Annotated in this window: 430 protein-coding genes, 7 tRNA genes, 1 other RNA gene and 1 pseudogene (2 of these 439 only partly in view); 151 read left to right on the plus strand and 288 right to left on the minus strand. The window is 69.8% G+C overall.

Translation table 11 applies throughout. The features are described from left to right. Positions 1–758, plus strand: partial view of a beta-ketoacyl-[acyl-carrier-protein] synthase family protein gene (locus tag ACLBWJ_RS03235; RefSeq protein WP_114587862.1) — the 3' portion only. The gene continues 481 nt to the left of window position 1, outside the view; the window shows 758 of its 1,239 coding nt (coding positions 482–1,239); its start codon lies beyond the left edge, outside the window; the stop codon is at positions 756–758. Positions 759–916: 158 nt separating this feature from the next. Here the strand turns inward: ACLBWJ_RS03235 and ACLBWJ_RS03240 are convergent, their stop codons facing one another. Beyond that, positions 917–1,420: a DUF3145 domain-containing protein gene (locus ACLBWJ_RS03240; protein ID WP_274177673.1), complete on the minus strand. Its 504-nt coding sequence runs from the start codon at positions 1,418–1,420 to the stop codon at positions 917–919. A 206-nt stretch (positions 1,421–1,626) separates the two neighbouring features. Between ACLBWJ_RS03240 and ACLBWJ_RS03245 the strand changes: the two genes are divergently transcribed. Further along, positions 1,627–1,818, plus strand: coding sequence for a hypothetical protein (locus ACLBWJ_RS03245; protein WP_269266554.1), 192 nt, complete (start codon positions 1,627–1,629; stop codon positions 1,816–1,818). A 53-nt stretch (positions 1,819–1,871) separates the two neighbouring features. Here the strand turns inward: ACLBWJ_RS03245 and ACLBWJ_RS03250 are convergent. Together ACLBWJ_RS03250 and ACLBWJ_RS03255 are read right to left on the minus strand one after the other, a co-directional pair. Then, positions 1,872–1,945, minus strand: a tRNA-Ile gene (locus tag ACLBWJ_RS03250). A gap of 47 nt (positions 1,946–1,992) precedes the next feature. After that, positions 1,993–2,982, minus strand: a complete 990-nt coding sequence (locus tag ACLBWJ_RS03255; RefSeq protein WP_112614102.1) for a DMT family transporter — start codon at positions 2,980–2,982, stop codon at positions 1,993–1,995. Positions 2,983–3,025: 43 nt separating this feature from the next. Here ACLBWJ_RS03255 and def (ACLBWJ_RS03260) point away from each other — a divergent pair, with 43 nt between their 5' ends. Together def (ACLBWJ_RS03260) and glsA are read left to right on the plus strand one after the other, a co-directional pair. Further along, a complete protein-coding gene (def, locus tag ACLBWJ_RS03260) occupies positions 3,026–3,592 on the plus strand; it encodes a peptide deformylase (RefSeq protein ID WP_112614100.1) in 567 nt (188 codons plus the stop codon). A 4-nt stretch (positions 3,593–3,596) separates the two neighbouring features. Beyond that, positions 3,597–4,523 (plus strand): glutaminase A, encoded by a 927-nt coding sequence (gene glsA, locus ACLBWJ_RS03265; RefSeq protein ID WP_274177672.1) that lies wholly within the window; start codon positions 3,597–3,599, stop codon positions 4,521–4,523. 159 nt (positions 4,524–4,682) lie between these two features. Here the strand turns inward: glsA and ACLBWJ_RS03270 are convergent. The 5 genes from ACLBWJ_RS03270 to dusB all read right to left on the minus strand — a co-directional run bounded on the left by ACLBWJ_RS03270 (position 4,683) and on the right by dusB (position 10,092). Continuing rightward, positions 4,683–4,755: transfer RNA gene (locus ACLBWJ_RS03270), tRNA-Asn, on the minus strand. Between the two features lie 94 nt (positions 4,756–4,849). After that, on the minus strand, positions 4,850–5,617 hold the full coding sequence (locus ACLBWJ_RS03275; protein WP_112615079.1) for an ATP-binding cassette domain-containing protein: 768 nt from the start codon (positions 5,615–5,617) through the stop codon (positions 4,850–4,852). Between the two features lie 53 nt (positions 5,618–5,670). Next, on the minus strand, positions 5,671–7,566 hold the full coding sequence (gene dnaG, locus ACLBWJ_RS03280; protein WP_447659728.1) for a DNA primase: 1,896 nt from the start codon (positions 7,564–7,566) through the stop codon (positions 5,671–5,673). Then, positions 7,566–8,939 (minus strand): deoxyguanosinetriphosphate triphosphohydrolase, encoded by a 1,374-nt coding sequence (locus tag ACLBWJ_RS03285; RefSeq protein WP_404568077.1) that lies wholly within the window; start codon positions 8,937–8,939, stop codon positions 7,566–7,568. The genes dnaG and ACLBWJ_RS03285 overlap by 1 nt, the downstream gene beginning before the upstream one ends. Continuing rightward, complete coding sequence (dusB, locus tag ACLBWJ_RS03290) at positions 8,929–10,092, minus strand: tRNA dihydrouridine synthase DusB (RefSeq protein ID WP_274177670.1); 1,164 nt, start codon at positions 10,090–10,092, stop codon at positions 8,929–8,931. Before dusB ends, ACLBWJ_RS03285 begins: the two co-directional genes overlap by 11 nt. Before the next feature lie 57 nt (positions 10,093–10,149). Between dusB and ACLBWJ_RS03295 the strand changes: the two genes are divergently transcribed. After that, positions 10,150–10,650: a glutathione peroxidase gene (locus ACLBWJ_RS03295; RefSeq protein ID WP_323987531.1), complete on the plus strand. Its 501-nt coding sequence runs from the start codon at positions 10,150–10,152 to the stop codon at positions 10,648–10,650. 25 nt (positions 10,651–10,675) lie between these two features. Here the strand turns inward: ACLBWJ_RS03295 and ACLBWJ_RS03300 are convergent, their stop codons facing one another. Genes ACLBWJ_RS03300 through recO form a run of 3 tightly spaced genes read right to left on the minus strand, consistent with a single transcriptional unit; the run spans position 10,676 to position 12,974 of the window. After that, positions 10,676–11,353, minus strand: a complete 678-nt coding sequence (locus ACLBWJ_RS03300; protein WP_112614088.1) for a DsbA family oxidoreductase — start codon at positions 11,351–11,353, stop codon at positions 10,676–10,678. A gap of 46 nt (positions 11,354–11,399) precedes the next feature. Beyond that, positions 11,400–12,203, minus strand: coding sequence for an isoprenyl transferase (locus tag ACLBWJ_RS03305; protein ID WP_323987530.1), 804 nt, complete (start codon positions 12,201–12,203; stop codon positions 11,400–11,402). A gap of 42 nt (positions 12,204–12,245) precedes the next feature. Continuing rightward, positions 12,246–12,974, minus strand: a complete 729-nt coding sequence (recO, locus tag ACLBWJ_RS03310; RefSeq protein WP_323987529.1) for a DNA repair protein RecO — start codon at positions 12,972–12,974, stop codon at positions 12,246–12,248. A gap of 36 nt (positions 12,975–13,010) precedes the next feature. Here recO and ACLBWJ_RS03315 point away from each other — a divergent pair, with 36 nt between their 5' ends. Continuing rightward, the gene (locus tag ACLBWJ_RS03315) at positions 13,011–13,697 is read left to right on the plus strand and encodes a trimeric intracellular cation channel family protein (RefSeq protein ID WP_112614082.1); all 687 of its coding nucleotides are present in this window, start codon (positions 13,011–13,013) and stop codon (positions 13,695–13,697) included. Positions 13,698–13,772: 75 nt separating this feature from the next. Here ACLBWJ_RS03315 and ACLBWJ_RS03320 read toward each other — a convergent pair whose 3' ends face one another. The 3 genes from ACLBWJ_RS03320 to glgA form a co-directional block, all read right to left on the minus strand. Next, complete coding sequence (locus ACLBWJ_RS03320) at positions 13,773–14,024, minus strand: type B 50S ribosomal protein L31 (RefSeq protein ID WP_018186539.1); 252 nt, start codon at positions 14,022–14,024, stop codon at positions 13,773–13,775. An 84-nt stretch (positions 14,025–14,108) separates the two neighbouring features. Then, positions 14,109–14,894, minus strand: a complete 786-nt coding sequence (locus tag ACLBWJ_RS03325; protein WP_112614080.1) for an ABC transporter ATP-binding protein — start codon at positions 14,892–14,894, stop codon at positions 14,109–14,111. A gap of 9 nt (positions 14,895–14,903) precedes the next feature. Continuing rightward, positions 14,904–16,097 carry a glycogen synthase gene (gene glgA / locus ACLBWJ_RS03330; protein ID WP_274177668.1) on the minus strand — a complete coding sequence of 398 codons (1,194 nt, stop codon included), beginning with the start codon at positions 16,095–16,097 and terminating at the stop codon, positions 14,904–14,906. Positions 16,098–16,144: 47 nt separating this feature from the next. Here glgA and glgC point away from each other — a divergent pair, with 47 nt between their 5' ends. The 3 genes from glgC to ACLBWJ_RS03345 are packed head-to-tail and all read left to right on the plus strand — an operon-like array spanning position 16,145 to position 18,784. After that, positions 16,145–17,389, plus strand: a complete 1,245-nt coding sequence (gene glgC, locus ACLBWJ_RS03335) for a glucose-1-phosphate adenylyltransferase (protein WP_112614076.1) — start codon at positions 16,145–16,147, stop codon at positions 17,387–17,389. A 26-nt stretch (positions 17,390–17,415) separates the two neighbouring features. Then, entirely contained in the window at positions 17,416–18,051 is a 636-nt protein-coding gene (serB, locus tag ACLBWJ_RS03340) for a phosphoserine phosphatase SerB (RefSeq protein WP_274177667.1), read from the plus strand. 43 nt (positions 18,052–18,094) lie between these two features. Then, positions 18,095–18,784: an alpha/beta fold hydrolase gene (locus ACLBWJ_RS03345; RefSeq protein ID WP_274177666.1), complete on the plus strand. Its 690-nt coding sequence runs from the start codon at positions 18,095–18,097 to the stop codon at positions 18,782–18,784. Between the two features lie 14 nt (positions 18,785–18,798). Here the strand turns inward: ACLBWJ_RS03345 and ACLBWJ_RS03350 are convergent, their stop codons facing one another. Next, the gene (locus ACLBWJ_RS03350) at positions 18,799–19,509 is read right to left on the minus strand and encodes a beta-ketoacyl-ACP reductase (protein ID WP_064956815.1); all 711 of its coding nucleotides are present in this window, start codon (positions 19,507–19,509) and stop codon (positions 18,799–18,801) included. 103 nt (positions 19,510–19,612) lie between these two features. On the opposite strand from ACLBWJ_RS03350, the gene ACLBWJ_RS03355 reads away from it, so the two are divergent. From ACLBWJ_RS03355 to ACLBWJ_RS03370, 4 genes are read left to right on the plus strand one after another with little or no spacing between them, the layout of a single operon-like run. Further along, complete coding sequence (locus ACLBWJ_RS03355; RefSeq protein ID WP_447659729.1) at positions 19,613–20,062, plus strand: DUF4190 domain-containing protein; 450 nt, start codon at positions 19,613–19,615, stop codon at positions 20,060–20,062. 42 nt (positions 20,063–20,104) lie between these two features. Continuing rightward, positions 20,105–20,455: a DUF3099 domain-containing protein gene (locus ACLBWJ_RS03360; RefSeq protein ID WP_114587870.1), complete on the plus strand. Its 351-nt coding sequence runs from the start codon at positions 20,105–20,107 to the stop codon at positions 20,453–20,455. Further along, complete coding sequence (locus tag ACLBWJ_RS03365; protein WP_112614068.1) at positions 20,452–20,667, plus strand: hypothetical protein; 216 nt, start codon at positions 20,452–20,454, stop codon at positions 20,665–20,667. The genes ACLBWJ_RS03360 and ACLBWJ_RS03365 overlap by 4 nt, the downstream gene beginning before the upstream one ends. Beyond that, positions 20,664–21,590, plus strand: coding sequence for an SURF1 family cytochrome oxidase biogenesis protein (locus tag ACLBWJ_RS03370; RefSeq protein WP_323987528.1), 927 nt, complete (start codon positions 20,664–20,666; stop codon positions 21,588–21,590). The genes ACLBWJ_RS03365 and ACLBWJ_RS03370 overlap by 4 nt, the downstream gene beginning before the upstream one ends. A 53-nt stretch (positions 21,591–21,643) precedes the next feature. Here the strand turns inward: ACLBWJ_RS03370 and abc-f are convergent, their stop codons facing one another. Then, entirely contained in the window at positions 21,644–23,242 is a 1,599-nt protein-coding gene (gene abc-f / locus ACLBWJ_RS03375; RefSeq protein WP_112614064.1) for a ribosomal protection-like ABC-F family protein, read from the minus strand. A 184-nt stretch (positions 23,243–23,426) separates the two neighbouring features. On the opposite strand from abc-f, the gene ACLBWJ_RS03380 reads away from it, so the two are divergent. From ACLBWJ_RS03380 to ACLBWJ_RS03400, 5 genes are read left to right on the plus strand one after another with little or no spacing between them, the layout of a single operon-like run. After that, a complete protein-coding gene (locus ACLBWJ_RS03380) occupies positions 23,427–24,467 on the plus strand; it encodes an iron-siderophore ABC transporter substrate-binding protein (RefSeq protein WP_114587872.1) in 1,041 nt (346 codons plus the stop codon). A 25-nt stretch (positions 24,468–24,492) separates the two neighbouring features. Then, positions 24,493–25,545, plus strand: a complete 1,053-nt coding sequence (locus ACLBWJ_RS03385) for a FecCD family ABC transporter permease (protein ID WP_274177664.1) — start codon at positions 24,493–24,495, stop codon at positions 25,543–25,545. Further along, positions 25,542–26,588 (plus strand): FecCD family ABC transporter permease, encoded by a 1,047-nt coding sequence (locus ACLBWJ_RS03390; protein ID WP_269266565.1) that lies wholly within the window; start codon positions 25,542–25,544, stop codon positions 26,586–26,588. The genes ACLBWJ_RS03385 and ACLBWJ_RS03390 overlap by 4 nt, the downstream gene beginning before the upstream one ends. Further along, on the plus strand, positions 26,585–27,406 hold the full coding sequence (locus ACLBWJ_RS03395) for an ABC transporter ATP-binding protein (RefSeq protein ID WP_274177663.1): 822 nt from the start codon (positions 26,585–26,587) through the stop codon (positions 27,404–27,406). The genes ACLBWJ_RS03390 and ACLBWJ_RS03395 overlap by 4 nt, the downstream gene beginning before the upstream one ends. Next, entirely contained in the window at positions 27,403–28,308 is a 906-nt protein-coding gene (locus tag ACLBWJ_RS03400; protein ID WP_274177662.1) for a siderophore-interacting protein, read from the plus strand. The genes ACLBWJ_RS03395 and ACLBWJ_RS03400 overlap by 4 nt, the downstream gene beginning before the upstream one ends. Before the next feature lie 24 nt (positions 28,309–28,332). Here the strand turns inward: ACLBWJ_RS03400 and ACLBWJ_RS03405 are convergent, their stop codons facing one another. The 6 genes from ACLBWJ_RS03405 to sufB form a co-directional block, all read right to left on the minus strand. After that, on the minus strand, positions 28,333–29,511 hold the full coding sequence (locus tag ACLBWJ_RS03405) for a MalY/PatB family protein (protein ID WP_274177661.1): 1,179 nt from the start codon (positions 29,509–29,511) through the stop codon (positions 28,333–28,335). A gap of 109 nt (positions 29,512–29,620) precedes the next feature. After that, the gene (locus ACLBWJ_RS03410; RefSeq protein WP_023951434.1) at positions 29,621–29,950 is read right to left on the minus strand and encodes a metal-sulfur cluster assembly factor; all 330 of its coding nucleotides are present in this window, start codon (positions 29,948–29,950) and stop codon (positions 29,621–29,623) included. Positions 29,951–29,959: 9 nt separating this feature from the next. Further along, positions 29,960–30,730 (minus strand): Fe-S cluster assembly ATPase SufC, encoded by a 771-nt coding sequence (sufC, locus tag ACLBWJ_RS03415; RefSeq protein WP_112614050.1) that lies wholly within the window; start codon positions 30,728–30,730, stop codon positions 29,960–29,962. Positions 30,731–30,745: 15 nt separating this feature from the next. Continuing rightward, on the minus strand, positions 30,746–31,075 hold the full coding sequence (locus ACLBWJ_RS03420) for a non-heme iron oxygenase ferredoxin subunit (protein WP_112614048.1): 330 nt from the start codon (positions 31,073–31,075) through the stop codon (positions 30,746–30,748). Continuing rightward, entirely contained in the window at positions 31,072–32,256 is a 1,185-nt protein-coding gene (gene sufD, locus ACLBWJ_RS03425) for a Fe-S cluster assembly protein SufD (protein WP_274177660.1), read from the minus strand. Before sufD ends, ACLBWJ_RS03420 begins: the two co-directional genes overlap by 4 nt. 1 nt (position 32,257) lies before the next feature. After that, entirely contained in the window at positions 32,258–33,676 is a 1,419-nt protein-coding gene (sufB, locus tag ACLBWJ_RS03430; RefSeq protein ID WP_023951442.1) for a Fe-S cluster assembly protein SufB, read from the minus strand. Positions 33,677–33,921: 245 nt separating this feature from the next. Between sufB and ACLBWJ_RS03435 the strand changes: the two genes are divergently transcribed. Together ACLBWJ_RS03435 and ACLBWJ_RS03440 are read left to right on the plus strand one after the other, a co-directional pair. Next, positions 33,922–34,890, plus strand: coding sequence for a COX15/CtaA family protein (locus tag ACLBWJ_RS03435; protein WP_274177659.1), 969 nt, complete (start codon positions 33,922–33,924; stop codon positions 34,888–34,890). A gap of 79 nt (positions 34,891–34,969) precedes the next feature. After that, positions 34,970–35,446, plus strand: a complete 477-nt coding sequence (locus tag ACLBWJ_RS03440; RefSeq protein ID WP_447659730.1) for a dinucleotide-utilizing enzyme — start codon at positions 34,970–34,972, stop codon at positions 35,444–35,446. A gap of 199 nt (positions 35,447–35,645) precedes the next feature. On the opposite strand, the gene ACLBWJ_RS03445 is transcribed toward ACLBWJ_RS03440, so the two are convergent. Next, a complete protein-coding gene (locus ACLBWJ_RS03445; RefSeq protein WP_112615075.1) occupies positions 35,646–36,578 on the minus strand; it encodes a heme o synthase in 933 nt (310 codons plus the stop codon). A 222-nt stretch (positions 36,579–36,800) separates the two neighbouring features. On the opposite strand from ACLBWJ_RS03445, the gene tkt reads away from it, so the two are divergent. From tkt to pgl, 6 genes are read left to right on the plus strand one after another with little or no spacing between them, the layout of a single operon-like run. Continuing rightward, entirely contained in the window at positions 36,801–38,879 is a 2,079-nt protein-coding gene (tkt, locus tag ACLBWJ_RS03450) for a transketolase (RefSeq protein WP_112614040.1), read from the plus strand. Beyond that, positions 38,876–39,982, plus strand: coding sequence for a transaldolase (gene tal / locus ACLBWJ_RS03455; RefSeq protein ID WP_274177656.1), 1,107 nt, complete (start codon positions 38,876–38,878; stop codon positions 39,980–39,982). The genes tkt and tal overlap by 4 nt, the downstream gene beginning before the upstream one ends. Next, entirely contained in the window at positions 39,979–41,598 is a 1,620-nt protein-coding gene (locus ACLBWJ_RS03460; RefSeq protein WP_274178021.1) for a glucose-6-phosphate isomerase, read from the plus strand. The genes tal and ACLBWJ_RS03460 overlap by 4 nt, the downstream gene beginning before the upstream one ends. Before the next feature lie 13 nt (positions 41,599–41,611). After that, positions 41,612–43,159, plus strand: coding sequence for a glucose-6-phosphate dehydrogenase (gene zwf / locus ACLBWJ_RS03465; RefSeq protein WP_447659731.1), 1,548 nt, complete (start codon positions 41,612–41,614; stop codon positions 43,157–43,159). After that, positions 43,156–44,097 (plus strand): glucose-6-phosphate dehydrogenase assembly protein OpcA, encoded by a 942-nt coding sequence (locus ACLBWJ_RS03470; protein ID WP_112614032.1) that lies wholly within the window; start codon positions 43,156–43,158, stop codon positions 44,095–44,097. Before zwf ends, ACLBWJ_RS03470 begins: the two co-directional genes overlap by 4 nt. A 1-nt stretch (position 44,098) precedes the next feature. Then, the gene (gene pgl, locus ACLBWJ_RS03475; protein ID WP_274177655.1) at positions 44,099–44,872 is read left to right on the plus strand and encodes a 6-phosphogluconolactonase; all 774 of its coding nucleotides are present in this window, start codon (positions 44,099–44,101) and stop codon (positions 44,870–44,872) included. A 71-nt stretch (positions 44,873–44,943) separates the two neighbouring features. On the opposite strand, the gene ACLBWJ_RS03480 is transcribed toward pgl, so the two are convergent. The 11 genes from ACLBWJ_RS03480 to ACLBWJ_RS03530 all read right to left on the minus strand — a co-directional run bounded on the left by ACLBWJ_RS03480 (position 44,944) and on the right by ACLBWJ_RS03530 (position 56,793). Then, entirely contained in the window at positions 44,944–45,300 is a 357-nt protein-coding gene (locus ACLBWJ_RS03480; protein ID WP_112614028.1) for an RNA polymerase-binding protein RbpA, read from the minus strand. Further along, the gene (gene secG / locus ACLBWJ_RS03485) at positions 45,300–45,548 is read right to left on the minus strand and encodes a preprotein translocase subunit SecG (protein ID WP_036304945.1); all 249 of its coding nucleotides are present in this window, start codon (positions 45,546–45,548) and stop codon (positions 45,300–45,302) included. Before secG ends, ACLBWJ_RS03480 begins: the two co-directional genes overlap by 1 nt. Positions 45,549–45,662: 114 nt before the next feature. Beyond that, positions 45,663–46,451 (minus strand): triose-phosphate isomerase, encoded by a 789-nt coding sequence (gene tpiA, locus ACLBWJ_RS03490; RefSeq protein WP_114587882.1) that lies wholly within the window; start codon positions 46,449–46,451, stop codon positions 45,663–45,665. Beyond that, entirely contained in the window at positions 46,442–47,656 is a 1,215-nt protein-coding gene (locus ACLBWJ_RS03495; RefSeq protein WP_112614024.1) for a phosphoglycerate kinase, read from the minus strand. Before ACLBWJ_RS03495 ends, tpiA begins: the two co-directional genes overlap by 10 nt. 5 nt (positions 47,657–47,661) lie before the next feature. Continuing rightward, positions 47,662–48,666, minus strand: a complete 1,005-nt coding sequence (gap, locus tag ACLBWJ_RS03500; protein ID WP_094261864.1) for a type I glyceraldehyde-3-phosphate dehydrogenase — start codon at positions 48,664–48,666, stop codon at positions 47,662–47,664. Between the two features lie 137 nt (positions 48,667–48,803). Next, positions 48,804–49,424, minus strand: a complete 621-nt coding sequence (locus tag ACLBWJ_RS03505; protein WP_023951473.1) for a superoxide dismutase — start codon at positions 49,422–49,424, stop codon at positions 48,804–48,806. A 156-nt stretch (positions 49,425–49,580) separates the two neighbouring features. Then, entirely contained in the window at positions 49,581–50,558 is a 978-nt protein-coding gene (whiA, locus tag ACLBWJ_RS03510; RefSeq protein ID WP_023951475.1) for a DNA-binding protein WhiA, read from the minus strand. A gap of 41 nt (positions 50,559–50,599) precedes the next feature. Further along, positions 50,600–51,475, minus strand: a complete 876-nt coding sequence (gene rapZ / locus ACLBWJ_RS03515) for an RNase adapter RapZ (RefSeq protein ID WP_274178020.1) — start codon at positions 51,473–51,475, stop codon at positions 50,600–50,602. Between the two features lie 33 nt (positions 51,476–51,508). Further along, complete coding sequence (gene uvrC / locus ACLBWJ_RS03520) at positions 51,509–53,407, minus strand: excinuclease ABC subunit UvrC (RefSeq protein WP_447659732.1); 1,899 nt, start codon at positions 53,405–53,407, stop codon at positions 51,509–51,511. 1 nt (position 53,408) lies between these two features. Continuing rightward, positions 53,409–56,294: an excinuclease ABC subunit UvrA gene (gene uvrA / locus ACLBWJ_RS03525; RefSeq protein WP_354450845.1), complete on the minus strand. Its 2,886-nt coding sequence runs from the start codon at positions 56,292–56,294 to the stop codon at positions 53,409–53,411. Positions 56,295–56,346: 52 nt separating this feature from the next. Further along, positions 56,347–56,793, minus strand: coding sequence for a MarR family winged helix-turn-helix transcriptional regulator (locus tag ACLBWJ_RS03530; protein WP_205289228.1), 447 nt, complete (start codon positions 56,791–56,793; stop codon positions 56,347–56,349). A 60-nt stretch (positions 56,794–56,853) separates the two neighbouring features. Here ACLBWJ_RS03530 and ACLBWJ_RS03535 point away from each other — a divergent pair, with 60 nt between their 5' ends. After that, positions 56,854–57,090 carry a hypothetical protein gene (locus tag ACLBWJ_RS03535; protein WP_447659733.1) on the plus strand — a complete coding sequence of 79 codons (237 nt, stop codon included), beginning with the start codon at positions 56,854–56,856 and terminating at the stop codon, positions 57,088–57,090. Between the two features lie 29 nt (positions 57,091–57,119). On the opposite strand, the gene uvrB is transcribed toward ACLBWJ_RS03535, so the two are convergent. Together uvrB and coaE are read right to left on the minus strand one after the other, a co-directional pair. Next, complete coding sequence (gene uvrB, locus ACLBWJ_RS03540; protein WP_112614014.1) at positions 57,120–59,201, minus strand: excinuclease ABC subunit UvrB; 2,082 nt, start codon at positions 59,199–59,201, stop codon at positions 57,120–57,122. 63 nt (positions 59,202–59,264) lie between these two features. Next, positions 59,265–59,873: a dephospho-CoA kinase gene (coaE, locus tag ACLBWJ_RS03545; protein ID WP_354450849.1), complete on the minus strand. Its 609-nt coding sequence runs from the start codon at positions 59,871–59,873 to the stop codon at positions 59,265–59,267. 91 nt (positions 59,874–59,964) lie between these two features. Here coaE and ACLBWJ_RS03550 point away from each other — a divergent pair, with 91 nt between their 5' ends. After that, a complete protein-coding gene (locus ACLBWJ_RS03550; RefSeq protein WP_447659734.1) occupies positions 59,965–60,693 on the plus strand; it encodes a response regulator transcription factor in 729 nt (242 codons plus the stop codon). A gap of 17 nt (positions 60,694–60,710) precedes the next feature. On the opposite strand, the gene ACLBWJ_RS03555 is transcribed toward ACLBWJ_RS03550, so the two are convergent. The 4 genes from ACLBWJ_RS03555 to ACLBWJ_RS03570 form a co-directional block, all read right to left on the minus strand. Next, complete coding sequence (locus ACLBWJ_RS03555; RefSeq protein WP_404568089.1) at positions 60,711–61,874, minus strand: diguanylate cyclase domain-containing protein; 1,164 nt, start codon at positions 61,872–61,874, stop codon at positions 60,711–60,713. Further along, positions 61,871–63,547 carry a sensor histidine kinase gene (locus tag ACLBWJ_RS03560; protein WP_447659735.1) on the minus strand — a complete coding sequence of 559 codons (1,677 nt, stop codon included), beginning with the start codon at positions 63,545–63,547 and terminating at the stop codon, positions 61,871–61,873. The genes ACLBWJ_RS03555 and ACLBWJ_RS03560 overlap by 4 nt, the downstream gene beginning before the upstream one ends. A 124-nt stretch (positions 63,548–63,671) precedes the next feature. After that, entirely contained in the window at positions 63,672–65,129 is a 1,458-nt protein-coding gene (rpsA, locus tag ACLBWJ_RS03565; protein WP_023951490.1) for a 30S ribosomal protein S1, read from the minus strand. 233 nt (positions 65,130–65,362) lie between these two features. Then, positions 65,363–65,746 carry a YchJ family protein gene (locus ACLBWJ_RS03570; protein WP_447659736.1) on the minus strand — a complete coding sequence of 128 codons (384 nt, stop codon included), beginning with the start codon at positions 65,744–65,746 and terminating at the stop codon, positions 65,363–65,365. Positions 65,747–65,872: 126 nt separating this feature from the next. On the opposite strand from ACLBWJ_RS03570, the gene ACLBWJ_RS03575 reads away from it, so the two are divergent. The 3 genes from ACLBWJ_RS03575 (at position 65,873) to ACLBWJ_RS03585 (ending at position 68,083) form a co-directional block, all read left to right on the plus strand. Further along, entirely contained in the window at positions 65,873–66,412 is a 540-nt protein-coding gene (locus ACLBWJ_RS03575; RefSeq protein ID WP_404568092.1) for a hypothetical protein, read from the plus strand. Positions 66,413–66,558: 146 nt separating this feature from the next. Beyond that, positions 66,559–67,110 (plus strand): hypothetical protein, encoded by a 552-nt coding sequence (locus tag ACLBWJ_RS03580; RefSeq protein WP_447659737.1) that lies wholly within the window; start codon positions 66,559–66,561, stop codon positions 67,108–67,110. Between the two features lie 55 nt (positions 67,111–67,165). Continuing rightward, positions 67,166–68,083, plus strand: a complete 918-nt coding sequence (locus ACLBWJ_RS03585; protein ID WP_447659738.1) for a 5'-3' exonuclease — start codon at positions 67,166–67,168, stop codon at positions 68,081–68,083. A gap of 16 nt (positions 68,084–68,099) precedes the next feature. Here the strand turns inward: ACLBWJ_RS03585 and ACLBWJ_RS03590 are convergent, their stop codons facing one another. The 3 genes from ACLBWJ_RS03590 to trpD form a co-directional block, all read right to left on the minus strand. Further along, positions 68,100–69,098, minus strand: coding sequence for a PHP domain-containing protein (locus ACLBWJ_RS03590; protein ID WP_447660082.1), 999 nt, complete (start codon positions 69,096–69,098; stop codon positions 68,100–68,102). 48 nt (positions 69,099–69,146) lie between these two features. Then, positions 69,147–69,638, minus strand: coding sequence for an aromatic ring-opening dioxygenase LigA (locus tag ACLBWJ_RS03595; protein ID WP_269266583.1), 492 nt, complete (start codon positions 69,636–69,638; stop codon positions 69,147–69,149). Positions 69,639–69,731: 93 nt separating this feature from the next. After that, the gene (gene trpD / locus ACLBWJ_RS03600) at positions 69,732–70,781 is read right to left on the minus strand and encodes an anthranilate phosphoribosyltransferase (RefSeq protein ID WP_323987508.1); all 1,050 of its coding nucleotides are present in this window, start codon (positions 70,779–70,781) and stop codon (positions 69,732–69,734) included. 121 nt (positions 70,782–70,902) lie between these two features. Between trpD and ctaE the strand changes: the two genes are divergently transcribed. The 5 genes from ctaE to ACLBWJ_RS03625 all read left to right on the plus strand — a co-directional run bounded on the left by ctaE (position 70,903) and on the right by ACLBWJ_RS03625 (position 75,811). After that, complete coding sequence (ctaE, locus tag ACLBWJ_RS03605; protein WP_112613998.1) at positions 70,903–71,547, plus strand: aa3-type cytochrome oxidase subunit III; 645 nt, start codon at positions 70,903–70,905, stop codon at positions 71,545–71,547. 18 nt (positions 71,548–71,565) lie between these two features. After that, positions 71,566–72,366 carry a cytochrome bc1 complex diheme cytochrome c subunit gene (qcrC, locus tag ACLBWJ_RS03610; RefSeq protein WP_112613996.1) on the plus strand — a complete coding sequence of 267 codons (801 nt, stop codon included), beginning with the start codon at positions 71,566–71,568 and terminating at the stop codon, positions 72,364–72,366. Between the two features lie 36 nt (positions 72,367–72,402). Next, positions 72,403–73,479 carry a cytochrome bc1 complex Rieske iron-sulfur subunit gene (gene qcrA / locus ACLBWJ_RS03615; protein ID WP_112613994.1) on the plus strand — a complete coding sequence of 359 codons (1,077 nt, stop codon included), beginning with the start codon at positions 72,403–72,405 and terminating at the stop codon, positions 73,477–73,479. After that, complete coding sequence (qcrB, locus tag ACLBWJ_RS03620; RefSeq protein WP_112613992.1) at positions 73,476–75,323, plus strand: cytochrome bc1 complex cytochrome b subunit; 1,848 nt, start codon at positions 73,476–73,478, stop codon at positions 75,321–75,323. Before qcrA ends, qcrB begins: the two co-directional genes overlap by 4 nt. An 80-nt stretch (positions 75,324–75,403) precedes the next feature. Further along, positions 75,404–75,811 (plus strand): rhodanese-like domain-containing protein, encoded by a 408-nt coding sequence (locus ACLBWJ_RS03625; protein WP_269266586.1) that lies wholly within the window; start codon positions 75,404–75,406, stop codon positions 75,809–75,811. Positions 75,812–76,441: 630 nt separating this feature from the next. Here the strand turns inward: ACLBWJ_RS03625 and ACLBWJ_RS03630 are convergent. The 5 genes from ACLBWJ_RS03630 to ACLBWJ_RS03650 all read right to left on the minus strand — a co-directional run bounded on the left by ACLBWJ_RS03630 (position 76,442) and on the right by ACLBWJ_RS03650 (position 81,519). Further along, positions 76,442–76,879: a cytochrome c oxidase subunit 4 gene (locus ACLBWJ_RS03630; protein ID WP_112613990.1), complete on the minus strand. Its 438-nt coding sequence runs from the start codon at positions 76,877–76,879 to the stop codon at positions 76,442–76,444. 3 nt (positions 76,880–76,882) lie between these two features. Further along, on the minus strand, positions 76,883–78,649 hold the full coding sequence (gene ctaD / locus ACLBWJ_RS03635; protein WP_112613988.1) for an aa3-type cytochrome oxidase subunit I: 1,767 nt from the start codon (positions 78,647–78,649) through the stop codon (positions 76,883–76,885). Next, complete coding sequence (gene ctaC, locus ACLBWJ_RS03640; RefSeq protein WP_114587897.1) at positions 78,649–79,557, minus strand: aa3-type cytochrome oxidase subunit II; 909 nt, start codon at positions 79,555–79,557, stop codon at positions 78,649–78,651. The genes ctaD and ctaC overlap by 1 nt, the downstream gene beginning before the upstream one ends. A gap of 109 nt (positions 79,558–79,666) precedes the next feature. Beyond that, positions 79,667–80,026, minus strand: coding sequence for an iron-sulfur cluster insertion protein ErpA (gene erpA / locus ACLBWJ_RS03645; protein WP_404568097.1), 360 nt, complete (start codon positions 80,024–80,026; stop codon positions 79,667–79,669). Between the two features lie 98 nt (positions 80,027–80,124). After that, positions 80,125–81,519, minus strand: coding sequence for a M20/M25/M40 family metallo-hydrolase (locus tag ACLBWJ_RS03650; RefSeq protein WP_447659739.1), 1,395 nt, complete (start codon positions 81,517–81,519; stop codon positions 80,125–80,127). Positions 81,520–81,566: 47 nt separating this feature from the next. Here ACLBWJ_RS03650 and ACLBWJ_RS03655 point away from each other — a divergent pair, with 47 nt between their 5' ends. Further along, positions 81,567–82,136: a DUF3043 domain-containing protein gene (locus ACLBWJ_RS03655; RefSeq protein WP_112613982.1), complete on the plus strand. Its 570-nt coding sequence runs from the start codon at positions 81,567–81,569 to the stop codon at positions 82,134–82,136. Here the strand turns inward: ACLBWJ_RS03655 and ACLBWJ_RS03660 are convergent. From ACLBWJ_RS03660 to dnaE, 5 genes are read right to left on the minus strand one after another with little or no spacing between them, the layout of a single operon-like run. Then, entirely contained in the window at positions 82,111–83,154 is a 1,044-nt protein-coding gene (locus ACLBWJ_RS03660; RefSeq protein WP_404568098.1) for a quinone-dependent dihydroorotate dehydrogenase, read from the minus strand. The genes ACLBWJ_RS03655 and ACLBWJ_RS03660 overlap by 26 nt on opposite strands. Before the next feature lie 11 nt (positions 83,155–83,165). Beyond that, complete coding sequence (gene nrdR / locus ACLBWJ_RS03665; RefSeq protein WP_269266590.1) at positions 83,166–83,648, minus strand: transcriptional regulator NrdR; 483 nt, start codon at positions 83,646–83,648, stop codon at positions 83,166–83,168. Between the two features lie 12 nt (positions 83,649–83,660). Continuing rightward, complete coding sequence (hisD, locus tag ACLBWJ_RS03670; RefSeq protein WP_274177640.1) at positions 83,661–84,959, minus strand: histidinol dehydrogenase; 1,299 nt, start codon at positions 84,957–84,959, stop codon at positions 83,661–83,663. 31 nt (positions 84,960–84,990) lie between these two features. Then, positions 84,991–86,268 (minus strand): hypothetical protein, encoded by a 1,278-nt coding sequence (locus tag ACLBWJ_RS03675; protein WP_447659740.1) that lies wholly within the window; start codon positions 86,266–86,268, stop codon positions 84,991–84,993. A 49-nt stretch (positions 86,269–86,317) separates the two neighbouring features. Then, the gene (gene dnaE / locus ACLBWJ_RS03680; protein ID WP_269266593.1) at positions 86,318–89,836 is read right to left on the minus strand and encodes a DNA polymerase III subunit alpha; all 3,519 of its coding nucleotides are present in this window, start codon (positions 89,834–89,836) and stop codon (positions 86,318–86,320) included. 47 nt (positions 89,837–89,883) lie between these two features. On the opposite strand from dnaE, the gene ACLBWJ_RS03685 reads away from it, so the two are divergent. Both ACLBWJ_RS03685 and ACLBWJ_RS03690 read left to right on the plus strand, forming a co-directional pair. Beyond that, the gene (locus tag ACLBWJ_RS03685; protein WP_447659741.1) at positions 89,884–90,357 is read left to right on the plus strand and encodes an NUDIX hydrolase; all 474 of its coding nucleotides are present in this window, start codon (positions 89,884–89,886) and stop codon (positions 90,355–90,357) included. Then, the gene (locus ACLBWJ_RS03690; RefSeq protein ID WP_274177638.1) at positions 90,354–90,950 is read left to right on the plus strand and encodes a cyclodeaminase/cyclohydrolase family protein; all 597 of its coding nucleotides are present in this window, start codon (positions 90,354–90,356) and stop codon (positions 90,948–90,950) included. The genes ACLBWJ_RS03685 and ACLBWJ_RS03690 overlap by 4 nt, the downstream gene beginning before the upstream one ends. A gap of 33 nt (positions 90,951–90,983) precedes the next feature. Here the strand turns inward: ACLBWJ_RS03690 and ACLBWJ_RS03695 are convergent, their stop codons facing one another. The 19 genes from ACLBWJ_RS03695 to ACLBWJ_RS03785 all read right to left on the minus strand — a co-directional run bounded on the left by ACLBWJ_RS03695 (position 90,984) and on the right by ACLBWJ_RS03785 (position 109,397). Next, positions 90,984–91,904, minus strand: coding sequence for an RluA family pseudouridine synthase (locus ACLBWJ_RS03695; RefSeq protein ID WP_323987505.1), 921 nt, complete (start codon positions 91,902–91,904; stop codon positions 90,984–90,986). A gap of 1 nt (position 91,905) precedes the next feature. After that, positions 91,906–92,484: a signal peptidase II gene (gene lspA / locus ACLBWJ_RS03700; RefSeq protein WP_439117169.1), complete on the minus strand. Its 579-nt coding sequence runs from the start codon at positions 92,482–92,484 to the stop codon at positions 91,906–91,908. A gap of 3 nt (positions 92,485–92,487) precedes the next feature. Continuing rightward, the gene (locus tag ACLBWJ_RS03705; RefSeq protein WP_112613964.1) at positions 92,488–93,066 is read right to left on the minus strand and encodes a DivIVA domain-containing protein; all 579 of its coding nucleotides are present in this window, start codon (positions 93,064–93,066) and stop codon (positions 92,488–92,490) included. Between the two features lie 121 nt (positions 93,067–93,187). Continuing rightward, positions 93,188–93,490: a YggT family protein gene (locus ACLBWJ_RS03710; protein WP_112613962.1), complete on the minus strand. Its 303-nt coding sequence runs from the start codon at positions 93,488–93,490 to the stop codon at positions 93,188–93,190. Between the two features lie 6 nt (positions 93,491–93,496). Then, positions 93,497–93,958, minus strand: coding sequence for a cell division protein SepF (locus tag ACLBWJ_RS03715; RefSeq protein WP_112613960.1), 462 nt, complete (start codon positions 93,956–93,958; stop codon positions 93,497–93,499). Between the two features lie 31 nt (positions 93,959–93,989). After that, positions 93,990–94,676 (minus strand): YggS family pyridoxal phosphate-dependent enzyme, encoded by a 687-nt coding sequence (locus tag ACLBWJ_RS03720; RefSeq protein ID WP_274177637.1) that lies wholly within the window; start codon positions 94,674–94,676, stop codon positions 93,990–93,992. A 12-nt stretch (positions 94,677–94,688) separates the two neighbouring features. Beyond that, positions 94,689–95,840 (minus strand): cell division protein FtsZ, encoded by a 1,152-nt coding sequence (gene ftsZ / locus ACLBWJ_RS03725; RefSeq protein WP_323987504.1) that lies wholly within the window; start codon positions 95,838–95,840, stop codon positions 94,689–94,691. A gap of 194 nt (positions 95,841–96,034) precedes the next feature. After that, on the minus strand, positions 96,035–96,964 hold the full coding sequence (locus tag ACLBWJ_RS03730; RefSeq protein WP_323987503.1) for an FtsQ-type POTRA domain-containing protein: 930 nt from the start codon (positions 96,962–96,964) through the stop codon (positions 96,035–96,037). Positions 96,965–97,108: 144 nt separating this feature from the next. After that, positions 97,109–98,509, minus strand: coding sequence for a UDP-N-acetylmuramate--L-alanine ligase (murC, locus tag ACLBWJ_RS03735; protein ID WP_404568103.1), 1,401 nt, complete (start codon positions 98,507–98,509; stop codon positions 97,109–97,111). Positions 98,510–98,558: 49 nt separating this feature from the next. Further along, entirely contained in the window at positions 98,559–99,632 is a 1,074-nt protein-coding gene (locus ACLBWJ_RS03740; RefSeq protein ID WP_447659742.1) for a UDP-N-acetylglucosamine--N-acetylmuramyl-(pentapeptide) pyrophosphoryl-undecaprenol N-acetylglucosamine transferase, read from the minus strand. 10 nt (positions 99,633–99,642) lie between these two features. Next, on the minus strand, positions 99,643–100,926 hold the full coding sequence (ftsW, locus tag ACLBWJ_RS03745; protein ID WP_323987500.1) for a putative lipid II flippase FtsW: 1,284 nt from the start codon (positions 100,924–100,926) through the stop codon (positions 99,643–99,645). After that, on the minus strand, positions 100,877–102,424 hold the full coding sequence (gene murD, locus ACLBWJ_RS03750; RefSeq protein WP_447659743.1) for a UDP-N-acetylmuramoyl-L-alanine--D-glutamate ligase: 1,548 nt from the start codon (positions 102,422–102,424) through the stop codon (positions 100,877–100,879). Before murD ends, ftsW begins: the two co-directional genes overlap by 50 nt. Next, a complete protein-coding gene (gene mraY / locus ACLBWJ_RS03755; protein WP_354450890.1) occupies positions 102,421–103,530 on the minus strand; it encodes a phospho-N-acetylmuramoyl-pentapeptide-transferase in 1,110 nt (369 codons plus the stop codon). Before mraY ends, murD begins: the two co-directional genes overlap by 4 nt. Beyond that, positions 103,527–104,939, minus strand: coding sequence for a UDP-N-acetylmuramoyl-tripeptide--D-alanyl-D-alanine ligase (locus ACLBWJ_RS03760; protein ID WP_323987497.1), 1,413 nt, complete (start codon positions 104,937–104,939; stop codon positions 103,527–103,529). The genes mraY and ACLBWJ_RS03760 overlap by 4 nt, the downstream gene beginning before the upstream one ends. A gap of 28 nt (positions 104,940–104,967) precedes the next feature. Then, positions 104,968–106,761 (minus strand): peptidoglycan D,D-transpeptidase FtsI family protein, encoded by a 1,794-nt coding sequence (locus ACLBWJ_RS03765; protein ID WP_114587907.1) that lies wholly within the window; start codon positions 106,759–106,761, stop codon positions 104,968–104,970. Between the two features lie 5 nt (positions 106,762–106,766). Further along, on the minus strand, positions 106,767–107,387 hold the full coding sequence (locus ACLBWJ_RS03770) for a hypothetical protein (protein WP_112613940.1): 621 nt from the start codon (positions 107,385–107,387) through the stop codon (positions 106,767–106,769). After that, positions 107,384–108,343 (minus strand): 16S rRNA (cytosine(1402)-N(4))-methyltransferase RsmH, encoded by a 960-nt coding sequence (gene rsmH / locus ACLBWJ_RS03775; protein WP_274177631.1) that lies wholly within the window; start codon positions 108,341–108,343, stop codon positions 107,384–107,386. The genes ACLBWJ_RS03770 and rsmH overlap by 4 nt, the downstream gene beginning before the upstream one ends. A gap of 100 nt (positions 108,344–108,443) precedes the next feature. Beyond that, positions 108,444–108,875, minus strand: coding sequence for a division/cell wall cluster transcriptional repressor MraZ (mraZ, locus tag ACLBWJ_RS03780; RefSeq protein WP_023951570.1), 432 nt, complete (start codon positions 108,873–108,875; stop codon positions 108,444–108,446). A 150-nt stretch (positions 108,876–109,025) separates the two neighbouring features. Further along, complete coding sequence (locus tag ACLBWJ_RS03785) at positions 109,026–109,397, minus strand: DUF3040 domain-containing protein (RefSeq protein WP_112613936.1); 372 nt, start codon at positions 109,395–109,397, stop codon at positions 109,026–109,028. Positions 109,398–109,465: 68 nt separating this feature from the next. Here ACLBWJ_RS03785 and ACLBWJ_RS03790 point away from each other — a divergent pair, with 68 nt between their 5' ends. Next, on the plus strand, positions 109,466–110,539 hold the full coding sequence (locus ACLBWJ_RS03790) for a polyprenyl synthetase family protein (RefSeq protein WP_447659744.1): 1,074 nt from the start codon (positions 109,466–109,468) through the stop codon (positions 110,537–110,539). A 22-nt stretch (positions 110,540–110,561) separates the two neighbouring features. On the opposite strand, the gene ACLBWJ_RS03795 is transcribed toward ACLBWJ_RS03790, so the two are convergent. Beyond that, complete coding sequence (locus tag ACLBWJ_RS03795; protein ID WP_447659745.1) at positions 110,562–110,912, minus strand: Rv2175c family DNA-binding protein; 351 nt, start codon at positions 110,910–110,912, stop codon at positions 110,562–110,564. Positions 110,913–111,173: 261 nt separating this feature from the next. Here ACLBWJ_RS03795 and ACLBWJ_RS03800 point away from each other — a divergent pair, with 261 nt between their 5' ends. Together ACLBWJ_RS03800 and pknB are read left to right on the plus strand one after the other, a co-directional pair. Further along, entirely contained in the window at positions 111,174–112,277 is a 1,104-nt protein-coding gene (locus ACLBWJ_RS03800) for a LysM peptidoglycan-binding domain-containing protein (protein ID WP_447659746.1), read from the plus strand. Positions 112,278–112,364: 87 nt separating this feature from the next. Further along, the gene (gene pknB / locus ACLBWJ_RS03805; RefSeq protein ID WP_274177627.1) at positions 112,365–114,320 is read left to right on the plus strand and encodes a Stk1 family PASTA domain-containing Ser/Thr kinase; all 1,956 of its coding nucleotides are present in this window, start codon (positions 112,365–112,367) and stop codon (positions 114,318–114,320) included. Positions 114,321–114,603: 283 nt separating this feature from the next. Here the strand turns inward: pknB and ACLBWJ_RS03810 are convergent, their stop codons facing one another. From ACLBWJ_RS03810 to ACLBWJ_RS03820, 3 genes are read right to left on the minus strand one after another with little or no spacing between them, the layout of a single operon-like run. Then, complete coding sequence (locus ACLBWJ_RS03810) at positions 114,604–115,938, minus strand: class II 3-deoxy-7-phosphoheptulonate synthase (RefSeq protein ID WP_447659747.1); 1,335 nt, start codon at positions 115,936–115,938, stop codon at positions 114,604–114,606. 46 nt (positions 115,939–115,984) lie between these two features. Continuing rightward, positions 115,985–116,674, minus strand: coding sequence for a lysophospholipid acyltransferase family protein (locus ACLBWJ_RS03815; RefSeq protein WP_112613924.1), 690 nt, complete (start codon positions 116,672–116,674; stop codon positions 115,985–115,987). A 3-nt stretch (positions 116,675–116,677) separates the two neighbouring features. Next, positions 116,678–117,610, minus strand: coding sequence for an ROK family protein (locus ACLBWJ_RS03820; protein WP_274177626.1), 933 nt, complete (start codon positions 117,608–117,610; stop codon positions 116,678–116,680). 143 nt (positions 117,611–117,753) lie between these two features. Here ACLBWJ_RS03820 and ACLBWJ_RS03825 point away from each other — a divergent pair, with 143 nt between their 5' ends. Beyond that, the gene (locus ACLBWJ_RS03825) at positions 117,754–119,589 is read left to right on the plus strand and encodes an AMP-dependent synthetase/ligase (protein ID WP_274177625.1); all 1,836 of its coding nucleotides are present in this window, start codon (positions 117,754–117,756) and stop codon (positions 119,587–119,589) included. A 65-nt stretch (positions 119,590–119,654) separates the two neighbouring features. Here the strand turns inward: ACLBWJ_RS03825 and def (ACLBWJ_RS03830) are convergent, their stop codons facing one another. From def (ACLBWJ_RS03830) to ACLBWJ_RS03840, 3 genes are read right to left on the minus strand one after another with little or no spacing between them, the layout of a single operon-like run. Continuing rightward, positions 119,655–120,146: a peptide deformylase gene (def, locus tag ACLBWJ_RS03830; RefSeq protein ID WP_112613918.1), complete on the minus strand. Its 492-nt coding sequence runs from the start codon at positions 120,144–120,146 to the stop codon at positions 119,655–119,657. Between the two features lies 1 nt (position 120,147). Beyond that, positions 120,148–121,947: a nucleotide-binding protein gene (locus ACLBWJ_RS03835; RefSeq protein ID WP_447659748.1), complete on the minus strand. Its 1,800-nt coding sequence runs from the start codon at positions 121,945–121,947 to the stop codon at positions 120,148–120,150. 50 nt (positions 121,948–121,997) lie between these two features. Next, on the minus strand, positions 121,998–125,405 hold the full coding sequence (locus tag ACLBWJ_RS03840; RefSeq protein WP_274177623.1) for a pyruvate carboxylase: 3,408 nt from the start codon (positions 125,403–125,405) through the stop codon (positions 121,998–122,000). 90 nt (positions 125,406–125,495) lie between these two features. Here ACLBWJ_RS03840 and ACLBWJ_RS03845 point away from each other — a divergent pair, with 90 nt between their 5' ends. Next, the gene (locus ACLBWJ_RS03845; protein WP_112613912.1) at positions 125,496–126,317 is read left to right on the plus strand and encodes a ParA family protein; all 822 of its coding nucleotides are present in this window, start codon (positions 125,496–125,498) and stop codon (positions 126,315–126,317) included. A gap of 73 nt (positions 126,318–126,390) precedes the next feature. Here the strand turns inward: ACLBWJ_RS03845 and ACLBWJ_RS03850 are convergent, their stop codons facing one another. From ACLBWJ_RS03850 to ACLBWJ_RS03860, 3 genes are all read right to left on the minus strand, one after another. Further along, positions 126,391–126,936, minus strand: a complete 546-nt coding sequence (locus tag ACLBWJ_RS03850) for a MerR family transcriptional regulator (RefSeq protein WP_023951592.1) — start codon at positions 126,934–126,936, stop codon at positions 126,391–126,393. A 100-nt stretch (positions 126,937–127,036) separates the two neighbouring features. Then, positions 127,037–127,717: a transcriptional regulator FtsR gene (gene ftsR / locus ACLBWJ_RS03855; RefSeq protein ID WP_181574115.1), complete on the minus strand. Its 681-nt coding sequence runs from the start codon at positions 127,715–127,717 to the stop codon at positions 127,037–127,039. Beyond that, entirely contained in the window at positions 127,714–128,208 is a 495-nt protein-coding gene (locus ACLBWJ_RS03860) for an FHA domain-containing protein (RefSeq protein WP_112613910.1), read from the minus strand. Before ACLBWJ_RS03860 ends, ftsR begins: the two co-directional genes overlap by 4 nt. A 107-nt stretch (positions 128,209–128,315) precedes the next feature. On the opposite strand from ACLBWJ_RS03860, the gene ACLBWJ_RS03865 reads away from it, so the two are divergent. Together ACLBWJ_RS03865 and lpdA are read left to right on the plus strand one after the other, a co-directional pair. After that, positions 128,316–128,870, plus strand: coding sequence for a copper resistance CopC family protein (locus ACLBWJ_RS03865; protein WP_282502365.1), 555 nt, complete (start codon positions 128,316–128,318; stop codon positions 128,868–128,870). Positions 128,871–128,879: 9 nt separating this feature from the next. After that, the gene (gene lpdA / locus ACLBWJ_RS03870; RefSeq protein ID WP_114587916.1) at positions 128,880–130,280 is read left to right on the plus strand and encodes a dihydrolipoyl dehydrogenase; all 1,401 of its coding nucleotides are present in this window, start codon (positions 128,880–128,882) and stop codon (positions 130,278–130,280) included. Between the two features lie 82 nt (positions 130,281–130,362). On the opposite strand, the gene ACLBWJ_RS03875 is transcribed toward lpdA, so the two are convergent. Together ACLBWJ_RS03875 and ACLBWJ_RS03880 are read right to left on the minus strand one after the other, a co-directional pair. Then, a complete protein-coding gene (locus ACLBWJ_RS03875; protein WP_282502364.1) occupies positions 130,363–130,995 on the minus strand; it encodes a CYTH domain-containing protein in 633 nt (210 codons plus the stop codon). After that, the gene (locus tag ACLBWJ_RS03880) at positions 130,985–131,230 is read right to left on the minus strand and encodes a response regulator (RefSeq protein WP_282502363.1); all 246 of its coding nucleotides are present in this window, start codon (positions 131,228–131,230) and stop codon (positions 130,985–130,987) included. The genes ACLBWJ_RS03875 and ACLBWJ_RS03880 overlap by 11 nt, the downstream gene beginning before the upstream one ends. 96 nt (positions 131,231–131,326) lie before the next feature. Here ACLBWJ_RS03880 and ACLBWJ_RS03885 point away from each other — a divergent pair, with 96 nt between their 5' ends. Next, complete coding sequence (locus ACLBWJ_RS03885; protein ID WP_447659749.1) at positions 131,327–132,058, plus strand: glutamine amidotransferase; 732 nt, start codon at positions 131,327–131,329, stop codon at positions 132,056–132,058. 1 nt (position 132,059) lies between these two features. On the opposite strand, the gene ACLBWJ_RS03890 is transcribed toward ACLBWJ_RS03885, so the two are convergent. From ACLBWJ_RS03890 to adhE, 6 genes are all read right to left on the minus strand, one after another. Further along, positions 132,060–133,073: a YihY/virulence factor BrkB family protein gene (locus tag ACLBWJ_RS03890; protein ID WP_274177618.1), complete on the minus strand. Its 1,014-nt coding sequence runs from the start codon at positions 133,071–133,073 to the stop codon at positions 132,060–132,062. A 51-nt stretch (positions 133,074–133,124) separates the two neighbouring features. Then, a complete protein-coding gene (locus ACLBWJ_RS03895; protein ID WP_274177617.1) occupies positions 133,125–133,604 on the minus strand; it encodes a prepilin peptidase in 480 nt (159 codons plus the stop codon). Next, positions 133,601–133,891, minus strand: coding sequence for a DUF1905 domain-containing protein (locus ACLBWJ_RS03900; protein ID WP_337994948.1), 291 nt, complete (start codon positions 133,889–133,891; stop codon positions 133,601–133,603). Before ACLBWJ_RS03900 ends, ACLBWJ_RS03895 begins: the two co-directional genes overlap by 4 nt. Before the next feature lie 63 nt (positions 133,892–133,954). Beyond that, positions 133,955–134,863 carry a L,D-transpeptidase gene (locus ACLBWJ_RS03905; RefSeq protein ID WP_274177615.1) on the minus strand — a complete coding sequence of 303 codons (909 nt, stop codon included), beginning with the start codon at positions 134,861–134,863 and terminating at the stop codon, positions 133,955–133,957. 49 nt (positions 134,864–134,912) lie between these two features. Next, on the minus strand, positions 134,913–135,905 hold the full coding sequence (locus ACLBWJ_RS03910) for an aldo/keto reductase (protein ID WP_282502360.1): 993 nt from the start codon (positions 135,903–135,905) through the stop codon (positions 134,913–134,915). A 61-nt stretch (positions 135,906–135,966) separates the two neighbouring features. Next, the gene (gene adhE / locus ACLBWJ_RS03915) at positions 135,967–138,711 is read right to left on the minus strand and encodes a bifunctional acetaldehyde-CoA/alcohol dehydrogenase (protein ID WP_447659750.1); all 2,745 of its coding nucleotides are present in this window, start codon (positions 138,709–138,711) and stop codon (positions 135,967–135,969) included. Positions 138,712–138,903: 192 nt separating this feature from the next. Between adhE and nrdI the strand changes: the two genes are divergently transcribed. Next, positions 138,904–139,350: a class Ib ribonucleoside-diphosphate reductase assembly flavoprotein NrdI gene (gene nrdI / locus ACLBWJ_RS03920; RefSeq protein WP_282502358.1), complete on the plus strand. Its 447-nt coding sequence runs from the start codon at positions 138,904–138,906 to the stop codon at positions 139,348–139,350. Positions 139,351–139,660: 310 nt separating this feature from the next. Next, a complete protein-coding gene (locus tag ACLBWJ_RS03925; RefSeq protein ID WP_023951622.1) occupies positions 139,661–139,864 on the plus strand; it encodes a cold-shock protein in 204 nt (67 codons plus the stop codon). 53 nt (positions 139,865–139,917) lie between these two features. On the opposite strand, the gene ACLBWJ_RS03930 is transcribed toward ACLBWJ_RS03925, so the two are convergent. From ACLBWJ_RS03930 to ACLBWJ_RS03945, 4 genes are all read right to left on the minus strand, one after another. Continuing rightward, positions 139,918–141,219 carry a heparan-alpha-glucosaminide N-acetyltransferase domain-containing protein gene (locus tag ACLBWJ_RS03930; protein WP_447659751.1) on the minus strand — a complete coding sequence of 434 codons (1,302 nt, stop codon included), beginning with the start codon at positions 141,217–141,219 and terminating at the stop codon, positions 139,918–139,920. 123 nt (positions 141,220–141,342) lie between these two features. Further along, positions 141,343–142,818 carry a sensor histidine kinase gene (locus tag ACLBWJ_RS03935; protein WP_447659752.1) on the minus strand — a complete coding sequence of 492 codons (1,476 nt, stop codon included), beginning with the start codon at positions 142,816–142,818 and terminating at the stop codon, positions 141,343–141,345. Next, the gene (locus ACLBWJ_RS03940; protein WP_323987476.1) at positions 142,815–143,552 is read right to left on the minus strand and encodes a response regulator transcription factor; all 738 of its coding nucleotides are present in this window, start codon (positions 143,550–143,552) and stop codon (positions 142,815–142,817) included. The genes ACLBWJ_RS03935 and ACLBWJ_RS03940 overlap by 4 nt, the downstream gene beginning before the upstream one ends. A 55-nt stretch (positions 143,553–143,607) precedes the next feature. Next, a complete protein-coding gene (locus ACLBWJ_RS03945) occupies positions 143,608–144,018 on the minus strand; it encodes a ribonuclease inhibitor (RefSeq protein WP_354450927.1) in 411 nt (136 codons plus the stop codon). Between the two features lie 114 nt (positions 144,019–144,132). Between ACLBWJ_RS03945 and ACLBWJ_RS03950 the strand changes: the two are divergent. The 3 genes and pseudogenes from ACLBWJ_RS03950 to ACLBWJ_RS03960 all read left to right on the plus strand — a co-directional run. Beyond that, positions 144,133–145,125, plus strand: a pseudogene (locus tag ACLBWJ_RS03950) (cellulase N-terminal Ig-like domain-containing protein); the annotation flags it as partial. A gap of 131 nt (positions 145,126–145,256) precedes the next feature. Continuing rightward, the gene (locus ACLBWJ_RS03955; RefSeq protein ID WP_447659753.1) at positions 145,257–145,691 is read left to right on the plus strand and encodes an Ig-like domain-containing protein; all 435 of its coding nucleotides are present in this window, start codon (positions 145,257–145,259) and stop codon (positions 145,689–145,691) included. Between the two features lie 90 nt (positions 145,692–145,781). After that, positions 145,782–146,858, plus strand: a complete 1,077-nt coding sequence (locus tag ACLBWJ_RS03960; RefSeq protein ID WP_447659754.1) for a LacI family DNA-binding transcriptional regulator — start codon at positions 145,782–145,784, stop codon at positions 146,856–146,858. Positions 146,859–146,906: 48 nt separating this feature from the next. Here ACLBWJ_RS03960 and ACLBWJ_RS03965 read toward each other — a convergent pair whose 3' ends face one another. The 9 genes from ACLBWJ_RS03965 to ACLBWJ_RS04005 form a co-directional block, all read right to left on the minus strand. Further along, entirely contained in the window at positions 146,907–147,476 is a 570-nt protein-coding gene (locus ACLBWJ_RS03965) for a hypothetical protein (protein ID WP_274177606.1), read from the minus strand. 48 nt (positions 147,477–147,524) lie between these two features. Then, positions 147,525–149,177 (minus strand): glycoside hydrolase family 53 protein, encoded by a 1,653-nt coding sequence (locus ACLBWJ_RS03970; RefSeq protein ID WP_404568120.1) that lies wholly within the window; start codon positions 149,175–149,177, stop codon positions 147,525–147,527. Further along, positions 149,174–150,346 carry a glycoside hydrolase family 53 protein gene (locus ACLBWJ_RS03975; RefSeq protein ID WP_447659755.1) on the minus strand — a complete coding sequence of 391 codons (1,173 nt, stop codon included), beginning with the start codon at positions 150,344–150,346 and terminating at the stop codon, positions 149,174–149,176. Before ACLBWJ_RS03975 ends, ACLBWJ_RS03970 begins: the two co-directional genes overlap by 4 nt. Continuing rightward, complete coding sequence (locus tag ACLBWJ_RS03980) at positions 150,343–151,176, minus strand: sugar ABC transporter permease (protein WP_447659756.1); 834 nt, start codon at positions 151,174–151,176, stop codon at positions 150,343–150,345. Before ACLBWJ_RS03980 ends, ACLBWJ_RS03975 begins: the two co-directional genes overlap by 4 nt. Then, positions 151,169–152,515, minus strand: coding sequence for a carbohydrate ABC transporter permease (locus tag ACLBWJ_RS03985; protein WP_447659757.1), 1,347 nt, complete (start codon positions 152,513–152,515; stop codon positions 151,169–151,171). The genes ACLBWJ_RS03980 and ACLBWJ_RS03985 overlap by 8 nt, the downstream gene beginning before the upstream one ends. A gap of 26 nt (positions 152,516–152,541) precedes the next feature. Beyond that, the gene (locus ACLBWJ_RS03990; RefSeq protein WP_274177601.1) at positions 152,542–153,861 is read right to left on the minus strand and encodes an extracellular solute-binding protein; all 1,320 of its coding nucleotides are present in this window, start codon (positions 153,859–153,861) and stop codon (positions 152,542–152,544) included. 143 nt (positions 153,862–154,004) lie between these two features. Next, a complete protein-coding gene (locus ACLBWJ_RS03995) occupies positions 154,005–154,676 on the minus strand; it encodes a response regulator (RefSeq protein ID WP_282502352.1) in 672 nt (223 codons plus the stop codon). Then, entirely contained in the window at positions 154,673–155,905 is a 1,233-nt protein-coding gene (locus ACLBWJ_RS04000) for a sensor histidine kinase (protein WP_447659758.1), read from the minus strand. Before ACLBWJ_RS04000 ends, ACLBWJ_RS03995 begins: the two co-directional genes overlap by 4 nt. After that, positions 155,902–156,831 (minus strand): CPBP family intramembrane glutamic endopeptidase, encoded by a 930-nt coding sequence (locus ACLBWJ_RS04005; protein ID WP_447659759.1) that lies wholly within the window; start codon positions 156,829–156,831, stop codon positions 155,902–155,904. The genes ACLBWJ_RS04000 and ACLBWJ_RS04005 overlap by 4 nt, the downstream gene beginning before the upstream one ends. 166 nt (positions 156,832–156,997) lie before the next feature. Here ACLBWJ_RS04005 and ACLBWJ_RS04010 point away from each other — a divergent pair, with 166 nt between their 5' ends. Further along, positions 156,998–158,032, plus strand: a complete 1,035-nt coding sequence (locus ACLBWJ_RS04010; RefSeq protein ID WP_447659760.1) for a serine hydrolase domain-containing protein — start codon at positions 156,998–157,000, stop codon at positions 158,030–158,032. Between the two features lie 5 nt (positions 158,033–158,037). Here the strand turns inward: ACLBWJ_RS04010 and ACLBWJ_RS04015 are convergent, their stop codons facing one another. Next, positions 158,038–159,309: an MFS transporter gene (locus ACLBWJ_RS04015; protein ID WP_354450937.1), complete on the minus strand. Its 1,272-nt coding sequence runs from the start codon at positions 159,307–159,309 to the stop codon at positions 158,038–158,040. Between the two features lie 42 nt (positions 159,310–159,351). On the opposite strand from ACLBWJ_RS04015, the gene ACLBWJ_RS04020 reads away from it, so the two are divergent. Next, entirely contained in the window at positions 159,352–161,931 is a 2,580-nt protein-coding gene (locus tag ACLBWJ_RS04020; RefSeq protein WP_447659761.1) for an ABC transporter, read from the plus strand. Here ACLBWJ_RS04020 and ACLBWJ_RS04025 read toward each other — a convergent pair. Beyond that, complete coding sequence (locus ACLBWJ_RS04025; protein WP_447659762.1) at positions 161,921–162,427, minus strand: NUDIX hydrolase; 507 nt, start codon at positions 162,425–162,427, stop codon at positions 161,921–161,923. The two genes, ACLBWJ_RS04020 and ACLBWJ_RS04025, sit on opposite strands and share 11 nt — an antisense overlap. Before the next feature lie 676 nt (positions 162,428–163,103). Here ACLBWJ_RS04025 and ACLBWJ_RS04030 point away from each other — a divergent pair. Further along, on the plus strand, positions 163,104–164,000 hold the full coding sequence (locus ACLBWJ_RS04030) for a nitronate monooxygenase (RefSeq protein ID WP_447660083.1): 897 nt from the start codon (positions 163,104–163,106) through the stop codon (positions 163,998–164,000). Here ACLBWJ_RS04030 and ACLBWJ_RS04035 read toward each other — a convergent pair. After that, complete coding sequence (locus tag ACLBWJ_RS04035; protein WP_282502345.1) at positions 163,940–164,620, minus strand: response regulator; 681 nt, start codon at positions 164,618–164,620, stop codon at positions 163,940–163,942. The genes ACLBWJ_RS04030 and ACLBWJ_RS04035 overlap by 61 nt on opposite strands. A gap of 327 nt (positions 164,621–164,947) precedes the next feature. Here ACLBWJ_RS04035 and ACLBWJ_RS04040 point away from each other — a divergent pair, with 327 nt between their 5' ends. From ACLBWJ_RS04040 to ACLBWJ_RS04080, 9 genes are all read left to right on the plus strand, one after another. Beyond that, on the plus strand, positions 164,948–166,060 hold the full coding sequence (locus ACLBWJ_RS04040; RefSeq protein ID WP_447659763.1) for a sensor histidine kinase: 1,113 nt from the start codon (positions 164,948–164,950) through the stop codon (positions 166,058–166,060). Between the two features lie 289 nt (positions 166,061–166,349). After that, a complete protein-coding gene (locus ACLBWJ_RS04045; protein ID WP_274177591.1) occupies positions 166,350–166,670 on the plus strand; it encodes a hypothetical protein in 321 nt (106 codons plus the stop codon). 96 nt (positions 166,671–166,766) lie between these two features. Further along, positions 166,767–167,258 (plus strand): stage II sporulation protein M, encoded by a 492-nt coding sequence (locus ACLBWJ_RS04050; protein ID WP_354450947.1) that lies wholly within the window; start codon positions 166,767–166,769, stop codon positions 167,256–167,258. A 28-nt stretch (positions 167,259–167,286) separates the two neighbouring features. Next, positions 167,287–167,862, plus strand: coding sequence for a hypothetical protein (locus tag ACLBWJ_RS04055; RefSeq protein ID WP_354450949.1), 576 nt, complete (start codon positions 167,287–167,289; stop codon positions 167,860–167,862). After that, positions 167,859–168,263, plus strand: a complete 405-nt coding sequence (locus ACLBWJ_RS04060) for a hypothetical protein (RefSeq protein WP_354450951.1) — start codon at positions 167,859–167,861, stop codon at positions 168,261–168,263. Before ACLBWJ_RS04055 ends, ACLBWJ_RS04060 begins: the two co-directional genes overlap by 4 nt. A 197-nt stretch (positions 168,264–168,460) precedes the next feature. Next, positions 168,461–169,774, plus strand: a complete 1,314-nt coding sequence (locus tag ACLBWJ_RS04065) for a hypothetical protein (RefSeq protein ID WP_354450953.1) — start codon at positions 168,461–168,463, stop codon at positions 169,772–169,774. 5 nt (positions 169,775–169,779) lie between these two features. After that, positions 169,780–170,415, plus strand: coding sequence for an ABC transporter ATP-binding protein (locus tag ACLBWJ_RS04070; RefSeq protein WP_274177586.1), 636 nt, complete (start codon positions 169,780–169,782; stop codon positions 170,413–170,415). Then, positions 170,399–171,364, plus strand: a complete 966-nt coding sequence (locus tag ACLBWJ_RS04075) for an ATP-binding cassette domain-containing protein (protein WP_447659764.1) — start codon at positions 170,399–170,401, stop codon at positions 171,362–171,364. The genes ACLBWJ_RS04070 and ACLBWJ_RS04075 overlap by 17 nt, the downstream gene beginning before the upstream one ends. 3 nt (positions 171,365–171,367) lie before the next feature. After that, positions 171,368–172,186 carry a hypothetical protein gene (locus ACLBWJ_RS04080; RefSeq protein ID WP_274177584.1) on the plus strand — a complete coding sequence of 273 codons (819 nt, stop codon included), beginning with the start codon at positions 171,368–171,370 and terminating at the stop codon, positions 172,184–172,186. Between the two features lie 364 nt (positions 172,187–172,550). Here ACLBWJ_RS04080 and ACLBWJ_RS04085 read toward each other — a convergent pair. Beyond that, positions 172,551–172,624, minus strand: a tRNA-Pro gene (locus ACLBWJ_RS04085). 113 nt (positions 172,625–172,737) lie between these two features. Here ACLBWJ_RS04085 and ACLBWJ_RS04090 point away from each other — a divergent pair. Next, the gene (locus tag ACLBWJ_RS04090) at positions 172,738–173,355 is read left to right on the plus strand and encodes an N-acetyltransferase family protein (RefSeq protein ID WP_447659765.1); all 618 of its coding nucleotides are present in this window, start codon (positions 172,738–172,740) and stop codon (positions 173,353–173,355) included. A gap of 22 nt (positions 173,356–173,377) precedes the next feature. Next, positions 173,378–173,746: an RNA-binding S4 domain-containing protein gene (locus tag ACLBWJ_RS04095; protein ID WP_274177582.1), complete on the plus strand. Its 369-nt coding sequence runs from the start codon at positions 173,378–173,380 to the stop codon at positions 173,744–173,746. Between the two features lie 55 nt (positions 173,747–173,801). Here the strand turns inward: ACLBWJ_RS04095 and ACLBWJ_RS04100 are convergent, their stop codons facing one another. The 12 genes from ACLBWJ_RS04100 to argC all read right to left on the minus strand — a co-directional run bounded on the left by ACLBWJ_RS04100 (position 173,802) and on the right by argC (position 185,760). After that, complete coding sequence (locus ACLBWJ_RS04100; protein WP_274177581.1) at positions 173,802–174,596, minus strand: DUF4184 family protein; 795 nt, start codon at positions 174,594–174,596, stop codon at positions 173,802–173,804. Positions 174,597–174,605: 9 nt separating this feature from the next. Further along, complete coding sequence (tyrS, locus tag ACLBWJ_RS04105) at positions 174,606–175,910, minus strand: tyrosine--tRNA ligase (protein WP_447659766.1); 1,305 nt, start codon at positions 175,908–175,910, stop codon at positions 174,606–174,608. 158 nt (positions 175,911–176,068) lie between these two features. After that, a complete protein-coding gene (locus ACLBWJ_RS04110) occupies positions 176,069–176,419 on the minus strand; it encodes a VOC family protein (protein ID WP_274177579.1) in 351 nt (116 codons plus the stop codon). A gap of 73 nt (positions 176,420–176,492) precedes the next feature. Continuing rightward, the gene (locus ACLBWJ_RS04115; protein ID WP_447659767.1) at positions 176,493–177,188 is read right to left on the minus strand and encodes a hypothetical protein; all 696 of its coding nucleotides are present in this window, start codon (positions 177,186–177,188) and stop codon (positions 176,493–176,495) included. Then, the gene (locus ACLBWJ_RS04120) at positions 177,185–177,829 is read right to left on the minus strand and encodes a SatD family protein (RefSeq protein WP_447659768.1); all 645 of its coding nucleotides are present in this window, start codon (positions 177,827–177,829) and stop codon (positions 177,185–177,187) included. The genes ACLBWJ_RS04115 and ACLBWJ_RS04120 overlap by 4 nt, the downstream gene beginning before the upstream one ends. 78 nt (positions 177,830–177,907) lie before the next feature. Then, positions 177,908–179,338: an argininosuccinate lyase gene (gene argH, locus ACLBWJ_RS04125; RefSeq protein ID WP_447659769.1), complete on the minus strand. Its 1,431-nt coding sequence runs from the start codon at positions 179,336–179,338 to the stop codon at positions 177,908–177,910. A gap of 9 nt (positions 179,339–179,347) precedes the next feature. After that, positions 179,348–180,448, minus strand: coding sequence for a heparan-alpha-glucosaminide N-acetyltransferase domain-containing protein (locus ACLBWJ_RS04130; protein WP_447660084.1), 1,101 nt, complete (start codon positions 180,446–180,448; stop codon positions 179,348–179,350). A 33-nt stretch (positions 180,449–180,481) separates the two neighbouring features. Further along, entirely contained in the window at positions 180,482–181,405 is a 924-nt protein-coding gene (gene argF, locus ACLBWJ_RS04135; protein WP_064956902.1) for an ornithine carbamoyltransferase, read from the minus strand. Beyond that, positions 181,402–182,649, minus strand: coding sequence for an acetylornithine transaminase (locus tag ACLBWJ_RS04140; RefSeq protein WP_447659770.1), 1,248 nt, complete (start codon positions 182,647–182,649; stop codon positions 181,402–181,404). The genes argF and ACLBWJ_RS04140 overlap by 4 nt, the downstream gene beginning before the upstream one ends. Continuing rightward, positions 182,646–183,551 (minus strand): acetylglutamate kinase, encoded by a 906-nt coding sequence (gene argB / locus ACLBWJ_RS04145; protein ID WP_114587953.1) that lies wholly within the window; start codon positions 183,549–183,551, stop codon positions 182,646–182,648. The genes ACLBWJ_RS04140 and argB overlap by 4 nt, the downstream gene beginning before the upstream one ends. Next, positions 183,548–184,705, minus strand: coding sequence for a bifunctional glutamate N-acetyltransferase/amino-acid acetyltransferase ArgJ (gene argJ / locus ACLBWJ_RS04150; RefSeq protein WP_447659771.1), 1,158 nt, complete (start codon positions 184,703–184,705; stop codon positions 183,548–183,550). Before argJ ends, argB begins: the two co-directional genes overlap by 4 nt. Then, positions 184,702–185,760, minus strand: coding sequence for an N-acetyl-gamma-glutamyl-phosphate reductase (gene argC, locus ACLBWJ_RS04155; RefSeq protein WP_447659772.1), 1,059 nt, complete (start codon positions 185,758–185,760; stop codon positions 184,702–184,704). The genes argJ and argC overlap by 4 nt, the downstream gene beginning before the upstream one ends. A gap of 367 nt (positions 185,761–186,127) precedes the next feature. Here argC and ACLBWJ_RS04160 point away from each other — a divergent pair, with 367 nt between their 5' ends. Genes ACLBWJ_RS04160 through ACLBWJ_RS04175 form a run of 4 tightly spaced genes read left to right on the plus strand, consistent with a single transcriptional unit; the run spans position 186,128 to position 188,755 of the window. Beyond that, the gene (locus tag ACLBWJ_RS04160) at positions 186,128–186,784 is read left to right on the plus strand and encodes a hypothetical protein (RefSeq protein WP_274177572.1); all 657 of its coding nucleotides are present in this window, start codon (positions 186,128–186,130) and stop codon (positions 186,782–186,784) included. Then, positions 186,781–187,080: a transcriptional regulator gene (locus ACLBWJ_RS04165; RefSeq protein ID WP_447659773.1), complete on the plus strand. Its 300-nt coding sequence runs from the start codon at positions 186,781–186,783 to the stop codon at positions 187,078–187,080. Before ACLBWJ_RS04160 ends, ACLBWJ_RS04165 begins: the two co-directional genes overlap by 4 nt. Beyond that, a complete protein-coding gene (locus ACLBWJ_RS04170) occupies positions 187,077–188,003 on the plus strand; it encodes an ABC transporter ATP-binding protein (protein WP_447659774.1) in 927 nt (308 codons plus the stop codon). The genes ACLBWJ_RS04165 and ACLBWJ_RS04170 overlap by 4 nt, the downstream gene beginning before the upstream one ends. Next, positions 188,003–188,755: an ABC transporter permease gene (locus ACLBWJ_RS04175; RefSeq protein WP_447659775.1), complete on the plus strand. Its 753-nt coding sequence runs from the start codon at positions 188,003–188,005 to the stop codon at positions 188,753–188,755. Before ACLBWJ_RS04170 ends, ACLBWJ_RS04175 begins: the two co-directional genes overlap by 1 nt. 31 nt (positions 188,756–188,786) lie before the next feature. Here ACLBWJ_RS04175 and ACLBWJ_RS04180 read toward each other — a convergent pair whose 3' ends face one another. Further along, positions 188,787–190,367 (minus strand): hypothetical protein, encoded by a 1,581-nt coding sequence (locus tag ACLBWJ_RS04180; RefSeq protein ID WP_282502305.1) that lies wholly within the window; start codon positions 190,365–190,367, stop codon positions 188,787–188,789. Next, entirely contained in the window at positions 190,349–191,152 is an 804-nt protein-coding gene (locus ACLBWJ_RS04185) for an ABC transporter ATP-binding protein (RefSeq protein ID WP_240309665.1), read from the minus strand. The genes ACLBWJ_RS04180 and ACLBWJ_RS04185 overlap by 19 nt, the downstream gene beginning before the upstream one ends. A gap of 59 nt (positions 191,153–191,211) precedes the next feature. Between ACLBWJ_RS04185 and ACLBWJ_RS04190 the strand changes: the two genes are divergently transcribed. Then, positions 191,212–192,336, plus strand: coding sequence for an AAA family ATPase (locus ACLBWJ_RS04190; protein ID WP_378717976.1), 1,125 nt, complete (start codon positions 191,212–191,214; stop codon positions 192,334–192,336). Positions 192,337–192,444: 108 nt separating this feature from the next. Here ACLBWJ_RS04190 and pheT read toward each other — a convergent pair whose 3' ends face one another. The 10 genes from pheT to infC form a co-directional block, all read right to left on the minus strand. Then, entirely contained in the window at positions 192,445–194,952 is a 2,508-nt protein-coding gene (gene pheT / locus ACLBWJ_RS04195; RefSeq protein ID WP_282502303.1) for a phenylalanine--tRNA ligase subunit beta, read from the minus strand. Further along, positions 194,952–195,992 (minus strand): phenylalanine--tRNA ligase subunit alpha, encoded by a 1,041-nt coding sequence (gene pheS / locus ACLBWJ_RS04200; RefSeq protein WP_094261998.1) that lies wholly within the window; start codon positions 195,990–195,992, stop codon positions 194,952–194,954. Before pheS ends, pheT begins: the two co-directional genes overlap by 1 nt. A 70-nt stretch (positions 195,993–196,062) precedes the next feature. Then, positions 196,063–196,992: an amino acid ABC transporter permease gene (locus ACLBWJ_RS04205; RefSeq protein ID WP_114588012.1), complete on the minus strand. Its 930-nt coding sequence runs from the start codon at positions 196,990–196,992 to the stop codon at positions 196,063–196,065. Continuing rightward, a complete protein-coding gene (locus tag ACLBWJ_RS04210) occupies positions 196,989–197,636 on the minus strand; it encodes an amino acid ABC transporter permease (protein WP_112613805.1) in 648 nt (215 codons plus the stop codon). Before ACLBWJ_RS04210 ends, ACLBWJ_RS04205 begins: the two co-directional genes overlap by 4 nt. 70 nt (positions 197,637–197,706) lie before the next feature. After that, a complete protein-coding gene (locus ACLBWJ_RS04215) occupies positions 197,707–198,618 on the minus strand; it encodes a glutamate ABC transporter substrate-binding protein (protein ID WP_274177565.1) in 912 nt (303 codons plus the stop codon). 56 nt (positions 198,619–198,674) lie between these two features. Continuing rightward, the gene (locus tag ACLBWJ_RS04220) at positions 198,675–199,466 is read right to left on the minus strand and encodes an amino acid ABC transporter ATP-binding protein (RefSeq protein ID WP_112613801.1); all 792 of its coding nucleotides are present in this window, start codon (positions 199,464–199,466) and stop codon (positions 198,675–198,677) included. A gap of 113 nt (positions 199,467–199,579) precedes the next feature. Further along, positions 199,580–200,377, minus strand: coding sequence for a TrmH family RNA methyltransferase (locus ACLBWJ_RS04225; protein ID WP_114587965.1), 798 nt, complete (start codon positions 200,375–200,377; stop codon positions 199,580–199,582). Positions 200,378–200,455: 78 nt separating this feature from the next. Then, positions 200,456–200,836, minus strand: a complete 381-nt coding sequence (gene rplT / locus ACLBWJ_RS04230; protein WP_023951735.1) for a 50S ribosomal protein L20 — start codon at positions 200,834–200,836, stop codon at positions 200,456–200,458. A gap of 32 nt (positions 200,837–200,868) precedes the next feature. Further along, a complete protein-coding gene (gene rpmI, locus ACLBWJ_RS04235; RefSeq protein WP_005048908.1) occupies positions 200,869–201,063 on the minus strand; it encodes a 50S ribosomal protein L35 in 195 nt (64 codons plus the stop codon). Between the two features lie 44 nt (positions 201,064–201,107). Then, the gene (infC, locus tag ACLBWJ_RS04240) at positions 201,108–201,767 is read right to left on the minus strand and encodes a translation initiation factor IF-3 (RefSeq protein ID WP_240309666.1); all 660 of its coding nucleotides are present in this window, start codon (positions 201,765–201,767) and stop codon (positions 201,108–201,110) included. Between the two features lie 227 nt (positions 201,768–201,994). Here infC and ACLBWJ_RS04245 point away from each other — a divergent pair, with 227 nt between their 5' ends. Next, a complete protein-coding gene (locus tag ACLBWJ_RS04245) occupies positions 201,995–202,399 on the plus strand; it encodes a DUF1844 domain-containing protein (protein ID WP_023951737.1) in 405 nt (134 codons plus the stop codon). A gap of 42 nt (positions 202,400–202,441) precedes the next feature. On the opposite strand, the gene ACLBWJ_RS04250 is transcribed toward ACLBWJ_RS04245, so the two are convergent. The 6 genes from ACLBWJ_RS04250 to ACLBWJ_RS04275 all read right to left on the minus strand — a co-directional run bounded on the left by ACLBWJ_RS04250 (position 202,442) and on the right by ACLBWJ_RS04275 (position 206,790). Further along, positions 202,442–203,224 carry an SseB family protein gene (locus ACLBWJ_RS04250; protein WP_269266670.1) on the minus strand — a complete coding sequence of 261 codons (783 nt, stop codon included), beginning with the start codon at positions 203,222–203,224 and terminating at the stop codon, positions 202,442–202,444. Then, positions 203,208–203,954, minus strand: coding sequence for a bifunctional 1-(5-phosphoribosyl)-5-((5-phosphoribosylamino)methylideneamino)imidazole-4-carboxamide isomerase/phosphoribosylanthranilate isomerase PriA (gene priA, locus ACLBWJ_RS04255; protein ID WP_112613795.1), 747 nt, complete (start codon positions 203,952–203,954; stop codon positions 203,208–203,210). Before priA ends, ACLBWJ_RS04250 begins: the two co-directional genes overlap by 17 nt. Positions 203,955–204,012: 58 nt before the next feature. Continuing rightward, positions 204,013–204,675 carry an imidazole glycerol phosphate synthase subunit HisH gene (gene hisH, locus ACLBWJ_RS04260; protein WP_112613793.1) on the minus strand — a complete coding sequence of 221 codons (663 nt, stop codon included), beginning with the start codon at positions 204,673–204,675 and terminating at the stop codon, positions 204,013–204,015. Next, positions 204,672–205,277 carry an imidazoleglycerol-phosphate dehydratase HisB gene (gene hisB, locus ACLBWJ_RS04265; protein ID WP_114587968.1) on the minus strand — a complete coding sequence of 202 codons (606 nt, stop codon included), beginning with the start codon at positions 205,275–205,277 and terminating at the stop codon, positions 204,672–204,674. The genes hisH and hisB overlap by 4 nt, the downstream gene beginning before the upstream one ends. After that, positions 205,274–206,359: a histidinol-phosphate transaminase gene (locus ACLBWJ_RS04270; protein ID WP_447659776.1), complete on the minus strand. Its 1,086-nt coding sequence runs from the start codon at positions 206,357–206,359 to the stop codon at positions 205,274–205,276. Before ACLBWJ_RS04270 ends, hisB begins: the two co-directional genes overlap by 4 nt. 71 nt (positions 206,360–206,430) lie before the next feature. After that, positions 206,431–206,790, minus strand: coding sequence for a LysM peptidoglycan-binding domain-containing protein (locus tag ACLBWJ_RS04275; RefSeq protein ID WP_447659777.1), 360 nt, complete (start codon positions 206,788–206,790; stop codon positions 206,431–206,433). 256 nt (positions 206,791–207,046) lie between these two features. On the opposite strand from ACLBWJ_RS04275, the gene lexA reads away from it, so the two are divergent. Both lexA and ACLBWJ_RS04285 read left to right on the plus strand, forming a co-directional pair. Continuing rightward, positions 207,047–207,712, plus strand: a complete 666-nt coding sequence (gene lexA / locus ACLBWJ_RS04280; protein ID WP_112613785.1) for a transcriptional repressor LexA — start codon at positions 207,047–207,049, stop codon at positions 207,710–207,712. 101 nt (positions 207,713–207,813) lie between these two features. Continuing rightward, positions 207,814–209,742, plus strand: a complete 1,929-nt coding sequence (locus ACLBWJ_RS04285; protein WP_447659778.1) for a prolyl oligopeptidase family serine peptidase — start codon at positions 207,814–207,816, stop codon at positions 209,740–209,742. 119 nt (positions 209,743–209,861) lie between these two features. Here ACLBWJ_RS04285 and hflX read toward each other — a convergent pair whose 3' ends face one another. Further along, positions 209,862–211,190: a GTPase HflX gene (gene hflX / locus ACLBWJ_RS04290; RefSeq protein WP_378718968.1), complete on the minus strand. Its 1,329-nt coding sequence runs from the start codon at positions 211,188–211,190 to the stop codon at positions 209,862–209,864. 274 nt (positions 211,191–211,464) lie between these two features. Between hflX and ACLBWJ_RS04295 the strand changes: the two genes are divergently transcribed. Then, positions 211,465–212,106, plus strand: coding sequence for a class I SAM-dependent methyltransferase (locus ACLBWJ_RS04295; RefSeq protein WP_274177559.1), 642 nt, complete (start codon positions 211,465–211,467; stop codon positions 212,104–212,106). Between the two features lie 36 nt (positions 212,107–212,142). On the opposite strand, the gene dapF is transcribed toward ACLBWJ_RS04295, so the two are convergent. The 8 genes from dapF to ACLBWJ_RS04335 form a co-directional block, all read right to left on the minus strand. Further along, a complete protein-coding gene (dapF, locus tag ACLBWJ_RS04300) occupies positions 212,143–213,012 on the minus strand; it encodes a diaminopimelate epimerase (RefSeq protein WP_274177558.1) in 870 nt (289 codons plus the stop codon). A 9-nt stretch (positions 213,013–213,021) separates the two neighbouring features. Further along, the gene (locus tag ACLBWJ_RS04305; protein WP_447659779.1) at positions 213,022–213,480 is read right to left on the minus strand and encodes a GNAT family acetyltransferase; all 459 of its coding nucleotides are present in this window, start codon (positions 213,478–213,480) and stop codon (positions 213,022–213,024) included. Beyond that, positions 213,477–214,481 (minus strand): tRNA (adenosine(37)-N6)-dimethylallyltransferase MiaA, encoded by a 1,005-nt coding sequence (gene miaA, locus ACLBWJ_RS04310; protein ID WP_447659780.1) that lies wholly within the window; start codon positions 214,479–214,481, stop codon positions 213,477–213,479. Before miaA ends, ACLBWJ_RS04305 begins: the two co-directional genes overlap by 4 nt. Next, on the minus strand, positions 214,478–216,028 hold the full coding sequence (gene miaB, locus ACLBWJ_RS04315) for a tRNA (N6-isopentenyl adenosine(37)-C2)-methylthiotransferase MiaB (protein WP_447659781.1): 1,551 nt from the start codon (positions 216,026–216,028) through the stop codon (positions 214,478–214,480). Before miaB ends, miaA begins: the two co-directional genes overlap by 4 nt. A 74-nt stretch (positions 216,029–216,102) precedes the next feature. Further along, positions 216,103–217,851: a choice-of-anchor G family protein gene (locus ACLBWJ_RS04320; protein ID WP_447659782.1), complete on the minus strand. Its 1,749-nt coding sequence runs from the start codon at positions 217,849–217,851 to the stop codon at positions 216,103–216,105. After that, entirely contained in the window at positions 217,848–218,609 is a 762-nt protein-coding gene (locus ACLBWJ_RS04325; RefSeq protein WP_447659783.1) for a hypothetical protein, read from the minus strand. The genes ACLBWJ_RS04320 and ACLBWJ_RS04325 overlap by 4 nt, the downstream gene beginning before the upstream one ends. Before the next feature lie 16 nt (positions 218,610–218,625). Next, positions 218,626–219,177, minus strand: coding sequence for a signal peptidase I (locus tag ACLBWJ_RS04330; protein WP_282502290.1), 552 nt, complete (start codon positions 219,175–219,177; stop codon positions 218,626–218,628). A gap of 59 nt (positions 219,178–219,236) precedes the next feature. After that, entirely contained in the window at positions 219,237–219,926 is a 690-nt protein-coding gene (locus ACLBWJ_RS04335) for a SipW-dependent-type signal peptide-containing protein (RefSeq protein ID WP_282502289.1), read from the minus strand. Positions 219,927–220,216: 290 nt separating this feature from the next. Here ACLBWJ_RS04335 and ACLBWJ_RS04340 point away from each other — a divergent pair, with 290 nt between their 5' ends. Further along, the gene (locus ACLBWJ_RS04340; protein ID WP_282502288.1) at positions 220,217–222,796 is read left to right on the plus strand and encodes a LuxR C-terminal-related transcriptional regulator; all 2,580 of its coding nucleotides are present in this window, start codon (positions 220,217–220,219) and stop codon (positions 222,794–222,796) included. 13 nt (positions 222,797–222,809) lie between these two features. On the opposite strand, the gene ACLBWJ_RS04345 is transcribed toward ACLBWJ_RS04340, so the two are convergent. The 10 genes from ACLBWJ_RS04345 to ACLBWJ_RS04390 form a co-directional block, all read right to left on the minus strand. After that, the gene (locus ACLBWJ_RS04345) at positions 222,810–223,310 is read right to left on the minus strand and encodes a regulatory protein RecX (protein WP_240309667.1); all 501 of its coding nucleotides are present in this window, start codon (positions 223,308–223,310) and stop codon (positions 222,810–222,812) included. Positions 223,311–223,525: 215 nt separating this feature from the next. Then, positions 223,526–224,578 carry a recombinase RecA gene (recA, locus tag ACLBWJ_RS04350; protein ID WP_274177548.1) on the minus strand — a complete coding sequence of 351 codons (1,053 nt, stop codon included), beginning with the start codon at positions 224,576–224,578 and terminating at the stop codon, positions 223,526–223,528. A 279-nt stretch (positions 224,579–224,857) separates the two neighbouring features. Then, complete coding sequence (locus ACLBWJ_RS04355) at positions 224,858–225,082, minus strand: DUF3046 domain-containing protein (protein WP_112613755.1); 225 nt, start codon at positions 225,080–225,082, stop codon at positions 224,858–224,860. A 15-nt stretch (positions 225,083–225,097) separates the two neighbouring features. Further along, positions 225,098–225,418 (minus strand): helix-turn-helix domain-containing protein, encoded by a 321-nt coding sequence (locus tag ACLBWJ_RS04360; protein ID WP_112613753.1) that lies wholly within the window; start codon positions 225,416–225,418, stop codon positions 225,098–225,100. A gap of 157 nt (positions 225,419–225,575) precedes the next feature. Further along, complete coding sequence (locus tag ACLBWJ_RS04365) at positions 225,576–226,121, minus strand: CinA family protein (protein WP_114587978.1); 546 nt, start codon at positions 226,119–226,121, stop codon at positions 225,576–225,578. After that, the gene (gene pgsA, locus ACLBWJ_RS04370) at positions 226,118–226,690 is read right to left on the minus strand and encodes a CDP-diacylglycerol--glycerol-3-phosphate 3-phosphatidyltransferase (RefSeq protein ID WP_112613749.1); all 573 of its coding nucleotides are present in this window, start codon (positions 226,688–226,690) and stop codon (positions 226,118–226,120) included. Before pgsA ends, ACLBWJ_RS04365 begins: the two co-directional genes overlap by 4 nt. A gap of 17 nt (positions 226,691–226,707) precedes the next feature. Continuing rightward, the gene (locus ACLBWJ_RS04375) at positions 226,708–229,431 is read right to left on the minus strand and encodes an FtsK/SpoIIIE family DNA translocase (RefSeq protein WP_282502285.1); all 2,724 of its coding nucleotides are present in this window, start codon (positions 229,429–229,431) and stop codon (positions 226,708–226,710) included. Positions 229,432–229,479: 48 nt separating this feature from the next. After that, complete coding sequence (locus tag ACLBWJ_RS04380) at positions 229,480–231,156, minus strand: ribonuclease J (protein WP_269266686.1); 1,677 nt, start codon at positions 231,154–231,156, stop codon at positions 229,480–229,482. Between the two features lie 52 nt (positions 231,157–231,208). Next, positions 231,209–232,186 carry a 4-hydroxy-tetrahydrodipicolinate synthase gene (gene dapA, locus ACLBWJ_RS04385; RefSeq protein ID WP_112613743.1) on the minus strand — a complete coding sequence of 326 codons (978 nt, stop codon included), beginning with the start codon at positions 232,184–232,186 and terminating at the stop codon, positions 231,209–231,211. A 157-nt stretch (positions 232,187–232,343) separates the two neighbouring features. Beyond that, positions 232,344–233,186: a type IV toxin-antitoxin system AbiEi family antitoxin domain-containing protein gene (locus tag ACLBWJ_RS04390; protein ID WP_274177545.1), complete on the minus strand. Its 843-nt coding sequence runs from the start codon at positions 233,184–233,186 to the stop codon at positions 232,344–232,346. Between the two features lie 223 nt (positions 233,187–233,409). Between ACLBWJ_RS04390 and ACLBWJ_RS04395 the strand changes: the two genes are divergently transcribed. Further along, a complete protein-coding gene (locus ACLBWJ_RS04395; RefSeq protein ID WP_282502283.1) occupies positions 233,410–233,949 on the plus strand; it encodes an NUDIX domain-containing protein in 540 nt (179 codons plus the stop codon). Between the two features lie 30 nt (positions 233,950–233,979). On the opposite strand, the gene thyX is transcribed toward ACLBWJ_RS04395, so the two are convergent. After that, positions 233,980–234,732, minus strand: a complete 753-nt coding sequence (thyX, locus tag ACLBWJ_RS04400) for an FAD-dependent thymidylate synthase (protein WP_112613737.1) — start codon at positions 234,730–234,732, stop codon at positions 233,980–233,982. A gap of 74 nt (positions 234,733–234,806) precedes the next feature. Between thyX and ACLBWJ_RS04405 the strand changes: the two genes are divergently transcribed. The 3 genes from ACLBWJ_RS04405 to ACLBWJ_RS04415 all read left to right on the plus strand — a co-directional run bounded on the left by ACLBWJ_RS04405 (position 234,807) and on the right by ACLBWJ_RS04415 (position 236,695). Next, the gene (locus ACLBWJ_RS04405) at positions 234,807–235,241 is read left to right on the plus strand and encodes a TlpA family protein disulfide reductase (RefSeq protein ID WP_181574138.1); all 435 of its coding nucleotides are present in this window, start codon (positions 234,807–234,809) and stop codon (positions 235,239–235,241) included. A 121-nt stretch (positions 235,242–235,362) separates the two neighbouring features. Beyond that, positions 235,363–235,788 (plus strand): OsmC family peroxiredoxin, encoded by a 426-nt coding sequence (locus tag ACLBWJ_RS04410; protein WP_023951786.1) that lies wholly within the window; start codon positions 235,363–235,365, stop codon positions 235,786–235,788. Beyond that, positions 235,781–236,695 (plus strand): TIGR01777 family oxidoreductase, encoded by a 915-nt coding sequence (locus ACLBWJ_RS04415; RefSeq protein WP_114587983.1) that lies wholly within the window; start codon positions 235,781–235,783, stop codon positions 236,693–236,695. Before ACLBWJ_RS04410 ends, ACLBWJ_RS04415 begins: the two co-directional genes overlap by 8 nt. 1 nt (position 236,696) lies before the next feature. Here ACLBWJ_RS04415 and ACLBWJ_RS04420 read toward each other — a convergent pair whose 3' ends face one another. From ACLBWJ_RS04420 to ACLBWJ_RS04450, 7 genes are all read right to left on the minus strand, one after another. Then, positions 236,697–237,146 (minus strand): tetratricopeptide repeat protein, encoded by a 450-nt coding sequence (locus tag ACLBWJ_RS04420; RefSeq protein WP_282502280.1) that lies wholly within the window; start codon positions 237,144–237,146, stop codon positions 236,697–236,699. After that, positions 237,143–237,958 (minus strand): 4-hydroxy-tetrahydrodipicolinate reductase, encoded by an 816-nt coding sequence (gene dapB, locus ACLBWJ_RS04425; RefSeq protein ID WP_282502279.1) that lies wholly within the window; start codon positions 237,956–237,958, stop codon positions 237,143–237,145. The genes ACLBWJ_RS04420 and dapB overlap by 4 nt, the downstream gene beginning before the upstream one ends. A 10-nt stretch (positions 237,959–237,968) precedes the next feature. Next, complete coding sequence (locus ACLBWJ_RS04430; protein WP_112615043.1) at positions 237,969–238,790, minus strand: sulfite exporter TauE/SafE family protein; 822 nt, start codon at positions 238,788–238,790, stop codon at positions 237,969–237,971. Between the two features lie 64 nt (positions 238,791–238,854). Then, positions 238,855–239,442 carry a GrpB family protein gene (locus tag ACLBWJ_RS04435; protein WP_323987427.1) on the minus strand — a complete coding sequence of 196 codons (588 nt, stop codon included), beginning with the start codon at positions 239,440–239,442 and terminating at the stop codon, positions 238,855–238,857. Positions 239,443–239,446: 4 nt separating this feature from the next. Further along, positions 239,447–240,046 (minus strand): histidine phosphatase family protein, encoded by a 600-nt coding sequence (locus tag ACLBWJ_RS04440; protein WP_112613727.1) that lies wholly within the window; start codon positions 240,044–240,046, stop codon positions 239,447–239,449. 85 nt (positions 240,047–240,131) lie between these two features. Further along, entirely contained in the window at positions 240,132–241,154 is a 1,023-nt protein-coding gene (locus ACLBWJ_RS04445) for an aldo/keto reductase (RefSeq protein ID WP_112613725.1), read from the minus strand. 199 nt (positions 241,155–241,353) lie between these two features. After that, entirely contained in the window at positions 241,354–243,633 is a 2,280-nt protein-coding gene (locus ACLBWJ_RS04450; protein ID WP_274177540.1) for a polyribonucleotide nucleotidyltransferase, read from the minus strand. Between the two features lie 289 nt (positions 243,634–243,922). Between ACLBWJ_RS04450 and ACLBWJ_RS04455 the strand changes: the two genes are divergently transcribed. Next, entirely contained in the window at positions 243,923–244,105 is a 183-nt protein-coding gene (locus ACLBWJ_RS04455; RefSeq protein ID WP_036304634.1) for a DUF5302 domain-containing protein, read from the plus strand. Positions 244,106–244,233: 128 nt separating this feature from the next. After that, positions 244,234–245,640 (plus strand): DUF222 domain-containing protein, encoded by a 1,407-nt coding sequence (locus tag ACLBWJ_RS04460; protein WP_447659784.1) that lies wholly within the window; start codon positions 244,234–244,236, stop codon positions 245,638–245,640. Between the two features lie 141 nt (positions 245,641–245,781). Here the strand turns inward: ACLBWJ_RS04460 and ACLBWJ_RS04465 are convergent, their stop codons facing one another. Continuing rightward, positions 245,782–247,230 carry a cation:dicarboxylate symporter family transporter gene (locus ACLBWJ_RS04465; RefSeq protein WP_112613717.1) on the minus strand — a complete coding sequence of 483 codons (1,449 nt, stop codon included), beginning with the start codon at positions 247,228–247,230 and terminating at the stop codon, positions 245,782–245,784. Positions 247,231–247,347: 117 nt separating this feature from the next. On the opposite strand from ACLBWJ_RS04465, the gene ACLBWJ_RS04470 reads away from it, so the two are divergent. Both ACLBWJ_RS04470 and ACLBWJ_RS04475 read left to right on the plus strand, forming a co-directional pair. Further along, a complete protein-coding gene (locus ACLBWJ_RS04470; RefSeq protein ID WP_337994940.1) occupies positions 247,348–248,649 on the plus strand; it encodes a sensor histidine kinase in 1,302 nt (433 codons plus the stop codon). Beyond that, entirely contained in the window at positions 248,646–249,326 is a 681-nt protein-coding gene (locus ACLBWJ_RS04475) for a response regulator (protein WP_274177538.1), read from the plus strand. The genes ACLBWJ_RS04470 and ACLBWJ_RS04475 overlap by 4 nt, the downstream gene beginning before the upstream one ends. Before the next feature lie 50 nt (positions 249,327–249,376). Here the strand turns inward: ACLBWJ_RS04475 and ACLBWJ_RS04480 are convergent, their stop codons facing one another. Beyond that, positions 249,377–251,365: a glycosyltransferase gene (locus tag ACLBWJ_RS04480; protein WP_447659785.1), complete on the minus strand. Its 1,989-nt coding sequence runs from the start codon at positions 251,363–251,365 to the stop codon at positions 249,377–249,379. A gap of 150 nt (positions 251,366–251,515) precedes the next feature. Here ACLBWJ_RS04480 and ACLBWJ_RS04485 point away from each other — a divergent pair, with 150 nt between their 5' ends. Next, positions 251,516–252,199: a DedA family protein gene (locus ACLBWJ_RS04485; RefSeq protein ID WP_447659786.1), complete on the plus strand. Its 684-nt coding sequence runs from the start codon at positions 251,516–251,518 to the stop codon at positions 252,197–252,199. On the opposite strand, the gene ACLBWJ_RS04490 is transcribed toward ACLBWJ_RS04485, so the two are convergent. Beyond that, entirely contained in the window at positions 252,111–252,755 is a 645-nt protein-coding gene (locus ACLBWJ_RS04490; protein ID WP_447659787.1) for an FMN reductase, read from the minus strand. The genes ACLBWJ_RS04485 and ACLBWJ_RS04490 overlap by 89 nt on opposite strands. Then, positions 252,752–253,948 carry an LLM class flavin-dependent oxidoreductase gene (locus ACLBWJ_RS04495; protein ID WP_274178014.1) on the minus strand — a complete coding sequence of 399 codons (1,197 nt, stop codon included), beginning with the start codon at positions 253,946–253,948 and terminating at the stop codon, positions 252,752–252,754. Before ACLBWJ_RS04495 ends, ACLBWJ_RS04490 begins: the two co-directional genes overlap by 4 nt. Positions 253,949–254,095: 147 nt before the next feature. Between ACLBWJ_RS04495 and ACLBWJ_RS04500 the strand changes: the two genes are divergently transcribed. Both ACLBWJ_RS04500 and ACLBWJ_RS04505 read left to right on the plus strand, forming a co-directional pair. Beyond that, complete coding sequence (locus ACLBWJ_RS04500) at positions 254,096–255,259, plus strand: acyltransferase family protein (protein ID WP_282502272.1); 1,164 nt, start codon at positions 254,096–254,098, stop codon at positions 255,257–255,259. A gap of 9 nt (positions 255,260–255,268) precedes the next feature. Continuing rightward, positions 255,269–256,282: an isopenicillin N synthase family dioxygenase gene (locus tag ACLBWJ_RS04505; protein ID WP_447659788.1), complete on the plus strand. Its 1,014-nt coding sequence runs from the start codon at positions 255,269–255,271 to the stop codon at positions 256,280–256,282. A 185-nt stretch (positions 256,283–256,467) separates the two neighbouring features. On the opposite strand, the gene rpsO is transcribed toward ACLBWJ_RS04505, so the two are convergent. Further along, positions 256,468–256,737, minus strand: coding sequence for a 30S ribosomal protein S15 (rpsO, locus tag ACLBWJ_RS04510; RefSeq protein ID WP_023951820.1), 270 nt, complete (start codon positions 256,735–256,737; stop codon positions 256,468–256,470). 118 nt (positions 256,738–256,855) lie between these two features. On the opposite strand from rpsO, the gene ACLBWJ_RS04515 reads away from it, so the two are divergent. Continuing rightward, entirely contained in the window at positions 256,856–258,160 is a 1,305-nt protein-coding gene (locus tag ACLBWJ_RS04515) for an MFS transporter (protein ID WP_282502557.1), read from the plus strand. 75 nt (positions 258,161–258,235) lie between these two features. On the opposite strand, the gene ACLBWJ_RS04520 is transcribed toward ACLBWJ_RS04515, so the two are convergent. The 3 genes from ACLBWJ_RS04520 to ACLBWJ_RS04530 form a co-directional block, all read right to left on the minus strand. Then, on the minus strand, positions 258,236–258,790 hold the full coding sequence (locus ACLBWJ_RS04520) for a YceI family protein (protein ID WP_112613703.1): 555 nt from the start codon (positions 258,788–258,790) through the stop codon (positions 258,236–258,238). 163 nt (positions 258,791–258,953) lie between these two features. Further along, positions 258,954–259,322: an FKBP-type peptidyl-prolyl cis-trans isomerase gene (locus ACLBWJ_RS04525; protein WP_023951826.1), complete on the minus strand. Its 369-nt coding sequence runs from the start codon at positions 259,320–259,322 to the stop codon at positions 258,954–258,956. 184 nt (positions 259,323–259,506) lie between these two features. Continuing rightward, the gene (locus tag ACLBWJ_RS04530; protein ID WP_114588022.1) at positions 259,507–260,676 is read right to left on the minus strand and encodes a PrsW family intramembrane metalloprotease; all 1,170 of its coding nucleotides are present in this window, start codon (positions 260,674–260,676) and stop codon (positions 259,507–259,509) included. 86 nt (positions 260,677–260,762) lie between these two features. Here ACLBWJ_RS04530 and ACLBWJ_RS04535 point away from each other — a divergent pair, with 86 nt between their 5' ends. Next, positions 260,763–261,632 (plus strand): fumarylacetoacetate hydrolase family protein, encoded by an 870-nt coding sequence (locus ACLBWJ_RS04535; protein ID WP_112613699.1) that lies wholly within the window; start codon positions 260,763–260,765, stop codon positions 261,630–261,632. Here the strand turns inward: ACLBWJ_RS04535 and ACLBWJ_RS04540 are convergent. From ACLBWJ_RS04540 to ACLBWJ_RS04585, 10 genes are all read right to left on the minus strand, one after another. After that, entirely contained in the window at positions 261,622–262,773 is a 1,152-nt protein-coding gene (locus tag ACLBWJ_RS04540) for a LacI family DNA-binding transcriptional regulator (RefSeq protein ID WP_323987415.1), read from the minus strand. The two genes, ACLBWJ_RS04535 and ACLBWJ_RS04540, sit on opposite strands and share 11 nt — an antisense overlap. Before the next feature lie 37 nt (positions 262,774–262,810). Further along, positions 262,811–264,655, minus strand: coding sequence for a glycoside hydrolase family 3 protein (locus ACLBWJ_RS04545; RefSeq protein ID WP_447659789.1), 1,845 nt, complete (start codon positions 264,653–264,655; stop codon positions 262,811–262,813). 56 nt (positions 264,656–264,711) lie between these two features. After that, positions 264,712–265,596 (minus strand): carbohydrate ABC transporter permease, encoded by an 885-nt coding sequence (locus ACLBWJ_RS04550; protein WP_447659790.1) that lies wholly within the window; start codon positions 265,594–265,596, stop codon positions 264,712–264,714. 4 nt (positions 265,597–265,600) lie between these two features. After that, a complete protein-coding gene (locus tag ACLBWJ_RS04555; RefSeq protein ID WP_447659791.1) occupies positions 265,601–266,551 on the minus strand; it encodes a carbohydrate ABC transporter permease in 951 nt (316 codons plus the stop codon). Between the two features lie 5 nt (positions 266,552–266,556). Next, entirely contained in the window at positions 266,557–267,822 is a 1,266-nt protein-coding gene (locus ACLBWJ_RS04560; RefSeq protein ID WP_447659792.1) for a sugar ABC transporter substrate-binding protein, read from the minus strand. A gap of 173 nt (positions 267,823–267,995) precedes the next feature. Then, positions 267,996–268,409, minus strand: a complete 414-nt coding sequence (locus ACLBWJ_RS04565; protein WP_274177527.1) for a DUF4190 domain-containing protein — start codon at positions 268,407–268,409, stop codon at positions 267,996–267,998. A gap of 76 nt (positions 268,410–268,485) precedes the next feature. Beyond that, positions 268,486–269,946: an aspartate ammonia-lyase gene (locus tag ACLBWJ_RS04570; RefSeq protein ID WP_112615031.1), complete on the minus strand. Its 1,461-nt coding sequence runs from the start codon at positions 269,944–269,946 to the stop codon at positions 268,486–268,488. 54 nt (positions 269,947–270,000) lie between these two features. Beyond that, positions 270,001–270,948, minus strand: coding sequence for a phosphodiesterase (locus ACLBWJ_RS04575; RefSeq protein WP_323987408.1), 948 nt, complete (start codon positions 270,946–270,948; stop codon positions 270,001–270,003). Positions 270,949–270,971: 23 nt separating this feature from the next. Further along, a complete protein-coding gene (locus ACLBWJ_RS04580; RefSeq protein WP_112613687.1) occupies positions 270,972–271,307 on the minus strand; it encodes a peptidase in 336 nt (111 codons plus the stop codon). Next, entirely contained in the window at positions 271,304–272,548 is a 1,245-nt protein-coding gene (locus ACLBWJ_RS04585) for an inorganic phosphate transporter (protein ID WP_274177524.1), read from the minus strand. The genes ACLBWJ_RS04580 and ACLBWJ_RS04585 overlap by 4 nt, the downstream gene beginning before the upstream one ends. Before the next feature lie 199 nt (positions 272,549–272,747). On the opposite strand from ACLBWJ_RS04585, the gene ACLBWJ_RS04590 reads away from it, so the two are divergent. Beyond that, complete coding sequence (locus ACLBWJ_RS04590) at positions 272,748–274,907, plus strand: S9 family peptidase (RefSeq protein ID WP_447659793.1); 2,160 nt, start codon at positions 272,748–272,750, stop codon at positions 274,905–274,907. A 19-nt stretch (positions 274,908–274,926) separates the two neighbouring features. On the opposite strand, the gene recR is transcribed toward ACLBWJ_RS04590, so the two are convergent. Both recR and ACLBWJ_RS04600 read right to left on the minus strand, forming a co-directional pair. After that, complete coding sequence (gene recR / locus ACLBWJ_RS04595; RefSeq protein WP_112613685.1) at positions 274,927–275,520, minus strand: recombination mediator RecR; 594 nt, start codon at positions 275,518–275,520, stop codon at positions 274,927–274,929. Positions 275,521–275,523: 3 nt separating this feature from the next. Next, complete coding sequence (locus ACLBWJ_RS04600) at positions 275,524–277,791, minus strand: DNA polymerase III subunit gamma and tau (protein WP_447659794.1); 2,268 nt, start codon at positions 277,789–277,791, stop codon at positions 275,524–275,526. Between the two features lie 90 nt (positions 277,792–277,881). Between ACLBWJ_RS04600 and ACLBWJ_RS04605 the strand changes: the two genes are divergently transcribed. Beyond that, the gene (locus tag ACLBWJ_RS04605; protein WP_447659795.1) at positions 277,882–279,015 is read left to right on the plus strand and encodes an NAD(P)-binding domain-containing protein; all 1,134 of its coding nucleotides are present in this window, start codon (positions 277,882–277,884) and stop codon (positions 279,013–279,015) included. A gap of 36 nt (positions 279,016–279,051) precedes the next feature. Here ACLBWJ_RS04605 and ACLBWJ_RS04610 read toward each other — a convergent pair whose 3' ends face one another. The 5 genes from ACLBWJ_RS04610 to ffs all read right to left on the minus strand — a co-directional run bounded on the left by ACLBWJ_RS04610 (position 279,052) and on the right by ffs (position 285,984). Next, complete coding sequence (locus ACLBWJ_RS04610) at positions 279,052–281,631, minus strand: glycoside hydrolase family 65 protein (RefSeq protein WP_447659796.1); 2,580 nt, start codon at positions 281,629–281,631, stop codon at positions 279,052–279,054. Positions 281,632–281,696: 65 nt separating this feature from the next. Beyond that, positions 281,697–282,425: an HAD family hydrolase gene (locus tag ACLBWJ_RS04615; protein WP_114588030.1), complete on the minus strand. Its 729-nt coding sequence runs from the start codon at positions 282,423–282,425 to the stop codon at positions 281,697–281,699. A 25-nt stretch (positions 282,426–282,450) separates the two neighbouring features. Then, the gene (locus ACLBWJ_RS04620; protein ID WP_447659797.1) at positions 282,451–283,680 is read right to left on the minus strand and encodes an acetate/propionate family kinase; all 1,230 of its coding nucleotides are present in this window, start codon (positions 283,678–283,680) and stop codon (positions 282,451–282,453) included. After that, the gene (gene pta, locus ACLBWJ_RS04625; protein WP_269266720.1) at positions 283,677–285,794 is read right to left on the minus strand and encodes a phosphate acetyltransferase; all 2,118 of its coding nucleotides are present in this window, start codon (positions 285,792–285,794) and stop codon (positions 283,677–283,679) included. Before pta ends, ACLBWJ_RS04620 begins: the two co-directional genes overlap by 4 nt. A gap of 93 nt (positions 285,795–285,887) precedes the next feature. Further along, positions 285,888–285,984: signal recognition particle sRNA small type (gene ffs / locus ACLBWJ_RS04630), an RNA gene on the minus strand. 107 nt (positions 285,985–286,091) lie between these two features. On the opposite strand from ffs, the gene ACLBWJ_RS04635 reads away from it, so the two are divergent. Genes ACLBWJ_RS04635 through ACLBWJ_RS04645 form a run of 3 tightly spaced genes read left to right on the plus strand, consistent with a single transcriptional unit; the run spans position 286,092 to position 290,677 of the window. Continuing rightward, positions 286,092–287,084 (plus strand): AAA family ATPase, encoded by a 993-nt coding sequence (locus ACLBWJ_RS04635; RefSeq protein WP_354451045.1) that lies wholly within the window; start codon positions 286,092–286,094, stop codon positions 287,082–287,084. A gap of 7 nt (positions 287,085–287,091) precedes the next feature. Then, positions 287,092–288,372 (plus strand): DUF58 domain-containing protein, encoded by a 1,281-nt coding sequence (locus ACLBWJ_RS04640; RefSeq protein ID WP_447659798.1) that lies wholly within the window; start codon positions 287,092–287,094, stop codon positions 288,370–288,372. Beyond that, a complete protein-coding gene (locus ACLBWJ_RS04645) occupies positions 288,362–290,677 on the plus strand; it encodes a transglutaminase family protein (RefSeq protein WP_447659799.1) in 2,316 nt (771 codons plus the stop codon). Before ACLBWJ_RS04640 ends, ACLBWJ_RS04645 begins: the two co-directional genes overlap by 11 nt. A gap of 115 nt (positions 290,678–290,792) precedes the next feature. Here ACLBWJ_RS04645 and ACLBWJ_RS04650 read toward each other — a convergent pair whose 3' ends face one another. Beyond that, the gene (locus ACLBWJ_RS04650) at positions 290,793–292,190 is read right to left on the minus strand and encodes a dicarboxylate/amino acid:cation symporter (protein ID WP_447659800.1); all 1,398 of its coding nucleotides are present in this window, start codon (positions 292,188–292,190) and stop codon (positions 290,793–290,795) included. 200 nt (positions 292,191–292,390) lie between these two features. Between ACLBWJ_RS04650 and ACLBWJ_RS04655 the strand changes: the two genes are divergently transcribed. Beyond that, complete coding sequence (locus ACLBWJ_RS04655; RefSeq protein WP_447659801.1) at positions 292,391–292,999, plus strand: cyanamide hydratase; 609 nt, start codon at positions 292,391–292,393, stop codon at positions 292,997–292,999. A gap of 37 nt (positions 293,000–293,036) precedes the next feature. On the opposite strand, the gene ACLBWJ_RS04660 is transcribed toward ACLBWJ_RS04655, so the two are convergent. Further along, positions 293,037–293,128, minus strand: a tRNA-Ser gene (locus tag ACLBWJ_RS04660). A 73-nt stretch (positions 293,129–293,201) separates the two neighbouring features. On the opposite strand from ACLBWJ_RS04660, the gene ACLBWJ_RS04665 reads away from it, so the two are divergent. The 3 genes from ACLBWJ_RS04665 (at position 293,202) to ACLBWJ_RS04675 (ending at position 295,745) form a co-directional block, all read left to right on the plus strand. Continuing rightward, positions 293,202–294,242 carry a lactonase family protein gene (locus ACLBWJ_RS04665; RefSeq protein ID WP_404568186.1) on the plus strand — a complete coding sequence of 347 codons (1,041 nt, stop codon included), beginning with the start codon at positions 293,202–293,204 and terminating at the stop codon, positions 294,240–294,242. A gap of 29 nt (positions 294,243–294,271) precedes the next feature. Further along, on the plus strand, positions 294,272–295,048 hold the full coding sequence (locus ACLBWJ_RS04670) for a siderophore-interacting protein (protein WP_404568187.1): 777 nt from the start codon (positions 294,272–294,274) through the stop codon (positions 295,046–295,048). Positions 295,049–295,109: 61 nt separating this feature from the next. Beyond that, positions 295,110–295,745, plus strand: coding sequence for an NADPH-dependent F420 reductase (locus ACLBWJ_RS04675; RefSeq protein ID WP_404568188.1), 636 nt, complete (start codon positions 295,110–295,112; stop codon positions 295,743–295,745). Between the two features lie 40 nt (positions 295,746–295,785). Here ACLBWJ_RS04675 and ACLBWJ_RS04680 read toward each other — a convergent pair whose 3' ends face one another. Together ACLBWJ_RS04680 and ACLBWJ_RS04685 are read right to left on the minus strand one after the other, a co-directional pair. Further along, positions 295,786–296,283, minus strand: a complete 498-nt coding sequence (locus tag ACLBWJ_RS04680; protein WP_112615023.1) for a DUF427 domain-containing protein — start codon at positions 296,281–296,283, stop codon at positions 295,786–295,788. A 10-nt stretch (positions 296,284–296,293) separates the two neighbouring features. Continuing rightward, positions 296,294–296,698, minus strand: a complete 405-nt coding sequence (locus tag ACLBWJ_RS04685; protein ID WP_269266736.1) for a DUF3054 domain-containing protein — start codon at positions 296,696–296,698, stop codon at positions 296,294–296,296. Between the two features lie 55 nt (positions 296,699–296,753). Between ACLBWJ_RS04685 and ACLBWJ_RS04690 the strand changes: the two genes are divergently transcribed. The 3 genes from ACLBWJ_RS04690 to ACLBWJ_RS04700 all read left to right on the plus strand — a co-directional run bounded on the left by ACLBWJ_RS04690 (position 296,754) and on the right by ACLBWJ_RS04700 (position 301,056). Next, positions 296,754–297,371: a Type 1 glutamine amidotransferase-like domain-containing protein gene (locus tag ACLBWJ_RS04690; protein ID WP_404568189.1), complete on the plus strand. Its 618-nt coding sequence runs from the start codon at positions 296,754–296,756 to the stop codon at positions 297,369–297,371. 97 nt (positions 297,372–297,468) lie between these two features. Then, on the plus strand, positions 297,469–299,184 hold the full coding sequence (locus ACLBWJ_RS04695; RefSeq protein ID WP_323987395.1) for an AMP-binding protein: 1,716 nt from the start codon (positions 297,469–297,471) through the stop codon (positions 299,182–299,184). Between the two features lie 108 nt (positions 299,185–299,292). After that, on the plus strand, positions 299,293–301,056 hold the full coding sequence (locus tag ACLBWJ_RS04700) for a thiamine pyrophosphate-dependent enzyme (RefSeq protein ID WP_447659802.1): 1,764 nt from the start codon (positions 299,293–299,295) through the stop codon (positions 301,054–301,056). 130 nt (positions 301,057–301,186) lie between these two features. On the opposite strand, the gene ACLBWJ_RS04705 is transcribed toward ACLBWJ_RS04700, so the two are convergent. From ACLBWJ_RS04705 to ACLBWJ_RS04740, 8 genes are all read right to left on the minus strand, one after another. Then, complete coding sequence (locus tag ACLBWJ_RS04705) at positions 301,187–302,314, minus strand: baeRF11 domain-containing protein (protein ID WP_447659803.1); 1,128 nt, start codon at positions 302,312–302,314, stop codon at positions 301,187–301,189. A 90-nt stretch (positions 302,315–302,404) separates the two neighbouring features. Then, positions 302,405–302,959: an NYN domain-containing protein gene (locus tag ACLBWJ_RS04710; RefSeq protein ID WP_282502250.1), complete on the minus strand. Its 555-nt coding sequence runs from the start codon at positions 302,957–302,959 to the stop codon at positions 302,405–302,407. Positions 302,960–303,006: 47 nt separating this feature from the next. Beyond that, a complete protein-coding gene (locus tag ACLBWJ_RS04715; RefSeq protein WP_447659804.1) occupies positions 303,007–304,185 on the minus strand; it encodes a PQQ-dependent sugar dehydrogenase in 1,179 nt (392 codons plus the stop codon). A 9-nt stretch (positions 304,186–304,194) separates the two neighbouring features. Then, a complete protein-coding gene (locus ACLBWJ_RS04720) occupies positions 304,195–305,592 on the minus strand; it encodes a serine hydrolase (protein ID WP_447659805.1) in 1,398 nt (465 codons plus the stop codon). Between the two features lie 152 nt (positions 305,593–305,744). Then, positions 305,745–306,458: an NUDIX hydrolase gene (locus tag ACLBWJ_RS04725; RefSeq protein ID WP_447659806.1), complete on the minus strand. Its 714-nt coding sequence runs from the start codon at positions 306,456–306,458 to the stop codon at positions 305,745–305,747. 20 nt (positions 306,459–306,478) lie between these two features. Next, positions 306,479–308,221, minus strand: a complete 1,743-nt coding sequence (locus ACLBWJ_RS04730; RefSeq protein WP_447659807.1) for an ABC1 kinase family protein — start codon at positions 308,219–308,221, stop codon at positions 306,479–306,481. A 5-nt stretch (positions 308,222–308,226) separates the two neighbouring features. Continuing rightward, entirely contained in the window at positions 308,227–308,811 is a 585-nt protein-coding gene (locus tag ACLBWJ_RS04735; RefSeq protein ID WP_112613635.1) for a PadR family transcriptional regulator, read from the minus strand. Between the two features lie 89 nt (positions 308,812–308,900). Then, positions 308,901–309,269, minus strand: a complete 369-nt coding sequence (locus ACLBWJ_RS04740) for a winged helix-turn-helix transcriptional regulator (protein WP_447659808.1) — start codon at positions 309,267–309,269, stop codon at positions 308,901–308,903. 96 nt (positions 309,270–309,365) lie between these two features. Between ACLBWJ_RS04740 and ACLBWJ_RS04745 the strand changes: the two genes are divergently transcribed. Continuing rightward, positions 309,366–310,223, plus strand: a complete 858-nt coding sequence (locus tag ACLBWJ_RS04745) for an SDR family oxidoreductase (RefSeq protein WP_447659809.1) — start codon at positions 309,366–309,368, stop codon at positions 310,221–310,223. 58 nt (positions 310,224–310,281) lie between these two features. Here ACLBWJ_RS04745 and ACLBWJ_RS04750 read toward each other — a convergent pair whose 3' ends face one another. Next, positions 310,282–311,061: an isocitrate lyase/PEP mutase family protein gene (locus tag ACLBWJ_RS04750; protein WP_323987388.1), complete on the minus strand. Its 780-nt coding sequence runs from the start codon at positions 311,059–311,061 to the stop codon at positions 310,282–310,284. A 78-nt stretch (positions 311,062–311,139) separates the two neighbouring features. Beyond that, positions 311,140–311,262 (minus strand): type B 50S ribosomal protein L36, encoded by a 123-nt coding sequence (gene ykgO, locus ACLBWJ_RS04755; RefSeq protein WP_023951906.1) that lies wholly within the window; start codon positions 311,260–311,262, stop codon positions 311,140–311,142. 82 nt (positions 311,263–311,344) lie between these two features. On the opposite strand from ykgO, the gene ACLBWJ_RS04760 reads away from it, so the two are divergent. After that, positions 311,345–312,274, plus strand: a complete 930-nt coding sequence (locus tag ACLBWJ_RS04760; protein ID WP_282502240.1) for a GTP-binding protein — start codon at positions 311,345–311,347, stop codon at positions 312,272–312,274. Between the two features lie 15 nt (positions 312,275–312,289). Here the strand turns inward: ACLBWJ_RS04760 and ACLBWJ_RS04765 are convergent, their stop codons facing one another. After that, a complete protein-coding gene (locus tag ACLBWJ_RS04765; RefSeq protein WP_404568197.1) occupies positions 312,290–316,843 on the minus strand; it encodes a lamin tail domain-containing protein in 4,554 nt (1,517 codons plus the stop codon). Positions 316,844–317,018: 175 nt separating this feature from the next. Here ACLBWJ_RS04765 and chrA point away from each other — a divergent pair, with 175 nt between their 5' ends. Further along, on the plus strand, positions 317,019–318,221 hold the full coding sequence (gene chrA, locus ACLBWJ_RS04770) for a chromate efflux transporter (protein ID WP_404568198.1): 1,203 nt from the start codon (positions 317,019–317,021) through the stop codon (positions 318,219–318,221). Here the strand turns inward: chrA and ACLBWJ_RS04775 are convergent. From ACLBWJ_RS04775 to ACLBWJ_RS04785, 3 genes are all read right to left on the minus strand, one after another. Next, positions 318,211–319,488: an MFS transporter gene (locus ACLBWJ_RS04775; RefSeq protein WP_447659810.1), complete on the minus strand. Its 1,278-nt coding sequence runs from the start codon at positions 319,486–319,488 to the stop codon at positions 318,211–318,213. The genes chrA and ACLBWJ_RS04775 overlap by 11 nt on opposite strands. 100 nt (positions 319,489–319,588) lie before the next feature. Continuing rightward, a complete protein-coding gene (locus ACLBWJ_RS04780) occupies positions 319,589–320,878 on the minus strand; it encodes a M18 family aminopeptidase (protein ID WP_447659811.1) in 1,290 nt (429 codons plus the stop codon). 64 nt (positions 320,879–320,942) lie between these two features. Then, complete coding sequence (locus tag ACLBWJ_RS04785; RefSeq protein WP_447659812.1) at positions 320,943–321,638, minus strand: M15 family metallopeptidase; 696 nt, start codon at positions 321,636–321,638, stop codon at positions 320,943–320,945. 86 nt (positions 321,639–321,724) lie between these two features. Between ACLBWJ_RS04785 and ACLBWJ_RS04790 the strand changes: the two genes are divergently transcribed. Together ACLBWJ_RS04790 and ACLBWJ_RS04795 are read left to right on the plus strand one after the other, a co-directional pair. After that, positions 321,725–322,393, plus strand: coding sequence for a response regulator transcription factor (locus ACLBWJ_RS04790; protein ID WP_447659813.1), 669 nt, complete (start codon positions 321,725–321,727; stop codon positions 322,391–322,393). Continuing rightward, positions 322,390–323,493, plus strand: coding sequence for a sensor histidine kinase (locus tag ACLBWJ_RS04795; RefSeq protein WP_447659814.1), 1,104 nt, complete (start codon positions 322,390–322,392; stop codon positions 323,491–323,493). The genes ACLBWJ_RS04790 and ACLBWJ_RS04795 overlap by 4 nt, the downstream gene beginning before the upstream one ends. A 6-nt stretch (positions 323,494–323,499) precedes the next feature. Here the strand turns inward: ACLBWJ_RS04795 and ACLBWJ_RS04800 are convergent, their stop codons facing one another. After that, positions 323,500–323,808: a TraR/DksA family transcriptional regulator gene (locus tag ACLBWJ_RS04800; protein ID WP_114588055.1), complete on the minus strand. Its 309-nt coding sequence runs from the start codon at positions 323,806–323,808 to the stop codon at positions 323,500–323,502. Between the two features lie 208 nt (positions 323,809–324,016). Between ACLBWJ_RS04800 and ACLBWJ_RS04805 the strand changes: the two genes are divergently transcribed. Beyond that, positions 324,017–324,151: a hypothetical protein gene (locus tag ACLBWJ_RS04805; RefSeq protein ID WP_447659815.1), complete on the plus strand. Its 135-nt coding sequence runs from the start codon at positions 324,017–324,019 to the stop codon at positions 324,149–324,151. 120 nt (positions 324,152–324,271) lie between these two features. Next, a complete protein-coding gene (locus ACLBWJ_RS04810) occupies positions 324,272–325,771 on the plus strand; it encodes an MATE family efflux transporter (RefSeq protein ID WP_447659816.1) in 1,500 nt (499 codons plus the stop codon). Between the two features lie 18 nt (positions 325,772–325,789). Here ACLBWJ_RS04810 and ACLBWJ_RS04815 read toward each other — a convergent pair whose 3' ends face one another. After that, the gene (locus ACLBWJ_RS04815) at positions 325,790–327,553 is read right to left on the minus strand and encodes an NYN domain-containing protein (protein WP_447659817.1); all 1,764 of its coding nucleotides are present in this window, start codon (positions 327,551–327,553) and stop codon (positions 325,790–325,792) included. An 83-nt stretch (positions 327,554–327,636) separates the two neighbouring features. Between ACLBWJ_RS04815 and ACLBWJ_RS04820 the strand changes: the two genes are divergently transcribed. The 3 genes from ACLBWJ_RS04820 to ACLBWJ_RS04830 are packed head-to-tail and all read left to right on the plus strand — an operon-like array spanning position 327,637 to position 329,947. Then, entirely contained in the window at positions 327,637–328,449 is an 813-nt protein-coding gene (locus ACLBWJ_RS04820) for a glycosyltransferase (RefSeq protein WP_447659818.1), read from the plus strand. Next, a complete protein-coding gene (locus ACLBWJ_RS04825) occupies positions 328,446–329,306 on the plus strand; it encodes an endonuclease/exonuclease/phosphatase family protein (RefSeq protein ID WP_447659819.1) in 861 nt (286 codons plus the stop codon). The genes ACLBWJ_RS04820 and ACLBWJ_RS04825 overlap by 4 nt, the downstream gene beginning before the upstream one ends. Next, positions 329,303–329,947, plus strand: coding sequence for a hypothetical protein (locus tag ACLBWJ_RS04830; protein WP_447659820.1), 645 nt, complete (start codon positions 329,303–329,305; stop codon positions 329,945–329,947). The genes ACLBWJ_RS04825 and ACLBWJ_RS04830 overlap by 4 nt, the downstream gene beginning before the upstream one ends. Here ACLBWJ_RS04830 and ACLBWJ_RS04835 read toward each other — a convergent pair. The 3 genes from ACLBWJ_RS04835 to ACLBWJ_RS04845 form a co-directional block, all read right to left on the minus strand. Then, positions 329,931–331,169 carry an NAD(P)/FAD-dependent oxidoreductase gene (locus ACLBWJ_RS04835; protein ID WP_114588206.1) on the minus strand — a complete coding sequence of 413 codons (1,239 nt, stop codon included), beginning with the start codon at positions 331,167–331,169 and terminating at the stop codon, positions 329,931–329,933. The two genes, ACLBWJ_RS04830 and ACLBWJ_RS04835, sit on opposite strands and share 17 nt — an antisense overlap. 62 nt (positions 331,170–331,231) lie before the next feature. Beyond that, complete coding sequence (locus tag ACLBWJ_RS04840) at positions 331,232–331,597, minus strand: hypothetical protein (RefSeq protein ID WP_269267484.1); 366 nt, start codon at positions 331,595–331,597, stop codon at positions 331,232–331,234. 162 nt (positions 331,598–331,759) lie between these two features. Beyond that, positions 331,760–332,584, minus strand: coding sequence for an SDR family NAD(P)-dependent oxidoreductase (locus ACLBWJ_RS04845; protein WP_447659821.1), 825 nt, complete (start codon positions 332,582–332,584; stop codon positions 331,760–331,762). Positions 332,585–332,717: 133 nt separating this feature from the next. Between ACLBWJ_RS04845 and ACLBWJ_RS04850 the strand changes: the two genes are divergently transcribed. Then, positions 332,718–332,933 carry a hypervirulence associated TUDOR domain-containing protein gene (locus ACLBWJ_RS04850; RefSeq protein WP_112613597.1) on the plus strand — a complete coding sequence of 72 codons (216 nt, stop codon included), beginning with the start codon at positions 332,718–332,720 and terminating at the stop codon, positions 332,931–332,933. A gap of 79 nt (positions 332,934–333,012) precedes the next feature. Here the strand turns inward: ACLBWJ_RS04850 and ACLBWJ_RS04855 are convergent, their stop codons facing one another. From ACLBWJ_RS04855 to ACLBWJ_RS04915, 13 genes are all read right to left on the minus strand, one after another. Continuing rightward, entirely contained in the window at positions 333,013–333,468 is a 456-nt protein-coding gene (locus tag ACLBWJ_RS04855; RefSeq protein ID WP_023951935.1) for an SRPBCC family protein, read from the minus strand. Positions 333,469–333,578: 110 nt separating this feature from the next. Then, the gene (locus ACLBWJ_RS04860; RefSeq protein WP_447659822.1) at positions 333,579–334,664 is read right to left on the minus strand and encodes a DNA glycosylase AlkZ-like family protein; all 1,086 of its coding nucleotides are present in this window, start codon (positions 334,662–334,664) and stop codon (positions 333,579–333,581) included. A 35-nt stretch (positions 334,665–334,699) separates the two neighbouring features. Beyond that, positions 334,700–335,383, minus strand: a complete 684-nt coding sequence (locus tag ACLBWJ_RS04865) for an NAD-dependent deacylase (RefSeq protein WP_282502223.1) — start codon at positions 335,381–335,383, stop codon at positions 334,700–334,702. Between the two features lie 2 nt (positions 335,384–335,385). After that, entirely contained in the window at positions 335,386–336,117 is a 732-nt protein-coding gene (locus ACLBWJ_RS04870) for a sulfurtransferase (RefSeq protein WP_447659823.1), read from the minus strand. Between the two features lie 127 nt (positions 336,118–336,244). Next, positions 336,245–337,093 carry an aldo/keto reductase gene (locus ACLBWJ_RS04875; RefSeq protein ID WP_447659824.1) on the minus strand — a complete coding sequence of 283 codons (849 nt, stop codon included), beginning with the start codon at positions 337,091–337,093 and terminating at the stop codon, positions 336,245–336,247. Between the two features lie 74 nt (positions 337,094–337,167). After that, on the minus strand, positions 337,168–337,665 hold the full coding sequence (locus ACLBWJ_RS04880) for an N-acetyltransferase family protein (protein WP_447659825.1): 498 nt from the start codon (positions 337,663–337,665) through the stop codon (positions 337,168–337,170). Positions 337,666–337,811: 146 nt separating this feature from the next. Then, on the minus strand, positions 337,812–338,669 hold the full coding sequence (locus ACLBWJ_RS04885; protein WP_274177482.1) for a siderophore-interacting protein: 858 nt from the start codon (positions 338,667–338,669) through the stop codon (positions 337,812–337,814). Beyond that, positions 338,666–339,499, minus strand: coding sequence for an ABC transporter ATP-binding protein (locus ACLBWJ_RS04890; RefSeq protein WP_447659826.1), 834 nt, complete (start codon positions 339,497–339,499; stop codon positions 338,666–338,668). The genes ACLBWJ_RS04885 and ACLBWJ_RS04890 overlap by 4 nt, the downstream gene beginning before the upstream one ends. Continuing rightward, positions 339,492–340,532: a FecCD family ABC transporter permease gene (locus tag ACLBWJ_RS04895; RefSeq protein WP_447659827.1), complete on the minus strand. Its 1,041-nt coding sequence runs from the start codon at positions 340,530–340,532 to the stop codon at positions 339,492–339,494. Before ACLBWJ_RS04895 ends, ACLBWJ_RS04890 begins: the two co-directional genes overlap by 8 nt. After that, complete coding sequence (locus ACLBWJ_RS04900; protein WP_447659828.1) at positions 340,529–341,530, minus strand: FecCD family ABC transporter permease; 1,002 nt, start codon at positions 341,528–341,530, stop codon at positions 340,529–340,531. The genes ACLBWJ_RS04895 and ACLBWJ_RS04900 overlap by 4 nt, the downstream gene beginning before the upstream one ends. Beyond that, positions 341,527–342,459, minus strand: a complete 933-nt coding sequence (locus tag ACLBWJ_RS04905) for an ABC transporter substrate-binding protein (RefSeq protein ID WP_447659829.1) — start codon at positions 342,457–342,459, stop codon at positions 341,527–341,529. The genes ACLBWJ_RS04900 and ACLBWJ_RS04905 overlap by 4 nt, the downstream gene beginning before the upstream one ends. Positions 342,460–342,527: 68 nt before the next feature. Then, on the minus strand, positions 342,528–343,175 hold the full coding sequence (locus ACLBWJ_RS04910) for an NAD(P)H-binding protein (protein ID WP_274177477.1): 648 nt from the start codon (positions 343,173–343,175) through the stop codon (positions 342,528–342,530). Between the two features lie 64 nt (positions 343,176–343,239). Beyond that, positions 343,240–343,749 (minus strand): bifunctional nuclease family protein, encoded by a 510-nt coding sequence (locus tag ACLBWJ_RS04915; protein ID WP_023951957.1) that lies wholly within the window; start codon positions 343,747–343,749, stop codon positions 343,240–343,242. A 76-nt stretch (positions 343,750–343,825) separates the two neighbouring features. On the opposite strand from ACLBWJ_RS04915, the gene ACLBWJ_RS04920 reads away from it, so the two are divergent. The 6 genes from ACLBWJ_RS04920 (at position 343,826) to ACLBWJ_RS04945 (ending at position 348,276) form a co-directional block, all read left to right on the plus strand. Then, entirely contained in the window at positions 343,826–344,860 is a 1,035-nt protein-coding gene (locus ACLBWJ_RS04920) for an LLM class flavin-dependent oxidoreductase (protein WP_447659830.1), read from the plus strand. 18 nt (positions 344,861–344,878) lie between these two features. Next, entirely contained in the window at positions 344,879–345,190 is a 312-nt protein-coding gene (locus tag ACLBWJ_RS04925) for a hypothetical protein (RefSeq protein ID WP_447659831.1), read from the plus strand. A gap of 105 nt (positions 345,191–345,295) precedes the next feature. After that, complete coding sequence (locus ACLBWJ_RS04930; RefSeq protein ID WP_274177474.1) at positions 345,296–345,832, plus strand: GNAT family N-acetyltransferase; 537 nt, start codon at positions 345,296–345,298, stop codon at positions 345,830–345,832. A gap of 39 nt (positions 345,833–345,871) precedes the next feature. After that, positions 345,872–346,669: an alpha/beta fold hydrolase gene (locus tag ACLBWJ_RS04935; protein WP_447659832.1), complete on the plus strand. Its 798-nt coding sequence runs from the start codon at positions 345,872–345,874 to the stop codon at positions 346,667–346,669. Between the two features lie 221 nt (positions 346,670–346,890). Further along, the gene (locus ACLBWJ_RS04940; protein ID WP_094262115.1) at positions 346,891–347,172 is read left to right on the plus strand and encodes a GlsB/YeaQ/YmgE family stress response membrane protein; all 282 of its coding nucleotides are present in this window, start codon (positions 346,891–346,893) and stop codon (positions 347,170–347,172) included. 153 nt (positions 347,173–347,325) lie between these two features. Beyond that, positions 347,326–348,276: an aldo/keto reductase gene (locus ACLBWJ_RS04945; RefSeq protein WP_282502214.1), complete on the plus strand. Its 951-nt coding sequence runs from the start codon at positions 347,326–347,328 to the stop codon at positions 348,274–348,276. Between the two features lie 101 nt (positions 348,277–348,377). Here the strand turns inward: ACLBWJ_RS04945 and ACLBWJ_RS04950 are convergent, their stop codons facing one another. Next, positions 348,378–349,499 (minus strand): substrate-binding domain-containing protein, encoded by a 1,122-nt coding sequence (locus tag ACLBWJ_RS04950; protein WP_274177471.1) that lies wholly within the window; start codon positions 349,497–349,499, stop codon positions 348,378–348,380. Between the two features lie 115 nt (positions 349,500–349,614). Here ACLBWJ_RS04950 and ACLBWJ_RS04955 point away from each other — a divergent pair, with 115 nt between their 5' ends. Then, complete coding sequence (locus ACLBWJ_RS04955) at positions 349,615–355,032, plus strand: Ig-like domain-containing protein (RefSeq protein WP_447659833.1); 5,418 nt, start codon at positions 349,615–349,617, stop codon at positions 355,030–355,032. Between the two features lie 171 nt (positions 355,033–355,203). Then, complete coding sequence (locus tag ACLBWJ_RS04960; protein ID WP_112613567.1) at positions 355,204–355,830, plus strand: helix-turn-helix transcriptional regulator; 627 nt, start codon at positions 355,204–355,206, stop codon at positions 355,828–355,830. Positions 355,831–355,866: 36 nt separating this feature from the next. Here ACLBWJ_RS04960 and ACLBWJ_RS04965 read toward each other — a convergent pair whose 3' ends face one another. Beyond that, positions 355,867–356,433, minus strand: a complete 567-nt coding sequence (locus ACLBWJ_RS04965) for a TetR/AcrR family transcriptional regulator (protein WP_274177469.1) — start codon at positions 356,431–356,433, stop codon at positions 355,867–355,869. 23 nt (positions 356,434–356,456) lie between these two features. Between ACLBWJ_RS04965 and ACLBWJ_RS04970 the strand changes: the two genes are divergently transcribed. Further along, complete coding sequence (locus tag ACLBWJ_RS04970; RefSeq protein ID WP_274177468.1) at positions 356,457–357,635, plus strand: MFS transporter; 1,179 nt, start codon at positions 356,457–356,459, stop codon at positions 357,633–357,635. A gap of 14 nt (positions 357,636–357,649) precedes the next feature. On the opposite strand, the gene moaA is transcribed toward ACLBWJ_RS04970, so the two are convergent. After that, complete coding sequence (moaA, locus tag ACLBWJ_RS04975) at positions 357,650–358,660, minus strand: GTP 3',8-cyclase MoaA (protein WP_112613561.1); 1,011 nt, start codon at positions 358,658–358,660, stop codon at positions 357,650–357,652. Positions 358,661–358,857: 197 nt separating this feature from the next. Here moaA and ACLBWJ_RS04980 point away from each other — a divergent pair, with 197 nt between their 5' ends. The 4 genes from ACLBWJ_RS04980 (at position 358,858) to cydC (ending at position 364,779) form a co-directional block, all read left to right on the plus strand. Next, complete coding sequence (locus ACLBWJ_RS04980) at positions 358,858–360,285, plus strand: cytochrome ubiquinol oxidase subunit I (protein ID WP_447659834.1); 1,428 nt, start codon at positions 358,858–358,860, stop codon at positions 360,283–360,285. A 10-nt stretch (positions 360,286–360,295) separates the two neighbouring features. Continuing rightward, positions 360,296–361,327: a cytochrome d ubiquinol oxidase subunit II gene (gene cydB, locus ACLBWJ_RS04985; RefSeq protein ID WP_112613557.1), complete on the plus strand. Its 1,032-nt coding sequence runs from the start codon at positions 360,296–360,298 to the stop codon at positions 361,325–361,327. A gap of 87 nt (positions 361,328–361,414) precedes the next feature. Beyond that, positions 361,415–363,121, plus strand: a complete 1,707-nt coding sequence (gene cydD, locus ACLBWJ_RS04990) for a thiol reductant ABC exporter subunit CydD (RefSeq protein ID WP_447660085.1) — start codon at positions 361,415–361,417, stop codon at positions 363,119–363,121. Continuing rightward, complete coding sequence (gene cydC / locus ACLBWJ_RS04995) at positions 363,118–364,779, plus strand: thiol reductant ABC exporter subunit CydC (RefSeq protein ID WP_447659835.1); 1,662 nt, start codon at positions 363,118–363,120, stop codon at positions 364,777–364,779. The genes cydD and cydC overlap by 4 nt, the downstream gene beginning before the upstream one ends. A 119-nt stretch (positions 364,780–364,898) precedes the next feature. On the opposite strand, the gene ACLBWJ_RS05000 is transcribed toward cydC, so the two are convergent. Genes ACLBWJ_RS05000 through ACLBWJ_RS05020 form a run of 5 tightly spaced genes read right to left on the minus strand, consistent with a single transcriptional unit; the run spans position 364,899 to position 368,611 of the window. After that, entirely contained in the window at positions 364,899–365,504 is a 606-nt protein-coding gene (locus ACLBWJ_RS05000) for a GNAT family N-acetyltransferase (protein WP_282502208.1), read from the minus strand. 16 nt (positions 365,505–365,520) lie between these two features. Further along, positions 365,521–366,600 (minus strand): ABC transporter ATP-binding protein, encoded by a 1,080-nt coding sequence (locus ACLBWJ_RS05005; protein ID WP_447659836.1) that lies wholly within the window; start codon positions 366,598–366,600, stop codon positions 365,521–365,523. After that, on the minus strand, positions 366,597–367,376 hold the full coding sequence (locus ACLBWJ_RS05010; RefSeq protein ID WP_345840773.1) for an ABC transporter permease: 780 nt from the start codon (positions 367,374–367,376) through the stop codon (positions 366,597–366,599). The genes ACLBWJ_RS05005 and ACLBWJ_RS05010 overlap by 4 nt, the downstream gene beginning before the upstream one ends. Before the next feature lie 53 nt (positions 367,377–367,429). Further along, entirely contained in the window at positions 367,430–368,215 is a 786-nt protein-coding gene (modA, locus tag ACLBWJ_RS05015; RefSeq protein ID WP_447659837.1) for a molybdate ABC transporter substrate-binding protein, read from the minus strand. Positions 368,216–368,218: 3 nt separating this feature from the next. Beyond that, a complete protein-coding gene (locus tag ACLBWJ_RS05020) occupies positions 368,219–368,611 on the minus strand; it encodes a TOBE domain-containing protein (protein ID WP_112613545.1) in 393 nt (130 codons plus the stop codon). Positions 368,612–368,730: 119 nt separating this feature from the next. Here ACLBWJ_RS05020 and ACLBWJ_RS05025 point away from each other — a divergent pair, with 119 nt between their 5' ends. The 4 genes from ACLBWJ_RS05025 to ACLBWJ_RS05040 are packed head-to-tail and all read left to right on the plus strand — an operon-like array spanning position 368,731 to position 371,798. After that, positions 368,731–369,834 carry a ThiF family adenylyltransferase gene (locus tag ACLBWJ_RS05025; RefSeq protein WP_274177461.1) on the plus strand — a complete coding sequence of 368 codons (1,104 nt, stop codon included), beginning with the start codon at positions 368,731–368,733 and terminating at the stop codon, positions 369,832–369,834. Continuing rightward, positions 369,831–371,081: a molybdopterin molybdotransferase MoeA gene (locus ACLBWJ_RS05030; protein ID WP_447659838.1), complete on the plus strand. Its 1,251-nt coding sequence runs from the start codon at positions 369,831–369,833 to the stop codon at positions 371,079–371,081. Before ACLBWJ_RS05025 ends, ACLBWJ_RS05030 begins: the two co-directional genes overlap by 4 nt. Before the next feature lie 4 nt (positions 371,082–371,085). Beyond that, a complete protein-coding gene (gene moaC / locus ACLBWJ_RS05035; protein ID WP_354451121.1) occupies positions 371,086–371,565 on the plus strand; it encodes a cyclic pyranopterin monophosphate synthase MoaC in 480 nt (159 codons plus the stop codon). Continuing rightward, entirely contained in the window at positions 371,565–371,798 is a 234-nt protein-coding gene (locus tag ACLBWJ_RS05040; protein WP_282502202.1) for a MoaD/ThiS family protein, read from the plus strand. Before moaC ends, ACLBWJ_RS05040 begins: the two co-directional genes overlap by 1 nt. 21 nt (positions 371,799–371,819) lie before the next feature. On the opposite strand, the gene ACLBWJ_RS05045 is transcribed toward ACLBWJ_RS05040, so the two are convergent. From ACLBWJ_RS05045 to ACLBWJ_RS05055, 3 genes are read right to left on the minus strand one after another with little or no spacing between them, the layout of a single operon-like run. Next, positions 371,820–372,248: a molybdenum cofactor biosynthesis protein MoaE gene (locus ACLBWJ_RS05045; RefSeq protein WP_282502201.1), complete on the minus strand. Its 429-nt coding sequence runs from the start codon at positions 372,246–372,248 to the stop codon at positions 371,820–371,822. Next, entirely contained in the window at positions 372,248–372,724 is a 477-nt protein-coding gene (locus ACLBWJ_RS05050; RefSeq protein WP_447659839.1) for a MogA/MoaB family molybdenum cofactor biosynthesis protein, read from the minus strand. Before ACLBWJ_RS05050 ends, ACLBWJ_RS05045 begins: the two co-directional genes overlap by 1 nt. Further along, positions 372,721–374,334 (minus strand): SDR family oxidoreductase, encoded by a 1,614-nt coding sequence (locus ACLBWJ_RS05055; RefSeq protein ID WP_282502199.1) that lies wholly within the window; start codon positions 374,332–374,334, stop codon positions 372,721–372,723. Before ACLBWJ_RS05055 ends, ACLBWJ_RS05050 begins: the two co-directional genes overlap by 4 nt. Positions 374,335–374,575: 241 nt before the next feature. Here ACLBWJ_RS05055 and ACLBWJ_RS05060 point away from each other — a divergent pair, with 241 nt between their 5' ends. Beyond that, a complete protein-coding gene (locus tag ACLBWJ_RS05060; protein ID WP_323987346.1) occupies positions 374,576–376,051 on the plus strand; it encodes an MFS transporter in 1,476 nt (491 codons plus the stop codon). A 41-nt stretch (positions 376,052–376,092) separates the two neighbouring features. On the opposite strand, the gene ACLBWJ_RS05065 is transcribed toward ACLBWJ_RS05060, so the two are convergent. Genes ACLBWJ_RS05065 through ACLBWJ_RS05075 form a run of 3 tightly spaced genes read right to left on the minus strand, consistent with a single transcriptional unit; the run spans position 376,093 to position 379,955 of the window. Beyond that, entirely contained in the window at positions 376,093–377,997 is a 1,905-nt protein-coding gene (locus tag ACLBWJ_RS05065; RefSeq protein ID WP_447659840.1) for a helicase HerA-like domain-containing protein, read from the minus strand. A gap of 10 nt (positions 377,998–378,007) precedes the next feature. Then, the gene (locus ACLBWJ_RS05070; RefSeq protein ID WP_269267448.1) at positions 378,008–378,667 is read right to left on the minus strand and encodes a phosphatase PAP2 family protein; all 660 of its coding nucleotides are present in this window, start codon (positions 378,665–378,667) and stop codon (positions 378,008–378,010) included. A 58-nt stretch (positions 378,668–378,725) separates the two neighbouring features. Further along, positions 378,726–379,955: a multidrug effflux MFS transporter gene (locus ACLBWJ_RS05075; RefSeq protein ID WP_094262140.1), complete on the minus strand. Its 1,230-nt coding sequence runs from the start codon at positions 379,953–379,955 to the stop codon at positions 378,726–378,728. A gap of 252 nt (positions 379,956–380,207) precedes the next feature. Here ACLBWJ_RS05075 and ACLBWJ_RS05080 point away from each other — a divergent pair, with 252 nt between their 5' ends. Beyond that, on the plus strand, positions 380,208–380,912 hold the full coding sequence (locus ACLBWJ_RS05080; RefSeq protein ID WP_112613535.1) for a DUF3105 domain-containing protein: 705 nt from the start codon (positions 380,208–380,210) through the stop codon (positions 380,910–380,912). Beyond that, positions 380,909–381,604 (plus strand): DUF305 domain-containing protein, encoded by a 696-nt coding sequence (locus ACLBWJ_RS05085; RefSeq protein ID WP_337994937.1) that lies wholly within the window; start codon positions 380,909–380,911, stop codon positions 381,602–381,604. Before ACLBWJ_RS05080 ends, ACLBWJ_RS05085 begins: the two co-directional genes overlap by 4 nt. 36 nt (positions 381,605–381,640) lie before the next feature. Here the strand turns inward: ACLBWJ_RS05085 and ACLBWJ_RS05090 are convergent, their stop codons facing one another. The 3 genes from ACLBWJ_RS05090 to ACLBWJ_RS05100 all read right to left on the minus strand — a co-directional run bounded on the left by ACLBWJ_RS05090 (position 381,641) and on the right by ACLBWJ_RS05100 (position 385,382). Next, positions 381,641–382,612 (minus strand): carbohydrate ABC transporter permease, encoded by a 972-nt coding sequence (locus ACLBWJ_RS05090; protein ID WP_112613533.1) that lies wholly within the window; start codon positions 382,610–382,612, stop codon positions 381,641–381,643. Next, the gene (locus ACLBWJ_RS05095; RefSeq protein ID WP_112613531.1) at positions 382,612–383,949 is read right to left on the minus strand and encodes a carbohydrate ABC transporter permease; all 1,338 of its coding nucleotides are present in this window, start codon (positions 383,947–383,949) and stop codon (positions 382,612–382,614) included. The genes ACLBWJ_RS05090 and ACLBWJ_RS05095 overlap by 1 nt, the downstream gene beginning before the upstream one ends. A 110-nt stretch (positions 383,950–384,059) precedes the next feature. Beyond that, the gene (locus ACLBWJ_RS05100; protein WP_447659841.1) at positions 384,060–385,382 is read right to left on the minus strand and encodes an ABC transporter substrate-binding protein; all 1,323 of its coding nucleotides are present in this window, start codon (positions 385,380–385,382) and stop codon (positions 384,060–384,062) included. 269 nt (positions 385,383–385,651) lie between these two features. Here ACLBWJ_RS05100 and ACLBWJ_RS05105 point away from each other — a divergent pair, with 269 nt between their 5' ends. Beyond that, positions 385,652–386,701, plus strand: coding sequence for a LacI family DNA-binding transcriptional regulator (locus tag ACLBWJ_RS05105; RefSeq protein WP_274177452.1), 1,050 nt, complete (start codon positions 385,652–385,654; stop codon positions 386,699–386,701). A gap of 74 nt (positions 386,702–386,775) precedes the next feature. On the opposite strand, the gene rplL is transcribed toward ACLBWJ_RS05105, so the two are convergent. Beyond that, positions 386,776–387,159 carry a 50S ribosomal protein L7/L12 gene (gene rplL, locus ACLBWJ_RS05110; RefSeq protein ID WP_023952029.1) on the minus strand — a complete coding sequence of 128 codons (384 nt, stop codon included), beginning with the start codon at positions 387,157–387,159 and terminating at the stop codon, positions 386,776–386,778. Between the two features lie 48 nt (positions 387,160–387,207). Then, the gene (gene rplJ, locus ACLBWJ_RS05115; RefSeq protein ID WP_112613525.1) at positions 387,208–387,696 is read right to left on the minus strand and encodes a 50S ribosomal protein L10; all 489 of its coding nucleotides are present in this window, start codon (positions 387,694–387,696) and stop codon (positions 387,208–387,210) included. Between the two features lie 439 nt (positions 387,697–388,135). Here rplJ and ACLBWJ_RS05120 point away from each other — a divergent pair, with 439 nt between their 5' ends. Both ACLBWJ_RS05120 and ACLBWJ_RS05125 read left to right on the plus strand, forming a co-directional pair. Next, positions 388,136–389,110 (plus strand): hypothetical protein, encoded by a 975-nt coding sequence (locus ACLBWJ_RS05120; protein ID WP_447659842.1) that lies wholly within the window; start codon positions 388,136–388,138, stop codon positions 389,108–389,110. Between the two features lie 161 nt (positions 389,111–389,271). Next, complete coding sequence (locus ACLBWJ_RS05125; protein WP_112616890.1) at positions 389,272–389,931, plus strand: YqaJ viral recombinase family protein; 660 nt, start codon at positions 389,272–389,274, stop codon at positions 389,929–389,931. Positions 389,932–389,957: 26 nt separating this feature from the next. On the opposite strand, the gene ACLBWJ_RS05130 is transcribed toward ACLBWJ_RS05125, so the two are convergent. Continuing rightward, positions 389,958–390,470, minus strand: coding sequence for a 2'-5' RNA ligase family protein (locus ACLBWJ_RS05130; RefSeq protein WP_269267439.1), 513 nt, complete (start codon positions 390,468–390,470; stop codon positions 389,958–389,960). A 188-nt stretch (positions 390,471–390,658) separates the two neighbouring features. Here ACLBWJ_RS05130 and ACLBWJ_RS05135 point away from each other — a divergent pair, with 188 nt between their 5' ends. From ACLBWJ_RS05135 to ACLBWJ_RS05145, 3 genes are all read left to right on the plus strand, one after another. Beyond that, positions 390,659–392,365 (plus strand): MDR family MFS transporter, encoded by a 1,707-nt coding sequence (locus ACLBWJ_RS05135; protein ID WP_240309684.1) that lies wholly within the window; start codon positions 390,659–390,661, stop codon positions 392,363–392,365. Between the two features lie 10 nt (positions 392,366–392,375). Next, positions 392,376–392,894: a MarR family winged helix-turn-helix transcriptional regulator gene (locus ACLBWJ_RS05140; RefSeq protein ID WP_354451135.1), complete on the plus strand. Its 519-nt coding sequence runs from the start codon at positions 392,376–392,378 to the stop codon at positions 392,892–392,894. Positions 392,895–393,036: 142 nt separating this feature from the next. Beyond that, entirely contained in the window at positions 393,037–394,065 is a 1,029-nt protein-coding gene (locus ACLBWJ_RS05145) for an NADP-dependent oxidoreductase (protein ID WP_447659843.1), read from the plus strand. A gap of 111 nt (positions 394,066–394,176) precedes the next feature. On the opposite strand, the gene ACLBWJ_RS05150 is transcribed toward ACLBWJ_RS05145, so the two are convergent. Then, entirely contained in the window at positions 394,177–395,076 is a 900-nt protein-coding gene (locus ACLBWJ_RS05150) for a LysR family transcriptional regulator ArgP (RefSeq protein WP_447659844.1), read from the minus strand. Between the two features lie 71 nt (positions 395,077–395,147). Here ACLBWJ_RS05150 and ACLBWJ_RS05155 point away from each other — a divergent pair, with 71 nt between their 5' ends. Together ACLBWJ_RS05155 and ACLBWJ_RS05160 are read left to right on the plus strand one after the other, a co-directional pair. Continuing rightward, on the plus strand, positions 395,148–395,765 hold the full coding sequence (locus ACLBWJ_RS05155; RefSeq protein ID WP_282502190.1) for a LysE/ArgO family amino acid transporter: 618 nt from the start codon (positions 395,148–395,150) through the stop codon (positions 395,763–395,765). A gap of 14 nt (positions 395,766–395,779) precedes the next feature. Beyond that, positions 395,780–396,055, plus strand: a complete 276-nt coding sequence (locus ACLBWJ_RS05160; RefSeq protein WP_447659845.1) for an acylphosphatase — start codon at positions 395,780–395,782, stop codon at positions 396,053–396,055. Positions 396,056–396,092: 37 nt separating this feature from the next. Here ACLBWJ_RS05160 and ACLBWJ_RS05165 read toward each other — a convergent pair whose 3' ends face one another. The 6 genes from ACLBWJ_RS05165 to ACLBWJ_RS05190 all read right to left on the minus strand — a co-directional run bounded on the left by ACLBWJ_RS05165 (position 396,093) and on the right by ACLBWJ_RS05190 (position 400,084). Continuing rightward, a complete protein-coding gene (locus ACLBWJ_RS05165) occupies positions 396,093–397,136 on the minus strand; it encodes an NAD(P)H-dependent flavin oxidoreductase (protein ID WP_447659846.1) in 1,044 nt (347 codons plus the stop codon). Positions 397,137–397,222: 86 nt separating this feature from the next. Further along, positions 397,223–397,912, minus strand: a complete 690-nt coding sequence (gene rplA, locus ACLBWJ_RS05170; protein WP_112616874.1) for a 50S ribosomal protein L1 — start codon at positions 397,910–397,912, stop codon at positions 397,223–397,225. A gap of 13 nt (positions 397,913–397,925) precedes the next feature. After that, on the minus strand, positions 397,926–398,357 hold the full coding sequence (gene rplK / locus ACLBWJ_RS05175) for a 50S ribosomal protein L11 (RefSeq protein ID WP_023952050.1): 432 nt from the start codon (positions 398,355–398,357) through the stop codon (positions 397,926–397,928). 216 nt (positions 398,358–398,573) lie between these two features. Further along, positions 398,574–399,635, minus strand: coding sequence for a transcription termination/antitermination protein NusG (gene nusG / locus ACLBWJ_RS05180; RefSeq protein WP_181574192.1), 1,062 nt, complete (start codon positions 399,633–399,635; stop codon positions 398,574–398,576). A gap of 74 nt (positions 399,636–399,709) precedes the next feature. Beyond that, entirely contained in the window at positions 399,710–399,967 is a 258-nt protein-coding gene (gene secE, locus ACLBWJ_RS05185) for a preprotein translocase subunit SecE (protein ID WP_114588099.1), read from the minus strand. A 44-nt stretch (positions 399,968–400,011) separates the two neighbouring features. Further along, positions 400,012–400,084 (minus strand) — tRNA-Trp (locus ACLBWJ_RS05190). 245 nt (positions 400,085–400,329) lie between these two features. On the opposite strand from ACLBWJ_RS05190, the gene ACLBWJ_RS05195 reads away from it, so the two are divergent. From ACLBWJ_RS05195 to ACLBWJ_RS05205, 3 genes are all read left to right on the plus strand, one after another. Then, entirely contained in the window at positions 400,330–401,721 is a 1,392-nt protein-coding gene (locus ACLBWJ_RS05195; protein ID WP_447659847.1) for an HNH endonuclease, read from the plus strand. A gap of 148 nt (positions 401,722–401,869) precedes the next feature. Continuing rightward, positions 401,870–403,720 (plus strand): HSP90 family protein, encoded by a 1,851-nt coding sequence (locus ACLBWJ_RS05200; protein WP_447659848.1) that lies wholly within the window; start codon positions 401,870–401,872, stop codon positions 403,718–403,720. A 36-nt stretch (positions 403,721–403,756) separates the two neighbouring features. Beyond that, positions 403,757–406,543 carry a hypothetical protein gene (locus ACLBWJ_RS05205; RefSeq protein WP_447659849.1) on the plus strand — a complete coding sequence of 929 codons (2,787 nt, stop codon included), beginning with the start codon at positions 403,757–403,759 and terminating at the stop codon, positions 406,541–406,543. A gap of 95 nt (positions 406,544–406,638) precedes the next feature. On the opposite strand, the gene ACLBWJ_RS05210 is transcribed toward ACLBWJ_RS05205, so the two are convergent. Genes ACLBWJ_RS05210 through gabT form a run of 7 tightly spaced genes read right to left on the minus strand, consistent with a single transcriptional unit; the run spans position 406,639 to position 416,151 of the window. After that, positions 406,639–408,006: an NAD-dependent succinate-semialdehyde dehydrogenase gene (locus tag ACLBWJ_RS05210; RefSeq protein ID WP_447659850.1), complete on the minus strand. Its 1,368-nt coding sequence runs from the start codon at positions 408,004–408,006 to the stop codon at positions 406,639–406,641. A gap of 18 nt (positions 408,007–408,024) precedes the next feature. Next, on the minus strand, positions 408,025–409,491 hold the full coding sequence (locus ACLBWJ_RS05215; protein ID WP_274178527.1) for an NAD-dependent succinate-semialdehyde dehydrogenase: 1,467 nt from the start codon (positions 409,489–409,491) through the stop codon (positions 408,025–408,027). Continuing rightward, the gene (locus ACLBWJ_RS05220) at positions 409,488–411,047 is read right to left on the minus strand and encodes an APC family permease (protein ID WP_274178526.1); all 1,560 of its coding nucleotides are present in this window, start codon (positions 411,045–411,047) and stop codon (positions 409,488–409,490) included. Before ACLBWJ_RS05220 ends, ACLBWJ_RS05215 begins: the two co-directional genes overlap by 4 nt. Then, positions 411,044–411,946 carry a universal stress protein gene (locus ACLBWJ_RS05225; RefSeq protein WP_274178525.1) on the minus strand — a complete coding sequence of 301 codons (903 nt, stop codon included), beginning with the start codon at positions 411,944–411,946 and terminating at the stop codon, positions 411,044–411,046. The genes ACLBWJ_RS05220 and ACLBWJ_RS05225 overlap by 4 nt, the downstream gene beginning before the upstream one ends. Then, entirely contained in the window at positions 411,943–413,301 is a 1,359-nt protein-coding gene (locus tag ACLBWJ_RS05230; RefSeq protein WP_274178524.1) for a flavin monoamine oxidase family protein, read from the minus strand. The genes ACLBWJ_RS05225 and ACLBWJ_RS05230 overlap by 4 nt, the downstream gene beginning before the upstream one ends. Next, a complete protein-coding gene (locus tag ACLBWJ_RS05235; protein WP_274178523.1) occupies positions 413,294–414,790 on the minus strand; it encodes an amino acid permease in 1,497 nt (498 codons plus the stop codon). Before ACLBWJ_RS05235 ends, ACLBWJ_RS05230 begins: the two co-directional genes overlap by 8 nt. A gap of 2 nt (positions 414,791–414,792) precedes the next feature. Continuing rightward, positions 414,793–416,151, minus strand: coding sequence for a 4-aminobutyrate--2-oxoglutarate transaminase (gene gabT / locus ACLBWJ_RS05240; protein WP_274178522.1), 1,359 nt, complete (start codon positions 416,149–416,151; stop codon positions 414,793–414,795). Between the two features lie 90 nt (positions 416,152–416,241). On the opposite strand from gabT, the gene ACLBWJ_RS05245 reads away from it, so the two are divergent. Further along, positions 416,242–417,765 (plus strand): PucR family transcriptional regulator, encoded by a 1,524-nt coding sequence (locus ACLBWJ_RS05245; protein WP_274178521.1) that lies wholly within the window; start codon positions 416,242–416,244, stop codon positions 417,763–417,765. A gap of 8 nt (positions 417,766–417,773) precedes the next feature. Here ACLBWJ_RS05245 and ACLBWJ_RS05250 read toward each other — a convergent pair whose 3' ends face one another. From ACLBWJ_RS05250 to ACLBWJ_RS05275, 6 genes are read right to left on the minus strand one after another with little or no spacing between them, the layout of a single operon-like run. Further along, a complete protein-coding gene (locus ACLBWJ_RS05250; protein ID WP_114588107.1) occupies positions 417,774–418,622 on the minus strand; it encodes a MurR/RpiR family transcriptional regulator in 849 nt (282 codons plus the stop codon). Continuing rightward, a complete protein-coding gene (phnE, locus tag ACLBWJ_RS05255; protein ID WP_112616846.1) occupies positions 418,612–419,445 on the minus strand; it encodes a phosphonate ABC transporter, permease protein PhnE in 834 nt (277 codons plus the stop codon). Before phnE (ACLBWJ_RS05255) ends, ACLBWJ_RS05250 begins: the two co-directional genes overlap by 11 nt. After that, complete coding sequence (phnE, locus tag ACLBWJ_RS05260) at positions 419,442–420,242, minus strand: phosphonate ABC transporter, permease protein PhnE (protein ID WP_274178520.1); 801 nt, start codon at positions 420,240–420,242, stop codon at positions 419,442–419,444. Before phnE (ACLBWJ_RS05260) ends, phnE (ACLBWJ_RS05255) begins: the two co-directional genes overlap by 4 nt. Next, positions 420,239–421,057: a phosphonate ABC transporter ATP-binding protein gene (phnC, locus tag ACLBWJ_RS05265; RefSeq protein ID WP_112616842.1), complete on the minus strand. Its 819-nt coding sequence runs from the start codon at positions 421,055–421,057 to the stop codon at positions 420,239–420,241. Before phnC ends, phnE (ACLBWJ_RS05260) begins: the two co-directional genes overlap by 4 nt. Then, a complete protein-coding gene (gene phnD / locus ACLBWJ_RS05270; protein ID WP_447659851.1) occupies positions 421,054–422,028 on the minus strand; it encodes a phosphate/phosphite/phosphonate ABC transporter substrate-binding protein in 975 nt (324 codons plus the stop codon). The genes phnC and phnD overlap by 4 nt, the downstream gene beginning before the upstream one ends. A gap of 57 nt (positions 422,029–422,085) precedes the next feature. After that, on the minus strand, positions 422,086–422,751 hold the full coding sequence (locus ACLBWJ_RS05275) for an HAD family hydrolase (RefSeq protein WP_112616838.1): 666 nt from the start codon (positions 422,749–422,751) through the stop codon (positions 422,086–422,088). An 80-nt stretch (positions 422,752–422,831) separates the two neighbouring features. Between ACLBWJ_RS05275 and ACLBWJ_RS05280 the strand changes: the two genes are divergently transcribed. Continuing rightward, the gene (locus ACLBWJ_RS05280) at positions 422,832–423,488 is read left to right on the plus strand and encodes an amino acid deaminase (protein WP_274178519.1); all 657 of its coding nucleotides are present in this window, start codon (positions 422,832–422,834) and stop codon (positions 423,486–423,488) included. A gap of 19 nt (positions 423,489–423,507) precedes the next feature. Here the strand turns inward: ACLBWJ_RS05280 and ACLBWJ_RS05285 are convergent, their stop codons facing one another. Further along, entirely contained in the window at positions 423,508–424,938 is a 1,431-nt protein-coding gene (locus ACLBWJ_RS05285; RefSeq protein WP_274178551.1) for a helix-turn-helix domain-containing protein, read from the minus strand. 185 nt (positions 424,939–425,123) lie between these two features. On the opposite strand from ACLBWJ_RS05285, the gene aceA reads away from it, so the two are divergent. Both aceA and aceB read left to right on the plus strand, forming a co-directional pair. Next, positions 425,124–426,431 carry an isocitrate lyase gene (gene aceA, locus ACLBWJ_RS05290; protein WP_114588110.1) on the plus strand — a complete coding sequence of 436 codons (1,308 nt, stop codon included), beginning with the start codon at positions 425,124–425,126 and terminating at the stop codon, positions 426,429–426,431. Positions 426,432–426,463: 32 nt separating this feature from the next. Next, positions 426,464–428,119 carry a malate synthase A gene (gene aceB / locus ACLBWJ_RS05295; RefSeq protein WP_407667126.1) on the plus strand — a complete coding sequence of 552 codons (1,656 nt, stop codon included), beginning with the start codon at positions 426,464–426,466 and terminating at the stop codon, positions 428,117–428,119. Between the two features lie 229 nt (positions 428,120–428,348). Here aceB and ACLBWJ_RS05300 read toward each other — a convergent pair whose 3' ends face one another. The 5 genes from ACLBWJ_RS05300 to ACLBWJ_RS05320 all read right to left on the minus strand — a co-directional run bounded on the left by ACLBWJ_RS05300 (position 428,349) and on the right by ACLBWJ_RS05320 (position 432,574). After that, a complete protein-coding gene (locus ACLBWJ_RS05300) occupies positions 428,349–428,780 on the minus strand; it encodes a hypothetical protein (RefSeq protein WP_447659852.1) in 432 nt (143 codons plus the stop codon). A gap of 201 nt (positions 428,781–428,981) precedes the next feature. Beyond that, positions 428,982–429,617, minus strand: a complete 636-nt coding sequence (locus tag ACLBWJ_RS05305) for a response regulator (RefSeq protein WP_112616828.1) — start codon at positions 429,615–429,617, stop codon at positions 428,982–428,984. Next, a complete protein-coding gene (locus ACLBWJ_RS05310; protein ID WP_274178516.1) occupies positions 429,614–430,789 on the minus strand; it encodes a sensor histidine kinase in 1,176 nt (391 codons plus the stop codon). Before ACLBWJ_RS05310 ends, ACLBWJ_RS05305 begins: the two co-directional genes overlap by 4 nt. 16 nt (positions 430,790–430,805) lie before the next feature. Continuing rightward, the gene (locus ACLBWJ_RS05315) at positions 430,806–431,681 is read right to left on the minus strand and encodes an ABC transporter permease (protein WP_269267410.1); all 876 of its coding nucleotides are present in this window, start codon (positions 431,679–431,681) and stop codon (positions 430,806–430,808) included. Next, positions 431,678–432,574 carry an ABC transporter ATP-binding protein gene (locus ACLBWJ_RS05320; protein ID WP_447659853.1) on the minus strand — a complete coding sequence of 299 codons (897 nt, stop codon included), beginning with the start codon at positions 432,572–432,574 and terminating at the stop codon, positions 431,678–431,680. Before ACLBWJ_RS05320 ends, ACLBWJ_RS05315 begins: the two co-directional genes overlap by 4 nt. A gap of 94 nt (positions 432,575–432,668) precedes the next feature. On the opposite strand from ACLBWJ_RS05320, the gene ACLBWJ_RS05325 reads away from it, so the two are divergent. Further along, the gene (locus tag ACLBWJ_RS05325; RefSeq protein ID WP_447659854.1) at positions 432,669–433,868 is read left to right on the plus strand and encodes a pyridoxal phosphate-dependent aminotransferase; all 1,200 of its coding nucleotides are present in this window, start codon (positions 432,669–432,671) and stop codon (positions 433,866–433,868) included. Positions 433,869–433,960: 92 nt separating this feature from the next. Here ACLBWJ_RS05325 and ACLBWJ_RS05330 read toward each other — a convergent pair whose 3' ends face one another. Genes ACLBWJ_RS05330 through ACLBWJ_RS05360 form a run of 7 tightly spaced genes read right to left on the minus strand, consistent with a single transcriptional unit; the run spans position 433,961 to position 441,469 of the window. Next, positions 433,961–435,097, minus strand: coding sequence for a UDP-N-acetylmuramate dehydrogenase (locus ACLBWJ_RS05330; protein WP_269267406.1), 1,137 nt, complete (start codon positions 435,095–435,097; stop codon positions 433,961–433,963). Between the two features lie 2 nt (positions 435,098–435,099). Beyond that, the gene (locus tag ACLBWJ_RS05335; protein WP_112616814.1) at positions 435,100–435,507 is read right to left on the minus strand and encodes a MaoC/PaaZ C-terminal domain-containing protein; all 408 of its coding nucleotides are present in this window, start codon (positions 435,505–435,507) and stop codon (positions 435,100–435,102) included. Further along, on the minus strand, positions 435,504–435,953 hold the full coding sequence (locus tag ACLBWJ_RS05340; RefSeq protein WP_274178511.1) for an FAS1-like dehydratase domain-containing protein: 450 nt from the start codon (positions 435,951–435,953) through the stop codon (positions 435,504–435,506). Before ACLBWJ_RS05340 ends, ACLBWJ_RS05335 begins: the two co-directional genes overlap by 4 nt. A 9-nt stretch (positions 435,954–435,962) precedes the next feature. Continuing rightward, the gene (locus tag ACLBWJ_RS05345) at positions 435,963–436,799 is read right to left on the minus strand and encodes a sulfite exporter TauE/SafE family protein (RefSeq protein ID WP_274178549.1); all 837 of its coding nucleotides are present in this window, start codon (positions 436,797–436,799) and stop codon (positions 435,963–435,965) included. Next, on the minus strand, positions 436,799–437,644 hold the full coding sequence (locus ACLBWJ_RS05350) for a DUF2510 domain-containing protein (RefSeq protein ID WP_258524636.1): 846 nt from the start codon (positions 437,642–437,644) through the stop codon (positions 436,799–436,801). Before ACLBWJ_RS05350 ends, ACLBWJ_RS05345 begins: the two co-directional genes overlap by 1 nt. A gap of 43 nt (positions 437,645–437,687) precedes the next feature. After that, on the minus strand, positions 437,688–439,745 hold the full coding sequence (locus ACLBWJ_RS05355) for an ABC transporter ATP-binding protein (protein ID WP_274178510.1): 2,058 nt from the start codon (positions 439,743–439,745) through the stop codon (positions 437,688–437,690). Continuing rightward, complete coding sequence (locus ACLBWJ_RS05360) at positions 439,742–441,469, minus strand: ABC transporter ATP-binding protein (RefSeq protein ID WP_447659855.1); 1,728 nt, start codon at positions 441,467–441,469, stop codon at positions 439,742–439,744. The genes ACLBWJ_RS05355 and ACLBWJ_RS05360 overlap by 4 nt, the downstream gene beginning before the upstream one ends. Before the next feature lie 113 nt (positions 441,470–441,582). On the opposite strand from ACLBWJ_RS05360, the gene ACLBWJ_RS05365 reads away from it, so the two are divergent. Beyond that, complete coding sequence (locus tag ACLBWJ_RS05365; protein ID WP_112616804.1) at positions 441,583–442,278, plus strand: GTP pyrophosphokinase; 696 nt, start codon at positions 441,583–441,585, stop codon at positions 442,276–442,278. A 24-nt stretch (positions 442,279–442,302) separates the two neighbouring features. Here the strand turns inward: ACLBWJ_RS05365 and ACLBWJ_RS05370 are convergent, their stop codons facing one another. The 6 genes from ACLBWJ_RS05370 to ACLBWJ_RS05395 all read right to left on the minus strand — a co-directional run bounded on the left by ACLBWJ_RS05370 (position 442,303) and on the right by ACLBWJ_RS05395 (position 447,280). Beyond that, positions 442,303–442,725: an organic hydroperoxide resistance protein gene (locus ACLBWJ_RS05370; protein WP_282502171.1), complete on the minus strand. Its 423-nt coding sequence runs from the start codon at positions 442,723–442,725 to the stop codon at positions 442,303–442,305. Then, positions 442,722–443,216, minus strand: coding sequence for a MarR family winged helix-turn-helix transcriptional regulator (locus ACLBWJ_RS05375; RefSeq protein WP_240309688.1), 495 nt, complete (start codon positions 443,214–443,216; stop codon positions 442,722–442,724). The genes ACLBWJ_RS05370 and ACLBWJ_RS05375 overlap by 4 nt, the downstream gene beginning before the upstream one ends. Before the next feature lie 93 nt (positions 443,217–443,309). After that, a complete protein-coding gene (locus ACLBWJ_RS05380; RefSeq protein ID WP_112616993.1) occupies positions 443,310–444,206 on the minus strand; it encodes an SDR family oxidoreductase in 897 nt (298 codons plus the stop codon). Positions 444,207–444,259: 53 nt separating this feature from the next. Beyond that, the gene (locus ACLBWJ_RS05385) at positions 444,260–445,144 is read right to left on the minus strand and encodes an SMP-30/gluconolactonase/LRE family protein (RefSeq protein WP_354451179.1); all 885 of its coding nucleotides are present in this window, start codon (positions 445,142–445,144) and stop codon (positions 444,260–444,262) included. Continuing rightward, positions 445,134–446,924, minus strand: coding sequence for a glycoside hydrolase family 15 protein (locus ACLBWJ_RS05390; protein ID WP_447659856.1), 1,791 nt, complete (start codon positions 446,922–446,924; stop codon positions 445,134–445,136). The genes ACLBWJ_RS05385 and ACLBWJ_RS05390 overlap by 11 nt, the downstream gene beginning before the upstream one ends. Further along, positions 446,921–447,280, minus strand: a complete 360-nt coding sequence (locus ACLBWJ_RS05395; RefSeq protein ID WP_112616796.1) for a sugar ABC transporter ATPase — start codon at positions 447,278–447,280, stop codon at positions 446,921–446,923. Before ACLBWJ_RS05395 ends, ACLBWJ_RS05390 begins: the two co-directional genes overlap by 4 nt. Positions 447,281–447,422: 142 nt before the next feature. Here ACLBWJ_RS05395 and ACLBWJ_RS05400 point away from each other — a divergent pair, with 142 nt between their 5' ends. Further along, entirely contained in the window at positions 447,423–448,343 is a 921-nt protein-coding gene (locus ACLBWJ_RS05400) for a DUF368 domain-containing protein (protein ID WP_282502168.1), read from the plus strand. A gap of 62 nt (positions 448,344–448,405) precedes the next feature. Beyond that, complete coding sequence (locus tag ACLBWJ_RS05405) at positions 448,406–449,725, plus strand: cytochrome P450 (protein ID WP_404568234.1); 1,320 nt, start codon at positions 448,406–448,408, stop codon at positions 449,723–449,725. Positions 449,726–450,250: 525 nt separating this feature from the next. Here the strand turns inward: ACLBWJ_RS05405 and ACLBWJ_RS05410 are convergent. From ACLBWJ_RS05410 to ACLBWJ_RS05425, 4 genes are all read right to left on the minus strand, one after another. Beyond that, positions 450,251–450,324: transfer RNA gene (locus tag ACLBWJ_RS05410), tRNA-Met, on the minus strand. A gap of 23 nt (positions 450,325–450,347) precedes the next feature. Beyond that, positions 450,348–450,419, minus strand: a tRNA-Thr gene (locus ACLBWJ_RS05415). Positions 450,420–450,482: 63 nt separating this feature from the next. Then, the gene (locus tag ACLBWJ_RS05420) at positions 450,483–451,838 is read right to left on the minus strand and encodes a M23 family metallopeptidase (RefSeq protein ID WP_282502167.1); all 1,356 of its coding nucleotides are present in this window, start codon (positions 451,836–451,838) and stop codon (positions 450,483–450,485) included. 136 nt (positions 451,839–451,974) lie between these two features. Continuing rightward, positions 451,975–452,556 carry the 3' portion of an inositol monophosphatase family protein gene (locus ACLBWJ_RS05425; protein WP_282502166.1) on the minus strand. 216 nt of this gene lie beyond the right edge of the window, so the window shows 582 of its 798 coding nt (coding positions 217–798); the start codon falls outside the window, past its right edge — the gene reads right to left on this strand; the stop codon is at positions 451,975–451,977.

Here is a 452,556-nt window from a genome sequence, read left to right on the forward strand (position 1 = left end):
GCGCCTGCGCCTCGAGCACGGAGTCGATCGTCAACGCGATCGAGCACCTGCAGGACGGCCTGGCCGACATCGTCATCGCCGGTGGCACCGAGTCGGCGATCCACCCCATCACGATGGCGTCCTTCGCGTCGATGCAGGCACTGTCACGCCGCAATGACGACCCGGCGACGGCCTCGCGCCCGACGAGCATCGATCGCGACGGCTTCGTCATGGGTGAGGGCGCCGGTGTGCTGATCCTCGAGACCGAAGAACACGCCAAGGCTCGCGGCGCGAAGATCTACGCCTACGCGGTGGGCGGCGGCGTCACCGCCGACTCGTACCACATCACGGCCAACGACCCCGAGGGCGCCGGCGCCTCGCGCGCGGTCCGCGCTGCTCTCGAGCAGGCCGATGCCTCCCCCGATGATGTCGCGCACATCAATGCGCACGCGACCTCGACCCCCGTCGGCGACCCCAACGAGTACCAGGCGCTGCGCAGCGTCTTCGGCGACCGCATCGACGAGATCCCGGTCTCGGCCACGAAGGCGTCCACGGGTCACCTGCTGGGTGGTACCGGTGCCCTCGAGGCGATCTTCACGATCCTGGCTCTACGCGAACGGATCGCGCCGCCGACGATCAACATCACCGAGCAGGACCCCGCCGTCCCGTTCCGGGTCTCGGGCGAGACCCAGAGCCTCGGCGACGGTGATCTGCTGGCGATCAGCAACTCGTTCGGCTTCGGCGGACATAACGCCGTCGTCGCGTTCCGTTCGGCCTGACCGGTCTCGGAACACGAAACAGACCCCCGCGGACGGCGTTCCGCGGGGGTCTGTTCTTCTTTCGGGTCAGTCGTCCCGTACGTGCTCCCGTTCCCCGGGATCATTCCACCGGGGCTCGGTACGAACGCACGGGCCGACTGCGTCTGTGCGACTCGGAATCAGCCCACCTTGTGCAGCCACACCACGGCAGCATCGTCGCCGGCGTGACGGAAGGGCTCGAGCTCTTCGTCCCAGGCTGCGCCCAACGCGACGTCGAGCTCGCGCTGCAGCTCGCGCACATCGCCCGCCGCGATCTCCATGGCGTAGCGGATGCGGTCCTCACCGATCACGACGTTGCCCGTTGCATCGGTCTGGGCGTAATGGATGCCGAGGCTCGGGGTGTGCATCCACCGGCCCCCGTCGCTGCGCGGCGTCGGATCCTCCGACACCTCGAATCGCAGGTGCTCCCAGCCCCGTATCGCCGTTGCGAGTGCTGCTCCGGTTCCGGCGGGGCCCTCCCAGTAGAACTCCGCGCGACGGCTGCCGTCGAGCACCGGCTGGTCCTCCCAGTCGAAGCTGACCGCGCGTCCGAGCGCGCGCCCCGCCGCCCACTCGAGGTGCGGGCACAACGCGCGTGGCGCGGAGTGGATGAAGATCACTCCACGCGCCTGTGGTATCGCCATGACTTCTCCGTTTCATCAGGTACGTCTTCCCCTACGACCTGAGCCCGGATGTCGGCGATGTGTTCGGTTATGGCGTCGATTATCGCGCACGAACCTGAAGAATCACAACCGTGTCACGATTTCTCCCGGCATCCGATGTCAAGCGCCTTCCTCGCGACCCACCCGAGCGGCAGGCTGGATCTCACACCCCGAGGAAAGGATGCCGCATGTCCGACAGCACTCCCCACCACCGCGACGCCGATGACGCACACGCCGACAGCGCCGCGCCGACGGATGCCGCCAGCGATGAGGTGAAGGCCGACGCGGCTCGCGCGGGCTCCGACCTCGGCGACACCGATCTCAAGGCGGGCGACGACAACACCGACTTCCCGCAGGATCCCGCGATCACGCACCCCTGACGCTTCACGCCCCTGTGCGTGCGAATGGCCGCCCGCGGGCGGCCATTCGTGCGTAGGGCGGGTGGGACTTGAACCCACGATCGTCGGGTTATGAGCCCGCTGCCTTGACCAGCTTGGCCACCGCCCCGTGCCGTATCGAGCCTAGCGCGAGCCGCCTCGAACCGACGCGACCGCTCAATCGTCGAGGCGCTTGCCCTTGCTCCCGCGCGGAATCGGCAGCTGCTGACTGTCGAGCACGACCTGCGGATGGTTCCGCGCCAGCGACGTCACGCCATAGACCGCGATGGCTCCGGCGACGACGAAGCCGACGAATGCCGGCAACGGCGCCGTTGCGGCCTCACGCAAGATGGCGATGCCGATGATGACGGCGACGATCGGGTCGATGACGGTGAGCCCGGCGATGACGAGATCGGGAGGCCCGACGGAGTAAGCGGTCTGAACGAAGTACGCACCGACCGCGGTCGCGGTGATCAGGCCGACGAGGCACAGGAGCGTCAACCACTCGAAGTCGCCGTTCTGGATGCGCGAGATCACGACCTTCGCGAGCGTCGCGACGAAACCGTAGATGATTCCCGAGGCCGCGATGTAGAAGAGCGGCTTCGCGCCCTTGCGCACCAGCATCCACACGGCCCCCGAGATCAGCAGCACGCCCGCGAGCAGAGCGAGGATGGTGATGAGCTGCGCCTGATCGATCGGCTCCTCCGTCGCGACGAGCGCGGCCACCGTGACGAAGGCGAGGATGCCTCCGACGCACAGGATGATCGAGCGAACCGACCGCTTCGTCGGCTTGACGCCGGTGATGCGTGCATTCAGGAGGGTCGTGATCACGAGAGAGATCGCACCGAGCGGCTGAACGAGGATGAGCGGCGCGAAAGTCAGCGCTGCGAGCTGACACACGATCGCGAGCCCGAGCATGATCGTCCCCGCCACCCACGACGGACGCTTGAGCAGACTCAGCAGCTGCGAGCCGTTGAGCCCGGCGCTTCCCGACGAGTTGGTGAGACGCTCGACCTTCTGCACACCCCGGTGCTGGTAGAGCGCTCCGAAGGACATGAACACGGCGCCGAGCAGCGCGAGCGGGATTCCGATGAGGATTCTGGGTTCGCGGAAGACTCCGATCAGCTGGTCGGTGACGTCATCGAGGGACGCGACAAACGGAATCACCTTTCGACCATAACGGCGAAGCGGGCTCGATTAGGCTCGCAACGTGCCCGTTCTTCCGATTCGCATCATGGGCGATCCCGTGCTGCACGCCCCCGCCGAGCCCGTCACCGAGATCACGGACGAGATCCGCCAGCTCGTCGCCGACATGTACGAGACCATGGATGCCGCCCCCGGGGTCGGCCTGGCTGCTCCGCAGGTCGGCGTCGGCCTGCGGATCTACGTCTACACGTACCAGGACGACGACGGCGAGCCCTGGCGCGGCGAGATCATCAATCCCGAGCTCTGGATGCGACCCCTCGAGCCCGGATCACCCGATCCCGACGACGAGTCGGAGGGGTGCCTCTCCTTCCCCGGTGAGCGGTTCCCGCTGCGGCGCTCCGAGGAGGTGCTCGTGACCGGCACCGACCTCGCCGGCTCCCCCGTCGAGATCCGCGTCGATGGCTGGCGCGCGCGCATCATGCAGCACGAGTTCGATCACCTCGACGGCATCCTCTACGTGGACCGCCTCGACGACTCGGACTGGAAGACGACGCAGAAGATCGCGAAGAAGCGCGGCTGGGGCCGTCCGGGCAACGCCTGGATGCCGGGCGTCGACGATCTCGACGCCTGACGCCATGAGCGACGCCAGCGGTCCGCGTGCATACGATCTCGACGCTCTGCGTGGACGGTTGCTGCCGGCGCGCGACGGTGAACGCTCGACGAGCATTCCGGAGCTCGCCGACGCCGACCGCGACCTGTGCGCGATCGCACTGGCTCTGCCCGACGGCTCGGTCCGATCGTCGGTGGATGGGGAGGTCCCGTTCAGCATCCAGTCAGCCGTCAAGCCGTTCCTGTTCGCCCTCGCTCTGGCCGACACCGACGGCGCAGCTCTAGACCGGGTCGGCATCGAGCCGACGGGCGAGGCGTTCGACGCCATCAAGCTCGAGAGCGGCACGGGAAGACCCCCGAACCCGATGGTGAACGCCGGCGCCATCCTGACCTGCGCACTGGTCGATGGAGACGATCCCGACGAGCGGGCGAGCCGCATCGTGGCCGGGCTGTCGGGATTCGCCGGTCGCCGACTGGAGGTGGACGACGATGTCGCCCACAGCGAGCACCTCCTCGGCGACCGCAATCATGCACTCGCGCATCTGATGCGCGATGAGGGAACGCTCGCCGTCACGGCCGATGACGCTGTCGCGGTCTACGCCCGTGCGTGCGCCGTGCTGGTGGACGCGCAGACCCTGGCCGTCATGGGCGCGACGCTCGCTCTCGGCGGGGTGAATCCCGTGACCGGCGAACGGGCGGTGTCTGCGCGGATCGCGAGAGACGTCGTCGCCGTCATGGCCACGTGCGGCGTCTACGACGGATCGGGTCGCTGGATGCGAGCCGTCGGCGTCCCCGCGAAGTCCAGTGTCTCCGGCGCGATCGTGTTGTCGGCTCCGGGCAAGCTCGGCGCTGCCATCGTGAGCCCGCCTCTCGACGAGCACGGGACGAGCGTGCGCGGTCGCATCGGCGCGGAGGCGCTGAGCGACGACCTCGGACTGCACGTCTTCGGCTGAGCGTTCGCGCGATCGCACGTCTCCGGTTGGCACTTCGCGCCGCTTCGAGGCCGAGGAACGGGCATCGAGTGCCAGGCGAACCTCAGACACATGAGTAAAGGCCCGGGGTGGAAGCCCGGGCCTTCGGTGAGAGCCGCGGTAGATAACGCGGGTCTCTCGCTCCCCGGCTTGGACTCGAACCAAGAACCTATCGGTTAACAGCCGATTGCTCTGCCAATTGAGCTACCGAGGATCAGCCGCCCCGCTCGCGCCGGGCAACCCGTCTATATTAGCAAAGCTCCGGGGGTGCTCACGACATCGGCCGACCGCCGGGCGGGTCGCGGCCGTCAGGACGCTCGCGATCGCCCGTCCGGCGTCCAGACCACATCCGATGCGGTCTGCCCGTATCCCACGGGCCGGCCACCGTGCAGGACGAGAGCCGCGGCATCCAGCTCGTCGGCGGTCTCGACGTCGTTCGTCGCGATGACGATCGCCATCCCCGTGTCGTCGCGACGCGAGAGCAAGGCCTCTCGAGCCGCGATACGCACCTCGATGTCGAGGTTCGCGTACGGGTCATCGCCGATGAAGACCTTCGGGTCGAGCACGAGAGCGCGCGCGAGCGCGACGCGCTGGCGCATGCCCGCGCTGAGCTCGTAGGGATACTGCGAGGCCGCCCCCAGCGGAAGGTGCAACTCGTCGAGGAGCGAGGCGACCCGAAGCGACAGAGCGCGCTGACTCACCCGCCGGTCACGCGAGGTGATGGGCTCGGCGATGACTTCGGCCACGGTCAATCGAGCCGGGAGCGAAGCGCCCGCCGCCTGTGGCATGTGCCCGGCGTAATAGGTGAGCATGCGGCGCGAACGGCCACCCTTCCGCACCGAGAGGCCGGCCACCTCCGCAGCACCGCCGACGACCCCGACATCGGCCGGGGCATTGCCGGCCAGGACGGAGAGCAGCGTCGACTTGCCGGATCCGGTCGCGCCCATCACGGCGAGGGCTTCTCCCGCCCGGACCGTGACGCTGACGCCCTCGACGACGCGATCGGAATCGCCCGTCCGCGCTATCGACAGATCGTCGCAGCGCACCGCGATCTCCGCGTCGGGTCGTCGGGACATGCGCATCATCCTGCCGTTTTCATCGCTCGACCGCTACTCGTCGCCGACGGCGGCTACTCCGACTCCATGAGCTGCCGCAGCCGAAGGTCGAGATCGCGGATGGCGACGCCGATGGAACGGAACTCGGGCGAGCCCGGTTCCAGGCGCTGCTGCGCGCTTCGCAGCTCGGCCTTCTCGCGTTCGAGCGCCCGCTGGCGGAGTTTGCGCAGCGACTCCATCGCCGTCGTCTGCGCGATGCGTTCGGTTCCCGCGGGGAAGTCCGCCGTGAGCAGTTCGATCGCGAGCGTGCGATAGGGCTCCCGAGTCGCGTCCACCGCAGCCGAGGTCCATCCGGGCCGGGTGAGATCGGTCTGCATCGAGACGGCCTGACGGACGGCTTCGAGAGCCGGATGCGGCATGGGCAGACCCAGCGCAATGTCGACGGCCTGCTTGTCGAGCAGGTGCCCGTACTGCAGCACGCCCATGAGCGCGCGCTTCTCGAGCTCGAGGGCGGCCGGCAGTGAGGCGAGGGTGACACGGACCGACACGGGCGGCGGTTCGGAGGCCGCGCCGGGCGCGCCGGAGGGTTGCGCTCGGCCTGCGCCCGGTGCCTCGCCGCGAGTGCGCTCCCCTGCGCTCCCGGACGCCGACGCGCGGCGCGCGGCCCGCTCGACCTCGGGCTGCACCTCCGAAAGGTCGAGCCCGAGCTTTCCGGCGAGGACACGCGTGTAGCCCGGTCGAAGCGCGGCATCGCGGATGTCGGCGACGATCGGTGCCGCTGCTCGCAGAGCGCCGATGCGTCCTTCGACGGTGGAGAGGTCGAACGTCGACAGACGCTGATCCATGACGAACTCGAACATCGGCGCCTTCGCCTCGATGAGCGAGCGCACGGCCGCGTCACCGCGGTTCAGACGGAGATCGCACGGGTCCAGCCCCTCGGGGGCGACCGCGACGTACGTCTGCGCCGCGAAGCGCTTCTCGTCGCCAAAAGCGCGCAGCGCGGCCTTCTGGCCGGCGGCATCCGGGTCGAACGTGAAGACGACCTCACCCGAGCTGCCCTCGCTGTCGCCCATGACGCGACGCAGCACCGTGATGTGATCGGTACCGAAGGCCGTGCCGCACGACGCGATGGCTCCGGTGACCCCGGCGAGATGGCACGCCATCACATCGGTGTAGCCCTCGACGACGACGACGCGGTGCTCCCGCGAGATCGACTTCTTCGCGAGGTCGAGGCCGTAGAGGACCTGCGCCTTCTTATAGATCGGCGTCTCTGGCGTGTTGAGGTACTTCGGACCCTGATCGTCGTCGTACAGGCGGCGAGCGCCGAAACCGATCGTCTGACCGGCGACGTCGCGGATGGGCCAGACGACCCGTCCCCGGAACCGGTCGTAGACGCCGCGCTGCCCCTTCGAGACCAGTCCCCCGGTGAGCAGCTCCTCGTCGGTGAATCCCTGCGACCGCAGTGCGTCGCGAAGCCCCGACCAGCCTTGGGGCGCGTATCCGACCCCGAAATGCGCGGCTGCACCGGCGTCGAAGCCTCGTTCGCCGAGGAACTGACGTGCGGCCTGCGCGTCCGGGGCGGACAGCTGCGACCGATAGAACTCGGCCGCGGCGGTGTGGGCGGCGTACAGCCGGGAACGACCGCTCGTCTCGGGAGCCGCAGCGCCGTCCTCGTAGTGCAGTGAGTAACCGATGCGCGCCGCGAGGCGCTCCACGGCCTCGGTGAACGAGAGGTGATCCATCGCCCGCAGGAACGAGTAGACGTCGCCCGACTCACCGCATCCGAAGCAGTGGTAGTACCCCACCTGCGGCCGGACGTGGAAACTGGGGCTGCGTTCGTCATGGAACGGGCAGAGCCCCTTCAGCGAGCCGACGCCGGCGGACTTCAGGGCGACACGCTCGCCGACGATGTCGCCGATGTTCGTGCGCGCCTTGACCTCTTCGATGTCGGTCTGCCGGATCCGTGCCATCAGAGCCCTTCGATGGGCTCGGGCAGCGCGAAGTGGCTCGGCGCCGTCGCGCGCGGATCAGACGACCACAGGCCCAGCTCGCGAAGGTCGACCGGGCCCACCAGGCGGCCGTGCCACTCGATCGCGAAGCGGTCGGTGAGGGTCGCCACCTGGTCGACGATGACGCGGCGGCGGGCGGCATCCGTCACCGCCGCGGCGAAGTCCTCGGCGTGCAGCGCGTCGAGGTGCTCCGGACGCTCCCACAGGGCGTCGGCGAGGCGGCGCAGGACGCGGCGCTGCTCCTTGTAGAGCCCCTTGCGTCCCTCGATCGAGACGACGAAGGCGCCGATGACTCCCTTGAGCACCGCCATCTCGACCTCGATGACGCGCGGAACGATGACCCGACCGCGGAAGCGGGTCAGGACGGGGATGTCGTAGTGCTCGCGGGTCGCCGCCGTGGCGGCGCGCGCGAACCGGCCGATGAGATCGGAAGTGAGGTTCTTGAGACGTGCCATCGCCGCGCGCGAGCCGTCGTACGACTCGAGCCACTCGGGAAGCAGTGTCAGACGGTACAGCGCATCGCCGAGCTCGTCCTTCGTGAAGCCGTAGCCCACCCAGCTCTGGATCGCGGTGAGCAGCGCCTCGCGTTCGCGCGGATCCCCGAGCCGCGCCGGATCGAGGTAGCCGTTCAGGACCGCGTCCTCGAAGTCGTGCACCGAGTACGCGATGTCGTCGGAGAGATCCATGACCTCGGCCTCGATGCAACGCAGGCGACCCGGGGCGCCCTCACGCATCCACTGGAACACCGCCTCGTCCTCGGGGTAGACGCCGAACTTCTGCCGTCCGCCCGGGTCGGGGATGGCGTGCTCGACCGTCCACGGGTACTTGCACGTCGCATCGAGGCTCGCCCGCGTGAGGTTCAGGCCCGCGGTCTGACCGAACGCATCGACGACCTTCGGCTCGAGACGCGAGAGGATGCGCAGCGACTGCGCGTTGCCCTCGAAGCCGCCGATGTCCTCGGCCCAGTCGTTGAGGGCCCGCTCACCGTTGTGGCCGAACGGCGGGTGTCCGAGGTCGTGGCAGAGACAGGCGGTATCGACGACGTCGGGCGAGAGCTCCAAAGCGATGGCCAGCTCGCGCCCGACCTGGGCGACCTCGAGCGAGTGCGTCAGGCGGTTGCGCGCGAAGTCGGCCGGGCTCGCCGGACTCAGCACCTGCGTCTTGGCGGCGAGACGGCGCAGGGCGCCGGAATGCAGCACACGGGCGCGATCGCGGGCGAAGCTGTCGCGGCGCGAGCGGTGCTCCTCGCGGTGGAAGCGGGCGGCGTCGTGGTCGTTGTAGCCGGAGGGGCGTCCCGCCGAGACGCCGACACCGCTCGTGACCTCAGCCCCCACTGTTCTCGACCTCCGCTGCGGCGATGGCCGACGACTCGGCCGCGTCGACGTCGCGGGAATCCAACCAACGATCCGGCAGCGCCGGACGCTTGGGGGTTCCCGCGCGACCACGCTGCCCCTCCGCAGCCGAGCCGGGGTAGGGCGCCGCCCAGTCCAGCGTCGCGAGGATGTCGTCGATCTCGGCGAGGCTCGACGCGGTCGCCAGCCGCGCCCGCGTGTCACCGCCGACCGGGTAGCCCTTGAAGTACCACGCGACGTGCTTGCGGATGTCGCGGCATCCCCGGCCCTCATCCTCGAAGAACTCCACGAGAAGCTCGGCGTGCCGGCGGAAGGCGGTCGCGACGAACCCGAGCGTGGCATCGACCTCGGGCCCAGCTGAGCCGGGTTCGCCCAGCGCTCGCGCGAGGTCTCCGAAGAGCCACGGTCGCCCGAGGCATCCGCGACCGACGACGACGCCGTCGCAGCCGGTCTCCGCCATCATGCGCACGGCGTCGTCGGCGGACCAGATGTCACCGTTGCCGAGAACCGGAACGCTCGTGACGGCTTCTTTCAGCGCGGCGATGGCCGACCAGTCGGCGTGCCCCGAGTAGAACTCCGCCGCGGTGCGTGCGTGGAGCGCGACCGCCGAGACCCCGGCGTCCTCCGCGATGCGACCGGCGTCGAGGTAGGTCAGGTGGTCCGAGTCGATGCCTTTGCGCATCTTGACCGTCAGCGGGACGTCGCCGGCCGCGCGCGCGGCGCGCGTGACGATGTCGCGGAACAGGTCGAGCTTCCACGGCAGGGCGGCTCCCCCGCCCTTGCGCGTCACCTTGGGCACGGGGCATCCGAAGTTCAGGTCGATGTGGTCGGCGCGGTCCTCCTCGACAAGGAGCCGCACCGCGGCCTCGGTCGTGGCGGGGTCGACGCCGTAGAGCTGGATGGAGCGCGGCTTCTCCGACTCGTGATGGGTGATCAGGCGCATGGTGGTGGCGTTGCGCTCGACGAGTGCGCGGGTCGTGATCATCTCGCTGACGTAGAGACCAGCGCCGTACTCGCGGCACAGCCGACGGAAGGCGGTGTTCGTGATCCCGGCCATCGGCGCCAGGACGACGGGTGCATCCAGGGCGATCGGGCCGATCCGCAGGCGCGGGGAAGCGGAAACGACGGTACTCACCAGATCATTCTCCCAGAAGGACGGATGCCGGAAGGCGGCCGGGCGTAGCCTGGGGACGTGACCGAAGCGACCACCGACATCCGTTCGATTCCCTTCTCCGCAGCCGACGGCACCGCCACCACGCTGGACGAGCTCGGCGACGGTGTGCTGCTCGTCGTCAACGTCGCCTCGAAGTGCGGCCTGACGCCCCAGTACGAGCAGCTCGAGCAGCTTCAGCGCACCTACGGCGAGCGCGGGCTCCAGGTCATCGGATTCCCCTGCAACCAGTTCATGGGTCAGGAGCCGGGCTCGATGGAGGAGATCCTCGATTACTGCGCGATGACCTGGGGAGTGAGCTTCCCCATCATGGACAAGATCCGGGTCAACGGCTCGCACGCCGCTCCCCTGTACAAGGCGCTGAAGAAGATCCGCAACGAGGAAGGTGCGCGAGGCCCGGTGATGTGGAACTTCGAGAAGTTCGTCATCACGCCGAGCGGTGAGGTGCACCGCTTCCGCCCCCAGACGAAGCCCGACGCGCCGGAGATCGTCGCGGTCATCGAGGCGAACCTCCCGCGCTGACCCTGCGCGCGTGTGCGGACCGCGCTCAGCCCGCGGTTTCGACGCCGTTCCGCTCGGCCCACACCTGACGGGCGATCTGCGCGAACGCCTCGGCAGGCTGCGCTCCGGAGACGCCGTACTTGCCGTCGATGACGAAGAACGGGACGCCGTTGATGCCGTACGAACGCGCCTGATCCTGATCGGCGCGAACGGCCGGCAGGTGCTCGCCCGACTCGAGCGCGGCGCGGATCACGTCGCGGTCGAGTCCGACCTCGGCGGCGAGCTCGACGAGATCGTCGATCCGTCCGACGTGGCGGCCCTCGGTGAAGTACGCCGCCATCAGGCGCTCGGCCATCTCGTGCTGACGGCCCTCCGCCTTCGCGGCGTGCAGCAGCTCGTGCGCCTTGACCGTGTTGGTGTGCTTAAGGATGTCGAAGTGGTAGTCGAGGCCCGCGTCCTTCGCGACGCCGGTGACGTTGTCGAGCATCTGCTGCACCTGCTCGCGCGGCATCCCCTTGTGCGTCGAGAGGAAGTCCAGCTCGTCGCCCTCGAAATCGACCGGAGTGTCGGGCGAGAGCTCGAACGAGTGGAAGGTCACCTCGACGCGCGGAGCGTCCTCGTCATCCGCCGTGGCCGCGAGGCCCGACTCGAGGTTGCGCTTGCCGATGTAGCACCACGGGCAGGCGATGTCGCTCCACACGTCGATCTTGATTGCGTCCGTCACACCGGGTGCAACGTCCTGGCGTGCGTGGGCTATTCCCGCTCGCGCATCACGCGGTGGGAGCGTCGACAGCGCCGCCGAACCGGCGGTCGCGCGAGAGATACAGCTGGATCGCACCCCACAGGTCGGAACGAGAGAAGTCGGGCCAGAGCGTGTCGAGGAACACCATCTCGGCGTAGGCCGCCTCCCACAGGAGGAAGTTCGAGGTCCGCTGCTCTCCGCTCGAACGGATGAACAGGTCGACGTCGGGCATGTCGGGCACATAGAGGTGCCGGCGCAGGGCCTTCTCCGTGATGGCGGAGGGCTTCATCCGCCCCGCGGCGATCTGCTCCCCCATCGCCCGCATCGCATCGATGATCTCGTGCCGGCCGCCGTAGTTGACGCACATCGTGAGCGTGAGGACGTCGTTGTCGCGGGTGAGCTGCTCGGCGTACTGCAACTCGGAGATGACCGAGCCCCACAGGCGCGGCTTGCGCCCAGACCACCGCACACGCACGCCCCACTCATTGAGCTGATCACGACGACGGTGGAGGACGTCACGGTTGTAGCCCATGAGGAAGCGCACCTCATCAGGCGACCGCGACCAGTTCTCGGTCGAGAACGCGTAGACGCTCAGGTGCTTGACGCCGGCCTGGACGGCGCCGGCGACGACGTCGAGCAGCACCTCTTCGCCCGCGCGGTGCCCCTCGATGCGGGTGAGTCCGCGGCGGTTGGCCCATCGTCCGTTGCCGTCCATGACGATCGCGACGTGGTTCGGGACGCCGCCTCGCGGGAACGCCGGCGGGTACACCCCGGTCCAGTCGAGGGGGCGATAGGGAACCGCGTCGCGGTGCGTGTACGGCTTGGGACTCATCGGTTCGAGCCTAGGCGTTCGAGCTGCCCGCCATCACCGTGGTCAGCGCGCCGCGCCGATGTGTCCGAGTGACCGGATGCCACGCTCGAGATGCCACTGGGCATACGCGGCGATCAGCCCCGATGCCGCGTTGGCGGTGCCGGGGCTGCCCGCGTCAACGATTTCCCATTCGCCGGCGATGAGGGCGCGGAGCCGGGCGCCGGTCTCCGGTGCGATGCGGGCCGATCCCGCCGGAGCGCAGGCATCGCAGACCGAGCCCCCGAGGGGCGCGACGAACCCGTCGTGCGGCCCGGTACGACCGCAGCGGGCACAGGCGTCGAGCGAGGGCGCCCACCCCGAGAGCGCCATGGCGCGAAGGAGGTAGGAGTCGAGCACAGCGCGACTGTCGTGCTCGCCACGCGCGAGCGCGCGGAGGCCGCCCACGAGCAGCAGGTACTGCTGCGGCGTCGTCTCGGCCTCGTTCAGACGGTCGGCGGCCTCGACCATCGCCGACGCCGAGGTGTACCGGTCGTAGTCGGTCGCGATGTCGGCCCCGTACGACCCGAGCGACTCGGCCTGCTGCACGATGTCGAGCGACCGTCCCTTGTACATCTGCACGTCGGCCACCATGAACGGCTCGAGGCGCGCCCCGAAGCGCGACGACGTGCGACGTACTCCCTTGGCGACGCCACGGAGCTTGCCGTGCCGACGGCTGAGCATCGTGACGATGCGATCCGCTTCACCCAGCTTGTGGGTGCGGAGGATCACGACCTCGTCGCGGTAGGTGGGCACCCTCCAATTATCGCGCCGACCGACGACAATGGTTCCGTGACGCAGTCTCAGTTCGTGATCCCGCTCTGGGCGGATCTGACCGCTGTCGGCCTCGGCGGGGTGCAGGGCGCTCTGTTCGCCTCGGGGTTCGTGGGCAAGCAGCGGCTCGACCCTCTCGGCGTGGTCATCATCGGGATCCTGATCGGGATGGGCGGCGGCCTCATCCGCGATCTGCTCCTCGGCGTCCAGCCGGTCACGCTGCAGAGCAACTGGTACCTCATCACCGCTACCTCGGCAGCCCTCGTGGGAATGCTCCTGTCGAACGTCTTCCGACGGCTGAACGCCGTCATCATCGGCCTCGACGCCGTCGTCATCGGCTTGTTCGGCGCATTCGGAACCAGCAAGGCCCTCGTGCTGGGACTTCCGATCGTCCCGGCGATCTTCATCGGCTCGTGCGCGGCGGTCGGCGGCAGCATGTTGCGCGACGTCATCCTCGGGCTTCCCGTCGCCATCATGCACGTCGGCTCCCTCTACGCCGTCGCCGCAGCGGTGGGGTGTGCGGTGCTCGCCGGCGCATCGGCGCTCGGAGCCCCGATCGTGGCGGCGGCCATCGTCGGCATCGCTGTGACCACCGTCATCCGTCTGCTCGCCGTCGTGTTCGACATCTCCCTGCCCGAGCAACGCGCCCTGCACCGCCGCAAGGTCGCCGCCGAGACGGCGTCGATCCCGATCGTCAAGCCGTGATCGCGTGAGCGGGCACAGCACACCGCCGAGAACGACGAAGGCCCCGCCGAAGCGGGGCCTTGATCGAAGAACGACTTACTTGGAGCCGAAGTTCTTGAAGCGCTGGTTGAACTTCTCGACGCGACCGGCCGAGTCCATGATGCGCTGCTTGCCCGTGTAGAACGGGTGCGAGGCGGACGAGATCTCGACGTCGATGACGGGGTAGGTCTCACCGTCCAGCTCGATCGTCTTGTCGCTCGAGACCGTCGAACGGGTCAGGAAGGTCTCGCCGGAGCCCAGGTCGCGGAACACGACGGCGCGGTACTCGGGGTGGATGTCAGTCTTCATGGGATTCCTTACGTGGTGCCCTGGATTTTGCCAGGGCGAGGGAAGTCTGCGATGCGTCTGCACCAAAGAGCGATCTTACCAGGTTCAGGATGCCGCCCGAGCCGCGTAGCGACCGCCCTCCTCGGTGAGCGTGATGGAGAGCCCGAACGTCTCGGTGAGGTTCTCCGCGGTGAGCGTCTCGGCCAGCGGACCGGCAGCGACCACTCCACCCTCGCGAAGGAGGAGCACGTGCGTGAACCCGACCGGGATCTCCTCGACGTGGTGAGTCACCATGATCATCGCGGGCGTGGTCGGGGCCTGGGCATAACCGCCCAGGAGAGCGAGCAGCTCCTCGCGAGCGCCGAGGTCGAGGCTCGCCGTCGGCTCGTCCAGAAGCAGGAGCTCGGGGTCGGTCATGACGGCGCGGGCGATCTGGACGCGCTTCTGCTCACCGTCCGAGAGGGTGCCGAAGGTGCGCTCGGCCAGACCGTCGAGCTTCCATTCTGCGAGCACCCGCATGGCGCGCCGCTCATCGATGTCCTCGTAGTCCTCGCGCCAGCGCCCGGTCACCGCGTAGGCGGCGGTGAGGACCACGTCGAGTACGGTCTCCTCAGCCGGGATGCGGCGGGCCATCGCCGACGAGGCGAACCCGATGCGCGGGCGGAGCTCGAACACGTCGGTGCGCCCCAGGCGCTCGCCCAGGATCTCGACGGTCCCCGAGGTGGGGTGGAGCAGGCTCGCCGCCAGCTGGAGCACTGTCGTCTTGCCCGCGCCGTTGGGGCCGAGCACCACCCAGCGCTGATCATCGGAAACCGACCAGTCGACCCGGTCGATGATGTTCCGGGCGTTTCGGCGGACGACGACGTCGGAGAACTCCAGGACCTGCGGCATGGGTTCAGCCTAGCGGCCGAGCCCCGCCACTCTCGCGTACAACGCGGCGGTCTCGTCCGCGATCGCGGCCCAGCTGAACGAGTCTGCGGCACGCTCGCGGCCCGCGGCGCCGTAGCTTCGCGCCGTCTCGGGATCCGAGACGACCTCGGTCAAGGTGGCCGCCAGATCGGCGACGAACCTGTCGGGATCGAGCGGCGTCCCGGTGCCGTCGTCCGACTGCTCGATGGGAACGAGGCGCCCGGTCACGCCGTCGACGACGACCTCCGGGATGCCGCCGGTCGCAGTACCGACGACGGCGGCGCCGCACGCCATCGCCTCGAGGTTGACGATGCCGAGCGGCTCGTAGACCGACGGGCAGACGAACGTCGTCGCGGCGGTGAGGATCGCACAGAGCTCGTCGCGCTGAAGGAACTCCTCGATCCAGACGACACCCGAGCGCTCGGCCTGCAGCTCGCGCACGAGCCCCTGCACCTCGGCCATGATCTCGGCCGTGTCGGGCGCGCCCGCGCAGAGGACGACCTGGACGTCGGCGGGCAGGAGACGAGCCGCGCGCAGGAAGTAGGGCAGCCCCTTCTGCCGCGTGATGCGGCCGACGAAGACCACCGAGGGGCGTGCGGGATCGATGCCGTGGCGCTCGAGGACCGCGGGATCGTCGACGGGACGCCACGACTCGACGTCGATGCCGTTGTAGATCACCGAGACCTTCTCGGGATCGAGATCCGGATAGCTGCGCAGGATGTCGCGGCGCATGCCGTCGCTCACGGCGATGATCGCGGCCGCGTTCTCGTAGGCCGTCTTCTCGATGTAGCTCGACACGGCGTAGCCGCCGCCGAGCTGCTCGGCCTTCCAGGGACGCAGCGGCTCGAGCGAGTGCGCTGTGACGACGTGCGGGATGCCGTGCAGGAGCGAGGCGAGGTGACCCGCGAAGTTGGCGTACCAGGTGTGGCTGTGCACGACGTCCGCGCCGGCGACATCCCCCACGATCTCGAGGTCGGTGCCGAGCGTCTGCAGCGCGCCGTTCGCGCCGAGGAGTCCGACCGGGGTGGCATAGGACGTGGTGTCGGGCTCCTCCCGGTCGGCCCCGAAGGCGCGCACCTGCACCTCCATCGACGCGCGCAGGGCGCGGACGAGCTCGGTGACGTGCACCCCCGCTCCCCCATAGATCGCGGGAGGATACTCCTTCGAGACGATGTCTACACGCATGTCTCGAACGCTAGTACAGGAGCGTTCGGCGGGCCTAGTGTGGTGCCATGCCAGCAGCGCCCAAGGTCTTCGGAATCGTTCTCGCCGGCGGCGAAGGAAAGCGCCTGATGCCGTTGACGGCAGACCGCGCCAAGCCCGCCGTCCCGTTCGGCGGCCAGTACCGCCTGATCGATTTCGCGATCTCCAACCTGATCAACTCGGGCCTGCGCCAGGTCGTCGTGCTGACCCAGTACAAGTCGCACAGCCTCGACCGCCACGTGTCGCAGACGTGGCGCATGTCGGCCCTGCTGGACTCCTATGTGGCTTCCGTTCCCGCACAGCAGCGTCTGGGAAAGCGGTGGTTCTCCGGCTCGGCCGACGCGATCCTCCAGTCCCTGAACCTCATCAACGATGAGAAGCCCGACATCGTCGTCGTGATCGGCGCCGACCACGTGTACCGCATGGACTTCCGTCAGATGCTCGACGCGCACATCGCCTCCGGCGCCCGCGCGACAGTCGCCGGCATCCGCCAGCCCATCGGGCTCGCCAACCAGTTCGGGGTCATCGACGTCGACCCCGCTGACGAGACCCGCATCCGGGAGTTTCTCGAGAAGCCGCAGAGCCCCGCCGGGCTGCCCGACTCGCCGCACGAGGTGCTGGCCTCGATGGGCAACTACATCTTCGACACCGACGCCCTCATCGAGGCGGTCGAGGCCGACGGCGAGCTGCCGACGTCGAACCACGACATGGGCGGCGACATCATCCCCTACTTCGTGAACCGAGGCGAGGCGGCCGTCTACGACTTCAAGCGGAACGACGTGCCCGGCTCGACCCCGCGGGATCGCAACTACTGGCGCGACGTCGGCACCATCGAGTCGTTCTTCGACGCCCACATGGACCTCATCTCGACGCTGCCGATCTTCAACCTGTACAACACCGACTGGCAGATCCACTCCCAAGCCGTCAACTCGCCGCCGGCGAAGTTCGTCCGCGACAGCGTGGGACGCATGGGCAATGCGATCGACTCGATCGTCTCGCTCGGCTCCGTGCTGTCGGGGACCCATCTCGAGCGCAGCGTCGTCGGCCCGTGGACACTCTCCGGGGGCGGCGCGACCATAACCGACTCGGTGCTGTTCGACTACGTCAGCGTCGGCGCGGGGGCGCGTGTGCACCGGGCGATCCTCGACAAGAACGTCGTGCTCGAAGACGGTGCCACGGTGGGCGTCGACCGTGAGCGCGATCTCGCCCGCGGTTTCACGGTGACCGACACCGGCATCACCGTCGTCGGCAAGAACGCGCGCGTCGAGCGCTGACGCGCGTTCCCGCTAGCGTGGTGGTCATGCCCCACGCGCGTTTCCTCGTCGTCTTCGATGCCGACTCGACCCTCCTGCGCAACGAGGTCATCGAGCTCATCGCCGACGAAGCAGGACGCGGCGCGGAGGTCGCCGCCGCGACGGAGGCGGCGATGCGCGGGGAGGTCGACTTCGCGTCGAGCCTGCGCTCACGCGTCGCACAGCTCGCGGGAGTGCCGCTCACGGCCTTCGAGCGGGTGCGGTCGCGCGTCGAGCCGACGCCGGGCGCGGCTGAGCTCATCGCCGCCATCCACGAGCGCGGCGGCGCTGCCGCTGTCGTCTCCGGGGGCTTCCACGAGGTGCTCGATCACATCGCTCCCGGGCTGGCGGTCGACCTGTGGCGCGCCAATCGGCTCGGCACCGACGGCGCGACGCTGGACGGCACGGTCGCGGGCACCATCGTCGACGCGGAGGCCAAAGCGGCGTCCCTGCGCGAATGGGCGGATGGTCACGAGGTCCCTCTCACCCGGACGATCGCCATCGGCGACGGGGCGAACGACCTGCGGATGATGGCGGCTGCCGGCCTCGGCGTCGCGTTCAACGCCAAGCCCGCGGTGCGCCGCCAGGCGGACGTCGTGGTCGGCCCGGTCGACCTGCGAGAGGTCATCCCGCTCCTCCCCTGAGACGAGGCTGTCGCGTGTCCGGGCCGAGCGCTACGGTCGGGTCATGCACGTGATCGTCATCCCGGGCCTCTGGCTCGACGCCTCGTCCTGGGACGATGTCGTCCCCGCCCTCCACGATGCCGGACACCACCCGCACGCCCTCACGATGCCCGGTGTCGGTGACACCGCCGGAGCGCCCTCGACGACGCTCCGCGACTGGGTCGACGCGGTGGTCGCCCGTATCGACGACCTCCCCGGCCAGCTCGCTCTCGTGGGGCACAGCGGTGGCGGGAACGTCGCGTGGGCGGCCGCTGACCGGCGCCCCGATCGCATCGCGCGGGTCGTCCTCGTCGACACTCTTCCGCCCGCGCCCGGCGCCGAGATCTCGGCGTTCCCGGTCGTCGACGGCGTCGTGCCGTTCCCCGGTTGGGAGTTCTTCGACGAACCGGATGTCGCCGACCTCGACGACGGCACGCGTGCCCGGTGGGCGGCTCGCACGCACCCGGTTCCGGCCGCGGTGCCGACCGACGCCGTCGAGCTGCGCGACGCCCGCCGACACGGCATCCCGGTGACTGTCCTGTCGGGCTCGGCCGACGAACCGGGAGTCCGCGAGATGCTGACGGCGTGGCCGCCGTTCCTCGAGGAGTTCGACGCTCTCGACGACGTCACGGTCGTCGAGCTCGGTTCAGGTCACTGGCCGCAGTTCTCGCAGCCCGACCGCCTCGGGCGCGAGATCGTCGCCGCGCTCATGTGACGCTCGACGGCGCGTCAGTGTCCCATTCCGAGGCCGCCGTCGACCGGGATGACAGCGCCGGAGATGTACGCCGCGTCATCCGAGGCGAGCCAGGCCACAGCCCCGGCCACCTCGGCAGACGAGCCGTAACGACCCGCCGGAATGCTGCGCTTGTACTCGGCCTGTGTTTCCTCGGGAAGAGCCGCCGTCATGTCGGTCTCGATGAACCCCGGCGCGACGACGTTCGCGGTGATGCCGCGCGCGCCGAGCTCTCGGGTGAGCGAACGGGCGAAGCCGACGAGCGCGGCCTTCGACGAGGAGTAGTTGATCTGCCCCGCCGAACCGAACAGCCCGACGACGCTCGAGATGAGGATGACGCGGCCCCACTTCGCCCGCAGCATGCCCTTCGAGGCGCGCTTGACGACACGGAAGGCGCCACCGAGGTTCGTCGCGACGACGGAGTCGAAGTCGTCCTCCGTCATACGCAGCAGAAGCGTGTCCTTCGTGATCCCGGCGTTCGCGACCACAACCTCCACGGGACCGAGTTCACTCTCCACCTGGGTGAACGCTGCGTCGATGGATGCCGCATCCGTCACGTCGGCACGAACCGTCAGCGCACCCTCGGGGCCTTCGCCCGACCGTGCCGTCACAGCGACGCGGTGACCGTCGGCGATGAAACGCTCCGCGATCGCGCGGCCGATGCCGCGGTTTCCTCCGGTGACGAGAACGACTCGGGACGTGGACATGCGACTCTCCTGTGTCTGCGGCGGGAACCCCGCAAGCCTAGCGGGAGCGTGCGCGAGGCTGACGACCGATAAGCTGGCGGCCCGACGTCGACGAGGAGCAGATGTGAGCGACCAGCCCCAGCCGCAGCAGCCGTACCCCGCGCCCGGACAGCCCGCCTCCGGCGCGCCGGTCCCGCCCCCGGCGCCGCCGTACGCCACCCCGCCCCAGCAGCAGGCGTACCAGCCGGCGGGGTATCCGCCCCCGGCGTACGGCCACGGCGGTTACCAGCCGCAGAAGACGAACACGCTCGCGATCGTGTCGATGATCGCCTCGATCGTGGGCTTCATCTGGCTGCTCCCGGTCATCGGGTCGGTCGCCGGTGTGATCATGGGCCACATCTCGCTGTCGCAGATCAAGCGGACCAACGAGAACGGGCGAGGAATGGCGTTGGCCGGCCTCATCGTCGGCTATGCGGGCCTCGCTCTCGCGATCGTCGGCATCATCATCGTCGCGTCGTTCATCGGCTGGGCCATCGGGCAGGACAGCTACACCAGTTACTCGTCGAGCTTCTGAGCCCGGCCGCACCACTCACCGCGGGCGTATCCTTGATGCACCGTGAAGCATCAGACCGCCACACCGTCGGCGACCTCGCTCCCGCGAGCCCCGCACGACGACTCGAACCGTCGCATGACGAAGTACTTCATCATGATGGCGGTGCGCGTGGTGTGCTTCGTCCTCATGGTCGTCATCGCCCCCTACGGCTGGCACACGGCCGCCCTCGCGGTCGGTGCGATCTTCCTCCCCTACTTCGCGGTGGTCATCGCGAACGTCGGCGACGACGTGCGCGAACCCGCGGCCGTCTCACCCCTCGCGGCGCTGCCCGAGCGCCCGGAGGAGTCGCCGAGCAAGCCGCAGGAACCCGCGAAGCCGACCGTGATCGAGATCCGGGAGTCGCGGCCGGAGTGAACGACATCGAGTGCTCCCGCGCCGGATGCCGCGCGTCGGCACGGTGGCGGGTCATCTGGCGCAATCCCCGCATCCATACCGCCGACCGGCGGAAGATCTGGGTGGCCTGCGACGACCACGTCGCATACCTGAGAGAGTTCGTCGCCGCACGCGACTTCCCCGTGAGCGTGGAGCGTCTCGTCGTCGACAACAGCGAAGCAGGTGGGTCGTGAGAGGCAAGACCGCTGTGCGCTGGACGGGCTATGTCGCCGTCGCCGTGGCTTTCGCGATCGCCTGCGCCTACCTGTCGAACTGGCAGTTCACGCGCAACGAAGAGCGCAGCGCTCAGCTCGAGCTCGTCGAGCGGAACTACGACGCCGACCCCGCGCCGCTGTCCGACATCCTGCCGTCAGGCGCGGAGCTCGACCCGGCGGACGAGTGGCACCCCGTGGAGCTGATCGGCCAGTACCGCGCCGACGATCAGGTGCTCGTTCGCAACCGCCCGCACGGGGGCACATCGGCCTTCGAGGTCCTCGTGCCGTTCGAGACGACGGACGGTCGCATCTTCGTCGTCGATCGCGGCTGGGTTCCACCGGCGTCCGACAGCCCCGTGCCGGCCGCGATAGCCGCACCGCCCTCGGGCACGGTGACGGTGGTGGCCCGGCTGAAGCCCGCCGAAGCCGCCCCCACCTCGGGGCGCTCGGCGCCCGACGGCCAGGTCCCGACGATCAACGTCGACCTCGTCGCCGGAGAAGCGGGCCTCGCCGGCGATGTCGTGACGTCGGCGTACGGGCTCCTCGTCTCCGAGGACCCCGCCCCCGCCGACAGCCTCGGAGCCATGCCGAGCCCGTCCGAGGATCCGGGACCGCACCTGTCGTATGCGATCCAGTGGATCCTGTTCGCGATCATGGGCTTCGTCTTCATCTGGTACATGATCCGCACCGAGCGCCGTCACCGGCGTGAAGACGAAGAGGATGCCGCAGCCGCCGCCGCGCTCACCGCCCCGGTCTCCGAGGAATCACCGGCGCCTGCCGTCACGGCATCCGGTCCGCACGAGTCGTCGGTCGTCCCGCCCAGCCTGCGTCGCCGTCGCGACACCAAGCGCGACCGCGACATGGAGGACGAGGACGCGATCCTCGACTCGTCGCGCAGCTGATCGCGCGGCCCGGTCGGCTCAGGCCCGGCCAGGCCAGGTCAGGTCAGGTCAGGTCAGGCCAGGGTGATGAGCTCGAGGTAGTCGCGTCCCCAGATGTCCTCGACGCCGTCGGGCAGGATCAGCACTCGCTCGGGGTTGAGGGCCTCCACCGCGCCCTCGTCATGCGACACCAGCACGACAGCGCCCTCGTAGTGCGCGAGCGCACCGAGGATCTCGTCGCGTGAGGCGGGGTCGAGGTTGTTCGTCGGCTCGTCGAGCAACAGCATGTTCGCCGACGAGACGACGAGGGTCGCGAGCGAGAGCCGTGTCTTCTCTCCGCCGGAGAGCACACCCGCGGGCTTGAGCACGTCGTCTCCGGTGAACAGGAACGACCCGAGCACCTTGCGCGCCTCGGTCTCGGTGATGTCCGGCGCCGCGGACATCATGTTCTGCAGCACGGACCGCGCCACATCGAGGTTCTCGTGCTCCTGCGCGTAGTAGCCGATACGAAGCCCATGCCCCGGCTCCAGCACTCCGGTATCGGGCTGATCGACGCCCGCGAGGATGCGCAGCAGCGTCGTCTTGCCGGCACCGTTGAGCCCCAGCACGACCACCTTCGAGCCGCGGTCGATCGCGAGATCGACGTCGGTGAAGATCTCGAGCGACCCGTAGGACTTGGACAGCCCTGACGCCATCAGCGGCGTCTTGCCGCACGGGGCGGGCTTGGGGAAGCGCAGCTTCGCGACGCGGTCCTCCTGGCGCACCTCGTCGAGACCGGAGAGCAGCTTCTCAGCGCGTGCCACCATCTGGTGCGCCGCGGCGGCCTTGCTCGCCTTCGCACCGAACCGGGCCGCCTGCTGCTGCAGTGCGGTGGCCTTCTTCTCGGCGTTCGCACGCTCCTTCTTGCGGCGCTCCTCGTCGGCGACCCGCTGGCGCAGGTAGTTCTTCCAGTTCATGTTGTAGACGTCGATGACCTGGCGCATGGCGTCGAGGTAGAAGACGCGGTTGACGGTCTCGCCGACCAGCTCCACATCGTGGCTGATGACGATCAGTCCGCCCTTGTATCCCTTGAGGAACTCGCGCAGCCAGACCACGCTGTCTGCGTCGAGGTGGTTCGTGGGCTCGTCGAGGATCATCGTCTGCGCGTCCGAGAACAGGATGCGGGCGAGTTCGATGCGTCGCCGCTGCCCACCGGACAGGGTCTTCAGCGGCTGGTCGAGGATCCGATCCGGCAGCGACAGGTTGTGGGCGATGGATGCCGCTTCGGCCTCGGCTGCATAGCCGCCGAGCGCCTCGAAACGCTCCATGAGGTTGCCGTAACGGCGCATGGCTTTTCCCGCCACGGCTTCGTCTTCGGAACCCATCTCGAGCGACGCGCTCTGCATCTCCACCGCGATCGTGCCGAGGCCGCGCGCGTCGAGGATGCGCGTGCGTGCGAGCATCTCCGGGTCACCCGATCGGGGGTCCTGCGGGAGGTAGCCGAGCTCGCCCGAACGTTCGACCTTGCCGTCACTCGGCAAGAGGTCACCGGCGAGCACCTTGGTGAGAGTGGTCTTGCCCGCGCCGTTGCGCCCGACGAGTCCGATCTTGTCGCCGTCGGAGACGCGGAAGGACACGTCCGCCATCAGCGTGCGCGCGCCCACGCGGATTTCGAGGTCGTGCACGGCGAGCACAGCGAACGTCCAATCGTCAGGAACAGGGAGGTCGGCCGAACGGCCAGCCTCTCATCCTACTCGGTGTCAGCGCTCCGCTCCGCGGGTCCCCTGACCTTCAGGGCGACTGCAGCGGATTGGCGGGATCGGCATGGCGGACGTAAAGTAAGCCTGCCCTTACTCACCTCTCCTCTTGGAGGCCCCTGTGCCCCGCATCCGCACAGCCGCCGCAGCCCTGATCGCAGCCACGCTGCTCCTCGCCGGCTGCGGTTCGACCGCCGCTCCCGACTCGGCACCCGCCGCCTCCGGTGACGCATCGTCCGACGCCTTCCCCGTCACGATCGACCACGCGTTCGGTCAGACCACGATCGAGAGCAAGCCGACGCGCGTTGCGACCGTCTCATGGGGAAACCAGGAGGCCGCGCTCGCCCTGGGCGTCGTCCCGGTCGGCATGCCCGCCGTCACCTGGGGCGACGATGACGGCGACGGGATCCTCCCCTGGGTGGAGGACAAGCTCGACGAGCTCGGCGGCGAGACTCCCGTGCTCTTCGACGAGGCCGAGGGCATCGACTTCGAAGCCGTCGCGGACACGCAGCCCGACGTCATCCTCGCGGCCTACTCGGGTCTGACGCAGGACGACTACGACACCCTGACCAAGATCGCGCCGGTCGTCGCGTACCCCGACATCGCGTGGGGCACCAGCTGGCAGGAGCTCACCGTCATGAACGGTACGGCGCTCGGCCTCAAGGACGAGGCGGAGGCGCTCGTCGACGAGCTCACGGCGCACCTGGACGAGCTGACGGGCGCCTACCCCGACATCGCCGGCAAGACGACGCTCTTCAGCTCCTTCGACGCGACCGACCTCAGCCAGATCGGCTTCTACTCGACCGCCGACCCGCGGCCCCTCTTCCTCGAAGACCTGGGGCTCACGCCGGCCGCGACCGTTACTGAGCAGTCCCAGGGCACCGACCAGTTCTGGATCACCAACAGCACGGAGGAGATCGAGCGGTTCTCCGACCTCCAGGTGCTCGTGACCTACGGCGACGATTCCACGCTGGCCGCCATGCAGGCCGATCCGCTGCTGTCGCGGATCCCCGCCGTCGCCTCGGGAGCCGTGGTCGTGCTGCCCGCGGCGAACGACCCGCTCGCCGCGGCGGCCAACCCCAGCCCCCTCTCGATCACCGACCCACTGACGTCGACGTACGTCGACATGATCGGCGCGGCGGCCGCGAAGGCGACCTCGTGACCGCAGTCGATCCTCGTCGGATGCCGTGAGCGTCACGACCGTGACGACGGCCCCCGCCGCCGTGAGCGCGCCCCCGCGGCGCCGCTCCCGGCGGCGGCGGGTCGTCTGGCTCATCGTTCTCGCTCTGCTCGTCCTCGCGGCCGGCATCGTCTCGGTGACCTTCGGAACGCGAGCGGTCAGTTTCGACGACATCGTCGCCGGGCTCAGCGGAAGCATCGAGAGCACCTCCGCGGCCGCGGTCGCCAAGCGCGTTCCGCGCACCGTGCTCGCTCTCGTCGTCGGAGCCGCCCTCGCCGTATCGGGCGCCGTGATGCAGGGAGTCACGCGCAACCCCCTCGCCGACCCGCAGATTCTCGGCATCAACGGCGGTGCGTCGCTCGCGGTCGTCATCGGGCTCGCGTTCTTCGGCGTCACCGGCGCGTTCGGCTACATCTGGCTCGCGATGCTCGGCGCGGCGATCGCGGCGGTCTTCGTCTACACGATCGGCTCGCTGGGCCGGGGCGGCGCGAGCCCCCTCAAGCTCGCCCTCGCCGGAGCCGCCACAGCAGTCGCCTTCAGCTCCCTGATCAGCGCCATCCTCCTCCCCCGCATCGACGTCATGAGTGTCTTCCGGTTCTGGCAGATCGGCGGCGTCGGCGGTGCCACCGTCGAGAAGATCCTGCTCGTGCTCCCCTTCCTCGCCGTCGGCATGGTGATCTGTCTCGCGGCCAGTGCCGCGCTCAACTCCCTCGCGCTCGGCGACGAGCTCGCCGCGGGCCTGGGCGAGCGTGTGCGCACCGTACGTCTGATCGCCGCGCTCGGCGCCGTCATCCTGTGCGGCGCGGCGACCGCCGTCGCCGGCCCCATCGGCTTCGTCGGGCTGATCGTGCCCCACATCTGCCGCCTGCTCGTCGGTCCGGACCATCGGTGGCTCCTGCCCGTCTCAGCTCTCGTCGGCGGGGGCCTTCTGATCGTCGCCGACGTCGTCGGCCGTGTGATCGCCCGGCCTCAGGAAGTCGAGGTCGGGATCGTGACCGCGCTCATCGGCGCTCCTTTCTTCATCGCGATCGTCCGCCGACAGAAGATGCGCGCGCTGTGACCGCCGCCGCTCCCCGCACGACAGTCGACATCGTCGTCTCCGGCCGCGCCCGCCGCGCCTGGCGCCGACGCATCGTCCTCGGCTCCCTGCTGACGGCCGTCGTGGTCATGTACGCGGTCTCGCTCATGGTCGGTCAGACCTTCTACACTCCCGCCGAGGTGTGGGGCGTCATCACCGGCCAGACCGTCCCCGGCGCTTCGTTCACCGTCGGCGAGCTGCGACTGCCCCGAGCCACCGTCGCTCTCCTCACCGGCCTGTGCTTCGGCATGGGCGGCGCGGTGTTCCAGACGATGCTGCGCAATCCGCTCGCCAGCCCCGACATCATCGGCGTCAACGCGGGTGCGAGCGCGGCCGCCGTGGTCGGCATCGTCTTCCTCTCGCTCAGCGAGACCGGCATCTCCCTGCTCGCCACCGTCGCCGCCCTCGTGACGGCGCTGATGATCTACCTGCTCGCTTTCAAGGACGGCGGGGCCGGGGCTCGCTTCATCCTCATCGGAATCGGCGTCGCGGCGATCTTCAACAGCGTCGTGTCCTACGTGCTCTCGCGCGCGGCGGAGTGGGACCTGCAGGCGGCGATGCGGTGGATCACGGGCAACCTCAACGGCGCCTCCTGGGACCAGGCCATCCCCCTGGCCCTCACGATGATCGTGGTCGTCCCGGCCCTGCTCTGGCTGACCCGCGATCTCGAACTCATGCGACTCGGCGACGACACCGCGGCAGCACTCGGCGTTCCCGTCGAACGCCGTCGCGTCCTGCTGATCATCGCCGCGGTTGCGCTCCTCGCCTTCGCGACCGCCGCCGCCGGCCCGATCTCGTTCGTCGCATTCCTCTCCGGCCCGATCGCCGCACGGATGCTCGGGCCCGTCGGCTCCCCCGTCTTGGCCGCCGGACTCTTCGGGTCGCTGCTCGTCCTCGTCGCCGATCTCACGGCGCAGTACCTGCTCGGAATCCGTCTGCCCGTCGGAGTCGTCACCGGGGTGCTGGGCGCCCCCTATCTCATCTTCCTGCTCATCCGCAGCAGCCGCTCAGGAGGCTCACTATGACCGCGGACCGCTCACTCGAAGCACGCGGCGTGCGCCTCGGCTACGGCGACCGCATCATCGTCGACGAGCTCGACCTCGTCGTACCCGGGGGCCGCGTCACCGCGATCGTCGGCGCCAACGCGTGCGGCAAGTCGACGCTGCTGAAGTCGATGGCACGCCTGCTCACCCCCCGCACCGGCAGTGTGCTGCTCGACGGCAAAGACATCCACCGGCTGCCCACGAAACAGGTGGCCCGCGATCTGGGTCTGCTGCCGCAGTCGCCGATCGCGCCGGAAGGCATCTCGGTCTCCGACCTCGTGAGCCGCGGACGAACCCCGCACCACGGGCCCCTGGCGCGGTGGACGCGCACGGACGACGAGGCAGTGGCCCGGGCCCTCGACGCCACCGACACCGCCGCCATCGCCGATCGCTCCGTCGACGAGCTGTCGGGCGGCCAGCGTCAGCGCGTCTGGATAGCGATGGCCCTGGCGCAGCAGACCGATGTGCTCCTGCTCGACGAGCCCACGACGTTCCTCGATGTGAGCCACCAGATCGACGTCCTGGACCTTCTCACCGACCTCAACCGCAGCCGCGGGACGACGATCGTGATGGTCCTGCACGACCTGAACCTCGCGGCGCGGTACGCCGACCACCTCGTCGCCATGGCCGGTGGACGCCTCTACGGTGCCGGAGATCCCACCGAGGTCTTGACGGCCGAGACCGTGCGCGCGGTCTTCGGGCTCGACAGTCGCGTCATCCCCGACCCGCTCACGGGGCGGCCGCTCGTGCTGCCGATCGGCCGTCACCACGTGCCTGCAGAGCTGATTGGAAAACCATGACTCGTCCCGCACTCGACTTCTTCCGCGTATCCGTCGCGGCGATCACCGACCTGACCCCCAGCTTCCGCCGGTTCACCTTCCGCGGCGAAGACCTGGCCGAGTACGGTGATCCGGGCTTCGACCAGCGGGTGAAGATCCTCTTCCCCACAGACACCGCGTCGATCGACACGATGCCCACGGGCCCCGACTGGTACGAGGGGTGGCGCGCCCTCTCCCCCGACGCCCGCCCCGTGATGCGGACGTACACGACGCGCGCCGTCCGCCCCACCGTGCAAGAAGTCGACATCGACATGGTCGCCCACGACGTCCTCGGGCCGGCGTCGGCATGGATCGCGAACGCACGCGTCGGCGACGAAGTGCTCATCCTGGCGCCGACGACCACGCACGTCGGAGTGAGCTACGGGATCGATTTCGTTCCGCCGGCGGATACCGACGCGATCCTGCTCGCCGGCGACGAGACAGCAGCGCCTGCGATCGCGACGATCCTGGAGCAGTTGCCGCTCGACGCTCGCGGCACCGTGGTGCTCGAGGTCCCCACGGTGGCTGATATCGACTACCTCCCCCACCACCCCGGGTTCGAGCGTCGCATCGCCGCGCGCAGTGATGACGGCGAACGTCACGCGCATCTGATCCCGGCGGTGGAAGACACCGCTGCGCGCCTCGCCCCCGCGGGCATCGGCGCCGAAGTGGAGGAGATCGACATCGACGCCGACATCCTGTGGGAGGTGCCGCGTACGGCGAAGGGCGGCGCCGCCCTGAAACGCGCGCCGCTGTACGCCTGGCTCGCGGGAGAGGCATCCGCGATCAAGACGCTGCGACGCCACCTGGTCGGCACCGTCGGGGTCGACCGCCGAGCCGTCGCCTTCATGGGCTACTGGCGTCTCGGGCGCTCCGAGAACTGACGACGCGCGTGCGGCGCCACCGATTCAGCCGCGGGTGAGCACCGTCTGACGCGCGAACGCACCGACACGGCTGACGGCGTCTCGCAGTACGTCGGGCCCACAGCCGAAGTTCAGGCGCACGTGCCCGATGCCCTCCGTACCGAAGAACGGGCCGTGGTGGAGGGCGACACGGGAACCTTCTCGGATCGGGTCGGCTGGATCATCGCCCCAGCCGTACGCCGACACGTCGATCCACGCGAGGAATCCCGCGTCGGGGATGCGAAAGCGCGCCAGCGGAAGGTGCTCGGTCAGCAGCTCGCCCAACAGCCGCCGGTTGACATCGAGGCGCGCGAGCAGGCCGTCGAGCCAGGCATCGGATTCCGGCGAGAAGGCGGCGATCGCTGCGAGCGCGCCGAAGAGACCCGTGCGCCACTCCACCTCCCAGGGCAGTCCCCGAACGACGTCAGCGTTCGTCTCGGATGCCGTCACGAGCACGGCGCATTTCAGCCCAGCGAGGTTGTAGGCCTTCGACGCGCTCGTGACCGCGAAGCCGACGGCGGCGGCTTCCGGCGATGCTGTGAGGAACGGGGTGAAGACGACGTCGGCTGCCGCGAGGGGACCGTGGATCTCGTCGCTGATCACGACGGCGCCGTACCGGTGCGCGAGGGTCGCGAGCGCACGGAGCGATTCCAGCGAGTGCACGGTTCCCGTGGGGTTGTGCGGATTGCAGAGCAGAACGGCCCGCGCGCCCCCGGCGAGGGCTCGCTCGATGCCGTCGAGGTCGAGCTCCCAGGCCGTGCCGGTGTCGACGAGGGGCACCTCTTCGACGATGGCGCCCGCCTCGGCCACCGTGTCGAAGAACGGCGGATACACCGGAGGGTTGACGACGACGCGATCGCCCGGCGAGACCGTGGCGCGCAAGAGCTCGACGACGCCCATCATGACGTCCCCGGTCCAGCGGACCCGGCTCGGGTCGACCGTCCATCCCCATCGCCGCTGGGCGAACCCGACGAACGCCTCCGCGATACCGGGCTGCGGAGGCGTATAACCGGTGTCGCCGATCTCCACCGCGTCGCGCAGAGCCTGCGTGATGGGCTCCGCGAGCGCGAAATCGGTCTCCGCGACGAACATCGGGATGACGTCGTGCGGGTACGATCGCCATTTCGTGCTCGACCGTCGCCGCAGCGTCTCGAGCGGGAGGGCGTCGAGGGGCTGGATGCTCATTCCGCGAGCCTAGTCGCGGGTCCGGGCGCGCCGCCGGCAGGTGTCGCCGCATGACGAAAGCCCCCGTCTCCGCCGTCCGGCGGCCACGGGGGCTTGTCTGCGGAAGTCGTCAAATCGCGAAACCGAGGGCGCGCATCATGTCGCGGCCATCGTCCGTGATGCGCTCGGGGCCCCACGGCGGCATCCACACCCAGTTGATGCGGAAACGGTCCACGACGTTGTCGAGAGCCTGAGCCGTCTGCTCCTCCAGCACGTCCGTCAGCGGGCAGCCCGCCGAGGTCAGCGTCATGTGGATGATGAGAGCGTCGTTCTCGTCGTCCCACGCGAGGTCGTAGATGAGGCCCAGGTCGACGACATTGATCCCCAGCTCGGGATCCATGACGTCCTTGAGAGCCTCGGTGACCTCGTCGTACTTCTCGGGCGCGAGTGTTGCGGTCATGTAACGATCTTACGCGTCGACGGGGGTGTCGGCGTCGAGGAAGCGGTCGTAGCCCTCTTCCTCGAGTCGGTCGGCGAGCTCGGGGCCGCCCTCCTCGACGATACGTCCCTTGACCATGACGTGGACGAACTGCGGCTGGATGTAGCGCAGGATGCGGGTGTAGTGCGTGATCAGCAGCACGCCCAGGTCGGTGTCGGCCTTCGCACGGTTCACACCTTCCGAGACGATCTTGAGCGCGTCGACGTCGAGGCCGGAGTCGGTCTCATCGAGCACCGCGATCTTCGGCTTGAGCAGCTCGAGCTGGAGGATCTCGTGGCGCTTCTTCTCGCCGCCCGAGAACCCTTCGTTGACGTTGCGCTGCGCGAACTTCGGGTCCATGCGCAGGTTGGCCATCGCCTGCTTGACATCCTTGGTCCACGAGCGGATCGCCGGAGCCTCGCCCGCGACGGCCGTCTTGGCCGTGCGGAGGAAGTTGGTGACCGTGATGCCGGGCACCTCGACCGGGTACTGCATCGCGAGGAAGAGGCCCGCGCGGGCGCGCTCGTCGACGGACATCTCGAGGACGTCCTCGCCGTCGAGCGAGATCGAGCCGCCGGTCACGGTGTACTTGGGGTGTCCGGCGATCGCGTAGGCGAGCGTCGACTTTCCGGAGCCGTTGGGCCCCATGATCGCGTGGGTCTCGCCCGTGCGCACCGTGAGGGTGACACCGTTGAGGATCGGGGTGGCCCCCGCCTCGGTCTCGACCGTCACGTGCAGGTCGCGGATCTCGAGAACAGACATGTCGGGTTCCTTACTTCACTTCACATCGCGGGTCACGGCGGGGTCGATGAGGATGTCATCCCCGTCGATCGTGACCTCGTAAACGGGGACCGGCTCGTAGGCCGGAAGATTCAGGGGCTGGCCGGTGCGCAGCGAGAATGCCGAGCCGTGCGCCCAGCACTCCAGCGTGTCGCCCTCCACGAAGCCCTCGGCGAGCGAGATGTCGCCGTGGGTGCAGGTGTCGCCGATCGCGTGCACCTCGCCGTTGGCGTCGAGGACGACGGCCATGGGGACCTTGTCGATGACGACGCGCACCGCCGTGTCCTGCTCCAGCTCGCTGAGCTTCAGGACCTTCTGCGCGGTCACGCGCCGGCTCCGGCTGCGAGCTCGGCCTCGATGGCCCGCAGCAGCTCGTCCGCAAGCTCGTCCACGCCCATCTTCTGGACGATCTCGGCGAGGAATCCGAGCACGACCAGGCGGCGCGCCTCGGCCTCGGGGATGCCGCGCGCCTGCAGGTAGAACAGCTGCTGGTCATCGAACCGGCCGGTCGCGCTCGCGTGACCCGCGCCCTGGATGTCGCCGGTCTCGATCTCGAGGTTCGGGATCGAGTCGGCACGCGCGCCATCGGTGAGGACGAGGTTGCGGTTCGCCTCGTAGGAGTCGGTGCCCACGGCGTCGGGGCCGATCAGCACGTCGCCGATCCAGACGCTGTGAGCACTCTCGCCCTGCAGCGCACCCTTGTACAGGACGTCGCCGACGGTCTGGGGGCCCTTGTGGTGGAGGTACACCTGGCTCTCGAGGTGCTGGCCGGAGTCGGCGAACGACAGACCGTACATCCGCCCCTCGGCCCCGGAACCGGCGAGTTCGAGCGACGGGTTCACGCGGACCACCGCGCCACCGAGGCTCACCACGACGTGGGTGAGCGAGGCGTCCCGGTCGACGCGGGCCTGGTGCGCCGCGGCGTGGACAGCGTCGTCGTCCCAGCGCTGCAGCGACACGACCGTGAGGGCCGAGCCGTCGCGAGCGATGATCTCGACGTTCTGCGCGTGGGCGGCGGTCCCCTCGTGGCGGAGGATGACGGTGCCCCGCGCGTTCGGCATGGCTTCGATCACGACGTGCGCGTGGGCCAGGCCGCCGTTGCCGCGGAGGCTGACCACGACCGGCTCATTCAGCTCGACGCCTGCGGGGATCCGCAGCAGCGGCGCCTCGGCCTCTTGCGACCACGCGATGGCACTCGGCAGGTCCTCGGGACGGAAGACCTCGCCGCGGGGCGCGTCGCCGACGCGGAGCCGGGCCTGCTCGACCTCGGCGGGCGCGCTCACCTCGACCGAGACGACGCCGGTCGGGCCGGCCTCGTCGACCAGCAGCGGGGCCAACCGGTCGACGGGGGTGTGCTTCCAGTTGACCTCGCGGCCCGTCGGGGCGCCGAAATCGGCGGGGTCGTACGACGACGGCCGCTCGGACCGCGTCTGAACCGGAACGAATGCCGCTGCAGGGTCGATGTGGCCCTTCTCGCCGGTGGCGGGGGCCTGGGTGACGCTCGTCATATCAGCCGACGCTGCCTTCCATGCCCATCTCGATGAGCTTGTTGAGTTCGAGGGCGTATTCCATCGGGAGCTCGCGCGCGATCGGCTCGATGAAGCCGCGCACGATCATGGCCATCGCCTCGTCCTCGGGCATACCGCGGCTCATGAGGTAGAACAGCTGCTCCTCGGACACCTTCGAGACGGTGGCCTCATGCCCGAGCTGGACGTCGTCGACGCGGATGTCGATGGCGGGGTACGTGTCGGACCGCGAGATGGTGTCGACGAGCAGGGCGTCGCAGCGCACGGTGTTGGCCGAGTGATGCGCGTTCGCGTCGACCCGGACCTCTCCGCGGTAGCCGGCTCGGCCGCCGCCGCGCGCGATCGACTTCGAGACGATCGACGACTGGGTGTAGGGCGCCATGTGGATCATCTTGGCGCCGGCGTCCTGATGCTGACCGGGACCGGCGAAGGCGACCGACAGGGTCTCGCCCTTCGCGTGCTCGCCCATGAGGTAGATCGACGGGTACTTCATCGTCACCTTGGAGCCGATGTTGCCGTCGACCCACTCCATCGTCGCGCCTTCGTGGGCGACGGCGCGCTTGGTGACGAGGTTGTACACGTTGTTCGACCAGTTCTGGATCGTCGTGTAGCGAACGCGGGCGTTCTTCTTCACGATGATCTCCACGACCGCCGAATGCAGCGAGTCGCTCTTGTAGATCGGCGCGGTGCATCCCTCGATGTAGTGGACGTAGCTGTCCTCATCGGCGATGATCAGCGTCCGCTCGAACTGCCCCATGTTCTCGGTGTTGATCCGGAAGTAGGCCTGCAGCGGGATCTCGACGTGGACGCCCTTGGGGACGTAGACGAACGAGCCGCCCGACCACACGGCGGTGTTCAGGGCAGCGAACTTGTTGTCGCCTGCGGGGATGACGGTGCCGAAGTACTCCTCGAAGAACTCCGGGTGCTCCCGCAGGGCCGTGTCGGTGTCCATGAAGATGACGCCCTGCGCCTCGAGGTCCTCGCGGATCTGGTGGTAAACGACCTCGGACTCGTACTGGGCGGCGACGCCGGCGACGAGACGCTGCCGCTCGGCCTCGGGGATGCCGAGCTTCTCGTACGTCTCGCGGATCTCCTCGGGGAGGTCCTCCCACGACTGCGCCTGCTTCTCGGTCGAGCGCACGAAGTACTTGATGTTGTCGAAGTCGATGTCGCTGAGGTCGGCGCCCCACGTGGGCATCGGCTTGCGGCCGAACAGCTGATAGCCCTTCAGACGCGTCTTCAGCATCCACTCCGGCTCGTTCTTGAGGGCCGAGATCCCGCGGACCACGTCCTCGTTGATGCCGCGTTGCGCGACAGCGCCCGCGGCATCCGTGTCGTGCCAGCCGAACTCGTACACCCCCAGGCCTTCGAGTTCCGGTCGGTCGATCAGCACATCCGACATGACTTTCCTCCTCTTCGCACCGCAACGGTGTCATCCGTCCCGGCATTCCCGACTCCGACGGGAGTCACGTGGACGGGGATGCCGATTCGCGGGCCTGATGGACGCGGATGCCGCGCCTAGACTATGAGGGACGACGTGCACACGCGCCGCCATCCCGAACACACCCGATTCTACAGGCAACGCCCCCATCCGCGGGCCTGCCCGGAACGTACGAGGCGCGAATCGAGCGCCCCCGGAGGAGTCCGATGTCACTGGTCCGAACCCGCCCCGGACTCGTCGCGACGATCATGCCCGCCGCCATCACGCGATGGACGCGCGTCATGGGATGGCTTCTCGTCATCACGAACATCGGCATCGTCGGCACCGGCGGCCTCGTGCGGCTCACCGGATCGGGCATGGGGTGCGAGACGTGGCCGTACTGCACGGAGGGCTCGCTCACGCCGACGCCCGAGATGGGCATCCACGGTCTCATCGAGTTCGGCAACCGCACCCTGACCGGCGTGCTCGTCATCGTCGCGCTCCTGGCCTTCCTCTCCGTCATCCGCCTTCGCGCGACGCGGCGCGAGCTGCCCGTCCTGAGCTTCCTGGTCGGCCTCGGGATCATCGTTCAGGCCGTCGTAGGCGGCATCACGGTCTGGCTTCACCTCCACCCGAGCATCGTGGGGCTCCACTACCTCATCTCGGCGGCGCTTGTCGCGCTGGCGACGGCGTTCCTCGTGCGCGTCTATGCGACGCCCGGCCCACGCGCGCGGATCGTGCCGCGGGCGTACGCCATCACCACGCACGTGACGACGCTCGCGGTGACCGTGACGGTCGTCGTCGGCATCCTCCTCACCGGAGCGGGACCCCACGCCGGTGACGACGCGGCCGCCCGCAACGGACTCGACCCGATCTTCTGGCAGCACGTGCACAGCTGGCCCGCCTACATCACGCTCGTGCTGACGCTCGTCCTGGTCGCCGGCGCCGTGCGCCTGCCCCGCACGACCGGACTGCAGCGGTGGACGGGCCTTCTGCTCGGCATCGAGCTGCTGCAGATCGCAGTCGGCCTCTGGCAGGCGCGCACGGGCCTGCCGATCGCGCTGGTGAACATCCACATGGTGCTGGCAGTGGCCCTCGTGGCGGCGATGGTCGCCGTCGTGATGTCGCTGAAGGCTCCGCTGTCGAGCGTGGCGCCCGCGACCGAACGAGAGATCGCGCACACAGACGCCTCATAGGCTTCGGAAGGGGCACGCAGAGGTCGACCCCTCAGAGTGTTCGAGGCCGCCGACAGCGGCCGCGACACGAAGGAGCACCATGATCGTTCACCCCCGCCTCGTCCGCAGCATCCCGTTCTGGTTCCTCATCGCCGGATCGGTTGCCGCGATCGGCGGTGGCACCTACGTCCTGGTCGAGAAGCTCAGCAACATGGAAGCGACCATTCTCGACAACACCGCCACGGGAGTCGACGTCTACGTCGGCCAGATCTGGGGCGTGTTCGGCGGCATCCTCCTCGGCGCCGGCATCGTCGGTCTGGCTCTGGCCCTCGCCACCGCGGCGCTGAGCTCGGTCTTCCCGCGGGAGCCGCGCCGCACCGCCGGAGAGCAGGATCGGCATGCAGCTGTGCCCGCCTCGGAGCATGTCATCTCGGAGCCCGTGGTCTCGGAGCGCGCGGCCTCGGAGCCGGCGGTCTCGACCGAGACGACCGCGGTCCCCGCCGCAGACACCACGGCGCCCGACCCGGCGACGACCTCGACCCTGGAGTCGCCGTCCAACGACCCGCAGCAGCGCTGACCCGCGCCGCCACACCCTCAGAACGGCCGTCCTCCGCGGCACTCGGGCTCCCCGGGTGAGGAGGGCGGCCGTTCTGCACGCGCCAGCACTGTCGGCTCGACTCCGAGCACGTTCACCTGTCAGCTCCCGCCCCTACCCACGCGCCGATGGGGCACCACCTGCCAAACGAGCCCGGCTACCCAGCCCCGCGGGCGCGGCCTCAGAAGGGCAGCAGCGGGTCGACCGCGATGGCCACGAAGACCAGCGTCAGGTAGGTGATCGAAGCGTGGAACACGCGCATGGGGCGAGCCTGCTCGCCGCGGACGGCGCGGTTGTACAGACGGTGCGACTCGTAGAGGAACCACCCGCCGAAGACGATCGCCGAGACGGTGTACACGAGCCCCATCGGCGCCACCGGGATGAGCAGCAGCGAGCACGCGACGGTCGCCCACGCGTAGAGGATGACCTGAAGGCCGACCTGCGACCCGTTGCGGGTTGCGCCCAGCATGGGCACGTCGACCTCGTCGTAGTCGTTCTTGTACTTCATCGACAGCGGCCAGTAGTGCGGCGGCGTCCAGAGGAAGACGAGAACGAACAGGATGAGCGCCGCCCACGAGAGCGAGCCGGTCACGGCCGACCATCCGATCACGACCGGGAAACAACCCGCGATGCCGCCCCAGACGATGTTCTGCTCCGTGCGGCGCTTCAGGATCATCGTGTAGATCACGACGTAGAAGAAGATGGCGAAGACGCTGAGGGATGCCGCGACCCAGTTCGTCGTCACGGCGAGCCACACCGTGGATGCCACCGCGAGCGTCCACGCGAAGATCAACGCGCCGCGGGCCGAGACCTCGCCCGTCACGATGGGTCGGTTCTCGGTGCGCTTCATGTGCGCGTCGATGTCGCGGTCGAGGTACATGTTGAACGCGGCGGCGGACCCGGCGCTCATCGCGCCTCCGACGACCGTCGCGAGCACGAGCCAGAGATTCGGAAGACCGCCGGCCGCGAGGATCATGACCGGCACCGTCGTCACCAGCAGCAGCTCGAGCACGCGGGGCTTCGTGAGCGCGACATACGCGCGGACGGTCGCACCGAACGACGTGCCACGAGAGGTGTCGACGGAGGCCGAACCGGCAGTCGTCGTGATGTCCATCGCTCCCCGCATCTCACCGCTGTGAACCTGTCCAGTCTAGGGCATCCGCCGAGGAGGGCCTCCGCGGGGCCGCCCTACCACGACTGTCACATGACGACGTGCGCGCCCCGGCCGTCTGGCGTCCTCGCTATGCTGAGGTCATACGCGCGCCGGCGCCGAACCCCTCCCTTCCTGACTGCGGAGCGGCATGCGCAGGCGCTGCCTCTCGAGAAAGGCGACCGAGTGTCGGAACTTCGTTGGGACGAGATCGATCGGCGCGCGGTGGACACCGCCCGCGTCCTGGCCGCGGATGCGGTGGAGAAGGTGGGCAACGGCCACCCGGGTACGGCCATGAGCCTCGCCCCCGCCGCCTACCTCCTGTATCAGCGCGTGCTGCGGCACGACCCCACGGACACCGACTGGCTCGGGCGCGACCGCTTCATCCTGTCGGCGGGTCACTCCTCCCTCACGCAGTACGTGCAGCTCTACCTCGGCGGCTTCGGTCTCGAGCTCGATGATCTGAAGGCGTTGCGCACCTGGGGCTCACTGACCCCGGGACACCCCGAGTACGGCCACACCAAGGGCGTCGAGATCACGACCGGCCCGCTCGGCCAGGGCCTCGCCACCTCCGTCGGCTTCGCCTACGCGGCTCGCTACGAGCGCGGTCTGTTCGACCCCGAGGCGCCGGCCGGCACCTCGCCGTTCGACCACTTCATCTACGTGATCGCGAGCGACGGCGACATCCAGGAGGGCATCACGGCCGAGGCCGGATCGCTCGCCGGACACCAGCAGCTCGGCAACCTGATCGCGATCTACGACGCGAACCAGATCTCGATCGAGGACGACACGAACGTCGCCTTCACCGAGGATGTCGCAGCGCGCTACGAGGCCTACGGCTGGCACGTGCAGACGGTCGACTGGAAGAGCACGGGCGAATACGTCGAAGACGTCGCCGCCCTCTACTCCGCGATCGAGGCGGCGAAGGGCGAGACCGACAAGCCCTCCCTCATCGTCCTCAAGACGATCATCGGCTGGCCGGCTCCCGGCAAGCAGAACACCGGCAAGATCCACGGCTCCGCGCTCGGCGCCGACGAGCTCGCCGCCACGAAGAAGGTGCTCGGGTTCGACCCCGAGAAGAGCTTCGAGGTCGCCGACGACGTCATCAGCCACACCCGTTCCCTCGCCGAGCGCGCCGCAGCCGAGCGCGCCGAATGGCAGAAGTCGTTCGACGCCTGGGCCGAGGCCAACCCCGAGCGCAAGGCGCTGCTCGATCGCCTCGAGTCCGGCGAGCTGCCGGCCGACGTCTCGGTCCCGGCGTTCGAGGCGGGCAAGGCCGTGTCGACCCGCGCCGCGAGCGGTCAGGTCATCAACGCGCTCGCCGACCAGCTCCCCGAGCTCTGGGGCGGATCCGCCGACCTCGCCGAGTCGAACCTGACGACGATCAAGTCGGGCAAGAGCTTCATCCCCACCGAGTGGTCCACGCACGAGTGGTCGGGCGACCCGTACGGCCGCGTCCTGCACTTCGGCATCCGCGAGCACGCGATGGGCGCGATCGTCAACGGCATCGTCCTGCACGGCAAGACGCGCGCCTTCGGCGGCACCTTCCTCATCTTCAGCGACTACATGCGCCCCGCGGTGCGCCTGGCCGCCCTGATGAACATCCCGTCGATCTACGTGTGGACGCACGACTCCATCGCCCTCGGCGAGGACGGCCCGACGCACCAGCCGATCGAGCAGATCTCGTCGCTGCGACTCATCCCCAACTTCACGGTCGTCCGTCCGGCCGACGCCAACGAGACGGCGGCCGCGTGGCACGAGCTGCTGCGCCGCCAGGCCGGCCCCGCGGGCATCGCCCTGACGCGACAGAACATCCCGGTGTTCCCGCGCGGTGAGGACGGCTTCGCAACCACGGACGGCGTGGCGAAGGGCGCGTACGTGCTCATCGATGCCGAGGGCGGCCAGCCGGACGTCATCATCATCGCCACCGGTTCCGAGGTGCAGCTGGCTGTCGAAGCCCGCGAGGCTCTCGCCGCGGACGGCATCCAGGCCCGCGTCGTCTCGGCCCCCGCGCTCGAATGGTTCGCCGAGCAGGACGAGGCGTACCGCGAGTCGGTGCTGCCCGCAGCCGTCCGTGCGCGCGTCTCCGTCGAGGCCGGTGCCACCCCGCTGTGGCGCTCCATCGTCGGCGACACCGGACGCTCGGTCGGCATCGACCACTTCGGCGCTTCGGCCGACTACCAGACCCTGTTCGAGAAGTTCGGAATCACCACCGAGGCCGTCGTCGCGGCCGCCCGCGCAACCGTTGAGGAGAACAACGCATGAGCACGCCCACCCAGGACCTCTCCGACGCCGGCGTCAGCATCTGGCTCGACGACCTGTCGCGTCAGCGCATCACGACCGGCAACCTGCAGGAGCTCATCGACACCCGCAACGTCGTCGGCGTGACGACGAACCCCTCGATCTTCCAGGCCGCCATCAGCGCGGGCGTCGGATACGAGGAGGCCATCGAGGCGCAGGCCAAGGCCGGAGCCTCCACCGACGACACGATCTTCGAGCTGACGACGACGGACGTGCGCAACGCGTCCGACATCTTCCGCCCGATCTTCGACCAGACGGGCGGCGTCGACGGTCGCGTGTCGATCGAGGTCTCCCCCGACCTCGCGCACGACACCGACGCCACCATCGCCGAGGCCAAGAAGCTCGCTGCCGCGGTCGACCGCCCGAACGTCCTGATCAAGATCCCCGCGACCAAGGCCGGCCTGCCCGCGATCACCGAGGTCATCGCAGCCGGCATCAGCGTCAACGTCACGCTGATCTTCTCGCTCGAGCGCTACAGCGAGGTCATCGACGCCTACCTCGCCGGCCTGGAACGCGCCCGCGAGGCGGGCATCGACCTCGGTGGCATCCACTCGGTCGCGTCGTTCTTCGTCTCGCGTGTGGACACCGAGGTCGACAAGCGCCTCACGGCGATCGGATCGGATGCCGCGAACGAGCTGAAGTCGCTCGCCGGTGTCGCCAACGCGCGCCTGGCTTACGAGCTCTTCGAGAAGAAGTTCGCCGAGCAGCGCGCCCAGGACCTCGTCGCCGCCGGCGCGAACCTGCAGCGTCCGCTGTGGGCCTCGACCGGTGTCAAGGACCCCGCGCTGCCGGACACCCTCTACGTCACCGAGCTCGTCGCCCCCGGCACCGTCAACACGATGCCCGAGAAGACCCTCGAGGCGACCTTCGACCACGGTGTGATCTCCGGCGACACCGTCACCGGAGCCTACGAGGCCGCGCACAAAGTCTTCGCCGACCTCGCCGAGGTGGGAATCGACCTCGAAGACGTCACCCAGTTGCTGGAGGACGAGGGCGTCGACAAGTTCATCGCGTCGTGGCACGACCTGCAGGGCACGGTGACGGCGGCTCTGGAGAGCGCCCGTTGAGCTTCGAGATCCACGTCTCGGGGCACGTCTCCGACGTCGTCGAGAAGACCGTGCCCCGACTCGTGACCGATCTAGTGGCGAGCGGCATCACCGCCGGTGACGCCGACCTGTGGGGTCCTGATGCCGCCGCCGAGGCGTCCCACCGACTCGGCTGGGTGCAGGCCGTCACCGTGTCGCGTCCGCTCGTCGCCGAGATCGAGGCGCTGCGCTCCGAGCTCCTCGGCCGGGGTATCACGCGCGTCGTGCTGGCCGGGATGGGTGGCTCGTCGCTCGCTCCCGAGGTCATCGCCCGCACGCACGGTGTGCCGCTGACGATCCTCGACTCCACCGCCCCCGGGCAGGTCCTGGCGGCCATCGACGGCGACCCGGAGACAGGCGGTCTCGCCGAGACCGTCCTCGTCGTCTCCTCGAAGTCGGGTTCGACGGTCGAGACCGATTCGGCGCGTCGCGCCTTCGCTGCGGCGTGGAGCGATCTCGGTATCGATCCGGCCGATCGCATCGTCGTCGTCACCGACCCGGGCTCTCCGCTCGAGCACGAGGCGCGCGAAGCGGGACACCGGGTGTTCACCGCCGACCCGACGGTCGGAGGGCGCTATTCGGCGCTCACGGCCTTCGGCCTCGTGCCGGCGGGATTGGCGGGGGCCGACATCGGGCAGCTGCTCGACGAAGCCGACGCGACCCTGCTCGAAGTGGCCGTGGACGACCCGCGCAACCCCGCTCTCGTGCTCGCCGCGGCGATCTCGGGCGGCGAACCGCGCCGCGACAAGCTGGCCCTCATCAGCGACGGGACCCACATCGTGGGACTCCCCGATTGGATCGAGCAGCTGGTCGCCGAATCGACCGGGAAGGCCGGCACCGGCATCCTGCCCGTCGTCGCCACCCCGCTCTCCCCCGAGCTCGACCTCCTTCCCGATGACCTGCAGGTCGTGCGACTCGTCGGCGACGCGGTCCACTTCCAGATCCTCGAGCAGCACCCCGGCGAGGTGCTCGTCAGCGGTTCCCTGGGCGCTCAGTTCCTGGTGTGGGAGTACGCCACAGCGATTGCCGGTCGCCTGCTCGGGATCAACCCCTTCGACCAGCCCGACGTCGAGGCGGCGAAGACCGCCGCGCGTGGCCTGCTCGATGCGCAGCCCGCGTCGACCGCGCCGCTGTTCGTCGAGGACGGCGTCGAAGTGCGGGTGTCCGATCCCGCCCTCGCGGCGGATCGCACGCTCGCGGGGGTCCTCGCGAATCTGTGGCGGGTCGTCCCGGCCGACGGATACGTCGCAGTCCAGGCCTATGTCGATCGCACCGCCGTGCCGCAGCTGGCCGGCGTGCGCGAACTGATCGCCGCCGACTCCGGCCGCCCCACCACGTTCGGGTGGGGACCGCGGTTCCTGCACTCGACCGGTCAGTACCACAAGGGCGGCCCCGCGAACGGCGTGTTCGTCCAGATCACCGAGCGCACGGACGTCGACCTCGAGATTCCGGGTCGTCCCTTCACGTTCGGCCGTCTGATCGAAGCGCAGGCCTCCGGCGACGCCGCGGTCCTCGCCGAGCGCGGCCGCCCCGTCGTGACGCTCACCCTGACGGACCCCGCGACCGAGGTCCTCACCCTTTTCGAAGCCGCCCAGTAGGAAGACCCCTCCCATGACCGTGGAGATCTCGCGCGCCCACAACCCTCTGCGCGATCCCGACGACCGCCGCTTGAACCGCATCGCAGGGCCCAGCGCTCTCGTGATCTTCGGCGTCACCGGCGACCTGTCGCGCAAGAAGCTCATGCCCGCCGTCTACGACCTCGCCAACCGCGGGTTGCTGCCCCCCGGGTTCGCCCTGGTCGGCTTCGCCCGACGCGACTGGGAGGACCAGGACTTCGCGGACGTCGTGCACTCGGCGGTGAAACAGTACGCGCGCACGCCGTTCCGCGAGGAGACCTGGAAGCAGCTCCTCCAGGGCATCCGCTTCGTCTCCGGCGAGTTCGGCGACGCCGATGCTTTCCGTCGACTCCGCGAGACGGTCGAGAAGCTCGATGTCGATCGCGGGACGATGGGGAACCACGCGTTCTACCTGTCGATCCCGCCGAAGGACTTCCCGATCGTCGCGAAGCAGCTCAAGGACTCCGGCCTGGTCGACGAGCACGCGGATGCCGACACCTGGCGCCGCGTGGTCATCGAGAAGCCGTTCGGCAGCGATCTGAAGACGGCCCGCGAACTCAACGAGGCGCTCGAGGTGGCCTTCCCGGCCGACTCGATCTTCCGGATCGACCACTACCTCGGGAAGGAGACGGTGCAGAACATCCTCGCACTGCGCTTCGCGAACGAGCTGTTCGAGCCGATCTGGAATGCGAACTACGTCGACCACGTGCAGATCACGATGGCCGAAGACATCGGCGTCGGCGGGCGTGCGGGATACTACGACGGCATCGGCGCAGCGCGCGACGTCATCCAGAACCACCTTCTCCAGCTCCTCGCCCTCACCGCGATGGAAGAGCCCATCTCGATGGAGGCGGGCCACCTGCGGGCCGAGAAGGAGAAGGTGCTCGCCGCTGTCCAGCTGCCGGCCGATCTCTCGACCGCGACCGCCCGCGGACAGTACGCCGGCGGGTGGCAGGGCGGCGAAGAGGTCACCGGCTTCCTCGACGAGGACGGGATGAATCCCGAGTCGACGACCGAGACCTACGCCGCCATAAAGGTCGACATCGCCACGCGCCGCTGGGCAGGTGTGCCGTTCTACCTCCGGACGGGCAAGCGTCTGGGCCGCCGCGTGACCGAGATCGCGGTCGTGTTCAAGCGGGCCCCGCAGCATCTGTTCCTGCGCAATCAGACGACGGAGCTCGGCCAGAACGCCCTGGTGATTCGCGTCCAACCCGACGAGGGCGTCACGATCCGATTCGGCTCCAAGGTGCCGGGGGCCGCCACCGAGGTCCGCGACGTCACGATGGACTTCGGCTACGGCCACGCCTTCACCGAATCCAGCCCCGAGGCATACGAGCGGCTCATCCTCGATGTCCTCCTGGGCGATCCGCCGCTCTTCCCGCGGCACGAGGAGGTCGAGCTCTCGTGGCGCATCCTCGACCCCGTCGAGGAGTTCTGGGCGAAGCAGGGCGGTCCGCTCGAGCAGTACGCGCCCGGCTCCTGGGGCCCCACTTCCGCAGATGAACTGCTGGCCCGCGACGGCCGCGTCTGGAGGCGTCCATGATCGTCGATCTGCCCGACACGACCGTGTCGAAGATCGCCCGCGAACTCGTCAACGTGCGCGAGGAGGGCGGTGCCGTCGCCCTCGGACGCGTCCTGACACTCGTCATCGCGACGTCGCACGGGCTCGAAGAAGACGCGATCGAGGCGGCCAACGACGCCTCGCGCGAGCACCCGATGCGCGTGATCGTGCTGATCACCGATGCGAAGGGCGAATCGAAGCTCGACGCGCAGATCCGGGTAGGTGGCGACGCCGGTGCAAGCGAGGTCGTGGTCCTGCGCGCCAGCGGTGGCGCAGCGAGCAACGACGAGGCTCTCATCACCGGCCTCCTGCTGCCCGATGCGCCTGTTGTGGCCTGGTGGCCCGACCACCCGCCCGCAGACCCGTCGCAGTCCCCCATCGGCCGTATCGCGCAGCGGCGGATCACCGACGCCGCCACGCTGCCCTACGACAGTGGACGGCTCGCCGCGCTGGGCGACGGCTACGCGCCCGGAGACACCGATCTCGCGTGGACACGCCTGACGCACTGGCGCGAGCAGCTCGCGGCCGTCCTCGACCAGCCTCCCTACGAGCCGGTGACCGAGGTCGAGGTCGTCGGCAGCGGCAGCTCGCCGTCGACAGGACTGCTCGCCGCCTGGCTGTGCTTGATGCTCGATGTACCGGTGAACTGGCAGTACGCTCCCCGCGACGAGTGGGAGCACGGCATCCGCAGTGTCCGCCTCAAGCGGCCGAGCGGTGACGTCCTGCTCGAGCGCACGACGACCGTCGACGCGACGCTGACCCAGCCGGGCCAGCCCTCGCACGATCTCGTCCTCCCCCGTCGGACGCTCCGCGAATGCCTCGCGGAAGAGCTCCGCCGCCTCGGGCCCGACGTCCTGTACGGCCGGGTCATCACGGACGGCTGGGCGCGGCTCCACCGCTCGCCTGCCGGAGACGCCTGAGATGCCGACCGCTGAGAAGCGCGTCGTCATCAGCCCCGACGTCGACACCCTCACCGGCTCGATCGCGGCACGTTTCCTCGATCGCGTGGCGAAGTGGGGAACGGACGGAAGAACCGTCAACGTCGGTCTCGCGGGCGGCGGTATCATGACGGATGTGCTCGAGCGGCTCGGGTCCCACCCCGAGCGCGACACTGTCGACTGGTCGCGCGTGCACTTCTGGTGGGTCGACGAGCGCTTCGTCGCCCGCGACAGCGAGGATCGGAACGAGGCGGTCGCACGTCGCGCCTTCCTCGACGCGATCGAGCTGCCGACATCGAACGTGCATCCCATCGCTGCGTCAGACGAGGCGCCGGATGCCGAAGCCGCCGCCTGCGCGTACGCCGCCGAGCTCGCTACGGCGGGCATCGACGGCGCGGCCTGGCCCGTCTTCGACATCTGCTTCCTGGGCGTCGGCCCCGACGGCCACATCGCCTCGCTGTTCCCGGACCGCGGCGAGATCCGCATCACCGACAGCGCGGTCTCAGCCGTCCACGACTCCCCGAAGCCCCCGGCCGAGCGCGTGACGCTCACTCGGCCGGTGATCAACGCGTCGAAGCGGGTATGGATGGTGCTCGCCGGTCCGGACAAGTCAGCCGCGCTCGGGCTCGCGCTTGCGGGTGCCAGCTACCACAGCGTGCCGGCAGCCGGTGCGAAGGGCACCCGTCGCACCATTCTGTTCACGGATGAAGCGACCGCCGCGCAGGTTCCGCCGGAGCTCATCGACGACGAGTACTGACTCGCGCGCACATACGAAGAGAGCGGATGCCGTGGCATCCGCTCTCTTCGTATGTTGCGACGTGTGCCGCGTCAGTTCAGTCCGCGGCGTTCGCGAAGCTGCTGCAGCGCTTCGTCGAGAAGCTGCTCGGCCTCTTCGTCGGAACGGCGCTCCTTCACGTAGGCGAGGTGCGTCTTGTACGGCTCGGTCTTGGCGACGGCAGGCGGATTAGCCTTGTCGCGACCGGCCGGCAGCCCCGAGTGGGGCGAGTCGATGGTCTCGGGGATCTCTTCGTCCGCGATGCCGGCGGCGAAGTAGCGCACCGTCTCGTTGCCGAGAGCGTCCCAGTACGAGATCGCCACGCGATCAGCGTGGTGTCCGTGGTCCTGCTCACCCATGGGGCCCGCACCGACGCGGGTGCCGCGAATGGCGTTTCCTCCGGTAGCCATCAGAGCACCGTGAACTTCGTGATGAGGCCGAGGGCGACGATGGAGAGGAACCACGCCAGCGCGAGCACGATCGTGAAGCGGTTGAGGTTGCGCTCCGCGAGGCCCGACGAGCCCATGGCGGAACTCATCCCGCCGCCGAACATGTCGGACAGGCCGCCGCCGCGCCCCTTGTGGAGCAGGATCAGCAACGTCAGGAGCAGGCTGGTGATGCCCAGAAGCACCTGCAGCACGAACTCGAGGATCTGCACGGTGGTCGTCACCTTTCCGGCGATCGTTCCGATCGCACGAGGGTCAAGTATATCCAGCAGCCGCACGGATACGCGTACGGCCCGGCGACCGGTGGGTCGCCGGGCCGCACGACGTCACACGCCGACGTGCTTCTGGTAGCGGATGATCGCGGCGAACTCGTCTGCGACGAGGCTCGCGCCTCCGACGAGAGCGCCGTCGACATCGGGCTCGCGCATGAAACCGGCGATGTTGGCCGACTTCACCGATCCCCCGTAGAGGATGCGGGTGCGCGCAGCCGCATCGGCGCCGAGCACGGAGCCGACGACCTCACGGAGCTTCGCGCACACGTCCTGCGCCTGCTGCGGGGTCGCAGCCTGGCCCGACCCGATGGCCCACACCGGCTCGTAAGCCACGACGATGTCGGCATCCGCCGCCACGCCTGCGAGGGCCGCCTCGAGCTGCGCCACCGGAACAGCCGACGCGCCGTGCTTTTCCAGGTCCTCCGCCGTCTCACCGACGCAGATGACCGGCGACAGACCGTGACGGAGGGCCGCCTGGACCTTGGCCGCGACGACCTCATCGGTCTCGGCGTGGTACTCACGACGCTCCGAGTGCCCGATGATCACGTACCGGCAGTCGAGCTGCTTGAGGAACGCTCCCGAGATCTCGCCGGTGTATGCGCCGGAGTCCTTCGTGGAAAGATCCTGGGCACCGAGAGCGAAAGCGATCTTGTCGGCGTCGAGCAGCGTCTGCACTGTACGCAGATCGGTGAAGGGCGGGAAGACCGCCACCTCGACGGAGTCATCCTCGTGCTTGGCGTCCTTCAGCGTCCAGTGCAGCTTCTGCACGAACGCCACCGCCTGCAGGTGGTCGAGGTTCATCTTCCAGTTGCCCGCGATGAGGGGCATACGGTTCATGCCCATCCGAGCACCTCCAGACCGGGCAGCTTCTTGCCCTCCAGGAATTCCAGCGACGCACCGCCGCCGGTCGAGATGTGACCGAACGACGAGTCGGCGAACCCGAGCTGCCGCACCGCGGCCGCCGAATCTCCGCCGCCGACGACGGACAGCCCGTCGACCTCGGTGAGCGCCTGAGCCACGGCTCGCGTGCCTGCCGCGAACGCGGGCATCTCGAACACGCCCATCGGGCCGTTCCAGAACACGGTGCGCGAGCTGCGGATCGCGTCGGCGAACAGCTCTGCGCTCTTCGGGCCGATGTCGAGGCCCATGCCGTCGGCACCGAACGGGGTATCCTCCAGAGCATCGGCCGCCGCGACCACGTGGTCGGCGTCCGCCGCGAAGCCGGAAGCCATGACCGCGTCGACCGGGAGCACGAGTTCGACGCCGCGCTCCTTCGCCGTGGCGATGTAGCCCTTCACGGTCTCGAGCTGGTCGCTCTCGAGCAGGCTCTTGCCGACCTTGTGTCCGAGCGCGGCGAGGAAGGTGAACAGCATCCCCCCGCCGACGAGGATCTTGTCGGCGCGCGGAAGCAGGTGCTCGATGACACCCAGCTTGTCGCTCACCTTCGACCCGCCGAGCACCACGGCGTACGGACGCTCGGGGTTCTCGGTGAGGCGGTCGAGGACGTCGACCTCCTTCTCGATGAGGAAGCCGGCCGCCGACGGCAGGATCTCCGCGAGGTCGTAGACCGAGGCCTGCTTGCGGTGCACGACACCGAAGCCGTCGGACACGAGCACATCGCCGAGCGCGGCGAGCTGCTCGGCGAACGCGCGACGCTCGGTCTCGTCCTTCGCCGTCTCGCCCGCGTTGAAGCGCAGGTTCTCGATCACTGCGACGTCACCGTCGCCGAGCGACGAGACGACCTGCTGCGCCGACTCGCCCACCGTGTCGCCGGCGAAGGCGACGGGCTTGCCGAGCAGCTCCGACAGACGCTGTGCGACGGGTTCGAGCGAGTACTTGGGGTCGGGGGAACCGTCGGGACGTCCCAGGTGCGAGCACGCGATGACGCGAGCTCCCTGGCCGATGAGGTGGTCGATGGTGGGCAGTGCCGCACGCACACGGCCATCGTCCGTGATGACTCCGTCCTTCAGGGGGACGTTGAAGTCAACACGGACGATGACGCGCTTTCCTGCGAGCGGGCCCAGCGAATCGAGGGTTCGCAGAGCCATGGTCGTCAGAGCTTGCTGGCGACGAGCTCGGTGAGGTCGACGAGGCGGTTGGAGTAACCCCACTCGTTGTCGTACCAGCCGACGACCTTGACCTGGTTGCCGATGACGCGGGTCAGGCCGGCGTCGAAGATGCAGGAGTGGTCGTCGGTGACGATGTCGCTCGAGACGATCTCGTCCTCGGTGTACTTCAGGATGCCCTTGAGCGGACCCTCGGCAGCAGCCTTGTACGCAGCCTTGATCTCCTCGACCGTGACCTCGCGCTCGAGCTCGACCGTGAGGTCGGTCGCCGAACCGGTGGGAACGGGCACGCGAAGAGCGAAGCCGTCGAGCTTGCCCTTCAGCTCGGGGAGGACGAGGCCGATGGCCTTGGCCGCGCCCGTCGAGGTGGGGACGATGTTGAGGGCGGCGGCGCGGGCACGGCGGAGGTCGCTGTGCGGGCCGTCCTGCAGGTTCTGGTCGGCCGTGTAGGCGTGGACCGTCGTCATGAGGCCCTTGACGATGCCGAACTCGTCGTTCAGGACCTTCGCCAGCGGCGCGAGACAGTTCGTGGTGCACGACGCGTTCGAGATGACGTTGTGGTTCTCGGGGTCGTACAGGTCCTCGTTCGCGCCGATGACGAACGTGCCGTCCTCGCCCTTCGCGGGAGCCGAGATGAGAACCTTCTTAGCGCCGCCCGCGATGTGCTTCTTGGCGTCCTCGGCGTTGGTGAAACGACCGGTCGACTCGATGACGATGTCGACGCCCAGCTCGCCCCAGGGGAGGTTGGCGGGGTCGCGCTCTTCGAAGACCTTGATGGTCTTGCCGCCGACCGTGATCGAGTCCTCCGAGTACGTGACCTCGGCGTCCAGGCGACCCAGGATCGAGTCGTACTTGAGCAGGTGGGCGAGAGTCTTGTTGTCGGTGAGGTCGTTCACCGCCACGATCTCGAGGTCCGCGCCCTGAGCGAGGGCGGCGCGGAGGTAGTTGCGTCCGATGCGGCCGAAGCCGTTGATGCCGATCTTGACAGACACGATGTCTCCCGTTTCTTGTCGCGCCGGAAAAGCCCGTGCTGGCTGACCGAAACGCGATCTGATGAAAAAGAAGAGGATGCCGGGTTCGGCTCCCGTTGCCGGGAGGAGCCCGGCATCCTCACCTGTTTATGACCCTACTACGCGAGCAGGCCGGCCGTCTTCTCCCGAGCCGTCACAAAGCGCTCGGCGACGTTCTGCCAGTTCGCGATGTTCCACGCCGCCTTGACGTAGTCCGCCTTGACGTTGAGGTAGTCGAGGTAGAAGGCGTGCTCCCACATGTCGAGCTGGAAGATGGGGATGGTTCCCTGGGCGGTGTTCGACTGCTGGTCGAACAGCTGCTGGATGATCAGCTGTGCACCGATCGGGTCCCAGCTGAGCACGGCCCAGCCGGAGCCCTGGATGCCGGTGGCGGCAGCCGTGAAGTGCGCCTGGAACTTGTCGAATCCGCCGAAGAACTCGTCGATCGCCGCGCGGAGCTCGCCCTCGGGCTCGCCGCCGCCCTCGGGCGAGAGGTTCGTCCAGAAGATGGAGTGGTTGACGTGCCCGCCGAGGTTGAACGCGAGGTCCTTCTCGAGCTTGTTGACGTTCGCGAGGTTGCCGGTCTCACGGGCCTCCGCGAGCTGCTCGAGAGCGGTGTTGGCGCCGTTCACGTACGTCTGGTGGTGCTTGGAGTGATGAAGCTCCATGATCTTGCCGCTGATGTGCGGCTCGAGTGCCGCGTAATCGTATGGGAGCTCGGGAAGGGTGTACTTCGTCATTCTCTATCTCCTGTCAGCACCGCGCAGCGCGCGGCTCGTGCTGTCGAAGGCGCGCGACCGCACGCCTCGTGGACGTTTCTCATCCTATTGAGGGGCAACGCGTCGCACACCCCGTTGCTTCCCGCTCGGAACGCGGTGTAACGCGGGCGGGGTCGCTCAGTCGGAGAGTCCCGCGGGGACCGCCGACTCGGTGTCGGGCAGTCCTTCAGCGGCGGCCTTCTTGTCGGCCATCGCGAGAAGGCGGCGGATGCGGCCTGCGACAGCGTCCTTCGTCAGCGGCGGGTCGGCGTGATGACCGAGCTCATCGAGGCTCGCGTCGCGGTGTGCCAGACGGAGATCGCCGGCCTGCTTGAGGTGGTCGGGCACCTCGTCCCCCAGGATCTCGAGGGCTCGCTCGACGCGCGCGCAGGCCGCGACGGCCGCCTGGGCCGAACGACGCAGGTTCGCGTCGTCGAAGTTCACGAGGCGGTTCACGCCCGCGCGCACCTCGCGGCGCTGCCGCATCTGGTCCCACGTGTCGGCCGTGCGGGTGGCGCCCATCTCGGCGAGGGTCTGCCGAATCGCCTCGCCGTCGCGGACGACCACACGCGGGATGCCGCGGACCTCGCGCGCCTTGGCCGCGATGCCCAGACGGTGAGCCGCGCCGACGAGGGCCATGGCGGCCTCGGGAGAGGGGCAGGAGATCTCGAGAGCGGCCGAACGTCCCGGGTCGGACAGTGAACCGGCAGCGAGGAAAGCACCGCGCCACAGGGCGGCCAGGTCGGGACGCGATCCGGTCGTGAGCCTGTTGGGAAGGCCGCGCACCGGGCGGCGCCGCTGGTCGAGAAGGCCGGTCTGACGTGCGAGGGTCTCGCCTCCCTCGCGAACGCGGACGGCGAACGTCGCGCCGTCGCGGCCGCCGGACGCCTGGATGCGGGCGAGCTCGGGCCGCACGCCGTAGATCTCGACGAGTTCGCGCGCCACGCGGCGGGCGAGGATCTCCGAGTCGACCTCGGCCTCGACGGCCACTCGGCCCGCGATCGAGTGCAGACCGCCCGCGAAGCGCAGGATCGCGGTCACCTCGGCCACACGGGCGGCGGGTCGAGGGTCGCGCATCGCAGCCAACTCGGTCTTGACGTCAGCGGTCAGCGGCACGGCGCTCCTTCGGGAGGGGGTTCGGGGGACGAAGGGATAGCCTACTCGCGACCGAGGTCGCGGTGCTTGAGTCGCACCGCCACGCCGGGCAGCCCCGACAGCCGCTGCGCGAGTTCTCGAGCCGTGACGACGGAGCGGTGCTTGCCTCCCGTGCATCCGACGGCGACCACGGAATGGCGCTTGTTCTCGTCCTGGTAACCGCGCAGCACGGGGGCCAGCGCCGCAGCGTAGGCGTCGATGAACTCGCGTGCGTTGTCGTGCGAAAGGACCTCTTCGCGGACGGCGTCGTCTTCGCCGGTGAGCGCCTTGAGGTCGGGGTTCCAGAACGGGTTCGGCAGGAATCGCATGTCGGCCACGAGGTCGGCGTCCGGCGGCAGGCCGTACTTGAAGCCGAAGCTCATGACGGTGACGGTGTGGCGAGCCGCACCGTCGTCGGCGAACAGGTCACCGATGTAAGTCGCCAGCTGATGGATGTTGTCGCGGGAGGTGTCGACGATCACGTCGGCACTCTCGCGAATCGGGGCGAGGCGTTCGCGCTCGCGGCGGATGCCGTCGACGAGTGTGCCGTCGCCCTGGAGAGGGTGCGGGCGACGCACCGACTCGAACCGGCGCACGAGCACTTCGTCGGCGGCATCCAGGAACAGGATCCGGAGGGCCCGCCCGTGCCGAAGCGCACGCGTGATCTCGGGCAGTGCGGCGAAGAGCTCACCGCCGCGGACGTCGACGACCGCCGCGACTCGCGGCAACGCATTCCCCGCCAGCTCGCTGAGCTCGAGCAGCGGACGCAGCATCTGGGGCGGCAGATTGTCGACGACATACCACCCGAGGTCTTCCAGGGCGTTCGCGGCCGTGGTGCGGCCGGCACCGGACATGCCCGTGACGATGAGAATCTCGCCCGCGGGTACCTCGTCGGTCACCGTCACCACCCCTGTCTGTCGCCGACGTCCAGCCTATCCGTCCGCGAGATGGCGATGGATCGCCTCGGCCAGTCGAGGGCCGATGCCCGGCAGCTCCTGGATCTCCTCCGGCGTCGCCTGCTTGAGCTTGGAGACCGAGCCGAAGTGCCGGAGCAGAGCCTTGATCCGGGCCGCTCCGAGGCCCGGTATCTCGGAGAGGACCGAGGTGATGTCGCGCTTTCGCCGCTTGCGCTGGTGGACGATCGCGAATCGATGGGCTTCGTCTCGCAGCCGCTGGAGGAGATACAGCGACTCGGACGTGCGCGGGAGGATGACGGGGTACTCCTCCCCCGGCAGCCAGATCTCCTCGAGCCGTTTGGCGATGCCGCAGAGAGCGATCTCGCTGTGTCCGGTGTCGGCGAGGGCTCGCGCTGCCGCTTCGACCTGAGGCTTGCCGCCGTCGACGACGAGCAGCTGCGGACGATAGGCGAAACGCGGGCGCTTGCGTGCCGTCACGACCTCGCCGTCGGCGGTTGCGTCGGGAACCGGCTCATCGTCCTCGTCGGGTCGGTCGAGGTAGGCGAGGCGGCGCGTCAGCACCTGGTACATCGAGTCGGTGTCGTCCGTCGTCTCGTTGACGCCGAAGATCCGGTACTGGTCCTTGCGGGGAAGCCCATCCTCGAAGACCACGAGAGACGCGACGACGTTGGTGCCCGACAGGTGCGAGACGTCGTAGCACTCGATCCGCAGCGGAGCCTCCTCGAGGCCGAGGGCCTCCTGCAGGTCGGTCAACGCCTGGCTGCGCGCGACGTAGTCGCTCGTGCGACGGGTCTTGTGAAGCATGAGCGCCTGCTGCGCGTTGATGTTGGCGGTCTTCATCAGATCCGCCTTGCGTCCGCGCTGCGCGACCTGCACGGTGACGCGCTTGCCGCGGCGGGTCTGCAGCCATTGCTCCAGCTCGCCGGCATCGCCGGGCAGCGTCGGAACGAACACATGCCGAGGGATGTCACCGGGCGCGGCATCCCCGTACGTCCGCTGGAGCACCTGATCGACCAGATCGGCCCCGGAGATGTCGATCTCCTTCTCGATCGTCGTCGCCCGCACACCGCGAATGCGACCGCCGCGCACGACGAAGTGCTGGACGGCAGCGGCGAGCTCGTCCTCGGCGATGCCGAAGAGGTCGGCATCCATATCGTCCTCGAGCACGAGGGCGCTCTTGTTGAGGACGGCGTCGATCGCCTGCAGCTTGTCGCGGTAGACAGCCGCCGACTCGTAGTCCATCGCCGCGGCCGACTCGCGCATGCGCGTCGTCAGCTCTCGGGCGAACCGCTGATCACCGCCTGACATGAAGGCGACGAAGTCATCGACCATCGCGCGGTGCTCTTCGATCGTGACCTTCATCGAGCACGGCCCGCCGCAGCGGCCGATCTGACCGGGGAAGCATGGACGCCCCGAGGCCATCGCCTTCTTGTACGACGAGTCGCTGCACGTGCGGATCGGGAAGACCTTGATCATCAGATCGATGGTCTCGTGCACCGCCCAGACCTTGGGATACGGCCCGAAGTACTTCGCACCGGGAATCCGCCGGTTGCGCGTCACGATCACCCGCGGCGCCTCATCGGCGAGAGTGATGGCCATGAACGGGTAGGACTTGTCGTCGCGGTAGCGGACGTTGAAGGGCGGATCGAACTCCTTGATCCACATGTACTCCAGCTGCAGCGAGTCGACGTCGGTCGCCACGACGGTCCATTCGACCGAGGCCGCGGTGGTGACCATGCGGCGAGTGCGCTCGTGGAGGGTGTGGAGCGGAGCGAAGTAGTTCGACAGCCGGGCCCGGAGGTTCTTCGCCTTGCCGACGTACAGGACCCGCCCTTCCGCGTCGCGGAAGCGGTAGACCCCGGGGTCTGTGGGGATCTCGCCGGCTTTCGGCCGGTACGGAAGGACGTTCGCCACGTCAGCCCGCCTTGCGCGCCGCCGGGGCCCCCAGGATCTCGGCGAGGAACTGACCGGTGTGGCTCTCGGCGACGCCCGCGACCTGCTCGGGCGTACCCGTGGCCACGATCGTGCCGCCGCCGGCACCGCCCTCGGGACCGAGGTCGATGATCCAGTCGGAGGCCTTGATCACGTCGAGGTTGTGCTCGATCGTGATCACGGTGTTGCCCTTGTCGACGAGACCGTTGAGCACCTCGAGCAGCTTGCGGACGTCTTCGAAGTGCAGGCCCGTCGTGGGCTCGTCGAGCACGTAGATGCTGCGGCCGTTCGAGCGGCGCTGCAGCTCCGTGGCGAGCTTGACGCGCTGCGCCTCGCCGCCCGAAAGCGTCGTGGCGGACTGACCGAGCCGGACGTACCCGAGCCCGACGTCGACGAGCGTCTTCAGGTAGCGGTGGATCGCCTGGATCGGCTCGAAGAACTCCGCGGCCTCCGAGATGGGCATCTCGAGGACCTCGGCGATGTTCTTGCCCTTGTAGTGCACAGCGAGCGTGTCGCGGTTGTACCGCTTGCCGTGGCACACCTCGCAGTCGACGTACACGTCGGGCAGGAAGTTCATCTCGATCTTCAGTGTGCCGTCGCCGGAGCACGCCTCGCAGCGACCACCCTTGACGTTGAACGAGAACCGACCCGGCAGGTATCCGCGGACCTTCGCCTCGGGCGTCTCGCTGAACAGGGTGCGGATGCGGTCGAAGACGCCGGTGTAGGTGGCGGGGTTCGATCGCGGGGTGCGGCCGATCGGCGCCTGGTCGACGTGAACCACCTTGTCGAGGTTGTCGAGGCCGGTGACGCGCGTGTGCTTGCCCGCGACGCGGCGTGCACCGTTCAGGCGGGTCGCCAGCACTTCGTACAGGATGCCGTTGACGAGCGTGGACTTGCCCGAGCCGCTGACTCCGGTCACCGAGGTGAGCACACCGAGCGGGAACTCGGCGGTCACGTTCTTGAGGTTGTTGGCCCGGGCGCCGACGACCGTCAGCATCCGCTTCTTGTCGATCTTGCGACGCTTCGTCGGCGTCTCGAGCGACCGGCGTCCCGACAGGTAATCGCCGGTCATGGAGTTCTCGTCGGCCAGCAGAGCGTCGTACGGGCCGGAGTGGACGACGTTTCCGCCTTCGACGCCGGCGCGCGGGCCGATGTCGACCACCCAGTCGGCGGCGGCGATCGTCTCTTCGTCGTGCTCGACGACGATGAGCGTGTTGCCGAGGCTCTTCAGCTTCACCAGCGTGTCGATCAGCCGGCGGTTGTCGCGCTGGTGCAGTCCGATCGACGGCTCGTCGAGGACGTAGAGGACCCCGGTGAGGCCCGAACCGATCTGTGTCGCGAGCCGGATGCGCTGTGCCTCGCCACCCGAGAGCGATCCGGCGGCGCGCCCCAGGCTGAGGTAGTTCAGTCCGACCTCGATGAGGAAGTCGAGTCGGGCGCGGATCTCGCGTAGCACCGCTGCCGCGATCTTGGCCTCGCGCTCAGTGAGCTGGAGCTGGTTGAAGTAGGTCTGCGCCTCGGCGAGGCTCAGCCGCGCGACATCGGCAATGGAATGCTCGTGGACGAGGACCGCGAGCACCTCCGGCTTGAGCCGGTCGCCGTCGCACGCGGGGCACGGGACCTCGCGCAGGTACTCCGCCCAGCGCTGACGCTGCGTGTCCGTCTCGGCCTGGAGATACTGACGTTCGATGTACGGGATGACGCCTTCGAAGCCCGATGCGTAGCGCATCTCGCGCCCGTAACGGTTCTTCCACTTGACCGTCACCTTGTAGTTCTCGCCGCGCAGCACCGCGTCCTGCACCTCCGCCGGCAGCTTGCGCCACGGGGTCTTGAGCGAGAACTTCAAGTCGGATGCGAGCCCTTCGAGCAGCCGCTCGTAGTACTGGAAGAGTCCCTTGCCCTGCGTTGTCCAGGGCAGGAGGACGCCCTCGGCGATAGAGAGCTCCTCGTCGCCCAGCATGAGCTCGGCGTCGACAGACATCCGCGTGCCGAGACCCGAGCACGTCGGGCACGCGCCGAAGGGCGCGTTGAACGAGAAGGTTCGCGGCTCGATCTCGGTGAGCTGCAACGCGTGGCCGTTCGGGCAGGCGAGCTTCTCGCTGAAGCTCTGCCACGCCGCGTCGCCCTCTTCGTCGACGAAGTTGATCTTGATGACGCCGCCGGCGAGTGCCAGGGCGGTCTCGACCGAGTCGGTCACGCGCCCGAGCAGATCGGGGCCGGCGACGAGGCGGTCGACGACCACCGCGATGTCGTGCTTGTAGCTCTTCTTGAGCGTCGGCGGCTCGGCCAGCGAGATCACGTCGCCGTCGACGACCGCCCGGGCGTAGCCCTTCGCGCTCAGCTCCTTGAAGAGGTCGACGAACTCGCCCTTCTTCTGCGTCACGACCGGCGCGACCACCTGATAGCGCGTGCGGTCGGGCAGCTCCATGAGCTGGTCGGCGATCTGCTGGACGGTCTGACGCTGGATCCGCTCGCCGCACTCGGGACAGTGCGGCACGCCGATCCGCGCCCACAAGAGGCGCATGTAGTCGTGGATCTCGGTGATCGTGCCGACCGTCGACCGCGGGTTGCGGTTCGTCGATTTCTGATCGATCGAGACGGCGGGGCTCAGGCCCTCGATGAAGTCGACGTCGGGACGATCCACCTGACCGAGGAACTGTCGCGCGTACGCGCTCAGCGACTCGACGTAGCGGCGCTGCCCCTCGGCGAAGATCGTGTCGAAGGCGAGACTCGACTTTCCCGAGCCGGAGAGGCCGGTGAAGACGACGAGACTGTCGCGCGGGATGTCGAGATCCACGTCCTTGAGGTTGTGGACGCGGGCTCCGCGGACGCTGAGTTTCGATGAGGAAGCGACGGGGACGATGGGCACCGCACAAGTCTAGGTCGGGCCTCCGACACCGGCTCCGCGGTTCGCCCTGGGCTCACTCTTGCGCTACAGGCGGCTGCTCCCGAGGGACCCGCCGCCCGGCGAACGGCTCGAGTCCGTCGCGCAGAGCGGTCACCTCGTCGACCGTCATTCCGACCGCCGCCATGACCTGTTCGGGGACACGCACCGCGTCCGCGCGCAGCGCTCGGCCCGCAGCGGTCAGTCCGATCTCGAGCACGCGTTCGTCGCCTCGCCGCCGCGCGCGCGTGACCAGCCCCTGGGCCTCGAGACGTTTGACGAGCGGAGACAGCGTCGCCGGCTCCATCGCAAGGTCGGCCGCCAGCTCCCCCAGCGCCTGCGGTGACGATTCCCAGAGGGCGAGCATGACGAGGTACTGCGGGTGGGTCAGGCCGAGCGGCTCGAGAATCGGCCGGTAGATGGCCACGACGTTCCGGGCCGCGGTGACCAGCGCGAAGCAGAGCTGGTTGTCGAGCTTCAACATGTCGTCGGCGGAGTCCACCCTCGCATCCTATACGCCCTAATCGTTAGTACACTGATGATCATGACCGAGCACGACCGCCGCCCACCCCTTCGCACGCGCGTCCGCGAGGCGGGCGGCTGGTACGCCTATCTGAACTCGCGGCTCATCCGTGCCGCCGGGCCGGCGTCCGTCGGCCCGTACGAAAGCGAGCCCGAGCCCGAGCGCACCGGCCGCGCGTGTCCGTTGTGCGGCCACCCGATGACCGAGCACGACGTGGACCGGACCGGGCCGAAGCCCCTGCTCCACTGCCCCCGTTGACCCGGCGCCGCCGCTGACACCTCTCGCGGTCAGGCGTGCCCGGCTCGCTCCATCGCACGCAGCTCCTTCTTGAGGTCCTGCACCTCGTCACGGAGGCGCCCTGCCAGCTCGAACTTGAGTTCCGCTGCCGCGGCGAGCATCTGCTGCGAGAGGTCTTCGATCGTCGCCTCGAGCTGCTGAGCCCCTTCTGCGGCGATCCCCTCACGGCGCAGCTGCGGGGTCGGGCTCTTGCCCTTGCCCGACTTGTTGCGAGCCGTCGCCTTGCCGTTCAGCAGGTCGCGGGTATCGGATGCCTCTCGCGCGAGGGCATCCGTGATGTCGGCGATCTTCTTCCGCAGCGGCTGCGGATCGATGCCGTGCTCGAGGTTGTAGGCGATCTGCTTCTCACGGCGACGCTCGGTCTCCTCGATGGCTGCGGCCATCGAGTCGGTGATCTTGTCGGCGTACATGTGCACCTGGCCCGAGACGTTTCGCGCCGCGCGCCCGATCGTCTGGATGAGTGAGGTTCCCGAACGCAGAAACCCCTCCTTGTCGGCGTCGAGGATCGCGACCAACGACACCTCGGGCAGGTCGAGTCCCTCGCGGAGCAGGTTGATGCCGACGAGCACGTCGTACGCGCCCTGGCGCAACTCGGTGAGGAGCTCCACACGTCGGAGCGTGTCGACGTCGGAGTGCAGGTAGCGCACCCGCACACCGTGCTCGCCGAGGAAGTCGGTGAGCTCTTCGGCCATCTTCTTGGTGAGTGTCGTCACCAGGACGCGCTCGTCGCGCTCCACGCGTAGCCGGATCTCTTCGAGCAGATCGTCGATCTGACCCTTCGAGGGCTTGATGATGATCTCGGGGTCGACGAGACCGGTAGGCCGGATGATCTGTTCGACCACGCCGTCGGCGATGCCCATCTCGTAGCGCCCCGGTGTCGCGGAGAGGTACACGGTCTGCCCGACGCGCTCCTTGAACTCGTCGAAGCGGAGCGGCCGGTTGTCCATGGCGCTCGGCAGACGGAACCCGTGGTCGACGAGGGTGCGCTTGCGGGAGGCATCCCCCTCGTACATCGCTCCGATCTGGGGAACGGTCACGTGCGACTCATCGATCACGAGGAGGAAGTCGTCGGGGAAGAAGTCGAGCAGCGTGTGGGGCGGGTCACCCGGGGAACGACCATCGAGGTGCCGCGAGTAGTTCTCGATGCCCGAACAGAAGCCGAGCTGCTGCAGCATCTCGAGGTCGAACGTCGTCCGCATCCGCAGACGCTGCGCCTCCAGCAGCTTTCCCTGGCTCTCGAACTCCTTCAGACGCTCACCGAGCTCGTGCTCGATCGTTCCGATGGCGCGCTGGACCGTCTCGGTGCCCGCCACGTAATGCGACGCCGGGAACACCGGGACGCTGTCCAGCTTCTGGACGACGTCACCCGTCAGCGGGTGGAGCATGTACAGCGCCTCGATCTCGTCGCCGAAGAGCTCGATGCGGATGGCGTACTCCTCGTACACCGGGATGATCTCGATCGTGTCGCCGCGCACCCGGAAGTTGCCGCGCGAGAAGTCCACGTCGTTGCGGTTGTACTGCATTGCGATGAACTTGCGGATGAGGGCGTCACGGTCGTATCGCTCGCCCACCTGAAGCGCGACCATGGCGCGGAGATACTCCTCCGGCGCACCGAGGCCGTAGATGCACGAGACCGTGCTCACCACGACCACGTCGCGACGACTCAGGAGCGAGTTCGTGGTCGAGTGGCGCAACCGCTCGACCTCGGCGTTGATCGACGAGTCCTTCTCGATGAAGGTGTCGGTCTGCGGGACGTACGCCTCGGGCTGGTAGTAGTCGTAGTAGCTGACGAAGTACTCGACCGCGTTGTTCGGCATGAGGTCGCGGAACTCGTTCGCCAGCTGCGCGGCGAGCGTCTTGTTGTGCGCCATCACGAGCGTCGGACGCTGCACCTGCTCGATGAGCCACGCCGTCGTCGCCGACTTGCCCGTACCCGTGGCACCCAGCAGCACCACGTCGGTCTCGCCCGCGTTGATCCGGCCTGCGAGCTCGGCGATCGCCTGGGGCTGGTCACCGCTCGGGACGTATTCGCTGATGACCTCGAAGGGCCTCACGGAGCGCGTGGTCTGCATGATTCCAGCGTAGGCGGGGCCACCGACATCGGGCCCGACCTTCGCTCAGAGCGTGCGCGCGTGCTACGAGGCCGGCGCCGCGGTGAGCTCGGCCCAGAGGGCGTCGACCTGCGCCAGCGTCGCCTCGAGGTCACCCGCGGTGTCGATGACGACGTCGGCGATTGCGAGCCGCTGGTCATCGTCGACCTGCGCCGAGATCCGCCGATCGGCCTCCTCCGCCGTCATCCCGCGAAGGCGCTGCAGACGCTCACGGCGGACGGATGCGGGCGCGTGCGCGACGACGACGGAATCCCAGGGGTCGTCGACGCGAGCCTCGATGAGCAGAGGCACGTCGTACACCACGACGGTCCCGTCCCCTCGGCCGAGTGCTTCGTCGAAGCGTCGCTGCGACTCCGCACGAACCGGCGGGTGAACGATCTCGTTCAGCCTGGTTCGCGCTTCCGGGTCGGCGAACACGATGGCCGCCAGCGCGGCGCGGTCGAGTTCGCCGTCAGCCGCGATCACGCCGAACCCGAACTCGGCGCTGATGGCCTCGAGCACGCGAGACCCGGGGCGCTGGACGTCCCGCACGATCGCGTCCGCGTCGACGACAACGGCCCCGTGCTCGGCCAGCCGACGCGCGATCGTGGATTTGCCGGACGCGATCCCGCCTGTCAATGCGATCAGAGGCATACACCCGAGGATGCCACGGGCGCTAGGCCGAGCGCGAGGCCGCCCGGTCGATACGATGGATTCCACACAACCCGCGGAAGGTGGGATCACCGTGGAACGCACCGCCGTCATCGTCGAAGACCAGGCCGACATCCGCAGCCTGCTCTCGGCGATCCTCGAATCGAGCGGATTCTCGGTGCACGCGACCGAGAACGGCCTCGACGCGGTCGAGCTGATCCGATCGGTATCCCCCGACGTCACGACCCTCGACGTCAACATTCCCGGCATCGACGGGTTCGAGGTCGCGCGTCGCGTCCGCGAGTTCAGCGACACCTACATCATCTTCATCTCCGCCTTCGTGGAACCGGGCGACGCCGAGCGCGGCAGGGCAGCCGGCGGTGACGAGTACCTCGGCAAGCCGTTCCGGCCGCGCGATCTCAAAGCTCGCCTGGCCGCTATTCCGTCACAGCGGCGACGCGAGGAGGCGCCCGTCGTGGATGCCGCACCGGCCGCGACCCCGACTCCGGCCGCCCAGAACCTCTCCTATGGCGACGTATCGGTGACCGACAATGTGTTCCGCCTCGCGGGCGTTCCGATCGAACTCGCGCAGACGGAATCGTCCGTGCTCCGCGCCCTGCTCCTCGCGCAGGGACGCACCCGGACGAAGCACGACCTCGCACTCGCTCTCCGGTCCCGGTCACGCGCAGACGCTCCCGATCCCGACGAGGTGCGGGCGATCGAGCGCAGCGTCGAGGCGCTGCGCGGGACGTTCGCAGCCGCCGCGACGTCGACCCTGATCGCCTCGGACCAGGGCACGGGGTACCGGCTCGACCAGCGCTGACAGCGGCGCGGACAGCGTCAGGACGGTTCGGCGAGCAGCACGGCCGAAGCCACCCCCGACGAGGCACGGGTCGCCGCGGCCGCGGCCGCCTCGATCAGGGCATCCGCGTCGTAGCCGACGGCATCGCTCAGCGCGACGCCGATGCCGATGGCCGGAAGCACGCCGCCCTCGACCGAGCCGAGCGCCTCGAACAGGGAGCGGTAGAGCGCCAGCGCCTGCCGTCGCGCGTCCGCCGCGGATCCGACGACCGTGATGACTCCGATCCGCTCGGCCCCGACCTCGCCCAGAACAGCGAGCGTCGGCGCGTTCGCCGCCATGGTCTTGCGCCACGTCCGTACGACCTCATCGCCCACATCGAGACCGAACGCGGTGGCGATGTACTCGAGTCCGTCGAGCTCGATGACCCAGACCGCCACCAACTCCCTCCGCGCGCTGGCCCGCTGGACGCTCACGCTGACCGCCCGGCGGAAGCCCGCTATCGTGGCGATCTCACCCGAACCGGCATCGCGCCCCTCCGGCGAATCGGACCCGCGCACGCCGACCCGACCAGCGCGGAGGACCGACGCGCTGACGACGGCGGTGATGGAGAGGACCACCGTCAGGATGCTCGTGGGTATCGAACCCGCCCACAGATCGAAGACCTCGCCGTACCCCAGCGTCACGACGATGACGACGCGCACGAGGTAGAACAGCGCCTGCACGCCGAAGACGATGCCCAGCGGGAGCGCGGTACGGGAGGCGCCGAGGGCACCGCGGAAGCACTCCACCGACGCCGCCGTGGCCAGCACGCTCAGCGCTCCGAACATCACCACGGCCCCGGACCAGTCGTCGCCGCCCAGGGCGAACTCGACGGCGGCAGCGACCGCGGCAGCGGTGCCGCCGAGCGCGACGACGACACCGGCTCCGCGCACCGGCCGCCGGTTGTAGGCGCGGCATCCGAGCCACATGAGACCCGTACCGACGACGGCAGCGGTGTTGCCGCACACGACGGCCCAGGCGGTTTCAGGGGCACTGGCCCAGACGACGTAGAACATCGTGGTCAGCACGGCGGAGAGGAATCCGACTGCCCAGAATCGGCCGCTCTGCTCGGGCCGACGCAGCAGAGTATCGAAGATGAACAGCACGGCGCACACCAGCACCACGACGGCGGTCACGAGCGAAACGGAGAACTGATCGATCATGATGTCGCCGTCCCGGGCCGCCGCACCGGAAGCGTCACCGAGAAAGTCGAACCGACGCCCAGAACGCTGGTGACCGTGATGTCCCCGCCGTGCCTGCGCACGATATCGCGGCTGATCGCCAGACCGAGCCCGTTGCCGGTGACGGACGAATCGCGGACGGCTGCCCCCCGGTAGTAGCGCTGGAACACCGAGCCGAGGTCCTCCTCGTTCAGCCCGACCCCGGAGTCCTGCACGGCGATCAGCGCCCACTGGTCGCCGACCGAGGTGGCGACCGAGACACGACCGCCCGGTCGGTTGTACTTGACCGCGTTCGAGAGGAGGTTGTCGAGAACTTGCCGGATGCGAACGGGGTCCGCATAGGCCCGGGCTGGTTCGACGCGGGACACGTCGATCACGATGCCGCGCTCCCCCGCGCTCACGAGGATCGACTCCACGGCAGCGTGGACGATCTCGACGAGATCGATGTCCGCCGGTGAGACGGTGAGCTGCGCCGCTGATTTGTGCTGACTCGACGCCGCCAGCACGTCTCCCACGAGGCGGAGCAGCTGGTCGGCGTTCCGATCTGCGACGCGCAGGTTCTCGAGCGCCGCCTCGGGAACACCCGGCGTGTCGATGGCCAGTTCGAGGTAACCCAGGATGGACGTCAAAGGGGTCCGCAGCTCGTGCGAGACCGACGACACGAGGGCGTCGCGCTCACGCAACGCGTCGGTTTCGGCCGTGATGTCGCGCGTCACGACGACCGCGCCGGAGTCCCTGCCGTCCGGCTCGATGATGCGCCGCGCCGACACGCTCAGAACACGGCGGTCCTCGCCCTGGCCGACCTGGATTCGCGCGTCGGTGAAGGCTTCGCCGTGCCGGACGCGCGCCAGTGGATGCTCGTCAGCAGCCAGCAGTGTCGAGCCGTCGGCCGAGAACACGTCAGGCTGTCCGCTGGTGCGCGACCCGCGCTGCAGGCGCGCGTGGGCGTCATTGATGATCGAGGCCGAGCCGTCCGACTCGATCCGAGCGACGCCGAAGTCGACGCGGTCGAGAGCCTCGGTGAGCACCTGCTCATGTCGGCGCGCTCGCTCGAGAGATTGCGTCAGCACCGTCGCTTGACGGTCGAGGAGCAGCCGCTGTGCGCTGGCGCGCCGGCTGCTGAGGAACGTCGACGTGCTCACGGCGATGAGCAGGAGAGGCAGAAGCAGGAAACCGAAGGATGACGGCGACGACCGGATCACCGCATCCGTCACGCCGTATGCGGCGAGAGCGAGGAGGATGCCCCCGAGCCAGCCGGCGGCGCCGAAACCCGCCGCGAGCCAGATGACCGGGAAGACCCAGAGCAACCCGAATCCACCGGTCGGCTCGGCGACGCGCATGACGCCGATCGCGACGATGTCGCCCAGCGGGATCAGAGCGAGCCACAGGGGCGGGAGATGCCCCCACGGGACGATGATCGATGCGCCGGTCAGCACGAAGACAGCGGTGACGGCGAGGAAGAACAGGGCCGTGTCACCGCGGAATCCCACCATGAGGCCCGCAATTGCAACGACGAGCACGACGGACGTCGTCACGATCTGATTGAGCATCGCCGACCGCGCGCGGTCACCGTCTCCGAGGACGGCATTCACCCACCGCGGGGGCGCGGGGAGAACGTAGGTCGCGCGCGTTCGTTGCGGCGTCTCGTTCTCCATGCACTGAAACTATCGCGTCACGGACGCCCGCGCGCACGGCACGGCGGAATCTCGTTCCGTCGCCCGGAAACGGCGGAAGGGCCGGAGCACGAGGCTCCGACCCTTCCGTCGTATCAGTGTGGGCTCAGCGACCCGAGAGCTTCTCGCGCAGAGCGGCGAGAGCCTCGTCGTCGGCCAGCGTGCCGCCGCCGGTGCTCGCGGACTGGACGTCCGACGAGAACGACGAGCCGTTGTCGGCGGGAGCAGCCGCCTCGGCCTCGAGGGCCTTGACGACAGCAGCCTTGTGCGCCTCCCAGCGACCCTGAGCTGCCGCGTACTCGGCCTCCCAAGCCAGACGCTGCTCGTCGAAGCCTTCCTTCCACTGGTTGGTCTCCGGGTCGAAGCCCTCGGGGTACTTGTACTCCCCGTTCTCGTCGTACTCGGTGACCATGCCGTAGAGGGCGGGGTCGAACTCGGTGCCGTAGGGGTCGACCGACTCGTTCGCCTGCTTCAGCGAGAGCGAGATGCGGCGACGCTCGAGGTCGATGTCGATGATCTTGACGAAGACCTCTTCGCCGACCGACACGACCTGCTCGGCGAGCTCGACGTGCTTGCCCGACAGTTCGGAGATGTGCACGAGGCCCTCGATGCCGTCGGCGACGCGAACGAACGCACCGAACGGAACGAGCTTGGTGACCTTGCCCGGCGCGACCTGTCCGATCGCGTGGGTGCGGGCGAAGACCTGCCACGGGTCCTCCTGCGTCGCCTTGAGCGACAGCGAGACGCGCTCGCGGTCGAGGTCGACCTCGAGGATCTCGACGGTGACCTCCTGGCCGACCTCGACGACCTCGGAAGCGTGCTCGATGTGCTTCCACGAGAGCTCGGAGACGTGCACGAGGCCATCCACGCCGCCCAGGTCGACGAACGCACCGAAGTTGACGATCGACGAGACGACGCCCTTGCGGACCTGACCCTTGTGGAGGTTGTTGAGGAACGTGGTGCGCGACTCGGACTGCGTCTGCTCGAGCAGGGCGCGGCGCGAGAGCACGACGTTGTTGCGGTTCTTGTCGAGCTCGAGGATCTTGGCCTCGATCTCCTGGCCGAGGTACGGCGTGAGGTCGCGGACGCGACGCAGCTCGATGAGCGATGCCGGCAGGAAGCCGCGCAGGCCGATGTCGACGATCAGACCACCCTTGACGACCTCGATCACGGAGCCGGTGACGACACCGTCGTTCTCCTTGATCTTCTCGACGTCACCCCAGGCGCGCTCGTACTGCGCGCGCTTCTTGGAGAGGATGAGGCGACCTTCCTTGTCCTCCTTCTGGAGAACGAGGGCTTCGACCTCGTCGCCGACCTTGACGACCTCGTTGGGGTCGACGTCGTGCTTGATGGAAAGCTCGCGCGAGGGGATGACACCCTCGGTCTTGTAGCCGACGTCGAGGAGGACCTCGTCGCGGTCGATCTTCACCACGGTGCCTTCGATGAGGTCACCGTCGTTGAAGAACTTCAGAGTCTTCTCGACCGCGGCCAGGAAGTCCTCAGCAGATCCGATGTCGTTGATAGCGACCTGCTTGGTGGCCGGGGCGGTCGTTGCGTTAGTCATGTAGTGGGTTGTCCTTGTTGGGTCAGGGTGTCGGGCCGCGAATCCGGGGCTCGTCGTCTCGGGGACGACGGCCGCGATCGAGGCGGATGGTTGTGGATGATGCGTCAGATGCGCATGGCGACGAAGCCACACGAGTGACGATCCAGGGTATCAGAGCGAACCCGCTCGATTCCAGTCCTCCAGCGCTTCCTGCTCGCCGCGGCGGCGCCGGGTGCCCGGCCCGTCCCGATCGGTCACGCGGAGGGGTCGACGACACCACCGACGTAGAGCCATCGGCCGCGTACTCGAGTGAATCGGCTGACCTCGTGGAGCTCTCCGGAATCGGAACCGGAGCGCCACCGGGCCCGGAACTCGACGATGCCCGTGGCGTCGTCCGCGCCGCCGGCGGCCCGAACGACCGTGAGCCCCGTCCACTCCTCCGGGCCGTCCGCCTCGAGATCGTCGGGACGCGTCGCAGGGTGCCAGGTTCGCGCGAGATGGGTACGGTCTCGCACGGCGAACGCGGTGTAGCGCGAACGCATGAGCTGCTCCGCAGTTCCCGCCGCCTGCCCGTCGAGGATGGGACCGCAGCAGGCGCCGAACGCGCCGCCGCCGCACGGGCAGGGCGCCGCGTCCATCGGACGCCGCCTGAGCGCCGCCTCACCGAACGACATGTGCACCACCACTCCGCATCCCTCCAGGCTACGAGACAGCCCTGTGGAAAGTTCCCGCGGGCGGAGGATCGGGCTCGCTACGGTCGGGGCATGTTCGTCCGACGCCGCCATGCTGTCGCCGCCGTCCTCGCCGTCGCACTGCTGACAACCGGATGCGGCTCCCCCGCGTCCTCGCCCACCCCCGAGCCAACGGCGACAGCGCCCTCCCCCACCGACAGCGACACCGCGGCTTTCGCCGCCGCCGAAGCGACCTACCGCGCCTACGTCGACGCCCTCAATGCCGTGGACCTCTCCGACCCGACGACGTTCGAACCCGTACTGGCGCTTACGACTGATGAGGCTGAAGTCTCTGTAGCGAGGTCGTTTGAGGAGATGCGCTCGAAGAGTTGGCAAGTAGAGGGGAGGAGCACGATTGTGTCGTTGAGCCCAGACGAAATGAATGCTGCCCGCACTCGTGCGACCCTGGCCGTTTGCCTCGACGTGTCTCGGGTAAGCGTCGTGGACAAGAACGGCGCATCGATGGTCGGCGATCGTCCTGACATCCAAAGCTTGCAGATCAGCGCAACCCGCTCCGACGACGGGTGGCTGCTGAGCAAGTTCGAGAGCAACGCGGTTCCGCGCGCATGTTGACCGCAACCGTGGTGGCAGCCCTCACGATCGGCTTACCACAGAGTGTGAACGATCCCTGTTCAGACGGCCTCGGATGGGTGTCTGCCTGCACAGTCGACCCCGCGGGCGAATCGGTTGTCATCCGAGGCGAAGGCCGCGCACCTTCGTTGCAGGCTCCCTCTTCCCAAGGACGCGAAACCGACACCCAGCCAGCCCCACAGAGAGACTGCGGGGCGCTGAACCGGTGCGACGACTTCACCGTCTCGCTTCTGCCGCAGGCGACGATCGCCGATGTCGCGTCCTTCGCTCCGCAACCGGGTGCGCTCAGCAGCCAGCCGGCCGGCTACGGTGTCGCCGGGCTCCCGCTCGACTTCCTGATCGCGGCGTCGCAGCACACGGCCACGGGAACGCTGTTCGACCTGACGGTCACCGTGCGCTTCACGCCGGACGAGATCGTCATCGCTCCCGGCGACGGCAGCACCCGCACCGTCGCAGCCACCGCCCGGACACCGGCGAGCCACACCTACCGCTCGCGAGGCAGCTATGTCGCGACCGCCACCGTCCGCTACCACGCGGAGGTCGATTTCGGCCGCGGCTGGCGACCGGTGCCGGGCGCCCTCGAGATCCCGACCGCCGGGTACACCGTCGAGGTGCTCGAGGCACGGGGAACGCTCGTCGATCGGGTCTGCACCGAGCCGCCGTCGGGGCCCGGATGCTGAGCAGTCTGGGTCAGTACGATGCTGCAGGGTCCGCCTCCCGTGCCAGGATGATGCGATGAGCGACCGACTCATGCTGCTCGACAGCGCATCCCTGTACTTCCGCGCGTTCTACGGCGTCCCCGACACCGTCAAGGACTCCGAGGGCCGGCCGGTCAATGCGGCCCGCGGCTTCCTCGACATGATCGCGAAGCTCGTCACGACGTACGAGCCGACTCACCTGATCGCCTGCTGGGATGACGACTGGCGACCGCAGTGGCGTGTCGACCTGATCCCGACATACAAGACGCACCGCGTCGCCGAGACGGTCGAGACCGGTCCCGACGTCGAGGTCGTGCCCGACCCGCTCGAGGCGCAGATCCCGACCATCCGCGAGAGCCTCGACGTCCTCGGCATCCCGATCGTCGGGGCACCCGACCACGAGGCCGACGACGTGATCGGCACGCTCGCGACGCGCGCGACGATGCCCGTCGACGTCGTCACCGGCGACCGCGACCTCATCCAGCTCGTGGACGACACGCGGCAGATCCGCGTCGTCTACACCGGCCGGGGCATGAGCAACCTCGATGTGCTCACGGGCGAGGCGGTCGTGTCGAAGTACGCCGTGCGCCCCGACCAGTACGCCGACTTCGCCACGATGCGCGGTGACGCTTCCGACGGACTCCCCGGCGTGGCCGGCGTGGGCGAGAAGACCGCGGCAACCCTCCTCGCCGCTCACGCCGACCTCGACGGCATCCTGGCGGCGGCCGAGAGGGGCGAGGGCATGAGCGCCGGGGTTCGCGCGAAGCTCGCCGCGGCAGCGGATTACCTCGCGGTAGCTCCGCGGGTCGTCCGGGTGGTGCGCGACCTGGACCTCGGCGCTGTCGAGGGACGCATCCGCGGCACCGATGCCGACACCGTCGCAGAGGTTGCCGATCGCCGTGGGCTGGGCGGTTCGCTCGCACGCGCGGCATCCGCACTCCGCGACCGCACCTGACTCCACCGCCGCGCTCTCAGGAGCGGGTGCGACCAGTCCACTCCCGCAGCCGGTCGAGAGGCCATGTCGTGACGATGCGATCGGCGGGAACCCCCAGCCGCTCCGCGCGCTCGGCCCCGTAGTCGATCAGCGACAGCTGCCCTGGGGCGTGAGCGTCGGAGTCGATCGAGAACAGGCACCCCGCCGCGATCGCCTGTTCGATGAGGTCGTCTGGCGGGTCCTGCCGCTCCGGCCGCGAGTTGATCTCCACCGCCACCCCGTGTTCCGCGCACGCCGCGAAGACGGGCTCCGGATCGAACTCGGACGGCGGCCTCGTCCCCCGGGAACCTTCGACCAGTCGGCCGGTCACGTGCCCGAGCACGTCGACGCGGGGATCGGATGCGGCGGCCACCAGGCGTCGCGTCATCGCCCCACGGGCCATCCGCAGCTTCGAATGCGCCGACGCGACGACGATGTCGAGGCGCTGCAGCAGCTCGTCCTCCTGATCGAGCGCCCCGTCGTCGAGGATGTCCACCTCGATGCCGCTGAGCAACGTGAACCCCTCACCGCTCATCCCGGCGACGACGTCGAGCTGATCGCGCAAGCGCTCGGGAGACAGCCCGCGGGCCACCCGGAGTCGCGGCGAGTGGTCGGTCAACGCGAGGTACTCATGCCCGAGGTTCCGGGCCGCGGCGGCCATCTCGGCGATCGGGGTCGTCCCGTCCGACCAGTCGGAGTGGCAGTGCAGGTCGCCGCGGAGTCGACGTCGGAGCTCGCCGGCGACGACCACACCGCGCCGCTCCCGCAGATCCGCGAGGTATGCGGGCACCCCGCCGGCGCGGGCTTCCACGATCACGGTCAGCGTGCGATCGCCGATCCCCGGACGTCGGCGCAGCGCGGAGACGTCGTCGAGAACGTCGTCCGGCAGGTCTCGAATCGCGTCGGCAGCGGCGCGGAACGCCTTCGACTTGTACTTCGACGACCGTTCGCGCTCGAGCAGTTCGGCGATCTCGGTCAGGGCGTCGACAGGTTCCATATGCATGCGGGAGGCCCGCGCCGCGGCGCGGGCCTCGCTCCTCCCTGTTCAGCCGGAGGTGACCGCCGACCGGCGGACGACCACCGGGGCCGAGGCCAGGCGGTGAATCGCGAAGCCGAAGATGATCGACAGGATACCGACGCCCATGGCGAAGGCGGCGACGCCGAACGACACGACGGAAGTGAACAGCGACGCGCGCAGGAACGACGCGTTCATCATGGTGGCCCGGACGGGATCGTCCTTGTCCAGCTCCGCATACGTCTTGCCGCCGGACGCGTCGAGTGCGTGGTGCTGGATGATGTCCGCCTGCACGTATGCGGTGAACGGCCCAGCCACGGTCTGGCCCTGGAAGGCGGCCGCGTCTTCGGGGACGGTGATGTTCTCCGCGCGGAGCTGACCCGACACGATCGACCAGACGACGAGCCCGCCGATGATCAGCACGACTCCGCCCAGCATCCCGAGCACGCCCAGGATCTTCACGAGGCCGGCTCGGCGGACGGGCGCTTCGACCGTATCGGCGGTGGGGGTGGTGTGTGACATCGGGTCCTCCTCGGGTGCGTTGCGCCTCACGCTATGCATCCGGGCTCTCGGCGCCGTGCGCGCGATGCCGTGAAAAACCGATGTGGTCTGACCTCAACCGGCCGACGCGGAGATCCAGCGCTCCAGAGTGCCGGCAGCGGCGCCGGAGTCGAGGGCCTGCGACGCATCGTCGGCCGCCTCCGCGAGGCGCTCGAGGATCGGGCGCTGCACCTGGGCAGCATCCCGCCACAGGCGGTACGCCACGATTCCCGCCGCCGCGTTCAGCACCACGATGTCACGCACCGGCCCGGTCTCTCCGGACAGAACCCGGTGGACGACCGCGGCGTTGTGCTGCGGGTCCCCGCCCAGCAGATCCTCGATGCGCGCGAGCGGCATCCCGAGATCACGCGGATCCAGATCGTGCTCGTGGATGTCGCCGCGGCTGACCTCCCAGATGCGGCTGTGGCCGGTCGTCGTCAGTTCATCGAGCCCGTCGTCACCGCGGAAGACCAGGGCGGTCGCACCGCGAGTGCGGAACACGCCCGTGATGAGCGGCACCCGGTCGAGGTGCGCGACGCCCACCGCGTTCGCCTCAGCGCGCGCCGGGTTGCAGAGCGGCCCGAGGAAGTTGAAGACAGTGGGGATGCCGAGCTCAGCTCGGGCCGCGCCGGCATGCCGGAATCCGGGGTGGAAGGCCGAGGCGAACGCGAAGGTGATCCCCGCTTCCTGCAGCACCCGTGCCACATCATCGGGGTCGAGCGAGAGGTCGATGCCCAGCGCGGCGAGGACGTCCGACGAGCCCGACTTGGAGCTCGCCGCCTTGTTGCCGTGCTTGACGACGGGAACGCCGGTGGCAGCCGCGACGATGGACGCCATGGTCGACACGTTCACCGTGCCGAATCGGTCGCCCCCGGTCCCCACGATGTCGAGCGCGTCGGTCGGAACAGCGAGAGGGAGCGCCGCCTCGAGGATCGCGTCGCGGAAACCGACGATCTCGTCGACGGTCTCCCCCTTAGCGCGAAGAGCCACGAGGAACCCGGCCAGCTGCGCGGCGGATGCGCGACCGGCCATGACCTCGCGCATCGCCCAGGTCGCCGCCGACACGCTGAGATCGCGCTTCTCGAGAAGGTCGGTCAGGATGTCGCGCCATGCGTACTGAGCCATGACACACGATCCTATCGGCCGGTTGTCGGGCGACTTTCGGCTGATTCTTAGGTCGCCCTAACCGCGGCGCGATCCGACCAGACCTTCAGCGATGCAGAAACCACCCTCCAGATCGGCCATAATGGATGCCGTGACGACCACTCCAGCGACGTATTCCCAGGCCCTGCGCTCGGTCAAGCGGCCGGACCCGGTCGCTGTGGGCACCATCGTGTGGCTCGGCAGCGAGGTGATGTTCTTCGCGGGGCTCTTCGCGATCTACTTCACCCTGCGCAACACCTCTCCTGAGTTGTGGGCCGACCGCACCGAACTGCTGAACATCCCGTTCGCCGCGGTCAACACGCTCATCCTCGTGTTGTCGTCGGTGACGGCGCAGATCGGTGTCCACAACGCCGAGCACTTCCGCCCCTACCGGTCGGGCTCCTTCTGGAACCTCCGCAAGTGGGGAATGGTGGAGTGGTTCTTCCTGACCTTCATCATGGGAGCGATCTTCGTCTCCGGCCAGGTCTGGGAGTACGCGACGCTCGTCGCCGAGGGCATGCCCATCCAGGCCGACTCGTACGCTTCCGCGTTCTACATCACCACCGGCTTCCACGCCCTCCACGTCACCGGTGGTCTCGTGGCGTTCCTCCTCGTCATCGGGCGCGCCTTCGCCGTCAAGAACTTCGGCCGGAAAGAGATGACGTCCGCCATCGTCGTGTCGTACTACTGGCACTTCGTCGACGTGGTGTGGCTCGTCCTGTTCGCCGTCATCTACTTCCTGAAGTAAACCGGAGCTGATTCACCCATGGCATCCAAGAACCCGCGCCGCAACGGCGGTCGTCGCAGCAAGTGGGCTGCCGCCGCGCTGATCGGCATCGGACTGCTCGTCACCGGCGGAGGCTACGCCGGCGCCACCGCCGCGATGGCGGCGGGCGACACGACGCAGACGGCATCCACGCTCACGGTCGAGGACGGCAAGAAGCTGTTCCAGGCCAACTGCGCCACCTGTCACGGTCTCGACCTGCAGGGCACGAACGACGGCCCCTCGCTCTACGGCGTGGGCGAGCTGTCTGTCGAGTTCCAGGTGGCCACAGGACGCATGCCGCTGCAGATGCAGGGGCCGCAGGCTCCGCAGAAGCCCGTTCAGTTCACGCAGGAGCAGATCGAGGCCATGGCGGCCTGGGTCCAGTCCGAGGCCCCCGGCCCGACCTACCCGGCTTCCGAAACGCTCGACGGTGAAGGCGACGTCTCACACGGTGCCGAGCTCTTCCGCATCAACTGCGCGATGTGCCACAACGTCGCCGGCGCCGGTGGTGCACTCACCGAAGGCAAGTACGCACCGCCGCTGACGACCACGTCGCCGCTGCACATGTACGCAGCCATGGTCACGGGCCCGCAGAACATGCCCGTCTTCAACGACATGACCCTCACCACCGAAGAGAAGCGCGACATCATCAGCTACCTGATGATGCGCCCGACCGAGAACTCGCCCGGCGGCTTCTCGCTCGGTTCGCTCGGCCCCGTCTCGGAGGGTCTGTTCATCTGGATCTTCGGCATCGGCTCGCTCGTCGCCATCTCGGTGTGGATCACCGCGAAGTCGAACTGAGAACCGTGACGATCGAAGCAACGCACAAGGAGCAAAATGGCTGACGAGAAGGCGCCCGAGCAGGTTCCTGCTTCCCCGGTGCCCTCATCGGGGCTCGCCGTAGCGGTGTCCGACCCGGTGCACAACCCCGGGCTCGCACCCCACCGCAAGCGCATGACCGACAAGGACCCCGCCGCCATGACGCGCGCGGTCCGCACGGTGTACACCCTGTTCTACCTGTCCGCAGCGGCAAGCATCTGGGCCATCGCGGCGTACCTGATCTTCCCGATCGAGAGCGGGATGATCAGCGACATCCGTCGCAACAACCTGTTCATCGGTCTGGGCATCGCGACCGCCCTCCTCGCCATCGGCATCGGCGCGATCCACTGGTCGAAGGCCGTGATGAACGACACCGAGTTCATCGAGGAGCGCCACTCGACGCGTGGCAGCGAGAAGACCCGCGCCGCGGCGGTTCAGGTCTTCGCGGACGCGAACAACGAGTCGGGCTTCGGCCGCCGCACGATGGTGCGCAACTCGCTTTTTGTGGCGCTCGCGGCATCCGTCCTCCCGGGGATCACGCTGTTCCGCGGTCTCGCGCCGCACAGCTCGCCCGAGCACCCGCACGCGGGCGACCCGGTTCACCTGCTCAAGCACACGATGTGGGAAGAGGGCATGCGCCTGGCGCACGACCCGACCGGCAAGCCGATCCGCGCCGCCGACCTGACGCTCGGCTCCGCCGTGCACGTCATCCCCGAGTCCCTCGCGACGCTCGCGCACCACGACGGCTACCTCGAGGAGAAGGCCAAGGCCATCGTCCTCCTCATGCGTCTGCTCCCCGAGCAGCTGAACGAGGCGGATGACCGCAAGGACTGGTCGTACGACGGCATCGTCGCGTACTCCAAGGTGTGCACGCACGTCGGATGCCCGGTCGCCCTCTACGAGCAGCAGACCCACCACCTGCTGTGCCCGTGCCACCAGTCGCAGTTCGACGTGACCAACGCGGCGGCCGTCATCTTCGGCCCCGCAGCACGTCCGCTGCCGCAGCTCCCGATCACCGTCGACGACGAGGGCTACCTGATCGCACGCAGCGACTTCACCGAACCCGTCGGCCCGAGCTTCTGGGAGCGTCATTGAGCACCTCCACCCACCCCACGGAGAACGTCACGACCGCACCCGCGGTCCACGCTGACGGCCCGACCCGTCCCTCGGACAAGCCGCTCGGCGGCAAGTTCGTCGGCGGCGTCGCGAACTACCTCGACGAGCGCACGAGCATCTCGGGCCTCGTCAAGGAGCTGGGCCGGAAGATCTTCCCCGACCACTGGTCGTTCATGCTCGGCGAGATCGCGCTGTGGTCGTTCGTCGTCGTCCTGCTCTCGGGAACGTTCCTGACGTTCTTCTTCGAGGCGTCGATGGCGGAGACGCACTATTACGGCGCTTATGCACCGATGCGCGGCCTCGAGATGTCGGCGGCCATGGCCTCGACCCTCGAGATCTCGTTCGACATCCGCGGCGGCCTCCTCGTGCGTCAGCTGCACCACTGGGCGGCGCTCGTGTTCGTCGCCGGTATCGGCGTGCACATGCTGCGTGTCTTCTTCACCGGTGCGTTCCGCAAGCCGCGTGAGCTCAACTGGGTCATCGGGTTCATCCTCTTCATCCTCGCGATGGCAGAGGGCTTCACCGGATACTCGCTGCCCGATGACGTTCTGTCGGGCAACGGTCTGCGCATCATCGACGGCATGATCAAGGGCATCCCGCTGATCGGAACCTGGACGTCGTTCCTCCTGTTCGGCGGCGAGTTCCCGGGCACCGAGATCGTGGGGCGCCTGTACGCGCTGCACATCCTGCTGCTGCCGGCCATCCTGGTCGCGCTGCTCGCGCTGCACCTGATGCTGATGATCGTGAACAAGCACACGCAGTTCGCCGGCCCCGCGCGGACGAACAACAACGTCGTGGGCTACCCGATGATGCCGGTCTACATGTCGAAGATGGGCGGCTTCTTCTTCATCACCTTCGGCGTGCTGGTGCTCATCGCGGCCCTGTTCACGATCAACCCGATCTGGAACTACGGCCCGTACGACCCCTCCCCCGTGTCGGCCGGTACGCAGCCCGACTGGTACATCGGCTTCGCCGACGGCGCGCTGCGCCTCGTCCCGCCGCACTGGGAGTTCGTGCTGTTCGACCGAACCTGGTCGTTCAACATCCTGGTCCCGCTCGTCGGACTCGGTCTCTTCATCGTCATCGTCATGCTCTACCCCTTCATCGAGGCGTGGGTCACCGGTGACAAGCGTGAGCACCACATCGCCGAGCGCCCGCGCAACGCGGCGACCCGCACCGCGATCGGTGCAGCCGGTGTGACCTTCTACGCCGTCCTGTGGGCAGCTGCATCGTCGGACATCATCGCGACGCACTTCCACCTGACGATGGAAGGCGTGATCCACACGCTGCAGGCGCTGCTGATCCTCGGGCCAGTGATCGCGTACTTCGTCACGAAGCGCATCTGCATCGCGCTGCAGAAGAAGGACCGCGAGATCGCTCTGCACGGCTACGAGTCGGGTCGCATCGTGCGTCTGCCCGGCGGCGAGTACATCGAGGTGCACCAGCCCGTCGACGAGTACGAGCTCGTCAAGCTGGTCGACTACACCACGAACGCTCCCCTGGTGGTCCGCCCGAACGACAAGGGTCAGATCCCGTGGCACGAGAACCTTCGTGCCGGACTCTCGCGCTGGTTCTTCGAAGACCGTCTCGCGCCCCTGACTCAGGCAGAGATCGAGGCTGCGCGGGCACACGCCCACCACGACCTCGAGCACATCAGCGAAGAAGAGGACGCCGAGATCCAGGGCGCCCACGAGCGCGCCGGTGTCCCGAACGCTCCGCATCAGCCCATCGATGATGGCAAGGGCGTCGAGACCGCGAACCGTCCGTCGAACATCATCGTCCCCGATGAGGATGCCGACGGCGAGGCGCCGAAGAAGAGCTGACCCGGACCTGTCCGGATTACGGCGGGGTGTGACCGATCGGTCGCACCCCGCCGTTCGTCTGTCTGCGTAGCGTGTCCACCATGACTGATGCACTCGCCTACTTCACCGCCAAGCTCGAGCATGAGACGGATGCCTCCGACGTCTACGAAGCGCAGCGCGCGGACGAGCCCTTCACGCTCGTCGATGTCCGCAGCGCCGAGGCATGGGCGCAGGGGCACGCTGTCGGAGCCGTGCATCTCCCCCACCGCGAGATCGCAGTGCGCGCCGCGGACGAGATCGACCGTTCACTCGACGTCGTCGTCTACTGCTGGAGCCCCGGCTGCAACGGCGGCACCCGCGCCGCGATCGAGTTCGCCAAGCTCGGATACCGGGTGCGTGAAATGATCGGTGGCTTCGAGTACTGGGCTCGCGAGGGCTACCCGGTGGCGAACGCGCACGGTCCCCTCCCCCGGCTCTCCGACCCCCTGGTGGCCCTCGTACGCTCCTGAGCGTTCCACGGCCTCATGTGACGCTCGTGAGGCGTTCACGGCCCCCATCGGCCGCCTGACGTCGTGGAGGCTGTCCCGGCTCGGCCCAGGCCGACCGCGCCCACGCCGGGTCGTCTGCAGCCGCATCTCTGCCGGCATGTGTGCCGCGATGCAATGGTTCAGGCGCAACGCCCCGTGCCCGCCGTGCCCGAGGCGGGGTGTCGATGCTGTTCCATTGCATCGCGGCACGCCCCGGCATCCGGGCACGTCCCGGCATCCGGGCACGCCCCCGCATCCGGACAGCCGGCACGGTGACGTGGCCGCCGTCGCAGAGCTCCCTAGCCGGACACCAGGTCGTGTCGCATCGAGAGGTCATCCCCCGAATAGCTCCGCCCGCTGACCGTCGGCCGGGCCTGGATGCAAGAGAGCAGCGGCGACGCGCCGAGCCCCAGCATTCGGGCGCGGCGTGGTGTCGCGAGGACATTGCACCCCGGTACAGCGATCAGCGCGTGGCGTCCACACATCGCCGGCGAGGCGGGCCAAGGGGGCGAGGCGGGAGGCGGGTGGGGCGACCGTCCTAGCCACACTCAATGCCGGAAATAGCGACGGCCACCGCACCGGAGTGCGATGGCCGTCGTGCAGCGCGTGGGATCAGCGCGCGAAGTAACCGCGGTAGTACTCGTAGACCCATCCGACTATCGCCACGATGAAGATCGCGAACCCGATCGGCAGGAGGAACTGGCCGACCGCGAGTCCGATGATGAACACCGAGGCAGCGAAAGCCAGCACGAGCGGCCACCAGGACCACGGGCTGAACTCGCCGACCTCGGGGTCGCCGTCGTCGATGTCAGCGGTGAGCGAGTCCTCCGGGAGCTCGCCGCCCTGCGCCTTGTGCACGCGCGAGACGTAGAACGCGATCATCGCGCCCATGAAGCCGGTGAACAGGAGGGCGGTCGAGCCGACCCACTCGATGCGGTGCCACCAGACACCCTGGTCGGTGTGAGCAACGAGGTTCCACACGGTGTAGGTGATGAACACCGCGAAGAAGAACCAGGTGAGCACCCACCACAGGTTGATGTTGGTCTTCACGGCTTACTTCACCTCTCCATCGGCGACATCCACAACCGGTGCATCGGGGGCGTCCTTCGCGGGGCCCACGCCGACCGGGATGGCGGCCTCGGGGTGGTTCAGGTCGAACGCCGGCCGCTCGCTGCGGATACGCGGAATCGACGTGAAGTTGTGTCGCGGCGGCGGGCAGCTCGTCGCCCACTCGAGCGACGCTCCGTAGCCCCACGGGTCGTTGACCGTGACCTTGGGGGCGGTGCGCGAGGTGATCCAGACGTTCAGGAAGAACGGGATCATCGAAGCGCCGAGGATGATCGCGCCGATGGTCGAGACCTGGTTCTGCCACGTCCAGCCGTCAGCCGCCGAGTAATCCGCGTAGCGACGCACCATTCCGTCGACACCCAGCCAGTGCTGGATGAGGAACGTCATGTGGAAGCCGATGAACAGCATCCAGAAGTGCACCATGCCGAGACGCTCGTTGAGCATGCGCCCGGTCCACTTCGGCCACCAGAAGTAGAAGCCCGCGAACATCGCGAACACGACGGTGCCGAACACGACGTAGTGGAAGTGAGCCACGACGAAGTACGAGTCGGAGAGGTGGAAGTCGAGCGGCGGCGACGCGAGGATGACACCGGTCAGACCACCGAAGACGAACGAAACGAGGAAGCCGAGGGTGAAGACCATGGGCGTCTCGAACGTGACGGAGCCCCGCCACATCGTTCCGATCCAGTTGAAGATCTTCACACCGGTCGGAACCGCGATGAGCATCGTCATCAGCGCGAAGAACGGCAGGAGCACAGCACCCGTGACGTACATGTGGTGCGCCCACACCGCCACCGACAGGGCAGCGATCGCGATGGTGGCGTAGATCAGCGTCTTGTATCCGAAGATCGGCTTGCGGCTGAACACCGGGAGGATCTCGGAGACGATGCCGAAGAACGGCAGCGCGATGATGTAGACCTCGGGGTGGCCGAAGAACCAGAACAGGTGCTGCCACAGCAGGACTCCGCCATTGGCGGTGTCGTAGATGTGCGAGCCGAGGACACGGTCGGATGCCGCCGCGAAGATCGCAGCCGCCAGAACCGGGAACGCCATCAGGATCAGGATGCTCGTGACGAGGGTGTTCCACGAGAAGATCGACATGCGCCACATGGTGAGGCCGGGCGCGCGCATCGTGATGATCGTGGTGATGAAGTTCACCGCGCCGAGGATCGTGCCGAAACCGCTCATGCCCAGACCGAGCATCCAGAGGTTTCCTCCGGCTCCCGGCGAGAACGTTGCGTTCGCGAGCGGCTGGTACGCGAACCAACCGAACGACGCGGCGCCCTGCGGGGTCAGGAAGCCCGAGATCGCGATGATCGAGCCGAAGAGGAACAGCCAGAAGGCGAAAGCGTTCAGACGCGGGAAGGCGACGTCGGGCGCGCCGAGCTGCAGCGGCAGGATCGCGTTCGCGAAGCCCGCGAACAGCGGCGTCGCGAACATCAGCAGCATGATCGTGCCGTGCATCGTGAAGAGCTGGTTGTACTGCTCCTTGGTCGGCACAATTTGCATGCCCGGCTCGAAGAGCTCCGCACGGATGATGAGTGCCATCACGCCGCCGAGAAGGAAGAACATCACCGAGGCGATGAGGTACATGTACCCGATCGTCTTGTGGTCGGTGGAGGTGATCCACTTGACGATGATGTTGCCCTTCTGCTCGACGCGCGATGCGCTGAGCAGGGCCGCCTGGCGCGGCGGCAGGGTCGTGGGGCGGCCTGCGGGCTGTTCGCCCTGAAGCGGAAGTGTCGTAGCCATCAGTGGCTTCCCTCACCGGAGTCGTCGGTGACCGCGCCCGTTCCCGGAGCGTTCTGGAGGCGGTCATATGCCGTGTTGATGTCGCCGGTCTGGCCGCTCTCGCGCAGGGACTCGAGGTACTCCTCGTACTCCTGCTCGGACACGACCTTGACGTTGAACAACATCATCGAGTGGTACTCGCCGCACAGCTCGGCGCACTTGCCGGCGTACGTTCCCTCGCGGGTGGGGACGAAGGACCACGAGTTGGTGTCGCGGTGCGGGTACATGTCCTTCTTGTAGAGGAAGTCGATGACCCAGAACGAGTGGATGACGTCGCGCGACTGGAGGTTGATCTTGACCTCCTTGTTGACCGGCAGAACGAGCGTCGGCAGCTCTGCCTGGTCGATGTCGCCGTTGGCGTCGGGCTGCGCCTGGACGCCCATCGTCCATACCGCATCGGAGTTGTCGGACTCGTCGCCGTTGTACTGGAAGTCCCACGCCCACTGCTTGCCGATCGCCGTGATCGAGACCTCGGGATCGTCGTACTGCGTCTCGAGGATCGACTGGTCGCGCGCCGTGAAGGCGAAGAACCCGATCACGAGGATGAGCGGCACGATCGTGTAGAAGATCTCGATCGGCATGTTGTAGCGCAGCTGGACCGGCAGACCCGTCTGACCGCGACGGCGGCGGTACGCGATCGCGGCGAAGGCCATGAGGCCCCACGTCAGCACGCCGACGGCCAGGAGCACGATCCAGGAGTTCACCCAGAGGCCCGACACCATCTCGGTGCGGTTCGTCGCCTGCGTACCGTCGTCGGTGAAGCCCGGGAGGTAGCCGTTCAGCTCCGTCGGTGTACAAGCTGCGAGGGAGACTGCCGTGACGATCCCGAGTGGGATCACGGCCCAGCGGAGGCGGCGTTTGAAGCGCACAGTGCACCTTTCCGGGACGAATGGTTCGACCTTCAGTCTAGGGCAAGCTTTCACCCTATTCAGGCCATCCATTCAGGATGTCGGAGACGGGGGATGTCGCGGGCGAGGCTCAGTGGAAGCTGTCGCCGCACGCGCACGAGCCCGCCGCGTTGGGGTTGTCGATCGTGAAGCCCTGCTCCGAGATCGTGTCCTTGAAGTCGATCGTCGCGCCGTCGAGGTAGGGCACGGACATGTCGTCGACGATGACCTCGACGCCGTCGAACTCGACGGCCTTGTCGCCGTCGAGGAACCGCTCGTCGAAGTAGAGCTGGTAGATCAGTCCGCTGCAGCCGCCGGGCTGGACGGCGACCCGAAGACGCAGGTCGTCGCGGTTCTCCTGCGAGAGGAGGCTCTTCACCTTGAGCGCCGCCTCATCGGTCAGCGAGACGCCGTGGGCACGGACGGTGTCGGACGTGGCGATGTCGGTCATGATTCTCCCGAGGTCTCGGGCCGCGAGACACGCGGCCGGTGCCACGATTCTACGCGTGAGCACCGGCCGCGGGTCGGTCCGAGACGACGTCGTGACCGTCAGCGCGAACTGGCGTCCAACCGCTCGAGCAGCAGCGCCTCGGACACGAGGGCGTGCCGGAAGGTGTCGAGGTGGAGCGACTCGTTCGGGCTGTGGGCGCGGGCGTGCGGGTCTTCGACACCGGTGACGAGGATCTGGGCCGCCGGGAACTCCCGCGCGAGGTCCGCGATGAACGGGATGGACCCGCCCACACCGATGTCCACGGGATCGACCCCGTAGCCCTCAGCGAGGGCCGCGCGAGCGTGCGCGACGGCGTCTCCGCTGGTGTCGACGAGGAACGGATTCCCGGTCTCGATGTCGCGGAAGCTCAGTTGGGCACCGAACGGTGCATGGGCGCGCAGGTGGGCCTCGATCGCTTGGTACGCCTCTTCGGCGGACTGCCCCGGAGCCACGCGGGTGGAGATCACCACGGAAACCTCGGGACTCAGCGTGTTCGATGCGTTGCGCACGCTGGGAGCGTCGATGCCCGTCACGGTGATGGAGGGCTTGTTCCAGATGCGCGAGAGGATCGTTCCCGATCCGATCGGCGAGACACCCGGCGGGAGACCGGCCTCGGAACGGAGCGTCTCCTCTGAGTACTCCGGCGTCTCCGCGTCACGCTCGGACAGTCCCTCCACGGCGACGCCGCCGTCGTCGTCCCAGAGCGTGGCGAGCAGCTTCACCGTCGCCAGCATCGCGTCCGGGACCGCTCCCCCGAACATCCCCGAGTGCGACGCGTGCTCGAGTGTGCGCACCGTCATCGTGAAGCGCGCGTTGCCCCGGAGCGAAACGGTGAGCGCAGGCGTGGTCGCATCCCAGTTGCCGGAGTCGGCCACGACGATCACGTCAGCACGCAGGGCGTCGGCGTTGTCGGACAGGAATGCCGCGAAGGACGCCGACCCGGCTTCCTCCTCACCCTCGATGAAGAGGTTGACGCCGAGGTCGAAGTCTTCGCCGGCCGCCTCGACGAGAGCACGCAGGGCGCCGATGTGTGCCATGACCCCGGCCTTGTCGTCGGCTGCGCCGCGACCGTACAGGCGACCATCACGGACGGTGGGCTCGAAGGGAGCGGAGTCCCACAGGGCCTCATCGCCGACCGGCTGCACATCGTGGTGCGCGTACAGGAGGATCGTCGGTCGGCCATTGCGCGCAGCGCGAGTCGCCAACACCGCCGGCATCCCCTCCTCACCCGTCTCCGGAATGGTCGCCGTCGCCACCTCGACGCGATCGAAGATGCCGAGCCCGCGCGCCAGATCGGCGACGGCCGCGGCGCTGCGCTCCACCTCGGCCCGGTCGAATCCGGGGAACGCGACCGAGGGAATCCGCACGAGCGCGCCGAGATCGGCGAGGGTGGCGGGGACGGCGGAGAAGGCGGCGTCGCGCACAGCGACGGACCGAGGAGATTCGGAGGTCATGCGGGTAATCTTAAGAGGCACGTTCGTCGCAGAACCCGAGGATCCCCGTGGCCAAAACTCCCGCTGCCCCTGCTCCGGACGACGCCGCTCAGGCGTCGACGGGCTCCGGCAAGAACCGTCCCACCCCCAGCCGCGCCGCCCAGGAGGCGGCCCGCAAGCGCCCTCTGGTGCCGGACACCAAAGAAGCGAAGGCGCGCGCTCGCGCAGAGCTCGCCGAGCGCCGCGACAAAGCGCGTATCGGTATGGCCAACGGCGACGAGCGCTATCTGCCGATGCGCGACAAGGGACCGCAGCGTCGTTTCGTCCGCGACTACATCGACGCCGGATGGCACCTCGGCGAACTCGTCATGGGCGCGATGGTGCTCGTCATCATCGTGACGTTCCTCGGCTCGAACGCGGTGACCTTCTACGCGTTCATCGCCCTGTGGTCGTTCATCCTGCTCGTGATCGGCGACATGGTCATCACCAGCATCCGCGTGAAGAAGGCCGTTCGAGCGAAGTTCGGCGCAGAACGCATGGAGAAGGGCCTCGGCTGGTACGGCGCGATGCGCTCGATCCAGATGCGCTTCATGCGTCTGCCGAAGCCTCAGGTCAAGCGCGGCCAGCGCCCCGTCTGAGATCGACCAGACCACGGTTGATCTGCCGTGCCCACAGGGGGCCGCGGTAGATGAACGCGGTGTACCCCTGAACCAGATCGGCGCCCGCGGCCAGCCGCTCCTGCACGTCCACCGCGGTCTCCACTCCCCCGGCTGCGATGACGCAGAAATCATCGGGGACGGCCGACCGCACCACGCGCAGCACCTCGAGCGCGCGACGGCGAAGCGGCGCGCCCGAGAGTCCGCCGGCGCCGATCTGCTCGATAGTCGCCTCGTCCGTCAGCAGGCCGTCGCGAGAGATCGTGGTGTTCGTGGCGATGAGGCCGGCCAGGCCGGCGTCGACGGCCATCCGCGCGATGGCGGTGACCTCGTCATCCGCGAGGTCGGGCGCGATCTTCACCAGGAGGGGCGTCGCGCCGGCCGCATCCCGCACGGCCTCGAGCAGCGGGCGGAGCGTCTCGACCGCCTGCAGTCCGCGGAGCCCGGGTGTGTTGGGCGACGAGACGTTGACGACCAGATAGTCGGCCTCGGGGGCGACCAGACGCGTGCTCGTGACGTAGTCGGCGGTGGCCTGCTCGACGTCGACGACGCGGCTCTTGCCGATGTTCGCTCCGACGATGGCATGGTTCCGGCCGCGACGCAGACGCCGGAGGCGGGATGCCGCGGCCGCCGCGCCGCGGTTGTTGAAGCCCATGCGGTTGACGAGCGCACGATCCGGAATCAACCGGAACAGCCGAGGCCGGGGATTGCCTTCCTGCGGCACAGCCGTCACGGTACCGATCTCGACGTGCCCGAAGCCGAGGGCGCCGAGCCCGCGCACCATGACCGCGTTCTTGTCGAACCCTGCCGCCACACCGAACGGCGAGTCGAAGACGAGTCCCAGCGCCTCGGTCCGAAGCGACGCGTCCGGACGGGTCAGCGCACGGGCGATGGTCGAGAAGGGCGGGACGCCGAGCAGACGGATGACCGGGACCACCAGGTGGTGCGCCGTCTCCGGCTCCATGCGCGAGAAGACGGTGCGGAAGATGAACGGATACATCGCCGTCCAGCCTAGAGCGCGCCCGACCCCTCCGATGTCCGTGCCGCGATGTGATCGGCACGCAGCTGTTCGATCGCTGCTTCGAAATCTTCGAGCGTGTCGAACGCCTGATACACACTCGCGAATCGCAGATAGGCGATCTCGTCGAGATTGCGCAGCGGTCCGAGGATCGCGAGGCCGATCTCGTTCGTATCGATCTGCGACGAACCGGTCTGGCGCACGGCCTCTTCGACCGCCTGCGCCAGTACGGCGAGGTCGGCCTCGGTGACCGGTCTGCCCTGACACGCCTTGCGGACGCCCGACATCACCTTCTCGCGGCTGAACGGCTCGATGACTCCCGAGCGCTTGATGACGTTGAGGCTCGCCGTCTCGATCGTCGAGAAACGGCCGCCGCACTTCGGGCACTGGCGCCTGCGACGGATGCTGAGGCCGTCATCGCTCGTGCGGGAGTCGATGACGCGGGAATCGGGATTGCGGCAGAAAGGGCAATGCATGACGAGCCCAGATTACGCGTCGAACCGCGCCGAGACCGCTTCGCCGTGCGCGGGAAGCTGTTCCGAGTCGGATAGAGCCAGGATGCCGTCGTGCACCGCGCGCAGCGCCTCACGGTCATAGGTGATCACCTGCTGCGATCGCAGGAAGGTCGCGGCACCGAGACCGGCGGCGTAGCGCGCCTGTCCCCCGGTCGGGAGCACGTGGTTGCTGCCGGCGAGATAGTCGCCGAGGCTCACCGGGGTGTGCGAACCGACGAAGACGGCCCCCGCGTTCACGTACTCGTCAGGACGCGGATCGCGCAGGTGCAGTTCGAGGTGCTCGGGCGCGTAGGCGTTCGAGAACGCGGCCGCAGCCGGGATGTCGTCGACGAGGACGATCGCGGACTGGGGGCCGTCCAGGGCGATCGCGACGCGGTCCGCGTGACGTGTACCGGCCGCACGGACTGAGACCCGCTCCGCCACCGCGGCGGCGAGATCGGCGGAGTCCGTGACGAGGACTGCGGCTGCCTGCTCGTCGTGCTCGGCCTGGCTGACAAGGTCAGCAGCCACGAGATCGGCGTCGGCGTCAGCGTCGGCGACGATCAGGATCTCGGTGGCGCCGGCCTCGGAGTCGGTGCCGACGACGCCCGCGACGACGCGCTTCGCGAGGGCGACGAAGTTGTTGCCCGGCCCGGAGATGACATCGACGGGATCGAGCTCGAGAGAGTCGACGCCGTACGCGAACGCGCCGATCGCGCCGGCTCCGCCCATCGCGTAGACCTCCGAGATACCGAGGAGACGTGCCGCCGCGAGGATCACCGGGTGAATACGCCCGCCGTGGTCGCGCTGCGGAGGCGAAGCCAGCGCCACCGTCTCGACACCGGCGACCTGCGCCGGCACGACGTTCATCACGACACTGGAGGGATACACCGCTTTACCGCCGGGGACGTAGACCCCGACGCGCCGGACGGGTCGCCAGCGCTGCTCGACGCGGGCACCCGGGCCGAGCTCGGTGACCCGGTCGGGCGGGACCTGAGCGGCCGACGCCAACCGCACGCGGCGGATGGATTCCTCGATCGCAGTTCTCACGGCCGGGGAGATACCCTCCAGTGCCTCATCGAGGTGTTCAGCGGGAACTCGTACCGCGTGATCTTCGACCCCGTCGAAGCGAGCCGCCTGCTCACGGAGCGAAACCTCTCCGCGAGCGGCGACATCATGCACGATCTCAGCTGCCGTAGCCAGAGCAAGCCCGCGGGCGGCTTCGGCCCGGGGAACGGCGGCGAGCAACTCGGCGGGCGTCAGACGACGGCCGCGAAGATCGATAGTGCGCATCGTTCCAGGCTAGCGCGCGCCCGCGGCGGACTCAGCCGCGCGTGACATCGCTGGTCTCGTGGAGATATCCGACGCGGCCGTCCTCGTGGCGGACCACGAAGACCTCGCCGCGATCCTCGATGACGAGGGCCCATGCCGTCGGCCCGATCCGGAAGAGCGGCACACCCATCTCGTCGAGGACATCGCGCTCATCCGGGGCGAGCGCCCAGAACGCCTGGGGCGCGGCAACGGGCTCGATGACCGTCGTCGCGCCGGTGTCGAACGGCTCCGCAGCGTCGGCCGGTGCCGACTCGGGCGCGCCAGAGGATGCCGGAGCCTCCGCGGGGACGGCGTAGCCGGCCGGAGCGGCGTAGCCGGTGTAGGCGGGGGTGCCGGCGCCTGCTGCGTGCGGAGCGCTGTGCGCCGATGCGGTGTGCGACGGGCCGGTGTGCGGGGCCGGGCGGGCGGATGCCGGCCGGGCGACGACCGGACGCGTCGCCCGCGCCACCCGGTGCGCCGGCGATTCGGGCCGGTGCGCGAAATCGTCGCCGAGAACGGGAAGGTGGGGCGCGACGACGGTGAGCACGACCCCCGCCAGAGCCAGGATCACCTCGACCCACACGACCCAGCTCGCGAGGAACACGCCGGACTGGGCGAGGCCCGCGAACGAGCTCCAGATGATCCCGAGCCACACGGTGGCGGAGACCGAGAAGGCGACCGACGCGAACTGATCGATGCCGAGGGAGCCGACACGGCGGATGCCCTGCGGCGAGAAGCGGCGCAGCAGCACCAGGAAGACCGCGACCGTGGGCACGCCGATCGTCAGGATCCAGTCGATCCCCGCGCCCCACACCGACACCCCGGCACCGAAGCGGCCGTACACGGGGAAGAACGAGCAGATGAACGCGACAGCCCAGACGCCGGCGAGTGCGACCTCGCGGATCGAGAGCGGACCCACGCCGTACTGCGGCGGCACCTCCCCCGACGAGCCCACGGCGGACTGCGCGCCGCGCTCGTCCGAGCCGGGAAGGACCGAGGTCTGCCCGGACACGGCGGACGCGGCAGAGGTGTCTTCGGATGACGCCGGCATCTCCGCCGCGTCGTCGACCGGGGCGTGCTCGGCGGGCTCCTCGATCACGACGGGCTCGACCGCGGACTCGTCGATCACGACCGCTGCATCCGCTGCGGGCGCGAACGCGTCCGAGGCCGCGTCGGTCTGCGCACCGTCGAAGTCGTCGGTGGCTGTGGTCTCGTGTGCCGGCTCGGCAACGCCGGGCGCTGCGTCCTCGGGACGGCCGTCGTCGGAGTGGATGTTCTTCTCGTCGGTCACGATGTTCCCTTCGTCGCGGCGGTTGCGCTGCGGTGGAATCCTACCCGGCTCAACCCAGACACTGAGGTCCCAGAAGTCCCTTGAGCTCACCGTAGAGATCGGGCGTGACGCGTACCGGATGCGGCACCTCGAACACCTTCGCCGTACCCGCCCTGTGGAGCTTCAGCGACACCTCGGTCTCACCGCTGTGACGACGCAGGACGGCCGCCAGCTCGCCGATCGTCGACTCCGTCGCACGCTGCTCCGGAAGCAGCAGCACGAGCGGCCCGGCGGCATCGAATGAACCGAGGTCGGGAGAGAACGCGGATTGGCCGTGCAGGTTCAGCCCGTCGTCGCGTCGCGACACCCGCCCTCGGACGACGAGGATCGAGTCGGCCACGAGCATGCTCTGGAACTCCGTATACGTCTTCCCCATGAACATCACGGTCACTTCACCATCGAAGTCCTCGACGGTGATCATGCCGTAGGGGTTGCCGCTCTGCTTGGCGACGCGGTGCTGCACGCTCGTGACGAGCCCGGCGACGGTGACCTGATCGCCGTCCTGGACGTCATCCGACGCCAGCAGGTCGTGGATCGAGGTGGAGGCGTGCTTGGCCAGCGGGATCTCCAGCCCGGCGAGCGGATGGTCGGACACGTAGAGTCCGAGCATCTCGCGCTCGAAGGCCAGCTTGTCCTTCTTCGTCCATTCGGGCCGCTCGGGCACCTTGGCCGGCATGACTTCCTCGGCCTCGTCGTACAGGCTGTCGAAATCGAATCCGATCGCACCGGTCGCGGCCTTGCGCTTCGCGTCGACCGCGGCTTCGACCGCGTCCTCGTGGATCTCCATCAGGGCGCGGCGGGTCGAGCCCAGTGAGTCGAACGCGCCAGCCTTGATGAGGGACTCGACGGTCCGCTTGTTCGCGACGTGGAGCGGGACCTTGGTGAGGAAGTCGTGGAAGCTGACGTAGTTGTCATCGGCCCGCGACGCGATGATGCCGTCGACGACGTTGGCACCGACGTTCCGCACCGCGCCCAGACCGAATCGGATGTCCTCGCCGACGGCGGCGAAGTATCGGATCGACTCGCCGACGTCGGGCGGCAGCACCCTGATGCCCATGCGGCGGCACTCGTTGAGGTACACCGCCATCTTGTCCTTCGAATCGCCGACGCTCGTGAGGAGTGCGGCCATGTACTCGGCGGGGTAGTGCGCCTTGAGGTAGGCCGTCCAGTACGAGACCAGGCCGTACGCAGCGGAGTGCGCCTTGTTGAACGCGTAGTCGGAGAACGGGAGCAGGATGTCCCAGAGCGCTTTGATAGCGCCCTCGCCGAAGCCGCGTTCCTTCATACCGCCCGAGAAGCCCTCGTACTGCTTGTCGAGTTCGGACTTCTTCTTCTTGCCCATCGCGCGGCGGAGGATGTCGGCCTGGCCGAGCGAGAAGCCGGCGACCTTCTGCGCGATCGCCATGACCTGCTCCTGATAGATGATCAGGCCGTAGGTCGTGTCGAGGATGTCGCGCAGCGGCTCTTCGAGCTCGGGGTGGATCGGCGTGATCGGCTGCAGGCCGTTCTTGCGCAGTGCGTAGTTCGTGTGCGAGTTCGCGCCCATGGGGCCCGGCCGGTACAGCGCGATGACAGCCGAGATGTCCTCGAAGTTGTCGGGCTTCATCAGGCGGAGCAGCGATCGCATCGGTCCGCCGTCGAGCTGGAACACCCCGAGCGTGTCGCCGCGGGTGAGCAGGTCGTAGGCCGGGCGGTCGTCGAGCGCGAGATGCTCGAGGTCGAGCTCCTCACCCCGGTTCATGCGGATGTTATCGAGCGCATCCGAGATGATCGTGAGGTTGCGCAGCCCCAGGAAGTCCATCTTGATGAGACCGAGCGTCTCGCACGAGGGGTAGTCGAACTGCGTGACGATCTGACCGTCCTGCTCGCGACGCATGATGGGGATGATGTCGAGCAGCGGCTCCGACGACATGATGACGCCGGCCGCGTGCACGCCCCACTGCCGCTTCAGGCCCTCGAGCCCGAGGGCGCGATCGAACACGGTCTTCGCCTCGGGATCGGTGTCGATCAAGGCGCGGAACTCGCTGGCTTCCTTGAACCGCGGGTGCTCCTTGTTGTACATGCCGTCCAGCGGCATGTCCTTGCCCATCACCGCCGGCGGCATCGCCTTGGTGAGCTTCTCGCCCATGCTGAAGGGGAACCCCAGCACGCGGCCGGCATCCTTCAGTGCCTGCTTCGACTTGATCGTGCCGTAGGTGACGATCTGCGCGACGCGCTCGGAGCCGTACTTCTCGGTCACGTACTCGATGACCTCGCCGCGGCGACGGTCGTCGAAGTCGACGTCGAAGTCGGGCATGCTGACACGATCGGGGTTGAGGAACCGCTCGAAGATGAGACCGTGCTCGAGAGGATCGAGGTCGGTGATGCGCATCGCGTAGGCCACCATCGATCCGGCGCCCGAGCCACGCCCGGGACCGACCCGGATGCCGTTGTCCTTCGCCCAGTTGATGAAGTCGGCGACGACGAGGAAGTAGCCCGGGAAGCCCATCTGGAGGATGATGCCCGTCTCGTACTCGGCCTGCTTGCGCACCTTGTCGGGGATGCCGCCGGGGTATCGGTAGTGGAGCCCCGCCTCGACCTCTTTCACGAGCCAGCTGTCTTCGGTCTCGCCGTCGGGTACGGGGAACCGCGGCATGTAGTTGGCCGAGGTGTTGAACTCGACCTCGCAGCGCTCGGCGATCAGCAGGGTGTTGTCGCACGCCTCGGGGTGGTCGCGGAACAGCTGCCGCATCTCCTGGGCCGTCTTGATGTAGTAGCCGTCGCCGTCGAACTTGAAGCGGTTCGGATCGTCGAGCGTCGAGCCTGACTGCACGCAGAGGAGCGCCGCGTGCGCATCGGCCTCGTGCTGATGCGTGTAGTGCGAGTCGTTGGTCGCGACGAGCGGGATGTCGAGGTCTTTCGCCAGCCGCAGCAGGTCGGTCATCACCCGGCGCTCGATCGACAGGCCGTGATCCATGATCTCGGCGAAGTAGTTCTCCTTGCCGAAGATGTCCTGGAATTCGGCGGCCGCGGCGCGAGCGGCGTCGTACTGACCGAGGCGGAGCCGCGTCTGCACCTCCCCCGAGGGGCAGCCCGTCGTCGCGATGAGCCCCTTGCCGTAGGTCTGCAGCAGCTCGCGGTCCATGCGCGGTTTGAAGTAGTAGCCCTCCATGCTCGACAGGGAGCTCAGCCGGAAGAGGTTGTGCATGCCCTCGGTGCTCTGGCTCCACATCGTCATGTGGGTGTAGGCGCCGGAACCGGAGACGTCGTCGCTCTTCTGCTCGGGCGATCCCCACGCCACGCGCGACTTGTCGCTGCGGTGCGTTCCCGGCGTCACGTAGGCCTCGAGACCGATGATCGGCTTGACGCCGGCCGCCTTCGCGGCACGGTAGAACTCGAAGGCGGCGAACGTGTTGCCGTGGTCGGTCACCGCGATCGCGGGCATGCCGTAGTCGGCCGCCGCCTGAGTCATGGCCGCGATCTTGGCTGCACCGTCGAGCATCGAGTACTCGCTGTGCACGTGCAGATGAACAAAGGAGTCGGATGCCACCAGACGAGTCTACGTTCGGGCTCGGACACCGGTCCTAGGCTGGGCCCATGGCCACTCCCGACTTCGTCCTCGATCTGCGCAAGAAGATCGGCACCGCTCCGCTGCCCCTCGTGGGGGTCACCGCCGTGGTGTTCCGCGATGAGAAGGTGCTCCTGGGCAAGCGCGCCGACAACGGGAGCTGGCAGCCGGTCTCCGGCATCGTCGACCCGGGTGAGGAGCCTGCAGACGCCGCGGTCCGCGAGTGTCTCGAAGAGGCGGGCGTCGTCGTCCGTGCGGAGCGCCTCGCCCTCGTGCACCAGATCCCCGGCATCGTCTACGCCAACGGCGATCAGGTCGACTACCTCGACCTGGTGTTCCGGTGCTCCTGGGTCTCGGGCGACCCGCACCCTGCGGACGGCGAGCTGACCGACGTCGGGTTCTACGACCTCGGACAGATGATCGACGTCGCGCCCGAGCACGTCCGCAAGATCGCCCTCGCCGTCGCCGAGGATGACCCGGCGACGTTCCGGGGCGGCCGGTGAGCTCGCGCGTCGCCCTGGGCGACCTGCTCGACGCCCTCGCGCGGGACAACGGCGACCCCGGCGGCGGAGCGGCCAGCGGAGTCGTGACGGCCGTCGCGGCGGCACTCGCTCAGATGGTGAGCCGCTACAGCTCCGCGGAGCCGGCCGCGGACGGGATCGACGACCGTCTCGCACGGCACCGCGACGCGGCCATCTCCGCGGCTGACGACGACGGCCGGGCGTCGGGCGCGCTCGGTGCGGCGCTGAGGCCGGACGACGACCCGGGCGAGCGCGACCGTCGCATCGTCGATGCGGCGACCCGCGCCATCGAGACGTCGGCTGCCCTCGGCGAGATCGCGCTCGGCGTGTGGGACGAGGTGCGCTTGCTCGCCGACGTCGGCAACCGCCACCTCATGTCGGACGTCGCCGTCGCCGCTGACACAGTCGCCGCGGGCCTGGGCGGCGCGGCGGCGAACCTCCGCGGCGGGCTCGCTCTGCTCCGCGCCCACGGCGATGCCAGTGCCCTCGAGTCTGCGCACGACGGCCTGTCTGATCGACTCATCGCAGGGCGTCGCGAGGCGCGTGCTCTCGCCGATCGGCTCGGCGAGCCGTGATCGCGACGCGAGGGGCCAACGCGGGCCGACCCGTCAGTCGCCGCTGAGGATCTCGAGGGCGCGCGCGAGGTCGGGGGCGTAGGGCGACGTGAACGCCGACCACTCCCCCGTCACGGGGTGTTCGAATGCGAGGCGATGAGCGTGCAGCCATTGACGCGTCAACCCGAGCCGGGCGGACAGTGTCGGGTCGGCACCGTAGAGCGGGTCGCCGACGCACGGATGCCGGTGGGCGGCCATGTGCACGCGGATCTGATGGGTACGACCGGTCTCCAGGTGGATCTCGAGCAGGGAGGCGCCGACGAACGCCTCCAGCGTCTCGTAGTGGGTGACCGAGTCCTTCCCGGTCGGCGTGACGGCGAACTTCCAGGAGTGCGACGGGTGGCGGCCGATCGGGGCGTCGATCGTCCCCGAGAGCGGGTCGGGGTGACCCTGCACCACCGCGTGATAGATCTTCTCGACCTCACGCTCCTTGAACGCGCGCTTGAGGGCGACGTAGGCTCGCTCGCTCTTCGCGACGACCATGAGACCGCTCGTCCCGACATCCAGGCGGTGCACCACGCCCTGGCGCTCGGCCGCCCCGGTCGTCGCGATGCGATAGCCGGCAGCGGCCAGAGCGCCGAGCACGGTCGGGCCGTCCCAGCCGAGCGAGGGATGGGCGGCGACACCCGCCGGCTTGTCGACGACCACGATGTCGTCATCGTCGTGCACGATGCCGAGGTCGGGAACCGCGACTGGGACGATCTGAGCCTCTGCTCGCTCCTCCCAGAACACGTCGAGCCACGCTCCGGCGGCGAGCTTGTCGGACTTCCCGAGCGTGCGACCGTCGAGCGTCACACCACCCGCAGCCGCCACCTCCGCGGCGAAAGTCCGTGAGAACCCGAGCAGCTTGGCCAGCGCGGCGTCGACACGGACGCCGTCGAGCCCGTCGGGAACCGGGAGCGCGCGTTGCGGCATGTCAGCGTTCCGTATCCGCAGTGGCAGCGGCCCCGGCGGCCTCGTCCACGTTGCGGCGCTCGCGTGAGCCGTCGAAACGGACGCCGATCACGACCAGCACGGCGACGGAGATCATCATCGTGACGATGAACATGTCGGCGACGTTGTAGATCGCCGACGGGAACCACAGCCACATCCACGGGGTGTGGATGAAGTCGACGACGTGCCCGACGAGGAAGCCGGGTTCCCGGAGCAGGCGATCGGTGAGGTTCCCGAGGACGCCCCCGAGGAGCAATCCGAGGACGATGGCCCACGACCTCGTGCGCACGCTGCGGACCGTGAGCACGACCACGACGACCGCCACAGCCGCAAGTGCGAGCGTGAAGAGCCAGGTGACCCCCGTGCCGAGCGAGAACGCTGCGCCGGGGTTCTTCGTCAGATACAGCTGGAAGAACTCGCCGAGGACCGGAACCTCACGCTGGTACGGCAGGTTCTCGAGCGCGAGATACTTTGTGAACTGGTCGGCGGCCAGTACCACTGCCGCGAGAATCGCGACGAGGGCACCGGCCGCCGGACCGTTCAGACGCTTGCGCGACGCCAAGGATTACGCGCCGGCCGAGACGCCGGTCGTGTCGAGGTCGCGGAGCTTGCTTTCGATGAAGCCGCGGAGCTGGCCGCGGTAGTCCTTCTCGAACTGCTGCAGCTCGGAGATACGACCTTCGAGCGACACGCGCTCGGCCTCGAGACGCGCCACCTCGTCGCGGCCGCGGGCCTCCGCCTCGGAGATGATCGACGCAGCCTGAGCCTGCGCGTCGGCGATGAGCTTGTCGCGCTGCGCCTTGCCCTCGGCCACGTGCTCATCGTGCAGGCGCTGGGCCAGCTCGATGATGCCGGCGGATGCGGCGGCGGGAGCCATGTCGGCGGCCGGGGCGGGCTGCTCGACGGCGGGAACCGGCGCGGGCACGTCCTCGACGACGGCGTCGTCGGCGGGAGCTGCAGCGGGCGTCTCACCCGACTCGTAGGCAGCGAGCTTCGCCTTGAGCTCGTCGTTCTCGGCGATCGTCTTGCGCCATTCCACGACGATCTCGTCGAGGAAGTCGTCGACCTCATCGGGGTCGAATCCTTCCTTGAAACGCACGTGCTGGAACTGCTTGGTGACGACGTCTTCAGGGGTCAAAGCCATGGTGTTGTCCTCTTTCAGGGCTCACGACGCGGGCCGGTCAGCCGGCACCCGCCGCAGCGGGCCGTACCCACCCAGCATAGTCCGACGCCTTCGCGGTCGCGACGATCCCGCCGCGACCGCCTCAGGAGAAGGCGATCACGCGGGTGATCGACAGCAGGATGAAGCACGCCAGCATGGTGAGCGGGAATGCCAGATCGATTGCGATGACGCCGAGTCGGATCGGAGGGATGACCCGGCGCAGTGTCTTGATCGGGGGGTCCGTGATCGTATAGACGACCTCGGCGAGCACGAGGGTGAAGCCCCGCGGGCGCCACTCCCGGTTGAACAGGGGAATGTACTCCAGGATCAGTCGGACGAACAGAACGAGGATGTACAGCAGCAGAGCGAAGTAGACGAGCGCGGCGATCAGCCGAACGACATCCACGTCAGGTCACTGCGCGAACGGCGCCGCCTCAGGCTCAGCCTGAGCCACAGCGCCGTCGCCGGAGACGGCGATGTTCTCGGGTGAGAGCAGGAACACCTTGCTCGTCACGCGCTCGATGCGGCCGTACAGACCGAGGGAGAGTCCGCTCGCGAAATCGATGAGGCGCCGCGCGTCGGCGTCGCTCATCTGCGAGAGGTTGATGATGACCGGCACACCCTCGCGGAAGTTCTCGGCGATGACCTGCGCATCGCGATACTGCTTGGGGTGAACGGTCAGAATCTCGCTGACGGTTCCCGTGGTGGGCTGACGCACGACCGCCGGACGGTGCAGCGGAGTCACCGGCGCGGCCGGCTTCTCGACGGGCTTGTCACGGCGGGCCTGCTGCTGCTCGGCCTGCGGCTCTTCGTACATTTCTTCCTCATCTGCGAGGCCCAGGTAAACCATGGTCTTCTTCAGCGGGTTCGACATCGCATCCTCCGTTTGCTCGTCTGTTCCGAGGCTATCCGCGGTCCGGGCGCGGTCCCGTGATTGCCGATCCGATCCGCAGGTGTGTCGCACCGGCGGAGATCGCTTCGACGAAATCGCCGGTCATCCCGGCGGAGATCCAGGTCGCGTCGGACGCGACGGAGCGCAGGGCGACGGACGCCTGCGCGAGACGGGCGAAGGCCGCGGCCGGCTCCTCGCCGAGGGGAGCCACAGCCATCACACCGCGCATCCGGAGACTCGTGCAGTGCTCCGCCACGTGGGCGGCGAGGGCCTCGACACCGCTCGGCGCGACGCCACCGCGGCCCGGGTCGTCGGTCAGATTGACCTGCACCAGCACATCGAGCGGCGCCCCCTCGGGAGCCGCCACATGGAGCGCGTCGGCAATACGCGCGCGATCCACCGAGTGGACGACATCCGCTGCGGCTCGCACGGCACGGGCCTTGTTCGTCTGCGCCTGCCCGATGAAATGCCAGTGCATGCCCTCGAGGTCGGCGAGCTCATCGTGCTTGGCGGTGAGCTCCTGCTGTCGGTTCTCCCCCACGTCGCGCACGCCGAGGGCGTGCAGCTCAGTGATGAGCCCCGGAGGGTGGAACTTGGTCACCACGATCCGCGTCACCTCATCCGCGGCGCGACCCGACGCCCGCATCGCAGCTGCGATGCGGGCGTCGACGTCGGCGAGCCGTGCGGCAAGGTCCGGCATGGATCGTTCGGTCTACTTCAGGAAGTCGGGGATGTCGAGGTCATCGTCACCGAAGACCGAGTCGTACGACTCGCTCTTCGCCGAGACCGGCACCGTCTCCTTGGCCTCACGACGCTCGACCGGCTCGGATGCCGCGGCCTGCTCAGCCGGGATCTCGGGGACCACCGGCGGCGCCGACAGCCGGGCGGCGGCGATCGGCTCGATGCGAGCCTGGGGCTCGCCGCCGTCGAAGCCCGCGGCGATGACGGTCACGCGAACCTCGTCGCCGAGGGTGTCGTCGATGACCGTACCGAAGATGATGTTGGCCTCGGGGTGCGCCGCCTCCTTGACGAGCTGCGCCGCGTCGTTGATCTCGAAGATGCCGAGGTTCGATCCACCCTGGATCGACAGCAGGACGCCGTGGGCGCCTTCGATCGAGGCTTCGAGCAGTGGCGACTCGACAGCCAGCTCGGCCGCCTTGATGGCGCGGTCGGCGCCACGAGCGGAGCCGATGCCCATGAGAGCCGAACCGGCGCCCTGCATGACCGACTTCACGTCGGCGAAGTCGAGGTTGATGAGGCCGGGCGTCGTGATGAGGTCGGTGATGCCCTGGACACCGGCGAGGAGCACCTGGTCGGCGGTCGCGAAAGCCTCGACCATCGAGATGCCACGATCGCTGATCTCGAGCAGGCGGTCGTTCGGGACGACGATGAGGGTGTCGACCTCTTCCTTCAGCTTCGACACACCGGCCTCGGCCTGGCTCTGGCGACGACGGCCCTCGAACGAGAAGGGCTTGGTGACGACACCGATCGTGAGCGCCCCGATCGACTTGGCGATCCGCGCCACGACAGGAGCACCGCCGGTACCGGTTCCGCCGCCCTCACCGGCGGTGACGAAGACCATGTCGGCACCTGCGAGCGCCTCCTCGATCTCCTCGGCGTGATCCTCTGCGGCGCGGCGACCCACCTCGGGGTCGGCGCCGGCACCGAGGCCTCGCGTCAGTTCGCGGCCGACGTCGAGCTTGACGTCCGCGTCGCTCATGAGGAGCGCCTGCGCGTCGGTGTTCACCGCGATGAACTCGACACCCCGCAGCCCCAGCTCGATCATCCGGTTGACGGCATTGACGCCGCCACCGCCCACACCGACGACCTTGATCACCGCGAGGTAGTTCTGGTTCTGGCTCATGCCGGCCTCCATCTCGTCCCGAACCCTGTTCGTAAACCTTCAACCTCACGTAGAGGTTTAAAGAATTGCCGGGTATGCAATTCCTGAGTTGAAGCTACGCACTCAGGGACTCACCCGCCGGACGTGCGCGGCGTGTCGCGACATCCCGTGTTGCGCGTTTCTCGGAGCAGCGGAAAAGGGGCAGGATCGACGCCTCAGCGGACGACTGCCGCCTGCGGCGACGACACGTCGTAGCCGGAGGCATCCGGCCGAGCAGCCATGAGCGCTTCGAGCGCCTGGACCTTCTTGGCCGAGTCGCTCGCCCCACCCCAGACCACCGAGCGGCCGTCGGTGAGCGTGAGCGTCACGTCGTTCGGCGTCGTCGCGGACAGCACCGTGACCTGGGTCCGCAGGGACTCCGGCAGCGAGCGGAAGACCTGCCCCGCGGCGGCGAAGGTGCTCGACGACAGGCCTCCCTCGACCTCGAGGAGCGGCTGGCCGGACGGCGGTTCCGGGGTGGTCGACAGCGCGACGCCCGCGGCATCGACCAGCGTGTAACCGGCCTCGCCCTGCACGGCGCCGACCGGTGTCCGCTCGACGATGCGAACCACGAGCTCGTGCGGAGGACGCGCTTCGAGGCTGTACGACTCGACCAGCGGGAAGGAGACGAGTGCTGCCTTCACAGCGCTCTCGTCGACGAGGGGCATCGGCGTCCCGATCTGACCCTCGAGCGCTGTCTCGACTGCGCCGGCGTCGAGTTGCGAGGTTCCCACGATCGTGACGCGTTCGACCGCGAACAAGGGGCTGTAGGCGGCGCCGATAGACCCGAGCACGAGAGCCGCCAGAACGCCGGCGGAGATCAGCCAGATACGTCTGCGCCGACGCTGACGTGCCGTGAAGCGCCGCACCTCGCGACGCAGCGCCCGCCGCCTCGCACGCGCCGCGCCCCACAGATCGCGCGCCGTGAGCGGCCGGTCGGGCTCGTCGACATCCGAGACATCGGATGCGGGCGGCGCCGCCGACTCTCCGCGGGCGGGCGGATCGAACGGGATGATCGGCGCTATCCCGTAATCGCGGCCGCGCTGGTGCCACAGCTCCTCGACGGGCTGGGTCTCGGTGGCGTCCGGCGAGACGCTTTCCGCCACGCCCGCACCCCGCTCATCGGCGTCGCGCCGCGGTGGGTCCACCCGCCGCGGAGCCGACGTGGGACGGTCGGCCGGCGCACTGGCGCCGTCCTGCCCGCCGCGCGGCCGCGGGGACGGTGGCAGCGGACTCGGGCGACGCACCGGCTACCCCTCCGCCCGGGCGAGCGACTCGAGCACCTGCGGGATGATCAGGTTGACGTTGCCGCAACCGAGGGTGACGATGAAGTCGCCCTCGCGCGCGACGCCCGCCGCGTAGTCGGCGGCCTCCTGCCAATCGGCGACGAAGTGCACGTGCCCGGGGTCGGTGAACGCGCCGCTGACCAACTCGCCCGTCACTCCCGGCACCGGATCTTCGCGCGCTCCGTACACATCCAGGACGACCGTGTGGTCGGCATGGGTCTCGAGCACGTCGGCGAACTCGCGGAACATCTCCTGCGTGCGCGAGTACGTGTGCGGCTGATGCAGGGCGATGATCCGCCCGCCGCCCACGACGGTCCGCGCGGCGGAGAGCGCCGCGGCCACCTCGGTCGGGTGGTGCGCGTAGTCGTCGTAGACGCTGACGCCCCGGGTGACGCCGTGGAGCTCGAACCGTCGGGCCGTGCCGCCGAATCCTTCCACCGCTCGGAGGGCGCGCTCGAGCTCGTATCCGAGGGCGACGAGCACGGCGACGGCGCCCGCCGCGTTGATCGCGTTGTGGGCGCCCGGCACCGAGAGCCGGCCGTGGGCCGTCTCTCCCCCGGCGGTGAGCGAGAACGACACCGGCCCGTCCGTCACGATGTCGGAGACGCGGACGTCGGCGTCGGCGGCCTCACCGAAGGTGACGACGCGTCGGTGGCTGAGGGCGGCCGCGACGCGTGCTGCACCCGGGTCGTCGGCGGAGATGACGACGGCCTCGCGCGCGCCATCCGCGAAGCGGACGAAGCCGTCGTAGAACGACTCTCGGGTCTGCCAGTGATCGAGGTGATCCGGATCGACGTTCGTGATGAGGGCGATGGAGGTGTCGTAGAGAAGGAAGGTGCCGTCGGACTCGTCGGCTTCGATGACGAATACATCGTCGTCTCCGGTCGCGCTCGAGACACCCAGGTCGGCGATGACACCGCCGTTCACGAAGGTCGGCCGCGTCCCGAGACCACGGAGCGCCGTGACGATCATGCCCGTGGAGGTCGTCTTGCCGTGCGCACCCGCCACCGACACGAGTCGGCGGCCGCCGACGAGCCAGTGCAGGGCCTGCGAGCGGTGGATGACGTGCAGGCCGCGCTCCTTGGCGAGGAGGAACTCGGGGTTCTCGGGCCAGATCGCCCCGGTGTGGACGACCGTGTCGGCGTCATCGGGAAGATGCGCCGCGTCGTGTCCGATGTGGACGTCGGCGCCGCGGGCGGCCAGCGCGCGCATCGCAGGGCTGTCGGCCCGGTCGGATCCCGAGACGCGGATGCCGCGGTCGAGGAACATCCCGGCGAGGCCGGACATGCCCGATCCACCGATGCCGATGAAGTGCGCGGCGGTGATGTCGGCGGGGATCGGGAGGCTCAAGTCGGGTCTGATCATGACCCGTCAAGTCTAGGTCGCCCGGCTGACAGCACCGCCCGCCACGCCCTCAGCGTCGCTGCGCGGCATCCAGGAGGGCCACCACGTTCGCCGCCCCCTCGCGTGTGCCGACGGCGCCGGCTGCGCGCCGCATCCGCTCCAGTTCGTCGCCATCGCTCAGCAGGGGCACGACCTCGGAGCGAACGCGCTCGGGCGTGAAGTCGGCGTCGTCGATGATGCGCGCGGCTCCGGCGCGGACGGCTCCCGCGGCGTTCAGCGCCTGCTCGCCGTTTCCCACCGCGTAGGGCACGTAGACGGCGGGGATGCCGAGCGCGCTGACCTCGCTCACCGTCGCCGCCCCTGAGCGCGAGACCACGACGTCGGCGAGGGCGAACGCCAGGTCCATTCGATCGAGATAGGGCACGACCCGGTAGTCCGGCGACGCGGCCTCGGAGACCTCGTTGCGCTCGCCCGACGCGTGCAGCACCTGCCAGCCGGCATCGACGATGTCTCGCCACGAGCCCGCGAGCGCCTCGTTCAGCCGACGAGCGCCCAGCGAGCCTCCGAAGACCAGCACGACGGGGCGCGCGGGGTCGAGACCGAAGGCCGCCGCAGCCTCGGCACGACGCGCCGCCCGGTCGAGGTCGACGATCTCGCGGCGAAGCGGCATTCCGACCACCTGCGCACCGCGCAGCGGGGTGCCGTCGAACACGATGCCCGTCGCGGCCGCGCGTCGGGCGCCGAGCACGTTCGCGAGCCCGGGACGGGCGTTCGCCTCGTGGACGACGTAGGGCACGCCCTCGCGGCGCGCCGCGACGTAGGCCGGAGCGGCGGCGTAGCCACCGAAACCGGCGACGACGTCGACTCCTCGCTCGCGGATGTAGGCGCGCACCTGCGCGACCGCACGCAGCCAACGGGCCGGGAAGCGGATCGCGGCACCGTTCGGACGCCGGGGGAAGGGCACCTTGTCGACGATCAGCAGTTCGTAGCCCCGTTCGGGGACCAGCCGGGACTCGAGCCCCTCGCGGGTTCCGAGTACCAGAACCGTGTCGTCGGGTCGTCGGTCGCGCAGGGCATCGGCCACGGCGAGAAGCGGATTGACATGGCCCGCCGTGCCGCCGCCTGCCAGAAGGTAGGTCGTCACTGCACCGAGCCTACCGGCGGGCCGAGCGTGCCTCGGCGCCCGCGGGACGCACCGGTCGCGCCCCCGAGGCGACCTCGAGCGCCGGAGCGCGAACGGGCAGCGTCCGCGCGAACGAGAGCAGAACCCCGGTCGCCAGCAGACCCGACACGAGAGAGGTCCCGCCCTGCGACATGAAGGGCAGCGGCACGCCCAGGACCGGGAAGATGCGCAGGACGACGCCGATGTTCACGAGCGCCTGACCCACGATCCAGATCGTGATGCCGCCCGAGACGATCCGCACGAACGGATCGTGGGTCTTGCGCACGATGTGGAAAGCCCCGACGGCGTAGAGCGCGAAGAGAGCGAGGACGACGGCGCAGCCGATGAGGCCGAGCTCCTCCCCCACGATCGCGAAGATGTAGTCGTTCGCGGCGGCGGGCAGCCACTGGTACTTCTCGCGCGAGTTGCCGAGCCCCAGACCGAAGATGCCGCCGCTCGCGAGCGCCCAGATCCCGTGGAGGGGCTGGTAGCACGAACCCGCATCGGCGAAGTAGCAGTCGGTCGAGTCGACGTTGAGGAAGCTCATGATGCGCGCCATGCGGTTCGGGCTCGTGACCGCGAACACCGCAGCAGCAGCCACGACCAGGATCAACGGGATCACGAAGAGCCGAAGCTTGACGCCGGAGAAGAAGAGGCAGCCGAGGAGGATCGCCATGAGGATCATCGCCGTGCCCAGATCGTGACCGCCCATGACGGTGCCGATCACCAGAGCGCCGACGGGAACGACCGGGATGAACACGTGCTGCCACTTCGACAGGAGCGTCTGCTTCCGGTAGAGCACGAAGCCCAACCACACGGCGAGGGCGAGTTTGAGGAACTCCGACGGCTGCGCCTGGAACCCGAAGACCGAGATCCAGTTGGTGTTTCCATCGTTGCGGACGCCGAGGCCGGGCACGAAGACGAGCAGCTGCAGAAGGATGCCGGCGACGAGGGCCGGCCACGCGATGCGTTTCCAGAACCGCAGCGGCATCCGGCTCGCGATGAACATCAGCGGGATGCCGAGCAGCGCGAACACCGCTTGCTTCAGCACCGTCTCGAAGGGGCTCGCGTTGGCCGTCGCCATCGTCGCCGACAGCACCATCACGAGGCCGAAGCCGGTCAGGATGAGGGCGGTCGAGGCGAGCAGCAGGAATTCGCTGGGCACCGGCGCGAACACGCGCCCCAGCGACACACGCGCCGCGAAGCCGCTCCGCGTCTGACCGTCGTCAGCGAGCTTCTTCGGCGGGGGCGTCGGGCGGCTCGGCGTCGTGGTCACCGTCTCCCCTTCCGATCCGTTCGCGCACGGCCTCCGCGAAGCGACGACCGCGGTCTGCGTAGGAGGCGAACTGATCGAACGACGCCGCAGCGGGTGCGAGGAGCACGACATCCCCGTCACCGGCGACGCCGGCCGCCAGTTCGACGACCCGTGCCATGACATCCTCAGTCTGAGTCGCCTCGACCTCGATCACCGGAACCGCGGGGGCGTGTCGCGCGAACGCGGCGAGCACGGCGGTGCGGTCCTCGCCGATGACGATGGCCGCTTTGGTCGCCGCACCTCGTCCCGCGACGAGTTCGGAGATGTCGACGCCCTTGAGGAGCCCGCCCACGACCCAGATCGCGCCCGGGAAGGCGGCGAGCGACGAGGCCGCCGCGTGCGGGTTGGTCGCCTTCGAGTCATCCACCCAGGTCACGCCCGACACGCGAGCGACCACTTCGATCCGGTGCGGGTCGAGGCGGAACGCCAGCACCGCCTCGCGGATGGCGGCGGGTTCGACATCGAGCGAGCGAGCGAGGGCCGCCGCGGCGAGAATGTTCGCGACGATGTGAGGAGCCGCGAGGCCGCGCGCCGCGAGCTCGACGACCGTCGTCAGTTCGAGAGCCGACGAACGCCGGTCCTCATGGAAGGCGCGATCGACGAGGATGCCGTCGACGACCCCGAGATCGCTCGGGCCCGGAACCCCCAGGTCGAACCCGATGGCGCGGCAGCCCTCGACGACCTCAGCCTCCTCGACCATCTCGCGGGTGGCGGCATCCGACTTGTTGTAGACGCACGCGACGCGGGTGTTCTCGTACACGACGGCCTTCGCGTCGCGGTACGCCGCGAATGAACCATGCCACTCGAGGTGATCGTCCGCGAGGTTCAAGCACACGCTCGCGTGAGGCGAAAGCCGGTCGGGGCCCTCGGCCAGGCCGAGGTACCAGAGCTGATGGCTCGACACCTCGACGACGAGGACGTCGAAACCACCCGGATCGCGGACGGCGTCGAGTACCGGGACGCCGATGTTGCCGCACGGGGCGGCCCGCAGCCCGCCGGCGGCCAGCATGGCCGCGGTGAGCTGCGTCGTGGTCGTCTTGCCGTTCGTGCCCGTGATGAGCACCCAGTCAGCCGGGCTGCCGTCAGGACGGACGACCTTGTCGCGCACGCGCCACCCGAGCTCGATGTCGCCCCAGACGGCGATCCCGTTCTCGCGGGCCCAGCGGATCACCGGGTGGTGCGGGGGGAACCCGGGGGATGCGATCACGACCTCCGGCGTGTGCGCGACGACCGTCTCCGGGACGCTCTGCAAGGAGCCGTCATGGAGCGAGACGCCGATGACGGGCAGAAGCCGCGCGTACTCGGCATCCGCGCCCTCGGTGGCAACGAGCACATCGGCGCCGAGCTCGGCGAGGGTGTCAGCGACGGAGAAGCCGGTGACCGACAGCCCGAGGACGACGACGCGGAGTCCGCGCCAGTCAGCGTGCCAGCTCGTGAGGCTGTCCAGACGGGTGGTCATACCGCTGCCAGCCATGCGACGTAGAAGAGACCGACGCCGCCGACCGCCAGCATTCCGGCGATGATCCACATCCGGACGACGATCGTCACCTCGGGCCACCCCCGCATCTCGAGGTGGTGGTGGAACGGGCTCATGAGGAACAGGCGCTTACCGCCGGTGGCCTTGAAGTAGTAGCGCTGGAGGATCACCGAGCCGGGCGCGATGATGAACACGCCGGCGATGATGACCGCGAGCAGCTCGGTGCGCGAGAGCACGGCCATGGCGACGATGACCCCACCGATCGCCATCGATCCGACGTCACCCATGAAGATCTTGGCCTTGGGCGCGTTCCACCAGAGGAACCCGACGAGCGCCCCGACGAAGGATGCCGAGATGATGGTGAGATCCATCGGGTCGTTGGTCGTGTAGCAGGCGGACTCGTACGCCGGCACGAGAGCACCGCTCGCGCAGCGCTGCTGGAACTGCCAGAAGGTGACGAGGCTGTAAGCCGACACGGTGAAGATGCCCGCGCCGGTCGCGAGCCCGTCGAGTCCATCGGTCAGATTCGTCGCGTTCGACCAGGCCACCGCCTGGAACGAGATCCACGCGAGGTAGAGAAGCCAGCCGGCGACACCGCCGAGCGCCATGAACGACAACCAGTCGATGTCGCGGAACAGCGAGATGAAGGGGCGACCGACCGGCTCGCCGCCGTCGTTGGGCACGAGCAGGGCGAGGATGCCGAAAGAGACTGCCACGATCACCTGGCCGGCGACCTTGCGCCATCCGGACAGCCCCAGGCTGCGCTGCGAGCGCACCTTCATGTAGTCGTCGATGAACCCGACGATCCCCAGCCCGACCATCATCCAGATGACCAGGAGACCCGACATCGATGGCGGCGCCCCGCCGGTCAGCGTCCCCACGAGGTAGCCGACGATCGTGCCGCAGATGAAGATGATTCCGCCCATCGTGGGCGTTCCACGCTTGGCGTGGTGACTCGGGTTCGTCGCGTCGTCCGGCGTGCGGATGACCTGGCCCCAGCCGAGCTTCTCGAAGATCCGGATGAACAGGGGCGTCAGGAAGAGTGTGAACGCGAGCGAGATCGTCGCGGCCGTCAGCAGAGATCTCACGAGAAGAATTCTCCCAGACGATCACCGAGGTGCCGCAGCCCCGCGGAGTTCGACGACTTCACCAGCACGCGATCGCCCGCCCGCAGCTCCTCGATGAGGTAGTCGTACGCGGCATCGGCGTCGGCGAAGAACACCGCCTCGCCGTCCCACGACCCCTCGCCGATCGCAGCGAGGTACAGGCGTCGCGCCTCGGCGCCGACGACCACGATCCGCTCGATGCGGAGGCGGACGGCCTGGAGGCCGACGCGATCATGCTCGTCACCGGCGAACTCACCGAGCTCGCTCATCGCACCGAGCACGGCCACCTTGCGCTCGCCGGGCTGCGTGATCTGCGCGAGAGTGCGCAGAGCTGCGGCCATCGAGTCGGGGCTCGCGTTGTAGGCGTCGTTGATGATGCGCACGGACTCCGACCCGAGCGGCTGCATCCGCCAGCGCTCTGCGAGCTCGACCGTCTCGAGCCGCGCGATGGCGTCTTCGAGCGCGACCCCGAGCTCGAGAGCCGCGGTGATCGCGGCCAACGCGTTCATGACGTGATGCTCGCCGAGGACCCGCAACCGCAACGGCATCCGCTGGTCGCCGACCACGACGACGCACGAGGTCCCCGATGCATCCACCTCGACGTCGTCCGCACGCACCTCTGCCGCGGCGCCCCGCCCGAACCAGCGGACGCGGACGTCACGAGCCTCCGCGACCGCAGCCATCGTCGCGACGCGCGCGTCGTCGGCGTTGAGGACGGCCACGCCGCCGGGACGGACCGCCTCGACCAGCTCGGTCTTGGCCTTCAGCGTCGCCTCGACGCCGCCGAACCCGCCCGCGTGCGCCATGCCGACCATGAGGACCACTCCGACGTCGGGGGTCACGAGACCGGCCAGACGTGCGATCTGACCCGAGCCGTCCGCACCGAACTCGCTAACGAGGAAACGCGTGTCGGCGGCGACACGAAGCATGGTCAACGGCGCACCGACGGAGTTGTTGAACGACGCCCGCGGCGCGACCGTCGGCCCCTCCCCCTCGAGGATGCGCGCGAGGAGGTTCTTCGTCGTGGTCTTGCCGTTGGAGCCGGTGATCCCCACGACGCGGAGATCACCCGTCGCGCGCACGCGTCCGACGACCTCGCGAGCGAGGTCAGCCAGCGCCGTCACGGCGTCGGCGACGACGATCTGCGTGATCTCGGCGTCGACGAGGTGCTCGACGACCGCCAGCGCGGCTCCGGCCTCGGCGGCCGCCGGCACGAAGAGGTGACCGTCGGTCGCCTCGCCCGGCTTGGCCACGAAGACGTCGCCCGGACCGATGTTCCGCGAGTCCGTGTCGACCGTCCCTTCGACCCGGGTGTCGGGAGCGTCGCTCCCGGCGAGGTGGAGGGTGCCGGAGAGCACTCGAGCGATGTCGGACAACGGAAGGGAGATCATGTTCAATCCTCGGACGCGCTGATGCGCATCACTGGGTCACGGGGAGCAGTGGCGTCTGCGAGTCGGACGGCATGATCCGGTAGTGCTTGAGCACCTGGGTCATCGCCTTCTGGAACGCCGGCCGGTTCGCTGCCGAAAGGCGCAGGGTCTTCGGCTCGTCGAATGCCGTCAGGACAACATACTTCGGATCGTCGGCGGGTGCGTAGCCGACCAGCGACGTGTAGTACAGGTTGTCCTTGTACGCGCCGGTGTTCGGATCGACCTTCTGAGCGGTTCCCGTCTTGCCCGCCATACGGTACCCGGGGATCGCGATGTCGTCCGCGAGGGTCCCCTGAGCGAAGACGTTCTCGAGCATCTCGCTCACCTGGCTGGCGGTGCTCTCCTTGATCACGCGCACCGGCTCGGGAAGATCCGGCTCGGTCACTGTTCCGTCCGACGCCGTGCAGGACTCGACGAGGCTCAGCGGCTCGCGCACACCGCCGTTGGCGATCGTCTGATACACCGATGCCACCTGCGGCGCCGTCACGGTGAAGGCCTGGCCGAACGTCGTCGTGTAGTAGGTCTGGCTGTCCCACTGGTCGGTCGGGATGTACGTGCCCTTGGGTTCACCCGACCAGTTGAGCGCGGTGCCCTCTCCGACACCGAACTTCTTGAGGTACTCCAGCCGGGTCTCGGGGTCGACCTGCGAACCGAACTGCGACAGGGCGACGTTGGACGACGTGACGAGCCCTCCCGTGAGCGTCAGGTTCTGGGCCTCGTGGTGCTCCGAGTCGTTGACGACGGCTCCGTTGGGGAATTCCATCCGATCGGGTGACCATGCGGTCGAGAGCGGGGTCAGCCCCGCCGCTTCGATGGCGGTCGCGGCCGTCACCGGCTTGAAGGTCGATCCCGGCTCGTACGAGTCGCGGAAGAGGCGGCTGCCCCGGTCCGCGGGATCGGATGCCGCGATGTCATTGAGGTCGACGCTGGGGTACTCGGCAGCGGCGCGGATCTTCCCCGTGGCGACCTCGACCACGAGGATCGAGCCGCTCTCGGCGCCGAGGTTCTGCGTCTGCTCGGCGATGAGCTGCTGCATGTACCACTGCAGGTCGCGGTCGATCGTGAGACGGAGCGTCCCGCCGTTCACCGGGGCGGGGTCTTCGATCTCCGTCCCGGGGATGACGACGCCGTCGAGGCTGCGCATGTAGCGGACCTTGCCGTCGCTGCTCTGCAGGCACGAGTTCTGCAGAGCCTCCATGCCCTCGAGCGGCGCTTCGTCCGAGCCGACGAAACCGATGACGTTGCCCGCCACCGCCCCGTCGGGGTAGGTCCGGTGGGGGTGGGGGTCGAACCCGACGAACGGGAGCTTCAGATCGGCGAGAGCGCGGTACTGGGCCGTCGAGATCCCCCGCTCGAGGTACGCGAATCGCGACTCCGGGTCGGCGGCGACGGCCGTCGTGACGATGCCCTCGACCTCGGCGGCATCCTGCCCGGTCACGGCGGCGATCTCGGCGGCCAGCTCGGGCCAGGTGACCGTGACCGTCTGACCGTCGTCGTTCTTGCGCTTGATCCCCTCGATCGCCAGCTTCGGGTCGATCTTCGCGTCGTAGACGGAGGTCGTCGTGGCGAGGGTCGCGCCGTTGGTGTCGGTGATGTCGCCGCGCGTCCCGAACAGGTCGGTCCCGGCCTCCATCGCGAGGTTGCGGGCGTCGGCCTCGTGCTCCTCGGCGTTGACGACCTGGATGTCGACGAGCCGGACGATGAACGCGACGAGGACGGTGAGGACGACGAGGAGTGCGACGACCGTACGGCGGCGCGGACTGCGGGTGGCTCGTGTCGTCATGTGTCTCAGTGTGTGGTCGGGGCGGGCAATCCGTCGGCGATGGGCGGGGGTGTCGCTCGATCGGCACCGACCAGCTCGTCGGTGCTCGTGCCGGTCTCGAGGCTGGCAGCGGGATCGGTGACCAGCGGGACGCCGGCGACGAGCGAATTGGCGACGGCGGCGCGGCCGAGGGCGTCGACGTTCGAGTGCGCGCCCGCGGCGCTGGCGGATCCGAGCACGGCGCCGTCGCTGAGTCGCAGATAGTTCGGAGACTCGGCGATCACCATGCCCAGGGCGGTCGCATTGGCCGCGAGGTACTGAGGTGAGGCGAGTCCCGCGAGATCATCCTCGATGATCTGCTTCTGCCAGGTGAGCTGCCGCTGCTGCTGCGAGAGCGAGGAGATCTCATACGAGGTCTGGGTCGTGAGGATCGACAACCCCATCTGCACCGCCCCGATGAGCACCGCGCCCGACACGGCGATGACGCCGTAGAGCATGCGCGGGCGACGCCGACGGGAAGCGCCGGCGACGAGGCGCAGATCGCGCTGACGCTCCCGCTCCCCCTCGCGCGGCAGGCGACCGGGAACGCTCGCGAAGAAGTCGTCGCCGAGCGGCGATGGGATGCGGGCGGTGTTGTCGGCAGTCACGAGGCCTCCCTCATCCGTTCCGCCGCACGCAGCCGGACCGGCGTCGCGCGGGGATTGCGTTCACGTTCTTCCTCGGACGCCAGTTCCGCGCCGCGGACCAGCAGCCGGAACCGCGGCGCATGCTCGGGGAGCTCGACGGGCAGGCCGCTGGGGGCAGTCGATGACGACGCCTCGGCGAGCACGCGCTTGACCGCGCGGTCTTCGAGCGACTGGTACGACATCACGACGATGCGTCCACCGAGGGCCAGCGCGTCGAGCGCCGCCGGCAGCGCGCGCTCGAGCACGGCGAGCTCGGCATTGACCTCGATGCGCAGGGCCTGGAACACGCGCTTCGCGGGGTGCCCGGAACGGTCGCGCTGCACGGCGACCGGGGTCGCGGCGATGAGGACGTCGACGAGCTGACCTGATCGTGTCAGCGGCGCCCGGCCCCGCGCCTCGATGATGGCCCGCGCATACCGCCCTGCCAGCTTCTCCTCGCCGTAGCGCTCGAAGATGCGCCGCAGGTTGCCCTCGCTGTAGGTCGCGAGGATCTCTGCCGCGGTCGTGCCCGCAGTCTGATCCATACGCATGTCTAGAGGAGCATCCTGGGCGTAGGCGAACCCTCGCTCTGCCTCATCGAGCTGGAGGGACGAGACACCCAGATCGAACAGGATGCCGTCCACGCGCCGGATGCCGAGCGAATCGAGGGCCTCGCGGATGCCGTCGTAGACGGTGTGGACGAGGTCGACGCGGTCTCCGAACCGGGCGAGGCGCTCTCCCGCGATGCGCAGGGCGTCGGTGTCACGGTCGAGCCCGACGAGCCGAACGCCGGGGAACCTCTCGAGAAGCGCTTCTGAGTGACCGCCCATGCCTTCGGTCGCGTCGACGACGACGGCGCCCTCGCGGTCGAGCGCGGGCGAGAGCAGCTCGACGCAGCGGTCGAGCAGGACGGGGGTGTGGATGTCGTCGTTCGTCATGGTCGTGGCGGGACGGGTCCCGGAGCCCTGATCCCCCTCCGCTGCGACCTGACACCGGGGAAGTGCGTCAGGGCCAGCGGCTGAGGATCACGGCCACGGGTCAGAAGAGTCCCGGGATCACCTCCTGCTCCATGTCGGAGTAGGCGTCTTCGTTGCCTGCGGCGTAGGCGTTCCAGGCATCCGCGTCCCAGATCTCGGCGTGCGCGCCGACACCGGTCATGACCAGTTCGCGCCCCAGCCCGGCGTAGGTGCGCAGGTGCGGCGGCACGGTGATGCGGTTCTGGCTGTCGGGCTTCTCCGCGCTCGCGCCGGAGAGGAACATCCGCTGGAAGTCACGCGCCTGCTTGTTCGTGAGAGGCGCTTCGCGGATGCGCTCGTAGACACGCTCGAACTCCACCGTGCTGAACACGTAGAGGCACCGCTCCTGTCCGCGCGTGACGACGACACCGGGGCCGAGGTCGTCGCGGAATTTGGCGGGGAGGATGACGCGGCCCTTCTCGTCGAGCTTGGGGGTGTGCGTGCCGAGAAGCATGGTGCTCCACCACCCCCTCCCGGCCCGTCGGTGGCCACCACTTTACTCCACTTTCCTCCACTTCACTATGGCCACAGCACCCATTCCTCCCCAGGGCACAAAAAAGAGCACCGACCCGAAGGTCGGTGCTCTGAGGAGAAGCGGGATGCGTCAGCGTTCGCCGTTGCGGCGGTCCCAGCGGTCGTTCATCCGGTCCATGAAATTCGAGGACCGGGCGGCGGGCTTTCGCGTGCCGGTGGTCGCCGTCGGTCGGCTCGCTGTTCCGTTGCGAGAGGGCGTCAGCGCCAGCACGACCCCGCCCACCATGACGAGGAAGGCCACGACGCCGATCGCGATGATGCTGCTCGAGACGCCGGCGATGAGACCGCCGAGACCGAGGAGGACGAGCACCGCACCGTAAACGATGTTGCGGTAGCTGAGGGACTGACCTTCGCGCGGAGCACTGACGACGTCTGCTTCATTGCGCATGAGATGGCGTTCCATCTCGTCAAGCAGCCGCTGCTCCTGTTCTGACAGTGGCATGCATCCCCCTCTGTTCGGGTACCGATGCGCCCGATTCTACGCGCGCTGATGAGAACTAGGCTAGGCCTGTGACGAGCTCCGCCGACCCGATCTCGACCGTTTCCCAGCGACTGGAAAGCTTCGCGGCGGAACGGCGGGCCGAGGCCGCCGATCTCGGGGCCGAAGCGGTCGATTTCGTCGACCGCGCCTTCGTCGCCGTCGCCGGCGGCAAACGCCTCCGCGCGCGGTTCCTGACGGCAGGGCACGCGGTGGCCGGGGTCTCTTCCGACGACGCCGACATCGCAGGTGTCGCCGCTTCCCTGGAGATCTTCCATGCGGCCGCGCTCGTGCACGACGATCTGGTCGACAACTCGGACACGCGACGAGGACGCCCCGCCGCCCATCGCGCCCTCGAGGAGGCGCATCGCCGATCCGGCTGGCTCGGTGACGCCGACGCGTTCGGACGGGCCGCCGCGATCCTGCTCGGCGACCTGCTCATCGCCTGGAGCGACGACCTCCTCGAAGAGGCCGTCGACGGACACCGCTTCGCGTCGGACGTCCGCCGCCAGTACGCGACGATGCGGCGCGATGTCACGGTCGGGCAGTATCTGGACGTGGCCGAAGAGGCCGCGTGGGCCACGGCACCCGACCACGAGCACGCCGCCCGAGCACTGCGGGTCGCGTCCTACAAGTCCGCTCGATACAGCGTGCAGCAGCCCCTCCTGATCGGCGCGGCACTCGGCGGCGCCACCGCGGCCCAGCGCGAGGCCCTCGCTGAGTTCGGCCACTCCGTCGGTCTCGCCTTCCAGCTGCGCGATGACGTATTGGGCGTCTTCGGCGACCCCGCGGTGACGGGCAAGCCGTCCGGCGACGATCTCCGCGAGGGCAAGCGGACCGTCCTCATCGCTTACGCGCGCGAAGCGATGGACGCCGACGGCCGCGCCGACCTCGATGCTGCGCTCGGCGACCGGGCACTCGACGAGGCGACCATCCGACGCCTGCAGCGGGTCATCGACGAGAGCGGCGCCGTCCAGCGCCTCGAACAGGAGATCGCGCAGCTCGCCGCCGCAGCCGATGCGGCGCTCGATGACGCGCCGATCGGTGGTGCCGAGATCGCAACGCTCCGAGAGATCGGACAGGCCGCGATCCAGCGGACCGCCTGAGCGTCCGGAGCCTCTGCTCCGGTCAGGCGAGCGTCTGCGCGACCCTGCGGACCTCGGTCTTCCGTCCTGCGCGCAGGGCGGCGATGGGAGCGGCGCCGATGGAGTCCTCGGTGGCGAACAGCCAGTCGATCGCCTCGTCGTCCGAGAACCCGGCGTCGTGCAGCACGGTGATAGTGCCCCGGAGCGACGACAGCGGCGCGCCGTCGAGGAAGAAGGCCTCCGGCACGCGAAGCGTTCCGTCCCGACGCGAGCCGATGAGGTGATTCTCATCCAGCAGTCGCCGGACGCGGCTGAGCGTCTCGCCCGTCAGCTCGACGACCTCGGGCAGTGTCAGCCAGGACAGGGGAACGGCGGGGTAATCGCGAGTGCTCACCCCTTCACTATGTCACTTCCGATCGGCGTCCCGGCCCGCCGTCGGGTCGGCTTTCACACGAGTCACAGCAGTCACTTCGGTTGACACCTCTCACAGCAACATGTCAGCGTTTCCGAGACCTCCGAGAAGGGACCCTCCGTGCGCCGCGACTCGAACTCTCCCCCGCACCGCCCGCGACCACGCCTGCGTAGCGCCGTCGCACCCGCCGTCGTCGGTTCCATCGCGCTCAGCCTGACCGCGCAGCCGGCGACGGCAGCGCCGATGACCGAGACCGCCCAGCGCGACGCGGTCCCCGGCGCGTCGTTCCGAGCCGCCACGGTCGGCACCGCGGGCCCGGTGCGCCCGCTCTCGTCGCGTCCCGCAGAGCACACCGTCGTGCTCGGCGACACCGTCAGCCGCATCGCGTCCGCTTACGGACTTCGCACGGTCGATCTCCTGGCCTGGAACGGTTTGAATTGGTCGTCGGTCATCCGCCCCGGCGACCGCATCCGGTTGAGCGCGGAGCCGGGCGCCTCGGCGACGCCGGCTGCGGTCCCCGTAGCCCAGACCACCTCGACGGGACTCACCCATACCGTCGCGAGCGGCGACACCCCGTGGTCGGTCGCTCAGGCTCACGGCGTCGACGTCGCCACACTCCTGGCAGCGAACGGGCTCGCGGACGGTGCCGTGATCTTCCCCGGTCAGACGCTCGCGGTCCCAGGGTCGCCCTCGGCCGCCCCGACCCCGGCGCCCGCAGCCGCGGACGCCTCGCAGTCCGTGCCGATCGCCGCCGCGGCGCACACCGTGTCGGCAGGCGACACGCTGTCGGCGATCGCCGCCGCTCACGGTCTCGGCCTCGACGCCGTACTCGCGGCGAACGGGCTCGACCGCTCCTCGATCATCTATCCCGGCCAGCAGCTCGTGATCCCGGGAGCCGCCGCAGCACCCGCCGTCCAGACCGCCGCTCTCCCCGACCTCGGCCTCGACGCGGAGCAGATCACCAACGCGCGGCTGATCATCCAGGTCGGTCGGGAACGCGGCGTTCCCGACCGCGGGATCGCGATCGCCCTGGCGACTGCGATGGTCGAGTCGTGGATCCGCAACCTCGACTGGGGCGACCGCGACTCGCTCGGCCTCTTCCAGCAGCGTCCGAGCACCGGGTGGGGCACCCCCGATCAGGTGCGCGATCCCGCTCGCTCCATCGCCACGTTCTACGGCGGCGCGGCCGATCCCAACGGCACCGCGACGCGCGGACTGCTCGATATCCCGGGGTGGGAGAGCCTCGCCTTCACCGACGCCGCGCAGGCCGTGCAGATCTCCGCCTACCCCGAGCGCTACGGCGAGTGGGAGCAGCAGGCCTATCGCTGGCTCGCCGCACTCGGCTGACTCCGAGAACGCTCGGAAGCCATGTCGCCGACGCACGAGGGTGAGCCGTTGCCCAGGCTCGCAGCATCCGCTCCGTAGAATCGCTCCGTGAGCATGAGCCAGCAGACCGACCCGCTGATCGGCCGACTGGTCGACCAGCGGTATCGCGTCCGCGCTCGCATCGCCCGTGGCGGCATGGCCACGGTCTACGTCGCGACCGACCTCAGACTCGAGCGACGCGTGGCACTCAAGGTCATGCACGGGCATCTGTCGGACGACTCGGTCTTCCAGAGCCGCTTCATCCAGGAGGCCCGCTCTGCGGCGCGTCTGGCCGATCCGCACGTGGTCAACGTCTTCGACCAGGGCCAGGACGGCGAGATGGCCTACCTGGTGATGGAGTACCTCCCGGGCATCACTCTGCGTGAGCTGCTGCGCGAGCAGAAGCGTCTGACGATCCCTCAGACGATCACCATCATGGATGCGATCCTGTCCGGTCTCGCCGCCGCCCACCGCGCCGGGATCGTGCATCGCGACGTCAAACCGGAGAACGTCCTGCTGGCCGAGGACGGTCGCATCAAGATCGGCGACTTCGGCCTCGCTCGGGCCACGACGGCGAACACCGCGACCGGGCAGATGCTGCTCGGCACGATCGCCTACCTGGCACCTGAACTCGTCACCCGGGGCACGGCCGACGCCCGCAGCGACATCTACGCCCTGGGCATCATGCTCTACGAGATGCTCGCCGGCGAGCAGCCCTACAAGGGCGAGCAACCGATGCAGATCGCCTACCAGCACGCGACCGACTCGGTCCCGCGCCCGAGCGCGAAGAACCCGGGGGTGCCCGAGCAGCTCGACGAGCTGGTGCTGTGGGCGACCGAACGCGAGCCCGACGAGCGTCCCCTCGACGCCAAGGTCATGCTCGATCGGCTGCGAGAGATCGAGCGTGAACTCGGGGTGTTCCCCCAGGTCGTGCGCACGGCGCCGTCCGGCGCGCCGGTGGTGGTCATCGACGACGACGGCGAAGGTTCCGGCGAGCTCACGAAGGTGATGCCCGGGACGTTCACGGCGCCCCCCGTCACGACGGACGTCGACAACGCGACCCGGCTGCGCCGACACGCACGTCGCAACCGGACGAAGGGCGCCTGGCTCGTCACGATCGTGCTTCTGCTGGCGGCTCTCGCCGGCGGCACGGGATGGTGGTTCGGCTCGGGGCCGGGCTCGCTGGTCGCCGTTCCCGATGTGCGCGGAACGAGCTTCGCCGATGCGCAAGCCGCCATCATGGCACAGGGACTCCAGGCCCAGGAGACCGGCGAGAACAGCCTCGACGTCGCAGAGGGGCTCGCCATCCGCACCGACCCCGACCCCGGCTCCCGGCTCGATCGAGAGGCGGTCGTGACGGTCGTGATCTCGCGGGGCCCGGCGGAAGTCTCCATACCCGCGTTGTCGGGTCAGACCGAAGACGCAGCGCGCGAGATCCTCCGCCAGAACGTCATCGCCGTCTCGGACGATGCCGACGCGGAGTTCGATCCGGATGTCGCCGACGGCACCGTCATCCGCGCTTCCGGCACGCCTGCGGGGGGTGGCGAACCGGTCGACTGCTCCGGTGGATGCACGCTGCGCCAGGGCGATTCAGCCGCACTGCTGGTCTCTCGGGGTGCCGTGCCCGACGTCGCGGGCCAGAGCGTCAACCGTGCCACCGGAATCCTGACGGACGCCGGACTCGAGGTGTCGGGCGAGACCCGCACCGAGGCGAGCGAGCGCATCGCGAAGGGCGATGTGATCGGCATCGCCGACCGCGGTGAGGAAGGCAACTGGCGGCCGGGTGACGTCGTCACGCTCATCGTCTCGAGCGGTCCCCCGCTGTTCGAGGTGCCGAGCGTCGTCGGACAGACCCGCGATGCGGCCGCACAGACGCTCCGCGACGCCGGCTTCGAGGTCAGCTTCTCCGCGCTGTGGAACATCTGGCCGGACGGACTGACGAAGGTCACCGCTCAAGACCCCGCCGGTGGCAGCAAGCACGTGCGCGGCACCACGATCACGCTGCAGATCACCGCGACCGGCTGACCCTCTCCGCCGCCGCGCGCCGATGACCCGGTACCCGGCATCCTCGAACAGCTGAACGCGCGTGAGGTCGTCGAGCCACCGTCGCCGCAAGGTGCGGTGCTCGACCCCCTGGTACTCGAGGGGCAGCCGGTGCGCGACGCGCAACAGCGACTCGCGGGCGGGAGCAGGCCTCGCCGACCCAGCGCTCTCCACAGCCGGGAACGGCGAGAGCGCACATCTGCACGGTGGGGAGACCCCACAACCGTGCGGATGTGCGCTCTCGCGCGGCCGCGGAGCCCGGAGCTCAGCGCTTCTCGAGCTCCTCGGCGACCAGGAAGGCCAGTTCGAGGCTCTGCATGTGGTTCAGACGCGGGTCGCACAGGCTCTCGTACCGCGTGGCGAGCGTCGCCTCGTCGATCATCTCGGAGCCGCCGAGGCACTCCGTGACGTCGTCACCCGTGAGCTCGACGTGGATGCCGCCCGGGAAGGTGCCCACCGCACGGTGCGCCTCGAAGAAGCCGCGCACCTCGTCGACGACGTCGTCGAAGCGACGCGTCTTGTAGCCGGTGGGCGTCGTGATGCCGTTGCCGTGCATCGGGTCGGTGACCCACAGCGGCGTCGCGCCCGAGTCCTTCACGGCCTCGAGCAGCGGCGGCAGCGCATCGCGGATCTTGCCCGCCCCCATACGAGTGATGAAGGTGAGGCGACCCGGCTCGCGCTCGGGGTCGAGCTTGTCGATCAGCGCCAGCGCGGTGTCGGTCGACGTCGTGGGGCCGAGCTTCACCCCGATGGGGTTGCGGATCTTCGAGAAGTAGTCGACGTGCGCGCCGTCGAGCTCGCGCGTGCGCTCGCCGATCCAGAGGAAGTGCGACGACGTGTTGTACGGCGTGTTCGTCCGCGAATCGATGCGCGTCATCGGGCGCTCGTAGTCCATCAGCAGGCCCTCGTGGCCCGTGTAGAACTCGACGCCGCGCAGCTCGTCGAAGTTGGCCCCGGCCGCCTCCATGAACTTGATGGCTCGGTCGATCTCTCCCGCGAGGCCCTCGTAACGGGCATTCGCCGGGTTCGACGCGAAGCCCTTGTTCCACGAGTGCACCTCGCGCAGGTCGGCGAACCCACCCTGCGTGAACGCGCGGATGAGGTTCAGCGTCGACGCGGCCGTGTGGTAGCCCTTGAGCAGCCGGGCTGGGTCGGGCTGACGCGAGGCGGCGGTGAAGTCGTAGCCGTTGACGATGTCGCCGCGGTACGCCGGCAGCGTGACGTCGCCGCGCGTCTCGGTGTCGCTCGAGCGGGGCTTGGCGAACTGCCCGGCCATGCGACCCATCTTGACGACGGGCATCGAGGCGCCATAGGTCAGCACGACCGCCATCTGCAGCACCGTCTTGATGCGGTTGCGGATCTTCTCCGCGGTCGCGCCGGCGAACGTCTCGGCGCAGTCACCGCCCTGCAGGAGGAAGGCTTCTCCGGATGCCGCGCGCGCGAGGCGCTCGCGGAGGATGTCCACCTCACCGGCGAAGACGAGGGGCGGGAGCGTCGCGATCTCGGCCGACACCGCAGCCACGGCGCCGGGGTCGTTCCACGCCGGCTGCTGCTTGATGGGAAGATCGCGCCACGAGTCGAGTGAATCCAGCGTAGGCACGCGCCAAGTCTAGTGCTCGGCCGACACCCCGCCGGCCGTGTGACGATCAGGCCTGCTGCTGCGCTGCGCGCTCCTTGACCGACGATGCGTACACGTCTTCGTACTCCTGCTCGCCCAGCCGCTGCAGCGCGACCATGATCTCGTCGGTCACCGAGCGCAGCACGTACCGGTCGCTCTCCATCCCCTGGAAACGAGAGAAGTCCAGCGGCTCGCCGATGACCATTCCCACCCGTCCGACCCGGGGGATGCTGCGCCCGATGGGCATGACCGCGTCGGTGTCGACCATGACGACGGGGATCACGGGCACGCGGGCCTCGAGCGCCATGCGCGCCAATCCGGTACGTCCGCGGTAGAGCTTGCCATCGGGGCTCCGCGTGCCCTCGGGGTAGATCCCGAGCAGATCGCCGCGGCCCAGCACCTGGAGTCCCGTGTTGAGCGAGGCTTCGGACGCCTTGCCCCCCGTCCGGTCGATGGCGATCTGACCCGTCGCCTTCATGAACACCCGAGTGGCCCAGCCCTTGAGGCCCGTTCCGGTGAAGTAGTCGCTCTTGGCGAGGAACGACATCGGCCGGTCGATCATGAGCGGCAGGAAGATCGAGTCGCTCACAGAGAGGTGGTTACTGGCGAAGATCGCCGCACCGGATGCCGGGACGTTACGGCGCCCCACGATCCAGGGCCGGAAGATCGCCTTCACGACGGGTCCGATGAAGATGTACTTCATCAGCCAGTAGAACACCGGTCACCGCCCCCCGGCCAGATCGGCGACGCCGATCAGGCCCGCGTCGTTGCCGAGCGTCGCGATCGCGAAGTCGGCGGGAGCCGCGTTCTCGCCGCCCGGGAGCGCGTCACGGTAGGCCGCCCGGACCGGCGCGAGGAGCGTCTCGCCGAGCTGGGCGACGCCGCCGCCGATGACGAAGATCTCGGGGTCGAGCGTCGCCTGGAACCCGCCCGCGGTCTCACCCAGCGCCGTCGCGACCCGGTGGAGCGCCTCGAGCGCTCCGGGATCGTCGGCGAGGATCAGGCGCGAGATCGCGTCGCCCGGGATCGAACCGTGCTCGTCGCGCACCTGCGCGAGCCCGGCACCGAGCTCGGGGTCGTCCGCGATGGCCACCGCCTCGCGCTGCAGCGCGCGTCCCGAGGCGTACTGCTCGAGGCATCCCTTCAGGCCGCACCCGCACGGGCGCCCGCCGCGCTCGAACCGCACGTGGCCGAGCTCGCCCGCCGCTCCTCGACCGCCGATGAGGAGCTGCCCGTCGATGATGACCGCTCCCCCGACGCCGGTGCCGAGGGTCAGCATCACCATGTTGGAGCTGCCGCGGCCGGCGCCGAAGCGGTACTCCGCCCACCCCGCGGCGTTGGCATCGTTCTCGAGCACGACGGCGACGCCGACGCGCGCCTCGAGCTCGGCTCGCAGCGGGTGCTCCACCCAGTCGATGTTCGGGGCGTGGCGCATGATCGACCGGGTGCGATCGAGGAACCCCGCAGCAGCGACGCCGACAGCGGTGACCTCGTGCGATGCGCGGAAGTGCCGCACCATGTCGGCGACGGCGTCGGCCAGCGCGTCGGTGTCGGCGGGGGTGTCGACGCGGATGCGGTCGACGATCGTCCCGTCGGCGGAGACGACACCTCCGGCGATCTTGGTTCCGCCGATGTCGATGCCGATGTTGAGCACGCGTGGTCCTTTCCGTCGGCCGTCCGGCGGCGACCCGCAAAGTCTAATGGGGCACCGCGTTCGCGCGCGGGCTCGGCGGCCGGGCGGCCGATAGAGTGTCTATACCCTGCCAGACGCTTCCGGTACCGAAGGAGTTGCCGCCCATGAGCGCCGTCCAGTTCGAAGTCCCCGCTGTCGTTCCAGCCGACCCTGACGCGAACATCACCGATCTCCTCGTCGACCGGGTCGCCGCGACCCCGTCGCGAGCGCTCTTCGCCGTGCCGCACGACGGTGGTTGGCGAGACATCTCCGCGGCCGAGTTCCAACGCGAGGTCATCGCGCTGGCGAAGGGTCTCGTCGCCGCCGGTGTCGAGCCCGGCGACAAGGTGGCGTTCATCGCCCGCACCACGTACGACTGGACGCTCGTCGATTTCGCGATCTTCTTCGCCGGCGCCGTGATGGTCCCCGTCTACGAGACGAGCTCGGCGTCGCAGATCGCCTGGATCCTCGGCGACTCGGGCGCGACGTTCGCGATCGCGGAGTCGGCCGACCACGCGGGTCGCATCGACGAGATCCGGTCGACCGTGCCCCTCGTCCGCGAGGTGTGGGTCATGGCTTCGGGACATCTCGACAAGCTGCGCTCGAGCGGGGGCGGCGTGTCCGACGAGGAGATCGAGCGGCGACGGAACCTCGCCGTCGGCTCGGACATTGCGACGCTCATCTACACCTCGGGATCGACCGGGCGCCCGAAGGGCTGTGTGCTGACCCACAGCAACTTCGTCGAGCTCGCCCGAAACTCCGGCGAAGCGCTCAAAGAGGTCGTCAACCACCCCGGCGGCGCATCGACGCTGCTGTTCATCACCACGGCCCACGTCTTCGCTCGCTTCATCTCGATCCTCAATGTCCATGCCGGGGTCAAGACCGGGCATCAGCCCGACACCAAGCAGCTGCTGCCTGCTCTCGGCACGTTCCAGCCGACCTTCCTGCTCGCGGTCCCGCGCGTGTTCGAGAAGGTCTACAACTCGGCGGAGCAGAAGGCCGAAGCCGGCGGCAAGGGCAAGATCTTCCGCGCCGCCGCGCAGGTCGCGATCGATCACTCGCGGCTGAAGCAGGAGGGCAAGAGCATCCCGCTGCTGACCAAGCTCAAGTTCCGTGTCTTCGACAAGCTGGTCTACGGCAAGCTCCGGGCCGCCATGGGCGGCCGCGTCACCTACGCCGTCTCGGGATCCGCTCCCCTGGGCCCGCGCCTCGGCCACTTCTTCCACAGCCTCGGCGTCACGATCCTCGAGGGCTACGGACTCACCGAGACGACGGCTCCCGCGACGGTCAACCTCGCAACGAAGTCCAAGATCGGCACGGTCGGGCCGGTCCTGCCCGGCGTCGGAGTCCGCCTCGGTGAGGACGGCGAAGTCGAGGTGCGCGGCATCAACGTGTTCGCGGAGTACTGGCGCAACCCCGAGGCCACCGAGGCGGCGTTCAACGACGGCTGGTTCAAGACCGGCGACATCGGATCGTTCGACGACGAGGGCTTCCTCACGATCACCGGACGCAAGAAGGAGATCATCGTCACCGCCGGCGGCAAGAACGTCGCCCCCGCCGTGCTGGAAGATCCCATCCGCGCCAATCCGATCGTGGGCCAGGTCGTCGTCGTGGGCGATCAGAAGCCCTTCATCTCCGCGCTCGTCACGCTCGACCCGGAGATGCTGCCGACCTGGCTGACGAATAACGGCCTCTCCGGAGACATGTCCCTCGCCGACGCGGCGAAGAACGCCGAGGTCCGCGCCGAGGTCCAGCGCGCGATCGACGAGGCGAACCGCAACGTCTCGCGCGCAGAGTCGATCCGCAAGTTCACGATCCTCGACACGGAGTGGACCGAGGCGAGCGGCCACCTGACGCCCAAGATGAGCATCAAGCGCAACGTCATCCTCACCGACTTCTCGGACGCCATCTCCGACATCTACGACGAGCCGGTGAAGACGAGCAACGTCCCGCTCGGATGATCGGATGACGCAGAAGCGGGGCCCGGCTGGTGATCACCGGCCGGGCCCCGCTTCTGCGTGACGGATCAGAACCAGGACGACTCGCGCACCTCGCGCATGGCGATCCGACGCTCGGCGGGCGAGAGCCGGTCGAGGTACAGGATGCCATCGAGATGATCGCACTCGTGCTGCAGGGCCTGCGCCATCAGCCCCTCGCCCTCGAGGACGATCTCTTCGCCATCGAGATCGATGCCCACGGCGCGCGCGTACGGGTGCCGGAGCGTGTCATGCCACAGGTTGGGTACCGAGAGGCATCCCTCGCCGATCAGAGACGGTTCACCGGAGACCTCGACGAGACGCGGATTGAGGATGTAGCCGATGACGCCGTCCACGTTGTAGCTGAACGCGCGCAGGCCCACGCCGATCTGCGGAGCGGCGACGCCCGCACGACCGGGCAGCTCGACGGTGTCGAGGAGGTCCTGGACGAGCGAGCGCACACCGTCGTCGATCGTCTCGATCGGAGCTGCCGGCGACTTCAGGACCGGGTCGCCGAAGAAGCGGATCGCGCGAACCGTCATGTCAGGCCGCCCCTCCCAGACGCAGACCTTCGACCACGCTCGCCGCGAGTTTGCGCGCCGCTTCGCGGGTCGCCGGCTCGAGGTCGCGGAACGAGACCGCGCTCCCCGCCGCCAGGTGCGGGTCGTACGGAACGCGCAGGACGGAGCGCACGCGCGTGGCGAAGTGCGTCTCCAGCTCTTCCGCGCGAACCATCGGCGTTCCCGGACGGGATGTGTTGAGCACCACGACGGCGTTCGTCACGGCGTCGGCGAAACCGTTGGATTCGAGCCACGTCAACGTCTCGGAGGCCAGCCGGGCCTCGTCGACCGAGAGACCGGCGACGACGACGATCTGGTCGGACAGTCCGAGAGTCGCGCCCATCACCGAATGCACGATCCCGGTGCCCGTATCGGTGAGGACGATGGAGTAATAGTGCGCCGCGATCGCGGCCACATCCTCGTAATCGTGATCGCTGAATGCTTCGGATACGTGCGGATCGGTGTCGGAGGCCAGCACGTCGAGCCGGGTTTCGTCGCGCGCGACGATGGCGGAGAGGTCGTTGAAGCCGACTACCTCACCGCGTGCACGCGCCAGATCGCGCACGGTCTTCCCGCTCGTGCGGCCGATGCGATCGGCCAGCGTGCCACGATCGGGATTGGCGTCGATGGCGATCACGCGGTCATCGCGGGCATCTGCGAGAGCCATCCCGAGGAGGGTCGTCACCGTCGTCTTGCCGACGCCGCCCTTGCGCGAGAGCACGGGGACGAACTTCGCGCCACCGGCCAGCGGCGCGGCGATGCGACGGTCGAGCTCCTTCCGCGCCCGCGCGCGCTTTCCGTCGCCGAGGTTGATGCGATGGCCGGAGACGCTGTACAGCAGCCGCTGCCAACGGCCTTCCGGCTCGGCTCGCACGACCTGCGAGGGGTCGAGCAGACGTTCGGCCGTGAGGAGGTCGGCGGACTCGCGCCCGGCCTCGAGGTCGCCGATACGTCGCGATTGGAGGACGGGCTCGGTCGTACGCGCCACGGACACGCGCTCGGTGGCGTGACGCACCTGCTCGGCGGCCTGGTGCGCTTGCCGGCGCGTCGTCGGCACGGTCCCGGTGATCGGGGTGGAGGTCGGCACGACCGTCGCGACGGCGGCACCGCCCTCGAGCGTTTCTCCGACGTCGGGCTTCGGGGCGTCGTGCTCGACGGCGGCGTCCGTCGCGTCGCCGGACTCATCACGCACGTCCAGAGCCTCGCCGGCTGCACCCGCGGTCATCGGTTCCGAGTCGTCCTGACCGTCGGTCTCCGCGTCCTCGTCGTCGATCGTGGCGGTGACGACCTCGTCGGCCGGCTCGGCTGCGTCGTCATCGGTCGCGACGTCCTCGTCGATCGCGACGTCCTCATCGGTCGCGACGTCGATGTCGTCGTCGACGACGAGGTCGGCTGCTTCGGCCTCCGTCACCTCGTCGCCCATCTCGCCGTCGCTCGGCCGATCCGGCGCCGCGAGGTCGTCGTCGTGGTCTGGAGTCGCGTGCTCGCCGACGCCCGCCTCGTCGTCGGAAGCACGCGATGTGTCATCCTCCGACGCGTCGGCATCGCCGTACGGCTCGCCCGGTCCCGCCCCGAGGGGGATGTCGCCCGTCGTCAGCTGCTCGTCGCCGACCTCGCCGTCGATGACGTCGTCGTCATCGAGGTCGTCTTCCGCGACGGGAAGCGCGACGTCGACCTGCGCGGTGCCGCCGATGATCCCGATCGCCGTCGTGTGAATGCTCTCGCTGTCGGCGAGGACCGCGGGATCGGTCTCTTCGGGCTGATTCTCGTTGCGCTCAGGCATGTTTTGCTGCGTCCACTCCCAGGTCTCGAGCTCGCGCCCGACCCCTTAGGCTACCCGCCGGGCCGGACGACGACCAAAAGGTCACCGGCTTCGACAGCTGCGGTCGGATCGACGACGAGCCGCTCGACGACGCCCGCCACGGGCGCCGTGATGCCCGCTTCCATCTTCATCGCCTCGATCGACGCGACGGGCGCCCCGGCCTCGACGGCATCGCCGACGGCCACCTTGAGCGTCACGACGCCCGAGAACGGAGCCGCGACCTGACCAGGAATCGCGGTATCGGCCTTCTCTGCTTGGCGGGCCTCGACGCTGATCCCGCGGTCGCGGACGAAGACCGGCCGCAGCTGCCCGTTCAGCGTCGCCATGACCGTGCGCATGCCCTTGTCATCGGCCTCGCCGATGGCCTCGAGCCCGACGTAGAGCTGGACGCCCTTCTCGATCTCGACGACGTGCTCAGCGCCGGGAACGAGCCCGTACAGATAGTCCGCGGTGTCGAGCACGCTGAGGTCACCGTACGTCTCGCGTACCCGGTCGAACTCCTGGGTCGGCGCGGGGAAGAGCAGCGCGTTCAGCGTGCGCCGTCGCGTTGCGGAATCCGCGTCGAGGTCCGCCGCCTGCGCTGCCGACAGGTCGGTGACAGCGGGGCGCACGGTGCGCCCGGCGAGCACCTTCGACCGGAACGGTTCGGGCCATCCGCCCGGCAGGTCGCCGAGCTCGCCCGCCATGAAGCCGACGACCGATTCCGGGATGTCGTACGCACCCGGGTCGGCGGCGAAGGCTTCGGGATCGGCTTTGACGGCCGCCAGATGCAGGGCGAGGTCGCCCACGACCTTCGACGACGGCGTGACCTTCGGAACCCGGCCGAGGATCCGGTTCGCCGCGGCGTACATGTCCTCGATGAGCTCGAAATCGTCGGCGAGCCCGAGGGCGATGGCCTGCTGCCGCAGGTTGGAGAGCTGGCCGCCGGGGATCTCGTGGCGGTAGACCCGGCCGGTGGGGCCCGGCAGACCGGACTCGAACGGCCGGTACATGTGCCGCACGGCTTCCCAGTAGGGCTCGAGGTCCGACACCGCATCGAGGTCGAGCCCCGTGTCGCGGTCGGTGTGCGCGAGGGCGGCCACGAGGGCGGAGAGCGACGGCTGGCTGGTCGTGCCCGCCATGGGCGCGGACGCCGCGTCGACGGCATCCGCCCCCGCTGCGCTCGCGGCCAGAAGGGTCGCCAGCTGCCCGCCGGCGGTGTCGTGCGTGTGGACGTGGACGGGGAGATCGAACCGTTCGCGCAGCGCCGAGACCAGGCGCGACGCTGCGGCCGGCCGCAGCAACCCGGCCATGTCCTTGATGGCGAGGACGTGCGCTCCCGCTTCGACGATCTCCTCGGCGAGACGGAGGTAGTAGTCGAGGGTGTAGAGGTCCTCGCTCGGGTCGAGCAGATCTCCCGTGTAGCAGAGCGCGACTTCGGCGATCGTCGTTCCGGTCTCGAGGACGGCGTCGATGGCGGGCCGCATCTGCGTGACGTCGTTCAGTGCGTCGAAGATCCGGAAGATGTCGACACCCGCATCCGCCGCTTCCCGGACGAAGGCTTGCGTGACGGCTGTCGGGTAGGGGGTGTACCCGACGGTGTTGCGGCCGCGCAGCAGCATCTGCAGCGCCACGTTGGGAAGCGCGTCACGGAGCTTGTCGAGCCGTTCCCAGGGGTCTTCGCCGAGGAAGCGGAGCGCCACGTCGTAGGTCGCTCCGCCCCACGCCTCGACGGAGAGAAGCTGAGGAGTGAGCCGCGCAACAGCGGGGGCGACCGCAACGAGGTCCTTGGTCCGCACGCGGGTCGCGAGAAGCGACTGGTGCGCGTCGCGGAAGGTCGTCTCCGTCACGGCGAGCGAGGTCTGGCGGCGCAGGGCTTCGGCGAACCCCACTGGCCCGAGTTCGAGGAGGCGCTGACGCGAGCCCGCCGGTGGCGACGCAGCGAGGTCGATCCGCGGAAGCTTGCTCCGGGGGTCGACGCTCGTCGGAGCAGAACCGTGCGGGCGGTTGACGGTGGTGTCGGCGAGCCAACCCAGGATCTTCGATCCGCGGTCCTTGGACGCGCGTCCCTCGAGCAGCTCGGGGCGCTCGTCGATGAACGACGTGCTGAGGTCACCGCGAGCGAAAGACGGGTCGTCGAGAACCTGCTGCAGGAACGGGATGTTGGTCGAGACGCCACGGATGCGGAACTCGGCGAGGGCGCGGCGCGAGCGCACGACCGCGGCGCCGAAGTCTCGCCCCCGGCACGTGAGCTTCGCGAGCATCGAGTCGAAGTGCGGGCTCACCTGAGACCCGGCGGCGGTCGTGCCGCCGTCGAGACGGATGCCGGCCCCGCCGGGCGACCGGTAGGTGGTGATCTTCCCCGTATCGGGGCGGAACCCCTGAGCCGGGTCTTCGGTCGTGATGCGGCACTGCAGAGCCGCGCCGCGCAGCTGGATGCGGTCCTGGGTGAGGCCGAGCTGCGCGAGGCTCTCCCCCGCCGCGATCCGCATCTGGGACTGGACCAGGTCGACGTCGGTGACCTCCTCGGTCACCGTGTGCTCGACCTGGATGCGGGGGTTCATCTCGATGAAGACGATCTCGCCTGCCCGGGGGCCGGCGGTCTCGAGCAGGAACTCGACGGTGCCGGCGTTCACGTAGCCGATGGAGGTCGCGAAGGCGATCGCGTGCCGGTGCAGGTCGGCCCGCGTCTCGTCGTCGAGATTGGGAGCCGGCGCGATCTCGATGACCTTCTGATGGCGCCGCTGCACCGAGCAGTCCCGCTCGAAGAGGTGAACCGTCTCCCCCGTGGCATCGGCGAGCACCTGAACCTCGACATGGCGGGGTCGCTGCACGGCCTGTTCCAGGAAGACGCGCGCGTCGCCGAAGGCACTCCGGGCCTCGCGCATGGCCTCGGAGAGGGCCGGCGCGAGCTCGTCGGGGCTGGCGACGCGCCGCATCCCGCGTCCCCCACCGCCGGCGACGGCTTTGACGAAGACGGGGAAGCCGATGTCGCCTGCCTGGGCCACGAGAGCGTCGATGTCGTCAGAGGCGTCGGTCGATCGCAACACCGGCACGCCTGCGGCGACCGCGTGACTCTTGGCCGTGACCTTGTTCCCCGCCATCTCGAGCACGCGTGCGGAGGGACCGATGAACGCGATGCCCGCCTCGGCGGCGCGCGCGGCGAGTTCCGGGTTCTCCGACAGGAAGCCGTAGCCCGGATAGATGGCGTCTGCCCCGCTCTCACGCGCGACGCGGATGATCTCGTCGACGTCGAGGTACGCACGCACCGGGTGCCCCTTGACGCCGATCTCATAGGCCTCGTCGGCTTTCAGCCGGTGGAGCGAGTATCTGTCCTCATGGGGATAGACCGCCACGGTCCGGGCCCCCAGCTCGAACGCCGCACGGAAAGCGCGGATGGCGATCTCACCACGATTCGCGACAAGGATCTTCCGGAACATGCTCACCTCGCTGGAGTGAGTCGCGCGGCAACGGCGCCGCGCGGGGGCTCGAATACCCTCACAGCCTAGGGGAAGGTAACGTAGAGCCTCGTGCACGTACTTTCCGTCAGCTCGCTCAAGGGCGGGGTCGGCAAGACGACGGTCACCCTGGGGCTCGCATCCGCCGCGTTCGCCCGCGGTGTCCGGACGTTGGTTGTCGACCTCGATCCGCAGTCCGACGTGTCGACGGGGATGGACATCCAGGTCGCTGGCCGTCTCAACGTCGCCGATGTCCTCGCCAATCCGAAGGAGAAGGTGGTCCGTCAGGCCATCACCTCGAGCGGATGGGCGAAGGTGCATCCCGGCACCATCGACGTTCTGATCGGCAGCCCGTCCGCCATCAACTTCGACGGACCGCACCCGAGCGTGCGCGACGTCTGGAAGCTCGAAGAGGCTCTCGCGACCATCGAAGCCGACTACGACCTCGTGCTCATTGACTGCGCTCCCTCACTCAATGCCCTGACCCGCACGGCGTGGGCGGCCAGCGACCGCGTGATCGTCGTGACCGAGCCCGGCCTGTTCTCCGTCGCTGCCGCCGATCGCGCCCTCCGCGCCATCGAGGAGATCCGACGCGGCCTTTCGCCTCGCTTGCAGCCCCTCGGGATCGTGGTCAACCGCGTGCGTCCGCAGTCGATCGAACACCAGTTCCGCATCAAGGAACTCCGCGACATGTTCGGTCCGCTGGTGCTCTCGCCCCAGCTTCCCGAGCGCACGTCGCTCCAGCAGGCGCAGGGCGCCGCGAAGCCGCTCCACATCTGGCCCGGAGACTCCGCGCAGGAGCTCGCGTCCGACTTCGACGCGCTGCTCGACCGCGTGCTGCGCACCGGCCGCATCCCGGTCGCGGGCGAGACTCCCACGGCCACCCCGAGCTGATCAGCTCGTCCCCACACGAACGAAACCCCGGCCGCACCGCAGGTGCGCCGGGGTTCTGTGTATCGGGAGCGACTCAGGCGCTGCGCGCCGAGCGTCGCGCGGCGAGCTCGTCGACGGGGTCCGGCGCCTGGGGGTCGAACTCCACGAGCGTCGACTCGACCTCGCGGAGGACCTTCCCGACCGCGATGCCGAACACGCCCTGACCGCGGCTGACGAGGTCGATGACCTCGTCGTTCGACGTGCAGAGGTAGACCGAAGCGCCGTCGCTCATCAGGGTCGTCCCGGCGAGATCACGAATGCCGGCGGCGCGGAGCTGATCCACGGCGACGCGGATCTGCTGCAGCGAGATGCCGGTGTCGAGCAGTCGCTTCACGAGCTTGAGGACGAGGATGTCGCGGAAGCCGTAGAGCCGCTGCGACCCGGAGCCACTGGCGCCGCGAACGGTCGGGACGACGAGTTCGGTGCGAGCCCAGTAGTCGAGCTGACGGTAGGTGATCCCGGCGGCGCGAGCGGCCTGCGCTCCCCGGTACCCGGCTTCGTCATCCATCTCGGGGAGACCGTCGGTGAAGAGCAGGTCGGTCGTGAACCGCATCTCGCCGAGCGAATCATGCGCGGTCATCTGGTCCTCCTGCCGGACGGTCGGGTTACTTCCACGCTAGATGAGGGATGCCGCCGCGGCAACGACATCCGTTCCGAGCCCGCGGCGTGTCGCGCGCGGCTCACCTGACGAGTCGGTCGATAGCCGCCTGGACGAACGCCGAACGGACGTCGTCGAGCCGGCGCACCAGTTCGGGAGCGAGCTCGTGGGCGCGTCCACGAGACGAGGAGTCGGTTCGGCGGAGCAACGGCGCGAGCGCCGTCTCGACGAGCGCGACGTCACGCTCGGCCGCCTGGCGCACCGTGCGGAGGTGGCGAGGACCGATGCCGTGACGATCGAGGGCGACGAGGGTACGCAGCAGCACCAGCGCGCGTTCGTCGTAGGTGTCGGCGGCGGGCAGCAGGCCCGCTGACACCGCGTCGCCGAGCAGCGCCGCGGTGGCCTCGGCCTGATCGATCAGCTCGTCGCGCCGATAGCGCCGATGCTGGACGATCGACGCCGGCAGCGCAGGCGGAAGCCCCTCGGCCCCCGGTGTGTCGAGGTACTCACGGATGCGTGCCAGGGGCATGTAGTGGTCGCGCTGGAGCGTCAACGCCGTGCGCAGGCGCTCCACGTCCGCGGGCGAGAACTTCCGGTATCCCGACCCGGTGCGCGTCGGTGTGACGATCCCCTGGTCCTCGAGGTAACGGAGCTTGCTCGAGCTCAGAGCCGGAAACTCCGGGCTGAGCCGGGCGAGCACCTGACCGATGCTCAGATGACCCGCCGTCGTGGACCGACTGCGGGCGGCGGGGGCCGCGCTCACGCGCCGGTCGCCGGTCCGCGATCGAGCGGTGAGACGAAGAAGTTCAGGCGGAATTTGCCGACGCGCAGTTCGGCGCCGTCCGAGAGCACAGCTCGGTCGACGCGCTCACCGTTCACGTACGTGCCGTTCAGGGAGCGCTGGTCGACGATCTCGAATGCCGAGCCGGTGCGAGTGATCTCCGCGTGCCGGCGCGAGACCGTGACGTCGTCGAAGAAGATGTCGGCCTCGGGGTGGCGACCGACGGTCGTCACGTCGGTGTCGAGCAGATACCGGGCTCCCGCCGTCGGGCCCGAACGCACCAGAAGCAGGGCTGCCCGCTCCGGCAGAGCCTGGATGGCATCGCGCTCGACAGCGGTGAGGTCAGCCCCGAACGGCACGAATGACAGGTCCAGGTCGTGCCCGAACGTCTGCGTCGTGTCCGAGGACCCGCTGTGCGGCGCGCGGTCGGGGCCGCGTCGGATGTCGTCGACGTCTCGATCCTTTTCGTCCACAGTGTCCTCCTCTTCCGGGCCAGCCTAACGGATCGACGACGAGTCGCGAACGCGATTCCCGAGGGCTCTCACGACCTTCATATGCCTCGCGGATTAGGCTCGGGGCGATGTCTCAACGCACCCCCGCTCTCCGCACGCGCCTCCTCGCCGCCCTCGGCCTCGCACTCGGCCTCGCCGTCGCCGCACCCGCGTCCCCCGCCCTCGCACACGACGAGCTGCTCGCTTCCGATCCGGCCGCCGATTCGACGGTGACCGCGCTGCCCGACGAGCTGACCCTCACCTTCAGTGGCGTCCTGATCGACGAGGACGGGGTCAACGCGATCTCGGTGACCGACGCAGCCGGAACCGAGCTCGCCGAGGGCGCGCCGACCCTCGATGGGACCACGGCGACCCAGGCGCTCAGCGGCGACAGCCAGGGCCCGATCACCGTGCGGTGGCGTGTGGTCTCGAGCGACGGCCACCCGGTCTCGGGCGAGTTCTCGTTCACCGCCGGCGACCCCGCGGCCGCGCCGACATCCCCCGTCGGCGGAGAAGCCGAGACCACCACGGAGGAAGGCCTTCCCGCCGTGTTCTGGATCGTCGTGTCGATCGTCGTCGTCGCCGGCGTGATCGCGCTCGTCATCGCCCTCGTAGCGGCGTCTCGGCGGCGCACCGAGGACTAGGCTGGGAGCATGCCTCACTACAACGTCGTCATCCTCGGCGCGGGCCCCGGCGGGTATGTCGCAGCTGTCCGCGCTGCGCAGCTCGGACAGTCCGTCGCGATCATCGAAGAGAAGTACTGGGGAGGCGTCTGCCTCAACGTCGGCTGCATCCCTTCCAAGGCGCTGCTGAAGAACGCCGACCTCGCCCACACCTTCAAGCACAAGGCCGATCTCTTCGGCATCAGCGGAGATGTGAACTTCGACTTCGGCACCGCGTTCGACCGCAGCCGCAAGGTGGCCGAGACGCACGTCAAGGGCATCCACTTCCTGATGAAGAAGAACAAGGTCACCGAGTACGAGGGTCGCGGTTCGTTCCTCGACGCCAAGTCGATCCAGGTGACCAAGACCGATGGCTCGCAGGAGACCGTCACGTTCGACAACGTCATCATCGCCACCGGCTCGACGGTGCGCCTGCTCCCCGGCGTTCAGCTCAGCGACAACGTCGTGACCTACGAGGAGCAGATCCTCACTCGCGACCTGCCGAACTCGATCGTCATCGTCGGTGCCGGCGCGATCGGCATGGAGTTCGCCTTCGTGATGTCGAACTACGGCGTCAAGGTCACGATCATCGAGTTCCTCGACCGCGCCCTCCCCAACGAGGACGTCGAGGTCTCGAAGGAGATCCAGAAGCAGTACAAGAAGTACGGCATCGACATCCTCACCTCGACCAAGGTCGAGCAGATCGTCGACTCCGGCGACAAGGTCACCGTCTCGTACTCGGCCAACGCCGACGGCGCGAAGGGGCAGATCGAGGCCGACAAGGTCCTCATGTCGATCGGCTTCGCGCCCCGCGTCGAGGGCTTCGGTCTGGAGAACACCGGCGTGAAGCTCACGGAGCGCGGCGCGATCGACATCGACGACCACATGCGGACCAATGTCGAGGGCATCTACGCGATCGGTGACGTCACCGCCAAGCTGCAGCTCGCACACGTCGCCGAGGCGCAGGGCGTCGTCGCGGCCGAGACGATCGGCGGAGCCGAGACGCAGACTCTCGGCGATTACCGCAACATGCCGCGTGCAACGTTCTGCTCGCCGCAGGTCGCATCGTTCGGTCTGACCGAGCAGCAGGCGCGCGACGCCGGTCACGACGTCAAGGTCGCCAAGTTCCCCTTCTCGGCGAACGGCAAGGCGAACGGCCTGGGCGAGCCCGTCGGCTTCGTCAAGCTGATCGCCGACGCTGAGCACCTGGAGCTCCTGGGCGGACACCTGATCGGCCCCGACGTGTCGGAGCTGCTGCCCGAGTTGACCCTTGCTCAGAAGTGGGACCTGACCGCGCTCGAGGCCGCGCGCAACGTCCACACGCACCCGACGCTGTCGGAGGGCCTGCAGGAGGCCTTCCACGGTCTCGCGGGCCACATGATCAACCTCTGACGCTCGCGTCTCCAAGACGAACGCACCGCGCGGCTATGGCCGGCGGTGCGTTCGTCTTTTCGTCTGAGCGAGCTGCGGATACTCAGCGCGCGAGGGCGCGTCCGAGCTTGGATTCGGATGCCGCCGGCGCTCCCCCGACGGATGCCACGAGCTCATCAGCCGCCGCGAAGAGCTCGGCGACACCCGCCGCAGTGCTCGGGGCCGCAGGGCCCAGCTCGAGCTCCCACTCCCGCCACGAAGTCGTGCGCCCCGAGCGCTCGTCCGTGGCCGTCACCCGATCGTCGACGAACTCCGCGACCATGCCGCCCTCGGCATCGAGCAGAGCGAAGGCGGTGCGCGAGTTCCGGATGCGCGCGATGACCTCGAACGGCGGCTGCGCCACCTCGGCGAGCTCCGCGATGATCGCCTCGGGCACCTCAACCGGGGCCGACTCATCGGCGTCGTCGAGGGGCCAGTGCGTCTCGAGCTTGCCTTCCGGCGTCGAACGCTTGACGTGCCAGCCCGCGTCGGGACCGCCTGTACGTCGCCGCAGCGCGGTCAGCGCCTCGGCGAGTCGCCCGTCGGCGGTGTCGAGGTAACGCGCGTCGAGCTCGCGGGGCTCGGGCTCACCGACGGACGCGACTCCGGGAAGAGTCGACCAGTCGGGCACCGCCGTGCCGGCCTCGACGTCGTACTTGCGCTCGATCTCGAGCGAGCTGCGCGGCTCAGTCGTCACTGGTGACGCGGTCGTCGCGCTCGTCGGTCGAGGGGTCGATGTCGCCCTCCGCCTCGACGAAGTGGAACTCGGACGACGTCGGCCCGTCACCCTCGCCGGTGTGCTCCGGCTCGCCGGCGCGCTCATAGACCACCTGGGTCTCGCTGTAGGGAAGGATGAGCCGGTCTGACGCGTCTTCGTCCAGCGGAAGGGTCTGCCCATCGAGGGGACCACCGTGCAGTCGTGCAATAGCCATGTTCTGACCTCCTGGGTCCGACGATACCCGCGCCGCCCGGACCGGCCGATACGCTTGCGCCATGCGTGCTCGGCGACTACGAAAGCTCCCCTCGGCGTGAAGCCGTTCGTGCTGCTCGCCACCCGCGCTGAGGACGTACCCGCAGACGAGGAGTACGAGCTCTTCCTCCGCCATACGGGCCTCGAGCCTGCTTCGCTCCGGCGCGTGCGGCTCGAGGCCGGGCCGATGCCCGACATCGACCTCGACGACGTGTCGGGCATCTTCGTGGGCGGCGGCCCGTTCAACGCATCCGATCGGTGGGAGCAGAAGTCTGCCGTGCAGCGCCGGGTCGAGGCCGAGTTCTCGGATCTTCTGGCGCGGGTCGTCACGCAAGACGCCCCGTTCCTCGGGGCCTGCTACGGCATCGGTACGGTGGGCGCCTTCCTCGGCGCCACGATCGACCGCCGATTCGGCGAGCCCATCAGCGTCGTCGACGTCGAGTTGATGGATGCCGGCACGCGCGACCCGCTCCTGGCCGGGATGCCGCAGACGTTCTCGGCCTTCGTCGGGCACAAGGAAGCGATCTCAGAGCTCCCGCCGCGCGCCGTGCTGCTGGCTTCATCAGCCGGATGCCCGGTACAGATGTTCCGGGTCGGCGAGAACGTCTACGCGACGCAGTTCCACCCCGAGCTCGACCTCGAGGGCATCACCACCCGTATCCACGCCTACGCCGGCTACGGCTACTTCGCACCCGACGAGCTCGACCTCACCCTGAGCGCCGTGCGGCGCAGCCCGGTCACCCACACGGGGTCGATCCTGCGTGCGTTCGTCGAGCGCTACGCGCGGTAGGTCAGGCGTTCGCTTTCGCGCGTTCCTCGGCCTCGAGCTCGCGGGCCTTGTCGAGTTCCCGGGCGGCGGCGGAGACGGCATCCTCGGCACGCTGCACGCGCCGCTGCAGGAATGTCGCGGCGCCGAACCGAGCCCGAACGCGGTCTTCCTCTTCGCGCACGCCCGTGATGATGTACGCCGTGGCGATGAGGATGACCTGCGATGACAGGTTGAGCCACAGCAGCAGCGCGATGAGCGAGGCGAACGACGCCAGCAACGGGTTCGAGGTCGCGCCACCGACGAACAGCCCGGACAGCTGCTGCAGCACCGTCAGCCCTGCGGCACCCAGGAGTGCGCCGCTCCAGAGCGCACGCTTTCGCACCTTCACCCCGGACAGAACCCGGAAGAGCACGGCCACAGCGACGGCGTCGAGGGCGAACACCACCACCAGCGACACGGCCCAGCCGCCGAACTGCACGAGCGGGTTGTCGTCGGAGAAACCGAGGAGGTCGGCGAGCAGTCCCACTCCGGCCGTCCCGAGGAACGTTACGCCCGCAGCAGCGACCAGTGCCCCGCCGATACCCATCGCCAGTGCGAGGTTGCGCAGCAGCACCCAGACGAAGAGCACGTCGTCGGTGAGCTGGTCTGCGATCGCGCGCATCGCGGTACGGAGCGATCCGATCGCACCGATCGCCGCGCCGAGCAGACCGACGGTGGCGATGACTCCCGCGATCGTGAGTCCCGCGGGGGCGGTGATGTCGTCGAGCTTGATGAGGCCGTTTCTGCCGACGAGCCCCGGGATGACACGGTTCACCGCGTCGATGAGCGCCTGCCACGCAACGGGGTCACCGGCAAGCCAGAGCGCCGCGACAGAAAACCCCAAGAGCACTCCGGCGAAGACGCTGAACAGGGTGCGATAGGTGACGCTGTCGGCGAGCACCGGCCCACGGTGCTCGCTGTACAGCAAGAACGCGCGCACCGGTTTGCGCTGCAGCGCCCACGCGATCGAGCGGGAGATGAACGTGGACTCGGCCATGGGGCCACGATAGCGCGGCGCTCTCCCTCGCCCCCGTGCACTTGACACGCCTCAGCTCCCGACCCAGACGCCCCCGACGACTGCCCATGCGCCGAGCAGCATGAAGGGGCCGAACGGTATTCGGGTATGCCGGTCGCCGCGGCGGGCGGCGATGACGACGACGGCGACGAGACCGCCGGAGAAGAACGCGAGCGCGGTTGCGACGAGCGGCGCCACCCAGTCATGCGTGCCCGTGAGGAGCCCGATCGCCGCCGCGAGCTTGACGTCTCCCCCGCCCAGCGCCCGACCGCCCCGGTGCAGGAGGTAGTAGACGACGAACAGCACGATCCCGGCGCCCGCCGCTCCGACGATCGGTCGCATCGAGGCCTGTTCGATGGCGAAGAGCACCGCGAGGCTCGCCGCCGCGCCCGCCAATCCGAGGACGAGGCGGTTCGGAAGCCGGTGCGTCGCGATGTCGACCGCCGCCAGCGCGACACTCAGCACGGCACAGGCAGCCACGACCACGAGCGTCGCCATCGAGACCGCCGTCACGCGTCGAGGACCTCGAGCATCACCCGGACGACGCCGTCGGATCCGATCGATTCGGCGCGGCGGATCGCTTGCTTCAACGGGAGGACATAACCGCCGCGCCCTGCATCTGGAAAGATCGAGGTCTGCCACGTCGAACCACCGATCGTCGCCCGCACCCGCACGGACCCGAACCCCCGCGGCATCCGCGGGATCTCTCGGATGTCGGCGCTGGGCTCTGCCGGGACGGCCGCGAAGTACCAATCCTGGGTACGAGCCTCCCAACGGAAGACCTCCGCATCGAACTCCATTCTCACGCGATCAGCGTAGGCCGTACCTCGACCCGAGCGCCGGGGGTCTCCACAGGTGCTCGGCTAGGGCTGAATCAGGACCGGCGTCCCGGCCGGCAGCTGAGCCAGCCGGTCGACCGCGGGCCCGTCGAGGTAGATGCAGCCGAAGGATGTATCGCCCTCGCGCGCCCGGTAGTAGTGGAAGGCCGTCACAGCGACGTCTCCCCCGTCGAAGCCCGCCATCACGGGCGATTGGACCCCGAGGTAGACCATGGGATGCCCCTGGGTGTACCGGAACTCCGGCACGACCGTCGTCCACATGACGAAGGTCCGTCCGGTCGGTGTCGGTGTCGACGGCTTTCCCCACGCGAACTGGTCCGACACGCGTTCGCGTCCGGCGGCGCTGACGATGTCGATCGTGTTCCCCGCGAGGTGCACCTCGACGTACTGCGGGGTCGTGGTCAGCTCCACGTCGGCGACGCGCAGCCACCCGACGGTCTGCCCGCCGTTGCCCTCGGGCGGCACCCCCTGCCGGCCCGGCAGGAGCACCTTGACCCAGTCGGCCTGGGCCTCGACGACGGGCACGGTCGTGCCGCCGTAGTGGTGGTCGCGAGGAAGGTGCCCGACCGGTTGCCCGGTGGGGTCGGCGAACACGGGCGCGCCCGCACCCAGCGGCCGCGCGAGCGATGAGGTCACCGGTCCCATCGGATCGTCGTCGACGGGCACCGCGGGGTTGACCGAGCGCACGTCGATCAACGGGAGAGCGGTGATGTCGTAGAGGGTGTCGTTGCGGGCGTAGGGTGCCGACCCAGCATCCGTCGCCTGCGCCACGGGCGTGGATGACGGAGCGTCACTGAGGGCGGCGGCGGCCGGCGGCTCGGCTGTGGCGGCCGCGAGGTCGCGAAGCGGGGCGAGCGCCCCGTACCCCGAGGCGGCCAGGACTCCGACCGCGACGACGGCCACGAGGGCTGCGGGATGCGGTCGCCGAGTCATACGCCCATGCTCGGTCGCACACGGCGATGACGCAAGAGCGGGCCGCGGGTCACCAGTGCGGGTGGATGTCTGCTCGCAGGAGCTCGTCGTAGACGTCGACGACGGCATCGGCGAACGCCGTCAGATCGGTGCCATCGTCGAGCAGATCCGCCGCGGCCGCGTTGGCGCGCGCCTGCTCTGTCGTGCGGGCTCCCGGAATGACGCTCGTGACGCCCGGACGCGAGGCGATCCACGCCAGCGTCGCCGCCGGCAGGGTGATGCCTTCGGGAAGAGCGGCCGCGAGTCGGCGCGCAGCCGTCAGGCCGGTCTCGAAGTCCACCCCCGAGAACGTCTCGCCGCGGTCGAAGGCCTCGCCGTGCCGGTTGTACGAACGGTGATCGTCGGCCGCGAACTCGGTCTGCTCGGTGTAGCGACCGCTCAGCAGACCCGACGCCAGGGGGACGCGCGCGAAGATCGCGACGTCGGCGGCCTGGGCCGCGGGAAGCACCTCGTCGAGCGGCTTCAACCGGAAGGGATTGAGGATGATCTGGATGTTCGTGACGTTCGGCCGCGCGATCGCCGCGAGCGCCTGCGCCGTGGTCTCGACCGAGACGCCGTAGGCCGCGATCGCTCCGTCTGCGACCAGTTCGTCGAGGGCGTCGTAGGTCGCGTCCGACTCGATGACCGCCGACGGCGGGCAATGCAGCTGCACGAGCTCGAGCGTGTCGACACCCAGGTTGCGCCGCGATCGGTCGGTCCAGGCGCGGAAGTTCTCGCGCGTGTAGTTCTCGGGAACCTGCGCTTCGCGGCGCCCCATCTTGGTCGCGACGGTGATGCCGTGCCGCGGACGGCCGGCGAGGAATCGGCCGATGGTCGTCTCACTGCGGCCATCGCCGTAGACGTCGGCGGTGTCGAAGAGCGTGACGCCGGCATCGGCGGAGGCCGCGAGGACGGCCAGAGCCTGGTCGTCGTCGACCTCGCCCCAGTCGGCGCCGAGCTGCCAGGTGCCGAGGCCGATGGCCGAGACGGAACGGGAGGTCGAAGCGAGGCTGCGCTGCTGCATGGCTACAGCGTAGGCGCAGGGCCGGACACCTCGGTCCGGCCCTGCGCTCCGCGGATCGTCGTCAGGCGCCGTGCGCCGCCTTCGCCTTCCCGCCGTTCTTCTTCGTGGGGGCGTCCGAGGTCTCCGCGTTGACCGGCGCAGCCGGGAGGGCGGCATCCGCAGCCGCGACGGCCGCCGCGCGGGTGGTGCGCACCGCGGCGAACGACGTGCCGTAGTACGCGGCCTCCATGAGCGTCTTCATGTCATCGATCATCGGCATCCGCGGGTTCGCCGGTGCGCACTGATCCTCGTACGCAGCCATCGCGAGACTGTGCAGGTTGTCGAGGAAGCGGGCTTCGTCGACGCCCTGCGCCTGGAACGAGCGCTCGATGCCGACGCGGTCGCGCAGCTCCTCCACCGCGCGGGCGTAGCTCTCGACACCTTCCTCCGGCGTGGCAGCCGGAAGCCCGAGGTGCTGCGCGATCTGCTGGAAGCGCTCGGGAGCGATGTACCGCTCGTACTTGGGCCAGCTCGTGAGCTTCGTCGGCACCGTGCCGTTGTACCGGATCACGTGCGGCAGGTAGACCGCGTTGGTCCGCCCGTGCACGAGCTTGTACGTCGCGCCGGTGACGTGAGCCATCGCGTGCACGATCCCGAGGAAGGCGTTGCCGAAAGCCATCCCCGCGATGGATGCCGCGTTGTGCATCTTCTCGCGAGCCTTGCGGTCGGCGCTGTCGGTCGAGCCCGGCTGAGCCTTCGTGCTGCGCTCGATGTTCTCGAAGATGAGCTTGATCGCGTGCAGGCAGAGCCCGTCGGTGTAGTCGTTGGCGTACACCGACACGTACGCCTCGGTCGCGTGCGTCAGCGCGTCGAAGCCGGCATCCGCCACGAGGAACCCCGGGAGCACCCGCGTCAGCTCGGGATCGATGATGGCGACGGACGGCGTGAGCGCGTAGTCGGCCAGGGGGTACTTCATCCCGGTGGCGTCGTCGGTGATGACGGCGAAGGGAGTCATCTCCGAGCCCGTCCCCGACGTGGTGGGAACGCAGACGAGCTTGGCTTTCTTGCCCATCTCGGGGAACGTGAACGCACGCTTGCGGACATCGAAGAACTTCTCGCGCATGTCGGAGAACTCGATCTCGGGGTTCTCGTACAGCAGCCACATGACCTTCGCTGCGTCCATGGGCGATCCGCCGCCGAGCGCGATGATCGTGTCGGGCTGGAACTGGCGCAGCTGTTCCGCCCCGGCCACGACCTCCGACACCTTCGGCTCGGGGCGCACCTGATTCAGCAGCTGCACCTGGACCCGGTTCTCGCGACGGTTCAGGACATCGGTGATGCGGTCGACGTAGCCGAGCGAGGTCATGGTCTCGTCGGTGATGATGCTGACGCGTTCGACGCCCCGCATGTCGGCGAGGTAGCGGATCGCGTGCGGCTCGAAGTACGTCTTCGCCGGGATCTTGAACCACTGCAGGTTGTTGTTGCGTCGTCCGACGCGCTTGACGTTCACGAGGTTCACCGCCGAGACGTTGTTGGAGACGGAGTTGTGACCGTACGAGCCGCAGCCGAGGGTCAGCGAAGGCAGAAAGGCGTTGTAGATGTCGCCGATGCCGCCAAGGGCCGACGGCGAATTCTCGATGATGCGGACCGCCTTGACGACCTCCGCGAAGCGGGCGATCACGTCCGCATCGTTGGAGTGGATGGCGCCGGAGTGACCGAGCCCGTCGAACGCCACCATCTGCCGCGAGAGCTCGATGCCCTCATCCGGAGTCGAGGCACGGAGAACGGCGAGGACCGGGGCGAGCTTCTCGCGCGTGAGCGGCTCGTGCGGGCCGACGCCGGAGACCTCGGCGAGGAGGATCGAGGTGTCGGCGGGCACGGTGAAGCCCGCCTGCTCGGCGATCCACACCGGCGACTGGCCGACGACCCGCGCGTTGAGCTTCGCGTCGGCGCAGTTCACGCTGTCGGCTGTCACCCCGAAGATGAACGCCTCGAGCATCGCCTTCTCCCCCGTCGTCACCCGGTAGGCGTGCAGGCGGGCGAACTCGTCCAGCGCCTCCTCGGCGACGGGCTCGTCGAGGATGACCGCCTGCTCGCTCGCGCAGACCATGCCCATGTCGAACGACTTCGACAGCACGATGTCGTTGACGGCGCGACCGACGTCGGCGGTGCGTTCGATGAAAGCGGGCACGTTGCCGGCGCCGACGCCGAGGGCGGGCTTGCCGCACGAGTAGGCGGCGCGGACCATGGCGTTGCCGCCGGTGGCGAGGATGAGGGCGACGCCCGGGTGGTTCATCAGCTCGCCGGATGCCTCCATCGACGGCTCTTCGATCCACTGGATGCAGTCGGCGGGCGCGCCGGCCGCCACCGCGGCCTCGCGCACGATGCGGGCAGCTTCGGACGAGCAGCGCTGTGCGGACGGGTGGAATCCGAAGATGATCGGGTTGCGGGTCTTGAGCGCGATGAGCGACTTGAAGATGGCGGTCGAGGTCGGGTTGGTGACCGGGGTCAACGCACAGATCACCCCGACGGGGTCTGCGATCTCGGTGATCCCCGTCAGCTCGTCGTGCGCGATGACGCCGACGGTCTTCTGGTCGATGATCGAGTGCGTCACGTGCTCGCACGCGAACATGTTCTTCACGGCCTTGTCTTCGAACAGGCCGCGGCCGGTCTCTTCGACGGCCATGACGGCCAGCTCACCGTGATGGTGCAGCGCCGCGACCGATGCCTTGCGGACGATGTGGTCGATCTGTTCCTGGGTGAAGTGCGCGTACTCGTCGAGGGCACGCTGTGCCCGGGTGACGAGGGCGTCGACGGCGATGGACATCGTGAGCCTTCCCGGCGCGGACGGTCGCCGCGTCTGTGTCCGAATCCGGGATGGAGGGACCTCGACCCCGTGATCACAGTCTGCGCCATGTGGTCTGACCACAGTGTCCATGCGGGCCGGAACAAATCGGAACCGCGACTTTTCCCGATCCGACACCGGTCCGTCACGGACACCGCGGAGCAGACTGACCCCGTGGCGCAACTCCCGGTGTACTTCTTCTCCTCGACTTCTAACCTCATCCGCCGCTTCGCGAGCAACCTCCACGCCACCGACGGCCGTCCCGTGCGCGACCTCTCCGAGCGGACCGTTCGCTCGAGCGAGGCACCGGGACCCTGGATCCTGCTGACGCCTTCGTACAAGGCGGGGAACGACGCTCACGCGACCCTGCCGGCGGCGGTTCGCGCCTTCCTGCGCTCCCCCGCGAACCGCCGGCGCCTCGTCGGGATCATCGGCTCCGGCAACCGCAACTTCGGCGACCACTACCAGGCGGCGGCACGCGAGCTCGCTCGGGTGTCGGGACGTCCGGTGGTGTTCGAGTTCGAGCTGGCGGGCACCCCAGAGGATGTCGCGGAGTGCGCTCGCATCTTGACGGCTTTCGATGCGCGCTTCGGGAACGCTCCCGAGGCGCACGATCGATGAGTCGTATTGCGTCTTTCGGTGACGTTGCACGACGCGTCGCCCCACAAGCGTCCGAAATCGCGTAGCATTCGAGAGTCGGTGCGTCACGGCGCGCCTCTCCGTCGGTTCACTCCGACGTGCACTTCGTTTCATTCCGCCGTCGATCTCATGCACCCGGGCCGTGCTCTCGGCCCCGCGACCGCACCTATCTGGACAGGTCGCCCACACCGGCGAGTGTCTGCTCGCCCCCACACACTCCGCGGCGGCCCCGCCGCAGCGGTATCCGGATCATCACAGCGGTGGTCCCAGAACACAGAAGGAAAATGACGACATGGCCACTGGCACCGTCAAATGGTTCAACTCGGAGAAGGGGTTCGGCTTCATCGCTCCGGACGACGGCACCGCGGACGTGTTCGCGCACTTCAGCGCCATCGCCGGCACTGGACACCGCAACCTGTTCGAGAACCAGAAGGTTGAGTTCGACGTGGAGCAGGGCCAGAAGGGCCTGCAGGCGACGAACATCCGCGCTCTCTGAGCGTTCGACGCAGTGAAGGGGCCGGTCCGAAAGGGCCGGCCCCTTCCGCGTGCCTAGCGGGCGCCGCTGCCCGCGGGTAGATCGACACGGCGCGCGACGTTCGCGGTGACGGACTCGAGTGGTCCCCGGCCACAGCTGAGCGCCCACATCGTGCATCCGACGAGAAGCACCACGACGCATCCGATCCAGAACCATCCGCTGACGGCGGGATCGCCATCCCACGACGAGAGATCGGGGGCGAGCCCGAGCGGGGAGATCAGGACCGCGAACGAGACGACGTGGGCTGTGTAGGCCGTCAGCGGCATGGAGCCGACTGCCGCGACAGGCACGAGCAGCGCACGAAGCGGACGCGCGAGGAGCAGGCAGGCGCCGACGACGGCGAGCGCGAAGCCGCCGGACCCGATGATCTCCCACGTCCCTCCCGAGTGCGGCGCCACGCCCCACGCCTGAGACAACGCGGCTCCCAGATCGACCTCGCTCAACCGTTCCAGATAGCCGCGCCCGTCGGGACCCATCGACGAGGACGATGCCACCAGCGAGGACGCTCCCGATGATGACAGCGCGGATGCCGACGACGAGACGCTCCCCCACCCCGAGAGCCACCCGCGGACCGTTCCGTTGAACGCGTCGCCCAGGCCGTAGCCGAAGGCGGCGAGCCCGACTCCCGACCCGAACAGCACCGCCGCGGTCCGCGGCCGGTCGAGTCGCATCCGCCCGAGCGCGATCCCGGCGAGAACCAGGGGCAGCCACACGGTCAGCGGATGCGAGCCGCTGATGAGGAAGTCGACCGCGGTGCCGCCGATGCCCTGCGGGATGCCGGCGCCCGAGAGCGTCACCGCACGCAGAAGCACGACGACGGACGGCCCCGCGACGGCGATCGCGGCCGCGGTGAGCGCGAGGGTACGGCGACGGAGTCCCAGGAACGGGATGAGGATCAGGAAGAGGATGCCGTAGATGGGCAGAATGACGGCGATCCCGCTGCCGAGCATCTCCAGCGCCAGCCCGAGGGCGAGAACGACGAGGGCACGGCCGGCCATACGCAGACGTGCGGACCGCAGTGCCTCTCCCCGGGGGAGCTGCTCACGTCCGGTCGCAAGCGCGACGGAAATGCCCGCGACAACGGCGAAGAGGATGGACGACCGCCCCTGGACGATCGCGGCGAGGTCGGGCCCGTCGGGCCCCGCGACCATCCACGAGATCCCGACGTGCGCGCCGATCATGCCGAAGATCGCGAGGCCCCGGGCGACGTCGATGCCCATGAGCCGGGGCGGGCGGCCGAAGTAGCGCCACCGGTTGCCGACGAAACGGCGGACGGGCTCAGCGGATCGAACGGTCGGAGTGGACGGCAGGGACACGACAGGCTCTCCTCGGCGATGGGCCGGACGACGACACGGGCGCGTGCGGCACGTGCCGCGCACCCGGTCGACGGTAGGTCTCGGCCCTGTGCGCGGATTAAGCGCGCGGGTGGCATCCGCCGGTCAGGCGGCGTTCGACGGGATGCGGATCCCGAACCGCGTACCCGTGCTCGAGCTGGCCACCGACACGTCGTAGCCCGAGGCTGTCGCCAGCGCCTGCACGATCGCGAGACCGAGTCCGACCGTCGTCCGCTCGCGCGTCTGCGTCCGGCTGCCTGCCTGGGTGAAGCGATCGAAGATGGTCGGTAGTGCCTCGGGATCGATTCCCGGCCCGTCGTCCTGGACGACCAGTTCGACGGAAGTCGCCGTCGTCTCGAGAGAGACGGTCACACTGGTTCCGTCCGGAGTGTGGTGCCCCGCATTGGCGACGAGGTTCAGCAGCATCTGACGGATCGCCCCCTCGTCCCCGACCACGGAGACATCTTCGTCCGGCAAGGCGATGCGCCAGATGTGCCCGGGATATGCGAACCGCGCGTCGGATGCGGTCTCCGCGACGATCATCGACAGCTCGACGTCATCGTGCGCGACCACCGGGTCGGCGTCGAGACGCGCGAGCAACAGCAGGTCGTCGATCAGCGTGCTCATCCGCGACGCCTCCGACCCGATGCGCTGAAGCGCGCCCTGCGTCTCGAGGGGGTCGGCGCCGGCATCGGGCTGAGCGTAGAAGTCGGCGTAGCCGCGGATCGAGGCGAGGGGGTTGCGCAGCTCGTGGCTCGCCTCGGCGATGAAGCGACGCATCGATTCCTCGGCCCGGTGACGCGCGTTGAGCGAGAGCTCGACGTGGTCGAGCAGGCGATTGAGCGCGTCCGCGACGCGGTCCGTCTCCGACCCCAGATGCCGCACGTCACGGGGAACGCGGCGCTGCGGGGCGATCTCGCCGGATGAGAGCGGGGTGGCCGCCACTTCGTCGGCGATCTCGGCGACCCGTTCGAGGGGGTCGAGCTGCTGCCGGGTCCACCGCCAGCCGAACACCGCAGCGAATGCGGCGATCGCGATTCCGACGACCGCAAGCCAGAGGGCATAGGTGCGAACGACCGTGTCGGTGTCGGTGAGGCCCACACCGCTGACGACGGTGAACTCCTGCCCGTCTGCCGCCGCGACCTCGGAGGCCGTCACGAGGTACCCGCCGTCGTCGGCCACGTCGATCGTCGTGGTGAACCCGCTTTCCGCCATCCCGTCCCGAACGTGCGTAAGCTCGCGCTCGGTCATCGGGCGGTAGGTGTAGTCACGGGTGAAGAAGGCCGAGACCGCGACGCGGTCGCCCTCGACGACGAAGAAGAACCCGTCGGAGGGAACCGCCAGTGACACGTCGTCGAACGTCGGAACGCTTCCGGTCGCATCCACGACCGAGAGAGTCTGCCCGATGGCGGTGTCGTTCGCCAGGTACAGCGTCGACTCAGCCTGGGTGACGAGATTCTGCCGGAGGATGGCTACGGAGACGACGCCGAAGACGGTGACGGCCGCGAGAAGCAGGCCCGACATCATCGCGACCGAGCGGCCGCGCAGCGTGCGCAGGCCTCCCGGTCGCGCCGACCTCACGACGATGCCGGCACCGTTGGTGCCGCGCGGAGGATGTAGCCGACCCGCCGCAGCGTGTGGATCATCGGCTCACGCCCGTGATCGATCTTCTTGCGCAGATACGAGATATAGATCTCCACGATGTTCGACTCCCGTCCGAAGTCATACTCCCAGACACGATCGAGGATCTGCTCCTTGCTGAGGACGCGATCGGCGTTGAGCATCAGGAAACGCAGCAGCGAGAACTCCGTCGCGGTGAGCCGGATCTGCTCCCCCGCGCGCGTGACCTCGTGGTTGTCTTCGTTCAGTCGCAGGTCGCCGACCTCGAGCATCGGGGTCGGTGCACCCTGCATGAGCATGGGGCTGCGTCGCAGCAGCCCGCGCAGACGCACCACCACCTCTTCGACGCTGAACGGCTTGGCGACGTAGTCATCGCCGCCGGCGGCGATGCCGGTGATGCGATTGGCCACGGTGCCGTTGGCGGTGAGGAAGAGGACCATGGTCTCGCTCAGCTCGCTGCGGAGCGTGCGCAGCACCTCGACCCCGTCGATGTCGGGCAGCACGACATCGAGGACCATGAGATGCGGCCTCATGCGACGCGCGGTCTCGATCGCGCTCGCGCCGGTCGCAGCGACCTCCACCTGCCAGCCCTGCCGTGACAGCACCGCCCCGAGCAGATGGCGGAGGTTCGGCTCGTCATCGACGACGAGCACGCGGATCGCGGGATCGGACAGCGGAGACGACGAGAGCGACATGGCTTCATGGTCGCGCGTGAGAATATGCGCCCGTTAAGAAAACCCGAGACGAGTCTCAGGCGAGCACGAGGTTGACCTCGGGGTGGCCGGCGAACACGTCCAGCACCAGGTCGAAGTAGGTCTTCCCCGCGCCCCGGTCCAGTTCGTCGAGCGCCGCGCGCGCGGGCCGTGCCGCGTAGGTGTCGGGGCGCTCGAGCTTTGCGGCGAGGTAGGCCCGGGTGAGCGGGATGCCCAGCGCCTGTCGCGAGATCGCCGAATCCGCCCACACGACGCGAGCGGACGAAGCGTGCGCGAGGACGCCGAACCCGCCGTAGAGCAGATCGTCGAGGGCGTCCAGGCTCTCCCCGAGAGTCCACTCCTCGTCGGGCATGAAGACACGGTTCAGCTCCGCGTAGAGCGACGGGATGTCGCGGACGCGCGCGCCCTCGATCCGCAGGTCGACGGCGGCGGACGGCGGGCGATTCACATGCCGAGGCTAGCCGCCGCGACGATGACGAGCGCGCGCGGCACCGCCGAGAGACAGCGTCGCAGGAGACGCGTGACGTTCGTGATCACGACGGGGATGCTCGTTGGAGCCACGATGACCGCCGCCCCGCTGGTCGCTGCAGCGGCCCTGGCAGAACTGAGCCGGAACGGGGACTTCTCGACGGGTCACGAACCCTGGTGGTCGGTCGGTGTCGACGGCTTCGACACCGCAACCGGCGCCTTCTGCGCCGGCGTGCCCGACACCGAGAACCCCTGGGATGTGCTCATCGGCCAGAGCGACCTCGCGCTGGCCGATGGGGCCACCTACACGCTGACGGCGAGAGTTCGCGCCGATGCGCCCGGCACGCTCATCACTCAGGTGGCGCCGAAGGTCCCGGATACCGCCTACACGACGTACCTCGCCGAGAGCACGCCACTCGCCGACACCTGGCAGCAGATCAGCGCGGAGTTCACGGCACACGACCTGGGCCAGGGCACCGTGTCCGAGCTGCAGTTCCGCCTCGGCGCGAACGGCGCCACGCGATTCTGCGTCGATGACGTGAGCCTCGTCGCCCGCGACGCCGCGACTCCCCCGGTCACCCCGATCGGCGACGACGAGCTGCTCGCGAACCCGACACTGGACGAGAGCACGAACCCGTGGTGGACGAGCGGCCCCGTGGCGCTGTCGAACCCCGCCCAGCGGATGTGTGCGACGGTGACCGAGCGATCTGTCGAACTCGGCACCGAACCCCAGTCGTACGACCTGCCGTTCACCACGTCGCCGGCCGGCGACTATCACCTCGGGCAGGTGCAGTTCCGCCTCGGCGCGGTCGCAGCCGACACGGAGGTCTGTTTCGACGAGATCTCCCTCCAGGGAACCGCCTACTCCTACACCGCCGACCCCGGACCGGCCGTCAAGGTCAACCAGGTCGGGTATTCGACCCGGGGCCCCAAGCTCGCGACCGTCGTGTCCGATGCCAGCGCACCGTTGCCGTGGACCCTCGAAGCGCCGGACGGTACTGCCCTCGCCACGGGCGAGTCTCAGCCGGCAGGCTTCGACGCCTCCGCAGGGGCTTCCGTTCACACGATCGACTTCAGCGACGTCACCGAGGAAGCGGTCGATGTGAGGCTCCGCGTCGGCACGGACGTCAGCCATCCCTTCACGATCTCCGCCGACGTCTTCCGATCGCTGCGCGCGGATTCGATGCGGTTCTTCTACACGCCGGTGGCAGCATCGCTGTGCACCCGCTCGCCAACGACGTCGCCGGCGATGCCGACATCCCGCTCGATGCGGCGTCGCTCGCCCTCCTCGACGCGGCCGGCGCGCCGACCACCTCCGTCGTCACCGACGGACAGGGTCGATACGAGCTGAACGGGGACGTCGTGTCGTTCATCGCGGATGCCGGGTTCGAGGGAACGGCGGCCCCGGTGAGGTACCGGGTGGCGGATGCGCGTGGCACCGAGGTGACCGCGACCATCACGGCCACGGTGACGGCACAAGCCGGTGAACAGCCCGACGAGCCGGGCTCGGCGGGCTCGGCCTCTGCGGGCGCGGCGCGCAGCGTCCTCGCGAGCTCGGGCATGGACCCGCTGCCACTGTGGATGCTGGTCGGCGCGGGCGCGGCGCTGATGGCGGCCGGCGTCTCGTTGCTGCGTCGGCGACGGCTCGGCTGAGTTCGGGCGGGCCGCTCGGGACACGCTTCCGAGCGGCCCCCGTCGTCCGTGTTAGCTTTCGAGAACCGCGACCAACAGCCGGAACGAGATATGACCGACACTCCCTCCACCCGAAGGGCACCCCGGGTGACGCTGCGGGAGGTCGCGGAGCGTGCGGGCGTCTCGCGCTCGGCCGTCTCGTTCGTGATGAACGGTCGCACCGACCAGCGCCTGTCCGACGACGTGTTCGAACGCGTCCGTCGCGCCGCGGACGAGCTCGGCTACCGCCCCAACATCACCGCGCAGACCCTGCGCACCGGCCGCTCGGGCACGGTCGCACTGGTCTCCGACTTCGTCAGCAGCACCTCATTCGCCAACTCGATGGTCCGCGGTGCGATGCAGGAGCTACGCGAGCGCGACACCCTCCTGTTCACCGTCGACACGCAGGGCGATGCGGAACTCGAGGAGCAGCTGCTCCAGAGCCTCCTGGGCCGCGACATCGACGGTGTGATCTACGCGTCGATGTTCACGCGGACCATCGCGCTTCCGCGGGCACTCGAAGGCGTCCCGACGGTCCTGTTGAATTGCGTGACGGCAGACGGGTCGATCGACGCGGTCGTGCCCGACGAGCTCGCAGCGGGGCGTGACGCCGCGCGGATGCTGCTCGATCACGGTCACCGTGACGACATCTGGTTCGTCGGAGCGCTGCCGGCAGGCTCGAGAGGCGGGGCCGCCTGGCCGGAGTGGGACCCCATCGCTCTGGCCGAGCGTCGCGCGGGCATCGATGCGGTGCTCGCCGCGGCGGGAACGAGCCTCGCCGGCGTCACCGCAATCGACGACGACTGGGACGTCGCGAACGGGCGCCGGGCGGTGTCGCGGATGCTCGCGGAGCCCCGGGTCAGGCCGACCGCGCTCGTGTGCGCAAACGACGCGCTCGCCGTCGGCGCCTATCAGGCGCTCCATCATGCCGGGCTCGGTGTCCCCACCGACGTGTCGGTGATCGGCTTCGACGGCAGCCCCTACGCCCGCGCCGTCGAGCCCGAGCTCACGTCGATCGCGCTCCCGCACATCGAACTCGGGCGGCGAGCGGCGGCGATGCTCGCTGCCCCCGGCGATTCGCCGCGCCTCGAACGCGTGCCGATGCCGATCCGAGCGGGCGGGTCGGTCGGGGTCGCACCCTCCCGGTAGCGGCTCAGCGCCCTAGCGCAGCGGCAGGGCAAGCGGGGCGCCGTCGCGTCAGCGGAAGCCGCCCGGCGCGAAGAGGTCGGGGCGTTCGGCCTTCAGATGTGCCAGGAGCTGTCCGTAGCCCGTCATGGCCGAGGTCGCCGTGAAGGCCGTCCGCCGGCCGCGCTTCGCGAGAACCCCGCTGTAACGATGAGCCACGTGCGGGCGCAGCCGGGTGATGTCCGCCAGCTCGACCCGGATCGGCGGCATGAAGCCCCGCGAGACGAAGACCACCTGCGGGGCGACCTCGAGCCGCATCCGACTCATCCCGTGCGCCAGCCACAGGAGCGCCGCGCCGATGAGCAGAGCGCCCAGCCCGACGATCCGCCTTGCGGGCGAGTCATCCGGACGGGTGAGCGGACCGACGAGATTGATGACGCCGATGATCGCCATCATGCAACCCCCGACGCGCACCATGATCCGCCGCCAGCGCTGCGTCGATACGACGAAGAGCACCGTGGCGCGTTCTTGACGCCACGCCGCAGCGACGTCGGACGATCGCGCCAGTACGGCGCTCGCGCCCGCGATCGCCAGCATGACGACAGCGACCGCGAAGCCGACCACGGAGAACAGAGCGTCCATGGGCGACGGGCCTCTCGTCGGGATCGGGCGACCCTCGACGGTATCGCATCAGCCGATCCGCTCGACGCGGACGTCGTCGATATTGAGCCAGTTACCGCCGGCAGCCTCGGTGTAGAACCCGAACTCGAGAGTTCCGTTCGAGACCGGCACCTCCAGAGACACCCGCTTCCAGTCGTTCGGACTCACCGGCAGCGCTGCCTGGCGCTCCGGCACGCCGGAGTTCTTCGCGTACAGATAGGCGGAGGTCTGGCCGCCGCTGTTGAGCGTCCACGCGGAGACCCGGTAGAGCCCCGACGGCAGCCCGCCGAGCGCCTGATAGGCCGACGCGGTGTAGGGCGTCGACTTCCAGAACGTGAGCTTGAGCGCACCGACGACCGCCGGGTCCTGAGTGAAGACCGCGTTGGCGTGGGCGCCTCCCGGCGACCACACACCCCAGCCGGTCGGATCGTTCGTGTAACCGTCCTGCTCGAAGCCGCCGTTGACGACGAGGTTCGGCGGCGGCGCCTCCCCGAACACGTCGAGTGTCGTCAGGGCCGCGCCGCTCCAGTCGAACAGCGTCTGGTTGTCCCAGGGGTTGGAGAGGACACCCGGGTCATCGTTGTCGATCTTTCCCGCCTCGGTCCCCCAGTTCGCGCCCGGGACGGGAAGCCAGCCAGGCTCCCACCAGATGAGTCCGCGCCCGCGCCCGTCAGGCACAGCACGGACGATGTCACGGAGGTCTCGCAGAAACGCCGTCTGGCCCGCGACGGTCGCCGGATACCCACCGGTCGCCGCCTCGGCGGTGTAGAACGAGTTGCCGAGGCCGTCGGCGTCGCCGAGAGTCCACCCGTAAGCGGTCTCGACGATGAGGACGTCCTTGCCGTATCGCGCACTGATGTCGTTGAGATTGGCCGCGAGCTGGCCCATGGTCCCGTGCCAGAACGGGTAATACGACAACCCGATGATGTCGAACGGAACACCCTGAGCCGTGATCGCGTCGAACCACCAGCGATAGAGGGCGTTGTCGCCGCCGTGGTCCAGGTGCAGGACGATCTCGATGTCCTCCCCCGTTCGAAGCGCCGCGTCGACCCCCGCGATCCCTGCTTTCAGCAAGCCAGCCAGCTGAGTGAAGTCCGAGACGCCGTTGCCGACCCGACCGTGATCCCAGAGGATGCCGCCGGGTATCTCGTTGCCCATCTGCACCATGTCGGGCAGCACCCCGGCCGTCCGCATGGCGTCGATGACGTCCTCGGTGTACGCGCGGACGGTCGACACCAGCTGCGGATAGGACAGCCCGCGCCACGCCTTCGGCACGGTCTGCGTTCCCGGGTCGGCCCACCAGTCGCTGAGGTGGAAGTCGAGCAGGACGTCCATCCCCGCGGCCTTCGCGCGCTGCGCCGTCGCGATGGTCGTCGCGAGGTCGTTGGTGCCACCGCCGTATGGTTCGCCGGCAGCCGTGTAGGGGTCGACCCACAGACGGAGCCGAGCGAGGTTCATGCCGGCATCGCCCATGATGTCGATCGGATCGCCCACGACTCCGCCCCGGGAGAACGTCCCGCCACGCGTTTCGACCTCGTGGATCATCCCGAGGTCACCGCCCATCACGAAGTCGTCCGGATCGAAAGCCGCGCTCGCGGTGGTCGCCGGAAGGAACGCCGCGACCAGGACGGCTGCGGCCGCGGTGGCAAGCGCCGTCGCTCGCCGCCGTGCTCGGTTCGTCATCTGTGTTCCTCTCTCGTGACTGTGGGCCGACCGGAGGTCGCCCCGAGTGCGCTCAGTGACGCGAGAACGCGCCCCCGCTCATCGAACAGCGTCTGGTTCGCCCAGCCGTTGCTGGGCTCGGCCACGTCGTTTCCGTAGTCCATCCCCGCCGCCGACGCCCAGGAGGTTCCGGGCACGGGCAACCAGGCGGGCTCCCAGTACACGATCCCGAGTCCCCGACCACCGGGCACTCCCCGCACGACCCCCGCGAGGTCGTCGAGATACCCGGCCTGACCCTCGACGGAGGCCGGGTAGATCGCCGCAGGCGAGCTCGCGTCGAACATCGAGGTCCCGCCGGGGTTGTCGGGCCGGTACGCGTACGCCGTCTCGACGACGATGACGTCCTTCTCGTAACGCTCGACGAGCTGGTGGAGGTTGTCGCGCAGGTCGTCCAGCGACCCGTGCCACAGCGGGTAGTACGACAGTCCGACGGCATCGAAGTCGACGCCTCTCATGGTGATCTCGTCGAACCACCGGCGATAGAGATCGGCAGCACCTCCGGCGTCGAGGTGAAGGACGATGCGCGAACGGGAATCGGCCGCGCGCACCGCACTCGACCCCGCCTGCAGCAGTCGGGCGAGACGGTCGTACTGCTCGGACGCCTCATCCGGCGACACCTCCTCGAAGGCACGGCTCTCGAGGTCGTACCGCGGCGTGCGGCCGTGCGGCCACAGCATCCCGTTCGTCGTCTCGTTGCCGACCTGCACCCATTCCGGGCTGCCCGCGCTCGACTGCACGGCGGTGATGACCTCCGCCGTGTGCGCGGCGACGGCATCGCAGACACCGTCGAGGTCGAGGCCCTCCCAGGATCTCGGCAGCGACTGCTTCTTCGGATCGGCCCAGAAGTCGCTGTAGTGCAGGTCGATCATCAGGTCGAGTCCGGCTGCCCGCGCGCGCTCGGCCAAGCGCAGCGTCGTCGCGAGGTCGTTCGTGCCGCCTTGGTACGGCCGTCCTGCGCTGTCGGTCGGGTCGACCCAGACCCGCAGGCGCGCGAGGTTCACGCCGTGGTCGGCCAGGATGCGAAAGAGGTCCCTCGTGCCCGCGGCATCCGAGAAGCTGCCGCCCAGCGCCTCGACCTCCGCGGTCATCGACACGTCGGCCCCGCGAATCGGTAGTGATGTCGTCGTCATTCCTTCTCTCCTCCTTGCGCTAGCCCCGCGACCAGGTATCGCTGGAGCACCATGTAGAGCACTGTGATCGGCACCGCGACGAGGATGGCCCCCGCCGCGAACGTCGTGAAGTCGTTCCGCGTCTGGTCGGAGATCAGCTGGAACAGCCCGATCGCGACGGTGTAGTTCTGCGGGCTGCTGATCAGAAGACGCGGGAGGATGAAGTCCATCCACGGCACCGCGAATTGGGTGACCGCGACGAAGGTCAGCATCGGCGTCATCAACGGCAGCAGAATGCGCGTGAAGATCTGCAGATGCGAGGCCCCGTCGAGCACGGCCGCCTCATCGAGGCTGGTGGAGATGCCGTCGAGGTATCCCTTGAGCAACCAGATGTTGTAGGGCACCGCCGCCGCCACGCTCGCGATCACGAGACCGCTGAGACTGTCGAGCAGGCCGAAGTTCAGATAGAGGATGTAGATCGCGATCGCGGTCATGAACGTCGGGAAGATCTGGATCACCAGCATCACGAGCAGTCCCAGCCGCCGCCCAGCGAAGCGCAGCCGCGCGAACACATAGGCGGCGATCGCCGACAGCAGCACGCTGATCACCATGTTCGACACCGCGACGAAGAGCGAGTTGCCGTACCAGGTGGCGAACGGCGTCTCAGCGAACAGCCTGATGTAGTTGGCGAGAGTCGGATCGGCCGGGATGGCCGACGCCTGCGCGAGTGAGCGCCCCGAGCCGAAGGAAGAACCGACGATCCAGGCCAGCGGGTAGAGGACGATGATCGCGACGATCAGCAGCTCGACATGGATCAGGACGGTGAGAAATCGGTTCCGAGTTCTATGCATCGGTGAACGCCTTCGAACGACGCAGGCTCCAGATCGAGAAGCTGCCGACGATGACGAAGATCAGGATCGACATCACCGAGGCGATGTCGTACAGACCGTTGTCGAGCGTGAGCTTGTAGAGCCAGGTGATGAGGATGTCGGTACCACCGGCGTACCGGTAGTCGGGATTCGCAGGGCCACCTTGGGTGAGGAAGTAGATGACCCCGAAGTTGTTGAAGTTCGCCACGAACGACAGGACGATCAACGGTGCCGTGGCTCGCAGGACGATGGGCAGCGTGAGGTAGCGCACCTGTTGCACCGCCGACGCGCCATCGATGCGCGCGGCCTCGTAGTAGCTCGGCGAGATGTTCGTCAGGGCACCGCTGATGAGAGCCATGAAGTAGGGGAAGCCCAGCCACAGGTTCACCAGAAGCGCGATGAGCCGCGCGAGCCAGGGGTTCGCCGGATCGGTCAACCACATCACCCGCTCGGGCGTGATGCCGAGGTCGACGAGCGCCTGACTGATGGGCCCGAACTGACCGTTGAACATCGAGCGGAAGACGAGAGCCGAGATCATGGCGGGCACCGCCCACGGCAGGAAGAAGATGCTCCGCCACAGGCGCGGCAGGCGTACGCGCCTGCTGGAGACGAAGACGGCCTGCAGAAAACCGAGCGCGTACGTCGTGGTCGTCGCCAGCGCCGCCCACAGCACCGTCCATCCGAGCACGCCGAAGAACGTCGCGCCCCAGGCGCCGGCTCCCAGCAGCTGCCGGAAGTTGGCGAGGCCGACCCAGTCGACCAGCTGCATCGGCGGCAGGTTGTCGCTGCTGTAGTCGGTGAATGCGATGAGGATGCCGAAGACCACCGGCAGGGCGGTGACGAACAACAGCAGGATCAGGGTGGGTGCGAGCACGAGGTAGGGGAACGCCGTCTGCCGAGCGGCGCGCACCCACTCCCCGACGGTCAGCCGCTCTCCGCTCGTGATGAGTCGGCGCCGCGTCCGTGCTGCGTCGCGCACGGCCCAGACGGTGGTCGCCGCCATGAGCCCGAGGACGAGGACCGCGATGATGCCGTTGATCATGAGGACGATCGAGTGGTCGCCCGGCGACAGCCCCGCGACCGTCATCGTGCGCGGTTGCGTGCCGAGGGTGACGAGACCCCACAGACCGCGGACGAAGAACCCGCCGTGGGTGCGCGGCGTGTAACCCGAGAGGTCGGCGTAGTGGCCGGTGAGCAGCTCAGCGATCACCGCACCGGCGCCGACGACACCGAGTGCCAGACCCTTGCCCCACTCCCGGTTGAGGAACTGCCCGAGACCGGGCACCAGCGCGGAGGCGAGCCCGAGCGTCCCGGGCGCCACGGGGTCCGCTCCGCGTCGGTGCGGGCTCACTCCCCCAGCCCGGTCAGGTCGGCGTAGCCGGCGACCGCCTGCTGCTGCGCTGTCGCCGGATCGAGGACGCCGTCCCACACGCCCGCGACGAGGTTGTTGCCGACCGTCCAGAGCGCGTCGCTCACGTCCGCGACGAGGTCGGAGCGCTCGGCCTGAGCGAGCACCCCGTTCGCGTGCGGATCGTCGGCGAGTCCGGGGATGGCTTGGGCGTTGAGCCTCGTCAGCGCCGGGATGCCGCCCGTCGTTCGATAGAGCGCAGCGGCCGCCTCGTCCGACGCGAGGAAGGCCGCGAACACACGCGCGGCGCCGGGATACTCGGAGTAGCCCGAGACGACCCCCACTCCCAGACCCGCGAGCGTCGCTGCGTCGCCTCCCCCTTGGGCCGACGGGAGGGTCGTCACGCCGTATTCGAAGCCGTTCTCCGCCGCCGCCGCGGTGAAGTCGCCGATCGACCAGGGCCCCGTGATCGCATAGGGCGTCTGGCCCTTCGCGAACTCCATCTCGATGGAGTCCCAGGTGGCGTCCGCCGAGTTGACCGGCCAGAGGTCGCGCAGCGCGCCGTAGTATTCGAGGCCGGCAGCGAGAGCCGGCGCATCGAGACCGGGATCGCCCTTATCGGTGCCGAGATGCCACCCGAGCGAGCTGAGCACCGGGTACGCGTAGTAGAGCTGCCCGCTCAGCCAACGAATGGTCCACCGGTTCTCCCGGGGGTCATTGTAGGTCGCGGCGAGCTCGCGGATCTGCTCCCAGGTCGTCGCCGGTTCGGTCGAACCCGTGAGCTGCTGCAGGAGGGTCTTGTTGTAGAACAGCGCGATCGACTCGGTCGACACCGGCACGCCGTACAACTCGCCGTCGCGGCTGACGACGCCCGCGAACGCGTCACCGACCCGCGAGGCGATCTCGTCCGCGTACTCGCCCAGCGGCGCAGCCACCCCGGACTCGATCGCGTTCGCCAGGTCGGTGAAGTTCGTGAAGTAGACGTCGGCGCCCGTGCCCGCCTCACCGTCGAGCGCCATCTTCGAGACAGCATCCACCTTCGACACCGTCGTCACCTCGACGCGGATGCCGGGATGCGCGGCGGCGAAGGCCTCGACCAGCGCCTCGCCGTACTCGGGGTATTCGACCCAGACCTTCAGCGGCACCTCTCCGCTGGCGATCTCCGGCTCGATCTCATACGCGCCCGCCTCGGCGTCCCAGGTCAGCGACGTCTGCTCGACCGAGGGCGCGCTCGAGCATCCCGCGCTCACCGCGACGGCGAGGATGATCGCTGTACCCACCGTTGCGCGGGTGATGGCTGCTGTGTTTCGAATGGTCATGCGAACTCCCTCGTTGCCTTGACTGTGACCGGTCCCAGTCAACTGGCGCGATCCATCTGAGTCCATGACGGTAGTGGCAGGATCGCTGCTCCGACGCCCCTCTCCCCCTGGGGAGGAATCGGCGGTGATCCCGGTCCCCCGGCTCAGTCCAGCGGCGTGACGACCTTGTTCTGATACGCCCAGACGACCGCCTGCAGGCGCGAACGCACCCCGAGCTTCGTCAGGATGCGCACCAGGTGCGACTTGACGGTGCTGACCTCGACCGTCAACGCCTCGGCGATCTCGTCGTTCGACATTCCCTGCGCCAGCAGCTCGAGAATCTCGCGCTCGCGCGGCGTGAGGTGGTCGGCGGCCTCGGTGGCCGTCGACACCCGCTGCAATGCACGTCGGCGTGAGAACTCCCGCAGCACTCGCCGCGTGACGGCCTGATCGAGGGTGCCGTTGCCCGCGGCGACGTTTCGCACCGCTCGGACGATCTCTTCGGGCTCGGCGTCTTTCAGAAGGAAGCCCGACGCCCCGGCCTCCAGCGCCTCGAACACGTACTCGTCGATGTCGAAGGTCGTGAGGATCAGCACCGGGACGGCGGGTTCGTCTTCTCCCCGACCGGCAAGCGCTCGCGCCACCTCGATACCGCTGAGACCCGGCATCCGGACGTCGAGGCAGGCGACATCGGGCTGCAGCGACGTCGCCGATTCGAGCGCTTGGATGCCGTCGGATGCCGTCGCGACCACCTCGATGTCATCTTCAGCCGCGAGTAGCGCGGCGACCCCCGCCCGCACCAGAGGCTGATCGTCGGCGACGAGCACGCGGATCACGAGCTCGCTCCCGGGGCGCCGAGGGCCTCGGCCGGCACCGTGAGCCGGACACGCCAACCACCGCCGGCCTCCGGTCCCGCGTCCAGCGTGCCGCCCACCAGGCCGGCCCGTTCGCGCATCCCGAGCAGTCCGAATCCCTCGCGAGCCGCGCTGGCGGACGGCGCCGCGAGGGCAGGTGGGACACCCGCGTCACGCACGGTCGCGACGAAGACGCCGGGCCGAGTGCCGTCGAGGCGGACCTCGCACGGCGCCCCGGGAGCATGCCGAGCGGCGTTGGCGAGCGCTTCCTGCACCATCCGGTACACCACGAGCTGACCGAGCGGGCCGACCTGTGCAGTGCCTCGATCCATCGAGAACTCGACCGCGCGCCCCGTGGCCCGGGCGGCGTCGACCAGAGCGGCGACGGTCTCGATCGTCTCGACCGTGTCGCGCCCATCGCCGTCTCGCCGAAGCAGCCCAACGAGCTGGCGGAGATCGTCGAGCAGCACGCGGCTCTGTTCGCGCACCTGCCGGACGGCCACCCGAGCAGCATCCGGGTCGGTCGCTATCTGGCGCTCGATGACCCCCGACATCAGCGCGATGCTCGATACGTGATGGGCGGCGATGTCATGCAGTTCGCGCGCCATCGCGGTGCGTTCGCGGGCGACCGCGGCGTCCACGACCGCGGCCCGTTCACGGCGAACCGCCTCGCTCTCGCCCTGCTCGGCACGACGGGCGTCGCGACGAGCTGTCACCGCGAGCACCCCCGCGGCCGGCAGAGCGACGATGGCGACGGCTTGCAGCAGCGCCGCGCCCACCGCGGCCGGCACGGTCACCGCGCTCGACCCGAGGATGTCGGCGGCCTGTCCGCCCGCGACGAGGATGCCGGCCACCGGCAGCACGACCCGAAGGGCTGGCACCGTCACGACCGGCGTGGCGCGCAGAACGGCGACCAGCACGGCGGCATCGGCGAGGCTGCCGAGTCCCGTCGGTGTGGTGATCCCGATGAGCAGCGCTCCGGCCGACGTGCCGAGCAGCACCGCCACGGGGATCGAGCGCGCGAAGCACAGCGCGGCTGCCTGCACGGTGAGGACGGTGGCGAACACCCACCACGAGGCGGACCCGAGGGGCGGCGTCGCGTGATCTGCGGACAGCTCGGGCGCAGCCGCCAGCGCCAGCAGCGTCACCGCGCCGGTGCCGAGCGCCACGACGACATCCGTGACGCTCGGCGCACGCCGCATCCGACTCATGCCGCTATCTTTGCGGCTTCCGGCGCGCGATGCCCCATCACGGGCGAACCCGCCGGAAGTCCGAGACGCCCGCGTGTGAGCGCGATCGTGACAACCGCGGCCACTGCCGCACCGATCAGGAGCACGTGCTGCAACTGGTCACCGCCCACGGTCGGGAACATCTCCGCCCAGAACACCGTGACGGTGTTGTTCAGGCTCACATGGAAGAGCATCACGATCGGCAGGCTCTGTCCGGAACGGTTGAACAGCCACATGATCACGACGTTGAACAGCGCACTGAAGGCGACGAACTCCACGACATTCAGCCATGTCACGTCCGGCCATGATCCCCACTCGGTGAGGAATAGCGGCAAGTGCCAGATGCCCCACAGCGGCCCAAGGATCGCCGCGGCGCCGAGCGGACCGAAGCGCTCCTGCAGCGGCGGCAGGGCGAAGTCGCGCCAGCCCGGCTCTTCGGCCAGCCCCGTCGTCAGCATCTGCAGCAGAAGCGCGGGCACGTACAGCGCGATGGCGATGAGGCTGGGCGCCTGCGCCTCCCCGCCGGATGAGACGAATCCGAGCGACAGCACGGCCAACGGCACCGCGAGCAGCGCGACGGCGTACCACCGCGGCGCGACCCGCCACCGCAGCAGCCGCCCGACCCAGACACGCAATCCCGCCCGGCCGCCCGTCACCGAGGTCACGACGAACGCGGCACCGAGCGGCCCGAGGTATGCGCCGAAGAGCATCCCGGTGAACTGCGAGGTGCCGAAGATCTGCGGGAACGCGTAATCCCAGACGCCGAGACCGTCGTTCGAGAGGATCCACGGGGTCCAGGCCACCCAGCTGAGACCCAGCGCGAGCACGAAGAACGATACGAGGGGCCGCCGGCGGATGATGCCGGTGACGCTCCTCTCGGAGGTGGAGCCGACGTGAATGGTGGCCATGAGGGTTTCCTTCCGGTCGTCGTCGGACCCCGAGGAACGGGGTCGTCGTCGACTGTAAGAAGGAGGCCGCGTGCGGCTCGACGTTCGAACGGCGGCAATCCGCCACCTCCATCGAAAGGTGGAGGGGGAGTCGCGCCGACCTCCGCGCCACTGGCACAGTAGGGGTATGAGCACGACGGAGAGCATCATCATCGACGAGCGAGCGCTTCAGGCCGCGTTCGATGAGGAACCGTTCTCGGGGATCGTCCGCGTCGACTCGGGCGATCTGTCCGTGTGGCGCAGTGCGCACGGGATGGCCGACCGGGCGAGCGAGAGGCCCGTCTCCGAGAGCACGCGCTTCGCGATCGCGTCAGGGAGCAAGGCTTTCACGGCACTCGCCATCATGCGACTCGTCGAAGACGGCCGGCTCGCGCTCGACACTGCCGTTCGAGGGGTGCTCGGTGACGATCTGCCGCTCATCGACGACGCGGTAACCGTCGAGCACCTCCTCGGCCACACCTCGGGAATCGGCGACTACATCGACGAGGACGACGACCTCGATGTATCGGAGTTCTACCTCGGAGTGCCCGCGCACACGCTCACGACCGCGGAGGCGTTCCTGCCCCTGCTCGACGGCATCCCGCCGAAGGCCGCTCCCGGCGAGACCTTCGCCTACTGCAACAGCGGCTACGTCGTGCTCGCGATCGTCCTCGAACGGGTCACGGGCCGCGTCTTCCACGAGGTGGTGCACGACCTCGTCCTCGTCCCGGCCGACCTCGTCGACACCGGCTTCCCCCGCACCGACGAGCTCGACGGGAATCATGCCCGCGGATACGTCTTCGACGACGGACTGCGCGTCAACACGCTGCACCTGCCCGTCCGCGCCAATGGCGACGGCGGCGCCTCCACGACGGCCGCCGACGTTCACCGGTTCTGGCGCGCGTTCTCCGCCGGACGCATCGTCTCGCCCGAAACCGTGGCGCTGATGACCGCCCCGCGTTCCTTCGTCGAAGACGAGGAGATGCGGTACGGTCTCGGTTTCTGGCTCAACGAGACCGGACCAGGTGTCGTCCTCGAAGGGTGCGACGTCGGCTCGTCGTTCCGGTCCGTTCATCACCCGCCGACCGCGACCACCGCGACTGTGATGAGCAACACGGCAGACGGAGCCTGGCCCGTCGCGCGCGTACTGGCCGATGCGATGGCGCAGCTCGACGAGCGGTAGGCCGGTCACCCGGCCGCGACAGCCTCCGTCTCGTCGTCGTCGACGGCTGGCGGAGCCGCCGCGATGTGCGTGATCGGACGCCAGACCAGCAGCAGGGTCAGCGCCGCGCCGACGAAGGCGAACCACCAGGGGCCGGTCGGTCCCCAGACCTGGGCGATGACCCCGCCGAGCGCCTGCCCGATCACGAGTCCGCCGAAGACCCCGACCATGTTGACCGAGGCGATGCGGCCCTGCAGCTCGTGAGGAACGAGGCGCTGGCGGACGGTGGTCGAGATCGTGGCCCAGACGAAGGCGTAGGCACCGAACGCGATCATGATCACGAAGGCGACCGCCCCCGAGGTCGTCAGGGCGAACGCGAGGTGCATGAGCACCTCGGCGGTGAGACACACGCGCATGAGCGCGGCGAACGAGAAGCGTCGTTCCAGCCTTCCGAACAGCAGAGTCGCCGCCAGTCCGCCGATCGCGGAAGCCGTCGTCAGCGCGCCGTACCCGACCGGCCCCATCCGCAGGTAGTCGGTCGCGTAGAGGACGAGCACACCCCAGGGCGCGGCCCAGGTCACGTTGAAGGTGAGGATGATGATCACGAGCGTCCGCACCGGCGGGTTGCGCCACAGCCAGCGGATGCCGCTGAGGATATCGGTGTGCACCGGAGTACGCTCACGCGGTCCGTCCGCCGGTTCGACGCGCTTCGTCGCGGTGATCCGCGAGATGAGGACGAGCGCGAGCGCGACGCACAGCCCCTGGACGGCGAACGGCCAGAACGATCCCACGGCGAACAGGAAGGCACCCAGCGGCGGACCGCCGAGCTGGTTCGCCACGAGGAACCCGGCCTGAAGGCGCGCATTGCCGATGCCGAGGTCGCTTTTGCGCACCATCATCGGCAGCAGAGTGCTGCTCGTCGTGTCGACGAACACCTCGGCGGTGCCGTAGAGGAACGCCACGATCAGCACCATCCAGATGCTGGCGAGACCGGTGACGAGGAAGACGCACAGACCGACCAGCACGAGAGCCCGGATGCCGTTTGCCACCATGATCAGGACCCGTCGGTCGACCCGGTCGGCGATGGCGCCGGCGTGAAGCCCGAACAGCAGCCACGGCAGGAACTGCATGACCGCTCCGGAAGCCACCAGGATCGGCGAATCGGTCATCGAGGCGATCAGGAGCGGCGCGGCTGCGAGGGCGATGCCGTCGCCGATGTTGCTCGTCAGCGACGAAGCGAACAGCCACCGGAAGTCACGGCCCAGACGCCGCGGCGCGACCCACTCTGCGATACCCACCGCACGAGCCTAGGGCGCACCTCCGACACGTAGGCTTGCCCGATGTCCGGAAACTCGCGTGTCAGCCCCGATGCCTTCGTGCGCGTGCGCGGAGCGCGCGAGAACAACCTCCGGAACGTCGACGTCGACGTTCCGCGCAACGCGATCGTCGCGTTCACCGGTGTGTCGGGCTCGGGCAAGTCGTCGCTCGCGTTCGGGACGATCTTCACCGAGGCGCAACGCCGGTATCTCGAGTCCGTGGCCCCCTACGCCCGGCGCTTGATCCAGCAGGGCCACAATCCGCACGTCGAGTCGATCACGGGGCTCCCGCCGGCAGTCGCCCTGCAGCAGCGTCGCGGCGCGCCGAGCTCTCGCTCGAGCGTCGGCACGGTGACGACGCTGTCGAACTCGCTGCGGATGCTGTTCTCGCGCGCCGGCACCTTCCCTGACGGGTTCACCGACCGGCTCGACTCCGACGCCTTCTCCCCCAACACCGCCGCCGGCGCATGCCCGGAGTGCCACGGCATCGGCGTCGCGCACACGGTCACCGAAGAGACGCTCGTCCCCGACCCCTCCCTCAGCATCCGCGACGGCGCGATCGCCGCGTGGCCGGGCGCGTGGCAGGCGAAGAACCTCCGCGACATCACGATCGCCCTCGGCTACGACGTCGACCGCCCCTGGCGCGAGCTCGACCCCGCCGACCGGGAATGGCTGCTGTTCACCGACGAACAGCCCGTGATGGAGATCACTCCGCAGCGCGACCGAGTCGCGAAGCCCTACAAAGGCATGTTCTGGAGCGCGAAGAAGTACGTCTTCCACACCCTCGCCGACTCGAACAGCGCGAAGATGCGCGAGCGAGTGCTCCAGTTCGTGCGCACCGGCGTCTGCCCGCTGTGCGGCGGCTCGGGCCTGCGGCGCGAGGCGCTGGCTGTCACCTTCGCCGGCCGCACGATCGCCGAGCTGAACGCCCTGCCGATGAGCGACCTCGCCGACATCCTGCGTCCGACCACGATGCTGACGGATGCCGCGCCCGCGCTGCCGACGTCATCGTCCGGCGAGCGGACGGATGTCGCTGTCGCGATCACCACCGACCTCGTCGCCCGCATCGAGGTGCTGATCGACCTCGGGCTGGGCTACCTCGGTCTCGGCCGGGTGACCACGACCCTCTCCCCCGGCGAGATGCAGCGTCTGCGTCTGGCGACGCAGTTGCGCTCGGGCCTGTTCGGCGTGGTCTACGTGCTCGATGAGCCGTCGGCCGGCCTGCATCCCGCCGACGCCGAGCCGCTGCTCGACGTGTTGGAGCAGCTGACGGACGCGGGGAACTCGGTGTTCGTCGTCGAGCACAACATGGACGTCGTCCGCGGCGCGGACTGGATCGTCGATGTGGGACCTGGAGCGGGCGAAGGCGGCGGCGAGGTGCTCTACAGCGGAGCCGTCGACGGACTCGCCGAGGTCGCTGTGTCGGTGACGCGGCCCTTCCTGTTCCCCGACGCCGACGGCGCTGCCGTGAAGCCGCGCGACCTGCGCACCCCCACCGGTTGGCTGACGCTGAAGGGCGCCTCACTGCATAACCTGGTGGACGTCGACGCGTCGTTCCCGCTCGGGACGTTCGTGGCCGTCACGGGTGTGTCGGGGTCGGGCAAGTCGTCGCTCGTGGGAGGCGTGCTCCGCGACGTGGTGCGCGGCTACCTGCGCGGGGATGATGCAGTCGACCAGCCGGACGACGAGACACCGGATGCCGCGGCGCCGGCCGAGACCGGGCTGGCGGAGGCGACACTCCCCGACGGGCAAGCCGATATCCCGACGGTGCGGACGGTCGACGGCCTCGAGCACATCGACCGGCTCGTTCGCGTCGACCAGAAGCCGATCGGACGTACGCCGCGCTCGAACCTGGCGACCTACACGGGCCTGTTCGATGCGGTGCGCGCCATGTTCGCCGGCACCGACCTCGCCCGCGAGCGCGGCTACACCGCCGGACGCTTCTCGTTCAACGTCGCGGGAGGCCGCTGCGAGACGTGCCTCGGCGAAGGCTACGTCTCGGTCGAGCTGCTGTTCTTGCCGGGCAGCTACGGGAAGTGCCCGACGTGCCACGGCGCGCGGTACAACGCCGAGACGCTCGACGTCACCTACCGCGGCAGGAACATCGCCGAAGTGCTCGCCCTCACCGTCGACGAGGCTGCCGGGTTCCTCGAGCCGGTGCCGGCGGCATCCCGAAGCCTGCGCACGCTGCGCGACGTCGGCCTCGGCTATCTGCGCCTCGGCCAGCCTGCTACCGAGCTGTCAGGCGGCGAGGCCCAGCGCATCAAGCTTGCGACCGAGCTGCAGCGCGCCCGTCGCGGCCACACCCTGTACCTGCTCGACGAGCCCACCACCGGACTGCATCCCGCCGACGTGCGCCTGCTGCTCACGCAGCTGCACGCGCTGGTCGACGCCGGCAACACGGTAGTCGTCGTCGAGCACGACATGGCTGTCGTAGCCTCCGCCGACTGGGTCATCGACCTCGGTCCAGCCGGCGGCAACGCGGGTGGCCGCGTGGTCGCGGCGGGGACGCCGGAGAACGTGGCGCGGGAGGCCGAGAGCCGCACGGCGCCGTACCTCGCGCGGCATCTGGGGAACCGATCGGAGCCGAACGCTACGCCGTGATCGAGGCCGGGTCGGCGAGCAGGGATCGGCTGATCGCCCGTACCGAGGGGAAGGTGTCGAGCTCCATGACGTCCGCGAGCGAGAACCACCCGGCGCCGTGGACCTCGTCGGCCGCGAAGTTCACGGTCTCCTCCCCCGTCACGTCGAGCACGAACGCCATGTCGAGGTGGATGTGCGCCGGCTCGCCGGGGCGCTCGGGGATGAGCTGATAGCTCATGCTCGTGGGGAGGTCGAGCTGCGCCTCTTTCGTGCCGTCGACCTCGAGGTCGATGCCCGGGTGCGGCCGCACCGCCGCATGGATGCCCGTCTCTTCGAGCACCTCACGGACGACGGCGGCTTGCGGCGTCTCGTCCGGGTCGACGTGACCACCCGGGGGGAGCCATTTGGCGAGCTTCCGGTGGTGCACGAGCAGTACCCGATCCGCCGCCGCGTTCATGACGTAGCCGCTCACGGTGAACTGCTTCTCAAAATGCGACGTGTGCTCGATGAGCGTCATATCGACGTCCCCTCGGTTTCTTGCGGCCGGGGCCGGGCTAGCGCACGCACCCTCGGCCATGCGCTCGGCCATGGTCCGGTTGAGAGCTACCACCAGTCTCCATCGAAGCTGCTCGGCGCGGGCTCAGGACACTCGAGCCACGTCGCGCGGACGGAACTGTTCTCGAGCAAGTAAGACCGGCACGCTCGGCGTGCCGTCTGCGGCCGCCAACCAGCTGAAAAACTACGATCCTCCAGGTGGAACTGGACCTCCACGTCAACGGTGGAATCCGTGCTGCTCAGCACTCTCCATGTGAACGATGGCACTTCTGCTAGTTCCTGGGGCGTGAGCTCGAGGACTCGTGCGAGCGCTCCCCGCTCATTGGCATCATCGGCGACCCCCTGCTGCACGCGCTGGAGCAGATCATTGTCAGCGAATGCCGCAGCGTAGGAGTCCTCTGGCTCTGCTTCCGAGTCCGACCACCAGCCCGCTGCAGAGCCCACTCCCCCGGCAGTCAGAAGGGCGCCCAGACAGATAACCAACACGATCCTGCGGCGACGGAATGCCCGGGGCACCTCATTCATTCCTCGATCCTGCTCCCAACTTGACCGCAGCGCTATGACCGGGATGTCGGTGCGTCTCGGAGTGGCACGTGTCCTTGATTGCCTTTCCATCCTGGAGACACCCCCCTGTGACCATGACCGACTGCCACCCCGGCGATCGCGTCATCCTGCGAAGTGGTGCCAGCACGCGACGAGCGAAACGACGGCGCCAATGCGAAGCCGAAGAGCTTGGGCCACACGGGGTAGGGCGTGAACAGCTGCAAGATCCTGCCCGCTCGGCGCGCGCAGGAAACGCGCGAGGAACACGCGTCCTCGCGAGCGTCACGACCGCTGAGGAAGCCCGCCTCGCCGACGCCTCGGGCGTGGATGGGCTCGTTGTCCAGGGACCGCGCGCCGGGGGGCACAGTGCGACGTTCGGCGCCACCCGCACACCCGACACCGTCCTCACCCGCGCCTTCACGGGACGCCCCACTCGCGCTCTGCGCAACGGGTTCATCGACCGCCACCAGAGAACCGACCTCAACGCCTACCCGGCTGTGCACCACACCTCACCCGTCCACTCCGACAGGCGGCGTCGCAGGCCGGCGACGCGGACCGGTTGCAGCTGTGGGCGGGCACCGGGTGGCGCAACGCCACCTCCGGTCCGGCATCGGAGATCAGATCATCCACCACCTCGCCGACGGGGTCTGAGCGCACCGAATCGCCTCGTCCCCGATGCCGCGGGGAGTGCGAATCCGGTCGACGGAGCGCCGGAGCGGCACACCCGCGTCCGCGAAGGCCGCGCGGAAGGGCGGGACGCCCGCCTCTGCGGTCAGGTCAGGGTGTCCCGTGCCACAGCCGCGCGGTCTCGATGTGCGTTCGCAGCAGGCGCTCGCGCGCTTCGTCCAGTGCGTCACGAGCATCCTCGAAAGCGCGACGCGCATCCTCGAGTCGGTGGTCGACCGCGGTCGGCGCTCCGGTCAAAAGACGATCAACGGGGCGGCTGCAGATCGAATGACTCGATGTCGATGATCTGCTTCGTTATCGCATAGATCAGAACCTGCACTCGGTCGCGCACCCCCCACTTGGTCATGACCCGACCCAGATGCGCCTTGACGGTCGGCTCTGCGAGATGCAGCTGCCTCGCGATCTCCGCATTCGATCGCCCGTGAGCGAGTGCTTTGACGATCGACAACTCGCGCGGGGTGAGGGGTGGCGGTGCAGGCGCACCACCGACGATGCCCGGGTCGTCGCGCACGGAGCTGATCAAGTCGCGAGTGACGCGTGGGGAGATGACGGACCGGCCGGCATGGATCTCGCGGATCGCTTCCAGGATGTCGTCCGGGTCGGTGTCCTTCACGAGGTAGCCGGAAGCTCCAGCGCGCAGCGCCGGTACGACGTGCCGCTCCGTCGAGAACGTCGTGACGGCGAGCACCCGCACATCCGGGAAGGCCGTCGTGATCTGACGCGTGGCTTCGATTCCCGAAAGCTTGGGCATCTGCAGATCCATGAGCACGACGTCGGGTCGAAGCTCCCCCGTCGCCGCGACCGCACTCTCGCCGTCCACCGCTTCGCCGACGACGCTCATGTCACCGCTGGTGTCGACGAAAACACGGAGAGCATGACGGACGAGCGCTTCGTCATCGGCAATCAACACTCGCGTGGCTCCCACGCTGCGATTATAAGGAGCGCGTCGACAATCGGGTTAGTACATAGGTATGTGAATTCCGATACCTCCGGACGCAGTGCACCGGCATGCTCTTCCGAAATCCTCCTCCGAGAACCCTCGTTAGGAGAATCGATGTTCACGGAACTCTTCTTGTTCACAGCGGGAATGCGACCGGCGGGTCCGATCATGAGCGAGTTGTGCCGCTTGCTGGGGATCTGCAAGTGACCCGATCACCCATGCGGGCATGATGGGAGGGTGACGGAGCGTCAGAGGAGACTACGACACCGGCACGCGCCGGGCCGAGTGGGCGCGGATGAGCGCGGGTTCTCCGTGCTGCCGCGCCGGGGGCGCATCATCCTGCTCCTCGTCCTGGCCGTGATGCTCGTCGTCGACATCGCTTTAGCCGTCACCGAGCCAGGTGTCGCGTGGCGCGGTCTGATGTTTGGGTTGCCTGCGATGCTGGCCACGGCTCTGTTCATCTGGTGGCCCCCGGCAGCAGCGACCAGCCTCCTCCTCATCGCGCTCGTGCAGATCACCGCGGGGCAGGACGGCAGCGATGTCCTCTACCTCGCGGGCGTTGCCGGCCTCGTGGTCTACACGAGCCCGCTCTGGTTCGTGTCGATCTACGTCGTCGCGACGCTGATCCTCACGATCCTGGCGAGCACCGTCCTCGGAATCTTCGCGAACACGGCGCTGCCCGCGCTGGCGCTCGTGGTCGCGATCTCCGCCTCCATCGGCTGGGCGCTGCGCGCGGCGCACGGGCGTGAGTTGCGCCTGGCGGGTGACGTCGCCGCACTGGCCCAGGCACGCACGGCGGCGATCGAAGCCGAGCGGGAACGCATCGCAGACGAGTTGCACGACATCATCGCGCACGACATCACGCTCGTCTCGATGCACGCGAGGGTTCTTGAGCGCGTCGATGACGAAGCACTGCGCGACCAGTCCGTTCGCGCCATCCGCGCCGGCGCAGACCAGGCGCTGGCTGACATTCGCAGGATGCTCCGGATCGTGCGCGACGACGGAGCTTCCCCACTTCAGACGCCCGATGACCACGTCCCGACGCCGAACATCGCCGCCGCTTTCGAGGAGGCCCGCGACGCGCTCCTGCAGCTTGGGGCGGCCATCACGGTGCGATACAGCGACGTCTCGGTGTCGTCCACGATCGAACAGGCCCTGGTGCACCTGATCCGTGAGGGCACCACCAACATCGCGAAGCATGCGCCCGCGAACGCCTCCGTGACGATCACGCTCGAGGTGCTCGACGACGACGTGTGTCTAGAGCTGACCAACAGCATCGACCCTGCTCCGACCACAAGCGGCGTCCCATCGTCCGGTTATGGGCTCGACCGTCTGCGCGAGCGTGTCTCGGTCTCCGGCGGGCACTTCACGTCGGGACCCGCAGACGGACGGTGGGTCCTCACCGCACGGTTACCCGCGCGCTGACCGTCGGCGACGTGCCGCCCGAGCGCGCACCGGGGAGCGCGGAGCGCAACGTCATGAAGGTCAGCGCACGTCGCAGCACTGCGACGACGAGCGCAGTGCCGCGGATCGTCACCCACAATCGGGGCGACGTGATCCTGTGCGCAGCCGAGAACACTCGATAAGGCGACCGGCTCGAGCGAGCATCACCCCCGGCGAAGTCAGTACGTTCGTCGCTACTCGCGGGTCCGGGCAAGCGCGAACATGACGATGTCGGGGCGCCCGCTCCGCGTGAAAGTGAGGAGATGAAGACATGAGCACTGTCACGGGCCTGGCCGAGGACCAGACGAGAATCAACGTCCGTCAGCTCGCGGGCGCGACGGTGGCCCTGACAATCGCCACCTTCGCGCTCGTCTTGAGCGGCACCTTCGGGCCGGAGGTGGTGAAGTCGATCATCACGGCGGCAGGAGTTGCCGAGGCCGGGGTCGCCGTCGCGATCGTAGATGCGGTCCTAGCGGGTTCCGCGGTCGCGACCGTGGTGGCCGCGTTCATCGGCCTCGGCGTCGGCGGCGCCGTCGTGGGCGGCATCCGCTGGGCGATCGCGACGTTCGGGCGCAAGCAGGCCATCGAGTAAGACCTGAGCGTGTCCGCCAGGAGCTTGCCCTCGGCTCGACGAGAGATGACGGGCGCACGGCGCTGGGCAGCGGGGGTGACGATCCCTCTGTGGATCGTGACCCTCGCGCTCGGCGCCACTGCCGGGCTGCCGTTCGAAACTGCCCGTCAGGACCCCGCATACATGCCCTGGGAGCAGGTTCCGCTGATCTTCGGCAGCAACATCATGGTCGGCCTCATCCTCTACGCGGGAGTCGCAACGCTCGGCACCATCACGATCGCGATGACGGTACTCGCGGGGATCTACATCGGCTCGGTGGTAGGACTCGCCGCTTCGGACTGGGGCGTCGGCGGAGCCGCCGACGCGCTGCTTCCGTTTCTCGCCTTCGAAGTTGCGGGTTTCGCTGTGTTCGGTTTTGCGGGACTTCTCCCGACTGCGGAGCTAGCTCGTCGCTTGTATCTGCGGAAGCCGTCTGCATCAGCCACGTGGCGGCAGCACGCGAACTCGTTGAGTGCGTCACTGTCCGCCACCCTCCCATACGCACTCCTCGGAACCGTGCTACTGATCGTCGGCGCGATTCTCGAGGTCGCTGGCGGCTTGCCGCGCTGACGACCGAGTCCGCCCGGTACGGAGAAAAATGATCAATGCACCATCCGAGTCCATCCTCGACCACGTATCGAGGACCCCGCGACGGCGCCGCGCGCTGCCGTGGGTGCTCGTCAACGTCCTCCTCGCCATAGTTGGCGCCTTCGCCCTCATCAGACACATCGACGCTCAGCTCGCCTTGCCTGCGACCGAGGTGCCCCAGGGTTTCGAGGGCCTAGCGCGGGTTACCGCGCTCTCGATGCTGATACTGGCCGCCATCGCGACGTACGTCGTGCTACGGCTGGGAGCGGCGATCGTCGGCGGCGGCCTCGCCGGCTTGATCAGGTCCGAGGCGCGGTGGGATGCCCGCGATGCAGCGGTCGCTGCGGTCGATTACGCTTCCGCAGGCTCAACGCTGCTCGCCATCATCGCTGCGGTAGCGGCTGTCCCCAAAGCCGCCGCAATCACGGCCATCGCGGTGTTCGGCGTGTCCATCATCTTCGCGGTCGGTTACCGCACGCTTCACGGGCGGCACGTCGCGGTGCGAGTGCAGGTCGTGACGATCGCTTTAGCCGCGGCAGCGACCGGCGCCGTGCTCGCCGCTCAGATCGGAAGGGTTCTCGCATGAGCGCGTGGAAACGTATTCGACCATGGATCGCCCCGGTTGCTGTTGGTGTTCTCTTCGTGGCGTCGGTCGTCGGGTTCTTGCTCCGCGACTCCAACGAGCTCGGCGCACCGGAACGCACCTTCGCCGTGCTTTCTGTTTCGCGTTCGGTGTTGGCCGTCGCGGGCGCGGTCGTAGCAGTGCTGCTGGTGATATTCGTTGCGAAGCCCACATTCGTGCCAGTCGTCGGGGTGCTTCTCTTCGCGATCGCCATGCTTCTCTGCGTCGTTATCGGGGCGTTCCTGCGCGGGGAAGCCTGGGGTTGGCTTCCCTACTCGGCCGCCGCCCTGTGCGGGCTCGCGGCCCTCGCGCACCTTGAGGGAGCGTTTGATCGGAAGCAGCTCGGCCGGGAGCGGCACACGTGACAGTTGGTTCTCGATCCATAGTCGCAGCGTCTGCGGACGGAGGCGCGCTCGCGGCTCCGAGGCAAACATCGCTTGTCGGCCGGGCACGGTCGGCGCTGGGCGCGATCGTTGTCGTCGCGCGGTTCGAATTCGCTATGTGGGCGCGAGCAAACGGCGTCACCAACAATGTTCGCGCGGCCAGCACGATCCTTCTCGTGATGGTCGTCAGTTCAGGCGCGATGCTCGTGCTGCTTCTCGTGGCGATCGCTGCCGTCGTCCGCATTCTTTCGGTCGCTATCACTCCCTTCCTGCCGGTGGTCGCCCTTGTCGCCGAGGTACTGATGGCGCTCACCGCCCTCTCTGCTGTGAGCGGCTCAGCTCGCGTGCAGGCACACTTGACGCCCTTCTCCCGGCTCCTGTTCGACGGGCTGCGGGTCGCCCCGCGCGCGAGTCTGTTCGTGCGGGGTCAGCTTCGACCGCTGCTGCGTGTAGCTGCAATCGCCGTGATCGCGCTGACGGTGACGATCAGCGGCCCCGCCGATGTGGCCACGGTCGGTGGCGTTCTGCTCGTCGGCGTCGCAGCCGTGCTTCTCATCGCGGTCGGGGTGTCACGAGCGCCGACGAAGATGCACTCCTTTCCCGTCGCCGTCGCACTTGCCGTCGGCTGCGGGGCAGCGGCGGGCTTTCTCCTCTCGACCCTCAACCCCGTCGCACTATTCGCCCTGGACGTCGAGGAGTTGTTCCGATTCGTGACCGATCAGTTGCGCAGCGCGTCGTCCTTCTCTCCCGCAGCGATCGCTGCGGTCCTGGTAACCGACGCACTGGCGCTTCGATTCGGCCGCGCGACCGGCGTCGAGTCTGCGCTCCGCAGAGTCCACGGCTGGCCCTCGGCTTTCGTAGCGCTCGTGACGCGCTCGGTCGGGCGTGGCTCCATCATCCTCCGTCGCACTCTCCGCCCGCTGTGTCTGTTGAGCTCAGCTGTGCTGGCAGCGGGCCTCGCCGGCACTGGCGCTCTGGCGGGCGTAGCACCGGGAACGACGGCGATCGCACTGCTTCCTTTGGTGGTCGCCAATATTGTCTCGGCGACCGCATCGACGTTCCTCACGCCGCTGCATGTCTTGCCCCTCTTCGCGTTGGCTGCCCGATCAGCGCCACGGTCTATTCCGGTCGCGGTCGCGGTCTACGGGGTGACTCTGACCGTCGTGGTCGCCGCTCCAACCCTGGTCCTGGGTGCCGGGGTCTCGCTGTTGCGCTTCGATCCGACTCCGCTGCTGGTTGCTGTTGTGACCTCGTTCGGGGCTGTAGCAGGCCTCATTCTGGGCCCATTCGCCGATTCCGGGGTCCAACGATTGCCGGACGGCACCATCGAACTCAGTATCCATGGCCACCTCGTTTCAGGTGCGCCTCCGCTTCTGGGCGCGCTCGCCGTGACATTCTCGCCGCTCGCCGTTGCCCCCGCGGTATTGCTGGCGTCGGTCGGGGCCGCGGCTGTCGCCCTCGTGTTCCTCCGTCGAAAGGTGCACGTCCTGTGAATGAAATGAGCGCAGTCGTCGCGTTCGAGAACGCCACGCTCGCATATCGCGGTGAGCCACCCGTACTCACCGACGTCACACTCGCTATCGGACCAGGTTTGACTCTGATCACGGGGGCGAACGGCAGCGGAAAGTCGACGCTGCTCGAGACCGCAGCCTCGAATCTGCCCCTGCGCTCGGGAACATGCTCGATACGCGGCGTCTCGGTAGGCGACACCGCAGCGCGACGCATGAGGGCATACGCTCCGCATGAGATCGGCCTCATTCCGGCGCTGACCCTGCGCGAGCACCTCATTCTTTGCGGGCGAAGTTCGGACGACGAAATCGACGCTGCGCTCCAACGATGGGGTTTGATCGACTACGGTGACTTGCCAAGCTCGGAGTTGTCGACCGGGAACCGGCGCAAGAGCTGGCTCCTCATGTGCACCGACGACGTCGAATCCTCCTGTGTGCTGTTGGATGAGCCCTTCAACGCGCTCGATGAGGACGCCGTGGAGGCGTTGATCGACACCATTTCGACATGGCTCACGCAAGGCCGAGCGGTGATCGTCGTCGCCCATGCGTTGCCAGCTCGCCTGCGCCAGCTGGCAACCCGACTCGTCGCGATCGAGAAGGGCGAGGTTCATGTCGCGGACGCTTGACTCCGGCGCTGCGCCGCGCCTCATCGTGTCCGGCGTCTCGAAAACACTCGGTGGGCGTCGGGTGCTCAACGACGTTTCCTTGCGCGTCACGCCCGGGACCGTGACGTCTCTCGTAGGCCCGAATGGGGCCGGCAAGTCCACGCTTCTCCGAGTAGTGCTCGGATTGGAACGCGCGGACGCAGGCGCGGTCAGCATCGACGGGGTGTCGTACACGCACCTGCAATCGCCGATGCGTTCGGTGGGCGCGTCGCTTGATGCTGGTTGGTTGCACCCCCGCCGGCGAGCATGCGATGAGCTACTCGTCGCCGCCCGGTCGCATCGGATCGACAAGGCCCGAGTGACCGAGGTGCTGATGGAGGTCGGGCTGACGGAAGCTGCGCGCCGCCGGGTCGGAACCTTATCGTTCGGCATGCGGCAGCGGCTATCGCTCGCGCGCGCCCTTCTCGGGCAGCCGAGCCTTCTGATACTGGACGAGCCACTCAATGGCTTGGACGTTGACGGCATCCGGTGGATGCGGTCGTTGGTACGAGGCGTAGCCGACAAAGGCGGAGCAGTGCTCATGTCGTCCCACGTGCTCAGCGAGGTCGCAGCGGTGAGCGACAACGTCGAAGTGATGTCGGCAGGACAGATTGTGACGACCCGCCCTCCGGCGAGGACGTCCGGAAGCTCGACGTCTGAGGCTGCCGGATGGACCGTCACCGCTCTCACGGATGCCGCCGCGGATCTCGCCGCCCTGCTGCGCCGCCAAGGCCACGTCGTCAGCGTCGACGGACGTCGCGTCGTCGTGCATGACGCGCGCGTCGCCGCCGTTGCCCGCGTGGCCTTCGTCGAGCGTCTTTTCGTTGAGTCGATCGGGGAGACACGTGGGGACCTCGAGGCCGAGTACACGCTCGCGATGGCGCGTGCGAACCAGGAGCACCTCGCGCCGTCTGCATTTCACCAAGGCTGAGACATGAACACCGAACCCGTGACCCAGACAGGGCTCCGCGCTCAGCGGCGTTTTCTTCGACCAGGCTGGCGCGACGTTGTCGCATTCGAAATCACCCGCTACTGCACCGTCCCCGCACCCTGGCTGATGATGGCGTCGGTGGTCCTGGTAGGAGCAGGATCGGCGGCACTTGCCGTGCTGCTGGCTCAAGCATTGGCCGACACGACACACGGCGGCCTGCAAGCGGACGCTACGAGTCTCCTTCGGGCGGCTCCGACCTCAGGCGCATCCACGATGTTCCTGGTAGCCGGCGTGTTGGGCGTTTATGCCTCCTCGGGCGACCGAACCACCGGGGGTAGTCGCTTGAGCAACCTCGCAGTGCCGTCAGCACGACGCCTTCTCGCGGCGCGCCTCTGTGCCGTCGGAGCTGTTTCCTCCGGCGTGGCGCTGGCGACTTTCCTCGTCTGCGTCATCGTGGTCGGAGGCTTGGCAGCGCTACTCGAGCAACGCCCGCCGAGCTTCTCGGTGGAGATCGCGCGAGGAGCGCACCTGGCGCTAGGAGCGGTTGCTGTTGCTTGGATTGGCACCGCCATCGGCGTCTTGCTTCCGTCCGGCCCTCTCGCCTACGGGTTGTTCTTGGCTATCGGCTGGCTCGTCCCGACAGCGCTGCGTGCGGTCAGGGCACCTGCCACGATCATCGATCTCCTGCCCGTAGACCAGGCCGCCGCGCTGGCCGGCGCGGCCGGTCCAAACGCCCCGATCACCTACATCATCCCGTTTACGTGGGCCGCTCTGCTGTGCGGTCTCGCCTGGCTGATGGCGCCGGTCACGACGCGTCGTTAGCCCAGAGCTTCCGCAGGCACCAGCCCCTTCGTGGCAACGCGAAGAATAGGGCGACGCGGCAGGTTGAAGCTGCCCCCCCCGGCTCAAGCCTGGGCTCACGCCCGGCGGCCTCCGCTCCGCGACCTGATCCTCAAGGCTGATGAGGGAGCCCTGCATCCGGATGCCGACCTCGCCGCAGCAGGGCTCATTGCGAGCCCCCGACACGACATCGGCAATGAGCTCGCGGCTCGGATAACGCTCCGTGGGCCTGCCGCGAATGCAGCAGAGGCGCCGAAGTCCTGAGCAACCTGCGACCTGAATGAGAAGCCACTGCCAGAGACCGCGAAGCCCCGACAAGCATCTCGCTCGCCGGGGCTTCGAACCGTCGGGATGACAGGATTTGAACCTGCGACCCCTTGACCCCCAGTCAAGTGCGCTACCAAGCTGCGCCACATCCCGGTCCGCTGCCCGCACGCGGACAACTCCCCTATCCTAACGGGTCCGCGGCCCACTCGCGAACCGGTGCACCCGGGCGCGTTGCCCGTGTCGGTGGCGAGCGCTACGGTCGGCCCATGACCGAGACGAGGATCGTGCCGGTGACGCCCGGCAGCTTCAGCGACGCACAGCACGCCATCAGCGGCGGTGGTGACGGACGGGAGTGTCAGTGCCAGTGGTGGACGATGACGAACGCCGAGTTCCAGCGCACCGACATCGAGGGACGGGCGGCGGCGTTCCGCAGCGAAGTGGATGCCGCACCCTCCCCCGGCCTCGTGGCCTACGTCGACGGTGACGCCGCCGGCTGGGTTCGCGTCGGGCCGCGGACCCGCCAGGTGCGACTGAGCAAGACCCGCGCCTATGCCGGTGCGACCGACGAGCCCTGGGACGACGCGGACGTCTGGGCCGTCAGCTGCTTCGCGGTGCGCAAGGAGCATCGCGGCTCGGGCCTCAACGCGGCGCTTCTCGATGCCGCGATCGCCTTCGCCCGCGAGAACGGCGCACGCGTGGTCGAGGCGTACCCCGTCGACCCGGATGCGGGGCGAAAGGTGACGTCCAACGAGCTGTACCACGGGGCTCTCTCCACGTTCCTCAGCGCGGGCTTCCGCGAGGTCGCGCGCCCCAAGCCGCACGTCGCCGTGGTCTCGCTCGAGCTCGCTGACGCACACGAAACCAGTACCGGCGAGCACCCGTGACGCTTGGGCGAGAATGGAACGCATGACCGCATCCGATGCCCCTGTCCGCGTGGACTCGTGGCTATGGGCGGTCCGCATCTACAAGACCCGCTCGGCGGCGACCACGGCGTGCCGCGCCGGTCACGTCCGGGTCAACGGCGAGAAGGTCAAGGCGTCGCAAACGGTGAAGCCCGGCGACGAACTGCGCGTGCGGATCGCGGGCTTTGACCGCATCCTCGTCGTCCGGCAGACGCTCACCAAGCGCGTCGGTGCGCCCGTCGCCGCAACGGCGCTGGAAGACCGCACTCCCCCGCGCGAGCCGATGGCGATGCTCGCCGTCCGCGACCGCGGAGCCGGCCGACCGACGAAACGCGAACGCCGCGAGATCGACCGACTGCGCGGAGTCGACTGACCCACCACCTCGGGCACCCGACCACGGGCCGCCGAAGACCGAAGCCCCGCGATACTCAGCGCGTCGCGCGGCGACGCGCCACCTGCACGACGACGCACAGCACGAGCGTGACCAGCCCCCAGATGGCGCACGCGGGCGGCAGCACGCGGTAGGCGAGGTGCTGGGCGGTCCACTGCGCCGTCAGCGGGCCGTACGCGGCGAGGCCGATCAGCCACGCCGCGACGAGCGCGACCGGCAGCGACAGCCACCAGACCACCCGCACGGCACCGGGCAGCACCCGCCGCACCGGAGCCGACGACCGTTTCCGCAGCCAGAACGCCCCCGCCACCGCGAGCCCCAGCAGGCCGAGCGCGCTCGATGCGTACTGGAACCACCGGTAGCCGTGGAACGGTCCCCAGCGCTCGGCCAGCGCGGGGAAGAGCTCGACGCCCCAGCGCCCCTCGTGGGTGAAGGCATCCCAGGCGATATGACTCAACACGCCGAGAGCGAGCGACACCACGACCAGCAGAACCGTGACCGCAACCGACCGGCCGCGCCCCGTCCCCGGCACGACCGTTCGCAGCGCGTCGCCGCCCGCGGAATCCCACGCCTGCGGCAGCCGTCTCGACAGCCAGTCCGGCCCGAGCTCGCGCACCGCCGGGCGCAGCAGCAGCCACCACGCGAGCAGCAGCACACCCGCGATCACGACCGTCAGCCACGGGTACTCGTGCGTCTGCGCATAGCTGATGCCGTTCCCGCGGGCGAACAACGGCAGGTCGGGAGCCATCGCCCCGACGGCCACTGCCGCCGGCACGAGCGGTGTGCGAACGACCGCCAGCGCGACGACGGCGTGGCTCGGAGTGAACGGCATCCGGTCGGGTCAGTCCTCGACGAAGACGCCCGCGAGCGTCTTCTTGCCTCGCCGCAGCACGGCCACACCACCCGGCAGATCGCCGACGACGACGGCCGACTCGTCGTCGACCTTCGCACCGTTGATCGAGACGCCGCCCTGCGCGATGGCCCGGCGGGCCTCCGACAGGCTGCCGACGAGCCCGGTGTCGACGAGTAGCTGCACGACCGAGGCGCCGGCCGACGCCGTGGCGTGGGGAAGCTCCTGCAGAGCCGAGCGCAGCGTGGCAGCGTCGAGCGCGGTCAGGTCGCCCTGGCCGAACAACGCGTCGGATGCCGCGATGACCTTCGCCGTCGCGTCGACGCCGTGCACCGTCGCGGTGACCTCGAATGCCAGACGCTTCTGAGCGGCACGGCGGAACGGCTCGTCGGCGACGAGTCGCTCGTACTGCGCGATCTCGGCGCTGCTGAGGAACGTGAACACCTTCAGGCGCTCGACGACATCGGCATCCGCGGTCGAGAGCCAGAACTGGTAGAACGCGTACGGGCTCGTGAGCTCAGCGTCGATCCAGATGGCATTGCCCTCGCTCTTGCCGAACTTCGTGCCGTCGCTGTTGGTGATCAGCGGCGTGCCGAATGCGTGCACCGAGGTGCCCTCGACACGGTGGATGAGGTCGGTGCCACTGGTGAGGTTGCCCCACTGGTCCGATCCACCGGTCTGCAGCGTGCAGCCGTACTGGCGGTAGAGCTCGAGGAAGTCGAGCCCCTGCAGAATCTGGTAGCTGAACTCGGTGTAGCTGATGCCGGCATCCGAGTTCAGGCGCGCGGCGACGGCATCCTTCTTCAGCATCGTGCCGACGCGGTAGTGCTTGCCGATCTCGCGCAGGAAGTCGATCGCCGACATCGGCGCCGTCCAGTCGAGGTTGTTCACCATGCGGGCGGCGTTCTCGCCCTCGAAGCTGAGGTACTTCTCGATCTGACCGCGCAGCCGGTCGACCCACTCGGCGACGGTCTCGCGCGAGTTGAGCGTGCGCTCGGCGGTCGGACGGGGGTCGCCGATGAGGCCGGTCGAGCCGCCGACGAGACCGAGGGGCTTGTGACCGGCCAGCTGCAGACGGCGAAGGGTCAGCAGCTGCACGAGGTGACCGAGGTGCAGGGATGCCGCCGTCGGGTCGAAGCCGCAGTAATACGTGATGGGGTCTCCGCCGAGCGCTTCTCGCAGCGCTTCCTGGTCGGTGGACACATGCACGAGACCGCGCCACACCAGCTCGTCCCACACGTTCTCGAACGCGGGATCGAGCGCCACGGGGGCGGTCGTCAGGGCTTCATCAGACACGCGCTTCAGGTTATCAGCGGCGCACCCGCCGACACCGCCGGTGGGGCAGGTCCGACCTGACAGGAATCAGCCTGAGTCGTCCCGTCGACAGGCTGAGAAACGCCTGGGGCGGCTTCGCCGCCCCGACCTGGCGTCTGAGCCTGACGACGGCACGCGAGTCAGCTCGCCGAGACCTGGTCGTACAGACCGATCACATTGCCCTCGGAGTCTCGCAAGTAGACCCAGCGCGCGTCGTCGCCGAGAGCCTGGATCTCACCGACCTGTTCGCCGCCCGCTGCAACCGCCGCGGCCACGACGTCTTCGATGCGGTCGACGGTGAAGACGACTGTCGGATGCGGCACGGCAGACCGTTTGTGCAGGTCGCCGTTGACGCCTTCGCCATCGGGCTGCCGCAGCACGCCCATGTCATCTCCCCACGGCTCGTAGTCGAACCCGAGAACGGTTCGGTAGAACTCCCGGGCGCGCGCGATGTCGTCGGCCGGGATCTCGAAATGCTCCATCTTCGCCATGCCTTGAGCATGACGAACGCCGCTCAGCACGACAAGAGTCAACGGCGCACCCGCCGACCCGCCTCGATGACGGTCAGGCGGCGGTGCCCCACCAGATGAGAAAGGCCGCGCCGAGGGCGACGACCCAGCTGACGAGGCTTCCGACGAGGAAGTACTCGGCGCGGTCTCCCCCGTCGTGGTCGCGCGAGATCTCCGGGAAGCGGACGATGCCCTTCGCCGCGAGCACGGCGGCCAGCAGCGTGAACGCACCGGTGAGGGTGAGGGCGAACACGAGCACGCGCTCGAGGGGGCCGATGATGCGCCCGCCTTTCAGCTCGTTCGCCGCTTCGGCGGCGACGACACCGCCCCGCAGCGATGCCCGCACGATGACGTTGCCGGACTCGACGAGGAAGACCAGCGCTCCCGCGAGCGCGATGGCGAGGTCGAGGCTCACGACGCCGAGGGGCGAGTCGATCGGCCAGATCTGTTCCAGAGGCCCCTGGCCGTCGCGCACCCCGATGAGGGCGACCGCCACGGCCACCACGACGGCCAGAAGCGCCGCAGGCCACAGTCCCCATCGAGTGGGCTCGCGCGTCGAGGTGACCGCCGCCCACCCGGCCGCGACGGCGATCGCCGCGAACCACCAGGCCGCGGCGCCCGCCCAGGCCGCGAGCGGCAGCAGCGCCGCGCCGAAGACCACCAGCACGATCCCGAGCTTCGCGCCCGACAGCCGCTTGCGGGCGAGGTCGAGCCCGCCGACCGCGAGAAGGATGAGTCCCGCGCCGATCACGACGAGCGCTCCGTCAGGGCCGCGTACCCGGCGACGATCGCGGGAGCTCCGGATGACGCCAGCAGCTGCGACACGGCCGACTGGGTGATGCCCTCCTCCTTCGCGAGAGCGCCCTGGGTGCGACCGAGGCAGCGACCGTAGGTCAGGCGCCGCGCGCGCGCCGACATCGCCCCGACGAGTTCGTCGCGGGCGAGCGCGTAGGCGTTGGCGAAGCGAATGCGGTCGGCCATGGCGACATCCTCGTCCTCCCCTCCGACAATGCGGATGCGGGCGCGCGGAACCGCGCGGTCCTGCATCGCGTGCACCTGCTCGATCGCCTCGCGCGCCCGCCACCACCCCGGCCCGTCGGAGATGTCCGAACTCTCGGATGCGACCGAGCCGACGTCGCCGACACCGACCCCGAAGCGCAGCGACGCCTCGTCGGGCAGCGCCAGCTGCAGGAGCAGAAGCCAGGCCAGCGCGTCATCCATCTCGTCGAAGACCGCCTGGAACTCGTCGGCGAACGTGGCACGCATCGGGGTCACGGCGACGGGAAAGGCGCGATCGACCTCGGCCATCGCTGCTTCGATCTGCGCCTGGGTGCGGCTGCGATCGTCGAGCAGGCGAGAGCCGACGATGTCGGCGATGACAGCAACGGTCATGCAGATCAGGCTAACACTTATATCTCGCGGATATCAGTCATCAGCTGATGAATACCCGGTATCAGCCGATCGCTTATGTCAGAGCTGCCACACCCGCACGGCCTGCTGAGCCTGAGCGATCAGTGCCGCACGCTGCTCGTCGACCCGCACCGGCGCGGTTCCGCCGATGCCGTCGCGGCTGGCGACCGATCCCTCGGGCGACAGAACCTCGCGGACCTCGGGAGCCAGGTGCTCCGAGACCGAGACGAGGTCGTCATCGGATGCCTCATGCAGCTCGATGCCCCGCTCCTCGCAGAGCCGCACGAGCGAGCCCGAGATCTCGTGCGCCTCGCGGAACGGCACACCGCGCTTGACGAGCCACTCGGCGACATCGGTCGCGAGCGAGAACCCCTGCGGCGCGAGCTCGGCCATCCGGTCGACGTCGAAGCGAAGCGTCGCGACCATGCCGGCGAATGCGGGCAGGACGACCTCGAGCGTCTCGATCGAGTCGAAGACCGGCTCCTTGTCCTCCTGCAGGTCGCGGTTGTACGCGAGCGGCAGCGCCTTGAGGGTCGCGAGCAGGCCCGAGAGGTTGCCGATCACACGACCGGCCTTGCCGCGAGCGAGCTCGGCGATGTCGGGGTTCTTCTTCTGCGGCATGATGCTCGACCCGGTCGAGTAGCCGTCATCGAGCGTGACGAAGCCGAACTCGCGGGTGTTCCAGATGATGATGTCTTCGGCGAACCGCGAGCTGTCGACGCCGATCATCGCGGCGATGAAAGCGAACTCGGCCACGACATCCCGCGAGGAGGTGCCGTCGATCGAGTTGTCGGCGGGACGCTCGAGGCCGAGCTCCGTGGCCACGAGCTGCGGGTCGAGACCGAGGGTCGCACCGGCGAGCGCTCCCCCGCCGTAGGGCGAGATCCGCGCGCGCACCGACCAGTCACGCAGGCGCTCCAGGTCGCGCAGCAGCGGCCAGGCGTGGGCCTGCAGGTGGTGGGCGAGCAGCACTGGCTGCGCGTGCTGCAGGTGGGTGCGGCCGGGCATGATCGCGCGGGAGTGGTTCTCGGCCTGACCGACGATGGCGTCGATGACTCGCAGGATGTCGCGGGCGATGACCTCGGCGTGATCGAGCAGGTACAGACGCACGAGCGTGGCGATCTGGTCGTTGCGGCTGCGTCCGGCGCGCAGCTTGCCGCCGAGCTCCGGTCCGACGGTCGCGATGAGGGCGGCCTCGAGTGCGCCGTGCACGTCTTCGTCGCCGGGGGCTGGCTGCAGCGATCCGTCGCGGACGGCGGCGAGCACCGAGTCGAGCCCCGCGTGCATGCGGCTCTCCTCGTCGGGCGTGAGGTACCCGGCGGCGGCGAGCGCCTTCGCGTGAGCGTGAGATCCGGCGATGTCGTATCCGGCGAGCGCCCAGTCGAAGTGCGTCGATCGGCTCAGGCGGGCCAGCTCGGGCGCGGGGCCCGAGGCGAAGCGGGCTCCCCAGAGAGCCCCGGAGTTCGTGCCGCCTGACGTGTCTGCGCTCATCGCTCCAGCCTATCGGGGCGGCATCGCTGTGCCCGGCGCCTCCACGCGCCCGCGCACCGTCAGCCGGGCGAGTGCGTCGATGCCGGCTTCGAGGGGGCCCCGCCCGACGACGAGCGCCCAGGCGGTGCATCCGACGATGATGCCGAGGGTCATCGGCCAGAACGGATCGAGGGCTCGGTAGGAGTCGAGCTCGAAGACGCCCGGCTCGGCGGCGGGCCGGGTGAGCGCCCATACGACGATCTGCGCCGAGTACGCGGTCAGCGGCATCGAGCCCACGGCGCGCAGCGGCAGCGCGACCCACGTGAGGGGCGTCCGGCACACGAGCACGCACACGCCGATGACGAGGAGGGCGAACCCGCCGGACCCGATCACCTCGAACAGTCCGGACGAATGCGCTTCCCCGGTCCACGGGGTCTGTCCGAAGACCTCGGAGCGTCCCCACACGATGTCGAGAGCGGCCCCGGCAGCGGTCAGGGCGAGCCCCGCGAGCGCGAGGAGCCACGGCGTCGCGCGCGAGCGCAGGTCGAGACGCGCCGCCCCCATGCCCGCGAGGACGAACGCCATCCAGGTGAGGAACGGGTAATGCCATCCGACAGCGTTCGAGACGTCGACCCCCTCGGGTGTCGACCAGAACGACAGGCCGTCGATCGCCGCTTGCGGAAACGGCGCGACGAGCCCGACGACCGCGGCCGCAATGAGCAGCGTGCGTGCCCGCAGCGGCAGCACCGCGGCAGCGAGCACGAACAGCAGCGCGTAGGCGGGAAGGATGACGTACACCGGCACCGCGAGGAAGAGAAGCAGCACGCCGATCACCCAGATCGCTCCGGCCCGCACGAGCAGGCGCAGACGGGCCGTCTCGAGTCGTGGCCCGCGCAGCGGAACCGGTCCGCCGCTGATGAGCCCGATCGAGACACCCGCGAGCGTTGCGAACAGGATCGACGAGCGCCCGTGGACGATCCCCTCGTACGAGGAGGGGATCGTCCAATCGAAGTCGGGGATCGCGAGCAGGTGCGCCGCGAGCATCCCGATCACGGCGAGGCCGCGAGCGAGGTCGACGCCGTCGATGCGCGAGGGCGCGAACAGCGGGCGGCGGCGCAGCATCTCGCTCATCCCCGGCACCGGCCGCTCCTCACCGCTCCGCGGTCACTGCTGACGCAGCAGCCAGACCAGCAGCGCCTTCTGCGCGTGCAGACGGTTCTCGGCCTCGTCCCAGACGACGCTGTGCGAGCCGTCGATGACGTCGGCGTCGACCTCGTAGCCCCGGTCGGCGGGCAGGCAGTGCATGAAGATCGCCCCGTCGGCGGCGGCATCCATCGTCTGCTGCGTCACCTTGTACGCACCCAGATCGCGGATGCGTGCGATCTTCTCCTCCTCCTTGCCCATCGACACCCACGTGTCGGTCACGATGACGTCGGCGCCGGATGCCGCTTCGAGCGGGTCGACGAGGATCGTGACCGATCCGCCCGTCTGTGCCGCGATGCGCTGCGCGTCGGCGACGACATCCTCACGCGGGCCGTACCCCTCGGGAGACGCGACTCGAACGTGCATGCCCGCGGTCACGCCCGCGAGCACGTACGAGTGACCCATGTTCGACTGCCCGTCGCCGAAGAACGACAGCGTGAGCCCGGCGAGGTCGCCCTTGTGCTCGCGGATGGTCAGCAGGTCGGCGAGCAGCTGGCACGGGTGGAAGTCGTCGCTCAGCGCGTTGACGACCGGCACGCGGGTACCGCGCGCCATCTCCTCGAGGCCTGCCTGCGCGTACGTGCGCCACACGATCGCGGCGACCTGGCGCTCGAGCACGCGCGCGGTGTCGGACGGGGTCTCCTTGCCGCCGAGCTGGCTGTTGGCCGTCGAGATGATCAGCGGCGAGCCACCGAGGTCGGCGATGCCGACCGCGAACGAGACGCGCGTGCGGGTCGACGACTTGTCGAAGATGACCGCGACGGTCTGCGGACCCTCGAGGGGCTTCAGCTTCCAGCGGTCCTTCTTCAGCGAGAGGGCGAGATCGAGGACCTCGGCCTGCTCGGCCGGGCTCAGGTCGTCGTCGCGGAGCAGGTGGCGGGTCATGCGGATTCCTCCGTGGTCGTGTTCTCGAGAAGCAGGGCCGACTCGACGGTGCGCAGCGCGGCGGTGAAAAGCTCGGCGAACTCGTCGATCTCGACGTCGCCGATGGTGAGCGGCGGAGCGATCCGCACGGTGCGGTCGTTGGCGGCGTTGACGATCAGGCCGTGCTCCTGCGCCGCCGCGACGACGGCGCCGGCGACCGGATGCCGCAGCCCGACGCCCAGCAGCAGACCCTGTCCGCGCACGCCCTCGACCAGTGCCGAATCGATCGTCTCGAGCACCTGCCGCAGGCGTGCGCCGTGAGCTGCGGCGGCCTCGACGAGCCCGCCGTTCTCGATCTCGCCGAGGACGGCCGACGCCACAGCGGTGCCCAGCGGGTTGCCGCCGAACGTCGAGCCGTGCGTGCCCGGGTAGAACAGATCGCTCGCGCTCGCGAAGGTGATGAGCGCGCCGATCGGGAACCCGCCCCCGATGCCCTTGGCGACCGTGATCGCGTCGGGCTCGATGCCGGCGTGCTGGAACGCGAACCACGCGCCGGTGCGCCCGGCACCGGTCTGGATCTCGTCGACGATCAGCAGCGCACCGTGGCGCTTCGTGATCTCACGCGCCGCCGCGAGGTATCCCTCGGGCAGCGGGATGACCCCGGCCTCGCCCTTGATGGGCTCGACGAACAGGGCTGCGACGCGGTCGTCGATCGCGGCCTCGAGAGCCTCGATCGTCGAGTCGATGCTCTCGACGCCGGGAACCATCGGCTCGAACGGCTGCTGCATCTGCGGCTTGCCGGTGAGGGCGAGGGTGCCCATCGTGCGACCGTGGAACGCGTCCTTCAGCGCGAGGATGCGGGGGCGCTCGGCTCCGCCGTGCAGACGCGCGAGCTTGAACGCCGCCTCGTTCGCCTCGGCGCCGGAGTTGCCGAAGTAGACGCGACCGGCGTCGCCGGTGCCCGCGAGACGCTTGAGCTTCGCCGCGAGCTCGAGCTGCGGCGGCGTGGCGAAGTAGTTCGAGACGTGCGACAAGGTGGCTGCCTGACGCGAGACCGCCTCGACGAACACGGGGTGAGCGTGTCCGAGCGAGTTGACGGCGATGCCGGCCAGGAAGTCGAGGTAGCGCTTGCCGTCGACATCCCAGACGTACGCGCCCTCGCCGCGCTCGAGCAGCGCCAGGCGTGCGCCGGCGCTGCGGACGAGGTCGCGATCGACGTCATCCGCCCATGTGGGCGCTGTCTGCTGGATCGTCGGGTTCGTCATCCCGCCACCACCTCCGTACCGATTCCCTGTGCTGTGAAGACTTCGACCAGCACCGAGTGGGGCTGGCGTCCGTCGATGATGGCCGCCGTGTCCACTCCCCCGTCGACCGCGTCGAGGCATGCCTGCATCTTCGGGATCATCCCCGACTCGAGCTTCGGCAGCATCGCGCGCAGGTCGGTCGACGTCAGATGCGAGACGAGCGAGTCGCGGTTGGGCCAGTCGGCGTAGAGGCCGGGCACGTCGGTGAGGACGACGAGCTTCGTGGCGCCGAGGGCCGTCGCGAGAGCCGCGGCCGCGGCATCCGCATTCACGTTGAGGGAATGACCGGGGTTGTCGAGATCGGGTGCGATCGAGGAGATGACCGGGATGCGGCCGGCGTCGAGCTGATCGTGCACCGGCTGGGGGTCGACCTCGACGACATCGCCGACGTGCCCGAGGTCGTGCTCGGTGCCGTCGATGACCACGCCGCGGCGGCGACCGCCGAACAGACCGGCATCCTCCCCCGACAGGCCCGTCGCGAACGGACCGTACGCGTTGATGCGGGCGACGAGCTGCGGGTTGATCTGCCCGGTCAGCACCATCCGGACGACATCGATCGCCTCGGTGCTGGTGACCCGGTAGCCGCCCTTGAACTCGCTCTCGATCGAGAGCCGGTCGAGCATCTTCGAGATCTGCGGGCCGCCGCCGTGGACGACGACGGGCTTCACGCCGACGAAACGCAGGTAGGCGATGTCTTGCGCGAACGACTCCTGCAACTCCTCAGAAACCATCGCGTTGCCGCCGTACTTGATGACGATGATCTGATCGCGGAAGCGCTGCAGCCACGGCAGCGACTCGATGAGGACGCCCGCCTTGGCGGCCGCCTCTTCGGGGGTCGTGTACTGGAGGTCGATGTCGTTCATGAGGAGTAAGCGCTGTTCTCGTGGACGTAGTCGTGCGTGAGGTCGTTCGTGAGGATCGTCGCCGTGGCATCGCCCGACTTCAGGTCGATGAGGATGCGCGTCGCGCGGGGCGTCAGGTCGACCTCTTCACGCGGACGGTCGGGCCCGCCGGCGGTGCACACCCGCACGCCGTTGAACGAGACGTCGACGTCGTAGGGGTCGAAGGCCGCATCGGTCGTGCCGATTGCGGCGAGCACCCGGCCCCAGTTCGGGTCGTTGCCGAAGATCGCGGCCTTGAAGAGATTGTTGCGGGCGACCGAGCGTCCGACGACGACGGCGTCCTCTTCGGATGCCGCGCCGACGACCTCGATCGCGATGTCGTGGCTCGCGCCCTCGGCGTCACCCTGCAGCTGCTCGGCGAGGTCGGCGCACAGCTCGGCGAGCGCGGCGTTGAACTCGGCGGCATCCGGCGTCGCGCCCGACGCGCCGCTGACCATGAGGGTGACCTGGTCGTTGGTCGACATGCATCCGTCGGAGTCGAGCCGGTCGAAGCTCGTGCGAGTCGCGGAGCGCAGCGCGGCATCCGCCTGCGCCGCGTCGAGAACGGCGTCGGTGGTGATGACGACGAGCATCGTCGCGAGGCCCGGTGCGAGCATCCCCGCGCCCTTCGCCATGCCGCCGATCGTCCAGCCACCCCGTGAGACGACGGCGCGCTTGGGCCGCGAGTCGGTGGTCATGATCGCGAGCGAGGCGTCCTCGCCGCCCTCGGCACTGAGCGAGCCGATCGCCGCCGTGGTGCCCTCGAGCACCTTGGCGCGGAACACCTCGTCGCCGGTGCCGATGAGGCCCGTGGAGCAGACGAGCACATCGCCCGAGCTGACATCCAGCAGCTCCCCCGCCTTCTCGGCGGTCTGGTGCGTCGTCTGGAAGCCGAAGCTGCCCGTGAAGCAGTTCGCTCCGCCGGAGTTGAGGACGATGGCTTCGACGACGCCGTCGGCGATCGCCTGCTGCGACCACATGATCGGGTTCGCTTTGGCGCGGTTCGAGGTGAACACCGCGGCGCCGACCTTGAGCGGGCCGCGGTTGACGACGACGGCGACGTCGGGCTTTCCGGTCGACTTCAGACCCGCGGCGACACCGGCGGCTTCGAAACCCTGGGGGGCGGTGACGCTCACGGGGCGACTCCGTTCACGCTCAGGCCCGTGGTCTCGGCGAAACCGAGGGCGATGTTCATCGACTGGATGGCGGCACCGGCGGTGCCCTTGGCGAGGTTGTCGACCGCGGTCACGACGACCACACGGCCGGCGGCCCGATCGATCGCCAGGCCCATGAGCGCGGTGTTCGCGCCGGTGACGTCGGCCGTTCGAGGGAAGGAGCCTTCGGGCAGCAGCTGCACGAACGTCTCATCCGCGTAGGCGCTCTCCCACGCCTCGCGGATCTGAGCGTCGGAGACGCCGTCCGCGATCGGAGCGGTCGAGGTGGCCAGGATGCCGCGCGACATCGGCACGAGGACGGGGGTGAACGAGATGCGGATGTCGCCTACCGCGCCCGCTCCCCGCAGCGCCTGCCGGATCTCGGGGATGTGGCGGTGCGTCCCGCCGATGGCATAGGGGTTCGCCGATCCGAGGATCTCGGCGGCGAGGAGGTTCGTCTTCAGGCTCTTGCCCGCGCCCGACGGACCGACCGCGAGCACGCTCACGATGTCGCTCGGGTCGATGACACCGGCGGCGACACCGGGCGCGAGGCTCAGCGCGACGGTCGAGGCGTTGCACCCGGGAGCGGCGATGCGCGAGGCTCCGACGAGCTTGTCGCGCTGTTTGCCGGTGCCGTTCGCGCCTCCGACGAGGAGCTCGGGCACACCGTAAGTCCAGGGCTCGTGGAAGTCGCCGCCGTAGAAGGCATCCCAGTCGTCCGACGACGTCAACCGGTGGTCGGCGCCCGCGTCGACGACGAGGGCGGTGTCGGCGAGCGCCTCGGTGTACTGACCCGACTGGCCGTGCGGGAGGGCGAGGAACACGATGTCGTGCCCCGCGAGCACCTCGGGCGTCGAGGGCTGAAGCGTGAGGTGACGCAGCGAGCGGAGGTGCGGCTGGTGATCGATGAGCGGCTGACCGGCGTTGGAGTGCGCGGTGACCGTGCGGAGTTCGACCTCGGGGTGAGCGGCGAGCAGGCGCAGGATCTCGCCTCCCGCGTATCCGGATGCGCCGGAGACGGCGACGGAGAGGGGCATGACTTCCACCTTATTGTCTGGGATGACGTCGCCTTCGCGGCGACGGGGACCGGCGGCGGCGACACCACGCGCTCGACCGCGGATGCGGGAGCGTGCAGGGTCGCCTAGCGTCGGCGGTCGCCCAGACGTCGGCGCGCGCGAAGCACCGAGACGGTGCGCTGCGGGGCCGAAGACATGCGCCGACAGTAGCGCTCCCTCGCGGCATCCGCCAAATCCCCCGCTGCCGGCGTCCGCGGTATGAGGCGCAGTTGCGGCCGTCGGGCGCCGTTCGAACTGCGGCCGGCCCATCGAAGTGCGCTCGACCCGGCGGTGCGACCGCAACGATGCCGAGTTGACCGCGCAAGGTTTGCAGTGCAAAGTGGTTTGCATGGAGCACGATTCGATGGATGACGAGCAGCAGGCCGACCCGGCGGCGATGCTCGCCCTCATGCAGGACCAGCGCCGGCGCACCGCGCACTGGGTCAACCGCAACTACGCGGTGATGCTCATCACCTGGGCGGCGGCGTGGATCGTCGGATTCGGAGCCATCTGGAGCGCGGCCGACGGCGGCGGCAACCCCTGGTTCCGCATTCCGACGACCCCCGCGTGGATCGTCTTCGGCACGGTGCTCATCGCCGGCATCGTCGTCTCCGCCGTCGCCGGCATCCGCTCCGGCGTGGGCGTGCGGGGACCGTCGCGCCTGGCCGGGGCCATGTACGGCTGGGCGTGGTCGCTGTCGATGTTCGGTGCCGGCCTCCTCATCGGCGCGGTGCAGCGCACCGGCGCGGATGCCGACGTCATGGCAGTGCTCTCCCCCGCGATCTTCGTCCTGCTGGTCGGCGTGCTCTACCTCGCCGGCGGGGCGCTGTGGCGCTCCCCCGTCCAGTACGCGCTCGGCATCGTCATGATCGCCACCGCGATCGTGGCGTCGTACGCGGGCACGCCGACCAACTACCTCGTGTACGCGACCGTCGGACCGCTCGCGATGCTCATCGTCGCGACCCTGATGCTGCGCGGCGTCATCCCGGCGGAAGGCAGCCGATGACCGAGCTCGACCCGGTGATCCACGCCCCGGCCCGCCTGCGCATCGTCACGGCGCTGAACGAGGCCCTCGCCGACGGCGACGAGGTGACCTTCCCCGTGCTGCAGAAGCTGCTCGGGATGACCGCCGGGAACCTCACCACGCACCTCGCGAAGCTCGAGGCGGCGGGCTACGTCGAGACCAGCAAGGCCTTCGCGGGCCGGAAGCCCGTGACCTACGTCGCGCTGACCCCCGCCGGGCGAGCCGCGCTCCGCACGTACCGCACCCATCTGCTCGATCTCCTCGGAGGAGGATCATGACCGCCCTCATCAGCACCCGCGACCTCGTGAAGCGGTTCGGCGACGTCACCGCGCTGGCCGGAGTGACCCTCGACATCCACGCCGGCGAATGCGTCGGTCTGCTGGGCCCGAACGGCGCCGGCAAGACGACCCTTCTGTCGCTCGTCGAAGGCCTGCGAACCCCGACCAGCGGCGAGGTGCGGCTGTTCGGCGGCGACCCGCGCGACACGTCCTCGCGCGTGCGCCTCGGGTCGACCCCGCAGGCGACGGCGCTGCCCGACGCCCTGCGCGTGGGTGAAGTGCTCGACTTCGTCGCGGCTCACTTCCCGCATCCTTCTCCCCGCGCCCGCATCATCGAGGAGTTCGACCTCGGCCCGCTGCTGCGCCAGCAGTGCGGGGCGCTGTCGGGCGGGCAGCAGCGGCGTGTGTCCGTCGGGCTGGCCTTCGTCGGCGACCCCGATCTCGTGCTGCTCGACGAGCCCACGACCGGTCTCGACGTGGACGCCCGGCGCGCACTGTGGGATGCCGTCCGCGCCCGGCACGCCGCCGGATGCGCCGTCGTGGTCACGAGCCACCACCTCGAGGAGATCGAGCAGCTCGCTCACCGCGTCGTCGTCATCGACGACGGTGTCGTCCGCACCGATGACACGCTCGCGGCCGTCGTGTCGAGCGTCTCCCGACGCCGTGTCACCCTGCGCGGAGTCTCGGCGGACGACATCCGGCGCCTCGCCCCCGAGGCATCCGTCTCCACCGCGGACGACGCCGTGACGGCCGTCGTCGGCGACTCCGACGCTCTCGTCCGCTCACTCGTCGCCGCCGATCTGCCGTTCAGCGATCTGACGGTGCGCGGAGCGACGCTCGAAGAGGCGTTCCTCTCCCTGACCGCCACGTCCGCGCGCCCCGGCGCACCCGCACCCGCACCCACCACCGAGAAGGCCGCCTGATGTCCACGCTCTCGCTCACCCTGACCGCGACCAGATACAACCTCATCGAGACCGCGCGGGTTCCGATCGCGGTGATCGGGTCGGTCGTGTTCCCGACCCTCGCGTTCTGCCTGTTCGTGCTGCCCCAGGGCGCGGTCGTGGCGGATAGCAGCGTCGCCACCGCCGCCGTCTGCTCGATGGTCGTGTTCGCCTTCATGTCGTCGGGGCTGTTCTCGGTCGGGCTCGAGCTCGCCGAGCAACGCTCGAAGCCGTGGACGCCCTACCTGCGGACGCTCCCCGGCAGCCCGCTCGCCCGCATCGGGGCCCTGATCCTGGCGACCCTCGCGATCGCGACCGTGGCGATGGTGCCGCTGCTCGTGGTCGGAGGTGTCTTCACGAGCGCGCAGCCCGAACCGCTCCGGCTGCTCGCGGCCATCGTGCTCGTGATCGCGACGGCGCTTCCGCCGATGCTCATCGGTGCGATCATCGGTCTCACGACGGGCCCGAAGGCCGCCATCGCCGTCACGCAGGTGGCCCTGTTCCTGCTCGCCTTCGGCGGCGGCCTGTTCCTGCCCCCGCAGTTCTTCCCCGCCTGGCTCGACACCGCCTCGTCGATCCTGCCGATCCGTCAAGCCCGAGAGATCGTCGTCGGCGTCGCGACCGGTGCCGACGTGCCGCTCTGGGCGATCCTCGGCGTCGTCGCGTGGACGCTCGCGCTGGGCGCCCTCGTCGTGTGGCTGTACCGACGCGACGAGGGCCGCCGCTACCGCTGATCTCGAGCGGGGCCGCGGGGCCGGACGTCGATCAGGTGGGGAACGACTTGATGCGCACGAGCAGGTCGGGACCGGTCCGTTCGATCGTGCGCCCTCCGACGAGCACCCCGACGATCGCGACCACTGCGCCGAACACGACACCGGCGGCCAGCGCGATCCAGCCCCACATCGCGTCTCCCGTCACGGCGTTCACGACGGCGGGCACGATGGCCGGCAACGACAACGCGATCACCGCGGCCCATACGACGAAGACCAGCAGGCCCATGATGGAGTTCTGACCCGGGGTGCTCTTGAACGGGCTGTCACCGGGTGCGGGCACCGGGGTGACGATGAGCGCCGACGACACCGCGCACGCGCCGTATCCGGCCAGCAGCACGCCGAGGGCCGCTCCCAGCACCGCGGGCAGGTGCGCCGCGTCGCCCGACACCACCGCGGTGGCGACCGCGATGAGGCCGATTAGCGGAACTCCGACGCACGCGGCGCCGAGCAGGCGACCGAGGCGGTCGGCACGGCCGGAGATGCCGGTGGCGAGGGTCGTGCCGAAGGCCGTGCCGTCGAAGGAGACATCGGCGTAGCCCACCGCGGCCATGACGAGCGCGGCGAGCACCGGCGAGATGAGGAACATGAAGCCGTCGGTCCCGCCGGTGAAGGCGAAGAGGACGGGGAACAGCGGGATGACGATGAGCTGCCGCAGGTACCGCGGATCACGCAGCCATCCCGAGAGCGATCGCGCCCACGTCGCGCCGACACCACCGGTCGGCATCACGCCGAAGAGGCCGAGCTTTCCGGCAGCCACGGTGCGAGTCGCGCGCTGGCGCGGCGACGACACGGCCGTCTCGATGACGCGGTCCCACACGATCCAGAGCACCACGACGGTCACGATGGCGATCACGGTGCTGGCGAGCGCGGGAAGCCACTGCCCCGCCGCCGCGCTCGGGGCGACCGACCAGGCGGCACCGAGCGGAGTCCAGGCGAGAATGCCGGCGGCCTGCTGCAATCGCGTCCACAGATCGCCACCGGCCTGATCGAGCAGCGCGGCGATGCCGGTGAGGATGGGACCGGTCATGATGAGGACGACGAGCACGACGGTGCCGATGATCTCGCGCGAGCGCCGGCCGCCCATGCCGCCCGAGAGCTCGCCCATCAGGCGCGAGGCCAGCACGCAGGTGAGAACGCCGAGCAGTACCGTCGGCACGGCGACGATGGCCGCGACCGGCCACCGCACCCACACGATCAGCGTCGCGAGGGCAGCGACCGTGGTGACGATGCCGGGGATGCCGGTGAGCCCGGCACCCGCGAGGGCGAGCATGACCTGACGGCGCGTCAGGGGGAACGGCGCCAGCCGCACGGCGTCGACCGTGCTGTCGAGCCCCGCGATGATGATCGGCCCCACGAGCCAGCCGAGGATCAGCAGCGAGCCGCCGAGGACCGCGACGACGGTCGCGGCCTCGAGGTTCTCGAACACCGACAGCGCGACGAACCCGACGACGAGCCCGCCGAGGATGCCGAGACCCCAGAGCGATCCGAGGATGAAGCCGACGAGCTGCCAGGGGCGACGGGCGAGCGTGTTCCCGAGAACGCGGTAACGCAGCTTCAGGACTGTCGCAACCACTGCGGTCCCTCCGACTGGTGGCGTCCGCCGACGAGCGAGACGAAACGGTCCTGCAGGCTCTCGCCGGCACGCACCTCGTCGATCGTGCCCGCGGCGAGCACGCGGCCTGCGGCGATGACGGCGACGTGGTCGCACATGCGCTGGACGAGGTCCATCGAGTGGCTCGAGACGATCACCGATCCGCCCGAGCTGGTGTAGCTGCGCAGGACGTCCTCGATGTTCGCGGCCGACACCGGGTCGACCGACTCGAAGGGCTCGTCGAGCACGAGCAGGCGCGGGGCGTGCACGAGAGCGCACGCGAGCGCGACCTTCTTGGTCATGCCCGCAGAGTAGTCGGCGACGATCGTCCCGGCTGCGCCGCGCAGGTCCATGAGGTCGAGCAGGTCCGACACGCGCGGTGCGATCTCGGGGCGCGGCAGCCCGAACATCATCGCGGTGTAGGTGATGAGCTGCTCGCCCGTCAGACGGTCGAAGAGCCGCACGCCGTCGGCGAGGTTGCCGATCGTGCGCTTGGCGGCCACCGGGTCGCGCCACACGTCGATCCCGTGGACGCGCGCGGTGCCGGCATCCGGGCGCAACAGCCCCGTGGCCATGGAGAGGCTCGTGGTCTTACCTGCGCCGTTCGGCCCGACGAGTCCGTAGAACGAGCCGGCCGGCACGACGAGGTCGATGCCGTCGACGGCGACCTTCTCACCGAACCTCTTGACCAGGCCGAGCAATTCGAGGGCGGGGGCGGCACCGGCCGCCGGAGACGATGGGGTGACGCTGGCTGGGATCTCGCTCACGGCCCCGACACTATCGGGAACCGGAGGGCGGTGTCAGACGCAGATGCCAGAGTGAGGGGATGCTGCGCACTCTGGCTGTATCGGGATACCGCTCGCTCCGCGACGTCGTCGTGCCGCTCGGCGACCTCACCGTCGTCACCGGCCCCAACGGCTCGGGCAAGTCGAACCTCTACCGCGCGTTGCGCCTGCTCGCCGCAGCGGCACGGGGCGACATCGTGGGCGCGCTGGCACGCGAAGGAGGGCTGCCGTCGGTCCTCTGGGCCGGGCCCGAGAACGGCGGAGATCAGGGAACGGTGCGCCGGGGACCCGTCGCGGTGCAGCTCGGCTACGCGTCCGACGAGCTGGGGTACCTCATCGATCTCGGCATCCCGCAGGGCGACCAGACCAGTCCGTTCGCCCGCGACCCCGAGATCAAACGCGAACAGGTGTTCGCCGGTGTCGTCGCCAAGCCGTCGACACTGCTCATCGACCGCACGCGGCAGCTCACCCGCGTGCGCGAGCACTCCTGGACGATGCTCGACCAGCAGCTGGCGCCGTACGAGAGCATCGTCACCGATCTCGCCGACGGCGACACCGCCCCCGAACTGCTGACCCTCCGCCGCGCGATGACCGCGTGGCGCTTCTACGACCACTTCCGCGTCGACCTCGACGCCCCCGCCCGACAGCCGCAGGTCGGCACTCGCAGTCACACCCTGGCGCACGACGGAGCGAATCTCGCCGCGACCTGGGCGACGATCGTCGACGCCGGGCACGGCGACGCTCTGGCGCGTGCGGTCGACCAGGCGTTCCCGGGCAGCCGCGTGCGCGTCGTGACCTCCGACGGACTCTTCCGCCTGACGATCGAGCAGCCCGGCCTGCTGCGTCCGCTCGATGCGGCCGAGCTGTCGGACGGCACGCTGCGTTACCTGCTGCTGTGTGCCGCGCTGCTGCCGGCGCGACCCGCACCGCTCCTGGTGCTGAACGAGCCCGAGGCGAGCCTGCATCCCTCCCTCCTCGCGCCGCTGGCCTCGCTCATCCGAGCGGCATCCGAGCGCACGCAGGTGCTCACGGTGTCGCATGCCGATGCGCTCGTCGACGCTCTGCCAGAACCGTCGCGCGTCGAACTCCAGCGATCGAACGCCGAGACGACGGTCCGCGGTCAGGGTCTGCTCGACGTTCCGGCCTGGAACTGGGGCTCGCGCTGAGCCCCTCTCGGTCGGCCGGCCAGTCACGGGAACGCGTCGGGCGCAGTTCCGGACGTGGAGCGCGCCCGTAACCGCGCGTGACGTCGGGAACTGCGCCCGGTACGCAGGTCAGTCGCGGATGACGGCGCCGAAACGCTCGGCCGCGACGGCGACGCCCGCGAGCTTGGCCTCGCTCGCCTCGGCCGCCGTGAGGGTGCGGTCGTCGGCGCGGAAGCGCAGCGCGAACGTCAGGCTCTTCGAGCCCTCGGGAACGCCGGCACCGCGGTAGTCGTCGACGAGACGGAGCGACTCGAGCAGCTGGCCCGCCCCCTCCGACAGCGCCGACGCGAGCGCACCCGCCGTCACGTCCGCAGGAACGACGAGCGAGACGTCCTGCGTGGCCGCCGGGTAGCCCGACAGCGACGCGACGACGACCCGCTCCCCCGCGCTCGCCAGAACGGCGTCGAGGTCGATCTCGGCGACGAGGACACGGCCCGACAGGTCGGCCGCAGCCGAGACCTCGGGATGCAGCTCCCCGGCGTAGCCGACCTCGACACCTCCGACCGTGAGCGCGGCGGCGCGACCCGGGTGCAGCGCGGCACGACGGGCCTGCGAGATCTCGATGTCGACGCCGGCCGCCGAACCGATCGCGGCGACAGCCGCAAACACGTCGCTGAGATCGGCCGCGACGGCGGCATGCCCCGGCGACTTGGGCGCCACGTTGCCGGCGACGAGCACCGCAACGTGACGCGGCTGCGGCGGGATCGACGCGTGGAGCTCCGCGAGCGTGGCGTCGTCGGGACGCGCGGCGAGCGGCGGCACCGTCGCGGTGCCGTACTGCGTGCCCGGCTCGGGGAGGAAGACGGCACCGACCTCGAAGAGGGCGAGATCGGTCAGTCCGCGCGAGACGTTGCGGTGCGCGACCTGCAGCAGGCCCGGTACGAGCGAGCGGCGCAGGTAGGGCGCCTGCCCGTCGAGCGGATTGGCGATCTTAACCGAGGGCACTTCCTCGCCCGAGGCCGAACCGTGGAGATCGTTGCTGTCTCGCGTCGTGAACGGGAACGACGGGGTCTCGACGAAGCCCGCGGCCGCGAGCGCGTTCGAAACGCGACGTCGCCCCTTCTGCGCATCCGTCAGACCGCGACCGGAGGGAGCCGTCGGGAGGACCGACGGCACGCGGTCGAGGCCGTGGATGCGCGCGACCTCTTCGGCCAGCGTCCACTTGTCGGTGAGGTCGGGGCGCCACGACGGCGGGATGACCTCCCAACCGACATCCGTGTCGGTCACCTCGGCGCCGATCGTCTCGAGCGCCGAGACGACCTCGTCGTCGGTGTAGTCGATGCCGATGAGGCCTGCGACGAAGCCGCGCGGCAGATCGATCGCCTCGAGGAACACCTCGCCGAACAGCGCGCCACCGACCGGCTCGAGCGTGCCGCCGGCGAGCTCGACCATGAGGTCGGCGACGCGGCGGGCGGCCACGAACGGCAGCAGCGGGTCGACGCCGCGCTCGAAGCGCCGCGAGGCCTCGCTCGGCAGCTTGTGCCGACGAGCGGTGCGGGCGATCGTGACGGTGTCGAAGATCGCGGCCTCGATGAGCACGTTGCGCGTCGCATCCGTCATCTCGGTCGTGCCGCCGCCCATGACGCCGGCGAGGCCGATGGGGCCCGACTCGTCGGTGATGAGCAGGTCTTCGCCGTCGAGGGTGCGCTCCTTGCCGTCGAGCGTCGTGAGCTTCTCGCCCGCCGTCGCGCGACGCACCGTGATGCCGCCGGTGAGCTTGTCGAGGTCGTAGCCGTGAATCGGGTTGCCGAGCTCGAGCATCACGTAGTTGGTGATGTCGATCAGGATGCCGAGCGAGCGGATGCCGGCGAGCGTGAGACGCGCGACCATCCACGGCGGCGTCGGCCGCGACGGGTCGACGCCCGAGACGACGCGCACCGCGAACTCGGTCGCACCGACGCGGCCGCGGATCGGCGCCTGGTCGTCGACCGCGACGTCGAAGCCCGTCGCGGGGTGCTCGAGCTCGTCGAACTCGCGGAGACCAGGGTCGCGGAATGCCGCGCCGGTCGCGTGCGAGTACTCGCGCGCGATGCCCCGCACCGACAGCGCGTAGCCGCGGTCGGGGGTGACGTTGACGTCGATCGCGGCGTCGTCGAGTCCGAGCAGCGCGATCGCGTCGGTGCCGACCTCCGGGTCGAGTCCGAGCTCGGTCAGACGCAGGATGCCCGAGTGCTCGTCGCCGAGGCCCAGCTCCTTCGCCGAGGCGATCATGCCGTCCGAGACGTGGCCGTACGTCTTGCGCGCCGCGATCGGGAACGGACCGGGCAGCACAGCGCCGGGAAGGGTCACGACGACCTTGTCACCCTCGAAGAAGTTGCCGGCGCCGCAGACGATGCCGCGCACGCCGCCGTTCGCCTCGCCGACATCGACCTGGCACCAGCGGATCGTCTTGCCGTTGGACTGCGGCTCGGGCTCGAACGAGACCACGCGGCCCACGACGATCGGACCGGTCAGGTCGAAACCGTGGACGTCCTCCTCCTCGAAGCCGACCGACACCAGCGCCGCGAGGATGTCCTCAGGCGCGGCATCCGCCGGTACCTCGACGTACTCACGCAACCACGACAGCGGAACGCGCATCAGACCACCATCCCGAACTGCTCGCTGAAACGCACATCGCCCTCGGCCATGTCGCGCATGTCCTTCACGTCGGAGCGGAACATCAGCGTCCGCTCGATGCCCATGCCGAAGGCGAACCCGGAGTAGACCTCGGGATCGATGCCCGCGGCACGGAGCACGTTGGGGTTCACCATGCCGCAGCCGCCCCACTCGATCCAGCGCGCTCCGCCGGCGAAGGTCGGGTGCCACAGGTCGAGCTCGGCGCTCGGCTCGGTGAACGGGAAGTAGTTGGTGCGGAAGCGCGTCTTCGCCTCGGGGCCGAACAGCTCGCGCGCCGCGTGGTCGAGGGTGCCCTTGAGGTGCGCCATCGTGATGCCCTTGTCGACGACGAGGCCCTCGAACTGCGTGAACACGGGGAGGTGGGTCGCGTCGTACTCGTCGGTGCGGAACACCCGGCCCGGCGAGAGGACGTAGATCGGGATGTCGCGCTCGAGCATCGACCGCATCTGCACGGGGCTCGTCTGCGTGCGCATGACGAGGTGCCGCGCGACCGGGTCGACGAAGAACGTGTCCTGCATCTGGCGCGCGGGATGGTCGACGTCGAAGTTCAACGAGTCGAAGTTGAACCACTCGTGCTCGAGCTCCGGCCCCTCGGCGATCTCCCAGCCCATCCCGACGAAGAGGTCGGCGACCTCCTCCTGCAGGAGCGAGATCGGATGCCGCGCCCCGACGCGTCCGCGCGGGGCGATGGCGGTGACGTCGAGCGCCTCGGCCTCGAGCTTCGCGGCCGTCTCGGCGGCGGCGAGCTCGCCCTCGCGGGCGGCGAGGGCCTGGGTGACACGGCCACGCGCCTGGCCTACGAGCTTGCCGAACTCGGCCTTCTTCTCGTTGGGCACCGACCGCAGCTGCGCGTTGAGGCGCGCGAGCGGCGACCCCTCGGCCGTGTGGGCGTTGCGGGCGGACTTCAGCTCGGCGGTGGAGGACGCGTCGGCGATGGCGGCGAGGGCCGCATCCACCGCCGCGGCGACCGCGTCAGGGGTGATCTCGGGTGCGTCGGACACGGGAGTCGAGTCTACCGGCGACGGGCCCCTCCGCTTTCGCGTGAGGGGCCCGTCGGGGTCGTGCTGTGCGTCAGGCTCCGCCCGAGCTGTTGGAGTCGTACTTGCCGATCCCCTTCTGCGTGGCGATGAGCTCGGTATCGGTCGTCGGCGCCACCGGGTGGTGCAGCGGGTCGACAGCAGCTGCGCCGCCGCCTGGGGTGCGCGGCGACCGCGAGAGGCGCTTCTCGAGGAAGCTGGCGAACCACGACAGCAGCAGGCACATCACGATGTAGATCGCGCCGATGACGATGCCCGCCTGGAGGATCGGGCGCCCCGGCTGGGAGGTCAGCTGCTTGGCGTAGTACAGCAGCTCGGGATAGGTGATGATGAAGCCGAGCGCGGTGTCCTTCAGCGTCACGACGAGCTGCGCGACGATGACGGGCAGCATGGCCCGAACCGCCTGCGGCAGCAGGACGAGGCGCATGACGCCGCTCTTGCGCAGACCGATCGCGTAGCCGGCCTCCTTCTGTCCGCGCGGCAGCGACTCGATGCCGGCGCGCAGGGCCTCCGCCAGCACGGAGCCGTTGTAGGCGACGAGGGCGATGACCACGGCCCAGTACGGCTCCATGCGGATGCCGAGCGTCGGCAGCCCGTAGTACATCAGCATCATGAAGATCAGCACCGGCACGGCCCGGAACGCCTCGATGACGACGCCGAAGGGAATCCGCACCCACGCATGATCCGACAGGCGGCCGATCGCGAGAACGAAGCCGAGCGCCAGGGCACCGACGGCCGCGAGCCCGAAGGCCGCGAGCGTGTTGCCAAGCGCCCTGAGGATGCCGAGCCACACGTTGCTGAACGTGAAGATGTACCACTTGTCGGCGGAGAACTGACCGCTCACCGCGAAGCGGAAGACCACGAATCCGATCGCCGCGGCGACCAGGAGGATGGTGACGATGCCGAGGATGCGGTTGCGCAGGATCGCGCGGGGCCCCGGGACGTCGTACAGGACGGAAGTCATCGCGCGATCCTCCACTTGTTCTCGAGTCGTCGCTGCACGGCACTGAGGACCAGCACCAGGGCGACGAAGACGACGGCGACCCAGAGCAGCACGGTCAGGGCGTTCTCGCCGCGCTCGCTCAGGTTCGCGCGGATGGCGCCGAGCTCGACCACGGAGAAGCCGGCAGCAACCGTGGTGTTCTTCAGCAGCGCGATGAAGACGCTCATCATCGGCGGCACGACCGACCGGAAGGCCTGCGGCATGACGACGAGCGTCATGACCTGGCCGAACGTGAGCCCGATCGCTCGGGCCGCCTCGGCCTGGCCGACCGGCACGGTGTTGATTCCCGCGCGGATGACCTCGGCGACGTAGGTCGCGGTATAGATACCCAGCGCCCAGACGCCGAGCACCGTGAAGCCGGGGTTCGGCAGGTCGAGCTGCGGGTAGCCGAACGCGAAGAAGAAGAAGACGAGCGTCAGCGGGGTGTTGCGGATGGTGTTGACGTAGACCGTGCCGAAGGCGCGCGCCACCGGAATCGGCGAGACGCGCATGGCGCCGATCAGGGTGCCGAGGACCAGGGCGATCGCTCCGCCGGCGAAGAACAGCAACAGGGTGTTGCCGAGAGCCTCGCCCCAGAGGTCGAGGTTGTCGGTGATGACGCCCACATCGTCTCCTTGGATGGTGCGGGGCGGGGACGCGTACGCCCCCGCCCCGTGGTCATGGTGTCAGTGCGACTCAGTACGCGTCGACCGCAGGCTGCTCGACCGTGATCCCGGACTGACCGAGGTTCTTGTCGAAGATGCCCTGCCACACGTCGCCGCCGTCGGTGAGCAGCTCGTTGATGTGCGCGCGGAACGCATCGTCGCCCTTGCGCAGGCCCACGCCGTACTTCTCCTCGCTGAAGGGCTCGCCGACGACCTTGATCTCATCGGGGTACTGCGCCGCGTAACCGATCAGGATCGCCTGGTCGGTCGTGACGGCGTCGACGGTGCCGTTGATGAGCGCGTCGACGCATGCCGAGTAGAGGTCGAACTCCTCGGTGGGAACCTCGGGGTAGTTCGTCTTGATGTTCTGGATGGGCGTCGAACCGGTCGCCGAGCACACGCGCGTGTTCTCGTTGAGGTCGTCCTCGCTCGCGATGTCGCTGTCCGCGGCGACCAGCAGGCCCTGGCCCGTGATGAAGTACGGACCGGCGAAGTCGATCTGCTGCTTGCGCGCGTCGGTGATCGAGTAGGTGCCGACGTAGTAGTCGACGTCGCCGTTCACGATGGCCTGCTCACGGTTGGCCGACGCGATCGCCTTGAACTCGATCTTGTCCTCGTCGTAGCCGAGGGATGCCGCGATCCACCGTGCGATGTCGACGTCGAAGCCGCTGCGCTCGTTGGACGTCGCGTCGAGGAAGCCGAGACCGGGCTGGTCCTCCTTGACGCCGACGATCACCTTGTCGCGCGACTGGATCGCGTCGAACGTCGGGCTGCCCTCGAGCGAGACGTCGGAGGCGACCTCCCACAGGGCTTCGTTACTGTCGCCGCCGTCACCGCCGGCGGCGCCGCCGGGCGAGGTGGGCGAGCCGCTGTTGCAGCCGGTCAGAGCGATCGCAGCGATGGCGACACCGGCGAAGGCGCCGGTGATTCGTGTCTTGCGCATGTGGTCCTCCTGGTTGGGGCTTCCGCGCCCGGTGCAGAGCGCGGAGGTCGGTGGTCTCAGTGGGTGATGAGCTTGGAGAGGAAGTCCTTGGCACGGTCGCTCCGGGGCGACGTGAAGAACTGCTCGGGAACGGCCTCTTCGACGATCTGGCCGTCGGCCATGAAGACGACGCGGTCGGCGGCCTTGCGGGCGAAGCCCATCTCGTGCGTGACGACGATCATCGTCATGCCGTCCTGCGCGAGGCCGACCATGACGTCGAGCACCTCGTTGATCATCTCGGGGTCGAGCGCGCTCGTGGGCTCGTCGAAGAGCATCACCTTCGGCTTCATCGCCAGCGCGCGGGCGATCGCGACGCGCTGCTGCTGCCCGCCCGACAGTTGCGCCGGCAGCTTGTCGGCCTGGTGCCCCACGCCGACTCGGTCGAGCAGCTCACGGGCGAGCTTCTCGGCCTCGGCCTTCTTCATGCCCTTGACCTTGATCGGACCGAGCGTGACGTTCTCGAGGATCGTCAGGTGGGCGAAGAGGTTGAACGACTGGAAGACCATCCCCACGTCGGCGCGGAGCGCCGCGAGAGCCTTGCCCTCGGACGGCAGCTTCTCGCCGTCGATCGTGATCGTGCCCTCGCTGATGGTCTCGAGGCGGTTGATCGTGCGGCAGAGGGTCGACTTACCCGAGCCCGAGGGACCGATGACGACAACGACCTCGCCGCGGTTGACGGTCAGGTCGATGTCCTTCAGAGCCTGGAACGAGCCGTAGTGCTTCTGCACGCCCTCGATCACCACGAGCGGGTCGCCGCGGCGCACCGAGATGTTCGACGTCGGGGGCGCCGGGTTTTCGGGAGTCGTCATAAGAGATCACATTAAGAGCACTCCCCCGCCCTGGACCCCGCGGAACGCACCGAGTCACCGATCTGTAACAGAATCGGAATACACGGCGCATCCGGCTGGCGTCGTCGACGGGTTCAGCCGGCGCGCTGGGCGAACGCGGTCTCGTAGAGGCACACGCTCGCGGCGGTCGCCAGGTTGAGCGACTCGGCGGCGCCGTAGATCGGCAGCCGCAGCGCGAGGTCGGCCTGGGCCAGGGCCTCGTCGGCCAGGCCGCGCGCCTCGTTGCCGAAGAGCCACGCCGTGGGCTCCGCGAGCGTCGCACGGTGGTCGAGGAACTCCTCGCCCTTGACGTCCGCGGCGACGACTCGCAGTCCCGCCTCGTGCGCCCGCGCCACGGCGGCGTCGAGCTCGACACCGAGCACGATCGGCAGGTGGAACAGCGACCCGGTGGTCGAGCGCACCACCTTGGGGTTGTAGGGATCGACGGTGCGACCCGTCAAGACGACGGCATCCGCACCGGCGGCATCCGCGGCTCGGATGATGGTGCCGAGGTTGCCGGGGTCGCGCACCTCTTCGCAGATCGCGACGAGGCGGGGACCGGCGGCGAAGATGTCACGCAGCGACGACGGCGACTGACGCGCGACGGCGACGATGCCCTGGGGCGTGACGGTGTCGGCCATCGCCTCGAGCACGGCCTCGCTCGCCGAGACGACGGCGACGCCGGCCTTCTCGGCGTTCGCAGCCAGTTCGGGATGCCGCTCGATCGCGCCAGGTGTCGCGAAGACCTCGACCAGGGTGTCGGGACGGTACGCGAGCGCCTCCCGCGCGGCCTGCGGACCCTCGAGCAGGAACAGACCGGTCTCCTGACGCGCGCTGCGCTTGGTCAGCTTGGCGACGGCGCGAACGCGGGGCGAGCGGGGGTTCTCGAGCACGTTTTCAGCATACGGCGAAGGGGCGCCCTCCTCTCGGAGGACGCCCCTTCGTGCGGTGCGTGGAACGCGAAGACCCGATCAGGCCTTGGGAGCGTTGACGTCGGCGGGCAGCGCGCCCTTGGCCGTCGCCACGAGCGACGCGAAGACGGCGGGCTCGTTCACGGCGAGCTCGGCGAGCATACGACGGTCGACCTGCACACCCGCGAGGCCGAGGCCCTGGATGAAGCGGTTGTACGTGATGCCGTTCTGACGGGCAGCGGCGTTGATGCGCTGGATCCACAGACGGCGGAAGTCGCCCTTGCGCTTGCGACGGTCGCGGTACGCGTAGACGAGCGAGTGGGTGACCTGCTCCTTCGCCTTGCGGTACAGGCGCGAACGCTGTCCGCGGTAACCGGAGGCGCGCTCGAGGATGACGCGACGCTTCTTGTGGGCGTTTACTGCCCGCTTGACTCTAGCCATTTCGTTTGTTTCCTATTCGTGCGCAGCAGCGCTCAGATGCCGAGGAGCTTCTTGGCGACCTTCGCGTCGCCGGGAGCCAGGATCTTGTCGGCCGACAGGCGGCGCGTGCGCTTGGTGGGCTTGCCTTCGAAGTTGTGGCGGAGGTTCGCCTGCTGCTTCTTGATCTTTCCGCTGCCGGTGACCTTGAAGCGCTTCTTGGCACCCGAGTGGGTCTTCTGCTTCGGCATGTCTCTTCCTTCGTTGTGTTTCCCGCGAGGCGGGAGTCTGGGGGCTACTCCGCCGAGGCGGGAGCGGCGTCTTCGGTCGCGGGTGCGTCGCCGGAGCGGGCCTGGCGTGCTGCCTCCTTGTTGGCGGCACGCTGGGCGTTCTGCTCGGTCTTCACCTCGGACTTGTTCTTGTGCGGCGCGATGACCATCACCATGTTGCGGCCGTCGATCGTCGGGTTCGACTCGACGGTGCCGAGCTCGGCGACATCCTCGGCGAACTTGCGGAGCAGGCGCACACCCTGCTCGGGACGCGACTGCTCGCGACCGCGGAACAGGATCATCGCCTTCACCTTGTCGCCCGCCTGGAGGAAGCCCTCGGCGCGCTTGAGCTTGGTGATGTAGTCGTGCGCCTCGATCTTCAGGCGGAAACGGACCTCCTTGAGGACCGTGTTGGCCTGATTGCGGCGCGTTTCCTTGGCCTTCTGAGCCGCTTCGTACTTGAACTTGCCGTAGTCCATGATCTTGACCACGGGCGGCTTCGAGTTCGGGGCGACCTCGACGAGGTCGAGTTCGGCCTCCTGCGCCAGACGCAGGGCGACCTCGATACGGACGACGCCGACCTGCTCTCCAGCGGGGCCGACGAGGCGAACCTCGGGGACGCGGATGCGGTCGTTGGTGCGGGGATCGCTGATGTGCGGAACTCCTGTTCGTGCGGTGGTGGCCACCGGGACGCGAGGACGCGACCCGGGCGGAAGAGCATCGCATCCACCCCGCACGACGCGCGTGCGTCGGCATTCGTGTTCCGCACCCTGGCTACCCCGGCCGCGGTGAGACGGACGGAGCGGAGTGCATGACCCGGTAGCCTGGAACGGCAAGCGCGGGTGGGATGTGATCCTCTTTCGATCCGGAGTAGAACACTCCGGTGCCCGCACAGTCTAGCAGAGAGCGACACGTGGACACGAACCCCGCCGACAACAGCACTTTCACCGACGACGAGGCTCGTCGCCAGCGGTGGGAGGAGCAGGAGCGCGCGGCCTCCGCCGCGACCCGCGACATCGCCGACGTGCCGGCGGTCGAGGTCATCACCACCGCCGCCGTGCACCTCATGAGCGCCGCCGCCGTCAAGGTCGGGCTCGCCGACGACCCGGCCACCCAGCTCGACCTCGACGAGGCCCGCAAGCTCATCAACGCCCTCGCCGGGCTCATCACCGCCGGCGCTCCCGAGATCAGCGACATGCACGCGCGATCGCTGCGCGACGGCCTGCGCTCGCTGCAGCTCGCCTTCCGCGAGGCGTCGACGATCCCCGACCCGATCGGCAAGGGCCCCGGCGAGAAGTTCACCGGTCCCGTCAACTGACGAGCTCCCGGGCTCGAGCAGGGCTCGGGCCCGGGACCTCCGTCAGGAAGCGCGCACCAGCTTGACCGTCAGCGAGTCGACGAGCACCGCGATGCGGTCGTCGGCGGCCCACCGCGACGCCAGCCGCGACAGCACCGCGTCGAGCTCGGCGGCATCCAGCCCATCGATGAGATGAAGCCGGACGATCAGCTCGGGGCCGCGCATCCGGGCGTCGGGATCACCCGCCGCGACCGACAGGTCGAGCACCGCGAGCTCTCCCCCGATGCTGGCCTGGAGAGCGGTGAAGACCTCGGGCGAGGTGGGCGCCGGTTCCCAGGGCAGTCCCTGTCCGATCGCCCAGACGGCGGGGCGTCGCAGCACGAACTCGGTCTCGGAGCCCGGGTCGATCACGATCAGGTCGGTGTCGTCGGACGCCGCCGCCATCGCCGTGCGCACCCCGTCGGCCGGAACCGGACGCGCGACGGCATCCCACCGCGCGAGTGCGGCCACCGACGTGAAGACCGGCAGAACGCGCCGACCGTCAGGAGCCGCGACCGTGACGATCGACAGCTCCTGGGTCTTGTCGACGCGCAGCCCTGTCGGCCCGACCCCTTCGTCGCCCTTCTCGGGCACGAGCGGGATCAGCAGCCGCGCCGCGCGATACGCCTCGACGACCGCGACGGCGTCACCGGTCCCCGCGCGGAAGGCTTCGAGCGCCGCGAGCAGCGCGGGATCGGCCGAGCCGTCGTCACCGGCGTGAGGGTTCGACTCGAAGCTGCGCCCCTCCCAGGGAACGCCCGCCGAGTCGGCGGCGTGGCCGCAGCCGTCGTCAGTCTCCGGCGACATCCAGCGCCTCAGCCAGCGTGAACGCGCCGGCGTAGAGAGCCTTGCCGACGATCGCACCCTCGACGCCCAGCGGCACGAGCTCGCGCAGCGCGGCGATGTCGTCGAGGCTCGAGATACCGCCCGATGCGACCACGGGCTTGGGTGTGCGCGAGGTGATCTCGCGCAGCAGCTCGAGGTTCGGGCCCTGGAGCGTGCCGTCCTTCGTCACGTCGGTGACGACGTATCGGCTGCAGCCGGCGTCTTCGAGACGCTCGAGGACGTCCCACAGGTCGCCGCCGTCGCGGGTCCAGCCCCGGGCGGCGAGCGTCGTGCCGCGGACATCGAGTCCGACCGCGATCGCGTCGCCGTAGCGGCCGATGACATCGGCGGCCCACTCGGGGTTCTCGAGCGCGGCAGTGCCCAGGTTGATGCGCGTCGCACCGCTCTCGAGCGCGGCCTCGAGCGTCGCATCGTCGCGGATGCCGCCCGACAGCTCGATCTGCACACCCTTGACCTGCTTGATGACCTTGCGGAGCACGGCGGTGTTGTTGCCCCGGCCGAAGGCCGCGTCGAGGTCGACGAGATGGATCCACTGCGCACCCTGCTTCGCCCAGGCGAGCGCCGCGTCGACGGGGTCGCCGTAGGTCGTCTCGCTGCCGGCCTCGCCCTGGGTCAGGCGCACGGCCTTCCCGTCGGCGACGTCGACGGCGGGCAGGAGGATCAGTTCGGGGGTGGACGCGAAGTCGTTCATCACATTCCAGGGGTGGGTCGGGATGCACGCTCGTCCACGCGAGCGCACCAGAGGGAGACTAGTGGCGCGGCAGGGCGCCGATCCAATTGGCGAGGAGACGGATGCCGGCGGCCCCCGACTTCTCAGGGTGGAACTGCGTCGCCGAGAGCGGCCCGTTCTCGACGGCCGCGAGGAAGGGCGCGCCGTAGTCGCACCAGGTCAGCACGGGCTCGGCGAAGGGCTTCATGACCTCGAGGCTCCAGTCCTGGGCACCGTACGAGTGCACGAAGTAGAAGCGCTCGTCCTCCAGACCGTCGAACAGCGTCGACCCTGCGCCCGCGCGCACGGTGTTCCACCCCATGTGGGGCAGCACCGGGGCCTGCAGCTCGGTGACGGTGCCCGGCCACTGCCCGAGGCCCTCGGTGTCATCGCCGCGCTCGACGCCGTTGCCGAACATGATCTGCATGCCGACGCAGATGCCCAGCACCGGGCGCCCCCCGGCCAGGCGCCGCTCGATAATCTCGTCGCCGCGGCTCTCGCGCAGGGCGGCCATGACCGCACTGAACGCACCGACCCCGGGAACCAGAAGACCGTCCGCATCGCGGATGAGACCACGATCGGACGTCAGTCGGGCGTCCGCACCCGCGGCGGAGAGTGCCTTTACGGCCGAGTGGATGTTGCCCGAGCCGTAATCGAGGACGGCGACGAGCGGCGCGCGTCCGGTCGTGTCGCCCTCGGTCATAGGGCGCCCTTCGTGCTGGGGATGCCGTGCACGAGCGGATCGAGCGCCTTGGCCTGCCGGAAGGCACGGGCGAAGGCCTTGTACTCCGCCTCGGCGATGTGGTGCGGGTCGCGTCCGCCGAGCACGCGGACGTGCATCGTCAGGCCGGCGTTGAACGCGATCGCCTCGAACGTGTGCCGCACGAGCGACCCCGTGAAGTGCCCGCCGATGAGGTGGTACTCGTATCCCTCGGGCTCTCCCGTGTGCACGAGGTAGGGACGCCCGGAGATGTCGACGACAGCCTGCGCGAGCGCCTCGTCGAGGGGCACGAGCGCATCGCCGTAGCGGGAGATGCCCGACTTGTCGCCCAGCGCAGAGCGCAGCGCCTGCCCGAGCACGATCGCGACATCCTCGACCGTGTGGTGCGCGTCGATGTGCGTGTCGCCCGTCGCGCGTACAGTCAGGTCGGTGAGCGAGTGCTTCGCGAACGCCGTCAGCAGATGATCGAAGAACGGCACGGTCGTCTCGATCGTGCTGATCCCGGTCCCGTCGAGGTCGAGCTCGAGTTCGACACTCGACTCGCTCGTGGCACGACGGATGCTGGCCGTTCGGGGGCTGGTCATGCCTCCGAGTCTATCGACGCCAGTGCTTCGAGGAACGCGGTCGTCTCGTCTTCCGTACCGGCACTGACGCGCAGGCTGTGCGGGATGCCGACGTCGCGGACGAGGATGCCGCGATCGTAGAGCGCCTGCCAGGTGGCGCGCGGGTCGTCGACCCCGTCGAACAGGACGAAGTTCGTCCAGCTCTCGTAGGCGTGGTACCCGAGGGCATCGAGCGTCGCCGACATCCGATCGCGCTGCGCGACGATCTCGTCCACCATCCGGAGCATCGTCGACGAGTGCGACAGCGCGGCTGTCGCGGCCGCCTGCGTGAGGGCGCTGAGGTGGTACGGCAGGCGGACAAGACGCAGAGCGTCGATGAGGGTCGCGTCGGCGGCGAGATAGCCGACGCGCGCACCGGCGAAGGCGAACGCCTTGCTCATCGTGCGCGAGACGACCAGGCGCTCCCGCTCGCCGAGCAGCGTCAGCGCGGAGGGGCTCTCGCGCGGCGCGAACTCCTGATAGGCCTCGTCGACGATCACGATTCCGTCGGTGGCGTCGTACACCGCCTCGATGACGTCGAGACCGAGCGGCGTGCCGGTCGGGTTGTTGGGCGCGCAGAGGAAGACGACGTCGGGGCGTAGTTCGGAGACTTGTGCCGCGGCGGAGGCCGGGTCGAGCGTGAAGTCGGGGCCGCGCGTGCCCGCGACGTACTGCGCGCCGGTGGCTCGCGTCAGCAGCGGGTACATCGAGTACGTGGGGCCGAAGCCCATGGCGGTGCGCCCCGGGCCGCCGAAGGCCTGGAGCAGGTGCTGCAGCACCTCGTTCGATCCGTTCGCGGCCCAGATGCGATCGGGGGTGAGGCCGTGACCGAGGTACTCGGCGAAGGACTCGCGGAGGTGCGTGAACTCGCGGTCGGGATAGCGGTTGACGTCGCGCAGGGCACGGGCGACGGCATCCAGGATGTCGTCTGCGACCTCTTCGGGAACGGGATGCGTGTTCTCGTTGACGTTCAGCGCGACCGGAAGCGGCGCCTGCGCGGCGCCGTACGGGGTGAGGCCTCGCAGATCGTCTCTGAGGGGCAGATCATCCAGACTCGGGCTCATCCCACCCATGCTAGGCCGCGTCCGAGTCCGGCGTGGCCGCACCCCAGCTTCTGCGCCGAAGACGGCGGGCTTCAGCTCGCGGCGTCGTACTCGGCGGGGATGGCGAGTGTCTGGCCTGCCTCGAGCTGACCAGAGCCGAGGGCGTTCAGCCGGATGATGGCGTCGACGACGTCACGGGGGTCGGCGGCCGGCGCCACCTCTTCAGCGATCGACCAGAGCGATTCGCCCGACATGACGGTCACCGTCGTGAACGACCCCTCGGGCGCGCCCGCCTCGTTGGAGGCGAGTGCTCCCCCGCCGGAGAGCACGGCAGCGGTGACGGCGACGACGGCGGGAAGTGCGGCGATCGCTGCGATGACGCGACGTCCACGGCGCGTCAGGCGCAGACGGGTGCGGGGGGCCGGTGCGAAGCGGGCATCGATCGTGATCATGACATCTCCTCGGGAGCGGTAGGAAGATTCGCTCCCGCCTCTCGGCCGGGAGAGGCGGGTGCGAACTTCGGTTCCGAACGTATCTTCGATATTGTGTGGTGTCAACCACCCACCGAAATCGGAGACCGATCGAAGAGACACGCGGAGCGTTCCGTGATGTCGCTGTCGGATCGGGCTACCTTTTCGACAGCGAGAGCCCACCACGAACCTCCGACATCGGGTCGGGGACGGGGCGCGACGACAGGAGACCGGCGGTATGAGCGAGAAGCCGCAGACGCGACGACGCAAGAATCTGAGCGATAAGCAGCTCGCGATCCTCGAGGTGATCCAGCACGCGATCGCCCGCAACGGCTACCCGCCGAGCATGCGCGAGATCGGCGACGCCGTCGGCCTCAAGTCGCTGTCGAGCGTCACCCACCAGCTGAACCAGCTCGAGCTGAGCGGATACCTCCGCCGCGACCCCGGCAAGACCCGCGCGATGGAGGTCCTCATCGACCTCCCCGGCACGGCCGGCGAGAACCCCGCCGACGCCGCGCCCGCCCTCGGCGACGCCGCCCTCGTGCCGCTCGTGGGCCGCATCGCGGCGGGCGTCCCGATCACCGCCGACCAGCAGGTCGAGGAGATCTTCCCCCTGCCGCGTCAGCTCGTCGGCAAGGGCGAGCTGTTCATGCTCAAGGTCGTCGGCGACTCCATGATCGACGCCGCCATCTGCGACGGCGACTGGGTCGTCGTGCGGGCACAGGCGACCGCCGACAACGGCGAGATCGTCGCGGCCATGCTCGACGGCGAGGCCACCGTCAAGACGCTCCGTCAGCGCGACGGCCACACCTGGCTCCTCCCCCGCAACTCGGCGTTCGAGCCGATCCTCGGCGATGACGCCACCATCCTCGGCAAGGTCGTCGCCGTCCTCCGCACGGTCTGACCTCGCCGCACCGACGGAACTGCGGGAGGGGATGCCGCGACTCGGCGGCATCCCCTCCCGTCGTCCGGCACGACCCGGATCCGCTCGCGTAGCGTGGCGGTATGTCGCAGCAGCAACTCCCGTACGGTTCTTGGCCCTCCCCCCTGACCGCCTCGTGGGCCAGCGCGTCCTCGTTGCGCCTCGACGGCGCGCGCTTCGTCGGGGATGAGATCTGGTGGGGCGAATCCCTTCCCGATGAGGCCGGTCGCGTCGCCGTCATGCGCCGCCGCCGCGACGATTCTGTGGAGGTCGTCCTCCCCGCGCCCGGGAACGCGCGATCGCGTGTGCACGAGTATGGCGGCGGCGCCTGGACGGCGTCCGACGACGGCGAGCTGTTCTTCGTCGACAAGTCGGACCAGCGCATTCGACGCCTCCGCCCGGGCGGCGAGCCCGAGGCGCTCACCCCAGAGGAGAGCGGCACCCACTACGGCGGTCTCCGCTGGCAGCACGGCGCGCTTCTCGCGGTGCGCGAGCGCGAGCGCCCGGGGCGCACTCCCGAACGACACATCGTGCGGATCGACGGCGCGAGCAGCGATGAGAACGCCGCGAGCGGCGACGAAGCGGGAGTGACGGAGCTCGCCGGGGGCAGCGACTTCGTGGCTCAGCCTGCGCTGTCACCCGACGGATCACAGCTCGCGTGGGTGGCGTGGGATCACCCGGACATGCCCTGGGACCGCACCCGCATCCGTGTCATCGAGCTCGACGCCCCGGATCGTGTCCGTGAGCTGGCCGGCGGCAGCACGGCCGCGCTGCAGCCGGAATGGACATCGGACGGCCAGCTGTTGCTGCTCGACGAGCCGACGGGGCGCTGGAACCTCCATCGCGTCGACCCCGCGACCGGCGCGGCACCCGTCGCGGTCTCCCCCGCCGACGCCGACACGGGCGGTGGCCTGTGGGTCCTCGGCACCCGGTGGTACGCGCCGCTCGACGACGGCCGCGTCGTGGCCGTCCGCACGCACGGCTCGGACCAGCTCGTGATCGTCGACCGCGACGGCGGCGCGATCCCGCTCCCCTTCCCCGCCACCGCTCGACTGCAGATCGAGGACGTCCGCGGCAGCCGCGCCCTCGTGAGCGGCGCCATGCCCGGGGCGAGCGGGCTCTGGCTGGTCGATCTCGACAGCGGCGAGACGACAGCGGTGCGCGGCGGTACCCCCGATATCGACGAGGCATGGATCCCCCATGCCCGTCAGATCACCACCGAGGGTCCCTACGGCCCGGTGCACGCCTTCGCCTATCCGCCGACGAACCCCGATGTCACGGCGCCGACCGACGAGCTGCCGCCGTACCTCGTCTGGGTGCACGGCGGGCCGACGTCGCACGTGGGCGGCACCGCCGACGCCAAGGCGGCCTACTTCACCAGCCGAGGCATCGGCGTGCTCGACGTGAACTACGGCGGGTCGACCGGGTACGGCCGGTCGTACCGTGAACGGCTGAAGGGCCAGTGGGGCGTCGTCGACGTCGATGATGTCGCGGCGGCGGCACGCGGCCTCGCCGCCGACGGACTCGCCGATGCGTCACGGCTCGCGATCGAGGGCGGGTCGGCCGGTGGCTGGACCGTGTTGGCGGCGCTCGTCGGCACGGACGTGTTCGGCGCGGGCGTCTCGCGCTACGGCGTCGGCGATGCCCGCGCCCTCGCGGCCGAGACCCACGACTTCGAGGCGCGCTACCTCGACGGCCTGATCGGTCCCCTTCCCGAAGCGGAGCACGTGTACATCGAGCGCTCGCCGCTGAGCCACGCCGAGGGTTTCCGCGTGCCGCTGCTGCTTCTCCAGGGCGACGAGGACGCCGTCGTGCCGCCGGCGCAGGCCGAGGCCATCCGCGACGCACTCGTCGCGCAGGGCGTGCACCACGCCTATGTCCTGTACGCGGGCGAGGGGCACGGGTTCCGACGGACCGAGACGATCGTGAACGCTCTGGAGAGCGAGCTGGCGTTCCTCGGTCAGGTGTTCGGTTTCGACACGCCCGGCGTCGCGCCGATCGAGCTCGACTGAGCCCGGCGACCGCCTGGCGCTGATACGCCTGTCAGGCCGGCGATGCTGGTGAGGCCTTCCGCATCCGCGGCGGGCTCACCAGCACCGCCGAGCCTGCAGGTGTATCGCCGACCGCGGGCTCAGACGGCGTAGGGCGCGAGCTCAGCCGCGAGACGCTCGGAGACGTGCGCGTGCACGGCCGTGCCGTCCTCCTCGTGCGAGGTGGCGACGATGTGGCCGCTCTCGTGCACGGCCGAGATCAGGTCGCCACGGTCGTACGGCACGAGAGCGCGCACCTCCACCGCCGGCAGCGGCAGCGCATCCTCGATCGCGGCGCGCAACTCGTCGATGCCCTCACCCGTGCGCGACGACACGAAGTGGGCCGTCGGCTCGAGCCCGCGCAGCAGCAGCCGCGCATCGTCGTCGACGAGGTCGGCCTTGTTGAAGACGACGAGCTCGCGGGTGGCGCGAGCGCCCACGTCGCCCATCACGTCGCGGACGGTCGCGAGCTGCGCGGCGGGGTCGGGATGCGAGCCGTCGACGACGTGGACGATGACGTCCGCGCCCGAGACCTCCTCGAGCGTGGACCGGAACGCCTCGACGAGCTGGTGCGGGAGATTGCGGACGAAGCCGACGGTGTCGGTGAGCGTGAACACGCGCCCGTCGGCGGCCTCGGCCCGACGCACCGTGGCATCCAGCGTCGCGAACAGAGCGTTCTCGACCAGGACACCCGCGCTCGTCAGCCGGTTCAGCAGGCTGGACTTGCCGGCGTTGGTGTAACCGGCGATCGCCACCGAGGGGATCGTGTTGCGCCGACGCTCGGCCCGCTTCGCCTCGCGCGACGGCGCGAACTCCCGGATCTGCTTGCGCAGCTGCGCCATGCGGGTGCGGATGCGGCGCCGGTCGAGCTCGATCTTCGTCTCACCGGGACCGCGCGAGCCCATGCCCGCACCGCCCGCGCCGACCTGGCCACCGGCCTGGCGGCTCATCGACTCGCCCCACCCGCGCAGACGCGGCAGGAGGTACTCGAGCTGCGCGAGCTCGACCTGGGCCTTGCCCTCACGGCTCTTCGCGTGCTGGCTGAAGATGTCGAGGATGACGGTCGTGCGGTCGATGACCTTGACCTTCGCAACATCCTCGAGGGCGCGCCGCTGGCTCGGCGCCAATTCGGTGTCGGCGATCACGGTGTCGGCGCCGACCGCGGCGACGAGGTCGCGCAGCTCGGCGGCCTTGCCGCGTCCGATGTAGGTGGCGGGGTCGGGATGCGGTCGGCGCTGCAGAACGCCGTCGAGCACGACCGCACCGGCGGTCTCGGCCAGGGCCGCGAGCTCGCGCAGCGAGTTCTCCGCGTCCTCGTGCGACCCCTGGGGATACACGCCGACGAGCACGACGTTCTCGAGTCGCAGCTGTCGGTACTCGACTTCGGTGACGTCCTCGAGCTCTGTGGACAGGCCAGGGACACGGCGCAGCGCCGCGCGCTCCTCGCGATCCCACTGGTCGCCGTCGGTGTCTCCGTACGACACCGTCGACTCATCCTGCAGCGCCTGCGCGCCGCCGAAGACGCGGATCGACGAGCGCGTCTCCGCGCTCGCGAGCACGCGATCGACCGGGTCCACCGCGATGTCGCCGTCGCCGTCGGGGGTGGTGATATGCGTCATAACTCTCTTCCCGGGATGCCCGTGCCCGGGCATCCGTGAATTCTAGTCTCCCGCCGGTACGTCCGGCTCCGATACGCTCGGATGCATGGGGAGCGATCACTACTTCAGCGCGTCCCCGTCCAGCGAACAGAACCTCCGCCGTATCCGCGTGACCCTCGCGGGTCACGCCGTCGAGGTCACGACCGCGGGCGGGGTGTTCAGCCCTGACCACGTGGATTCGGGTACAGGGGTTCTTCTGGCCAATACTCCGCCGGCACCGTCCGGTGGGGATTTCCTCGACCTCGGCTGCGGCTGGGGGCCGATCTCGCTGTCGCTGGCTCTGGAGTCGCCTCACGCCACGGTGTGGGCCGTCGATGTCAACGAACGGGCTCTCGACCTGGTGCGACGCAACGCCGCTGATCTGGGACTCGGTAACGTCAACGCCGTCCTGCCCGACGATGTTCCCGACGACGTCGTATTCCGGACCATCCGCTCCAACCCGCCGATCCGCGTGGGCAAGAACGAGCTCCACGGGATGCTGCAGCGCTGGATACCCCGTCTGGCTGAACGAAGCGACGCGTGGCTCGTCGTGCAGCGCAACCTCGGTTCGGATTCCCTCCAGCGCTGGCTGGCCGCGACGTTCGACGACGGCTACGGCGTCTCGCGCGCCGCGACCGGACGCGGTTTCCGCGTGCTTCGGGTGCGCCGGCACGGCACTCCCCCGACGGGCGCGATCGAACTGCCCTGACCGGCGGCCGGACGTCCGGATGCCGCGGCGCTCGGATCAGTCGGCGAGGGTGACCTGCCCCGAGAAGACCAGCGTCGCGGGGCCCGAGAGCAGCACGTGCTCGCCATCGGCCTGCCGCACGATGCGCACGCCCAGCGTTCCGCCCGGCACGTCGACGGTCCAGCGGTCGGGTGCCGCAGCCCCGGCCCAGTGACGCACGGCCAGAGCGGATGCCGCGACCCCGGTGCCGCACGACAGGGTCTCTCCCACGCCGCGCTCGTGGACGCGCATCCGGATGGCCCCGACACCGTTCTGAACGAGCGGCTCGGCCGGAACGACGAACTCGACGTTCGCGCCGGCGGACGGACGAGGCTCGAGGGTGGGCTGTACCGTCAGGTCGAGGCCCTCGAGTTCATCCTCCCCGGCGAGCGCCACGACGACGTGGGGGTTGCCGACGTCGATCCCCTGCCCGGGGCGGGCGACGCCGAGCCCGCGTGCGCGGACGAGAACGTCGCCGTCCTCGGCCCGCCAGGTTCCGAGGTCGACCTCGAAGCCGTTGTCGACCCGGGTGATCGTCTTCACTCCGGCACGCGTGCCGATGCGGAGGCCGGCATCGATCGAGGCGAGGCCGGCGTCGGCGAGGTAGCGCGCGAAGACCCGCGTTCCGTTGCCGCACATCTCGGCCTTCGAGCCGTCGGCGTTGCGGTAGTCCATGAACCACTCAGCGCCGGCGGCAGCGGCATCCGCCCCCTCGGGGATCGCGGCCGAGCGGACCACGCGCAGCAGCCCGTCGGCGCCGATGCCGACATGGCGATCGCAGAGCGCTGCGATCTGCGCGTCGCTCAGGTCGAGGTCGCCGTCCGGGTCGGCCAGGATCACGAAGTCGTTGCCGGTGCCGTGCCCCTTGGTGAACGCGAGAGTCGCCATGAGCCCAGCTTAGGCGGGGCCGCCCGGGCCATCGACGACGAGGCGCTTGCCCGCGGACCACACGGTGAACGCCTCGTAGCCGAGCTCGTCGTAGAAGCCGCGCACCGCCTCGTTCTCAGGCCGCACCATGAGCTGCACCTTCGGACACCCCATGGCCTCGAGCAGGCGCTCGGACTCCGTGACGAGCAGGCGCCCGATGCCGAGCCCGCGGTGAGACCGAGCCGAGGCGAGGTAGTAGAGCCAGCCGCGGTGTCCGTCGTAACCGGCCATCACGGTGCCGACGACGGCTTCCGCCGTCCCGTCGACAGGCTGATCGACGGCCACGAGGAACAGTTCGGGCTGCACGGTGAGTTTCCGCCTGATGTCGGCACGCGGGTCGTTCCAGGGACGGGTGAGACCGGCCTCGTGCCAGAGCCGGATGACGGCTTCTTCATCGGCGAGCGCGAATGCGCGCACGGTGATGCTCACTGTTCCTCCCGTTCCGACCGGGGCACTGCCTCGCCCGGTCCGGCCACCGCCCCGATAAGGGACGCCGCGTCGACCTCGCGGGCGTCGACCCACCGCACGCTCTCATAGCGCTTGAACCACGAGACCTGCCGGCGCGCGTAACGCCGCGTGAGGGCCTGCGTCTCGGCGATGGCCTCGTCCTCGCTCAGGTCGCCGCGCAGCTGCGCGAGTGCCTGCGCGTAGCCGATCGCCCGGCCCGCCGTCACACCGCGTTCGAGGCCCTGCCGTCGCAGCGCCTCAACCTCGTCGAGCAGCCCGGCAGCCCACATCCGTTCCACGCGCACGTCGAGCAACGGGACGAGCTCGTCGCGCGGTACCGCCGTGCCGATGATCCGCGTCCGCGGCATCCAGAGCACCGGCGCCTCGGGCAGGGCTCCGCCATGCGTCTGTCCACCCGATGCCAGCACCTCGAGCGCGCGCACGATGCGGCGGCCGTTCCGCGGGTCGATGCGATCGGCCGCCTCCGGGTCGGCCGCGCGCAGGCGCGCGAACAGATGTCCGGCACCGTGTCGCTCGAGTTCGTCCTCGAGAATCGCGCGCAGCCCCTCGTCCCGCGGCGGGAAGCGGAAGTCGAACAGGACGCTCGACGCATACAGCCCGGAACCGCCGACGAGGATCGCGTCGGCTCCGCGGCCGTGGATCGCCGCGATCGTGTGGCGCGCGACTTCCTGGTACCACGCGACCGCGGCCTCCTCGGTGACGGCGAGCGCATCGAACAGGTGGTGCGGGATGCCGCGGCGCTCGGTCTCGGGGAGCTTCGCCGTCCCGATGTCCATGCCGCGGTACAGCTGCATCGCGTCGACGTTGACGACCTCGGCCGGGCGGCCGCGTGCGGCGAGCGCTGCGGCGAGGTCGAGGGAGAGACCCGTTTTGCCGGTGCCCGTCGCCCCGACGACGGCCCACAGGATCGGCGCTCCGGCAGCCTCGCTGACACCGGTGCCCGGGCCCGAAGCTGTCGTCACACGCCGACGCGCAGGGACGGCAGCCCCAGCGAAACGGAGCGCGGACCGCCATCCGACGAGGCCGGAGCCGGCACGCCGCATGACTCGGCCAGCGAACGGTCCCACGCGTCACCTGCTCGGGTACGGCGGACGCGCAAAGGCGAGCCGTCCGCACTGTCGGCCAGCAGATGGAAGGGGGCTGCGTGCGTCACGGTCACCGTCACGACATCCCCCGGTCGCGGGGTCTCGGAGCCTTCCGGCACCTCGAAGTGCACGAGGCGGTTGTCTTCTGCGCGCCCCGTGAGCCGGTGCGTCTCGGCGCCCTTCTTGCCGTCGGCCGACGAGACCAGCACGTGGACCTCACGGCCGAGCTGCTTCTGGTTCTCCTCCAGCGCGATGCGGTCCTGCAGGGCGACGAGGCGTTCGTAGCGCTCCTGCACGACGGCCTTGGGCACCTGGTCGGGCATCGTCGCGGCGGGTGTGCCCTCGCGGATCGAGTACTGGAAGGTGAATGCGCTCGCGAACCGGGACTGCTCGACCACCCGCAGGGTGTCTTCGAAATCGGCGTCGGTCTCGCCGGGGAACCCGACGATGATGTCGGTCGAGATCGCCGCGTGCGGGATGCGCTCGCGCACGCGGTCGAGGATCCCCAGGAATCTCGAGCTGCGGTACGACCGGCGCATCGCCTTCAGGATGCTGTCGGAGCCCGATTGCAGCGGCATGTGCAGCTGCGGCATGACCGCCGGCGTCTCGGCCATGGCGTCGATGACGTCGTCGGTGAACGCCGCCGGATGCGGACTCGTGAAACGGATGCGCTCGAGGCCGGGGATCTCCCCCGCTGCGCGCAGGAGCTTGCCGAACGCCTGTCGGTCGCCGAACTCGACACCGTAGCTGTTCACGTTCTGGCCGAGGAGGGTGACCTCGATCGCCCCGTCGTCGACCAGCAGACGGATCTCGTTCAGGATGTCGCCGGGACGGCGGTCCTTCTCCTTGCCGCGAAGGTGCGGCACGATGCAGAACGTGCACGTGTTGTTGCATCCGACCGAGATCGACACCCAGCCGCTGTAGACCGAGTCGCGCTTCGTCGGGAGAGTCGAGGGAAAGGTCTCGAGCGATTCGAGGATCTCGAGCTCGGCCTCGCCGTTGTGCCGCGCTCGCTCGAGCAGGCCCGGGAGGGCCCCCATGTTGTGCGTCCCGAAGACGACGTCGACCCACGGCGCCTTCTGCTGGACGGCCGCCTGGTCCATCTGCGCGAGGCATCCGCCGACGGCGATCTGCATACCGTCGTGCTTGTCTTTGCGCGACTTCAGGTGCCCGAGGGTGCCGTAGAGCTTGCCGGCCGCGTTGTCGCGCACCGCGCAGGTGTTGATGACGATGACGTCGGCCTCGGTGCCGGGATCAGCCGGGAGGTATCCGGCGCTCTCGAGCGAACCCGACAGGCGCTCGGAGTCGTGGACGTTCATCTGGCAGCCGAAGGTGCGCACCTCGTACGTGCGCGGGCGGCCGTCGGCGGCGCGCGCCGCGAGCGACGGCGCGATGAGGGTGGGTGCGCTCGAGGGAGTCGACATGATTCCCTCATTCTACGAGCGTGCTCGTGGGGTCGACCCGCGAAGGCCGACCCCACGATCGGTGATGGGCACCGTCAGGGCGCAGTGACCGGACCCGCCGACGCCGTGGCGAACGTCGTGGCCGCGATACCGCCGAGGCCGTCCGCCAGTCCGAGCCGCAGGGCAGCGACCTTGTACTCGGCGGTCGACTCGCCCGACGCCGCCGTGAACGTCGCGTCCGGCGGCGCGTTCGGCTGATCGGGCTGGACATTGACCATCAGCGATACCACCGACGGCAGAGCGTCGACCACGGAACCGAGTGCCGTGATGACTGCGGTGATCGCCGTCGCGAGCGTGCCGCCGAGGGTCGTGAGCGCCCCGGTGATCGTGGTCGAGACGGTGTTCGCAACGGCCGTCGTGAGCGGCGTCGCCAGCCCCGACACGTCCCGGACAAGCTGGCCCACGGTGGTGCCCAGGCCCAACGCGCGTAGGAGGGTGTCGATCGTGCCGCTCAGACCCGCCGCCTCGGCTGTGACCGTCAACGTTGGCGAGGTGCCGTCGATGAGCGCCCCCAACGGCCCCACGAACCCGATGTCAGTCGTCAGCACATTCAGGCCGGGAAGGATGCCGATGCCCGGCGCCGCCACGACGGCTTCGAGCGCGACGGTGACCGTCGCCTCACGGAGCTCCGCGGTGAGCGCAGCGACGATCTGCGACGACCAGTTGTCGAGCAGGACGCCGGCTCGATCCACGATCGGGTTCAGCACGGCGTCGTTGAGGACGATCTCGGTGTTCGGTGCCGCATTGTTGAGGGAGGGCAGCAGGGCGTCGAGGTCGACGTCGATCGTGCCCGCCTGCAGGTCGATCGTGACGACCCCGTCGGTGAGAGGCGTGTTCAGCAGCGTGGCGACCGACCCCAGGAGGTCGAGTCCGGTGATCGAAACGTTCCCACCGACCGTCGTGGTGAGGATGCCGGGCAGCCCGGCGTCGACCCCGGCGCCGATGGACGAGCCGATGAGCCCGCCCGGACCGGTCAGCTGACCGACCACGCCGCCGAGCGTGTTCACCGCGGTGGTGGTCGTGCTCACGAGGCTCTGGACGACCGGGGCGTCGAGCTGCAGTCCGAGCCCGGCGATGCCGTAGTCCCGCACGACGGCGCTCGCGGGCGCCGTCTCGCCCCACAGCTGATCGCGCAGCAGCGCGCACCCGTCGACCTGCGAGCTGGCCGCGACCGCGCCGACCTCGAGGTTGGCGTCGGCGATCCCGGTGACGGCCGGGAGGATGCCGCTCAGCCCGACGCGCGCACGTGCGGGCAGGGATGCCGGGGGCATTGTGTCCGACACGAGCACGGCCCCGGAGTCGTTGACGAGCCCGGACGCACCTGCCACCGAACCGTCGGCGGTCACCCTCGCATACTGGTTCACGGCGCCCAGTGCCGCTCCCGGCAGACCGACGGTGAAGCCGGTCAGGTCGACGTTGATCGCGCTGAGACCCGTGACGTCGAAGGGGTTGGCGTAGACGTACGATTCCGGCGGTGCCGAGCCGAGGTCGATCGCGTTGGAGGGCGACACGGTGACGTCGCCCGCTCCGCCCAGGGTGAGAGCCATCTGCTCGAGGTCGGCAATGGGGTCCAGGTCGAGTCCGAGAAGCGAACCGCTCACGAAGCGACCGGAGGCGACACTGGCGAACCCCGTGCCGTCGGTGCAGTCGAGGGTGGAGGTGCCGACCTCACCGTGCACCCACTCCGCGGTGTTCCAGGAGGCTGTGGTCGCGGTCACGGTCATCGGCACACCGATGACGGCCACCGCCGCGATCGCGACCGCGAATCGGGTTCGAGTTCTCATGCGCGGGCCTCCCGGCGGTGCAGGCGCAGGGCGAGCCCCGCGACGAGGAATCCTCCGGCAAGTGCCAGCACGGCAGCCAGAGCGGACAGGTCGCCTCCCGTCGCGGGGAGCCCGGGCAGACCGGAGCCGGAGGCCGGTGCAGCCGGGGGCTGTGGCTGCGGCGGGACGGCGTCGTCGATGGCGACAGCCGTCAGCACGAGACCGACGTCACCGGTCAGCCCCATCAGGGTCGTGTCGGCGCGGGCTTCGTCGCTGTCCTCGACCCCGATCGTGACAAGAAGGCTCACCGGCTCCGCCGCAGCGAGGTCGGGCAGGTCGAAGGTCGGGCTGGAGAAGCGGTAGTCGTCCGTAGGAGACGCCACTGTCACGGGTGCAGCACCCGATGCGCAGACCGGCGCGTCGGGCAGTCCCGTCCACTCCTCGGCACAGGACTGCACCCCGATCTCGAGGCCCCGCGGGTGCGCGACGAGGTCGCCGTCTTTCCGCAGCTCGAGCGCGAGAGTCGCGGTCGACGCATCCTCCAGTCGTGCCTGCACCTGCCACGCGCGCGTCTCGCCAGGGCTCAGATCTCGGAACTCCGCGGGATAGGGGTCGGCGGCGAGCACGAGGCGTCCGGGGGTACCCGTCTCGGGCACCTCCACGAGGGCCGCGTTCGCGGCGCCCGCCAGCAGGACCGTGCCCGTCATCAGGAGCGCGACGGAGCCCGCGGCAGCCGAGACGACGGCGACGCGATGACCGTGCGACGATGCACGTTTCATGGGTGGTTCTCCTTGTTCAGGTCTCGTGGGCGTCGGTGTCGGCGCGCGTCGGGGTGGGCCAGAGCGCCCAGGCGATCGCAAGCGCGATGGCGACACTGGCCGCGATCATCACGGGCGGCGTCTGCGCCCACAGCACCACCGAGCCGAGTGCGGGCGCGCTCGCGAGCACGCGAGGCGCTTCATCGACGACATAGGTCTGGCTGTCGGCGAACTCGTTGTCGTCTCCCTGGAGCGTCAGCTCGCGCTGGGCCGGCGCGGCCGCGACCTCGTCGATCGCGACGATCCGATGCGTCACCGGCTGCCCGGTGTCGGGGCGAGGCACCGTGACGACGTCACCGATACGCAGGTCCGCGGCATCCGTCAGCTGTGACACCGCAGCCGTTCCGACGGGCATGGTCGGCGACATCGAGCCGGTGACGAAGACGACGATCGAGAGTCCCCACAGCCAGGCGGCGAGAAGCCAGGCGATCGTGACGATGCCGATCACGCCGATCAGCGTGATCACGACATCGCGGATCCGGCCGAGCCGGGAGGGGCCGACGGGATCGGCTCCCCCCGACTCAGTCATGCCGCCGCCGTCTCGAGCCGCCGCAGGCGTCGTCGAGGATGGCGTGCGTGGACATGGGATCAGGACTCCGCCTGGAACTCCCACGCGGGGGCCACGGTCAGCCCCATGTAGTCGTCGATCGTCGTCCCCGGCGCGAGCGTCAGGGGATCGGGGAGCGAGATCTCGAAGCAGTACACCTGAGTACTGCCGGCGTCCTCGAGGAGCGACTGGCCGGCGCTGCCGCCGGTCGTCGCGAGCGGGCCGTCGGCGATGAGGGTCGTGGTCGTCCCTGCGGCGAAGGCGGTCGCATCGCACGTGAAGGCGGCCGTGGCCGTCGCGACGCGCACGTTCAACGCGCCGAAGAGCAGTCCCGCGGTGTCGTTGGTCGTCACGCCTGCCGCCGGAACGGCGGGCTGCAGATCGACGTCGCCGGCGACCGAGCCCGGCGCCGTGCGCAGTGCGACGGCCGCGTAAACGGTGTCGCCCGGAGCAAGGTCGAGGGCATCCGGACCGAAGACGATCTCCCCACCGGGGTTGGCGGGCTCGTTCACCCAGTCCGCTGCCGTGGTGTAGGGCGCGACGGTGTTCTGTTCGACGGAGAACGTCGACGTGCCGACCCCGGGGCCGCCGGCGCCGTCGCCGCCGAAGACCCATTCGGTGTCGGTCCAGGCCGCGAGCGTGGCGGTGACGCCCAGCCCCAGTGCTGCCCCGCCGGCAGCGATGGCGAAGACCTTGCGGCGGGTCGTCCCCCGTGTGGTGGCAGTTTTCATGGTCGGAGTTCCCCTCGTGTCTACCGGCCTCGTGTCAGCCGGATCCGGTGTGATTCGAGGCGACGCTAGGGCGGGGCGACAGCGCCACGACAGCGATCGACCGGCGCCTCAGTGGAGAAATGAGTAGCGCCGCCCCCGCAGGCCGCCGTGGTGCGACCGCGGTGTTCGCGAATCAGTAGAAACTCAGCCCAACCTCAGTAGTCCACGGGGCACCTACCGATAGCCGCGCCAGGATCGTCTGGGTAGGTTGTGAGCGTGAGCCGGATCTCGCTGGGGAGAGGAGCTGAGGCATGGCAGGGTGGGAGCGCCCGGAGGAGTCTCGAAGCGGAGATGACGCAACAGGCGACGTCATCGGAGACGGGAGGCTGCCGGATGCCGTCGCCGGCGCACTCATCAGTGGTCGATCGATCGTCATGGGCGGGCCGCTCGGATCGGGGAAGAGCTTCCTCCGGTCACGCGTCGTCGACGTGCTACAAAGCCGCGGCGTCGATCCCGTCGTCGTCCGAGCGTCAGCGGTGCTCCGTCGCACCTACGCCAATGTGCTCGAGGCGGCATCCGACCCTCGCGCCCTCGCACTCCTCCACGACGGGTCGGCCACGGCCACCCCGATCGTGGTCGTGGACGACGCGCAAGAGCTCGACGCGGTGTCGCTCGCCGCGCTGTTCCGAGCGGTCCATTCGGGGCGTGCGACCGTTCTCATGGCGGTGACCGAGCCTCGCCTCCCCACGAGCAGGACCGACGAGGTCGTCGACGTCATTCACGACCTGTGGCTGTCAGGCTCGGCCGATCGGATCGAACTCTCCCGGCTCTCCCCCCGGGACGCTGACCGGCTCCTGACCGTGTTCGCACCCGGCGACCCGTTCGACAGCGTGACGCGCGCCGCGATCCTGTGGTCGGCAGATGGTTCGCGGCTTCTGCTCCGCGCGCTCGTCGACGCGAGTCTCGCGGCGCTGGCGGAGGACCGTGACCCGATCACAGCCATCGCCGACGGCGCATCCTACGAAACCCTCGCGGCCGCGCTCCACGCCCACGTGCGAGATCTCGATGACGACCAACTGCGTGCGCTCGTCCTCATCGATCGAGCGCCCGGCATCTCCCGCTCCGAGGCGACCCGGCTCGTGTCCGCGTCGGTCGTGAACGAACTGCGGGCATGCGGACTGGTGTACGACGACAACAGCGCAGGTCATCGGCTCAGCGCCAACCGCGTGCTGGCGCGCGCTGCAGCGCGCGCACTCGGCAGACAGCGATCCGAGGCGGTGATCACCGAGGCGCTGGATCGGCTGTTGCGAGACGACGGTCGCTGGTGGAGCGCTCCGCTCGCCCGTCTCCTGGCAGACCGCTGGTTGCGCACCGTCGCGCGTCCCACCGACCTCGACGGCATCTCGCCGGACTTCATCGAGCGCGTGATCCTCGACGCGGCCCGTGAAGCGAACGACGCCGGCGATGCAGCCGACGCCGGCGCTTACGCCGCGTGGATCACGAGCGACGTCGACACACCCGCGATCCGGCTCGAGCACCGTGTCGCGACGGCCAGCCTCGATGACGGGCACGCGGCGCTACCGGTCCTCGACCTCGCCGACAGCGAACGGCGGCGGGCGCACGCACTCGTGACGGTGCGGCCCGCCGATGGTGAACGCGCAGCCGCGGACCGACATCACACCGTTCCCGACGACGCCCTCGTCCGATCCCGCCAGGCCGTCGCCGATCTCCGCCTGCGCGACGCGGTCGTCTTGACCGAGCACGTCCGCCGCAATCCGGCCACATCGCTGCTGCGCGATCGGGTCGATGTCGAGCTTCTCGCCGGCATGGCCCGTGCCTACCTCGGCGAGACCACCGCGATGCGCGAAGCCCTGGACCGCGCACTGCGCCCGTTCGCGTCGGGATCGAACCTCGACGACACCCTCGATCGTCTCGCGGCGCGCTCGTACGACCTCGCGTGCCACACCGTCGCGGGAACCGATGACCGTGAAGCGGTCGACCGACTGAATTTCGAACGCGACATGGCCGTGCGGGCGGGCGGCCCCGCGCTCGCGGCGGCATCGCTCGCGGCCGTCTTGGTAGAGGTCAGACGTGGCCGCGCCCTCGCCGCGCGACGTGAACTGCGCGCGGCCGCCGACCGAGCGCCTCACCTCGGCGGCGAATCATTCACGATGATCGAGCTCGAGACGGCGTACGGCCTCGCTCTGTTCGATCATCCGCGGGAGGCGCGGCAGTTGCTCGGCGCCATCGACGTGTCGTCCTCGGCGAGCCGGATGCTGCGGCAGTCTTTCGCAGCGACGTCGTCGGTCGTCGCCGCAGCCGACGGCAGGCTCAGTGAGGCGCATGCCCATGCCGCAGAAGCCTGGGCGCTCAGCAGCGTGACGGATGCCGTCATGCTTCAGGTCCGGGACGTGCACCGTCTCGCGGTCCTCGGCCACCCTCATGTGGAGCAGACGCTCGACGTGATGCGCGGGACGATCGCGGGTGTCGAGGCCCCGTGCGCGCAGGCGCTGCTGCGCGACGCCGAGTCAGCCGCTGCGGAAGGCGAACGCGCGATGGCCGTGTCTGCCGGTACGCTGCAACGGTTGCGCGCAGCCCTATCCATCCGCGAGGGTCGCGACGTCGCCGCGGTATCCGCACCCCACAGCTCGTCCAAGCTGCTCACGACGCGCGAGCGCGAGATCGCTCACCTGGTCGCAGACGGCTTGTCGAACCGCAGGATCGCCGAGGTCCTCTTCGTGTCCGTGCGGACCGTGGAGTCGCACATCTACCAGGCGCGGGCGAAAGTCAACGCTTCGACGCGACGAGAACTCGCCGCAGCCGTCGCAGGCGAACACAGGCCCGAGAAGCGGCCGACGTCACCGCCCTCGCAAATGAACGCGCGGCGGTGATCGTTCGGATCCGTCAGCCGTCTTGCTCCGAGAGCGCCTGACGAGCTGCATCCAGCGCGACGGACCCGCGGAAGCCCCGGCGCGCGAGTTGCCCGTGCAACCGCCGAAGTGCGACGTCGTGATCGAGCCCCGACATCCCGCGCGCGCGCTGCCGAGCGAACTCGAGCGCGCGCTCGGCTTCGTCGTCGGGCAGCGACGCCATGGCGATGTCGATGACCTCGCGGTCGAGGCCGCGACGAGACAGGGTCTGCGCGATCGCGGTGGCGCCTTGCGCCTTGCGCCCGAGCGCCCCGTCGAGCAGTTGCTCCGCCAGCCGACTGTCATCGAGATAGCCGTTGTCGAGGAAAGCGGCGATGACGGCATCGGCGTCAGCCTCGGCGAGTTCCGCCTCGCGCAGGACGTCGCGAGCCTCGCGCACGGACAGCGACCTGCCGCGCAGGCGTTTGAGCAGCGTGCGCTCGGCACGCGCGCGCACGGCGGCATCGTCCGCGGGGGCTTCGTCAGCGGACCTCACCGCTGCCGGCTCGACGGGAGCCGGTCGAACCGCGGGCGACGGACGGGAAGCAGCTGTTCGCGGTTCGGTGGTCCAGGTGGTGTGCCACTTCTGGCCGTCATCCGGGACGCGCGCGCTTCGCGGGCGAGGCGCCGACGGGGCGGCATCCGCTTGCCCGAAGAGCGGGATGACGGGGGCGAGGCGCTCGGCCTCGCCCCCGTCGTGATCCGTAGCGCTCACGCCGGGCGGCGCGCCGCGAGGTCGTCGCCCTGGACCGGAGCAGGGGCAGCGGGCTGACCGATATCGAGCTTCTGCTTGATCTTGTTCTCGATGTCGGCGGCGATGTCGGCGTTCTTGATCAGGAAGTTGCGGGCGTTCTCCTTGCCCTGACCGAGCTGCTCACCGTCGTACGTGTACCAGGCGCCCGACTTCTTGACGATGCCGTGCTCGACACCGAAGTCGATCAGGCTGCCCTCGCGAGAGATCCCGACGCCGTAGAGGATGTCGAACTCGGCCTGCTTGAACGGCGGCGCCATCTTGTTCTTGACGACCTTGACGCGCGTGCGGTTGCCGACCGCTTCGGTACCGTCCTTCAGCGTCTCGATACGGCGGATGTCGAGGCGAACCGACGCGTAGAACTTCAACGCCTTACCGCCGGCGGTCGTCTCGGGCGAGCCGAAGAAGACACCGATCTTCTCGCGCAGCTGGTTGATGAAGATGGCCGTCGTCTTGGTCTGGTTCAGGCCACCGGTCAGCTTGCGGAGCGCCTGCGACATGAGGCGTGCCTGCAGACCGACGTGAGAGTCGCCCATCTCGCCCTTGATCTCGGCCTCGGGAACGAGCGCAGCGACGGAGTCGATGACGACGAGGTCGATCGCCCCGGAGCGGATCAGCATGTCGGCGATCTCGAGCGCCTGTTCACCTGTGTCGGGCTGCGAGACCAGCAACGCGTCGATGTCGACGCCCAGCTTCTGAGCGTAAGACGGGTCGAGCGCGTGCTCGGCGTCGATGAACGCGGCAATACCGCCCGCACGCTGCGCGTTGGCGATGGCGTGCAGGGTCAGCGTCGTCTTACCCGATGACTCGGGTCCGTAGATCTCGATGATGCGGCCACGCGGGAGACCTCCGATGCCGAGAGCGACGTCGAGGGCGATCGACCCCGTCGGCACGACCTCGACGGGCGCGCGCTCGTCGGAGCCGAGGCGCATGACCGATCCCTTTCCGAACTGACGGTCGATCTGGGCGAGGGCCGATTCGAGGGCCTTCTCGCGGTCAGCGGGTGATGGCATGGCGTGCTCCTTATGCTCGCGTTTCCGACGCCTGTAGGCTGTCGCGCTCCCGGCTCGGTGCCGGGATGCTGCGACAAGGCATGGTGTGTCTCTCGACGCTGTCCACGGTACGGAGGGCCTCCGACATTCGTCGGCTACCGGGCCGTATCCGGGGATCCTCGACGGGATGAACCACCTGTGCAGGACACTACGCCCGTTTCGAACGAATATTCGACGACACGCCGCAACATCCGGTTCAGCATCGAACACGCACGGCGTCGGCGACCGCACGTGGGACCGTCAGCGTTCCCGCGGATCCAGCCGCCCGACCCCGTAACGTCGGGGCTCGGGTACGTCGGCCTCGACGCACAACGCGAGCCATACGGCGCGAGGCGGCTCGCCGTCGGCCAATGCCTGGCGCGCGGTGCGGTCGCCCAGCGGCCCCAGCGCGAGATCGTCGATCAGAGCAGGACCGCGGCCGGCGAACTCCGCCTCGACGGCGCGATCGAATTCACTGCGACGCATCGGACCGCGCGAAGCTCAGTGCAGCGAGAGCTCGGGTGCGATGAGGTCGTTGTCGAGACCCGCGATGTCGTCGGGCACGACATCCGAGAGCACCGGCAGCCCCTCCAGCACGGAGATGCGGTCGCCGACTTCGCGCATGATGCTCGAGATCGGCACGTCGAGGGCTTCGGCCACCGCGGCGAGGATCTCGCTCGATGCTTCCTTCTGACCGCGCTCGACCTCGCTCAGATAGCCGAGCGCGACGCTGGCGCGGCTGGCCACCTGCCGGAGCGTGCGACCCTTCTGCAGGCGGAGGTCACGCAGAACATCGCCGATCTCCTGTCGAACCAAGATCATCTCGGACCCCCTCCTTCGTCGTGGTGCTGGCTTGTCCCGGGTGGACAACGGTATCTCATCAGCACGCCACCCTAGCCCGCACCTGCTGTGGGTCGGATGAGAGTTGACATGCGCTGCTCACGATGACAAGAACCGCGATCGCCGCTCGTCTATTCCGTCACAGCGCGTCGAGCGCCAACCGGATCGCCCGGGCGGTGGCCTCCGCGCGGATCTGCGCACGGTCGCCCCCGAGGTGCAGGCTCTCGACCCGCACACCGAGCGCCGTCGCCACCGCGATGTGCACCGTTCCGACGGGCTGTCCATCAGGTGAGCCCGGTCCCGCAATACCGGTCGTGGCGATGCCGACATCCGCCACTGCATCGCCCGGCCCGAGCGCGGCGCGCGCACCCTCGGCCATCTGACGCGCGACCCGCGGGTGCACCGCCCCATGCGCCTCGAGCAGTGCGCCATCGACGTGGAGCAACCGCTGCTTCAGCTCGGTCGCATAGGCGACGACTCCGCCGCGCACCACCGACGACGCTCCCGAGACCGCGACGAGCTCGGCGACCACGAGTCCGCCTGTCAGCGACTCGGCCACGGCGAGCGTCCACCCCAGCTCGCCGAGTCGCTCGATGAGGCGCTCAGCGTCGGTGCGCCGACCCGGCGAGACGAGTGTCGCCTCGACATCATCCGGGAGGTCGTGGACATGCTCGCGCGCCGTCACGACCCCACTCCGCTCCGTCGCGCGCCGCGGACGGCGGTGATGACGTAATCGATGCCGCTCGCGACGGTCAGCAGCACGGCGATCCACATCGCGATGCCGTTGACCACGTGGATCCAGTCGCCGACGATCGTCCACAGCGGCAGGAGGGCCAGTGACAGTGCGATCGCCTGTGCGACGGTCTTGAGCTTGCCCATCCACGCCGCGGCGACGACGTGATCGCCCGCGACGATGAGCCGATGCACGGTGATGCCCAGCTCGCGCACGAGCACAACGATGGTGACCGCCCAGGGAAGCTCGCCGAGCATCGAGAGCCCGACGAAGGCCAGGCCGGTCAGAACCTTGTCGGCGATCGGATCGAGCAGCTTTCCGAGATCCGTGACGATGCGGTACTTGCGGGCGAGGTACCCATCGATGCCGTCCGTCGCGATCGCGACGATGAAGAGCACGCCGGCCCACCAGCGCAAAGCGCCGTCCGCTCCCCCGTCGACCAGCAGCAGCCAGAGGAAGACGGGGGCGCACAGGATGCGCGCGATCGTGATCGCGTTGGGCAGTTGCCGAGGGATCGCCACGGAGCCGAGCCTATCCGTCAGTCGCGTCCGGTGAGGCCCCAGGCGTCTTCGGAGGCGTCGTCACCGTCGACGACCTCCAGCCCCTCGAACTGCGCTTCGACGGGGTCGACGGCGCCGCCGGCGGGAGCGGCAGCCGCGGGAGCCGGCGGGTCCTCTCCCCGCAGCCGTGCCAGGACGGCCGGCAGCTGGTCGGGGGTGACGAGGACGTCACGCGCCTTCGAACCCTCCGAGGGCCCGACGATCTCGCGAGATTCGAGGAGGTCCATGAGGCGTCCGGCCTTGGCGAACCCGACGCGCAGCTTGCGCTGCAGCATCGACGTCGACCCGAACTGGGTCGACACGATCTGCTCGGCGGCGGCGAGCAGCAGCTCGAGGTCGTCACCGATGTCGGCGTCGATCTCCTTCTTCTCGGCGACCGCGGCCACGTCGGAGCGGTACTCCGGCTGGGCCTGGCCCTTCACGTGTGCGACGACCTTCTCGATCTCCGACTCCGCCACCCACGCGCCCTGCACACGGATGGCCTTGGACGTGCCCATCGGCAGGAAGAGGGCGTCGCCCTGACCGATGAGCCGGTCGGCGCCGGGCTGGTCGAGGATGACGCGGGAGTCCGTGACGCTCGTGACGGCGAACGCGAGCCGTGACGGCACGTTGGCCTTGATGAGGCCCGTCACGACGTCGACCGACGGTCGCTGGGTCGCGAGCACGAGGTGGATGCCGCTGGCGCGTGCGAGCTGGGTGATGCGGACGATCGAGTCCTCGACGTCGCGCGGAGCGACCATCATGAGGTCGGCGAGCTCGTCGACGACGACCAGGAGGTAGGGGTACGGCTTGAGCACGCGCTCGCTGCCCGCCGGGAGCTGGATCTCACCGGCCACGACGGCCTTGTTGAAGTCGTCGATGTGACGGAAGCCGAAAGACGCGAGATCGTCGTACCGCATGTCCATCTCTTTCACGACCCACTGCAGCGCCTCGGCCGCCTTCTTCGGGTTCGTGATGATGGGGGTGATCAGGTGCGGCACGCCGGCGTAGCTCGTGAGCTCGACGCGCTTGGGGTCGATGAGGACCATCCGGACGTCGGTGGGCTTCGCCCGCATCAGCAGGCTCGTGATCATCGAGTTCACGAAGCTCGACTTACCCGATCCGGTCGAACCGGCGACGAGCAGGTGAGGCATCTTCGCGAGGTTCGCGACGACGAATCCGCCGCCGACATCCTTGCCGACGCCGATCGTCATCGGGTGGGTCGACGAGGTCGCGGCGTTCGAGCGCAGCACGTCTCCGAGCGTGACGATCTCGCGGTCGGTGTTGGGGATCTCGACGCCGATCGCGCTCTTCCCGGGGATGGGCGCGAGGATGCGAACCTCGTTCGAGGCGACGGCGTAGGCGATGTTGTTCGTCAGGGCCGTGATCTTCTCGACCTTGGTGCCGGGCCCGACCTCGATCTCGTACTGCGTGACTGTCGGCCCACGCGAGAACCCGGTGACCTTGGCGTCGATCGAGAACTGCTCGAAGACACCGGTGATGGCCCGCACGATCGCGTCGTTCGCCTCGGACCGCGTCTTGGCGGGGGTGCCGGCGCCGAGTGCCGCGACGGCGGGCAGGCGGTACGGCGTCGCCGGGGGCTGACCGTGGAAGTCGCCGCCGAGGCCGGTGAGCCCGGGCAGCTCTTCGATCTCACCGGTGTCGTGGTCATCGCGCACGGCGGTGTCGGCCGGCCGGCCGGAACGGGCGGCCGTGGCCGCCCGCTCGATGACGGAGGGGTCGATGATCTCGGTCGGCGCGTCGGGAAGCGGGGGCGGCGTGGCGACGGCCTGCTCGAATCCGCCGGCGACAGAACCGGCGACGGAGGGGCCGAGAAGCTCGGTGAGGTCCTGCGACGCACTGCCGTCGTCGGGATCCTCCTCGCGGCCGCTCTTGTTGCGACGCCACCACGGCAGCGCGTCTTCGTCCTCGTCGTCGTCCACTTCCGCGGGCGTCGCCTTCTTGCCCTTCTTCGGCGAGAAGGCGACGGTCGGAGCGTCGCCATCGGGGTCGGCGGCCGGACGCTCGGCGCCGAACATCCAGGCGTACAGGTCGCCGAGGCGGCTGCCGATACGGTTCGGCGGCGTCTTGGTGAGGATGAGGATGCTGAGGACCGTGACGAGACCCAGGACGGCCGCAGCCCCGTAGACGGTGAGAATGGTCAGCGGCTCCCCCACGGCCCATCCGAACAACCCGCCCGACGCGCTCAGCTCGAGCGCACCGGCCTTGGGCTCGGGGCGCGTGCCGAAGACATGGCAGAACCCCGCCACAGAGAGGATGAACAGGCCGAAGCCGATGCCGATACGCCCGTTGTTGTTGACCGACGCGGGATGCCGGAACAGCCAGCCCGCGAGGAAGAGCAGCAGCACCGGCATGATGAACGCCTCACGACCGATGAGGAAGCCCACCGTGTAGGCGCTCACGAGCGTGCCGGCCTCGGTTCCGATCATGAACCATTCGACCGCGGCGCCCGCGATCGCGAGCAGCACGAGGAGGAAGGGCAGCCCGTCGCGACGCTGGTCCTTCTCGAGCGTCTCGGGTCCGAATGCACGGAACATTCCGCCCGTGGCGTGGGCGAGCCCCATCCAGGCGCGCGCGATCACCGGAGGCCGGTCGGCCTCGTCGACGTATCGCTTGGGTGTCGGTTCGCTCTTGCGGGCGCGCGAGGTCGAGGTCTTCGCCGGTGCGCGGCGTCCGGAGGGCGCGTTCGTGCTCCTGGCCATTCCTCCACGGTACGCGGGGGTTCCCCCATTACCGCGGAACGACGCGGGTCAGGCCTCGATGACGACCGGGACGATCATCGGGCGACGTCGGAGCGACTGATTCACCCAGCGGCCGATCGTGCGGCGGACGACCTGTGAGAGCGCGTGGTTGTCTCGCGTCCCCGATTGCACGGCCTCCGCGAGCGCAGCCGCGATCTTCGGCTTGACGCCCTCGAACACCGCGTCGTCCTCGGCGACACCACGCGCGTGGATGTCCGGGCCGCTCACGACTCGTCCCGTCTTGCCGTCCACGACGACGATGACCGAGATGAAGCCTTCCTCGCCCAAAATCCGACGGTCCTTGAGATCGGCGTCGGTGATCTCGCCCACGGTCGAGCCGTCGACGTACACGAAGCCGATGTCGAGCTGGCCGACGACCTCCGCGACGCCGTCCTTGAGGTCGACGACGGTACCGTTCTCGGCCAGGATCGTGCGATCCTCCGGAACGCCGGTGTCCTGCGCGAGTTTCGCGTTCGCCATCAGGTGACGGTACTCCCCGTGCACCGGGAGCACGTTGCGCGGCTTGAGGATGTTGTAGCAGTACAGCAGCTCGCCCGCGGCGGCGTGTCCCGACACGTGCACCTTGGCGTTGCCCTTGTGCACGACGTTCGCGCCGAGCTTGGTCAGCCCGTCGATGACGCGGTAGATCGCGTTCTCGTTGCCCGGGATCTGGCTCGACGCCAGGATGACGGTGTCTCCCGGCCCGGGCTCGATCGCGTGCTCGAGGTTGGCCATGCGCGAGAGCACGGCCATCGGCTCGCCCTGGGAGCCCGTCGACATGTAGACGATGCGATCGTCGGGCAGGTCCTTGGCCTTCTTGTAGTCGATGAGCACGCCGTCGGGGACGTTGAGGTACCCCAGGTTCTCGGCGATGGTCATGTTGCGGACCATGCTGCGGCCGAGGAAGGCGACGCGGCGACCGTTCGCGGCCGCGGCATCCACGACCTGCTGCACGCGGTGCACGTGGCTCGAGAAGCTCGCGACGATGACACGGCGCGGCGACTTGCTGATGACCTGGTCGAGAACGGGACCGATGCCGCGCTCGGTCGGCGTGAAGCCGGGGACGTCCGCGTTGGTGGAGTCGACGAGGAACAGGTCGACGCCCTCCTCGCCCAGTCGCGCGAAGGCACGCAGGTCGGTGATGCGGCCGTCGAGCGGGAGCTGATCCATCTTGAAGTCACCCGTCGCGAGGACGAGCCCCGCGGGGGTACGGACGGCGACCGCGAGCGCGTCGGGGATCGAGTGGTTGACCGCGATGAACTCGAGGTCGAACGGACCGACCTGCTCCTCCTGCCCCTCGGTGACCGTCAGGGTGTAGGGGCGGATGCGGTGCTCCTTGAGCTTCGCCTCGATGAGGGCGAGCGTGAGTCCCGAGCCGATGAGGGGGATGTCACCCTTGAGCTTGAGCAGGTAGGGAACCGCCCCGATGTGGTCCTCGTGGCCGTGGGTCAGGACGACACCGACGATGTCGTCGAGGCGATGCTTGATCGGCTCGAAGTCGGGCAGGATCAGGTCGACGCCCGGCTGGTGCTCCTCGGGGAAGAGCACGCCGCAGTCGACGACGAGGAGCTTGCCCTCGTACTCGAAGACGGTCATGTTCCGGCCGACCTCGCCGAGGCCTCCGAGCGGGTACACCCGCAGCGTTCCGGGTTCGAGAGCGGGCGGGCTGAAGACGTTCGTGGGCATTGGCACGCTTCCTCGGGACGCCGACCTATGCGGCATCCTCATTTGTTTTCGTCTAGCGGGTCGTCCCGTGCACCTTGGGCAGGGCACCGCCGGCGGCGGCGTTACGGTCGGGACGGAAGTTGGAGAAGTCGGCGCCGGGGACGCCCGAGACGAGGGCGAGCTCGTCCTCGATGATGGCGGCCTCCCACTCTTCGGGGCCGACGAGGGGCAGCCGCACGCGTGGGCTCGAGATGCGGCCCAGGCCGTGCAGGATGTACTTCGCACTCACGGTGCCCGGGACGTGCGTCATGACGGCGCGCACGAGGGGCTCGAGGCTCTTGTGCGCCGCGGTCGCCGCGGCGAGGTCGCCCCGGTTCACCGCGTCGACGATCGTGCGGTACGGGGTCGCGGTGATGTTCGCCGTGACGCCGATGAGGCCGCTCGCGCCGATGGAGAGGTGCGGCAGCACGTTGGCGTCGTCACCGGAGAAGTACATGAGGTCGGTCTGGTTCAGCACGCGGCTGACCTCGCTGAAGTCGCCCTTCGCGTCCTTGACCGCCAGGATGTTGGGGTGCTTGGCGAGGCGCAGGATCGTCTCGTACTTGATCGGAACACCCGTGCGTCCGGGGATGTCGTAGAGGATGACCGGCAGGTCGGTCGCATCGGCGACGAGGCGGAAGTGCGTCAGGATGCCGGCCTGCGTGGGCTTGTTGTAGTACGGCGTGACGATCATGATGCCGTCGGCGCCGGCCTTCTCGCTGGCCTTGTACAGCTCGATCGCGTGCGCGGTCTCGTTCGAGCCACCGCCCGTGATGATCTTCGCGCGACCGGCGGAGACCGACTTGCCGACCTCGACGAGGCGGAGCTTCTCGGGGTCGGTGAGCGTGCTCGTCTCGCCCGTCGTACCGGTGACGACGATGCCGTCGGCGCCGGCGGTGATGACGTCGTCGATGTGCTTCTCGACGGCGGGCCAGTCGACCTCACCGTCGGCGGTCATGGGAGTGACCAGCGCGACGAGGACCTGTCCGAAGGGATTGCCCGAGTGCGTCATGGTCTCAGGGTATCGGTTCCGCCTTTGCATCGCGTATGACCGACGGGCTGACTCCTGGTCGCCGATACGTTCGCAGGACCGGAGGTGCTGGTGGCGGCATGGCAGCGCCGCGAGGCGACATCCGCCCCGCCGGTCCGACGGATGTATCGCGACTGCGTCAGCGGCGTCGGCGGATCGCGTCGAGACGCGCGAGGACGGCTCGCTCGACGCGGGGCCAGTCGAAGACGACGAGGGCATAGTCGAAGCGCAGAGTCTCGTAGCCGATCGCCGCCGCTTCGGCGTCGCGCACGAGATCCTTGTGCCGCAGCGACGTGCCCTCGTGGTTGAGACGGCCGTCCACCTCTATGATGAGGCACCCCGCGACGAGGAAGTCGACCCGCCCCACGCCCGGGATGAGCACCTGACTCTCGACGGAGATGCCCAGCCGCGAGAGGCGCAGCCGCAGGAGGGACTCGAGCCCGCTGTCGGCATCGGGACGAGCGAGATCGACGAGGTATCGGAAGCGGGCCGGGAGCGCCAGGCGCACCTCCGCCCGGTCTGCGCGCGTGAGCAGGCCGAGCCGCCACGCCGACTCGAACGCCACGAAGAACACCTCCGCACCGAGGCATGAGGCCGCCTGCACGAGCGCGTGGACGAGCGAGACGGCACCGAATGCCGCTGGGTCCCCGTCGTGACGCGTGACGCAGCGGCATCCCGGGTGCGCGTGCACCCGCCCTGCACGCCCGACCCGCACGTGCAGGCGTCCCTGCGGCTCGAGCACCCACACGCCGCGCCGTCGCAACGCCGAAGCGCAGCACACCTCGCCGCCGTGGGCAGCGGCTTCGAGGACAGCCGGCTCGGCATCCGGAACCGCGTAGACACCGTGCCGGACCCTGATGAGCGCGCCCCTCTCGACCGCCCGCGCCAGCTGCAAACGAGTGACGCCTCGCGAGGTCAACCAGCGCGACCGCACGCACCCGCCCATCGCACGGATTCTCGTGGCCAGTTCGTATCCGGTCATTCACCGACGTTCGCCGCGAACGCGATCTCGTCGCTCCGGACATCGGCCGTCTGTGGAGGGAGCGGACCCGCTGCGGACTGGGGAGGAGCGCCGAGCGACCTCGAGTCGGATACAACCGTCGGACTCGCGGTGCAGGATGCGCCTCAGGGGCCGGCCGACGCGACACCAGCCCCGCCGGTCCGACAGATGTATCGCGGGGCGAGGGGCCCCCTAGGGTAGCGGCATGGCGTGGACGACGCGAAGCACCCGCACGACGTACGAGAACCGGTGGATCTCCGTTCGCGAGGACGAGGTGACCGGGCCGGCGGGAGACGGAATCTACGGCGTCGTCGAGATGCGGCATCCGGCCGTCTTCGTCGTGGCCGTCGACGAGCAGGACCGAGTCTGCTTCGTGGAGGTCGACCGCTACACGACGGGGCGTTCGCTCGAGGTGCCGGCGGGCGGGACTGACGGCGAGGAACCGCTCGTGGCTGCGAAGCGCGAACTGCTCGAGGAGACGGGCCTCGTAGCCGCCTCGTGGGAGGCCATCGGCCGGATGAATGCGCTCAACGGCATCGCGGTCGCCCCGGAACACGTCTTTCTCGCGCGCGGCCTCGCCGAGGCGGAGGACGCGGCGTCATCCCAGCGGGAAGAAGGCATCGAGCGCGTCGTGTGGATCCCGTTCGCCGAGGCCGTGCGTCAGGTCGCCGAGGGACGGATCGACGACGGCGAGACGGTCGCGGCGCTCGCGTACGCGGGCATCAGCCTGGGCCGATTCGTCTGAGTCGGTCCCGCGACGTCGCCCTCCGACCCGTCAGGGAGCGACGCGGCCGTTGGCGTTGAATGCCGCATGCGTGAGCGGCATGAGCTCGCGCCAGAAGGTCTCCATCTTCTCGGCGCACATCTCGATCTCGCGCTGCGGGAACGACGGGAAATGCGTTCCCTCGACCTTGGTCCGCAGCGACAGGAAGTTCATCAGCGAACGGGCGTTGACCGTCACGTACATCGACGAGTAGATGTTCAGCGGCAGCACGATGCGTGCGACCTCGCGGGCGACGCCGGCATCCAGCATCCGCCGGTAGGCCTCGTACGCCTGGATCGACGCCTGGCGCGTGCTCTCGTCGACGACGGCGAACTGCTCGTCGGTGCCGGGCAGGAACTCGTACGCGCCCGGCTTGCCGACCTGGTTGAGATTGCGCTCCCGGGCGGGGACGTAGAACACCGGGCGCAGCTCGCGGTAGCGGCCGGACTCCTCGTTGTACGAGGCCATGCGGTGCCGCATGAACTCGCGGAACACGAAGATGGGCGCCTGCACGTAGAAGGTCATCGAGTTGTGTTCGAAGGGCGAGCCGTGGCGGTCGCGCATGAGGTAGTTGATGAGGCCGCGATCGCGACCGGAGGCCTCGGTGCCGGCGGCCGCGGCATCCAGGGTCTGCTCCCCCTGCGTCGACACGCGAGCCGCGAACAGGACGTCCGAGTCGGCGGCACTCGAGCGGATGAGCTCGACCGTCACATCGCTGCGGAACTCGATCTCGGGGCTGGTCGGGGTCTGCTCGGCGTCGCTCACACTCTCAGATTACCCCCGGCGCCCGAGTGCTTCCGGCTCCCCCCGAAGGTCTACTCTGGGCTGTTGTGGAACTCATGGCGGTGGCGGTCGTCCTGGCCTGTCTGTTAGCGGTAACAGGCGGGATCGGAGTCTTCCTGCGGTGGCGCGCCTCACGGCCCTATCCCATCCCGCGTTTTGATGTCGTCGACCCGCGTCGACTCGGCGCCGACCCCGATGCCCTCGGTCGAACGGCGACGCTCCTGCAATTCAGCAGGGAGACCTGCCACCGGTGCCCCGCGGTGCATCGCACGCTCTCGGAGATGGCCCGGGAGACCGACGACGTCGTCCACCTCGACATCGACGTGACCGACCGCCCCGACATCGCGCGTCGATTCCAGATCGCGCAGACGCCCACCACGCTCGTCCTCGACGGACGGGGGGTCGTGCGGACCAGATTCGGCGGCGCACCGCGACGGGATGTCGTGCACCTCGAGATCCTGCGACTGCGGGCCGACTCCGCCTCGGTCTGAGCCCGCCGACGGACCCTGTCAAGACGTTCCGACGGGCGGCCGACCGACTTAGGCTCGACGCGAGCGCACACCGCGCCGTCTCGATACGGCACCCGAGGTGCCATCTGCGAACAGGAGAGTCATGAGCGTCACGAGCGAAGCAACCACCAGCTGGAAGGGCAGCCTCACGGAGGGGTCGGGACAGATCGCCCTCGAGAGCTCGAACCAGGGCCCGTTCGAGGTCAACTGGAAGGCGCGCAGCGAAGGCTCCAGCGCGGTGACCACCCCCGAGGAGCTGATCGCCGCCGCCCACTCCTCCTGCTTCTCGATGGCTCTCTCCCACGCTCTGGCCGAGAACGGCACGCCGCCCGAGTCCGTTGAGACTACGGCATCGGTCACCTTCATCCCGGGCACCGGCATCACCGGCTCGCACCTGAACGTCAACGCCGTGGTCCCGGGCCTGTCGGCCGAGGACTTCGACCGGCTGGCCCAGGAGGCCAAGAGCGGATGCCCCGTCTCAGCCGCCCTCGCGGGCATCGAGATCACCCTCGAGGCGACGCTTGGCTGATCAGGGCTCGGCGGGCCGTGTCGTCGTCGCGGGTGCGTCCGGTCTGATCGGACGCGCCCTCGTCGACGCGCTGCGCGGTGACGGGATCGAGGTCACGCGTCTCGTCCGCCGCTCCCCTGTCGCCGCCGACGAGGTTCAATGGTTCCCCGGAGAGCGCCCGCTCGACCCCGCGGTGCTCGACGGGGCCCGCGCCGTGGTGGGGCTCAACGGCGCGAGCATCGGTCGCTTCCCGTGGACCCGTTCGTACAAGCACGAGCTCGTGTGGTCGCGGCTGCTCCCGACCGAGACGCTCGCAACAGCCGTCCGCGCGCTCGGATCGGATGCGCCGGTGTTCTTGTCGTCATCGGCCGTCGGCTACTACCCGACCCGGCCCGGCGTCCGCATGACCGAGACCGCGCCGCGCGGCGACTCGTTCCTCGCCGATCTGTGCGGGGAGTGGGAGGCGGCTGCACTGACCGCTCGTGAGCACGCGCGCGTGGTCCTCCTGCGGACGGCGCCGGTCGTGCATCCCGAAGGCGTGCTGAAGCCGCTCATGCTGCTGACCCGAGCGGGTCTGTCGGGACCGATCGGTCGAGGCACGCAGGTGTGGCCCTGGATCTCGCTCGTCGACGAGGTCGCAGCCATCCGTCACCTCATCGACGCCGACGTCGCCGGTCCGGTCAACCTCACCGGGCCGACGCGCGCGACGGCCAACGACCTGGGCTTCGCTCTGGCCATGAGGATGAACCGCCCATACCTGGTCCGCGCTCCCGAGTGGGGGCTCCGCCTCGTCCTCGGACGCGATGCGACCGAGGCGCTGCTGACCAACGACACCGACGTGGCTCCAGCGGTCCTGCAGAAGTCGGGCTTCGTCTTCACGCATGAGCGCGTGGAGGACGCTATCCGCGCCGTCGTCCCGCCGCGCTGAATCAGGCGTTCCGCTCGGCTCGCTCGAGGGCGATCGCCGTACGGACCGCCTGTCGTGCGCGCCGGCGGTCGCCGGCGCCGTCGTAGGCGAGGCCCAGCCGGAACCACGCTCGCCAGTCCTCGGGCGCCTGCTCGACCGCTTCTCGGTAGCGCGGGAACAGGGCGTCGGCCTCGGCGCGGTCCGGTCGGCCGCTCGGAGCGAGATCGATGGTCTCCACGGGAAGCGCCGCCTCCTGCTCGAGCCGCTTGCCGAGCCGCGACGCGCTCGCGCCGAACACCAGCTCGCGCCATAACGCCCATGCGGCGATGACCGGAAGGACGATCAGCGCGACGCCCATCGCGATGCCCACGGGCTCGCCGGACATGACGAGCAGCACGGCGCGTTGCGCGACGAAGACGATGTAGATGGCGAGCAGCGCCGCCATGATCAACGCCAGGATGCGGGCGCTCATGCTCCGGTGGCTCGCGCGACCTGACCCGGGACGTCGCCCTCGTCGGTCGGCGCGTTCTCGTTCGTCGCGGCGGGCGGCCGGATCCCGATGTCGATGAAGCTGTCGAGCCCGACGGTGATGCCCCGCGCGTCTCGGGCGGCGTCGAGCGCGATTCGGATGCCGGGCTCATAGGCTCGCGCGGGCTCGATCGTGTCGTGCACGATCGACAGGGCCTCGCCCGGGCCCGAGAGGATCGTCTCCTGGCGGGCGATGACGCCGGGCCGGCGCAGCGAATGGATCGGGACGCTGGCGACCTTCTGTCCGCGGGCGCGCTGGTCCGCGTGGGGCGACTCGACCGGACCGACGCCGGTGCGGGCAGCGGCGATGAGCTCGGCCGTGCGGACTGCGGTACCGCTCGGAGAGTCGACCTTGGTGTCGCGGTGCGCCTCGATGATCTCGATCGAGGGGAAGAGCGAGGCGGCTGCAGCGGCGAGGGCGCTGCCGACGACCGAGCCGAGCGAGAAGTTGGGGATGAAGACGACTCCGACGCCCGCAGCATCCGCAGCGGGGCGGATCTGCGCGATCCGCTCCTGCGACCAGCCCGACGTGCCGACGAGCACATTGAGGCCGCGCTGGATGGCTGCACGCACGACATCCGTCGACACGGCCGGGGTCGAGGCGTCGACGACGAGGTCGGCGCCGTCGAGCTCGTCGAGGCTGCTGCGGCTCGTCAGGACCGCCGAGATCTCGAAGCCCTCCGACGCCTCGATGACGTCTCGGATGATGCCGCCGAGCTTTCCGGTGCCGCCCACGAGGGCCACGCGCGTGGTCATGACCACCAGCCTACGCGGGCGCGAACTGCATGAACGTGTCCCAAGCGAGCTTCACGACGAGGATCGACAGCACGACGAGGAACACGATCCGCACGAAGCCGCTGCCGTTCTTCGTCGCCATGCGAGCGCCGATGAACCCGCCCGTCATGTTCGCCGCCGCCATGACGACGGCGAGCAGCAGGAGGATCTCGCCGTGCACCCCGTAGACGAGGAGCGCTGCGAGATTCGTGGTGAGATTGGCGATCTTGGCGTTGACGCTCGCCTGGAGGAAGCCGTATCCGAGCACGGCGACGAGCAGGATGACGAAGAACGAACCGGTGCCGGGACCGAGGATGCCGTCGTAGAAGCCGACGACGATTCCGATGAGCGCCGAGCGCCACACGATCGCCGCACGCGACTCGTGGCGCGGCTCGTGGTTCAAGCCCATCTTGGGTTTCAGCAGCGTGTAGATCGCGACCGCCACGACCGCGACCAGCACGATCGGCGTCAGCAGTTCCCGCGGGACGTAGCGCGACAGCGCGGCCCCCACGGCCGACCCCCCGAATGCGCCGGCCACAAGCGGCACGAGGAGGACCAGTTGCACGCGGATGCGGCGCAGATAGACCCAGCTGGCCGAGAGCGTGCCCGCGAAGGACGACAGCTTGTTCGTCCCGAGGATGAAGGGCGTCGCGACATCCTTGGGCACGCCGATGACGAGGGCGGGGAGCTGGATCAGCCCTCCCCCGCCGACGACCGCGTCGACCCAGCCGGCCACCCCGGCCGCGACGATGAGGAAGATCAGCGCGGAGACGGAGACGGGAAGCCAGTCGGCGAGCAGAGGACCATCGAGCACCGATCGATTCTCCGGTTCGGTGCGCGCCGCGTCCAATCGGCAGGAGCCGGGCTCGCGCCGCGGATCAGCCGTGCATGTCGCTGAAGAACGCCGTCTTCGCTCGGGTGTAGTCGTCGTAATCGGCCTTGCCCGCGTTCGCAGCCGACAGTCGGCGCTTGAGGTCCTGATAGTGAGCGCTGAGCACGGGGTCGGCACAGAGGGCGTCGCGGAATCGCACCGTCTCGCGCGCCCATGGCGAATCGGAGCGGCGCACGTGCAGGATCACGTCGGCGCCGCGCGCGACGAACAGCCGCTTCTCCCAGACCTCATCGGGAACGTCCTCGGCACCACGCGGGATGTCGCGGCTGACACCGGGAGAATCAGGCCGAGACCCCCACTCGCGACGGAAGCCCACAGGTCCCAGTCGCGCGCTGAGCTCGTCCTCGGCCGGCAGGGGAAGGATGCTGACCTGGAGATCGATGATCGGCTTGGCGTCGAGTCCCGGTACCGCGGTCGACCCGATGTGGTCGAAGCGGGCGGCGTCGACTCCCGGCAGCCCGACGAGAGCGTTGTGGACGCGATCGAGGATCGCCCGCGCCTCGACGGCCCACGCGGGATCATGCGGCTGAAGCTGCGCGGGGTTACGGGGCTCTTCGGCGGGCGCCTCGGCCATCGGCTCAGACGGGAAGGATGTCGGGAAGGCCGGTGCGCAGCTCGACAGGGAGGTGCGAGAGGTCGTTGTGCGAGACCATCGTCCAGGGGCGGCCGGGGCGCTGCGCGAGCACGGTCAGCCCGCAGTGAGCCTGGTTGATCGTCAACCACCGCCAGTCGGGCGCCTGCAGCACCTCGCGCACGAACCAGGCGATGACGAAGTTGTGGGTGATCAGCAGTTCGTGGGCGTCGGGCTTGCGAGCGAGGAACTCCCCCACCGCATCCGCCATCTGCGCTGCGCCCGCCTCGGTCTCGGCCTCGGTGTACGACCCGAAGAAGGGCTCGTAGGCGGCGGGCGTATCGGGCGTCATACCGGTCGGGACGCAGTCGAACAGCAGAGACGACGCCTGCGGAGCCAGGGCCGGCAGGCGCTTGGCGACGGCGCGCGCCGTCTCTTGGGCGCGCTCGAGCGGCGAGTGCCAGACGGCGTCGAGGGGAACGCCGGAGATGCGATCGGCCAGCAGCTCGGCTTGACGGCGTCCACGCGGCGAGAGCGGGCCGTCTTCGAGACCGTGCTCGGCGTCCTGATGCTCTCCGTGGCGCACGAGGTAGAGATACTGCGTCACAGAAGCTCGATTCGAAACGATGAACAGGGCGCCATCCACCCTACGTCACCCCTCCGACAGGCGCTCCGCGGGATCACAGATCGGCTCACTCCACGGCGCGCGCGATCTCCGCGAGGTGCGAGCGACCGAGCCGGGCGCCGACACCCTGCACGAGCTGGTCGACGTGCGCGGGCCGGCTCGCATTGACGATCGGCGCCGTGACGACGCGCTGCGCGAGGAGCCAGGAGACCGCGATCGCTGCCGTCGAGACCGACAGCTCCTCCGAGATGCGGTCGAGCGCCTTCAGCGTCCGGGCGCCGCGACGGTTCATCCATGCGGCGAGCTGCGAGCCGCGCACCGATGACGACAGACCGGAACGATCGCGATGGCTCCCGGTGAGGTAGCCGTGCTCGAGAGCCTGCGAGGGCGTCACCGCGAGGCCCTGGGCGCCGGCGATGAGACGCAGGTCACCGTCGAACTCCGACCGGTGCAGCAGGTTGTAGGGAACATCCAGTGCGGCGAAACGCGGGTACCCCGCGGAAGACAGGATGCGGGCCTCGACGAGCTGCATCGCGGTGTATCCGGCCGCTCCCAGCGCTCCGACCTTCCCGCTCTCGACGAGCCATTCCGCCGTCGCGAGAGTGTCTTCGAGCGCCGTGACGCCGTCGGTCGCGGCATCCAGGTACAGCAGGTCGATGCGATCGATGCCCAGCCGGCCGAGCGACGCCTCCACCGACCGTACGAGATTCACCGAGCCGAGCCCAGGATTGTCGGGGTTGCCCCCCACCCGCACCGTGACGACGATGTCGTCGCGGTTTCCCCGACTGGAGAGCCAGCGGCCGATGATGTGCTCGCTGCGACCCGAGGCGTAGCCGTCGGAGGTGTGCAGGGCGTTGCCGCCGCGCTGCACATAAGCGTCGAGGACGGCGTGGCTCGCTGCGAGATCGATAGTCCACCCGAACTCGGAGCCGCCGAGGATGAGGGGGAAGATCCGCTTGCCGGTCTCGGCCAGGTCGACGCGGATGTCGGCGCCCACGGGCTTGCCGTGTACCGGGATCGGGCTGGAGGGATGCACGGCCGCGGCGGGCGCACCAGCGGCTGCGACCTGAGCCACCCGGTCCCCCGACATCACACACCTCCGTCGACACCGAGGAATCGCGGGGCGCGGCTCCTCGGCGCGCACTTCGAGAGTAGGACACCCCGCACCGGTGGGCGCGTATTGTCGCGAACGGGCCGTGAATTCCAGATAACTGTTTCATCACGGCCGCTCTGGGAACGACGGATGCCCGCCCCCGAGACGGGGACGGGCATCCGGGTGATCAGGAGATTCAGCCTTCGGCGGGAGCCTCGGGGCCCTCGCTCGCAGCGGCCGAGCCGTCCTGGTCAGCGGTCTCTTCGAGAACCGGCTCGAGGGAGAGCTTGCCGCGGTCGTCGATCTTCGTGATGCGCACGAGGATCTTCTGGCCGACGCCCAGGACGTCTTCGACGTTCTCGACGCGCTTGCCGCCGGCGAGCTTGCGGACCTCGCTGACGTGCAGCAGTCCGTCCTTGCCGGGCAGGAGCGAGATGAACGCGCCGAACGTCGCGATCTTCACGACGGTGCCCAGGAACTGCTCGCCGACCTCGGGGTTGGTGGGGTTGGCGATCGCGTTCACGCGGGCACGAGCGGCCTCGGCCGAGGGGCCGTCGGTCGCGCCGATGTAGACGGTGCCGTCCTCCTCGATCGAGATGTCGGCGCCGGTCTCGTCCTGGATCGAGTTGATCGTCTTGCCCTTGGGGCCGATCAGCTCACCGATCTTGTCGACCGGGATCTGGACGCTGATGACGCGCGGGGCGGTCGGTGCCATCTCGTCGGGACTGTCGATCGCGGCGTTGAGGACGCCGAGGATCGTCAGACGAGCCTCCTTGGCCTGGGTCAGCGCGGCCGAGAGCACCGACGACGGGATGCCGTCGAGCTTCGTGTCGAGCTGGATGGCCGTGACGAACTCGCTCGTGCCGGCGACCTTGAAGTCCATGTCGCCGAGCGCGTCCTCGGCGCCGAGGATGTCGGTCAGCGCCGCGTAGCGGGTCTCACCGTCGACCTGGTCGGAGACGAGACCCATCGCGATACCGGCGACCGGGGCGCGCAGGGGCACACCGGCGTTCAGCAGCGAGAGGGTCGAGGCGCACACCGAGCCCATCGAGGTCGAGCCGTTCGACCCGAGGGCCTCGGAGACCTGACGGATCGCGTACGGGAACTCCTCGCGGCTGGGCAGCACCGGCACGAGCGCGCGCTCGGCGAGGAAGCCGTGCCCGATCTCGCGACGCTTCGGGCTGCCGACGCGGCCGGTCTCACCGGTCGAGTAGGGCGGGAAGTTGTAGTGGTGCAGGTAGCGCTTGCTCGTCGTGGGCGACAGCGAGTCGATCTGCTGCTCCATCTTCAGCATGTTCAGCGTGGTGACGCCCAGGATCTGGGTCTCACCGCGCTGGAAGATCGCCGAGCCGTGGACGCGCGGGATGACCTGCACCTCGGCGTCGAGCGGACGGATGTCGGCCAGGCCGCGACCGTCGATGCGGACGCCCTCGCTGAGGATGCGACCGCGGACGATCTTCTTGGTGACCGACTTGTAGGCGGCGGAGAACTCCGCGAGCGCGGACGCCGGGAGCTGCTCGGCCTCGACGGCAGCGGCGACCTCGCCCTTGACGCGGTCCTTGATCGCGTCGTCGGCGTTCTGGCGCTCCTGCTTGTCGGCGATCTGGTAGACGCTCGTCAGCTCGCCGTAGGCGCGCTCGGCGACGAAGTCGTAGACCTCGGGCGCGTACGGCGGGAAGACGGGGTAGACGCCCGGCTCACGCGACGCGGATGCCGCCATCGACGCCTGCGCGTCGACGAGCTGCTTGATGAAGGGCTTCGCGGCCTCGAGGCCCTGTGCGACGACCTCTTCGCTCGGCTTGACGGCGCCGCCCTTGATGAGGTTCCAGCTGCCCTCGGTTGCCTCGGCCTCGACCATCATGATGGCCACTTCGCCGTCGGGGAGCACCCGGCCGGCGACGGTGAGGTCGAAGACGGCCTCTTCGACGACCTTCTGGTTCGGGAAGACGACCCACTGGTCCTCGTGCTCGCCGTGACCGGGGACGAGCGCCAGGCGCACGCCGGCGATCGGGCCGGAGAACGGCAGACCCGAGATCTGGGTCGACGCGGAGGCCGCGTTGATCGCGAGGGCGTCGTAGTACTCGCCGGGTGCGATCGAGAGGACCGTGATGACGATCTGGACCTCGTTGCGCAGGCCGTCGACGAACGACGGGCGCAGCGGGCGGTCGATCAGACGGCAGACGAGGATCGCCTCGGTCGAGGGGCGTCCCTCGCGGCGGAAGAACGAGCCGGGAATCTTGCCGGCGGCGTACGAGCGCTCTTCGACGTCGACGGTGAGCGGGAAGAAGTCGAAGCCTTCGCGCGGGTGCTTGCCGGCGCTGGTGGCCGAGAGGAGCATCGTCTCCTCATCGAGGTAGGCGGCAACGGCGCCCTGCGCCTGCTGTGCCAGGCGTCCGGTCTCGAACCGGACGGTGCGGGTGCCGAAGCGGCCGTTGTCGAGGACGGCTTCGGCTGCGGTGATTTCTGGACCTTCCAAGAGGTCCCTCCTTCTTTGTTTAGACTCGCACGCGCGTTTCGCGCACGAGATCGTGCGAAGGAGCGGGGCAGATATGGGCGCGCGGACGAAACCGCGAGAACCGCCTGCGCTGGTCACCAGTCGAAGATCACCATCTCCGCGATCGGCATTCGATCGGGATGGGAACCCACCACAGGGGACCAGCTTCCTGCCGGATCCGCTCCATGAGCTCAGTGTTGAATTGAGCGGGTGCCGGACGGCAACCTGCCCCAGCCTACCAGCGAGACCCTCGCCTGCGTATCGTGGCCTCATGAGCGAAGCAGACAAGCCCGCGGGCGCGGCATCCGACGATGTGAAGCGCAAGTTCCGCGAGGCGCTCGAAAAGAAGAACGCCCAGCACCGCACCGGAGAGGCACACCTCGACGGCGATTCGTCGGTGCACGCGTCGCACGGTGCCATGACGAAGCGGGAGTTCCGCCGCAAGAGCGGGTGACGCCGAACGGCCGCCCGCGAACGGGGCTCGGATGCTGACGCGTCCGGGCCCCGCCTGTATTTCTCGGGCGCTTCGGGGTGTGTGCAGAGTGGCGGGGCGATGTCGGAGGTTCGTGACAGTATTCGAACATGCATTCGAACGACGGGATCGGTAGCCGGGCAGGCTGCGGGATGGGCAGCGACGGCGACGTCGACGTCCTCGCTCAGCTGGTCGCGGATGCCGAGGGCGTTTCGGATGCCGCGCGAGCCGTGCAGATTCGTGAGGTTCGGGTGCTCGCGGCGGCTGGGCTGCTGGCCGAGAAGCAGGCCGCTGGGGCGTCGGAGAAGGTCAAGGCGCGCGAGATGGCGTTGCGGGGCATCGCCGCGGAACTTGCCGGAGTGTTCGTCACGACCGACCGCACTTTGCAACGGCGGATCGACGAGGCGCGGGACCTGGTTGAGAACTACCCGGTGACGATGGCGGCCTGGGAAGCCGGGCGCATCGTCCGCGGGCATGTCCGGGTGATTCAGGAGACGGGATGCCTCGTGCCCGTGGGCGAGCGGGCGGAGTTCGAACGGCTTGCGATCGAACGGTGCGAGGGCGAAAGGCCCAACCGTGTGCTGGAGACATTGCGGATGCTGGCGGAGCAGATGCACCCGCGGTCGTTCACCGAGCGGCACGAGGAGGCCGCGGCGGGGCGGTGCGTGCGAGTGCAGGCCGGAGCAGACGGGATGTCGGACGTGATCGCGACCCTGCCGACCGTGATCGCGGACGGGATCGTGGATCGGCTCACGCGGCAGGCGCGGGAGATCATCAACGCGCGGGCTCAGGCTGATGCGCCTGGCACGCCTGACACTCGAGCCGACGCAAACGGCGCTTTACCCGATGCCGACACGACGATTCGCGACGGGTCGTCGTTCGTCGACGATGCCCGCACCATCGACCAGGTCCGCGCCGACGTGTTCTCCGACCTCCTCCTCGCGGGGACGCCGGCGCTCGACCCGACCGGCACCGGTGACGGGGACGGAACGCTCGGGGCGATCCGGGCACACGTGCAAGTCGCCGTGTCCGCGCTGACGCTCATGGGACAGGACGAGGGCCCGGCTGATCTGGCCGGCCGCTCCCCCATCGATGCCGCCACAGCACGGGAACTGGCCGGCAAAGCCACTTCGTGGGATCGGTTGCTGACCCACCCGGTCACCGGGACCGTGCTGGAGTGCGATGCATACCGGCCCACCGCCGCGATGGTACGGCTGCTGCGGGCGAGGGACCGGCACTGCCGGTTCCCCGGATGCCGACAACCAGCCATCCGGTGCGAGTTGGACCATACGATCGCCGCATCCGACGGCGGGCCAACTCATGTGTGCAACTTGGCGAACCTCTGCAAGAGACACCACGACGTCAAACACCACACCCGATGGCACGTCCGACAACTCGCGGGCGGGCGGCTCGTGTGGACATCCCCCACCGGACGGGTCTACCGGGAAGACGCACCACCGCCGCTCGTCGCCTTCACGACCACGGCTCCACCCGGCCCCGGGGCCCCGCCATTCTGAGCGGTCGCGTTCCACCTTCTCCTCGCGGGGCCCGTCGCCCTGCGCGCCAGCGAGCCGGTTTCGGTTTCGCCTGCCGTCAAGAATGCCGGTGGCCACGGCATCCGATTTCTCGGATCCGCGGCCACCGGAGATCGGGAACCGTCAGCGCGTCGCGGCCTCGCGGCGGAGGCGAGCGCGCTCCTCCTTCGCCGCGGCCTCCTCGAGGGCGGCGTCACCGAGTCCCTGCGTGTTGACGGCGCCGGTGTCGTTCGACATCCCGTCGTGACCGTGACCGGTGAGCATCGCCTCGTCGAAGGGGCGCTCGCCGCTGAGCACGGCGCGGGCCTGGTCGCGGTCGAACTCGCGGGTCCAGGTTCCGATGAGGATCGTCGCGACCGCGTTCCCGGTGAAGTTGGTCAGCGCGCGACCCTCCGACATGAACCGGTCGATGCCGACGATCACGCCGACGCCGTTGACGAGGTCGGGCCGGTACGCCTGCAGACCGCCGGCGAGGGTCGCGAGGCCGGCGCCGGTGACTCCGGCCGCGCCCTTCGAGGCGATGATCATGAAGACCAGCAGACCGATCTGCTCGGGGATCGACATCGGAGCGCCCATCCCGGCGGCGATGAACAGCGACGCCATCGTGAGGTAGATGGCCGTCCCATCGAGGTTGAACGAGTATCCCGTGGGGACCGTGATACCCACGACCGGCTTCGAGACGCCGACGTGCTCCATCTTGGCGATCAGGCGGGGCAGCGCGGACTCGCTCGACGAGGTCCCGACGATCAGCAGGTACTCGCGGGCGAGGTACTTCATCAGGCTGAAGATGTTGATCCGCGCCACGGCGTAGAGCAGCGTGCCGAGCACCGCGACGATGAAGACGATGCACGTGATGTAGAACGCGATCATCAGCACACCGAGGCTCACGATGGCGGCGACACCGGTCTTGCCGACCACCGCGGCGATCGCACCGAAGGCGCCGATCGGAGCAAGCCACAGGATCATGCCGAGGATGCGGAAGACCAGCGTCTGCAGGTTCTTCACGGCGCTCATGATCGGGGCGCCCTTCTCGCCGAGTCCCTGCAACGCGAAGCCGACCAGCAGCGCGATGAACAGCACCTGGAGCACGCTCTCACCGGTGAACGCCGAGAAGAACGTGGTCGGGATGATGCCGAGCAGGAAGTCGGTCGTCGACTTCGCCTCGGCCGCCGCCCCGGCGTCGTAGACCGCGCTCTGCATGTTGAGCCCCTCACCCGGGTGGATGATGTTGCCCACGATGAGTCCGATCGCCAAGGCGAAGGTCGACATCACCATGAAGTAGAGCAGCGCGAGACCGCCGATGCGCCCGACCGTCGCGGCCTTCGCGATCGAGCCGACCCCCACGACGATCGTGCAGAAGATGATCGGCGCGATCATCATCTTGATGAGGTTGACGAAGCCCTTGCCGAGCGGCTCGAGACCGACGGCGAAGGAAGGCCATACGAGGCCGACGACCGCGCCCAGCACGACCGCCAGGATGACCGAGACGTAGAGCCACGTGTGCTTGTCCCAGGCCTGCTTGCCTTTCCGGGCGTTGTACCCCGGCAGGCGGAAAGATGATGTGAGAGCCATGGTCTCCTCCAGCTGAACAGTCGTTGTCCGATGCCGACGTCCCTGTCGGTGCGCTCTAAGCGTCCGGCTGTTCCGCGCGGACGCCGATTTATGGTCGTATTGGTCACGGCCTGCGACGTGGCAGCACCCGACGACGACGACGAGAGCGAGAGCGGCATGACAACGCGCACCCGCAGCGCCGCTTCGCTCGTGTTCGTCGCGGTCGCGGTGGCCGTGGCGCTCCTCACCCTGGCGATCGCCGGCATCCTCATCGCCGACGGCCAGCGGTCCGCGCGGTCCGAGGCCGAGCGCGTCACCCAGGCCGTCGCGCAGACCGTCGCCGACTCGGCGCAGGTCGCCGACCTCCTCGCCGCCGGCGACCGCGACCTCGCATCCGCGGAGCTGCAGCCCCAGGTCGAACAGGTGATCGTCGATGCCCGCGTCGACTTCGTCACGATCATGGACCCGAGCGGCATCCGGATCACGCACCGCGACGCCGAGCGGATCGGCGAGCGCTACCTGGGTTCGATCCCCACCACGTCACGCGCGTTGACGGAGGAGTTCACGGGCACCCTCGGCCCCTCGATCCGCACCATCGTGCCCGTGGAGAGCGGCGGCGCCGTCGTCGGGTGGGTCTCTGTCGGCGTGACCATCGGCAGTATCGCGGCGACTCTGGGGCCCCGCATCCTCGTCGTCGTCGGCATCGCGGCCGCGCTCCTGGCGGCTGGTCTCGTCGGAGCCGTCGTCGCGCGTCGGGCGACGCGGCAGGTCACCGGAGACCTGCCCGCCGGCGCCGTCCGCGACGCCGTCTCGTCGTTCGAGTCGCTCCGTACGCTCGGCGAAGCCCTGCGGGCGCAGACCCACGAGCACGGCAACCGCATGCACACCGCCATCGCCCTGCTGGAGCTGGGTCGCACCCCCGAGGCGATCGAGATCCTCGCCGAGACCTCGCGGCAGAGTCAGGTGCTGGTCGACGAGGTCGCGGCCCGCCGCGAGGGCGACCCGACCGTCGGGGCGCTGCTGCTCGGCAAGGCCTCGCAGGCCAAGGAACGCGGCATCCGGTGGCGCTCCCGCATCGAACCCGACGCGCCTCGCTCGGTGCTCTCGCCGGTCGACGCCGTCTCGGTCGTCGGTAATCTCATCGACAATGCGCTCGACGCCGCCGCCGGCGGGCCCGAACCGCGCTGGGTGGAGATCAGGATGACGCGCACCGAGGAGGACGAGCTCGAGATCGCCGTGTCGGACTCGGGAACCGGCGTCCCTCCCGAGCTCCGGCGCCGGATCTTCGAGCACGGCTTCTCCACGAAACCCGCCGGCGCCGAAGGACGTGGTGTGGGTCTCGCCCTCGTCGCAGCGATCGTCGACGACGCCGGCGGTAGCCTCACCCTCGATCACGACCCGACGACGTTCCGCGTCATCCTGCCGAGGAGGGAAACATGATCGGCGTGCTGCTGGTCGACGACGAAGCCCTCACCCTCGACCTCCACCGCCACTACATCGAGCGGCTGGACGGATTCCGGGTCGTCGCCGAGTGCAGCGGCGCACGTGCCGCCCTGCGAGCCCTCCTCGACAGCCCGGCCACGGACGAGATCGACCTCGTGCTGCTGGACATGACGATGCCCGACGGGTCGGGACTCGACGTCCTCCGTCACCTGCGGGCACGAGCGCGCGATGTCGACGTCATCGCGATCACGTCGGTGCGGGATGCCGACGTGGTGCGCCAGGTCGTCGGCCTCGGCGCGGTGCAGTACCTCGTGAAGCCCTTCACCTTCGCCGACTTCCAGGAACGGATGTCGCAGTACGCGCGCTACCGCGAGCGCGCGAGCGAGACCACGGGCGCGGCGACCCAGGCCGAGATCGACGCGATGCTGGGGGCGCTGCGCCCGGTCACGGCGCCCGTCCCCAAGGGGCTCTCTCCCGAGACGCTCGAGCGCGTGTCGAACCGGCTCCGCGAGGCCGGAGCCCTGTCCGCCCGCGAGGCTGCGGAGGCGCTCGGGATGTCGCGCGTCGCGGCGCGACGATACCTCGAGCACCTCGCCGACGCCGGCCGCGCCGAACGGGCCCAGCGCTACGGGGCCCCCGGCCGGCCCGAGGCCGAGTACCGCTGGCGCCCCTGACCGCGCGTCGCTCCCGGCGGGGCGGGGCTCGGCGGGCGGGGCGGGGCGGGCTACTGCTGCGGGAGGGACGAGCGGCGCGGGGCCGTGGGGCCGATGCGCACGTAGGCGGGGAGCTTGGGGGCGACGCCGTCGCCGGCCGTGCGGCCGCGCAGGCGCCGCCACATCCACGGGAGTGCATCGCGACGCAGCCACGTTCCCGGCACGACGGGATCGTCGTCGAGATGGAAGGCCTCGTCGAGCTCGGCGAGCGCCTCGGCGTGCGGCACCCCGAGCGCTTCCGCCGCGCGATAGGCCACGAGCCGATGCCCGCGCGAGCGCAGATGCACCTTGTCGTCGGCCCACAGCTCGAGGCGGGCGAGTTCCGGTACAGCCTCGAGGTCGACCAGGATGGCGCCCGTCCTCGACGCGATCGTTCGCAGCCGGGCGTTGTAGGCGGCGAAGCGCCGCGCGAAGATGCTCGCTGCGGCCCGCCCCGGAAGGAACACCGTGGCGAGCAGCACGTCCGCCCCGGATTCCCGCAACCGCCGGACCGCGATCTCGACCTCGTCGGCGACGCTCGCGACGTCCACCCGGGCCTGCACGAGGTCGTTGGCACCGATGAGCACCGAGACGAGTTCGGGCCGCAGCGCCAGGCACGCCGGAACCTGCTCGTCGACGAGGTGCCGTACCCGTTTGCTGCGCACCGCGAGGTTCGCGTACTGGAAGGCTCCGGTTCCCCCACCGGCGCGCGGCGCCGCCGAGGCGAGCAGCTGAGCGAGACGATCGGCCCATCCCCGGTGCATCCCCGCCGGCATGCGCGACGTGTCGCAGAGCCCCTCGGTGATCGAGTCGCCCAGCGCGACGTAGCGCCGCCACAGCGGGGGTCCGTCGCCCGCGACGGGCAGCTCGGCGCGCGGCCACACGCGAGCCCGCCGGGCACGGTCGATCGCATGCAGCTCGCCCGCACGCTCGTAGTGGCCGAGCAGGGCATCGCCGAGGCTCTCCCAGGTGCGCCCGGCGACGGCCTCCCGGGCCGCCGCGCCGAACGCGCGCCGCTTCGCCGCGTCCCCCGCCAGGTCGGCGACCCGGCTGCGGAGGTCGTCGGCATCGCCGGGCCGGTAGAGCCACCCGTCGACACTGCTGCGCACCAGGTCGAGCGGGCCGCCGCGACCCGTCGCGACCACCGGTACACCGCTCGCCTGCGCCTCCTGGATGGTCTGGCCGAACGTCTCGCTCTCGCCCGGGTGCACGAAAACGTCGAAGCTGGCCATCACGGTGGCGAGCTCGTCCCCGTGCAGATGGCCGAGGAAGACGGCATCCGGCAAGAGGCTCTCCAGACTCATCCGCGAGGGCCCGTCGCCCACGATGACCAGTCGCACGCCGGGCAGCGAGCTGAGCGCCGCCAGGTCCTCGATCTGCTTCTCGGGGGCGAGCCGCCCGACATATCCGACCACGACGTCGCCGTCGGCCGTTTCCGGAACGACCCGCCCGCGCCACGCCTCGTCGCGGCGGTGGGGCGCGAAGCGGATGCCGTCGACCCCGCGGCCCCAGATCGCGACGCGATCGACACCGAGGTCCTGCAGCTGCCGCCGTGCCGCGTCGGCGGGAGCGAGCGTCAGCGTCGCGCGGCGATGCAGCCGCCGCATGTGAGCAGCCGTGAGCGCCGTGGCGTGCGGCACGCCGTAGCGCTCGGTGTAGGCGATGACATCGGTCTGATAGACGGCGACGCTCGGCAGCCCGAGGCCCTCGGCGGCGAGAAGCCCCTGCCAGCCGAGAAGGAACGGCGATGCGAGGTGCACGACGTCTGGGCGGAACTCTCGCAGCACCCGCGCGACCGAGACCACGGGCGGGGCCGCCACGCGCACGGCGGGATACCGGGGCATCGGGATCGACCGCACCGCTCGACCCGGAACGGCGAGCGGATGCCGTCGCCCCGCGCCAGGCGCGACGACGAAGGCCTCGTGCCCGCGATGCTCGAGATGCTCGAGCACCCGCAGGACCGAACCGGTCACGCCGTTCATGTGGGGAAGGAAGGACTCGGTGACCACCGCGACTCTCACGAGACCAGGGTGTCGCCGACGGCGCGCCACTGTCTGCTGAACCAGCCGGAATCGCGCACTGTTCACACGATCCTCCGCGCTCGGTCACCTCGCGGACGCCTGACCGTCGCCGTTCCCGCTCCGTTCATCCACGGCTGATAGGGATGCCGCGTGCTCGACGACCTGCTGACCGCGATGTCCGGCGGCCCCTGGCTCCTCGTCGCGGTCTTCGCGCTCGTCCTCCTCGACTCCGTCCTGGTCGTCGTCCCCGGCGAGATCGCGGTGACGGCGGCGGGAGCGCTCGCCGCGTCGACCGGCGATCCCCCGCTGGCGGCCGTCGTCGGTGTCGCCGCATCCGCTGCGTTCTGCGGGGATGCGCTCTGCTACGCCGTGGGGCGTCGGATCGGCCTCCGCCGGTGGCGGTGGATGCGGCACCGGCGCGTGCAGCGCGCGTTCGCGTGGGCGGGGGGTCGGCTGCAGCGGGGAACCGCGACGGTCGTCTTCACCGCCCGCTTCATCCCCTTCGCGCGCCTCGCGGTCAATCTCACCGCGGGCGCCACGCGAGTATCGGCCGTGCGCTTCCTCGCCATCGCCGGAGTCGCGGCGACGGCCTGGGCCACCTATCAGAGCGTCATCGGCGCGGCGGTCGGCGCGCTCCTGCCCGATGCCCCGCTGCTTGCGGTGCTCCTGTCGGTGGCCGCGGCGCTCGCGCTGGGCGCCGCGATCGATGTGATCACGGCCGCCCTCACGCGGCGCCGCGAGCGGGTCACTCCCCGGCGAGACCGCCGAGCAGGTGACCGAACGACTTGCCCTCGCCCAGGTACGAGGCGGGGTCGAACGGATCCGCGTCCGTGACGGGCGTGCGTGCCACGACGGCCGCAGCGAGCTCCCGTGCGCCGCGCTCGACCCGCGCGCTCAGCGGAGCGACCTCGTCGGCCTTGCTCCCCCAGTCGCTCGACGCCGCGAAGACGCCGGTCGAGACCGGGGACGCGTGCAGGTACGCGAACAGCGGCCGGATGGCATAGTCGATCGCGAGCGAGTGACGAGCCGTGCCCGCGTTCGCCCCGATGAGCACGGGCTTCCCGGTGAGCGAGTCGGGGTCGAGCACGTCGATGAACGACTTGAACAGCCCGGAGTAGCTCGTCGAGAAGATCGGCGTCACAGCGATGAGCGCGTCGGCCGAGACGACCGAGTTGATCGCCGACTCGAGGGCGGGCGGGGCGAAACCCGTCAGCAGGTTGTTCGTGATGTCATGCGCGAGATCGCGCAGCTCGATGACGTCCGCTGTCGCGGTGATGTCGGATGCCGTGAGCTCGGCGATCGTCGCCGTCGCGAGCCGGTCGGCGAGCATGCGGGTCGACGACGGGTTCGACAGGCCGGCCGAGACGACCGCGATACGCCGCGCGCTCATCGTGCCGCCGCCACACCGAAGGCCGAACCTGCGGGCGCGGGAGCGTCCTGGTAGGGCGAGGGGCCGCTGAGGTTGTCTCCGCGATTGGCGCGGGGCCGCGCTTCGCGCGCCGGGCCGTCGCCGTACACCTCACGGACGCGCGCGGCGTGCGTCGGGGCGTCGGGCACTGCCGCGCCACGACCCTGCGCGAGCTCCTTCCGAAGCACCGGGACGACCTCGCCGCCCAGGATGTCGAGCTGCTCGAGCACGGTCTTCAGCGGCAGGCCCGCGTGGTCGATGAGGAACAGCTGACGCTGGTAGTCGCCGAACGTCTCGCGCATCGCCGCGTACCGGTCGATGACCTGCTGCGGCGACCCGACGGTGAGGGGCGTCATCTCGCTGAAGTCCTCGAGCGAGGGGCCGTGACCGTAGACGGGGGCGTTGTCGAAGTACGGGCGGAACTTCCGAACGGCATCCTGCGAGTTGGCGCTCATGAACACCTGGCCGCCGAGACCGACGATCGCCTGCTCGGGCGTGCCGTGGCCGTAGTGCGCGAAGCGCTGACGGTACAGGTCGATGAGGCGCTGGTAGTGCTCCTTGGGCCAGAAGATGTTGTTCGCGAAGAAGCCGTCGCCGTAGTAGGCGGCCTGCTCGGCGATCTCGGGGGTGCGGATCGAGCCGTGCCAGACGAACGGAGCGACGCCGTCGAGCGGACGGGGCGTCGAGGTGAAGCCCTGCAGCGGAGTGCGGAACTTGCCCTCCCAGTCGACGACGTCCTCACGCCACAGCTTGTGCAGCAGGGCGTAGTTCTCGATCGCGAGCGGCAGGCCCTGACGGATGTCCTTGCCGAACCACGGGTAGACCGGGCCGGTGTTGCCGCGCCCCATGATGAGGTCAACGCGGCCGCCCGACAGGTGCTGAAGCATCGCGTAGTCCTCGGCGATCTTCACCGGGTCGTTCGTCGTGATGAGCGTCGTGGCCGTGGAGAGGATGAGGCGTTCGGTCTGCGCCGCGATGTAGGCGAGCGTCGTGGTGGGCGACGACGACCAGAACGGCGGGTTGTGGTGCTCGCCGATCGCGTAGACGTCGAGCCCGACATCCTCGGCATGCTTGGCGATGGTCACGGCGGCGCGGATCTTCTCCGCTTCGCTCGGGGTGTGGCCGCTCGTCGGGTCTGCCGTGATGTCGCTCACGGAGAAGATGCCGAACTGCATCCCCGACCAGCCGGTGTTTTCGCTCGTGTGCGTGTTCACGTCGGTCCGCCTTCCCGGATGCCGCGGCATCCGTTTCATGCAAATGAATATAAACCATGCAACGCGGTCGCGCTCGGACTATTCCCCCGGGATAGTGTTTCATCCACGATGACGCATCCCGCCACCGGCACGACCGGAACGCGCCCGAAGCGGCGCGTGCCCTTCTGGGACAACGCCCGCTTCGCCTGTATCGTGCTGGTGGTGCTGGGTCACGCGATCCAGCGCCTGACGTACGACTCCGACATCGCGATGGCGATGTACCTCGTGATCTACGCGTTCCACATGCCCGCGTTCGCGATCATCTCGGGCTACTTCTCCAAGTCCGACCCGCAATCGCGGCGGCAGATGGCCCGCGTCATCACCGACATCCTCGTGCCGTACGTGATCTTCGAGGGACTCTGGACGCTCACGAAGTTCCTCGTCGAGGGCCACGCGAACCCCAACCCGACCCAGCCCTCGTGGACGCTGTGGTTCCTGCTGGCGCTCGGGATCTTCCGCCTGGTCCTGCCCTACCTCGCGCTCCTGCGGTGGCCGCTCCTGTGGGCCTTCGCGATCTCGGTCATCTCGGGGTACCTCCCGAACATCGATTCGACGCTCTCACTGTCGCGAACGCTCGGCTTCCTGCCCTTCTTCGTGCTCGGCTGGTGGCTGCGCGACCGCGACGTCGTCGACCGGTTCGACCTGCTGCGGCGCACCCCGACGACCGTGACGGCGGCCGTCGCGACGCTCGGGCTCGCGGGATGGGCGGCCTGGGCATTCATCGGAACATGGCGCGACATCAACCTCGGAAAGTGGATGTTCTACGACGCGAGCTACTCGGATGCGGGCAGCTCCGAATGGTGGGCGGGAGCCGTGCGGGTCGCCCTGCTGCTCGTGGCGCTCGCCCTCACGGCATCCTTCCTGGCCCTCGTCCCCCGCGGTTCGCACCGCTGGACCCGGCTCGGGCAGTACACGATGTACATCTACCTGCTGCACTCGTTCGTGCTGTACCCGTTCCGGGAGTCGGGCGTGCTGCGAGACGCCGAGCCCACGTGGGTGTGGCTGCCGCTCGTCGTGGTCGCGTCGATCCTCATCGCTCTGGGTCTGGCCACGGCGCCGGTTCGACGAGTGTTCCGGCCGCTCGTCGAGCCCCGCCCGGCGTGGCTCTTCCGCGACCCGCAGCTCGCGGGCCGCGAGGGCCGGCGCAGCGACCCGACGGGGTCGCGTCGTCCGCGCGAGGCCGGCGAGGTCATCCCGCGCAACAAACGAGCGGATGCCGCAGAGGGCTCGTAGCCTCACTGCATGAGCGAGCTCTCCCTTCCCGTTCTCGACTTCTCCCAGCTCGACGGCGACGCCGCCGATGTCGCCCGCTTCCGCGACGAGCTGCGCGCCGCGACGCACGACGTCGGCTTCTTCTACCTCACCGGCACCGGCATCCCCGCCGGTCTCGAGGACCGGCTCCACCGCGTCGCGCGCGAGTTCTTCGACCTGCCCGAGGCCGACAAGCTCGCGATCGAGAACGTCAACAGCCCGCACTTCCGCGGCTACACGCGCGTCGGCGGCGAGCTCACGCAGGGCCGGGTCGACTGGCGCGAGCAGATCGACATCGGTCCCGAACGGTCCGCGGTCGACGACCCCGACGCGCCCGACTACGCCCGGCTCATCGGCCCCAACCTGTGGCCGGCCGCGCAGCCCGAGCTGCGCGAGGTCGCCGACGCGTGGGTCGCGCACCTCTCCGAGGTCGCGCGGCGTCTGCTCCGCGCCTGGGCCGAGGCCCTCGGCGCCCCCGCGACGTATTTCGACGACCACTTCGGCGAGCCCCAGACCCTGCTGAAGATCGTCCGCTACCCCGGCAAGGACGACCCCACCCCGCAGCAGGGGGTCGGCGCGCACAAGGACTCGGGCGCCCTGACCCTCCTATGGGTCGAGCCCGGCAAGGGCGGCCTGCAGGTGCAGCGCAACGGCGAATGGGTCGACGCTCCGCCGGTGCCGGGAGCCTTCGTCGTCAACATCGGCGAACTGCTCGAGTACGCGACCGACGGCTATCTCATCGCGACGAACCACCGCGTCGTGTCGCCGCGCTACCCCGACGACCGCATCTCGGTGCCGTTCTTCTTCAACCCCGCCCTCGACGCCCGATTCCCGCTCATCGACCTGCCCGCCGAACTCGCCGCCGAGGCGAGAGGCGTCACGAAGGATCCGACCAACCCGATCCACGGGGTGCACGGCGAGAACGCGCTGAAGTCGCGCCTGCGGGCCCACCCCGACGTCGCCGAGCGCTGGCACGCCGATCTACTCGCCGCGGCCCACCGCTGAGCACACACCACCGAACACCCGCCGCCGAACACGCACCGTCTCCGCGACAACGCACCAGACGGCGTACGTTCTCGCGGTGAAGGTACGTTCTCGCGGCGCGGGCTCGGGAAAAGCCGAAGGCCGCCCCACACCTGGGACGGCCTTCGCAAGAATGTTTTGCGCGATTGTGCGCGGAGTCGCTCTCCTTAGCGGCGGAGACCGAGGCGCTCGATCAGCGTACGGTAACGCTGGATGTCGAGCTCCTGGAGGTAGCCGAGCAGTCGACGGCGCTGACCGACGAGCAGGAAGAGCCCACGGCGCGAGTGGTGGTCGTGCTTGTGGGTCTTGAGGTGCTCGGTGAGGTCCTTGATGCGCTGCGACATGAGCGCGACCTGCACCTCGGGGGATCCGGTGTCACCGGGGTGCGTCGCGTACTCTTCGATGATCGCCTTCTTGACGTCTGCTTCGAGTGCCATAGATGGGATCCCCTTCCTTCTCATTGCGCGGCGCCCGTCACCCGATGTGCGAGCTCTCTTTATCCGCGGCCGATCGAACGGCAACCGCTCTACTGTACCAGTCATCTAGGCTCGCATGATGCGCCTGCGTCGGGATCACCTCATCGATCTGCGGCCGTTGACCACCTCCCCCGCCTTCGCGCGCATGTGGGTCGGCTCGACCCTCGCCGGCCTCGGCGGGCAGTTGACCATCGTCGCGATCATGCTCCACATGTACGACCTGACGGCGTCGACGTTCGCCGTCGCGATGATCGCGGTCGCCGGGCTCGTGCCGATGATCATCGCCGGCCTCTACGGGGGCATGCTCGCCGACGCGTTCGACCGGCGCCGGGTCGCCATCATCGCGGCATCCGTGACCTTCGTCTCGACGGCCGTCCTGATGGTGCTGACCTGGAGCGGCGGCGAGACGGTCGCGTGGCTCTACGCCATCGCGGTCGTGAACTCTGCTGCCAATTCGGTCGTCATGGCGGCACGGCAGGCGATCGTGCCGCGGCTGATCCCCCGCGAGCTGCTGCCCGCAGCCTCGGCGCTCGGCGGCATCACCATGGGGATCATGGTCTCGGTCGGGCCGGCCGCGGCCGGGCTGCTCGTGGCCTTCACCGGCTACGGCTGGACCTACACGATCGACCTCGTGCTCATGAGCGCCCTCTTCCTCGGCCTCTGGTCGTTGCCCAGCATCCGCCCGGAGGGCGCCGTCGTCCGCCCGGGCCTGCGATCGCTCGCCGACGGCTGGCGCTTCATCAAGCGCGCGAAGAACATCCGGCTGCAGTTCATCCTCGACATCATCGCGATGACGTTCGGTCAGCCCACCGCCCTCTTCCCCGCCGTCGGCGCAGTGCTGCTCGGCGGCGGCGCGATCACGACAGGGCTCCTCACGGCCGCCATCGCCGTCGGCGCGTTCTTCTCGAGCCTGTTCTCGGGACCGATCGCGCGCTATCCCTTGCACGGCCGTGGCATCGAGAGGGCGATCATCGCCTACGGCGTCACGATCGCCCTGTTCGGCGCCGTCCTGCTCGCGGGGTCGTTCGGTGTACTCGCCCCGGGGACCGTAGGCGAGGAGTCCGCGAACGTCGCCCTGATCGCCCTCGCCGGCCTCGCGCTGGCCGGTTCCGGCGCGGCCGACAACGTCAGCTCGATCTACCGCAACACGATGGTGCAGGCCGCCGTCCCCGATGCGATCCGAGGCCGACTGCAGGGCCTGTTCATCGTGGTGGTCGCCGGCGGTCCGAGGCTGGGCGCGCTGTACGCCGGGACGCTCGCGACCGTCACGGCACTGTGGTTCCCGCCACTGTTGGGCGGCTTCATCATCGTCGGTCTGGTGGCGCTCCTCGTGCGCCTCGCCCCCGCGTTCCGCGCCTACGACGCGGCCCACCCGACCCCGTGAGCCGGACGACGCGCCCCCGGAGACACGACGAGGGGCGGATGCCGCAGCATCCGCCCCTCGGAGAGAACCGGGCGATCAGGCCTGGATGGAGCCCTGCAGGTCGAGCTCGATGGTGACGTCCTTGCCGACGAGCACGCCGCCGGTCTCGAGCGCGGCGTTCCAGGTGAGGCCGAACTCCTCGCGGTTGATGACGGTCTTGGCCGTCGCGCCGGCCTTGTAGTTGCCCCACGGGTCGGTGCCGAAGCCGCCGAACTCGACCTCGAAGGTCACCGGCTTGGTGACGTCCTTGATGGTGAGGTCGCCGTCGACGAGGAAGTCGCCGCCCTGCTGACGCACGCCGGTCGAGACGAACGTGATGTTGGGGTAGTTCTCGACGTCGAAGAAGTCGGCACTGCGGAGGTGGTTGTCGCGCCCCTCGTCCTTGGTGTTGATCGAGGCGACGTCGACCTTGGCGTCGAGGGTCAGCTCGAGCGGGTTCTCGGGGGCGACGATGGTCGCCTCGGCGACGGCGAAGGTGCCGCGCACCTTCGAGATCATCATGTGGCGGACGCTGAAGCCCACCTCGCTGTGGGAGGCGTCGAGCACCCAGGTGCCAGCCTTGTAACCGGGGATGTCGGTGGTCGTGGTCATGATCGTCCTTCGTCGTAGGTGTCCGGGAGGGCTCCGGCGTACAAGGGGTCGGCAACGCGGCCCGCGCACAGCCTATTCCCGCGAATGTAAATTTCCGGTGCCGAATGGCGACGGGCGGATGCCGCGCTGTGCAGCATCCGCCCGTCGAGCGGTGTCCGTCGGGTCAGCCGACCGCGAGCAGGTCGATGATGAAGATCAGGGTCTTGCCGCCGAGGAAGTGACCGCCGGCGGGGCCGTAGGCCAGGTGCGGCGGGATCACGAGCTCGCGGCGTCCGCCAACCTTCATGCCCGGGATGCCGTCCTGCCACCCCTGGATCAGACCGCGGAGCGGGAACTGGATGCTCTCACCGCGGTTCCACGACGAGTCGAACTCCTCGCCGGAGGTGTACTCGACGCCGACGTAGTGAACGGTGACGGTGTCGCCGGGCTTGGCCTCGGCGCCGTCGCCGACGATCAGGTCGCGAACGACGAGGTCATCGGGCGCGGGCCCCTCGGGGGCGTCGATCTCGGGCTTGGTGCGGTCGTCAGTCATGGTGTCCATCCAACCCGAGGGCGAGGACGGGTGCAACGCGGCGCCCACCCGAGCGCACCTCTTGACGCGGCGCGGCGGCGGGAGGATCATGAGGGCAGGCCAACTCAGCGCCCGGGAGACATGCAGGCATCGCCGCAGCACCGGGCGCTGAGTCTTTCCCGGGCGGTGTCGTCCCGGTCGAGGGTCACGGTCGCAGCAGGGCCTGTCGCAGGCGCGTGGCCCGGGCGAGATGCTCGCGCTCGTCGGAGAGCGCCCGATCGTCGCGGCCGGTCAGCGCCCGTTGGCGTGCGGCGGCGAGACGCGTCGCCTCGGCGATGAATGCCCGCATCGTCTCGGTGCGGTCGCCGGGAAGTGTCCGCGCCCAGGCCAGCGCGCGCCTTCGGCCTCCCCCGGTGGCGAGCAGGTCGACCTCGACGGGGGTGAACCAGCCCGCCGCGGCGTAGTCGTCGAGCCGCTCGCGGGTGAGGCGCGCCTCCTCGCGGCGCAGCAGCAGCACGCCGATCACGAACCCGATGAACAGAGGCACCTGGAGCGTCACGTAGAGGGCGAAGAAGTCGGCGAAAGCAGCCGAGCCGTTCCAGAGCGCGTGCAGCAGGATCGCGACGGCGAGGCCGGTCGCCCAGGGCCCGAACACGGCGGCGCCCCGTGCTCCCCGCCGCACGGCGAGTCCGACCGCGAAGCCGGTCGCAGCCGTGAACATGACGTGGGCGAAGGGCGAGAGGATGCCGCGCAGCACGAACGTGACCGACACCTGAGCAAGACCGCCGGTGATCAGGCTGTCGGCGAAGTAGAGGATGTTCTCGGTGAAGGCGAACCCCGCCCCGACCATCGCCCCGTAGACGACGCCGTCGACGGGTCCGTCGAAGTAGCGGCGCCCGAGACGGAGCATGAGGAGGATGCCGAGCCCCTTCGCGATCTCCTCCACGATGGGCGCCTGCACGACGCTCTTCATCGCCTCGAGGAGCGGGTCACGCGCCGGACCGGTGGCGATGGTCACGAGAAGGTCGACGCCGAGCGCGATGACCACCGACGCGACGGCGCCCCACAGCAGCGCGATCCACAGCAGCCGTGGCGGCTCGGGCTCCCAGCGATCGACGATGCGGACAACCCACAGCACTCCCAGCAGCGGCAGCAGCGCGAGCACGGCTCCCACGATCGAGGCGAACCAGCCGAGGAACGACACGAGGTAGGCCGCCAGTCCGAGGAGCAGCACCACGAGGACCGCGCCGACCCAGAGCGCCGCCCAGCCGCCGGGACGCGCCCGGACGGGGACGACGGGCGGCGAGGTCGGCGCGGCCGGGATGGGACCGGGGTGACCGGGCTGCGGCTGCGAGAGAGGCGACGGGAACGACACGCCCCCACCCTAGAGCGCGGGCGGCGTCCGCCCTATGGCGAGGACGTCGCGCCGCGACCGAGTCGTGAGCCGGGTAGCCTGAGAGCATGCGCTTTGCCCACGTGATGACCGCGGGGGCCGACGATCCCCGCCTCGTGCTCGTCGAAGACGACCGGGCCACGTTCGTCGGCGACCTGTTCGCCGGCGCACCCGAACGACTGCAGCAGCTCATCGAGCTCGGCGACGACGGGCTTGCGCGCGTCGCGGACGCGTCGACGAGCGAGGGCGTGGCGTGGCACGACATCACCGGCTCGGCCTTCGCATCGGCCGTTCTGGCCCCGCCGATCGTGCTGGCCGTCGGGCTGAACTACGCGGCGCACTCGAGCGAGCTGGGCCTGAAGGCCGACACCGCGCCCACCGTGTTCACCCTGTGGCCGAACTCGCTCACCGCGCACGACGCAATCACGTCGTGGCCGCGGAGCCTCAGCGAGTCGGTCGACTACGAGGCCGAGCTCGGCGTCATCATCGGCACGGCGGCCAAGGACGTCCCTGCAGACACGGCTCTCGACCACGTCTGGGGCTACACGGTGGTCAACGACATCACCGCGCGCGACATCCAGTTCTCCGAGGCGCAGTGGTCGCGCTGCAAGTCCTTCGACGGGTTCACGCCGACGGGACCCTACGTGGTGACCGCCGACGAGGTCCCCGACCCGCAAGACCTTCACATCTGGGCCGTCGTCGACGGCCAGACGGTGCAGGACGCCTCGACGGGACAGATGATCCGCTCGGTCGCGACGCTTGTCGCGCACCTCTCGACGGCGGCCACGCTCCTGCCCGGCACGCTCATCTCGACCGGCAGCCCGGGCGGCGCCGGCTACTCGCGCGACCCGCAGATCTTCCTGCGCGACCGCTCCGTCGTCACCGTCGGGATCGACGGGATCGGTGAGCTGCGGACGCACTGCCGCATCACGGACTGACCGGGCACCCGCAGCTTCCGCCGACCCGGAGCCCCACCTCGACGCGCACGCTGCGCCGCGCCGAGCCGTCTCCCGGATCGGTCAGCAGCAGGTGGGCGGCGATGCGCCCCATGAGCTCCATCGGCTGGCGCACGGTCGTCAGCGGCGGCGACGACATCCCGGCCGCCTGGATGCCGTCGAAGCCGGCGAGCCGCACGTCGCGGGGCACGACGATGCCCCGGGCGTGCAGCACGTCGAGCGCGGCGAGCGCGATCTGATCGGTCGCGCACAGCACCGCTTCGGGGAGCGTGCTCTCGCGTGCTCGTGAGCTCAGCCCCGGGAACACCGGTGCGCGCTCGAGCTCGACGGTGTCGATGACCTCGGCGCGCGCGCCGGGGTGAGAGGCGACAGCATCGAAGAAGGCGGCGCGGCGCTCGTCGGTGTCGAAACCCGCGGGTGCGTCGACCCACCCGAAGGTGGAGACGCCGTGGACCTCGACGAAATGATCGACGAGCATCCGCTCACCACCAGCGTTGTCGGCGAGGACATGGTGCGCGTCACCCAGCGGCGAGCTCAGCACGGCGACCGGGAGCGTCGACGACACCGAGCCGAGAGACGCGGTCACCGTCGGGCCCGGCAGGATCGCGAGGCCGTCGACCTGCCCCGCCGTGTCGGCGATCTCGGACGCCCCCAGCCCACCGGTGCTGAGCAGCACCGCGGTGCCGGCCCGCTTGCACTCGAGCACGAAGCCGCGCTGGATCTCATCGACGTAGAGCGGGAACGTCCGGGGAGCGCTCCGGCGGACGTCCTCGTCGGCGTCCCACGCGATCAGGTCGACGTCGAGGTCGAGCTCGGCGAGATCGGTGAGCCCGGGCGGCGTCGGCCGCTCGGGAGCCGCACCCGAGGTCAACCCCGTCTCGACGGGCGGCGCCGATTCGACCAGCAGATCGAACAGATGCAGCCCGAGCACCCCGGTGCGGCCGCGCGCGAGGTTCCGGGCCGAGCCGCTGGGGACGTACCCCAGCTCGCGTGCGACCCGCAGCACCATGTCGCGGGTCTCGGTGCGCACCTTGTCGGGGCGCCGGAACGCGAATGAGACCGTCGCGATCGACACCCCGGCACGTTCCGCGACGTCGTAGACCGTGGGTCGTCCGACCACCATGACTACCTCGATTCCCCGGGGAGTCTACCGACGCACCTCACGCCGGCACGATCGACAGTCCGGTCCCCCGCGGGAAGATCGGCTCGTCCGTGTCGCCCGGGACGTCGGTCCGGGAACGGCGCACGGCGTCCATGGATCGCGGGATCTCGACGGGCAGCGTGCCACGTGGCGGCACCGCGCCGGTGAGCGCGGCGAGCACTGCGGCATCCGAGCTGCCGTAGTCGGCGACGATCGCCGAAGCGACGGGAATGAAGGGGGTGAGGACCGCGGGCCGGTCGAGGCCGACGACCAGCACGAGAGGGGCGTGCGTCGCGACACGACCCAGTCGCGACACCAGCCCGGGGCCGAAGTCGAGGGAACCCTGGTGGAACCACTTCTCGAGGAACAGGTCGTCGCGAGGCTCGAAGGGCGCTCCGACACGGACGATCGCGACGTCAGCGTCCTCGGGCCGCTCGACGCGGTCGCCGTACGGGGCGATCGCGGCGTCGCCGACGTTCTCGGCGTAGATCCTCGGGCGGGGCGCCGAACGGATCGGCAGCACCTCGTCGCGGTTCTGCAGAACGGTCAGCGACTCCGCCTGCGCGCGGGTGCCGAGCGCGCGGAAATCGGCGTTGCCGACGATGCGCTCGGCCTCGTCCTCGTCGACGTACGGGTCGTCGAAGAGGCCGAGCCGGAATTTCACGAGCAGGATGCGCCGGGCCGACACGTCGATGCGCTCGAGCGGCACGGTGCCGGATTCGACGAGGCCGACGAGCAGCTCCGTGCACTCCTCGCCGCCGAACTGGTCGACACCGGCGTCCAGGAGCCGCAGCATCCGCTCGGTCGGGTCGAGCTCCTCGACGCCCCACGCGCGAGCGGGCAGCACCTGGTCCCCGACGTGGTTGTCGTTGACGAGCTCCCAGTCGGTGACGACGACGCCGTCGTAGCCGAGCTCGTCGCGCAGGAGGTCCGTCACGATCTGACGGTTGTAGGCGAATCCGACCTCGGCGATCGGCACGCCGTTCCGTTCGAGTCCGACCGGCATGCCGTAGTACGGCATCATGCCGGCCGTGCCGCGCCGGATCGCCTCGCGGAAGGGCTCGAGGTGATAGTCGAACATGCCGCCCGGGTAGACCTGCTCGCGTCCGTACGGGAAGTGCGCGTCTTCACCGTCGAGCTGCGGCCCGCCGCCCGGGAAGTGCTTCGTCGTGCACGCGACGCTCTCAGCGCCGAGCACGTCGCCCTGGAAGCCGCGCAGGTAGGCGGCGGTGATCTGCGAGACCCGCTCGGCGTCGAAGCCGAACGTCTGGGCCTGACGACCCCAGCGAGCTTCGGTGGGGAGGTCGATCTGCGGGTGCAGCGCCGCCCGGATACCGACCGCGCAGTACTCGCGACGGGCGACGTCGGCGAACTGCTCGATGACCTCGAGGTCGTCGAGCGCGGCGAGCCCCAGCGGCTCCGGCCACTGCGAGAAGGGACCCGCGGAGAAGGCGACGCCGGTGTTCTCGACGAACGCGTGCCGCGGATCGGTGCTGATCGTCACCGGGACGCCGTGCGGCGTGCTCTCGGCGAGTCTCTGCAGGTTGTTGTTCCAGCGAGCGCCCTCACGAGCCGTGCGGATGGCGTGCACGTTGAAGTGCGTCATGTTCTTGCCGACCACGACGTCGGTCGTCGGCGACTTCGAGATGGCGCCCGGTGTCTCGAGGAGCTCGCCATCGGGACCGATCTCGATGACGGTCTGGAACATGAGGCCGATCTTCTCGGCCGGCGACATCCGGCTGAGCAGATCGTCGGTGCGCTCCTCCGGGGTCAGGCGCGGGTCCTCGTAGGGGTCGAGGACGCCGTTGCCGTTGAGGTCGCGGAAACGGGTTCCATCGGGCGCGGTGTGGAATTCGGGTCGCATGAGGTGCTTTCGCTTGTGGGGGGACGGATGCGGCGACGCGGAGGCCGGCGCGTAGGTCACTTCAGACCGGTGGTGGCGACGCCCCGGATGAACCAGCGCTGCAGGAAGACGAACAGCACGATGATGGGCGCGATGACGAGCACGGATCCGGCCAGGAGCAGTCCGTAGTTGGTCGCGTTCTGTCCCGTCGAGTAGAGCGAGAGCGCGACGGGAAGCGTGTACATCTCCTCGGTCTGGGCCGCCACCAGCGGCCAGAGGAAGTTGTTCCAGGAGGCGAGGAACGTCAGGATGCCGAGGGTCGCGAGCGGCGGCCCGCACAGCGGCATCACGATGCGCGAGAAGATGCGCCACTCCCCCGCCCCGTCGAGGCGGGCGGCCTCGAGCAGCGCGTCGGGGATGCCCATGATGAACTGCCGCATGAGGAACACGCCGATGGGGGCGGTGATGAAGGGGAGGATGAGCGCGGGGTAGGTGTTGACGAGCCCGAGCGAGGAGACCATCACGAACAGCGGCACGAAGGTGACGACCCCCGGCACCATGAGCGTCACCATCACGAGGAGGAAGAGCACCTTCTTGCCGGGGAAGTCCATCTTCGCCAGGGCGTAGCCCACCATCGAGCAGAACACGATGTTGCCGAGGACGGTGACCACCGCGACGATGAGGCTGTTGGCGAAGAAGTGTCCGAAGTCGAGAGGCCCGAACCACTGCGCGAAGTTCTCGCCCGTCGGGTTCTCCGGGAACCACGTCGGCGGGCGGCGCAGAATCTCCCCCTGCGTCTTGACCGATCCGAGCACCATCCACAGGAACGGGATGAGCCAGAGGGCGAGTCCGACGGCCAGGACGGTGTAGGTGATCGCACGCGGACCGAACCGACGGCGGCGGCGCCGCGGAGCGGGCGGCGGCGTGCCGGTGTCCACCACGGGAGCGGGGATGGTTGTCATCGGGTCAGTCCTTCGAACGGAGCAGTCGGAACTGGAGCAGGCTCAGCAGGGCGATGGCCAGGAACAGGACGTAGCTGGCGGCGGAGGCCAGTCCGTACTCGCCGAAGCCGAACTGCTGGAAGGTGTAGTAGGCCACGGAGAGCGTGGAGTCGAGCGGTCCGCCCTTGGTCATGACGAAGGCCTCCTCGAAGAACTGCAGGTAGCCGACGGAGATGAGGACCGCGCCGAGGAGGATCGTGGGGCGCAGCAGCGGCAGGGTGACCGAGGTCAGACGCCGCCACGATGACGCGCCGTCCATCGTCGCCGCCTCGTTGACGTCCTGCGGAACGGCCTGCAGGCCCGCGAGGAAGATCACCATGAGCGTGCCGACGTTGCGCCACACCGCCATCATGATGAGCGAGGGCAGGGCGAAGGCGGGGTCGTTGAGCCAGTTCGGGCCGTCGATGCCGACGAGCGCGAGGGCCGAGTTGAGGAGGCCGTCCGGCTGGAGGATGTAGCGCCAGACGACCGCGACCGCGACGATGCTCGTGACCACCGGCGCGTAGAAACCCACCCGGAAGAACGCGACGATGCGGCCGCCGCCGCTGTTGAGGGCGAGCGCGAGGGCGAGCGCCAGCACCATCGTCACGGGGATGCCGACCACGACGAAGACCGCGGTGACCCCGAGGGACGTGATGAAGCGCGGGTCCCCGAAGAGCGTCGCGAACTGGTCGAGCCAGACGAAGTTCACCGCGAACGGCGAGGTGATGTCGCGAGCGGTGAAGTCGGTGAACGACATCGCGAACGACCCGACGATCGGGAAGAGCATGAAGACGGCGAACACGGCGACGAAGGGCAGGCAGAACGCCCAGGCGATGAGTGCCTGACGCTTGCGCAGCCGTGCGTGCAGCCCGTCGGGGCGGGAGGCCCCGCGGCCGGAGTCGGCTCCGGCCGCGGGGAGGGTGGTGGTGGACATCGAGGTCACTCGAGTCCGATCGCGTCGGCGTCGGCCTGCAGCTTCTGCAGCACCGCGGGAACATCCGCTCCGCCGCGACGCAGCTGCTCGAGGGCCTGGTCGCCCTTGGCGGCCACCTGCACCCAGCTGGTCGTCACGGGCGGGGCCTTGGCGGTCTGCAGCTGCTCACCGAAGGTCGTCAGGCTCGCGTCGTCGGCAAGGGCGGGCGCATCCCACGCGGCCTGGAGAGCGGGCAGGTCACCCGTCGTCTCGTAGAACGCCGCCTGAGTCTCCGGCTCGCTCAGCCAGCGGACGAGCTTCCACGCCGACTCGGCGTTCTTGCTCTGGTTGAACACGACGAGGTTCGCGCCGCCGCTGAAGGACACCGACCCGGTGTCGGCGGGCAGGACGGCCGTCGCGTACTTCGAGGCGAAGTCCGCACCGCCCAGCAGCTCGAGCTGACCACGCAGGAACGGCCCCTCGACGACCATCGGCGTGGTTCCGGCCACGAACTCGGCCTCGGTCGCGCCGGCGGAGATGTCGGCGTTCGCGTCGGCGAGCCCCTTGTCGAAGAAGCTCTTGTAGAACTCCAGCCCCTTCGTCATCTCGGGGGTGTCGAGGGTCCAGGCGTCACCGTCGGTGAGCTCGGCACCGGCGGACCACGGCATCCACATGGCGCCCTGGAACGAGTCGTTGCCGCCGGGCATCCGGATACCGTACTCGGCGCCCGCCTTCTCCTTCATGTCGGCGGCGAGCTGCTGCAGCTCGTCCCACGTCGTCGGAGCCTGGGACCAGCCGGCCTGCTGCGCGAGGTCGGTGCGGTAGTACAGCACGCGCGTATCGACGTACCACGGCACACCGGCGGCGCGGTCGTCGAACTCCGTCGTGCTGAGGGCGCCGGGGAAGAAGCCGTCGGTCGCGATCTCGGCCGGGACGGTGGCGAACGCGTCGCCGAAGTCCGCCATCCACGTCGAGCCCACCATGGCGACGTCGGGGGTGTTCCCACCCGCGATCGCCGTCTGGAACTTGTTGTGCGCCGCGTCCCACGGAATGGCGGTGACGTCGATCTTCACGTCGGGGTTGGCTTCCTGGAACTCCTTGACGAACTCCGGCAGGGCCTCGCCCTCCGCACCCATCGCCCATACGCTGATCGTGCCCGTGGCCGGGCTGTCATCGATCGTCGTGACCTCTGCGGGCCCGGCCGCCGACTCGTCTGCACGGCCGCAGCCGGTCAGGATGAGCGACACCGCAGCGAGGGTGGCGATGCCGCCTGCCACTGTCTTGAACTTCACGTCTTCCTCCTTGAATCGCGGGATCGCCGCGGCGATCAAAGCGCTTAACCATTGCGCTAGCGACGAGTTTAAGCGCTTTGACTGCGCGGACGCAAACGTCCCGAGCGACTCCTGAGGTGGGCAGACGAAGAGCCCCCGCGGACGTTGTCCGCGGGGGCTCTTCGGGACGCGAACTACCGCGCGGAGGAGCAGGACTGCGTCTGGCCCCACACCGTCACGGTGTCGGCGCCCTCGACCACGCAGGTCTGGTAGATCTCGTTCGCCGCGTTGCCGAAGACCGAGAACAGGACGATCGCGACGACCACACCGATCACCATGAAGACGGCGCTGATGATGATCGCGGCGAGAGCGAGGCCGTTCTTACGGCCCGCTTTCTTGCTCTGGACGAGCGCCACGATTCCGAGGATGAGACCGACGAGCTGCAGCCCGACGGGAACCAGCGCGAGGATGAACGCGACGATGCCGAGGGTCTTTCCCGGCACCGGGGCGTTCGGGTTCTGGTACGACGCGTCGGAAGACGACGTCGGGTACGCCGGCGGCTGGTAGGCCGGAGGCTGCGGCGCGGACGGGTTGTTCGGGTCGGTCATGGGATCCCCCGGTCGGTCGGAAAGCGATGAACAGCCTCGACGTTATCGACAGCGGGCCCCGCGGCACAAAGCCTTGTCAGCCCGAGACGCTCTCCTCGGCGTCGGCGAGGACGATCGGGATGGCCGCTGTCACGGCCTGCAGACCCGACAGGCGCGCGGGCGAGAGCTGCTTGTCGACCTCTTCGCGCGACATCAGCCCCGCCTCGACGACGAGATCGCCCACGTTGCGGTGCGTCAGCAGCGCGGTCTTGGCCAGGGCCGCTGCCGCGGCGTAGCCGATGAAAGGCGTCAGAGCCGTTACGACACCGACCGAGGACCCGACCATGGCCCCGAGGCGCTCGCGGTTCGCCGTGATGCCGTCGACGCAGTTGACGCGGAGCGTCCGCATCGCCCGCCGCATCCAGGTGATCGACTGGAAGATGGAATGCGCGATGATCGGCTCGAAGGCGTTGAGCTGCAGCTGACCGCCCTCGACCGCCATCGTCACCGTCAGGTCGGCGCCGGCCACCGCGAAGGCGACCTGGTTGACGACCTCGGGGATCACCGGGTTGACCTTGCCGGGCATGATGCTCGACCCCGCCTGCCGGGCCGGCAGATTGATCTCACCGAAGCCGGCCTGGGGTCCGCTCGAGAGCAGCCGCAGGTCGTTGCTGATCTTCGACAGCTTGATCGCGTTGCGCTTCAGCGACGACGAGAACGACATGAACGAGCCGGTGTCGCTGGTCGACTCGACGAGGTCGACGGCGCTCGACAGATCGAGGCCGGTGATCTCGCGCAGATGGCGGACGACAGCGGGACGGTACTCGGGATGGGTCGTGATGCCGGTGCCGATGGCGGTCGCGCCCATGTTGATCTCGTAGAGCAGCGACGCGTTCTCGCCGAGGCGGGAGTGATCCTCCCCCAGCGTCGTCGCGAAGCCGTGGAACTCCTGCCCGAGCGTCATCGGGACGGCGTCCTGGAGCTGCGTGCGACCGACCTTGAGGACGTCGTGGAACTCGACGGCCTTCGTGAGGAACGATTCGCGCAGCAGCGCCAGCTCGTCGAGCAGCCCCTCCAGGTCGAGGGCGAGCCCGACCTTGATCGCCGTCGGGTAGACGTCGTTCGTGGACTGGCTGCGGTTCGTGTGGTCGATCGGCGACAGGAACGCGTAGTCGCCCTTGGGACGCCCCGCGAGCTCGAGGGCGATGTTGGTGATGACCTCGTTCGCGTTCATGTTCGTCGAGGTGCCGGCACCGCCCTGAACGACGCCGACGACGAACTGGTCGTGGTACTCGCCGTCGATGACGAGCTGAGCGGCACGGTCGATCAGGTCCGCGCGCTCGGCATCGAGCACCCCGATCTCGCGGTTCGCGCGCGCCGACGCCTGCTTGACCATCGCCAGGGCCCGGACGAGGTCGCGATAGACGGAGATCGGCCGCTGCGAGATCGGGAAGTTCTCGAGGGCACGAGCGGTGTGCACGCCCCAATAGGCGTCGGCGGGAATCTCGAGCGAGCCGAGCGAATCGGTCTCGGTGCGGGTGGCGGGAGTGGACGACATCATGCGCTGGTCCTTGTGGGTCTCACGGCGATGGGAGGGACGGTCCCAGCCTAGTCAGCGCTTGCGCGAAAACGCCTCGAGACGCTCCTGCGGCGACAACCGCGCCATGTCGGCGACCCATTCGGCGGAGAAGTACTCGCCGGTCGGAGCCTCGACGACGGGCACGACGGTGTGGGTGATCACCTCGTCGTAGACGTGCACGAGCTGGAACGCCTGGCCGGCGTCCATGCCGTTGACCGCCTGCGGCGGGCGCTGGAGGTTCATCGTGTAACACGTGGCGGAGGCGACGGAGACGGGAATCCCCGCGAAGGTGCCGGACGTGGAGTAATGCAGGTGACCCGCGAGGATGCCGCGCACGTCCGTTCCCGCGATGGTCTCGGCGAGGGCGTCCTGGTCGCGCAGCTCGAGGATGTCGAAGAAGGGCACGTGGCTGGGCAGCGGCGGGTGATGCATCGCGAGCATCGTGCCGCGGGGCGCGGGCTCCGCGAGGATCTCGCGCAGCCAGTCGCGCTGACGCGCGTCGATCTCACCGTGGTGCCAGCCGGGCACCGTGGAGTCGAGGGCGATCAGGCGCAGGCCCGCCAGATCCCAGACCCCGGTCAGCGGTTCCTGCGTCGGGGGCCCGCCGAACAGCCCCACGCGCATCGCGTCGCGCTCGTCGTGGTTGCCGGCCACCCACACGACCGGTGCGCCCAAGCGGTCCGCGACGGGCTCGACCGCGTCGCGGAGGCGGCGGTAGGCGTCCGGCTCGCCGAGGTCGGTCAGGTCACCGGTGAAGACCAGCGCGTCGGGTCGGACGCCGGTGCGCTCGATCGCCGCGAGCGTGGCGTCGAGGTTGGCCTCGACGTCGTAGCGCCCGCCGAGCGCGGCCCCGCCCGCCAGCAGGTGGGTGTCGCTGACATGGACGAGGACGTGCGCCGCGGGCTCGTGACGCCCGAAACGCACGGATGCCGCGCGGTCGCGGGGCTGCGTGGAACCGTCCGACGGCACTGCTGAGGTCATGGCCACAGCCTATGCCGGGGGTCCTACCGTCCCGCCACGATGAGGACGATGCCGCCGAGGACGGCGAGACCGCACAGGGCGAAGGCGCCGTAGGCCGTGACGAGCGCGATCCTCTTCTGCCCCGCCGTCAGCGGATTCTTCTTCGCCGCCTTGGCCGCTGCCTTCGCGTGACGGCGCGCCTGCTTCTCGCTGATGACGGCGATCGCGTCGGTGAACTCCGCGGGAGTCACCACCGGCACCCGGCCCGCGCGCACCAGCATCCGGAGCCCGAGTGCGTAGAAGCCGACGACGAGCACGGCGCCCGTGATGGCCGCCGCGAACACCTGGACGAAGGCGAACCAGTCGATCGAGACGTTCATCGCTCGCCCTCCGTCTGCTCCGAGCCCGAGCTCTTCGCCGCGGCCGCCGCCTTCGCGCGCCGCTGCCGCCGCGTGGGCGGCGGATCGGAGGGCACGTCGACGGCCAGGCCGGAGTCGGCGACCTCGCTCATGGCGTTGCCCGCGTGCACCTCGTTGCGGCGCGAGCGGAGGAACAGCGCCAGCACGATCGCGACGGCGGCGATCGCGTCGATGACGATGCCCACCGGGCCGAGCCACACGACCAGGAGCGCCGCCACGGCGCCGACCGCGCCCGACGCGGGGAGCGTCAGCAGCCAGCCGACGGCGATGCGGCCGACCGTGCCCCAGCGGACCGTCGAGCCGCGGCGTCCGAGTCCGGAGCCGATCACCGAGCCGGATGCGACCTGCGTCGTCGACAGCGCGAAGCCGAGCGCGCTCGAGGCGAGGATCGTCGACGCCGTCGACGCCTCGGCCGAGAAGCCCTGCGCGGGCTTGACGTCGGTGAGCCCCTTGCCGAGGGTGCGGATGATGCGCCATCCGCCCATGTAGGTGCCCAGCGCGATCGTGACGGCGCACGCCACGATGACCCACAGCTGCGGTTCGGCGTGCTCGGCGCTCTGCCAGCCGGCCGCGATGAGGGCGAGCGTGATGACGCCCATCGTCTTCTGAGCGTCGTTCGTACCGTGGGCGAGCGCGACGAGCGACGACGTGAAGATCTGGCCCCAGCGGAATCCGTCGCGGCCGTCCGGCTTTCCGTCGTGGCGACGGGTCACGGCGTAGGCGACCTTCGTGACCGTGAAGGCGATGAGGCCGGCCGTGACGGGGGCGATCAGCGCCGGGAGGATGATCTTGCTCAGCACGACGCCGAAGTCGATGGCCATCGCGCCGACGCCCACGAGGGTCGCGCCGATGAGGCCGCCGAAGAGGGCGTGCGACGAGCTCGACGGGAGGCCGAGCAGCCAGGTGAGCATGTTCCACGTGATGGCGCCGATCAACCCCGCGAAGATCAGCGGCAGCAGCGCGGTGGCGGCGAGCTGATCCTCGTGGATGATGCCGTGCGAGACGGTCTTGGCGACCTCCGTGGACAGGAAGGCTCCGACGAGGTTGAGGCCGGCGGCCAGGAGGACCGCGACCTTCGGTTTCAGGGCCCCCGTCGCGATCGGCGTCGCCATCGCGTTGGCGGTGTCGTGGAAGCCGTTGGTGAAGTCGAAGAAGAGTGCCAGTCCGATGACCAGCAGAAGAATGAGTACAGCGGTTTCCACTGTGCGCTCTCTGTGCGTGCGGGCCCGCGAGCGCGGGTCCTCGAGTACGGGTCGGGATGCCGCGGCAGCGGCGGGCGCGAACGAAGAGTTCACCGTCTGTTCAGGGTCCGGCAACCGGACCATCGAATCCTGCCACACCATCGCCGTCACCGTGAATCCGAGCGGCCGGATCAGGCGGCCGCGGCGCTAGCGTGGAACGGTGACCGACACCCGCGACATCCCCACTCCGTCCCCCTCCGACGCGCCGGCGGCCCCCGTTGCAGCTGTGCGCGAGCACCGCCGTACGCACCACGACGACGAGTTCGTCGATCGCTACGAGTGGCTGCGCGAGAAGGAAGCCGGCGAGGTCGTCGCGCACCTCGAGGCCGAGAACGCGTACACCGACGCCCGCACGGCGCACCTGAGCGGGCTGCGCGAGCGGATCTTCGAGGAGATCAAGGGGCGCACCCTCGAGACCGACCTGTCCGTTCCGAGCCGCCGCGGCGACTGGTGGTACTACAGCCGCACGGTCGAGGGCAGCCAGTACGGCATCCACTGCCGCGCTCCCCTGGCCTCACCCGATGACTGGACTCCCCCGCAGCTCGAACCCGGCGTCGACGTCCCCGGCGAGCAGGTGCTGCTCGACGGCAACGTCGAGGCCGAAGGAGCGGAGTTCTTCTCGCTGGGCAGCTTCGAGGTCTCCACCGACGGTTCCCTGCTGCTGTACGGCGTCGATACCGAGGGCGACGAGCGGTACACCCTTCGCCTGCGCGACATCGCCAGCGGCGAGAACCTCGCCGATGAGATCGCCGGCACCTTCGCCGGAGCCTCGCTGTCACCGGACGGCCGGTTCGTCGTCTATTCCACCGTCGACGACGCCTGGCGACCCGACTCGGTTTGGCTGCACGAAATCGGCACCGACACGGCCTCCGACGAACGCCTCTTCCACGAGCCCGACGAACGGTACTGGGTGGGTGCCGGCTTCACGCGCAGCGACCGGTATCTGGTGATCGAGGTCGGCTCGTCGATCACGAGCGAGGAGTTCCTCGTGCCGGCCGACGACCTGCGGGCGGAGCCGCGCTCGGTGTGGCCTCGCCGTGAGGGCGTGGAGTACTCCGTCTCGCACGCGATCGTCGACGGCGCGGATGTGCTCTACGTCCTGCACAACGACGACGCGCTCGACTTCGAGCTCGTGCGGGTCTCGGCCGAAGACCCGACGGGTGCGCGCGAGGTCGTGCTCGCCCACCAGCCGGGACGCCGTCTGGAGGGCCTCTCGACGTTCCGCGACTGGGCGCTGCTCGGCTACCGGCGCGACGGGCTGCAGCGTCTCGGCATCTTCGACTACGCCTCGGGCTCGGTCACCGAGCTCGAGTTCGACGAACCCCTCTACACGGTGGGCTCCGGCGGCAACCCCGAGTGGGCGCCGCCCGTCCTGCGTCTCGGCTACGGCTCGTTCGTCACCCCCGGCACCGTCTACGACTACGTCGTCGCGACCGGAGACCTGCTGCTGCGCAAGCGCCAGCCGGTGCTGGGCGGCTACGACCCCGCGGACTACGAGCAGCGACGGGTGTGGGCGACGGCCGATGACGGAACGCGCATCCCGGTCTCGGTCGTCTGGAAGCGGTCGTTCGGAGACCCCGCGGACGGGGCGAGCGGTCAGCCCCGCGCCCTGCATCTGTACGGCTACGGCTCATACGAGCACTCGATCGACCCGGCCATGTCAGTGGCGCGCCTGTCGCTCCTCGACCGCGGCGTCGTATTCGCCGTCGCTCACGTGCGCGGTGGCGGCGAGATGGGGCGGCAATGGTACGAAGACGGGAAGCTGCTGCACAAGCGCAACACCTTCACCGACTTCGTCGCCGTCGCCCGCCACCTCGTCGAGACCGGCTACACCTCGCCCGACCGGATGACCGCCGAGGGCGGATCAGCGGGCGGACTGCTCATGGGCGCCGTCGCCAATCTCGCCCCCGAGCTGTTCGCCGGGATCCTCGCCGCGGTCCCGTTCGTCGACGCGCTGACGACGATCCTCGATCCCTCCCTGCCGCTGACGGTCATCGAGTGGGACGAGTGGGGCGATCCTCTGCACGATCCCGACGTGTACGCGTACATGAAGTCGTACTCGCCGTACGAGAACGTCCGCGAGGACGCGACACACCCGCGCATCCTCGCGGTCACCTCGCTCAACGACACCCGCGTGATGTACGTCGAGCCCGCCAAGTGGGTCGCCCGCCTGCGCGAGGTCGGTGTCGACGCGTTGCTGAAGTGCGAGATGGTGGCCGGTCACGGCGGGGTGAGCGGCCGGTACAACTCGTGGCGCGAACGCGCCTTCGAGCTCGCCTGGCTGCTCGACGTCGTGGGTCTCGCAGACCAGCAGGCCTGACGCTGCCGCGGGGGCGCTGTCAGAGCTGGCGGCGTCCCTCGAACGCCCGGCCCAGCGTGACCTCGTCGGCGTATTCGAGGTCGCCCCCGACGGGAAGGCCCGATGCCAGGCGCGTGACCCGGATCTCGAGGGTCGTCAGGAGGCGGCTGAGGTAGGTCGCCGTCGCCTCGCCCTCGAGGTTCGGGTTCGTGGCGAGAATGACCTCCTGCACGGTGCCGTCGGCGAGGCGCTGCATGAGCTGCGCGATGCGGAGGTCGTCGGGGCCGACGCCGCCGATGGGGCTGATCGCTCCGCCGAGCACGTGGTAGAGGCCCCGGAACTCACGGGTGCGCTCGATCGCGGCGACGTCCTTGGCGTCCTCGACGACGCAGATGAACGTGCCGTCGCGCCGCGGGTCGCGGCAGATCGCGCAGCGGTCCTGCTCGGACACGTTGCCGCAGATATCGCAGAACCGTACGCGTTCGCGCAGCTCGCCGAGCAGGTGCGAGAGCTTCGAGACGTCGAAGGTCGGGGTCTGCAGGATGTGGAACGCGATGCGCTGCGCCGATTTCGGTCCGATGCCGGGCAGGCGGCCGAATTCGTCGATGAGGTCCTGGACGATGCCGTCGTACATGGCTTAGCCGAATCTCGTGGGTGAGGTGAAGGGTTCTTCGCGGACGAAGGTGGCACCGAGCATCTGGCGCACGACCGCCTCGCCGTATCGCTCGATCCCGCCCCGCGCGGGCGCCGCGTTCGCTCGACCGTTCGAGGGCGCGGCAACGGGGGCGGCAGCGGGCCGTTCGGGACCGGAGCCGTTCCGGTCTGCGGTCGAAGGCGCGGCCGTGGGCCGCTCCACGGCGACCGGCGCGCGCGGGGGCAGCGGCGCGTAGTCGTCGACGGGCGGCGGCGGGTAGTCGCGGTCCTCCTCGTCGATGGGCGGCAGAGGCTCGGGGTACGGGTCGACGTCACCGTCGTGGGGGGCCGTGAGCGTGCGCACGGGCGCCGCGACGGCATCCTCGGGCTCGTCGTCCACCGCGAACTGCGGCGCCGGGTCGCCCTGCGGAATCGGCGCAACCGCCCACTCCGTGACGGGGGCGGCGTAGGAGGAGGAGCCGGAGGGTGACGCGGTTGCGGTCGGGCGGCCGCCCGGAGCCTGCTGCGACGAGGGCGCCTGCACCGGCTGCCGCTGATCCGTGGAGGGCTGCTGCCGGGGAGCGCCGCCGGGCTGCCCGCCGGCAGGCGGAGGTGTGGGCCCGCCCGGGGCCGGTCCGCCCCCGGGGTCGGAATCGTGACGAGCGACGTACTTCACTCGCACCCCGAGAACGCCGAGGATCGCGCCGCGCAGGTCTTCGCTCGGGCCCTTGCCGGCGTTGAGCTTCTTGAACTGCAGGACGTCGGACTGGCTCTGGAACGAGAGGGTGAGCACGCCGGTCTCGGAGAAAGCGACGGGCGAGGCGACGGAGGCGATCATCCACGAGGTGCGGCTGATCGTCTCGAGACGCTGCAGCACCTCGGGCCAGGCGTCGCGCATCTGCGCGAGCGTCACGGTCGACGGATCGCGCGGTTCCGCCGGGGCCGCGGCCGCCGAGCCGGATGCGGCCGCCGCAGCGCCGGTCGCCGGCGCGGACGGCTGTGCCGCGGGAGCGGGCGAGGCCGCTGCACGGTCGGGCTGCGCGGAGGCCGGACCCTGCGCCGGAGCGGGGGTGACGATGCGTGGCGGGGCTGCGGGCGCAGACGCGGGCGACGAGGCATGCGACGCGGGGGCCGCGGCGACCGGCGCCTGATCAGCTGCGGGAACGCCGTGCTGGGCCGCGGCGAGCACACGCGCGACCAGCAGCTCGAGCTGCAGCCGCGGTGATGTGGCCCCCGACATCTCGTCGAGCGCGGTCACGACGAGATCGGCCGTGCGCGAGAGACGGTCGGTGCCGAAGAGCGCGGCCTGGCGTCCCATCCGTTCGAGCTCTTCGGCGGACACGCCGCGCAACACGGCGGATGCGCCCTGGCCGGTCGCCGAGACGATGATGAGATCGCGGAGGCGCTCGAGCAGATCGTCGACGAACCGCCGCGGGTCCTGGCCCGTCTGGATGACGCGGTCGACGGCCGCGAAGGCCGCCCCAGCGTCGACGGCGCCGAACGCCCCGACGACCTCGTCGAGCAGCTCGGCGTGGGTGTAACCGAGCAGGGCGACGGCGCGCTCATACGCGACGGCGCCGTCGTCGGAGCCGGCGATCAGCTGGTCGAGCAGCGACAGCGTGTCGCGCGGCGACCCTCCCCCGGCACGCACGACGAGCGGGAGGACGCCGGCTTCGACCTGCACGCCCTCCTGGGCGCAGAGCTGCTCCACGTACTCGAGCATCGCGGCGGGCGCGACGAGACGGAACGGATAGTGGTGCGTGCGCGAGCGGATCGTGCCGATGACCTTCTCGGGCTCGGTCGTCGCGAAGATGAACTTCACGTGGGCCGGCGGCTCCTCGACGAGCTTCAACAGGGCGTTGAAGCCCTGAGCCGTGACCATGTGCGCCTCGTCGAGGATGAAGATCTTGAAGCGGTCGCGAGCCGGGGCGAAGACGGCGCGCTCGCGCAGGTCGCGAGCATCGTCGACACCGTTGTGGGATGCCGCATCGATCTCGACGACGTCGAGCGATCCACCGCCGCCGCGGCTCAGCTCGACACAGCTGTCGCAGGTGCCGCACGGGGTGTCTGTGGGTCCCTGCGCGCAGTTGAGGCAGCGGGCGAGGATGCGGGCCGAGGTGGTCTTGCCGCAGCCGCGGGGACCGGAGAAGAGGTACGCGTGACCGACGCGGTCGGAGCGGAGCGCCGTCATCAGGGGTTCGGTCACCTGCGACTGGCCGATCATCTCGCCGAACGCTTCGGGACGGTAGCGGCGGTAGAGGGCGGTGGTCACCCAGACAGACTACGGCGTACCGCTGACACCGGCCCTGTCGGCATCCGCCACCGCGGGAACAGCGCGCGCCCGCGCGCGGTTGCACCGGGCATGGAAGCCGCCCGGGTCGACGTCGTCGTGATCGGCGCAGGGCAGGCCGGTCTCTCCGCCGCCTACCATCTGCGGCGTCGCGGGTTCGTCCCGGTCGCCTCCGGAGACGCGCCCTCCGATGCGCCCGTGCGAACGTTCGTCGTGCTCGACGCCGAAGACGGCCCCGGCGGCGCCTGGCAGCACCGGTGGCAATCACTGCGGATGGAGACCGTGAACGGCATCCACGAGCTGCCGGGATTCGCCGTGCCGCCGGCCGATCCGCGGGCTCCGGCACGCACCGTGCTGCCGGCCTACTTCGACGACTACGAGCGCCGCTTCCACCTCCGCGTGCATCGCCCCGTGGAGGTGCGGCGCGTCGAACGCGAAGACGCCGATCCGCGCGGTCGTCTGCGCGTGGTGACGGGCACCGGGTCATGGTCGGCGCGCTGGGTCGTCAACGCCACGGGGACGTGGCGCCGCCCGTTCTGGCCCCGCTACCCGGGAGCCGAGACCTTCGCCGGCCGTCAGCTGCACGTACACGACTACGTCTCGGCCGACGAGTTCGCCGGGCAGCGGGTCGTCATCGTGGGCGCCGGGATCTCGGCCATCCAGCTGCTCGACGAGATCTCCCGCGTCGCCGACACCTTCTGGGTGACGCGCGACGAGCTGCGGTGGGATGCCGGCGGGTTCGACACCGCCGCGCGCATCGCGGCCATCGCGGGGGTCGAGGAGCGCGTGCGGCAGGGGCTTCCTCCCGGCAGCGTCATCTCGGTCACCGGCCTGCACTGGAATCGCTGGGCGGAGTCGGCGCAGCAGCGCGGCGTGCTCGTGCGGCATCCGATGTTCGAGCGGATCGAGCCGACCGGGGTGCGCATGCCGGACGGCGGTCTTGAGCGCACCGACGCCATCCTGTGGGCGACGGGATTTCGAGCCGACATCCCCCACCTGGCACCGCTGGGCCTGCGGACCGCAGCCGGCGGCATCCGGGTCGCGAACGGGCGGTCGGTCGACGAGCCGCGGCTCTTCCTCATCGGCTACGGCCCGTCGCAGTCGACGGTCGGAGCCAACCGCGCGGGCCGCGACGCCGTCCGCGCGATCATGACCGACGCGACCGCCACGGCCGCCGGGGCACGCGAGGTCGCCGCGCGGGCCTGACCCGCCGCAGACGAGGACCGGATGCCCCGGCGTCCGTCAGGAGTCGGTGCTCACCTGCTGGTCGGCGAAGGTCTGCGCGTAATCATCGACGACGGGGATCTCGCCGGTGATCACGGGAACCTCCGTCGTCACCGTGGGGATGGACGTCGTGACGGTCGCATCCGGGATCGACGCCGACAGCAGCGACCCGTCCTCGCGCCTGGCGTCAGCGAGCTGGCGCAGCGACGGCCGCCCCGAGAGCAGCGGGCCCTGACCCGCGAGCCGTATCCGGACGGTCTCTCCGCCCTCGACCCGCACGTCGCGTCCGCGGACGGAGAATTCGACCGCGTCGCCGGGGCCGGCGGCGACCGTCATCGCATCGGCCGTCAGCGTGATGTCGAGGCGCGTGCCCTGCCAGTGCAGCGTGTACTCCAGCGAGGGCCAGTCACGCGGCAGACGCGGGTCGAAGCTCAAGGCGCCGTAATGGTCGCGCATACCGCCGAAGCCCGACACGAGGGCGGTCCACACACCGCCGGCGGAGGCGACGTGCACCCCGTCCGACGCGTTGCTGTGGAGGTCGCCGAGATCGACGTAGATCGACTCGAGGAAATACTCCAGCGCGAGGTCCTGGTATCCGACCTCGGCCGCGAGGATCGACTGCACGACACCCGACAGAGTCGAGTCGCCGGTCGTGAGCGGGTCGTAGTACTCGAAGTCGGCCAGCTTCTCCTCGTCGGTGAAGTGGTTGCCCTGGAGGAACAGCGCGAGCACCACGTCCGCCTGCTTGAGCACCTGGTAGCGGTAGATCACGAGCGGGTGGAAGTGCAGCAGCAGCGGACGCTGGCTGTCGGGGGTGTTCTCGAGGTCCCACACCTCGCGTTCGAGGAAGACCGCGTCCTGAGGGTGGATGCGCAGCGACTCGCTGAACGGGATCAGCAGCGCTTCGGCCGCCCGCTCCCACCCGTCGGCCTCGGCCGGGTCGAGGTCGAGACGCTCGGTGAGGGCACGGTACGCCTCCGGCGCCTGCTCGGCCATGTCGCGGACCGTGCGCGCCGCGAAACGCAGGTTGAACCGCGCCATCACGTTCGTGAACAGGTTGTCGTTCACGACCGTCGTGTACTCGTCGGGGCCGGTGACGCCGTGGATGTGGAACGACTCGGCGTCACCGTTCTCGCTGAAACGCCAGAACCCGAGCGTGGACCACAGCCGCGCCGTCTCGACGGCGATGTCGACCGCCTCGCGGTAGAGGAAGTCGACGTCACCGGTCGCCCGCACGTACTTCGCGAGGGCGAAGCTGACGTCGGCGTTGATGTGGTACTGCGCGGTGCCGGCGGCGTAGTAGGCCGACGCCTCTTCGCCGTTGATGGTGCGCCAGGGGAACAGGGCGCCCGCCTCGTTGAGCTGCCGGGCGCGGCGGCGTGCGGCCGGCAGCATCAGGTAGCGCATGCGCAGCGCGTTCCGGGCCCAGAGGGGCGTCGTGTAGGCGAGGAACGGCAGGACGTAGACCTCGGTGTCCCAGAAGTAGTGTCCGCTGTACCCCGAACCCGTCACGCCCTTGGCGGGGACCCCCTGCCCGTCGGCGCGGGCGGCCGCCTGCGCGAGCTGGAACAGGCACCACCGGGTCGCCTGCTGCAGGTCCTCGTGGCCGCCGATACGGACGTCGGAGCGGCGCCAGAAGTCGGCGCACCACGCCGCCTGCCGCTCGAACTGGACCTCGACGCCCTCCTCGCGAACCCGGTCGAGCACGCGACGGCTCCGCTCGACGAGCTCGCGGGCGGGCACGCCGCGCGAGGTGTGGTAGCTGACGAGCTTGGTCACTGTGATCGGAACGCCCCGGCGCGCGTTGACGCGGAAGACGTTCTTGGCGATGTCGGGTTCGACGAGTCGCCGTGTCGAGAACTCGTTCTCGGTCTCGATCAGATGATCGGCGACGACCGACACCGTCATGCCCGAGTTGGACGACTTGTACGACAGCACCGACCGGCCGTCCTCGTCCTGCCAGTACTCCTGGGGCTGGAGGACGCGTTCCTCGATCTTCTCGGTCTTGCGCGGGTCGAAACCGGGAGCGGCACGGCCCGGCGCCGAGCCGCCGTAGACGTCCTCGCCGTCCTGGCGGTTGACGATCTGGCTGCTCACCGACACCGGAGCGTCGGAGTTGAGCACCGTCACCGTCAGCCGCATGATCGCCAGGTGCTTCTGCTCGAACGACACGAGGCGCTCGAAGTCGACCTGCACTTCCTTGCCGCTGGGGGTGACCCACAGCAGCTTGCGCGTGAGGACGCCGGTGCGCATGTCGAGCACCCGCTCGTAGTCGCGGATATCGGCGATGTCGAGCGAGAGCGGCTCGTCGTCGACGTAGACGCGCATGACCTTCGCGTCCGGCGCGTTGATGATCGTCTGACCGACCTCGGCGAAGCCGAAGGCCTGTTCGGCGTGGCGGATCGGGAAGATCTCGTGAAAACCGTTGATGAAGGTGCCGTGCTCGTGCGCGTATCGCCCCTCGGGGTGATTGCCGCGCAGCCCGAGGTAGCCGTTGCCGACGGCGAAGAGCGTCTCGGTGACGCCGATGTCCTCGACCGAGAACCTTCTCTCGACGAGACGCCAGGGGTCGACGGGGAAGCGATCGCGATCGATCATGATGGCCTTCCGGAGGACGGGTTCCCGCTGCTGGAGGCGGGCGATGCGGGCGGGTGTAGACGTGATCAGACGAAGGCGTCGAGGTCGTCGACGACGACGTGGGCTCCGAGCGCACGCAGCGCATCGGCGCCGGCACCGCGATCGACGCCGACCACGAGAGCGTAGCCTGCCGCGACGGCCGACTCGACACCCGAGTGGGCGTCCTCGATGGCGACGGAGCGGGCCGGATCGACGCCGAGCATGCGCGCCCCCTCGGCGAAGACGTCGGGCGCGGGCTTGGAGGGCAGATGACGCTCTTCCGCGACGACGCCGTCCATGACGACCGGGAACCTCTCGAGCAGGCCAGCGACGGCGAGGACCTCGCGCGCGTTCTTCGAGCTCGAGACGACCGCGATGGGGGTCCCGGCTGCCTGGAGCTTGTCGACCAGGGCGAGCGATCCCGGGTAGGGCGCGATGCCTTCGGACCGCAGGACGCGCTCGAACACGGCGTTCTTGCGATTGCCGATGCCGCAGATCGTGTCCGCTGACGGGTCGTCGCTCGGATCGCCCCACGGCACCTCGACGTCACGCGAGCGCAGCAGGCTCGCGACGCCGTCGTACCGCTTCTTGCCGTCGAGGTGGCGGAAGTAGTCGTCGGCGGTGTACGCCGGTGTGATGCCCCAGGCGCTGAAGAGCTCGGTGAACATCGTCTGCCAGGCGTGCATGTGCACGTCGGCGGTCGGAGTGAGCACGCCGTCGAGGTCGAACAGGACGCCGTCGTAGGTGGTCAGGTCGGGAAGCTCAGCCGAGGTCACGGAACCAGCGTAATGAGTCGGGTAGTCACGCCGTCACGGCGATGGTCTGCCGGGCGATCTCCAGCTCCTCGTTGGTCGGGACGACCAGGACCTCGACGCGCGAGGCGTCCGTGGAGATCCGGCGGATGCCGCGCCCGCGCTGCTCGTTGCGGGCCGGATCGATCTCGATCTCGGCGAACCCGAGCGTCTCGAGTGCCGCGGCACGAACCTGCGGAGAGTTCTCGCCCACGCCCGCGGTGAAGGAGATGACGTCGACCCCGCCGAGCTCCGCGAGGTACGCACCGGCGTAGGCGCGCAGCCGGTGGGCGTAGACCTCGAACGCGAGCGTGGCCGCCTCGTCGCCGCGGGCGACGCCTTCCTCGATGTCGCGCATGTCGGAGACCCCGGCGAGGCCGAGCATTCCGCTGCGCTTGTTGAGGAGGTCGTCGAGCTGCGGGATGGTCATCTCGGCGCGTCGGGCGAGGTGGAAGATCACCGCGGGGTCGATGTCGCCCGAGCGCGTGCCCATGACGAGGCCCTCGAGGGGCGTCATCCCCATCGACGTGTCGACCGAACGGCCGCCATCGATCGCCGTGACGGATGCGCCGTTGCCGAGGTGGAACACGATCTGGCGCAGCTCGGCGAGCGGTCGCCCGAGGTGAGCGGCCGCGGCTTCGGAGACGAACTTGTGGGAGGTGCCGTGGAAGCCGTAACGGCGGACGCGGTGGGCCTCGGCCAGCGCGGTGTCGATCGCGTAGGTGTAGGCGGCAGGTGGCATCGTCTGGTGGAAGGCGGTGTCGAAGACCGCGACGTGCGGCAGGTCGGCGAAGGCCGCCTTCGCCGCGCGGATGCCCTGCAGCGCACCGGGGTTGTGCAGCGGCGCGAGCACCGACAGCTCGTCGATGTTGATCTCGACGAGAGGCGTGATGAGCGTGGGCTCGAAGAACCGCGCGCCACCGTGGACGACACGGTGGCCGACGGCGACGGGCGGATGCTGCTCGAGCGACGGGCCGTTCTCGGCGAACGCGTCGAGCATGAGCTGGAAGCCGGCCGTGTGGTCGGCGATCGGCAGCTCGCGCTCGGAAGTGGCGTCGGTGGCGGTCACGGCAGGCTCGCCGGCAGCGGCGGGCGGGAAGAACACGGTGTGCTTGACCCGGCCCTGCTCCTGCCCGATGCGCTCGACGAGACCCGATGCGTGAGGGATGCCGGTCTCGGCGTCGATCAGCTGGTACTTGAACGACGACGAACCGCTGTTGATGACGAGCACGATGCTCATGCGGATGCCCCTCCCTGGGCCTGGATCGCGGTGATCGCGATCGTGTTGACGATGTCTTCGACGAGGGCTCCGCGGGAGAGGTCGTTGATGGGCTTGTTCAGGCCCTGCAGGACGGGGCCGATCGCGACGGCGCCGGCCGACCGCTGGACGGCCTTGTAGGTGTTGTTGCCCGTGTTCAGGTCGGGGAAGACGAACACCGTCGCCTTGCCGGCGACGGACGATCCGGGCATCTTCTTGGCCGCGACGGCGGCGTCGGTCGCCGCGTCGTACTGGATGGGGCCTTCGACCAGCAGCTCGGGAGCGCGCTCGCGGACGAGGGCGGTGGCCGCGCGCACCTTGTCGACGTCGGCGCCGGTCCCCGACTCCCCCGTCGAGTACGACAGCATCGCCACGCGCGGGTCGATGCCGAACTGGCGGGCCGTCTCGGCCGACGACACGGCGATGTCGGCGAGCTGCTCGCTCGTGGGGTCGGGGATGACGGCGCAGTCGCCGTAGACGAGGACGCGGTCGGCGAGCGCCATGAGGAAGACGCTCGAGACGACCGAGACGCCCGGCTTCGTCTTGATGATCTCGAAGGCCGGACGGATCGTGTGCGCCGTCGTGTGCGCGGCACCCGAGACCATCCCGTCGGCGAGACCGAGGTGCACCATGAGCGTGCCGAAGTACGACACGTCGGTGACCGTGTCGGCCGCCTGGCCGTACGTCATGCCCTTGTGCGCGCGGAGGCGCTCGTACTCGCGGGCGAACTTGTCGACGTGCACGGCGTCGAAGGGAGAGAGGATCTCGGCTCCGCGCAGGTCGAGACCGAGCTCGAGCGCGCGCGAGCGCACCTCGATCTCCTCTCCCAGCAGCGTGATGTCGGCGATGCCGCGGGCGAGCACGATCGAGGCCGCGTGCAGCACGCGATCATCGTCGGCTTCGGGGAGGACGATGCGGCGGCGGTCGGTGCGGGCCCGCTCGACCAGGCCGTAGGCGAACATCAGCGGGGTCACGACGGTCGAGCGTGCGAGCCCGAGCGCCTCGGTGAGCTCATTGGTGTCGATGTGCCGCTCGAACAGGGCCGCCGCCGCCTCGTAGTGGCGCCGGGAATCGGCCGCGAGGCGCCCGCGGGTGCCCATGATGCGGGCTGCGGTCTCGTAGGTGTCGAGGTCGGTCGCGATGATCGGCAGCGTCTCGCCGACGCCGTCGATCAGACGGTCGACCGCCTCGGGCAGGGGGAATCCGCCGTTGATGACGATCGCCGAGAGCGAGGGGAAGGTCCCCGACCCGTGCGCGAGCAGGGTGGCGAGCAGAACCTCGGCACGATCGGAGGGAATGACCACGACCGAGCGCTCGCTGAGCCTCGGCAGCACGTTGACCATCGACATCGCACCGATGACGACCCCGAGCACCTCGCGCCCCAGGAGGTCGGCGTCGCCCTTGACGAGCGACCCCTCGACGGCGGCGAGGACGGTGCTCACCGACGGCGAGACGAGGAAGCGGTCCTCCGGCACGGCCCAGACCGGGACGTTCTGCGGTACCGCACCGCGCACGGCCTCGACGATCTCGTCGAGACGATCGCCGTCGGCACGGTTGGCGACGACGGCGAAGAGCTCGGCGCGGTCGCCCCGCAGCTCGGCGACGGCCAGCGAAGCAATCTGCCCCATCTCGTCGGGGGTGCGTGCCGGGGCCGAGCCGAGCTTCTCGCCGCCGCCCTGGCCTGCCCGGCCGCCGAGCACCAGCAGGACCGGCGCCCCGAGGTTCACGGCGATGCGACCGTTGTAGCTCAGCTCGGCGGGAGAACCGACATCCGTGTAGTCGCTGCCCATGATGACGACGGCGTCGCACTTGGCCTCGACCGACTTGTAACGCTCGACGATGCGGGAGAGCGCACCGTCGGGGTCGCGCCGCATGTCGTCGTAGGTGACGCCGATGCACTCGTCGTACGCGAGGTCGACGCCGTCGTGGTCGAGCAGCATCTCGAGGACGTAGTCGCGTTCCTCCGTCGACCGGGCGATCGGCCGGAACACTCCGACGCGGGGCGCGACACGACTGAACGCCTCGAGCACCCCCAGCGCGATGATCGACTTCGCGGAATGGCCTTCTGCGGACGTGATGTAGATGCTCTGAGCCACGGGTTCAGCCTAAGAGGGAGAGGCCTGACCACGAGCCGTGAATATCCCCACGGGTCGTGGCGGCGGGTGCCGCAGGCCACGACGGTGGGGGAAAAGTAAGACTCTCCGCGAACCCGGCAGAGCCCGGTTACCCTTGCTACGTTTCCGTCCTGGGGGAGTTGGCCTGGATGCCGCCTCGCGGAGAGCTGTCACCATCCTAACCCGGAACCTGAGTCCTCCCGTCACCGGGGGCGGTTAGGCTCTCGCCAGATGGGCGCGACGCGGCGGGACACGCGGCGCCGAGAACGAGGGGATCGCATGACCAACGACGGCATCCAGGCGGCTTTCGGCCCGGACCGGTTCGCCGCCACCACCGACGCGATCTCGGCGAGCATCGCCCGCGTCATCGACGGCAAGCCCGAGGCGGTGCGCTCCGCGCTCGTGTGCCTCCTCGCCGAGGGTCACCTCCTCATCGAGGACGTGCCCGGGGTCGGCAAGACGATGCTCGCGCGAGCGCTCGCCGCGACGGTGGATGCCACGGTGCGCCGCATCCAGTTCACCCCCGATCTGCTCCCGGGCGACGTCACGGGGGTGAGCGTCTTCAACCAGGCCGATCGCGAGTTCGAGTTCAAGCAGGGGGCGATCTTCGCCCACATCGTCATCGCCGACGAGATCAACCGCTCCTCCCCCAAGACGCAGTCGGCGCTGCTCGAGGCGATGGAGGAGCGTCAGGTGACGGTCGACGGCCGAACCCACGCGCTGCCCGCGCCGTTCCTGGTGGTCGCGACGCAGAACCCTCTCGAGATGGAGGGCACCTACGCCCTGCCCGAGGCGCAGCGCGACCGCTTCATGATGCGGATCTCGATGGGCTATCCCGATGCCGCCTCCGAGGCGCGGATGCTGCGCCAGCGCGACACCGTCAACCCGCTCTCGTCGCTCGCTCCGGTCATCACCGCACGCGAGGTGCAGGATCTCATCGCGTGGGCCCGCAGCCTGCACGTCTCACCCGCTGTCGAGGAGTACGCGGTCGCGATCGCGCGGGCGACCCGCGACCACCGCGACCTGCGTCTCGGGGCCAGTCCGCGAGCCACGCTGCAGCTGGTCCGCGCCGCGAAGGTGTGGGCAGCGCTCGACGGGCGCCCCTTCGTCATCCCGGACGACATCGTCGCCCTGCTGCAGCCGGTCTTCGCTCACCGACTCATCCCGGCACGCACGACCGGCGCCTCCCGCGGCAAGAGCGGTGCCGAGGTGGTCGAGGCCGCACTCGCCGACATCGCCGCGACGGTGCCGGTGCCTCTCCCGGTCCGCTGAGCCCGCCATGTCCGCTTCTCCCGCCCCGGCTCGACGCCGGCTGCACCCGCTGGGACGCGCTCTCCGACGGATGTGGCCGCTGACGCCGCGCGGCGTCGGCGCGGTCGTCATCGGCATCGCCGCCATCGTCTGCGCCCACGCCTTCGGCGTCGTGGAGCTGGTGTACGTCGGCGTGCTGCTGCTCGTGATCGTCGCGCTCGGGTGGGTGTCGCTGTGGTTCGTGCACCGCTACAGCGAGGTATCGCGCTCGTTCTCCCCCGACGTCGCCGCGGTCGGAACCGAGAGCGTCGTCACGGTGCACGCGACGGCGCGCGGCGGTCTGTCCGGCGCGATCGCACGATGGACCGACATCCTGCCCGAAGGCGTGGAGGGCGAGGCCTCCGGGATCCTGGCCGGCGCCGCAGCCCTCGACCACGTCCGGCTGACCTATCGCATCCGGGGCACTCGACGGGGCATCCGCGACGTGGGACCGTTCTCGATCGTCGTCACCGATCCGTTCGGGTTCACGCGTCGCAATGTGCGGGCGGGTGGCGTGGAGCCGATCACGGTCGCGCCGGCGACGGTGACGCTGCCTCCCCTGACGGAGTACCCCGGCGAGGCAGGCGGCAGCCTCCACACCGCGACCCATCAGCTGGGCGAGGGCGCCGACAACCTCATCCCCCGGGCCTACGCCCCCGGCGACTCGATGCGGCGCATCAACTGGCGTGCCAGCGCGCACCACGACGAGCTGATGGTGCGTCAGGAGGAACAGGAATCCACCCCGGAGGCGACCGTCGTGCTCGATCGCGCGGCGGCGCGCTGGGCTCCCGCCGCGTCGCGACCGGGCGAGGACCCGACGTTCGAGGCCGCGGTGACCGCCACGATCTCGGCCGCCGCCCGTCTCGCCCGCGAAGGCTACGACGTCACCGTCATCGACACGGATGCGCGCCCCATCGGCGCACCCGTCCCGGCGGGAGACATCATCGCGGTCGAGCAGCTCGCCCTCGACCTTGCGACGATCGTCACCGGATCGGACGACCGTCTGGCCTCGCTCCCCCGCCTCTTCGCGGGCACCGTCGCCGGTCCCGTCGTTGTCGTGTCGGCGCGGGTCACCGCCGCCGATGCCGAGGCCCTGGCACCATTGGTCGCTCACAGCGCGCTCCCCGTGCTGCTGGCCGCCGATTCCTCGGACGACGCCCTCGAGCGGGCGTCCGCGGCCGGCTGGCGGGCCGCCGCCCTCTCCGCCGACGGCGACCTCACCGAGACCTGGCGCGCCGCGACCGAATGGGGGACGGCTCGTGCCCGCTGATCCGTCTCGCCGGTTCTGGCGCCGCCCGGCGACGATGCCCGCGCGCGGTGAGCTGACTCGAACCGGTGACGTGCGCCTGGCGACGGCCCTCCTCGTCGCCATCATCGCGGCGATCCTTCCGCTGCTGCGCGTCGTCGCCGCCGGCACGTGGCTCGTCGTCGCGGTCACGGTGGCCGCGGCCGTGCTGCTGGTCGGCATCGGATTGCGACGACTTCGCACGCCCGCCGTCGTCGTGACTCTGACCGAACTGGTGGCCGCCGGCGCGCTCGTCACCGCGGTGTACTTCGGCGACACCGCGTTGCTGCTGGTGATCCCGACGCCCGGAACGTTCGCCGAGGTGCCCTCTCTCGTGGCGGGCGCGAGCGACCAGATCGTCAACGGCATCGCGCCGCTCTCGGCGGAGCGGCCACTGTCAGCCCTGGCCGTGACCGGTGTCGCGGCTCTCACGGTGCTGCTCGACCACACCGTCATCACTGCGCGGATGCCCGTGCTGGCGGCCATCGCTCTCGTCGCGGTATGGCTGATCCCCGCCCTGTCCGTCCCTTCCGCCGTCGACCTGGTCGGGTTCGTCGTCTTCGCCGCCGCGCTGCTGCTGCTCATCCGCGCCGAGACCCGGTCTCGCGAGCGCGCCCTCGCCCGATCCGTCGCCGCGGCGGAGAAACCGCGCGGTGAGGCGGCCTCCGCCGCGCGTCCGCGCCGCGCGGGAGCGGTGCTCGCCGCCGGCCTGGCCGTGACCGCGATCGTCGCGACCGTCATCGTGGTCCCGGAACTCCCCCGCCCGGCACCCCGCATCGGAGTCGGCACGGGGCCCGCCACGACCATCAATGCCAGCCTCGAGCTCGGCGACGACCTGCGACGCCCCACGGACGTCGAGGTGCTGACGACGCGCACAAACGCGCCGAGCATGCCGTACCTGCGGGCGGCGACGCTCTCTCGCTTCGATGGCCGGGTGTGGGAGCCCGACCGCGACGAGACCACACCGCTCACCCCCGAGGCGCTCGGTCCCGTCGTCGCCGACCCCGACATCCGTGTGACGGAGTACCAGACGACCGTCAGCATCACCCAGCTCTCCTCCGCCTGGCTGCCGGTTCCCGGCCCGGCCGTGCGCGTCGATGACCTCTCGGGCGCGTGGGAGGCGATGCCGTCGAACCGCACGGTCATCGCAGGAGACGCCGTCACGCAGGGCCAGGAATACGTCACGACGACGCACGTCGTGCGACCGACCCTGGAGCAGATCCAGGCGGCCGGGGCCACGATCGACGGCCTCCCCGAGACGGTCAGCGAACTGCCCGCCGAGATGCCCGCCTCGATCGAGCGGACGGCGCGCGAGGTGACCGCGACGGCGGAGAACGACTTCGACCGGCTCGCCGCCCTCCAGCGCTGGTTCCGCAGTGGGGAGTTCACGTACTCGCTCGACGCTCCGGTCTCCGACGGGTTCGACGGATCGGGCGTCGATGCGATCGCCGACTTCCTCGAGGTCCGCAGCGGCTACTGCGTGCACTTCGCCTCGGCGTTCGCCGTCATGGCGCGGACACTCGGCATGCCTTCCCGCATCGTCGTCGGATACCTGCCGGGGACGCTGACCGGCCGGGTCGCCGACGGTGAGAGCGTCGCGACGGTGCTCAGCTCGCAGCTGCACGCGTGGCCGGAGGTGTACTTCGCCGGCATCGGCTGGGTGCCGTTCGAGCCCACCAACAGCCTCGGGACCCCCGCCACCTACACGCGATCCACTCAGCCGGTGCCTGACGACGGCGGGCAGGACGTGCCTCCGGCGCCCGCGCCGCAGCAGACGGCGACGGTCGCGCCGGACGGCGTGCCCACACCGACGCCGACCGCCTCGACGGGGACGGGAGCGGGCTTCGGGACGTCGCCCCTCTCGCTCGTGCTGCCCTACGGCGGAGTCGCCCTCGGCTTCGCGGCCCTCGTGCTGCTGCCGGCCCTCCTCGGAGCGGCGCGGCGGCGGTGGCAGGCGACGGCGGCTGAACGCGGCGATGTGCTGGCCGCGTGGCGCATCGTCCGCGAGAGCGCTCGCGACGTCGGCCTGCGCGTGGACGACGCCGAGAGCCCCCGTGCCCTCGGCATCCGGCTGGCGGCGGTGCCGACGGTTCCCGCGAACAGGATCGAGGCCCTCGTCGCCGCGGTCGAACGCGCGAGCTACGGCGTTCCCGGCAGCGAACGCGACGCGGAGATCGGCCGCGCCGCGGCATCCGACGCCCTCGCCGTCCGCCGCGGGCTGCTCGCGTCCGTCTCGACGCCGCGGCGCATCGGCGCCGTCCTGCTCCCCCGCGCCCTCGTTCACGCCTGACCTACCCGCTACGCGCGCCCCGTGCACGCCGATGGGGCGCACTTCCTGAGGTCGAGCGCAGAAGAAGCTGCGCCGGATGCCGGAAAGTGCGCCCCATCGCGGGTGGGCGCGAGCGTCAGGCCCGGACGGAGGGCTCCAGCTCGTCGGCGCTGTCGTCGGCGAACGGGTCGCCCGAGCGCTCCGCGTCGTACAGCTCGCGGTCGAGGATGCCCTCGCGCTTGGCGACGATCGTCGGCACGAGCGCTTGACCGGCGACGTTGACCGCGGTGCGCCCCATGTCGAGGATCGGGTCGATCGCCAGCAGCAGGCCGACGCCCTCGAGCGGCAGGCCCAGGGTCGTGAGCGTCAGTGTGAGCATGACGGTCGCGCCGGTCGTGCCTGCCGTCGCAGCCGAGCCGACCACCGACACCACCACGATGAGCAGGTACTGCACCGCGTTGAGCTCCAGGCCGAAGAACTGCGCGACGAAGATCGCCGCGATCGCCGGGTAGATCGCGGCGCAGCCGTCCATCTTGGTCGTCGCCCCGAACGGCACGGCGAACGAGGCGTATTCGCGCGGGACACCGAGGTTGCGCTCCGTGACGCGCTGCGTGAGCGGCAGCGTGCCGATCGAGGAACGCGAGACGAACGCGAGCTGCACGGCGGGCCAGACACCCGAGAAGTACTGCCGGATCGACAGGCCGTGGGTCTTCAGCAGCACCGGGTACACCACGAACAGCACGAGCGCGAGGCCGATGTAGATCGCCACGGCGAACCAGAGCAGCGTCGTGAGCTTCTCCCAGCCGTAGGTGACGACAGCGGATCCGATGAGGCCGAGGGTGCCGATCGGGGCGATGCGGATGATCCACCAGAGCACCCGCTGGACGACCTTCAGTGCCGACTCGGTGACCGACACGAACGCCTCGGCGCGCTTGCCGAGCTTGAGGGCGGCGATGCCGATCGCGACCGAGATCACGATGATCTGGAGCACGTTGTACCCGACGCTCGAGCTCGTGGCACCCGTCTCGGGGTTGATCGAGGTCGACACCGACAGACCGAGGAAGTTCTGCGGGATGAGGCCTGTGAGGAAGCTCCACCACGAGCCGACGCTCGAGGGGACGTCGGGCGTGAGCTCACCGGCGTCGACGCGCGCGCCGGGCTGGATCGTGACGCCCAACACGATGCCGATCGTCACGGCGATCAGCGCGGTGATCCCGAACCAGAGCAGCGTCTGGCCCGCCAGGCGCGCGGCGTTCGTGACGTTGCGCAGCTGCGTGATCGAGGCGACGATCGCGAGGAAGATCAGCGGCACGACCGCCGTGCGCAGCAGTGTGACGTAGCCGCTGCCGATGGTCGACAGCGTCGCGGCGAGCCCGTTCGGGTTGCCCTCGGCATCGGGCCCGAGCTGACGTGCCAGCAGGCCGAGGAGGACGCCCGCGACGAGGGCGATCGTGATCTGGAAGCCGAACGAGCGGTAGAAGGGCTTCTTCCGCTTCGCCGGGGCGGCGGCGTTCTTCGAGGTGGCAGAACTCATGGTGGTGCTCCTGAGAGGGATGACGTCGCGATGGCGACCCACCGACGCTAAACCCGATTCGAGGTCGTCGGGGCCATATGACCCTCCGTGACACCCGCTGACTCCGACACGCCGTCGCTTTCGGGACACGGCCGCTCTGATGTCTGCCGGAGTCGGTAGCGGGGCGGTCCGGGCCGTCGCCGCCACCCCAGAATGAGCGCATGATCCGTGATCTCGACCGTCTCCTCGCCCCGCCGACGCCCACCGCCGCGCTGGCTCTCGAAGCGGTGAGTCGATGGTCCTCGCCCGCGCTCGTGGACCACGGCATCCGGTCGTGGCCCTGGGCGCGGCTGCGCGCCGAGGCGCTCGGGCTCGACCACGACCCCGAACTGCTGTTCGTCGCCGCAATGCTCCACGACCTCGGCGTGACGCCGGCCTTCGACACGCACGAGGTGGCGTTCGAATCGGCCGGCGGGGCGGCGGGGTGGCTCTTCGCGGCCGGTGCGGGGTGGCCCCCGGAGCGCCGCGAACGCGTGCGCGAGGTCATCGAGCGGCACATGTGGCTGAGCGTCGACCCGGCACTCGACCCCGAGGGTCACCTGCTGGAGGTCGCGACGAGCCTCGACGTCTCGGGAGTCGCGCCGGAGCTGTGGGATGCCGCGACCCTGCGGGCGGTCACCGAGCGGCATCCGCGTCGAGACTTCACCGCGCAGTTCGCGGGATGCATCCACGCGCAGGCGCGCCGCAAGCCCGGCACCGCCGCGGCCCGGCTCGACGCGTCGGAGCGCATCAGCGAGGGCGGGCGGGTGTGGGACGGCATCCTGGCATGACGAAGGGCGCCACCCGGATGAGTGGCGCCCTTCGTTGTGGCGGAAGTGACAGGATTTGAACCTGCGAGGCGAGTTACCCCGCCTACATGGATTCCAGCCATGCTCCTTAGGCCGCTCGGACACACTTCCGTCGTCGAGTTTATCAGTCCCCGGCGTGCTCGCCCGCCGCGTCGGTCTCGGGCCGCGGAGCTAGGCTCGTGATGTGACTGATTCCTCTCTCGTCCTGGTCGCCAACGCGGGTGACAGCACCATCAGCGTGTTCCGTCTCGACGGCGACGCCCTCGAACGACTCTTCGTCGCCGAAGGCCTCACCGGAACCGGCACCTTCGCCATCGACGGCGAGCGCGACCTGGTCTACGCCGGGGTCAAGGGCGCGTCCTCGGACGAGCCTGCTGCGATCGTCACGCTCACGCTCGATCGCGGCACGGGCGAGCTCACCCCCCTCTCGCGGTTCGCGCTTCCGGACGGGTCGGTCAGCTACATCGCGCTCACCCGCGGGGGCACGGCGCTGCTCGCTGCGTCGTACGGCGGCGACTACGGCCTCGTCGCCCCGATCACCGACGGCGTGATCGGCGACCCTACCGGCCGCGTCGAGTTCGCCAAGCTCCACTCGGTGCTGCCCTCCTCCGACGGCCGCTTCGCCTACTTCGTCTCGCTCGGCGACGACCTCGTCGGGCAGTTCGCGCTCGGCGACGACCTGACGCTGACTCCGGTCGGCTCGGGCACCGCCGCAGCGCCCGCCGGCAGCGGCCCCCGCCATCTCGTGCTCAACAGCGCCGAGGACGCTGTCTACGTCATGACCGAGTACTCCGGCGAGGTGCTGCACTACATCCGCGATCTGGAGACGGGCGGCCTGCAGCTGCACTCCCGGGCCAACGCGGTCGACCCGGCCGCCGGGCTCGTGCGCGGTGAGATCGGCGGCGACCCGGTCGCCAACCACGCCGTCTGGGGCGCCGACATCCACTTCGGCGCGGACGAGCGGTACCTCTGGATCTCGGAGCGTTCGACGAGCACGCTGGGCGCCGCGCCCGTCGCCGAGGACGGCACCGTGCAGGACGTCGCGTCCTTCATCCCCACCGAGCCGCAGCCGCGCGGATTCGTCCTCTCCCCCGCCGGCGACCGCCTGATCGCGGCGGGCGAGAAGTCGCGCACGGTCTCGCTCTACGCCGTCGACGGTGCCGAGCTGAAGCTGCTCGAGCAGGCCGAGACCGGCGCGGGCGCGAACTGGGTCCGCTTCGCCTGACCCGCGGCGCCCCGGGTACCGTGGATGAGGTGGCCCTCTCCTCTCGCACCGCTACCCGTACCCCGCGCCCGAGCATTGAGCTCGAGGTGGTCGGAACCGAACGCCTCTCGGCGCACCTGGTGCGCGTGACCCTCGGCGGCGAGGGCTTCGCTGCGTTCCAGAACCGGCCCGAGACCGATAAGTACGTCAAGCTGAAATTCACGACCCCCGCGCCCGAGTCGGCGCCGGTCACTCGGACGTACACCGTCCGTCGGGTGGATGCCGTCGCCGGCACGCTCTCGATCGACTTCGTCGTCCACGGCGACGAGGGCCTCGCCGGACCGTGGGCGGCGCGCGCGCAGGTGGGCGACCGGATCGAGCTGATGGGACCGGGCGGCGGCTACGCCCCGGATGCCGCGGCCGACTTCCACCTCTTCGCCGGTGATCTGTCGGCCGCTCCGGCCATCGCGGCGACGCTCGAGGCCCTGCCGTCGGATGCGGTCGGACACGCGTTCATCGAGGTGGAGTCCGACGACGCGATCCTCGCCCTCGAGGCGCCCGCCGGGGTAGAGGTTGAGTGGATCGTCGACCCCACCCACGATCCCGAGGCTCTCGCCGCCGTCGTGCGGCAGTACGACTGGCCGGCGGGCGACGTGCAGGTCTTCGCCCACGGCGAGCGCGAGTCGATGAAGGCTCTGCGACGCGTGCTCTTCGACGAGCGCGGACTCGACCGCGGCCGGGTCTCGCTGTCGGGCTACTGGGCCCGTGGGCGCAACGAGGACCGGTTCCAGGCGGAGAAGCGCGAGCCCATCGGCCAGATCCTCTGACCAACCCGGTCTCTACAAACCTGCGGGAATGCCGGGGCCGGTTCCAACGGTTCACCTCCCCATGACCACTGTGGGAATCATCGGAGCAGGACACATCGGAAGCGCTCTCGCCGAGGGGCTCGTCGCACGCGGCTACGACGTCGTGATCGCCAACTCGCGCGGGCCGGAGACGCTCAACGATCTCGTCGCGAAGCTCGGCGACCGTGCACGGGCGGCGACCGCCCAGGATGCGGCAGAGGCGGCCGATTGGGCCGTCGTCACGGTGCCGCTCAAGGCGCTCGAGGACATCCCCGCCGAACCACTGGCGGGCAAGATCGTGCTCGACACGAACAACTACTACTGGGAGCGCGACGGCCGCATCGCCGAGCTGGAGGCGAAGCGCACCACGACGTCCGAGATGGCGCAGCGGCACTTCGCCGAGTCGAAGGTCGTGAAGGCGTTCAACCACATCCCCGCCGCCGACATCAACACCGGGGGCTCCCCCGCCGGCACCCCCGACCGTCGGGCGCTCGCGACCGCGAGTGACCACCCGGATGCCGTCGCGCACGTCACCGCGCTCTACGACGAGTTCGGCTTCGACACCGTAGACATCGGTTCGCTCGCCGAGAGCTGGCGGGTCGAGCGCGACCAGCCCGCCTACGTCGTCCGGCAGAACGCCGACGAGCTGCGCGCCAACCTCGCCCGCGCCCAGCGCTGAACGAAGCGCGGCTACGCCTCCGCGGGCCGGTTCGAGCGGATCACCATCCCATCGAACCCGGGATGCCCTTGAACGGGCCCGCGAGGTTCGACGTCACCCAGCCGCCGTAGAAGCCGCCGGGCTGAGGCACGACGACCTCGCCGTCGACCGTGCACCGGTCCATCCCTCCCGCATAGACGGCGACGCGGCCGACGAGCTCCTCATAACCCGGCGACGGGTTCGGGTACCCCCACGCGGCGCGCTCGCGTACCGCCGTGCCGCGCACGACATCGAAGTACTCGGCTGCGCCCTTGAACTCGCAGTACGAGCTGCCTGCCGCCGGGACCAGCGAGCCGGGCACGAACGCTGCGGCCGGCAGGTAGTACACGGGCGGATGGCTCGTCTCGAGCACCCGCACCACGTCGTCGGTGTCGACGATCGTGACAGCGGCGAAGTCGATCGTCACGCGCGAGTGAACGCGTTCGAGGCGGGGCGGACGGGGATAGTCCCAGACGGACTCCTGTCCGGGACCGACAGGATCGGGAGTGGGGCGGCGCATGCCCGACAGGTTACGCGCGGCGAGCGACATCCCGGCTGCGAGACCGCTCACCGCGGCGCGAGCGCAGCGAACGGATGCCGCGGGCGACGAGGCGCCATCCGACCAGAAGCGCGAGCAGCGTCAGCGTCGCGACGATCACGAACGGCAGCGCCGTCCCCTGACCCGACACGGCGCGAAGCAGCATCCCGCTGACGACAGTGACCGCCCACACGACGAGACCCGTCGGCACGATCCCGGTCGGCGATCGCCATGCCCGCACGGCCACCCACGCCACCAGCAGGCCGGCGAGGAACGGCCACGAGGTCTGCCAGAGGCCTGCGAGCACATCGGAGTCATGGCTCGCCCGGCCCGTCGCCGCGAACGCCACCACGAGGACGGCATCGAGCAGGAAGGCGAGGACGGACGCACGGATCATGTCCCCATCCTCTCCCGCCACAGCGGTGTCGGCCGCCCTCGATAGCGTCGCAGGCGTGCGACTGCTTCTCCTCTCCCTGCATCCCGGCGCGCTGAGCTCGTTCCTCGACGGCTGTGACCGTCCGGGCCCGATCGTGTACATCGACGACGCGCAGGCGGCGTTCCGCGATGCGCCCTTCGTCGCCGCCGAACGCGAGGCGGTGAGCTCGTGCGGCCGCGACGTGATCGACGCGACGCTGCGAGACACCGCCCCCGAGGACGCGGACCGTCTGCTCTCGCGCGCGGGGGCGGTGTACGTCGCCGGCGGAAGCACCTTCGCTCTGCTCGAAGCCCTGCGGATCTCCGGCAACGACGACGTCCTCGTCGACCACGTCCGGCGCGGGCTCCCGTACATCGGACTCAGTGCCGGATCGATCGTGGCGGGACCGGATGTGACGCCCGCATCGCTCATGGACGATCCTGCCGACGGTCCCGCGCTCGAGAACCACGAAGGGCTCGGCCTGATCGATGTCACGCCGATCCCCCACGCCGACGGAGCACTGCCGCCCTACCCGCCGGAACTGATCCGCCGCACCTTCGACACCTACGGACCGGACTTCGCGCTCCTCGCGCTACGCGACGATCAGGCGCTGCTCGTCGAGGACGGCAGCGCCACGGTGATCGCCTCGCGCTGAACCCGCGCATCCCATGCTTCGCCCAGCATCCGCTCCTTCCTAGACTCGGAAGGCGTCCGCCGCGCCTGCTCCGGACGAGAGAACAGATCCGAGGCCCATGTCTTCTCCCGATGCGACGGCGGCGACGGCCGCATTCCGCGCCGCCCGCGACTTCCTGCTCGACAACGCGCACTCCCCCGAGGCAGCCCACGCCGGGTTCAGCTGGCCCGACGTCGGCGACCACTTCAACTGGGCCGTCGACTGGTTCGACGCCATCGCCTCGGGCAACGACCGCATCGCCCTGCACGTCGTCGACGAGGACGGCAGCGAGACGCGGGTCACGTACGACGAGATGCGTCGTCGCTCCAACCGCGTCGCCAACTGGCTCACGGGCCTGGGCGTCGGGCACGGCGATGCCGTCATGCTCATGCTCGGCAACCGTGTCGAGCTGTGGGAGGCGATGCTGGCGATCCTCAAGATCGGTGCCGTCATCCTGCCGACCTCCGTCGTGCTGGGCGCCGACGACCTCCTCGAGCGCGTCGACCGCGCCGACATCCGCGCCGTCCTCGCCGACCCGGTCGACGCCGCCAAGTTCGACGGGATCGCGGGCGGCTTCGAGCGCATCGTCGTGGGTGGCGAGCGTCCGGGATGGCACTCGTTCGCGGACGCGGCCGACGCCGACGACGCGGCACCCGGTGTCGTCGTGGCCTCCGACGATCCGGCCATCGTCTACTTCACCTCCGGCACCACGTCGCGACCCAAGATGGTCGTGCATACGCACGTGAGCTATCCGGTGGGTCACCTGTCGACGACGTACTGGATCGGCGTCCGTCCCGGCGACATCCACATGACGATCAGCGCCCCCGGCTGGGGCAAGCACGCGTGGAGTCTGTTCTTCGCGCCGTGGATCGCCGAGGCGACGATCTTCGTCTACAACTACTCCCGCTTCGATGCCGCACGCCTGGTCGATCAGCTCGACCGCAACGACGTGAACACCTTCTGCGCCCCGCCGACGGTCTGGCGCATGCTGATTCAGGCCGACCTCGAGAAGCGCCCCCGCGCACTGCGCGAGCTTCTCTCGGCGGGCGAGCCCCTCAACCCCGAGGTGATCGACACGATCCAGCGCTGGTGGGGACTGCAGATCCGCGACGGCTACGGGCAGACCGAGCTGACGGCGGTCATCGGCAACACCCCGGGAGTCGCCGTCAAGCCCGGCGCGATGGGACGCCCGCTCCCGGGCAACGACATCGTGCTGATCGACCCGCTCACCGGACGCATCGGAGATGAGGGCGAGATCTGCCTGCCGACCGCGCCGACCCGTCCGCTCAACCTCATGCCCGGCTACCTCGGCGAGCCCGAGCGCACCGCCCGGGTCGACCACGACGGCTACTACCACACGAGCGATGTCGCCGTCCGCGACGCCGACGGACAGCTGACGTTCGTCGGACGCACCGACGACGTCTTCAAGGCCAGCGACTTCAAGGTCTCGCCCTTCGAGGTGGAGTCGATCCTGTTGACGCACCCCGCGGTGGCCGAGGCGGGCGTCGTCGGGGCGCCCGACGCCGTACGGCTCAACATCGTGAAGGCGTACGTGGCGCTCGCGGCATCCTGGGAGGAATCCGCCGAGACCGCGCGGGCGATCCTCGCGCACGCCCGCGAGCACATGCCGCCGTACATGCGGGTGCGCCGTGTCGAGTTCTTCGAGCTGCCCAAGACGATCTCGGGCAAGATCCGCCGGGTCGAGCTGCGCGAGCGCGAGGTGGCCGCGGCGGATGCCGGCGAGCGCGCGACGACCGAGTGGCGCGAGTCGGACTTCCCCGACCTCAAGGGCTGAAGCGCGGGTCGCCTGCCGCTCAGGCGAGCCATTCGCAACCCCTGGCACGCGCACAGGCGGCGGGAGAAGACTGAGGGTGTCCCGACAGCCTCAGTAGAAGGAGCCCCCGTGCCGCAGAACATCGCCGAACAGATCGTCGCTCAGCTGATGGATGCGGGGGTGAAGCGGATCTACGGCATCGTCGGCGACTCGCTCAACCCGATCGTCGACGCGGTGCGACGAACCGGAGGCGCGGCGGAGGGCGGGATCGACTGGATCCACGTCCGCCACGAGGAGGCCGCCGCGTTCGCCGCCGCCGCTGACGCCGAGCTCACCGGCGAGCTGGCGGTGTGCGCGGGCAGCTGCGGTCCCGGCAACCTGCACCTGATCAACGGACTGTTCGACGCGCAGCGATCGGGTGTGCCGGTGCTCGCGATCGCCAGCCACATCCCGAGCCTGCAGATCGGGTCGGGGTACTTCCAGGAGACGCATCCCGAGCGCCTCTTCACCGAGTGCAGCGACTACTGCGAGATGATCCTGACGCCCGAGCAGTCGCCGCGCGTCGTGAACTCCGCGATCCGTCACGCCACCGCGGGGTCGTCCGTCTCGGTGATCGTGCTGCCCGGTGACCTCGCCGAGTTGCACTCGACCGGCGAGTTCCCGCCATTCGTCGCCGCTCGCCCCGGTCGCATCGCGCCGGACGAGCGTAGCGTCGCCGACCTCGCGGCCGCCATCGACAAGGCCGAGAAGATCGCGATCTTCGCGGGCGAGGGCGTACGCGACGCCCGCGAGGAGGTCATCGCGTTCGCCGAGCACCTGCAGGCACCGATGGGGCACTCGCTGCGCGGCAAGCAGTGGATCCAGTACGACAACCGGTTCGACGTGGGCATGTCGGGTCTGCTCGGCTACGGCGCCATCGACCACGCGATGCACGAGGTCGATCTCCTCCTCATGGTGGGCACCGACTTCCCCTACGACCAGTTCCTCCCCGACGGCGCGAAGACCGTCATCGCGCAGATCGACGTCGATGCCCAGCGGCTCGGACGTCGAGCGGGCGTGACGCATCCCATCCACGGCGATGTCGGCCTCACCCTCGCGGCCCTGCGCGCACGGACCGCTGCGAAGACCGACGACACGTTCCTCGAACACACGCTCAAGCGGTATCGGAAGGCGATGAAGGACTCGGTGGCGGCGTACACCGACTCGGATGCGCAGCCGATCCATCCCGAGCGCGCCATGTCGGTCATCGACCGGGTCGCGGCATCCGACGCCGTCTTCACCGCCGACACCGGCATGGGCAACGTCTGGCAGGCCCGCTATGTCACTCCCGGGCCCGAGCGCCGTCTGCTGGCGTCGTGGCGGCACGGGTCGATGGCCAACGCCCTCCCCCATGCCTTCGGAGCGCAGATGGCGTATCCCGACCGGCAGGTCATCGCGATCGCGGGCGACGGCGGACTCTCCATGCTCCTCGGTGAGCTCATCACCGTCGCCGCCTACGACCTGCCGCTGAACGTCTTCGTCTTCAACAACTCGACGCTCGGGATGGTCAAGGCCGAGATGCTCGTCGCCGGCTTCCCCGACTTCGGCGTCGACGTGCCGATGGTGGACTTCGCCGCCGTCGGGCGCGCGCTCGGGTTCCACGCGCAGCGCGTGACCGACCCGGCAGACCTCGAGGTCGCCGCCTCCGCCGCCCTCGCGCACCGCGGTCCGTCCATCGTCGACATCGTCACCGACCCCGATGCCCTCTCGATGCCGGCGTCGATCACCGCCGAGCAGGTCGCGGGCTTCGGGATGTCGATGGCGAAGATGGTGCTCGGCGCGAAGGACTCCGGGGGCATCGGCGCGGTGCTCGAGACGGCGAAGTCGAACATCAAGCACATCCGCAGCCTCTGATCCCCGCCGGCCCGCGCCCGCCCCGCCCCGCCCGTGTCCGCCGATACATTCGTCGGAGGCGCGGGGCCGGTGCAGTCTCGCCGCTTCCGCGAGACGACACCAGCCCCGCCGGTCCGACGGGTGTATCGCCTCAGGCGAGGTCGGCGGGCAGCGGGAAGCGCAGCACAGCGGCCACGGGCGCGCCGTCGGGCAGATCGGTGCTGCGGACGGCCCGCACCCGACCGCCCGAGCCCAGGACGCGCGCGGCGATCTCGTCGAGGATCGCGTAGGTGCTCGGCCCGGCGTCGGGCGCGCGGGTGATGTGCCCGGCCTCGTCGATGACGCCCTCATGCTCGAAGGCCAGGTCGAACAGCAGCTCGTCGACGGCGGCGGTGCTCGCGGCGACGGCGGCCTCGCGGACGGATGAGGTCGCGAGCCCCTGCGCCCGGAGCGAGCCGAATCGCTCACGCCACTGCGCGAGCTCATCCTGCTCGTGGGCGTCGAGGATGTCGCGCGCCGCCTGTTCGAGATCGGCGCTCGAGAGCGAGTCCGGGTGCGCGTCGATGCCGCGCTCCAGCAGCAGGCGGTGGGTGTTGACCGCGCGGTAGGCCGGCTCGAGGTCCTGGGATGCGGCGAGGATCAGCGGAACGTCGGTGGGAACGACGCGCACGACGGCGTCCTGGATGATTCGGCTGAACTTCTCGCGCTCGATGCGGTCGCCCGTCGTCCCCTGCGGCCTCGGCATGTCGCGCTGGCCGTCGGTCGTGGTGTGCTCGAGCGCGGCCCACAGGTCGTCGGGAAGCTCGAGTCGACGCTCGGTGAGCCCCAGATCGGGCCCGAGTTCGCTGAGGCGGCCGCCCTCGCGCGACACCTGGATGACGAATGCTCGACGCGGGAACGACACGGCGCGCAGCAGCTGACCGGCGTCGAAGCGGTCGCCGACCGATGCGCGCGCCTCGAGGCGGCTCGGCAGACGGAACGCCTCGACGCGGCCCGGGGATGCGAGCACCACCGTCGAACGCGACTGGCTCTGCCAGAACTCTTCGTCGTCGAGCAGCGCGCGCAGCGATGCGAGCACCGCGTCACGATCGGCGTCGTCGACCTCGGCCTCGGCCAGTTGTCGGGCCGCCTCGTCGATGCCCTCGCGCAGCTGGAGCTGCGCGTGATGCCGATCCGTGGGGATCGGCGACGACGGGGCCACGATCGTCACGCTCGCGGGGTGGCGGGCGCCGATGAGGTCGAGCAGGGATGCGGTCTCAGGAAGATCGGATGCCAACATCGTCTCAGGGTAGGCAGACGACCGCGCGCGGCGTCGAGGGGTTGCATCCAGCCGTGGATGCCGTTAGGTCGTGAACCCGGCGAGACCCGATCAGGCGAGGAACTCCCACGGGTCGAAGGTCTCGATCGGGATGACGCGCACGCGCGGCAGCGGGGCATCGAACGCGTGCACGTCGTACTCGAGGTCGAAGAACTCGACGCCGGGGATCGCCGTCAGCTCGCTGCTGCGGAACTCGGAGAACGCGAGCACGCCCACGCGTCGGTCGGGCCCGGTCAGGGCGGCCACCTCGGCGACGAAGTCACGGTCGTGACTGACGAGCACGACGTCATCGGTCCGCTCCTTCAGCGCCGCGAGCGTGCGCTGGATGGCGATGTCCACGACCTTCTCGTCAGCGTCGCCCGACAGGGGAACCGGCTTGTAGCCGAGCGCCAGCAGAGCCTGCACGAACGACATCGGGAGGTGATTGCTGGCGTTGAGGAAGAACAGGCCGCGCGCCGGCTGCTTCCACTGCTCGTCGACGAACTGCAGCAGCCGGTCCCAGCGGGGGCGCTCGTCCGGCAGCGGGCGACGGCCGAGGATCGACTGACCGAGCGTCGCGTCGATGTTCTCGCCGTCCACGAGCAGCCACGTCACGCGTTCGGTCATGAGGTCCCCTGTCTGCGGATGTCCTCTGAGAACGCTATCAAGCCGGTTCAGCCCTCGGGCGCGAGCGTGACCCGCGCCAGCCGGTCATCACCGGCCGCCGCGTTCCCGCGGCCGTCGGTGTTGTTCGTGAGCAGCCAGAGTTCGTCGCCCGCGACGACGGCATCCCGGACGCGGCCGAGCTCACCCGGCCAGAGCGCGACCGGCTCGCCGACGAGAGCGCCCGCTTCGACGTCGATCTCCCAGACGCGTTCGCCGCGCAGGCCCGCGACGAAGAGCGTGTTGCCGCGCGCCGCGACGCCGCTCGGGCTCGCCTCCGCGGGCGTCCAGGTGATCAGGGGCGCGATGAAGCGCTCGTCATCCGATTCGCCCTCCACGACGGGCCAACCGTAGTTGCCGCCCGCCTCGATGCGGTTGAGCTCGTCGAAACGGTCCTGTCCGAACTCGCTCGCCCACAGGATGCCGTCCTGGGTCCACGCGAGACCCTGCACGTTGCGGTGTCCGAGGGAGTACACCTCCGACCCGAGAGGGTTGCCCGGGGCGGGCTCTCCCTCCGGCGTCAGCCGCAGGATCTTCCCCGCCAGCGAAGCGGGGTCCTGCGCGGCGTCGGACTCTCCCGCATCTCCCGTGGCGACGTAGAGCATGCCGTCCGGCCCGAAGGCGATGCGCCCGCCGTTGTGAACGCGGTCGCGCGGAATGCCGTCGATGACGACCTCCGCACCGCCGAGCCGGCGGTCGCCGGCCTCACCCTCCAGCTGCATCCGCACGACGCGATTGTCGTCAGCCGTCGTCACGTAGGCGTAGAGCAGCGCATCGTCCTCGCCCTCGCGGACCGCGATGCCGAGAAGACCCCCCTCGCCGACCGCGGCGGTGAGGTCGATCTCGCCGACGACGCGCGCGAGCCCGTCCGCGTCCACCTCGAGGACAGCACCGTCGTCGCGCTGGCTCACCAGCTGCGTCCCGTCGTCGAGGACGACGACCGACCACGGCACCTCGAACTGGGTGACGACGTCGATCGGACTGCCGGTCGGGCGCCACCAGCCGGGAGAGGCATCGACCGGCGCGGTCGACGTCTCGTCGGGAGTGGGCGTCGCCTCGTGGTCCGGAGGCCGCCGGTCGGCCACGCCGGTGCATGCGGAGAGCAGCAGTGTCGAGGCGAGCAGGGCGCCGACCACGGCCGCCGGCCGAGACCGGCGAGCAGGGATGCCGGTTCCCGTCGAGCGCGTCATCGTTACAGGCTACGGGCCGGTGAGGATCGCGGCTGCGTCCTGCGCCCATCCGAGCGCCACGGCAGGGCTCGCGAGCGTGGTGGCGTCGTCGGCGCGCGCGAGCACCGTGATGACGACCGGCGCGGCGCCCTCGCGTTCGAGGTACCACGATCCGGCGAGCACCCCGACCGAGCTGCCGCCCTTGAACGCGACGAACGTCCACTCGTCCCCGAACGCGAGACCGGGATTGGCCGACAGGATGTCGCGGACCGGCGCTCCCGCCTCGGTTCGCGCCCGCTCCTGCAGCGCCTCGTGCGCCGCGGCCAGATCGTCGGGGGTCGCGAACCAGTCGGCGCCGTCGCGCCATCCCGGAGTCGCCGCGGATGCGGCGGAGAGGTCGGGCACACCCGCGGGGAGCCGCTCGATGACGGAGCGACGCGCCTCGGGATCGTCACCCGCTCCACCCCACAGTGCGCGGAGGTCGGGGTCGCCGAACAGGAGCCAGAAGAGCTCGCGCGTGGTGAGGAACGGCATGTTCGCGCCCGGGTCTGCATGCCCCATCGAGACCATCGCCGATTCGACGGCATCGCGCCCGACGGCACGGATGAGCATGTCGGTCGCGGTGTTGTCGCTGATCGCGATCATCTTCTCCGCGGCCTCGCGCACGGTCACCTTCGTGCCGTCGGGACGGTCCTGCAGCTCGCCGCTGGGGAGGCTCCGCACTTCGGCGTCGACGACCAGCTCGTCATCCCAGGCGAGCCGGCCGGCCGCGACGGCGTCGACGACGGCTCCGAGCACCCACAGCTTGAAGACGGATCCGATGGGTCCGGCCGCCTGATCGCCGCCCTCGTAGAGCACCTCGCCGTCGACCTCGCGGACCTGAACGCCGACCGTGAAGGCGGCCTCGTCGATCTGTTGCGTGAGCTCATCCCACGAGGCCGCGGGAGTCCGCTCGGGCTGCGGCGGGGCGAAGAGGAGCATCGCGATGCGGGCGTCGGGGGTCACCGAGATCGACATGTCGTACGTCACCTGCTCGGACTCGATGGTCACGCGGGCCTGGGTCTCGACGCCGTCGTACGCCACGGCCGTCCACGGGGCCGCGGCCTGCATCTGCGTGAACACCTTCTGCAGTTCGGCGGGCGCCAGCTGCTCGAGCGCTGCGTCATCGAAGTGCGTCTCGATGTCGTCGGCGTCTGTGGTCTCATCGCCGTTGATCTCGTCCATCACCCAGCGGACCTGCTCGCCGACCGGCGTGGCGGGAATCTCCACCGAAGCGGCAGACGAGGCCGATGCGTCGTCGGGTGCGGGGTCGGCCGCGCAGCCCACGAGGACTGCGGCGGTCGCAGCCGCGACGGCCACGGCAGCCGAGCGCCGTCTGGGGGCACGGGCGGACGAACGGGTCGAAGGGGTATCGATGGGGGAACTCACGCATCCAGCTTGGCGTGGCGCACCTTCGGCCACCTCCCCCCACAGGAGGAGATCGCACCGGCGTTCACGCTCGCCGCGGCATTCGCCGGCTTCGGGGATCCGACGGTGCTGTTCATCGCCAGCCTGTTCCTCGACGCTCGCCACCGGCGCCATCACTGCGGCGGGAGCGGCAGCTCTCGGTCGAGATCCCAGTCCTCGGTCCACCCGAGTTCGGTGAACAGGCCGTCCAGCAGCATCGCCGTGAAACCCCAGACGAGGAACTCTCCGGCATCCTGACGCACGACGAAGCCCGGCCCCCGCCATTCGGCGCCGTCGCGGCGCAGCACCGTGACACCGCGGTTCGCCGGCGCGAGCAGGTCGGCCACCGGCGCTCGGAACACCGCCGCCGACTCCGCGACGTCGACGACGCGAACGGGTGACGGGCGGCGCCACCAGGCGAGCACGGGCGTGACGAGGTGGCGGGAGTACTCCAGTGGCAGCGGCGGAAGCAGGCCGAGCACTTCCACCCCGGCGGTGTCGAGGCCCGTCTCCTCCCGCGCCTCGCGCAGCGCCGCGGCGACGACGTCCTCGTCACCGGGATCCACCCGTCCGCCCGGCAGCGCCACCTGTCCCGGATGCGACCGGAGCGTGGCCGCGCGGGCGAGCAGCAGGACATCGAGATCACGCGAGAGAGCGGCTTCGGGCGCGCGATCGCTCGGACGGTCGTCGAGGATGCCGAAGAGCACGAGCACGGCGGCGGCACGGGTGCCCGGCGCGGCCTCGGACCCATGGAGCAGCCCGCCCCCGGCGAACCCGGGCCGTGCGGCACGCGCCGCGAGCGCGGCGAGCTGTTCGCGCGCACCGGTTGCAGGCGTCTCGAGGGGCATGACCTCAGGCTACCGAGCCGTCAGTCGCGGCGACCGAAGACGCCCGCCAACAGGACGTGCAGCAACGGCAGCGCCGACAGCCCCATGAGTACCGTTCCGAGGGTCTCGTCGTCGGGGCGCAGGAGCACTCCCCCGACCAGCAGTCCCGCGAAGAGGATCCCCGAGACCGCGCGTCGTCCCAGTCGTTCCAGGCGCGACATGCGCCGTTCGAGCCTGCCGCTGTCGAACCCGAGGTTCCCGTCCTCGAGATGCGTGATGAGCCCGTCGAGCCGCTGCGGCAGGCGCATCGTGACGTCGGCGAGGCCCATGGCACGCCGCGCCATGTCGCGCATGAGATCTCCGCGTTCCTCGCGGAGCAGCCGAGCCGCGTACGGCTCCACCGCGTCCCAGAGGTTGAAAGCGGGGTCGATCGAGGTGCACACACCCGACGTGAGCGAGGCGGCCCGGATGACGAGCAGGAAGTTCTCCGGCAGCTGGAAGGGCAACGTGCGGGCGAGCTCGCCGAACTCCCCCGCGAAGTCGCGGAACTCGCGCGGATCGACCTCCTTCAGCTCCGCGAAGCCCATGCCGCCGAAGCGTGCGAACAGCTGCGTCATGGCGCGCTCGAGCTCGCGGACGTCGGCCGAGGGCAGCAGCGCGCCCACCTGCGACATCCCGGCAATGAGCCCGCGGCCGTCGCGAGCCGCGGCCGCGACGAGCACCGTGCGCAGCGCCTCCCGCGTCGAGGGCGATATCTCGCCCATCATCCCGAAGTCGATGAACGTCAGCAGCCAGTCGGGCCGGTCGTCGCGGCGCTGGTCGGACGGCACCGGCGTGACGAAGACGTTCCCCGGGTGCGGGTCGGCGTGGAAGAACCCGAACCCGAAGAACTGGTCGAACATCACGGAGGCGAACACGCTCGCCACCTCGTGAGGATCGATGCCCGCGGCCCGGAGACCGTCGACGTCGGTGACCTTGATCGCGGTGACGTCGGCGAGCGTCAGGACCCGCGACGTCGAGCGCTCCCAGGCGATCTCGGGAACGGCGACCCGGGGGTTGTCGGCGAACTTCTCCCGAAAGCGTTCGGCATTGGCCGCCTCGTGCCGGTAGTCGATCTCCGCGAGGCTCGTGACGGCGAACTCCTCGACGAGCGCGGGCATGTCCGCGCGGCGCGAGACGAGGCGGATGCGGCGGAGCCATCGGGCGATACGTCGCAGCGCAGCCAGGTCGACGTCGACGATCGTCTGGATGCCGGGGCGCTGCACCTTCACGATGACATCGGTGAACCCCGCGTCGGCGGCCTGCTCCGGCGTCAGCCGGGCGCGATGCGCCTGACCGAGGGATGCCGCGGCCACCGGCTGTTCGTCGAACGACGCGTAGGCGTCGCGCAGCGGCATCCCCAGCTCCGCCTCCGCGGCCGCGCGGATCCGGTCGAAGGGCACCGGCGGCACCTCGTCCTGCAGGCCGGCGAGCTCGGTCGTGATCTCGGGAGGCAGGACGTCGAGCCGGGACGACATGAACTGCCCGACCTTGATCATGAGCCCGCCGAGCTCGACCGCGAGCGCATGGAAACGACGGGCCAGTCGGCGCAGTCGCGCGGTCCGACCCCGTTCGGCGAGGCGCTCGAGGCCGAAGCGGGGCAGGACGATCTCGAACCACCACGTCTGCACGAGTGCGCGCGCGGCGAACCGCAGGATGCGGCGGTAGCGCGAACGCGCGCGCGCATCACCCGGCACCGAGGGGATGCCGGGTGATGCGACGCGATGCGAGTCGGCCGAGGCCACCCGCGTCAGGCCTGCGCGAGCAGGGCGTACAGCTTGCGACGCGCGTCGTCGAGGATCTCGACGGCCTGCTGGACCTGCTCGGGCGATCCGCTGCGGCCGACCTGGGCGGCGGCCTGCGCGAGCTCGACGCCTGCCTTGGGCAGTGCCGTCACGCGGCTGTGGTCGCGGCTCGTGCCCTCCCACGGCGCCGACTTCTCGCCCGCCTCGCCCGCCGCTGCGCGGCCGGCCTCGGTGAGGGAGTAAGTCTTGCGTCCGTTGGACTCCTGGGCGCTGACGAGGCCCTCGTCGGCGAGCAGCTGGAGGGTCGGGTACACCGAGCCGGCGCTGGGCTTCCAGGACCCGCCGCTGCGCTCCTCGATCTCGTGGATGATCTGGTAGCCGTGCATGGGCTGCTCGGCGAGGAGGGCGAGCACGGCGGCGCGGACGTCGCCGCGTCCGACCCGGGTGTTCACCTTCTGCTCGAAGGTCGACTTCAGCTGGTCGAACGCTTCGAACACGTTGTTTCCGAGATCGGAGACGTTGAATCCGCCGCGACCTCCGAAGATGTTGTCACGGCCGCCGAAACCGCCGGTGGGGAATGTTCCGCTCATGCTGACCTCCCGGTCGTCGATACGTTAGCGATACCTGACGATATATCGTTACCGCCACCGACGACAGGGTTCGCATGGAATACCCAGCCTCACTCGCCGCGGTCGACGATCTCGTCCGCGTGCGCCGCGATCCACTCCATGAGAGGCATCATCCACTCCATCAGCTCGTCGCCACGTTCGGTCAGCGAGTACTCGACGCGCGGCGGGACCTCGGGGTACGCGGTGCGGTTGACGATGCCGTCGGATTCGAGCGTTCGCAGCGTCGAGGCGAGCATCTTCTCGCTGATGCCCGTGACCGAGCGACGCAGCTCACCCCATCGGGCGGTGCCGTCGGTCAGAGCCATCAGGACGAGCACACCCCATTTGCTCATGACGTGGTCGAGTACGACTCGCGTCGGGCAGTTCTCCGTGAACACCTGATCGGATGTCGCCCGGATCTGCGCGAAACTCACTGCCATGTAGGTAGCTTACCGAAAAGTGGGTACCCGTCGTCTGGAATGTTTGCCCGCCCCGGAACGGTTGACCCGAGCATCACCCGATCGAAAGGATCACCGATGACCATCCTCATCACCGGAGCGAGCGGACAGCTCGGCCGCCTCGTCGTCGACGCCCTGCTCGCCCGCGGCGCCGCCCCTGACACCGTCATCGCGGGAGCGCGCGACGTCGCGAAGATCGCCGATCTGGCGGACCGCGGGGTGCGCACCGCCCGCGTCGACTACGACGACCCGGCCTCGCTGCGCGAAGCGCTCGCGAACGTCGACAGCGTCCTGCTGATCTCGGCGTCCGAGCCGGGCAGGCGCTTCGCGGGCCACAAGAACGTCATCGACGCTGCCGCCGCGGCAGGCGTCTCTAAGCTCGTCTACACCAGCGCCCCGAAGGCGACGACCTTCGAGTGGGCCCTCGGCGCCGAGCACAAGGCGACCGAGGAGGCCATCGCGGCCAGCGGCGTTCCTGCCGTCGTGGTGCGCAACAACTGGTACATCGAGAACTACGTGCCCGACGTCCAGCGCGCCGCCGAGAGCGGTGTCATCGCGGCATCCGTCGGCGACGGCCGGATCGCGCCGGCCTCGCGCGCAGACTTCGCCGAGGGCGCGGCCGTCGTTCTCCTCGAGGATGGCCACCTCGGCGAAACGTACGAGTTCGCCGGAGACACCCGTATCGGGTACGACGCGATCGCCGCCGCGGCCTCCGAGGTGCTCGGTCGCGACGTGACGTACGCCCGCGTCTCGACGGACGACCATGTCGCCGCCCTCGAGAGCGCCGGACTCGACGCCGGCACCGCGCAGTTCGTCGCCGGGATCGACACCGGCATCCGCGACGGCGTTCTCGACGTGGACGACCACACCCTCTCGCGCCTCATCGGGCGACCGACGACGTCGTTCGCCGACGGGCTTCGCGCCGCGCTGGCCTGAGCCGCGGCATACCGGCGCGCACCCACCTCGGGGGCGGTGCGCGCCGGCTCTGCGGGCCTCAGTTCAAGGGACGCGTGGACGGCGGGATGACCCCGTTGGCGTACAGCTGCTGGGCGACATCCTGCAGCGCCGTCAGAGCGACCCGCTGTGTCGTCGGGCCGTAGGAGATGCGGGCGACGCCGAGATCCTCGTACTCCGCCGCGGTCAGCGCACCGGGAAGCCCGATGACGCTGAGCTTGCGCTCACCCAGACCCTCCACGAGGCGCCGGGTGATGTCGGCGTCGAGGATGCCCGGGACGAACACCAGGTCGGCGCCGGCGTCGAGATACGCGCGACCGCGCTCGATCGCGTCGGCGATCGACTCCTCGGTCGACCGGTCGCCCGCGCGCACGAAGGCGTCGGTGCGGGCATTGAGGGCGAACCGGACGCCCTCGGCCTCCCCCGCCCGGACGATGGCCTCGACCGCGCGGACCGAGTCCGCCAGCGGCTGCAGGCGGTCTTCGACGTTCGCACCCACGATGCCCACGCCGATGGCCCGGCGCGTCGTCTCACCGGGGTCGCCGAAGCCCGCGTCGAGGTCGGCCGACACCGGGACGTCGCCCGCCACCGCGACGATGCGGCCCACCATGTCGAGCACGATCTCGAGCGGGATGTCGGTGCCGTCCTCGTATCCGAAGGATGCCGCGATCGAGTGACCGGCCGTAGCGATCGCACGGGTCTCCGGCAGAGCCAGGATGGCCTCGGCCGACACGACGTCCCACACGTTCACCACCCGCAGGATCTCGGGGGCGGCATGGAGGGCGGACAGGGTCTGGGCTCGCTCAGCGGGAGTGCTCATGTCGCTCACGCTAATCGTGCGGGGCAGCCGGAGGGCATATGTTGCGCGGATCGACGGCACGTGTCATCGGGCCGCGCCTCAGCCCTGGCGCCCCTTGAAGCGCGGGTTGAGCTTGTTGATGACGTACACGCGGCCACGGCGGCGCACGACCTGCGCGCCGGGCTGGTTCTTCAGCGACTTGATGGATGCGCGAACCTTCACGATGACCTCCTATTGAGAACTGTTATCAACAACAAGGTACGGTGGAGGATCGATCGCCACAACTCGAGCCGGAGAGAACACCGTGACCACTCACCTCGCCGTCACCGGCGTCTGCAGCGCCGAACGCCGTCGTTACGCCCGTCTGTGCGTCATCGCCGGGCGCCACCGCTCCCTCCGCGTCGTCGATCTCGCCAGCGACGCCGACCCCGCTCACGTCCACGCCACCGTGCACGGCATGCCGTCGCTCTGCGTGCTCGATGCCCGCCACGCGATCGACGACCTGCGCGACGAGGCGCCGCTGCGTCGGGCCGTTCCGCACGGAGACGGGCGAGCCGACGTCGGCGCACGCGCGCGGTTGGCGGCGCAGCTGATCGAGGCGGCGAGCGCCGTCGTGATCGTCAACTGGGAACGGATGCCGACGGCCGACCTCTCGATCCTCATGGCGCTCGCGTCGCACCTGGCGCCGACCGCCCGCATCCGGCTCAGCCGCGGCGTCGTCGACGACCTCTCCGCGCTCGGTTTCGGCACCACCCTCCCCCTGCGGGACGCGGGCGACCGCGCCGGATGGACGCGTGCCCTCAACGGCGAGCACGATCCGTTCCTCACCGATCGGCGCGTCGCCACGATGCGCTACGAGCAGTTGCGCCCGTTCCACCCCGGCAGGCTCGTGCTGGCTCTCGATCTGCTCGATTCCGGCTCGTGCGGACTGGTCGTGCGATCGGTCGGGGTCTGCCGTCTCGCGACGCGAGCCGCCACCCCAGCCCGATGGGAGCAGGCGGGTTCGGCCATGTGGATCGATCCGATCGAGGCGGGTCACGGGCTGGACGACGTCGGCCAGGACATCGCCCTGACGGGCATCGACCTCAACACCGCCGCTGTGCGGCACGTCCTGGATGCCGCCGTGCTCGACGACGCCGAGCTGTCGGCGGGCCCGATGGCCTGGCGACGGCTGCCCGACCCCCTGCCCGAATGGAACGTGGCGGTCGGGTCCGAGGACCCGACCGCCGACTGAGCCGCTGGGTGCGGTTCAGACCCGTCCGCGACGATGCGCGCGCCGGCGGATCGCCGTGAGAAGCGCACCGCCCACCAGGAGCACGAGAGCGATCCCGGTCACAGTGGCGGTCGTCGAGGCTTCCCCGCCGGTCGCAGCGAGATCGCGACGTGAGCCGGTCCCGTCACCCGCGCCCGCCGCCTCGGGGTCGGCCGCGCCGGTGCCGCCGGACGGAGCATTACCCGCGCCACCGCCGGTGTCGCCGCCGCCCGTGCCGCCGCCCGCGCCCGGGTCCGACCCTCCGCCCGAGCCGTCGCCGGGGTTCTCGGGCTCGGCCGCGGCGATGACCGTGAACAGCGACACCCGCGAGTCGTCGACGGCGCCGAACGGATCGCTCGTGCGCACGTACCACCCCCGCTCACCCTCCTCCGCGAGCGGCCATGCGGCCGAGAGGATCGAGCCGCTCGCGACGTCCGAGAACGTCGCGATCTCGGTGTCCCCCAGAACCTCCGCCGAGAAGGCGTCGGTGCCGAGCGTTCGCGTGCCGGGCTCGATGCGCAGCTGGTCGTACGTCAGCGCGAACTCCTGCTGCGAGTAGTCGCCCGCCCCCGCCGGGCCGAGCAAGCTCGGCTCGTCGGAGTTGTACACGTCGAGCGAGGGCGAGTAGGTGCGCACGAGCATCTGCCGGCCCTCGTTGTCGAAGTGCAGGAGACGCAGGAACCCGAGACCGCCCTCCGGGAGACCCTGATAGTCGAACAGCATCGAGTACACCGCGCGGTCCAGGGCGCCGTCACCGTCGTCGTCGAATCCGTCCTCGCGCAGGAACGCGTCGTGGTAGTGACCCGAGAAGACCATGCGGACGTTCGGGTTCGTCGCGACGACCTCGTCCATCACCCGCTGCGGGATCGCCCCGAGCCCGCCCGTGGTGAGGATGAACTCGTGCTGGGCGATGATCGCGACGCGGTCGGGGTACTGCGCGAGCACCTCGTTCATCCAGGCGATCGAGGCGTCACCGGGAAGCCACCCGGTGTAGAGCATCAGGAAGTCGATGCCGCCCGCCGAGATGAGGTCGTAGTGACCGCGGTTGTCCTCGAAGCTGCCGCCGTACCAGGGGTTGCCGGCATAGCGGTCCGCGCCGAAGTACGCACCGTAGTTCGAGTAGTCCTCGAGGTGGTGGCCCACATCGTGGTTGCCGGCCAGCACGCCGTACGGCAGCCCGGCCTCGTCGAGGCGGCGGTACTCGGGGTCGGCCCGCTCCCACTGCTCCATCACGTCGTAGTCGTCGATGATGTCACCGGTGTGGAAGAGGTACTGCAGGTTCAGCTCGTCGCGCCGATCGAGCAGGTACGAGTGGATCGCCTGCTGGTGGCGGTAGGGCTCACCCGGCATGGTGTTCTCGTTGTAGTACTGCGTGTCGGACTCCCAGGCCAGAGTGAAGTCGTAGTCGCTGCGCGGCACATCGGCGACGTTGTGCGGCGTGACCGGAGTCGTCCGGTCGGAGCGGTCCGCGCCCGCGAAGCCCTCCGAGTGCTGGACGAGCATCCGCACCACCCGGCCCGCGCCGTCCGACGCGGCGAAGGCGTAGTCGTCGACCGCGACGACGGCGTCGAGCGAGAACGACTCGTCATCGGCCGCGCTCACGTGGCGATCGACCTCGTCCCAACCCGACCCGTCGGCTCGCTGGACGTAGAGGATGACCGTCGCCCCCGCGTCGGCGTGACCCGACCACGTCGAGCGGACGTCCGAGCCGGCGTCGGCATCGGTGACCGCGACGTCGAACGACTGGTACGGGAACGCCCGGTCGCTCGTGATCTCCTCCGAGACGCCGTCAACGGCGGCGAGGGTGCGCAGCTCGTCGGCCGTCAGCTGCTCGGCCTCGGCGCGGTCGACCGCCCGAGCGTCCTGCACGGTGCCGGACTGCGCGCTGACGTCGCCGTCGGACAGATCGAGCCGGCGCCCCTCGAGGAAGCTCACGTCGAGTACGTCGCCCGTCGGGTCCTCGACCTTCGCCTGCAGGGTCACATCACCCGCTGCGACCTCGGCCCCTTCGGCCGGGGCGAGGACACCGGCGCTCGGCTGCTCCTCATAGGTCGTGAAGGCGGCCGTCCACGTGTCGGTGTTCCCCACGTGGTCGGTCGCGGTGATCTCGACGCGGTGATCCCCGGCCGCGAGGTCGACGGACGACGTCTCGTGAGGCAGCGCGATCTCGACGCCGTCGAGCCGGGCGACGGTGCTCGCGACGCCCGATCCCGCGTCGGCGACCTCGGCGTCGATGACGATGGGCCCCTGATAGGCGGTGCCGTCGACGATCTGCGAGGTGACGACGGGAGCGGTGTTGTCGACCGTCACCGTCCGCGAGAGGGTCGTCTCGCCGTCGGTGGCCGCCACGACGGCGGCACCGTCGGCGCGGGCGGTCGTGTCCCACGAGGCCGAGAGAGCGGCGAACGCGTCGTCGGGCAGCGCGAAGCGCGCCTCGTAGTAGTCGAGCTTGCCGGTGGCCGCCCCCGTGTCGGTGACGCTGTCTCCCATCCGCAGGACCGCCGCGGGATCGTCGTACCCGATGGGCGTGAGCGTCCGCCCGTCGGGCAGGACCAGGCGCAGACCCCGGATCTCGAAGTCGTCGTTGTTCTCGGCGAGGTCGATCTCGGGCGCCTTCTTGGTACCGGCCCACACGCTCACGACGAGCTCGTCACCGCGGACGACGTACTCGACCGGCACCGGGGTCACGATGGTCTCCCACCCCTGCGTGCCGATCTCGAAGATGTTGAGGACGTCGTCGCCGATGCGCACGCCGTTCTTGAAGTAGTAGTTGACGTTCGTCGTGTCGAAGACGAAGCGCGGCTGGTCCTCCAGGGTGGGGGTGGTCTCCACGGCCGCGCCGTCGATCGTCAGCTCGATCGGGCTCGGGTACGCGTCGCCCGCGGCGACGATCTCGGTCGTTCCCGAAACGAACCGGCCGTCCTCGAGGTTGAGTCGGACCGGGTTGGTGTCGACCCCGGCCACCGGAACGCGACGGGTCGACGTCGAGGTGGAGTTCGTGCCGTCGCTCGCGGTGATCGTGTACTCGTACCAGCTCTTGCCGATGAGGTCGGCGGCGTTGACCACGAACGTCACCGAGCCGTCGCCGGCGTCGAGGAGGTTGATGCGCGCCGGAGCGGGGTCGACGTCGTTGGCGAGCTGCAGTGTCACGGTCCGCGCCAGGACGTCGTCGGTCACGGTCGCGGTGATGGCGAAGTCGGTGCCCGGCTGGATCTCGGCGGCGGTGCCGTCGACGATCGTCGGCGCCTGCGTGTCGGGCGCAACGATCATGAGACCGCCGGGAACCTGGTCTGGCTGCACGGCACCCGGCGATGCCGGGGCGAGGTCGACGATCCGCTGCGTCGCGACATCCGCTCCGACGGTGTAACGGATCCCCTGGTCGGCGACGGTGTCATCGGCGCCGTCGAGGTTGTACAGCGCGGTGCTGACGTGACGGCCGCTGTTGGTCTCGATCGCGACGCCCCGAGGCGAGCCGTTCGCCATCCCGGCCGAAGAGATCTCGACGAGGCTCTCCCCCGCGACGAGCCGCGAGCCGAAGTGGTCGTTGAAGTCGGCGGCGGTCAGGGCGTCGTTGGCGCCGTTCTTGATCCACAGCACGAGCGTCTCGCCCGCCGGGATCACGACGTCACCGGGAACGGCCGGCCAGACGCTCGACGAGCCCTCGACGGGGTAGAGGTAATCGATCGTGTAGTCGGAGAAGTCGATCGGATCGCTCGAGGCATTGTAGACCTCGATGAACTCGAAGGCATCGGAGCCCGCGACGTTCGCCGAGTCCGGCAGCAGCTCGGTGATCTGCAGCGGCGCGGTGACGACGCTCGGGTCGGGCTTCGGGTCGAAACCGGGCTGTCCCCCGGGCTCCTCTCCCGCGGGCGGGGTGATGGCCTCGGGCGCCACGACACCCGGGGTGGCCGGGGCCGGCTCGGCGAGGATGTCCGTGCCGCCGTCGACGCGCTCAGCGGGCAGGCGGAAGTGCGCCGATTGCCCGGCTGCCGTCGCGGTGCGCCCGTAGGTCGACCATCCGACGGTCTCGTCGTTCTGGAGGATGCGGATGCCGCGCGGCGCGCTGTTGGCCATGCCGGCCTGCCCCGTCACGCGTACGACGGGGGTGCCGGCGTCGGCGCCCCAGTGAGCGCGGAACTCGTCGATCGAGTGCGCGAAGGAATCCACGCTCCCCGCGGTGTAGCTCAGCCAGAAGACCGCGGTTCCGCCGGCGGGGACCACGACCGGATCGGCCACGGTGAGCGGCACGTCGCGGGCACGGTCGGCACCGTCGACGTACGTGTAGGCGAACGAGAAGCCCGCCGCCGCCAGATCGAGGTCGGTCGCGCCGCGGTTGTGGACCTCGAAGAACTCGTAGTCGTCGACCCCGACGTTGTCGGGGGCGATCTCGGTGACGATCAGCGCGCCGGATGCCGCGTCGGCCGCCGTCGGCACGAGAGCGGTGGGCGATGCGAGCGCGGGCGCCGCGAGCGCGAGCGAGAGGGCTCCGGCGGCGAGCGTCGCCGTCGTCGCGATGGTCAGGAAACGGGCGCGTGGGCGCTCAGCGGGCATGACAAGCCACCTTCGGTGCAAGAGGGATGCTGCCGACCGTAGGGACCGCGCACGATCACGGAGTGAACGATCCCTCCCCGCGAGATGTCCGCCCGGTGACGCGCCACGTCATCTCGATGTGCTAATCGCGCGTGGCGTTCACCGGCTGTTCACGGATCGGTGGTGCGCTGGACGGGTGTCGAACCTCGCCGCCGTGTTCGCGGTGTTCCTGCGCCTCGGACTGACATCCTTCGGCGGCCCGATCGCGCACCTCGGCTACTTCCGCGACGAGTTCGTCGAGCGCCGGCGATGGATCGGCGATCGGACCTACGGCGAACTCGTGGCCCTGTGCCAGTTCCTGCCCGGGCCCGCCTCGAGCCAGGTGGGGTTCGCGATCGGCCTGCGCCGCGCGGGACTCGCGGGCGCGGTCGCGGCCTTCGCCGCATTCACCCTGCCCTCCGCCGCACTCATGGTCTGGGCGGCGAGCGGAATCGGGGCCGTGACCGGCACCATCGCGACCGGAGTCGTCGACGGGCTCAAGGTGGTCGCGGTGGCCGTCGTCGCACACGCCGTCTGGGGCATGGCGAGAAGCCTCGCACCCGACCGACCGCGCGGGACGATCGCGATCACGGCAGCCGTCGGGGTCGCACTGGTGGGCGGGCCGTTCGCCCAGTTGGGGGCGATCGCCCTCGGCGCCCTCGCGGGGATCCTGTGGCTCGGCGAGGGGTCCTCCGACTCGGTTGACGCCGCCGACGCGGACGCCCTTCCGAGCGCGAGCACCCGTGTCGGGGTCACCGCGCTCGTGATCCTGACCGGCCTCCTCGTCGCGAGCCCGATCGCGGCTCGGGTGACGGGAGACGGCTCGCTCGCACTGTTCGACGCCTTCCTGCGCTCGGGCGTGCTCGTGTTCGGCGGCGGCCACGTGGTGCTCCCCCTTCTCGAGAGCGCCGTCGTCGGCCCGGGCTGGGTGGATGCCGGGACGTTTCTGGCCGGCTATGGTGCGGCGCAGGCCCTGCCCGGTCCGCTGTTCGCCTTCTCGGCCTATCTCGGGGCGCTCGCGAGCGTCGGCCCGGGTGGCGTGGCCGGGGCCATGATCGCGCTCGTCGCGATCTTCCTGCCCGGCTTCCTGCTGCTCCTCGGTGCGCTGCCCGTGTGGGCCGTCGTGCGGCGCTGGTCCCGGGCACGAGGCCTGGTCCGCGGAGCGAGCGCCGCGGTCGTCGGCATCCTCGGCGCCGCCCTCTACGACCCGGTGTTCACGACGTCGGTCACCCGCGTCGACCAGTTCGCGCTCGCCCTCGTCTGTTTCGGGCTGCTGACGCTCTGGCGCTGCCCGGCCTGGGTGGTCGTGATGCTGGGCGCCGGCGTGGGGGCGACGACGGCAGCGCTGATCAACGGCTGACGAGCGACGGTGCGGAGTGCGCTCCACCCGATGTCCGGGCCTGTTCCTCCGCGCGTTCACGACGCTCGATCACGACGTTGACGACCCCGAGCACGAGGACGAGGACCGCGGCGATCGTCGGCAGGAGCATCGCCAGCCGGACGTCACCCGCCTCCGCGATCGCGCCGGTCGCGGCTGACGCGAGCGCTTGCGCCAGCGTCAGCGCCGATCCGAGGAGCGTCATCGTGGTCGCCGACCGGCCGACGGGGCTGCGGTGTCCCGCGATGCTGAACAGCGTCACGAGCGTCGGTCCGACGCCGAGCCCCATCAGCAGCAGCATGACGATGACCGCGCCCAGCGAGTCCGAAGCGGCGTAGCCGCCCGCCGAGACGGCCAGCACGGCGGCGAAGACGAGCCAGCGGTGACGCAGGGCGAAGCCCGACGGCAGGAGCACCACCGCGAGGGCGAGGGCGGCCGAGCCGATTCCCATGAGGCCGTAGAGCAGCCCGGCCTCGACGTCGTCGCCGGCGGTCTGCGCGAACGCGGTGAGCGAGGTCAGCGTCGCTCCGAAGAAGAGTCCCACGCCGAAGGTGCCCGCGACCAGGACGAGGACGCGCCCGCGCAGCACCTGCGCGATCGGCGCCCGCTCCTCGCTCTCACCGGGGTCGAGGGCGGTCGCGGCGATCCGCCCGCTGGGGTGGAGGGCGAAGGCGGTGACGAACACGAGGCTGAGAGCTGCGGCGATCGCGATCGGGGCCCAGGGCGCGATGACGGCCGCGAGGATGCCGACGAGGAACGGGCCGATGACGAACGCCGTCTCGTCGGCCGCCGACTCGTACGACATGACGCGCGAGAGCGTGCGTGGCCGGTGCTCGGCACCGAGGCGCGCCCGGATGATGCCCATCAGCCGGCTGCGCGACATGGCTGCCGCTTGCGGAGCGCTCAGGCCGATCGCCGCGGCGGCGGTCAGGATGAGCGGGTCGGGTGATCCGGCGGTGACGACGATCGGGAACACCCCGAGCAGGATGCCGTTGAGGATGCCGAGTGGAACGAGCACCCGCCGCTGCCCGAACCGGTCGACGGCGTCGCCGATCACCGGGCCGGCGATGACGACGCCGATGCCGACGGCGGCCGACGTGAGCCCGCCGAGCCCCACCGACCCGGTCGCAGAGACGACGAGGGTGAGGACACCGACGACCATCATCGCGAAGGGAAGCCGGGCGATGAACGCGATCGGGAAGAACGCCCAACCCGTGTGGTGGATCAGGGAACGATCATTCGACGTCATGCATGCCTCCGAGCAGTCAGCTCGTTCTCACGTGCCGCCTTGCTCCGTCAGCAGGTAGTTGCATCGTTTCGTCCGGGCCGGCGCCGCGGACTGCTCGATTCTACCGGCGGAACAGCTCCTCGGCCACGAGCGAGAGATCGTGCAGGTCGGAGACCCCGGCGAGTTCGCGCGCCGAGTGCATCGAGAGGATCGGGATCCCCACGTCGACGGTGCGGATGCCGAGCCGCGTGGCGGTGATCGGCCCGATCGTCGACCCGCAGGGCACGCTGTTGTTCGACACGAACTCCTGGCTGCGCACGCCCGCCGCGTCGCACCAGCCGTTCCATGCGGCGGCCCCGACGCCGTCCGTCGCGTACCGCTGGTTGGCGTTGATCTTCAGGATCGGCCCCGATCCGAGCACCGGCAGTACGACGGGGTCGTGCTTGTGGGCATAGTTCGGGTGCACCGAGTGCCCGACGTCGCTCGAGACGCACCAGGATGCGGCGAGTGCGCGCATCCCCTCCTCGCGATCGGCACCGAGGCCGAGCTGGATGCGCCCGATGACATCGGCGAGGAAGGGACCGGCCGCACCCGAGCGGGTCGCCGACCCGACCTCCTCGTGGTCGAAGACGGCGAGCATCGCGATGTGCCCAGCGTCGAAGCCTCCGGCGGCTCGCTCCAGCGCGACGACTCCGGCATGGACGGAGGCGAGGTCATCCAGCCGACCGGCTGCGAAGAAGACGTCCCCCGCGCCGAAGACCGAGCCCCGGGCGGCATCGGCCGTCACAACGTCGTAGCCGCGGATGCGGGCGGCATCCACTCCCGCCTCGCGGGCGAGCTCGCCGAGCAGGTCGGCGGAGTCGGCGGACCCGAGCCCCCACACCGGCTGCGTCTGCGTCTGCTTGTCGAGGGCGAGGTGGTCGTTCGCCTCGCGGTCGAGGTGGATGGCGAGCTGCGGCAGGCGGAGGAGCGGGCCCGTCGCGGCGAGCACCGCGGTGCCGTCGTCGAGCACGAGGCGGCCGGCCAGCCGCAGCTCGCGGTCGAGCCACGAGTTGAGCAGCGGTCCGCCGTAGACCTCGACCCCGGCTTGCAGCCAGCCGAGCCGGCCGGTGGTGGGGCGGGGCTTGAGCTTGAAGGCGGGCGAGTCGCTGTGCGCGCCGAACACCCGGACGGGCGTCACCGCGGTCGCCGCTGCCGGCACGATCCACGCGAGCACGGCGCCGTCGCGCACCACGAGGTAGCGCCCGCCCGGTTGTTCCGGCCACTGCTCGTCTTCCGCCAGCGCGGTGAAACCGGCTGCGGTGAGGCGTCGCGCCACCTCGGCAGCGGCATGGAAGCTCGACGGCGACGCGGCGACGAACTCGGCGAGGTCGTCGGCGTGGGAGCGGGCGGCGGCGGTGACGGCGGACACGGTGACTCCTGGATCGTTGAGGGGCTCCCTCGATCGTAAGCGCACCCGCCGCCGCGGCCCGGGCTCAGCCGTTGGCATCGGTGCGCATCGGCGGGCACTCCGATCCCGGCGTGGTCGCCAACTCGAAATGCCACGGCTCGTTGCCGTAGGTCTGGCAGATGCGGAACTCCGAGCCGTACGAGATCAGCCAGTACTGCGCGTCGACCGGCCCGATGTCGATGGCGTCGCCGCTGACGTGACGCGACTGCTCGGGGGTGGCGACGTAGGCGCGGGCGGTCTCCTCCCCCACCGAAGCGATGCGGTCGTCGAGGAGCCACTGCTGATACCCCGCGCTGCGCCATCCGCTCGTCACGCCCAGGCGGATGCCGTCGTCCGCGGCACGCGCCTCGGCAGCGCGCATCGCCGCCAGCAGCTCCGGGTCGAGTCGCGAGATGGCCGGCAGGTCGTCATCCCACAGACTCACCTGCACCCCGTCGTCGATGAACCCGTCGTCGGCCGACGGCGTGAAGACCGTGCCCGGGAAGACCGGCGGCATCGGCGGCAGCTGAAGACCCGATGAACCGGCGAGCGCACCGATGGCGGACGCGCCGAGGGCGACCGCACCCGCGACGGCAACCGCGCTGAGGGCGAGGCGGCGACGGCGAACACGACGGGATGTGCGCGCTCGCGGGCGCGGCGGCACGAAAGTCACCCGCCGGCCGGATTCGGTCGTCGGCAGCGCGAGCGGGCGGGTCGGAACCGGGGCGGAGGAAGTGCTCATGCTCCCAGTGGACGAGAGCGGATGTTGCACCGGTGTCGCCGATTCCGCATACGCCCGCGATACATGCGCCCGCCTATCCTGAGGCCATGCGTGTGCTGATCGTCGAGGACGAGCTCTTCCTCGCCGAGGCGATCCGCGACGGCCTCCGCCTCGAGGCCATCTCGGCCGACCTCGCCGCCGACGGCGATACCGCGCTCGAGCAGCTGGCGATCACCGCGTACGACGTGGTCGTGCTCGACCGCGACATCCCCGGCCCGAACGGTGACGAGATCGCGCGCCACCTCTCCCAGCAGACCGGGGCGCCCCGCATCCTCATGCTGACCGCGGCCGATCGGCTGGACGACAAGGCGTCGGGCTTCGAGTCCGGTGCCGACGACTACCTGACCAAGCCGTTCGCGATGCGCGAGCTCGTGCTGCGACTGCGTGCGCTGGCGCGGCGCTCGGCCAGCTCCGCTCCCCCGATCCGCGAGTTCGGCGGCGTGAGGCTCGATCCCTTCCGCCGCGAGGTCTACCGCGATGGACGGTACATCGCGGTGACACGCAAGCAGTTCGCCGTGCTCGAGGTGCTCCTCAGCGCCGGCGGTGGTGTCATCAGCGCCGAGGCGTTGCTCGAACGCGCCTGGGACGAGAACGCCGACCCGTTCACGAACGCGGTCCGCATCACGATCTCCACGCTCCGCAAACGGCTCGGCGAGCCCTGGGTCATCGAGACCGTGCCGGGTGTCGGATACCGGATGTCGGAACCCGCGCTGTGATCGCCCGCCGCCGCGGGCTCTCCCTGCGGGTCTCACTCACCCTCAGCTACGCCGGGTTCCTGGTCGTCGCGGGCGCGGTGCTCTTCGGCGTCGGGCTGCTGGCCCTGCGGTTCGTGCCGAGCGGCGACCTGTTCAGCCAGTCGACGGGCGGGTGGGCGCCCGGACGCGGCGACCTCACCGACGTCTTCGTCAAGTACGCGTGGTGGGCTCTGGCCGCCCTCCTCGTCGTCGGACTCGTCGGCGGCTGGTTCCTCGCGGGGTGGATGCTCGCGCCGCTCGGACGGGTCACCGAAGTAGTCGGCCGGGCCGATGCCGGAACGCTTCACCGCCGAATCGCGCTGCGCGGACGCCGGAACGAGCTGACCGACCTCGCCGACGCCTTCGACGACATGCTCGACCGGATCGAACGCGCTGTCGCAGAGGAATCGCGGTTCGCGGCGAACGCGTCGCACGAGCTGCGCACCCCGCATGCCGTCATCCGGACGATCATCGAGGTGGCGCGCGCCGATCCGGGCGGCCGCGACGCCGACCTCGTCCTGAGCAGGGTCGCCGAGACGAACGAGCGGGCGATCGCCACGACGGAGGCCCTGCTCGACCTCGCGCGCGCCGGACGATCCGGCCTCGACTTCGCGCCGGTCGACCTCGCAGCCCTGGTCGAGCAGGTCGTCGCAGACGCACGCGACGGCGCGGATGAGGCGGCCCGTGGAGGGTCACCGAGCATCCGCGAGGAGCGGGGGCCGGCCACGGCGCGCGGGAACGCCGCCCTCCTCCGGCAGCTGGTGTCGAACCTCGTCGCCAATGCCCTGATCCACAACCTCCCGGACGGGGCCGAGGTCGCCGTACGCACCCGGACGGCACCCGATGGCTCAGCGCTGCTCGAGATCGCCAACACCGGTCCCGACCTCGATCCGGCTCGCGTCGCAACGCTCACGGAGCCGTTCGTTCGCGCGGGAGACCGGACCCGCGCGGCATCCGACCGGGGGATCGGTCTCGGACTGACGATCGTCTCGGCCATCGTCCGCAGCCATCGCGGCGATCTGCGGATCACCCCGCGTGAGGGCGGGGGCCTGATCGTCCGCGTGACACTGCCCGGCACCTGACAGCGCCTAGGCCGTCTCGGCCCGGCTCTGACACTCGATGCACGCGGGAGCGTAGGGCACCGCTTCCAGGCGTGCCGGCGCGATCGCGCGGCCGCATCCGACGCAGCGCCCGTACGAGCCCGCGTCGACGCGATCCAGGGCCTCGGTGATCAGGGTGATCGTGGCGCGGTGCGATGCGGCGGTCTGATATGCCACCGGGTCGACGGAAGGAACCGCGCGCGGCTCGATATCCTGCAGCAGCTCGCGGCGTTCGGCGAGCAGCGCTTCGAGGCGCATTCGAACGTCGCTCGACGTCGCGTCGGCGGTCTTTTCCATTTTTCTTCCGTTCTGACTTTTCTGGTGCGCGAAAAACCCCGGTCTCAAGCCTGCAAGGGCGAAACGACGGGGCGGTGACCACCCACCATAGCCAGTCCGCACAGAAAAGCAAGCTGCGCCGAGGCGGCCTGAAAGGCGGATTTGACTTCTTTTTCTTCCGGGCTATGGTCGGGAGTCACACGCCAGCCACGAGGGGAAGCGAGTTCTCATGTCGACCAAGACACCACGCACACGAGGCGACAAAAAGGCGCCGCAATTGTCGTTGAAAGAAAAACGCGCGGCCAAGCGCGAGAAGCAGGAGGACGGCGCGTTCCTGAAGCCCCGCAAGGGGTCCTCCCACTGACACCGCGAGCGCGCATGCGGGATATCCCTTGGCGCATCTCGAATCGATTCGATACACTGATTGACGGCGGCGCTCCGGCGCCGCCGTTGTCGTGCCCGCATCTTCTCGAAGGCCACCGCGATGTCCCGCACCCTCACCACCGGCAGCCCCTGGCGCGTCATCCTCGCGTTCTCGGTGCCTCTCCTGATCGGCAACGTGGTGCAGCAGATGTACCACATCGTCGATGCGGTCGTGGTCGGGCGCTGGCTCGGCGTCGACTCTCTCGCCGCCGTCGGCGCGACCGGCTCGATGCTGTTCCTGCTCATCGGGTTCGCGTGGGGACTCACCTCCGGATTCGCGATCCCGACGGCGCAGGCCTTCGGCGCGGGCGATCACGCCGCGGTCCGCCGGTCGGTCGCGGCCGGCGCCACGCTGACCGCGATGACGAGCGTCGTGCTCACCGTCGTGGCTCCGTTCCTGTCGCGTCCCCTGCTCGAACTGCTGCAGACTCCCCCCGAGCTCCTCGACGATGCGACGGCCTTCGCCGTCGTCAGCTTCCTCGGCGCCGGGGCGACGATGTTCTTCAACTACCTGACGGCGATCATCCGCGCGATCGGCGACTCCCGCACTCCGCTGATCTTCCTGACGGTGGCATGCGTCTTCAACGTCGTGCTCGTCGTGCTGATGGTCGGGCCGCTCGGATGGGGCGTCGGTGGCGCCGCCCTGGCGACGGTCGTGTCGCAGGCGTTGTCGGTCGGGCTGTGCCTCGACTACATCCGCCGCCGTATCCCGGTCCTGCGCATGCGGCGCGCCGACTGGCGCATCACGCGCGCCGACCTCGCCCTGCACCTGCGACTCGGACTGCCGATGGGTTTCCAGGCGTCGATCATCGCGATCGGCACGCTCGCGGTGCAGGTGCGCCTGAACGAGCTCGGCGCCGACGCCGTCGCCGCCTATACGACCGCTTCACGCGTCGACGGGCTCGCGATCGCTCTGCTGCAGTCGCTGGGACTCGCCGTCTCGATGTTCGTCGCGCAGAACTACGGCGGTGGACGTCCCGACCGCATCCGCCAGGGCGTCGCACAGGCGACGTGGATGGCCGTGATCGGCGCCGTCGGACTCGGCGCGGTGCTCATCACTCTCGGGGCGCCGCTCGTCCGCCTGTTCGTCGGTGACGGCTCGGACGACGTGGTCTCGCTCGCCGCCCTCATGCTGATCATCAACGGCGCGACCTATACGGCGCTGGGCGTCCTGTTCGTGCTCCGCGGGGCGCTGCAGGGCCTCGGCCACACTCTCGTGCCGACCATCACCGGAATCGTCGAGCTCTTCATGCGCGCCGGAGCCGCTGTCGTGCTCGGCGCGCTCATCGGTTTCGCGGGGGTCGCGTGGAGCAACCCCCTCGCCTGGCTCGGTGCCACCGCCATCCTGATCCCGGCCTACCTGCGAGCGCGTCGCGAACTCGCGAGCATGCCGGTCGCACGCGCGGATCACATCAGCGCGGCCACGACTCCCGTTCCGGTCGTCGGCCCCGCGAGCGGATCGATGGTCGTCGATGCGGTGGTCACGCAGCCGGTCCCCGTCGTCCCGGCCCGGCGACGCCGGCGTACGGTCGCCGTAGCGCTCCGCCGCAGCCGCGGCTGACCCGCCGTGACCTGCGGATCAGCTCGCGGATGAACCGGGGCGTGATGCCCGGCGCGGCGTCCGCTTGACGGGGGCGGCTGCCGCCGCGGGCTCTTCGGCGCGCGGCTCCACGGCGGGCTCCGCGGGAGCGTCCGTCACCGGAGCCTTCCGGCTGCGGGGTGCCCGCTTCGGCCGAGTGGGCGCCTCGGCTTCGGCCCCGGCTTCGGCTTCGGTGTCGGCTTCATCCGACGGTGTCTTCGGAGCGGCGGCCCGGCTCCGCGAAGCGCGCTTCGGCCGAACCGGGGCGTCGGTCGAAGGCTCGGTCTCAGCCGGAACGGACTCGGCGACGGGATCGACGTCAGCCGCGGGGGCGGACGCCGCATCGGTGCTCGGAGCCGGCGCAGCCTCGTCCGTCTGCGTCTCCGTCGACGCGTCGGCGTCCGTCGCGCGCTTCGCGGCGGTGCGGGCACCGGTTCTGCGAGGGGTCCGGGTCTTCGACTCGCCGCTCGCCGACGTCGTCTCCGCTTCGGACTTCGCGCTCGTCTTCGCCGCTGTCCTCCCGCCGGTCTTCTTCCCGGCCCGGCCCGCAGCGGGCGCCTCATCCGTGACCGGAGCGGCGTCAGCCGAAACCGCCGGCTCGTCAGTGCTCGCGACGTCCGACGTCTCGGTCGCGTCGGATGCCGGCGCGGGCTCGATCGTTGCCACGCCGGCCGCCGTCTCCGTGCTCTCCGACGGCGCTGCGGACGCCGCGGCGTTGCCGCGCGCCGCCGACGAGACCGCGTCGAGAGCCGCATCCAGGGCTGCGCCCAGCGTGAGCTGCTCGATCATCGGACGGCGGTTGCGCGGCGTCGATCCGCTCGTCGGTTCCGCCGGAGGCATCGCCCGCGAGTCCTCGTCACGCGCCTCGGCGGCGACCTCCGGGGCCGGCGGCTCAGCGTCCTGCGCGGCGCTCTTGGCGCGGGACGGCTTGCGCCGCGAGCGACCGCCGGTCGTCCCGGCTTCGGCCTCGCCGCGAGCGTCGCCGCGCCCCTTCGCGGACGCATCCGCAGGGGTGTCGTCGGAGCCCTTCACGCCCGCTGCGTCCTTCGGGCGAAGCGACATCCCGCCCGGCTTCGACTCGATCGTGAACAGCCCCACCGCCCGCACGAGATCCGAGAGTTTTGCGTAGCCCCAGTTGCGGGGGTCGAAGTCGGGCTGCTGCTTGCGCATGAGCTGACCCACCGTCCCGAGGTCGGACCAGCCGTCATCGGCGGAAGCCGTCTCGACGGCGCTCCGGAGGAGAGCCACGAGGCGCGCATCGCCGCGCAGCGCCGCGGACGTCCAGCGCTCAGCCGTCGTCGAGCGGGCGGCATCCTTCTCGTCGACGACTCCGAGCACCTCGAGGTAGGTGAACTGATCGCAGGCGTTGCGGAAGGCCTCGGGCGTCTTCCGCTCGCCGAAGCCGTAGACGGTCACACCCTCCTCGCGGATGCGCGAGGCGAGGCGCGTGAAGTCGCTGTCGCTCGAGACGATGCAGAACCCCTGGAATCGGCGCGTGTACAGCAGGTCCATCGCGTCGATGATCAGCGCACTGTCGGTCGCGTTCTTGCCCGTCGTGTTGTCGAACTGCTGCATCGGCTGGATGACGTGCTCGCTCGCGGCATCCTTCCATCCGCGCAGCTGCGACTTGGTCCAGTCGCCGTACACGCGCTTGACCGAGGCGGTGCCGTAGGTGGCGATCTCGGCGAGTACTCCGCCGATCCGCGATGGCGAGACGTTGTCGGCATCGACGAGGACGGCGAGGAGATCGCTCTGCTGAGGCATACCTCCAGCATGTCATTGACGGCGGGCCGGAGCACTGTCAAGCCGCTCCCGCCGCTCCCGCGCCCGCCGTAGCGTGAGGTCCGATGACACTCGAACGCCGGCCCCCGCTGCACCGTCCGACCGTCTCGGTCGTGATCCCGGTGAAAGACGATGCTGTGATGCTGCGGCGGTGTCTGCGCGCTCTCGCCCAGCAGTCCGAACAGCCCGACGAGATCGTCGTCGTCGACAACGGTTCACGCGACGACTCCGCCGAGGTCGCGCGAGCCGCTGGTGCACGGGTCGTCGAGTGCATGACCGCCGGCATCCCGGCGGCGGCCGCCACCGGCTACGACCATGCGACCGGCGATCTCGTGCTGCGCCTGGACGCCGATTCGCTTCCGGATCCGACGTGGGTCGCCGACTTCCGCCGCGACTTCGCCCAGCGGCCTGACGTCGATGTCCTGACCGGCGCCGCGCACTTCGTCGACGGGCCCCGCGCCCTGCGGGTACCGCTCGCAGCGACGTACCTGGGGCTCTATGCGCTGCTGGGCTTCGCCGCTCTCGGCCACCTGCCGTTGTTCGGCTCCAACCTCGCCTTCCGTCGCGCGGCCTGGCGCAGCGTACGGACGGAAGTCCACCGCGGCGACGCGGAGGTGCACGACGACTTCGACCTCGCGTTCCACCTCGGCGGGCGACACCGCATCGCGTACTCGCGCCGTGCCGACATGGGGATCTCGATGCGACCCTTCGACGACGGGCGAGCCTTCCGCACGCGTATCGCCCGCGGCTTCCGCACCGTCCTCACCCACTGGCCGGACGAGCTGCCGCACCGCCGCGTCGCCCGGCGGCTCCGCCGCGCGCAGCGCGCGGCCCCGGAGCACCCGGCCTCGGCGCTGTCCGCGCAGGTCAGCCCATGACGGTCTCGACGGGCACGGCTGCGGCGATGCCGCGCATGTTCGGCCTCGACGAGATGCATCCCGACGACCTCCACGTCGCGACCTGGAACATCCGACGGCGCATCGACGGGCCCACCTGGCCCCCGAACGACCGCTGGTCGGTGCGGGGCCGGCGCCTCGCGATGGTTCTCCACGCCGACCCGCCCGCCATCCTCGGAACGCAGGAGGCGATGCCCGATCAGGCCGATCTGGTGCGGGCCTCGCTCGGCACGACCTACCGCTTCGTCGGTCACGGCCGGGGCGCCGACGGCCACGGCGAAGGCTGCCCGATCTTCTTCGACAGCGACCGGCTGGAGCTCACGGACCACGAACAGCTCGCTCTTTCCGAGACACCCGAGGTCGCGGGCTCGACGTCGTGGGGCAATCCCGTGCCGCGGGTGGTGGTCCGCGCGGCCTTCCGCGATCGGGTCACCGGCAGCGATCTGACCGTCCTCAACACCCACCTCGACGTGTTCTCCGCCCGCTCCCGGCTGCGCTCGGCGTGGCTGCTGCACGACCTGGCGGCCGAGACGACAGGGCCGGTGGTGGTCATGGGCGACATGAACGCCGGGCCGGGATCCGCACCTCTCGCGGCATTGTTCAGCGGCGACCTGGTAGACGCGTGGCACATGGCACAGGTGCGGACGACCCCGCTCTGGGACACCTATGGCGGATATCACCCGCCGCGCGTGCGGAAAGGACCGATCGACTGGATCGCCGTCGACCGGCGCACCCGCGTCACGCGCGCCGCGGTCGACACCCGGACGATCGACGGTGCCGCGCCCTCCGATCACCTGGGGATGCACATCCTCCTCCGCCTGAGCAGGGAGCAGTCGTGAGCCGGCCCGTCATGATCGACAACTTCCTCCGGCCGCCCCGCACCACGAGCGCTGTCGCCGCGGACGCGGTGCGGCTGTGCGGCGTCCTCAGCATCGTGGTCGCGGTGCTGTGGTTCGAGCCCACGGACGCCGGCATCCTCGCCTTCGCCCTTCCCGCACTCGTCGCACCGCGGTTCGTCGGCGTCCGTCCCGCATTCGACATCCTGTGCGGCATCACGGTCCTGGTGGCGGCGTGGAGCAACGTCGTCGATCTGTACCGCAGCGTCCCGCCGTGGGACATCCCGGTGCACCTCGTGTGCACGGGCGTCCTCGCCGCGCTCGCCTATATCGCGGCGGCTCGCGTCTCGGTCGTGCCGCTCCCCGGCACCGCGGGCTTCCGGCGGCGGACCGGCCTCACCGTCACGACGGCGTTCGGTCTCGCCTTCGCGGCCCTCTGGGAGATCGTGGAGTGGGTCGGCAAAGCCTTCGTCGACTCCATCCTCGTGACCTACGACGACACGATCGGCGACATGGCCGTCGGTGGACTCGGCGCGCTGATCGCCGGCATCCTCGTGGCCCGCGTGCGGCTGACGGTCGAGCGCACGCCCGCGGCGGGCAGCGACGCCGACCACGATGCCGCGGGCGTCACGCCCTCCCGGTGAGGATGAGGTTCCAGTAGACCCAGGGCAGCACGCGCCGGTCGAAGAACCACGACAGCGCGCTCTCGCGGTACATGCGGCGGAAGAAGGGGATCGTCGGCATGAGCTCGCCGGAGGGCCCGAACTCGGCCCACACGACGCTCGAACGCGACACCGTCATCGGGCATACGCCGTAGCCGTCGTACCGCGCACGGGGTTCGCCACCCGAGGCGACGGCCGCGAGGTTCTTCGCGAGCACCATGGTCTGCTTGCGCAGCGCTCCCCCGCTCTTCGAGTTCGTCGTCGCGGCGGCGTCACCGATGGCCCACACGTTGCCGAAGCGCGTGTGGCGGAGGGTCTCGGGGTCGACGTCGACGAACCCGTCCGCATCGCCGTCCGCTGCCAGGCCCGAGGCGCGGATCCAGTCGGGTGCCGACTGCGGCGGCACCACGTTGACGAGATCGAACCGGAGGCGTTCGATGCCGGAGGGCGAGCCGATGACGACTTCGGATGCCGCGGCATCCACCTCGATCAACGCGCTCTGCGTCCGCAGCTCGATGCCGTAACGGTCGATCGCCCGCTGGATCTCGTGGTCGAAGGCCGGGATGCCGAACACGGTGCTCTCCGGCACGACGAGGACGACTCTGATGTCGTCGAGCACACCGGTGCGCTGCCAGTAATCGCACGCCTGGTACATGGGTTTCTGCGAGGCACCCGCACACGAGGCGGGGCCTGCGGGCTGCGTGAAGACGACGGTGCCCTGCCGCAGATCGCGCAGGCGCAGCGACGTGCGCGCCGCGAGGTCGCCCTCGTAGTGCGTGGTGACGTCGCCCGTGCCGATCGACTCGGCGAGGCCCGGAACGCTCGCCCAGTCCTTCTGCATCCCGGGGCTGAGGACGAGGTGGTCGTAGCCGATCTCGTCGCCCGAGATCAGGCGGACGACCGATCGGCGCGGGTCGACCGAGACGACGGCATCCTGGATCCACCGGACGCCGTCGGGGATGACGCTGCGCTGTGGCCGGACCGTCTCGCTGATGCGCGCGGTGCCGCCGGCGACGTGCGAGAACAGCGGCTGATACTCGTGGACGTCCTTCGGCTCGATCAGCGCGATGTCGTCGAGTCCGCGCCGCTGCAATCGAGCCGCGGCGGACACCCCGCCGTTGCCGCCGCCGACCACGACGATCCGATGATGCGCGGTGTGCGACCGGGTCGCTCGGGGATCGGATGCTGCGTCTGCCGTCGCCATGCGACCACGGTAGGTGGCAGGCGCGGAACGACCGAGGTGCTTGCGTCGCGCGACGGCGGGGTCTAGAGCGTCTCGGTGATGTAGATGAGCACGAAGATCGCGAGAGACCCGACGGCGAGGATGCCCATCGCGACGGCCAGCCGCCGATTGCGGACGGGGGCATCGGCCGACGACCGGGCGGCGACGACCATCATCGCCCAGCCGACGACCGCGAAGATGATGCCGACCGCGGGCAACGCCGTCTGCAGCTGGAATGCCAGCACGTAGAGCACGATCGCGACCGCGGCCAGGACGCCCGCGGGCACGAGCCACCGCGAGGCCGATCCGTGCCGGAAGCTGGCCTGATTGGTGAGATCGGTGGGATCGGGCCGGGGGTGGCGGTCCGGCATCTGCTCTGGTCCGTGGGGCTCGTTGCGCTTGTCGACCATGTCGTCCTCCCGTTCGCCCCCACGGTATGCGCTCCCCGCGCCCCCGCCGACCCCCTTGCGCATCACGCGCCGAGCACGCACCGTCCGCGCCAGAACGCACCCTGCACGGTGCGCTTTCGGCGCGACGGTGCGTACTCGCGCAGCACAGCCGGCGCGGGCGGGTTAGCGGGCGAGGGCGACCATCTCGGCACTCCGGTCCCAGAGCTCGCGGGCGAGGTCGGCGTCGGTCGCATTGCGGTGGGAGCGGGTCGGACGGTCGTTCTCGTAGTAGGCGCCGGGCACCCAGTCACGGTTGGGGATGCCGTCGGCGAGGAAGACCAGTCGAGCGCCGCCCTCGTCGGTGGTCGTGAGCAGGCGCCGGGCGAGGGGGTTGTGGTAGACCCATCGGAGCGGGCCGGGAACGTTCGCGGCGAACTGCGTCGCGACGACGCCGGGGTGGAACGCGGCCGCCGAGATGCCCTGTTCGCCGAACCGGGTCTGGAGTTCCCGCGTGAACAGGATGTCGGCGAGCTTGGCGTTGCCGTAGGCGATGCGTCCCGAGTAGTGCTTCGCCGCGTTCAGGTCGGTGACGTCGAACCGTGAGAACAGGCGAGCCGCCACACTCGCCGTCTGGATGACGGATGCCTCGCTCTCGATGAGCCGCTCCAGCAACAGGTTCGTCAGCAGGAAGCCGGCGAGGTGATTGACCTGAAAGGTCTGCTCGTAACCGTCCACGGTGAGAGCGCGCGGGCCGAAGATGCCGCCGGCATTGTTGGCGAGTACGTCGATGCGCGGATAGGCCTCGAGCAGCTCGTCGGAGAGCCGACGCACCTGCGCGAGCTCGGCGTAGTCGGCCAGGTGATAGGGCGCGCCGAGCTCGCTCGCGAGAGTCCGCGTCTTCTCCGGCGAACGCCCGACGAGCACGACCCGGTGCCCTTCTCGCGCGAGGCGCCGCGCCGCGGCCGCCCCGATTCCGTCGCTGGCTCCCGTGATGACGATCGTGCGCATGCCCGCAGTCTCGCAGGCTCCGGCCGGTCGGCGGCAGTGCTGGCGCATCCGACCCCGGTGTGTCAACGGCTTCTCCCCCGGCACCGGCCGGCGGAAGGATCGCGGCAACCGAAGCACAACGGAAGGAGCCGGCATGGCTCAGGAACTGTCGAAGGGCGACCGCGTCAGCTGGGACACCTCCCAGGGGCGGACGCAGGGGAAGATCGTCGAGAAGAAGGAGAAGGACTTCCAGTTCGCGGGTCAGAAGTTCACGGCATCCGCCGACGAGCCCGCCTTCATCGTCGAGTCGGAGAAGAGCGGCGACCAGGCGGCCCACAAGCGTTCGGCGCTGCGCAAGCTCAGCGATTGAGCGGCTGCCACCCAGCAGCGCGACGAGAGGCCCCTCCGCCGAACGGAGGGGCCTCTGGTCGTAGCGGTCAGCGTCGAGGTCAGTTCTCGATGTCGCCGCGCCAGGCTCCGGTCTCGGTGCCGCGCGACTCGATGAACTCCTTGAAGCGCGTGAGGTCCTTCTTCACGGCGTGGTCGTCGATGCCGATGGCCGCGCCGACCGACTCGACGAAGCCCTCGGGCTTCCAGTCCAGCTGAACCGTGACGCGGGTCTCGTTGTCGCTGAGCTTGTGAAAGGTCACGACACCGGCGTGCTCGTCTTTGCCGCCGACGCTGTTCCAGGCGACACGCTCGTCGGGGTGCTGCTCGGTGATCTTCGCGGTGAACTCGCGCTCAGCTCCGCCGATCTTGACCTTCCAGTGGGTCGTGCCGTCGTCGAGCTGGGTGACCGACTCGACGAAGCTGAGGAAGTGCGGGAACGACTCGAACTGCGTCCACTGGTTGTAGGCGACGGAGACGGGAACGTCGACGTCGATGGTCTCGATGATGCGAGCCATGGGCGGCTCCTTTCGTTTCGATTGCGGGGCTGTCACCATGCTTCGCCGTCACCGGCGCCATCGCGACCGACTTGCGACCTCGACGGTCGGCTGGTAGGCCAGGGGCGGAGTCAGTCGAGTCCGCGTACCGGCACCCCGAGCCATTCGGCCAGGTCGCGGATCTCCGCCTCGACCATCTCGCGCTCCTCGCTCTCCCAGGGCACGAGCTCGTGCAGCGCCGCGACGACGAGGTTCTCCTTCGGCTTGTCGAGCGCCGCGTCGAGGAGGCCGATGAACCGGTCGCCGCAGAGGATCGGATGCGCGAAGTAGCCGTAGACGCGCTGCGCCTTCGGCACGAACTGCTCGAGCTTGTAGGTGAAGTCGAACGCCTCGACCAGTCGCGGCCGGTCGAACAGCATTCCGTCGTACGGATTGAGGATCGCCACCCTCCCTCCGGGGTCGTCGTCGATGGCTTCGAGCGCCCGCGGGTCGACCCGCCACTTCCACGTGCTCCCCTCGACGACGGCCGGCTCGCCGGCCATCCCGACTCCCGACCACGACGACTTCTGCCGCGCGAGCCCCGCGCCCTGCAGCCGGCGCTCGTCGAGGATCGCCCCTGCCTCGTCGTAGGTCAGGTCGGCGGGCTCGGGACCGCGAGCCCGCTCGGCGACATCCCAGCGGCGCAGTCGACCGGCGCGCCCCACGACCGCGACCTCGCCGAGCCGCTCGAGCAGGTCGAGCATGCGCGGCACCTGGTTGTCGCTGTACCAGCCGCTGTCGTTGCCGGCGGGCACGGCGGCGGTGTCGGGGATGTCGGCCGCCAGCAGCGGTCCGTCCGTGCGCAGGCGCGCCAGCACGTCGGCCCGGAACGCGCTGTTGGCCTCGAGCCACGCCGCGGTGCTCTCGCGCACAGGACGCATCCGCATCCGCACGCGCATCGCGGGCAGCATGCTCGCGGGGTGGAACGATCCGGAGTACTCGAAGAGGTGTCGGTCGTCTTCGACGGCCTTCGTCAGCTGCCCCGGCTCATATCCCCAGCCGATCCTCGACCACGGGATGGCCTGCTCGCTGGGCGCGATGACGGCCGTCGGGTCGATCTTGATGGCGCCGATCTGCTCGGCCACCTCGACGACGTCGCCGGGACGGTCTGCCTCGAGCAGCTGCGCCCGCACGATGACGCGGCGCGCCTGCTCGCGCGTGAGCCGATGCGGTTCCATGCGATGACGCTACCGCCGACCCCCGACCGCGACGCTCAGAAGCGGGCGACCCACTCGGGAACGGTCGCCGTCGCCGGGCCGAGCAGGACGTCGTCGAACAGGCGAAGGTCCTCGTAGGCCTCGAGGTTCAGCAGAGCGGTGCGGGCCCCGGCTTCCGCCGCCACCGCGACGAGGGATGCCGCGGGCGTGACCGCCCCCGACGTCCCGATCACCCAGAACTGCTCGCACAGCGCCACCGCGTCGAAGATGTCGTCGAGCCCATATACCGCCTCACCGAACCAGACCACGTCGGGGCGGAGCGCTCGGGCTCCGCACACGGGGCAGGGCGGCCCGTCGGCGAGGTCGCCGTGCCACCGCATCCGCTCTCCGCACGCCTCGCAGAGCGCCGACTCGAGCTCGCCGTGGATGTGGCTGACGCGCACCGACCCGGCACGCTCGTGCAGATCGTCGATGTTCTGCGTGACGATGAGCACATCGCCCGGGCGCCGTGCTTCGAGGTCGGCGAGCGCGATATGCGCCGCATTGGGCTCCGCGGCGGCCGCCGCGCGACGACGCTCGTCGTAGAACGCGTGGACGAGAGCCGGGTCGGCCGCATAGCCCTCGGGAGTCGCGACATCCTCGATGCGATGGTCCTCCCAGAGCCCGTCGGCGGCGCGGAACGTACGGATGCCCGACTCGGCGGAGATGCCGGCCCCCGTGAGGACGACGATTCGCGCCACCGTCAGCGCCGCGCCGTCAGGTCGGGGGCGAGAGCCTCGCGCTCGTCGAAGACGAAGCACTCTCCGTTCCAGTGCGCACCGCCCGCGTGCTCGAAGTAGCCGAGGATCCCGCCCTCGAGCTGGTAGGCGTCGACCCCCTCCTCGCGCAGGACGATCGCCGCCTTCTCGCAGCGAATACCTCCCGTGCAGAAGCTGACGACCGTCTTATCGGCGAGCTGGTCGCGATGCGCGGCCGCAGCATCCGGGAACTGGGTGAACCGTTCGATCCGCCAGTCGACGGCGCCCACGAAGGTGCCGTAGTCGACCTCGAACGCGTTGCGGGTGTCGAGCAGCACGATCTCGCGGCCGGTGTCGTCGTGGCCCTGGTCGAGCCAGCGCCGTAGGTCGTCGGGCGACACGCTGGGCGCGCGTTCGGCGGCGGGGCGGATCGCGGGGCGGTCCATGCGGATGATCTCGCGCTTGACCTTCACGAGCATCCGGCCGAACGGCTGTTCGTCGGACCAGCTCTCCTTGGCCGTCAGCGCTGCGAAGCGCTCGTCGGCGCACAGGTCGTCGAGGAAGCCTCGGACATCGCTCTCCGGACCGGCGAGGAACAGGTTGATGCCCTCCTCGGCCAGCAGGATCGTGCCCTTGAGCCCCGCGCCCACGGCACGCTCGCGCAGCACCTCGCGCAGTGCGGCGGGGTCGGCGATGTGCGTGAAGAGATACGCCGAGACGTTGAGAACGGATGCCACGCCTCCAGCCTACGAAACCGGCGGCCGCACGCGGATCGGGCGCAGTTCCCGACGTCCGCCGCAGAAGAATCTGCGCGGGATGCCGAGAACTGCGCCCGAAGCCGAAGCCGGAACGGCCCGAGGGGGGTCAGTTCACCTCGGAGGGGTGGGCGCTCACGCGGCCCGAGCCGTCGCCCGGGTCGAGCGCCGAGATCGCGTCGACCTGCGCCGTGGTGAGCTCGAAGTCGAACAGCGATGCGTTCTCGACCATGCGCTCGCGGCTGACCGTCTTGGGGAAGACGATGAAGCCACGCTGCAGGTGCCAGCGCAGGACGACCTGAGCCGGGCTCTTGCCGTGCGCGGCGGCTGCCTCGGCGACGGGCTCGGCACCGAACAGGTCGTACTTGCCCTGGCCGAGCGGACCCCACGACTCGATGCGCACGCCCTTGTCGGTCGCCCAGTCGACCACATCCTTCTGCTGGTAGGCCGGGTGCAGCTCGATCTGGTTGACGGCGGGGAGCACACCGGTCTCGGCGTGGATCTTCTCGAGGTGCTCGACGAGGTGGTTCGAGACGCCGATCGAGCGGGTGTGGCCCTCGTCGCGCAGCTCGATGAGCTTCTGCCACGCGTTGACGTAGTTGCCGTTGGCGGGGGCCGGCCAGTGCACGAGGTAGAGGTCGACGTGGTCGAGCCCGAGCTTCTCGAGGCTCTCGGACAGTGCCTTGCGAGGCTCATCGCCGCCCTGGCGGTCGTTCCACAGCTTGGTCGTGATGAACAGCTCGTCGCGCGGGATGCCGCTGGCGGCGATGGCGCGGCCGACGCCCTCCTCGTTGCCGTAGATCGCGGCGGTGTCGATGTGGCGGTAGCCCGCCTCGAAAGCCTCGGAGACGAGACGCTCGGTCTCGGCCGGGTCGACCTTGAAGACGCCGTAGCCGAGCTGCGGGATCTCGAAGCCGGAGTTGAGGGACACGTTCGGGACGTGGATCTGATCTGCCATGAGTCCACCCTACGAGCGCGCTCCGACCGCGTCGTCGGGATTGACGCGGAACGTCCCGAAGCGCAAGGCGGGGATCAGCCGGCGAGCGCGTGCAGGGCGTCGCCGGCGAGGCGTTGCGTCGTCCATTCCGTCATGGGCTCGGCTCCGATCGAGCGGTAGAACGCGATCGAGGGGGCGTTCCAGTCGAGGACGGTCCACTCCAGCCGCGAGTATCCGCGTTCGACGCAGACCTCGGCGAGCGACGCGATCAGCGCCTTGCCGTAGCCGGTGCCGCGCTGCGATTCGTCGACGAAGAGGTCTTCGAGCCAGATGCCGTGGCGTCCCGTCCAGGTCGAATAGGTCAGGAACCAGATCGCGATGCCCATGATCGCGCCGTCGCGCTCGACCACGTGGCAGAAGGCGCGGGGCTCTGGTCCGAACAGCGTCTCGGTGAGCATCTCGGCGGTGTTCTCGACGGCATCCGGTTCGCGCTCGTAGACGGCGAGGGCGTGGATGCAGGCCAGGATGCCGGTCTCGTCGCCGGGGCGGGCGGCGCGCAGCACGGCGCCGCCGGTAAGGTCGCGCGGGGTCATCCCGCCAGCGTATCGAGCGTGGCGTCCGCCGCCACGCCGCGCCAACTCCTCACTTTCGGGCGTTGCCCGCACCGGACGGCCCGGGATGCCCGCGATGGCCGCCGAGACGACCTCCGACCATGAGGAGTTAGCGCGAGCGTCGGGAATCACCCGACGAGCGGGCCGCCGTGCCGCCAGTACCCGAGGAACGAGATGCGCTCCTTCGGCATGCCGACCTCGGCGGTCAGGAACCGGCGGATGCCGGTGACGACGCCCGACTCGCCGGCGAGCCACACGCCGTAGCCCGGGTCGGCCGCGGCGGCGGCACCGTGCTCCGCGGCCCAGGACCGCACCGCCGTGGAGAGGGCGTCGTCGCCGGCGCGGTGCTCGACACGCGTCACGAGGGCACGGTCGGCGATCGATCGCGTGACGAGGTCGTCGGCGGGGTCCGCCGCGCCGACGATCACGTGCGGCTGCGCCTCCTCCGGCAGCGAGTCGACGATGTTCCGCAGGGCGGGGAAAGCCGTCTCGTCGCCCACGAGGAGGAAACGGCTCGCCTCGCCCGGCGTCCAATGGATGCCGTATCCCGTCCATCCCATCCGCACGTCGGGTCCCGTGATGACGAGCGGGTCGCCGGGGCGGGCGGCCAGGGCCCATGCCGAGGCGGGGCCGACGGGCTCGTGCAGGAAGAAGTCGACGTCGATCTCGCGTTCGGCGACGCGAATCGCCGACGGCGTATAGGTGCGCAGCACGTTGCGGTCGTCCTCGTCGAGCGCCTTCCACCGGGCGTACCAGTCGGAGGGGTGCGGGGTCGGCTCGTCGAGCAGGCCGAACTCGGCGAGCCCCGGGTGTGGGCGCCCGGGCATCGGCAACACGATCTTGATGCGCTGGTCGAGCCCCCACGGCGCGAAGTTCGCCAGCGCCTCCCCGCGAAGGGTGATGCGGATGAAGCCGGGGCTCAGTCTCGCCACGGCGGCGACCTCGACGACGAAGGCGCTGTACGCCCAGGGACGCTCAAGGCTCACGGTGCTTCCTCCCCCGTCACTGCCCTGGGCCGACGCGCGCGCAGCGGCACGACGAGCGGCCCACCCGTGACCGGATCATCGACGACGATGTTCGCGAGCCCGAAGACCTCCTGCACCCGCTCGCTCGTGATCACCTCCGCCGGGGGTCCCTCCGCGAGGATGCGCCCGTCTCGCATCGCGACGATGCGGCTCGCGTACCGGGCGGCGTGGTTCAGGTCGTGGAGCACCGCGACGATCGTACGGCCCCGCTCGTTCAGCTCGGCGAAGAGCTCCATCAGGTCGACCTGGTGGGCCATATCAAGGAACGTCGTCGGCTCGTCGAGCAGCAGCAGGTCCGTCTGCTGCGCCAGGACCATTGCGACCCAGACGCGCTGCCGCTGGCCGCCCGAGAGGGCCTCGACCGCGCGCGAGGCGAGCTGCGTCGTCCCGGTCGCCGCCAGCGCCTCGTCGACGGCCGCATCATCGGCGGCCGACCACTGCCGGAAGAGGTTCTGGTGCGGATAGCGCCCGCGTCCGACGAGCTCGCGTACGGTGATGCCCTCGGGCGCGATCGCCGATTGCGGCAGCAGACCCAGTCGGCGGGCGACCTCCTTCGCGGGCAGCTCGGTGATCGCGCGCCCGTCGAGCACGATGTTCCCCGCACGCGGCGCGAGCAGGCGCGACAGGCCGCGCAGAAGAGTGGATTTGCCGCAGGCGTTGGGCCCGATGATGACGGTGAACGACCCGGGCTCGATTCGTACCGACAGATCGCGGACGATCTCGGCGCCGTCGTAGGCGAGGGTCACGGACTCGGCGGCGAGCGATGTCGCCGAAGGGAACGGGTCAGGCACGGCGGCGGACCTCCAGCACGATCATGAGGACGAGGTAGGCGCCGCCGAGCGAGACGGTGACGACGCCGACGGGAAGCGGAGCGGGCAGCACGTGCTGCGCGATGAGGTCGGAGGCGATCAGCAGCACGGCGCCGATCAGGGCGGAGAGCCCGAGCGACAGGTGCGGAGTGCGCGCGATGAGGCGCCCCACCTGCGGCGCGGCCAGCGCGACGAAGGCGATGGGACCGCCGACGGTCGTCGCGGCCGCGACCAGCACGACCCCGACCAGCAGCGCGAGCGTGCGAACGAGCTGCGGTCGGGCGCCGGTGGCGGCAGCGAGGTCGTCACCGAGCTCGAGCTGACGCAGCCGCGGTACGAGCGCGAACGACAGGGCGACGAACGGCGCCGCACACGCGAGTGCACCGGCCACCGCCGGAGCCGTGACGCCGTTGAGACTGCCTGCGCCCCAGGCCGAGGCGAACATCGCGGTCTCGAGCTCGATCTGCAGCAGCATCCAGGTGTTGAGCGACGCGAGCATCGCCGAGACGCCGATGCCGACGACGATGAGGCGGAACCCCTGCAACCCGCCGCGCCAGGCGAGCGCCCAGATCGCGACCGCGGTGCCGAGAGCACCGATCAGCGAGCCGCCCACGAGCACCGGCCAGCTCGACGACACCAGAACGAGCGCGGCGAGCATCCCGGTGAACGCTCCGCTCGACAGCCCCAGGATGTCGGGGCTCGCGAGCGGATTGCGGGTGACGGTCTGGAAGAGCGCCCCCGCGATCCCGAGGATCGCCCCCACGCCGAGGGCTCCGAGCGCTCGCGGCAGCCGCCACTCGCGGACGACGGTCTGCACGAGCGCATCATCGCTCGCGCCGGCCAGCGCCGCGATGACATCGCCCGGCGCGACGGGGAACGTACCGGCGCCGAGGGCGACGACCAGCAGGACGCCCGCGACCACGAGAGCAGCCATCCCGACGACGACGCTGCGCAGGCGGACGGGAACGTGCAGTCCACCGACCCGCAGGCGCAGCATCCGCGGCCCGCCGCTCACAGTGCGCTCGCCCGGCGTCGGCGCGCGAGCGCGATGAGGATCGGAGCTCCCACGAACGCCGTGACGATGCCGGCCGGCAGTTCCGCGGGCGCGATGAGCACGCGCCCCACGACGTCCGCGGCGAGCACGACGACCGGGGCGAGCAGGGCGCTGACGGCGAGGATCACCCGGTGATCGGCACCGAACAGCCAGCGTGCGATGTGCGGCACCATGAGCCCGACGAACGAGATCGGCCCCGCCAGTGCCGTCGCCGCCCCGGCCAGGAGGGTCACCGCGACGGTGACGCCGATCCGGATGCCGGCGAGGTTCGCCCCCTGCGCCCGAGCGACGTCATCGCCCAGTGCGACGGCGTTGAGTCCGGCGCCGAGCACGAGCGCCAGGACGAGCCCGAGCGCGATGAAGGGCGCGACCGGCACGATGGTGTCCCAGCCGCGACCCAGGAGCGACCCGGCGTTCCAGCTGCGCATCGCGTCGAAGGCGTCGGGATCGCTGAGCACGATGCCCGTCGTGATGCCCGAAAGCACGGCACCGAGCGCGACACCCGCGAGCGTGAGCCGGATCGGTCCCGCCGCCCCGCGCCCGCCCGAGCCGATCAGGTAGACGGCGACCGTGACGACGAGTGCGCCGACGAACGCGAACCAGACCGCTCCCGAGGTCGTGTGGACGCCGAAGACCGCCATTCCGAGCGCGACCGCGAGAGCGGCGCCGGCGTTGACTCCGAGGATGCCGGGATCAGCGAGCGGATTACGCGTGAAGGCCTGCATCAACGCTCCGGCGACACCGAGGGCAGCACCCGCGATAAGCCCCACGACCGTCCGCGGAACGCGGAGCTCGGCGACGACGAACGTCGCCTCGGGCGAGCCCTCGCCGCGCAGCACCCCGATGACGGTGTCGAGTGACAGCGGATTCGCCCCGACGGCCAGGGATGCCGCGACGACGAGCACCAGGGCCAGGGCGATCGCGGCCCCCGCCGCCGCGCGTCCGGCTCTCGAGCTCACCGCCCGTCGAGGAAGCGCTCGATGTCGCTCAGCACGCTCTGGGCGCCGCGCGGACCGACACCGGCCACCCAGGTGCTCGTGTCGACGAGGGTCACCGACGGGAAGGCATTCGCGTTCTGGGTGATCGCCGCCGGAACCGCCGATGCGTCGGTCGTGTCGGATGCCGTGACGAAGACGGCGTCCGCACGCGCGTCGAGGACGTTCTCGGGAGAGATGTCGGCCTGCAGTCCGTCGGCCCAGTCGTGCGCGGGCGTCGTGTAGCCGACGCACTCGAGCAGGCTGCCCGCGAACGAGACGGGTCCGTACAGGCTGAGGGTCGTCTCGTCGCGGGGGCGGATGACCTGTGCCGTCTTGCCGGCGAGATCGTGGGCTTCGCCGATTTCGGCGCAGCGGTCGTCGACGGCGGCGATCTGCGCCGCGACCTCATCCTCGCGCCCGAGCGCCTCGCCGATCAGCTCCGCGTTGTCACGCCACGGGTCCGCCTGCGTCGCGATGAAGACTGTCGGGGCGATCGCGGACAGCTGGTCGTACAGCTTCGAGTGACGCGCCTCGGTTCCGAGGATGAGATCGGGCTTGAGCGCGGCGATCGCCTCGAGGTCGGGCTCGGGTACCGTGCCGACCGGTTGAACGCCATCGACGCCGAGGTAGGCGGGGATGCCCGCGACGTTACTCGCGACCGCGGCTCCGACCGGCGTGATGCCGACGGAGACCGCGGTGTCGAGTTCGAGGGGCTCGAGGGTCACGACGCGCTGGGGCTGCTCGGGAATCTCGGTGACGCCGCGGGCGTGCTCGACGGAGCGAGCCGCGGCGCTGGCCTCAGGGGCGGCGTCGGCAGCAGAGGGCAGCGCCGCACATCCGGCCACGACGAGGGCCGCGGCGGCCGAGATGGCGACGGCGCTCAGGGCGCGCCGAAGGGGACGAGACAGCATGTGGAGGCCTTCCCTCGGGTCGATCTCGCGGCGAGCGCGATGAGGCAAGGCAACCCTAACAAAAACGGTCAGTCGGCTGTGAGGGCCGCCTCGATCGGGGTGTCGCCGCCCGTGAACTCGATCATGCGTCCGGCCGTCGAGGGCTCGGCGAGGACGGCTGCGATGACCGCCGCGACATCGCCGCGGGGAACGGACTCCTCGCCCGAGCCGCCCACCGTGATCTTGCCGGTCGGCTCGTCGAGCGTCAGGCCGCTCGGCGCGACGATCGTCCAGTCCAGCCCGCTCTCGCGCAGGTGCGCGTCGGCCTCCGCCTTCGCCTCGGCGTAGGCGTAGAAGGAGTCGTCCTCGGGCACGCCGTGATCCGGTCCCGCACCGAAGTAGGACACCATGACGTAGCGGCGCACGCCGGCTGCCGCGGCGGCGTCGATCGAGCGGATGGCCGCGTCGCGGTCGACGGCCCAGGTTCGGGCGGCATCCCCTCCTCCGGCTCCGGCAGCCCAGACGACCGCGTCGTTGCCGCTGAGCAGGTTCGTCAGCTGGTCGACGTCGAAGGACTCGACGTCGGCGACGAGTGGCGTGGCACCGGTCGCGGCGACGTCGGCCTCGTGATCGCGGTTGCGGATGACGGCGGTGACGGTGTCACCGCGCTCGGCGAGGATCGGCTCCAGGCGGAGCGCGACCTTGCCGTGGCCTCCGATGATCAGGATGCGGGACATGGGTGTTCCTTTCGTCGGGGGGTGTGGATCGGATGCGGCTGCGCCGGCTCTTCGGGCCGGCGCGTCAGCCGCGGAAATCGTCGGGATCGATGTCGTCGAGGAACTCGCGGAACTCCGCGACGCGCTGCTCGGCCGCCTCGGGAGTCTCGGCCCCCTCCGGCGCTTCGCTCACGGTGTCGGGGATGCCCGCCTCGGCGAGCACGTCGTCGGCGACGAAGATCGGCGCCCCGGCACGCGAGGCGAGCGCGATCGCGTCTGAGGGGCGGGCATCGACCACCCGCGATCCGGTGAGGGCCGTGACCGTCACCTCGGCGTAGAAGGTGCCGTCGTCGATGCGGGTGACCTCGACACGGTCGACGGTCGCGTCGGTCGCGTCGAGCAGGCGAATCATGAGGTCGTGCGCGAGGGGACGCGGGGGCGAGACCCCTTCGACCGCGACGAGGATCGACGTCGCCTCCTGCGAACCGATCCAGACCGGCAGCACCCGATCCGACAGCGCGTCGACGGGCTTGAGCAGGATGACGTGCTGCTGAGCGGGATCGAGCGCGACCCCGAGAACGCGGACCTGGACCATGACACCTCCCGGGGTCGGTTTCGCCCAGCCTATGCACGGGGGAATGCGAACGGGGCCACGGGCGTTGCGGGTTGACATGCAGCGTTTCGGCACTCTCTCGTTCGGTCACTACGGTCCCCTGGGCGGCGGTCGCGAGCTCACCGCCGGTGATTCGCTGCGTCAGGCCATCGACCTCGCGCAGGGAATGGACGACCTCGGCGCCGTGGGCGCCTACTTCCGCGTGCACCACTTCGCACGGCAGCAGGCGTCGCCGATGCCGCTGCTGGCCGCGATCGCCGCGACGACGAAGAACATCGAGATCGGCACCGGCGTCATCGACATGCGGTACGAGAACCCGCTCTACCTCGCCGAGGAGGCCGCGGCCGTCGACCTGATCTCCGACGGGCGACTCGCGCTCGGCGTGAGCCGCGGGTCACCCGAGACCGTCGTCCGCGGGTACGAGGCGTTCGGGTACACCGGCTCGCAGGATCCCCGCGGCGCCGACATCGCACGCGAGCACTTCGACACCTTCCTCCGCGCCATCGAGGGCGAAGGACTCGCCGAGCGCGACCCGAACAGTCCCTTCGGCGGCGGGAACGGGATGCAGCGGATCGAGCCCCACTCCTCCGGACTCCGCTCCCGCATCTGGTGGGGCGCCGGCACGACCGAGACCGCTGAGTGGGCCGGACGCAAGGGTGTGCACCTGATGTCGTCGACGCTCCTCACCGAGGCGGACGGTACGCCGTTCGACATCCTGCAGGCCCGACAGCTCGATGCGTTCCGCGCCGCGTGGCGCGAAGCCGGGCATCCCGGTGAGCCCCGCACCTCGGTCAGCCGCTCGGTCTTCCCGATCACGACCGCCGAGGACGAGCTGTACTTCGGCGGCAGCAACGACCAGGACGGCATCGGTTACATCGACGGCATGCGCTCGACCTTCGGCAAGACGTACGCCGCGGCGCCCGACGTCCTCGTCGAGCAGCTGCTGCAGGATGCCGCGGTCATGAGCGCCGACACCCTCATGCTGACGGTCCCGTCGCAGCTGGGCGTCGAGTTCAACCTGCGCATCGTCGAGTCGTTCGCGAAGCACGTCGCTCCCGCGCTCGGCTGGAAGTCGGCACCCGCCACCGTCTGACCGCCTAGGCTCGGCGGCGTGACGAGGCTCGACGTCCATCCATCTGCACCGCTCGCGATCGCGTCGGGCGCGGTCGTACTCGCGGGACTCGACGTCGCGTCCGGCCTGATCGCGGTGCGAGATGACGAGGCGTATCTCGCTATCGCGGTGTCCGCTGGCCTTCGTCTCTTCGCGGCGCTGTGCCTCGTCGTCGCGCTGGTTGCGGCGTTCCTGACCCCGAAACGGCGGGGCGTGCAGATCGCCGGGGTTCTCGCGGTGGCGGTGGTTGCGATCGCCGTGGTACTCATCGGCGAACACCTCGCCCGCGAAGCGAGCGCCTTCATCCCCTGACCTGACACAACCCAGCCAGCCGTTAGCGTTGAGCGCGAGCGCCGCTGACCGGCGCACGGCTGCCGCGACCGCGGCACCGCCCGCCCCCGAAGCGAAGGCGCCGCCATGATCATCGAGCTCGTCCGTATCGACCCGACGGGAGCCGACCGCGAGGAACTGATCGCGTTCATGACCGGCGAGGTGTTCCCGTTCCACGTCGGGACCCGGCCGACGCGCGAGCAGGTCGAGGACGGCATCGCCGCGGGACGGTTCCGCGACGACGACAACGACTCGTTCTGGATCGACCATGTCGAGCACGGCCGCATCGGGTTCTTCCGCCTCGAGGAGATCAGCGACGGCGCACCGCTGTTCGATCTCCGGCTGGCGTCGGCGTGGCGGGGCCGCGGCCTCGCGAAAGACGTGCTGGCGACGGCGGCAGACCACGTGTTCACGACGATGCCCGACGTCGACCGCTTCGAGGGGCAGACCCGCGAGGACAATCGCGCGATGCGCCGCGTCTTCGATGCGTGCGGCTGGGTCCAGGAGGCCTACTACCGCGAGGGATGGCCCGTCGAGGGGGCCGAACCGCTGGGATCGGTGGCTTACAGCATCCTCCGCCGCGACTGGGAGACGGGCGAGGTCACTCCCCTGCGCTGGTCTTAGCTCCGGCCGAGTACGCACCATGGCGGCGAGAATGGACGGATGACGCAGCACCGCCGCACCATCATCGACCGTGACGGCGTCTCGCTCACGGTGACCGAGGCGGGAGGGTCGGGTTCCGCGGTCCTGCTGCTGCACGGGTTGGCGGGCAGCTCGCGCGAGCTCATGCCCACGGCGGACGCGCTCACCGACCGGCATCGCGTGCTGCTGCTCGACCAACGCGGTCATGGCTGCAGCACGCGGCGACCCGACGATCTCTCCCGCGACGCCTTCGTTGCGGATGCCGTCGCCGTGATCGAGCGGTTCGCGCCGGACGAGCGGGTGGCGCTGGTCGGACAGTCGATGGGCGCGCACACCGCGTTCCTCACCGCGAGCCGCCATTCCGACCTGGTGAGCCGGCTCGTCATGCTGGAGGGATACCCGGCGGGAAGCGCCGATCCTCAGGATGCCGCCGACCTCGGCGCCTTCTTCGCCTCGTGGCCGACCCCGTTCGCCGACGCTGCCGCCGCGCGGGCCTTCCTGGGCGACTCGCCGCTCGTCGACGCCTGGGTCGCCGACCTCGAGAAGACGCCGTCGGGATTGCGGCCGCGCTTCGACGCGGACGTCATGCAGGCCGTGATCACCGCGGTGCACGAGCCGCGATGGCCCGAGTGGGAGAGCCTCACGGTGCCGACGACCGCCGTCTTCGCCCACCGCGGCATGTTCTCCCCCGAGCAACAGGCCGAGCTTGTCCGCCGACGCCCCGGCACCCGCATCCTGCCTCTCCCCGACGGCACCCACGACGCACATCTCGACGCATTCCCCGCTTGGCTCGCCGTGCTGCGTGAGGCGCTTGCCTGACGTAGCTCGGCCGAGTACGCACCCATGGCGCCGAGAGCGCACCGTCGCGGGTGCGTTCTCGCCGCGACGGTGCGTGCTCGCCGCTCGCACGGGCCCGCAAGGGTACAACCACGGCGGGAGTGGGCGAAAGAGCGAACGTGATCCCGCGGGCGCGGCCATAACCTGTCGTCCGCCCCCGGGTGCCCACCGGCACCTGTTCCAGCGAAGAAAGAAGAAGCACCATGCTCTGGACGATCCTCGGCCTCATCCTCGTCGGACTGATCGCCGGCTTCATCGCACGCGCCGTCATCCCCGGCAAGCAGAACATCGGCATCCTGATGACCATCGTGCTCGGCATCGTCGGCTCGTTCGTCGGCGGATTCCTCGGATTCCTCATCTTCAACCACAGCCCCGAGGGCGGCTTCCTGCAGCCCTCCGGCATCATCGGCTCGATCATCGGCGCCATCATCGTGCTCGGCATCTACGTCGCCGTCACGCGCCGCGGCTCGACCCGCACGCGCTGACACCGCCGCGCACGCGCACCGCGCCAACTCCTCAGATTCGGCGGCCCCCTCCCCTGGCGGGGGCTCGGCACCGCATGGCGGGTCGGATTCTGAGGAGTTGGCGCGTCGTCGTTGGACCGGAATACGAACTCGCCCCCACACCTTGAACCCAACATGAGCACGATCGGAAACAGCGACCTCTCCGTCTTCCCCCTCGCCCTCGGCGGCAATGTCTTCGGCTGGACCGCCGACCGCGACGCGTCGTTCGCGATCCTCGACGCTTTCGTCGAGGGAGGCGGCAACTTCGTCGACACCGCCGATTCCTACAGCGCCTGGGCGCCCGGCCACAGCGGCGGCGAGAGCGAGACGATCATCGGCGAATGGCTCGCCGCGCGCAGCCGCCCCGAGGTCGTCGTGGCGACCAAGGTCAGCCAGCATCCCGACTTCCGCGGCCTGTCCGCCTCGAACGTCCGCGCTGCCGCGGAGGCATCGCTGAAGCGCCTGGGCGTCGACGCGATCGACCTCTACTACGCCCACTTCGACGACGAGGAGACCCCTCTCGAAGAGACGGTCGGCGCGTTCGGCCAGCTCGTCGCCGACGGCCTCGTCCGCCACATCGCCGTGTCGAACTACACCGCCGAGCGCATCGAGGAGTGGCTGCGCATCGCCGACGAGACCGGCGTCGCCCGCCCCGTGGCCATCCAGCCCCACTACAACCTCGTGCACCGCAACGAGGTCGAAGACACGATCGTGCCGATCGCCGAGCGCGAGAACCTCAGCCTCGTCCCCTACTTCGCTCTGGCGAAGGGCTTCCTGACCGGCAAGTACCGGTCGACAGACGCCTCGGGGCACGACACCCCGCGCGCCGAGGGCGCCGCCGTGTATGCGACGCCGCAGGGCCTGCAGATCATCGAGACGCTCGAGCGCATCGGCGCCGCACACGACGTGTCGATCGCCTCGGCCGCTCTCGCGTGGCTGCGCTCGCAGCCGACCGTCGTCGCGCCGATCGCGAGCGCCTCGCGCCTCGAGCAGGTGCAGGGCCTGCTCGACGGCGGACGCGTCGAGCTCACGGCCGACGAGATCGCCGAGCTCACCCGCGTCTCGACGTGGAGCCCGGAGGCCTGACCCGCGGCATCCGTAGCTCGGAGAATCACGCGAACCTCGGAGCCCCGCGCACGCGGGCTCCGAGGTTCGTCATATGCTCCGACGTTCGCGTCGACGCGCGCTCATCGCCGCAGGTCGACCGCAGTGGAGTCGCGGGCATGCAGCGAGGGCAGCACGTGGGTGCGCTGAACGGGTCGCGCGGCCCCGCCGGCCAATCGCGCCGTCACCGCCTCGACCGCGAGCCTGCCGATGTGCTGCTTCGGCGGCCGCAGAGCCGTGATGGCGGGCTCGGCGCTCGCAGCGACCTCGTCGTCGTAGGCGATGATCGCGAGGTCGTCGGGCATGGACCACCCGAGGTCGCGCGCCTGCTGCTGCACGAGGACCGCCTGAGGGTCGGAGTGGACGAGCAGCGCGGTCGTCCTGCTCCGGCGGCACTCGGCGAGCAGGTCCGCCACGACGCTCTCGCGCGTTGCGGCGTCGAGCTCGTCGAGGGAGAGATCGCGGTCGATCGTCGGGACGAGCCCGTCGTTCTCGATGGCACGCCGCCAGCCGCGTCGCAACGGGGGTGATGTCGGCGAACCGGCCGATGTCACGAAGCCCACGCGGACGTGTCCGCGCGCCGAAAGATGGGCGGCGGCCAGCGATCCTCCGAAGTCGTGGTCGGTCGTCACCCACTCCAACCGGGTGAGCGCGAGGTGCGAGGGAGCGCTGCGCTCCGCCAGGACGACGGGGATCGGCAACGCGTCGAGCCAGTGCAGCAACGCCGCACCGTCGGCTCCGAGCGTCTCGGGCGCCACGATGAGCCCGTGAAGATCGCCCATGTCGAGCAGCGACGAGATCTGACGGCGTTGGTCGTGCACCGAATAGCTCGCCCCCCGCAGGATGAGCTGCACGCCCGCATCCGTCGCCGCAGCACGGGCACCGATCACGATTTGCGGCCAGTAGTAGGTCAGCGACGGGACCACCATTCCCACCCGGAACAGAGTCGGACGTCTGCCGCCCACCCCGAGCGGTACCGAGGTGTCGAGGCGGCTGCGCAGAGTGGCTCCGCCATGCACCCGCGTCAGCAGCCCGCGGTCGGCGAGGTAACCGATGTCGCGGCGGATCGTGAGTTCCGCGACCCCGAAGCGGCGAGCGAGATCGGCGACACGGACCGAGCCCGCGTACCGGAGCTCGTCGAGGATGCGCTCGCGGCGCGACACCGCGAATCTCGCCCCCATCGGCTCCTCCACGCCACCCACCATAGCGATCGCCTCGGTTCGAGTGTGTTCGAACGCGATCGGATGCCTCGCCTCGATGGCGCCCGGGTGGTTCCCTCGAAGCATCCCCACTGGACCTTCACCGACGAGGAATCCACCGATGACGAAGATGTCATGGGCTCGGGCGTTCGCGCCCGTCGCCGCCGCTCTCATCACGACGACCGGACTGGTCGTCCCCGCAACCGCGGCGAACGCCGTACCCCTCTCGTCCGTCGCAGCGGATGCCGCCACGGCGACCTCCGGCGCTTCCGAGCTGCCCACGCTCACCTATGACGACGTCGCAGAATGGGCCGAGCTGCTCGTGGACGGCGAGGACGTCGAGCGCGATGCATCGGGCTCGCCGTTCAACACATTCGGCGGCTTCGGCTCGGTGTCGTGCAACAACACCTCGAACCTCCTCCTCGATTACAAGGAGGAGCACCCGGACGTCTATTGGCGCATCCTGCGGATGCTGTTCGACCCGGTGGAGGGCGCGGGTCTGAAGCACATCAAGGTCGAGCTCGGCGCGGACAACAACACCTCGTCGGGAACCGAGCCCGCCACGAAGCGATCAGCCGACGAACCTGCCAACGTGCTGCGCGGCGCCGGCTTCCACTTCATCGCCGATGCGAAGTCGATCAACCCGGACGTCGAGGTCGAGGCCCTCCGCTGGGGCGAGCCGTCGTGGACGAAGGCCGAGCCCGACCTGCGATACCAGTGGTACAAGGAGACGATCGACGCCGCCTACGACACCTACGGCGTCGAGTTCGACTACCTGAGTCCGTCGCAGAACGAGGTCCACGCGAACTACATCGGCTCCGAGCTCGCTTGGACCGTCGACTTCGCGAAGCGCCTCGAGGCCGACGCGCAGGCGGAGGGTGCTCGCTACGACTACGGGAACATCAAGATCGTCGCTCTCGACTCCTACCGCAACGTCGGTCAGGTCTCGCGAGCCATCCTCGCCAGCCCCGAGGCGCTCGAGCAGGTCGATGCGATCGGCTACCACTACGACATCTCCGGTGATCCGGCGCTGACCCGCCTGAACAAGGAGTTCGGGATGGAGGTGCTCTACTCGGAGGGCGTCGCGCCGATGATCGACCCCGAGTACCGCGTGCAGGCCGACCCCGCGCGCGGCGGCATCGGGGGCACCGTCGGCGCCGTCGACATCGCCGACCGGTTCATCAACGCCTACCGGTGGAGCGGCTCGAGCGCCGACCCCGGGCACATGACGACGTTCCTCTTCCAGCCCGCCGTCAGCGCGCTGTACGAGGGCTCGCAGTACTCCCCGAAACACCTCATCCGGGCGTCCGACCCGTGGTCGGGCTACTACGAGGGCGGTGTCGGCATCGCGCTGGTGCGGCACTTCACGCAGTTCATCGAGGAGGGCTGGGAGTACATCGAGGGCGCGTCGGGCGGTGACGGGCAGAAGGGCGACGGCGGAACCGTCGTCGACACCTCGACCCGCACGGCGCTGACCCTGCGCACACCGGAGGCCGACGTGGCCGCCGGTGAGAACCTCGAATTCAGCCAGGTGCACGCCAACAACACCTCGCGCGTCCGCAACTTCGAGGTCAAGGTCGCGAACCTCGACACCGACGAGGACACCCCGCTGTACGTGTGGGAGACCACGGGACCGGATGCCGGCGACGCGTTCGACGCGGACTGGTTCCAGAACACCGGAAAGGTCGTCCCGGTGCGCACCGAGACGACGGACGGGGTGGAGTACGACGTCTACCGGGTGCAGGTGCAGCCGTACTCGATCCTCACGCTCGCGACGCAGCAGCACGGCATCCATGACGCCGCGACCGACTACGAAAGCGGCCAGTACGCCGCCACGGTGACCGACGACGTCCTGCCGCTCCCCTACACCGACGACTTCGAGTACGCCGACTACGCCGTTCAGGACGTCGGCGGCGTCCCGATGGACTACGTCACCCGCCGGGGCGGGTCGCCCCGCTACACCGCCGACCAGAACGGCGCGTTCGAGGTCATCGGCACGGATGCCGGCAACGTGATGCACCAGGCGATCCACGCCGACAACCGCGGCTACACCTGGAACGTCTGGGGCGACGGCTCGCAGCGGAACCCCTCCACCACGACGCCGGCGACGGTACTGGGCGACCACACCTGGACGAACTACACCGCGAAGATCGACTTCCGCCTCGACGGTGTGGTGCGTGACGCATCGCTGGCGAACTTCGCGGGCCTCGGGGTGCGGCAGACGACCACCGAGGGCACCGGCGCGGACCTCGCGACCTACACCGCTCGCGTGCACGCCGACGGAACGTGGGAGCTGCGCAAGCTCGGCCAGAACGTCGCGACCGGCACCATCTTCATGTTCGACGCCGATGCGTGGCACGAGCTCGAGGTCGAGGCCCGCGAGAACGTCATCACCGTCCGCCTCGACGGTCAGCAGCTCGGCACCTACGCCGACACCACGCCGAACCCGACGATGGCCGGGCGCGTCTCGATCGTGAGCGGCTACTACAACACCCAGTTCGACGACCTCGCGGTCAGCCCCATCGAGGATCTGTCGTGGCACGCCGTGAAGGTCGATGACGCCGACGCCCGCATCGCGTACCCGCAGGGCTCGTCGTTCACGCAGGCCGGCTATGCCCACTACAACCGCACGCAGCACGTCGTCGCCGCGGGTCGCTCGTTCGCCTTCGACCTCGAGGGCACCGGCTTCAACCTCAACGGTGCGACGGGCGCCTCGGTCCTCTCGATCATGATCGATGATCAGCCGGCACGCTCCGTCACCGTCTCGGGCATCGGCAACCGTCAGACCTCGGCATGGGTGCGCGGACTCGAGGATGGCCCGCACCGCGTGACGGTGCAGGTCGTCTCGGGAACCTTCAGCCTCGACAGCGTCGACCTGCTCGTCGGCGGATCGAGCGGTGGCACGGCCGACCCCGAGCTGCGGCCGGTCGAGGTCCTGACGGCGCTTCCCCGCCTGTCGACCGCTCCCGCGGCGGTCCCGGGGCTGCCCGACACCGTGCGCGCTCGCAGCGAGGCCGGCGGCGAGATCGACGCCCCGGTGACGTGGAGCACGACTCCCGCGCAGTTCGGCACCGCCTACGATCTCGTGAAGGTCGACGGTGTGTTCCGCGACAACCCGGCACTGGCGGTCAGCGCCTACGTCGAGGTGGTGCCCGCCGGCATCCGCTACTTCGTCGATGCCAACGCCCCCGCCGATGCGCCGTCGTATCCCGCGGTTCGGGATGCCGCGGCCGACACTCTGCGCAACACCGCCGCCGACGCCGCCTACTCGGCGAGCGCCGGATGGGGCCGCGTCGGATCGGCGTCGGCGAAGGGCCGTTTGAATCAGACGCCGTACGACAAGACGCGCGAGACCGGCTGGTACAGCGCGAACGCGGCGACCCCCCTCGTCTACCGCTTCGCCCTGGAGGCGGGCGAATACGACATCGCGACCGGCCACACCGAGTGGTGGAACCCCGGCTCGGGGCGCAGCCGGGTGGTGACGGGTACGGTCGAGTACACCGCGGGCGGCGAGACCGTGCAGGTGTCGATTGGCAGCCACACCTTCGCCAACGGCAGCCTCGGCCAGAACACCGTACTGCGAGGTGGATTCACTCTCGACGCAGCGACCGACGTGACGGTGCGGATCAGCGGAACCGGCGGAACGGAGGCCCCGGCCCTCAGCTGGATCGGCATCTCCGACCACACCGAGACGGCCGATCGCACCGAGCTCGCCGCGGCGTTGGCCGAAGCGACGACGGCGCCGCGGCAGGCCTACACCCCCGAGACCTGGCAGGCATTGCGCGACCAGGGCCTCGCGGCCAAGGCCGTTCACGACGACCCGACGGCGACGCAGGAGCAGGTGGATGCCGCGACCGCGGCGCTGCGCGCGACGATCGACGCCCTCGTCGAGGTCGCCTACCTAGCACTGCCCGACTACCGCGTCGCCGTGGTGGCAGGCGAGGAGCTCGATCTCCCCGACACGGTCGAGCTGGCGACGCGCAGCGGTGCGACGCAGGAGGTCCCCGTGCAGTGGCAGGAGACGCCGACCGCCGAGACGCCCTACGCGGTCGTCCCGGTCGCAGGTCGCGCCGGTCAGACCGGTCAGACACCGGTGACGCTCCAGCTCGAGGTCGTGCCGGACGGCGTCGTTGCCTTCGTCGACGCGGCATCCACGCAGGGCGCCGCCGACCCCGAGGCGCCGGGGGCGTCACCCGCCTTCGATGCTGTCGCCGAGCTCCGCGGCGACGCGCTCATCGGCGACGTCCCCGATCAGGTGTTCGACGACGAGACCGGGTGGGGGCTGCGCAACCCGATCGGGTCGGGCGAGAGCTATGTCGGCCTCCGCGCCCGCGGCACCGGCGTCTACGACAAGAGCCGCACCACCGGGTGGTGGGCGAGCTCAGGCGGATCGGTCGACTACGGCTTCACCCTCCCCGCCGGCTCGTACGAGCTGACCAGCGGGTACCAGGAATGGTGGAGCGTGACGCGCCAGGTCGCACCGAGCGTCGAGATCGGCGGCGAGCGGATCTCCGGCGATCGGGTGAACCTGTCGGGATCGACCCCCCAGGGCACCTCGACGATCGCGTTCACGCTCGACGAGGAGACCGTCGTCGACTTCCGGGCCGCGCGCGGCACCGGGACCGCGGACCCCGTGCTCAGCTGGATCGCCATCGCCGATGTCACGGCGCCCGGCGCACCCTCCGGCGTCGCGGCCGAGGCGACGTCGACGACGACCGCGACGGTGTCGTGGCAGGCACCAGCGGGTGCCGGTACCCGGTACGACGGTTTCCGTGTCTTCGTGGGCGACGCGGCCGAGCCGGTGTGCGAGGTGGCATCGGATGTCACCACCTGCGAGGTGACCGGGCTGACCGCGGGCAGCACCTCCGACGTCTCCGTCGTCTCTTTCGACGCCGATGCCGAGAGCGAGCGCGCCACGGTGAGCCTCGTCCTGCCCGAGGTGCCGGCCGACGACGCCCGCTCGGTACCCGGCAAGGCGGTGCTGAGCTCGGACGACGGCTGGGACACGGGCCTGAGGGACGGGACGTTCCGGGTCACCATGAACCTCTGGTGGGGTCAGAACGGTTCGCTGTTCAAGCTCTACCGCGACGGCGAGCTGGTCGGGTCGGTGCCGTTGGAGATCGCGAGCGGCCCGAGCGCACAGCAGGCGGTCGTCGACATCGCGGGGCTGCCGAACGGCACCTACCGGTTCACCGGTGAGCTGGTGAACTCGCGCGGGACGACGGCGACGGCACCGCTGACGGTGACCGTGACCGACGCCTCCCCCGGCTCGCCCGTGCTCTCTCACGACAACCACGACGGCGACGGCAGCTACACCGTGCGCGCCGACATGTGGTGGGGCACGAACGCGACCTCGTACCGGTTCCTCGAGAACGACGTCGAGGTTGCCACGGGAGACCTCGCGTCCGCCAGCCCACGAGCCCAGATGGCGACGCTCGCGGTGTCGGGCAAGACCCCCGGGCGGTACCGGTACGTCGTCGAGTTCATCAACGCGGCGGGCACGACGGTGAGCAGGCCGCTCGTGGTGACCGTGCGGTAGCGGCATCCGTAGCTCGGAGAATCACGCGAACCTCGGAGCCCCGCGCACGCGGGCTCCGAGGTTCGTGGCTTTCTCCGAGGTTCGCCGGCCGAAGTGCTCGACGGCGTGAGCAAAACGACAAAATTCACGGTGTGGTAGGACCACACCGGTTTTCCGTGTTTAATGAGTCCTATGAGCACCGCGACCGTCGGATACAGCGCCATCTCGAGCTACTCCCGCGTGGAGATCCTGCACCTCATCCAGGAGCAGCCCCGCCGGACGATCCTCGAGCTCCAAGAGGCCACCGACCTGCACCCCAACACCATCCGCGAGCACCTGGCACGCCTGATCTCCGACGGGTTCATCGTGGCCGAGAAGGAGCACCGCACCACCCGCGGCCGCCCCCGCGTGCTCTACAGCGCCGCTGACGGCGACGCGACCCGTAGCGCCATCCAGCGCCGCAAGGTGCGGGATGCCGCGCAGCGCGGCGACCTCATGCGCCGCGTCCTGACCCTCGACGTGCCGGACGTGCTCGAGACCCGCGCCCTGCACCAGATCGATGCCCTCGTCGAGGAGCTCGAGGACGAGGGCTTCGACCCGATCATCGACGACGCCGCGCTGACCGTCGACCTCACCCCGTGCGCCCACGCGACGGCGCAGGCGGATCACCGCGAGGTGCTGTGCAGCGTGCACTTGAGCCTGCTGCAGGGTGTGCTCACCGAGGCGGGCGGACCGCTCGCTGTAGATGGCATGCGCTCCTCGTGCGACCCGTCGGTGTGCATCATCCAGCTGCTGCACGCAGCGACCACCCACGACTGACCCCGATCGGGCTGGGCACGGCACCCGAGCCCGGCGTCAGACCCCGGCGGCCGCGATCAGGATCGCCGCCGTCGAGCGCGCGTGCGCGGTGTCGTGATCGCGCTCGCGCAGCCGCATCGCCAGGTCTCCGCTGACGACGAGAAGCAGCCGCTCCGCAAGCTCGTCCGCGGCGGCGCCGGCGACGGGACGCGCGAGCGCCGTCAGCCGCGCCCGCATGCCCTCGGTGTCGGCGCGGACAGCGGATGCCACCTCCGGCGGCGGGTCGGCATACTCCGCGGCCGCCCCGAGGAAGGCGCACCAGCGCGACCCGCGTGGCTCGTCGCGGAACGCCGCCAGCGCGTCGAACACCGCCAGCAGGCGCTCCACGTCGTCGGCGCTGCGCGCCACAGCGGCATCCCACGTCTCCAGCCACACCCGCTGCCGCCGCTCGAGCGCCGCCGCGAGCACCGCCTCTTTGCTGGGGAACCCGCGGTAGAGCGTCGCCGCCGACACGCCAGCACGCGCGATCACCGCATCGATCGGCGTCGCGGCGATGCCCTGCGTGAAGAAGAGGTCCTCGGCGGCGTCGAGGATGCGTTCCTCCGTGCGCGGCCGCATTCCCATGCCAGCACTCTATGCTCGGTAAAGTGAAACGGTCGTTTTTGTTTTGGCGGTGGCCCCTCGTCGCTTCGGGTGTCGCGCTCATCGCGGCGACCTACGGCCTCGTGCGCCTAGCCTTCGGACTCCATCTGCCCGATATGAGCGACGACCTCGGGATAGACACCGGCGCGGCCGGCCTCATCTCGGCGGCGGGCTCGATCTCGTACGCGGTCGCCGCGGTGATCGGGTTCCTCGCCGCCGAGCGCCATCCCCGGCTCCTCGTGATCGCAGCGACCCTCACCGCAGGCGGCGGCGCCGTCGGGATCGCCGTGGCGACGGATGCCGCGACCTGCGCCCCCGCGGCGGCGATCGCCTCGGCCGGGGCCGGGCTCGCCTCCCCCGCCCTCGTGCGCCTGGTCGCTCGCACCTTCGCCGAGCATGAGTCGAGCACGCCGCAGGCGATCGTCAACGCCGGAACCGGCCCGGGCCTCGTGGCTGCCGGAGCAATCCCCCTGATTCTCACCGCCGATTGGCGCATGTGCTGGATGATCGCGGCCGTCGCCACCGCGGTGGCGGGGATCGCCGTCCTCATCACCGACCGCGCGCGCGAAAGCGCACCGGTCGACACGCGCGCGAACCGGCCCGCCATCCTCCCGCCGCGCGAATGGTGGGCGGCGCATCGGTCCGCGGTCGCGGCATCCGTCCTCCTCGGGGTCGGCGCGTCCGCGATCTGGAACTACGGCCGTACCGTCCTGGTCGAGGCGGGAGCATCGGAGGCGCAGTCGGTGACGTCCTGGATCCTGCTCGGATGCGGCGGCGCCGCCGTCATCGTCACGTCGCGGCTTCTGCGCGGGCTGCAGCCGCGCGCCCTCTGGCTGATCGGCGCGAGCCTCATCAGCGTGTCGACGCTGGCGATCGGCGCTGCCCCGGCCCAGGGCACGCTCTCCGCCGCAGCGTGCGCCGTGTTCGGGTGGGCGTACGTCACGGCGTCGGGGGCCCTCATCGGATGGACGACGCAGATCGATGCTGCCCACGCGGCAGCCGGCACAGCCCTGCTGTTCGTGACCTTCATGGTCGGCCAGGCGCTCGGAGCGGCGGTTCTCGGCGCCCTGCTCCCCCTCGTCGGGCCCGTGACCGGGTTCGCCGCCGCGGCCGCTCTGGGCATCGCCGGCGGCGCGAGCCTGATCGCACCGGCCCGCCGCGAGGCGACCGCACCCCGCGTCTGAGCCTCGACCTCGGCCTAGCCGCCGATGGCGTTCATGCCGCGCGCAGGCTGCAGGAAGGCGGGGTCGTCGATCGCGTGACCGGCCTTCTTACCCGCGATGCAGTTGCGCAGCACCTGATCGATCCGGTCGGCACGGCCCTCGGGCGTCATCTCCGAGCGGAGAACCGGGAGCAGGTCGTACTCGTCGATCGAGAAGAGGCAGTTGCGCAGCTGACCGTCGGCCGTCAGCCGCATCCGGTCGCACGCACCGCAGAACGGCGCCGTCACCGACGCGATGACGCCGACCGTGTGCGGGCCGCCGTCGAGGCGCCATCGCTCGGCGGGCGCACCGCCACGCCCGGGGACGGGCTCGAGACTCCAGCGCGCGGACAGCGCCTCGAGGATCTCCTCTCGGGTGACCATGGTGGACCGGTCCCACGTGTGCCCGGCATCGAGCGGCATCTGCTCGATGAAGCGCATCTGGGCGTCGTGCTCGACGGCGAAGGCCACGAGGTCGGCGAGCTCGTCGTCATTGACGCCGCGCATGGCCACCGCATTGATCTTCAGGGGGCGGAGCCCGGATGCCTGCGCGGCGCGCACGCCGTCGAGCACGTCGTCGAGACGGTCGCGACGCGTGAGGTTGCGGAACCGTTCACGGTCGAGGGTGTCGAGCGAGATGTTCAGGCGAGCCAGCCCGGCGGCGACGAGGTCGGGCAGCACCTGAGGCAGCCGGATGCCGTTGGTGGTCATGGCGATCTCGATCGGGCCGTCGGATGACTCGATCGCCGCGAGCCGCCGCACGATCTCGACGAGGTCCGTCCGCAGCAGCGGCTCGCCGCCCGTGAGCCGGAAGGTCGTGATGCCCGCCGCAGCCGCGACGGTGGCGATCTCGACGATCTCGTCGAGGGTGAGGATGCTCTGCCGAGCGAGCCACTCGTTGCCCTGCTCGGGCATGCAGTACGTGCAGCGCAGCGAGCAGCGGTCGGTCAGCGATATGCGCAGGTCGCGGTGGACCCGGGCGAATCTGTCGACGAGCGGCTCCCCCATGGGTCGAGCGTAAGCGGCTCCGGTGCACCCGCGGGTCGATCCCGCCCGATCGGCCCGCGTCGGCTGTGGTCTGACAGCACCTTGATAAGTGGTCAGACCACGCGTAGCATTATTCCCGGCCGCCCCTGAGACCGGGGAAAACCACACTCGATACCTTCAGCCTGTCGAAACCTTCGCCTCCCGAAAGGCACCTCCCGATGGACTTCCTCGATCCGCTCCTGCTGGCCCGCTGGCAGTTCGGTCTGACGACGCTTTACCACTACCTCTTCGTGCCGCTGACCCTCGGGATGGCTCTCGTCGTGGCGATCTTCCAGTCGGTGTGGCACCGCACCGGCAACGTGAAGTGGCTGCACCTGACGCGCCTGTTCGGCAAGATCTTCCTCATCAACTTCGCGATGGGCGTCGTCACGGGCATCGTGCAGGAGTTCCAGTTCGGCATGAACTGGTCGGCCTACTCGCGTTTCGTCGGCGACATCTTCGGCGCACCGCTGGCCTTCGAGGGCCTCCTCGCCTTCTTCTTCGAGGCGACCTTCATCGGCCTGTGGATCTTCGGCTGGGACAAGCTCCCGAAGGCGCTTCACCTGTTCTCCATCTGGATGGTCGTGCTGGGCTCGACCCTGTCGGCCTACTTCATCCTCGCGGCCAACGCGTTCATGCAGAACCCGGTGGGGTATCAGATGGCCGCCGACGGCGGCCGCGCCGAGCTCATCGACTTCGGGGCGGTCCTCACCAACCCGATCGTGCTGGCCGCCTTCCCGCACACGATCTTCGCCGCGTGGATGTTCGCCGCCGCCGTGGTCATCGCGGTCGCCGCCTGGCACCTCTCTCGCGCGCAGCACATCGAGACGATGCGTCCCGCGCTCCGCTTCGGCATGTGGGGCATGATCGTCTCGTTCGTCGGCGTCGCCCTCTCGGGCGATCAGCTGAGCCTCGTGATGGTGGCGACGCAGCCCATGAAGATGGCCGCGGCCGAAGCCATGTTCAACAGTGCCTGCGGCGCGGATGCATCCTTCTCGATCTTCTCCATCGGAACGCCCGATGGCACCGAGGAGATCTGGTCGCTGCGCGTGCCGTACCTGCTGTCGTTCCTCTCGACCCACAGCTTCGACGGGTGCGTCGAAGGGCTCAACGACCTTCAGGCCCAGTACACCGAGACCTTCGGTGCGGGCGTCGATTACCGCCCGATCGTCTGGGTCACCTACTGGTCGTTCCGCTGGATGATCGGCCTCGGCGGTGTCGCCACCCTCATCTCGGTCGCCGGCCTCTGGCTGACCCGCAAGAAGGCTCAGCGTCTCGTGGCCCGCTGGATGTGGAAGGTCGCGATCTGGTCCGCGCCCCTCCCCCTCCTCGGCAGCCTCGTCGGCTGGGTCTTCACCGAGATGGGCCGCCAGCCCTGGATCGTCTTCAGCCTGATGCTGACCGAGGACGGCGTCTCACCGAACGTCCCCGGCTGGACGGTCCTGATCTCGCTGATCGCGTTCACCGCGGTCTACGCCTCGCTCGCCGTCGTCGAGTTCGGCCTCATCCGCAAGGCCGCACAGAAGGGCCCCGACCCGCTGCCCGAGCCGGGCTCGCCCGAAGCCGAGAACCCCTCGGCGTCCCACACGCAGACCACCGTCTACTGAGGAGCACGACATGGATCTCGCATACGTCTGGTTCTTCATCGTCGGAGTCCTGTTCGTGGGCTACTTCGTCCTCGACGGGTTCGACTTCGGTGTCGGGATGTCGCTGCCCTTCCTCGGGAAGGACAACGTCTCACGGCGCCAGATCATCAACACGATCGGTCCGGTCTGGGACCTCAACGAGACCTGGGTCATCGTCGCGGGCGCGTGCCTCTTCGCGGCCTTCCCGGAGTGGTACGCGACCCTCTTCAGCGGGTTCTACCTGCCACTGCTGCTGATCCTCATCGCCCTGATCCTGCGCGGGGTCTCGTTCGAGTACCGCCACCAGCGCGATGATGCCACCTGGCGCAAGCGCTTCGACCTCATGATCGTCGTGGGCTCGGCGCTCCCCGCCTTCCTCTGGGGCGTCGCGGTCGCCAACATCGTTCAGGGCGTGCCGATCGACGCCGACAAGGAGTTCACCGGCACCCTGTTCACGCTGCTGAACCCCTACGGCCTGCTCGGCGGGGTCGTGACGCTCCTGCTGTTCTTCACGCACGGCGTCTACTTCGTCGCTCTCAAGACCGACGGTGACGTCCGCGAGCAGGCCCGCCGGCTCGCGACGAAGTCGGGACTGCTGACCCTCGTCGCGGCGGCCGTCTTCCTCGCCTGGACCGTGCTGTCGGCCATGGGGGCCCAGGCGCCGCTGCTGCCGCTGGTGTTCGTGACGGCCACCGTCGCCGCGGTCATGCTGATCGGGGCCATTCTCGCCAACGCGACCGGGCGTGAGGGTTGGGCCTTCGCGGGAGGTGCGGGAACCGTGATGTTCGCCGTCCTGACGCTGTGGCTCTCGCTCTTCCCGAACGTCATGCCGTCGTCGACGGATCCCGCATGGAACCTCACGATCGAGAACGCGTCGTCGACGGATTACACGCTGACGATCATGACCTGGGCGGCCGTGATCTTCCTGCCCCTCGTGCTCCTCTACCAGGGCTGGACGTACTGGGTCTTCCGCAAGCGCGTGACCCGGGCACGCATCGAAGAGGCCGAGCTCGTCACCCACTGACCGAGTGACGGGATGCCTCGGATCCGCGCGATCGCGCCGGACCCGAGGCATCCCGGTCCCGGGGTAAGGCAGGATCGAAGGGTGAGCATGGACGACCCCGAGGCGCCCGCGCGCTCGAGCGGACGACCCGTCGATCCGCGGCTGCTGCGCTACGCCCGCACCTCGCGCCTCTTCTTCGTCGCGATCGGCGCGATCGGCCTCGCCCAGACCGCCGTCGTCGTCGGGCTCGCCTGGCTGACCACGCAAGCGATCGTCGGAGCCATCGGCGGGATGCCGGTAGCCGACCTCATGCGCGTCCTCGCCGCCCTCGCCGCCGTCGTCGCCGCGCGCGCCGGGCTCCTCTGGCTGCGCGAGGCCGTCTCTGCTCGCGCCGCCGCCCGGGTGCGCAGCGAGCTGCGCGGCGGGCTCACCTCGGCCGTCGGTCGCCTCGGCCCCGGCTGGCTCGCGAACCGCAACTCTGCTCAGCTCGCGGTGACCGCGGGCCGCGGCCTCGACGCGCTCGACGCCTACTTCGGCCGCTACCTGCCGCAACTCGTCCTGACGGTCATCGCGACCCCGGTGCTCATCGCCGTCATCTGGTGGAGCGACTGGATCTCGGGCGTGACGGTCCTGCTCACGATGCCGTTGATCCCGCTGTTCATGGTGCTGATCGGACTCGCCACCCGCGCGGTGCAACGCGCGCAGTGGCAGACCCTCCGCCAGCTCGCAGCCCGCTTCGCCGACACCGTCCGCGGACTTTCGACCCTCACGGTGTTCGGCCGGCAGCACCGCGCCGCGTCATCGATCGAACGGGTGACCGAGAACTACCGCATCGAGACGATGCGCGTGCTGCGGGTGTCGTTCCTGTCGGGCTTCGCGCTGGAGTTCCTCGCGTCGATCTCCGTCGCGATCGTGGCGGTGTCGATCGGCTTCCGGCTCATCGACGGCTCGCTCGCCCTGTCTGTCGGACTCTTCGTGCTGCTGCTGGCCCCCGAGGCCTACCTTCCGCTTCGTCAGGTCGGGGTCCAGTTCCACGCCGCCGCAGAGGGTGTCGCGGCCACCGACGACGTCTTCGAGGTACTCGACGCGGCGCGCGCGCTGCCGCCGCAGGATGCCGCGAGCTCAGCGTCGACGACGGACGCCGCGACGAGCGTCGCGGCGGAGCGCGGCATCCTCCGCGCCCGTGAGCTCCGGGTGCGGCGCGGCGATTCGCTGCTCGCACCCGTGTCGTTCACGGCGAGGCCGGGCACGATCACGCTCCTCTCCGGGCCGAGCGGCGCGGGCAAGTCGAGCGTCTTCGCCGCACTGCGCGGCGTCGCCCCGTTCGAAGGGGAGCTGACCCTCGACGGCGAGCAGGTTCCGCCGCCGGCGTCGTGGCTCGCCTGGGCCGGACAGGACGCGGGGCTGATCGCCGGCACCGTCGCCGAGAACGTCACGCTCGGCGCTTCGACGGACCGCGTCGCCGGGCCCGCGGGTGAGCGCGCCGTCGTCCGCGCGCTCGCGGCCGCCGGCGCCGCTGACCTCGACCCGGCGCTCGAGCTCGGCGTGCGCGGCGCGGGCCTCTCCGGCGGGCAGGCGCAGCGCGTCGCGGTCGCCCGGGCTCTCTTCCGGCACGTGAACAGCGGTGCGCCGGTGGTCGCGCTCGACGAGCCGAGCGCCGCACTCGACGCCGAGACCGAGGCCGCGCTCTGGCAGAGCCTCCGCCGTGTCGCTGACGACGGCGCGACTGTCCTGCTCGTCTCGCACCGGGAGTCTGCCCGGTCGATCGCCGACGTCCTCGTCGACGTACGACCCCGATCGGAGGTGACGGCATGACCACGACGTCCGAGGTGCTTCGCGGCGCGATGCCCCCGCCGCGACGGTTCTGGCGCGCCCTCGCGACCGGGTTCGCCACGGAGGCCTCGGCCGTCGCGCTCCTCGCGTGCAGCGCGTGGCTCATCGTCCGCGCGAGCGAGCAGCCCGCGGTGATGTACGTGATGGCGGCCGTCGTCGGGGTGCGGGCGTTCGCGATCTCGCGTGCCGTCTTCCGCTACCTTGAGCGCCTCACGTCGCACGATGCGGCGCTGCGTCAGCTCGCAACGACGCGGACCGACCTCGTCCGACGCCTGATCCCGCTCGCACCCGACGGGCTCGGCCGCATCCGCCGCGGATCCGCGCTCTCCGCCCTCGTCGACGACGTCGACGACCTGCAGAACCTGCCGCTGCGAGTGGTGGAGCCGCTCGTGGCCTCGGCCACCGTCGCTCTCGCCGCCGTCGTCTTCGTCGCGACCGTCTCGTGGCCGGCCGGGCTCACCCTGCTCGGCTGCCTCGTCGTCGCCGCGGCGGCGGCCACCGGCTGGGGCTGGGTCGCGGGTGCTCGCGCGGAGCGCACGATCGCCCCGCTCCGCGCCCGGCTCGCCGACGCCGTCGCCGACCATCTCGGAAGCCTCGACGTGCTGCTGGCGTACGGGGCCGAAGAGCAGAGCCGTCGCCGTGTCGAGGCAGCGGACGCCGACCTCCGACGTGCGGTCGTCCGCCGCGCCGGTGCGCAGGCCGGAAGCGCAGCCATCGTCTCGCTCGCCGCGGGCGCCGCATCGATCCTCGCCGTCATCGTCACCGCCCCGGATGTCACCGCCCTCGGCGGTCCGTGGCTGGCGGTCGCCGTGCTCGTGCCGATGGCCGTGTTCGAGGTCTTCCAGACGGTTCCGCTCGCAGCGGCATCCTGGCGTCAGGTGCACGCGTCGGCGGAACGGATCGCCGAGACCGTGCCCGGCGACATCCCATCGGGACTCGTTGCGAGCAGCGTCGCACCCACGGGTGTCGCGCCCGCGCTCGGCGACGGCCTGCACCTCCGCGACGTGTCGGTGACGTGGCCCGGAGCCGATCGGCCGGCCCTCGCGGGCGTCGACCTGGATGTCCGCCCGGGTGAACGCCTGCTCGTCGTCGGCTCGAGCGGTGCGGGGAAGTCGACGCTCGCGCATGCCCTTGTGCGCTTCCTCGACGTCGATGGGAGCTACCGGATCGGGCGCACAGACGTGACCGGCCTCTCCCCCGACGACGTGCGCCTGACGGTGGGACTGTGCGAGCAGCAGCCGATGCTCTTCGACGAGGACATCCGCCAGAACCTCCTGTTCGCCCGCGACACCGCGACCGACGCCGAGTTGGAGGCCGTGCTCGAACGCGTCGGCCTGGGCGGCTGGCTGCGCGAGCGCGGCGGTCTCGACGCTCGCGTCGGCGAGCACGGCGCGCTCGTGTCGGGCGGCCAGGCGCAGCGCATCGCGCTCGCTCGTGCGCTGCTGCACGGCTTCCCCGTGCTCGTGCTCGACGAGCCGACGGCCGGGGTCGACCCCGCGGCATCCGACGCGCTGATGCGCGATCTGCTCTCGGCCGTCGACGAGGAGCGCGCCGTCGTGCTCATCTCGCACGTCCGGGTGCCGGGCTCGCTCGTCGACCGCACGGTCCGCATCTCCGACGGGCGCCTGTTCACCGGCTGACGCGCGGCCCCCACCCCGCGCCCACCCGCCCCCCACACCCCGCGCGGTCCCATTTCGGCCGGGAAACCCGCCCCCAAACCCGGCCCAACGGGGACCTCGGCGAGCCGCGTGACCGGGCCTCAGCGGTCGAGGTCGATGCCGAACGCCTGCGCGCCGGGCGAGGAGGGCAGGCGCTCGAACCCCAGGCGGTCGTAGAAGGCGAGCGCCCCGTCGTTGGCCGCCGACGCGACCAGGTGCAGACGGATGACGCCCGACGCGCGGAGCTGCTCCGACACCCGGTCGATCAGCCGTCGCCCCCACCCCTGCCCCTGGGCCGCGGGCAGCAGGTCGATGTGCAGGTGCGCGGGATAGGTCGCGGCGAGCGGCTCGGCTCCGGGGCGTCGACCGTAGGCGTATCGCAGCGTCCCCGCCTGCCGCGAGGTGTCATCGGGCGAGGGCACGGGCCAGCGGTCGGCGAACCGCGGCCACCAGTCGCCGCGGAACCACTCCTCGAAGGCATCGGTGTCCGGCGTCGCGACGACGTAGCCGATCGCCCGGTCCTCGTCATCGGCCACGACGAAGGCGGAGTCGGGATGCCGCTCGGCGTAGGGCAGCACGAAGATCGCTCCCCAGATGTCGTCGTCGTCGAAGAGTCCGGTGGCATCGGAGCCGTGGTCGGCGGTCCGCAGACAGATCTCGCTCAGCGCGGCGTCATCGCCGGGCCGGACGGCGCGCATGTGGGGCATTCCCCCATCGTGCCACTCAGTCCCATGTGATCGCGGCGGTCGGCAGCGAGAGCTGCACGAGGCCGCCCGCGCCGAGGTCCGCGGCCAGATCCACCGGGATGTCGACCGCCGCCGGCGGATCGGAGACGATCACCCGGACTCCGCCGACGGTGGGCTCGAGCCGAACGACGCGAGCCCACCACACGACGCGGTCGGCGTCCGACGGCGCAGCCCCCGACCGCGCGAGCCCGTCGCCGGCCGCGACCCCCTCGAGCCGGACGTCGCTCGGGCGGAACAGAGCGGCAGCGGCACCACCGTCCGCGCCGGGCCGGGGCACCGCGAGGGTGCCGGCCTGCCAGACCGTGTCATCGCCCTGGCCGACCACGTTGCCGACGACACGGTTCACTCCCGCGATGGCAGCACCGAACGCCGTGGCGGGGGTCCGCAGCACCTCTCGGACGGCGCCGCTCTGGGTCACGAGTCCCGCTTCGAGCACCACCAGCCGATCGGCCACCGCCGCCGCATCGAGGGCGTCGTGGCTGACGATCACGGCCGTCGCCCCGGCAGCCCGCAGCTGTTCGCCGAGCATCGCCCGCAGTGACGCGGCCGTCGCCGGATCGAGCGCCGTGAACGGCTCGTCGAGCAGGATGATGCGGGGCCGCGCCGCGAGCGCGCGGGCGAGGGCGACGCGCTGCTGCTGCCCCCCGGAGAGCTCCCGGGGATGCCGGCCGCCGACCCCGGCGAGCCCGACCCGCTCGAGCCATTCGTCGGCGATGAGGCGCGCCCGGCGTGCCGGCTCTTTGCGAGAGCGGAGCCCGAAGGCCACGTTCTCGCGCGCCGAGAGGTGCGGGAAGAGGCCGGGGTCCTGACGCAGCATCACGATGCCGCGGTGCTGCGGCGCCACGCGCCTGCGGGGGCTCGCGACCTCGTCGTCGTCGACGCGGATCGATCCCGCGTCGAGCGGCACGAGGCCCGCGATCGCCTCGAGCACCGTCGTCTTCCCCGCGCCGCTCGGCCCCATGACCGCGACGACCTCCCCCGGTTCGGCGACGAGGTCGACGGTCACGGTGAGGCCGGGCCGCTGCACCCGGACGCGTGCCGTGAGCCGGGCACTCATCGGGCACCGCCCGGCCGCCAGGCCCGCACGAGCAGAAGCGCGGCGATCGCGGTGATGAGCAGGAGGAGCGACAGTGCCACAGCCGTGCCCTGCGACACCCCGGCACCGTTGAACGCCGTGTAGATCGCCAGCGGCATCGTCTGCGTGACGCCGGGCGCGTTGCCGGCGAACAGTGCGGTGGCGCCGAACTCGCCGAGGGCGCGGGCGAAGCACAGCACGGTCCCTGCGATGAGCCCGGGCGCGGCGAGCGGCAGGGTGACCCGGAACAGGATGCGCCACCGTCCCGCCCCGAGCGCGGCGGCGGTCTGCTCGTACCCGACTCCCGTGGCGCGAAGTGCGCCCTCGAGCGCGAGCACGAGGAAGGGCAGAGCGACGAAAGTCTGCGCGATCACGACAGCCACGGTGGTGAACGGGATGCGGATGCCGGCTTCGCCGAGCATCGCGCCCAGCCAGCCGGTCCGCCCGAAGAGGAACAGCAGGGCGACGCCGCCGACCATGGGGGGCAGCACGAGCGGGACCGTCACGATGGCTCGCAGCACCGCCGCACCGCGGGCGCCTGCCCGGGCGATCGTCAGGGCGAGCGGAACGCCGAGCACGATGCACGCAGCGGTGGCCGCGAGCGCGGTCTGCAGCGAGAGCGCGAGCGCCGCGCCGGCCTCGGGCGACGTGACGTCGGTCCACACCGTCGTGGGGTCGACGCGGCCCACCAGGGCGGCCAGCGGGACCACGAGCAGCGCGAGCCCGACGACCGCCGGCACGAGAAGGACGCGCGGCACATACCCCGGCGCGCTGCGGCGCGTCGTCCGGTGACCGCCGGCCCCACCGCCGCTCACGGCGCCCCGAAGCCGAGACGGCGCAGCACCGTCTGGCCGTCTTCGGACAGCACGTAGGCGACGAACTCCGCGGCGGCCTCGGGCGACCGCGCGTCGGCGAGCGCCGCGATCGGATACCGGTTGACGACTCGCTCGGCGCCGGCGACCTCCACCGTCTCGACATCGCCGGTGAGGGCGGCATCCGTGACGTAGACGAGGCCGGCATCGGCCTCGCCGCCCGCGACCTTCGTCAGCACCGCGGTGACGTTCTGCTCGTAGCTGTCGACGCTCGGAGTGACACCGGCGTCGCGGAGAAGCGTCTCCGAGGCCGCGCCGCACGGCACCGCCTGTGCGCACAGCACGACGGTGCGGTCGGCGTCGGCGAGGTCTGCCAGGCCGGTGATCGAACCGGGGTTCCCGGCCGGCACCACGAGGGTGAGCCGGTTCGTCGCGAAGACGTCCGGGGCGGCGGCGAGCCCGGCGTCGACGACCTTCTGCATGTTCGCCTCGTCGGCCGAGGCGAACACGTCGCCGGGGGCTCCCTCGATCAGCTGCGTCGCGAGCGTCGACGACCCGTCGTAGCTGATGGGCGAGATCGTGACGGAGGGATGCCGCTGCTCGAACTGCGACGCCAGCTCGTCGAATCCCGTCTTCAGCGACGCGGCAGCGAAGACGGTGACCTCGCCCGAGACCTCGGATTCCGCGGTGCCCGGCCCCGACTCCGCGACGCCGCCCGCGGCGCACCCCTCCAGGAGGAGCATGACAGCCGCGAGGGCGGCGACGGTGATTCGCCGTGTGCGCACGGCTCAGTCCTTCGGAGTCTCGACCACGACCGTCGTGGCCTTCACGACCGCGACCGCGAGCGATCCGGGTTCGAGCTCGAGTTCGCGCGCCGCCTCGGCCGACATGAGCGACACGATGCGGTGCGGTCCCGACTGCACGTCGACCTGGGCCATCACCCCGTCGATCTGCACGCGGGTGACAAGGCCGACGAAGCGGTTGCGGGCGCTCGAGAGTCGGTCGGAGGGGTCCGCCGCGGCGGAAGCGAGCTCGACCGCGTGCGCGGCGAGCGCGTCGCCGGGCACCCTCGCCGGGCTGTCACCCGAGACCGGAAGGACACCCTGCTCGATCCAGCGGCGCACGGTGTCGTCGCTGACTCCGAGCAGGCGGGCCGCCTCCGAGATGCGATACGTCGTCATGGGCCGAACATACCCGCATCTGCGGAGCAGAAGGAGCGAATCCGCCGCATCCACGGACGCTCGCCCCGGGCCCGCCCACGTCCGCCCCCGCTACCCCTATGCGCGTCTAGCCTGATCCCATGACCCTGCCGCCCCTCGTCGATCCCGCCGAGACCCTGTCGAATCGTGAGCGCGAGCGCACCGCGAGGCATGCCGTCCTCGCGGGCCTGGGCGACCAGGGTCAGCGACGACTGGCGGCGGCCCGCGTCGCGGTCGTCGGTGCCGGTGGTCTCGGCTCGCCGGTGATCCTCGCCCTCGCCGCCGCCGGGGTCGGGACGATCACCGTCATCGACGACGACGTGGTCGAGTTCGCCAATCTCCAGCGGCAGGTGATCCATCGCGTCGACGACGTCGGCGCACCGAAGGTCGCCTCCGCGGTCCGAGCCGCCACCGCGTTGTCGCCCGAGACCCGGATCGAGACGCGCCGCGAGCGGCTGGATGCCGATAACGCGTCGCGTCTGCTGGCGGGGAGCGACCTCGTCATCGACGGCACCGACACGTTCGAGACCCGCACCGTCGTGGCCGCGGCATGCGCGGCACTCGGGCTGCCGCTCGTCTGGGGCGTCATCCAGGAGTTCCACGCGCAGGTCACCGTCTTCTGGACCGCGCCGCCGGCAGGCGTTCCGGCCGTCGGCCTCGACGACCTCTACCCCGCGGGCAGCGCGGACGACCTGCCGACGTGCGCCGAGGTGGGCGTGCTCGGGTCCCTCTGCATGACGGTGGGCGGGATGCTCGCGACCGAGGCGATCAAGCTCATCACCGGGGTCGGCGAACCGCTCCTCGGCCGGCTGGCCGTCGTCGATGCCCTCACCGGCGCCCAGCGCGAGGTCCCGCTGCGCGCGGCGTCGAGTGCGGCGTCCCCGGCCGCGGTTCCTCCGCCCCCTGCAGAGCCGAGACGGACCGCGGCACCCGAGGTCGATCTCGAGCAGCTCCGAGCGCAGCAGTCCGTCGGCGCGGTGGTGCTCGATGTGCGGGAGCCCCACGAGACGGCGACCGGTGTGCTGCCCGGCTCGGTGCTGGTACCGCTCGGCGAGCTTCTCGCTGATCCGAGCCTCGCCGGTGCCGACCGGGTCGTGGTGGTGTGCGCGCACGGCATCCGCGCCCATCGCGCTGCGGATGCCCTCCGGGGCCGCGGTGTCGCGGCATCCGTGCTCGCGGGCGGGCTCGCACGGTGGCAGTCGTGAGCGGGGGGCTGCGCACCGTCGAGGATCAGCTCGCGGACGTCCTCGCCGCCGTCCGCCCGCTGCCGACCCGCACGGCCGGGCTCGCCGACGGCGCCGGCTGCGTCTTGCGCGAGGCTGCGATCGCGCGCGGGGGGATCCCCGACTTCGACAACTCGGCGATGGACGGCTTCGCGGTGCGCTTCGACGATGTCGCGACGGCGTCCGCCGAGCGTCCCGTCGACCTCGCGGTCATCGCCGATCTGCCGGCGGGCACGGCGGACGATCCGCATCTGACCCCCGGCGAGGCCGCACGCATCATGACGGGCTCCCCGGTGCCCAGCAGCGCCGACACCATCGTGCCGTTCGAAGACACCGCGGGCGGCCTCGATGATTCGCTGACGACCGCACGCGTGCTCACCGCCCCCGCGAGGCGGGGCATGTTCGTCCGGCGCGCACACGACGACATCCGCCCCGGCGACACGGTGCTGGACGCCGGGACGCTGCTCGGCCCGCGGCAGCTGGCGGCCCTCGCCGCCGCCGACATCGCCCGGGTCACCATCTCGGAGTCCCCGCGCGTCGTCGTCATCTCGACCGGCAGCGAGCTCGTCGAGCCCGGCTTCCCACGCATCCGCGGACAGATCCCCGAGTCGAACGGCCTGCTGCTCGAAGCGCTCAGCCGTCAGGCGGGCGGTACGGTCATCCGCCGCGTGCACGTCGACGACGGCGGCGCCGCCTTCCGGCACGAGATCGCCGCGGCCACGACCGGCGGATCCCGAGCGGACGTCGTCATCACCTCGGGCGGGGTGAGCGCGGGCGCCTACGAGGTCGTCAAGACCGAACTGGGCGACGCGCTGCGTTTCTCGCGGGTGGCGATGCAGCCGGGCAAGCCGCAGGCCTTCGGGGTCCTGCCGTCGGGAACGCTCGTCTTCGGCCTGCCGGGCAACCCGGTGAGTGCGGCGGTGTCGTTCGAGGTGTTCGTGCGCCCTGCCCTGCTCGCCCTCCAGGGCCGCTCCGACCTGCGGCGGCCGGCGCTCCGGCTTCCCGCGGCCGAGTCCTGGCGCACGCCACCGGGTCGCCGGCAGTACCTGCCCGCGGTGGTCGACCGCACCGACCCTGCAGGATGGTCCGTGCGCCCGGCGACACCGGGCGGCTCGGGCTCGCACCTCGCGGGCGCACTAGCCCTCGCCGAGGCGTATGCGGTCGTCCCGGAGGAGACGGCCGTCGTCGAGCCCGGCGACCTCATCGACGTCGTGCTGCTGGAAGGATGAGGGCATGAGCTTCACACACCTCGACGACGCCGGTCACGCCCGCATGGTCGACGTCACCGCGAAGCAGCCGACCGTCCGCGCGGCGACTGCTCGCGGATTCGTCCGCTGCTCGCCCGAGGTGGTCGCAGCGCTGCGCGACGGCGCCGTGCCGAAGGGCGACGTCCTCGCCGTCGCACGCATCGCCGGCATCCAGGCTGCGAAGCGCACCCCCGAGCTGCTTCCGCTGGCGCATGTGATCGGCGTGCACGGCGTCGTCGTCGACCTCGACATCACCGACGACGGCATCGAGATCGAGGCGACCGCACGCACCGCCGACCGCACCGGCGTCGAGATGGAGGCGCTCACCTCGGTCTCGGTCGCCGCCCTCGCCGTGGTCGACATGGTGAAGGGCCTCGATAAGGCGACCTCGATCGAGAACATCCGCATCACCGCGAAATCCGGCGGCCGCAGCGGCGACTGGCGACGTCCCGGCGAGGACGCCTGATGGCCCGCGTGCGCTACTTCGCCGCCGCCGCTGAACGCGCCGGCCGGAACGAAGAGCATCGCTCCGAGACGACCCTCGGCGCCCTGCGCGACGCGTTGTCGCGCGAGATCACTGGGCTGGCGGCCATCCTGCCGAAGTGCGCCGTGCTCGTCGACGGCGCACGCGTCGCCGACACCACCGAGATCGGCCCCGACGTCACCGTCGACATCCTGCCGCCCTTCGCGGGCGGCTGAGACGGCCCGGGTTCGACGCGATCAGCCGCCGATCCCCTTCCACGCCGTCGTGCCATCGGCCTCGATCTGCTGCTTCCAGATCGGCAGCTCGCGTTTGATCGCCTCGATCAGCTCGCGGCAGACGTCGAACGCGTCGCCCCGGTGCGCCGTGCCCACCGCGATGACGACCGCGGCGTCCCCCACCGCGAGGTCGCCGATGCGGTGACTGACCGCGACGATGCCGTCACGGTCGCCGAGGGCCGCCTCGGCGATGGCTCGGAGCGTCGCCTCGGCATCGGGATGTGCCTCGTAGTGCAGCGCGGCGACCGTGCCCGCGGCATCCGGGTCGTGGTCGCGCACGGTGCCGACGAAGCTCGTCACCGCTCCGACGGCGGATGAATCGACGGCCTCGAGGTGCTGGGAGACGTCGAGAGGCTCCGCGGTGATGCGGGCGATGCGGATCTCGCCCATCAGTGATCGTGCCCGTCGAGCTGGGCGACGACGTGCCCGGCGATTCCCGTCACCACGTCCATGCCGGATGCCACGGCGCGCGGCGACCCCGGCAGGTTCACGATGAGCGTTCGGCCGGCCACCCCGGCACGTCCGCGTGAGAGCACCGCAGTGGGCGTCTCGGCGACACCGCGGCGTCGCAGCTCTTCGGCCACGCCGGGCAGCTCGCGCTCGATGACCTCGCCGGTACCCTCGGGAGTCTCGTCGCGCGGTGCCACGCCGGTGCCGCCCGTCGTGACGATCAGGCGTGCTCCGCCGGCGATCGCGACGCGCAGCGCCTCGGCGACGGGGGCGGCTCCGTCGGCGACGACCACCGCATCGCCACACTCCCACCCCGCGGCGCGCAAGGCCTCGACGGCGACCGGGCCGGCCGCATCCGGACGCTCGCCGCGCGCTGAGCGGTCGGAGACGGTGATGACGACGGCGGAGCGGCTCATGACCCCACCCTAGAAGCGTCCGCGCCCGCGGGGGCGGTGTCATCGTCGGCGTGGGTGTTCTCGACGGCGATCCGCCCCTCTTCGACCTTCCCCTCGGCCATCTCCGTGATGCGCGTGGCCATCGCCGTGAAGATGAGCCCGTGGAACGGCAGCACACCGAGCCAATACAGCCGCCCGGCCAGTCCGCGCGGGAAGAAGATCGCGCGCTGCTCATAGCGGGCACCACCATCCCGCGGTGCGACTTTGAGCTCGAGCCAGGCCTCCCCCGGCACCCGCATCTCGGCACGCAGCCGCAGCAGGCGGCCCTCCTCGACGGCCTCGACGCGCCAGAAGTCGATCGCATCCCCCACCCGCACCTTTCCCCGGCTGCGGCGGCCGCGCGCGAGGCCGATGCCGCCGACGAGACGGTCCATCCAGCCGCGGATCTCCCACAGCGCGCGAGCCGAGTACCAGCCGTTCGTCCCGCCGATGCCGGCGATCACCTCCCACAGTCGCTCGGGCGACGCGCTCGTTTCGGCGGAGCGCTCGTCGGTGAACACGGTGCGGCCCGCCCATTCGGGGTCGCTCGGCAGCGGATCGCTCGGCGCGCCGAGCACGTCGGCGTCCTGCCAGCTCGTCTCGACCTCGTCGGCGTCCACCCGGCCCAGCGCCAGCCGCACGCTCGTCCGGTACGACGTCAGGCCGCCCTCGGGCTGCGGGATGATGTCGTCGATGTCATGGTCGTCCATGACGCACTCGTTCTGAAGCGACGCGATGAGCGGGCGGGCGATGGCGCGCGGCACCGGCGTCACGAGGTTGACCCAGTGGGAGGCCAGCCCGGGCGTCAGCACCGGCAGGGCCGCGATCGCGCGCTGCCGCAGGCCCGCCTCGAGGGCATAGCCGTTCATCATCTGTCCGTACCGCAAGACGTCGGGACCGCCGATGTCGACGGCACGGTTCAGCTCAGGATCGACGCGGGCTGCGCCGAGCAGATAGTGCAGGACGTCTCGCACGGCGATCGGCTGGATGCGGTTGCGCACCCACTTCGGCGCCGGCATGTACGGCAGCACATCGGTGAGATGACGCACCATCTCGAACGACGCCGACCCCGACCCGATGACGACCCCCGCCTGCAGCACGAGGGTGGGCACGCCGGACTTCAGCAGAATCTCGCCGACCTCCACGCGCGAGCGCAGGTGCGGCGAGAGCTCCGCATCGGAGGGGTGCAGGCCACCGAGATAGACGATGCGCTTCACGGATGCCGCCGCCGCGGCGTCAGCGACCGTGCGGGCGGCCCGCTCGTCGGCCGCCTCGAACCCGGCCCCCGCTCCCATCGAATGGATGAGGTAGTAGACGACATCCACGTCGTCGACAGCCTCGGCGACGGCATCCGCGTCGTCCGCCGAGCCGCCCACGATCTCGACGGCGTCTCCCCACGGGAAGCTGGCGACCCGCTCGGGCGTCCGTGCCAGCACGCGCACGCGATACCCCGCCGCGACGAGGCGAGGCACCAGCCGTCCGCCGATGTACCCGGTGGCGCCGAGGACGAGGGCTCGCGGGGCGGATCCGTCCGGTCGGGGCTGCGCCTGCAGCTCGGGCTCGTGTCCGGTGGGTGCGGTCAGCTCGGTCATGATCAGACGGTAGGCGTCCGTCGGCCCCGTCCGACACGACTTGACACGTGACGGATGGACGGTCGCCGGCCGGGCGTACGGGCCGTTCGCCTCACGCGCGCGCGATAGGCGGCGACGCACCGGACCGCAACGCCCGTCCCCGAGGTTGCGCACGACCCCGCATCGGGGTCTACGCTCCCGTGAGCGAAGGACAGTCGTCTGGCGACCCGAGCCCGGCGGCGCTGCCGGAGGAGAATCGAATATGTCACGCACGCGCACCAAGCGGCCTGCCCGCCGACGTCTCGAGGTCGACGACGTCATCGTCGTCGAACGCAAGAAGGTACGCACCGCGATCTCGGGCACCGTCGTCGGCAACTTCATGGAGTGGTTCGACTTCGGGATCTACGGCTACCTCGCCGTGACCCTGACGGTGGTGTTCGCCGAGGACATCCCCGACCCCTGGGGCCTTCTCGTGACGCTCCTCGGCTTCGCCGTGTCGTTCCTCGTGCGTCCCCTCGGGGGGATCGTGCTCGGCCCGCTCGGCGATCGGATCGGGCGCCAGAAGGTCCTGTTCCTGACGATGGCGATGATGGCGACCGCGACCGCGCTCATCGGACTGCTGCCGACGTCTGCGCAGATCGGTATCTGGGCTGTCGTCCCCCTGTATGTGCTGAAGATGGTGCAGGGCTTCTCGACCGGCGGCGAGTACGCCGGGGCGTCGACGTATGTGACCGAGTTCTCCCCCGACCGCTCGCGCGGTTTCTGGGCATCATGGCTCGACGTCGGCTCGTACGTCGGCTTCGCCGCCGGCGCTACGGTCGTCGCGCTGACCACCCTCATCACGCAGGGGCTCTGGGGCCCCGACGCGATGGTCGACGGCGGCTGGCGCATCCCGTTCCTCGTCGCCATCCCGCTCGGCATCGTCGCCATCTGGTTCCGCCTGCGCATCCCCGAGACCCCGGCATTCGAGCAGGAGTCGGAGTCGGCCGCGGCGCCCAGCAAGGACGACCCGATGGCTCGTCACGGCATCGGCGGCATCCTGCGCCACCACTGGCGGACGATCCTGGTCGCCGTGGCGATCGTCGCCGCGACCAACACGGCCGGCTACGCGCTGACCAGCTACATGCCGACCTACCTCGAGAAGGAGGTCGGACTCTCGAACCTCTCGGCCGCGGTGGCGACCGTGCCGGTGCTGATCGTCATGTCGGCGACGCTGCCGTTCGTCGGGCGCCTCAGCGACCGGTTCGGCCGGCGTCGCATCTACGCTTTCGCGATCGGCGCGTCCCTCGTCCTGACGATCCCCGCCTTCGCCGTCATGCAGATCGGCGAGCTGTGGGCCGTGTTCATCGCGCTGGGCATCATCGCGGTACCGGTCGCACTGTTCGTCGCGATCTCGGCGAGCGCCCTGCCGGCGCTGTTCCCCACCGCGACCCGCTTCGGCGCGATGGGCATCGCGTACAACCTGGCGGTGTCGCTCTTCGGCGGTACGACGCCGCTGTTCAGCCAGGCGCTCATCGAGTGGACGGGCAACACCTACATGCCCGCGTTCTACATCATGTTCTTCTCGGCGCTCGCGGCCGTCGCGCTCTTCGCGATGCGCGAGACGGCGCAGCGGCCGCTGCTCGGGTCGGTGCCGACGGTCGAGACGATCGCCGAGGCCGAGGCGCTCGTCGCCGGGCAGGACGACGATCCGCGCATCGACACCTCGACGATGCCACTCGACATCATCCGTCCCTGAGACGCCCGCGTCCCGGGCGCGCCGTCGGCGCCGTCCGGTGCTCAGCGCCGTCCGGTGCCGAAGATTCCCCGGATGACGCCGGTCAGCACCTCCTGGGCCGCGCGCGAGCCGAGGATCTGCTCCGCCGGCGTTCTCCGGCGCGAGCGCGTGTTCGAGGTCATGCTGCGCAGCATCCGGTCGTCGTCGCGTCGCTCCTTCGCCTCGTCGGCCGCGGCCTGCTTCCGGATGGCGGCGAGCTGCTTCGCGTAGGCGGCGTCGGCCTTCGCCCGCAGCTTCGCGGCGTCCTGCTCGGCCTTGCGGCGCGCGGCCTCGGCCTCGGCCGCATCGAGAGCCGCCTGCGCGGCGTTCATGCGAGCGGTGAGGATCTCGCGCGCCGACTCCCGATCGACCGCCTCGGCGTAACGCGGCCGGATCTCGGATGCCGCCACCCGGGCCTGGACGTCCTCCACCGCTGCCGGCGACATCGACGCCTGCGGCGCACGGAGCCGTGTCCACGCGACGGGGGTGGGCGCACCTTTCTCGTTCATGACGGTGACGACGGCCTCGCCGGTGCCGAGCTCCTGCAGAACCCTCTCCAGGTCGTAGCCCGATCGCGGGTAGGTGCCCACACTCGCGCGCAGCGCCTTGACGTCATCCGGGGTGAAGGCACGAAGCGCATGCTGTACGCGCGAGCCGAGCTGCGCCAGCACATCGGACGGCACGTCCTTGGGCGTCTGCGTGACGAAGAAGACGCCCACACCCTTCGACCGGATGAGCCGGACCGTCTGCACCACCGCGGCGAGGAAGTCCTTCGACGCGTCGCGGAACAGCAGATGCGCCTCGTCGAAGAAGAACACGAGCTCCGGCTTGTCGACATCACCCACCTCGGGCAGCACCTCGAACAGCTCCGCGAGCAGGTACATCAGGAAGGTCGAGTAGAGCACCGGGCGGTCGGCCACACCGGGCACCTCGAGGAGGGTGACGATGCCCTCGCCTGCGTCCGTGGTCCGCATCAGGTCTCGGACGTCGAACTCCGGTTCGCCGAAGAACACGTCCGCCCCGGCGTCGGCGAAGGTGATGAGTTCTCGGAGGATGACACCGGCCGTCGCCTTGGAGAGTCCGCCGAGCTCCGCGAGCTCGGCTTTGCCGTCATCGCTCGTGAGGTAGGTCAGCACCGCCCGCAGATCGGCGAGGTCGACGAGAGCCAGGCCGTTCGCGTCGGCGTAGTGGAAGACGAGACCGAGACTCGACTCCTGCGTCGCGTTGAGTCCGAGCACGCGGCTCAGCAGCAGCGGGCCGAAGCCGGAGACGGTCGCGCGCACCGGCGTTCCCGACCCGCGGCCGCCGAGCGCCAGGAACTCGGTCGCGAAAGAACGCGGCGACCAGTCCTGCCCGATCGCGCTCGTTCGCGAGAGGAGCTTCTCGCTCGGCTCGCCCGCCGAGGCAAGACCCGAGAGATCGCCCTTGATGTCGGCCGCGAACACCGGCACGCCGTTGGCGGCGAGCTGCTCCACGAGAACCTGCAGCGTGCGGGTCTTGCCGGTGCCAGTGGCGCCGGCAACGAGACCGTGACGATTCGTCATCGCCAGCGGGATCCGCACGAGCGCATCACGCTGCGGCTCGCCGTTCAGGAGCGCCCCGAGCTCGAGGACGGGACCGTCGAACGTGTAGCCCCGGCGGATGTCGTCGACCTCGGATCCGTCGAGCGGAACCGCCGCCCCGGAGGGCTCGGCTTCCCCGGCCGCCGACGGCTCGGGTTCGCCGGTCGGAGTCGACGGCGCCGCGTCCCCGGCCAGGGCCGACCCGGCTCGCGCGGCAGCTGCCTCGGCGGCGGCCAGGGCGGCTCGAGCTCGGGCGGCGACGAGCGCGGCCTCAGCGGCTTCCGCTTCCGCACGCAGTCGTGCGAGATCGGCTGCGGCGATCGCGTCGTCGGAGGGCATGGCCGGGTCGTCGGGCGAGACGCTCATGCCGGCGAGCCTAGCCCCGCCGCTCTCGCACGGCGCGGCGCTCGCGTTCGAGCTGCTCGGTGAACATGGCGGCCACGATCAGGGCGACGCCGGCGCCCAGCAGCATCCCACCGACGGTGTCGGAGAGCCAGTGAGCGTGCACGACCGTACGGCTGAGCGCCATCAGCAGGGTCCACACGATTCCGACGAGCGCGACCCAGACGCGCGGGAAGAGGATGATCGCGACGATCGCGATCGTGGCCGCATTTGCCGTATGCCCCGAGGGATATGAGCCCGCATCCGTCGTCACGAGGATGTCTTCGGGTCTCGACCGATCGACGAGGTTCTTGATCAGCTGGACCACCAGCGCGCTCAGCGCCGACGCCACGAGGAAATAGCCCGCAGCCCAGGGCCGTCGCAGCAGGACCAGAGCCACGGCGACCGCGATCGGGATCGCGAAGACGCCGACCCACGTGCCGCCGATCCGGTTCATCACGAGCCCGAACACCAGGCCGACCGCGCCCGGGTCGGCCGGCAGCGTCTCGTTCCACCACCGGTCGATCGCGAAGGGCTGGCCGAGCTGCGTGAACAGCCACCATCCCAGCAGCGCACCGGCCACCACCAGCACGAAACCGATGGCGGCGCGGCGCGGCCAGAGTCGTCGGGGGTCGGTCGGCGGAGCGTCGTTCATCCGTCCATTGTGTCGACGGCGGCGGATTCGACCCCGCCCCTTGCGCTGGGAGCAGCGATCAGGGAGAGAGCTGCGGCACGCTGCGCGGCCGCACGACGAGCCACAGCGAGAGGACCGCCACCACGGCGCACCCCGCCATCACCGAGGCCATCGTCGTCGCGGTGATGCCCGAGCCGCCCGAGATCCACGCCGCGAGCGGCGAGATGAAGCCGGCGACGCCGAAGTTGACGGCGCCGATCAGGGATGCCGCGGTCCCGGCGGCTCGGCCGTGACGGTCGAGAGCGAGCACCTGAACGCAGGGGAAGGTGAAACCGCACGCCGTGATGAAGAAGAACAGCGGCACGACCGTGCCCCACAGGCCCAGCCCCAGCTGGTCGGTGACGATGATGGTGGCCCCGGCGATGACGAGCACGGCGGTCGAGACCGCCATGACCCACTGCGGGCCGAAGCGGGCGGCGAGCCGCGACGCCGTCTGCACGCCCAGCACGACTCCGAGGGAGTTGACGGCGAACAGGACGCCGTACTGCTGCGGATCGAAGCCGTAGGTCTGCTGGAAGAGGAACGACGACGACGACAGGTACGAGAACAGTCCGCTGAAGGTCATGCCGCCGATGATCAGCACGCCGATGAAGATGCGATCGCTCAGGACGCTGCGGTAGCGCTGCCAGACCGTGGCGGAACCGCTGTCGCGGCGGCGCGCTTTGGGCAGGGTCTCGGGCACGAGGAAGAGCGAGGCGATCAGCATCACCGCGCCGTACGCGGCGAGCACGACGAAGATGCCGCGCCAGGGCATGACCGTCAGCAGGCCCGAGCCGACGAGCGGGGCGGCGACCGGGGCGACACCGGAGACCAGGGCGAGTCGGCTGAGCATCACCACGAGCCGGCGTCCGCCGAAGAGGTCGCGCACGATCGCCATCGCGACGACACCGCCCGCCGCGGCGCCGATCCCCATGAAGACCCGGGCGGCGCTCAGCAGCTCGAGGGTCGGGGCGATGGCGGCGGCCGTGCTCGAGAGCACGTGGAGCGCGGTCACGCACAGCAGCGGGACCCGGCGCCCCAGCTTGTCGCTGAGCGGGCCGACGATGAGCTGGCCCAGCGCGAAGCCGACCATCGTTCCGGTGAGCGTCAGCTGAATCGCCGCCGCCGTCGTCTGGAAGTCGGCCTCCAGCGCGGGGAAGGCGGGCAGGTAGAGGTCGATCGTGAAGGGCCCGAGCGCCGTCAGCGCGCCGAGCAGGATGATGTAGATGACGCGGCGTGAGGTCGGGATCGCGTCACCCGGATGCAGCATGATGGGCGCGGTAGCCGGGTTCGAGCCCAGCGTGCGGATCGCCCCGGTGGCGGAGGAGGAATGATGGGGAGGAGTTTCGGGCACGTCTTCTTCGTTTCGTGGCAGCAGCGTTTTTGAGCGACCTTCTATCGTAACCCGCCGCCGCTCCGCGTCGTTCGCGCCTCTCAGCCGATTCACCATTCACGCGCATAGGCTGGCTCCGCGCCGCGCGCGCTCCGACACTCCCCTTGCCCCCGAACCGAGGTCACAGCAATGACTCCGTCCGCCGACAAGCGAACGAGCGGCAATCCTGCCGCCCAGGCCCAGATCAACCTCACCGTCAAGCAGCAGCGCGAGCAGCAGAAGCAGGCCAAGCTCGCCGAGTACCAGAAGCAGCTGGCGAAGCGACGTCGCAGCAAGCTGACGTGGTGGGTCGTCGGCTCGACCGCCGCGGTCGCCGTGGTGGGCCTCATCGCCGCGTCGGTCATCCTCGCGCCTCGGCCCGTCACGTACGAGGCCGGCAACAGCACGGGTCGCGAGATCCCCGGGGTCGAGACGTTCCAGAACATCACGACGCACGTGGAGGGCACCGTCGAGTACCCGCAGAACCCGCCGGCCGGTGGCGAGCACAACCCGTATTGGCTCAACTGCGGCGTCTACACCGAGCCGCAGGCGAACGAGAACGCGGTCCACTCGATGGAGCACGGCGCCGTCTGGATCACGTACGACCCGGCCCAGGTATCGGATGCCGACATCGAGACCCTCGAGGGCTACATGCCGAGCACGTACGCGCTGCTGACGCCGTACCCCGACATGGACACCCCCATCGCCGTGAGCGCCTGGAACGCGCAGCTGAAGGTCGACTCGGCCGACGACGAGCGCATCCGCGACTTCTTCACCGAGTACTGGCGCAGCCAGAACGTCCCCGAGCCGAACGCGATCTGCTCGGGCGCGATCGACGGCCCCGGCAAGGCGTGACGGACGACGTCACGGCGGAGACGGGCGCGCAGATCCCCGTCCCGTCATCCACCGGCCTGCGCTGGTGGGCGGTGCTCCTCATCGTCCTCGCGGTCGCGGGCTCGGCATTTGCGGTAGGACGATTCTCCGCCTTCGGCACCTCCCCGTCGGTTCCCGGCGGCTCCTCCCCCGAGGCCGGGTTCGCCCGTGACATGCAGGTGCACCACACGCAGGCGATCGAGATGGCGATGACGATCTATCGCAAGACCGAGGATGAGGGCATCCGCACGCTTGCGTTCGACATCGCCACCGCGCAGGCGGGCCAGCGCGGCGAGTTCTACGACTGGCTCGTCCAGTGGGGGCTGCCGCAGGCATCCACCGCGCCCCTCATGCAGTGGATGGTCGGGCACCCAGCTCACAACCACGGGACTCAGGCGCAGCAGCCGAGCGACGAAGAGCTCCGCGCCGAGATGGGCATGGCCACGCCCGCTCAGCTGGCGCAGCTGGATGCCGAGACCGGGGTCGCCGCCGACTGCACGTTCCTCGGCCTCATGATCCGGCACCACGAGGGCGCGATCCCCATGGCGCAGGCTCTCGTCGACCTCGGCAGCGACCCGCGGGCCGTCCAGGTCGCCGGCGGCGTCATCGAGACGCAGAGCGCCGAGATCGACCTGATGCGCTCGATCCAGCAAAGACTGGGGTGCGAGGGCTGACAGCCCCCGCACCCCAGCGGCATCCGATCCTGCCGATCAGCCCTTCGTCGCACCTGCCAGCAGGCCGCGCACGAAGAAGCGCTGCAGGGCGAAGAACACGATCAGCGGCACGATGATCGAGATGAAGGTTCCCGCCGACTGCAGGAACCAGCGGTTGCCCCACGTGCCCGACAGCGAGTTGAGCGCCTGCGTGATCGGCAGCGCGCCCGGCGACGCGAAGATCGTCGCGACCAGCAGGTCGTTCCACACCCACAGGAACTGGAAGATCGCGAACGATGCGATGGCCGGGGCTGCCAGCGGGACGATGATGCGGAAGAAGACCTGCCCGTGGCCGGCGCCGTCGACCCGCGCCGCCTCGATGATCTCGCCCGGGATCTCGGCGATGAAGTTGTGCAGCATGAAAGTCGCCAGCGGCAGGGCGAAGATCGCGTGGGCGATCCAGACGCGGGCGAAGCTGTACTGCACCTCGTTCAGGCCGAAGCCGGGGAAGATGGGCACGTCGTTGATCGTCAGGCCCTCCGAGAAGAGGCTGAGCAGCGGAACCAGGGCCATCTGCAGGGGCACGATCTGCAGTGCGAAGACGAACACGAACAGCGCACTGCGGCCCTTGAAGTCGATCCAGGCGAACGCGTAGGCGGCGAGGGCTGCCATCACGATGGGGAACACCGTCGCGGGGATGGTGATCGCGAGCGAGTTGATGAACGCCGACGCGAGCGTCGTGGACGTCCCTCCCGACGTCAGCGCCTCGGCGTAGTTGTCGAGGGTGAACTCGGGATTGGTGAAGACGGTCCACCAGCCGGTGGACTGGGTGTCGGCACCGGGTCGGAACGACGTCACGAACAGGCCGAACGTCGGGATCGTCCAGAAGACGGCGATGATGACGGCCGCGATGGTCGCGCCCTTCGACGTCAGCTTCTTGTGGGCGATCGCCTCGTTGCGGCGGGTGTCGCGCGCCACTTGGCGCTTGGTGCGGGTGTCGACGGGCGCGGCCGGGGCTGCAACGGTCATCAGCGGATCTCCCTCTGCTTGGCCATCGATCGGGCGTTGTAGATGATCAGCGGCAGGACGAACAGGAACAGCACGACAGCGAGCGCGGACGAGTGCCCGTAGCTCTGGAATCGCTGCTGCTGGTTGACCATCTCGAAGCCGAGCACGGTCGTCTCATCGCGACCGCCGGTCATGACCGCCACGATGTCGTACACCTTGAGCGACGCGATCGTGATGGTCGTGAGGACCACGATGAGCGACGACCGGATGCCGGGCACCGTGACGTTGCGGAACCGCTGCCAGGCATTGGTCCCGTCCAGCTGCGCCGCCTCGAGCTGCTCGGTCGGCACCGCCTTGATCGCGGCCGACAGAATCACCATGGCGAATCCGGTCTGGGTCCAGATGAAGACCACCAGGAGCATGAGGGTGTTGATGACCGGCTTGATGGCGAGCCACTGGATCGGATCGCCGCCGAATGCCGTGACGATCGCGTTGAGCAGGCCGACCTGCTCCCCCTGGCGGGCGTCGTACATGAACTTCCAGATGATGCCGGCGCCGACGAACGAGATCGCGACGGGCATGAACACCAGGACCTTCAGGACCTTCTCGCCGCGGGCACGATCGATGAACACCGCGTACGCCAGGCCGATGGCGACGGAGATCGTGGGAGCGAGGAGCGCCCACAGGATCGTGTTGACGACCGAGGCCGTGCCCGTCGGGTTCGTGAACACCCAGAAGTAGTTCTCCAGGCCCACGAACTGCTCGCCCGACTTGTCGTAGAACGACTTGAAGATCGTGGCGATCGCGGGGTAGATCAGTCCGAGCGCCAGCATGATGCTGGCCGGGGCCATGAAGAGGATGAGCTGGAACAGATAGCCCGCGCCCTGACGCGACCGGAAGTCCGCGAAGAAGAGCAGCGCACCGACGAGCAGCGCGATCGCGACGACGTAGAGGACGGCGTTGGCGTAGGGCCGCAGCAGCAGGAAGGCGAGCACCGGGATGACCAGGCACGCGACGAGCCGCATGATGAAGTAGCCGCGACCCGGGCGGGGCGCGTACTCGATGAGCACCAGGATGATGCCCACGACGAGCCCGAACACGGCCAGGATGACGGGGATCTGGATGAGCGGGTTCATCGCGCCCAACCAGAGGAAGAAGCTGTTGAGCGAGAACCCGATCGTGATGCGCGACGATTCCTCGCTCGATCCGGTGAAGATCAGCAGCAGGAGGATGGCGACGATCAGGGCGAATCCGGCGGCGACGATGATCCGAGTGATCGACCGCCCCTTCGGATCGGTGGCGTGCGTGGTGGTGGGAGGTTCGGTGTCGACGGGTCTGTCGACGGTCGTCTGCGACATGTGGATCCCCTTCTGAGTACAGCGGCGTACCCGGGCGGTACGGACGGGAGGAGCGGGGCCGGGCTTGTGCAGCCCGACCCCGCTCGGCTCAGCCGATCGTCAGGCGACGATCAGTTCTCGTAACCGGCCTGGATGTCGGACAGGACCGTCTCGGTGTCCTTACCGTCGATCCAGTCGACCATGCCCTTCCAGAACGAGCCCGAGCCCACCGTGGACGGCATCAGGTCGGATGCGTCGAAACGGAAGACCGTGGTCTCGTCCTGCAGCGTCGTCATGGCTTCCTGGAGGAACTCGCTCGAGGCGAGCGAGGGGTCGGCGTTCTTGTTCGCCGAGATCACGCCGCCGAGCTTGACGCGCGCGTCAGCGAACTCGGGCGAGGCCATGAACTCGAGAACCTTCTGCGTCGACTCGTCGTCCGAGAACGCGGCGACGAACTCGCCGCCGCCCTCGACCTGGAGCTCGCCTTCGGTGTACCCCGGCGTCAGGAACGCGTAGACGTCACCGTCGGGAGCGACCTCGGGGGTCGCGCCGTCGGCGGTCTGCACGTCGAGGAAGTTCGCCGACAGGAACGAGGCCTGGTGCGTGAGGGCGCAGTCACCGCTGGCGACAGCCGCGGCCACGTCGCCGAACGCGGTCGAGTTGATGCTCTTGACGTCGCCGTAGCCCGCGTTGACGTACTCGGGGTTGAGCAGGATCTCGCCCACCGCGTCGAACGCGGACTTGATCTGCGGGTCGGTGAACTTCACGTCACCGGCCACCCACTGGTCGTACACGTCGGGGCCGGCCTGGCGCAGGACGAGGTCCTCCACCCAGTCGGTGCCCGGCCAGCCCGAGGCGGCGTCGGAGGCGAAGCCGGCGCACCACGCGGGACCGCCGGTCGTCTGCACGATCTTGTCGGTGAGAGCGATCATCTCGTCCCACGTCTTGGGAATCTCGACGCCCCACTCGGCGAACTGCTTCGGCGAGTACCAGACGTAACCCTTCAGGTTCGCGAGCATGGGTGCCGCGTAGAAGGTGTCGTCGAACGTGCCGTACTGCTTCCAGTCGGGCGACCAGTTCTCGTCGACCGCGCTCTCGACCGCCTCAGTCGCGGGCAGCACCTTGCCGGTCTCGACGAGCGTCTTCAGCAGGCCGGGCTGCGGGACGATCGCGATGTCGGGGGCGTCGCCACCGGTCACCTTGGTGACGATGTTGCCCTCGAACGACTTGTCGCCGGTGTACTCCACCTTGATACCGGTGTCCTCGGTGAACTGCGCGAACGACTCGTTGAGTGCGTCAGCCTCACCACCGGTGATGCCGCCCGAGATGCGGACGGTCGTCTTCGCGTCGCCGCCGCCTTCGCCGCCACCTTCGGCGCACCCAGCCAGCACCAGTGCTGCCGCGCCCACGAGGGCGACGGGGGCAAGAAGACGGTATCGCTGTGACAATGCCATGTACTTCTCCTCTATCGGGATCATCGTTCACCCAGAGGAGCCTTGTCCGCATCCATTGGGGAACCGATTCCAGGACAACCTACTGTCCCGCCGAGTCCGGCACAACCAGCGGAATATCACGGATTGACAACCATCCCATGTGGTAATAAGCGAGGCCGTGGGAGCGCTCACACTCGAGGCGCCTGGAACCGGTTCCCGGTCGCGGTCGAAACCGCTACGCTCTGGTGGGAGTCCCCCGGCAGGTCTCCCCGAACGGACGAGGAGGTCCCATGAGCACCATCGCCGACGTGGCCACCCGTGCAGGGGTGTCGAAAGCGACGGCGAGCCGCGCCCTCACCGGACGCGGGTACGTGTCCGACGAGACCCGCAGGCGCGTCGCTGCCGCAGCACAGGAGCTGTCGTATGTCGCGCACTCGTCGGCGATGAGCCTCGCGACCGGTCGCACGCAGACCGTCGGCGTCGTCATGCCCCACGTCAGCCGATGGTTCTTCGGAGAGGTTCTCGAGGGCATTCAGGCGGCTCTCCTGGAGCACGGCCTCGACCTGACCCTGTACGACGCTCGCCCGGGGACGGAGACGCGGCGCCGGGTGTTCGAGGACTTCCTGGCCCGTCGGCGCTTCGACGGTGTCATCGCGGTGGGCCTCGAACCTGCCGAGAGCGAGCTGGACGCACTGCTGGCGCTGGGAAAGCCAGTCGTCAGCGTCATCGGCACCGAGGGCGACACCAGCCTCGTCACGCTCGACGACGCGCACGCCACCGCTCTCGCGACCGCGCACCTCGTCGAGCTGGGGCATCGCCGCATCGCGTTCCTCGGTGGCACCGACTCCACGCACTGGCCTCACGTCGAGTCCGAGCGATACGCCGGCTACGAGTCGGAGATGCGTCGCGCCGGTCTCGCCGACGAGATCTCGCGGGTGCCGGCCGAGCTCTCGATGCCAGCCGGGTACGCTGCCGCGGTCGACCTGCTGAGCGACCCCGCCGCCCGACCCACGGGCATCGTTGCGGCCTGTGACGACGTCGCGATCGGAGCGATCATCGCCGCCCGCCGCCTCGGCATCCTCGTCCCGTCGTCGCTGAGCGTCGTCGGCATCGACGATCACGTCAATGCCGAGATGTTCGCCCTGACGACGTTGCGACAGGTCCCCCACGAGCAGGGCCGGGCCGCCGTCGAACTGCTTCTGCGCCACATCGAGGACCCCGACGCCGACACCGTGACGATGCGGATCAAGCCGCGCATGGTGGTCCGGGGGACGACGGCGGGAGCACCCGGACACAGCTCCGTCGCCGTCCGCGACTCGACCCTCTCCCGCCGCGACTGAGTCCGGCGCAGACGACGACGGCCCCGGATGCAGCATCCGGGGCCGTCGTGCTGCTCTCGAGTGAGAGCGGGGAATTACTTGAGGGTGACCGTCGCGCCGGCCTCTTCGAGAGCGGCCTTCGCCTTCTCGGCGGTCTCCTTGTTCGCGCCCTCGAGGACGGCCTTGGGAGCACCGTCGACGACAGCCTTGGCCTCGCCGAGGCCCAGCGAGGTGAGCTCGCGGACCGTCTTGATGACCTGGATCTTCTTGTCGCCGGCAGCCTCGAGGATGACGTCGAACGAGTCCTTCTCCTCCTCGGCCTCAGCGGCACCAGCGCCACCAGCGGCGCCGGCAACGGCGACGGGGGCAGCAGCGGTGACGTCGAACTTCTCCTCGAACGCCTTCACGAACTCGCTGAGCTCGACGAGGGTCAGGCCGGCGAACTGCTCGAGCAGCTCCTCGGTGGAAAGCTTCGCCATGATGTATCTCCTAGATAGATGGGGTTGGTGTAAGAGCTCGCCTGTCGCTCACGCGGCGTCGGCGGTCTCCAGCTTTTCGCGAAGCGCGTCGATGGTGGCGGCAGCCTTGCCCATCGTCGCCTTCATCATGCCCGCGGCCTTGGCCAGCAGAACCTCGCGGCTCTCGAGCGAGGCGTACTTGTTGACCTCGTCGGCGGTGAGGGCGTTGCCCTCGAAGATGCCGCCCTTGATGACGAGGAGCGGGTTGGCCTTGGCGAAGTCACGCAGAGCCTTGGCGGTGGCGACGAAGTCGCCGTGCACGAACGCCACGGCCGAGGGACCCTTGAGGTCCTCGTCGAGCGCCGTGATCCCCGCGTTGTTCGCGGCGATCTTGGTCAGCGTGTTCTTCACCACGGCGTAGTTCGCGTCCTGACGGATGCTGTTGCGCAGCTGCTTGAGCTGGGCCACCGTCAGACCGCGGTACTCGGTCAGCAGAACGGCAGTCGAGTCCTCGAATGACTTCGTGAGCTCGGCGACCGATGCGTCCTTCTGCACCATGGTCACTCCTTGATGTGTGCCTGACGCCCCGCGGTGGCGGAGCGCCGGCCTCGACCAGCCCCGGACATGACAAAAGCTCCGGCGCAGAGGCACGGAGCTCGGTTCCCGAAGGAGAAGTTCAGTGTCACCTGCGCGGGCCCCTGCAGTGCAGAGCTTCGATCACGAGTGCGCTCACGCGCACACCGATGACCAGCGGTCTTTGGCTTACCCCCACCATACCCCCACACCCCCCATCCCCCAAATCCCCCCACCCCCGCGCCGAGCGCACGGCATCCCGCCCACTGCACGGCACCGCTACGCAGCGTGCCCGTGCACTCGGCGCGAGCTCGTTCGCTCGGCGCCGGCCGCGAGTTCTGCACATGTGGGGGTGGGGTGGGGGTGTCCCCACATGGGTGGGGGGATGGGGTGGGGTGCGGGGGTGGGGGTGAGCATGGGCGGGATGCGCAGACGACGAGGACCGGATGAGGTGCGGGCATTGCTCCACCGCCGACGCGACCTGCTCGTGGCGGGTGAGAGCGAACGCTCGATCGACCGCTCGGTGCGGGACGGCATCCGGGTGCACGTGCGACGCGGCTGGTACGTCGACCGCGCCGCGTTCGATGAGCTCTACGCCGAGGACGCGCATCTGCTCCATGTGATGGCGGTCGCGCACGAGGTCCGGGGGCACGCGGTCGTCTCGCACGAGTCCGCCGGGGTCCTGCACGGCCTCGATCTCTATCGCCTCCGGCCGACCCGCGTCCACCTCACGACGGCCCCGGGCGCCCGGGTCTCCAGCGGCCCCGATGCATTCCGCCACTGCGCGCCTCTCGATGCGCATGACGTCGTCGAGGTGAACGGCATCCGCTGCACCTCCCTGGCGCGGACGGTCTTCGACGTCACGCGCACCATGACTCCCGAGGCGGCGCTCGTCATGGCCGACCGCGCGGAACGGATCTGGTGCGACCGCACGGGCCGCTCCCCCGACGACTGGCGGATGGCGATGTCCGCTCGGATCGCCGAGGCGGGCGCGGCGCGAGGGATCAGGAGGGCTCGATGGGTGGTGGGCTTCGCCGACGGCCGGGCCGAGTCGACCCTGGAAAGCGTGAGCCGGTTCCGGTTGCACCAACTCGGCTTCCGGTCGGTTCGGCTACAGGTGCCGATCGCTGGCCCGCGCGGTGCGGGCTGGTACCGCGTCGACTTCGGCCTCGACGACGCCGATGCCTGGGGCGAATGCGACGGCGTCGGCAAGTACCTCGACCCGGAGCTCCGCTCAGCCCGCTCGGCAGAGAGGACGGTCCTCGACGAGAAGCGCCGCGAAGACTGGATCCGGGGTACGACCGGGCGCCGCCTCGTGCGCTGGGAACCTCGTCACGTCACCTCCCCGTCAACCCTCGCCGCCCACCTCAGGGCATTCAACATCCACCCTCCCCGTTGAGCGCACGGCTTGCCGCCGAATGACCGCGACATCTACGCACCGATGCCGTGCAATCGATGGGATGCCGTGCACTCGACGCCTACGCGTGAGGTGGGGTGGGGCGGGGGCACGCCGAGGGGCAAGGGCGGGGAGGGAGGGCGGGCGGGGTTAGGGTCTAATGCGTGTCACCCGAACTCGCTGCTCGCATCGTCGCGGACTCGCGCGACCGCGTGGCGTGGATCCGGGCTCGCTCGCGGGGCATCACGGCGACGGACGTCGCGGCGCTGACGAGCCCGAAGGCGATTGCGCGCGCCGCCGACGCCAAGCTCATGGGCTCGGGGTTCTCCGGCAACGCGTACACCGACCACGGTCGCCGCCGCGAGCCGGAGATCGCCGCCTGGGTCGCTGCGACGCACGGCATCCAGCCATCGTCCGCGCTCTTCCACGCCGTGGTCGAGAAGCGACACCTCGCCACGCCCGACGGCGTGATGGTGGATGCCGACGGCCGTGTCACCCTCGCCGAGATCAAGACCACGAATAAGAGCTGGCGCTCGATCCCCCGCACCTATCTGCGTCAGGTGTGGTGGCAGCAACACGTCCTCGGCGCCGAGCGCACCCTCGTGGTGTGGGAGCAGCACGACGACTTCGTCCCCATCGACGACGAGCCGCGCTGCGCGTGGGTCGACCGCGACGAGCGCGAGATCCGATCACTCGTGAATCTCGCGACCGATCTCATCGACGAGCTGTACCGCCGCACGATGCAGCGGCGCGCGGCGGAAGCGCCGCGGATCGTCGCATCGCGCCCGCGCGAACCCTTTCGAGCCCTCGCCCTCAGCGACTGACCGGCCTCTCGTCACGGGCGGGGCGATCACGCCAGCGGCGTGACCACCTTGGCCTCGGCATCCCAGAGGCGCAGTCCGGTCAGTTCACCCTCAAGGGTCGGCGCCCCGACGATGCCGAGCGCGCGTCCGATCTGCTCCGCCGTCATCCGGCGCGCCAGGGTGATGTGCGGTGTCCATCGGTCTGCCGCGGTGACGGCGTAGCGCACCGGCGGCGGTCCGATGAGGTCGACGATGCGGGCGTGAAACCTCAGCAGCGCGGCCGTCATGACGAGGGGCCGGGCCAGGACGAACCTCTCCCCCGCAGCGAACACCACCGCGCCACCGAGCCGGCACTCCACCGGCAGGGCGTCACCGAGACGCGCCAGTTCGCGCCCAGCATCCGTCGACAGGTCGTCGCGCACCGCGAGAGTCACGTGGGGGCGGTTCGATTCCGAGGGATGCCGCCCCGCGCTGGGCAGGTCGGCTTCGATGAGCCGCTGCCAATCGGCCCGCACGGCCACCTCGATGCGGGTATCGGGAAGCGCCTCCACACTGAACACGTCCCCATCCTTGTCGCAGCGAAGCGCGCGCGGGAATAGTTGACGTAACTCAACGATTGAACATATAGTTGACCGATCTCAACGGTTGACTTTCGTCAACCAGTTACGCCGCCCCGCGGCTACCGAAGTACCGTCCGCCGACGATCCGCGCCAACGCAGCCGCGTCCGTCCGAATCCCAGGAGGACTCATGTCCGCTTCCGCATCCACTCAACCCGAGGGGAAGAACATGTCGCGCCGCGGCGTGCTCGAGGCCCTTTCGGGCCTTCTGCTCGGCATGTTCGTGTCGATGCTCGCCTCGACCGTCGTCTCGACCTCGCTGCCGGTCATCATCCACGATCTCGAGGGCACCCAGGCCGCCTTCACGTGGGTCGTCACGGCGACTCTGCTGACGACCGCGATCTCGACCCCGATCTGGGGAAAGCTCGCCGACCTCACCAACCGCAAGGTGCTGTACCAGCTCGCGATCGTCATCTTCGTGCTGGCGACCGCGGCTGCCGGCTTCTCGCAGTCCCCCGAGATGCTGATCGCGTTCCGCGCGGTGCAGGGCATCGGCGCCGGTGGCCTCGCCGCCCTCAGCCAGGTGCTGATGGCCGACATCATCAGCCCGCGCGAGCGCGGCCGCTACATGGGCCTGTTCGGCGCCGTCATGGCCGTCGCCACGATCGGCGGTCCGCTGCTCGGCGGCGTCATCACCGATGCCTGGGGCTGGCGCTGGAACTTCTTCGTCGCCCTCCCCGTCGCCGTCGCCGCCCTGCTGATCGTGCAGCGCACGCTCCACATCCCCGCGCACCCGCGCAAGGAGACGCGCATCGACTACCTCGGCATCGTGCTGCTGTCGGCATCCGTCTCCCTGCTGCTGATCTGGGTGACGCTCGCGGGCGACTCGTTCGAGTGGATGAGCGTCGAGACCCTCCTGATGGTCGGTGGCGCCGTCATCGGCGCGGTGCTCTTCGTGATCACCGAGCTCAAGGTGCGCGAGCCGCTCGTGCCCCTCACGCTCTTCCGCAACCTGACCTTCACCCTCTCGGTGATCGCCTCGATCGCGACGGGCATCGCCATGTTCGGCGCCTCGGTGTTCCTCAGCCAGTACATGCAGCTCGCCCGTGGAGCCACCCCCACCGAGGCCGGCCTCATGACCATCCCGATGATCGGCGGACTGCTCGTCGCGTCGATCGGCGTGGGCGCGCTGATCACGCGGACCGGCCGCTGGAAGCCGTTCCTCATCGTCGGCGCACTGCTGCTGATCGGCGGAGCGAGCCTGCTCTCCACGATTCACTACGACACCGACTTCACGCTCGTCTCGATCTACATGGCGATGCTGGGCGCGGGCATCGGCATGACGATGCAGAACCTCGTGCTCGTCGTGCAGAACACCTCTCGCCCCACCGAGATCGGCGTCGCGAGCTCGGGCGTGACGTTCTTCCGGAGCCTCGGCGGCACGATTGGCGTCTCCGTCATGGGGGCGGCGCTCGCCTCGCAGGTCACCACGCTCGTCAGCGATCGGAAGGACGACATCCAGGCCGCGCTGATGTCGCTCGGCGACCAGGCCCAGACCTGGGCCGCGCAGCTGCAGTCGGGCACGCTCCCCCAGGTCTCGGCGATGCCCGAGGCGCTGCGGATCGTCTTCGAGGACATCTACGCCACCGGCATCTCGCACTCGTTCCTCATCGCCGTGCCGTTCGCGGTCCTGAGCCTGATCGCGATCGTGTTCCTGCCGAACAAGCCGCTGACGACGATGACCACCACCGAGCGTCTGCAGGCCGGCGAGGCCGACCTGGCCACCGTGTCGGTTCCGGAAGGCATGAACGCCCTCACCGCGACCGGCGCCGTCCACACGGATGCCGCCGACTCCGACGCCCCGGTCGACGCGGAGACGCGCCGCTCGGCTCGATAGGGTGATCGGGATGACCGCGCGAGAGTCCGCCGAGTCCCGGGGGTGCACCACCCCCGGGACTTCCGGCCCGTGGGGATCGGTCTTCGACGACGAGCGCACCGCGGCCGTCCGAGCGCTCGAGCTCGAGTTCGGTGAGCTGTTCACGCACGTCCGGCGGCTGTTCGCCGAGAACGCCGACCGGCTGAGCCCGGGAATGCTCCCGGGCGCGTACAAGGTGTTCACGACGATCGCGCGCCGTGGCGAGATCACGCTCTCCGCCCTCGCCGAGACGCTCCACTCCGACAAGGGCCAGATCAGCCGCACGGTCCGCGAGCTCGAGGAGCTCCAGCTCGTGCAGCGCACGCCCGACCCCGCTGACGGCCGCTCGAGCCTGCTCTCGGCCACCCCCGACGGCATCCGCCGGCTCGACGCCGTCCGCGCGCCGCGCGAGAACTCGCTGCTGACCGCGCTCGAGTCGTGGCACGTCGACGACATCCGCGAGCTCACCCGACTGCTCCACGCCCTGTCGTCATCCGAGACGCCCGACTGAACGCCCTCGCTCCCGCTTCCGGCGACGCCGAGCTTCTCCCTCCGGTGACCGCGGCGTAACACGGTCGAGACAATCTCACGATTGACTGAGATCGACCGAGCATCATCGCCGCCGACGCCGCGGTGTGAGGAAGGAGCGACGGATGAGATTCCGGCCGCTGCGCACAGCAACCGCCTCCCAGCCGACGACGCCGGCCGAGGCGACGCCCGAGACGATGCGAGCGGTCGTGTTCGATGAACCCGGCGCGCCCGAGGTTCTCCGCGTGACCAATGTCCCGGTGCCCTCTCCCGCCCTGAGCGAAGTGCTCGTGCGAGTGGTGGCCGCCGGTGTGAACCCCATCGACACCAAGACGCGGCTGGGACGCGGTGTGGCAGGACTCATCGATCGCTGGCCGAGCACCCTCGGCTTCGACTTCAGCGGCGTGGTCATCGCGAGCCCCTACGAGACCCACGAGCTGCAGCCCGGCACCGAGGTGTTCGGCATGCTACCGTTCCCCCGCTCGGGTGGCAGCTACGCGGAGTACGCCGTCGTGCCCTCGCTGTCCGTCGCCCGAAAGCCCGCGAGCCTGTCGCATGTGGAGGCGGCGGGGGTTCCCCTCGCCGCGCTCACCGCTTGGGGGCTGGTGGTCGAGACCGCCCACGCGCACGAGGGACAGCGAATGCTGATCCACGCCGGATCGGGCGGGGTCGGTCACTTCGCTGTGCAGCTCGCCGCGTACTTCGGCGCACAGGTGACCGCCACCGGCTCGGACCGCAACCTGCCCTGGCTGCGCGAGCTCGGCGCTTCGGTCGCGATCGACTACGCGACGACGCGCTTCGAGGACGTCGTCGGCGAGATGGATGTCGTCATCGACCTCGTGGGCAACGTGCACGACGACACCGGTTCCCGCTCGCTCGGGGTGCTGCGTCCGGGCGGTCTGTACGTCATGGTCCCGACCGGCGGATGGCCGGGGTACGCCGAGGCGGCCGCGGCGGCGGGCGTACGCGCGACCGGGTACAAGGTGATCCCCGACGGCAGCGTGCTGGCCACCCTCGGCCGCCTGCTCGACTCGGGCGCCATCCAGGTCTTCGTCGACAGCGTCCACGACCTCGCCGATGCCGCCGCCGCTCACGTCGAGGTCGAGCGGGGTCACTCCCGCGGAAAGGTCGTCCTCACGGTCGCGGAATCCTGAGTCCCCGCCCGACGGCCGGGTTTCGCCGAGCACGCACCGTCCAGCCCACCACATACCGTCACAGCGACACTCTCGCGACGAGCGTGCACTCTCGGCGAAGCGAGCTCGGGCTCACGCGACGGGCTCGAGCACGCGCCGGGCTTCTGCGACGATCTCCTCGGCGACCGCGTCGAGGAGCGGCGAAGCGAGGTTCCACTGCTGCCAGTACAGCGGCACGACGATGTCGTCTCCCCCGAGCCGCACCAGCTCGCCCCGTTCCACGTGCACGCGTGACTGCAGTGTCGGCAGGAGCGCCCACCCGAGGCCGAGCAGCACGGCGGTCGCGAAGTCCTGGGATGCCGGGACGCGGTGCCGCGGCGGTGCGTCGGCAGCCACACCCGCGCCGCGCAGCCACCGGGTCTGCAGCTCGTCGCGGCGGTCGAAGTCCACGACCGGCGCCGACGCGAGTCCGGCGCGATCGGGTCCTGCGCCCACGCCCGCGCCCTCCGCGAACCATCGCCTCGCAAAGGCGGGCGTTGCGACCGCCTCGTACCGCAACGCGCCGAGCGCCGACACCCGGCATCCCGCCACCGGAACCCGCCGAGAGGTCACCGCGCCCATGACCGTTCCGCTCTCGAGCAGGCCGGCGGTGAAGTCCTGATCGTCGCGATGCAGGTCGAACACGACATCCCGTGCGGACGCGACCCGGGCGAGCGGCGGCAGGAACCACGTCGCGAGCGAGTCGGCGTTGACCGCGAGCGGAACGCTCGTGGCCTCTTCGTCGGCCCCCTCGAACGCGTCGCGCTCGAGCAGGGCGAGCTGGCGGGCGTAGCGCACGAAGCGGTGCGCCGCCTCGGTCGCGCGCGCAGGCTTCGACCGCACGAGCAGAACCTGGCCGGCGACGCGCTCCAGAGCCCGCACCCGCTGGCTCACGGCGGATGGCGTGATGTGCAGACGACGCGCGGCGGCATCCAGGCTCCCCTCGTCGAGGATCACCGCGAGGGTCTCGACCAGCTCGACCGGAACGCGCATCTTCAGCTGTGCTTCATCGACTGCAGATCCATGAACTGGACTGTACCGACCTGCGACCCTAGCGTCGACTCGTGCTCTCCGCTTCCCTCTCGGGCCTCGGCCTCGGCCTGTCGCTCATCGTCGCCATCGGCGCGCAGAACCTGTTCGTGCTGCGGCAGGGCATCCGGCGGGAATACGTTCTACTCGTCGCGACCATCTGCGCCGTATCCGACGCCGTGCTGATCGTCGCGGGGGTGACCGGCCTCGGCCTCGTGGTGGCGGGCCTGCCGTGGCTGGTGCCCGTCGTGCGGTGGGCCGGCGCGGCGTTCCTCCTCGCCTACGGCCTCCTCGCTGCTCGTCGTGCCTGGCGCCCCAGCGGGCAAGCTCTCGACGCGCAGGCGGCGACCGAGCGCCCCGCGCCGGCCCGCCGCGCCGCCGTCGCGCTCACGTGCCTCGCGCTGACCTGGCTGAACCCCCACGTCTACCTCGACACCGTCTTCCTCCTCGGGAGCATCGCCGCGACCCACGGCGACGACCGCGTCTGGTTCGCTGTCGGCGCTGTGACGGCGAGCGTCGTCTGGTTCTTCGCGCTCGCGTTCGGAGCGCGCCTCCTCGGGCGCGTGCTCGCGACTCCGGGCGCGTGGCGCGTGCTCGACGGGCTCGTCGCCCTGGTCATGATCCTCCTCGCCGTGAGCCTCGTCTGGCCGTGAGGCAGGATGAGGGGATGCGAAGCGTTCACGTGGTCGTCGAGGGCCGTGTCCAGGGCGTCGGATATCGCTACAGCCTGCTGCTCGAAGCTGATAGGCGCGGCGTCGCCGGCTGGGTGCGCAACCGTAGCGACGGCACCGTCGAGGCTGCCCTGGAAGGCACGGATGACGCTGTCGACGCGGTGCTCGCCTGGATGGCGGAGGGCCCTCCCGGGGCGCGGGTCGACGCGGCGCGGGTCACCGACGCGCTGCGCATCGGCTCGATGGGCTTCGAGGTTCGCGACACCCAGTGACCGAAGCCGCGGCACCGCGCCGGCGCCGCGACCGGCCTCACGACGCCGGCAGCCCGGCGGCGAGCTCGCGCAGCACGTCTCCCGCGTCGTCTCGCGTGGCGAGACCTGCGGCCTGGCCCGCCCACAGCGACGAGAGCTCCGGGTCACCCCCGGCGGCGGCGCGGAAGACTCCCGTGAGCCAGTTCTGCGCCGGGAATGGCGCGATCACCCCCGCGGACTCGATGTGGCGGACGGCGCGATTCGGGATGCCGCGCGCGAGGCGCCCGCTCATCGCACGCGTGAGCACCGTCGAGGTGTCCTGAGCCCCGGCGATCGCGGCGCGATGGCCCTCGGATGCGGCCGACTGTCGCGTCCGGAGGAAGGCGGTCCCGACCTGCACCCCCGAGGCCCCCAAGGCGAACGCTGCGGCGACGCCGCGCCGGTCGGCAACGCCGCCCGCGGCGACCACCGGCACGGACACGGCGTCGACGACCTGCGGCACGAGAGCGAAGGTCCCCACGAGGGAATCCTCCGGCGCCCCGAGGAACGAAACGCGGTGACCCGCGGCCTCGGCGCCGCTCGCGACGATGACGTCGACGCCGCCGGCCTCGAGCGCCCGCGCCTCGGCGACCGTCGTGGAGGTCCCCATCACGCGGATGCCCAGCCGATGCGCGTCTTCCACGACCGCCGACGCGGGCACGCCGAACACCACGCTCAGGACCGCGGGTCGTGCCTCCCAGATCGCAGCGAGCTGCTCCTCGAGCGGCGGCAGGAAGCGCTCCGGCAGCTCGGGTACGGCCGCACCCGCGGCGGCGTAGAGCGGCCGCAGCGCGTCGCGCGACGGCGCGGCATCCACTCCGTCCGGCGTGACCTCGTCGCCGAGCGGCAGCCACAGGTTGAGAGCGAACGGGCGAGCCGTGCGCTCTCGGATCGACGCGACGGTCTCGCGGATCCGCGTGCCGTCGTACCCGTAGAGCCCGAACGACCCGAGTCCACCTCCCTCACTGACCGCGGCCGTCAGCGCCGCGGACGACAGACCCCCGAAGGGTCCGAGCACGATGGGCAGATCGATTCCGAGGACATCGGTGAGGGAATGCCGCATGAGCCGACGCTAGCGCGATCCGGGCGAGCCCGGAACGACGAACGGGGCCTCACCCGAAGGTGAGACCCCGTTCATGCGAATCGCGATCAGACGAGCGCGTTGACGTCCAGCGGGATGCCGGGGCCGAACGTGGTCGACACGGCGCCCTTCTGGATGTAACGACCCTTGGCGCTCGAGGGCTTCAGACGGACGATCTCCTCGACCGCCGCGTTGAAGTTCTCTTCGAGCTGCTCGGCCGAGAACGACGCCTTGCCGACGACGAAGTGCACGTTGGCGTGCTTGTCGACACGGAACTCGATCTTTCCGCCCTTGATCTCCTCGACGGCCTTGGCCGGGTTGGGGGTCACGGTGCCGGTCTTCGGGTTGGGCATGAGGCCTCGGGGACCGAGGACCTTGCCCAGGCGGCCGACCTGGCCCATGAGCTCGGGCGTCGAGACGGCCGAGTCGAAAGCGGTCCAGCCGCCGGCGACCTTCTCGATGAGCTCGGCGCCACCGACCTCGTCAGCGCCAGCGGCGATGGCGGCCTCAGCGGCCGGGCCCGTCGCGAAGACGATGACGCGAGCGGTCTTGCCCGTGCCGTGGGGCAGGATGACCGTGCCACGGACCATCTGGTCCGCCTTGCGCGGGTCGACAGCGAGCTTCAGCGCGACCTCGACGGTCGAGTCGAACTTCTTCGAACCGGTGTCCTTCGCCAGAGCGACGGCCTCGGTGGAGCTGTAGAACTTGTCGCGGTCGATCTTCGCCGCGGCTGCTTCGTAAACCTTGGACTTAGCCATTGTGTTCTCCCCCTCAGCTCTCGACCGTGATGCCCATGGAACGGGCGGTGCCGGCGATGATCAGCGAGGCGGCCTCGATGTCATTGGCGTTCAGGTCGGGCATCTTGGCCTCGGCGATCTCGCGGACCTGGTCCTTCGTGAGCTTCGCGACCTTGGTCGTGTGAGGCGTGGCCGAACCCTTGGCGACTCCGGCGGCCTTCTTGATGAGCTCCGCGGCGGGCGGGGTCTTCAGGATGAACGTGAAGCTGCGGTCCTCGTAGACGGTGATCTCCACGGGGATGACGTTGCCGCGCTGCGACTCGGTCGCGGCGTTGTACGCCTTGCAGAACTCCATGATGTTGACGCCATGCTGACCGAGCGCGGGGCCGATCGGCGGCGCCGGGTTGGCTGCTCCGGCGTTGATCTGAAGCTTGATCAGGCCGGTCACCTTCTTCTTCGGTGCCATTCGTTTTCCTTTCGTCGAGCGGATGCCGGCGGCATCCCTCTCCCGCACGCCCGGCATCTCCGAGCGGCGGTTGTGTCATGTAGGCGCACAAGCGCCCGCAAACTCCCCAAGCTTACCGCATCCTCGGCTTCGAGGATGCTGGCGAGGGCGGCGCCGGGACGACGAAGCGCCCCGGCCGCCGGGTGGCGGAGGGGCGCTCGTCGACGTGATGTCGCGTTACTGCTTGGTGACCTGGTCGAACGAGAGCTCGACGGGCGTCTCGCGCTCGAAGAGCGACACGAGCACCGTGAGCTTGCCGCTCTCGGGCTTGATCTCGCTGATCGAGCCGGGAAGGCCGGCGAACGAGCCCTCCTTGATCGTGATGGTCTCGCCGATCTCGAAGTCGACCTCGGTGACGACGCTGCGCGTGGGGGCGGCGACGCCCTTGGCCGCGCCGGCCTTGGCGGGAGCCGCTTCCTTGACCTCGACGAGCGACTTCAGCATGTTGAACGCCTCATCGAAGCGCAGCGGCGTGGGGTTGTGGGCGTTGCCCACGAAGCCCGTGACACCGGGGGTGTGGCGGACGACCGACCAGGTGTCTTCGGTGAGCTCCATGCGGACGAGCACGTAGCCGGGGATCCGGACGCGCGTGACCATCTTGCGCTGACCGTTCTTGATCTCGACGACGTCCTCCATCGGGACCTCGACCTGGTAGATGTCTTCCTCGACCTCGAGCGTCGACTTGCGCTGCTCGATGTTGGCCTTCACCTTGCGCTCGAACCCGGCGTAGGAGTGAATGACGTACCACTTGCCCGGCAGCATGCGCAGCTCGGTACGGAACGCCTCGTACGGGTCTTCGTCGTCGCCGACGGAGATCTCGATGCCGGCGGCGGCCTCGAACTCGGAGAGGTAGTCGACGGCCTCCTCGGAGACCTCGACGTCGGGCTCGGGACCGTCGTAGGGCTCGACCTCGTCGGCCGCCTCAGCGGCCTGCTCGGCGATCTCCTCCTCGAGGGAGTCGGTCAGGACCTCCGCGGCGGCTTCGGCCTCGGCGGTCTCGTCGATCTCGAGCGCGTCGTTCACGACGGCGTCGGCCTCGGGGTCGTCGATCTCCACACCGTCGAGGTCGGTGTCGTCCTGCTCGGCCTCATCGTCCACGACGTGGACAGCGGCGTGCTCGGCGGCGTCGGAGGCGCGCTCCTGGCCTGCCAGCACGTTGCCCTCCTGGGCTTCATCGTCCTCGCTGGACTGCTCGGCGGCCGTGGCCCAATCGACGTCGTCGGGGATGCGTTCTGACACTGCGTTCTCTTCCATCGGTTGTCGGGATGCCTGGCTGGCAGGCATTCGCGGGTCGTGCGGGCTGGGCCCGTCGATCAGCCCGGGACGCCGAAGACGACGGTCGTGATCCAGACGAACAGGACGTCGAGGCCGTAGACGAGCGCCATCATGACGACGACGAATCCGAGGACCACTGCCGTGAACTTCACGAGCTCCTGGCGGGTCGGGGTGACGACCTTGCGGAGTTCGGCGAACACCTGGCGGATGAAGATGATGATCCGCGCGAAGATGTTGGGCTTCTTCTCGCGGGGCGCGCCACCTGCGGCGACGACTTCGCCACCCTCTTGGACCATCGAACCCACCTGATACCTTCCGTGTGCCGGCTGACGCCGACGCGCAGGGCGGACAGGAATCGAACCTGCAACCTGCGGTTTTGGAGACCGCTGCTCTGCCAATTGAGCTACCGCCCTAGAGATCCTTCGGACCCCGGGGTCTACGCCCGCATTCCTCCACGGCCGTCGAGTCTTCGACGCTTGGGCATGGCGAAAGAATGCAGATTTCGACTGCTCCTCTCAGTGTACGTCATGACCGCCGGGGTCGCGAACGTCGGCGCGATTTCGGCACGGGCTCCTCCCCTGGCGCGACGTGGGACGAGTTGCCCACAGGGGCACGTACGTTCGACGGGAATGTCTGAGGCTGGTGCCAGGATGGGAACATGACAGCGAACCGTGGTAGCGGGCTCGGGGGTGACGGCGCCGCGGATGCGTCGCCGCACGCCGAGGCGTTCTCCGTGTTCGCTGAGGCGCTCGACCTGTTCCATGCGGCCGATGTTTCGCGGGTTCGGGCGTTGGCGGAGCTGGGCCGGTCGGCGATGCGTGAGGCGCGGCGTGACGGCGTGCGAGGCATGGCGTCGGACATGGAGCTGCGGTCGGTGGCAGCCGAAGCGGCCGGGATGGCGCGGCTGACGGATCGGCGCCTGCAGGGTGAGATCGACCACGCGATGACCGTCATCGACGACTACCCCGCCGTGTTCGAGGCGTGGGTGCAGCGGCGGATCGAACGCGGACACGTCGATGTCGTCGTGAAGGTTGGTGCGGGAGTGCCTGCGGAGGTCCGGGAGTCGTTCGCGGAAGCCGCTATTGGGGTGTGCGAGCGGGATGTGCCCTCTCGGGTGCGGGGTGCGCTGGACGCGTTGGGGGCCCGGCTTCACCCGCAGACGTTCACGGACCGACACAAGACCGCCGCCGCCGAACGGTGCGTGCGGGTGTTCCACGGGACGGACGGGATGTCGAACCTCGTCGCCAACCTTCCGACGGTCATCGCCGCGGGGATGCTCGACCGACTCACGCAGATGGGACAGTCCGTGAAGGATGCCCGTGCTGATGGGGCAGGGGAGGGCGCGGGTGCTGCCGGGCCGGCGGATGCCGCGGAGGTGGCTGAGCCCGCCGACACGCGAACCATGGACCAACTGCGGGCCGACATCCTCGGCGACCTGGTGCTCGGCGGGGCGCCGGTGGTCGACCCCACGTACGGGATCGATCGGGCTGGTGGGCTCGGGGCGATCCGCGCGCGGGTTCAGGTGGCGGTCACCGCCGAGACGCTGATGGGTAAGGACGAGAACCCCGCCGAAGCCGTCGGGGCCGGGCTCGTCGATGCCGACACCGTGCGGCAGCTCGCCGGGCAGGTGTCGGAGTGGGACCGACTCTTCATCGACCCGGTCACCCGCACCCCGGTCGAGATCGACACCTACCGGCCCACCGCTTCGATGAAGAAACTCCTGATGGCCCGCGACCAGCACTGCCGGTTCCCCGGATGCCGCAGAGCCGCGATCCGCTGCGAGCTCGACCACACCATCGACCACGCCCTCGGTGGGCACACCCACATCTTCAACCTCGCCCACCTCTGCCAGAGACACCACTCCATGAAGCAATTCACGAAATGGGAGGTCCGGCAGGTCGGCGGAGGCGTTCTCGAATGGACCTCGCCCCTTGGCCGGGTCTACCGCGAAGACGCACCCATACCCGCGGTCTGCTTCACCATCGACACCACGGATCCGCCACCGCACGCCGCATCCAGCGGACCGCCCGACGAGCCGCCACCCTTCTGAACCGGTCCGGTTGCCATGAGCCGGCGGTCGATAATTGCGCGTCGATTCTGGACGCGAATCAGAAATGCGCCCTTACCGGGAACTGTTACGCTCTGCTGTCGCACCGAGGACGCCATCGGTGGTGCTTACCCGAAACGAAATCAGGCGGATGAATACCGGACGATCACAGCAGTTCCAGGTCGACCTTCGCGGCATCGTCGACCTCCTGAGTCGACACATCTACTCGGGTCCTCGCGTCTTCCTGCGAGAGCTGATGCAGAACGCCTGCGACGCGATCACCGCTCGGGCAGAGTTCGAAGCGAGCACATCCCCCGCAGGGATGCCGCGCCAGTCGAGCGGCATCCGCATCACCCCGCTCAGCGACCGCAGTGACGAGTTCATCGTGCGCGACGACGGCATCGGGCTCACCGCCTCAGAGGTGACGGACCTCCTCGCGACGGTCGGCCGCAGCTCGAAGCGCGACATCTTCGACCTGCCCAGGAGCGACTTCCTGGGGCAGTTCGGCATCGGACTGCTGTCGTGCTTCATGGTGGCCGAGACGATCGTCATCCGATCGCGGAGCGCGCGCGGGGGCGACGCCGTCGAATGGCAGGGCAACGCCGACGGCACGTTCACGGTGCGGACGATTCCCGACGACCTCCCGGTCGGCACGAGCGTGCACCTGCGTCCGCGCCCGGGCCAACGCGATCTCCTCAGCACGCCCGCGACGGTCGAGCTGGCCGAGACCTTCGGCGAGTTCCTCCCCATCACGGTGCGCGTCGACCTTCCCGGCGGCGGCGAGCAGCTGACGACCCGCACGCCTCCCTTCCGTGCCGCCACGACCGGCATCGACGAGGCGGCGCGCTGGGCCTACGGGCGCGATCTGCTCGGCCAGGACCCGTTCGACGCGATCCCGCTGCACGTCCCGGGAACCGATACCGTCGGAACCGCGTACGTCCTCCCCTACGCTCCCCCGCCCGGGGCCCGCCAGGCCACCCGCGTCTACCTCGGCCGGATGCTGCTGAACGAGAACGCCGACGACATCCTGCCCGACTGGGCCTTCTTCGTCCGCGCCGTGATCGACTCCACGGCCCTCAGCCCGACCGCGAGCCGCGAAGCGCTGGTCGAGGACGAGGCCCTCGAGCACACCCGCCAGGAACTCGGAGCCGCGATCCGGCGCTGGGTGCTCGACCTCGGCCTGACCGAACCGCACCGTCTCGCGCAGTTCGTCGCGGTTCACGAAGTCGCTCTCAAGTCGCTCGTGCGTCATGACGACGAGCTCGCCGCCTTCATCGTGCGTTGGCTGAGTGTCGAGACCACGCACGGCCGGATGCGGGTCGGCGACCTGATCGGCCGCTTCCCCCACCTTCGATACGTCGAGACGGTCGACGAGTACCGCCAGATCGCCGGCATCGCCGACCCGCGGCAGCCGCTCGTCAACGGCGGATATCTGTTCGACGCCGAACTGGTGCGCCTGCTCCCGCTCGTGTTCGACGGCGTCACGGTCGAGCACGTCGACCTCGCTGAGGAACTCGACCGGCTCGATCCGCCCCCGCTCGACGACCGCGCCCGCGTCCTCGCACTGGAGGAGCGCGCGAGCTCCGCCCTGTCGGCTGTCGGCTGCACCGTCGCGGTGCGTTCTCTCGACGCCGCCGAGATCCCGGCGGTCTACCTCGCAGGCGCCGAAGCGCTGCGCGCGATCGACCGTGGCCGCGCCCGATCGGTGGGCAGCCCGCTGTGGGGAAGCGTTATGGACCGCATCGACGCGACCGCCGAGAAGCTGCGCCCGGCGTCGCCCGAGAGCGCGTCCGGGGGCGTTCGGCTGTGCCTGAACTGGCAGAACTCGGTCGTGCGCTCGCTCCTGGACATCCCCGACGACCTCGCCTTCGCACGCACGGTCCACCTCCTCTACGTCCAGGCGCTCCTCGCCGCGCAGCGCCCCCTCAGCGGCGACGACCGCGCGCTCATGATGGGCGCGCTCCATGCGCTCGTCGAGCTCTCCGCGCGCCCTGCGTCCTGACCGCATCGCGCGCCTCGGCCCCCACGAAAGGACAGCATGACCAGCGACCGCATCCTCGAACTGTTCGAGCAGATCGACCGCACCCCGGTCGGCATCGAAGAGCGAGCCCTCATCAACGAGGCCATCGCCCTCGCCGTCGAGGCAGGCGACGAGCCCCTGGAGTACCGGGCCCGGATGCGGCTGACCTCGTCCGCCTGCATGAGCGGCGACACCGAGGCGATGCTGACCTCCTTCGCGTGGTGCCTCGGCAAGCATGACGACGACCCCGAGCGCTTCCCCGCCGACCTCGGCGACGAGACCGCCGACCTCATGTGGCAGTTCAAGTGGATGGCCGACAGCCTGGCCGCATCCCCGGCGTTCGACCGCGAACAGATCTCCGCCGTGCTCGACGACATGGAGAACCACTACCGCGCCGCCGGGCTCGGTCAGAGCGGCGTCCTCATGGCCCGCTTCGAGAACGCGTGGATGGCCGGCCGCCTCGACGAGGCCGAGCAGCTGCGCACCAAGCTCGAGACGACACCCCGCGACAGCCACAGCCACTGCGAGGCGTGCGTCCGCAGCGTCGTCGCCGGATACCTCATCGACACCGACCGCGAAGACGAGGCGATCCGCCTCGTCGAGGAGCTCGTCGAGGGCGACTTCTCATGCGGTGAAGAGCCGGAGCACGCGCTCGCCCGGTCGCTCGTGCCGTACCTGCACGCGGGCGAATACGACAAGGCACGCCTCGCTCACCTGCGCAGCTACCGCCTGGCGAAGGACAACGCGGACAACCTCGCCATCGTCGCCGACAACATCGTCTTCTGCGCCATCACCGGCAACGAGGCACGGGCGCTCTCGCTGGTCGAACGCCACCTCGACTGGCTCGCGCACGACGCGCTCGGCGTCGACGGGCATCTCTCCGCCCTCACCGCCTTCGCGATCGCCCTGGAAGCGGTCAGCGCCGCGGGTCACGCCGACACCATCGTGCGCGGCGCCGACTCCGAGCGGCTCCGCGCATTCTTCGGCGACCACGACGGCCCGTGGCGCGCCGCCGAGCTGGCCGCGGTGATGCGTTCGGGGGCCGAGCGGATCGCCGGCGAGTTCGATCGCCGCGACGGCACCGACGGTCACCGCCGACGCCTCGACCGGGCCTGGGCCGTCGGGCAGGAGCGCTACTCGCTCCCCCTCAGCGCCGAGCCCCTGCTCCCCCGGGTCGCCCCCGTGGCCGCACGGTCGGCCGAAGAGCTCGTCCAGCGGGCGATCGACCTCGGCGACTACGGCGCCTCCGAGGCCCTGGCTGCGGCGGATGCCGCCCTCCCCGGCGCGACCCTCGAGCAGCGCGCAAAGCTCCACTCGGCGCGCATCGCCGCTCTTGTCGCGCGCGACGACCTCGAGGGCGCCCAGGCGGCCCTGCAGGACCGTCTCGACGCCCTCCGCGCCGCCGGTCGCGACGCGGAGGCCCGGGTCGAAGAGCGCGCCGGGCTCGCGCTCTTCGGACGCGGCACCCCCGACGACCTCGAGACGCTTCGCGCGCTCCTCGCCGACGGCGAGAGCCTGCCGCCGCGCCTGCACGCGATCGTGGAGGTCGTGCTCGGCATGGCCGTCGCCGAGAGCGACCCCGATACGGCCCGCGGCCTCTTCGACGACGCCCGCGACCGCGACGCCGCCCTGGGTGACGACGACCTGCGGCGCATCGTCACGCTCGCGCGCGCGTCGTTCCAGGGCGCCGTGGGGGCGTTCGACGAGTGCGACGCGACGATCACCGCGGCCCTCGAGGACCCCACGCTCGGGGCGGGCGCACGGGCCCGGCTGCTCGGCCTGCGCGCTCGCATGCGCGGCGGACAGGAGAGGTTCCTCGACGGCGTGGCCGACGCCGACGAGCTCTGCCGCATCCTCGTCGAGCTCGACGCGCGCAGCGTGCTCCCGGGGGCATACGTGCTCGCGGCCGCGCTGAACGAGGACGCTGGCGCTCCGGGCGAGGCAGTCGCGCGCTACCGGTTCGCCGAGCGGGCCGCGACGGAGAACGGCGACTCCGTGACCGCGGTGCAGTACCGCCTCGCGCGGGCGCTGCTCGCATCCGGTTCGGCCGACGAGGCCGCCGAGCTGCTCGTGAACGTCTACTCCGACGAGACCGACCGCGAGGAGCCCGCGGCGTCTCGCGCCCAGACGCTCATGCTGCTGGCCCGCGCCTTCGAAGACGCCGGCGAACCCGGCCGCGCGGTCGGCGCCTGGGATTTCGCCGCCGAGCTGTTCGATGAGGGAGAGGCCCCGGTGGGTCGCGCCAACGCCCTCCTGTCGCACGGTCGCCTGCTGCACCGGTTCGGAGAGTTCGACGACGCCCTCGCCTCGCTCGAGACGGCGGTCGCGATCGCGCGCACGGAGCCCGACCAGAGCGGCCTGCTCGCCGAAGCGCGGCACTCGGAGGGCCAGGTCCGCGCCGCCCGCGGCGAGCAGGAGGCGCTGACAGCCCTCGACGAGGCCCGCGAGATCGCGTCCGGTCTCGGTGCCCCGTGGCTCGCCGCCGACATCACCGACTCCCGAGCCCGCGCGCTCGCGATGCTCGGGCAGGCGGACGAGGCGGTCGCCACCGCTCTGCAGGCCGCCGACGGCTTCGCCGAGGTCGGCGACGCGGGCTCTGCCGGCGCGTCCGAGCTCTTCGCCGCACGCGTCCTCACGCAGCACGAGCGCGCGGCCGACGCGGTACCGCTCTATCGGTCGGTCATGGAGCGTGCCGCGGAGATCCCGCCGCTGCTCCAGGTGGCTGCGGGCGAGCTCGGCGACGTCTACGAGGCTCTCGGCCGCCCCGCCGAGGCCGCGGAGGTCCGCTCTCTGCTCGACGCCTGAGCCCGGTCACCCCACGACCCCGATCACCCACGACGAAGGGCGCGCCGATCCGCTCGGCGCGCCCTTCGTGCTGCTCCGTGGGCTCCCGCGACGGGTCAGGCGCCCGTACGGATGAGCTTCTTGTTCACGAACTCGTCGGCGGCGAGGAGCCCGAGCTCGCGTGAGGTGCCGCTGCGCTTGACTCCGCCGAACGGCAGCCCGGCCTCGTCCGCGAGCACGAGGTTGATGTAGACCATTCCCGCGTCGATCGCATCGGCCACACGCTCAGCCTGCTCGGCATCCGTCGTGAACACGTACGACCCGAGCCCGAACGGGGTGTCGTTGGCGAGCTCGATCGCCTCGGTCTCATCCGCGACGCGGTAGACCACGCCGACGGGACCGAAGAACTCCTCGCGGTAGGCATCCATCTCCGGTGTCACGCCGGTGAGCACCGTGCCCGGGTAGAAGGCGCCGTCGCGGCGTCCCCCGGTCACGAGGGTCGCCCCCTGCGCCACGGCTCGGTCGACCTGCTCCGCCAGCCGCTCCGCCGCCGTCAGCGACGACAGCGGCCCGAGGACCGTGTCGTCGGCGAACGGGTCACCGACCTTCGCGTCGGCCAGCGCCCCGGCGAACTTCTCGACGAAGGCGTCGTAGAGTCCATCGACCACGATGAACCGCTTCGCTCCGTTGCACGACTGTCCCACGTTGTCGAGACGCGCCTCGGCGGCCGCCGACACCGCGGCATCCAGATCGTCGGTCGAGAGCAGGATGAAGGGGTCCGACCCACCGAGCTCGAGCGCGACCTTCTTCAGGTTGCGACCGGCGATCTCGGCGACCGCCGATCCGGCGCGCTCCGATCCGGTCACCGAGACGCCCTGCACGCGGCGGTCGGCGATCACATCGGCGGCCTGCTCGTTGCTCAGGTACAGGTTCGTGTAGACCCCGGCCGGGAAGCCCGCGTCGCGGTAGATCGCGTCGATCGCTGCGGCGGACTCGGGGCACTGCGGCGCGTGCTTGAGCAGGATGGTGTTCCCGACCGCGATGTTCGGCGCCGCGAAACGGGCTACCTGGTAGTACGGGAAGTTCCACGGCATGATCCCGAGCAGCACGCCGAGCGGGCTGCGACGGATGACCGCGGCACCCTCCCCCTCGATCGGGATCGGGGTGTCGCCGGTGATCTCGTCGATGTGGTCGGCGTAGTACGCGGTGATATCGGCGGCGAAATCGACCTCGCCCTCCGCCGCGGCGAGCGGCTTGCCCATCTCGCGCACGATGATGGCGGCCAGCTCGTCGCGGCGCTCGCGGTGCAGCTCGGCCACGCGGCGCAGACGCTCGGCCCGATCGGCCGGCGCGACGACGCGCGACCACGTGCGGTAGGCCGCGTCCGCCGCGGCCAGGGCGCGCTCGACGTCCTCGTCGGTCGCGGGGTCGTACGTCGCCAGGGTCTCGCCGGTGGCGGGGTTGGTCACGGCATACGTGCTCATCGGTTCTCCTTCGTCTCGTCAGTCGGCGGGGATCAGGGTGTACTTCGTCGAGAGGTATTCGTGGATGCCCTCGAGTCCGCCCTCGCGCCCGATTCCCGACTGCTTCACACCACCGAACGGGGCCGCCGCGTTCGAGACGACTCCGACGTTCAGGCCCATCATGCCGGTCTCGAGGCGATCGATCATCCGGTGGCCGCGCGCGAGATCCTGCGTGAACACGTACGACACCAGTCCGTACTCGGTGTCGTTGGCCAGGCGCACGGCCTCGTCCTCGTCGGAGAAGGTCGCGATCGCCAGGACGGGTCCGAAGATCTCCTCGCGCAGGATGTCGCTGCCCGCGGCGACCTCGGTCACGACCGTGGGCTCGAAGAACGTCCCCTCCCCGTCGATCGCCGAGCCGCCCGTGCGCACCGTGGCGCCCCGCGCGACGGCGTCCTCGACGAGCGCGCCGGTCTTCGCGACCGCCTTCTCGTCGATGAGGGGCCCGATCTGCACACCGTCCTCGGTACCGCGACCGATCTTCATCGCCGAGACGCGCTCGGTGAGCCGGTCGGCGAACTCGTCGGCGATCGACTCGTGCACGATGAAGCGGTTGGCCGCGGTGCAGGCCTGCCCGATGTTGCGGAACTTCGCGAGCATCGCGCCCTCCACCGCCTTGTCGAGGTCGGCGTCGTCGAACACGACGAACGGGGCGTTGCCGCCGAGCTCCATCGAGACCCGCAGCACCCCTTCCGCCGCCTGCTCGATGAGCTTGCGCCCGACCGGGGTCGAGCCGGTGAACGAGAGCTTCCGAAGCCGGGGGTCGGCGATGATGGGCGCGGCGACCTCGCTCGAGCGCGTCGCGTTGACGACGTTGACGACGCCCGCCGGGAGGCCCGCCTCCTGCAGGATCTGGACGAACAACGTCGTGGTGAGCGGCGTGAGCGCCGCGGGCTTGACCACGACGGTGCACCCGGCCGCAAGCGCCGGAGCGATCTTGCGGGTCGCCATCGCGAGCGGGAAGTTCCACGGCGTGATGAAGAACGACGGGCCGACGGGACGCTGCGAGACGACCATGCGGCCGGTCCCCTCAGGGTTCAGGCCGTAGCGGCCCGAGATGCGCACCGCCTCCTCGCTGAACCACCGCAGGAACTCACCGCCGTAGACGACCTCGCCGCGCGCCTCGGCGAGGGGCTTGCCCATCTCGAGCGTCATCAGCAGCGCCAGGTCCTCCTTGCGCTCCTGCACGAGGTCGAACGCGCGGCGCAGGATGTCGCTGCGCACGCGCGGCGCAGTGGCGGCCCACTCCTCCTGCGCCGCGACGGCGGCGTCGAGGGCGCGGATGCCGTCCGCCGGCGAGGCGTCGGCGATCTCGATGAGCGTGCGGCCGGTCGAGGGGTCGGTGACCGGGAAGGTCGCGCCGCCCTCGGCATCCACCCACTCGCCACCGATGAAGAGGCCGCGTTCGATCCCCGCCAGCAGTCGTGTCTCGTTCTCGTGCGTCATCGCGCCTCTCCTCTCGCGCGCCGGCTCACCGGCGCATCCTTGGTCAAAGTCTCGCCCCGGAAGAACGCGGGGCGCTTCACGGCCTGCCACACCATCACGACGACGCCGACGAGGATGACTCCCACGCCGAGGATGAACACCAGGCCGATGCCGCCGATCTGCGATCCGCTGCCGTACGCGGGATCCATCGTGTCGATGAGCGTCGTGACGAACAGCACCGCCAGGATGACGCCGCCCACGAGCGGGAAGAGGAACGTGAAGAAGACGTTCCGTACCGAGTCGAACCACTGGCGCCGGAAGTACCAGACGCAGGCGAACGCCGTCAGGCCGTAGTAGAAGCAGATCATCATGCCGAGCGCGAGGATGGTGTCCCACAGCACGTTCTCGCTGACGATGCGCATGACGACGTAGAAGCCCGAGGCGACGATCGCCGAGACGATCGTGGCGTAGCCGGGCGTGAAGAACCGGGGGCTCACCTTCGCGAAGCTCTCGGGGAGGGCCCCGTAGTGGCCCATCGCGAGCAGTGTGCGCGCCGGCCCGACGAAGGTCGACTGCAGCGACGACGCGGAGCTGGTGAGCACCGCGAGCGAGACGAGGAACGCCAGCGGGCCGAGGATCGGTCCCGAGAGGTGGAAGAAGACGTTCTCCTGGATGTCTTCGTTGCCGAGTCCGAGCTCGCCCGTGCCGACGCCCGCGAACATGATCATCGCGATCGCGAGCAGCAGGTAGAGAGCGACGATCATGACGACCGTGATCGTGGCGGCGCGCCCCGGCGTGCGCTCGGGGTCCTTCGTCTCCTCGTTCATCGTCAGGGTGACGTCCCAGCCCCAGAAGATGAAGATCGACAGCGACAGCCCGGCGGCGAAGGCGCTGAACGTCGGTACCGCGAAGGGGTTGAACCACGACCAGTCGAACGCCGTGGCATCGAAGGCGTTGCCCGAGACGGCCTCGACGATCGCCGCGATCGCGAACAGCACGAGGACGACGACCTGGAAGGCGACGAGTCCGTACTGCAGCTTCTGCGTCGTCTGCATGTCGCGGTACGAGATGAAGGTCGCGGCGGCGACGAACAGGACGCAGACGAGGACGTTGATCCAGACCACGGAGGCGAGGCCGGCAATCGACTCCTGTCCGGTGAGCTGGGCGATCAGCAGGAAGAGGAAGTCGACGGCGACCCCCGCGAGGTTCGAGAGCACGAGGATCGTGGCGGCGACGAGCCCCCAGCCGGCCATCCACCCGATCCACGGGCCGAAGGCGCGCGTCGCCCACGTGAAGCTCGTACCCGAGTCGGGCATGCGGTTGTTGAGCTCGCGGTATCCGAAGGCGACGAGCAGCATCGGGATGAAGCCGACGAGCACGATCGCCGGCACCTGAGTGCCCACGACGGATGCCGTCGGCCCGACCGCCGCGGTGAAGGTGTAGGCCGGGGCGATGCAGGAGATGCCGATGACGACTGCTCCGATGAGGCCGACCGTTCCGGCGCTCAGCCCCTTCCGGGAGATGCCGCCGGTGACGGGGTCGCCCGCGGGCACCCCCGTCTGTTCTGCTCGGGTCATGCGCTCGCTCCTTCGCGGTCGCTGCGGGTGCGGGGCACCACGATCATGGGGGCGGTGACGACGCGCAGCATGCGCGCCGCCGTGGAGCCGAGGAAGAGCCGTCGCGGCTGCGCGAGACGGCTGGAGCCGACGATGACGGCCTCGCCGGCCTCCCATTCGAGGTGCGACACGGCGTCCTCGATGCCGTCGCCGGCCGCGACCACGGCGGTGACCTCGGCCTCGGCCGGAAGAGCTCCGCGGACCTCGTCCAGGACCTCCTGCGCGTGGTTCTGACCGACCGTGCGGATGGCCCCGGTGTCGAGGCCCGCGGGCAGGTCGAGGGCGACGAGCGAGAGCAGCCGCACCGGCGCCGCGGTCGCCGCGGCGAGCCGGATGGTCGCCTCGACGAGGAGCTCGGTGCCCTCGCGCTCCCCCACGGCGGCGGTCAGGCGCGTGATGCCGGTCTCGACCGGAACCCGGCGCGCGCCGCGCGGAACCAGGGCGACCGGCACGTCGGACGAGTGCACGAGCTCGGTCGTCGTCGTGCCGAGCCGGTGCCGGCCCCGATTGCCGCCGTCGGCGGCCCCGACGACGATGAGCGAGGCCCCCAGCTCGTCGGCGGTGTCGATGAGCCCCGCCGCGACCGACTCGCCGTAGCGGACGTGGGCGCGGTGCGACACACCCTCGGCAACCTCCGCGGCGCCCTCCCGCAGCCAGCCGGCGGCCTGCTCGCGCAGCAGCCGCTCGTAGCCGGCATCCGGCGGGACGATCCCCGGCTTCTGGGCGGGGAGCACGAGCACGAGGTGGAGCGCGGCCCCGGATGCCGTCGCGAGGCGACTCGCGAAGGCCACGGCATCCCGCCCCGCCTTGGTCGCGGTGTATCCGACGACGATGCGGCCGCCGGACGCCGAGCGGCTCATGCGCGGTCCGCTTCGAGGATCTCGTCGGCGACGCGGTGGCCCATGCGGATCGCTCCGTCGACGTGCTGGTAGCCGAGTCCGGCGAGATCGCTGCACGCGACGTGCAGCGGTGCGACGAGCTCGAGCTGCTCAGCGCCGTAACGGGTCAGGCCGCCGAGGTCGAAGCTCGCGGCGTAGGCGCCGCGCGTCCACTCCTCGCTGCCCCAGTCGCTCTCGTAGTAGACGATCGGGTTCTTCGCCTCGGGTCCGTAGTAGTGCGAGAGCGACTCGAGGATGCGCTCGCGCCGCTCGTCCGCGGAGAGGCGGAAGAGGTCGTCGGCGTTCTGGTCGGACACGAACCCGACGAGCGTGCCCCGCTCGTCGCCGTGGTTGGTGTTGTCGTACGCCTCGTGCGACAGCTCGTACGGGCTGAAGGCGGTGCCCGACAGCCCCTGCTCGCGCCAGAACGGCCGGTCGTAGACGGCGTGCACCTTGATGACGAAGCCCATCGAGAAGTGCTGGTGCATCTGGTGCTTCAGACGCGGCAGCGGCGGCGAGAACGAGATGCGGTTGTAGAGCACCGGCGCCAGAGCGAGCACGACGTGGCGTGCCCGCACCGTGACCTCGTCGGTGCGGACGACCGCACCCGCGTCGGAGTACTCGATCGAGCGCACCGGCTGGCCCAGCAGGACGTCCTCGCCCAGCCGCTCCGCGAGGCGCAGCGGCACCTGCTGCAGACCTCCGACGACGCGCTTGTCGAGGATGAAGTCCGCATCGACCAGGTGCGAGTACGAGCCCGCCGACGCCGCCATGAGCAGCGACTGGAGCAGCGAGAAGGTGTGCGTCGGCTTGGTGAGCATCGCCGATCCCGTGGCGAAGGCGAGGTTGCGCACCGCCTCGTCGTCATCGGTCTGCTGACGCAGCCACGCGTCCCACGAGATGCGGTCCCACTCGGCCGCCTTCTCGTGCGCCCACGGCCGGTCGGGGTCGATCTCGGCGACCATCTCGTCCAGCCGCGCGGTGATCTCGTCGATGACGCGCTCGGTCTCCGGCGCCACCGGGAACATCTCGCCGCGGAAGCGCCGCGCCTGCCCGTCCGGACCGACGTACACGCTGTCGCCGTCGCGATACCGCGTGTACGTCTCGAGTCCGAGGTCGGCGAGCGTGTCGATCAGCGCGTGCTGGTCGGGCGAGACCCACTGTCCGCCGAGCTCGAGCATGGCGCCGTCGATCTCGTCGGTCCACAGGCGTCCGCCGACGCGGTCGCGCGCCTCGAGCACGACGACCGACAGCCCGGCCTTCCTCAGGTCGTTCGCGGCCGTCAGTCCGGCCGCGCCGGCTCCGACGATCGCGACGTCGCGGGTGATCTCAGTCATTTCCGACTCCTTCGTTGGCAGAACCCGTGACCGGGGCGACACTCTCCCGGTCGAGCCGACGGGCGCGCAGGTTGCGGCGCACGAGCGGCCAGAACACCAGTAGTACACCGGTGGCGATGAGACTCGTCCACACCTGCGAACGCCCCGACTCGGTCGTGAGCATGACCACCACGACGGCGGCGATCGCGACGATCAGGAAGATGTTGAGCCACGGGTGCAGCCACATCTTCAGCTTGAGCGCGGCCACCTCCTCGGGCGTCATCCGCTGACGCAGGCGCAGCTGGGTGAGGGCGATGAAGACGTACACGAAGAGCGCGACGAGGCCGGCCGAGTTCATGATGAAGTCGAAGATGCCCGACCCCGGCGTGAGGAAGTTCACGAGCGTCGCGATGAGCCCGCCGATGGTCGAGGCCAGCAGCGCCATCACGGGAACGCCGTTGCGCGAGCGCCGCGCGACGACCTTCGGGGCGAAGCCCTTGTCGGCCAGCGCCGAGAACATCCGCGAGGCCGAGTACAGGCCCGAGTTGAGGACCGAGATGACGGCCGTGAAGATCACGAGCTGCATGATGACGTCGGCCCCGGGGATGCCGAAGCGCGACAGCGCGACCGTGAACGGCGCGTTCGCGACATCCGTCGGCGCCGGCAGCTCATCCCAGGGCACGACGGTGACGATCACGAGCACCGACCCGACGAAGAACAGCAGGATGCGCCAGATGATCGTGCTGGTCGCCTGCCGGATGCCCTTGGCGGGATCGACGGATTCGGCCGACGCCATGACGGCGATCTCGGTGCCGAAGTACGAGAAGATCACGAGGGCAACGCCGGTGAAGGCGACGCCGATGCCGTTGGGGGCGAACCCGCCGTGCTCCCACAGGTTGGGGACGGCGAAGGTCGCCTGCGGCCACAGCCCGAGGGCGAAGAGGATGCCGGCGCCGAGGAACACGACGATAGCGAGCACCTTGATGCTGGCCAGCCAGAACTCGACCTCGCCGAACGTGCGGACCGAGATGACGTTCGTGCCGACGAAGACCGCGAGCAGGATCAGCGACCAGCCCCAGGAGGGGATGACCGGGAACCAGGTGTGCATCGTCTCGCCGCCGAGCACCGCCTCGTAGGCGAGCACGCCGACCCAGAAGTACCAGTAGAGCCAGCCGACGAGATAGGCAGCCCAGTCACCGAGCCCGACGCGGGCGTACTCCATGAACGAGCCGATCGCCGGACGCGACGCCGCCATCTCGCCGAGCATGCGCATCGCGAGGAAGACCAGCAGACCGCCCAGCAGGTACGACAGGACCGCGGCCGGCCCGACCGTGCGGATGACGTTGCCGGATCCGACGAACAGGCTCGCGCCGATGATGCCGCCGAGAGTGATCATCGTGACGTGGCGCGACCGCAGCTTGTTCGAACGCGCCTTCGTCACCGCCCCGAGCCCCGCGGACGTCTCGGGCGAGACCGGGTTCTCCCAGCCGCTGGAGCTCGGGGCCGCCACGCTCAGGCCCGCCCGAGAGCCGCGGCGATGACGTCGAGACCGTCGTCGAGCAGCTCGTCGCCGATCGAGAGCGGCGGAAGGAACCGGATCACGTTGCCGTAGGTGCCGCACGTGAGGACGATGACGCCTTCCGCGATGCACGCCTTGGCGATCGCCGAGGTCAGCGCGGCGTCGGGGGCGCCGGTGGCGGGGTCGACGAACTCGGCGGCGATCATCGCGCCGAGCCCGCGCACCTCCCCGATGCGGGGGTCGCTCTCGCGCATCGCGTTGAGACGAGCTGTCAGGCGCGCCCCGATCTGCTGAGCGCGCTCGATCAAGCCGTCGTTCTCAAAGGCGTCGATCGCGGCGAGGGCCGCCGCGCAGGCGACGGGGTTGCCGCCGTACGTGCCGCCCAGGCCACCGGGGTGCGAGGCGTCCATGAGGTCGGCGCGGCCGGTGACGGCCGCGAGCGGCAGGCCGGCCGCGATGCCCTTCGCCGTCGTGATCAGGTCGGGGACGATGCCGAAGTGCTCGCTGGCGAACATCGCGCCGGTGCGGGCGAAGCCGGTCTGCACTTCGTCGGCGATGAACACGACGCCGTTCTCGCGGCACCAGTCGGCGACCGCCGGCAGGAACCCGTCTGCGGGGACGATGAACCCGCCCTCGCCCTGGATGGGCTCGATGATGACGGCGGCGAGGTTGTCGGCTCCGATCTGCTTCTCGATCTGCGAGATCGCGCGGGCCGCGGCATCCGGGCCCGACAGTCCGTCGCGGAACGGATACGACAGCGGCGCACGGTAGACCTCGGGGGCGAAGGGCCCGAATCCGCTCTTGTAGGGCATCGACTTCGCGGTGAGCGCCATCGTGAGGTTCGTTCGGCCGTGGTAGCCGTGGTCGAAGGCGACGACCGCCTGACGGCCGGTCGCCTTGCGTGCGATCTTCACGGCGTTCTCGACCGCTTCGGCGCCCGAGTTGAACAGCGCGGTCTTCTTCTCGTGGTCGCCGGGGGTGAGCCGGTTGAGGGCTTCGGCGACGGCGACGTACGACTCGTACGGCGAGATCATGAAGCAGGTGTGGGTGAACTGCGCGACCTGCGCCTGCACAGCGGCGACGACGGCGGGATGCGCGTTGCCGACCGAGGTCACGGCGATGCCCGAGCCGAGGTCGATGAGCGAGTTCCCGTCGGCGTCGACGATGACTCCGCCACCCGCGGCGACGGCATGGATCGGCGCGGTGTGGCCGACACCGGCCGGGACGGCGGCTGCCTTGCGTGCCAGCAGCTCCTCGGAGCGGGGTCCGGGGATCGCGGTGACGACACGGCGCTCCTGCGGGAGGGTCGGGCCGCCGAGGGGGATGGTCGGCGTCGAGGTCGTGGTGCTCATTCCGCGACAGTAAGACGCGCATCGCGCAACCCGCATTCACCGGGTTGTACAGTGATGCCACCTCTTATCGCCAGCACGTACAGGATGCCGATGCCCGCCGCCGCTCCCCCGTCACCGACGATCCGCGCCCTGCTGGCCCGGCGTGAACTCGATCTGCGCCTCGCGACGCCTGCCGACGACGACGCCAACCTCGACGCGCCGGTGCGCTGGGTGCACAGCTCCGATCTTGCCGACCCCACCCCCTTCCTCTCGGAGGACGTCGTCCTGCTCACCACGGGCACCCAGTTCGCCGGGGACTCCGATGCGGAGGCGGAGGCGGAGGCCTACGTCGGCCGCCTGCGGGCGCGCGGTGTCCGCGGGCTCGGCTTCGGCACGGAGGTGGTCCGCGACGGCATCCCCGATTCCCTCCGGCTCGCCTGCACGACGGCAGGCATGCCGCTGTTCGAGGTGCCGTATCGGACCCCGTTCATCGCCGTCGCCCGAGCCGCCGCGGAAGCCATCGCCGCGCAGGCGTACGCTCGGCGCAGCTGGGCGCTCGACGCGCAGCGCGCCCTCGCGATCGCCGCCCTGCGGCCCGACGGGTTCGACGCGACGCTGGCCGAGCTCGCGCGCCAGCTCGGCGCGTGGGTCGGCCTCTACGACGCCTCGGGGACGCTGACGCACGAGCACTCCTCCGCCGGGTCCGCGGTCGACGGCGATCTGCGCGGGGCCGTCGGGGCAGAGGCTGCGGCACTGCTGCGACGGGGAGGGGGAACTGGCGCGGCGATGCGGTTGGCGGGCCATCCGGTGACGCTGCAGACGCTCGGCTCGGGGGGTCAGCGCGGCGTCCTCGTCACTGCCGGCGCCGAACTCGACCAGGACGCCCGCGCCGTCGTCACCGCCGTCGTCGCGACGACGGGCCTCGCTCTCGAGCAGCGCCGGATGACCGCGGGCGCGTGGAGCGGGCTGCGCGCTGCGCTCGTCGACCTCCTCGCCGACGGGCACCTCGCCCTCGCACGGAAGGTGGCGACCGATGCCTGGGGCGGCTTCCCCGCCGCGCCCTACGTCGTCGCGGTGGCGGATGCGCACGCGCCGACCGGCGCGCGCGAAGTGCTCGACAATCACGCCGCAGGCGGCCGGCTGTTCTACGGTCGCGACGAGGACGGCGTGCTCCTCATCGTCGGGACGAACGAACGGCACCTGCTCGACGAGATCGCCGCGCGGCTGTCGTGGCGACTCGGGACCGCGGCGGCCACGACCGACGACGACGTGACGGCGGCCCGCGACCGGGCCCGGCTCGCGCGCGACCGCGGGCGTCCGGGTGCCGTCACCGATGTCGTCGATGCTCCAGGCGACCTGCTCGACGATCTCGCGACGGCGCCCGCTCGCGCCCGCGCCGGAGCCGAGCTCACCCCGCTGCGCACCCACGATGCACGTCACGGCACGGCGCTCGAGGCGACGCTCGTCGCCTGGCTCGACCACGACGGCGCTCACGAGTCGACGGCGCGCGCCCTCGGCGTGCATCGACACACCGTCCGCACGCGCATCGCCCTGGCCCAGCGCCTGCTCGGCCGCGACCTGTCGAGCTTCGCCGACCGCGCCGCCGTCTGGACGGCCCTCCGCCTCTCCCCCTGACCCCGTGCTCAAGCCCCGAGATTGTCGGAGAGGACCTCGAGCACCTGCGCGCGCACGGCGCTCGCGCCGCCGGGCAGGCGCGCGGCCACCTCGTCGGCGAGAGCCTCGACGAACAGCGCGTGCGCGGCCCGCGACGTGTGCTCGAGCTCATCGCGGAAGCTCGTCCCCGCCGGCGCGATGACGAGCGCGTGCGTGGCCCGTTCGACGAGCGGGGATGCCGCGAACGAGGTGATCGCGATGACGACGGCTCCCCCGGTCGCGGCCGCCGCCGCGGCCCGCAGACTCGCCTCGTTCGCGCCCGAGCCGCTCACGACGATGCAGACGTCACGACTGCCGAGCTGCCGAGCGGAGATCTGCTGCGCGATGACGTCGGCGATCACCTCGGCGGGCCGCCCCACGGCGGTCAGGCGCATCGCGAGATCGCTCGCGACCGGCGACGAGAGTCCGTTGGCGACGACCAGCAGCCTGCCGGCGCCGACCACAGCCGTCACCGCTCGCTCGACCTCGTCAGCCTCGAGCAGGCTCGTCGACGCCGGCAGCGACGCCGCGGCTCGATCGATCGACCTGCGCACGCGCCCGAGCGCCCCGTCGCCGTGGTCGGATGGCGCCGGCGCGGCCGCTCCGAGTTCGGCGGCGAGCGCGACCCGCAGCTGCGGATAGCCGCGGAACCCGAACGTCTGACAGGCGCGGACCACCGACGAACGCGCGACCCCCGCACGGTCGGCCAGCTGCTGCGCGGTGAGTTCGACCACGACCTCGGGCGCGTCGAGGATCACGTCCGCGACGCGGCGCTCGGTCGGCTGCAGCCCGTTGCGGAGCGCCTGGATGCGCACGGTCGGCGGAGCGTTACCGGACACGTGCGCCCTCCATGATCCGTCGGCGGATGCGGCCCGAGATGCCGTCGATCGTCATCGTGACGACGATCACGACGATCAGCAGCATCCCCACCGTCGACCACTCACGGTACTGGGTGTAGGTCGTCAGCATGTCGCCGATCCCGCCGACTCCGATGAGCCCGAGGACGGCCGACGAGCGCACGTTGATCTCGAAGCGGTAGAGCCAGAACGACAGGAACACCGGGGTCGCTTGCGGCCACACGCCCCATCGCAGCACCTGCGCCGGGCTGCCCCCGGCCGCGCGCGCCGCTTCGATGGGTCCGGCGGGGACGGCTTCAACGGCTTCGTACCCCCACTTGCCGAGGGTGCCGATGCCGTTCACCGCGAGGGCGAGCGCCCCCGTGAGCGGCGTGAGCCCGGTCATCGAGAGGATGATGATCGCGAAGATGATCTCGGGAACGGCGCGAATCGTCGAGAACACGAACCGCAGGATCGAGCGCAGCCATGCCGGACCGAACCCTCGGGCCGCCACCAGGCTGAGCGGTGTGGCCACGATAACCCCGAGCACGGTCCCGACCCACGCCATCTGAACGCTCTGCCAGGTCTGCCACAGAGCGTCCGGCAGCTTCTCCCACGTCGGCGACGAGAACATGAGCCAGCCGTAGCGCACGAGCTCGGCGGGCAGGTCAGCCAGCCGCGACCAGGTGATGTCCACCGACCAGAAGGCCAGGATGACGACGATCGTCACGGCGGCGGCGACCACGGTGCGCACCCGTCGACGCGGGCGGGAGGGCACGGCCGGCGCTGACGTGCGTCGCGGATCGGCGAGAACGGGAGCGGTCATGCGAGCCTCCGTCGCAGGGCGGAGCTGGCGGCGTCGATGACGAGCACGACGACGAGGATCTCCAGGATGATGAGCGACAGCTGGTCGTACCGGTAGAAGGTGCGCACGGCGTCGATGATGAGGCCCATGCCGCCGGCGCCGACGAGCCCCAGGACGGTCGACGCGCGGACGTTGAGCTCGAGGACGTACAGCGTCTGCGCCGCGAACGCGGGCCAGGTGTCGGGCAGGGCGAGGGCACGATTGATCTGAAGCTGCGTCCCGCCCGCGGCGCGGCCCGCTTCGAGGGGCCCCGTGTCCATCGCGTCGATCTGCTCGGAGACCAGCTTCACGATGATGCCGACGTTGAAGATCACGAGGGCGAGGATGCCGGGCAGCGCGCCGACCCCGACCATCGCCACCAGGATCGCCGCCGACAGCAGGTCGGGAACGCTCCGGACGATGTTGAGTATCGCGCGGACCGCACCCCGCAGCACCGGGCGCGGGTTGGTCGGCCGAGCCGCCCACAGACTCAGCGGCAGCGAGAGCGCGGCCCCCACCGCGGTGCCGATCACCGCCATCTGGAGCGTCTCCAGCAGCGGGGCGACGGTCCGCGGGAAGAACGTCCAGTCCGGCTGCAGCAACCCGAGCACCTTGTCGGCGCCGTGCTGCCAGTTGCGCGCGATGCCCGACAGGTCGAGGCCGACGCCGATGCCGGGGAGGCAGGTGACCACCGTGATCGCGGTGACGATCCCCGCGACCAGCCACGGCACCGCACGTCCGCGGGGTCGCGGCGGGACGACGAGTGCGGGCGCGCTCATGCGTCGAGCCGGTCCTCGGCCGTCAGCGATCGCCCGTAGATGCCGGCGAAGTCCGCGTCGGAGGCATCCGCTGCCGGGCCGTCGTAGACGACCTCGCCCGCCCGCATCCCGATCAGTCGCACGCCGTAGGTGCGCGCCAGGTCGAGCAGGTGCAGGTTCACCAGCACCGTGATGCCGAGCTCGGTGTTGATGCGCTGGAGGTCTTTCATGACCCCGTGCGCCGTGGGCGGATCGAGGCTCGCGACCGGCTCGTCGGCCAGGACGATGCGCGGCTGCTGCGCGAGGGCGCGGGCGATCGCGACGCGCTGCTGCTGACCTCCCGAGAGAGCGGCGGCGCGATCCCAGACCCGCGGCAGCATCCCCACGCGCTCGAGCGCCTCGAAGGCGAGGCGGCGGTCGTCGGACCGGTAGGCGCCCAGCAGGGTGCGCCACACCGGGGTATGGGCGAGGCGACCAACGAGGACGTTGTTGAGCACGCTCGTGCGACCGGCGAGGTTGAAGCCCTGGAACACCATGCCGATGTCGCCGCGCAGGCGACGCAGCTCGCGCCCACGCGCCGTGTCGACGCGCACGCCGCCGACCTCGAGCACGCCCGAGGTCACGGGGACGAGGCCGTTGATCGTGCGGATGAGGGTCGACTTGCCCGATCCCGACAGCCCGACGACGGCGACCATCTCGCCCGCACCGATCTCGAGCGAGACCCCGCGCAGGCCGAGAGTGCCGTTCGGGTAGCGCACCGTGACGTCGTGCAGCCGGATGCCCGACGGCGATGCCGGGGCCGCGGCCCCGGCATCGCGTGCAGTGGTGTCGGTCACTGCAGTCCGAGCGCCTGCGCGGCGCGTGCGACGACGTCGAGCGACGAGGCGTCGGCGGGTGCGAGCTTCGTGATCGAGTAGATGCTCTGCAGCACCTCCGAGCCCTCGGCGGTGTTCGAGAAGTCCTCCAGCGCGGTCGCGATGCGCTCGCGCAGCTCGGGCGAGAGGTCCGAGCTCAGCGCGACACCGTCGTTCGGGATCTCCTCGGTCATCGCGAACACGACGACCTTCTGCCCGACGCCCGGGGTGTCCTTCTTCACGATCGTGCGCGCGTCCCAGAAGCTGAACCCGACTTCGGCGTCACCGTTGTAGACGGCGAGCACGGACGCGTCGTTCGCGGTCACGGGCAGCTGATCGATGTCGCTGTCGGTGTCGAGCCCGGCCTCCTGCAGCGCGAGGATCGGGTAGATGTAGCCGGCGGGCGACCCGGGTCCGAGCACGGCGACCTTCGCGCCCTTCACCTTGGTGATCGAGTCGAGGCCCGCGGGGCCCGTCATCGCGTCGGCGCCGTTGCAGAAGAGCATCCCGTCGCGCTCGACGGGAGCGTCGTCGCAGTACTTGTCGGGGTTGTTCGTCATGAACTGCGCGGGGTAGCTGATGTTGCCGTTGCGCTCGGTCTGCAGCACGACGTCAGCGCCGTACATGTCGTTGGCCTGCCACAGCTGCAGCGACGGGAGGAAGCCGATCTGCGCCTGGCCGGCGCCCATCGCCTCGACGGCGGCCTGATAGTCCTTCGAGACCACACCGGTGACCTCGATGCCGAGCTCGTCGCTCAGGTAGTCGGTGAGCGGAGCCGCGGTCTCGACGAGCCCGTTCTGGTCCTGCGAGGGGACGAGCGCGAGCACGAGCGACGTCGGGTCGGCGGCGGCCTCAGGGGTGTCACCGGCGGCGGGCGAGCCCGCGCAGCCGGCGAGGGTGATGGCGGCGATGGCGCTGACGGCGGCCGCGGCGAGAAGTCGGGTGGTGCGCATGAGTGGATGTCCTTCGGGTGAGGGGTGGGAAAGGAGTGGTGTGAGAGGTGTACGGAGTCAGGGGGCGGATGCCGCGGCCCACGCTTCGATGCGCGGCAGCAGTTCGGTGAGCGTGTCGGCGTGGAAGGTCGGGGATGCCGCGGCATCCGTCCACGGACCGACGAGCGCGGTGTCGTGTCCGCGCCGGTGCGCGGGCTCGAGGTCGTTGCGCCAGATGTCGCCGACCGCGAGCACCCGGCGGTCACGGACCTCGGGCGCGTCGAGCAGCCGTTCGAGCCCCGCGGGCTTGCCCGCGTCGGTGACGATGCGCGCGAAGGCGTCGCCGAGCCCCAGCGCGTCGAGGGTCTCCGCGACGCGGGTCGCCGGGGCATTGGTGACGAGGACGCACTCGGCCGGCAGGCGTTCGGCGACCGCGGCGAGCCCGACCGGCGCCTCGACGGGAGCGAGATCGGTGCCCAGCAGTGCGCGGCTGTCGAGGTAGGCACGCGACAGCGCCTCGGCCCCGACCCCCGCGTCCTCGGCCACGAGCCGGATCACGTCGTACGCGTCGAGCGGCGCCCCAGCACCGGACGGTCGGCCGCGCAGCCCGTCGTCGACCCGGGCGAGGAACCGGTCGGGATCGCCGGAGGCAGCGGCGGCAGCACGCGCGTAGGCGAGCACCGGCCCGTCGCCGAGGGCGACGGTTCCGTCGAAATCGAAGATGATGAGAGCAGGGTTCGGCACGGATCGGACTTTCTGAGTGGACGCTTCGTCCATCGTTAGGTGCACACGTGGACACAAATCCCACAGTCGATGAACTGCGGATGAACGAGATCCGACGACTCGATGCGGCGGCCGCGACCGCCGCGCGCGGCGACGCCGGGCAGGCGTTCGACGCGGTGCCCTGGCTCTCGCGATCGATAGCCCAGGATGCGGCATCCGGTCGCTTCGCACGCTGGTCGCGGTCGACCATCGTCGACGAGAACGTCGGTGCGCCCGTGCTCGACCGTGCGGTCTTCGACCGGCTGCACGATCTCGCCGGCGAGCCGAGTGCCTGGCCGGTCGGGAACGCGGGCCTCCTTCACGTGTACGGCTACCTGCTCTCGCTGACGCCGACGCCGTACGGCCTGAAGCGCGAACGGTGGCTCGGCCCCGAGCTCGCCCGCGCGTTCGGGCTCGCCGACGCTGCGTTCGCGCCCTGGGCGGACGGGCCGACGCTGCTCGAACGGGTGACGGACGCGGCGACGAGCCTGCTCCGCTCCCCCGCGGCGGCGCGGTCCGAGGCCGGCGGCGAGTACCTCACCGTGCTGTCGGCAACCGCCGGTGCCGCCGCGCTCGTGTACGCGCGTGTCACCGACGACGGCATCCGCCTGGTGACGACCTTCCCCGCCGCCGACGCCGCCGCTCTCCTGACCTCGATCGACGCTGCTCCGCCCGCCCCCGGCACCCCCTACCGCCCCCGGTGGAACGCCGCCCCCTGACCCGAGTCGACGGGGTGCTTCAGGAGGGGGCGTGTGTCTCCAGGAACGCGTAGAGATCAGTCGTGTCTACGCCCGGGAAGGCGCCGGTCGGCAGAGTCGCCAGCAGCGTGCGCGGGGTCTTCACGTTCGGCCACGCGGCGGCACGCCACCGCTCCTCGAGGTCGGCCGGCGCACGTCGGCAGCACACGTCGACCGAGTGCCGTGACACCCCGCGATGGGGTGTGTCGCGCCCGAGGAACCACTTCGTGTCATCGAACCGCACGCCGACGCTGACCGAGTGCGCGCCCTCGCTCGAATGCTCGACGCGAGCCGTGCACCAATAGGTCCCGTTGCCGGTGTCGGTGTACTGGTAGTACGGGTTGAAGCGGTCATCGACGTCGAAGACCGCCCGGCTCGTCCACTCCCGGCAGCACAGCTGCCCCTCGATGGCGCCGAGCCGGTCGGTCGGGAAGTCGACGTCGTCGTTCTCGTACGCCTTCGTGATCGTCCCCGACTCGTGAACCTTGAGGAAGTGCACCGCGATGCCCAGGTGCTCGGTCGCGAGGTTCGTGAAGCGGTGCGCGGCGGTCTCGTACGACACCGAGTACGCATCGCGCAGGTCTTCGATCGAGATCGCACGCCGCTCCTTCGCCTCGCGCAGGGCGGGCGCAGCATCCGCCTCGGGGATCAGCAGCGCACCGGTCAGGTAGTTCGTCTCCACCCGCTGCCGGAGGAACTCGTCGTAGCTGGCCGGCTCGGTGTGACCGAGGATGCGGCTCGACAGCGCCTGCAGCACGGCGGTCCGCGGATCGGCGGACGTCGCGGCAGCGAGGCGGCTCGACAGGTAGAGCCGCCCATGGGCGAGGTCGGCGACGCTTCTGGTCGTCTGCGGCAGATCCGCGACGTAATGGATGCTGAAGCCGAGATGCCCCGCGATGTCGCTCGCGGTGCGCTGCGTCAGCGGCCCGCCCGGGTGCCCGACCGCCGCCAGCAGCTCCCGCGCCTGCTGCTCGAGCTCGGGGAAGTAGTTGTTCTGCGTCCGCATAAGACGCCGCAGGGCGACGTTGGCGCGCCGCGCCTCTTCGGGGGTCGCGGCGCGCTCGTCGTGCAGCCGCTCGATCTCGCCCTGCAGCGCGAGAAGGGCGCGCAGCACCTCGTCGGGCACGGCGCGCGGGATGCGGAAGGGCGTGATCCCGGCGCTCCGGAACGTCGGCCCCGCCATCGCGCGGGCGACCTCGATCTCCAGGGCGGCACGGGGATCCAGCTCCTCGGACTCGAGGAGCGCATCGAGCGAGGTGCCGAGGGCGCGCGCGATCGTGCGGAGCAGCGAGAGCTTCGGCTCGCGGCGACCGTTCTCGATCATCGAGAGCTGGCTCGGCGCACGCCCGACGGCAGCGGCGAGGTCGTCGAGGGTCATCCCTCGTCCGGTGCGGATCTGCCGGATGCGCCGGCCGATCGTGAAGGCGTCCATGTCCTCATCGTCGAGCGCCACGCCCGCGGCGGCGACGGCGTCCTTGCGCGTCATGGTGGGATTCTGTCACGAAAGCAGAAGATCGGCCGATCTTCTCCTCGAACCCGGCGGTGCTGCGCCCGATAGTTCGCCCACAGTGGTCTCCACGACGGGCAGAGCCGCCCGTTCTGACGAAGGAGACCGAGATGACCACGATTCCCGCTCCGGGTCCGCTGCGGCCCGGCGACCAGGTTCAGACCGCTGCCGAGCTCGAGGAGCTGTGGCAGACCGACCCCCGCTGGGACGGCATCGAGCGCACGTACCGCGCAGACGACGTCATCCGGCTGCGTGGCTCCGTCCGTGAGGAGGCCACCCTCGCCCGCCGGGGTGCCGAGTCGCTGTGGAACCTCCTCCACACCGAGGAGTACGTCCGCGCCCTCGGGGCCTACACGGGCGGCCAGGCCGTCCAGCAGGTGCGCGCCGGCCTGAAGGCGATCTACCTGTCCGGCTGGCAGGTCGCCGCCGACGCGAACCTCGCCGGGCAGACATACCCCGACCAGAGCCTGTATCCCGCCAACTCCGTGCCCGCCGTCGTGCGGCGCATCTCGAACGCGCTGCTGCGACAGGACCAGATCGAGCACGCCGAGGGCGGCCGCACCCGCGACTGGCTCGCCCCGATCGTCGCCGACGGCGAGGCGGGGTTCGGCGGTCCGTTGAACGCCTACGAGCTCGCGGCATCCCTCATCGCCGCCGGTGCCGCCGGCACGCACTGGGAGGATCAGCTCGCGAGTGAGAAGAAGTGCGGCCACCTCGGCGGCAAGGTGCTGGTGCCGACCGCTCAGCACATCCGCACGCTCAATGCCGCGCGGCTCGCCGGGGATGTCGCGGGCGTGCCTGCGATCGTGATCGCGCGGACCGACGCGCTGGGCGCCGACCTCATCACGAGCGACGTCGACGAGCGCGACCGCCCCTTCCTCACCGGCGAGCGCACGAGCGAGGGCTTCTACCGCACCCGCGCCGGGATCGACCCCGTCATCGCGCGCGGCCTCGCGTTCGCGCCCTACGCAGACCTGCTGTGGGTCGAGACCGGCGAGCCCGACATCGAGCTGGCCCGCGAGTTCGCCGCAGCCGTCCACGCGGAGCATCCCGGCAAGCTGCTCGCGTACAACTGCTCGCCGAGCTTCAACTGGAAGCGGCACCTCAGCGACGCGCAGATCGCGACGTTCCAGGCGGAGCTGGCCGAGCTGGGCTACCGGTTCCAGTTCATCACCCTGGCCGGATTCCACGCCCTCAACCACTCGATGTTCGACCTCGCCCGTGGCTACGCCGACCGTGCAATGAGCGCGTACGTCGAGCTGCAACAGGCGGAGTTCGACGCCGAGGCGCACGGCTACACCGCCACCCGCCACCAGCGCGAAGCCGGCACCGGCTACTTCGACGCCCTCTCGACGGCGCTCAACCCCGACAGCGCCACCCTCGCCCTGGCCGGATCGACCGAGGCATCCCAGTTCTGACCCGAGCGTCACAGATCACAGGAGACGAGACCATGACCATCACAGAGACTCAGAGCCGGCGGCGCACCTGGACGGGGCCCGTACCCGTGCAGACGCACGAACCCGCGATCGAGGTGCGCGGCGAGATGCACCCGCGCTTCGACGAGATCCTCACGCCCGACGCGCTCGACTTCGTCACGGCGCTGCACGACCGCTTCGCGGGGCGACGGCACGACCGCCTCGCCGACCGGATGCGGCGCCGCTTCGAGATCGGCAACGGGGCCGACCCATCGTTCCGCAGCGACACCGCGCACATCCGCGAGGACGACTCGTGGCGCGTCGCGGGTGCGGGCCCGGGCCTCGAGGACCGCCGCGTCGAGATCACGGGACCCACCGATCCCAAGATGACGATCAACGCCCTGAATTCGGGCGCCCGCGTGTGGCTCGCCGACCAGGAGGACGCCACCTCGCCGACCTGGCGCAACGTCATCGGCGGGCAGCTGTCGCTGCGCGACGCGATCCGCGGTGAGCTGGAGCACACCGGTCCCGATGGGCGGCGCTACACCGTCACCGCCGAGCGCACGCCGACGATCGTCATGCGCCCGCGCGGCTGGCACCTCACCGAGAAGCACCTCGCCTACACCGACCGCACAGGGCGCGCCCTCGACGCATCCGGGTCACTCGTCGACTTCGGGCTCTATGCGTTCCACAACGCCGTCCGGCTCGTCGAGAGCGGCCGGGGACCGTACTTCTACCTCGCCAAGCTCGAATCCAGCGCCGAGGCGCAGCTGTGGGACGACGTCTTCGCGTTCACGGAGCGCCGGCTCGGACTGGCCCACGGCACCATCCGGGCGACCGTGCTGATCGAGACGCTGCCGGCGGCGTTCGAGATGGACGAGATCCTCTTCGCTCTCCGCGACCACTGCGCGGGCCTGAACGCCGGACGGTGGGACTACATCTTCTCGATGATCAAGAACTACCGCGGGCGCGGAGCCCGGTTCGTGCTGCCCGACCGCAGCGCGGTCACGATGACGGTGCCGTTCATGCGGGCCTACACCGAGCTGCTCGTGAAGACCTGCCACCGCCGGGGCGCGCACGCGATCGGCGGAATGAGCGCCTTCATCCCCAACCGGCGGAACCCCGAGGTCACGCGCGCCGCGTTCGAAAAGGTCGCCGCCGACAAGCGTCGCGAGGCCGGCGACGGTTTCGACGGCACGTGGGTCGCGCACCCCGACCTCATCCCGATCGCGCGCGCCGAGTTCGACGCCGTGCTCGGCGACCGCCCGAATCAGCTCGACCGGCAGCGCGACGACGTCGAGGTCGCAGCATCCGAACTCATCGACTGCCACATCGGCCTGCCGATCACGACCGCCGGTGTGCGCGCGAACGTGTCCGTCGCCGTGCGCTACCTCGAGGCCTGGCTGCGCGGGATCGGCGCCGTCGCGATCGATGACCTGATGGAGGATGCCGCCACAGCCGAGATCAGCCGGTCGCAGATCTGGCAATGGATCCACCAGGACCGCACGACGGATGACGGCACGCCGATCACCCGCGCCTGGGTCGACGAACTGGTCGACGACGTCATCGCCGAGGTCGAGCGCCGCGACGGCGACCGCTTCGACGATGCCGCGGCCCTGTTCCGCGAGGTCGCGCTCGGCTCCGAGTTCCCCGCGTTCCTGACCCTCCCCGCCTACGCGAAGTACCTCTGAGCCGCCTCCCCTAGCCCCCGTCGGGGCTGGGGGGAGGTCAGGGGGACAGGAGGGGGATCAGAGACGGAGGGGCGGGGCGGGTCTGGAAGTCGCTGCCGACGATGCGCTGACAGCCGTCGAGCTCGACGGTCACAGTGAGAGGCGCGCCGCCCGCGGCGGCCGTGACGTCCGGGTGGACGACGACGAAACGGGATGCCGTCTCGGAGCAGTGCGCGCCCGCACGCGTCGCTCAGCCGACCGCCGTCGCCTCGTGCAGTTCGACGCGACCCGCCCCCGAGGACGTGCGGTCGACGACCTCGAGCCGAGCCAGAGCGGCCAGGGGTTCGTCCTCTTTGGGGCCGCCGCATGCCGTCAGGGGGAACGACATCGGCACGAAGCGGCCCGCCGCATCCGTCGCCCAGATCGCGCGGAAGGCATACCCGACGGCGGGGCAGACCGCTGCCGGCCCAGGATCGCTGGGCGCCGCCATCGCGTCGAGGAATTCCGTGAGGTCGCCCTCGTAGCGCCGCACCTCGTTGCCGGCGATGACGCCGTCGGCATCCTCACGCGTCACGCCGTTGGCGCACTCCAGCACCGCGACGACCTCGAAGTCTTCGGGGACGAGACCAGCGCCGGGAAGCGGGTTGAGGATCGGGTCCGGGCACGACATCGTGTCGGACACGGTCGCCACCTCGCGGACAGGCGGCGGTCCGAGCGGGATCGACGCGCACCCCGCGAGAAGCAATAGCGTGGCCGAGCCCGTGGCCAGCGCCACCCGCATCCGCATCCCCGCTGCCCTCCCCTGCCCTGTTGCTTCCGTTCCCTCCCACGCTACGACAGCGCCCGCTCCCGCACGTGACGACCCCATAACGAGGGCTTCGGGTCAGGGAAGCAGGCCGCGCTCGAGGGCCAGGGTCACGGCGCGGGTTCGGCTGTCGACGCCGAGCTTGTCGTAGACCCGCAACAGGTGCGTCTTGACGGTCGACTCGCCGATCCCGAGCTGCACCGCGATCTGCCTGTTGCCGTGCCCCGCGGCGACGAGGCGCAGCACGTCCGTCTCGCGCGGAGTGAGAGCGGATGCCGCCGGCTCGGGCTGCCGCATCCGTTCCACCAGACGCACCGCGACGGCCGGCGAGAGAGCCGACTGGCCGGCGGCGACCGACCGGATTCCCGCCACGATCTCCTCGCGTGGAGCCGCCTTCAGCAGATAGCCGCTGGCTCCGGCCTCGATGGCGGCGAGGATCTGGTCGTCGCTCTCGTAGGTCGTGAGGATGAGCACGCGCGGCCCCGCGGCCCCATCGCGCGCCGCCACGATACGAGCCGTGGCTGCGACGCCGTCGAGCACCGGCATCCGGAGGTCCATGAGGATGACGTCGGGATGCGCCTCGGTGGCGAGCCGGACGGCCTCGTCGCCGTCGGCGGCCTCCGCGATCACCTCGAACCCGGGCTCGTCGGCGAGCAGACCGACCAGCCCCGCCCGGACGATCGGGTGGTCGTCGACGATGAGCAGACGGATCATGCGCGCACCGCCGCGCCAGCGCTCGGCACAGGCGACCCGGGCAGCCGAACGGAGAGCGTCGTCCCCGAACCCGCGACGGCCGTGATCTCGAGGTTCCCCCCGGCGAGTGCGACTCGCTCGCTCATGCCGTCGAGACCGTACCCGGTGCGCGGAGACGAGACGTCGAACCCGCGCCCGTCGTCCTCGACGACCAGTCGCAGGGCGCCGTCGTCCTCGCGCGTGAGCGCCACCGTGACCCGCGCGGCTCCCGCGTGCTTGCGCACGTTGGCCAGCGCCTCCTGCAGGCAGCGCAGCGCGACGACCTGCGTCTCGCGATCGGCCCCGGAAGCCGTGTCGACGACGGAGATCTCGAGCCCGGTGTCGGCGCGGAAGCGTTCGGCGAGCCGCTCCACCGCAGCGCCGAGCACGGGGTCGTCGGGGACGGCGGCGGTGCGCGCGACGATCGCACGGGCCTCGCCAAGCGCGTCGCGAGCGGCCACCTCGAGGCGCTCGACCGCGGTCGCGGCGCCGCCTGCATCCCCCGCGCGCGAACGCCGCCCGGCCTGTTCGGCGAGCATGACGATTCCCGCGAGGGTCTGCGCGAGGGTGTCGTGGATCTCGCGGGCCAGATGCTCCCGCTCGTCGGCCGCGCCCTTGTCGCGGCTGAGCGCCTCGACCTGCTGCTGCGCCCGGGAGAGCTCGTCGAGCAGGCGCGCGCGCTCGGTGCCGTATGCGGCGATCGCTGAGATCCACCACCCCATCGCGATCGAGAACGCAACCGAGAGCACCGCGACGGCAGCTGCCTCCAGCAGCGCGTCGGGAGCGAAACCGAAGCCGCCGGCATACCCGACGAGCATCCCGGCGCCGACCGAAAGCGATCCCACGACACCATCACGGCGCAACGGAGCGAAGATCCACACCAGCGGATACACGATGACCTGCATCGTCGCGAGCGAGACCTCGCCGAACGTCATCGCTGCGATCGAGACCGTCACGACGGCGAGGAACACCGCGAAGCGCCGGGGATCCTCCGCGCCGGCGGAGGGCCGCGCGATCAGATACGCCGCGAGCAGGAGCACCAGGCCCGCGACCGCCCACGGCAGCCGGTCCGTCTCTCCCGCGGCTGCGAGGATGCCCACGCCGAGGGCGAGCACGACACCGACGGCGACATCCACCCAGCTGCGACTGATCACGCTCCCATCCTGCCCCTCAGCGGATGCGCGAGCGGATGCGGGCCGCCGCGAGCACCGCGAACGCCACGGCCACGACAGCGAGCACGACCGCCGCGACCCAGACCGGGACCGTCGCCGACCCCACCTGCAGGTCGAGCCCGTAGATGCGGCTGAGCTCCTCGACCGCGCCCGGCGCCCCGCCCGCGAGGCGATCGAGTGGATCGGCGGCGAACTCGCGCCGCACGAGCATCGCCGACTGCGCGAACGGGAGCACGCCGACGGCATCCCGAACGGCGTCGGGGAACGAGCCGACGGGGATGTACGCACCCGCGACGAAGCCGGTCAGGGTTCCCACGAGGGTCGACAGTCCCGAGTACGACCCGCTCGTGCGAAGAAACGACACCACGAACGCCCAGAGCGCCGTGTAGGCGGCCACCGAGAGGACGGTCCACAGCACGATGCGGATGATCTGCCCGGCGTCGGGGAGCGTCCGCCCGGTGAGCCCGAGGTAGGCCAGCGCGACGGCGAGCACGATCAGCGTGGTGATCAAACCGATGATGAACGCCGACCCGAGGTAACCGAGCACGAGCTGCGCGCGGCGCACCGGCGAGACGAGGAAGTCGCGGAACCGTCCGGACGCGGCATCCTCGACGAACGTCGACAGCGCGCCGAGCGGCGTCGTGACGGCGGCGACGGCCACGACCCCGGCGAACATCCACGAGTCGACGAAGTCGCGGGCGGCGTCGGCATCGAACCCCGGAGTCGCGGCGAGCGAGTCCACCTGCATCTGGCCGAGGAACAGGGCGTAGAGGAGGAACACCACCAGGGCGCCGGTGAGCGAGAAGAACACCCCGAGCGGGTCCCGGTAGAACAGTCGGAGATTGCGCCCGACGTACGCCTGCACGGTCTTCATCGCGCCGCCTCCCCTGTTGCTGTCTCCCCCGCCGCCGCCTGTCCGGTGAGGGCCAGGAAGACGTCGTCCATGCGTCCATGACGGAACTCGAAGTCGAGCACCGCGCCGCCCCGTTCGGCGAGGATGCGGCGGGCTTCGGCGGCATCCGCCACCGCGATGCGCTCGTCGCCGTCGGCCGTGACGAGCGACAGGATGCTGGAGCTGTACCGCGCCCGCAGCTGCGCCGGAGTGCCGTCGGCGACGATCCGCCCGCGGTCGATGATGCAGACCTGGTCGGCCTCTTCCGTCTCCTCGAGGTAATGCGTCGTGAGGAACACGGTGAGACCGGCGCGCTCGCGCAGCTCATGGATCGTCCGCCACACCATCTGCCGGCTCGCGGGATCGAGTCCCGTCGTCGGCTCGTCGAGGAAGACGATCTCCGGGTCGTGGAGCAGCGCGCGGGCGATGTCGGCGCGGCGACGCTGCCCGCCCGAGAGCCGGCCGTAGCGACGGTCGATGAACTCGCCCAGGTCGATGATCTCGGCGAGGCGGTCGATGCGGTCGCGGATCGCCGCCGTCGAGCCGAGGTACGGACGCGCCCGCACCGTCAGGTTCTCGCGCACGGTGAGGGCGGAATCGAGGAGCGAGTCCTGGAAGACGACGCCGATCGCGCGGCGCACGGCGTCACCGTCGGAGCGCACGTCGTGACCGGCGACCTCGAGCTGCCCCGCATCCGGCTCGATCACAGTCGTGAGAGCGCTGATCGTCGTGGACTTGCCGGCCCCATTCGTCCCGAGGAACGCGAACACGCCCCCGGCGGGCACCTCGAAGCTCACGTCGTCGACGGCCGTCACGTCGCCGTATCTCTTGGTCAGGCCGCGCACGACGGTCGGTGCGCTCGCTCTCGTGGTCATGCCTCCAGCGTGCCGGTTCCGTCGCCGGCGCGGGAGAGGTCATCCGGTCGATCCCCGTCCACCATTCGGTGGACCACGCCGCTACTCTCGAAGGGTGACCGAACGCGCACCGCTGTCCCGCAAGCTCTTCGCCATCGCCGAGTCGGCGACCCTCAAGGTCGACGCCAAGGCCAAGGCCCTGCAGGCCGCCGGCCGGCCGGTCATCTCGTACGCCGCGGGCGAGCCCGACTTCTCGACGCCGCAGTTCATCGTCGAGGCCGCTCAGCACGCCCTCGCCGACCCGGCCAACTACCGGTACACCCCCGCCGCCGGCCTCCCCGTGCTGCGCGAGGCGATCGCCGCCAAGACGCTGCGCGACTCGGGCCTCGAGGTCCAGCCCTCGCAGGTCATCGTGACCAACGGCGGCAAGCAGTCGGTGTACCAGGCCTTCCAGACGGTCGTGAACCCCGGCGACGAGGTGCTGCTGCCCGCGCCGTACTGGACCACCTATCCCGAAGCGATCGCCCTGGCCGACGGCATCCCGGTCGAGGTCTTCGCCGGCGCGGACCAGGAGTACAAGGTCACCGTCGAGCAGCTCGAGGCCGCGCGCACCGAGCGCACCACCGTGCTCGTCTTCGTCTCGCCGTCGAACCCCACCGGCTCGGTGTACACGCCCGAGGAGACCGCGGCGATCGGCCAGTGGGCGCTCGAGCACGGCATCTGGGTCATCAGCGACGAGATCTACCAGAACCTCGTCTACGAAGGCGCCCGCGCGGTCTCGATCGTCGAGGCCGTGCCCGAGCTCGCCGGTCAGACGATCCTGGTCAACGGTGTCGCCAAGACCTACGCCATGACCGGATGGCGCGTGGGCTGGATGGTCGGCCCCGCCGACGCCATGAAGCTCGCCGGAAACCTGCAGTCGCACCTCAGCTCCAACGTCAACAACGTCGCGCAGCGCGCGGCTCTCGCCGCACTCACCGGCCCGCAGACCGAGGCCGAGGAGATGCGCTTGGCCTTCGACCGTCGGCGCCGGCTCATCGTCGAGGAGCTCGCGAGGATCCCCGGCGTCGAGGTCCCCAACCCCCTCGGGGCGTTCTACGTCTACCCCGACGTCACCGGACTCCTCGGACGCTCCTGGGGCGGCGTCGAGGCGAACACGAGCCTCGAGCTCGCCGACCTGATCCTCGAGCAGGCCGAGGTCGCCGTCGTGCCCGGCGAGGCCTTCGGTCCGTCGGGCTACCTGCGCCTGTCGTACGCGCTCGGTGACGATCAGCTGCTCGAGGGCATCCAGCGCCTCCAGCGCCTCTTCTCCTAACCCCCTCTCGTTTACCCGTCGACTCGCCAAGAAACGCGGATGCCGGTGCCCGACCATCCGCTTTCTCTGGCGAGTCGACGGCAGCGACGGGGTTAGAGCTCGACACCCACGAGGACGGGCTCGGGCTGCAGGATGAGGCCGAACTCGGCCTGCACGCGCTGCTGGACGAACCGCGCGAGTGCGGCGAGCTCCTCGGCCGTCGCTCCCCCGCGGTTGGTGAGCGCGAGGGCGTGCTTGGTCGACAGGCCGGCTCGCGATCCGGGCAGCGAGAAACCCTTGCCGATACCGGCGTGCTCGATGAGCCAGGCCGCGCTCACCTTGACGTCTGGCTCGGCCACCTCACCCGTCGGCGAGACGCCGTAGTACTCGTTCAACGGGATCACCCGGTCGCTCACAGGGTCGGGTGCCACCGGCCAGCGCGGGCAGGCGTCGGGCAGCGTCCGCGCGAAGGCGGCGGTCACCACGGCGTTCTGGAAGAACGACCCGGCGCTCCACGTGTCGGGGTCGGCGTCGTCGAGCACCATCCCCTTGCTGGCCCGTACGGACAGCACGGTCTCGCGCACCCAGCGCAGCGACACCGTCGCCTCCGGGTCGAGCCCCAGGGCGCCGCGCAGCTGCGGCCCGCTGATCGCGAACTCGCCGTGCCCGACGCGGTCGAGCTCGAGCGTGATCGACAGGATGACCGCGGAACGCGCCGCGACCGATCCGTGGTGATGCTTCAGCACCGAGGTGCGGAAGCCGAGGCCCAGCTCGGATGCCGGCACGACACTGACCTCGCCGGTCGACTCGTCGAGCAGCTCGACCTCGACGAGGGTCTGCACGACCTCCTGACCGTAGGCGCCGATGTTCTGAACGGGAGCTGCCCCCGCGGTGCCCGGGATGCCCGACATCGCGGCGATCCCGCCGAGACCGGCCGCGACGGCGTACTCGACGAGGTCATCCCACGAGTGTCCGGCCTGCACCTTCAGACGCGCACGCCCGGGATGCGGCGACGGCAGCTCTTCGATCCCGGTCGTGCGCACGGCGACGACGGTGCCGTCGAACGGCTCGTCACCCACCAGCAGGTTCGACCCGCCTCCGACGACCAGCCAGGGCTCACCGGCCGTCCACAGCTCGCGCATCGTGGCGACGAGCTCGTCGGCCGTGTGCACCTCGACCATGCGGTCGGGCACGGCGCCCGCGCGCAGCGTGGTGAGCTCCGCGAGGGGTCGCGGTTCGATCTCGGCCACGGTCACTCGGCGGTGCGCACGCGCACTTGCGCCTTGCCGAGCACGACGGTGCCGTCGTGGCTGACGGTCAGGTCGATGCGTGCGACGCCCTCATCGACGGCGCCCACCTTCGCGACGACGGTGAGAGTCGCGCCGGTCTCAGCATCGACGACGACAGGGCGGGTGAAACGCACGCCGTACTCGACGATGCGGCCGCTGTCGCCGAGCCACTCCACGATCGTCTCGACGGCCAGCCCCATCGTCAGCATTCCGTGGGCGAGCACACCGGGCAGGCCGACGCGTGCCGCGACGTCGTCGCGGTAGTGGATGGGATTGAAGTCGCCCGATGCCCCGGCATACCGTACGAGCGACTCGCGCGTGAGCTCGACGGTGCGTTCGGCGACGACGGACCCGACAGTCAGATCGCTCATGCGTCCTCTCCCCCGACCAGCAGCACGGAGACGGCGGTCACGACGTGGTCACCGGCGACGTCGCGGATATCCGCCTCGCTCGTCACCATCGCCCCCTTGCCGAAGGCACGGATGCCGGTGACGGTGAGCTGCGCGGTGAGCTCATCGCCCGCGACGATCGGGCGCGTGTAGCGGAATCGCTGCTCGGCGTGCACCGTCCGCTCGAGGGCGATGCCCGAGTCGGCCTCGCCCAGGAGCTGCTGCAGCGTGAGGTCCTGGATCACCATGGCGAAAGTCGGCGGAGCGACCACGTCGGTGTAACCCAGCGCACGTGCCGCTTCGGGGTCGGTGTGCTGCGGATCGGTCGCGAAGACGGCGCGGGCGAACTCGCGCACCTTTTCGCGACCCACGAGGTACGGGGCGGTCGGCGCGAAGGCGCGGTCGACCAGATCGGGGTTCACGGACACCGTCCGATTCTACCGGTGGCCCCCCGACGGCTGCGCGGCCCGCTTCGTCGCGCGTGCCGCCCGGTGCGCCTTCACGGCGCGGATCGCCATCTGAGACGCGATGAAGGTGAGGAACACGGCGAAGAGGATGTTGGCCGTCAGCGGGTTCAGCAGCGTCGCGATCCACGCCCCCAGCGCCGTGGTTGTACACGCGGCGAGCCCGACGACGAGGGCCGCGACGAGGTCGACGTTGCGTCGCCGAGCGTTGCCGACGGTTCCCGAGATCGCGGTCGGGATCATCATCAGGAGCGAGGTGCCCTTCGCGATGAGGTCGCTCGTGCCGAAGAGGAACATCAGCGCCGGAACGACGATCACGCCTCCGCCCACACCGAGCAGGCCGGCCATGATCCCCGTGAACAGCCCGAGCCCGGCGAGCCCGATACCGACGCCCCAGTTCAGCTCGAGTACCGCGTCACGCGAGGGCACCACGATGAAGAGCATCACGATGACCACGACGAGGAACCCGACGAAGCCCCACCGCAGCGCGTTCTGCGGGATCTTGGCCAGCAGCCAGCTGCCGATCTGTGCGCCGATCACGGCACCCGCGGCGAGGATGATGGCCGGGACCCAGGCGACGGATCCGGTGAGGGCGTAGGAGATGACGCCGACCGAGGCCGTGGGGACGATCGCGGCGAGGGAGGTTCCGGCAGCCAGCCGCTGGTCGAATCCGAGCAGCAGCACCAGGAGCGGGACGATGACCGTTCCGCCGCCGACGCCGAACAGTCCCGACAATAGGCCGGCCGCGAGCCCGACCCCGGCACACGCCAGATAGAACCGCGCGCTCCGGCGCGCACCACGCTCGACCATCACTGCTCGACGTAATCGTCGATGAGCCAGCCGGAGCCACCCGGAACGAGCGTGTAAAGCGCTGAGAAGCTCGCGGGAACGGGGTTCTCGAGCGGAGCACCGGCGGCGTCCGCCGTCTGCGTGAAGGTCTCGACGGTTTCCACGTAGATGGTGTCTCCTTCTCGGGTCGTCGAGATGAAGCTCACCTCGTAGTCCTCGACCGAGTTGTTGAACTCGCGGGCCGCCTGGGCGAAGTCCGCGCAGTCGGACAGCCCGCCGCTCGCGAGGAACTCGGGAGTCAGGATGGCCTGGTAGGCCGCGCAGTCCATCTCGTCCCATGCGTCGTCGTACGCGTCGACGATGTCTTCGGCCGCCCGCAGATCGGCCCCCTGGACCGCAGTCGCACCGGGGCGATCGCTGCTCGGATCCAGGATCCCCACGATGAAGCGCGGAATGAACACGGCGGCGAGGACGACGAGCCCGACGAGGACGACGCCGAGCGCGACGAAGACGATCCAGAGCCGGGAACGGCGCGCAGGCGCTGCGTCGGTTTCGCCGACGGCGCCGGTCACGGCCGCTGTCGCGATCGACGGATGCGCGCCGGGATACACCGGCGCGAACCCTCCCGGCGACGGCGGGATCGGCGGCAGCGCGTCGGTCGGCGACGCCGTGTCGGATGCCGCGACCCCGTGCTGGCTCTCGGCGAGGGAGGCCTCCGTCACGGCCGGCGGTTCTTCGGGCTGAGACTCGGCCTCCGGCTCGGGCTCGACGGGGGCGTGTGTGTGCTCGGTCCACCGCGAGCCGTCCCACCATCGCAGTGCGCCGTGCCCGTCGTCGTACCAGCCCGGAGGCGTCGAACCGCTCAACTCTGCCTTCTCTCGCGTCGGGCGCAGATCCGCCTCGTTCAGACTACCGATCGGCCGAGACCGGCCGGCCGCCCGCGGCATCATCGGCCGCGCCGAGCTCGGCGACCGAATCCGGCTGCTCCGTCGCCGCCTGCTCGAACTGCGATTGGTACAGACGCCAGTAGGCGCCCTGAGCCGCGATCAGCTCGTCGTGCGAGCCCTTCTCGACGATGTCGCCGTGCTCCATCACGAGGATGAGGTCGGCATCGCGAATCGTCGACAGCCGATGCGCGATGACGAAGGAGGTCCGCCCCTCGCGCAGCGCCGACATGGCCTGCTGCAGCAGCAGCTCGGTTCGGGTGTCGACGGAGCTCGTCGCCTCGTCGAGGATGAGCACCGCGGGCTGCGCCACGAACGCGCGCGCGATCGTGATGAGCTGCTTCTCGCCGGCCGAGACGTTCGCGGCATCCTCGTCGAGGACGGTGTCGTACCCGTCGGGCAGCGAATGCACGAAGCGGTCGACACGCGTCGCGATCGCCGCCTCGACGATCTCGTCGTCGGTCGCGCTCTCGCGGCCGTAGCGGATGTTGTCGCGGATCGTGCCGGCGAAGAGCCAGGGGTCTTGCAGCACCATCCCGGTGCGCGAGCGCACGTCGTCTCGGGACAGCTCGGAGATGTCCTGACCGTCGAGGAGGATACGGCCGCCGTCGAGCTCGTAGAAACGCATGAGGAGATTGACGAGCGTGGTCTTGCCGGCCCCGGTCGGACCGACGATGGCGACCGTCTGGCCCGGCTCGACGCGGAAGGTCAGGTCGGTGATGAGGGGCTTCTCGGGAGAATAGGCGAAGCGGACATGCTCGAACTCGATCACGCCGCGGCCTCCGCGCGCCGGCTCGACATCGGGAGCGTCGGGGTCCTGCTCGTCCTCGTCGAGGAGCTCGAACACCCGCTCAGCGGAAGCCGTGCCCGACTGCACGACGGCGGCCATGCCGCCGAGCTCAGACAGCGGCTGGGTGAACTGCTGCGAGTACTGGATGAACGCCTGCACGTCGCCGAGTCGCAGCTGGCCCGAGGCGACCATCAGACCGCCGAGGACCGCGATGCCGACGTACGTGAGGTTCCCGATGAAGGTCATGCCCGGCATGATGAGGCCCGAGAGGAACTGCGCCTTGAAGGCCGCTTCGAAGAGCTCGTCGTTCTCGGCCTCGAACTTCTCGCGGGCGTCTCGTTCGCGACCGTACACGCGGACGAGGGCGTGCCCCGAGAACGACTCCTCGACACGAGCGTTCAACCGGCCGACCTTGCGCCACTGCACCGCGAAGGCCTTCTGCGACCGCGGCCCGATGACACCGAAGATCACGGCCATGAGCGGCAGCGAGACGAGCGCCACGAGCGCCAGCTGCCACGAGATCGAGAACATCATGAACAGCACGCCGACCACCGTCAGCACGCTCGTGAGCGCGGTCGAGAGGGACTGCTGCATCGTCTGCGTGATGTTGTCGATGTCGTTCGTGACCCGCGAGATCAGCTCGCCGCGCTGGACCCGGTCGAAGTACGACAACGGCAGCCGGTTGATCTTCGCCTCGACCGACTCGCGCAGACGCCACATCGTCCGCACCATGATGATGTTGATCACGAAGCCCTGCAGCCAGGTCAGCACGGCGGAGCCGACGTAGATCGCGAGGACGGTGACGACCACCCACTTCAGCCGGTCGAAGTCGACGCCCGCGCCCACCTGGAAGTTCTGCATCGCCCCGACGATGTTGGCGACATCCGTCTGCCCTGCGGCGTTGAGCGCCGCGACGACGTCCTCCTGGCTCGTACCCGGGGGGAATTGCGAGCCGAGGTTCGCGGAGACGACGCCCTCGAAGATGAGGTTGGTGGCATCGCCGAGCACGCGCGGGGCGAGGACGGCGAGAACCACGCCGACCGCACCGAGAACCGTCATGAGACCGAACACGAGGGCATAGGGGCGCAGCAGACCGATCATCCGCAGGAAGCTCGGCCCGAACTTCGCCGCCTTGCCGGGAGCGACACTGTCCCAGCTGCCGGAGTTCTGACGAGCCTGTTCCGCGAGCTCGAGCTCGGCGCGCTCCTCGTCGGTGAGGTTCTCGGCGCTCATGCGTCCACTCCCAGCTGCGATTCGACGATCTCGCGATACGTCTCGTTGGACTCGAGGAGTTCTTCGTGCGTACCGAGACCCGCCATCCGGCCGTCGTCGAGCACGAGGATGCGGTCGGCACCGGTCACCGTGGAGATCCGCTGTGCGACGACGATCTTCGTGACCTCCGGCAGTTCGCGCCACAGCGCTTCGCGCAGTCGCGCGTCCGTGGTGAGGTCGAGCGCGGAGAACGAGTCGTCGAAGACCAGGACGTCGGGGCGCCGCACGATCGCTCGTGCGATGGCGAGCCGCTGGCGTTGCCCTCCCGAGACATTGGTGCCGCCTTGCGCGATGCGCGCTTCGAGGCCTCCCTCCATCTCCACGACGAAGTCGCGCCCCTGCGCGATCTCGAGTGCCTTCCACAGTTCGTCGTCGGTCGCGTCCTCCCGCCCGAACCGGAGGTTCGACGCGACCGTGCCGGTGAACAGGAACGCGCGCTGAGGGACGTAGCCGATGCCGCTCCAGAGCAGGTCGAGGTCGGCCTCGCGCACGTCGACGCCGGCGACCGTCACCGATCCCCCGGTGACGTCGAACAGCCGGGGTATGAGCGAGACGAGCGTGGTCTTGCCCGACCCCGTCGACCCGACGACGGCGACCGTCTCGCCGGGATCCGCGCGGAACGAGATGCCCTGCAGCACCGGCGTCTCGGCGCCCGGGTAAGTGAACGCGACGTCGTCGAACACGATGGCGCCGGGCTCGGGGAACTCCCGCACGGGCGAGGCGGGACGCTCGAGCGCATCCTGAGAGGAGAGCACCTCGCCGATCCGGTCGGCGGAGACCGCGGCGCGCGGGATCATGATCGTCATGAACGTCGCCATGAGCACGCCCATCAGGATCTGGCCGACGTACTGCATGAACGCGAACAGCGTGCCGATCTGCACGTTGCCCTGATCGACCTGGATGCCGCCGAACCAGATCACGCCGACGACCGTGACGTTGAGCACCAGCATCGCCAGCGGGAACATCAGCACGAACAGCGACCCGACCTTGCGCCCGACGATCATGATGTCGGTGTTGGCACCGCGGAATCGCTGCTCTTCGATGCGCTCGCGGACGAACGCCCGCACGACCCGGACGCCGGTCAGCTGCTCGCGCATGATGCGGTTGACGTTGTCGAGCCGGGTCTGGAACTGGCGGAACAGCGGCACCATGCGGCCGATGATGAGCCCGGCGACCACGAGCAGGAGCGGCACAGCGACCCCGATCAGCCAACTGAGCCCGACATCCTGCTGCAGCGCCATGATGACGCCGCCGATCGCGAGCATCGGAGCTGTGACGAGCATCGTGGCGCCCATCATCGCGAGCATCTGCACCTGCTGCACGTCGTTCGTGTTGCGGGTGATGAGCGTGCCCGGACCGAAGCGCGACACCTCGCGCTCGGAGAAGCCGCTGACCTTCTCGAAGACGTCGCGTCGGATGTCGCGTCCCGCGGCCATCGCGGCACGGGCAGCGCACAGCGTCGCGATGACCGACGCGACGATCTGCCCGAGCGCGATGACCAGCATGATGGCCCCGCGCGACCAGATGTAGGCGGTGTCGCCTCGGGCGACGCCGTTGTCGATGATGTCCGCGTTCAGTCGAGGCAGATAGAGCGAGGCCATCGCCGAGCCGAACTGGAACACCAGCACGCCCAGGAGCAGCCACCGATAGGTGCGCAGATAGCGGAACAGGAGCTTGCCGAGCATGGGTCTCCTTGAGCGAGTCGACCGGACGGTTCATGGTAGCGCCGGGCTCCGACACGCGAACGACCGTGGATCCTCACAGCCGCCGCCGATGCCGGATCGGTACCGTCGGTGCCATGACGACCGGCAGCTCCGTGCCCCCGCTCTCGATCACCGACGGTCTCCAGAACTTCACGCCACAGGAGCTCCGGAGCCTGCGCGACGAGTTCCAGCAGTTCCTCCTGGAGTACCGCTTCGGCATGCAGGAGATCGAGACGAAGCTGCAGATCCTGCGCGACGAGTTCCAGCAGCTGCACGATTACAACCCCATCGAGCACCTCTCGAGCCGGCTGAAGTCACCCGACGGCATCGTGGAGAAGGTCGTCCGGAAGGGGGTCGAACCCGAGTTCGCGTCGATCCGCGAGCACATCACCGACATCGCCGGCGTCCGCGTCACCTGCAGCTTCACGCAGGACGCCTATCGCCTGTTCGACCTGCTCACGGCCCAGGACGACATCGAGGTCCGGACCGTCAAGGACTACATCGCTGAACCCAAGCCCAACGGCTACAAGAGCCTGCACGCGATCGTGGAGGTGCCCGTCTTCCTCTCGACCGGACGCATCACCGTGCCCGTCGAGGTGCAGTTCCGCACCATTGCGATGGACTTCTGGGCGAGCCTCGAGCACAAGATCTATTACAAGTTCGCCGCGAACGTGCCGGCGGAGCTGACCGCGGAGCTGAAGGATGCCGCCGAGACGGCGGCCGAGCTCGACGCGAAGATGGAGCGCCTGCACCGCGAGGTGCGGCACCGTCCCCGCGTCGTGCGCATCTGAGCGCGCGACGCGGGGACGCGGGGATCAGTCCTCCGAGACCGTGATCTCGACGGGGATGTTGCCGCGGGTCGCGTTCGAGTACGGGCACACCTGGTGCGCGGCGTCCGCGAGCTCCTGGGCGACCTCGCGCTCGACGCCGGGCAGCACGACCTCGAGGACGACCGAGAGCGAGAACCCGCCGGCATCCGTGGGGTGGATCTGCACCTGGCCGCCGACGGCCGAGTCGGTCACGTCGATCTTCTTGGAGCGCGCCACCATCTGCAGGGCGGAGTGGAAGCAGGCGGCGTAGCCGGCGGCGAAGAGCTGCTCGGGGTTCGAGCCGCTGCCCGAACCCCCCATCTCCTTCGGAATGGCCATCTCGAGGTCGACCCGGCCGTCCGTGGTGCGGACGTGCCCGTTGCGGCCGGCGCCCGTCGAGAGTGCTTCGGCGGTGTAGAGAGCGCTCATGCGTGCTCCTCCTTCATTTCCTTTTCGGGGGTGGTCTTCGTCGCGCGGGTATCCGCGCGCAGATCGGTGGCGGTGTCGCGCATCCCGTCCGCCAACTCGGTGAGGGCGGCGATCAGCTGCCGGGCACCATCGACGGTGACGCCCATCCCCTGCGCGATGCAGGCGGGCACGTGGGCGAGCTCCGAGCGCAGTTCGCGGCCTCGGGGGGTGAGCGACACGGTCACGACGCGCTCGTCGACACTGTCGCGACCCCGTTCCACCAGGCCGTCACGCGTCATCCGGCGCAGCAGCGGCGACAGCGTGCCGGAATCGAGGTCGAGCGCCTGGCCCAGGTCGCTGACGCTGCGGCCGTCGCGGTTCCACAGCAGCACGAGCACGAGGTACTGCGGGTAGGTCAGTCCGTGCGGCTCGAGGAGAGCCGCGTACGCCTTCGTCGTTGCCCGCGACGCGGCGTAGAGCGAGAAGCAGACCATGTGCTGCGTCGGTTCCATACATGCACTGTACACAACTAGGTTGTGCGCAATCAATATGCTGGAAAAGTGCGCCGGCAGCCGCGGCCACCGGCGCACTCGTCAGCGATGACGTCAGGGCGTGGGCATTCCGCCGTTGACGTTCAGGGTCTCCCCCGCGACGTAGCTCGACTCTGCCGACGCGAGGAACACGTAGGCGGGCGCGAGCTCCGCCGGCTGACCCATACGTCCCAGCGGGGTCTCCTCGCCGAAGCTGTCGATCTTCTCCTGCGGCTGGCCGTCGCTCGGCTGGAGCGGCGTCCAGATCGGCCCCGGCGCCACGGCGTTGACGCGGATGCCCTTCGGCGCGAGCTGCTGGGCGAGCGCCTTGGTGAACGTGTTGATCGTCGCCTTCGTCGAGGCGTAGTCCACGAGCGTCTCGGACGGCGAGTAGGCCTGGATCGACGTGGTGTTGATGATCGAGGCACCTGCCGGCAGGTGCGGCAGCGCGGCCTTGGTGATCCAGAACATCGCGTAGACGTTGGTCTTGAAGGTGTCGTCGAACTGCTCGTCGGTCAGATCGGCCAGCTCGTACTGGAAGATCTGCTTGCCGCCGTTGTTGACGAGGATGTCGATGCCGCCGAGCGCCGAGACCGTGTCGGCGACGAGCGAGCGGCAGTACTCCGGGTCGCGCAGGTCGCCGGGAAGCTGCGCCACCGTCACACCCGCATCCTTCAGGATGCCGGCGATGCGCTGCGCGTCCTCTTCCTCCTCGGGAAGGTACGAGATGGCCACGTCGGCACCCTCGCGCGCGAAGGCGATCGCGGTAGCGGCGCCGATTCCCGAGTCGCCGCCCGTGATGAGCGCCTTGCGCCCGGTCAGGCGGCCGCTGCCACGGTAGCTCTCCTCGCCGAGATCGGCCTTCGGCGTGAGGTCGGCGTCGAGGCCCGGCTCGTCCATGTGCTGCTTCTCGGGCTCGATGTCCGCGTACAGCTCGGCGGGGTTGACGAAGGTGTACTGGTCACGGGACATGGTGTCTCCTTCCATCGGTCTTCCTGGGGGTGGTCGTCACTCGGGTCCGTCGATCAGGCGATCGACGCAGACCCGAACGTGTGGATGGGGCGGCCGGTCGCGCCGGGTTCGAGGCGGAGGATGCCGCCCGAGAGAGGATGCCGCTGCAGCTGCTCCTCGGTGAGGTTCTCGCGCGCCGATCCGACGAGGAGGACGTCGAGGTCGGGCCCGGCGAACGCGACGGAGGTGATGTTGGGCACGGGCATCGTGCTCTCCTCGACGAGGTCTCCGTCGGCGCTCCAGCGCGCCACCATGCCCTCGCCATAGAGCCCGTTGAAGAACGAGCCGTCGGTCGCCATTACCAGCCCGTCACTCGACCGGCCGACAAGGTAGGGCTCGAGCTCTCCGAGCTCGCCGGCGGGACCGTAGGACGCGCGGTAGACGGTCGAGGTCGCGGTGTCGGTGATGTACATCGTGCGCCCGTCGTCGGACCACTCCATACCGTTCGCGATTCCGTAGCCGCCGCCGAGCACCCGCACGTCGCCGTCCGGGTCGACCGACCATACCGCCGCATCGGGGTCGTCAGTCGTGAGCTCCATGGCGCCGACGATGAAGCGGCCGAACGGGTCGACCTTGCCCTCGTTCAGCCGCATGCCGTCGTGGCGGTGACGCAGCGAGGCGAGGTCGCGCTCGATACGGCCGTCCGCGTCGAGAAGGACGACGCGGTCCTTCAGTGCCGCGATGTAGCCGCCTCCGGCGGCCGGCTGCACCGCCGATAGCGGCGGGGGCAACTCGACGACCCGGTCGTCGCTGCCGTCGACCGCCCCGTCGAGCGGGCCGCGATGCAGCAGCCCTGCGGTGATGTCGACCCACACGACCTCGTCGGTGCGGTCGTCCCACCAGATGCTCTCGACGAGCACGGCACGAGTGTCGCGGAACACTCCGATCTCATCTGCCACGGAGGGCCTCCTCGGGGACGACGTCGCGGATGGTGAGGACCGTCGCGATGAACGCGAGGTGGCTGAGGGCCTGCGGGGTGTTGCCCCAGGCGGTGCCGTCGTCAGCGTCGATCATCTCGGCGTAGATGCCGACGTCATTCGCGAGGGCGACGAGCTGGTCGACGAGGTCGAGCGCCTCGTCATGCCTGCCGACGCACGCCAGCGCCTCGGCGCGCCAGAACGCGCAGGCGACGAACGTCTTCTCCTCCGCCGACACCCCGCTGTAGCGGTACAGCAGCGGGCCGGCGCCCAGTTCGTCGGTGAGGGCGTCGATCGTCGTCGACATCCGCTCGCCGCGGTCGAAGCCGGTGGGCGCGTGCAGCAGCACGGAGGCGTCGAGCTCGTCCGAACCCGCGTAGAAGGCGTAGGCCGACTTCGCCTCGGACCAGCAGTTCTCGTCGATCCAGAGCCGGATGCGCTCGCGCTCGGCCTTCCACCGCTCGGCGCTCCCGGGGATCGCGCCGCTCTCGGCGAGCGCGACGGCGTCGTCGAGGGCTTTCCAGCATCCCATCTTCGAGGAGGTGTAGTGCCGTTCCTCCGGCAGCTCCCACATTCCCGAGTCGGGATTGCGCCACAGGTCGCAGGTGCGGTCGGCGACGCCCGCCAGCATCCGCCCCGTACCGATGTCCAGGACGTTCCCCGCATCGACGTACGTCCGGCAGATCGCCATGAGGTCGCCGTAGACGCCGAGCTGAAGCTGCTCGCGCGCTGGATTGCCCGTGACGACCGGACCGACGCCTCCCCAGCCGGGCACGGGGTAGTCCTGAGCATCGGGCACGAGTTCGCCGCCCAAGGTGTACATGACGTGCAGCTCGGGCCCGTGCTCGCGGATGGTGCGCAGCATCCATGACAGTGCCGCGTGCGTCTCCTCGCGGAGACCGAAGCGCACGAGCGCGTGAGCGGTGTAGGCGAGGTCGCGCACCCAGGCGTAGCGGTAATCCCAGTTCTTGCCGCCCTCGGGATTCTCGGGCAGCGACGTGGTGGCGGCAGCGGCGATCGCGCCGGTGGGACTGAAGATGAGCAGCTTGAGGGCGAGCGCGCTGCGCTGGATGCGTTCCTCCCAGGGGCCTTCGTACGAGAAGACCTCGGACCAGTGCCGCCAGTTGTCGATCGTCCGGTCGATGCCGACGTCGACGTTACGGGGGTCGGGAAGGTGCAGGGGCTCGTCGTGCGTCGCGGCGAGCGCGATGAGGTGACGCGAACCCTTCGAGGCGGTGAACGAGCCGGTCAGGCGGGGGCCGCTCGTGCCGTCGGGATCGGGAGCCTCGGGGCCGTGCTCGAACCCCACGACGACGAGAGCGGTCTTGCCGCTGCGGATGACGTCGCCGTGCTGAGTGCGCTCGATCCAGGGCGACGCCGTACGCAGCGAAGTACCGGGATGGATGCGCCAGGCCATCGGCACGGTGCCCTCGAGCCCGTCGATGCGACGAGCCAGCTCCGCCCACGGCATCCGCCCGGCGACTCCCGACACCATGGCGTCGGTGACTCTCACGGACCCGCGAGCCGTTGTGAACGTCGTCTCGAGAACATTGGTGTCGGGCACGTACCGACGGGTGGTCTCGAAATCCTCCGTGGGCGCGAGCTCGAGACATCCGCCCGTCTCGCGATCGAGCAGGCGCGCGAAGACGGGCGTCGAGGTCAGATCGGGGAGCGGCAGCCAATCCACGCTGCCGTCGAGACCGATCAGCGCGACGGTGCGGCCGTCGCCGATCGGCGCGTACGACTCGATCCCCGGGGTCACATGCCCTCGTCGTTGATGTCGCCCTCGCCGTCCTCGCCGAGTTCGGCGATGACCGGGTCGTCTCCCTGGGTCTCCGGCTGGGCGTATCCCGTGGGCAGGTCCTCTGCGGGGATCTCGTCTTCGTCCGACGGGATGTGCGCCGGGTCGTCGCTCGTCGCCGTCGCGACATCGAGTTCGGCGGGGTCGACGCCGGAGTCGAGCGCCTCGTCGATCGCGTCGGTGCGGTCCCACTCGCGCTGGGCCGGGTCGAGGTCGGGGTCGGCCACGCTGGTCGCATCGCCGTCGCGCAGCGGCTGGATGCCGGCATCCTCGGCTGCGGCGGGGCGGGCGAGGTCGTCGTTGAATGCGTTGGACATGCCTCCACGATGCGGCGGGGCGGCGAATCCGTCGAGCCACTTGCACCGGGCCGGAGTGCGCGGTAACGCGCGCACCCCTCGATCGCTCAGGTGCCGTCGGTAGGCTGGCACGCTCCGTCCCCGCTCTTCCCGGAGGTCCCCCATGCCCGTCGCCCGAATGCTGCTGGATGCCGGACGCGGCGCTCTCATCGGAACCGTCGAGATCATTCCCGGAGTCAGCGGCGGCACCGTCGCGCTCATCATCGGCGTCTACGAGACGCTCATCGAGTCGGCCGGCCACCTCGCCCGCGGGGTCGCCCGTGGTGTCGCGGACGGCGTGCGAGGCCGCGGGCTGACGCGCGCTCGTGCCGAGTTGGCCGCCGTGCGCTGGTCCGTCGTGCTGCCGGTCGGCATCGGCATGATCACCGCCGTCCTCGTCGCGTCCGCCGTCCTCGCCCCGATCATCGAGGCCGAGCCCGTCGCCTCACGCGCCTTGTTCGCCGGGCTCATCCTCGCGTCGCTCGTCGTGCCGATCCGCATGGTCGGCGGCCGGTGGCGGATGCGCGAGTACGCCGTCGCCCTCGTCGGCGCGGTCGCCGGCTTTGCCCTCACGAGCCTCCCCCAGGTCGACCCCCTCGACCCTCCTCTCCCGGTCGTCGCACTCGCGGCGGCGTTCGCCGTGTGCGCTCTGGTGCTGCCCGGCGTCTCGGGGTCGTTCCTCCTGCTGGCCGTCGGGATGTACGCGCCGACGCTGGCCGCCGTCAACGAGCGCGATTTCCTCTACCTGGGCGTCTTCATCCTCGGCGCCATGATCGGTCTCGGCCTGTTCGTCTCGGTGCTGCAGTGGCTGCTCGTCCACCGTCGGCGCATCATGCTCGCGACGATGACCGGCCTCATGATCGGCTCGCTCCGGGCGCTGTGGCCCTGGCAGGAGGGCGGCGCCGTCCAGGCCCCCGGGCCCGACGCGCTGCCGGCGCTCCTCCTGGTGGTGCTCGGCGCGGCGGCGGTGGGCGGCGTGCTGCTGATCGAGTCGGCCGTGTTGCGGCGGGCCGCGCGGCGCCTCGAATCCGGAGCCGCGGGCTAGCACACGGCGGTCCGATCCGCCTCCCCCTCGGCTCATCGGACCCGACGTGTGAGCGTGGAGACATGATGTCTTCGATCGCCGCCGCTGCACGCACGCTGACCGACGACTCCCCTCAGCTCCTGCTGCGTGGGTACCGATTCGGCGACCGCATCTGGAGTCGCGTACGGGCTGGCGCCCGCTCGGCTCCGATGGGCCTGCTCGGCGACCCGACCGTCTTCGTCCGCGGCGCGGAGGGCGTCGAGGTGTTCTACGACGAGGAGCGGGTCCGGCGCCACGGGGCGATGCCCGGAATCGTGCAAGAGACCCTGTTCGGGCATGGTTCGGTTCACAGCCTCGACGGCGAGGACCACCGGCACCGCAAGGCGACCTTCCTCGACGTCGCCTACGAGGACGAGCAGGTCGAGCGTCTGCGTCCGCTTCTGGCTGCCGAATGGCAGGGCGAGCTCGACGACTGGTTCGCCGGCGGGGAGCGTTCCGCCTACGACGCGGCAGTGGGCGCCTTCGGCCGCGCCGTCATGCGGTGGGCAGGACTCCCGGGAACGCCTGCGGCGAAGACGCGGTGGGCGGCTCGTCTCGCCCAGATCGTCGATGGCTTCGGCGTCCCCTACTCCCCCGAGTACCTCCTCGCCTGGATCAATCGCCGCTGGTCAGACCGGCACACCCAGCACCTCATCGAGGCGGTGCGCGACGGCGACCTCGAGCCCGAGCCCGGAACGGCCCTGCACGCATGGGCCTGGCACCGGGACCGCGCCGGTGTCCTGCTGTCCGCCCGCCTGGCCGGCATCGAACTGCAGAACAGCATGCGTCCGATGATCGCGGTCGCACGCTTCGTGGCGTTCGCCGCGAAGGAGCTCCACGAGCGTCCGGAGTGGCGCGATCGCATCGCCGCGGAGGCGGCCGAGCGCGAGACGCTCGACGGCGGGCCTCTCGCCGTGGCGTTCGCGCAGGAGATCCGGCGCACGGCCCCGTTCGTCCCCATGCTCCCCGCGCGTGCGGTCGCCGATATCGAACTCGACGGCCAGAGCGTCGCGGCGGGTGGCCGCGTCGTCCTCGACATCCTCGGCACCAACCTCGATGAGAACTCGTGGGAGCGTGCCGACTCGTTCGCGCCCGAGCGTTTCGTCGGCGTCGACGACTACGAGGCTCTCCCCGCATTCATCCCCCACGGCGGTGCCGATGTCGCGACGGGCCACCGCTGCCCTGGCGAGAAGCTCGCGATCGCCGGACTCGCGACGGCGATCACGGCGATGAGCCACCCGGATGTCACTATCCTCGACTCGGGTCTCGACGTGAACATGCGCCGGTTGCCCACCAAGCCGGCGTCGGGCGGGCGCGTGCGGGCGACGGGCACCGGCGGCGGCTGCCCGTTCCACCGGCGCTGACGCGTCACCGGCAGACGACGTGTCCCCCGAAAGGCCGACTCGACGGACCGGCGGGGAGGCCCTAGCGTCGATGACGTCGACGATCTTCCCCCCGGATCGTGGAACGCCCCGCATCCTCCGATGACGGGGCGTTCTGGTTTCTGCGGGACGCGCGGCGCCACGTCATCCGATCGGATGAAATCCTGCGCGGAAATTCAGCCCATACGTAGCTCGCAAATGGCACCGTTGCGCCCCGATTTCACTGCTTCACCGGCCATTTTCCCTCGAGGTGGACGGATGGTCGGCGCGCCCCAGCATCCTGCCACGCGAGGCATGATCGTGACGTCGGGTGCGATCCAGCGCTGATGGGGAGCAGGGCGGGCCTGCTCGATCCCTCGGCCGCGAGTTAGGTCCTCGTCTCGCGCCCGACCTGCGCCCGGGACTCTGGAGGGGTCCCGGGCGCCTTCTCGTTCCCGCGGACTTTCGCGCGCGGTTGCCGTTGCCGAATACGACAAAACCCCCGGTGCGTCCGGGGGTTTTCATCTGTAGCAGGAGCGGGGCTTGAACCCGCGACCTCACGATTATGAGTCGTGCGCTCTCACCAACTGAGCTACCCTGCCGCATCGCATCCGAGGATGCTGCGAGCCCCGAGTCAGGATTGAACTGACGACCCCTTCCTTACCATGGAAGTGCTCTGCCACTGAGCTATCGGGGCGTGCTACCCGCAAGCGGGCAACTAGAAGAGGATACCATCTCGGCGGCCTCACTTCGAATCAGGTCAGCGCTTCGTGTGCTCTTCGAGCCAGGCGATCGGGTCGATCTGCGTCGTCCCGCCGAGGAGCACCTCGAGGTGCAGGTGCGCGCCGGTCGACTTGCCGGTGCTGCCGACCTGTCCGATGATCTCGCCGGGCTCGATCGTGTCTCCGACCTTCACCCGCAGCGAGCCGTACTGCATGTGGCCGTAGCGCGTCGAGACGAGCTCACCGTCGATGTTGTGGTCGATGACGACGGTCACGCCGTAGTCGCCGCCTGCCTCGGTCGCGATGCGCACGGTTCCGCCCGCGACGGCGTGGATCTCAGCCCCGGCCCCCGGCGTCAGGTCGACACCGCGATGCGGGCGGGAGAACTCGGACAGGTACGAGACCGAGCCGAACTGCGCCGAGATCGGAACCCCGACCGGGAACGGCCACTGGATCGCGGCGTTGGGGTCGTTGACCCACGTACCGGCGAAGTTGGTCACACCCGAGTCGGCCGCGATCTCCGAGACGGACGTCACATCGAAGGTGTCGCTGCGATCGAAGGTGACGCCCGTGTTCGGAGACGAGACGTACGCCTGGATCTCTTCGGGCTCGATCGACGCGGATGTCCGGGGCGCCTCGGCCGTGATGTCGCGACCCGTGTCGCCCGAGGCGAAGACGGCGGCGGCAGGGCTCGTCAGGCCGACGGCCAGGAGACCGACGGCGGCGACGGCGCTCATCGAGACGGATGCGGCAGCAACTCGCTTGCCCACGCGACGCAGGCGACCCGGACGCGCGACCGTGACCTCGCGGGTGCGCTGCTGGTGCTCGGCGATGGACTCCTCGCCCACCTGCACCGGGGTCTGCGCTGTGAAGGAGAACAGCCGCGCGGCGAACTCGAACTCGTCGACGTCGTGCGCGTCGGACGGCTTGCGCGTCTCATCGCTCGCGTGCGCGTCGCTGTGCGAGCGCGCGTCATCGGCATCCGGCGTCTCGGTCGTCGCGGAGTCGACCGCGGCCGGGCCGAACGACTCGCCCTGCGCGGCGGCATGCTCGGCGGCCGGGCGGGTGCGACGACGGCGGGATGGCGCGACGAAATCCGGTCCCGCGTAAGCGTCGCCGTCCACGACGGTGAGGACCATCTCGTCGGCTACGGTCTCGCTGGTCGCGGCGGCCTGCGAATCGACGGCTTCGACGTCCGGCGTCTGCGGTGCCTCGTCGATCGTTGCGACGTCATCGGCCGGAACGGCGGCGACCTTCGCGGCGAGCTCAGCTTCAGCTGCCAGCCGCCGCCACTGTGCCCGGGTGAGACCGGCAGCCCGCGTGAGTCCCGCCGAGGCTTCCCCTGCCGAGGGTCGCGAGGACGCGGCCTCAGTGGGAGTGGTCTCAGAAGTCAAATCGCAGGCTCTCGAAAACAGCGCGCGCTCGTGCGCAGCGGAACAGTCCGGGTTGCGTTCGATCCCTCGGCTCGGGTTCCGAAGATAACGAACGGGTAAACACTAACGTCTTACAGCTGGGAACGCGATCCACGCGTCAGCTTTCGTGGAAAACCCGTTCGGTCAGCCGACTGTGGAGCGACGACGACGCGGCGATCGTCATGGTACGGCCGGGCCGCTCGCCGGGCATACCGGTGACGACGCCGCCCGCCTCGGCGACGAGAAGCGCCCCGGCGGCGTGGTCCCACGGCTGCAGCCCACGCTCGACGTAGCCGTCGAGACGCCCCGCCGCGACGTAAGCGAGATCGAGCGATGCGGCGCCGGCTCGGCGGATGTCGCGAGCGACCGGCATGATCCGCCCGAGTCGCGCGAGGTCGCCCGCGTGCGTCGCCGGGTCGTAGCCGAAACCCGTCGCCAGGAGGGCACCGGCATCCGTCGGCTCGGACACCGCCAGGCGCGCATCCCCGAGCCACGCTCCCCCGCCCGCGGTCGCCCGGAACATCTCGTCGACAGCCGGCGAGAAGACCGCCGCCACGACCGCCTCCCATCGCTGAGGATCGGGTTCACCGTCGACGACCGCGATGCTCACGGCGTAATGCGGGATGCCGTAGGCGTAGTTGACCGTTCCGTCGATAGGGTCCACGACCCAGGTCAGCCCGCTGGCGCCGCGCTCGGCGCC

This window comes from Microbacterium sp. M4A5_1d (assembly GCF_053345465.1).

Excerpts from the sequence above, each read along its gene's own strand:
- ACLBWJ_RS05285 (WP_274178551.1), bottom strand. The coding sequence starts at position 424,938 with ATGGACGCCTTCACGATCGGCCGGCGCATCCGGCAGATCCGCACCGGA.
- ACLBWJ_RS04340 (WP_282502288.1), top strand. The coding sequence starts at position 220,217 with ATGGCAGGGTGGGAGCGCCCGGAGGAGTCTCGAAGCGGAGATGACGCA.
- ACLBWJ_RS03595 (WP_269266583.1), bottom strand. The coding sequence starts at position 69,638 with ATGTCACACACCACCCCCACCGCCGATACGGTCGAAGCGCCCGTCCGC.
- ACLBWJ_RS05060 (WP_323987346.1), top strand. The coding sequence starts at position 374,576 with ATGTCACGCACGCGCACCAAGCGGCCTGCCCGCCGACGTCTCGAGGTC.
- ACLBWJ_RS03345 (WP_274177666.1), top strand. The coding sequence starts at position 18,095 with ATGCACGTGATCGTCATCCCGGGCCTCTGGCTCGACGCCTCGTCCTGG.
- ACLBWJ_RS03940 (WP_323987476.1), bottom strand. The coding sequence starts at position 143,552 with ATGTCGCTCTCGTCGTCTCCGCTGTCCGATCCCGCGATCCGCGTGCTC.
- ACLBWJ_RS05095 (WP_112613531.1), bottom strand. The coding sequence starts at position 383,949 with ATGTCGCAGACGACCGTCGACAGACCCGTCGACACCGAACCTCCCACC.
- ACLBWJ_RS03715 (WP_112613960.1), bottom strand. The coding sequence starts at position 93,958 with ATGTCGAACCCGCTGAAGAAGACCATGGTTTACCTGGGCCTCGCAGAT.
- dnaG (WP_447659728.1), bottom strand. The coding sequence starts at position 7,566 with ATGGCACGGATCCGGCAGACCGACATCGAAGAGGTCAAGGCGCGCACG.
- ACLBWJ_RS03325 (WP_112614080.1), bottom strand. The coding sequence starts at position 14,894 with ATGCCGCAGGTCCTGGAGTTCTCCGACGTCGTCGTCCGCCGAAACGCC.
- ACLBWJ_RS04710 (WP_282502250.1), bottom strand. The coding sequence starts at position 302,959 with ATGACCGAACGCGTGACGTGGCTGCTCGTGGACGGCGAGAACATCGAC.
- murC (WP_404568103.1), bottom strand. The coding sequence starts at position 98,509 with ATGATCAGACCCGACTTGAGCCTCCCGATCCCCGCCGACATCACCGCC.
- ftsZ (WP_323987504.1), bottom strand. The coding sequence starts at position 95,840 with ATGAGCCAGAACCAGAACTACCTCGCGGTGATCAAGGTCGTCGGTGTG.
- ACLBWJ_RS04020 (WP_447659761.1), top strand. The coding sequence starts at position 159,352 with ATGTCCGGAAACTCGCGTGTCAGCCCCGATGCCTTCGTGCGCGTGCGC.
- ACLBWJ_RS05230 (WP_274178524.1), bottom strand. The coding sequence starts at position 413,301 with ATGACTGAGATCACCCGCGACGTCGCGATCGTCGGAGCCGGCGCGGCC.
- ACLBWJ_RS04540 (WP_323987415.1), bottom strand. The coding sequence starts at position 262,773 with ATGGTGGTCGGACGACCCACGGTCTACGACGTCGCGGAACGTGCCGGG.
- ACLBWJ_RS04325 (WP_447659783.1), bottom strand. The coding sequence starts at position 218,609 with ATGAAACGTGCATCGTCGCACGGTCATCGCGTCGCCGTCGTCTCGGCT.
- ACLBWJ_RS04965 (WP_274177469.1), bottom strand. The coding sequence starts at position 356,433 with ATGGGAATGCGGCCGCGCACGGAGGAACGCATCCTCGACGCCGCCGAG.
- ACLBWJ_RS03590 (WP_447660082.1), bottom strand. The coding sequence starts at position 69,098 with ATGGAACCTGTCGACGCCCTGACCGAGATCGCCGAACTGCTCGAGCGC.
- glgA (WP_274177668.1), bottom strand. The coding sequence starts at position 16,097 with ATGCGTGTAGACATCGTCTCGAAGGAGTATCCTCCCGCGATCTATGGG.
- ACLBWJ_RS04680 (WP_112615023.1), bottom strand. The coding sequence starts at position 296,283 with ATGCGCCGCCCCACTCCCGATCCTGTCGGTCCCGGACAGGAGTCCGTC.
- ACLBWJ_RS03825 (WP_274177625.1), top strand. The coding sequence starts at position 117,754 with ATGAGCGCCGTCCAGTTCGAAGTCCCCGCTGTCGTTCCAGCCGACCCT.
- ACLBWJ_RS04110 (WP_274177579.1), bottom strand. The coding sequence starts at position 176,419 with ATGGCGAAGATGGAGCATTTCGAGATCCCGGCCGACGACATCGCGCGC.
- ACLBWJ_RS03905 (WP_274177615.1), bottom strand. The coding sequence starts at position 134,863 with ATGACTCGGCGACCGCATCCCGCAGCCCTCGTGGCCGTCGTCGCGGTC.
- ACLBWJ_RS03685 (WP_447659741.1), top strand. The coding sequence starts at position 89,884 with ATGGCCACTCCCGACTTCGTCCTCGATCTGCGCAAGAAGATCGGCACC.
- ACLBWJ_RS05045 (WP_282502201.1), bottom strand. The coding sequence starts at position 372,248 with ATGGGCGAGATCCGCATCGCCCGCATCACCGCGGAGCCTCTCGACGTC.
- ACLBWJ_RS04855 (WP_023951935.1), bottom strand. The coding sequence starts at position 333,468 with ATGGCTCGCATCATCGAGACCATCGACGTCGACGTTCCCGTCTCCGTC.
- ACLBWJ_RS04945 (WP_282502214.1), top strand. The coding sequence starts at position 347,326 with ATGAGCACGATCGGAAACAGCGACCTCTCCGTCTTCCCCCTCGCCCTC.
- ACLBWJ_RS04825 (WP_447659819.1), top strand. The coding sequence starts at position 328,446 with ATGACGGTCTCGACGGGCACGGCTGCGGCGATGCCGCGCATGTTCGGC.
- ACLBWJ_RS03765 (WP_114587907.1), bottom strand. The coding sequence starts at position 106,761 with ATGACGACACGAGCCACCCGCAGTCCGCGCCGCCGTACGGTCGTCGCA.
- moaA (WP_112613561.1), bottom strand. The coding sequence starts at position 358,660 with ATGGGGGAGCCGCTCGTCGACAGATTCGCCCGGGTCCACCGCGACCTG.
- ctaD (WP_112613988.1), bottom strand. The coding sequence starts at position 78,649 with ATGGCTACGACACTTCCGCTTCAGGGCGAACAGCCCGCAGGCCGCCCC.
- ACLBWJ_RS03435 (WP_274177659.1), top strand. The coding sequence starts at position 33,922 with ATGTCACTGGTCCGAACCCGCCCCGGACTCGTCGCGACGATCATGCCC.
- ACLBWJ_RS05215 (WP_274178527.1), bottom strand. The coding sequence starts at position 409,491 with ATGACGCACGAGAACGAGACACGACTGCTGGCGGGGATCGAACGCGGC.
- argH (WP_447659769.1), bottom strand. The coding sequence starts at position 179,338 with ATGAGCGCAGACACGTCAGGCGGCACGAACTCCGGGGCTCTCTGGGGA.
- mraZ (WP_023951570.1), bottom strand. The coding sequence starts at position 108,875 with ATGCTTCTCGGCACGCACACCCCCAAGCTCGACGAGAAGGGCCGCGTC.
- phnE (WP_274178520.1), bottom strand. The coding sequence starts at position 420,242 with ATGAGCGCGCCCGCACTCGTCGTCCCGCCGCGACCCCGCGGACGTGCG.
- ACLBWJ_RS04170 (WP_447659774.1), top strand. The coding sequence starts at position 187,077 with ATGACCGCCCTCATCAGCACCCGCGACCTCGTGAAGCGGTTCGGCGAC.
- ACLBWJ_RS04090 (WP_447659765.1), top strand. The coding sequence starts at position 172,738 with ATGACCGAGACGAGGATCGTGCCGGTGACGCCCGGCAGCTTCAGCGAC.
- ACLBWJ_RS04375 (WP_282502285.1), bottom strand. The coding sequence starts at position 229,431 with ATGGCCAGGAGCACGAACGCGCCCTCCGGACGCCGCGCACCGGCGAAG.
- sufC (WP_112614050.1), bottom strand. The coding sequence starts at position 30,730 with ATGTCTGTTCTCGAGATCCGCGACCTGCACGTGACGGTCGAGACCGAG.
- ACLBWJ_RS04410 (WP_023951786.1), top strand. The coding sequence starts at position 235,363 with ATGAGCGTCACGAGCGAAGCAACCACCAGCTGGAAGGGCAGCCTCACG.
- ACLBWJ_RS04080 (WP_274177584.1), top strand. The coding sequence starts at position 171,368 with ATGAACACCGAACCCGTGACCCAGACAGGGCTCCGCGCTCAGCGGCGT.
- ACLBWJ_RS03240 (WP_274177673.1), bottom strand. The coding sequence starts at position 1,420 with ATGGCGATACCACAGGCGCGTGGAGTGATCTTCATCCACTCCGCGCCA.
- ACLBWJ_RS05320 (WP_447659853.1), bottom strand. The coding sequence starts at position 432,574 with ATGACCACGAGAGCGAGCGCACCGACCGTCGTGCGCGGCCTGACCAAG.
- ACLBWJ_RS03760 (WP_323987497.1), bottom strand. The coding sequence starts at position 104,939 with ATGATCTCCCTTCCGTTGTCCGACATCGCTCGAGTGCTCTCCGGCACC.
- hisD (WP_274177640.1), bottom strand. The coding sequence starts at position 84,959 with ATGCGCACTATCGATCTTCGCGGCCGTCGTCTGACGCCCGCCGAGTTG.
- ACLBWJ_RS04835 (WP_114588206.1), bottom strand. The coding sequence starts at position 331,169 with ATGGCGACGGCAGACGCAGCATCCGATCCCCGAGCGACCCGGTCGCAC.
- ACLBWJ_RS04555 (WP_447659791.1), bottom strand. The coding sequence starts at position 266,551 with ATGTCCACCACCACCCTCCCCGCGGCCGGAGCCGACTCCGGCCGCGGG.
- qcrA (WP_112613994.1), top strand. The coding sequence starts at position 72,403 with ATGGCTGACGAGAAGGCGCCCGAGCAGGTTCCTGCTTCCCCGGTGCCC.
- miaB (WP_447659781.1), bottom strand. The coding sequence starts at position 216,028 with ATGTCGACTCCCTCGAGCGCACCCACCCTCATCGCGCCGTCGCTCGCG.
- qcrC (WP_112613996.1), top strand. The coding sequence starts at position 71,566 with ATGGCATCCAAGAACCCGCGCCGCAACGGCGGTCGTCGCAGCAAGTGG.
- ACLBWJ_RS04460 (WP_447659784.1), top strand. The coding sequence starts at position 244,234 with ATGCATTCGAACGACGGGATCGGTAGCCGGGCAGGCTGCGGGATGGGC.
- ACLBWJ_RS04930 (WP_274177474.1), top strand. The coding sequence starts at position 345,296 with ATGATCATCGAGCTCGTCCGTATCGACCCGACGGGAGCCGACCGCGAG.
- ctaE (WP_112613998.1), top strand. The coding sequence starts at position 70,903 with ATGGATGCCGTGACGACCACTCCAGCGACGTATTCCCAGGCCCTGCGC.
- ACLBWJ_RS03305 (WP_323987530.1), bottom strand. The coding sequence starts at position 12,203 with ATGAGTCCCAAGCCGTACACGCACCGCGACGCGGTTCCCTATCGCCCC.
- ACLBWJ_RS03890 (WP_274177618.1), bottom strand. The coding sequence starts at position 133,073 with ATGGCCGAGTCCACGTTCATCTCCCGCTCGATCGCGTGGGCGCTGCAG.
- ACLBWJ_RS05145 (WP_447659843.1), top strand. The coding sequence starts at position 393,037 with ATGAGATTCCGGCCGCTGCGCACAGCAACCGCCTCCCAGCCGACGACG.
- moaC (WP_354451121.1), top strand. The coding sequence starts at position 371,086 with ATGAGCTTCACACACCTCGACGACGCCGGTCACGCCCGCATGGTCGAC.
- ACLBWJ_RS04935 (WP_447659832.1), top strand. The coding sequence starts at position 345,872 with ATGACGCAGCACCGCCGCACCATCATCGACCGTGACGGCGTCTCGCTC.
- sufB (WP_023951442.1), bottom strand. The coding sequence starts at position 33,676 with ATGTCGGATGTGCTGATCGACCGACCGGAACTCGAAGGCCTGGGGGTG.
- ACLBWJ_RS03625 (WP_269266586.1), top strand. The coding sequence starts at position 75,404 with ATGACTGATGCACTCGCCTACTTCACCGCCAAGCTCGAGCATGAGACG.
- lpdA (WP_114587916.1), top strand. The coding sequence starts at position 128,880 with ATGCCTCACTACAACGTCGTCATCCTCGGCGCGGGCCCCGGCGGGTAT.
- ACLBWJ_RS05150 (WP_447659844.1), bottom strand. The coding sequence starts at position 395,076 with ATGCGCGTTCCGGTCGAGCTGGTCGAGACCCTCGCGGTGATCCTCGAC.
- argC (WP_447659772.1), bottom strand. The coding sequence starts at position 185,760 with ATGCCCCTCTCCGTCGCCGTCTCCGGCGCATCCGGATACGCGGGAGGC.
- dapB (WP_282502279.1), bottom strand. The coding sequence starts at position 237,958 with ATGACCACGCGCGTGGCCCTCGTGGGCGGCACCGGAAAGCTCGGCGGC.
- ACLBWJ_RS04920 (WP_447659830.1), top strand. The coding sequence starts at position 343,826 with ATGCAGCGTTTCGGCACTCTCTCGTTCGGTCACTACGGTCCCCTGGGC.
- rplJ (WP_112613525.1), bottom strand. The coding sequence starts at position 387,696 with ATGGTGCAGAAGGACGCATCGGTCGCCGAGCTCACGAAGTCATTCGAG.
- ACLBWJ_RS03350 (WP_064956815.1), bottom strand. The coding sequence starts at position 19,509 with ATGTCCACGTCCCGAGTCGTTCTCGTCACCGGAGGAAACCGCGGCATC.
- ACLBWJ_RS04030 (WP_447660083.1), top strand. The coding sequence starts at position 163,104 with ATGACCGACTGCCACCCCGGCGATCGCGTCATCCTGCGAAGTGGTGCC.
- ACLBWJ_RS03405 (WP_274177661.1), bottom strand. The coding sequence starts at position 29,511 with ATGAGCATCCAGCCCCTCGACGCCCTCCCGCTCGAGACGCTGCGGCGA.
- rplK (WP_023952050.1), bottom strand. The coding sequence starts at position 398,357 with ATGGCACCGAAGAAGAAGGTGACCGGCCTGATCAAGCTTCAGATCAAC.
- aceA (WP_114588110.1), top strand. The coding sequence starts at position 425,124 with ATGACCACGATTCCCGCTCCGGGTCCGCTGCGGCCCGGCGACCAGGTT.
- phnE (WP_112616846.1), bottom strand. The coding sequence starts at position 419,445 with ATGACCGCTCCCGTTCTCGCCGATCCGCGACGCACGTCAGCGCCGGCC.
- ACLBWJ_RS05380 (WP_112616993.1), bottom strand. The coding sequence starts at position 444,206 with ATGTCCCGTGACCAGTACACCTTCGTCAACCCCGCCGAGCTGTACGCG.
- ACLBWJ_RS03800 (WP_447659746.1), top strand. The coding sequence starts at position 111,174 with ATGACCGAGACCGCCCAGCGCGACGCGGTCCCCGGCGCGTCGTTCCGA.
- ACLBWJ_RS05120 (WP_447659842.1), top strand. The coding sequence starts at position 388,136 with ATGCGCAGACGACGAGGACCGGATGAGGTGCGGGCATTGCTCCACCGC.
- recR (WP_112613685.1), bottom strand. The coding sequence starts at position 275,520 with ATGTACGACGGCATCGTCCAGGACCTCATCGACGAATTCGGCCGCCTG.
- lexA (WP_112613785.1), top strand. The coding sequence starts at position 207,047 with ATGAGCGAGAAGCCGCAGACGCGACGACGCAAGAATCTGAGCGATAAG.
- ACLBWJ_RS04740 (WP_447659808.1), bottom strand. The coding sequence starts at position 309,269 with ATGGCAGTGAGTTTCGCGCAGATCCGGGCGACATCCGATCAGGTGTTC.
- ACLBWJ_RS05400 (WP_282502168.1), top strand. The coding sequence starts at position 447,423 with ATGCCCGTCGCCCGAATGCTGCTGGATGCCGGACGCGGCGCTCTCATC.
- ACLBWJ_RS04250 (WP_269266670.1), bottom strand. The coding sequence starts at position 203,224 with ATGTCGCCGGAGACTGACGACGGCTGCGGCCACGCCGCCGACTCGGCG.
- ACLBWJ_RS05205 (WP_447659849.1), top strand. The coding sequence starts at position 403,757 with ATGACCAGCGACCGCATCCTCGAACTGTTCGAGCAGATCGACCGCACC.
- ACLBWJ_RS04320 (WP_447659782.1), bottom strand. The coding sequence starts at position 217,851 with ATGAGAACTCGAACCCGATTCGCGGTCGCGATCGCGGCGGTGGCCGTC.
- ACLBWJ_RS04500 (WP_282502272.1), top strand. The coding sequence starts at position 254,096 with ATGACGCATCCCGCCACCGGCACGACCGGAACGCGCCCGAAGCGGCGC.
- ACLBWJ_RS04650 (WP_447659800.1), bottom strand. The coding sequence starts at position 292,190 with ATGAGTTCTGCCACCTCGAAGAACGCCGCCGCCCCGGCGAAGCGGAAG.
- ACLBWJ_RS03400 (WP_274177662.1), top strand. The coding sequence starts at position 27,403 with ATGACTCGTCCCGCACTCGACTTCTTCCGCGTATCCGTCGCGGCGATC.
- ACLBWJ_RS05375 (WP_240309688.1), bottom strand. The coding sequence starts at position 443,216 with ATGGAACCGACGCAGCACATGGTCTGCTTCTCGCTCTACGCCGCGTCG.
- ACLBWJ_RS04160 (WP_274177572.1), top strand. The coding sequence starts at position 186,128 with ATGGAGCACGATTCGATGGATGACGAGCAGCAGGCCGACCCGGCGGCG.
- ACLBWJ_RS04010 (WP_447659760.1), top strand. The coding sequence starts at position 156,998 with ATGAGCACGACGGAGAGCATCATCATCGACGAGCGAGCGCTTCAGGCC.
- ACLBWJ_RS04840 (WP_269267484.1), bottom strand. The coding sequence starts at position 331,597 with ATGGTCGACAAGCGCAACGAGCCCCACGGACCAGAGCAGATGCCGGAC.
- ACLBWJ_RS04095 (WP_274177582.1), top strand. The coding sequence starts at position 173,378 with ATGACCGCATCCGATGCCCCTGTCCGCGTGGACTCGTGGCTATGGGCG.
- ACLBWJ_RS05305 (WP_112616828.1), bottom strand. The coding sequence starts at position 429,617 with ATGATCCGTCTGCTCATCGTCGACGACCACCCGATCGTCCGGGCGGGG.
- ACLBWJ_RS05355 (WP_274178510.1), bottom strand. The coding sequence starts at position 439,745 with ATGAGCGCCGAGAACCTCACCGACGAGGAGCGCGCCGAGCTCGAGCTC.
- ACLBWJ_RS03535 (WP_447659733.1), top strand. The coding sequence starts at position 56,854 with ATGACCGAGCACGACCGCCGCCCACCCCTTCGCACGCGCGTCCGCGAG.
- argF (WP_064956902.1), bottom strand. The coding sequence starts at position 181,405 with ATGACCCGCCACCTGCTCCGCGACGACGACCTGAGCCCGGCCGAGCAG.
- ACLBWJ_RS04655 (WP_447659801.1), top strand. The coding sequence starts at position 292,391 with ATGATCCGTGATCTCGACCGTCTCCTCGCCCCGCCGACGCCCACCGCC.
- ACLBWJ_RS03320 (WP_018186539.1), bottom strand. The coding sequence starts at position 14,024 with ATGAAGACTGACATCCACCCCGAGTACCGCGCCGTCGTGTTCCGCGAC.
- ACLBWJ_RS04465 (WP_112613717.1), bottom strand. The coding sequence starts at position 247,230 with ATGGCTCTCACATCATCTTTCCGCCTGCCGGGGTACAACGCCCGGAAA.
- ACLBWJ_RS05345 (WP_274178549.1), bottom strand. The coding sequence starts at position 436,799 with ATGGTCGAGCGTGGTGCGCGCCGGAGCGCGCGGTTCTATCTGGCGTGT.
- ACLBWJ_RS03445 (WP_112615075.1), bottom strand. The coding sequence starts at position 36,578 with ATGGACATCACGACGACTGCCGGTTCGGCCTCCGTCGACACCTCTCGT.
- ACLBWJ_RS04880 (WP_447659825.1), bottom strand. The coding sequence starts at position 337,665 with ATGACCCCGCGCGACCTTACCGGCGGCGCCGTGCTGCGCGCCGCCCGC.
- pheT (WP_282502303.1), bottom strand. The coding sequence starts at position 194,952 with ATGCGCGTTCCGCTGTCGTGGTTGCGTGAGTACGTCGAGGTACCGGCG.
- dapF (WP_274177558.1), bottom strand. The coding sequence starts at position 213,012 with ATGGCGACTCTCGCGTTCACCAAGGGGCACGGCACCGGCAACGACTTC.
- ACLBWJ_RS05405 (WP_404568234.1), top strand. The coding sequence starts at position 448,406 with ATGATGTCTTCGATCGCCGCCGCTGCACGCACGCTGACCGACGACTCC.
- ACLBWJ_RS04490 (WP_447659787.1), bottom strand. The coding sequence starts at position 252,755 with ATGAGCGCGCGGCGTATCGCGGTCGTCTCGGCCGGCCTGTCGAACCCG.
- dapA (WP_112613743.1), bottom strand. The coding sequence starts at position 232,186 with ATGACGCACTCGGGCAATCCCTTCGGACAGGTCCTCGTCGCGCTGGTC.
- ACLBWJ_RS03575 (WP_404568092.1), top strand. The coding sequence starts at position 65,873 with ATGTTCGTCCGACGCCGCCATGCTGTCGCCGCCGTCCTCGCCGTCGCA.
- ACLBWJ_RS05165 (WP_447659846.1), bottom strand. The coding sequence starts at position 397,136 with ATGCGGCATTCCCTCACCGATGTCCTCGGAATCGATCTGCCCATCGTG.
- def (WP_112613918.1), bottom strand. The coding sequence starts at position 120,146 with ATGACGGTTCGCGCGATCCGCTTCTTCGGCGACCCGGTCCTGAAGTCG.
- ACLBWJ_RS03840 (WP_274177623.1), bottom strand. The coding sequence starts at position 125,405 with ATGTTCCGGAAGATCCTTGTCGCGAATCGTGGTGAGATCGCCATCCGC.
- ACLBWJ_RS03555 (WP_404568089.1), bottom strand. The coding sequence starts at position 61,874 with ATGATCGATCAGTTCTCCGTTTCGCTCGTGACCGCCGTCGTGGTGCTG.
- ACLBWJ_RS03900 (WP_337994948.1), bottom strand. The coding sequence starts at position 133,891 with ATGGAGTTCGATGCGGAGGTCTTCCGTTGGGAGGCTCGTACCCAGGAT.
- ACLBWJ_RS04790 (WP_447659813.1), top strand. The coding sequence starts at position 321,725 with ATGCGTGTGCTGATCGTCGAGGACGAGCTCTTCCTCGCCGAGGCGATC.
- ACLBWJ_RS04060 (WP_354450951.1), top strand. The coding sequence starts at position 167,859 with ATGAGCGCGTGGAAACGTATTCGACCATGGATCGCCCCGGTTGCTGTT.
- ACLBWJ_RS04295 (WP_274177559.1), top strand. The coding sequence starts at position 211,465 with ATGGGGAGCGATCACTACTTCAGCGCGTCCCCGTCCAGCGAACAGAAC.
- argB (WP_114587953.1), bottom strand. The coding sequence starts at position 183,551 with ATGAACGACATCGACCTCCAGTACACGACCCCCGAAGAGGCGGCCGCC.
- ACLBWJ_RS03495 (WP_112614024.1), bottom strand. The coding sequence starts at position 47,656 with ATGGCTCTGCGAACCCTCGATTCGCTGGGCCCGCTCGCAGGAAAGCGC.
- ACLBWJ_RS04435 (WP_323987427.1), bottom strand. The coding sequence starts at position 239,442 with ATGGCCGAGGCGCCCGCCGAAGAGCCCCGTAACCCCGCGCAGCTTCAG.
- ACLBWJ_RS03975 (WP_447659755.1), bottom strand. The coding sequence starts at position 150,346 with ATGACGACGACATCACTACCGATTCGCGGGGCCGACGTGTCGATGACC.
- ACLBWJ_RS03850 (WP_023951592.1), bottom strand. The coding sequence starts at position 126,936 with ATGACCGCGCATGATTCGCTCGGCGAGATGCGGTTCACGACCGACCTG.
- ACLBWJ_RS05315 (WP_269267410.1), bottom strand. The coding sequence starts at position 431,681 with ATGAAGACCGTGCAGGCGTACGTCGGGCGCAATCTCCGACTGTTCTAC.
- trpD (WP_323987508.1), bottom strand. The coding sequence starts at position 70,781 with ATGGCTCAGTACGCATGGCGCGACATCCTGACCGACCTTCTCGAGAAG.
- ACLBWJ_RS05105 (WP_274177452.1), top strand. The coding sequence starts at position 385,652 with ATGAGCACCATCGCCGACGTGGCCACCCGTGCAGGGGTGTCGAAAGCG.
- ACLBWJ_RS04955 (WP_447659833.1), top strand. The coding sequence starts at position 349,615 with ATGACGAAGATGTCATGGGCTCGGGCGTTCGCGCCCGTCGCCGCCGCT.
- ACLBWJ_RS04495 (WP_274178014.1), bottom strand. The coding sequence starts at position 253,948 with ATGCAGTTCGGCATCTTCTCCGTGAGCGACATCACGGCAGACCCGACG.
- ACLBWJ_RS05360 (WP_447659855.1), bottom strand. The coding sequence starts at position 441,469 with ATGCTCGGCAAGCTCCTGTTCCGCTATCTGCGCACCTATCGGTGGCTG.
- ACLBWJ_RS04735 (WP_112613635.1), bottom strand. The coding sequence starts at position 308,811 with ATGAGCGGAACATTCCCCACCGGCGGTTTCGGCGGCCGTGACAACATC.
- ACLBWJ_RS04455 (WP_036304634.1), top strand. The coding sequence starts at position 243,923 with ATGAGCGAAGCAGACAAGCCCGCGGGCGCGGCATCCGACGATGTGAAG.
- ACLBWJ_RS03245 (WP_269266554.1), top strand. The coding sequence starts at position 1,627 with ATGTCCGACAGCACTCCCCACCACCGCGACGCCGATGACGCACACGCC.
- ACLBWJ_RS04120 (WP_447659768.1), bottom strand. The coding sequence starts at position 177,829 with ATGACCGTTGCTGTCATCGCCGACATCGTCGGCTCTCGCCTGCTCGAC.
- ACLBWJ_RS04005 (WP_447659759.1), bottom strand. The coding sequence starts at position 156,831 with ATGGCCACCATTCACGTCGGCTCCACCTCCGAGAGGAGCGTCACCGGC.
- ACLBWJ_RS05365 (WP_112616804.1), top strand. The coding sequence starts at position 441,583 with ATGACGACCGGCAGCTCCGTGCCCCCGCTCTCGATCACCGACGGTCTC.
- ACLBWJ_RS04285 (WP_447659778.1), top strand. The coding sequence starts at position 207,814 with ATGTCGCAGCAGCAACTCCCGTACGGTTCTTGGCCCTCCCCCCTGACC.
- ACLBWJ_RS05370 (WP_282502171.1), bottom strand. The coding sequence starts at position 442,725 with ATGAGCGCTCTCTACACCGCCGAAGCACTCTCGACGGGCGCCGGCCGC.
- ACLBWJ_RS04605 (WP_447659795.1), top strand. The coding sequence starts at position 277,882 with ATGGAAGCCGCCCGGGTCGACGTCGTCGTGATCGGCGCAGGGCAGGCC.
- ACLBWJ_RS04785 (WP_447659812.1), bottom strand. The coding sequence starts at position 321,638 with ATGAGCACTTCCTCCGCCCCGGTTCCGACCCGCCCGCTCGCGCTGCCG.
- ACLBWJ_RS04405 (WP_181574138.1), top strand. The coding sequence starts at position 234,807 with ATGGCGGTGGCGGTCGTCCTGGCCTGTCTGTTAGCGGTAACAGGCGGG.
- ACLBWJ_RS05210 (WP_447659850.1), bottom strand. The coding sequence starts at position 408,006 with ATGAGCACGTATGCCGTGACCAACCCCGCCACCGGCGAGACCCTGGCG.
- cydB (WP_112613557.1), top strand. The coding sequence starts at position 360,296 with ATGGATCTCGCATACGTCTGGTTCTTCATCGTCGGAGTCCTGTTCGTG.
- ACLBWJ_RS04685 (WP_269266736.1), bottom strand. The coding sequence starts at position 296,698 with ATGATCCGTGCGTCCGTCCTCGCCTTCCTGCTCGATGCCGTCCTCGTG.
- cydC (WP_447659835.1), top strand. The coding sequence starts at position 363,118 with ATGACCACGACGTCCGAGGTGCTTCGCGGCGCGATGCCCCCGCCGCGA.
- ACLBWJ_RS05220 (WP_274178526.1), bottom strand. The coding sequence starts at position 411,047 with ATGACCCGAGCAGAACAGACGGGGGTGCCCGCGGGCGACCCCGTCACC.
- ACLBWJ_RS03785 (WP_112613936.1), bottom strand. The coding sequence starts at position 109,397 with ATGCCACTGTCAGAACAGGAGCAGCGGCTGCTTGACGAGATGGAACGC.
- ACLBWJ_RS03650 (WP_447659739.1), bottom strand. The coding sequence starts at position 81,519 with ATGACCTCCGAATCTCCTCGGTCCGTCGCTGTGCGCGACGCCGCCTTC.
- ACLBWJ_RS03910 (WP_282502360.1), bottom strand. The coding sequence starts at position 135,905 with ATGCAGCAGCGCAGCCTCGCTTCGACCTCCCGTTCCGTCTCGGCCATC.
- ACLBWJ_RS04950 (WP_274177471.1), bottom strand. The coding sequence starts at position 349,499 with ATGGTGGGTGGCGTGGAGGAGCCGATGGGGGCGAGATTCGCGGTGTCG.
- coaE (WP_354450849.1), bottom strand. The coding sequence starts at position 59,873 with ATGCCTCTGATCGCATTGACAGGCGGGATCGCGTCCGGCAAATCCACG.
- ACLBWJ_RS04330 (WP_282502290.1), bottom strand. The coding sequence starts at position 219,177 with ATGACTGAGTCGGGGGGAGCCGATCCCGTCGGCCCCTCCCGGCTCGGC.
- ACLBWJ_RS04205 (WP_114588012.1), bottom strand. The coding sequence starts at position 196,992 with ATGACTTCCGTCCTGTACGACGTCCCGGGGCCCCGCGCGATCCTGCGC.
- ACLBWJ_RS04810 (WP_447659816.1), top strand. The coding sequence starts at position 324,272 with ATGTCCCGCACCCTCACCACCGGCAGCCCCTGGCGCGTCATCCTCGCG.
- ACLBWJ_RS04845 (WP_447659821.1), bottom strand. The coding sequence starts at position 332,584 with ATGCGCACGATCGTCATCACGGGAGCCAGCGACGGAATCGGGGCGGCC.
- ACLBWJ_RS04525 (WP_023951826.1), bottom strand. The coding sequence starts at position 259,322 with ATGACTGACGACCGCACCAAGCCCGAGATCGACGCCCCCGAGGGGCCC.
- ACLBWJ_RS05080 (WP_112613535.1), top strand. The coding sequence starts at position 380,208 with ATGACTCCGTCCGCCGACAAGCGAACGAGCGGCAATCCTGCCGCCCAG.
- cydD (WP_447660085.1), top strand. The coding sequence starts at position 361,415 with ATGGACGACCCCGAGGCGCCCGCGCGCTCGAGCGGACGACCCGTCGAT.
- aceB (WP_407667126.1), top strand. The coding sequence starts at position 426,464 with ATGACCATCACAGAGACTCAGAGCCGGCGGCGCACCTGGACGGGGCCC.
- ACLBWJ_RS04635 (WP_354451045.1), top strand. The coding sequence starts at position 286,092 with ATGACCAACGACGGCATCCAGGCGGCTTTCGGCCCGGACCGGTTCGCC.
- ACLBWJ_RS05000 (WP_282502208.1), bottom strand. The coding sequence starts at position 365,504 with ATGCCCCACATGCGCGCCGTCCGGCCCGGCGATGACGCCGCGCTGAGC.
- ACLBWJ_RS03880 (WP_282502363.1), bottom strand. The coding sequence starts at position 131,230 with ATGGCTATTGCACGACTGCACGGTGGTCCCCTCGATGGGCAGACCCTT.
- zwf (WP_447659731.1), top strand. The coding sequence starts at position 41,612 with ATGACCGTGGAGATCTCGCGCGCCCACAACCCTCTGCGCGATCCCGAC.
- ACLBWJ_RS04520 (WP_112613703.1), bottom strand. The coding sequence starts at position 258,790 with ATGACCACGACCACCGACATCCCCGGTTACAAGGCTGGCACCTGGGTG.
- ACLBWJ_RS05135 (WP_240309684.1), top strand. The coding sequence starts at position 390,659 with ATGTCCGCTTCCGCATCCACTCAACCCGAGGGGAAGAACATGTCGCGC.
- ACLBWJ_RS03585 (WP_447659738.1), top strand. The coding sequence starts at position 67,166 with ATGAGCGACCGACTCATGCTGCTCGACAGCGCATCCCTGTACTTCCGC.
- ACLBWJ_RS05160 (WP_447659845.1), top strand. The coding sequence starts at position 395,780 with ATGCGAAGCGTTCACGTGGTCGTCGAGGGCCGTGTCCAGGGCGTCGGA.
- ACLBWJ_RS05200 (WP_447659848.1), top strand. The coding sequence starts at position 401,870 with ATGAATACCGGACGATCACAGCAGTTCCAGGTCGACCTTCGCGGCATC.
- ACLBWJ_RS05195 (WP_447659847.1), top strand. The coding sequence starts at position 400,330 with ATGACAGCGAACCGTGGTAGCGGGCTCGGGGGTGACGGCGCCGCGGAT.
- ACLBWJ_RS05395 (WP_112616796.1), bottom strand. The coding sequence starts at position 447,280 with ATGTCCAACGCATTCAACGACGACCTCGCCCGCCCCGCCGCAGCCGAG.
- ACLBWJ_RS04165 (WP_447659773.1), top strand. The coding sequence starts at position 186,781 with ATGACCGAGCTCGACCCGGTGATCCACGCCCCGGCCCGCCTGCGCATC.
- ACLBWJ_RS04360 (WP_112613753.1), bottom strand. The coding sequence starts at position 225,418 with ATGATCTTGGTTCGACAGGAGATCGGCGATGTTCTGCGTGACCTCCGC.
- erpA (WP_404568097.1), bottom strand. The coding sequence starts at position 80,026 with ATGACCGACATCGCCACGTCCGACACCGTCCGTGCCCACGGCGTCTCG.
- rplT (WP_023951735.1), bottom strand. The coding sequence starts at position 200,836 with ATGGCTAGAGTCAAGCGGGCAGTAAACGCCCACAAGAAGCGTCGCGTC.
- ACLBWJ_RS04715 (WP_447659804.1), bottom strand. The coding sequence starts at position 304,185 with ATGACGCGCTCGACGGGAACCGGCATCCCTGCTCGCCGGTCTCGGCCG.
- ACLBWJ_RS04420 (WP_282502280.1), bottom strand. The coding sequence starts at position 237,146 with ATGAGCGCCCGCATCCTGGCGTTGATCATGGCGGCGCTGCTCGCCATC.
- ACLBWJ_RS03965 (WP_274177606.1), bottom strand. The coding sequence starts at position 147,476 with ATGGACGCTCTGTTCTCCGTGGTCGGCTTCGCGGTCGCTGTCGTCATG.
- ACLBWJ_RS04175 (WP_447659775.1), top strand. The coding sequence starts at position 188,003 with ATGTCCACGCTCTCGCTCACCCTGACCGCGACCAGATACAACCTCATC.
- ACLBWJ_RS04765 (WP_404568197.1), bottom strand. The coding sequence starts at position 316,843 with ATGCCCGCTGAGCGCCCACGCGCCCGTTTCCTGACCATCGCGACGACG.
- ACLBWJ_RS03395 (WP_274177663.1), top strand. The coding sequence starts at position 26,585 with ATGACCGCGGACCGCTCACTCGAAGCACGCGGCGTGCGCCTCGGCTAC.
- ACLBWJ_RS04675 (WP_404568188.1), top strand. The coding sequence starts at position 295,110 with ATGACCACTGTGGGAATCATCGGAGCAGGACACATCGGAAGCGCTCTC.
- ACLBWJ_RS04140 (WP_447659770.1), bottom strand. The coding sequence starts at position 182,649 with ATGACGAACCCGACGATCCAGCAGACAGCGCCCACATGGGCGGATGAC.
- ACLBWJ_RS04640 (WP_447659798.1), top strand. The coding sequence starts at position 287,092 with ATGTCCGCTTCTCCCGCCCCGGCTCGACGCCGGCTGCACCCGCTGGGA.
- ACLBWJ_RS05280 (WP_274178519.1), top strand. The coding sequence starts at position 422,832 with ATGAACGAGATCCGACGACTCGATGCGGCGGCCGCGACCGCCGCGCGC.
- rplL (WP_023952029.1), bottom strand. The coding sequence starts at position 387,159 with ATGGCGAAGCTTTCCACCGAGGAGCTGCTCGAGCAGTTCGCCGGCCTG.
- ACLBWJ_RS05025 (WP_274177461.1), top strand. The coding sequence starts at position 368,731 with ATGACCCTGCCGCCCCTCGTCGATCCCGCCGAGACCCTGTCGAATCGT.
- ACLBWJ_RS04705 (WP_447659803.1), bottom strand. The coding sequence starts at position 302,314 with ATGTTGGCATCCGATCTTCCTGAGACCGCATCCCTGCTCGACCTCATC.
- ACLBWJ_RS03570 (WP_447659736.1), bottom strand. The coding sequence starts at position 65,746 with ATGGACGCGGCGCCCTGCCCGTGCGGCGGCGGCGCGTTCGGCGCCTGC.
- ACLBWJ_RS04275 (WP_447659777.1), bottom strand. The coding sequence starts at position 206,790 with ATGATCACGATCGATGCCCGCTTCGCACCGGCCCCCCGCACCCGTCTG.
- rsmH (WP_274177631.1), bottom strand. The coding sequence starts at position 108,343 with ATGACGAACGACGACATCCACACCCCCGTCCTGCTCGACCGCTGCGTC.
- ACLBWJ_RS04190 (WP_378717976.1), top strand. The coding sequence starts at position 191,212 with ATGCTGCGCACTCTGGCTGTATCGGGATACCGCTCGCTCCGCGACGTC.
- ACLBWJ_RS04575 (WP_323987408.1), bottom strand. The coding sequence starts at position 270,948 with ATGACCTCAGCAGTGCCGTCGGACGGTTCCACGCAGCCCCGCGACCGC.
- ACLBWJ_RS05335 (WP_112616814.1), bottom strand. The coding sequence starts at position 435,507 with ATGAGCGATCTGACTGTCGGGTCCGTCGTCGCCGAACGCACCGTCGAG.
- ACLBWJ_RS04025 (WP_447659762.1), bottom strand. The coding sequence starts at position 162,427 with ATGACGCTCATCGAGCACACGTCGCATTTTGAGAAGCAGTTCACCGTG.
- ACLBWJ_RS04960 (WP_112613567.1), top strand. The coding sequence starts at position 355,204 with ATGAGCACCGCGACCGTCGGATACAGCGCCATCTCGAGCTACTCCCGC.
- ACLBWJ_RS05245 (WP_274178521.1), top strand. The coding sequence starts at position 416,242 with ATGCCCGCCGCCGCTCCCCCGTCACCGACGATCCGCGCCCTGCTGGCC.
- ACLBWJ_RS05140 (WP_354451135.1), top strand. The coding sequence starts at position 392,376 with ATGACCGCGCGAGAGTCCGCCGAGTCCCGGGGGTGCACCACCCCCGGG.
- secE (WP_114588099.1), bottom strand. The coding sequence starts at position 399,967 with ATGGTCCAAGAGGGTGGCGAAGTCGTCGCCGCAGGTGGCGCGCCCCGC.
- hisH (WP_112613793.1), bottom strand. The coding sequence starts at position 204,675 with ATGACCGAGGGCGACACGACCGGACGCGCGCCGCTCGTCGCCGTCCTC.
- ACLBWJ_RS04940 (WP_094262115.1), top strand. The coding sequence starts at position 346,891 with ATGCTCTGGACGATCCTCGGCCTCATCCTCGTCGGACTGATCGCCGGC.
- ACLBWJ_RS03865 (WP_282502365.1), top strand. The coding sequence starts at position 128,316 with ATGTCTCAACGCACCCCCGCTCTCCGCACGCGCCTCCTCGCCGCCCTC.
- ACLBWJ_RS03990 (WP_274177601.1), bottom strand. The coding sequence starts at position 153,861 with ATGACCATTCGAAACACAGCAGCCATCACCCGCGCAACGGTGGGTACA.
- pgl (WP_274177655.1), top strand. The coding sequence starts at position 44,099 with ATGCCGACCGCTGAGAAGCGCGTCGTCATCAGCCCCGACGTCGACACC.
- ACLBWJ_RS03480 (WP_112614028.1), bottom strand. The coding sequence starts at position 45,300 with ATGGCTACCGGAGGAAACGCCATTCGCGGCACCCGCGTCGGTGCGGGC.
- ACLBWJ_RS04390 (WP_274177545.1), bottom strand. The coding sequence starts at position 233,186 with ATGACCGGATACGAACTGGCCACGAGAATCCGTGCGATGGGCGGGTGC.
- ACLBWJ_RS03705 (WP_112613964.1), bottom strand. The coding sequence starts at position 93,066 with ATGGCTTTGACCCCTGAAGACGTCGTCACCAAGCAGTTCCAGCACGTG.
- ACLBWJ_RS04445 (WP_112613725.1), bottom strand. The coding sequence starts at position 241,154 with ATGTCGGGGGACCGGGTGGCTCAGGTCGCAGCCGCTGGTGCGCCCGCC.
- ACLBWJ_RS04800 (WP_114588055.1), bottom strand. The coding sequence starts at position 323,808 with ATGGAAAAGACCGCCGACGCGACGTCGAGCGACGTTCGAATGCGCCTC.
- ACLBWJ_RS05065 (WP_447659840.1), bottom strand. The coding sequence starts at position 377,997 with ATGAGCGTCTCGCCCGACGACCCGGCCATGCCCTCCGACGACGCGATC.
- murD (WP_447659743.1), bottom strand. The coding sequence starts at position 102,424 with ATGACCACCCGTCTGGACAGCCTCACGAGCTGGCACGCTGACTGGCGC.
- ACLBWJ_RS05070 (WP_269267448.1), bottom strand. The coding sequence starts at position 378,667 with ATGAACGACGCTCCGCCGACCGACCCCCGACGACTCTGGCCGCGCCGC.
- ACLBWJ_RS03560 (WP_447659735.1), bottom strand. The coding sequence starts at position 63,547 with ATGGAGAACGAGACGCCGCAACGAACGCGCGCGACCTACGTTCTCCCC.
- ACLBWJ_RS04905 (WP_447659829.1), bottom strand. The coding sequence starts at position 342,459 with ATGCTGTCTCGTCCCCTTCGGCGCGCCCTGAGCGCCGTCGCCATCTCG.
- ACLBWJ_RS03660 (WP_404568098.1), bottom strand. The coding sequence starts at position 83,154 with ATGTATCCGTTCATCTTCCGCACCGTCTTCTCGCGCATGGAGCCGGAG.
- tpiA (WP_114587882.1), bottom strand. The coding sequence starts at position 46,451 with ATGGGCATGAACCGTATGCCCCTCATCGCGGGCAACTGGAAGATGAAC.
- ACLBWJ_RS03505 (WP_023951473.1), bottom strand. The coding sequence starts at position 49,424 with ATGACGAAGTACACCCTTCCCGAGCTCCCATACGATTACGCGGCACTC.
- ACLBWJ_RS05040 (WP_282502202.1), top strand. The coding sequence starts at position 371,565 with ATGGCCCGCGTGCGCTACTTCGCCGCCGCCGCTGAACGCGCCGGCCGG.
- ACLBWJ_RS03925 (WP_023951622.1), top strand. The coding sequence starts at position 139,661 with ATGGCCACTGGCACCGTCAAATGGTTCAACTCGGAGAAGGGGTTCGGC.
- ACLBWJ_RS04875 (WP_447659824.1), bottom strand. The coding sequence starts at position 337,093 with ATGGCAGATCAGATCCACGTCCCGAACGTGTCCCTCAACTCCGGCTTC.
- ACLBWJ_RS04620 (WP_447659797.1), bottom strand. The coding sequence starts at position 283,680 with ATGAGCATCGTGCTCGTCATCAACAGCGGTTCGTCGTCGTTCAAGTAC.
- recA (WP_274177548.1), bottom strand. The coding sequence starts at position 224,578 with ATGCCATCACCCGCTGACCGCGAGAAGGCCCTCGAATCGGCCCTCGCC.
- ACLBWJ_RS04395 (WP_282502283.1), top strand. The coding sequence starts at position 233,410 with ATGGCGTGGACGACGCGAAGCACCCGCACGACGTACGAGAACCGGTGG.
- ACLBWJ_RS05020 (WP_112613545.1), bottom strand. The coding sequence starts at position 368,611 with ATGACGACGTATCGCATCTCGGAGGCGGCCCGCCTGCTCGGAGTCAGC.
- ACLBWJ_RS04070 (WP_274177586.1), top strand. The coding sequence starts at position 169,780 with ATGAGCGCAGTCGTCGCGTTCGAGAACGCCACGCTCGCATATCGCGGT.
- nrdR (WP_269266590.1), bottom strand. The coding sequence starts at position 83,648 with ATGCATTGCCCTTTCTGCCGCAATCCCGATTCCCGCGTCATCGACTCC.
- ACLBWJ_RS03835 (WP_447659748.1), bottom strand. The coding sequence starts at position 121,947 with ATGCCTGAGCGCAACGAGAATCAGCCCGAAGAGACCGATCCCGCGGTC.
- ACLBWJ_RS04815 (WP_447659817.1), bottom strand. The coding sequence starts at position 327,553 with ATGCCTCAGCAGAGCGATCTCCTCGCCGTCCTCGTCGATGCCGACAAC.
- ACLBWJ_RS04335 (WP_282502289.1), bottom strand. The coding sequence starts at position 219,926 with ATGAAAACTGCCACCACACGGGGGACGACCCGCCGCAAGGTCTTCGCC.
- ACLBWJ_RS04535 (WP_112613699.1), top strand. The coding sequence starts at position 260,763 with ATGCGCTTTGCCCACGTGATGACCGCGGGGGCCGACGATCCCCGCCTC.
- ACLBWJ_RS04580 (WP_112613687.1), bottom strand. The coding sequence starts at position 271,307 with ATGAACGTCTCGATCGACTGGTTCGCCTTCGTCCAGGTGTTCGCGGCG.
- ACLBWJ_RS03530 (WP_205289228.1), bottom strand. The coding sequence starts at position 56,793 with ATGTTGAAGCTCGACAACCAGCTCTGCTTCGCGCTGGTCACCGCGGCC.
- ACLBWJ_RS05100 (WP_447659841.1), bottom strand. The coding sequence starts at position 385,382 with ATGGCATTGTCACAGCGATACCGTCTTCTTGCCCCCGTCGCCCTCGTG.
- hisB (WP_114587968.1), bottom strand. The coding sequence starts at position 205,277 with ATGACCAGCCCCCGAACGGCCAGCATCCGTCGTGCCACGAGCGAGTCG.
- ACLBWJ_RS04545 (WP_447659789.1), bottom strand. The coding sequence starts at position 264,655 with ATGCGACCCGAATTCCACACCGCGCCCGATGGAACCCGTTTCCGCGAC.
- ACLBWJ_RS04045 (WP_274177591.1), top strand. The coding sequence starts at position 166,350 with ATGAGCACTGTCACGGGCCTGGCCGAGGACCAGACGAGAATCAACGTC.
- tal (WP_274177656.1), top strand. The coding sequence starts at position 38,876 with ATGAGCACGCCCACCCAGGACCTCTCCGACGCCGGCGTCAGCATCTGG.
- ACLBWJ_RS04270 (WP_447659776.1), bottom strand. The coding sequence starts at position 206,359 with ATGAGCCCGAGTCTGGATGATCTGCCCCTCAGAGACGATCTGCGAGGC.
- ACLBWJ_RS03275 (WP_112615079.1), bottom strand. The coding sequence starts at position 5,617 with ATGTCCCGACGACCCGACGCGGAGATCGCGGTGCGCTGCGACGATCTG.
- ACLBWJ_RS04355 (WP_112613755.1), bottom strand. The coding sequence starts at position 225,082 with ATGCGTCGCAGTGAATTCGATCGCGCCGTCGAGGCGGAGTTCGCCGGC.
- ACLBWJ_RS04915 (WP_023951957.1), bottom strand. The coding sequence starts at position 343,749 with ATGGTCCAGGTCCGCGTTCTCGGGGTCGCGCTCGATCCCGCTCAGCAG.
- ACLBWJ_RS04075 (WP_447659764.1), top strand. The coding sequence starts at position 170,399 with ATGTCGCGGACGCTTGACTCCGGCGCTGCGCCGCGCCTCATCGTGTCC.
- ACLBWJ_RS04065 (WP_354450953.1), top strand. The coding sequence starts at position 168,461 with ATGGTCGTCAGTTCAGGCGCGATGCTCGTGCTGCTTCTCGTGGCGATC.
- ACLBWJ_RS04130 (WP_447660084.1), bottom strand. The coding sequence starts at position 180,448 with ATGAGCGAGATGCTGCGCCGCCGCCCGCTGTTCGCGCCCTCGCGCATC.
- ACLBWJ_RS04570 (WP_112615031.1), bottom strand. The coding sequence starts at position 269,946 with ATGTCGTCCACTCCCGCCACCCGCACCGAGACCGATTCGCTCGGCTCG.
- ACLBWJ_RS03470 (WP_112614032.1), top strand. The coding sequence starts at position 43,156 with ATGATCGTCGATCTGCCCGACACGACCGTGTCGAAGATCGCCCGCGAA.
- ACLBWJ_RS05055 (WP_282502199.1), bottom strand. The coding sequence starts at position 374,334 with ATGACCGAGCTGACCGCACCCACCGGACACGAGCCCGAGCTGCAGGCG.
- sufD (WP_274177660.1), bottom strand. The coding sequence starts at position 32,256 with ATGACGAGCGTCACCCAGGCCCCCGCCACCGGCGAGAAGGGCCACATC.
- ACLBWJ_RS04910 (WP_274177477.1), bottom strand. The coding sequence starts at position 343,175 with ATGTCCCGCATCCTGATCATCGGAGGCCACGGCAAGGTCGCGCTCCGC.
- rpsO (WP_023951820.1), bottom strand. The coding sequence starts at position 256,737 with ATGGCACTCGAAGCAGACGTCAAGAAGGCGATCATCGAAGAGTACGCG.
- ACLBWJ_RS04550 (WP_447659790.1), bottom strand. The coding sequence starts at position 265,596 with ATGACAACCATCCCCGCTCCCGTGGTGGACACCGGCACGCCGCCGCCC.
- ACLBWJ_RS03960 (WP_447659754.1), top strand. The coding sequence starts at position 145,782 with ATGACCGACACTCCCTCCACCCGAAGGGCACCCCGGGTGACGCTGCGG.
- ACLBWJ_RS04695 (WP_323987395.1), top strand. The coding sequence starts at position 297,469 with ATGTCTTCTCCCGATGCGACGGCGGCGACGGCCGCATTCCGCGCCGCC.
- ACLBWJ_RS04380 (WP_269266686.1), bottom strand. The coding sequence starts at position 231,156 with ATGCCCACGAACGTCTTCAGCCCGCCCGCTCTCGAACCCGGAACGCTG.
- ACLBWJ_RS04000 (WP_447659758.1), bottom strand. The coding sequence starts at position 155,905 with ATGAGTCGGATGCGGCGTGCGCCGAGCGTCACGGATGTCGTCGTGGCG.
- uvrB (WP_112614014.1), bottom strand. The coding sequence starts at position 59,201 with ATGCAGACCACGCGCTCCGTGAGGCCCTTCGAGGTCATCAGCGAATAC.
- ACLBWJ_RS03720 (WP_274177637.1), bottom strand. The coding sequence starts at position 94,676 with ATGCCGGACCTTGCCGCACGGCTCGCCGACGTCGACGCCCGCATCGCA.
- ACLBWJ_RS04980 (WP_447659834.1), top strand. The coding sequence starts at position 358,858 with ATGGACTTCCTCGATCCGCTCCTGCTGGCCCGCTGGCAGTTCGGTCTG.
- ACLBWJ_RS03980 (WP_447659756.1), bottom strand. The coding sequence starts at position 151,176 with ATGCATAGAACTCGGAACCGATTTCTCACCGTCCTGATCCATGTCGAG.
- ACLBWJ_RS05225 (WP_274178525.1), bottom strand. The coding sequence starts at position 411,946 with ATGAGCCGCTCGGCGTCCGGCGGCCGCATCGTCGTCGGATACACCGCG.
- phnD (WP_447659851.1), bottom strand. The coding sequence starts at position 422,028 with ATGCGCACCACCCGACTTCTCGCCGCGGCCGCCGTCAGCGCCATCGCC.
- ACLBWJ_RS03970 (WP_404568120.1), bottom strand. The coding sequence starts at position 149,177 with ATGACGAACCGAGCACGGCGGCGAGCGACGGCGCTTGCCACCGCGGCC.
- ACLBWJ_RS04745 (WP_447659809.1), top strand. The coding sequence starts at position 309,366 with ATGACCATCCTCATCACCGGAGCGAGCGGACAGCTCGGCCGCCTCGTC.
- priA (WP_112613795.1), bottom strand. The coding sequence starts at position 203,954 with ATGAACGACTTCGCGTCCACCCCCGAACTGATCCTCCTGCCCGCCGTC.
- ACLBWJ_RS04850 (WP_112613597.1), top strand. The coding sequence starts at position 332,718 with ATGGCTCAGGAACTGTCGAAGGGCGACCGCGTCAGCTGGGACACCTCC.
- glsA (WP_274177672.1), top strand. The coding sequence starts at position 3,597 with ATGAGCGACGCCAGCGGTCCGCGTGCATACGATCTCGACGCTCTGCGT.
- rpmI (WP_005048908.1), bottom strand. The coding sequence starts at position 201,063 with ATGCCGAAGCAGAAGACCCACTCGGGTGCCAAGAAGCGCTTCAAGGTC.
- ACLBWJ_RS04775 (WP_447659810.1), bottom strand. The coding sequence starts at position 319,488 with ATGACGTCGAATGATCGTTCCCTGATCCACCACACGGGTTGGGCGTTC.
- ACLBWJ_RS04610 (WP_447659796.1), bottom strand. The coding sequence starts at position 281,631 with ATGATCGATCGCGATCGCTTCCCCGTCGACCCCTGGCGTCTCGTCGAG.
- adhE (WP_447659750.1), bottom strand. The coding sequence starts at position 138,711 with ATGTCCATCGCCGTCGACGCCCTCGTCACCCGGGCACAGCGTGCCCTC.
- ACLBWJ_RS03695 (WP_323987505.1), bottom strand. The coding sequence starts at position 91,904 with ATGCCGCAACGCGCGCTCCCGGTTCCCGACGGGCTCGACGGCGTCCGT.
- ACLBWJ_RS04515 (WP_282502557.1), top strand. The coding sequence starts at position 256,856 with ATGCGCCTGCGTCGGGATCACCTCATCGATCTGCGGCCGTTGACCACC.
- gabT (WP_274178522.1), bottom strand. The coding sequence starts at position 416,151 with ATGAGCACCACGACCTCGACGCCGACCATCCCCCTCGGCGGCCCGACC.
- ACLBWJ_RS03440 (WP_447659730.1), top strand. The coding sequence starts at position 34,970 with ATGATCGTTCACCCCCGCCTCGTCCGCAGCATCCCGTTCTGGTTCCTC.
- ACLBWJ_RS04750 (WP_323987388.1), bottom strand. The coding sequence starts at position 311,061 with ATGAGCACTCCCGCTGAGCGAGCCCAGACCCTGTCCGCCCTCCATGCC.
- ACLBWJ_RS04805 (WP_447659815.1), top strand. The coding sequence starts at position 324,017 with ATGTCGACCAAGACACCACGCACACGAGGCGACAAAAAGGCGCCGCAA.
- serB (WP_274177667.1), top strand. The coding sequence starts at position 17,416 with ATGCCCCACGCGCGTTTCCTCGTCGTCTTCGATGCCGACTCGACCCTC.
- ACLBWJ_RS04860 (WP_447659822.1), bottom strand. The coding sequence starts at position 334,664 with ATGGAACCGCATCGGCTCACGCGCGAGCAGGCGCGCCGCGTCATCGTG.
- ACLBWJ_RS04100 (WP_274177581.1), bottom strand. The coding sequence starts at position 174,596 with ATGCCGTTCACTCCGAGCCACGCCGTCGTCGCGCTGGCGGTCGTTCGC.
- ACLBWJ_RS04055 (WP_354450949.1), top strand. The coding sequence starts at position 167,287 with ATGATCAATGCACCATCCGAGTCCATCCTCGACCACGTATCGAGGACC.
- ACLBWJ_RS04565 (WP_274177527.1), bottom strand. The coding sequence starts at position 268,409 with ATGACCGACCCGAACAACCCGTCCGCGCCGCAGCCTCCGGCCTACCAG.
- rpsA (WP_023951490.1), bottom strand. The coding sequence starts at position 65,129 with ATGACTAACGCAACGACCGCCCCGGCCACCAAGCAGGTCGCTATCAAC.
- ACLBWJ_RS04820 (WP_447659818.1), top strand. The coding sequence starts at position 327,637 with ATGACACTCGAACGCCGGCCCCCGCTGCACCGTCCGACCGTCTCGGTC.
- ACLBWJ_RS05005 (WP_447659836.1), bottom strand. The coding sequence starts at position 366,600 with ATGAGTGCCCGGCTCACGGCACGCGTCCGGGTGCAGCGGCCCGGCCTC.
- ACLBWJ_RS04215 (WP_274177565.1), bottom strand. The coding sequence starts at position 198,618 with ATGCGCAAGACACGAATCACCGGCGCCTTCGCCGGTGTCGCCATCGCT.
- ACLBWJ_RS04475 (WP_274177538.1), top strand. The coding sequence starts at position 248,646 with ATGATCGGCGTGCTGCTGGTCGACGACGAAGCCCTCACCCTCGACCTC.
- rplA (WP_112616874.1), bottom strand. The coding sequence starts at position 397,912 with ATGGCTAAGTCCAAGGTTTACGAAGCAGCCGCGGCGAAGATCGACCGC.
- ACLBWJ_RS04220 (WP_112613801.1), bottom strand. The coding sequence starts at position 199,466 with ATGACGACTCCCGAAAACCCGGCGCCCCCGACGTCGAACATCTCGGTG.
- ACLBWJ_RS05090 (WP_112613533.1), bottom strand. The coding sequence starts at position 382,612 with ATGACCGTTGCAGCCCCGGCCGCGCCCGTCGACACCCGCACCAAGCGC.
- ACLBWJ_RS03410 (WP_023951434.1), bottom strand. The coding sequence starts at position 29,950 with ATGACCGCAACACTCGCGCCCGAGAAGTACGACGAGGTCACCGAGGCT.
- glgC (WP_112614076.1), top strand. The coding sequence starts at position 16,145 with ATGCCAGCAGCGCCCAAGGTCTTCGGAATCGTTCTCGCCGGCGGCGAA.
- ACLBWJ_RS04725 (WP_447659806.1), bottom strand. The coding sequence starts at position 306,458 with ATGCCCCTCGAGACGCCTGCAACCGGTGCGCGCGAACAGCTCGCCGCG.
- ACLBWJ_RS04505 (WP_447659788.1), top strand. The coding sequence starts at position 255,269 with ATGAGCGAGCTCTCCCTTCCCGTTCTCGACTTCTCCCAGCTCGACGGC.
- ACLBWJ_RS05075 (WP_094262140.1), bottom strand. The coding sequence starts at position 379,955 with ATGCTGCATCCGGGTGACGCGATCCCGACCTCACGCCGCGTCATCTAC.
- ACLBWJ_RS05050 (WP_447659839.1), bottom strand. The coding sequence starts at position 372,724 with ATGAGCCGCTCCGCCGTCGTCATCACCGTCTCCGACCGCTCAGCGCGC.